We start from the raw sequence: 461,373 nt of genomic DNA on the forward strand, positions 1-461,373 counted from the left end.
CCTCGGCGTCGCGGTGGCCCCGACGGCGTCGCTCGGCGCCGCCGTCGGCCCCGCGCTCCTCGCCACCCCCGTCGCGGTGCCCGCGGCCTACGCCACCTACGCGCTCGCGGTCCTCGTCGGCGTCCGCGCGCTGTCGCACGGGCTGCACGAGGGGTACCACCCGGTGCGGTCGGGGGTGGGTGTGCGCGCGTGGGCGGTCGAGCGCCTCATGGACGCCGCCCGCACCGGCCTCTTCCCGCTGTACTCCTCGCTCGCGACGCCGGCGTGGCTGCGGCTGCTCGGCGCCCAGGTGGGTCAGGGGACGGAGATCTCCACGGTCGTCGGGCTGCCCACGATGATGCGGATCAAGGACGGCGCCTTCCTCGCGGACGACACCATGGTCGCCGCGTACGAGCTCGGCGGTGGGTGGATGCGCGTCGCGTCGGCGAAGGTCGGGCGCCGGGCGTTCCTCGGCAACTCCGGCATGACCGCCCCCGGGCGCACGGTCCCCAAGAACGGGCTGGTCGCGGTGCTGTCCGCGACCCCGAACCGGACGCGCGCCGGGTCCAGCTACATCGGCAGTCCGCCGGTCCTGCTGGCGCGGGCCGCCGCGGTGGACGACGGCGCCCGCACCTACGCCTCAACCCCGGCGCTGCGCTGGGCACGCGGGGCCGTCGAGGTGTGCCGGGTGGTGCCGGTGCTCGTCCACGGTGCGCTCCTCGTCGGGACCGCCCTGGTGCTCCAGTGGCTCGTCGTGACGGGCGGGTGGGGCCTGGCTGCCGTCGTCGGTGGTGTGGTGCTGCTCGCCACCGGTGTGGTCGCCGCCGTCGTGACCGTCGCCGCGAAGTGGGCGCTCGTGGGACGGTTCCGCGCCGGTGAGCACCCGCTGTGGAGTCCGGTGGTGTGGCGCAGCGAGCTGGCCGACACCTTCACCGAGGTGCTCGCCGCCCCGCTGTTCGCCGACGCCGTCGCCGGTAGTGTCGCGCTGGTGTGGTGGCTGCGAGGACTGGGCGCTCGCATCGGCCGCGGGGTCTGGTGCCAGACGTACTGGCTGCCCGAGGCGGACCTGGTCCGGCTCGGTGACGGCGCGACGGTCGGCCCGGGGTGCGTCGTCCAGACGCACCTGTTCCACGACCGCGTGATGAGCCTGGACAGCGTCACCCTGCGCGACGGCGCCACGCTCGGCCCGCACGGCGTCATCCTCCCCGCCGCCGTGCTGGACGACGGCGCGACGGTCGGCCCGGCGTCCCTCGTGCTGCGCGGCGAGCGCGTCCCGGCCGGCTCGCGGTGGGTCGGCAACCCCATCGCACCGTGGCGCACCGGGACTGGCCGGACCGGGGCTGGGCGGACCGAGACTGGGCGGACCGGGGCTGGGCGGACCGGCGCTGGACGGACCGGGACCGGGCGTGTCGAGGCCGGACGGATGGGGGCTGCCACGTGAGCAGCTCCGCCGAGGCGGGCGACCGCTACGCCCTCGGCCACGGCACCGCGACGCTGCACGTCGAGCACTACGACCTCGAGCTGGACTACCGGGTGCGGCGCAACCGCCTCGACGCGACCGCTCGGCTGCGGGTGCGCACGCTCGAGCCGGTCAAGGCCCTCGAGCTCGACCTCGCCGACCTCACCGTCCGGACCGTGGCCGTCACCGGGGCGACCGTCGCCCGCTACCGCCACCGCGCCGGACGGTTGACGGTCAAGCTGACCGAGACGCTCCCGACCGACTCGGTCGTCGAGGTGACGGTCGGCTACGCGGGTGCGCCGCAGCCCGTCGACAGCCCCTTCGGCGAGGTCGGCTGGGAGGAGCTCGAGGACGGCGTCATCGTCGCGAGCCAGCCGACCGGGGCGTCGTCGTGGTTCCCGTGCAACGACCGGCCCGGTGACGCGTCGACGTACCGCACGTCGATCACCGTCGAGCACCCGTACCGGGCGCACGCGCACGGAACCCTGACGCGGCAGAGCTCCCGGGGCGGCACGACGACGTCGGTCTTCGAGGAGCACCACCCCACACCGGCCTACCTCGCGACGGTGCAGATCGGGCGGTACACGGAGGTCGTGCTCGCGACGGAGCCGGTGCTGCAGCGGGCGCTCGTGCCGGAGGGGCAGTCGGCACTGGCGCGCACCCGGTTGGCCCGGCACGCCGAGATCATGCGGCTGTTCACCGAGCTGTTCGGGCCGTACCCCCTCGACGAGTACACGCTCGTCTTCACGCCCGATGCGCTGGAGATCCCCGTCGAGGCACAGGGCATGGCGGTCTTCGGGTCCAACCACCTGCGGTCCGACGCGGACGACCGCCTCATCCCCCACGAGCTCGCGCACCAGTGGTTCGGCAACAGCGTGTCGGTGGTGACGTGGCAGCACATCTGGCTCAACGAGGGGTTCGCCTGCTACGCGGAGTGGCTGTGGTCGGAGGCGTCGGGGGTCCGAGCGCCGACGCCCTGGCGCGCGAGCACCATGCGCGACTCGCCGGCCTCGGCCAGGACCTCGTCCTCGCGGACCCCGGCGTCGACGACCTCTTCGACGACCGCGTGTACAAGCGCGGCGCCCTGACCCTGCACGCGCTGCGGCTGACCGTCGGTGACGACGAGTACGCGACGCTCGTGCGGACGTGGACGGCACGTCACGGTGGCGGGACCGTCACGACGGCGGACTTCCGCGCTCTGGCCGCGGAGCACGCGACGGCCGGCGGTGACGCCCTCGTCATCCGGGTCGCCGACCTGCTCACGGCGTGGCTCGACGAGCCGGCGCTTCCCGACCTGCCGGACGGCGGCGCGGCGCCGCCCGATGGTCGCGGCTTCCCGGGTCAGGTCGGGCGGGCGGAGGTCGAGCGGGCGGAGGTCGAGCGGGCGGAGGCCGGGCGGGCGGAGGCCGGGCGGGCGCACAGCGCTGCCGCGCCGTCGTAGCGGCGGACGACGAGACGGGGATGCTGGCCGGGGTGTGAGGTCGCGTCGGGATGCACGAGGTCGGGGTCGCCGACGGCGACCGCGCCCACCAGGCCCCGGCCCAGCCGTAGGTCGGCGAGCGCGACCCGGTCAGCGACGACGGCGTCGACACCCCGGGCCCGGCGCGACGGGCGCCCGATCTCGACGGACGACGGGTCGACGGTGAGCCCCGTGCCGAGCGCCTTGAGGGCAGCCTCCTTGCGCACCCAGGCGCGCGCCGTCAGCTGCGGCGGCGGGTCGGCGGCGTGACCGGCATGGTGACGGGCAAAGCGACCGGTCAGGCGACCGGTGAGGCGACCGGTGAGACGCACGACGCGGTCGACGGTGAGGTGGCCGGCGCGGTCGCCAGCGAGGTGACCAGCGCGCTCGAGCTCGCGCGGGGACAGGACGACGTCGGCGAGCGGCGCGGCGGCGACGGCACGGCGTGACTCCGCGTCGATGCCGACCGGGCCGCCCGTGCTCAGGGCGACCGCGATGACCGGGGACGAGCGGGTGACGCTGACGTGGATCTCGCCACGGGGTGCGCGGAGATGTCCCGCGATGGAAGGCACTGCCCGGAGGGGCTCGACGAACACGCCGGCAGGTGAGGTCTCGGTCGATGAAGACTCGGTGGGGGACGGATCAGTGGCCGACCCGGCGGGCGACGACTCAGTGGGCGAGAGTCCGGCGGGTGAGAGCCCGGCGGGCAAGGGCTCGACGACCGGCGTGGGGCCGCCCACGGTCTCTGGCGGCCCGACCGTCACCCGCCCGTGCGGCCCCCGCACCGCGGGCAGTCCGCGCGGAGGACGACGTCGTGCGGGGCGCACCCGAGTCGATCGGCCAGCACTGTGCGCAGGAGGAGCCGGCCGAGGAGGAAACCGTTCGCCGTGTGGTCCGGCATCGCCGTCGCGCGGTCCAGCTCCGCGGGGTCCAGGACCTCCGGAGCCCAAGCGGGTACGGCGGTGTCGGCGGGCGCGACCCACACCTCCACGACCACCGGCTCCACCATGCGGTGATCCTCCCGCACGGATGGCGTGCGGCACCGGGGTCCGGACCGGGGAAAGGGCGACCGTGTCGCGGCCGCCGCGCGATGAGGCAGGACCCGCGACCGCGCACACCTGGCGCGAGCGTCGTCGCACGATCCGACGCCGCCCCGTGATCCGGCGCCGTCGCGTGGTCCGGCGTCGCCCCGCTCAACGCCCGACGCGGTACCGGACGTGGGTCGCGAGCGACGAGTGGATGACCTCGACCGGCTCGAGACCGGGGTCGGGCACGTCGTCGAGCAGTCGCTCGCCCGCACCGAGGAGGACCGGCACGATGTCGAGCACGAGCTCGTCCCCAGGGCACCGAGCGCGAGCGCCTGCCGCACGGTCGACGCACCCCCGGCCACGGCGACGTAGCGGCCTGCGGCGACGGCGTGAGCGCGCTCGAGCGCCGGCCTGATGCCGTCCGTGACGAAGTGGAACGTCGTCCCGCCCGCCATCGCGATCGAGTCGCGGGCGTGATGGGTGAGGACGAAGACCGGTGCGTGGTACGGCGGCTCGTCACCCCACCAGCCACGCCAGTCGTCGTCCCACGGGCCGCGGATGGGTCCGAACATGTTGCGCCCCATGACGTACGCGCCGCGCGGGGTCGAGAGGTGGCTGCGAGCCGCGGCGTCGGCCTCGTGCCCCGGCTCGTCGGCGCGCCGCAACCACTGGTGCAGGAGGCCTCCGCCGCGGCCTATCGGGTCGTCGCGGCTCTGGTCGGGGCCGGCGAGGTAGCCGTCGAGCGAGATGGACACGTGACAGGTGGTCAGGCTCATACGACGGTGGACCGGGCGGCGGGGGCGAACTCAGCGGTGCTGGACGCGCCTTCTCCCGGCCCCTCGCGCGGATCGCGCGAGGGCTCACGCCTTCTCGGTCGGCGTCCACGCCGTCCCGCTGGTCGCTGGTCGCTCATCGCCCGGACCTCATCGCTCATCACGCTTGCTCGCGCAGTGGCTGGAGAACACCAAGGGGACGTCACGCGATTGCGCATGTCCGGTGGCGTCGTTTCCATACGCACGTTGATGTCGGCTGCCGAAAGCCTCAACAGGCGTTTTCCCCAGGCCGCCCGGCGCGCGCCGCGGCCGACACCAGTCGCATGAAGCGCGAGCCCGTCCACAATTCCCGGGTGATTCGCCGGGCTTGTCAGTGGGTCGCCCTACCATGGGATGAAGGCAGTCGAACAATACAGGTCGAAGCGACGCGAAGTGTAGGCAGAGGAGGTGGATGCGGTGGATTCCGACGACGTCACGCCCGCCACCTCCCGAAACGCGCGCGGGTCCTCACCTGACCTTTCCGTGTTGCCGCCCGACGTCGCCGCGGCGGTGGGTGCGTTGCTGTCCGCGACCGACGCGGTGGCCGGGGTGGACACCACCGGCCTGGACGGGGCTCAGGCCGCGGTGATCGCTGCTGCGGCGGCGTCGGTGGTCAGCCGCCTGGGGGTCGTCGGTGCGCGGATGCTGCCGGTGGTCGAGGCCGACGGGCTGTGGGCCCTGGGTGGGGCACGGTCGTTCCCGAGGTGGGTCGCCGCCCGCCACCGGGTCTCGGTGCGCACCGCGCACGCCCAGGTGCGCCTGGGTCGGGCGCTGCGGGATCACTTGCCGGCGACTGCGGCGGCTGGCGTGGCCGGGTCGATCACCCACGAGCAGGTCCAGGTGATCGGGACCATCGCCCTCACCACCCCGCTGCGGTGCGAGGTGCTCGCCGACCCTGGGAACGAGTGCAATGAGGCGTTCCTGGTCGGGCAGGCGAAGGTGTGGCCCGTGGACTCGTTGCGGATCCTCACCCGCCGGTGGGCTGCCGCTGCCGATCCCGACGCCGATGACCGCGGGTACCGCGAGGCGGCGGACCGGGAGCACTTCACGATGTCGCGGACGTCGGACGGGTACCACCTGGCCGGGCTGCTCACCATCGACAACGGCCAGTACCTCAAGGCCGCCCTCGAGGCGGTGACTCCCGTGCCCGCGGTCGGTGACGAACGGACCCCCGCCAAGCGGCGCGCCCAAGCGCTCGGCGACCTCGCCCGCGTCGTCCTCGACCGCGGCCTGACCGGCACCCGCGGCGGAGTGCGCCCCCACGTCAGCGTCCTGATCCCCTACAGCGTCATCACCGACGCCCAAACAGCCGCACACGCAGCCTCGGCGACAGCCGCGACCGACGCAACGAGAGCCAGCGCGGACGGCGGCCAGGCGAAAGGCAGCGCCGGCCCCGGAACCGAGATGTCCACCACTGACACCACGGACGGCACGGACGGCACGGACGGCACGGACGGCGTCGTGGCGCCGGCCGGTGGTGAGGCCCCCGCCCAGCTGAGCGCACACGGCGAGCAGACCGAGCAACCCGAGCAGGCCGGCCACGTCGAGGGAGCTGAGGCCACCGAAGCGGCCGAGGAGGCCGAGGCGGCCGTCCACCAGCCCGGGTCTGACGACCTGTTCACCGCAGCCGCGATCAGCGGCGCCTCACCGATCAGCATCCCCCAGTACCACGACGGCACCCCCGTCCCCCGGGCCGCACTGAACCGGCTCATGTGCGACGGCGGATTCACCCGGTTCGTTTTCTCGGCCGACTCACAGATATTGGACGTCGGCCGCGAGAAACGACTCTTCACCCCGCACATGCGCGCCGCGATCATCGCCCGCGACAAACACTGCGCATACCCCGGCTGCACCGCGCCACCCGTGCTCTGCGAAACCCACCACGTCGATCAATGGGCCCGCGACCACGGCACCACCAGCGTCACCAACGGAATACTCCTGTGCTGGCACCACCACGACCTCATCCACCGCATGAACATCACCATCACCCGCGACACCCACACCTGGCGCTTCACCGACCGACTGGGCAACCCGATCCGCAGCACCATGGACTCGCTGAACGGAATGGACCCACGGGACGAAACCGACCCACCCGATGCAGAGGAGTCAGGCTGACATCCGGCTCCGGAGGGTGTCCGGGGTCGGTTCTCCGACCCCGGCGGGACCGACACCCACCGCCGGCCCCGATACTGGCCCCATGGCGACGACCCGGTGCCCGTGCCTCAGCGGCGAGACGTACGACGACTGCTGCGGACCGCTGCACGACGGCACCGTGCACGCACCGACGGCGGTCCAGCTCATGCGGTCCCGCTACTCCGCTTTCGCCGTCGGCGACGCCGACTACCTGCTGCGCACCTGGCATCCCACGACCCGGCCCGCCGACCTGGACCTCGACCCGGCGGTCCGGTGGACCCGGCTCGACGTGCTGGACGTCCGGGCCGGTGGCCCGTTCGACACCACGGGCACCGTCGAGTTCCGGGCCCACCACCGGGTCGACGGCGCCCGCGGATCGCAGCACGAGGTGAGTCGCTTCGTCCGCGAGGACGGGCGGTGGCTGTACGTCGGGCCGCTCGCTGCGCCGTCCTGAGCACACTCCCACACTCCCTGGACGTCGCCGCCGTCATGCAGCACCACCCGCACCACCTCAGCAGGCGACCCCTACACACTGCGGATCGGTGCCGTTCGCCCGCGCGACGTTGCCACCGAGGTCCGTCGCCCCGGGCGCGTGGATGCCCCAGCCGCGGTTCGCGACCGCGACGTTGCCCTGCAGCGTCGTCGGGACGCCCACACCCACGATGCCGTCGCCGTTCCGGACGAACCGGTTGCCCTCCAGCGCCGCCGTGAAGAACGGGTCGTCACCCTCGGCCGTGAAGCCGACGCCGTTGCCGGTGAAGACGTTGTCCACCAGCGTCGCCGTCGCCGACGACAGCCGCACCGCCGTGCCGACGTCCCGGAACACGTTGCCGCGCAGCGTGCTGCCGCCCCACGCGCCGACCGCCTCGAAGCCGACGTCGCCGCCGGTCACGACGTTCCTGGTCAGGTCGGCACCGAAGACCCACGCCCGCACGCCGAGGGCGTTGTCCCGCAGCACGTTGCCCTCCAGCAGGCAGCCGGACTCGTCGCAGCTCAGCGCCAGCCCGTTGCCGTCGAACTGAGAGCCGGTCACCGTGATGCCCGCGGTGATGACGCTCGCTGCCTCGCCGTTCTCCACGAAGCGTGATCCGCGCACGTCGAAGCCGCTGCCGAAGTTGCCGCTCAAGCCCGTGCGGTTGCGCTCGAACCTCGAGGCGACGACGTCGACCTGCGCCGGCTGCCCGAAGAACCCGGAGGCGGCGACGACGCCCGTGCCGTTCTCGACGAACCGCACGGACCGGACCTGCACGGTGAGCGGACGCTCCAGCTCGTCCACCACCCCCGGCGCGAGCCCGGTCCCCCACCCGGTCACCGTGCCGTTCCGCACCGTCGCATCGCCCTGATACCGCACCGCGTCACCCGAGCCCCTGCCGACCAGGGCGTGACCGCGCAGGTCGAGGTCCGCGCCGTCGCGCAGGGTGAGGCCGACGTCGGCCTCGCACGTCAGGTCGGCGGCCAGGTAGGCCTCGCCGTCGACGACGTCGCCGCACCCCGCCACCGCCTGTGCGGCAGGTGCGGCTGCGGTCGCAGCACCCACCGGAGCGACGACGGTGAACGCGCCGACGACGGCGCACAGCAGCACGGAGCGAGCTCGCATGGTGTCCCCCTGACAGGTCCGGCCGGCGCCGGCCGCGCACCGGTCCGGTCAGTGTGATCCCGCCGACCACCCGCCGTCTTCACCCGCCCGACCACGAGGAGGAGGAGCCGGCGAGAGCAGGAGGAGGAGCAGCGGGGTCGCCCGCGAGCGCGCGAGCAGGTGCCCGATGACTCCGAGGGGCGCCGACGGTCTATCCCTCCGACCGCAACCCGACCCTGCGAGAGGCCACCATCATGGGCATCGTCCGTCCGCACCTGTGGTTCCACGAGCGCGCCGAGGAGGCCGCGGAGTTCTACGCCTCCGTCGTGCCGAACTCGTCCGTCACGCGCGTCATCCCCGCGCCGCCCGGCATCCCGGACGTCTCCGCGGGCGCCCCGTTCATCGTCGAGTTCACGCTCGACGGGATGCCGGTCATCGCCCTCAACGCCGGCCCCGCCCTGACCCTCGACGAGGCGTTCTCCATGTACCTCAGCTGCGCGGACCAGGCGGAGGTCGACCACTACTGGGAGGCGCTTGCGGCCGACGGCGGCAAGCACGGCCCGTGCGGTTGGCTCACCGACCGGTTCGGGCTGTCGTGGCAGGTCGTCCCCCGACGACTGGACGAGATCATGTCCGGCCCCGACCACGACGGCGTCGCTCGCGCGTGCGCCGTCATGCTGGGGATGACCAAGCTCGAGATCGAGCCGCTGGAGGCGGCGTACGCCGGGCGGTGACCGGTCAGGTGCGCTGCCTGGCCGGGGCGGGGACCGTGGTGACCGGGACGCCGTACTTGCGCTGCACCCGGCTGGGCAGGTCGAGGCGCAGCCAGTGCGACACCGCACGCGGCAGCGTGGAGAGCAGCACCTCCTCGCACGGGTGCGCGGTGAGTGCGTCGCCGATCGCACGGAACGGGTCCTCGTCGCCCACCTCCCCGTCCACCGGGACCCCGAGTGGACGGAACTGATCTCGCGCCTGCTCGAGCTTCGTCTCGGCCAGCCTGTACGCGTCGGGTAAGGCCGGCCGGTCGCCGCCACCGGCCGGCGGCATCAATCCCTGCTCCGTCACCCACGAGTACGCCGCCGCATCCTCCGGCGGTGGCGCGGCCGGTACGACGATCCAGACGGCGTCCGCGCCGGCCTTCACACGCTCCCGTGCCGCGTCGACGAGCTGGTCCCCACCGAGCGTCCGATTCGCCACGATGAGGATGCGGTGCTGCGCCATGACCCCTCCCTGCCCCGGCGGGCGGCTGGGACGCACCACCGGTCGAGCCCTGCGTCGGAGGCGGCCCGGATGGCGCTCACCTTGGTCACCAGGCTCCTCGTGCGCGAGGACGTGCACAAGGCTCGGACGACCGTCCCGGTAGCCGACGAAGCACGTCGACGCGCCGCCCGGGAACGCCGCCCGCGAACCCCGCGGCGCGGCGCTCGGTCACACGCCGGCGCGCAGCCGCTCCGGCCGGGGCTGCGGCTCCGGCCGCGGCTGCGGCTGCGGCTGCGGCTGCGGCTGCGGCTGCGTGGACGGTGGTGTGCGGACCTCGGGCGCCACCCCGGGACGAGGGGCCGGCACGCCCCGGGTCACGCGAGCACGCTGCGCAACCAGGTGCGCCTCGGTCCCGGCGACGTCCACCGGCCGCCCGAAGTGGTAGCCCTGCCCGAGCCGGCAGCCGAGCGCCTGCAGCCGTCGCTGCTGCTCGTCGTCCTCGATCCCCTCGGCCACGACGCCGAGCTCGTACGCCCGACCGAGATCGAGGATCGTGCGCACGAGCTGGTCGTCCCCCACCTCCACCGCCGGCCCCGAGACGAACGAACGGTCGATCTTCAGCGTGTCGACCGGGAACCGCCGCAGGTACCCGAGCGAGGAGTAGCCGGTCCCGAAGTCGTCCAGCGCGATCGAGACGCCGAGGTCACGCAGAGCGCTCAGCCGCGCCACCGACTCGTCGTCGTCCTCCAGCAGGATGCTCTCGGTGATCTCCAGGACGAGCGCGTCGGCGGGGAGCCCCGTGCGACGCAGCGCTTCTCGGACGTCGTCGCGGAACGCGGCGTCGCGCACCTGGTGCGCGGAGACGTTCACGCTGACGATCAGCTGGGGGTGCTGGTGCCGCCACCTCGCGAGCTGCGCGCACGCCTCCCCCAGCACCCACCGCCCGATCGGCACGATCGCGCCGGTCGCCTCGGCCGCCGGGATGAACGCCGTCGGCGGGACGGGCCCGCGCCGCGGGTGGGACCACCGCAGCAGCGCTTCGAGCGCGACGGTCCGGCCCGAGGGCAGGTCGACGATGGGCTGGTAGTGCACGGCGAGCTCGCCGTGGTCGAGCGCGGCCTGGATGTCGGCCTGCAGCTCCAGTCGCGCGAGCAGCTCGACCCGCATCTGCGGGTCGTACGCCGTCACCCGTCCACCGCCCGCGTCCTTGCCGCGGTACATGGCGACGTCGGCGTGCGACACGAGCTCGTCGGCGCCCTCACCAGGGCCGAGCTGCCCGGCGTGCGCGACGCCGACCGTGGCTCCCACGTGCAGCGTCTTGCCCCGGACGACGAACGGCGCGTGCAGGGCGGCGAGGATGCGGTGCGCCACGACCACGCCCGCCTCGGTGTCGTGGTCGTCGGGCAGCAGCGCAGCGAACTCGTCGCCACCGAACCGGGCGATGGTCGTCCCGGAGGGGATCGTCGTCCCCGACCGGATCGCCCCGCCGATCCGGTCCGCGACCGCTCGCAGCAGCACGTCGCCGGCGCCGTGCCCGAGGGTGTCGTTCACGCTCTTGAACCGGTCGAGGTCGATGAACAGGACCGTGGGGCCCGCCCCGTCCCGCCGCCGACCGAGCGCCTGCCCGAGGCGGTCGAGGAGCAGCCGGCGGTTCGCGAGCCCGGTGAGCGGGTCGCGGAACGCCTCCTGCATCGCCTCCAGCGTCCGGGCGTCGGCGAGCGCGAGGCTCGCGTGCTCGGCGAAGGACTGCAGCAGCGCACGCCCGGCGAGCGGCAGCGGGGCGCCGTCGGCGGGCGCGGCCACGAGCGCACCGGCGGGCGCACCGTGGATGTGCACCGGCGCCGAGACGCTCCCCGGCGCGCCGGTGAGATCCGCACCCGCGACGATCGGCCGCATCGGGTCGAGCGCGTCGTCCAGCACGAGCGAGACCGGGCACCCCTCCAGGACGACGCTCGCGCCCTCCGTCACGGCGGCGAGGACCTCGGGCAGCGGCGCACGGTGGGAGATGGCGCGCTGGATCTCCAGCAGCACCTCCAGGACGCGGTGCTGCCCACGCTCACGCTCCAGCACCCCGACCATGTCGAGCGCCAGCCCGAGGCCGGCGGCCATGCCGAGCAGCAGGTGCCGGTCCTCGTGCGCGAAGGGGCGGTCGGTGCGCGCGACGAGCAGGCGCCCGACCGTGCCGTTGCTCCACGGCGCGGTCAGGGTGCTGCACTCCCCCAGGCCCGCCAGCACGGCCGTCCCCGCGCCGAGCCGGGCGGCGACGAGCTCGTCGGCCGGCGGACCGCCACGACCGAACCCCACCGCGCACGCGAGGTCGTCACCGATGACGACGGCGCCGACCTCGGCGTCGAACTCCTCGGCGACGAGCTCGGTCGCGGTCCGCACCGCCGCCGTGGACCCCGTGCAGCGCGTGATCGCTGCGAGAAACTCCACCAGCCGGTTCGGCGACGGGGCGTGGCCGGGCGACTCGGGCGCAGCCATGTCAGGCGAACGCGAGCAGGACGAGGGTCGCGTTGTGGACGCCGCGGGAGCCGGCGACGCGCGCGTACTCGCCGTAGGTGTAGAAGCCGCCCAGCGGCACGCCCGGCAGGTGCTCGGCCAGCACGTCCATCTCCCGCCGCAGCCCGTCCGCCCCCAGGACGGCGCGCCGTCCGGCGCAGTCGAACGCGATGACACCGACCGGTGCCGCACCCCGAGACCCGCGAGCACGTCGTCGGCGGCGGTGCGGGTCCCGTCGAGGACGGTGTCGCTCTCGCCTGCCATGACCGACAGGACCGTGCCCTGGGGGACGTCTCCGCACACGATCGAGCGCTCGTCGTAGTCGGCCCCCATGACGGCGCGGACCTCGTCGCCGCCCGGGCGCGGCAGCCCGAACGCGCGCGTGAGAGTGGTGGCGTTGAAGATGCCGGGGATCGTGTAGGAGTGCGCGGGCGCACCGGCGGCCTCGAGGAAGACGTCGAGGGCGGGCTGGTCGTCGAGGGTGAGGATCCGCTCGCCGGTCGTCGCGGTGACGACGATCGGCTCGCCGATGCGCTGCCACCCGTGCCCGACGCCGACGGCGATCGGCGCCTCGGACCCGATGGCGACACCCACGACGGCGCCGGTGAGCACCTCGCCGTCGTACAGCTGGGTGGTGCCCTGCATCGTCAGCTCGTCCCCGGCGCACCCACCGACGAGCGGCACCGACGCCCCGGCGACGCTGTACGCGCCGCGCACGATGTCCGACCGCGAGCCGGCCAGCCCGTCGCTGAGCAGCATGAGGACGGTGTGCGGGCGGTCGACGTCGTCCAGGCACCGCGCGGCGTCCTGACCGGCGGCGCGAGCGCCGTCCGCGAGCCGACCGACCGACGTGCGGACGGTCAGGCCCTCGCCACCGAGGGCGATCGCCACGACGCTGCCGGACCCGGCCCACGTGCCCGCGATCTCGCCGGACGTCGAGCAGCCGACCAGCGGGACGCCGTCGGGCAGCGCGGCCCGGGCGGCGTGGGCGACGTCGGCCATGGGGAGGTGTGGGGTCACGAAGAGCACGACCAGCGCGGGCGTGCGGCCACCGGCCGCGTCGGTGACCGCGTGCGTCGCGGCGGCCGCGGCCGTCCCGTCGTCGGATCGCCCCACACCCATCCAGCGGCCCGTGGCCGACGTCCGTCCCGTGTCCATGCCCGACCCATCGACCGCCGACGACGGCGCCTGAGCGCTGCACGTGCCGGGCGGCCCGACGTCACCCGTGCGCCCGACGGAGCGATCGCGGCATGCGTCGGGACGGCCGAGGCACTCGCCGGGGCGGCTGCCGCTAGCGTCGGCCCATGACGCCCCCGGAGTGGATCGAGCACCGTCGCACCGACGGCGAGACGGTCGGCTGGATCGTGCCCGACGGCGACGGCTTCCGCCCGGTCGACGTCCTCGGGCGCCCCGTCGCCACCGAACCGGTCGACTGGCTCACCGCCGAGGAGCTGCTCGAGGACCGTGGCATCGGGTTCCTCGCGGACCGGCACCTGCTGCGCCTGCCGGACGGCACGGACCGGCCGGTGCGGATCACCGACGTCAGCGCCCACGGTGTCATCGTCGTGAGCGACGAGTACGGGAGCGCGAGCGTCGTCGGCACGGACAGCGAGCGGTACGTGCTGCCGTTCCCCGCACCGGACGAGCTGCGCCCCGCGGGTCGCTGACAGCGTCGAGAGCGGGATCGTCGAGAGCGGGATCGGTCGACGGCGGGATCGTCCACGGCGTCGTCGCGCCCCGCCGGCAGCCTGACGGCGCGCGGATCACCCCAGCCCGAGCGCCTCCACCGCGACCTGCGTCGCGCGGGCGACCAGGGCGTCGTCGGACGCGGCGTCGCGGGCGTCACGGCTCGTGAGGACCGCCGCGACGAGCGTCGTGCCGTCGGGGGTGCGGACGACGGCGACATCGTTGCGGATCCCGAACGGTCCCCCGCCGGACTTCCCCGCGACGTCCCAGCCGTCCGGGACGCCCGCTCGGACCAGCCCGGCGCCCGTGGTCGACTCCCGCATCCACCCCGTGAGCAGGTCGCGCTGCTCCGGGGTGAGACCGCCCGCACCCGTGCGCGCGCCGTCGGCGGCCGCGGGGCCGCCGTCGACCAGCAGGGCGCGCACGTCGGCCGCGAGCGCGCGCGGAGTGCTGGTGTCGCGTTCCTCGCCGGGGCCGACGTCGTTCAGCGCCGGCTCGACCCGGTCGGACCGCGTGACGTCGTCCCCGAGGTCCCGCAGCCACCGCTGGAAGCCCGCCGGCCCGCCGAGCCGGTCGAGCACGAGGTTCGCCGCGGTGTTGTCGCTCTCGGTGACCGCCGCGGCGGCGACCTCGCGCCACGTCAGGCCGTCCCCGACGTGACGCTCGATGACGGGTGAGTGCGGCACGAGGTCGGCCGCGGTCCAGCGCACGACCCGGTCGAGCTCGCCCGGGTCCAGGGTGTCGAGCAGGGCAGCGACCGACAGGGCCTTGTGCGTCGAGGCGAACCCGAAGCGCTCGTCGGCCCGGTGCTCGACGGTCCGCCCCGTCCCCACCTCGACGACGACGACGCCGACGCGCGCACCCCGCTCCGCCTCGAGCGCGGCGTACGCCGCGGCCACGGCGGCCGGGTCGGGGATCGTCGGGCTGGGGTGTGCGGGGCTGGGGTGCGCGGGACTCGGCTGCGCGGGACTGGGGTGCGCGGGACTCGGGTGCGCAGGGCTTAGATGCGCAGGGCTGGGATGCGCCGCCGACTCCTCGGGCTTGGTCGTGCCCGCACCGTTGTCGGCCCCGCAGCCCGCGAGGAGTATCGCCCCGACCACGAGCGGAACGGCGACGAGGCGACCCCGATCCCGACCCGCCCCCGAGCCCGCCCCGGTCCACCGCTCACGCGACCACGCCCCCCGCTCACACGGCCACCAGCGGGCGCCGGACGAGCGCCGACCGGGTCGAGGAGCTGACGCCGCAGCCGCCAGGCGAGTGCGCCGCGCCAGGTGAGGGCGACCACCGCCGTCGCGTGGTCGTCCGACCTAGCCGGAGTTCCGCCCGCTGAGCGCGTCGCGCAGTCGGTCGACCAGACCGACCCCAGGACCCAGCGTCTTGTGGAACAGCTCGGAGTGCGGCGCGCTCGGGTGCGCCCGGGTCGGTGCGAGCTTCTTCGCGCTCTCGACCTTCGTGCCCATCGTCACGAGCTCGTCGTGCGGGATGTGCGCGCGCAGGCGGGGGAACTGGTCCGCCTCCTCCTCCGCCATGTGCTCGCGCAGGTCGGCCTCGAGCTCGCGGGCGATCGCGAGGAACTCGGGCCCGGCGGCGTCGGCGTCCTCGAGGCGCTTCATCACCTGCACGATCTCCTCGTGCTCGCGCTTGTCCTCCTCGACCTCCTGCTCGCCGTCGGGCAGGTGCTTCGCGATCGCCGGGTAGACGAACATCTCCTCGGCGACGGCGTGCCGCATGACCTCGGCGATCACCGTGTCCGCGAGGTCACGGCGACGCTCGGCGTCCCCCGTGCCCTCGATCTGGGCGAGCAGGTCGAGCATGTCCCGGTGGTCGCTCGTGAGGATGTCCACCACGTCGGGCTTCGCGTCGGTCTCGGTCATGACGTACCCCTCCATCACACGGTCGGTCGCTGTGCTCCGACAGTAGGCGCGGCCGTGACGCGCGGCACGTGGTGCGCTCCGGGGTCGCGGCCCGACGGCCGGTGCCGTACACCTTGGTCACCCGCCGAACGGCGGGGACGCCGGGGACGCCGCGGCCCAGTGGTCGACCGCAGCAGCCGAACGCAGCAGCCGCGACCGCGACGACGAGCACCGCTGCTCGGCGATCCGGTCCGAACCTGAGGAGGTCGACATGAGACTCGGACGCAACGTCGAGGTCCGGCCGCTGGGCGGCGGCATGGGCTGCCTGGCGATGATCCTCATCTCCCTCGTGCTCTCGGTCGCCCTGACCGTGCTGCTCAACGTGCTGCTGTAGCCGCGCGACCTCCTCAGCGCCCGCCCCCGCTGTCGCCGTCGTCCTGGACGGCACGCTCGGCGGCACGCTGGACGAGCCGGCCCCGCGCGAGCGCAGCGGCCCCGAGCACGAGCAGCCCCGACGCGGACAGCAGCGCGGCAGGACCGTCCGCAGCGCGGATCACGGCCGCGCCGAGCGCCGCCCCCGCGCCCATCGCGACGACGGCGAGCAGCCGGTCCGTCGCGGCGCCCCGGGGCTGCCGGCCACCGGCGAGCCGGCTCTCCCGGGTCAGGTTCGCCAGGGTGCTGGTGACGACGACCGTGGTGATGTCGGCGTTGCCGATCGGCTTGACCGCCGCGACCTGCGCACCCATGAGCGCCGCGAGCAGCGCGGTCACCACGAGCAGGGCGACCGGCTCGGGGTCGCCGGCCACGCGCCACGCGACCCCCAGCGCCACCGCGAGGGCCGCCCCGCACGCCAGCACCCACGCGCCCGACCGCGGCAGCCGCGGTGTGTGCCCCCGGCCGACGACCCGGCCACCCACGACGGAGCCGAGCGCGAAGCCGCCCAGGGCCACCACGTTGTTGAGCAGCGGGATCTCGGCCACGCCCACGAGCGCGAACCCGATGAACAGCACGTTGCCGGTCATGTTGCCGGTGAAGACGCGATCCAGGGCGAGGTAGCTCACCGCGTCGACGGTGCCCGTGGCCGCGGTGAGCAGCAGCAGCCCGGCGCGGTACCAGGTGGCGGTCGTGGGATGGCGCATCGCGGTCCTGTCTGCGGGCGGGCGGTGTGACGGGCTGCGGTGAGCGCCCGTCGGCGCGCGTCGGCGCACCGGGTCCCGTCGTCGACCACCCGGCCGACGACGGTGCGGTCAGTCGTCCCGACCGAGACGAGCGGTGTGGTGCCAGGGCGCCGGGACCACGCCGCTGAGCGCGGTCTCCGCCAGCGCCTCACCGAGCACCGGCGCCTGCTTGAACAGGTTGTGACCGGCCACGGCGGTGACGCCGTCGCTCGACCACACCCCGACGCCGTCGTCACCCCACGGCAGTCGGGTCACCCAGCAGTGCACGTGGTCGACCGGCTCCGGCCGCAGCCCCGGCAGCGCGCGTTCGACGTAGGCGACGGTGCGCTCGGCGAGGGACGCCAGCGCGGCGGGGTCGACGACGCCGCCGTCGGCGTGGGCGGGCGTCGCGCCGCTCAGCCCGACCGCGTAGAGGCGCGGGTCCGGGTACGGCGAGGCGTACACGCCGGTCTCGCCGAACTGGCCGCTGCCGTCCTGGAACGTGGGCGACGGCGACGCGTCCGGGTCGGCGACCCGGAAGGTCAGCCGGACGTGCGCCCCGAGCTCGACCGGCAGCTCCAGTCCGACGCCGCGCGCCAGCCCCGCCGTCCCCCGTCCGGCGCACAGCACCACGTGGTCGACGGTGCGGACGTCCGTCCCGGTGCGGATCTCGACGGAGCCGTCGTCGCGGCGACGCACCGCGAGGACGTGGTCGGTGACGAGCGACCCGGCGAGCCGGTCGCTCAGCGCACCGACCGCGGCCCGGGTCCGGATGGCGCCGCCGTGGACGTCGAGCATGGCGGGGCCGTCGTACCCGGCGAGCAGGGGCAGCCACTCACGGAGCTCGTCCGGGGTCAGGCGGCGCACCGGGGCGTCGGGGAACGCCGCGAGCGCCTCGGCCTTGGCCGGGACGCCGTCCCCGACGGCCACCGCGCCCTCCCGGGCGATGAGCTCGACCCCGAGCTCGTCCTCCCACCCGCGCCACAGCGCCCTGCTCCGGACCACCTGCTCGACGAGCCGGGTGTCCGCGTGCGCGTGGCGGAAGATCCGCCCCTGCCCGGCGGACTGGCCGCTGCCCGGCCGGCCGGACTCGACGACGGTCACCCTGGCTCCCCGCTGCTGCAGGACGAAGGCCGTGGACAGGCCGATGATCCCGGCACCGACGACTGCGACGTGAGGCATGGCCTCAGCCCATCACGGCCGGTGTCGTCCAGCGACCGATGCCGGGCACCCGCCGCACGCCGTCCGCGGAGCCCGCGCGGCGGGCGGTTGCGGAGCCCGCGCGGCGGGCGGTTGCGGTGCCCGCCGCGGCGGGCGGTTGCGGAGCCCCCACCGCCCCGCGAGCATCGCCCGATGAGCCCCGACACCCGTGACCACGACGTCGTCGTCTTCGGCGCCTCCGGCTTCGTCGGACGGCTCGTCGCCGAGCACCTCGCCCACCACGCACCGGCCGGCACGCGCATCGCTCTCGCCGGCCGGTCCCGCGACAAGGTCGAGCGGGTCCGCGACGACCTGGCCGATCCCGCCCGTGACTGGCCGGTGCTCGAGGCGGACACGTCCGACCCACGCTCGCTCGCCACGCTGGCGGGCGCCGCACGCGTCGTCGTCAGCACCGTCGGCCCGTACCTGCGCCACGGTCTGCCCGTCGTCGAGGCGTGCGCCCGGGCCGGGACGCACTACGCGGACCTGACCGGCGAGGTGCCGTTCATCCGGCAGGCCATCGACCGGTTCGACGACGTCGCACGCCAGTCCGGGGCACGGCTCGTGCACGGCTGCGGGTACGACTCCGTCCCGTCCGACCTCGCCGTCCTCACCCTGCACCGCCGCGTCACCGCCGACGACGCCGGCTCCCTCGCCCACGTCCTGGGCGTCGCCCGGGCGAAGGGCGGCGTCAGCGGCGGGACCGTCGCCTCGATGCGCGGCATCGTCGAGCTCGCCGTGAGCGACCCGTCGGTGCGACGGCTGCTGGGCGACCCGTACGCCCTGAGCCCGGACCGCACCGCGGAGCCGACCACGCGGCAGCCGGCGGACTCCCCGGTCCGGCGCGGCTCAGCGACGGGGTTGGGTCGCCCCTTCCCGATGGCGTCCGTGAACTCCCGCATCGTGCGGCGCTCCAACGCGCTGCAGGGCTGGGCGTACGGCCGCGACCTCCGCTACGGCGAGGTCAGCGGCACCGGCGACGGCGTCCGCGGCGCGGCCCGGGCGTACGGACTGACCGCAGGACTGGCCGTCGGCGCCGCCGCGTTCGCCCTGCCGCCCACCCGCGCCCTCCTCGACCGCGTCCTGCCGGCGGCCGGCACCGGCCCGGACGAGGACACCCGCCGTCACGGCTGGTTCCGCACCGAGGTCCGGGCGACGACGACCACCGGCCGCCGGTACCGGGCCGTCGCCGCCGGGCCGGGCGACCCGGGGTACGCGGCGACCGCCGTCATGCTCGGCGAGTCGGCGCTGGCGCTCGCCCTGGACGGCGACCTGCTGCCGGACCGAGCCGGCTCGCTCACCCCGGCCACCGCGATCGGCGACGTGCTGGTCGACCGGCTGCGGGCGGCGGGGCACACGTACGACGCGGCCCCGCGCTGAGCTACGGGTCGCTGACTAGCGGGAACGCGGACCGGCGGCGGGGTCGAGGACCGGCGGGGACGCGGACCGGCGGCGGACTGCGGCGGCGCGCGGCGGCGGACGGCGCTGACGGACCGCCCGGCTCAGCCTCGGGCGTCGTCGTCCACCGGGAGCATCGGCCAGTCGACCGGCGGGTCCTCGCCGACGCGCCCGTCGATCGCCTCGCGCAGCAGGTCCATGTGACCGGTGTGGCGGCCGTACTCCTCGATGAGGTCGTGGAGGTGACGCCGCACGCTCGGTCGGTCGCCGTGGAAGTCGAGGTGCCCGGGCTGGTCCAGGCCGCCGTCGGCCACGAGCTCGCGCAGCCGCGCGCGGGACCGGCCGACCGCCGCCGCCCAGAGGCCGTAGACGTCGTCGGCGGTCTCGTCGGGGTCGACGGCGAACTGCCAGCGGGCGACGTCGTCCTCGGGCACCGACATCCAGGTGACCGGCGGGCGGCCCGACATCCGCCAGCAGAAGACGTCGTCCTCGCAGACGGCCAGGTGCTTGAGCAGCCCGCCGACGGTCAGCTCGGACGACGGCACGGCGCGGGTCCGCAGCTGCTCGACGTCGAGGCCGTCGGCCTTCCAGCGGAATGTCGCCCGCAGCCGCTCGAGCGTGCCGGTCAGGTGCTCGGCGTCGGTGCCGGCGAGCGGCGGTTCCCACAGCGGGTCGGTCGTCATGGTCCATCCCTCGGCGAGGCGTGATGGGGACGATCGGACGCTACGCCCGGCGAGGGACTGGTGTCAGCAGCCCGGGACGGACGGCGGGGGCGTGGACGACCCGAAGATCGCCGCGAGCGCGGCGTCCGAGGCGGCGAGCAAGTCGCGGTCGAAGGTGCTGCCGGACGCGACGAGCTCGGCCGCCCCGGTGCGGTCGAGCAGCTCGGCGAGCCGGCTCTCCACGTGGGTCGCCGTCCCGGCGATCGCGCCCGCGGCGGTCTGGTCGAGGTACTGCTGCTGACGCGGGGTGCGGGTGGCGGCCCGGACGGCGGCCACCGACTCGAGCGGCGGGAACACCCCGGTGGTGCGGCTCTGGGCCATCGCCCAGGCCTCCGGCAGGAGCAGGTCGGCGGCGTCGGCGGTCGTGTCGGCGATCAGCACGTCGAGGCTGACGGCGACCCTCGGCCCGGGCCGCTGCGGGGACGGCCGGAAGGCGCGCCGGTACCCGGCGAGCGCCTCGAGCCCGGGCGACGGGTCACCGCTCACCCCGAGCAGAGGTCCACCGACGATCACCGGCAGCCCGAGCTCGGCAGCGACCTGCAGGCCGCTGCCGGTCGCCAGCACGTACATCGGCACCGGGCCGTCGGGCTGCGGACGCAGGGTGATCTCCGCCGTCCCGTCGAGGAAGCCGCGCAGCTCGGCGAGGTCGGCGGCGAAGTCGCGCTCGACCTGCCGCAGAGCCCTCCGCACCGGCGCCGTGAAGCCGGGCGAGCGGCCCAGCCCGAGGTCGACCCGACCGGGTGCGAAGGCCGACAGCGTCGCGAACTGCTCGGCGACCACGAGCGGCTGGTGGTGCGGCAGCATCACCCCGGCCGAACCGAGCCGGATGGTCGACGTCGCCCCGGCGACCGCGGCCAGGAGCACCGCCGGGGCGGCGCCCCCGATGCCCGGCACCCCGTGGTGCTCGGCGACCCAGAACCGCTCGTAGCCCAGCCGCTCCGCCCGGACCGCCCGCCCGACGACGCCCCGCAGCGCTGCGGCGTCCGGCTCGCCGGTGCGGGTGCGGGCACGGTCGAGCAGGGACAGGCGGACGTCGGGGTCGATCACGAGGGTGCAGCGTCGCCCGGCAGGCGGTTGTTCCGTCGGTGGCACGTGGCCACGCTGCCACGCGGCGGCCGGCGTGCGCCGTCGTCGGCCCCGCGATCGCGGCCGGCCCCCTGGCCGCGCTGCTAGCGTCCGGCGGATGTCCGACGACGAGTACCTGGACGTCAACCGCGCCAACTGGGACAGCCGAGCGCCGGTGCACGCCCGTGGCTACGGCATCGACGGGATGCTCGCCGACCCCACGCAGCTGTCCGGCGTCGTCCAGTTCGACCTCCCCCGCCTCGGGGACATCTCAGGCCTCGACGTCGTCCACCTGCAGTGCCACATCGGCACCGACACCCTGAGCCTCGCCCGGCTGGGCGCGCACGTAACCGGCGTGGACCTCTCCGGCGCATCTCTCGACGAGGCGCGCAGCCTCGCCCGACGTGCGGGGGCGGACATCGACTACGTCCAGTCCGACGTGTACGCGGCGCCGACTGCCCTCAGCGGCCGGACCTTCGACGTCGTCTACACCGGCATCGGCGCCATCTGCTGGCTGCCGGACATCCGCCGCTGGGCGCAGACCGTCGCGACCCTGCTGCGCCCGGGCGGCCGGCTCGTCATCCGTGACGGCCATCCCGTGCTGCTCTCGACGCTCGCCATGACGGTCGGCGCCGAGCACGCCGACCGTGCGCAGCAGCCGTGGATCACCGGGACCGGCGGGACGACGCCGGCTCTCGAGCTCCCGTACTTCGAGCAGACCGAGCCGCTCGTCTGGGAGGACGAGTACAGCTACGCGGGCACCGAGAAGGTCGCCCAGCCCCGGTCGATGGAGTGGAACCACGGCCTCGGCGAGATCGTCACCGCGGTGCTGGACGCGGGCCTCGAGCTGACGTCCCTCACCGAGCACGACAGCGTGCCGTGGGACGCGCTGCCGGGTCTGATGGTCCGGGACGACGTCGGTGAGTACCGGCTGCGTGAGCGCCCCGAGCGCCTGCCGGCGACCTTCACGCTCACCGCTCGGCGACGCTGACGTCACGCGAAGCGCGTCACCGGTCTCTGGCCTGGTCTGCCGGGAGAGGTGACGGGGCGAGGACGGGCAGCTCGACGTAGTCGCGGCACCGGATCGGCCAGCGCAGCAGTGCGCGCTGCGGCTGCGGGATCCGGGCCCGGCCCTCCGTGGCGTCGAGGCTTCGTGGGGCACCGAGGCTGAGGACCTCCCGGCCCATGCGCATGCGGCACCGACCCGCGTGCCGGACGTTCGCCAGCCACTGCACGTCCGGGCCATAGGTCAGCGCGATCGTCACCACGTCACCCCCGCGGAAGGCCATGAGCGGGGTGTGCCGCACCGCCCCGGTCCGCCGGCCCACGTGCTCGAGATCGACCATCGGCCCCATCCCGGCGAGCCGAAGCATGAGCGGGTTGATGAACCGCTTGTTGATGCGGGTGATCCCTCGGGGCATCGGCACGGCGTCCTCCACGGTGCGGGGCACCCAGTCTGCAGTGAAGGGGCCCTCTTCCGTGGCGCACCTGGCCGAAGCCGTCCCGGCGTCGCCGAGACGTGGCGAAGGTTTGACGACGGTGGCTGCCGAGGAGTGCACTGAACGTGCCGATCCGAGGAGCGCGAGCCGATGACCAGCGGGTGCAGACCGACGGGGCGGCGACCCACCTCGACGGGTCCGAGCAGGCTGTCATCACCGGCACCCTTGTCGCCGTCATCTTTCGGGGCGCCGCCGTGGTGACGTCTCCGACGGAGTTCGCCAACCCCGTCGTCCGCGGCGAACCCGGTCAGGACCACGGCGACCCGTTCGTCATCCGTCATCTCGACGAGTACTTCCTGTACCACAGCGGCGGCACGCCGAATCATCGCGGCATCCCGGTCTACCGATCCACCGACCTCGTCCACTGGACGTCCGAGGGCCTCTGCCTCGAGCCGGCCCACGACGAGGACGCCTGGAACTGGGCCGATCTGTGGGCGCCCGAGGTGGTGTACGCCGACGGCGTCTTCGTCATGTACGTCACGGCCACCACCAAGCGCCGGGGTCGGCCCCCGCCTGACACGAGGTGGGTCCGGCCGACGCGTACAAGCGGCACATCGGCATCGCCAGCTCCGCGAGTCCGCGCGGCCCGTTCGTGTGGGACGCCGAGCCGCTCCGCGACGACCGCTACAACATCGACGGATCGCCGTTCCGGGACGTCGACGGTTCGGAGTGGCTGTTCTTCGTGCGCCGCATCCACGCCGGCTACGACCCCCCGCAGGTCATCGGCATCGCGGCCCAGCGACTCGTCAAGGGCCGTCTCGAGGGGCCGCGGTCGAGGTCGCCTCACCGTCCGAGGCGTGGGAGCGCCGCGCCGACGGGTCGAGCATCATCGAAGGCCCCTTCGTCGTCCGGCGACACGGGCGCTACTACGCGTTCTTCAGCGGCAGCGGGTACTAGGAGCGCACCTACGGGGCCGGCTATGCGGTGGCCGACCAGTTGACCGGTCCCTGGGTGAAGTACGCCGGCAATCCGTTCTGGGCCGCGGCCCATCCGGTGCACGGTCCTGGCCACTTCGCGCTCGTCCTCGCCCCGGACGGCGCCACGCCGTACGTCGTCTATCACGGCTATGCCCTCGGGGACGACGTCGAGTCCGCGGACGTTCCCATCAACCTGTTCCCGGGCGAAGGGCGCAAGGTGCTGCTGGACCGCTTCTACTGGTCGGGGGACCGGCCGATCTTCGCGGGTCCCACCGCGGGGCCGCAGCCGACGCCGCCGGGGCCGGTGTTCCATCCCGAGGTCCGCACCTGGCGGGCCGAGGTCTGGCTCGAGGGCGATGTGCTGCGCATCGCCGGCGCGCCGGTTCCGCTCGGAGGCCCTGCACGTCGGCACCTGCAGCTCACCCAAGGGCTGACCGGCTGCGTCGTGGCGGAGCGCGGCGCGCTGCTGGCGAAGGTTCCGGGGTACCTGGCGCCCGTCTTCGACGCCGAGGTGCACGTCTCCTCGCTGACGTCGTTCCTCGACGACGAGACCGTGCACGAGCTCGTGCCGGGTCAGAGTGTCAGCCGGCCGTGGGGCAGCACCGGAGAGGTGGAGCTCAACGTCGCCGTGCGCGGCCGGGTACGCCTGTCGATGGGCGCCTACGAGGAGGAGGTCGGTGACGACTCCGGCGCCTTCACCCTCGTCGTACGACATCTCCGCGCCGCGGCCGAGCTGACCATCACCGCCCTCGGCCCCGCCACGGTGACGGACCTGCTCCTGTACGCGCGACGGAGCGGGTAGCGGGCTGGTGCCTCATCGGCCAGCCACAGTTGCCGCACCTGGGATGTGACCTGAACAAACACTGTGTGCGCCTGGGCAGATTCGAACTGCCGACACCCGCTTTAGGAGTTCGATCCAGAGGGACCGACAGAGCCGTGACCTGCGGAAACACATGCGTGTAAGGCGTCCGATGCGGGCTTTCCGCGCCGGCTGCTGACCACACGCTGACCACGCCGCGGTTCCAGTCGCCTACGGAAACCCCGAATTCTCGGGGCTGAGCGCCTCCCCGATCACACCTCCGATGGGCTCGTGACGCCCCAGGCACGCGGCCTCTCTTCGAGGGACCTTCTAATCCGTAGGCGCCCGGCCGGTCCGCACACTGTGGCGTCGGGCCTGCTCAGGGGCGTGTATCCCAGCGCGGTGACCCCCGACGGGACGCCGACCAAACAGCGGGTTGCTGTCAGCGTCGCTGTCACGGTGGACAGGGTGAGCCCACCGACCCGTAGCGGAGCACAAGAGCGCGACGGAGGTCCGGGGCAAGGGTGGCCAAAGGCCATCGCGGAGCGACGCCGCAGGCGCCCTTGCCGCGGGCCGGAGTCGCGCGGATGCTCGGCGGAGGGTCGGCGGCGGTAGGCGCGCACTGGGCCGTGATGACAGTCCGCTCAACGTAAGCCTTTGCTGAAGCCCGGGTGAGATAGGGTCGGCGCCCATGGCGCAGATGTCGTACACCGTCGAAGAGGTGTTCACACCTACCAGTCAGGCGACTGTGAACTTCGTCGACCGGGCTGAGATCGAGGTGCGCCTTACGAACGCCCTCAAGACGCCGGGCAAGCAGGTTGTGGTCTATGGCGAATCCGGGTCCGGCAAATCGACATTGTTGCAGAAGACGTTGCGGGAGATATACGGCGCCGTTGTAACGACACGATGCAATCACAGTACGACGTTCGGCGAACTGCTCCTCGACGCTTTCGACCAACTCGATGCGTTCTACACGGACTCGCGCACCACGGAACTCGCCGCGACGACGTCGGGGAGCATTGAAGCACAGTTTCTGCAGGCTAAGGCCGCAGTTGAAGCAGCCGAGACTGAAACTGTCGGAGCAACCGCGCGCCGCGTGGTGCCCGCGCAAATTAGTCCTCAACGCCTCGGCCGATTCCTCGGCGCTAAAGAGGTCTGCTGGGTCATTGAGGACTTCCATAAAGTGGAGCCTGGGGAGAAGCTTCTTCTTGCGCAAACGCTGAAGATCTTCTCCGACCTCGCGGCAACTTTCCCTCGCCTTCGCATCGTCGCGATCGGCGCCACCGATACTGCGCGCGAAGTCGTCGAGTACGACAACGAGATGCGGAATCGCGTCGCAGAAATTCACGTGCCGTTGATGACCCCGCCTGAGCTCGAGAAGATCCTTACCAAGGGCGGTGGTCTGCTGAACGTCAGGTTCGACAAAATTTCGAAGCAGATCGTTTCGTTCTCTTCCGGCTTGGCGAGCGTTACACATCACCTCGCTCTCAATGCGTCCCGCGCAGCAGATATCACCGGTACCCAGTCAATACAGAAGGTTCTCCTTGATGGCGATATGGAGAAAACGCTTGACACGTACATCGCCGAATCTTCGGATACACTCCGAGCCCGGTTTGAGCAGGCATTGCGTCGCGAACGCGAAAGGAAGTTTCACAACACTGAGCTGACCGTGCGAGCGATCGCGGCCGGCCCCTTCGAGGGCATGACGCATGCAGCCATTCTTGCGAGCATAAGACAGCAGCACTCCGACTACCCTTCGAGCAACGCGACGACATACCTCAACAAGCTGCAAGATGAGGAACGTGGCTCTCTCATTCGCAAGTCGTCATCCGGGCAATTTCGCTTCGTTGATCCAGTCCTTCACTCTTACGCGCGCGCAGTTTATAAGATTCAAACTGCTCCGGAGCCCGGGGTTTCAGAGCTCACCGTCAAGCTGGACAAACTGATCTCCGAGCGGTTCCAGCTCGTGTGGAACGGCGCAGACCAGCCGAAATTCACCATTACGCGGACGCGCAAGGGTTGAGAGATTGGCCCCTCATACCCGGCCCTCTCCCAGCTCCCGCCTTCAGCGGCGCCGCCGAGGACGGCGCATCAGCGCCGCCCGCAGGCGGAGCGCCGGCGCCTTGATCTTCGAGAGGACCACTCGGCAAGGCGCAACAGTGGCACGGGTCCCCAACGCGGTGTGCGGCCAAGGCGCGTCGCGCGCCATGCTGCCCATGGTTGCGGCCCGCCGGTTCGGCGTCCGGGTGACCACTGAGCCCTGCAAAGGTCGGGATGCTGCGACCGACGGGCTTGCTACTCGGGCAATCGATTGTCGAATAGCTCGCGCCATTTTTTAATGAACTCGGGCGCAACGCGACGAGACTCGGCGTACGACGCGCCATCCGACCGAGCTTGTTTCGCCGCGGCGCGCAGGAACATATCGTCCCAAATATCGGCGAAGTTGTCTGCGGGCACTTCGATCAGGATGCGCGGCTCATCGAAATGATCCTTCAGGCCATGCCCGGCCGTGCCGTGTTGTAGGTAAAGGCACCGCGCACGCATTACCTGATCAACGGCGCCAGCTTGACCAGGTAGCGTGAACACCAACGCAATATCTAGATCCACAGGGCGATCGAATCGCAGCCTCAGCACTATATTGCCTCTGCGCGTCGGCAGGATCCCCCAACTCGATCGACAATCGCCGCCATCCGAGAATTCATGCACCCGGATTAGTTCCGCTAGGGCATTGTTGGCCCGAGTGTCGACCATGACCACTGGCACGAAGGCTCCCGAGACGACACTCGCCGTTGCCGTGGCCGCCGTCTCTAAGACCGGGACCAGGGAGCCCGAGGCTTCTATACGCCAATTCATGAGTTCAACCCGCCCTCCGGCATATGCACCACATCAACGACATGTGGGGAATCGAAGGTGTCGGTAACAACGAGTTGATAGCCTCGCACCACTCGACCCGCTAGGAGCTTGGACGAATGTGAGAAGTGAATTCTTCCTCCGACGGTCGTGCGCCCATCGATCTTTACCGGTAGGTCCATTCGTGAAGTCTTGCCGTCCCGCAGGATCTCGACCCCCTCGCTGACCGACGGAACCGCAACCTGGGTCAAGAGTCCTTCGATCGAATAACTAATGCGCAAGTCTGCACGAGCCAGCGCGTTTGCCGCGTCCGATAAATTCTTCACAGTGATCTGGAACGTGTACAGAACGTTCTCACCGGCCGCGGACCGAGAAGCTTGCGAGTACTCCAACACCAAGTTGGCCTTGCGCTGGACCTCCTGTCTCTTCGACAACTTCAATGCCTGTCGACCGGTGCGCATGCTGAGGCTTGAAACTATCAGGCTCAGCCCGGCCAAGGCAGCAGCGACGGTGCTTACTTGTACCGCCGAATCCTGTCGCACAAACCACGCCACGGCCTCTCCCATGCGGTGATTATATGCTCGGCGCCTCGTGGGCCGCTTGCCCGACCGCTAGGGCGGGTCTCCTATGTCCGTCGCCCAGGTGATGGCCGCCAGGACGACCGCGCCACGGTACTTGACGGCGTGCCTCTCGTAGCGGGTGGCCAGGCCGCGCCAGTGCTGAGCAGGCAGAAGGCGCGTCAGACTTCGTTGCGATTCTTGTGGCGATCAGTGTTGTAGGTGACTGGTCGTTCGGCGCGGGAGCCGCGTCGCCGTCGGTGGCCTTGCAGGTCGCGGAGTTCGGGGATGACCGACACGACGGCGCGCCGCGCCGCCCGAGGCACGTGCCGGTGTAGGTCGCACCTCGATGCTCACAAGAGGACAAGCCGGCAGTGCGGCGGTGCGTCGCACATGACACATCGGATCGCAGGAAGCGCGTTGGCGGTGCGGAGCAGCATAAGGTGTCGCCGTCACGCGCCCTACGGTGGCCCATTTCCGCTCGCGCCAGATACCAGACCGCACGACGTGCAAGAAGAGTCCAGGAGCCGTCATCGGTCCACCGAGCCGGCAGAGGGCCCGAGTTATGGGGACGGTCGTCGCTCGCCGAGTCGTCGTTGTGGCGCGCGACGTCAAGGTCTTGGGAGACCTCTGCCGGTGGAGCGATGACGGTTTGGCGCCGGATGACCGGTGCAGGCAGCGGCGTCTGACTCCCGGTGACGGCCAGCGCCGCAGAGGTTGTCGGCCGATCTGCCTACCTGCTGTTGGGGAGCAGGTGGGGCGGACCAAGCGACGGCTCCCGGGTGGGAGCGGCGCCGTGATGTCGATGCACAAGCTGACGGCTGGGGACGGGTACACGTACCTGACCCGGCACGTCGCCGCCGGCGACACCGACCTGGGGCCTGGGCAGGCGCTGAGTCGGTACTACCAGCAGACCGGCAACCCCGCCGGCCGGTGGCACGGTGCCGGCCTCGCCGGACTGGGCGCCGGCGCGGTCGAACAGCTCGTGCCGGGAGCTCAGGTCAGCGAACAAGCGATGGCCGCGCTCTTCCGCGACGGCACTGACCCCGTCACCGGGGCGCCCCTCGGGCGGCCGTACAACCGCTACGACCCACCAGCGCAGGGGGCGATGACGGCCACCGCGGTGCGCAGCGCCGGCACGCCGTTGTCGGGTACGACCTGACCTTCACCGTGCCGAAGTCTGTCTCGGTGTTGTGGGGCCTTGCCGACGACCGGACCCGAGCAACGGTTTACGCCGCGCATCGAGCGGCTCTCGATGACGCCTTGGCCTTCGTCGAGCGGTCCGTCATCCGCACCCGAGTCGGCGAGGCGGGCCGGCGGCAGGTCACCACCCGCGGCATGATCGCCGCCGCTTTCGACCACTGGGACACCCGCGCGGCCGACCCGAATCTGCACACGCACGTCGTCGTCGCCAACAAGGTGCAGGGTCCGGGTGGCGTGTGGCGGTCGGTCGATGGCAAGACGGTCCACGCCGCGACCATCACCGTCTCAGAGCTGTACGACACGCTGCTCGCCGACGAGCTCGCCCGCCGGCTCCCGGTCCACTGGTCGCACCGCGATCGCGGCCCACGGCGGAATGCCGCCTTCGAGATCGACGGCATCGACGACGACGTCCTGGCGCACTTCTCGGCTCGATCTGAGCAGATCCACTGCGCCGAACAGGATTGGGCCGCCAAGTTCGTCGCGGACCACGGTCGGGAGCCGACGCGAGTCGAGACGACGAAGGCGCGCCAGTATCTCGCCCGCACCATTCGCCCGCCCAAGACGGTCCGGCCGCTGGTCGAGCTGCTGACCGAGTGGGCCAACCGCGCCCGCGCGCTCACCGGTGTCGAGCCGCAGGACCTTGCGGCCAGGGCCCTACAAGGGCGGTACGGACGCGCGCTGCATGTCCACGACATCGGACCTGAGGTGCGGGCGGCCATGGTGGACCAGCTGCTGGCCGAGGTGTCGGCCAAGCGGTCGGTGTGGACCACGTGGAACCTGGCCACCGAGGCACTCCGCGCCTCCAAGCCCCTGCGCATGGCATCGCCCGCCGAGCGACGCGCGCTCCTTGACGCGCTCGTCACCGAAGCGGCTCGGGACTGCGTGCACCTGGACGAGACACGCGAGCCGGAAACCCGTCGGGTCGGGGAGAACCTGTACTCCTCCACCGAGCTGCTCGCTGCAGAACGAGCGCTCATCGACGGGGCCGAGACGGACGCGCTTCCCCTCTCCCCGCGCTCATGCGCATAGGGCTGGTTCACCGGCTGCCGCCTCACACCGTCGGGCTCGCACCCGACCAGGTCGCCGCGGTCGAGGCGATCGTGGGCTCTGCCCGCGTGGTCGACGCACTCGTCGGACCGGCCGGCTCGGGCAAGACCACCACCCTGCGAGCGCTGACCGACTTCTGGCAGCGCACCGTCGGCCCGGTCGTGGGCCTGGCACCGTCGGCCACCGCCGCGCACACCCTCTCGGAGAGCCTTGGGATCGACTGTGAGACCACCGCCAAGTGGCTGTACGAGACGACCGGCACCGGCGCCCACGACCGCGCCCGTACGTTCCTGCAGACGCAGCGCGACCTGGAGGCAGCGACGGACTACTTCACAGCCCGCGAGGGACGCCGGGCGCAGGGGGCGGTCGCGGCCGAGCAACAACGCTGGACGTTCACTGCTGGCCAGTTGGTCATCGTCGACGAGGCGTCGCTCGCCGACACCCGCACCCTCGCTGCCCTGACCGGCCAGGCGCGCGAGGCGGGCGCCAAGATGCTGCTGGTCGGCGACCACCTGCAGCGCGAATCCGTCGACGCCGGCGGCGCGTTCGCGATGCTCGCCCGACGCGGACCCACCGCCGAGCTCACCTCACTGTGGCGCTTCGCCCACCCCTGGGAAGCCCGCGCCAGCCTCGAGCTCCGCCACGCCCAAGCGTCCGCGCTCGACGCCTACGACGCGCACGGTGCCTTCACGGCGGGGCCCCAGGACGACATGCTCGACGCCGCACTGGACGCCGTGACGGCCGCCCGCCAGGGCGGTCGGACAGCGGTTCTGCAGGCGGCGGACAACCGCACCGTGCGTGATCTCAACACCCGCGCCCACGCCGACGGCGTCCTGACGGGCACGGTCAGCCACAGCGGCGTCGTCCTGCACGACGGCCTCACCGCCGGGATCGGCGACCGCATCGTCACCCGCCACAACAACCGCCGACTGGCCACCGATCGGGGGTACATCCGCAACGGGGACCTGTGGGACATCGCCGCACTCCTCCCCGACGGCTCCATCCGCGCCCGACCGGCGGGCGCGCCCACCGGTGCCACGGTGAGGCTGCCCGCCGCCTACGTCGCGGAGCACGTCGAGCTGGGCTACGCCACCTCCACCGCTCGCAGCCAGGGCATCACCGTCGACGAGACCCACACCATCGCGGCCCCCGGAATGGCGCGTGAGGACCTCTACGTCGCCATGAGTCGAGGCCGCCTTCACAACCACACCTACGTGGTGCTGGACCAACCGGACCCCGACTGCCTGCCCTCGCCCGCTCTCCCGGCGACGGCGCGCGGCGTGCTCGAGCAGATCCTCGCGACCACGCACGCGGAGCGGTCCGCTACCGAGACCTGGGAGACCTTCCACACCGACCAGCCGGCGCCGGTCACGCCTACGACTCACGAGCCTGCGCCGCCCGTCATCGCCGTGCCGAGCCACCCATCCCCGCCCCGCGCGCCCGTCATCGGCATCTGACAACGGAGAACGGAGGTCCCGTCACCCGTCATCCACAGCCCGCACGCCTGGCGCACCCCGCGCCGCCCTTCCGGGGCCACTGTGGCTCCGGAAGACAGCCGTCACACCGAAGGAGAACCGCCATGACCACGACCACGCGGCCGGACGCCGCCACCGTCACCCCCGCTCGCCAGTACTACCGGGTCAAGGACGCGGCCGCGGTGCTCAGCGTGCCCGTCCGCACGCTGTACCACCTGGCCGACACCGGCCAGATCCCCTGCCGCCGCCTCGGCACGGTGATCCTGCTCCCGGCGTCGTGGGTGGACCAGGAGCCGGTCATGCCGCGCCGGCGCTGATGTCCGTCACCCGCCGCCAGCTGCCGACCGGCACGGTCACCTGGCGGGCGAAGGTCTTCTTCGAGCATCGTGTCATCGCGGAGAAGTCCTTCGCCCGCCGCGGCGACGCCAGACGGTGGGAGGAGGACCAGCTCGCCAAGCTGCGCAACGGCACCTGGATCGACCCGGCGCGAGGGCGCGTCACCTTCGAGGCACTCGCGGCGGAGTGGCAGGCATCGCGCCAGCACCTCGCCGTCCGCAGCCAGGAGACCACGCAGTTCCTGCTCCGCTCGTACATCCTGCCCGTCATCGGTCGCCTGCCGATCGGGGCCATCTCCGCAACCGATGTCGAGCGCGTGCTGACCGCGATGACGGCCCGCGGCCTGGCGACGGCGAGCAGGCGTCGGGTGCTGTCCGTCGTCCGGCTGGTGCTCGACTACGGGGTGCGCGACCGACGTCTCTCCGTCAACGTCGCGCGGTCGGTCGCGCTGCCTCGCGGCTCGACCAAGCGGGAGCCGCACTGGCTCCGCGCCGAGCAGCTCGGCCGGCTGGCCGACGCCATGCCGCCGACGTGCCGCCCCGTGGTGCTGTTCCTCGGTCTGTCCGGGTGCCGGTTCTCGGAGATGGCCGCGCTCAGGGTCGACGACGTCGTCCAGACGCCGCACGGGCTGGGCGTCCGGATCCACCGGGCCGCCCCGCAGTCCAAGCGGACCAGCGGCGCGGTCTTCGGATCGACCAAGACGCACCAGACGCGGACCGTGCCCGTGCCTCCGACGCTCCAGGCGTACGTCAACGAGCGGATCGCGAGTGCGACGCCAGGTTCGTACCTGTTCCCCAGCCCGACCGGCGCGATCTGGACCAACACCAACTTCCGCGTCCGCTCCCGGTGGACCGAGACCACCGCATCGGTGGGCCTTGTCGGCACGACGATCCACGACCTGCGGCACACCGCCGCCTCCCTGCTCATCGCCGCCGGGGCTGACCCCAAGGCGGTGCAGACGATCCTCGGCCACGCGACCGCGACGATGACCATGGACCTCTACGGGCACCTGTTCTCCGAGGCGCCGTGGGTGGCGATGGAGCGCATGCCGACCTTCCCGGAGCAGCCCTCCGCCGACGGAGGGTGATCGGCTTACTCCGATGGACCATCGGCCTCGATCGTGGCTGCCTACCGCCATGACCAGCGCCATTGTTGACGATCCAGAAGCCCGGGAGGATGCTGACAATCCGTACACCGAAAGGTGAGGGTGGTACGTCATGACTCCGGCGGGCGAGCGCCTAGCGGGCCCCGATGCGATGCCGCGGTACCGCGCCAAGTGTTCCTGTGGCGTCGACGAGGATGTCTATACCTCCTTGGACGAGTGCCCGAAGATGGACAATCACGTGATCGGCGAAGACTACATATTCTCCTGCGAATTCGTGAAGTAGACCGTGATTCGCCCCGGGTTCGGTGGAGGCCCGGTTATCTGGCTCCGGCAGTGAGTTCGGCCGGTGCGGTTGCAGGGTAGTGCGCCCAGTAGTGCTGCTCGAGCTCTGCTGGTGGGACCAGTCCGATCTCGCCGTGCAGGCGCCGGTGGTTGAACCAGTCGACGTACTCGGCGACGGCGATCTCGACGTCGGCGACGGACTTCCAGCCCCTGGTGGGCGCATCGCGGGGTTGCGGATGCACTCGGTCTTGAACAGCGCGTTGAACGCCTCGGCCAGGGCGTTGTCGTAGGAGTCGCCCTTGGAGCCGACCGAAGCGACGGCCTTGGCCTCGGCGAGCCGCTCGGTGTAGCGAATCGCTCGGTACTGCACTCCGCGGTCGCTGTGATGGGTCAGGCCGGTCACGTCCTGCCCGGCGCGAAGCCGTGCCCACAGGCCCATGTCGAGTGCGTCCAGGGCCAGATCGGTGCGTAGCGAGGTCGAGACCTGCCACCCCACGACCAGCCGGGAGAACACGTCGATGACGAACGCCGCGTAGGTCCACCCGGCGTGGGTGCGCACGTAGGTCAGGTCCGCGACCCACAGCTGGTTCGGTGCGTCCGCGACGAACGCGCGGTCCACCAGATCCGCCGGCCGCTCGGTCTGCGCACCGTCGCTGGTGGTCGTGCGGCGGGTCTTCTCCCGGCTGATCCCGCGCAGCCCCTCGGCCCGCATGAGCCGTTCCACCGTGCACCTCGCCACCGCGGTGCCGGTCCGGTTCAGCTCGGCCCAGACCTTCTTGGCCCCGTAGACGCACAAGTTCTCCTGGAAGGTCTTGCGGATCAACGGCACCAACTGCGCATCGCGAACCGCACGCGCCGACGGGGCCCGCGTGCTGGTCGCGTAGTACGTGCTCGGAGCGATCTGCGCCGCAGTGCCCTTGAGCACCGCGCAGATCGGCTCGACCCCGAGCTCGCGCCCCTCCACCACCTCGTGGCGGTGAGCGTCGATGTAGTCGACTACCTGACGGACGGGCGGTCGAGCTCCGCCGCGAAGAAAGCCGAAGCCGTCTTCAAGATGTGGTTCGCCCGCCGCAACTCCTTGACCTCACGCTCTAGCTCGGTGATCCGTGCCGCGTCCTGGCTCGTCGTCCCGGCCCGCTGCCCGCCGTCGATCTCCGCACGCTTGACCCACGTGCGCAACGCCTCCGGGTGCACGTCCAGATGGCCCGCGACCCGACGGACCACGACCATCCGCTGCTCACCCGCCGCGATCGCGTCCAACGCCATCCTCGTGGCCCGCTCACGCAGCTCCTCGCTGTACTTCTTCGGTGCCGGCATGACTCTCATCCTTCCTGGGTTGAGAGCCTCCACCGAACCCGGGGCGAATCACCGCGCATGAACGGGCTTCTCGAGAAAGCGGCCAGTCTGTTTGACCGCCGATTCATCCTCAACGCTTACCTTCCCGTGCTAGTCGCCAGCCTAGCGGCCACGCTCATTGTCGGGCACACCACTGGCGCTCTACCGCAATGGATAGCCGCTTGGACGGGCTTGGATGGCTTCACACGGGTGCTGGCTATCGCAGCAGTCCTCACCGTCACTTGGTTCCTGGCTGGCGTTCTCTCAAGTCAGTACCGCAATATCACACAACTCTACGAGGGTTACCCGCTGCTTCGCGTGCGCCGTTTAGCCCCCGTCGCTGCGTCCCTAGTCGAATACCACTTGAAGCGTCGCAATGAGTTGCTGCGCAGCCCAATCGGCAGCGACGCCGCGTACTACGGTTACCCCAGAGGCAACAGGGAGGAATTCCTGCCAACAGCGCTCGGGAATGCGCTTCGAGGGGCCGAGTACTACTCTAAGCATCGCTACGGGGCGCCCGCGACGTTTTTATGGCCACGCCTATACTATCTTGCTCCAGAGCGCTACAGAGTCGACCTGGCGCAGTTTCGCACTGACTACGAGTGGCTCCTAGGGGTCTCGCTTCTTCTCGCCAGTCTGTCCAGCGGCCTCGGCGTCGTCCAATTGGCTGTCGGAGCGTCGCCCCTTCTGTTCGCCGGAACATTCGGTGGCGGACTGTTGCTGTCTCTCTGCGCATACCGGGCCGCCGTGAGCTCAGCGATTGAGTACGGAGCGCAACTTCGCGCTGGTGTCGACCTGTATCGAACGGCAGTCCTGGTGCACCTGCGATGGCCCGCCCCCACAACTGAGGAGCAGGAGCGGGACAGCTGGGGCGAGGTACGCCGAGTCCACATCGGCGGTGAGCATCGCTGGAGCGGGTACGCACCCCTCGCGCCGCACACCGGAGGCGCACCAGACGCTTGACGAGACCACACGGGCTGAGCGCAGCGTGTCGCTGCTCGCCTCGGGGCCCGGTCCCTAGGGTGGGCGAGTGTCCAGCCCGACGTCGACGCCACCCATGGGTAAGCCGACGCTAGCCAACACCCCGAGACGCTCGCCGATGCGGGCCTCCACGCTGATCGGCATTGGAGTGCTTGCTTTGACCGCCATGGGTATCGTATATCTACGTGCCAACGGCACAGAATCGGTTTGGGTCGTTACTCGCGATGTACCCGCTTACCACCAAGTTCGCCAACTAGACTTGAGCATGGAAGATGTCCCAAGGACCAGTGTCCCTAACGACGCTTTAACCGATGAAGATGCGATTCTGGGCAAGTACACGGTGCAATCGATGAGTCGTGGAGATCCCATTACCCGTGGAGCGCTCGGGCCCGCGCAGATCGGGGCGGTCGTGGACGGCCTATCTCTAGTCGCACTGCCGGCCACCCTCCCGCAGGTCCTTAACGGCGAACTGCGCCGGGGAGACACCATCGAATTGCTGTTCGCTTCCCGCATTGATGGCCAGGCAGTCTCGATTCCTGGGGTGTCAGTGATAGATGTAAGGAGAGCCGAGCGAGCCTACACGTTGACTGTCGGTTTAAGTGACGACCAACTGGCGGACTTCAGGACGGCTGACTGGCAGGACTGGTCGGCCGTCCGCAGTGAGCCATACGCGTCGCCGTGACGCCCAGTCGGCGACTTGGCCGCAGGGGTTTCTCACTTCGCGAGAGACTACGGGCACGACAAGCACGACAGTGACGGCCGCGCCGTACCAACCGCCGCTGCAACCGAAAGTGGCTCATCGCGAACGAGGGTGTGGTCGGGGTCTGAACCCGCTGGTCTCGAGCAGGCATTTGGCGATGCAGTTGGAGGTTGCGGAAGCCGAGGGTGGATCCGCGTAGGTGCTCCGGTCGGCAGTTGATCGCTTCGGTCGGCCCGTTGCTGGTGCGGGGGCGGTCGAAGTAGGCCAGGACGTCGGTGGCGCGCTTGGTCAGGGTTCTCCCGAGGGTGATGAGTTCGGTCAAGGCGGCCGGGACACCGCAGCTGAGGGCCGCGATCGGCGCGGTCATTCGCTGCCGGCTGCGGGGCCGGTCTGGTTCGCGGTAGGCGGCGGTCATGCGTTGGTAGTTGCCCCAGGTCGCCTCGACCTGCACGTGCTCGAGGGCGCACAGGGCGGTCAGCCGCTGGTGCTGCCGGTCGGTGAGCAGCTCGACACCGGTGTGCAGGGTCCGGCGGACGCGGTAGAGCGGATCGCCGGTGCGGCCGCAGGGACGGTGCAGGTCCTGCTGGACGCGTCGCCGGCGTCGGTCGAGCGCGGCGCCGGCCAGGCGCACGATGTAAAAGGGTCCATGACCGCAACGGCGTCGGGCAGCTCTTCGGTCGTGGTGGTCTTGAAGCCGGTGAAGCCGTCCATCGCGACGACCTCGATCGCCTCCCGCCAGGCCTCGGGGCGGGTGGCCAGCCCACTGCATGAATGCCTGCTTGGAGCGGCCCTCGACCATGTCCAGCAGCCGTGCCGGTCCCGTACCGGCACGGACCGCGGTTAGATCGATGATCACCGCGGCGTACTTCTCGCCGCGGCGGGTGTGCCGCCACGGGTGCTCATCGACGCCGACAACCTGCACCCCGTCGCCGCCGAGTTCATCGGCTACGACACGCGGATCGAGACCTTCCGCGACATGGGTGACTTCGTCGAGGTCGTCGAGGCGCGTGTGATCGCGGTCGCGGTCGACGCCATCCACGCCGGCACGCCAACTTCGTCGTCACCATGGCTCCCACCGAGCACGACCCCGCCCAGGCGGTCAGCATCCCGTTGGTGTTCATCGGGCGCGTGACCGCTGCGATCAAGAAGGCGCCCTGACCGACCCGTCACAACTTCACCCGCACCACAGTCACAGTCACTTGTTCGAGGCACTTAGCCTCTTGCCCGTACCCGTCCCAGCATTGGAGTCACGTGAGCACCACCACCGAGCAGCAGCCGCCCGCCGACTGGAAGGCCATGAAGAAGGCCGAAAAGAAGGCGCGCCCCTGGTACAAGAAGAAGCGCTTCGTCATCCCGCTCATCGTGCTGGCGCTGATCGTCATCGGTCAGCTCGCTGGCGGTGGCGACGAGACGCCGGCAGCCGAGGCTCCGCCCGCCGCGACGCAGGAGGACGCGCCGGCCGAGCAGCCCGCAGCCGAGGAGCCCGCCGCCGAGGAGCCGGCTCCCGAGCCGGAGCCCGAGCCCGCCGAGGAGCCCGCGATCGTGGTCTCGGCCCAGGAGATGATCACGGCGCTGGAGGGCAACGCGCTGAACGCGAAGAACACCTACGAGGGCAAGCAGGTCGCCATCAGCGGGTTTGTCGGGAGCATCGACGCCTCAGGCGACTACTTCGCCGTGGACCCCGAGCCCGAAGCCATCATCTTCACGGGCATCCAGGCCATGACGGGCGAGGAGTTCCTCGACCAGCTAGCTACCCTCAGCCAGGGCCAGGCAGTGACGGTGACCGGCACGGTCACAAGCGTCGGCGAGGTCATGGGCTACTCGATCGAGACCGAGTCCATCGTCGGTCAGTAACCCTAAGCAGTACCCGAAGCACGCCAGTGCCCCGCCGCAATCTCCCAGTGACCGGCGGGGCACTGGCGTCTCTACACCCTGCACATCCTGAGAGAGGAGGAGGACATGGACCTCATCGCACCCATGCTGGCAACGCCCAGCAGTAGCGCCAGCAACCGGCGTCCCATCGCCATCGGCGACGTGTGTGGTCGGCCTGACTGGCTGGCACAAGAGAAGGTCGACGGCATCCGTGCCCGGCTCTATTCGCAGGACGGCAAGGTCCGCCTGGTCAGCCGCAGCGGCCGGAACATGGCCGCGTGGTTCCCCGAGGTCGAGGGGCTACGACGGCTGCCGAACATGGTGCTGGACGGTGGACTGATGGCCCGTGACGGGGTGTCCAGCACGGTCGCCACCCGAGAGAAGCAGATCCGGAACGGCGCACGCCGACGCCAACCCGTGCTACTTCGTGGCGTTCGACGCCTTGCAGGTGGGCGATGAGTCGCTGCTGCGACGTCGCCTGGACGCCCGGCTCCTGGTCATGGCTGACCTGGTGAGCGGGCGCAAGAACCTCCGACCGGTACGTCAGAGCGACGACGAGCACCGCCCGGCAGCGGCTCGAGCCGCTGCCCCAAAATCTTCAGGCCGAGCTCGTCCAGCTTGGCTGAACGGGGTCAGGTCGGGCGCAGCGAAGGTTGCGTCAAGCACGCAGAGGTTCTCCGGATGGCTGGCGTAGGTACCTCCATCCTCGGGAGACCTCGACCCCTACCCGGCCACCGACGCGCTGACCCCTGCTACACCGTCAACTGCGAAGTGCCCGAAAGTTCGCGCATGAGCGCGGTCGGGCACCGGTGAGCTCGCTGCCTCGGGCGCGATCACCGGCGCGCGCGCCGCCAGGCCGGTGGGACAGAGCCGCTTGAAGCAGGTGGCGGCGTGCGGCGGCCCTCCCAGGCGGCGTCGTACGGATGCACTCGCAGACTCCAACGATGCTGGGAACCGCTGACCACATGCTGACCACGAGCCGGACATTTCGGACTACAGCAGTCACCCACGTTGCACCGACCAGCGCCGTGACCTGGACAAACACACTGTGCGCCTGGGCAGATTCGAACTGCCGACACCCGCTTTAGGAGAGCGGTGCTCTATCCCCTGAGCTACAGGCGCTCGCCCGGTCGGCCACCGACCGGCCGGACTCGCGAGCTCGGCTGCCGCCGCAGCGACGCCCACCGAGCCGCACCCAGGGTACCGGCGGCCGGGGACAGCCACTCCCCCGGCGCTCCCTGGTCACGTCCGGCCTCCTGGCAACCCCGGACGTACGAACGGGCCGGCGGATGACTCCACCGGCCCGTCCGTGCCACACCCGAGCGATCAACTGAAGTTGACCGCTCCGTACAGCTTGCCGTTGAGCGACACGGCGCCGACCTGCATCGACGACTTGTCCGTTCGCAGCATCCACGCGTTGTGCGCCGGGGAGTTCGCCCACGCGCGCACCAGCGACGACGCGCTGGCCGGCAGCACGTAGCCGACGATCTTGTCCGACCCGCCGTGCCAGATGGAGCCGGCCTGCGCCATCGCGCCGGCGTGCGCGACGAGCGTGCCCGACCGGGAGATGCTCATCGCCGGCAGACCCTGCGACGCGCGGTACGCGTTGATCGCCTCACCGAGCGCACCGGCGCTGAACTCCGGGACGCTGCTCGCGGCGGCAGCAGCCGGAGCCGGGGCGGCCGCGGCCGGGGAGGCAGCGCGCGCCTTCGGGGCCGCTGCACGCGCCGGAGCCGGCGCCGCCGCCGTCGAGCCCGTGCGCGTGGAGCGGGCCGAGACCTGCGGCGCGCGGGCAGCTGCAGCGGCGGCCGCGCGGGCCTGCGCCGCCTGCGCAGCGGCCTGGGCCTCCGCGGCGATGCGGGCGTTCTCGGCCGCCTGCCAGGCCGCCTGGCTCTCGCCGACGGCGGTCTGCGGAGCGCCCAGTGCCGCGAGCGCCGTCGTCACGGCGTGCACGGACGGCAGCCGCTCGGACCGCACGACGGCGGTCGCTGCGTCGATCGCGCCCTGCAGGGCAGCGCGGGCCTCCGCGGTGGCCTGCGGCGCCGCGGCCAGCGCGGCGGTCGCGGCGGCGATCGGTGCGTCGGCGGACGCGACCGCTGCCTCACGGTCGGCCAGCCGACGCTCCGCCTCCGCCTGCGCCACCGCACGGTCCGCCTGCCACAGGAAGTCACGATCGGCCGCGGCGGCCGCCTCGACGGCGACGACGCGCTCCCGCACGGCCTCCGCGCGCTGGGCCCGCTCGCTGACGGTCACCGCGACCGACGTCGCCCCGACACCCAGGGCGAGCACGGCCGTCACGGCGGCGGCCAGCACGGCCGGACGGCGCGAGGACGCCTCACGCGGCCCAGCCGGCACGGGCGGCACCGGTGGCAGGACCGACGGGGCGCCGTCGGCGGACTCCCGCGGGGCGGTGCGCTGGGTCGGGACCGACGGCATCCGCACGTCACGGGTGGGGGCTTCGGTCACGCGGTCGTCCTGCAGGAGCGCCATGGTCGTCCTTGTCTGTCGCGGGTACGCGGCGGAGGTTCGGGTTGCCGTCTGCGGTTCTGATCGACACCCGGTCGGGCGACTTGAGCGCAATGTCGGGATGCTGCCGTTCCGTTCGAAGATAACGGATCCATAACGGGCGACAGCACCCGGACCGTGGCAGGGCTTCGTCACAGCGGCGTCAGCCCGCGCCTTCCGCGCCGACGTCGCGCCGCCGGCGGGTCCGACGGCCGCGCCGGTGGTCCGACGCCGGCGCCGGCGCCGGCGTCGGTGGTGCGTGGCAGGATCGCGGCATGAGCACCGACATCGACGGTCAGCCGGCCTCCGGCTCCCCGCGCCGGGGCCGTCCGGCGTCGTCGCCGCGGTCGCGCCGACGGAGCTGTGGGTCGAGCGCACCGGGACCCGCACCTACACCGGCCGCAGCTCCCGGGGAGCCGAGGTGAGCATCGGCCCGGCCGAGGCCGGCGCCGTGTTCACACCGGGCGAGCTGCTGAAGATCGCGCTCGCCGGGTGCACCGGCATGACGTCCGACTTCGCGCTCAGCCGACGCCTCGGTGCCGACGTCTCGGTGGTCGTGCGCGTCTCGAGCGACTCCCACCCCGAGGACGACCGGTACACCGACCTGCACGAGGAGCTCGTCGTCGACCTGTCCGGCCTGGACGACGCCGCGCGAACCCGCCTGCTCACCGTCGTCCGGCGCGCCGTCGAGGAGCACTGCACGATCGCCAACACGCTGACCCACGGCGCCGGCGTCCACCTGACCGTCGTCGAGGAGACCCCCTGATGCCCATCCTGCGCCGCATCCGCCCGGACGAGCGCCCCGCGCTGCCGGCCGAGCCCGCCGACGACGCCGCCCGTGGCCCGCACCTGAGCCGACGCTCGCCGCTGGACGCGGTGCTGGACAAGGCCGTCACCGTCCCGTCCGGCGCGATCCACAACCACGTCCAGACGCTGCGCCGGCGCAACCCGCACGCCTCGCCCGCGCAGATCATCACGCTGCTCGAGAAGGAGTACCTGCGGGTCGTCTCGGCCAGCGGCGGAGCGGTGGGCGCCGCGGCGGCCGTCCCGGCGGGTGGCACCGGGGTGGCGATCACCCTCACCGCCGGCGACGTCGCCGCCTTCTTCGCCGCCTCGTCCGCGTTCTCCCTCGCGGTCGCGAGCGTCCACGGCATCGAGGTCGAGGACGCGGCCCGCCGCCGGGCGCTGCTGCTCACCACGGTGCTCGGGGAGGACGGCGCGACCGAGCTGCAGCACGCGGTCCAGACCGGCAACGCGGCGGCGGCTCGCACCCTGCTGACCCGCATGCCGACCACCACGATCAACGCGGTCAACGGCACCCTCACCCGCCGCCTGCTGCGTCGGCACGTCGCCAAGCGCAGCGCCCTCGTGTTCGGCCGGCTCGCACCCTTCGGCATCGGCGCGTGGATCGGCGTCAAGGGCGCCCGCTCGCTGGGCCGCACGGTGATCGACGGCGCCCACGCGACCTTCGGCCCGCCGCCGCGCGAGTTCGCGCGCGTCGTCGAGGTCGTCGAGACCGGCGGCACCCGGCGGATGGTCGAGGCGGCGGATCGCACCGCCGAGGTCACGCCGGAGAGCTGACCGCGCCCACCCCACGGGCGGCAGGAACCCGCCTCGCGCCCGCCCCGCGCGCGGCACCAACCCGCCACCGGCCCGCCACGGGCCCGGACGCACCGACGGCCGCCCATCCCCTCGGGGGACGGGCGGCCGTCGTCGTCGGCGCGACTACCAGCGGTCGTGCACGTGCGGGCGGATCGCCTCGTCGTAGATCTCGCGCAGCCCCTCGGCCGTCGCGTCGTCGATCGGCGCCAGGGCGGCGGCCCCGGCGTTGGCGCGGGCCTGCTCGGCGTTGCGCGCCCCGGGGATCACGGTGCTGACGCCCGGCTGGTCCACGAGCCACCGCAGCGCGAGCTGTGCGGTCGTGGCGCCGTCGGGCGTGAACCGCGCGACCCGCTGCGCCGCCTCGACACCGACGTCGAACGGCACCCCGGCGAACGTCTCGCCGACGTCGAACGCCTCGCCGTTGCGGTTGTACGTGCGGTGGTCGGACGCCGCGAACTCGGTGTCCTTGTCGTACTTGCCCGACAGCAGCCCGCTGGCCAGCGGCACGCGCGCGATGATGCCGACGCCGGCCTCCTGCGCGGCGGGCAGCACCCGCTCGAGCGGCTTGCGGCGGAAGATGTTGACGATGATCTGGATGCTCGCGACGTGCGGCCGCGCGATCGCGGTCAGCGCCTCCTCGACCGTCTCGACCGAGACGCCGTAGGCCGCGACACGGCCCTCCTCGACGAGCGTATCCAGCGCGTCGTACACCGCGTCGCGGGAGAAGACCTCGGTCGGCGGGCAGTGCAGCTGCACGAGGTCGAGCGTGTCCACGCCCAGGTTGGTGCGCGAGCGGTCCGTCCACCCCGGAAGGCGTCGAGCGTGTAGGCGTCCGGCACGTGGGGGTTGGAGCGGCGACCCATCTTGGTGGCCACCGTCAGCTCCGCACCCGCGGACCGCTCGGCGAGGAACCGCCCGATGAGCTTCTCGCTGCGCCCGTCGCCGTACACGTCCGCGGTGTCGAGGAACGTCACCCCGGCACCGACCGCGGCGTCGAGCACCGCGAGCGCGTCGTCCTCGACGACCTCGCCCCAGTCGCCGCCCAGCTGCCAGCACCCCAGCCCGATGACGCTGACCGAGCGTCCCGTCCGTCCCAGAACCCGTGTCTCCATGGGCGGGGACGCTACCGTGACGGGCGGACCCCCGCTCGAGGCAGGCGAGAGCCAGGAGGCGCCGTGGCGCACCCGCGGATGTACGACGACGCCGACCCGGCCCTCACGCGACTGCGTCCCCTGGCGCTCGCGTTCCCGGAGGCGGTCGAGGTCGAGGCGTGGGGCCGCCCGACGTTCCGCGCCGGCCGCAAGATCTTCGCCGTGTACGGCGTCACGGACGACTTCCCGCAGGCCCTGGTGTTCAAGCCCGATCCGGACGAGCGGCCCGCGCTCGTCGGGGACGCGCGGTTCTTCGCGCCGCCCTACTTCGGTCCCGGTGGCTGGCTCGCGCTCGACCTCGCCGTGCACGACGCCGACTGGGACGAGGTCCGCGAGCTCCTCGACTCCTCCTACCGGCAGGTCGCGCTGGTGCGGATGGTGCGCGCGCTCGACGCCGCGTCCGCCGACGGCGCCGCGTCCCCCGTGCCCGACGACGCCGCGCCGCCCGCGGCGCCGTCCACTCCCACGACCACCCCCTCGACCACCGCACCGCACCCTGCCCAGGAGCCCTCATGACCTCGACCGTCGCCGTGACCCGCGTAATCCCGCTGCCGCTGACCGAGGCGTGGGAGCTCGTCGTCGACCCCCGCCACCACGCTCGGTGGATCCCGCTCACCCGGATCTCCGTCGACGGCCTGCCCGTCGGCGTCGGGTCGCAGGTCCGGGCGGTCTCCGGGCCGTTCACCGACCGCGGCGTGCCCGGGCTGCTGGACACGATGCGCGTGGACGTCTTCGACCCGCCCACCCTGGCCACCCCGGCGAGGCGCAGTTCACCAAGCTCGGCCCGGTGCTGCTCGGCTCGGCCGGCATCTACGCCGCCGGGGTCGACGACGGCCGCACCGCGGTCACCTGGACCGAGACGGTGCACCTCGCCGGCCCGCTGCCGCGGGCGCTGACGGCCGCCGTGATCGCGCCGGTCATGCACCTCATGCTGCGGTTCGCGCTGTACCGGGTCGGCCGTGACGCCGCCCGCAGGCGGCTCTGAGGGCGACGCAACGGATCGTCGCGCCCCGGCACTAAGGCGCAACGATCCGACGCCGAGGACGCAACGACGCGACGGGTCGTGCCGCCCATGCCGTCCCTACGCTGGGGGAGCCTGCGACGACGCGGCGCCGTACCTGCCCGCAGCACCTCGGAGGACCCCATGCCCGTCGCCACCCCGCGTCACTACCTCATGTGCGAGCCCGTGCACTACACGGTCAGCTACGAGATCAACCCGTGGATGGACGTCACCCGGTCGACCGACAGCGAGCTCGCCGTCCGCCAGTGGCGCGTGCTGCGGGACACCTTCGTCGCGCTCGGGCACACGGTCGACACGATCGACCCGGTCCGCGGCCTGCCGGACATGGTCTACGCCGCGAACGGGGCGACCGTCGTCGACGGCGTCGTGTACTCGGCGAAGTTTCGCTACCCCGAGCGCGCCGCGGAGGGCCCCGCGTACCAGAAGTGGTTCGCGGACCGCGGGTACGTCACGCACACCGCCGCCGAGACCAACGAGGGCGAGGGCGACCTGCTCACCGTGGGCGACGTCATCCTCGCCGGCAGCGGCTTCCGGACCGACCCGGCCTCGCACGCCGAGGCGCAGGAGCTGTTCGGCCGACCGGTGATCTCCCTCGAGCTCGTCGACCCGCACTACTACCACCTCGACACCGCCCTGACCGTCCTCTCGAGCGACCCCGCGCACCCGCTCGTCGCGTACTACCCGCCGGCGTTCTCGACCGGGTCCCGCGCGGTGCTCGAGCGGATGTACCCCGACGCCGTCATCGCGACCGAGCGGGACGCCGTCGCCCTCGGCCTCAACGCGGTGAGCGACGGACGGCACGTCGTCGTCGCCCCCGGTGCGGTGGACCTCGCGGCGGCGCTGCGCGAGCGCGGCTTCGAGCCGATCCCGGTCGACACCAGCGAGCTGCTCAAGGGTGGCGGTGGCGCGAAGTGCTGCACCCTGGAGGTCCGCGGGGGCCGCGGTGACCGTCGCACCGATCGCGAGCACCGCGCCCGGCCACCTCGCGCACAACTACCATCCGCTGCCGGTCACGCTCAGCGGCGGTGAGGGCGCGTGGGTGCACGACGCCGCCGGTCGGGAGTACCTCGACCTGCTCGCCGGGTACTCGGCGCTGAACTTCGGGCACCGTCACCCGGCGCTGGTCGCGGCGGCGCAGGCCCAGCTCGACCGGCTGACGCTCACGTCCCGCGCGTTCGACCACGACCTCCTGCACCCCTTCGCCGACCGCCTCGCCGCCCTCACCGGCACGCAGATGGTGCTGCCGATGAACACCGGCGCGGAGGCGGTGGAGACCGCGATCAAGGCGGTGCGGAAGTGGGGCTACGAGGCTTGCGGTGTGAAGGCGGGGAGCGCCTCCATCGTCGTCGCCGACGGCAACTTCCACGGCCGCACCACGACCATCGTGTCGTTCTCCACCGACCCCGACGCCCGGCGCGGCTTCGGGCCGTACACGCCCGGCTTCCGGACCGTGCCGTTCGGCGACGCGGCCGCGCTGGCCGCGGCGATCGACGACACCACGGTCGCGGTGCTGCTCGAGCCGATCCAGGGCGAGTCCGGCGTCGTCGTGCCGCCCGACGACTACCTGCCCGCCGTCCGCGCGGCGTGCGACGACACCGGGGTGCTGCTCGTCGCCGACGAGATCCAGTCCGGCCTCGGGCGCACCGGCACGACACTGGCGTGCGAGCTGTGGGGCGTCGTTCCCGACCTCGTGCTGCTCGGGAAAGCACTCGGCGGCGGGATCCTGCCGGTGTCGGCGGTCGTCGGGCGCGCGGACGTGCTCGGTGTGCTGACGCCGGGCACGCACGGCTCGACGTTCGGCGGCAACCCGCTGGCGTGCGCCGTCGGGCTCGCCGTCGTCGGGCTCTTGGAGACCGGCGAGCACCAGGCCTGCGCCCGGACGCTCGGCGCGCACCTGCAGTCCCGGCTCGCTGCGCTCGTGGACGAGGGGCTGCTGGCCGGCCACCGCGGCGTCGGCCTGTGGGCCGGGATCGACGTCGATCCCGCATGGGGCACCGGGCGCGACCTGTGCGAACGACTGCTCGAGCGGCGCGTGCTCGCGAAGGACACCCACGGGTCGACCATCCGCCTCGCGCCGCCGCTGACCATCGCACCCGACGACCTCGACTGGGGCCTCGACCAGCTCACCGCGACCCTGCGCGCCCGCTGAGCCGGATCCGGATCCGCGGCCTGCCCACCCGCTCGGGCGGCGGACCACGGTGGCACCGTGTGTGCGGGAGCATGGGCGGATGATGCTCGACGCACTCGACGAGGCGATCCTCCACGAGCTGGGCCGCGACGCGCGCTCGAGCTACGCCGACATCGGCGCCGTCGTCTCCCTGTCCGCCCCGGCGGTCAAGCGACGCGTGGACCGGCTCCGGGCGAGCGGCGTGATCCGCGGGTTCACCGTCCGGCTCGAGCCGTCGGCGCTGGGCTGGGAGACCGAGGCGTACGTCGAGCTGTTCTGCTCCGGACCCACCAGCCCGGGCACCATGCGGTCCGCGGTCGAGCGGTACCCCGAGGTCATCTCCGCGAGCACCGTGACCGGCGAGGTCGACCTCCTGCTGCATCTGCGTGCGCGCGACATGCGGCACCTCGAGCGGGTCATCGAGCGCCTGAACGCGGAGAGCTTCGTCGCCCGGACGCGGTCGACGATCGTGCTGTCACCCCTCGTACGCCGGGCCGACGTCGAGGGGCTGCCGCACGACTGACCGCGTCAGCGGTACAGGTCGCCGATGTCCCGGACGCGGCCGCGGGGTGCGAGGCGGGTGGCGCCGCCCTGCGCGCTCTGGGTGGCCTCCTCGCAGCGCCGGGTCACGACCATGACCGGGCACGCGGAGTGGTGCAGCACGGCCTGGCTGGTCGACCCCATGAGCAGCCCCGCGAAGCCGCCCCGGCCGCGCGACCCGACGACGATCAGGTCGGTCGCGGTCGAGAACTCCGTGAGCAGCTCCGCCCCCGTGCCGTCGAGCACGTGCCGCTTGACCTGCACGCCTGGGGTGTCCGCGAGCACCCGCTCGATGACGACGTCGAGCCCCTCGGCGACGTCGCGCAGCACCGCCTCGTGGTCGACGGCGGCCGGCAGCCACGCGAGGAGCCCCGAGCCCGACCCGACCGGCACCCCGGCGACGGCGGTCAGCTCGGCGCCCCACGCCTTCGCCTCGCGGATCGCGTGCCGCAGGGCGACGTCGGACGACGGCGAGCCGTCGACCCCGACGACGATGCGGCGCACCGGCTCGACCGGCACGGGCTCCCCGGGTCGGCGCCGTCGGGCCGGGCGGGGACGACGACCGTCGGGCAGTAGGAGTGCGCGGGCAGCGCGGAGGACACCGTGCCCAGCAGCCGGTCCGCGAACCCGCCGCGGCCGCGCGTGCCGACGACCGCCATCCGGGCGGACCGGGACATCTCGACCAGCACCGCCGCGGCGTCGCCGGTGACGACCGACGCCGTCGAGCTCACGCCCAGGCCCTGGGCGCGCGCCTGCGCCTCGGACAGGACCGCCTTGGCGCCGGCCTGGATCGCGGTGTCGTCGAGCGCGGCGTAGCCGCCGTCCAACGACGCCGCGGTGAACGCGGGCAGCGCGTAGGAGCACACCAGCTTGAGCGCCCAGCCGTGCGTCCGCGCCTCGGCAGCCGCCCAGTCCAGCGCGTGCAGACTGGCGGCCGATCCATCGACACCGACCAGGACCACGTCGTCGTGAGTCATCGCTACCTCCCGGTTGAGCTGAGTGGACCCTCTCAGCCCGGACGCCCCGCGACAAGCACCCGGACGGTGCAGATCCATGGAGACTCATTTTACTACTACCTGACCTTGCCTTTCCCCTGTTAGGACGCCCAGAACCGCCCCGCACACAGGTCGTTCCCGGGACCGCACGGCGTCCGGGCGCGACGGCCGGAAGCCCGGTCAGGCGGCGGCGTCGCTCGCCAGGTAGGCCGTCCACGACGGGTCCGCACGCACGCTCGCGGACAGCAGCGCCGCAGCGCCGCGGGGAGCACGCGGCGTGAAGGACAGCTCCCAGCCGAGCTCGGACAGCAGGCGGTTGGACTTGCGGTTGTTGCACCGCCCGCACGCGGCGACGACGTTCGTCCACTCGTGGCGGCCGCCGCGGGACCGCGGGTGCACGTGGTCGACCGTGTCGGCCGCGCCACCGCAGTAGGCGCACCGGTGCCCGTCCCGCAGCAGCACCGTGCGCCGCGTCGGCGGGACGGTGCGGCGCATGGGCACGTGCACGTAGCGGGTCAGGCACAGCACCAGCGGCACGGGCAGGGCGGAACGCTCGGAGTGCAGGAGCCGGTCGTCGGCCTCGAGGACCGTCGCCTTGCCGGTGAGCACCAGGAGGACCGCACGGTGCATGCTGACCACGCACAGCGGCTCGAGGCTCGCGTTGAGCAGCAGCGACCGGCGGGGCGGCGCTGCGGGCATCAGCACGATCGGCTCCAGACCAGGTCATCGGACCCGTCTGGCTGACCGGGCCCGGCTGGGACAGTGCAAGCGCTGCCAGCGTAACCGCCCGGGGCGCGCGGACGGGATCAATTCGGCGGACGGTCGCTCAGCACGTCGTGCGCGCCCGCTCCGCTCCCCGCGCTCCTGCTCCTCCTGCTCGCCGGCGCGCGACGGCGCCGGGGGTTCGGCCGGCCGTGTGCCGCGTGGGGAGAGCGCTCACCCGTGCGCGCCCCGGCGAGCGACACGTTCATCTTCGCTTTCCACGTGGTCCTACACCCGTTCATGGCAGACTCCCAGGCTGTGCCTCAAAGGGGAGAGCGCTCCCCTTCAGTGAACCGGAGAGCCGACCCGGGCGGACGAGTGCCGCACGGTCGGACCACCACCATCCGACCCGACCGAAGGACCCTGACCGTGCACCAGCTGACCCGCATGGCGGCCGCCGTCGCCGCCACCACCCTCCTGCTGACCGCCTGCAGCGACAGCACCGCGACCGAGACCGACGCCGAGCCCGCCGCCTCCGGCGACTCGTCGGGCGGCACCCTCGTCGTCTACACGAACTCCAACGCCGACGGACGAGCGGAGTGGCTCGACGAGCAGGCGAGCGCGGCCGGCTTCGACATCGAGGTGGTCGGGCAGGGCGGGGGTGACACGACGAACAAGATCCTCGCGGAGGCCAACAACCCGGTCGCGGACGTCGTCTTCGGCCTCAACCACATGTACTTCTCCCAGCTCGTCGGGGCCGACACGATCGAGCCGTACACGCCCGCGTGGTCCGACGAGGTGGACCCGGACCTCGCCGACCCCTCCGGGGAGGGCTACTTCTGGCCACTCATCCAGCAGGGCATCGTCCTGGCGTACAACGCCGACGTGTACACGCCCGAGGAGGCTCCGCAGGACTGGACGGACCTGTGGACCGACGAGCGGTTCCAGGGTCGCTACGAGACGGTCGACGGTCTGGGCGGCGCGACCACCCAGCTCATCTTCGCCGGCATCCTCGACCGCTACCAGGACCCGGACGGCGACCTCGGGGTCTCCGACGAAGGCTGGGAGCACATCCAGGGGTACTTCGAGCACGGCAACCCGTCGGTGCCGGAGACCGACCTGTACCTGCGCATGGCGGAGGGCGAGGTCGACATGGGCCAGATGTTCACCTCCGGGATCCCCTCGCGCGAGGCCGAGTACGGCGTGGACTCCGCGGTCATGGACCCCGAGGTCGGCATCCCCTTCGCCGTCGAGCAGATCGCTCTGGTCAAGGGCACAGACCAGGCCGAGGAGGCCGGTGCGTTCATCGACTGGTTCGGCAGCGCGGAGACGCAGGCGGCGTGGTCGGCGGAGTTCGACTCCATGCCGGTCAACGAGGGCGCAATCGCCGAGGCGGACCCGGAGATCGTCGAGTTCCACGAGAACCTCGAGCAGCAGGACATCGACTGGGAGTTCGTGGCCGAGAACATCGCGTCCTGGATCGAGAAGGTCGAGCTCGAGTACGTCCCCTGATCCACCTCGTGCCGGGGCGCCCCGAGCGCCCCGGCACGACCCCGCCCCGCCCCGGCACGACCGCCGAGCGCACGACCGCAAGCCGCACGAGCACCGAGACCCGAAGGGCGTCGCCATGATCCGGTACGAGGACATCGAGGTGACCTACGGGGACTTCGTCGCCATCCCGCAGCTGAACCTGCAGATCGAGGAGGGTGAGTTCTTCACCCTGCTGGGCCCGTCGGGCTGCGGGAAGACGACGGCGCTGCGCACCCTCGCCGGCTTCGTGGAGCCGAGCGCGGGTGACATCTACGTCGACGGGAAGGCCGTGACCCGGCTCCCCAGCGACAAACGCCGGGTGGGCATGGTGTTCCAGAACTACGCCCTGTTCCCGTCGATGGACGTGTGGGAGAACATCGCCTTCGGGCTGAAGGTGCGCAAGGTCGGCAAGTCGGAGCGCGAGCGCCTCGTGCGGGACGTCGCCCACCGGGTCGACCTCTCCGAGACCCAGCTGGAGAAGAACCTCGCCGAGCTGTCCGGTGGGCAGCAGCAGCGGGTCGCCATCGCCCGCGCCCTGGTGCTGCAGCCCAAGATCCTGCTGCTCGACGAGCCGTTGTCCAACCTCGACGCCAAGCTGCGGCACCAGCTGCGCGGCCAGCTCAAGGGGCTGCAGGCCGAGTTCGGCATCACCACCGTCTACGTCACGCACGACCAGGACGAGGCCCTGACCATGTCCGACCGCATCGCGGTGTTCAACACCGGACGCGTCGAGCAGGTCGGCACCCTCAGGAGATCTACGACGCCTCGACCACCGAGTTCGTCTGCACGTTCATCGGGGACGGCTCCCGGCTGACGCCGGAGCTCGTCGCCCGCCTCGACCCGTCGGGCACCCGGCTGGACCCCCGCCGGGTGTCCTTCGTGCGGCTGGAGAAGGTCGACCTCCTGCCCGCCGGCGTCGCCCCCGCGCCGGACCGCTGCGCCGTGGAGGGCGTCGTCGCGTCCGCGGCCTACCACGGGTCGCACACCACCTACACGGTCGAGTCGTCCGGTGCGGAGGTCAAGGTGCTCTACCAGGAGGCCGGGCGTCCCCGTCCGGCGGTGGGCGAGCGGGTGACCCTCACCGTCGACCCGGCGAACGTCCTGCAGTACGACGCCACCGACGCCGCCCCGGCGGGGGCGACGTCGTCGGGGTCGACGACGGCGTCGTCGGCCACCACGGCGCGGACGGCGCCGACGGCGACCCGGGCCGGCACGCGGTGACGCGCACGTCGGTGCGCAGCATGCTGCGCTCCCCTTCGTCCTCGTGGTCCTCGCAGTGCTGACGTGGGTGGTCGTGGCGTTCCTGGTGTGGCCGAACGCCAACCTGCTCCGCGAGACCTTCTTCCCCGGCGGGCAGTTCTCCGGCCGGGCGCTCGAGAAGCTCGCCTCCTCCGACCGCGCCATGAAGTCGCTGCTCAACAGCTTCCTGCTCGCGATCGCCCTGGCGGTGACCACGAACGTCGTCGGCGTCTTCATCGTCCTGGTGACCCGGTACTTCGCCGTGCGCGGACGCCGGATCCTGTGGCTGGGCTACGCGACGACGTTCATCTACGGCGGCATCGTGCTGGCCGCCGGCTACAAGTTCATCTACGGCGAGGACGGGATCGTCACCGACCTGCTGCTGCGGCTCATGCCGGGCCTGGACCCCGGGTGGTTCACCGGGTTCTTCGCGGTGCTGTTCGTGATGACCTTCGCGACGACCACCAACCACCTGCTGTTCCTGTCCCCCGCCCTGGCCCGCGTCGACCAGCAGACGATCGAGGCGGCCAGGAACATGGGCGCCGGGACGTGGACCATCCTGTGGCGCGTGGTGCTGCCGATGCTGCGGCCCATGCTGTTCGCCATCACGATCCTGTCCTTCCTCACCGGCCTGGGTGCGCTCTCCGCGCCGCAGGTGCTCGGTGGCCGGGACTTCCAGACCATCGCGCCGATGATCCTCACCTTCGCCGGGTCGCCCACCTCCCGGGACCTCGCCGCACTGCTCGCCCTCGTCCTCGGGGCGGCGACGATCCTCATGCTCGCGATCATGACCCGGGCGGAGAAGGGCGGGACGTACTTCTCCCTGTCCAAGGTGTCGACCAGCCTCGTGCAGCAGCCGATCCCGCACCGGGGGGCCAACGTCGCGGTGCACGTCGTGGCCTACGCGCTGTTCGCCGTGTACGTGCTGCCGGTCGTCCTCATCGTCCTGTACTCGTTCGTCGACTCGACCACCATCGCGACCGGCGCCTTCAGCGTCGACCGGATGTCCTTCGACAACTACGTGCGCGTGCTCGGGTCGGGGACCTCGCTGCGACCGTTCCTCGTCTCCATCGTCTACAGCGCGGCCGCCGCCGCGATCGTGGTCGGCGGCCTGCTGTTCGTCACCCGCATCCTGACCCGGTACCGCAACGTCGTCACGACGGTGGCCGAGTACCTCCTGCACATCCCGTGGATCCTGCCGGCCGCGATGATCGCGCTCGGCCTGATCATGAGCTACGACCACCCCAACCCCCTGGTCGCGAACGTCGTGCTCACCGGGACGCCGGTCATCCTGCTCATCGCCTTCGTGATCGTGAAGGTCCCGTTCACGCTGCGCCTGCTCAAGGCGGCGTTCGCCTCGGTGAACGCCTCGCTGGAGGAGGCCGCCACGCTCATGGGCGCCCGGACGCTCTACACCTTCCGGCGCATCCTCTTCCCCGCGGTGCTGCCGGCCGCCGCCGCGGTGTTCGCGCTCAACTTCAACTCCCTGCTCGACGACTACGACACCGCCGTCTTCCTCGCCCACCCCCTGTTCCAGCCCCTCGGGCTGATCATCAAGGCCAACACCGAGGGTGCCGCGAGCCTGGACGCGCGCGCCAACACGTTCGTCTACACCGTGCTGCTCATGATCATCACGGGCCTCACCATGTACCTCGTGTACGGACGGACCGCGGGCGGGCGCCGACCCCGGCGCGGCCGCACCCGGCCCACCGGACGCACCCAGCCCGTGGTCGCGTCACCGGTGACGGCCGGCGCGACGGCGGCGTCCACCACCGGCATGCTCGGCGGCGCCGCCGCCCCGCCGCCCGGGGCCGACCCCGCGCAGCCCGACGCGAGCGGACCGAGGACCGACGGACGGACGGACGGGTGACGTTCGGCCAGCCCCGGTTCGCGGCGGTCAACGCGGTGCTCAACCAGCGCGTCGATCTCGTCGGCACGCTCATCGTCGTCCACCGTGGCACCGCCGTCGGGTCGATCGTCGAGAACACCCCCGAGGCCGTTCTCGCGGCGGTCGCCTCCGGCGGGGACGTCGTCGAGATCGACGTCGTCGCCTCGACCGACGGCGAGCTGTTCGCCTTCCACGACGGCACCGAGCCACGGCTGCTCGGCATCACGGCGAACCTGCGCACGCTCACGGCCCGGCAGATCCGCGACCAGCGCTACGTCCACGTGGAGCGGCCGGGACGTCCGGCCCGGGTCGCCGGCCTGCTCGACCTGCTCGCCGCCGTGCCGGGCGGCACCCTGGTGAACGTGGACCGCTCCTGGGACGCGTGGCGGACCCTCCTGCCCGCGCTGGACACTCTCGACATGACCGGCCGGCTGCTGCTCAAGTGCCGCGCCGGCGACGAGGCGGCCGACGTGCTCCGGGCCCACCCGGTCAAGTACCCGTTCATGCCGATCTGCACCACGGTGGCCCAGGCGCACCAGCATCTCGACGACCCCGACCTCAACACGGTCGGCGTCGAGCTGATCGCCGGTGACGCCACCAGCCCGTTCCTGGACGCCGACGTCGTCGCGGGGCTGCACGCGCGCGGCGCCTTCGTCATGGTGAACGCCGAGGTCCTGGCCACCGGGCTCGACCTGTTCGCCGGCCACGACGACGAGCGCGCGGTCCTGGACTCGCCCGAGGCGGGGTGGGGGCCTCTCTTCGCGCTCGGCGTGGACATGATCCAGACCGACTGGCCCTGGTTGCTGCGCGACTACCGGGCCGCGCGGCAGCGTGTCCCCGTGGGCACATGACCGGGCCCGACGACGCCCCCGCGGCGGAGCTCCCGGACGACGCCGCCGCAACGGGCACAGCGGGCACGGCGGGCACGGCGGGCCAGCCCGGCAGCGGCCCGGGCGGCCCCACCCTCGAGGACGTCGCCGCCGCCGCCGGGGTCTCCCGGTCGTCGGTCTCCCGGGTCATGCTCGGGCAGAAGAAGGTCTCCGAGGACACCCGGACGAGGGTCTTCACCGCGGCCGACCAGCTCGGGTACGTGCCGAACATCCTCGCCTCCGAGCTCGCGTCGCGGGCGACGTCGACCATCGGGCTGCTCCTGCGCGACGCCGGCAACCCCGCCTACGGGCTGCTCTTCACCCAGCTCCAGGAGGCCGCGCACGCCGCGGGCCTCAACCTGGTGTCGATGACCATCACCGCCGACGACCGTGGCCGGCGCCAGGTCGCGTCGCTGCACCGGCTGATGGGGATGCGGGTCGCCGGGCTCATCGTGGCCACCGGCGGCGTGACCAGCGAGCAGCTCGAGCCGTTCCGCACCCGCATCCCCATCATGCGCGCCGGGCGGCCGGAGACGACACGGCACATCCACGCCGTCTCCTACGACGAGGTCCATGCCGGGCGCACCCTCGCCGGGCACGTCGCCGCGGCGGGGCACCGGTCCGTCGCCGTGCTCGTCACCGCGGAGGCCGCGTCCTACCCCGAGTACGTGCGCGCCACGACCATGGCCGCCGAGCTCGCCGCGCGCGGCGTCCGGATCACGCCGGTCCCGGTCGCCGTCGCCGGCGACGGCGTCGAGGCGGCGGTCCGGCTCGCCCGCGACGGCAGCGTCACCGCGATCCTGTGCCCGTCCGACCTCCGCCAGCTCGAGGTGCTCCGGGGCCTGGCCGCCCGCGGCATGTCCGCGCCCGACGACGTCTCGGTGTCCGGCTGCGACGGCATCCTGCCCGGCGCGGACCTGCTCGGGCTCACCACCTACCGGATGCCGGTCGAGGCGCTCGCGGCCCGGACCGTGACCCACATGAGCACGCTGATCGGTCCGGACCCACCCACCGGCGTCGTCCAGGAACGCCTCACCGGCACCCTCGTGCCGGGCCGGACCGTCGGCGCACCACCCCCGAGACCCCAGGACCCGTGATGACACCCCGCTCGGCCGAGCACCCCCGTCCTCGGCACTTCCTCGTCCACCTCTCCGACACCCACTTCGTCGCGCCGGGCGCGCTGCTGCACGGCACCTCCGACCCACGCGACCGCCTGACGGAGCTGCTCACGGGCCTGGAGGCCACCGGCGTCCCGCCCGAGGCGCTGATCTTCACCGGCGACCTGGCCGACCGCGGCGACGCCGACGCCTACCGGAGCCTGCGTGCCGTGGTGGAGCCGGTGGCCGACCGACTCGGGTCCCAGGTGGTCTGGGCGATGGGCAACCACGACGACCGGGAGGCCCTGCGCGAGGAGCTCCTGGGCGCCCCCGCCTCCGGCGCGCCGCTGGACCACGTCGTCATGCTCGGCGGCCTGCGGCTGATCGTGCTGGACAGCACGGTGCCCGGGTGGCACCACGGCGAGGTCGAGCCGGGCCAGCTCGACTGGCTGCGTGCGGTGCTCGCCGAGCCGGCGCCGGAGGGCAGCATCCTGGCGATGCACCACCCTCCGGTGCCGTGCGTGCAGGACCTCGCGACCGTCGTCGAGCTGCGGGACCAGGCGGTGCTGGCCGAGGTGCTGCGCGGCACGGACGTGCGCGCGATCCTCGCCGGCCACCTGCACTACTCGACGTCGGCGACGTTCGCCGGCATCCCGGTGTCGGTCGCCTCGGCCACCTGCTACACCCAGGACCTGCAGACCCCCGGCCGCGGGACCCGGGGGCGGGACGGTGCCCAGGCGTTCAACCTCGTGCACGTCTACGCGGACACCGTGATGCACTCCGTCGTGCCGATCGGCGACCACCCCACCGTGGGGCGCCACGTCGACGCGGAGGCGACCGACCGCCTGCTCGCCGAGGCCGGGGTGCACATCGCGTCCGCCGTCGCGCCGGACGCCACAGGTACCCCGACCCCGGACAGCGCGAGGCCCCGGGACACGGACGTGTCCCGGGGCCTCGTGTGAGCCGAGCGGAGGTCAGCCGACCCGGATGAAGGTCGGGTTGCTCTGCCAGATGGAGCGGACCTGGACCGACTTGCCCGGGCGGGGCGCGTCGATCTGCTTGCCGTCACCGAGGTAGATGCTGATGTGGCCCGGGGACCAGATGAGGTCACCGGCCTGGGCGTTGGCGCGCGACACGACCGTGCCCGCACCCTTCTGCGCACCCGACGTCCGCGGCAGGGAGATGCCCGCCTGGGCGAAGACGTAGGACGTGAACCCCGAGCAGTCGAACCCGGAGGGCGTCGTGCCGCCGGAGACGTACGGGACGCCGACGTAGCGCAGGGCGATCGACGCGATCGTGCTGCCGGCGGCCGACGCCGGTGCGCTGGCCGCAGCGGCCTCGACCGGCGCGGCCGGGGCCTCGGCAGCGGACGACGTCGCCGCACGCACCGGCTGCCGCGTGGTGGAGCGGGAGGCGGCCGCCGTGCTGCGGCGGGTCTCCCTCACCTCCACGACGGGCGCGGGCGGCGGCGGGGGCGGCGGGTCCTTGACGACGGTGACGGCGGGGACGTCCAGCGTCCACTGCGCGTCAGCGGCGACGGTGACGACGGGGGCCGTGGCGAGCGCCGCGCGAGCGGCAGCCGTCAGCGCCGAGGTGTCGACGGCCGGCAGGCTCGCCGACGCCGTCTCGGTCCCCGGCGCGGCGCCGGCCGGCGCGGCGATGGTCGAGACGACCAGACCCGCGGAGGCCGCGGCGACGGCGGTGCGACGGCCGACGACGGCGATCGAGCCGGTCGCGGCGTTCGCGAGGTCGGTCAGGGGGTAACCGGGCGGCGCGCAGCGCGATGCCGGGCGCGAGTGGTGCTCACGGACACGTGTGCCTCTCCTGTACGCCTACGAGGTCAGCTGTCGGGTTCGAGTAGGAGATGCACTCGGCCGGTCGGGCGTCTGGCGACGACCGCTCGGCTTCACCCCAAGGACGCCATCTCTGGCGCCCACGTGATCGGGTCCCCCGCCCCTGCCGGCGAGTCGTACGGAACCACGCGCGCCGGCAGGGTTAGGCGTGCCGCGCATGGGCTACCGCGGAGGAGGGTTCCGCGGAGCAGGCCGAACGTACCCGAGCCCGACCCCGAATGTCACGCTTCGGTCACGGTCAGATCACCGTGAGCGGGTGAATCGTGACCAAGCCCACGTGGGCGGGCGAGCGGGCCGCCGGTCGAGCGCCCCTCGCTCAGAGCGCGACGACGTCGTCGGCCCCCGCGGTGACGCCGGTGTCCACCGCCACCGGGGCGGCCACGAAGATGTGCCGCGCGACCTCGTCCGGCAGGTCCAGGACGACGTCGGCCCCGGGGGCCCCGACCGTCACCACGTGGGTGCTCGCCTCGACCGTGATGGTCTGGCCCGGGCGCACACCCGCGCCGGCGAGCCGGGCGAGCAGCTCGACGTCCGTCTGCAGCGGCTCCCCGAGGCGCTCGACGACGGCCGTCGTCCGCTGCCCGTCGAGCGGGGCGACGCTGCGCAGCGGCAGCACCCCCTGGAGGAAGTGCTCGTCCGGACGCTCCTCCCCGAGCTCCCCCAGCCCCGGGATCGGGTTGCCGTACGGCGAGTGGTGCGGGTGGTCGAGCAGGTCGAGCAGCCGCTTCTCGACGCGGTCGCTCATGACGTGCTCCCACCGGCACGCCTCCTCGTGCACGAACTCCCAGTCCAGCCCGATGACGTCGGTGAGCAGCCGCTCCGCGAGACGGTGCTTGCGCATGACCCGCATCGCCTTGAGGTGGCCGTCGTCGGTGAGCTCGAGGTGACGGTCGCCGCTGACCACGACCAGTCCGTCACGCTCCATGCGGGCCACAGTCTGCGACACCGTCGGGCCGGAGTGCCCCAGCCGCTCGGCGATCCGGGCGCGCAGCGGGACGATCCCCTCCTCGGCGAGCTCGTAGATCGTGCGCAGGTACATCTCGGTGGTGTCGATCAGATCGCTCACGTGCCGCCTCCAGGGTCCTTCACTCCGCTGGGTCCAGGCTACGGGAGGCGGCCCTCGGCCCGGGGCGGGCGGTTCGGCGCGCGCCCCGGCCAGCGCCTACGCTGCCCGGGTGCCCGCGGCCTCCGAGATCACCATCCCCGCCGACCTGCTCCCCGGGACGGCCGGTTCGGCTCCGGGCCCAGCAAGGTGCGCGCCGAGCAGGTCGCGGCCCTGGCCGCCGTCGGCGGGACGCTGCTGGGCACGTCGCACCGCCAGGCACCGGTCCGCCGGCTGGTGAGCCGGGTCCGCGAGGGGCTCGCCGACCTGTTCTCCCTGCCGGACGGCTACGAGGTCGTGCTCGGCAACGGCGGCTCGACGGCGTTCTGGGACGTCGCCACGGTCAGCCTCGTCCGCCAGCGCGCCCAGCACGCCGCGTTCGGGGAGTTCGGCGCCAAGTTCGCCTCCGCCACCACGCGCGCGCCGTTCCTCACCGATTCCTCCGTGCGCACAGCCGCACCGGGCTCGGTGGCCCTGCCCGAGCCCGAGGACGGCATCGACGTCTACGCCTGGCCGCACAACGAGACCTCGACCGGCGTCATGGCTCCGGTCCGGCGGGTCCCCGGCTCGCGCGAGCAGGGCGCGCTCGTCGTGGTCGACGCGACGTCGGCCGCGGGGGCCTCCCGGTCGACGTCGCCCAGACCGACGTCTACTACTTCGCCCCGCAGAAGAGCTTCGCGTCCGACGGCGGGCTGTGGCTGGCGCTGCTCTCGCCCGACGCCGTCGCGCGGGCCGAGGAGGTCGAGCGCAGCGGACGCTGGGTGCCGGAGTTCCTGTCGCTGACGACGGCGATCGCGAGCTCACGGCTGGACCAGACGCTCAACACCCCGGCCCTGGCGACCCTCGTGCTGCTCGCCGAGCAGGTCGACTGGCTGCTCGGCCACGGCGGGCTGGACTGGGCCACGCGGCGCACCGCCGAGTCGGCCGGGATCCTCTACGGCTGGGCGCAGGACCGGGACTGGGCGACGCCGTTCGTGCCCGACCCCGCCCTGCGCTCGCACGTCGTGGGCACCGTCGACCTGGCCGACGGCGTCGACGCCGCCGCGGTGTCGGCGGTCCTGCGGGCGCACGGCGTCGTCGACGTCGACCCCTACCGCAAGCTCGGCCGCAACCAGCTCCGGGTCGCCATGTTCCCTGCGGTGGACCCGGCCGACGTGCAGGCGCTGACCGCGTGCGTCGACCACGTCGTGGACCGGCTCGGCTGAACCCGTGCTGCCCCCGGCGCTGACCCCGGTGCTGCCGTGACCGCGGACCCGCTGCCGACGACGCCGGCCCACGCACCGCGGCGACGCTTCGCGGCCCTCCCCGGCGCGCCATGAGCGCGACCGGCTCACGCTCTCGCTGGACACCTACTTCATCGCCTGGGGCTGGTTCCTCTACAGCTTCTCCCCCGCGATCCCGCTCATCGCCGCCGAGCAGAGGATCTCGGGGGCGCAGGCCGGCCTGCACGGCACCGCGATGGCCGTCGGGACGGTCGCGTCCGCGTTCCTCAGTGCCCGCCTCGTCGGGAGGCTGGGACGCCGCGGCGCACTGCTCGTCGCCGGCGGCGTGCTCGTCACCGGGATCGTCGTGCTGCTGCTCGGGCAGGTGACGGCCCTGACCCTCACCGGGGCGCTCGTCACGGCGCTCGGCGGCACGCTCGCCGTCTCGGCCGCGCAGCCCGCGCTCGCCGTGCACCACGGCGAGGCCAGCGCCTCGGCGGTGTCCGAGGCCAACGGCATGGGGGCGCTGTTCGGGCTGGTCGCCCCGCTCGCGCTCGGGACGAGCGTCGCAGCCGGCTGGGGCTGGCGGCCCGCCGTCGCCATCGCGGTCGTCCTCATGGTCGTCGCGTGCGTGCTGGTGACCCGGCTGCCCGCGCGCGGGGCCCTCGGGCATCCCGAACCACCGCCGCCTCCTGCGGCCGACGCCGCGCCTCGCGCAGCGGCCGACGCCGCACCGCAGGCCGCCACCGAGCGGGTGCCGGCCACGCGGCGGTACTCCCGGGCGTACTGGCTGTTCTGGTGCGCGCTCATCGCGGCGGTCGCCATCGAGAACGCGACGACCTTCTGGGTGGCCGACCTGGTCGCGGAGCGGACCGGCGCCGGGCCGGGGATCGCGACCGGCGCCCTGGCCGGGCTGGTCGGCGGGATGGCGGTCATGCGGTTCGCGGTCGGCGCGCTGCTGCGCCGGTGGTCCGCCGAGACGCTGCTGGTCGCGGCGTTCGCGCTGTCCTCGCTGGGGTGGCTCACGACGTGGACGGCGACGTCGACGCCCGTCGCCCTCGCGGGCCTCCTCCTGGCCGGGCTCGGCTACGGCGCGCAGTACCCGCTCGCGATCGCGCTCGTGCTCCGGGCGTCGAGCGGACGACCAGACCAGGCACAGGCCGGGTCGTCCCTCGGGGTCGGGCTCGCGATCGGTGCGGCGCCGTTCGCGCTCGGCGCGCTGGCGGACGCGGTCGGCACCCGCGCCGCCTTCGTCCTCGTCCCGGCCCTCATGGCCGTCGGAGCGACGACGGTCCTGCTGGGCCGCCGGGCGGCGCGGCGCGGCTGACCGCCGAGCCGCCCGGCGCGGCCGCACGGCACGCCTGCAGGGCACATCTGGCGCGGCGCCACGACTGCGTGGTGCCTCCGAGACGACGACGGGCCGTGCGCGGTGTGCGCACGGCCCCGTCGAGTCGCCCCTCAGGGGCGCAGGATCACTCGGTGGCGCCGGCCTGGCGGTTGCGGCGGGCCAGCATGACGGCGGCGGCCCCGCCGACGATCAGCGCGCCACCGCCCAGGGCGATCGGCAGGCCGGTCGCGCCCGTCTCGGCCAGCACACCCGACTCGGCGCGGTCGGTGGAGCGGCTCGGGGTCTCGGGCGCGGGCAGCACGCCGCTCTCCTCGCACGGGTAGTCGACCGTGACCGTGGTCGCCGGCGTCGTGGCGAAGACGAGGGTCGCGTCCGCGGTGTTCCCGGCCGGCCACGTCAGCGTGCCGGAGAGCGGCTGCCCCGGGAGGGCGGTGCCGTTCCACGTGAGGTCGACCGTCGAGCCGGTGGCGCCCTCGACCGAGTAGACGATCTCGGCGCTGCCGTCCGGGCACTCGGCCTCGGCGGCGACGCGGGACTGGCAGGTCTCGCCCGGGACGTAGCCGTCGCCCGGCTCGCACAGCGGCAGCGTGGCGGCGGACGCGGAGGTACCCGCAAACCCGCCGACGGCGAACATCGTGGCGGCGACAACGGTGAGTGCGCGGCGCATCAGGACCCCCAGGACAAGCAGAAACTTCGGACAAGTAGGACGAGTGTGGCACGACGCCGGCCTCGGTGCGTACGGCACGCGGGTGAAACGCGGTGGGCCCGGCGCGCCCGGGCCGTCCCCCGTCAGGGGGCGGCGCACCCGCTCGGCGCGGCGCTCCGGCCCGGCGCCGTCGTCGTCGGCGTGCTCCACACCTCGACCTCGGCACCGCGCGCCGGGGCGGTGACGGTGAAGCGGTACGTGGCGGTCTGCCCGGCCGTCAGCGTCTCGGAGACGATCTCGACGTCGCGGCCGGCGATCGTCGTCCCCGGTGCGCCGATGAAGTCCTCCCCGCGGCGGACCTGCGTGATGGCGCCGTCGACCGGTGAGTAGACCGAGACGCGCAGCCGGAGGGAGCCGACCTCGACCCCGTGCTGCCGTCCCCGACGACGTAGTACGGCAGGTCGTCGGCGTCGGCCGGCAGCGTCGAGGTCAGCGTGAGCGCGACGTCCATGGTCAGCTCGCCGCCGTCGCAGCGGGCGTTCTCGACGCTCACGTCGCTGCGCAGGAAGGTGTCGGTCTTCCACCCCGACGTGTTGTCGAGGAAGACGCCGACGGCGCCATCGTGACCGCCGGTGAGGAGCGCGCCGTCGATCGCGCTCCCCGTGATGAGTCCCTGCTCCTCGGGGTGGGTGGACCAGACCGAGAGCCGCCGCTCGTCGGTGGCGCGCATCAGCGCGTCGATGAGGTCCGCCGGGTCACCGGCACCGGCGGCGAGCGCCTCGAACGTCGCCGACGCCGCCGCGGCGAAGAAGGCGTCGGACTCCTGCGGGTCGGACTGCTCGGCGTACGCGTCGAGCAGCAGGGTCTGCACGAGGGTGTCGGGCGTGAGGACGTCGCCGTCGGGGTGGCGGACGTCGCCCGTGGCGTCCAGCACGTAGGCCAGCGCGACCGGGTCGACGAGCACGACGCCGTCCACGCTCTGCCCGGTCGCCTGGCGCCACATCTCCGCGGCGAGCTCTCCGACGCGCGGCGTCTCGGGCAGCATCACCGTGTTCTGGATGTACCGCCCGAGCTGGTCGGTCCCGATCGCGAGCTCGGGGTCGCTCAGGGGCAGCACGGGCTCCGACCAGCGCGGCAGGTCCCTCGTCGAGGCCTGGTCGGTCAGGGTGAGCCGGCCGTCGTCGGCCGTGACGAGCGCCATCGCGCCCACGATGCCGCCCTGCGTGCGCAGCTCGCCGGAGTTGAGGAACAGGGTGAGGTACTGGCGTGGGCCGTCGGCGCCGAGCATCGGCGGCAGGGCCGACGCGAGCCGGGACGCCGTGTCCAGCACCGACGTCGCGGTGGACAGGCCGCGCTGGAGCTCCACGACCGGACCGACCAGCGGGCCGTGCAGCGCCCCGGGGTCGAGCGCCCCCACGTCGCGCCCGACGCGCTCGGCGACCGCCGACGCGGACTGCAGCGCGGGGGCGGCGGCGACCAGCGGAGCGAGGTCCACCCGACCGTCGACCGGCCGCAAGGACGACGGGTCGAGCGAGTCCGCGACCTCGGCGAGCGGGGTCAGGGCGCCGCTCGCGAGCCGGTCGACCCCCGCGGCCACGGTGCGCACCGCGGCCGCGTCGACCCCCACCAGCGGCAGCCGCTCCGCGATCCACCACGCCGGGCCGGACGTCGCCCGCTCGGCGCGGGCGGCGTCGCGCTGGATGCGGTCGGCGGCCGCGGGGAGCCCGCCCGTCCGGCCGGCGCGGACGTCGGCCTCGACCTGCCGGACGTCGTCGGCCACGGACCGCAGCGATGTCGCGGCCTCGAAGGCGCGCAGCCCGATCCACGCGGTGACCACGACCAGCGCGACCACGAGCGCGAGCAGGACGAGCACCACGAGCCGCCGTCGGGACCGTCGCGGGCGGTCGCCGACGGGCCGGCCCTCCGCGGACGCGGTCCCCGCCGTGCTGTCCGTCGCGCGCTCCACGCCGGAGAGCCTCGCACACGCGGCCGCTGCGTCAGCCGGCGTACGTCCGACGCCGGACGCACGCCGGGGCGTCGGGGCGTCGGGGCGTCGGGGCGTCGGGGCGAGCGTCAGGCGGCGCTGGAGGCGTCCCGCGCCTCCTGCGCGCCGAGCCGACGGGCGGTCTCGGCCCGGGCCTCGGTCTCCGACTGGTCCACGAGCGGGACGTCGAGGTAGGTCACCTCCAGGTGCGGGCGCTGCAGCAGGCGGTACCGGACCTGCAGGTGCCAGTGGCGGATCGCCCACACCGCCGCGCCGGACGCCACGAGCAGCGCGGAGACGGCGCCGATGCCGATCGCCCAGCGGGCCCCGAAGTGCTCGCCCACCCAGCCGACGATGGGCGAGCCGATCGGTGTCGCGCCGAGGAACACCATCATGTACAGCGCCATCACCCGGCCGCGCATGGCCGGCTCGGTGCTCATCTGGATGGTGGAGTTGGCGGCCGTCATCATCGTCAGCGACGCGAGCCCGACCGGGATGCACGCGACCGCGTACGAGGGGTACGTGGGCATGAGGGCCATGACGCCGCTCGTGATGCCGAAGGCGAACGCCGAGCCGATGACGAGCCGGACGCGAGGTCGCTCGCGGCGGGCCGCGAGCAGGGCGCCGGTGAGCGAGCCGATCGCCAGGACCGACCCGAGGATCCCGTACTCGCTCGCGCCCTTGCCGAACTCGGTGCGGGCCATGAGCGCGCTGGTGAGCTGGAAGTTGAGCCCGAACGTCGACACCACGCCGACGACGACCATGATCACGACGATGTCGCTCCGGCCGCGCACGTAGGCCAGCCCGGCCCGGATCTGGCCCTTCTCGTGCCGCTTCGCGCGTGGCATGGGCTGCAGCTCGGACGACCGCATCTGGGTGAGCGCGAAGATCGTCGCGGCGAAGGACAGCCCGTTGACGATGAACACCCAACCGGTGCCGACCGCGGCGATCGCCAGGCCGGCGACGCCGGGACCGATGAGGCGAGCGGCGTTGAACGACGCGCTGTTGAGGCCCACGGCGTTCGACAGCTTCTCGGCCGGCACCATCTCGGCGACGAAGGTCTGGCGCACCGGGCCGTCGATGGCGGTGACCACGCCGAGCAGCCCGGCGAACACGTAGACGTGCCACAGCTCGGCATGGCCGGACAGCACCAGCGCGCCGAGCCCGAGGGCGAGCACCGCCTGCGCCGCCTGGGTCAGGCACAGCAGCAGACGGCGGTTCATGCGGTCGGCGAGCACCCCGGCGGGGACGGACAGGAACAGGACCGGCGCGAACTGCAGCGCGGTGACGACCCCGACGGCGACACCGGACTCGTCCGTCAGCGTCGTGAGGACCAGCCAGTCCTGGGCGACGCGCTGCATCCAGGTGCCGATGTTGGCCACCAGGGCGCCGGCGAACCACAGGCGGTAGTTGAAGTACCGCAGCGAGGAGAAGGTGGGGCTCATGCGGTCGCGACTCTCCGGAGGATCTCGGCGGCCTCGGCGAGCGTCGCGCGCTCGGCGGGGGTGAGCTCGGCCAGACGCTGGGACAGCCACGCGTCGCGGCGGCGGCGGGTCTCGCGGACCTCCCGCTCACCGGCCGCGGTGATCGTGACGACGACCTGGCGGCCGTCGGTCGGGTGCTCGGACCGGCCGACGAGGCCCGCCTCGACGAGGCGCGCCACGGTCCGCGTCATCGACGGCGGCTGGACGTGCTCCCGGTCGGCGAGCTCGCGGGGGGTCAGCGGACCCTGCTTGGACAGCGCGGCGAGCACCGAGTACTGGCCGTCGGTGATCTCCTCGCTGCTGCGCTCGAGGCGCAGGCGCCGCACGGAGCGGATGAGCGCGACCCGCAGCTCGCCGGCGAGGGTCCCCGGACGGCACTGCGCCGCCGTGGCGCCGGCCGCGCCGGTGCCCGACGGCACCGTGGACGTGCCGTCGGCTGAGGTGGTGGAGGGCATGTGCTTAGCGTAGGTCATTACCTTGGGTAACGACCTGGCGAGTGGGTGACCCGCCGCTGTGATCCCCCGCACGGCCCCCACGGCCATCGGTCACCGGCCCGTACGCTCGTCGGGTGGACCAGGCCGACGCGCGCCCTGCGCCCGTCGCCGCTCACCCGCCGACGGGTGTCGAGCCGACCTCTCGACCGACGACTGCCGGATCGACGGTGCTCCCCGCACGGCTGGGCGGGCCGCGAAGGGCTTCTCCCGCCCCTGGCTGGCCGCGCTGGCGATCTACACGCTGCTGATCGCGTTCGTCGTCGGCTGGCCCACCCCGGTGGACGCCCGTTTCAACGACCAGATCTACGCAGAGCTCCACCGCGTGCGCGCGGCCGGCTGGCCGGGCTGGTTCACCTACGACTTCCTCGAGCGAGCGGCGAACGTCGCGATGTTCGTGCCGCTCGGGTTCCTCATCACCCGCGTGACACGCCGCTGGTGGTGGGGGTGCTCATCCCGGCGGCGCTCTCCGGCACGGCCGAGCTCTCGCAGCTCGTGCTGCGCCCGGAGCGGTTCGCGACCTGGGTCGACGTCGCCACGAACACCTCCGGGGCCGCGTTCGGCGCGGCGCTCGCGGTGGTGGTCATGGCGATCACGGGGCGAGGTGGACCGAGGAGCCGAGCGTGGCGCCGTCGTCGGGCACGCAATCGGGGCCGCGGACGCGCGGAGAGGATCGCCCGGTGAACCGGTGCCGGCGCCGAGTGGCCGGGACGTCGCCTCAGGGGCCGAGGAAGATCTGCGAGCACAGCATCGCCTCGCCGTCGAGCACGCAGCCGATGCCGATGCGGTCGACCTCCTCGCTGAGCAGGTTCGCCCGGTGCCCAGGTGAGCCCATCCACGCCTCGACGACCTCGTCGGCCGGCACGGTCGCGCGGCTGAGGTTCTCGGCGGCGCGGGTCGCGGGGGCGCACGCCTCGAGCACGGGGTCCATGGGGGCGTGCTCGAGCCCGGCGCTGCCACGGAGGTCCTCCGCGCGCGCGAGCCCGGCCTCGACCGCGCAGTCCGAGCCGGTCAACTCGGGCAGGCCCTCCTCGGCGCGCACCGCGTTCGTCCCGGCGACGAGGGCGTCGGCGTAGACCTGCGGGTCGTTGGACTCCGAGCCGTCGACCCGAGGGACGTCCACGCTCGCCGACTCGGCGGCGTCGGCGGGTGCCGAGGCCGTGGTGGTGGGGCCGGGCGTCGTCGTGCAGCCCGACAGCACGCCTGCGCCCAGGACGAGCGCCGCGGCGACCGCGACGCCCGTCCGGGCACCGGCGACCATCAGGGGCGACCGAGGGCCCGGTAGGTCCACCCGGCGGCGCGCCACGCGGCCGGGTCGAGCACGTTGCGGCCGTCGACGATGTTGCGCGTGCGCACCACGGCGCCAAGCTTCTCGGGGTCCAGCTCGCGGTACTCGGTCCACTCGGTGGCGAGCAGCACGACGTCGGCGCCGGTCGCGGCCTCCTCGGCGGTCGCCGCGAACGCGAGGTCGGGCCACTTGGCGCGCGCGTTCTCGATCGCCTCGGGGTCGGTCACCACGACGCGGGCACCCTGCAGCTGCATCTGCGCCGCGACGGACAGCGCCGGGGAGTCGCGGACGTCGTCGCTGTTCGGCTTGAACGACGCACCGAGGACCGCCACCCGGCGGCCGACGATCGAGCCGTCGCAGACCTCGCGCGCGAGGTCGACCGTCCGCACCCGGCGACGCATGTTGATCGAGTCGACCTCACGCAGGAAGGACAGCGCCTGGTCGACGCCGAGCTCCCCGGCGCGGGCCATGAACGCACGGATGTCCTTGGGCAGGCACCCGCCGCCGAACCCCAGGCCGGCGTTGAGGAACCTGCGGCCGATGCGGGCGTCGTGCCCGATGGCGTCGGCGAGGCTCGTGACGTCGGCACCGGTCGCCTCGCACAGCTCGGCCATCGCGTTGATGAACGAGATCTTGGTCGCGAGGAACGAGTTCGCGGCGACCTTGACGAGCTGGGCGGTGGCGAAGTCGGTGACGATGAGCGGGATGCCCTCCGACAGCGGCGTCGCGTAGACCTCGTCGAGCGCGGCCTTGGCACGCTCGCCGGCCTCGCCCTCCGGGACGCCGTACACGAGGCGGTCCGGGTGCAGGGTGTCCTGCACCGCGAAGCCCTCGCGCAGGAACTCCGGGTTCCACACCAGGGTCGCGGTCGAGCCGGCCTCGCGGAGGCGCTCAGCCAGCCGCTCGGCCGTGCCCACCGGGACGGTCGACTTGCCGACGACGAAGTCGTCCGCGCCGAGGTAGGGCAGCACGCCCTCGATCGCGGCGTCGACGTAGGCGAGGTCCGCCCCGAACTCCCCGCGCTTCTGCGGCGTGCCGACGCAGATGAAGTGCACCTGCGCACCGGCGATCTCGCTCATGTCGGTGGTGAACCGCAGCCGCCCGCTCTGCGCGGTGTCGGCGAGCAGCTCGGGCAGGCCCGGCTCGAAGAACGGCGCCTGGGCGTTCGACAGCGCCTCGACCTTGGTCGCGTCGACGTCCACGCCGACGACGTCGTGCCCCAGCTGGGCCATGGCGGCGGCGTGCACCGCGCCCAGGTAGCCGCAGCCGATGACGGAGATGCGCATGTGTGTGTCCCCTGTGTGGAAGGTGAAAGGCGCCCCGAGTCTAGGCCGGGGTGGCGGCGGACCGTCCGGCGGTCCCCGCCGACGTCCGGGAGCCGGTCAGACGTCCAGCAGCGTCCTGATCGGCTCGAGGGTGAAGTAGATGACGAAGAGGACGGCGGACAGCCACATGAGGGGGTGGACCTCGCGGGCCTTGCCGAGCGCCACCTTGAGCACCACGAAGGTGATGAAGCCCGCGCCGATGCCGGTCGTGATCGAGTACGTGAACGGCATGAGGATGATCGTGAGGAACGCCGGGATGGCGATCTCGTAGCTGGACCACGTGATGCCCGACACCTGCATCATCATGAGGAAGCCGACGATGACGAGCGCCGGCGTCGCCGCCTCGTACGGGACCATCGCCACCAGCGGGGACAGGAACGTCGCGAGCAGGAACGCGATGCCGGTGACGACCGATGCCAGGCCCGTCCGGGCGCCGTCGCCGACCCCGGTCGCGGACTCGATGTAGCTCGTGTTCGACGACACGCTGCCGGCGCCACCCGCCGCTGCGGCGAGCGAGTCGACCACGAGGATCTGGCGCGTGCGCGGCGGGGTGCCCGTCTCGTCGAGCAGGTCGGCCTCGGCGCCGATGGCGACCATCGTGCCCATGGTGTCGAAGAAGTCGGCGAGCATGATCGAGAAGACGAGCAGGACGACCGCGACGATGCCGATCTTCTCGATCGACCCGAACAGCGAGAACTGGCCGAGCAGCGAGAAGTCCGGGGCGGCGACGAGCTGGTCGGGCAGCGCCGGGACGTCCAGGCTCCAGCCGTTCGGGTTGTCCTCGCTGCGGCCACCGATGCCGACGATCGCCTCCAGAGCCACCGCGAGCAGGGTCGCGGTGACGATGGAGATGAGGATCGCCCCGCGCACCCGGCGCGCCATGAGCACGATCATCAGCAGCAGCCCGACGACGAACACCAGGATCGGCCACCCGACCAGCGACCCGCCCGTGCCCAGCTGCAGCGCCGTGCCCTGACCCTGGGTCACGAACCCGGCGTCGACCAGGCCGATGAGGGCGATGAACAGGCCGATCCCGACGCTGATCGCCGTCTTGAGCTGCACCGGCACGGCCCGGAACACCGCCTCGCGGAACCCGGTCAGCACGAGCACGAGGATGATCAGGCCCTCGAGGACGACCAGGCCCATCGCGTCGGCCCACGTGACGTCCGGGAGGGACGCGATCGAGAACGCGACGACGGCGTTGAGGCCCAGGCCGGCCGCGAGCGCCAGCGGGAAGTTCGCGACGACCCCCATGAGGATCGTCATGACGCCGGCGACCAGCGCCGTGGTGGCGGCGACCATGCCCAGGTTCGGGCCGTCCGTCCCGCCGCCCAGGAACTGCCCGGTCCCGTCCGGGATCGTGCCGATGATCAGCGGGTTCAGCACGATGATGTAGCTCATCGCGAAGAAGGTCACGAGCCCGCCGCGCACCTCGGCGCCGACGGTCGAACCGCGCTCGGTGATCTTGAAGAACCGGTCGATCGCGCCGGTCGGGGCCGCCGGCTTCGTGGGGGTCGAGGTCGCCATGAGCGCATGGTGGCAGACGGCGACGTGCCGCCACGTCGCCGTCCGTGACAGTTCACATGCCCGCAACACGGGCACGGGCGCGGGCGACGCGACAGAGATCACAGGCACGGGCCCTTGATGAGCCGCCGACCCCACCGATCGGGTCCAGGCCCGCCAGGGCAGCCCTGCCGCGAGGCGGGGACCCCGAGCCACGAACCGGATCTCGACTACGTGGCCTCTCGACGACAGGACTTCCCGTGCGCGACGCACCTGCAGCCGGCGCTCGAACGCTCGCCACATCCCTCCCCGCCTGGGCAGCCGCCCTCCTGGTGGGCCTCACGACCGCGCTGGCGGGCGCGGTCGGCGTCGCCGCGGGTGCTCCGGCGGGCGCAGCCGTGCCGACGATCAGCCCCACCACCTGGTATTCGCTGGTCAACTGGCGCAGCCGGGACACCCTCGGCGTCGACGCCGCCTCCCTGCTCCCGGTGCCTCCGTCACCCAGCAGGCTGCGGGGGTCGCCACCCACCAGAAGTTCCGGTTCGTCCCGGTCGCCGACGGGCGCTACGAGCTGCAGGCCCAGCACTCCGGACTGGTCGTCGGGATCGACGCGCGCACCGGCTCGCTGGCCACCCAACGCGTGCGCAGCGGCGCCCCGACCGAGCAGTTCTCGATCGCCCCCGGCTCGTCCGGTCGCATCAAGCTCATCAGCCGGGCCAGCGGGATGGCACTGGGGGTGGTCGGCGCCTCGAAGGTCGACGGCACCCGGCTCGACCAGGCACCGGACACCAACGCCACCCATCAGCAGTGGACGCTGGTCAGCCGCGACGCCGTCACGACCCCGGCCGCCGAGCCGTCGGCGGCTCCGGCGCCTGAGCCCGTGCCCGTGCCGGCCCCGGATGCCGTCCCTGCGCTGACCTTGACCTACCTCTACCCCCTCGTCGACCCCACGGCCGGCCCGGGTGCGGCGAACGCCGGACCGCGGCAGCTCATCGGCGTCGACCCGGGTCACAGCACCACGCCGGGCGTGGTGCTCCCGTCCACGGTGTGCGTGCCCAGCGGCGTCGAGATCGTCCGGACCGCCGGCCTGGCCGAGGCGGACGTGCCGACGTGGATCCTGCCCGGCTCCTCGCTGCCCGCGGGCGTGACCGTGGCCAGCGAGCACCACCCGCTCGAGCACTACGGCCTGTCCTCCGACTGCGGTGACGGCACCCTGCCGGAGGACACCACGCCGGACGAGGTCACCCCGATCGAGCCGCCCGTCAGCGCTCCCGCCCCGGCGCCCGCGACCAGCGGACCGGGCACGTGGGCGCCCTGGCCGACGGCCACGGCGTCCCGGAAGGTCTCGGCCACCATCGAGGTCACCGGGACGTTCGACGGGAACCTCACCGAGTACTACGGCCTCAGCAGCGGGGACCAGACCGAGGGCCAGCCGCCCATGTTCGAGCTTGCCGACGGCGCCCGGATCAAGAACGTCATCCTGGGCGTCGGGGCCGGTGACGGCATCCACTGCCGCGGTACGTGCACGGTCGAGAACGTGTGGTGGCTCGACGTCGGCGAGGACGCCGCCACCTTCAAGGGCACCTCCGCGACGCAGACCATGACGGTCGTGGGAGGTGGCGCCCGCAAGGCCTCCGACAAGGTCTTCCAGCACAACGGCCCGGGCACCTTCATGATCCGCGACTTCCAGGTGGAGGGCTTCGGCAAGCTGTACCGGTCCTGCGGCAACTGCTCGAAGCAGTACGCCCGGACGGTCGTCGTCGACGACGTCCGGGTGCAGGCCCCCGGCAAGTCCGTGGTCGGGATCAACTCCAACCTCGGCGACCGCGCGACGCTGACCCGCCTCACCGTCGTCGGCGACCCCTACCGGAAGATCTCGGTGTGCGACGAGTACCGGGGCGTCACGTCTGGTGAGCCGACCAAGGTCGCCAGCGGCCCGTCCACCGCGTGCGGCTACACGGCGTCGGACGTCACCTACCGCTGACGGCCGGACCTGCTCGGCCCCGAACGCACGATGCGCGGCTGCCCGACCCCGGAGGGGCGGACGGCCGCGCATCGCGCGTGCTACCGCTGGACGGTCACTTCCAGGTCAGCTCGCTGACACCGATGTCCTCGCCGAGCCGCTGTGTGTAGATCCCGGCCGGCCAGGCGCCGGAGGCGTCGAGCCCGTTGGCCAGCATCCGGGCGATGCCGATGGCACCGGTCGCCTGGAAGTGGGTGTTGTCCACGATGCCCTCCTCGTAGTTCGGAGTGCCGACCGGCATGTGCATGAACCACTGCTTGCTGGCCTCCGGGCCGAGCTCGGTGTACTTCGCCAGGGTGGCCGACGTCAGGTCGACGACGGGCACGTCCTGGCTGTTCGCCAGCTCGATGGCCGCCTCCGGGTAGCCCTTGTGGGTCACCAGGGCCGGGCCGGTCTCCACGCCGTTCACCGTGGCGAACTTGCGACGCTCCACCGAGGCCACCATCACGGGCTTGGCGCCGCGCGCCTTCGCACCGTCGATGAACAGCTGCAGGTTGTACTGGAACGTCCCCGGCGTCCGGGCGTCGCCCAGCGGCACGAACTTCGCCGGGTCGTCGTCCTCGTCGTTGTGCGCGAAGCTCACCAGCAGGTAGTCACCGGGCTGGATCTCGGCCCAGATCTTCTCCAGCCAGCCCTCGGCCATGAACGTCTTGGTGCTCCGGCCCGACTGGGCGAAGTTGCGCACCGTGACGCTCTCGTCGAGGTAGAGCGGCAGCGCCTGGCCCCAGCCGGCCCGCGGGGCGCGGTCGGCCTTGTAGTCCGCGGCGGTGGAGTCGCCGGCGACGAACACCGAGATGTCGCCGTCGGTCTCGCCGACCGGGACCGTCGCGGAGGCGGTGGCGGCCGTCGCGAGGTTGCCCACGAAGTCCACCGCGACGACCCGGTAGTGGTTCTCCAGGCCCCGACCCGCGCTCATGTCCGTGAAGGACGTCTGGCTGATCGGCTGCGGCGTCAGCTGCGACCAGATGGTCCCGTCGCCGTCGAAGCCGCGGTACACCAGGTAGCCCTTGACGTCGTCGGCCGTCGAGGCGGTCCAGCTCAGCTGCACCGTGCTCGTCGTCGCCTCGTCGAAGTCGGCCGTCACCGTCGCCGGGGCGTCGGGGGCCGTCACGTCACCGGCGTCGGGGGCGTGCTGACCGGTGGGGTTCCACCCGTCGGTGCCCTCGAGGTAGTCCCACTTGGTCATGCCGGCGGCCTCGGCCGCGGACAGGACCGGGCGGTCGGCGCTGGCTGCACCGGCCCCGGCACCCGAGTTGTTGAACTCGGCGAACCGGCCGTAGGCCTTCCAGTCCAGGCCCGCGGAGGAATCCCGCCACGGGGTGGCCCGCACGGCGGCCGGCAGGACGGTGTCACGGACGAGCACCTGGCCCTTGAACACCTCGTCCGGGGACCACGGGCGGCCCAGGTACAGGGCCGTGTCACTGGTGACCGTGCTGTCGGTCAGCAGGAAGCCGAAGCCCTGCGCCGCGTAGGTCCGCGAGGCGAACACGTACGGCGTCGAGACGCGGTTCGTGATGTGCACCTCGGTGCGGTCCAGGACGGCGGTGCCGCGGCCGTAGACCGCGTCGACGTCGCCCTCGATGTAGCTGTCCACGAAGTACGCACGGCCGAGCACCGTGGCGTCCGTGCCCGAGCGCGTGCTCACCTGGAGCGTGTTCTTGTTGCCCAGGACGCGCACGTTCTCGAAGACGAGGCGGTCGCCCTCGGTGTGCAGGGCGGACGCGGTCTGGTCGCCGGCGGCCTCGTCGTAGCTGTTGGAGATCGTCAGGTCACGCATCGTGACGTCGCCGGCCTTGACGTAGACCGTGCGGCTGCCGGAACCGCCCAGCGTCCCGGTGCCGTCCGGCTTGGGCGTGCTCGCCGCGTTGTCGTAGTCGATCACCACGTCCGCCGCGTCGCCGGTGGACCCGACGAGCTCGACGTACGCGTTCTCCAGCGTCAGCGTCTCGCGGTACGCGCCCGGGAGGATGGCGATCGTCTTCGGGTCCGCCGCGGTGCCCGCACCGGCCGCCGTGATGGCCGCCTGCACGGTGGTGTAGGCGCCGTCCGCACCCGACGGGTCGACCAGCAGGTCGTGCGCCGGGATGGTCGGCTCGACACCGGTGACGGACGCCGAGGACGACGCCGCCGACTCGTTCGCCGCGGTGTCCACCGCGGTGACGACGTAGTGGTAGGTCGTGCCCGCCACCAGGCCGCGGTCGACGTACTCGGTGCCGGTGATCTCGGCCGCGGTGAGCAGGTTCTCCGCGGTGAGCTCGACCGTCGCGCTCGTCGAGCGGTACACCCGGTAGCCACCGAGGTCGGTGGCCGCCGAGGCGTCCCAGGCGAGCGACACGGTGCCGGTCTCGTTGGCCGTGGCTGCGAGGCCCGTGACGGCGTCCGGGGCCACCAGGTCGGTCTTCGGCGGCGTGGTCCCCGTGGGGTTCCAGCCGTCGGTGCCGGCGAGGTAGTTCCAGCGCGTGTACTTCTGCGACTGCTCGATGCTCAGCTGGGGACGGCTCGCGTTGACGACCGCACCCGGGCCCGAGTTGTTGAACTCGAACAGACGAGCCTGGTCCCAGGTGACCATCCAGTTCGCCCAGGCGTCGTCGCGGATCGCGGCGGGCAGGACGGTGTCGCGGACGACGGCCTGCGACCACGCGGTCTCGGCGCTCATCCACGGACGTCCGAGGGAGAACGTCTTGTCCGGGGCGTCGCTGGTGACGACGGAGTCGGTGATGAGGAACCCGAACTCGTGGGTCTCGTCGGTCGACGGCGCCAGCATGTAGCCGTTGTTGCTGTCGCTGCCGCGGGTGGACAGGTGGATCGTGCTGTCGTCGATGACGACCGTCCCACGCCCGTAGATGAAGTCGACGTCGCCCTCGATGTAGCTGTCGATGACGTAGGTCCGGGCCGGGACGCCCTGCATGCGGGAGTTGAACAGGACGGTGTCCTGGTCACCGAGCAGGCGGACGTTGCGCAGGATCCCCTTGTCGGCCTGCGTGTGCAGGGCCAGCGCCTGCGACGAGCCGTTGGCGGCCTCGTCATAGTCGTTCTCCAGGGTGAGGTCGAGCAGCGTGGTGCCGGTGGCGTTCTTGGTCAGACGCACCACCGTCGCGTCGCTGCCGTACGCCTGGCCGTCGGCCGGGTCGATCTCGGCCGAGGCCCAGTCCTCCACGATCCGCACGTCCGCCGGGTCCCCGGTGCTGCCCTGCAGCGTGAGGTACGGCTTGTCGACGTTGAGGATCTCCCGGTAGTCACCGGCCACGACCAGGATGACGGTCGGGTCGGCCTCGGTCCCGGCCGGGGCGGCGTCCACCGCGGCCTGCACCGTCGGGTACGCACCGGCGGCGCCGGACGCGTCCACGAGCAGGTCGTGGGCCGGCAGCGGCTGACCGAACACGGTGACAGTGGCCGTCGCCGCGACGGAGGCGTTGCCGGTCGTGTCGACCGCGACGACCCGGTAGTAGACCGTGCTGCCGGCGGCGGCCGACGTGTCGGTGACCTCCGAGGCGGAGAGCAGCCCCTCGGTCACCGGCAGGAAGAGTCCGTCCTGGCTCGTGGCGCTGTCCACGCGGTACCCCGCGAGGTCGGCCGCGGCCGAGTCGTCCCAGTTCAGCGTGACCGTGGTGTCGGTGGTCGACGCGGTGGCCGTCAGGCCGGTGACCTGGTCGGGGGCGACGACGTCGACGACGGGCTCGGTGCTCCCGGTGGGGTTCCAGCCGTCGGAGCCGGCCAGGTAGTCCCACTTCGTGTACTCGGTCGCCTGCGCCGGGGTGAGCTGGGGCCGCGTCGGGTCACCGGCGACGGCGGCGCCGTCACCCGTGTTGGCGTACTCGAAGAAGCGACCGTCGGTCCACTCGTTCGGGGACATGTTGGTCCACGGCTGGGTGGTCTTGATGGCGCCGTCGAGCACCGTCTCGCGGATGGTGACCTGACCACGTGAGTTCACGTAGGTCGTGCCGCCGTCGTTGGTCTGGGTGTTGTCCGTCCACGCACGCCACGGGCGGCCCAGGTGGAACGTGTCGTCGACGGCGTCGCTCTCGACCACCGAGTCGGTGATGAGGATGCCGTACTCGGAGTTCGTACCGGTCGACGCAGCCGTGAGGTGACCGTTGTTGCTGCTGCTGTTCCGGGTGGAGGCGAAGATCACGCTCGAGTCGATGACGGCGGTGCCGCGTCCGTAGACGAAGTCGACGTCACCCTCGATGTAGCTGTCGACGAAGTAGGACCGGCCCGGCTTGAACACGTTGGGCGTGCTCACCTGGATGGTGTCCTGGTCGCCGACGAACCGCGTGTTGGCGAAGACCAGCCGGTCCCCGGTGGTGTACAGAGCGAGCGCCTGGCTGCTGAGCGCGGTCTCGTCGTAGGAGTTGATCACCGCGATGTTCTCGACGCGCACGTCGCTACCCGCGATGACCAGGGTCGCGCCGAGGTCGGTGACGCCGGCCTCCTTCTGGTAACCGTCGTGCGTGATCACCGTGTCGGCGGCGACCGTGGTGCCACCCAGCAGCGTGATGTTGCTGTTGTCGATCCTCACCCGCTCGTCGTACGTCCCCGGCATCACGAGGATGACCGTCGGGTCGCCCTCGGTGCCGGCGGGAGCGGCGTCCACCGCGGCCTGGACGGTCGCGTAGGCGTCGGCGTCGGCCGGGTCGACCAGCAGGTCGTGCGCCGGCAGCACCAGCCCGTTCGGGACCGCGGTGGCGACCGCGGAGAGCTCCGAGACGTTGCCGGACGTGTCCGTCGCCGTCACGGCGTAGCGGTACTCGACGCCGGAGACGACGGCCGGGTCGCGCAGCGCGGACTCGGTCACGAGCTCGGTGGTGATGGCCTCGAGCTCGCCGTCACCGGTGGCGCGCCACACGGTGTAGCCCGCGAGGTCGGCGTCGGTGCTGTCGGCCCAGTCGAGCTCGACCGCACGGTCCGCACCCGTGGCCACGAGAGCCGTCGGAGCGGCCGGGGCGACGAGGTCGGCCGGCGGCTCCTCCGAGCCGGTCGGGTTCCAGCCGTCGGTCCCGCGCAGGTAGTCCCACTTGGTGTAGTCGTTCGACTGCGCCGTGGTGAGCTGCGGACGGGTGTCGTTCACCGCGGCGCCCGCGCCGGTGTTGTTGAACTCGAACAAGCGCTCGGTGCTCCAGGTGTTCCCGGAGTAGTCCCGCCAGGCGTTCGTGGCCCGGAAGCCCGCACCGAGCTCGGTGTCGCGGATGGTGACCTGCGACGACGTCGTGTCCAGCGTCCCGCCGTCGTAGTAGGCGCGGCCGAGGTACGCGGTGGCCGCGGTGTGGTCGGTCGCGACCCGGGAGTCGGTGATGAGGATGCCGTACTCCAGCGACTGCGCCAGCGAGCTGTCGGCGAAGTCGACCGTCGAGGCCAGCAGACGGAAGTCGACGTCGTCGAACACGGCCGTGCCGCGCCCGAGGATGGTGTCCGCGGATCCCTCGATGTAGCTGTCCACGAAGTACGCGCGGGCGAGGGTGCCGACGCCGCCACTGGTGGGCTGCACGACCTGCTTGCCGCCGACGAGGCGGACGTCGCGGAACACGACACGGTCCTGGTTGGTGCGGACCGCGGTGTCGTTGCCGGAGAGGGTGACGTCACCGGCGTGCTGGATCGTCACGTGCTGGACGGTCCAGTTCTTTCCGGAGTTGTTGAACGTGATGACGTTCTTCGTGCCCTGGGTGATGACGACGTCGGCCGGGTCACCGGTCGCGCCGATCAGGTTGACGCCCCAGCGGGAGCCGCTGGCGACCGCCTCGGTGTAGGTGCCCGGCATCACGAGGATGCTCTTGGGCGCCGCGCTGTAGTCCTTGCTGTTCGCCAGCAGGTCGATGCCGCCCTGGACCGTGGTCGCGGTGGCCGCGTCGGCGGTGGCGTCGGCGTCGACGACCACGTCGAAGAGGTAGCGCTGGGCTGAGACCTCGCCGGAGACGACCGACTCGTTGCCGGCGGCGTCCACGGCCGTGACCGTCCAGGTGTGCAGCGCGCCGACCGGGGCGGTGGCGTCCGCGAACGCGGCCTCGGCGACGGGGGCGTCACCGGAGACGAGCTCGGCGGCGCCGCCCGGGGCGGTCCGGTAGACGCGGTAGCCGACGACGTCGGCCTCCACGGCAGCGGTCCACGTCAGGTCGACCGCGGAGCGGGAGAGCTGGTAGCTGACGTCCGTCGGCGCCGCCGGCGGCACGTCCGGGACGACGACCACGCCGTCGAGGGCGATGTCGACCGTCGACCCGGCGTCCACCACGACGGGGGTCGCGGCGTCGAAGCCGTCGCCACCGTTCCAGCGGCTGGGGTAGCCCGGCTCGTTGGGCTGCACGTACAGCTTGTAGATGCCCTCGGCGAGGCCGCTGACCCGGTAGGCGCCGTCCGCGCCGCTCGTGGCGTTCTTCACCCAGAGGCGGGTGTCGGCGGTGTAGACGTTCACCGACGCGCCGGCGAGCGGGCCCGCGGAGGTGGTGACGACCCCGGAGAGGGCGTGCGTGCCGGCCAGGGGGATGTCGACCGTGGTGGCGGAGTCGACCTCGATCACCGTCGCGGTGTCGAACGCGAGCGCGCCGAGCCAGCGGTTGCCGTACCCGGCCTCGTTCGGCTGGAGGTAGAGCTTATAGGAGCCCTCGGCGAGCCCGGCGACGCTGTACGTGCCGTCGGCGGCGGTGGTGGTGCTCTTGACCCAGGTGCGCGTGTCGGCGGTGTAGACGTTCACGGCCACGCCGGCCAGCGGCCCGGAGCCGGTGGTGACGGTGCCGGAGAGCGCGTGGGTGCCGGACAGGGCGACGTCGACCGTGGTGGGTCCGGAGACCTTCAGCGCGGTCGAGGTCTCGAAGGAGACGCCGCCGAACCAGCCGTTGGAGAAGCCGGCCTCGTCGGGCTTGAGGAACAGGCGGTAGGAGCCCTCGGCCAGGCCCGCGACGGAGAAGGCGCCGTCGGCGGCGCTGGTGGTGCTCTTGACCCAGGTGCGGGTGTCCGCGGTGTAGACGTTCACGGACGCGCCCGGCAGCGGGCCGGCGCCGGTGCGGACCACGCCGGACAGCGTGTGCACGCCGGAGAGCGCCACGTCCACGACGACCGGGGCCTCCACGGTGATCGCGGTGGCGGATTCGAACGTGCCGCCCCCGTGCCAGCGGTTCGGGTAACCGGGCTCGTTGGGCTGGATGAACAGCCGGTACGCCCCCTCGGGCAGACCGGACAGCGTGTACGAGCCGTCGGCCGCGCTGGTGGCGTTCTTGACCCAGGCGCGGGTGTCCGCGGTGTAGACGTTGACCGACGCGCCCGCGAGCGGGCCGGCGCCCGTGGTCACCACACCGGTGATCGGGTGGGAGCCGGTGAGGGCGATGTCGACCGTGGCCGTGCCGTCGACGGCGATCTCGGTGGCGTCCGCGAAGGCGGCGCCGCCGAACCAGATGTTGGGGTAGCCCGCCTCGTCCGGCTTGACGTAGAGCTTGTACGAGCCGGCCGGCAGGTTGGCGAGGGAGTAGGTGCCGTCGTCCGCGCTCACCGCGTTCCGCAGCCAGGTGCGGGTGTCGGCCGTGTAGACGTTGACCGAGGCGCCGGCGAGCGGCGCACCGCCCGCGGTGACCGCGCCCGCGATGGAGCTCGAGCCGGTCGGAGCGGCCGTGGCCGGCGCGGTGGCGACGGGCAGCACGAGCAGCGCCACCGCCATCACGGAGGTCACGACCGAGCGCAGCCGGCGGCTGCGCTCGAGGCGGGCCGCCGGGTCACCGGCGGTCACGGATCGGTCGGCGTCCGGCCTGCCACGGCGGCCGGGCAGGGCGCGGGTCAAGGTGCGCGCGAAGGCGTCTCTCATGCGGAGGGGTCCTCGGGTGTGAGCACGGCCCGGTACGGCGTCGCCGTCCGGCATTTTTCCCGAGGTGGGGTTCGCTCTGGCTCCTCGTCAGCGCCGCGACCAACTACAGCTGACGGATCTTCGCTCCCTGGGGCTGGACAAAGAGTACGTTTCCGCGCGAAACGGATATAGGGGGCAGGTCCTGTGATGTCAGCCACTTTTTGGGCAAGCGCTTACCCGCAGCGTTTCACCAGGTCAGAGGCCCGCGTGCCGAGCCCAGAAGCCCGGCGGGGCGGATATTCCGGCACGGGTTGGTCCATTCGGGCGACGCCGTGCCCCCTCCCACCTGGGCGCACGCTCCCCACGCCCCCGCGCGCCCCGCCTCGATCCTGGCACCGGTGCTCACACCGGCCCTCGATGCGCCGATGGGTAGGGGGCGCGAGCGCTGCCCTCACCGCGAGGTGCCGGTACCCGCGCGCTAGGGTGACCGGCGCCACGGCGCGGGGGCCGGTGCACGTGACACCCGGAGGTGACCGACAGTGCTCCTCCCGACGCCGCCACCCCCGACGCCGCCGTCGGCAGGTCGACGGGCACACACGGCAGGGACAGCACAGACGGACGTCGCCAGATCGGCCCGCCGGCCGTGAAGATCCTCCTGGTCTCCCACCACTACGCGCCCGAGGTCGGCGCCCCGCAACGGCGCTGGAGCGCTCTCGTCCCCCGCTTCATCGCGGCCGGGCACCGCGTGGCCGTGCTGGCCCCCTCGCCGCACTACCCCGCCGGGACGGCGACCACCCTCACTCCCGAGGAGTCGCCCGGCGCGATCGCGGTCGGCGACCACGGCGAGACCATCTACCGCCTGCGGTTCCGGGAGCACGGCGCCGGGCTGCTCTCGCGCTCGACCGATCAGGCGGTCACCGCCGCGCACGCCGCAGCACGCGGGACGCTGCACCTGTCCGGGCGCGGCCGCCGTCCGGACGTCGTCCTTGCCACGGTGCCGGGCATCCCCTCCATCGGCGCCGGCGTCGTCCTCGCCCGCTCGCTGCGCGCACCGCTGGTCGTGGAGATGCGGGACGCCTGGCCCGACCTCGTCGAGCCCAGCGGGATGCTCACCGGCTCGGGGACGCGCCGCAGCGGCTGGCGCGGCGCCGTGACGGCGCAGGTCCACCGCGCGATGACGTTCGCGCAGCGCGACGCGGCCGCGGTCGTCACCACCACCGAGTCGTTCGCGCAGGTCCTGCGGGCACGCGGCATGCGACGGGTCGACGTCGTGCGCAACGGCGCCCCCTGGACGAGATCCCTGCGCTGCCACCGCGCCCGCGCGACGACGCGACACTGCACGTCCTCTACCTGGGCACCGTCGGCCGCAGCCAGGGTCTGGCCGTCGCCGTGCGCGCCGCGGCGGATCTGCAGGCACGCGGGGTGCCGGTGCGGCTGCGCATCGTCGGGGCCGGGGCGGAGCGCCCTGGCCTGGAGCACCTCGCGGCGTCCCTGCGCGCGCCGGTCGACTTCCTCGGCCCGGTCCCCCACGCGGAGGTCGTCCACCACTACGGGTGGGCTGACACGCTGCTGGTGTCGCTGCGCGGCTGGGGACCCTTCGAGTGGACCGTGCCCTCCAAGCTCTACGAGGTGCTCGCCACCGGCCGCCACATCACCGCGGCGCTCGCCGGGGAGGGCGCGGGGCTGGTCAGCCGCACCGGGGCGGGCGACGTCGTGACGCCCGAGGACGCGAGAGCGCTCGTGGACCTGTGGACCACGCTGCAGCGGGACCGGACGCGCCTCGTCGTCGACGGGCGCGGGCGGGCGTGGGCAACCGAGCACGCGGACTTCGACGTGCTCGCCGAGCGCTACCTGGCGGTCCTGCACGACGTCGTCGGCCACGGGACGGGCGGTCGGTCCTCGCCCCGGGCGCCGAACGGTGAGCCGTAGCGCGGCCGGGCCCAGCGGCCCAATCGTGGGAATCACCCGCGACCGGCTCGTCAAAGCGGGCGCTGACAGGGCAGGCTCGCCGTCACGAGCACGTGGGCACAAGGGCACGAGGTCAGGGGAGACATGCGCGCGACAACTTCGCGGACGGTGGGCGGCCGACAGGAACAGGGCGCGGCAGGCCGCTCGCACCACCCGCTGCTGCCAGCGGTCGGCGTGCTGCTGGCCGTCGGCGTGCTGGCAGGGTGCACCGGGGCCGACGACGACGCCACCCCCGAGCCGACCGTCGAGGTCACCGAGCCGACGGACACCGCCACGCCCGCCCCGGACGAGATCGTCGCGGACTCCGCTGACGATGACGCCTGCGCCCTGCTGCCCGAGGGCGAGCTCGCGCAGGTCGTCGGCGAGGACGCCGCCCCGCAGCCCATCCCCAGCGGCGGGTGGATCGCCGGCCAGTGCTCCTGGAGCGGCGCGACGACCGGCTTCCTGCTGAGCATCGGGACCGAGGAGAGCATCGCCTCGTTCGAGGACCCCTCCGAGGGGGACGCCGAGGCGAAGCTCGCCGCGTTCAGCAGTCGCCAGGCCGACGCCGCGCAGGAGATCCCCGACCTCGGTGACGGTGCGGTCGCCGGGCCGTCCGGCGTGGCCGCACGCGTCGGCGGGACCTACCTCGAGCTCGAGATCCTGAGCCTGTCCCCGGAGCAGGCCGTCGATGTGCTGCAGCTCGCGGTGGACAATCTGGGGTCGTGAGACGCACCCGGACGGCTGCTCCCCGCACGCGGGGCGCGGCCCGAGGGGTGGAGCTGGTCACCAACGTGTCCGTGACCGCGTCGGCTGTGACTGGCCACCTCGTCGAGGACCCGCTGCTGCTGCTCCTCCAGGTCGCCCGGCGCCTGCCCGACCGGCCGTCGTCCGCGCTGACGCGAGTCTTGCGGCTCGCGGCTCGACAGCACGGCACCCGAGCGACGCTCCGAGGCGCCCTGGCTGCTTGGCTGTCCGGCACGCCGGCGTCGGCCGTGGAGACGCTCAGTGAGGTCCTCGCCCGGACCACCGGGCCGCCCCGTGGGCTGCGCGACCGGGTGGCGGGCGAGCTCGCGGTCCAGCTGGGGCACCCCGCGGTGATGGGTCCCGCGCTCGCTCGCGCAGGCGCGACCGTGCGCGCCCGTGCGGCGTGGCAGCGGGGGAGGTGAGCGAGGCCATCGCGCTGGCCGGTGGGCCGACCGGGTCGGCCCACCTGCGGGACCGTCTCGACTCCGAGGCCCGCACCCTCGAGCCCGGCTGGTGGCCACGGCTCCCGGTCACCGGGGGTTCGGTGGGCACCGGCGCACCACTCACCAGCGACGACGGCGTCGCTGCCTTCCACGTGCTGACCAACTCCCTGCCGCACACCCAGAGCGGATACACGCTGCGCAGTCACGCCGTCCTGACCGCGCAGCGCGACGCCGGCATCCGGGTCGAGGCCGCCACCCGGCTCGCCTACCCCGTGTCGATCGGCGTGCTGCACGCGCGTCACTGCGACACGGTCGACGGGATCGCCTACCGGCGGGCCATCCCGGTCCGGACGGCGCGCCATGCCGAGGACCGCGCCCAGCAGACCGCCGAGCTCCTGCTGCCCCACGTGGAGCGCTTCCGGCCGCACGTCCTGCACACGACCACGAACTTCGCCAACGCTCTGGTCACCCGGGCGCTCGCCGAGCGGCTCGGCGTGCCGTGGGTGTACGAGGTCCGCGGTCTGCTCGAGGAGACCTGGGTGGCGGGCCGACCGACCGCCGCGGAACGCGAGCGCGCCGACCGCAGCGAGCGCCACCGCCTGCTGCGGGCCCGTGAGACCGAGATGGCACGGGCGGCGGACGCCGTCGTGACCTTGAGCGCCACGCTGCGGGACGAGCTCGTCGACCGCGGCGTCCCGGCCGGGACGATCACCGTCGTGCCCAACGGTGTCGACACGGAGCTGCTCACCCGCAGGTCGAGCCCGTCCGCCGCCCGGCACGTGGTGGGCTTGCCCGGTGAGGGATTCTGGGTCGGCACCGTCAGCAGCCTGGTGGACTACGAGGGGCTGGACACGTTGATCGACGCCGTGGTCGAGCTCCGCCGGCGCGGGGTCGACGCGCGCGCCCTCGTCGTGGGTGACGGCGTGTCACGCCCCCACCTCGAGCGGCGTGCGGCGCTGGCCGGCCTCGGGGCGCATGCCGTCTTCACCGGGCGGGTCCCCCGCCACCTCGCGCCGGATCACCACGAGGCGCTCGACGTGTTCGTGGTCCCCCGGCGCGACCTGCAGGTGTGTCGCAAGGTGACCCCGTCGAAGCCCCTCGAGGCGATGGCGGTCGGCCGGCCCGTCGTCGTGAGCGACGTGCCCGCCCTGGCCGAGCTCGTCGAGCCGCACGGCAGCGGACGCGTCGTCCCCCGGGCGACATCGGCGCGCTCGCCGACCGCCTCGAGGAGCTGCACGGTGCACCCGAGCTGCGGGCGGGTCTCGCCGAGGCGGGGCGGGCCTTCGCCGCCACCCGGACATGGGCGGCCGCGGGCGCGCAGTACCGCGGGCTGTACGCGGATCTGACCCGGGTGGGCGCGGCGTGACGACCTCCGAGATCCCCGGCACGCGAGACGTGCGCCGTGAGGTCGTCGCGACGCGCGGACTGACGAGCGTCACCCGCCGTCCCCCGTTCCCGGAGTACGTCCGCCGCCTGTGGGGACGCCGCTTCTTCATCCTCGCGGACGCGCGCGGCCGCCTCGTGAGCGGGACCCGAGGGACGGTCCTCGGGCGGGGCTGGCTGATCCTCACCCCCGTGCTGGACGGGCTCATCTACTACGTGATCTTCGGACTGCTCCTGCATGTCGTCCGGGAGGGAATCGACAACTTCATCGGCTACCTGCTGATCGGGGTGTTCCTGTTCCACTACACCTCGCGCTGCCTGGTCCAGGGGTCGCAGTCGCTGCTGTCGGGACGCAACCTCGTCCGGGCGTTCTCGTTCCCCCGGGCGGCCCTACCGGTCGCGGCGGTCGTCCGCGAGGCGCTCAACCTCGTCCCCGTGCTCACCGTGATGCTCGTGCTGCTCCTGGCGTTCCCGCCGGGTGAGGTGGTCACGTGGCGGTGGTTGCTGTTCCCTCTGGTCATCGCGCTGCAGACGGTGTTCAACCTCGGCATCGCCCTCATCGCGGCCCGGGCCACCGCCCGCCTGCCTGACCTCAAGCACGTCATCGGGTTCTTCTCCCGGTTCTGGCTCTACGGCTCGGCGGTGTTCTTCAGCTTCGAGCAGTTCGTCGAGGACCCGACCCTGCTCACCGTGCTGCAGCTGAACCCGCTGTTCCGCGTGCTCGACATCTCGCGCGACCTGCTTCTTTACGGGGTGACCCCGCCGCTGGAGGCCTGGGCTGTGCTGTGCGCCTGGGCCGTCGTGGCGCTGGGGGTCGGTGCCGTCTTCTTCTGGCGCGGGGAGGAGCGCTATGGGACCGCGTGAGCACGCGGCGTCGTCGTCGGCGTCCGGCCCGGGAGCGGCGGCAGCCGCGGCAGTGGCGGCCGCGGACTCGGACGTGACCGTGGCGGTGTCCGACGTCCACGTGCACTACCGCGTCGCGTCGTCGGAGGAGGCGGCACGACGGGAGGCCTCCCGCCCCGCCCGGCTGCTCGACCGCGCGATCGGCCGCCGGCCGACGGTGGTGGTGCGCGCGCTCGCCGGGATCTCGCTCGTCGCGCGCTCCGGGGAGTCGGTCGGCCTCGTGGGCCTGAACGGGTCGGGCAAGAGCACGCTGCTGCGGATCATCGCCGGGCTGGAGAAGCCGATGCGCGGGCAGGTGATGGCGTCGAGCACGCCCGTGCTGCTCGGGGTGAACGCCGCGCTGCTGCCCGAGCTCTCCGGGGCCCAGAACGTCCGGCTCGGATGCCTGGCGATGGGCCTGACGCCCGCGCAGGCGGCCGCGGCCTACCCCGACATCGTGGCGCTGGCGGACATCGGCCCCGCCATCCACCTGCCGATGAAGACCTACTCCTCGGGCATGGGCGCGCGCCTGCGGTTCGCGATCGGTGTCGCCGCGAACCCGCACATCCTCCTCATCGACGAAGCCCTCGCCACCGGTGACGCCGCGTTCAAGGAGCGCAGCGAGGAGCGGATGAAGCGCATGCGGCAGGAGGCCGGCACCGTTTTCCTGGTCAGCCACGCGGCCACGACGATCGAGGAGGAGTGCACGCGCGCCCTGTGGCTGCACCGCGGCCGCGTCGTGCTCGACGGCCCCGCCTACGACGTCGCCCAGCAGTACCGGTGGTGGTCGTGGAACCTCGCGAAGGGCGAGACGGCGAAGGCCGCGGGCCTACTCGCCGATGCGTTCCGCTCCGGGCACGACACCCATGTCCGGTTCGAGCACACGTCGCCACGCCGTGCCGCCCGCCACGCCCGGCCATGATGGTCCGGACCACCTCACCCTGGGAGGGCTCGTGAAGCCGCTCGTCCTGACCGTCTACGGCACCCGCCCGGAGGCCATCAAGGTCGCCCCGGTCATCACCGCGCTCAGGGCGACCCTGCGCTGCGCAACCGGACGGTGGTCACCGGCCAGCACCGCGAGATGCTGGACGAGGTCAACGCGGTCTTCGGGATCCGCCCCGACCACGACCTCGATGTCATGCGCCACGGCCAGACCCTGGCCCAGATCACCAGCCGCGTGCTCGACGGGCTCGACCCCGTCCTCGAGTCCGAGCGCCCCGACGCCGTGCTGGTGCAGGGTGACACGACGACGTCGACCGCGGCCGCCCTCGCCGCCTTCTACCGCCGCATCCCGGTGGTCCACCTCGAGGCGGGGCTGCGCTCGCACGACATCCGGTCACCGTTCCCCGAGGAGGCCAACCGCCGGATCACCTCGCAGATCACGGCGCTGCACCTCGCCCCCACGCCGGTCAGCCGGACCAACCTGCTGCGCGAGGGGGTCGCGCCGTCCGACGTCACCGTGACCGGCAACACCGTCATCGACGCCCTGCTCGCCACGGTCGGGCGCGGGCTGCCCGCCAGCGACCCGGCGCTCGAGGACCTGGCGGCGTCCGACCGGCGCATCCTGCTGGTCACCCTGCACCGCCGGGAGAGCTGGGGCGAGGCGATGCACGGCGTCGGGCGCGCGCTCGCGCGCATCGCCCGTGCGGAACCCGAGCTCGTCGTCGTGCTGCCCATCCACCGCAACCCGGTCGTGCGGGAGGCGGTCCTCCCCCACCTCGAGGGCCTGCCGAACGTCCAGGTGACCGAGCCGCTCGCCTACGCCGACTTCACCCGCATGCTCGGCGCCGCGAGCGTCGTGCTCACCGATTCGGGGGCGTCCAGGAGGAGGCGCCGAGCCTCGGCAAGCCCGTCCTGGTCATGCGGGAGAACACCGAGCGCCCCGAGGCCGTCGACGCCGGGACGGTGCTGCTCATCGGCACCGACGAGCAGCGGGTCGTCGACGAGGTGACCCGCCTGCTGCACGACGACGCCCACTACGCGACGATGGCGAACGCGGTGAACCCCTACGGGGACGGCCGCGCCGCCGAGCGGACGGTCGCAGCGATCAGCGAGCTGCTGAGGGTCGGGACGAGGGTCGAGGAGTTCGGCGGATGACAGATACGAGCTCATCCGGGTACACCCGGCGGGACCGCTCTTCCCGCGCGTTCGTCTACGGGAGCTGCGTGTCCCGGGACAGCGCGGAGTTCTTCCCCGGCAACACGCTGCAGGTCCTGCAGTACGTCGCCCGCCAGTCGCTGATCAGCGCGTTCTCACCGGGTCCCGCCACGGTGGACCTCACCGCGGTCCAGTCACCGTTCCAGCGACGCATGCTCGAGGGTGACGCACAGGGCAGCCTCCCCGCTCTGCTCGAGCGCGCCCGCGACCAGATCGACCTCCTCCTGTGGGATCTCACGGACGAGCGGCTGGGCGTGCTCGTCTCGACGGACGGCCACGTCGTCACCAGGACGGTGGAGGGCCTGGCCGCCGGGATCTCAGGAGAGGTGGACGGTTGGCGCCTCGTCCCCTTCGGCAGCGACGAGCACTTCGCGATGTGGATTGCGGCACTCGAACGGTTCACCGGGCTGCTCACCGGGCTCGAGCTGCTGGAGCGCACCGTGCTGCTGCACGTGCCGTGGGCGGAGCGGTCGGACGACGGCATGCCGGTGCCAGCGAGCTTCGGCACGTCTTCGGTCCAGGCGAACAAGGCGTACGAGCGGTACTACGAGCACGCGCAACGCTCCGGATTCGCGATCGAGGCGCTGCCGTCGTCGATGTCCGTCACGTCGTCGGCGCACCGCTGGGGCGCCGCGCCCTTCCACTACACGGAGAGCACCTACCGAGAGATCGTGGAGCGGATCGTGGTGCGCGTCGACACGCTCGACGGGGACTGAGTCGCGAGCGGGCGTTCAAGAGTGCTGGATTGTGCTCAGCCGTGAGACGCCCCGCTCACGATCCTGTCCATCGCGTTCCGGAGAGCGTGCTCCTTCGCGGCGGCGGGGCCGACGGGCATCGTGCAGTACCGATCGCGCACGGACATGACGTTGTGGACCACCAGCTCTCCCTCCTCGGACGCCAGCCGTATCCCTGCCTCGAAGCAGTTCTGGTCGATCCACCACTGCGGCGCGCCCGGCCGCACCAGGGTGGCCGCCGCCCGAGCGACGTAGTCGGCCACCTTCCGACCGGAGGTTGTCGGGCGGAAGACGGCGAAGCCGCCGGTGTACTTCTCCCAGGGAGCGACCCCGTACCCGAGAATGCGCGACGCGACGTCCACGTGCCCGATCGACTCGAGCAGACCACGAAGGGACTGCTCGACCACGGCGTCCAGGTCCAGCACGACGATCGGGACGTCGTAGGTCTCCAGCAGTGGAGCCACGAGGGAGAAGCGCAGCAGGGAGGCGCTGGGACCGATGTTCGCCCCACACTCGACACCCACGGCGACGGCAGTGACCCCGCGGGACTGCCACTGCGCCATCCGCGCGTCGAGCGCATGCTGATCGGCTCCGATCACTGCGAGGACCAGCGCTCCGTCGTCCGCATTCGTGAGGCTGAAGGATCGCACCAAGTACTCGGCGTAGCGCTCGAAGTAGGCGACGTCGCACGACGCGACCGCAACGAAGGAGGCTGCGTCCAGCCCAGCCGGCACCGCGAGGTCCGCGTCGAGGAACGTGACGCGGTCACGACTTCGCTGCACCAGCTCCGCGCTCGTCCCGGTGTACACGGTGGACACCGGGATGGCGATGTAGGGGTCGAAGCCCTCGGCCCGGTCCGCGCGGAAGACGTCGATCCTCCGTGCGTACTGCTGGAAGTCTCCGAGCTCGTAGGCGACGAGCGCGAGGAAGATCTCCCCACGCTCGCGACCTGGGGATCTTCCGTGCGCCGGATGAGCTCCTCCAGCTCAGCTCGCGCCTGGTGCACCTCGCGGTTCGCGAAGATGCCGCGGCAGCAGTAGATGAAGGCTTCCAGGGACTGCCGACGAGCGAAGGCCTGCTGGGCGGCGACCAGCATGTCCTCGCTGAACGTGTTCGTCCACGACTTGAGCAGACTGCAGAGCCGCAGGTAGGGCCAGTCCGAGGACGGGTTCACCTTCGTGATGAGGTCGAGATCCTCGCGTGCTCGTGCGAACCGCGCGTGATCCTCGGCGTCGCGGACGAACCGGACCGCCCGGATGGACTGCGTGGCTCGCTCGACCAGCTCCCGGTAGGTCGGGTCGGGCCTCCGTTCGGTGACCCACCCCTGACCGAGCACGCAGTTCACGACTCGAGCCACGTCACCCGGCGTGGCCGCGCGTGCGGCCGGAGCGGCCCTGACCTCGAGTCGCGTCGTGCCGACGTGCAGACACGCGTCGCGGAGCTCGGTGGGACGTCCGATCAGGTCGACATGTCCCCGGAAGTTCAGATCGTCGGGATCGGTGAGAACCAGGAACGGTGGGATGCGCTTCGCTTCGAGCATGCGGTCCACGACGGACAGGCGCACCGGTTGCCCACCCGACGACGCCTCCGCCGGATCGCCGAGCACCCGCTCCGCCGTCGCCCCCGGCACCCCCGGGACGTCGTCACCGCTGATCTCGAGCCACGGGCTGTCGCCGACGGCGCACGCACCGTCCAGCTCGATCGCCAGCATGAGCGCCCAGCAGCCCGCCATCCCTGCGCCGTAGACGAGGACGTCGGACTGGTCTACACCCATGAGCACGCACATGTCGCGCACCAGCGCGGTCAGGTGCGCGAGCACGTCCCCAAGCTCGTGCACGGGATCACCTTCGGGCGAGGCCGGGATGCTGCCGACGAGCACGGCGACGTGTGCATCGTCGAACAGGTCCGCGTCCAGCTCGGACGTACCGGGAGCGGGCGGCTCATCGGACGGGAGCAGCAGCACGAGGCGGGATGCGCCGCGGCGCGCATGGACGTCGATGCGCCAGGTGAACCGGCCATCGACGGCTCGCTGGAGCTGGAGGCGTCCACCGTCCTCGCGTGCCCCGGTCAGCTCGCGCAGGTCGAGCCGATCCGCCGGCTGCGGGGTCCGCGCTGACCGGCTGCTCACGAGTCGTCCTCCGATCTTGGGACGAACAGGCCGAGCTCCTGATCGATCACCGTGGGCGACCCGGCCTGACGGCGGACGCGTGCAGCTGCGCCCGCGGAGAGCGAGACGAACAGCTCCGGATCTTCCCGCAGCGTCGCCACAGCTCGTGCCAGCGCCTCGGCGTCGTCTGCGGGGGTGAGGATGCCGCTCCGATCGTCGACGAAGTCCGGGACTGCAGCGACCGCACTGGAGATCGGCACGAGTCCTGAGCTCATCGCCTCGTCCCGCGACACACCCTGGGTGTCCATCCGGGTCGGGACGAGGAACACCCCGTACTCCTTGTGCAGGGACGCGATCTCGCGTTGCGGGACGAAGCGCTTCTCCAGCGTCACGTTCGGCATCTGACGCAGTGGTGCGACCGTCTCGTCGAACAACGGCCCGTCACCGATGAGCCGGAACTCCAGCTCGCCGAACCACGGCTCGTCGCTCAGCCGCTGGATGGCAGCGACCGTGAGGTCGTTCGCATAGGTGAGCGAGGCATAGGGCCGGATCGACAGCACCCGCAGCCGCTGCTCCGGCTCCTTGGGCACGTAGTCGTAGAGGTCCACGTCGATGGGGTTGTGCACGACGCTGACCTGACCGGCCGGCAGCTCGACACCGAGGTCCGCCATCGCGGTGTCCGCGAGATAGCGCGACACGAAGACGAAATGGACGTTGTCGGGCGCCTCGGAGAAGACTCGGCGCCAGAACGCCATGCGCTCGTCGGACGCGATCTCGGCCGCGGCCAGCTGTTCGGCGGTGCCGTAGTTGAACCGCCGGCGCCACCAGGGCTGGACGTCCGCCCCATGGATCCACACCACGAGCCGGAGCGATCGGTCGAGCTCCAGCAGCGCTGACCACATGTCCTCGTCCAGGAAGTGCACGAGGACCGATCGGTACCGGTTCCTCGTGAGCATCTTCTGCAACGCGGTGTCCGAGCCAGTGACGACGTCCACACCCTCGAACTCGTCGAAGGTCAGCGCCTGCCGACGGCGGAGCCGGAACACCTCCGGAGAGACCCCGCGCTCCCGGTATCGCTTGAGCCGCGAGTGGATGAAGCCGTTGCGGTACAGATCGTCGTACGACGGGTAGTGGTTCGTGACGACGAGGTCACGGCTCGTCGCGACCAGGCTCTCTGTCTCGGTGGAGACACGCCCGAGGACGATGCGGCGGATGACGGCGCGGCCGGGCCCGAGCAGACGCACACCGATCCGCGCGCTGACCGATCCCTCGGGTATCACCATCTCCGCGTTCTGCTGGGCGAGCGCGAAGAAGTTGCCGAGCCGCTGCCCATCGCTGTCGAGGAAGATGAACACGAACTGCAGACGCAGGCCCGGCGTGCTGTCGACGTACGCCTGGGCGACGTCGCCGTCCCACAGTCGCCCCACGGGCACCGGCGAACCGGCGTAGAGGTAGTCATGCTCACCATCCGCGAGCGTCGAGCCGAGGTCCCACCCGTCCTCGTCGATCGTGTGATCGATCATCGGCCGCGTCCGGCCGTCGAACCACTGCCCCAGCTGGGCGGCCGAGACGGCGGGCATCCCCTCCCCCGGCGCGACGTTCGGCTCGGCCGCCTCACCGGCCGCCTGCAGCTCGGCGAGCGGCGTCCCGGACCGGACGTCGAGGTCGTCCACCGCCGACGCCGCCTCGGGCAGCCGCGCCCCGTCCTGGCAGTAGCTGAAGCGGTCGACGGCGATCTGATCCAGGCCGGCGTCGTGCACGCCGTCGTCGGCGGACGCCACCAGCCGGCCGAGCGTGACGTCCGCGAGCGCCGCGGTGCGCGCCACAGACGCGCGCACCGGCAGTCGGCCCGCGCGGCGGTACTCCGCGCCGGCGTCGAGCACCGTGAGCGCCACCCCCTCGGCCCCGCCGGCCCGGTAGCGGCACCGCTTGCCGATGACGTCGGCGTCGCTGTAGCGGGTGGCGAGCGCCAGGTCGAGCGCGTAGTGCGGCCCGTAGTGGTCGTCGGGGTGCAGCACACCGACCAGTCCCGCGTCCCCGACGGCGTCGACGATCGTGCGGTCTCGGACGACGTCGGCCCGCAGCGTGGTGACGCCCGGCTCGACGCGGCGCTCGACGCCGTCGTCGACCAGCAGGATGCCGCGCACGCGGACGCCCTGCTGCCGGCGCAGGTGACCGAGCAGGACCTCGGCCTCCGCGTCGGTGCGGGCGTGGCCCACCAGCGCGACCAGGGGCAGCGGCTCGGGCACCGTGCCGCCGGTGGCCTTCGCGAGGACGTACGCGAGCCGGTCCGCGTAGGTGTGCTGTGACATGACCGAGCGCAGGGCGGCGAGCCGCAGCCGGTCGAGCCGGTCGTCGTCCTCGGCCAGCTCGCGGAGGCGGCGGACGGCGTCGGCTCCTGAGTCGGTGCTGATCACGAGGTCGCCGAAGAGCAGGCGTGTGCCGCGCGAGAAGTTGCTGACCGTGACGGTGTTGCTCGCGAGGAGCTCGTAGACCCGGCGGGCGAACATGGTCTGCGACTGCTTGACCGAGTTGAGGTTGATCCCGAACCGGTAGCCCTTGTAGGCACGGTCGATCTCCTCCGGCGGGAGCGTCCCGACGACGTACCGACGGTAGGCCTCGGGGAAGGAGTAGTCGGGGTGGTCGCTGCCGGCGTTCCGGTCGAAGATCTCCACCGGCCGGAACTCGGGCAGGTGCTCGAGGAAGCTGTCGAGGTCACGTGTGCGCTCGGGGTAGCGCCGGTAGTACGACCCGGCGAAGGCGAACGCGTCCTTGCGGGCGTACGCCTCGAGCGGGTTGTGGACCCGCGGCTGGCACGCGAACGGCAGCAGGTAGACGCGGTCGTGCCCGAGCGCGGCCTTGTAGCGGCCGATGCAGTCGATGTCGGTCGTGAAGACGTGGTCGAACGCGCGGGCCGTGGTGAGGAAGGTCGCGAAGTGGACCGGGTCCTCCTTGTTCCAGAAGGCCGTCGGCACCCCGCGCGCGGTGCACCAGTCCACGATCCCCTTGAGCTCTGCCGGGAACTGGCCGACCGTGTTGTGCCACAGGCCGTCCTTGCCGCGCCACGCGGACTCCACGAACAGCAGCTGCGGCTGGGTGGCCTCGAGCTCGACCTCCCAGTCCGCGGGGGTCAGCTGGTGGAGGTCGCAGTCCGGCCCCAGCGACAGGGCCGTGAACTCGTCCACGATCGCCGCGACACGCAGGCGGGTGCCCGACGACGCCGGGCCGCGCCGCGCGTCGACCGCCGTCGCCTCCGGCGCTGTGGTCGCAGTGGCCGCGGCCGCGAGCGCGGGTGCTGTGGGCGCTGCCAGTACGGCGTCGGCACGGTCCGGCACGGGCGTCGGTACCGCCGCCGGGGCGTCCGGTCCGGCGGGCTTGACCTCGACCGGGGCCGCGGGGTCGGGGACGGCCCGCGTCGTCGGCTCGGTCGCGGGCGTGATCCCGGGCCGGGCCGGCGAGGGCCCTATCGCGGGCGTGGCTGTCACCGGTCCGGCCTCGATCACGCGGTGCGCCGGCCGCGGCTCGCGGGCGATGCTCCACAGCCGCGCGGGCAGCGCCAGCGCGGCCGACGCGGACGTGCTCGCCCGGCTGATCTCCTTGCCCGCGCGGTACGTCGCACTGTCGCGCAGCTCGCGCAGCCGGGTGAGCGCCTCCGCCTCTCGCTCGAGCGCTCCCTGCTCCCCCGGCGGGCCGCTGTCTCGGCCGACCGTGCGGCCCCCTCGGCGGCCCGTGCCGCTCGCTCGGCGACGACGGCCGCCTCCTCCCGCGCGAGCGCGGCGTCCTCGGCCGCCCGGGCGGCGTGCTCACGGGCGGTCGCCTCGGCCGCCGCGGTCCGCAGCGCATCGCGCTCCGCACGGAGCGCGTCGACGGCCGCGCGGAGCTCCGCGGCAGCCGACGCCGCCTCGGCCCGGTGCCGCGCGAGGATGGCGGTGAGCTCGCCGGTCTCGGCCCAGGCAGCGTCCGCGCTCTGCGTCAGCTCCGCGGTGCGGGCCTCCTGGGAGCGCAGCCGCACGGTGACGTCGACGACCTCCGCGCGAGCAGCCGCCAGCTCGGCGCGGATCGCGCGCAGCTCACCGGAGCGCTCGGCACGATCGGCCGACTGGCGCGCGAGCTGGTCGCGGGCAGCGTCGCGGTCGCTCTCCGCGGCGCGCAGGTGCTCGGTCGTCGCGGCCAGCTGCTCGTGGGCCTTCGCGACCTCCTCGGTCCGCAATGCCATCCGGTGGGTGAGGTCGAGGACCTCGCCCTCGTACGCCCGCGCCGTCGTCCACGCGCCCGTGAGCTCGGCGGACGCATCGGTGAGCTCGGTGCGCAGCTCCTCGAGCGCCCGCTCGAGCTGCTCGGTGTGCTCCTGGAGCGACCGGAGCTCCTCGGCGACGGCGTCGCGCGCCTCCTCGACCTCACCGGCGAACGACCACGCCTCGTCGCGCTCGGCCTCGACCGCGCGCACCCGCTCGGTCACCTCCGCGGCGTGGCGCTGTGCCTCCTGCAGCTGGGCGTCCCGCTGCCGGAGGCCGGCACGCGCACCCCGAGGTCCTCCGTGCGTGCGGCGACCTCGACGCGCAGGCGGTCGGCCTCCTCGCGCAGCGCGCGCAGCTCCACCGCGAGGTCGTCGCGGTCGCGATGCGCCTCGGCGGCGCGGCCACGCGCGGCGTCCCGCTCCCCCTCGGCGAACGCCGCCGTCTGCCGCGCGTCGGCGAGCTCGATCCGCATCCGGTCGAGGTCGCTCTGCAGGGCCTCGACCGCGGCGAGCAGCTCGTGCGCGTGCCGCTCGAGCCCGGCACGCTCCGATTCGAGACGCTCACGCTCGCCCTGCGCATGCGAAAGCTCCGCCGCGGCCGACTCCTCGGCACGGGCCTGCTCGGACCGCACCTCGTCGAGCTCGTGCTTGAGGACCCGGTGGGCCTCGGTCGACGCGCGGTACTTGAGGTTCGCCTGCTCCAGCCGTCCCCGCAGCCCGTTGAACGCCTCGGTCGACCGGTACCCGTCGCGCACCGTCTTGAGCAGGAGCCGGCGGGAGACCTGGTCGGCTGTGAGGGTCTCCGTCGGTACGAACAGATGTGTGGGCGTCGCGTTGAACGTCTCCCAGTAGCTGTAGCCGCGCTCGTCGAGCCACGAGGCGACCGCCCCGAACGCGATCTCGGTCGCGCACTCGACGTACAGCAACGGACGGTCCTGCTCGATGAGCACGGCCGCGCCCTGCAGGACGGCGAGCTCCATGCCCTCGACGTCGACCTTCATGCCGCGCACCGGCCGGCGGACGTCCACCGCGTCAAGGGGGACGACCCGGATGTCACCCTCACCGAGCCGGATCTGCTGGGCCCCGATGTTCGTGACGTCCGGCCGGACCAGGGCGCCCGTCCCTGCCCCCGAGCCCAGCGCGACGGTGTGGACGCGCACCACGGCACCCAGGCCGTTCGCCTCCACCGAGGCCCCCAGGGCCGAGGTCAGCGTGGCGTCGGGCTCGAACGCCTCGACGTGGCATCCGACGACGGCGGCCAGGTAGATCGAGTGGTTGCCCACGTTGGCTCCGACGTCGAGCACGACGTCGCCCGCGTGCAGCCGGCGCGCCATGTCGGCGAGCATGGGGTGCTCGTACGGCCGGCCGTGCTCGCTCACCCAACCCTGGATGTAGTCGCTCTCCCGGTCGGGCAGCACGAGCCGGTAGGTCGTGCCGTCGGCGGCGACCTCCACGGCGTCCACGTCGGTCGTCATCGTGCTCCTCCTCGGCGCCGCCTCCCCAGGCCGCGCCACCGTCAGACCCTAGTTCAGTCCCCTGCGGCGCCGTGAGGCTTCAGCCGAACGTGATCGCCGACCGCGCGGCGACCGACGCGATGCCCGGTGAGGACGACGTGAGGACGACGTCCTTCACGCCGGCTCCCACCGGCACCGCCGGGACGTCCCAGCGTCCGTTGGACCGCACGAAGGCCTGGACCGTCCGTCCCTCGACCTGCACCGAGATCTTGCTGCTCGGGGTGGCGCGGCCGCTGAAGACCACCTCACCCGTCCGCGCGACCGAGCTCGCGGAGTGACTGGTGAGCACGGGGCCCACCAGCGTCGTGGGCGCGTCGCCGAAGTGGACGTCCACGGTGGACTCGCGGTCGGGGTGCTCCGGCACGGTCGACCGGAAGGTCACCGTGACCGGCGCGGCCGTGACGCTGATCGCTCGCATGGTCCACCGTCCGGTGGAGCCGACGACGGCCGTCCGCGTCTGGCTGCCCACCTGCAGGGTGATCTCCGCGCCCGGGGTGCCCTTGCCGGCGAAGGTCGCCGACCCGGCCGGGTAGAACTGCGTCGAGGTGTGGCTGGTGACGAGCGCGGGGACGTGCGACGCCGGTCGGGTCGCGAAGGTCGCCCACACGTCCCGGCTGACGTCCGGGCACCCCGGCACGGAGGCGGTGAACGTCGTGCTGCCGGTCCACCACCCGAACCACAGCGGGTTCATCGTCCACCGGCCGTCCTCGCGCACCGTGGCCGTGCGGGTCCGGGTGCCGTTCACCATCGTCACGAGCGAGCCGGGCGTGCCGGTCCCCTCGACCGCGAGATCGCGGTTCGGCTCGTTGTAGCCGTCGACGGCGATGTTGGTCGGCTCCGGCGCGACGACGGCGCACGGGTCCGACAGGACGGCGGCGTCCTCGACGGTGTAGCGGTACAGGCGCGCACCGCGGGCGTAGACCAGCGTGTCCGCACCCGTCCGGACGAGGCCGACGACCGGCCCGACGGACGTCTTCGGCGCGACGACCGTGCGCTCACCGGTCACCGTGTTGATCGCCGCGAGCTCCTGGCCGACCGTCGCGAACATCGTGCCGTGGACGAACTCGATGCCGAGCTCCTTGCCGGTCGGCGACGACGTGCCGGGGAACGCGCCGAGGTTGCGGGTGAGCCGGATGTCACCGGACGCGTCGACCTCGAACTGGATGACGTACCCGGTGGAGATGGCCCAGAAGCGACCGTCGGTGACGGGATCGGGGGTGATCGCCGCGACCCAGGAGTACGTGGCGGTGACCGCACGCGGGGGTGTGAAGGTCTTCACGGCGCCTGTCGCCGTGTCGTAGGTGAAGATCTGGCCGCTGGTCGCCGTCGGGACCGACCCGGTGCCGCCGGCGTTCGACGTCCCACCGACGACCAGGCCGCCGCGGGCGGCGAGCGAGATGACGCTGTGGTCGGGGACGATGTTCCGCTTGACGGTGAGCGCGTTGGTCGCGGGATCCCACAGCGTCAGCGCACCGCCGAGCGTGTTCTTGACGGGCACGGTGCCGATCGCCATCCGGCTGCCGACCTGGACCATCGCGACCGGGCGCTCCTGGCCGTGGTTGATGTGCGTGCGCAGCTGCGGCTCGCCGCTGCCCGAGTAGACGTACAGCGGGGCGGCTGCCGATGCGTTGCCCGTGTAGCCGCCCATCACGACGGCGTCGCCGAACCGGCCGAAGCCCTCGATCTGCGGCCCGGCCAGCAGGGTCGTGGCCCCCGTGCGCGGGTCGACCTTCCCGACGCCGGACGGCAGGTCGAACCCGCCGCTGAAGACCGTTCCGGCGGCGTCCGTGCCGAGGCTGAGGATCGTCGACGGCGGGTCCTGCGCGGCCAGGCTGAACGTCGTCGGGCCGGCCTGCGCCGGGCCGTTGACGAGCACCTTGCCGGTGATCGTCGTGGTCACCAGCGAGTGACCGCGCCGACCGGCGACGCCGTCGAGCCACGCGTACGAGACGGGCCCCGCCACGCTCGCGCCGGGCCAGGACACCGGGTTGTCCGCGGGGTTCCACTTGTCCACCCGGACCGTCTTCAGGCCGGCGGTGACGTCGATGCGCATGATGCCGGCGCCGGACCGCTGGAAGTAGACGTACCGGCCCTCGAACAGCGGGGAGATGCCGTAGGGCGAGATGCCGTCGATGTACGGCACGACGTTGGCCTGCGTGGACGAGCTCGTGCGGGCCACCTGGTCGTCGAACGTGTCGAAGACGCCGGTGACGGTGTTGTACGCGAACAGCAGCGGACGGTTGACCGTCCGCAGGAAGAGGTGCTTCCCGGCGAGCGACATGTCCATCGCCGCCCACTCGGCGCGGAACGCCGCGGGCGTCGGGATGACGGTGACGGCGCCGGTCGCGCGGTCCTTGCGGACGAGTGTCGCCGCGCCCCCGCGGTAGTTCGACATCCACACGCTGCGCTCGTCGACGACGAGCGACCGCACGTAGGACTCGCCCGGCATCGGCTGGCCGAGGTCGGTGATCCGGCCGCCGGAGTACACGTGCAGTCGCCCGTTGGAGGGGGCGTAGGTGCCGAGGTAGACCGCGCCGTCGGGGGCGGCCGCGACCCGCTCGATCAGCTGGCCGGTGATGCTGCCGACGGACCGCAGCGCGGTCCCGTCCCACTCGTACAGGTACCCGGACGACGCCGTGTTGGCGGCGAGGAAGACGGTGCGCGACGCCGGCGAGTAGGCGACGGTCAGCACGTCCGTGCCGGTCGGGAGGGTCACCTCGGCGACCGTGGCGCCCGTGAGGTCCATCGCGAAGAAGCGGGCGGCGATGCCGGGGCCGCCGCTGCTGGCGAAGTACGTCAGGTACCGGCCGTCGCGGAGCACCCCTGCGCCGACTGCTCGGAGCGCACGCTGCCCTCGCGGCCCGGGATGGGAGCCCCGAGATCCGCGTCGACCCCCGCGACGGTCGGCCCCGCGGCGTGGGCGGCCGTCGGCAGCCCGGCGGTGAGCATCAGGGGGCACAGCAGCAGCGCGATCAGCAGCGCAGCGGCCCTGGAGACCAGGGTTCCCAGCATTCGTCCAGCTCCTCAGTCGATCGAGCGGACCGTGGGCGCGAGGCGCCACAGGTTCCGTCGATCCACATCGGCAGCCGGACCGTCCTGGGGAGGAAAACGTCCGGGGCGGGGTCGTCAGGGCGAGCGGCGCACCGCCTTGCGCAGGCGGGACCGCAGCCGCCAGTACCCGAGCTGCGTCCGACCCAGGCGGCTCGAGGAGAGTGCGTCGTACCGGCGCCGGAGCACGTCGGCCTCCGCCGCCCGGCGGATGACGTCCGCCGCCGACGCCGCCGCCGCGCGGTCGTCGTCGGCCGTGGTGGTGGTGACGGCGGGCGTGCTCGCGGCGGGCGGGGCACCGGTGACGGGCACCCCGGGTGCGGCGTGCGTCAGCACCACGCGACCCGCCCCGTCGTGCCCGACGGCGCCCGGGCCACCGGGCTGGGCGGGGCCACCGGGCTGGGCGGGGCCACCGGGCTGGGCGGGGCCACCGGGCTGGGAAGCACCGGGCCGGGCGGGGGCATCAGCCCTCTCGAGCAGGAGGTCGACCACGAGCCGCAGCGCGGGGACCGCCTGCGCCCCGGACAGCCTCTCGGGGGTCGCCGGGGCCTCGCCCCGGTGCCCCTCCCCGCGGGGCGCCAGCGGACGACCGGCCCGAACGTCTCGACGTCGCGCACCCCTCCGCTGCCCAGGTGGGCCAGCAGGTGGGCGGCGTCGTCACCGTCGGCGAGCCAGGCGACGACCCAGCCGTCGTGGTCGACGAGGCGGCGTCCGGACGCCACCAGCGCGGCGACCGCGGGCGCGAAGGCCGCCGGGGCGCCGTCGGGCACCGCGCCGGCGGCCGCACGCAGGAGGGTCGGGAACACCTCGCGGAACACGCGGTCGTAGGTGTAGTCGCGGGCGACGTCCAGGGCGGTCTGAGCCGCGTCCCGCACGAGCGACCGGTCCCGCGCCATCACGCCGAGCAGGTCGACGTAGTCGGTCATGGTGCGCGCGTACAGGGGGTAGTCGGCGCCGAAGAGCCGCCGGTGCATCGCGGTCGGGTTGATGACGCACGGCCGCCCGAGGACGCCGTGCTCGAGCAGCTTCGTGGACAGCTCGAGGCTGCCGTCGAGCTCCGCGCTGCGCCAGCTCAGGCCGACGTCGGCGGACGCGACCATGGCGCGCGCCGTCTCGCGGGTGACCGCGCCGGCCCACGTGATGTCGGGGTGCGAGCCGAGGAGGTACCGCGTCTCCTGCGGGAAGGTCGGCCAGTCGGCGGGGCGCTTGAAGTGGTCGCCGGCCACCGCCAGACGCAGGAGCCCACCCGAGGTCGAGGCGGCCTGCTTGAACCCGGCGAGCATCTCGACGGTGTTCCACGCCGGGGCGAACTTGCCGGTGTAGGCGAGCAGCAGCGGCCCGTCCGTGCCCGGCAGGGTCGGCGACGGCTCGGGCGGGACCGCGGGGCTCATGACCGCGAGCGCCCCGGCGGAGTGCCGGCCGGCGGCGGTGTCGAGCTGCGTGTCGAGCTGCGCGGCGAGGTGCTCGCGCATCTCCGGCGTCTGGCACAGCAGCGTCGCGCCCCCGGCGACGAGCCGCCGCAGCCGCTCGCGCGTGACGGGGTCGACCGGGACGTCGTCGGCGACCACACCGGTGACGTAGACGCACAGCCGCGACCCCAGGTCGGGGCGCCGGCGGGCCAGGGCGTCGGCGACCTCGGTGCTGCGGACGAGGACGACGTCGTAGCGGCCGCGGTCGAGGTAGTGGTCGAGGACGACGGCGGCGGTCGCCTCGTCGATCCGGGTGAGGCCGGCCAGCTCGGGGCGGCGCGCGGCGAGGCCCGCGTCGGCGAACGGGTCGGTGACCGTGACGCGCGGGTTGACGAGCATCTCCTGCACGACGACCGCCCGCGTGATCGGCGTCGCCGAGACGACGTCGACCCGGATGCCGGGGGCGGACGTCAGGAGGGACGCCGCCCCGGCGACGAAGAACGCGGACCCGTCGATGACGTTGAGGTCGACGTGCGCGTAGAGCAGCACCCGGAACGGCTCCCGGGCCGGGGCCGTGGGCGGCGTCCGCATCGGGGTGTCCCGGTCGGCCGGGGTCACGGGACGACCACGCTCACGGTCGGCGAGACGCGCGTGGCCGCCGGGTCCTTCTCGGCGCCGCGGCGGATGAACCCGCGCACCCGGTAGGCGCCGCTGCGGTCCGGGCCCCACTCGAGCGTGTTCGACCGGCCGTACGGCTGCTCCCGCACCAGGACGTCGTCGCGGTAGACGTAGAACGCGTACCGCAGGTCGGCGCCGTCCGCGGCGACGATGCACTTGAGCCGGCCGGACTCGAGGCGTTCCAGGCCGACCGAGCGGATGGTCGTGCGCCCGGCGGCCGCGACCTCGGCCTCGAGCGCCTCCATGCGTCCGGCGACGGCGAGGAGCGCGGACCGCAGCTCGTCCTCGAGGTAGCGGTAGGCGGACGCCCAGTCGACGGCGGGGGCGTCGTCGTGCGCGGTCGTGTGCCGGGCGGGTCGGCCCCCGGGGTGGTCGGCGGGACGGCCGGCGGGACGGCTGAGGTCCCGGGTCATGTGTCGGCCCCGATCAGCGCGATCTCGCGCCCGACCGTCGCGTCGAACCCGCACTGCTCCCGGGTCCGGGTTGCTGCCCGCTCGGAGAGGGAGAGGTACAGCTCGGGGTTGTAGTAGAGGAGCTCGATCTGGTCCGCGAGGTCGACCGGGTCCTCCGGCCGGGCCAGCATCCCGCTGACCCGGTCCTCGACGAACTCCGGGATCGCCGTGATCCGGGTCGAGACCGGCACCAGGCCGCTGGACATCGCCTCGCACATGGACACCCCCTGGGAGTCGAACCGGGTCGGTGCGAGGAACACGCCGTGGTCCGCATGGAGGGTGGCGATGTCCTCCTGCCGCAGGAACCCGCGCTCCACCGACACGTTGGCCAGGTCGGCGAGCGGGCGCACCGTCTGGTCGAACAGCGCCCCCTCACCGCGCACCGTGAACGCGAGCCGGTCGAAGAAGGGCCGCGTCGACAGCTCGACGATGGCCGCGACGGTCTGGTCGTTGGCGTACTTGCGCGACGCGTACGGCCGGACCGAGAGGATGCGCAGGCGGTCGTCCGGCCGCTTGGGGACGTACGGGAAGAGGTCGGTGTCGACGACGTTGGGGATGACGTGCGGGCGCCGGGTGGGCACCCCGACGTCGGGCTCGACGACGTGCCGGCGGAACCACTCGGACACGTGCACGACCTGCACGTCGAGCTCGTCCGTGGTGAGCAGCCACGCCATGAAGGTCAGCTGGCCGCGGTAGTAGGTGTCGTCCTTGGCCACGGCCGCCCGGATCTCGGCGGCGGACCCGGTGAAGGTGAACCAGCGGCGGTGCCACGCCTCCGCCTCGAAGCCGTGCACCCACACGATCACGGGCGTGCCGGGCGCGTGCCGGACGATCGGCTGCACCATGTCGGGGCTCGCGAAGTGCACGAGGACGGCCCGGTAGGGCTGCTCGGCGATGCGGTGCTCGTAGGCGGCGGCGTTCCCCACGGTGACCCGGACTCCGTCGAACACGTAGGCGTACGGCTCGGTGACCGGCGGGTGCAGGTAGAACACCTCGACCGTGATCCCGGCGTCGAGGTAGGCGAGCACCCGGCGGTGGATGAAGGCGTTGCGGTAGAGCGACCCGTCGCTCGGGTAGGCGTTGGCGACCAGCAGGACCTGCGCGGGGACGGCCGGCTCGGGCCGGACCGTCGGCTCCGCTGACGCGTCGGGCTCGGCCGGGTCCGCCGGGGCCGACGACGCGGCGTCGTCGTCCCCCGCGTCCGGGCGCCCCGGCGCGTCGTCCCGGCGGCGGAGGCGACCGGCGCGGCCGATCCGGGCGACCCGGTCCACCTGGTGCGTGCGGTGGGTCCGGCCGGCGCGAGGTGCGCGACCGGTCACGAGCGCCACACGCCGCGGGTGTCGATGACGACCTTCTCGTGCAACCGCAGCCGCTGCCGGTCCGCCCGCCGGAAGAGGTCGTGGTCGACGAGGAGCACCACGATGTCCGCGCCGTCGACGGCCTCGTCGAAGCCGGTCAGCACGACGTTCGCACGCCCGGCGAGGTCCGGCGGAAGCGCCTCGATGTGCGGCTCCACCGCCGCGATGGACGCCCCCGGCAGCCGGTCGGCGAGCTCGGCGGTGATGCGACGGGCCGGGGACTCGCGCAGGTCGTCGATGTCCGGCTTGAAGGACAGCCCGAGCACCGCGATCCGCGGGTCGCGGAACCGCTCGGCCTTGCTCAGCACGCGCTCGATCACCCGCTGCGGCTTGGCGTCGTTGACCTCGCGCGCGGTGCGGATCAGGCGCGCGTGCTCCGGGACCGCCGAGACGATGAACCAGGGGTCGACGGCGATGCAGTGGCCGCCGACGCCGGGGCCGGGCTGGAGGATGTCGACCCGCGGGTGGTGGTTCGCGAGCTCGATGAGCTCCCACACGTCGATGCCGAGCTGCTCGCTGATCACCGACAGCTCGTTCGCGAACGCGATGTTGACGTCGCGGTAGGAGTTCTCGACGAGCTTGGCCATCTCGGCCGTCACCGCGTCGGTCAGCATGATCTCGCCCTGGCAGAACGACTGGTACAGCTGCTTGGCGCGCTCGGCCGCCGTCCGGGTCAGCCCGCCGATGATGCGGTCGTTGGTGACGAGCTCGATCATCACGCGACCCGGGAGCACCCGTTCGGGGCAGTGCGCGACGTGGATGACCGGACGCCCGCCCGTGCCGTCGAGGCTGAGGTCGCGCCGGCTGCGCAGGATGCGGTCGGCCATGTGCTGGGTGGCGCCCGGGGGCGACGTCGACTCCAGGATGATGAGCTCGCCGCCGACGAGCTGCTCGGCGATGCCGTCCGCCGCCGCCTCGATGTAGGTCAGGTCGGCCGCGTAGTCCTCCGCGAACGGCGTCGGGACGGCGACGATGTAGGTGTCGGCCGGCGGCGTCTTGGTGTCGGCGCGCAGGCGGCCCTGGCTGACGGCGCCGGCGACGGAGATCTCGAGCTCGGGTTCGACGAACAGCACCTCGCCGCGGTTCACCGCGTCGACCGTGGCGTGGTTGGTGTCCACCCCGACCACGTCCGCCCCGTGCGTCGCGAGGACGGCGGCGGTCGGCAGGCCGATGTAGCCCAGCCCGATCACGGCGACGGTGTTGCTCCCGGTCACGGCCATCCTCCTAGAACATCATGTGAGCAGTGCTGACACCGAACACCTGCACGTCGGCGGACGCCAGGAGCTCGGACTCGGTGACCGCCCAGGTGTGGACGGACGGCTCCGCCCGGCGCACCTGCATGAAGTTGTACCGGTCCGCGGAGTACACCGTGGCACCCGCGGCGACCACCGCGCGGAGGAACCCGGTGTCTTCACCCCGCGCCAGGGTGGGGAAGGGCACGTCGGTCGCCGTCCCCCGGCGGGTCATGATCGTCGGACCCATGACGAAGTCGGTCATGCGGTGCTCGCGCTCGCCGAACCGGAGCACCGTCGCGTCCAGCCGTTCGAGGCGCAGGTAGTGGGCCTGCTTGCCGACGACGTCGGCGCCGCTGTAGTCGAACGCGTACGCGAGGTCGCTGAGGTAGTGGGGCCCGTAGAGGTCGTCGTCGTCCATCTTGGCGACCAGGTCCCCCCGGCCGCGGCGACCGCGCGGTTGAGGCACTCGCCGAGGGGGACGTCGGCGTCGGCGGTGAGGATCGTGAGGTGCTCCAGGCCGAGCTCGCGGGCGCGGGCCTGGAGGGCCGGCACGTCGGCGGGCCAGCCGTGGGCGAGGAGGACCAGCTCGGGGGCGAGGCCGACCTGCGCGGCGACCATCCGCAGGACGTGGTCGACCTGGTGCGGGCGGTTGGTGGAGACGATCGCCGAGACGGATGGTCGGGTGGTGGGGCGGGGTGTGGTGGTGCGGGGTGTGGCGGTGCGCGGCGCCGTGGTCGCGTCCGTGATCCCGACGGCGTCGAGGACGGCGTCCACGCGGTGCCCGTACGTGTGCCCCGACCAGATGCGGCGCTGGGCGAGGTGGACGGTGCGGTCGCGCAGCTCGGGGCTGCGCACGAGCGCGCGCAGCACGTGCTCGGCCTCCATGGCTGACTCGACCTGCGGGACCTCGAACGCGTCGAAGAACGTGCCGATGGCCGCGCTGGGTGTACTGACGACCGGGGTGCCGCTCGCGGTGATCTCGAAGATGCGGCGCGCGCACATGCTGGGCGACGCCGTGACCGAGTTGACGTTGAGGAAGACCTTGTACGCCCGGTAGGCGGACAGCATCCGGTCGTAGTCCAGCGAGCCGACGACGCGTGAGGCGAACGGCTCGGGGAACTGGTAGCGCTCGTCCCCGCCGAGCTGTCGGGAGAAGATCTCCAGCCCGGACTTCATGCGTGGGCTGACCCGGGCCGCGGCGCCGAGCAGGAGGTCCATCTGCGCGCGGCGCTCGGGGTAGCGGTGCGCGAAGTACATGCCGGCGAAGGCGATGTCCCGCTCCGCGCGGCCGTGTCCGGCCCGCACCGGGTTGTGGATCGCGGGCTGCGCCGCGAAGGGAAGGACGCCGACCCGGTCATGGGCCAGCGCCGCTCGGTAGTCGTCGAGACGCTCGATGTCGGTGGTGAGGACGTGGTCGAACAGGCACGCGGTGTCGAGGAAGTCGGCGAAGTGGGCCGGGTCCTCCTTGTTCCAGAACACCGTCGGGATGCCCCGGTCGCGGCACCACCGGACGAGCTCGACGAGCGCCGGGCGCGGGGCGCTGGGGCCGGTCAGGTGGTAGCGCCATCCCCCGCCGTTGCCGGACCACGCCGACTCGACGAAGAGCAGGTCGACCGGCTGCGCCTCGAGCGTCTCGCGCCAGGACGACGGCTGCACCGCGACCTGGTCCCACTCGTAGCGCAGCGCGAGCCGGGAGAAGTCGTCGAGGATCACGGCGACCCGCAGGTCCGGGCGGCGCGGCGGGCGGTCCGGGCGTGGCCAGGGGGCGAAGGTCAGCGCGCCGTCGCGGTCGCGGGCCGCGTCGACGTCCGGCGCGGGGCGGGCACCACGGCGCCGCGCCGCCCACGTCCGCAGCTGGGGCACGCCGCCGGTGCGCAGGTGCCACAGGGCGCGGCGGAGGTCGGCGACACGACCTGGGTCACCGGTAGTCACGACGCGATGGGCGGCAGGAGGTCGACGTCGTCCGGGTGCGCGGCCAGGTAGCCCGCGACGTCGTCGGCGGCGACCGCCGCCATGAGCTCGTCGAAGGCGGGCCGGTCGAGCCGGACGATGCTCTGGGCGCCGTCGGGGCTGCGACCGGTGCCGGCGACCGGGACGGTGAAGAACCCGATGTCGTTGGAGCCGAGGCCGTCGACGCGGTCGACGAGGTCGTTGAGGACATCGCGGGTCAGGCCGTCGTCGGCCGCGATCGACCGCGTCACGGTGTCGAGGAAGGGCAGCGACTTGGTCGGGTTTTGCAGCGTCTGCTCGTTGCGCATCCGGGCGAAGATCGCGCGCATCCACGCCTGCTGCCGGTGCACGCGGTCGAAGTCACCGCGCGCCAGCCCCTGGCGCTGCCGCACGTAGGCGAGCGCCTCCTCGCCGCTCATGAGGTGCTCACCGGCCGGCAGGACGAGCCGGCCGCCGCTGAGGAGGTCCTGCTTGAGCGTGATGCGGACGCCGCCGAGCTCGTCGGTGATGTCGGTGAACGACTCGAAGTCCGTGACCGCGAAGTGGTCGATCCGGACGCTGGTGAGCCCTTCGACCGTCTGGATGAGCAGGCTCGGGCCGCCGAAGGAGAAGGCGGCGTTGATCTTCGCCTCGCCGTACCCCGGGACCGGCACCCACGAGTCCCGCGGGATCGACATGACGTAGGCGCCCTGCCGGTCAGCGGGCAGGTGGACCAGCATGATCGCGTCGGTCCGCTGGGCGCCCCGCTCCCACTGGCTGGGGTCGCCGGCGGAGATGCGGCTGTCCGACCCGACGACGAGGAGGTCGAGGGCGCCGTCCTCGGTGGCGTCGGTGGCGGGCGTGCCGGCTGGGGCGCCGTCCGTCGGGGTGCCGGTCGTGGTCCCCGGCGGCGGGCGGTCCGGCAGGTCGGCGAACGGGTCACCGAGGTGCTCGATGTTGCCCGCCAGCCGGTTCTGCAGGGCCCACACCGCGACCGTGCCGCCCAGGGCGAGGACGGCGATCAGGGACAGGGCTATGACGAGGGCGCGGCGGCTGCGGTTCGGGGGCGAGTCCGGCTCCCTGGGCGACCGTCGCCGCGGCGTCCGCGCGCGGGAGCGCGGTCGTCCGGGGCGAACTGCTCCTGGGGCACGCGGCGATCCTAGGGTGGAGGGTGGCGCGCTCGACCCACGCGCGTCACCGAACTGCGGCAGACCGCGGACCTCGCACCGTCCGTCGGGGCGAGGAGCGCCGCGGCCGGCTGGGGACTCCACGGGCCTTGGCGCTCGCGCTCACCTCCACGGTTGCGTGAGCGGCCACGCCCGTCGCGGGGCTGAAGGCGAGCGCGACCAGCAGTACCGCTGTGGAGTGGATCGTGATCACGTTGAACGAGAACGCGAGCACTCCGAACATCAGCACAGTCACACGTCCCAGCGCCCCTGCCCGCACGTAGGTCGTCACCAGGAACGCGATCAACAGGGCGAGCCCGAGCAACCCCGTCCGGGCGAACGTGTTGACGAACTCGTTGTCGGTCACGCTCAGTCCTGCACCGCTGAGGTATCCCAGCGCGAACAGCTCGCTCACGGAGTTCCAGCCGCTGCCGACGAGGACCTCGACGACCGGGCGGTCGAACAGCGCACCTCCCGACGAGAGCACTCCCACCCGCTGCCGGTAGGAGATGGAGCCCTGGATGTCCGTCGCGGCCGCGAGCCAGCCGGAGTTCGCAGCCCACCACACCACCGCCGCGCCAGCGGCCAGGATGACGGGCACGGCCGCGGAGCGGGCGCGGCGAGCGAACAACAGGCAGAGCACGACGACGAGCACGAGGAGCACGCTGCGGCTGCCGGAGAGGACGACGCCCGTCAGTCCGGCCGCCACCGCGAGCGCTCGTGCGCTCGTGCGCATCCGCACGCCGAGGAGCGCGACGAGCACCGCGGTCGCGAACAGCGTGCCGAGCGGCAGCGCATGGCCGAGGCTGCCGATCGACCGGCCCGCGAGCATCGGCGCGACGAGGTTCACCCGGGCGGCGATGTCGTTCGTCGAGGACCCGATGGGAGGCCACATCGGCGCGATCCGCAGGGTCTGCTCAGCAACGGCGAGCACCAGCTGCACGCCGGCCAGACCCAGCAAGGCTCGGAAGAAGACCTGGGAGTCGACATCAGCCATGGACCGTGCAGTCAGGGCCACGAGGACCAGCGTGGCCATGAGCAGCAACGCATAGGCGAGCTCGCCCACAGACCCCGAGTCCGCCGACGCGATCACGCGCACGAGCCCGTATGCGGACAGCAGGAGGATCGGCAGACCGACCGTCGCACTCCGTCTTGATCGAAGCGCAGCGATCACCAAGCCAGCGAGCGCACCGACGGTCGCCATGCTGATCGCGATCCACGGTGCGCTGAACGGCGGCACCAGGACGAGCAAGGAGACCGCCGCCGCTACGGCAGTGCCGCGCACCACGCGGACGGGCACCAGGGTCACGAGGACGACGGACAGCAGGCTGAGCAGCGCCGTCAGCGGCACTGCGCTCGCCGAGAGGATGCTCACGAGGCCACCTCCGCCTTTCGTTGGGTCGAGGTCGGGGTCATCTCCATGTGCGGACTGCTTCCTCGAGGACAGCTGCGTCGACTGCGGGCGCCTCGGCTCGTCGTGTCAGCCAGCGTCGCGCTGTCCACCGGGCAGCGCGGACGAAGTCGGGGACCTGCGCCCGCGGTCGGACGAGCGACCGCAGCGCCTGATCGCATGCGACGAGCACGACCCCCGGACGCCCGAGCGTACGGAAGGCGAATCGGAACTCCGCATCCAGCTGCGCGAGGCGGACGAACGAGCCTGCACCAGTGCCGCTCTCACCACCGATGTGGATCACACGGAACGAGCGGTCGAGCCGGAGGACACCACCCGCGCGTCGCAGTCGGCTGCACAGGTCACGGTCCTCGCCGTAGAGGAAGTACGCGGGGTCGAAGGGGCCGAAGCGCAGCGCCGTCTCGCGGTCCATCACCACGCATGCTCCGGGCAGCTTGAGTCCGCGCGGCAGGAGGCTGCCACTGATGTCGTCGACACCCTCGACGAACCGCCGGGCGCGCCGAAGGTTGACGTGCCGGTCCAGCGATGAGACCCATGAGGTGAACGGGCCTGTGTCCATGTGGCCGGCCTCGTCGACGAGGAGGGGCGACACGATCTCCGAGGGCTGCGGACGCAGCGCCATCAGCCGGGCAGCGGACGTCTCGTCGAAGACGCAGTCGGGATTGACGAAAGCCACCTGGCGGCCTCGGGCGCGGTCGAGCCCCGTTCGCGTCGCGGCGGCGAAGCCGGAGTTGAAGCCTGCGTCGATGAGCAGGCAGCCGTCGACCGCTGCGTACCGGTCAGCCGGGTCGTTCGCGACGACGATGACCTCCGCGGTTCCGGCCGAGCCGGCGGCAGCGCGGTCGAACGCCTCGACGATCGACCGCAGGCGAGCCACCGGGGTGCGGTAGGCCACCACGATGACGGACAGGTCGATCAGATCGGGGGTCACGACCACTTCTCCTTGCGGTTCTGGCCGATGCCGCCGGTGTGAGCGGCGAGCTCGGAAAGGATGCCTTCAAGCTGGGCGGCGGAGCGATCGAGCCCTGCCGCACGCATCCGTTCGACGCCGGCGAGGCCGCGGCGGCGGCATTCCGCGCCGTCGTCCAGGAGCTCGGAGACGAGCCGGTACAGCTCGGCCCCATCACCGACGGGCGCGAACAGCGCGACACCGTCCGCGTACTCGCGGATGCTCGGCAGGTCGGTGGACACCACCGCGCTCCCCGAGGACATGGCTTCCGCGGGCGGTAGGCCCCATCCCTCGCTGTCGCTCGCACACAGGTAGACCCGGCTGGAGCGGTAGAGGTCCCTCAAGGCGGCTCGCGAGGGGTTCTGGTGATGGACGGCCGAGTCCGGGAGCCCGGACGGCCGGGGCCCAACCCCGAATGTCGCAAGGCGAACGCCGGGGTGGCTCACCCCGAGCTGCCGGTAGACGCCCTCCACCAGGTCGGTGCGCTTCCACGCGTGCGGTGACACGAGCGCGAGGACCGAAGCAGGACGCTCGTCGGTCGGCGGCCCGGCGGGGAACTCAGCTGCGTCGATGGCATTGGGCACGTGCTCGGCCGTCAAGCCCATCTGCTCCGCCGTGCGCAGTAGCCACCCGGAGACGACCAGGCGACGAAGGGGCAGGCGCCACGTCTCCTCGACGTAGGCACGGTCCGCGAGCCAGTCCTCGAAGTGCTGGATCAGATAGGCGCCCGCCGGACCGCCCTCCCCTGTGCGCACGCGGCGACGAAGGGTGCGGTGTGGCACGAGGTGGCGACGGCGACGTCATGCCCGCGCACGGTCCGCGCCGTCGCGCGCAGCCGGACCAGGGTGCGCACGGAGGGCTGGAACCTCATCCATGGCACGAGGTCGCGGCGCATGAGCACCGATCTGATCCGTGCGGCGCCGTACCGCACCAGGGCCCGCACGCTGACGCGCGCGCGATCGGGGGTGGCGCCCGGCAGGACGCAGGCGTGCAGCAGCGTCACCCCGTGCCCGTGCTCGGCCAACCAATTGGCGTAGTCGTAGACGACCTTGTACCCACCGGACGCTTCCCGCTGGACACCGGGCAGCACGAAGACCACCTTCATCAGATCGACCGTCCTTCCGGAACTCGTGTGTGCCGACCTGCGAGCGGACGACGGCGGGGGCTGCGGAGAGCAGGCGACCGGCGTGGTGGCAGCTCAGCAGCGCGACGACGACCAGGAGCTCGCCCCCCGCGACTCCGAGCGCGACACCGCCGGCGCCCCATGATGCGCCGAGGACAGAGATCATCACGATCCCGACGGCGCCGCCCACGACGGTGACGCCCAGGACCAACCCGGCGCCGCCGCGCGGCAGCAGCCAGTGCCGGATGAGCGTGGTGCTCATCGACACGCTGACGAAGGCTGCACCGAGTGCCGTGGCGACGTCCTGCGGCACGCGCAGATCGGCTCCGAACAGCACCTGGGACGCCCAGGGGGCGAGGATGGCGAACGCCAGTCCACCGAGAAGCCCGACCATCGCGTGCGCCGAGAAGGCGACACGTCGACGGGGCCCCTCGCTCGCGTGGCCGGCTGCAGGCAGCCAGCTCTGCAGCGCGTTGCCGACGACGACGACCACGTACAGAGCCAGGCGATACAGCCGGTCACCGCTGACGTAGCCGACGACGCCGGTGGTCAGCACCTGTCCGGCGATGAGGACGGGCGCCGCGGTGTAGGCGGAGCCTGACACCTCGATCGCCGCGCCCCGAGCCTGCCCGCGCATCACCGTCGACAACGGCTGTCGGCTTTCGGGTGCGTCGGTCGCCATGCGCAGGCCCAGGCCGAGCCGGCGGTGCAGGAGCACGGAGCCGCACACGGTGGTCAGCAGGAGCAGCGCGGGATAGACGACGAGTACCCCCGTGCCCCAGATCAGCAGCGCACTGGCGGCGATGCCCAGGACGCGAGGCAAGGCCTCGTACCGCGCGATCAGGCCCGGAGTACCCGCTCCTACGCAGAACCATGCGCCGGAGAGCCCGGCCGGCGCCGTGGCGCACGCCATCGAGACCGACAGCAGGCGCCCCGAAGGCGTGGCCAGCAACGACGCGGCCAGGACGGCGAGCAGGAGCACCGGCCCGGCGAGCACCACGCGACTGCGCACCTCGTCGCGGAGCAGCTGCCGGCGGACGGGGATCGAAGCACGGGCGACCTGCGGCGGTCCGGTGACGGACCAGCCGAAGCCGAGCACGGTCGCGGCGACCACGCCGACGCTCTGCCCGGTGGCGATCGCGATCCAGGCATCCGGACCACCGGTGCGCGCGATGACCGGCAGTATCGCCAAGGGTGCGACTGCAGACAGCAACGGCAGACTGCCGAAACCGACCAGCTTGCGCGCGAGGTCGCGGCCCGACCTGATCGGCGGGCCGTTGTGCATCGCTGCCGGGCCCGCGGTGGCGCTGTCGGTGTGGACGCTCATCGCGGACCCCTCGCCCCCATGAGGTAGCGCGGCTTCCGGAGGCCTGCGTACCGCGCGGCCTGGGCCGCGCTGTAGACGGCGTCGGACATCGCCTGGGCAGCACGGGGCCGACCCAGCTTCCGCGCGAGCGCCGTCCGACGGGTGTGGATCGTTCGCATGAGCCGCAGGAAGCCGTGCGCGCGCGTGGACGTCTGAGCACCGTGGACGCGGTAGGCGACCAGCGGGAGGTCGCCGAAGTGGTGAATCGGGGACCGGAGCGCTGCTCGAAGCAGGAGCTCGTAGTCCTGCATCCGGATGCAGGAGGGGTCGTAGCCGCCGAGCTCGTCGAACAGCGCAGCGGACATCACCATGCTCGAGTGCACGACGGGATTGCGGTCGAGAAGCGTGTGACGCGCGTCGCCCTGTGGATGCGCGGGGTAGTGGCCGATCTCGCGTCCGTCGTCGTCCACGAGCGGTCCACCACCTCCGCAGACCTGTACCTGCGGGTGCTCGGCGAGGAACGCCAGCTGAGCGTCCAACCGACCGGGCAGCGACAGGTCGTCGGCGTCCATGCGCGCGATGAACTGCCCGGACGCCTCGACCCGGCCGCGGTTGGTCGCCGCCCCGGACCCGGAGCGAGCGCCGGTGGCGATCACCGTGACGTTCTCCAGCTCCGCCAGCCCAGCCGGCACGCCCGTCGGTTGCGGGCCATCGACCACGACGATCACCTCGGTGTCCGGGAAGCAGTCGTTCTCGCTCAACGAGCTCACGCAGTCCTCGAGATACTCGTCGAGCGACAGGCACGGGATGACGACGGAGAGCCGAGGCCCGGAAGCTCGTGGTGGCGCCGTCGTCGGGTCGGGCGTCGTCATGGCGTCGCCTCCCCACGGTGCCGTGCCGCCTGAGCGTCGAGGGTGCCGGTCGCCAGCGCGGTGATGGCCCGCGCGGTGGCGCGGCTGTCGAACCTCGCCTCGACCACCGCGCGGTTGTGGGTGCCCTCCTGGTCGGCGACCGAACGGTCCGCCAACCGCTCGTTCAGCGCACGGGACAACGCCGCGCTGTCGTCACCGAGGACGACGGCACCAGGCGTGGGAACTACCGCTCCGAGCCCGCCGACGTCGTAGCCCACGACGGCGCGATTCATCGCCATCGCCTCGAGCGGCGCCAGGGCTGCACCTTCCCAGCGCGACGGCGCGGTGACGACGTCGGCGGCCGCGTACCAGTCGCGGGGATCGTCACAGTCGGTCACGAAGCGCACCGGGAGGTCGCGCGCGGCTGTGCGCAGCGCGGCCTCGGCGGGACCACCGCCCACGAGCACCAGCAGCGCATCCGTCGCCGGAGCGCGTTCGACGAGCGGTGCGCGCCAGGTCTCCAGGAGCTGGTCCTGTCCCTTCTGCTCGCACAACCGGCCGACGCACACTGCGACCCGCGCCTTCAGCGGCACCCCGAGGCGGGCACGTGCAGCGGCGCGGTCACGCGGGACGAAATGGGTGGGATCGACACCGTTCCGCACCACCTCCGGGTGCCGGACGCCGAGGTCGACCCCGTGGCGGGCCTCTGCCTCGCTGCCGCACACCGTGACGTCGACCCACCGGTCGGCGAATCGCTCCCAGGCGCGTGCCGCGACGCGAACGGCGCCCTGCGCGGCCTGGTCTGCCCACGCGTGCGGCTGGAAGACGGTCGGCACCGCACCTCGCACGGTCAGCCGACCCACGAGCCCCGCCTTGGAGCTGTGCAGGTGGACGACGTCGGGGTCGACGCTGCGGACGATCTCCCGGAGGGCTGCGGTCTCGGCGACGATCCCCCGGGCCGGCTCACGCACCGACTCCCACGCCATGACGGTCGCCCCGGCGCGAGCAGCGCGGTCGGCGAGCGGACCGGTGGTCGGGCAGGCGACGGTCACGGCATGCCCGGACGCGACCTGGTGGTCGATCAGCGACAGGACCACGCGAGCGACTCCGGCGTCCGTGGGCTGGGTGACGTGCAGGATGTGGGCTCGGGCGTCCGGGGACCTGGTGGCCCCGCTCGTGACGGAGGCGGTGGTGGTGTGGCGGGCCATCTCAGTACGCCCCCTCGGAGCCGAACACCGCGCGGACGGTGCGGGCGAGGATGGCCAGGTCACCGAAGAGGGTCCAGTTCTCGACGTAGTACACGTCCATGCGGATGCTCTCCTCCGGCGTGAGCTCCGAGCGACCGGAGACCTGCCAGAGCCCCGTCAGTCCAGGCTTGACCAGGAGACGGCGGTGCGCCTTGCGGTCGTACTGTGCGACCTCGCGGTCGATCTGGGGGCGAGGCCCGACGAGGCTCATCTCGCCCCGCAGGACGTTGAACAGCTGCGGGAGCTCGTCGAGGGAGTAGCGCCGCAGGACGCGGCCCAGCGGGGTGACGCGGGGGTCGTTCTTGCTCTTGTAGAAGAGCCCGACGTCGTCGCCCATGACCTCCTGCAGCCGCAGGTGGGCGTTCGCGTCCATCGACCGGAATTTGAACATGGCAAAGGTCTCGCCGTTGCGACCGACGCGGTGCTGCCGGTAGATGACCGGACCCTGGCTGGTCGTCTTGACCAGCACCGCGATCACCGCGAGGACGGGAGACAGCGCGAGCACGATGCCCAGTGCCAGCACCCAGTCGAGGGTGGACTTCAGGGCGTACTTGGTCCCGGAGAAGCGGGGCTCGTCCACGTAGATGAGCGGGAGCCCGTTGACAGGCTGCATGAGGACGCGCGGACCGGCGACGTCCGTGAGGGACACCGCGAGAGCCAGGTCGATGCCCGAGCCCTCCAGGTCCCAGCCGAGACGGCGCACCGTGTCCGCGGTGGCAGCGTCGGACCCGGTGACCGCGACAGCGTCGGCCCCGAGCTCGCGGGCCATGGCGGCTGCGTCGTCGAAGGTCCCGACGACCGGGACGCCGAGCAGCGCGCCGGACTCTCCCTGCTCGGTCGTCGGCAGGCACACGCCGGCGACGGCGAAGCCCGCGCCACGGCGGATCGCGAGCTCCCGGATGAGCGCCTCGGCCTTGTCCCGGTGCCCCACGACCAGGACGCGTGAGGTCATCGCACCGTCACGACGGCGGCTGCGCAGCCACTGGCGCCAGCCCAACCGGCCGGCGAGGAGCAGCGCGAGCCCGAGCGGGAGCGCCAGGGCGAGGTACCCGCGGGCGATCTCCATCCGCAGGAGGAAGGCGAGGACAGCGACGGCGGCGAAGAGCCGCCACGTCACCCCGACCACGCGCTGGTACTCCGCCGGCCCGGTGCCGACCAGCCGGCGGTCCTGCGTGCGCCCGACGACGAGCGCAGCGAGCCACGCCCACATGAGCACCACGGAGACGACGAGGTAGTTCGTGGCGAGGTCTCCACTCACCCACGCGGTCCCGATGGCGTCGAACCGGATGACGTACGCGGCGAACACGGCCACCCAGATCGCCACGGCATCGGTCACGAGCACGCGTGTCAGGTAGCCGGACCACCAGCGACTCTCCCGACCACGTCCCTCGAGAAGAGGGGCGGGTTCCGGTCCGTCCTGCACGTGCGTCCCACGCGCCGCCTCGACCGTGGCGGTCTCGACCATGACGTCTCCTGCCAGAAGTGCTGCGAAGTCGGAGCACGGGACCATCCCCCGTTGGGGCTGCGACCCGGCGCGTTTGCGCCGGTCGGGGAGTCCGACCGACCCCCGCTGGTGGCGGGGCACCTCTCACATCGGCTGTTGCTCGGCCGAATGGAGGGATATCGCGCCAATCGTTCACGGGTGGCCACATCGCACCGAAGCAGGAGAAACCGGATGGAACTGCACGACTACCTCGTCACCTTGCGCAAGCGCTGGGTGTCCGTCGCGCTGATCACGGCGCTTGCGCTGTGCGCCGCCGTGGCGGCGACGTTGATCGCGACGCCCACCTACGAGGCGAAGTCCCAGGTGTTCGTCTCCGTCCGCACGGCAGGGGGTAGCACGTCCGACTTGGTGCAGGGCAGCAGCTTCACGCAGAAGCAGGTGAAGTCGTACACGGATCTGGTCACCAGCCCTCGCGTGCTCATCCCCGTCATCGAGCATCTCGACCTCGCGACGACGCCGGACGAGCTCGCCCGCTCCGTCTCGTCGAGCACGCCGATGGACACCGTCCTCATCAACATCACGGCGAGCGATGCAGACCCGCAGGTCGCGAGCGACGTCGCGAACGCCGTCGCCGACAGCCTCGCGACGCAGGTGACAGAGCTGGAGCAGCCGTCCGACGCGGAGGTCTCCCCGGTCGAGATCAACACCGTCCGCACTGCGACGCCGCCCACCGCTCCGTCGTCGCCCGACACGCTGCTCAACCTGGCGCTCGGCCTGCTCGTCGGGCTCGCCGCCGGTGTCGGCCTGGCCGTCCTGCGCGAGGTGCTCGACACCAAGGTGCGCACCGAGGTCGACGTCAACCGCGTCACGGACACCTCCGTCATCGCGACGATCGGGTACGACGTCAACGCCCCGGACGAGCCGCTCATCGTGCAGACCAGTCCGCAGAGCCACCGTGCGGAGTCCTTCCGCCGCCTGCGCACGAACCTGCAGTTCCTCGACATCGCCGACCGCCCGCAGACGATCGTCGTCACCTCGTCGCTGCCCGGCGAGGGCAAGTCCACGACGACCGTCAACCTCGCGATCAGCCTCGCGGACGCCGGCTCGCGCGTGATCCTGGTCGACGCCGACCTGCGCCGCCCGTCGGTCGCGGAGTACATGGGCCTCGAGGGCGAGGTCGGCCTGACCACGGTCCTCATCGGCCGCGCCACGGTCGAGGACGTCGTCCAGCCGTGGGGCAACGGCAACCTGCACATCCTGGCGTCCGGGCAGATCCCGCCGAACCCGAGCGAGCTGCTCGGCTCGCGCTCGATGGCGAAGCTGCTCGACGAGCTGGCCGCGGAGTACGACGTCGTCCTCATCGACACGCCGCCGCTGCTCCCGGTCACCGACGCCGCGATCCTCTCCAAGCTCACCGGTGGCGCGCTCGTCGTCGTCGGCTCGGAGAAGCTGCACCGCGCGCAGCTCGCGGAGGCGATGGGGTCCCTCGAGACGGTAGGCGCCCGCGTGCTGGGCGTCGTGCTCAACCGCCTCGCTCGCACGCAGGGTGACACCTACGCGTACTACGACTACTCCTCCACGCCGGCAGAGCCGAGCAGCCGCCGGCAGAAGCGCTCCGGCGCCGCATCCCTGCCCCAGCAGCGTCCGGGCCGCACCTCCGACCGCCGCTTCCCGTCACGCGCCCAGGGTGACGTCGCCGCCGAGATGATCGAGAGCACGAACGGCGTCCTGGCCGGCGCCTCGAGCACGCGGTGGCCCGGTGAGCCGCTCTCCCGGCGGGACGCCGACCCCCGCTGACACACCTCTTCGCTGCACGACCGAGGGGCCCGCGCCGATGGCGCGGGCCCTTCCGCGTCGGTGCGCATCCGTCTGTGCGCATGCGTCTGTGCGTATCCGTCGGTGCGGCTCGGGACGGGCGTTGACGGAGCGCTGACGACCGCTCTGAGCGAGCTCCGAGAGACGCACCGGTCGCTTCGTGTGCGCCACCGGCCGCGCGGCCCGTGGCACCGACCGGGTGATGGCGCCGGCGGGGACGGTGCCGGACGACGTGCCTCCGGGGCCGCGCTCGACGCGCGCGCATGGCGTGCCACGACGCACCCGAGGCGCGCGCACACGCACACGTGGTCGGCGTCGGCCGGCGGGGTGAGGCCGTCCGCGCTGGTGGTGGGCGGTCAGAGGACGACCGAGCCGGCGACGTGCGCGGGGCCCGTCGTCTGCGCGCCGCGGTGACCGCGGACGGTCTCCCGCGACCGACGGCACCGCCGCCCGGGTCGCCGCACGGGCTCGCCCTGCGGCGACCCGACATGGGCCCGACGGCGGGCCGGCTCGCTGACCGGAGGCCGGCCGACCGTCGGCACCGTCCCACGGTCCGCGCAGCCCGGTCCGCGCAGCCCTGTCCGCGCAGCCCAGTCCCTGCGGAGCGGACGCCAAGGACCGGGGTCCCACGCCTGCGGCGTGCAACCCCGGTCCTGGGTGGTGCTGAGCTACCGCGCAGGGCGCGGCGGACGCTCGTCGGCGATCAGGCGCCGATCTGCGCCGACTGACGGCGCTTGGCGATGAGCACCGCGCCGGCACCGGCGAGCATGAGCGCGCCCGCACCGGCGGCGAGGTCCGCACCGTCGAAGCCGGTGTCGGCGAGCTGGGCGCCGGCAGCGGACTTCGAGCCTGCAGCAGCCGAACCCGCGGCGGACGAGCCGGCAGCGGAGCCCGCGGCGACGGCCAGCGCCTGGGTGCTGATGGCCTGGCCGTCGACCGTGGCGACGGCGTCGTAGGAACCGGCCTGGCTCAGCGTGACCGAGAACTTCACGTCACCGTTGGCGTCGGCGACCTTCGTCGCAGTCGCGGTGCCGGCGATCTGGATGGCGCTGTTCGGGATGGACGCCGGGGAGGACGTGACGGTCAGGAGGACCGTCTTGCCCGCGATGTCGGTGTTGCCGGCGATCGCGAAGGCGATCGGGGCGCCGGCGACCGGCGTGGGGTCCGAGACCGTGGACGAGAAGCCGGGGGCGTCGTACGCCATGGCAGCGGTGGGGGCGAGGACGAGGGCGGCCGCGGCGGCGGCGACGAGGGCGGTGCGACGGGTCACGATGATTTCTCCCAAAGAGTGAGGCGGGCCTTTGTGGCTCGACACCCGTTTGATCGGCCGGTTGCTCGGGGCTATGAGCAATGTCCGGGGAGGACCTGGACGTCTCCCGAGGCCAGCGGCGTCGTGCGCACGACCGGGTCACCCGTCTGGCCCATCGCGGCCACGACGTCGAGGTCGATCTGCACCGACTCGCCCGGTTCCAGCTGCACGGTCCGCCCGACGACGGCCAGTCCGTGGTGCCGCTGGGAGAACACGCCGGCGTCCGCACCGTTCACCCGGACGGAGTCCACGTACCCGCCGAGCGGCGCGTAGACCAGGACGTTGGCGCGGACCTCGCCCGGGGGCAGGAGTGCGCCGGTGAGGTACGGCGGGAGGTCGGCGGCGTCGGCCGGAGCCGTCGACGTCAGCGTCACGGACGCGGTGAGGGTCCGGGTCCCGTCCGCGGCGCACTCCGTGGACTGCACGACGACGTCACGGCGCAGGTAGTAGCCCATCTTCGCGGCGCTGCCGTCGTTCAGGTACACCCCGAGCACCGGCGACGTGCCCTGCTCACCGAGGTGCTCGCCGAGCAGCTCACCGCTCAGACTCGTCCCGGCCAGCAGGCCCTGCTCCTCGGGATGTGCGGACCACACCATGAGGCGGCCCTGCGCTGCGCTGCGGGCCAGCGCCTCGACGACGGCGGCCGGCTCGCCCTGCCCCGAGACCAGCGCGTCGAACACGCCGGTGGCGGTGGCGGCGAAGAAGTCGTCCTGCTCCTCGGGGTCCTCCACCTCGCGGTAGACCGTGTTGAGCAGCAGCTCGACGGCGTTCTCGGCGGTCAACGAGCGACCGTCCGCGAGCGGCACGGGTCCGATCGCGCCGAGGACGTGCGCGAGGGCACCCGGGTCCAGTGAGAGGACGCCGTCGACGTCGGTCCCGACCTCCTGCGCCCAGATCGCCCGAGCCAGCTCGCCCGACCGCGGGAAGTCGGGTGTGAACGTGACGTCCCGCATGTCGGCAGCGAGGTCGACGCCGAACAGCGCCTCCTCCTCCGTCGTCAGCGGGACGACGGGCGCCGGCAGGCTGCCGAGCGACCCACCGGACCGCTGGTCGACGACCTCGACGGCGCCGTCGACCGCCCGCAGCAGGACGACGGACCCCGGGATGCCGCCGGTCGCCCGCGGCTCGGCGTTGTTCTGCACGAGCAGCAGGTACTCGCGCGGACCGTCGGCACCGAGCATGGGGGGCAGCAGCCGGATGGCGCGCGCCGCGGTCGCGGTCGTCGCGGCGACGTCGGCGAGCTGGGAGTCGAGGTCGGCGAGCTGGGCCGCGACGGGCCCGACGACGCCGCTCGCGTCGATCCCGCGCACCCCCACCAGCGCGTCCCGCACGGCGGCGTCGGCGGCGACCACACCCGGAGCGGCTGCGACGAGCGGGGCCAGATCGATGCGTCCGTCGACTGGCGCCATCGCGGTGGGATCGACGAGGGCGGCGGCGTCCATGAGCGGTGGCAGGGCCCGGGTGGTCAGACCGTCCACGATGTCGCTGACGGTCTGGACGGCACGGACGGACGGCCCGACCTCGGGCATCGCCGCCGCGAGGGCCCAGTGCGGGCCGTGCGTGCGGGCGCGCGCCGTCGCGGCGTGGTTCTGCAGGGCCGAGAGCGTCGCGTCGGCAGCGGCACGGTCGCCCGTGAGCACCTGGGTCTGCAGGTCGCTGACGCCGCTGGCGGCCGCGAGGAGCGCATCGCGCGCGCGGAGTGCGTCGACCGCGAGCCAGCCCACGCAGCCGAGGGCGACCAGGAGCACCACGCCGACAGCGCCCAGCACCCGACGGCCGGCCCGGCGGGGTCGGGGACGGCGGGCGGCGTTCCGCCCCCGGTCACGCCGCGCCCGCCGCAAGGGACGGACGGTCGCGCCGGCAGCGACCGCCTCAGGCGCGACCGCCTCAGGCGCGACCGCCTGGGGCGCGGCGGCGCCGTCACTGCGGTCCGGGTCGCTGCGGTCCGGGACGGCACCGTGCTGGTTCACCTGCATGGGGTCGAGGACCTCTCGTGGTGGGCCGGATGAGCGGCGGGTCGTGGTGAGTATTGGTGCGGGTGCGCACGTCGGAGCACACTGACGGCGGGGGCTGATCGCGGCGCCCCGACGTGCCCGACGATCGACCTCGAGGAGCTCCCGGCGTGAACCTCCAGAACGCGGCTGCACCGGCCCGCCCCTTCACCGTGCTCGCGGTGTGCACGGGGAACATCTGCCGCTCCCCGCGGTCGAGCGGCTGCTCGCGGCCGAGCTCGGTGCCGATCCGCTGGCCACCGCGGGTGACCGGTCGGAGGTCGTGGTCGCGAGCGCCGGCGTCGGCGCGGTGGTGGGCGCCCCGGTCCCGCCGCAGATGGCCGCGCTGGTCGAGGGGGTGGGCGTGTCCGTGGACGGGTTCGCGGCGCGTCAGCTGACCGAGGCGATCCTGCGGGAGTCCGACCTCGTCCTGGCGCTGACCAAGGCACACCGGTCGAAGATCGTCGCTCTGCACCCGGGCGTCGTCCGCCGCACCTTCACGCTGCGCGAGCTGGCGCGGCTGGCGAGCGGCGTGGACCCGGCCGACCTGCCCGCCGGCACGACGGCGGACCGCCTGCGCGCCCTCATCCCCCTCGCCGCGGCGCAGCGCGGCCTGCAGGCCGGCGCCACCGCCGACGACGACGTCGTCGACCCCTGGGGCCGCAGCGACGAGGTGTTCGCGCAGTCGTTCGACGAGCTGCGGCCCGCCGTCGCGACGATCGCGCGCGTCGTCCGCAGCTGAGGCAACGCGCTCCACGCGCGCGCCGACCGACCCCGGGCGCACGAGTGAGACGTTCTGGACCCTTCCCGTCGCGGGAAGGGTCCAGAACGTCTCACTCGGCCCGGTGGGGGCGCGGTGCGGGGCGGGGTGGAGCGCACGGGGTGCGGCTCGGGGCCTCGGCAGTCGCTCCGTCGGCTCAGACCGCCAGGATCGACAGGCGACCCGGGCCGTAGCCCTTGACGTCCACGTCGAGGTCGAGGCGGCGCACGTAGGCCAGCACCCATGCCGCGACGTCGGCGGGCAGCGCCTCACCCGGGCCGTAGCAGGCGTCGAGCTTGACGTGCGGGGCACCCTCGACGTTGAACAGGGACGCCATGACGTTGAGGATCTCGTAGGCGTTCTCGTACAGCGCTGGGGAGAGCTGCCCCTCCTCGATCGCGACCTCCGCGCCACCGGCCGGGACCAGGGCGATGGCCGCCCCGGCCCGGGCGGCGAGCGCGAGGTCGGCGATCACGAGCGCGCGCAGGCCCAGGTGCCGGTCCACGTAGATGCCGACCTGGGCGCCGTCGCCGGCCCCCGGGTCGACCATCGCGCCACCGGTGGTGACGTCGACGCCGCGGCCGAGCATGCCCTCGAGCAGGTCGCGGACGTCCTTCGCCGTGGGCAGCGGCGTGATCTCGGTCGTCGTGGTGCTCATGCGAGCACCGGCTCGATGACGTCGCGGAAGGACTCCGCGGTGAACGGCTTGGCCACCAGGAACAGCGCCCCGGCCGCGTCGGCCTGCTCGCGCATCTCCGGTGAGCCCTCCGACGTCACGAACCCGAACGGCACGTCGTCCCCCGCGGCACGCAGCGCGCGCAGCAGGTCGATGCCCGTCATGTTCGGCATGTTCCAGTCCGACAGCACCAGGTCGGGCTGCTCGGCGCGGGCGATCTGGAACGCCTCCGCGCCGTCGGCCGCCTCGGTGATGTCCCAGTCGTACCCGGCCTGGCGCAGCGTGCGCACCACGATCTGGCGCATCACCCGGCTGTCGTCCGCGATCACTACTCGCAGCACTTCACTCACCTACTCGTTCTTGCTCGTCGTTCACTGTCGCTGGCGCCCGGCGGGCGTCAGATCTGCCACACGGTGATGTCGAGCGGCCGGCCGCGCCAGAGCAGCGCGACCGCGTCGACCTGCGTCGCCCCGTCGAGGGCCGGCCGCTCGCGGTCGACCTGCGGGAGCGTGAGCGTCCCCTGCACCGGCAGGAGCGCCTTGAGGTTGCCGCCGACGACGTTCGCGACCTCGCCGAACGCGTCGACCAGGTCCTCCTCGCCGACCGGCTCGTCCGCGCCCATCGCGAGCAGCGCCCGCGCGAGGTCGTGCGCCGTGGCGACGTCGGTCGCGAGCAGCGCGCGGCCGGCGACGTCGGCGTGCATGTCGACCCACGCGTACACCGGCTCGGTGAGCGGGGCGACGTCGGGCAGCGGGACGAGGTGACCCGGCTCGCCGTCGATCATGGCGGCGAAGACGTCCTCGGCGATCGCCTCGATCTGGGCGGTCATGAAGGGGGCGAGCGTGCTCATGCCATCTCCTCCTGCGGGAGCAGGCCGAGCAGCTCGAGCTTGTCGCGGATGGCGTCCGGCGTGAACGGCTTGATGAGGTACTCATGCGCACCGGCCGCGAGCGCACGCACGATCTGGCCGTGCTCGCTCTCCGTGGTGACCATCATCATCGTCATGTCGCGCCACTCGCGGCGCGCCCGGACGGCGACGACGAACTCGAGCCCGTTCATCACCGGCATGTTCCAGTCGATGCAGGCGAGGTCGAACCTCTCCCCGGCCTCGAGCAGGTCGAGGGCCTGACGGCCGTCACCCGCCTCGGCCGTGGTGTAGCCGGTGCCGGCGAGGATCCCCGAGACGATGCGACGCATCGCCCGGGAGTCGTCGATGACAAGCGCTCTCATGCTGCCCTCCGGGCGTTGAGTCGGTAGACGGAACTGCGCCCGACGGGGATGCGCTCCCAGCCGTCGTCGATCCCGATCGTGGTCTCGGCGGCGCCGAGGAAGAGGAAGCCGCCGGGGCGGACGACGGCCTGCGCGCGGCGCAGCACCTCCCGCTTGGTGGCCAGGTCGAAGTAGATGAGGACGTTGCGCAGGAAGACGACGTCGAACGGGCCACCCAGGGGCGGCGCGTGCAGGAGGTTGTGCTTGCCGAACGTGACCATGGAGCGCAGCCGCTGGCTGATCTCCCAGTCCGTGCCCACCCGGGTGAAGTGCTTGACGAGCATCGGCGCGGGCAGGCCGCGGTTGACCTCGAGCTGGGTGTACCGGCCGGAGCGGCCGCGGGCGAGCACCTCCTCCGACAGGTCGGTGGCGGTGATCTGCACCCGCAGGTTCGGGTCGGTCTCCAGCAGGGACATCCCGATCGTGTACGCCTCCTGCCCGGTGGAGCAGGCCGCGGACCACACGCGCAGGGACGACGTGCCGGGCCGGGCGGCGAGCAGCTGCGGGACGACGTGGTCGGTGAGCGCCTTGAACGGCGTGACGTCGCGGAACCACGACGTCTCGTTCGTGGTGAGCGCCTCGACCACGCGGTCGTACTCACGCTGCTGCGGGACGCCGCGCAGGCCGCGGACGTACGCGTCCACCGTGGGCACCTTGGCGTCGCGCGCGAGCGGCAGCAGCCGGCTCTCGACGAGGTACTCCTTGCCGGCCTCGAGCTGGATGGCGCTGCTGCGCCGGACGAGGTCGGCGACGAAGGCGAAGGTGTCCGGGGCGAGGGTCACAGCGCACTCCCGAGGGTGAGCGTGCGGAACGGTGCCGGTGCGCCTGACGAGAGCGTGGCGCCCCCGGGACGGCGGCGCGCACCGGGCGGGCGGCCGCGGTGCGGGTGCCCACCTGCACGATGCCGATGACGGCGGCCGCGACCTCGTCGAGCGGCAGGACGCGGTGCGCGAGGCCCGCGGACGCGACCGCACCGGGCATGCCCCACACGACGCTGGACGCCTCGTCCTGGGCGACGACCTGACCGCCCGCGGCGAGCACGTCCTCGCACCCGGCGCGCCCGTCGGTCCCCATGCCGGTGAGGACGACGGCGAGCAGGTCGCCGCCGTAGACCCGCACGGCGGAGCGGAACAGGACGTCGACGGCGGGCCGGCAGAAGTTCACCGGGGCGGTGCGGGTCAGCACGGTGCGCGCACCGCTCGGCGACGGGAGCAGCTCGAGGTGGTGGTCGCCGGGTGCGACGTAGACGTGCCCGGGGCGCAGCTCCTCGTCGCCCGCGGACTCGACCACGGTGGACCCGCCGAGGCGGTCCAACCGGGCGGCGAGCTGGCGGGTGAACACGGGAGGCATGTGCTGGACGAGCACGACCGGGACTGGCAGCGCGGACCCGATGGCGGTGAACACCCGGGACAGCGCCTCGGGCCCACCGGTCGAGGAGCCGATGATCACGGCACGCACGGGACGCGGGGTCTCGACCGGGGTGCGAGCCGGACGACGCGGGGCGCCGTCGGGCGCGGCGTGACGAGCGCGGCGCCGCGCGCCGCGGTGGCGCCGCCGACGGCGGGCGTGGGGAGGGCGCCGGTGCGGCCGCGGTGCGGCACGAGGGCCTTGATCTTGGGCACGAGCTGCTCGGCGACGCTCGCGAGGGACTCCTGCACGCTGCCCACGTTGGCGGGCTTGGTGACGTAGTCGGTGGCGCCGGCGGCGAGCGCGTCGAGGGTGGCCGACGCGCCGCGCTCGGTGAGCGTCGAGAACATGATGATGGGCAGCCGCGACCCGGAGCGCCGCAGCGTGCGGACCGCCTCGATGCCGTCCATGACAGGCATCTCGATGTCCATCGTGATGAGGTCCGGCGCGAGCTGCTCGACCTTGGTCTGCGCGATCTGGCCGTTGGCGGCCGTCCCGACGACGTCGATGGCGGGGTCGCCGGCGAGGGCGTCGGCGACGAGGCGGCGCACGACGACGGAGTCGTCGACCACCAGAACCCGGATCCGGGACACGCGCGCTCCAACCGATGCGGCCGGGCTCGTCCCGGCGTCACCTGCTCATCGGCCGGGCCGCCCTCGGCGTTAGCGATGCGACCCGCCGCACGCCCACCCGACCGCTCCCGCGTCCGCCACGGGTCACCACGCCGCCGGACGCCGGCGAGTGCGACGTTCCGCACCCCATTCGCGGCCGATGAGGTGCAGAACGTCGCACTCGACAGGGGTCCGGGATGGGTGGGGGCGGGTGCGCGGCGTGCGCGGTGGTCGGGGTCGGGGTCGGGGTCGGGGGCCTGCGGTGGACGACGGCGACGAGCCCCTCACCCGGGGTGGGTGAAGGGCTCGTCGCGAAGGCGGTGCGCAGGATCAGTACGTGAAGCGCGACACCCGCTCGCGCAGCTCGGCCGACATGCGGGCGAGCTCGCCGACGGCGTCGCCCATCTGCGTCACGACGCCCGACGACGTCGCCGCGGCATTCGCGACACCCGTGATGTTGGCCGCGATCTCCCCGACCCGGTGGCTGCCTCGGTGACCGACCGGGACATCTCGTTTGTCGTGGCCGTCTGCTCCTCGACCGCCGAGGCGATCGTCATCTGGTAGTCGTTGATCGACGCGATGATCCCGCTGATCTCGCCGATCGCCGCGACGGCCGACGACGTCTGGTCCCGGTTGGTCGCGATGCGTCGCCCGATGTCCTCCGCGGCCCGCGCCGACTCCTGCGCGAGCTCCTTGACCTCACCGGCCACGACCGCGAAGCCCTTGCCGGCCTCCCCGGCCCGCGCCGCCTCGATCGTCGCGTTGAGCGCGAGCAGGTTGGTCTGCTCCGCGATCGAGGTGATCACCTTGACGACGTCGCCGATCTCCCGGGAGGACTCCCCCAGGCCGACGACGGCGGCCGCGGTGGTCTGCGCGTGCTCGACGGCCTGGTTCGAGGCCCGCGCCGCCTCGTTGGCGTTCTGCGCGATCTCCCGGATCGAGGCGCCCATCTCCTCGGCGCCGGCGGCCACGGTCTGCACGTTGCGCGACACCTGTTCCGCAGCCGCAGCGACGACGCCGGCCTGCGCGCTGGTCTCCTCCGACCCGGCCGCGACCTGCGCGTTCGCGGTGGCGAGCTCCTCGCTCGCGGCGGCGACGGTGTGGGACGCCTCGGCGACCTGCCCGAGCGTCGTGCGCAGCGACGCCTGCGCGGAGCCGAGGGCGGCCGCCATCTCGCCGACCTCGTCCCGGCTCGTGACGCCGGCGGTGACGGTGAGGTCGCCGTCGGCCATCGCGGTCAGCGCCGCGTGCACCCGCCGCAGGCCGGCGACGATGCGACCCGAGACCACCCAGCTGAGCACCGCGCCGGCCAGGACGACGATCGCGGTGACGATCCAGGTGACCAGCGCGGTGCTGCGCTGGGTCGCGTCCATCTCGGACCGCAGGTCGTCGACGCGCTGCTCGACGGAGCCGGTGAGCGCGTCGAGCGCCTCGGCGATGACGAAGTAGATGTCCCACTTCGGCCCGCCGGAGACGGCGTCGCCCTCGTCGAGCTGGTCGGCGGCCCACAGCGCGAAGATCTCGTCGTTGTACTCGAGCAGCTCGGACCACTGCTCCTCGATGACGTCGAGGTTCTCGGCACCCGCGGCGTCGAGCATCGTCCGGTCGAGGGCGAACAGCGACTCGAAGCCGTCGACGCCGTCGGTGTAGTTCGGCAGGTTGTCACCGGCCGGGTCGGCGGCGACCGCCCCACCGTCGACGCGGGCGCGCCAGGCGGTGATGTTCTGCCAGTTGGACGCCCACAGGAGGTCGTAGCGCGCGCGCTCCACCGTGTCCTGGACGTCGACCGCAGCGCCGAGCTGGTCCTCGAGGTCACCGATGCGCGCGGTGCCGTACGACGCGGTGCCGGCGACGACGAGCGTCCCGACCACGAGCAGCGCGGTGACGCCGACGATGCGGGCACGGATCCCGCCACGACGGGAGGGCGAGGGCTCGGACGGGATCTGGCTGGGCATCGGGATCTCTCTGGTGGTGGTGGCGCCGGTCGACCGGGTCAGGTGCTCGATCGGCGCCACCGGGGGTGACATGAGCGGTCAGCCGCACCCGAGCCGCTCAGTAGGTGAAGCGGGACACCCGCTCGCGCAGGTCGGCGGACATCCGGGCCAGCTCGTCGACGGACGTCCCCATCTGACCGAGCACGTCCGACGACGACGCGGCCGCCTGCGCGACCCCCGTGATGTTGACCGCGATCTCACCGGACCCGGTGGCTGCCTCGGTGACCGACCGGGACATCTCGTTCGTCGTCGCGGTCTGCTCCTCGACCGCGGAGGCGATCGTCAGCTGGTAGTCGTTGATCGATGCGATGATCCCGCTGATCTGGTCGATCGCGCTGACCGCCGACGACGTCTGCGCCTGGTTGGCCGCGATACGTCGCCCAATGTCCTCCGCGGCGCGCGCGGACTCCTGCGCGAGCTCCTTGACCTCACCGGCGACGACGGCGAAGCCCTTGCCGGCCTCCCCGGCACGCGCCGCCTCGATCGTCGCGTTCAGGGCGAGCAGGTTCGTCTGCTCCGCGATCGAGGTGATCACCTTGACCACGTTGCCGATCTCCTTCGACGACTCCCCCAGCCCGGCGACCGTCTCCGACGTCGACTGCGCGTGGGTCACGGCCTGGCTCGACGCCTTGGCGGCCTCGTTGGCGTTCTGCGCGATCTCCCGGATCGACGCGCCCATCTGCTCCGCTCCGGCGGCGACGGTCTGCACGTTGCGGCTGACCTGCTCGGCCGCCGCGGCGACCACGCCGGCCTGCACGCTCGAGGCCTCCGAGCCGGAGGCGACCTGGGTGTTCGCCGCGGAGAGCTCCTCCGCCGCGGCGGCCACGGTCTGCGCCGTCTCGGCCACCCCGGACAGCGTCTGCCGGAGCGAGGCCTGCGCGGCGGTGAGGGCGCGCGCCATCGCGCCGATCTCGTCGCCCCGGGTGACGCCGGCGGGGACCGTGAGGTCACCGTCGGCCATCGCCTCGAGCGACGTGCGCACCGCCGACACCGAGGTGCGGATGGCCTGGGCGATCGTGTACGCGAGCCCGAGCGCCGCGAGCAGGGCGACCGCGAGAGTGATGAGCAGAGTGCGCTGCGCGTCGGCGGCTGCGTCCGCGGCGGCGGTCGAGATGTCGTCGGCGTAGTCGGCGATCTCGGCCTCCACGGCGTCGAGGTGCCCGACGTAGGTGTCGATGAGCGGCTGGCTGACGTCGTCGAGCAGGGCGTCGTAGCTGCCGTCGTTCGCGATCGCGGCGGGGATGAGCTGGGTGTCGCGGGCCTCGACCCAGGCGGCGTAGGCCTCCTGGAACGGCGCCCAGCTCGGGGACGCGGAGCCGCCCGCGGTCTCGAACGCCTCGACGGCCGCGGCGAGCTCCGCGTCGTTCTCGTCCTGCTTGTCCAGCCACACCTCGACGAGCTCGGGGGTGCTCACCGCCCCGACCTGGGCGACGATCAGACGCGCCTTGAGCTGGTTCTGGTGGACGATGCCGCGCTGCCCGACGACGTCGCGCTGGATGGTCGCGAGCGTCGCGGTGTCCTCGGCGAGGTCCCCCAGGGCGCTGTGGGCCATCACACCCGTGCCGGCGGACACCGCGGCCAGGAGTCCGACCGCGCTGAGGATGCGGGTGCGGACGGAGCGGTCGCCGAACCAGGCGACCGGGCCGCGGCCGCTCCGGGTCGTCGGGTCGGGCTGCGGTCGGGTGCTGGTGGACATCTCGGCTCCTGGTCGGCGACGTCGCCGAGGTGGTGGGGACACGGGTTCCCCGTCCTCATCGGGAGGACCGCGCCCGGCATGAGCGATCGGCTTTGACATCACCTCGACCGCCTGTTACTGGACGCCCCGGGCAACCTTGGACGCGCTGGCCGAGGACGCCGACGTGGTGTTTCACGCGCGCGTGCTGGTGCTCCGCACGACGTCGTCGGAGGGCCCGCTCCTGGAACGCGACGATGCCCCCCACCGGAGAGGTGAGGGGCATCGGCACGACGCCACGCGTCGTGGGATCGCTGACGGGCGTCAGGCGGCGGTCGCCCGGTCGACGTCGAGCGCGAGCAGCAGCCCGCGGTCGAGCTTGTACGCACCGAGGATGACCTCGCGCAGCGCGGTGGGCAGCGTGTCCGGCGGGGTCTCGAACTGCCCCTCCTCGACGTCGATGACGTCGCCGATCTCGTCGACGAGGAGGCTGATCGGCTCCCCGTCGACCTGGACGACGATCATCATCGGCTCGGCGTCCCCGGACCGCGGGGCGAGCCCGAGCCGGCTGCGCAGGTCGATCGTCATCACGACCTGGCCACGCAGGTTGACCAGGCCGGCGATCCCCGGGGGCGCGAGCGGCACCGGCGTGCGGGCGTGAGCCCGCAGGGCCTCCTGGACCCGCAGGACGTCGACGCCGTAACGAGCACCGGCGAGCGTGAAGGTGGCGAACTGTCGGCTCATGCGCTGGCTCCCGCGAGGATGTGCAGCTGGGACATGTCGGGGCTGTCGGAGCCGACGAGCTCGTCGAAGAACGACGGGTCGGCGGCCATGACGGCCTGCTTGACGTCGAGCAGCTCGGTGACGCGGTCCTTGAGGACCGTGGAACCGACCAGCCCGTGGTCGTCGATCTGGCTGTGCTGGGTGAAGTCGTCCTCGACGATGTCGACGATCTCCTCCACGACGATGGCCACGCTGCGGGTGCCCCGCGTGTAGACCACGACGAGCAGCTCCTCGGCAGTGGAGTCCGAGTACCCGCCGAGCAGGCGCTCGAGCCGCACCAGCGGGACGATCGCGCCGCGGTACTGGACGACCTCGCGGCCGCCCACGTGCTCGATGACCTCCTGGCGGAGCCGCTCGAGGCGCGTCACCGCAGACAGCGGGATCGCGACCCGGCGTCCGCCGCCGATGCCGGCGACGAGCACCTGCTCGGCGTCGGCGGCCCGCGCGGCGAGCGCGGCGGTCTGCTCCCAGTCCGTCTCGAGCGCGTCACCGGACAGCGTGCGCCGGGCGATGGCCTGGACGTCGAGGATGAGCGAGACGCGCCCGTCGCCGAGCAGGGTGGCGCCGGCGTAGGCGCCGATCGCCTTGAGCCGCGCGGAGAGGGGCTTGACGACGATCTCCTCGGTGTTGAGCACGCGGTCGACGACGAGCCCGAAGCGCTGGGTGTCGGCCTGCAGGACGGCGATCACCGTGGGGGTGTCCGCGTCCCGCTCGCCGCCGTACTCCAGGACGTCGCGCAGGCTGACCAGCGGCAGCAGCGTGCCGCGCAGGCGGTAGACCGGCGCCGAGTTGATGTACTCGATCGCGCCGCCGGCCTTCTGGCCGTCGAGGGCGACGAGCTCGAGCAGGCTGACCTGCGGGATCGCGTACAGCTCACCGGCCGACTCGACCGTGAGCGCGGGCATGATCGCGAGCGTCAGCGGGATGCGCAGGCGCCAGGTGGTGCCGCGGCCGACCACGGACTCGACCTCGACGGCCCCGCCGATGGCCTCGATCTTGGTGCGGACGACGTCCATCCCGACGCCGCGGCCGGACACGTTCGTCACGGCCTCGGCGGTGGAGAACCCGGGCAGGAACAGCATCTGCAGCAGGTCCTGCGGGCTCATGAGCGCGACCTGCTCGGCGGTGCGCAGTCCGCGCTCGACCGCCTTGGTGCCGACCTTCTCCGGGTCGATGCCCTTGCCGTCGTCGGTCACCTCGACGACGACCTGGCCACCCGCGTGGTAGGCGCGCAGGGTGAGCAGACCGGTGGGGACCTTGCCGGCCGCGGTGCGGACGTCGGCCGACTCGATGCCGTGGTCGACCGCGTTGCGCACGAGGTGCGTCAGCGGGTCCTTCACGGCCTCGAGCAGCGTGCGGTCGAGCTCGGTGTCACCGCCGACCATGTCCAGACGGACCTGGCGCCCGCAGACGGCGGCGAGGTCGCGGACGATGCGCGGCATCTTGGACCACACGTGGTCGATGGGCTGCATGCGCGTCTTCATGACGCCCTCCTGCAGCTCGGACGCGATGAGGTTCAGGCGCTGCGCGGAGCGGACGAGGTCGAGGTCGACGTTGCCGTCCGCGAGCCGGCTGATCTGGTTGCGGGCGAGCACGAGCTCGCCGACCTGGCGCATGAGGGCGTCGAGCAGCTCGACGTCGACACGGATCGAGGTCTCGGACGCCGTGCGCAGACCCGGGGTCTCGGACCCGGACTCGGCAGCCTTGACCGCCGGCTTGGCGGCCGTCTTCGGCGGCGGCGTGGCAGAGGCACCCGGGGCGCTCTCGCTGACCGGAGCGGGCTGCGGCGCGGGGACGACGCCGCCGGGCGCCGGGTGGGCGGACGGCGCCGGGTGCGGGCCGGGGTGCTCGACGACGGCGACAGCAGCGGGCGCGGAGGCGGCGACCGGCGCGGGGGCAGGGGCAGCGACGGGGGCGGGGCCGACAGCGGCAGTCGCGGAGCGGCTGCCCACGAGCCCGGTGCGGGCCGGGGCGGCCGGCGCGGCCACCTCGACCGGTGCCGCCACGACGTCGTCGGCGGGGGCGACGGCGACGTCCTCCACCGGCGCGATGACCTCCACCGGCGCGTCGACGCTCTGCGCGCGGCCCTCGAGGACGGTGCGGATCTGCTCGATCACGCCGTCGATCGGGACGTCACCCTCGGTGCCGGACGCCTCGATGCGGCCCAGGATGACCCGGACGGTGTCGACCATGAGGAGCAGCACGTCGGTGGTCGGCTGGTCCATGGACCGCCGGCCGTCGCGCAGCTCGACCAGGAGGTTCTCCCCGGCGTGGGCGACGCGCTCCAGGAGACCGAACGCGAGGAATCCGCTGGTCCCCTTGATGGTGTGGATCGTGCGGAACACGCTGCTGAGCAGCTCGCGTGAGTCGGGCGCGCCCTCGAGCGCGACCAGGTCCTGGTCCAGCTGGTCGAGATTCTCGTAGCTCTCGACCAGGAACTCACGGACGATCTCGTCCATGTCTTCCACGACGTCTGCCTCCCTGTGCTGACCGCTGTCTTCCGGTCTCATCGACACGGAGGGCGCGCACGTGAGGAGGACGGCGGGGCAGGTGGGGCGAGATGAGGCGCAGGCGGTGCGGTGTCCGCCCGGTGCAGGTGCACGTGCAGGTGCGGGTGAGGCGGGCCGCGGGTGCAGGTACGGGTGAGGCGGGCCGCGGACGCGGAGGTCGGAGCGGGTCAGCCGGCGTGCGGCGGCATGAGGCGACGCAGGGCGTCGACCGCGGCGTCGTCGGCGGTGGAGGCCTCGACGTTCGCCTGGGTGACCGCCTCGATGACCTCGGCGCGGTTGATGACCACGGACCGGGGGGCGTCGATGCCGAGGCGGACGCCGTCGCTGCGCACCTCGAGGACGGTGAGGACGACGTCGTCCCCGATCATCAGTCGCTCACCGACGCGACGGCTCAGGACCAGCATGGGTCGACAGTACCCGCCGGACGGCGGCCCACGACCGGATGGCCTAGTCCCAGCGGGCGCCGGCGTCGAGCCGCTCGCTGAGCACCGCAGCCCAGACCACCGGCGTCGCGGGCAGCCCGTCGAGCCAGCCGACCGGTGCGCCGAGGTCGAGCACGGTCCCGGGGTCCTGCGTCGCGTGCACCCAGGTGGCAGCCAGGGCGTCGATCGGGCGGGTCCCGGCGACGTCGCGCATCCAGGCGCGCAGGTCGGTGGTCTTGCGGCGCGCGTCCACCACGGCCCAGCACTGCTCGGGGGCGAGCGCGGCGATGAGCTGGGCGGCGGCGGCGCGGTCCTCGGGCTCCGGGCCGACGCCGACGGCGACGACCCCCACCTGCTCACCGTCGGCGACCTTGTCGCGGTGGCGTGCCGCCGCGGTCGGGTTGGGCAGGCGGCGGCGGTGACCCGCGACGGGCGGCATCGCGCCGGCCAGGGCGACGTCGCCGGGCTCGAGGTGGGCGCGCTGGGCGAGCTGGACCGCGACCGGCAGCGCCGCGGTCCCCTCCCCCACGACGACGACGACGGCGCCCGGCGTGCGCTCCGGCGCGGGCGGCCGCGGGAGTCCGGCGAGCAGTCGGGACAGCGGCATCGGCTCGTCGCTCGGCCCGGGGCCCAGCACGGAGGCCGGGACGCCGAGCGCCAGCAGGGCGCGCCGGTCACCGCCGGTGGGGGCGCCGGTCGGGTCGTCGGCGACGGGGGTCGCCTCTGGGGCCGGGTCAGGGGGCGAGTCGGCGGTCGAGTCGGCGGGTCCCGCCGGTGCCGGAGCCGGATGCGCGTCGAGCGCCGTCAGGGGGCCGAACGTCGCGGCCGTGACCGTCGCGCCGCGCGGGGCGAAGCGGGCGGCGGGGTGCTGCGGGCGCGGCGGGGCGTCGTCGTCCGACGGAGGAGGGGGTGGCGCGTCGGCCCGGGCCGAGGACGCGGCGTCGGGCACGGTCGCCGACGCGGAACCCGCCTGCGCCGGCGCCGGCGGTGCCGGTCTCGCCGGCGGCGCGGGGTGGACGTCGGCCATGTCGTCGATCGAGGCGAGCAGCCGGGCGAACCCGTCGCCGTCGGTGGACACCCGTGGACCGGCGGTCCCGGTCGACCCGCCCGCGGGGGCAGCGCGACCGGCGGTGGCGCCGTCACCGCCGTCGGCCGCGTCGGCGGCGTCGAGCAGCGCGGACATGCCGACCGGCCCGGGGGACGCCGGGCGCGGGACGCGCGGACCCGGACGACGGTCCGGGACCTCGACGGTCACCTCGAAGTGCTCCTTGGCGAAGAACCCGGCGACACCACCGGTGCGCACCCGCTCGGCCTTGACCACCACCGCGTCGGGGCCCATCTCCGCACGGACGCGGTGCATGAGGGCGGGGAGGTCGTCACCGTCAAGCAGCAACCGCCTGGGCATCACGCACCGTCCCCACCGTCTCGATCCGCAGACCGGAATCGGTCACCTCGTTGTACGACAGTACGGGCAGCTCGGGCGTCGCGAGGAGCACCAGCGCGCGCAGCGGCGCACGCAGTGCGGGGCGCACGCGAGCACCACCGGGAACCCCGCACGCTCCGCGTTCTCCACACCGGCGCGCACCGAGCCGAGCAGCCCGTCGACCCGCACGGGGTCCAGCATGATCTGCATCCCGCCGTCGGCCGGCCGCAGCGACTCGACGAGCTGCTGCTCCACCATCGGGTCCACCACCAGGACGCGCAGCACGCCGTCGACCCCGTAGGGGGCGGCGAGCGCCGGGCCGAGCGCGGAGCGCGCCGCCTCGACGAGCCCGCCGACGTGGGTGGTCTCCTTGGCGCGCAGCGACAGCGCCTCGAGGATGCGGCCGAGGTCGCGGATCGGCACGCCCTCGTCGAGCAGGCCGTGCAGCACGCGCTGCACCTCGCCGAGGCTGAGCAGCCCCGGGACGAGCTCGTCGACGACCGACGGGTTGACGGCCTTCACACCCTCGGTGAGCACGCGGACGTCCTCCCGGGTCAGCAGGCGCGACGCGTGCTTGGCGATGATCGAGCCGAGGTGGGTGATGAGCACCGACACCCGGTCGACGACGGTCGCGCCGGACATCTCCGCGGCGTGCCGCAGCTCGGCCGGGACCCACTTGCCCGCAAGCCCGAACACCGGCTCGTGCACGGCCTGGCCGGGGAGCGCGTCGAGGGCGTCCCCGAGCGCGAGCACGCGCCCCGGCGGCAGCTCGCCCCGGCCGACCTCGACCCCGGAGATGCGCACGGCGTACGTGCCGCGCGGCAGGTCGACGGAGTCCCGGGTGCGCACGGGCGGGACGACGACGCCGAGGTCGAACGCGATCTTGCGGCGCAGCCCGCGGACGCGGGACAGCAGGTCGCCGTCGCCGCCACCGACGAGGTCCACGAGGTCGGGGGCGAGCAGGATCTCCAGGGCGTGCACGCGCATCTGCTCGATGAGCGCCTCCGGGGTGTCGGGAGCGGAGGCGGCCGCCCCGGGCAGGGCCTTCGCCGCCGCGTCCGCGGCCTCGGCGGCGTCGTCGCGGGCCTTGCTGCGCTGCGCCGCGATGAGGAGCACGCCGCCGACCAGCACGAACGGGATCTTGGGCAGGCCGGGGATGAGTGCCATCGCGATCGCGGAGGCACCGGCGATCTGCAGTGCCTGGCGGGACTGCGTGAGCTGCTTGCTCGCGGCGGTGCCGAGGTCGCCGTCGGCGGTCGCACGGGTGACGATGATGCCGCTGGAGACCGAGAGCAGCAGCGCGGGGATCTGGGTGACGAGGCCGTCGCCGATGGTCAGGAGGCTGAACCGCTCGACCGCCTCGCCGGGGGCCATGCCCATCTGGACCATCCCGATGATGATCCCGCCGACCAGGTTGATGACCGTGATGATGATGCCGGCGATGGCGTCGCCCTTGACGAACTTCGAGCCACCGTCCATCGCGCCGTAGAAGTCGGCCTCGCCGGCGACGTCGGCGCGGCGCTTGCGGGCGGTGTCCTCGTCGATGAGGCCGGAGTTGAGGTCGGCGTCGATGGCCATCTGCTTGCCGGGCATCGCGTCCAGGGTGAAGCGCGCCCCGACCTCGGCGACGCGGCCGGCGCCGTTGGTGATGACGACGAACTGGATCACCACGAGGATCAGGAAGATCACCAGGCCGATGATGAGCGAGCCGCCCACCACGAAGTGGCCGAAGGCGGCGATGACCTCACCGGCGTACCCGTTGCCGAGCACGAGGCGGGTCGAGGCGACGTTGAGGCCCAGCCGGAACAGCGTCGCGATGAGCAGCAGCGACGGGAAGATCGAGAAGTCCAGCGGCCGCTTGACGTACATCGACGTCAGCAGGATCACGAGCGAGCCGACGATGTTGACCACGATCAGCATGTCCAGCGCCGGCGCCGGCAGCGGCACGACCAGCAGCATCACGATGCCGACGACACCCGCCGGCACGGCGAGCCCGGCGATGTTCCGGTTCTTGGGCATGAGGTCCTCTGGGTCGGTGCGGACGCGGGCGCGACTGCCGCTCGTGCTCCTCTCATCGGGCGCAACGTCCCCTTTGTGAGCCTTGCGCGGCGGTCCCGCATCACCCGTGGTCCACCCGCGCCCACCCCGCCGACGCACCTTTCGCCCAGTGCGACGTTCCGGACCGTTCACGCGCCCCGAACGCTCCGCGACGTCACACTCGGCACCCGCTCCCGGCCCAGTGCGACGTTCCGCACCTCATCAGGCACTCATACGGTGCAGAACGTCGCACTCGGCGGGTGAGCACTGCGGATGCGGTGCGGAACGTCGCACTCGGCGGGGTGGCGGCCCCTGCGGGTCAGGCGGCGCGGCGCGACGGTTGAGGGCGTGACGTCTCGGGGACCCGGTGGGTGCCCTGGGCCGCCCCCCGCCGACGCAGGGCCATGACGAACGCGAGCACCTTGGCCACCTGGGTGAACAGCTCCGCGGGGATCTCCTGCCCCAGCTCGCACGCCGCGTGCAGGGCGCGGGCCAACGGGATGTCCTCGACCAGCGGGACGCGCTTGTCGTTCGCCTCGGCGCGGATGCGCGCGGCGACGTGACCGGCCCCCTTGGCGACGACGCGGGGTGCACCGGTCCCGGGCTCGTAGCGCAGCGCGACGGCGACATGCGTGGGGTTGACCAGGACGACGTCGGCGTCGCCGATCGCGGCCATCATGCGGTTGCGGCTCATCGCGAGCTGCTTGGACCGGATTGCGCCCTTGAGCAGCGGGTCGCCCTCGGAGTTCTTGTTCTCGTCCTTGACCTCCTTGAGCGTCATCTTCGTCTTCTTGCGGTTCTGCTTGCCGACGAAGATGACGTCGACGATCGCGAGCCCGATGCCGGCCACGACGGCCGTGCGCATCAGCGTGGCGATGCCGTTCCCGGCGACGTCGAGCACCGCATGCAGCGACAACCCGCCCGACGCCAGGAGGATCGGCGTGATGCTCTGCACCACGGTGGTCAGCACGACGCCGATGACGACGGTCTTGAGCAGCGACTTGCCGCCCTGCCACCACGTCTGCACACCCACCAGGCGCTTGAGGCCGGCGAGGATGTTCAGCGGCTTGAACGTCGGCTTCAGCTTCTTCGTCGAGATGTGCAGGCCCCCCTGGGCGGCCGCGGAGACGATCGCGGCGACCACGACGACGGCCATGAGCGGTGCCACCGTGAGCAGCACGGACCCGAGCCCGTCGCCGACGGCACGCAGTGCGAGCGCGGGGTCGGGGTTCGCGACGACGTCCCGCACCGCCTGCAGCTGGTCGACGGCGGCCTCGCTGCCGGCGGTGAGCACCACGCTCAGCATCACGCCCGCGGCGCCCATGCCGAGCCAGGCCGAGACGTCCTGCGAGCGCTGGAGCGCACCGTCCTTGCGGTTCTGCTTCTGGCGCTTCGGGGTGGCGTTCTCGGTCTTGTCCTGCCCACCGCCCCCGCTCACGGACTCACCCCGATGACGGTGCGGACGGCGTCGTCGGTCAGGGACGACACCATGCCGGGCAGCGCGAGGTAGGCCATGCCGCCGAGGCTCAGCGTGAGCAGGATCTTCAGCGGGAAGCCGAGCGCGAACGCGTTGAGGGCGGGAGCGACGCGGGTGAGCAGGCCGAGGCCGACGTCGGCCAGGAACAGCACGACGGCGAGCGGCCCGGCGACCTGGAGGGCGGCGAGGAACATCCCCGTCAGCCCCTCGGCGCTGGCGGCGGCCATCGCGGCGAGGTCGAGGGAGGTGCCGAGCGGGATGACGTCGAACGTGCGCACGAGGCCGCCGATGACCATCTGGTAGCCGTCGGAGACGAACAGCAGGACGACCGCGGTCATCTGGTAGAGACGCTGCAGCTGGGCACCGCTGGTCTGGTTGAGCGGGTCGAACGCGGCGGCCATCTGGAACCCGGCGAACAGGTCGAGCAGGGCACCGGCGGACTGCACCGCGGCGAACACGAGCGCGACGAGGAAGCCGAGTGCCGCGCCGATGAGCACCTGCATGAGGAGCTGGCCGACGAAGCCCCCGATGTCGCTGGGGTCCGCCTCGGCGTCGGCCCGGGGGGCGACCAGCAGCCCGAGGGCGACCGCGAGCATCGCCTTGATCCGGCCGGGGATGCCGCGGTGGGAGAACGGCGGGGCGATGACGAGGAACGCGGCCATCCGGACGCCGGCGAGCAGGACCCCCTCGAGGCCCGCCCAGGGCAGCGTGAACGTCATCGGTCAGGAACCACCGAGGAGGGCGGGGATCTTCGTGAACAGCTCCTGGGTGAAGGAGACCGTCTCGGCGATCATCCAGTGCCCGGCCACGAGCAGCACGACGCCGACCCCGATGGCCTTGGGGACGAAGCTGAGGGTGACCTCCTGGATCTGGGTGATCGACTGCAGCAGCGAGACGACGAAGCCGATGACGAGCGCGGTGATGAGCACCGGCGCGCACAGCTTGGCGGCCAGGACGAGGGCGTCGAGCCCGATGTCGAGGACGGCGTTGGTGTCCATGGTCTAGGCCCCGGTTCCGTACGAGCCGACCAGGGCGGTGACGATCAGGCCCCAGCCGTCGACGAGCACGAACAGCAGCAGCTTGAACGGCAGCGACACCATGACGGGCGGGAGCATCATCATGCCCATCGACATGAGGGCGGCCGAAACGACCAGGTCGATCACCAGGAACGGCACGAAGATGACGAACCCGATGATGAACGCCGAGCGCAGCTCGGAGAGCATGAACGCCGGGATGAGGGTCAGCGTGGGGACGGCGGCGGCGTCCTCGGGGTTCGGCAGGTCCGCGGCGCGGGTCATCAGCGCCAGGTCCTCCTGCCGGGTCTGGGCGAGCATGAACTCGCGCAGCGGGACGAGGCCGGTCTCGACCGCCTGGGTGAAGCTCAGGGTGCCGTCGAGGTAGGGCTGCAGGCCGAGGTCGTTCACCTGGGTGACCACCGGCGCCATGATGAACAGGCTGAGGAACAGCGCGAGGCCGGCCAGGATCTGGTTCGGGGGCACCCCGGTGAGGCCGAGGGCGTTCCGGGTCAGCGCGAGCACCACGAAGATCTTGGTGAAGCTCGTCATCATCAGCAGCAGCGCCGGTGCGACGGACAGCACCGTGAGCGCGAGCAGGACGACGATGGAGCTGCTGGGCGTGCCGTTGACCCCGTTGAGGTCGACCGTGACCGACGGGTCGGGGCCGGTCGGCGCCGCGGGGTCGGCGGGGGCCGTGGGCGCGGCCGGGTCGATCGGGGCGGCCTGGGCGCCGGCGGCACCGAGGACGGTGAGCCCGAGCGCGACGAGCAGCGCGACGGCGACCAGCACGAACGTGCGCAGGTGCGGGCGGCGCAGGGCGGGGCGCACGGGACCCAGCGGGCGCGGCCGCGCGGCCGGGCGCACCGGACCAACCGGGCGCGGGAGCGTCGTGGTCACCGGCGGGCCGTCCGGCGCTGCACGACGTCGACCGCGCGGCGCCAGGTGTCGGGCGACAGGACCGAGCCCTGCAGGGCGCCCGCCTGCGCGGAGCTCGAGGTGGCGGCCAGTCCGGCGAGCGCCGCCAGGCGCGCAGTGCCCTCGGCGTGCGGGGTCGGCACGCCGTCGGCCGCGTCGACGGGCTCGAGGGCCGCAGGGGCCGCGGGGACGGCAGCGGTCCCGGGCGCGACGTCGTCCGCGGCGATGACCGCGACGTCGTCCGTGGCGACCGGGGCGACCTCGACGACGTCGTCGGGCAGGGTGGACAGGTCGATCTCCTCCCGGACCTCCGCGGTGCGCTGGGCCGGCACGGGCTCGGCCGGGAGGTCGACCTCGGTGAGGACCCGCACGCCCTGGTCACCCACGCCGAGCAGCAGCACGCGGCCGGCCACCTCCACCAGCGCGATGCCGGCGCCCTTGCCGAGCGACTGGCGCCCGAGCACGGACAGCGGCACCGAGCGCTGCTTGCGCACGGTCGCGGTGCCCTGCAGGCGCCGTCCGGTGAACCAGATGAGACCGAGCACGCAGGCGAGGGCGAGGAGGACCCGCAGGCCCAGGAGTGCGGCGTCCATCAGCCGGCGGCCTGCTCGGGCGCGATGATCTCGGTGATGCGGATGCCGTAGTCCTCGTCGACGACGACGACCTCGCCGCGCGCGATGAGGCGGCCGTTGACCATGAGGTCGGCCGGTGCGCCGGCGGCGCGGTCGAGCTCGAGCACCGAGCCGGGCACGAGCTCGAGCACCTGGCGCACGGGCAGCCGGGTGCGGCCGATCTCCGCGGTGAGCGTCATCTCGACGTCGTAGAGCAGGCGCAGGTCGGCGGGCGCGGAGGGCACGCGCTCGCTGCCGCCGGTGCGCTGGCTGGGGATGACGCCCGGCTTCTGGGCGCGGGTGCGCACGCCGAACCAGGCCTGCGGGGCGCCGTCGGCCACGAGGGAGAACGCGGTGAGCGCCTCGCCGGTGAGGTCGCCGCCCACCGGGCGGACCTCGGCGACGTCGAGCACGCCGGGGCCGAAGGCGGTGGAGGCCGCCTCGAGCGCGGGCCGCAGGGCGTCGGCGAGCGAGACCGGCGCGCCGCCCTGCCCGGTGAGGGACTCGGCCACCGCACGCTCGGCGACCAGTACGAGCTCGACGCTGGTCGCACCGACGAAGGTGGCGACCACCGCGGTCTCGGAGGGGCCGGGGCCGGCGCCGGGGGCGAGCGGGGTGACGGCGAGGGGGACGGTCGACGGCAGCAGGCCGACGAGCAGGTCGGCGGCGGTGCGCGCCTCGACGGCCGGGGCGGTGCGGGCAGACATCAGGCGTTCTCCTCGGAGGTCACGATCCGGCACGCGAGGCGCGTGCCCTGGGTCCCGGCGGCGGCACGGGCGAGCACGACGTCGTCCACGACGACGTCGAGCGGGCGGGCGGTGGGGTGGTTGAGGTGCAGGACGGCGCCCACGGTCAGGCCGACGACGTCGGTGGGGCGCACGGTGACGGGGCTGAAGCGGACGCCGACCGGGACGGGGACGTCCTCGACCCCGCGCGCCAGGCGCGCCAGCGCGACGTCGTGCGCGGCGACCTCCTCGGGCGACCGGCTGTCCGCGGACTCCCCGGCGCGGACGCCGGCGAGCAGGACGTCGGCGGGGATCATCATCGTCGCGCTCTCCTCGATCTCCCCGACCCGCACCGCGAAGGTGGCGACGATGACGGGGACCGAGGCCGGGACGGCCTGGAGGAACTGCGGGTTGTACTGCACGCCCCGGACGGTCACCTCCATGGGCAGCACCGAGGCGAAGGCGTAGCCGATGTCGGCGAGGGAGTGCTGCAGGAGCGCGCGCACGAGCTGGTACTCGATGTCGGTGAGCTCACGGTCCACGTCGCCGGTGGGGCGCCCGGGTCCGCCGAGCATGAGGTCGATCCAGCTCATCACCATGCCGCCGGGGACCTGCACGACCGCGGTGGTGCGGCCCGGGTCGACCGTGCACATGACCAGGACGGTCGTCTGCGGCAGCGCCCGGACGTGCTCGTCGTAGGTCTGCATCGCGACCGACTCGAGGGTCACCGTCGAGACCGCACGCAGCCGCGCGCTGAGCTGGTTGCCCCACTGCCGGGCGTAGGTCTCGAAGGCCCGCTCGAGCACGCGACCGTGCTCACGGGCGAGCGTCATCGGCCGGCGGAAGTCGTAGACCTCAGGCAGACCGCTCTTCTTGCTGCGCCGCGGGGTCTCCCGCTGCATGTCCTGGACCGTCACGGTCACCACATCGTCGTGGTGGCGGGGCATGTGAGGGAAAGGGCCGCGTCTGTCCCGGCGTGCACCTTTTGCGTGGTGCCCGGTGCCCGGGCGACGCGCCCGCTCAGGCTCACCGGAGGCACCGCTGCACCTTCGTCGGGCGCCGCGTGATCACCGGCATCCGTGCCGGCGGGAGGAGGCCGGGCGCGCACGGTGGCGCGACCCGGCCGACCTCACTGGGTGACGTACTCCGTGAAGTAGACGTCCACCACCTCTCCGTGGTAGCTCTCCGCCAGCTGGGCGGAGAGCTCGGCCTTGAGGGCGTCACGCGCCGCCGGGTCGGTAACCTCGGCGATGTCGCGCCCGGAGAACAGGGCGATCGCGTGGTCCAGCGCGACGGCGGTGTTCGGCTCGCCGTACCCGCCGGCCTCCGCCGACATCTGCAGGGCCAGGCCCAGGCGCAGGTAGCGCCCGTTGGCGAGGTTGAGGCTCACCGGGTCCACGGTGAGGACCTCGCCGAGCTCGACCTCCTCCTCGACGTGCGCGGCGGCGGCGTCCTCGGCGGCCGCCGGGGCCGGCTTGAGCAGGAAGAACCACGCGGCGGCCGCGGCGACCAGCACGGCGACGACGGCGATGACGACGACGCCCTTCTTGCCCTTCTTGGGCGGCTCGGGGGCCGCCTCCGGCGCCGCGGCGCCGCGGCCGGCGGCCTCGCTCAGGGGGCGACGGCCCCCGACCATCACACGCTGCTCGGTCGTCATGTCAGTGTCCTTCGTCGTCGTCGTCGTGGCCGGCGGAGGCCGTGGCGGGCTCCGCCGGAGCGGTGTCGGTGGGGTCGGTCGGTGTCGCGGCGGCCTGCGTCGCGGCGGGCGGGACGGCGGTGCCGTCGACCACGGAGGGGAACAGCCCGCGGACGGTCTCGGGCATCCCGCTGTGGATCACCAGGTCGACCCGCCGGTTGGTCGCGAGCGCCTCGGGTGACGTCCCGGGGTCCAGCGGCCGGGTGTCCCCGTAGCCGACCGCGGAGATGCGCTCCCCGGGCAGTCCGTCCACCTCGACGAGGTGCCGCAGCACCTGGGTCGCACGGTCGGAGGACAGCTCCCAGTTCGTGGCGTAGCGCCCGGAGATCGGGATGTTGTTGGCGTGCCCCTCGACCGAGATCCGGTCCGGGATGGCCACCAGCACGGGCGCCGCGGCGTCGAGGATCGTGTCGGCCGCGGGCTGCAGCCGGGCGCTGCCGGAGTCGAAGAACACGTCGTTGGCGACCAGCCCGATCACCAGACCGCGCTCGTCGATGCGGTAGCGGACCTGCTGGCCCATGCCGACCGCCGCGAGCCGCGCCTCGATCTCGGCCTGGACGTCCTGCAGCCGGCTGACCTCCTCGGTCGCGAGCTGCAGGTCGGTCGGCGGCAGGGCCGCCGGGTCCACCGGTGCGACCGGCTCGGCCTTCGGGACGTCCGGGTTGCCCGCGGTCACGCCCGTCAGGACGCCGTCGCTGCCGCTCAGGACGTCGGGCTTGCCGCCGTTGAACCCCTCGGAGAGCGACTGCGCGAGCTGCTCGTACTTCACCTGGTCGACCTGGCTCATCGAGTACAGCACGATGAACAGCGCGCACAGGACGGTCATCATGTCCCCGTAGGACACCGCCCAGCGCTCGTGGTTCTCGTGCTCCTCCTCGTGGCCGCCCCGCTTGCGGCGCCCGCCGTGCCCTGGCCCGCTCACGCTGCCGCCTTCTCCTTCTTGGCGGGCTCCTCCGGCAGCAGGCTGCGCAGACGCTCCCCGACCAGGCGGGGGTTGGCGCCGGCCTGGACCGACATGAGGCCCTCGACGATGAGCTCCATGTGGCCGCACTCCAGCTCGGACGCCCGCTTGAGCCGGGCGGAGAGCGGCAGCCACACGAGGTTGGAGGTGAGCAGGCCCCACAGGGTCGCGACGAACGCGGCGGCGATCATGTGGCCGAGCTCGTCGGGCTTGTTGAGGTTCTCGAGCACGTGCACGAGCGAGACGACGGTGCCGATGATGCCGACCGTCGGGGCGTAGCCGCCCATGTCGGCGAAGTACTTGGCCGCACCCTTGTCACGCGTGCGCTTGGTGTTCACGCGGTCCTCGAGGATGCCGCGCAGGTCCTCCGGGTCGGTGCCGTCGATCGCGCCCTGCAGGCCGGACTTGAGGAAGTCGTCGTCGATGTCCTTGGCCGCGTCCTCGAGCGCGAGGAGACCCTCGCGGCGGGCACGGTCGGCGAGGCCGACGAGCGTCTCGACCGCATCCGTCGTCCTCGGCGGCTTGAACATCAGCGCCTTGGGTAGCGAGGAGAACGCGAAGATCGCGTCCTTGAGCGTGCTGCCGATGAGGCCGGCACCCAGGGTGCCGCCGATGACGAGCATCATGGGCGCCGGCAGGACGACCGACATGGGGCTCGCGCCCTCGAGGAAGATCGAGACCAGGACGGCGCCGAAGGCGACGACCAGGCCGATGATGGTTGCCGGATCCATGTCACTTCCTCCGGGGGCGCAGCGGGACGGGCGGCGCGAGCGGCGCGTCGTCGTCGGGCAGGTCGGGGGCCGCGTACAGACCCAGGTGCTGCTGCATGTCCTGGGCGCGGGCGACGAGGGTCGCGCGGTACGTGGTGATCAGGTCGATGACCTGGGGCATGCTCTCCTCGACGATGTACTTCGTGCCGTCGACGAGGGTGAGGATGGTGTCGGGGGCGCTGTCGATGCGCTGCAGAAGATCCGGGTTGACGGAGAACTGCCCCCCGTTCAAGCGCGTCAGGATGATCACAGCGTCCGTCCCTGGGTTGATCAGCGGGCCCTTCCATGAGCCCTGTACCCGACTCATCGGTCCCGCGCACCGGGCTGTGAGCATTCGGCGTCGCAGGTCAGAGCGCTGTCCCCCGGTCGGACGTCGTGCGCGCCACACCTCTCGAAACACGGCCGGGCGCGCCTGCGCCCAGTGCGACGAAATGGACCCTTCGAGCCTTCCGAAGGGTCCATTTCGTCGCACTGGGCGAGGCTGGCGGGGAATTACCGCTTGAGGTTCACGAGCTCCTGGAGCAGCTCGTCCGACGTCGTGATGACGCGGGAGTTCGCCTGGAACCCTCGCTGGGCGACGATGAGGTTGGTGAACTCGCTCGACAGGTCCACGTTCGACATCTCGAGCGCGCCGCCGGCGAGCGCCCCACGGCCACCGGTGCCGGCCGCGCCGACCATGGCGTCGCCGGAGTTGACCGAGGTCCGGTACAGCGAGTCGCCCGCCTTCAGCAGACCCGTGGGGTTCGCGAAGCTGGCGAGTGCGACCTGGCCGACGGCCTGCTTGAGGCCGTTGCTGAACGAGCCCATGAGCGTGCCGTCCGGGCTGAGCGAGAACGACAGCAGCGTGCCGGCCCTCTGGCCGTCCTGCGCGGCCGCCTCGACCGAGGTGATGCCGGCGTACCCGGTGAGCGCGGCCAGGTCGACGGTGACACCGCCGAGCGCGAACGACGTGGTCGCGGCGCCGTCGGGCGCGCCGCCGGGCGCCGTGATGTCGGTGAGCTGGCCGCTGCCGTCGAAGGTGACGTCGAACTGGCCCGCGGCACCCGTGCCGTCGGAGGCGCTCAGGCCCCAGCGCGAGCCCGTGGCGGACGCGACCTTGGTGAAGGTGAGCTCGACGGTGCGCGAGTTGCCGGCGTCGTCGAACACGTCGATGGTCCGGTGCAGCGTCGTGGGCGGCACCTCCGCCTTGCCGATGCCGGCGGGCTCGCCGGCCGTCGCGTCCGCCGGCAGGTTGCCCTTGAACTCGGCGCGGGTCGTGACGCTCGCGCCCATGAGAGTGGCGATGGGCAGCTGCAGCGGGCTGAGCGGGCCGTTGACGTCGACGGTGCCGTCCGGTCCGGCGGCCCAGCCCTGCACGAGTGCGCCGTCGCTGGTGACGAGCTGGCCGAGGGAGTTGAAGTTGAACGACCCGGCGCGCGTGTAGAACTGCTCGTCGCCCTTGGTGACGGTGAAGAACCCGTCGCCGTTGATCATCATGTCGGTGCTGCGGTTGGTCAGCTGGGACGAGCCCTGCTGGAAGTTGGTCGTGATGCCCGCGACCCGCACGCCGAGCCCGACCTGTGCCGGGTTGGTCCCGCCGACGCCGGCCTGCGCGCCCCCGCCGTTGGTCAGGACCTGGGACAGCGTGTCCTGGAACTGCGTCTGGGACGACTTGAAGCCTGCGGTGTTGACGTTGGCGATGTTGTTGCCGGTGACGTCGAGCATCGTCTGGTGTGCGCGCAGGCCGCTGATGCCGGAGAAGAGCGAGCGAAGCATGGGGGTCCGTTCGGTGGAGGGGTCGGGTCGCGGTGCGAGGTCGGGCGAGCGGTGCGGGGTCAGACGGCCGTGGCCGGGGCGGCCGCCGGTGCCGGCGTGGGCGCCGGTGCCTGGCTCGATGCCAGACGGGCGGTGACGGCCGAGACCGCGTCGAGCGACACCTCGGTGCCGTCCACGACGACGGTCGGCACCGGGCCGGCGAAGGACACGCCGCCGGCGGTGCCGGTGACGGCCGTGACACCGTCGGCGCCGACGTAGCTGACCTGCTGGCCCACGAGGCCGATGGCGTTCGCCCGCATCTGCAGCGCGAAGCTCTCCCGCTGCGTGGTGGACAGCTCGGTGAGGGCCTCCATCGAGGCCATCTGGGTGGTCTGGTTCATGAGCGAGTCGCTGTCCATCGGCGAGCTCGGGTCCTGGTTGCTCAGCTGCGCGATGAGCAGCTCGAGGAACGCCTGCTTGTCGAGCTTGCCCGGGTCCTTGGCGGCGCTCGCCTCGACGGCGGCGGCCGAGTAGATGCCTCCGCTGGCGGCTGTGACGGTCTCGATGCTCATGCGTGCTCCGTACTGCTCGGGCCCTGCGTGCGGGCCGGGTGGATCAGAGGTCGTGCGGTCGTGCGGTCGTGCGGTCGTTCGGTCGTGCTGTCGTTCGGCGTGCGGTGGTACCGGTCAGACCGTGATGTCGAGCCCACCGAGTCCGCTCGCCCCGGTGCGGGGCGCACCCGTCACGGTCGCGGCGGGCGCCCCGGCGCCGGTGGGCGCCGCAGCGGGTCGGCGCTCGCGGCCCTGCGGGTCACCGGTCGGCCCGTTGCCGCCCCAGCCGGTGTCGGTCCCGGTCGACTGCTGCCGACCCGTCCCGAGAGAGATATCGGCAGGCAGACCGGCCGCGATGAGATCTCTGCGCAAATCGGGCAAGGCGACCTTGAGCGCCTCGCGCGCCTGCTCGGTGGCCCCGAGCAGCTCGACCCGGACTCCCTCGGGCCCGATGTGCGCCCGGACGCGGACCGGTCCGATCGAGTCCGGCGACACCCGCACGACCATGACGTGCTCCCCGCCGCGGCGGTGCGCAGCGAGGCGATCGGGGCGGTGAGCTGGGTGGCGACCGCACGCTCGGGCAGCATGCTCGGCATAGGGGCCGACGGCGCCGCGGTCGGCGCGCCACCGGGGACGGGGGCGGGCGCGACGGACGGCTGACCGGCGCGGGCGGCGGCCGCGTCGACCGCCGCGGAACCCGGCGCGGAACCCGTCGCCGCGGTGGACGGGGCCTCGACCGCGGTCGCCGTGGCCGTGGCCGCCGACGCCACGGCCTCGAGGCCGACGGGGAGCGCGGCAGACAGGCCCAGCGCCGCCGCACCCGGGGCCGGTGCGGCCGGCGCGACGGGAGCACCGCCCGCAGCGGAGGTGCCGCCGGTCGTGGCGTCCGTGCCGGCGGCCGGGGTCCCGGCGGTCGCGGTGCCGGTGGTCGGGGTGCCGGGTGTCGCGCTGCCGGTGATCGCGGTGCCGGTGATCGCGGTGCCGTTCACCAGACCCGCGAGCACGAGGGCAGCAGCCGGGGCGGGCCTCGCATCCGTGACCGCGGGCTCCCCGCCGGGCGCGGTCGTGGCGCCGGGTGTCGGCTGCTCGACGGCGGCCGACGGCGCCCCGACGACGGCGGCCGTGCCCGGTACCGGGGTGCCGGACGTCGGGTGGCCGGCCGGTGCCGCACCAGTCTCCGCCGCGTCGGCGGACGCCTCGGCGCTACCCGTGTCGGCGGACGCCTCGCCGCCGACCGCGTGGGTCTCCGCCGGGGGCGTCTCCCCGTGGGGCGTGCCCGTCCCGCTCGTCGCGGACCCGTCGCCCGTGGGCGTGCCGGTGCCGTGGTCGTCGGCGGGTGCGTCGGGCGCCGTCCGCTCGCCGGCGGCGTCGGTGCGGGCTCCGCGGTCCGACCCGGCCGCGTCGCCGCGGACGGTCTCGGGACGGGCACCGCGGTCACCGGGGCGCGTCGGGTCCGGGCGTCGCGTCGCGGCGGGGAGGCTCGGATCCGGACGACGGGTCGGCTCCGGACGGCTCGGCCCCGGGCGTCGCGTCGGGTCGGGGCGGCGGGCGTCGTCGCGCGAGGGCGTCATCCGCGCGTCGTCACGGGCCTCGGTGCGGCGCTGCGCGGCGCGCGCGAGGGCGGCGCGGGAGTCCAGCGGCCCGCGGTCGCGGACGTCGCCGCGCGGGGTCTCGGCCCCTCGTTCCGGCCGGGCGCTGGGCTGCAGCTGGCTGCCGAGGACAGCGGCGAAGTCGTGGCCGCGCTGGCCGGGGGCGGTGCGAGGGCGGGCGCCCGCCACGGCCGGGTCGTTGCGGCCGGTGGTCGGCGCGGCGATCGGCAGGCTCATGCGGGGGCTCCTGGGTGAGCAGCGGCAGCGGCGATCGCTGCGGGCGGGCGGCATGGGTGGAGGTGGTAGACGTGGGGCGGGCGGGTGCGCCCGGGACGGCGGCCGGGACGGCGCCGAGGGCCGGACGCCGGGTCCGCGCGGCGACCTCGTCCAGGGCGATCTGCTCGGCGCGGGCGTCGTCGGCGGCGACCGCGGCGCGGTGCTGGTCCTGCAGCTTCTCCAGACCGACGGACCGCGAGCGCGCGGCCGACCACTGCGCGGTGTGCGCACCGACCTCCTCGCCGGCGTGGTGCACGTCGACCGCGGCGTCCGCGAGCAGGTGCCGCAGCGCCGACCGCCCGGCGACGGCGACGCTCCACGCGCCGGCGTCGCCGGTCGGGGGCATCGCGTGACCGGCGAGGCTGCCGAGCGTGGCCGTCCGCCGCTGCTCGGCGACGCGCAGGGCGCCGTTCGCGGCGGCCAGCCGGGCCGCCGCCTGCTCCTCCTGCATCGTGCGCAGCCGCAGCAGCCCGGCGAGCCGGAAGGCGCGTTCCATCAGACCACCCCGAGGGTGCCGACCAGCCGGCCCAGGCGCTGCCACGCGTCGGCGGCCGGCACCTGGTCGTCCATGGCCTGGCGCAGGAAGTCGTCGATCGCGTCGGCGTGGGTGACGGCGGCGTCGACCAGGGGGTTCGTGCCGGCGGCGTACGCGCCGACGTCGATGAGGTCCTGCGCCTGCTTGCGCGCGGCCATCACCGTCCGCAGCGCGGTCGCGAGCGCCCGCTGCTCCCGGGTCGTGACCCGCGAGGCGACGCGCGAGATGGACCCGAGCGCGTCGATGCTCGGGAAGTGCCCGGCGACGGCGAGGCGTCGGTCCAGCACGATGTGGCCGTCGAGGATGGAGCGGGCGGCGTCGGCGACCGGCTCGTTGTGGTCGTCGCCGTCGACGAGCACCGTGTACAGCCCGGTGACGGACCCGGTCGCGCCGGTGCCGGCGCGCTCGAGCAGCTGCGCGAGCAGCGAGAAGGTGGACGGCGGGTAGCCGCGGGTCGCCGGCGGCTCGCCGACGGACAGGCCGATCTCGCGCTGCGCCATGGCGACGCGGGTCAGCGAGTCCATCATGAGGACGACGTCGGCCCCCTCGTCGCGGAACGACTCCGCGATCCGGGTCGCGAGGAACGCCGAGCGCAGCCGGACGAGCGCGGGCTCGTCCGACGTCGCGACGACGACGACGGAGCGCGCGAGACCCTCGGGGCCGAGGTCGTCCTCGAGGAACTCCCGGACCTCACGGCCGCGCTCGCCGACGAGGGCGATGACGGTCAGCTCGGCGTCGGTGCCGCGCGCGATCATGGACAGCAGGGACGACTTGCCGACGCCGGACCCGGCGAACAGGCCCATGCGCTGGCCGCGGCCGACGGTCGTCAGGGTGTCCATGACCTTGACGCCGAGGCTCAGCGGGGTGTCCACGCGCTGGCGGGTCATCGCGTTCGGCGCCGCCTGCGCGATCGGGACGGAGCCGGCCGCGGCCAGCGGACCCTTGCCGTCGATCGGCCGGCCGAGCCCGTCGAGCACCCGACCCAGCAGGCCGCGTCCGACCGGTGCGGTCAGCGACCGGCCCAGGCTGCGGACCGGCGTCCCGGCGCGCAGCCCGTCGACGGCGCCGAGCGGCATGCACTGCACGGTGTCCCTCGTGGTCGCGACGACCTCGGCGAGCACGTCGCCGTGGCCCGGGTCGCCGATGCGGACGAGGCCGCCGACGGCGCAGTCGACGCCGGCGACCTCGACCGACAGCCCGAGGACGGTGCGGACCGAGCCGACCCGCTCCGGTGCGGCGGCGGCGAGCACCGACCGCCAGCGGGCGTCGCGCCCAGCGAGGGCGGGGCCGAGGAGCGTGCTCACGCCCCTCCCCGTGCCGGCGAGCGCGCGGGCGGCGCGGTCGACGGCGGTGCCGATGCGGGCGTCGAGGAAGCCGTCGGGGAGCTCGCTCAGTGCGTCGCCGGGGCGCAGGCCCGGATCGCCGACGAGCCGGACGTCGGCCGGGAGCTCCACGTCGAGCGTCGCGAGCGTGGCGAGGTCGGCCGGGTGCAGCCGGACGGTGTGCACACCGGCGTCGGCCGGCACGCTCAGGGCCCGGGCCAACGCGGCACGCGCCCGGTCCGGGCCGTCGGCGAGCTCGGTGCCGAGCACGGCCTGCGCGAGCAGGACGGCGCCCTCGTCGAGGCTCGCCGCGGCGGCGTCGAGCACCGGCACGACGCGCGCCGCGGCGGCGTCGGCCGCGCGGCGCAGGACGGCGAGCGCGGCGGCGACCTGCCCGTCCCGCGCCGCCTCGGCGGCACGGTGCTCGGCCGCGAGAGCCTCGCGCTGGGTCCGGGCGGCCTCGGCGGCCGCGCGGGTCCCGGCGGCCCAGCCGGCGGCCCAGCCGGCCGCACGGGCCTCGGCGACCGCGCGGCCGGCCGCACCGTCGCCGTCGAGCACGGCACCCACCGGCGACGGCCGGAAGGTCGTGACGACCGGCTCAGACATACTCGTCCTCGCCCTCGCGACGGATGACGATCTGGCCGCTCTCCTCGAGTCGGCGGATGGCCTGGACGATGCCCGCGCGGGCCTCCTCGACCTGCGACATACGCGTCGGGCCGAGCAGGTCGATCTCCTCGACGAGGTTCTCGCGGGCACGCTCGGACAGGTTGGTGAGGATCTTCTGCCGCACCTCGTCCGGGGCACCCTTGAGCGCGACGGACAGCGTCGCGGTCTCCACCCCGCGCAGGACGACCTGCACGGCGCGGTCGTCGAGCATGACGACGTCGGCGAACACGAACATCCGGCTGCGGACCTCCTCCGCGAGCTCCTTGTCCCGGATCTCCAGGCCCTCGAGGATCATCTTCTCGGTGCCGGGGTCGGCCCGGTTGATGATCTCGACGAGCGGCTGGACGCCGCCCACGGCGGAGAGCTCCTGCGGCGCGAGCACCGAGGACGCCTTGCGCTGGAGGTTGTCGGCGACGACCGCGACGACGTCGGGCGCCGCGCGCTCCATGAGGGCGATGCGGTGCGCGACCTCGGCCTGGGTGTCCCCCGGCAGGCCGGCCATGATCGCCGACGCGTGCTCCGGGCGCAGGTGCGCGAGCACCAGGGCGACCGTCTGCGGGTGCTCGCCGGTGAGCAGCGAGTGGATCTGGCGGGCGTCGGCCTGCTGCAGGAACTCGAACGGCTGGCCGGCCATCTGGGTCGCGAGGCGCTCCATGACGCTCGCGGCCCGCTCGGCGCCCAGCGACGCCTCGAGCAGCTCCTGCGCGTAGTTCAGGCCGCCACGGGCGATGAGGTTCGGCCCGGCGATGGAGACCGCGTGGAACTCCTCGAGCACGCTCTCGGCGGTGAACCCGTCGATCTTCTCGAGCCGGACGATCTCGGCGGTGATCTCGTCGATCTCCTGCTCGCCGAGCTGCGCCATGACCTTGGCGGCGCGCTCCCGGCCGAGCTGCATGATGACGACGGCGGCCTTCTGCACGCCGGTCAGCGCCATCACCGGCCGGGGGCCGGGGGTACGGGGACGACGGTGGTCTCGGTCGCCTCGACGGTCGCGACGGTCATCGCTTGCCCCCTTCCACGAGCCACCCGCGCAGCAGGTCGGCGACCTCACCGGGCTGCTCCTCCGCGAGGGCACCGATCTCGGCGCGCCGGATGGCGGCCTCGTCGACGGTCGGCTCGGGGGCCGGCAGGGCGAGCACGGCGTCGTCGTCGTCGAACGGCAGGCGCGGTGTGGTGTCCACGACCTGCAGCTCGCCGAGGTCGAGCGCCTCGCGGCGGGCCCGGCTGGACCGGCGCTTGGCCATGATCGCCATCACCAGCAGCAGGAGCACGATCCCGCCCGCGATCGCTGCGCTGCGGATGAGCTCGGCCTGCTCGGCCGCCTTCTCCTCGGCGGCGGCGATGGCCAGCGCCTCCTGGGCGGCGTCGGCGGTCTGGGTGTCGAAGACCATCCGGGAGACCTGGACGGTGTCGCCGCGGGCCGCGTCGATGCCGGCTGCCGCCGCGACGAGTCCCTCGAGCTCGACCATGTTGAGGGCGCCACCGGCGGCGGCGTCGACGACCACGGAGACCGACTGGCGCTCGACGCTGCCGGGCGCGGTGGTGGTCCGCTCGGTGACCTTGTTGACGGCCGGGTTCGTGACCTCGCTCTCCTTGAGGTACGTGCCGTCGGCGTTGCCTGCGCCGCCCGGGACCGCGATGTTGTCCGGGCCGAGCACCCCGCCGACGGGCGTGCCGCCGGTGCCGGTGTACTCCTCGCGGGTGGTCGACGACGACAGCGGCGGGACGCCCTCGGTCGCGTCGAACGTCTCCGACGTGCGGTCGGTGTTGTCGTAGTTGAGCTCGGCGTTGACGGCGACCACGGCCTTGCCGGGGCCGACGAGGCGGTCGAGCATCGCCTGGACCGAGGCGCTCACGCGCTGCTCGTACTCACCGGTCTGCTGGTCGGAGAGCCCGCTGCCGGCGGCGCCGCCGATCGCGGAGAGCACCCGGCCCTGGGCGTCGATGACGGCGACGTCGGTCGGGCTCATGCCCTGGATGCCGGACGAGACGAGGTGGACGATCGACTGGACCTGGCCCGACTCGAGGGTCACGCCCTGCTTCGTCTGGACGAAGACTGACGCCGTGGGGTCGGCCTTCTCGGCGACGAACACCGTCTCCTCGGGCATCGCGAGCTTGACCGTGGCGGCCTCGACTCCCTTGATCGCGCCGATGGTCTTGGAGAGCTCACCCTCCATCGCGCGCTGGTAGGTGACCTGCTGCTGGAACTCCGAGGCCGTCATGCCCATGTCGTCCAGGAGCGAGTAGCCGCCGCCGTCGGACGACGCCGGGAGCCCCGCAGCTGCGACGGAGAGCCGGGTCGCGTAGAGCTTGTCGGCCGGGACGAGGATGGTCGAGCCGCCATCGGCGAGCTCGTACGGGACGCCCTCGCCGTTGAGCTGGTCGACGATCGCGCTGGCGTCGGCCGCGGAGACGCCGCTGAACAGCGGGCTCATCGTCGGCTTTGTCATCCAGCTCGACAGGGCGATCAGCCCCAGCACGAGGCCGGCGACGCCGATGAGCGCCAGGGTGCGCTGGGCGAGGGTGAACTGCGCGACGACCGCCTTGAGGCGCTCGACCGCGGAGGTGAGCTGAGCGGGCATCAGGCCTGCATCCTCATGATCTCGGTGAAGGCCTCGACGGCCTTGTTGCGGACGGCGGCGGTCAGCTCGAGGGCGATCTTGGCCTGGCTCGAGGCGATCGTGTAGTCGTGGATGTCGTCGAGGTCACCGGTGACGGCCTTGATGGCCAGGTCACCCGAGGTCGACTGCAGACCCTGGAGGTTGTCGATGGAGCCGGTGAGGGCCGCACCGAAGGCGGCGTCGGCGCCGGGGGCACTCGGGGTCGCGGCCTGCTCGGCCGCGCCCAGGTAGCTCGTCGGGGCGACGCCGGTGACGGCACCGATGGCGGGGATGGACATCAGCTACGTCCGATCTGGAGGGCTGCCTGGTAGGACTCCTTGGCGCGGTCCACGATGGCGGCGTTCGCCTGGTAGCCGCGCTGGGCCATGATCAGCTGGGTCATCTGGCTGGACATGTCGATGTCGGGACGCCGGACGTACCCCTCGGCGTCGGCCAGCGGGTGGTCGGGCTCGTACGTCATCCGGCCCTCGGCGCTGCCGAGCTCGATGCCGCGGACGCGCACGCCGTCACCGAGCCCGTCGTTGCCGTAGTTGGCGGCCTCCGCGACGACGTACTTGGCCTGGAAGGCCGCCTCGTCGGTGGAGCGCACCGTGTTGATGTTGGCGAGGTTGTCCGAGACGGCGTCCAGCCACTTGCGGTGGACGGTCAGGCCGGTGCTCGCGATGCCGATCGCGCCGAAGGTGGTCATCAGGAGGTCCTCATCGCGATCCGCATGGACGAGAACTGGCCGTCCATGGCCTGCGTGGCGACCTGGTAGCGCAGCTGCGTGTCGACGTTCAGCAGCGTCTCCGCGTCGAGGTTCACGTTGTTGCCGTCGGTGCGGGTGGGCTCGAGCGAGCGAGCCACGGACGGTGTCACGGCGCCGGAGCCGCTGGACACCGCGGCAGCGAGGGAGTCCTCGAAGGCGACTCGACCGGCGAGGAAGCCGGGAGTCTGGATGTTGGCGACGTTGTCGGCGATGACGCGCTGGCGCAGCGCGAGGCCGTCCAGCGCGCTGCTGAGCGCGACGAAGGACACGGAAGAGAGCACGTGGAGGCCACCTCGGGGAGACGGTGAAGACGGCCGGTCCGTGGCCTGCGAGTCGAGCGATCCATGCTCACGCTGCTCATCGGTGCGATGCGGGTCGGTGTGAGGTGTTTGTGCCACCCGACCTGCGGCGCCCTCCCCTGCCGAGTGCGACCTTTTCCACCCGTCACGGCCCGCGAAGGGTGGGGAACGTCGCACTCGTGCCCAGTCGGAGCGTCGTCTTCGCCGAGTGCGACCCTTTTCCACCCGTCGCGGCTTGCGACGGGTGAAGAACGTCGCACTCGCGGCGGCAGGGTGCGGGTGTGGGCGTCCTCGGGCGTGCGCGGGGCACCGTCGTCCACCGGGACGCGTCGACTCGGGCCGACCGGCCCGGGCGTCGGCCCACCGTGTCGGGATGCCACGGCCACTCACCCCGATCCCCTCACAGCTCACGTCGACGCCGTTCTCGCGGCGCGACGCCCTCGCCGTCAGCGTCACCGACCGGACGTTGGAAGGCCCCTCGTACCGACCGATGCTGCAGGGCGCGCACGCCTGCGCCACCCTCCAGGTCACCCACGCCGCGCGGATCCGGGCGGCGCGGACGGTCCTGCCCGACGACGCCGTCCTGGGCGGACGGTCCGCGCTCTGGGCCTGGGGCGTCGAGGTCGCCTCCGAGGACACACCCGTCGAGGTGATCCTTCCTCCGGACCGGCGGGTCCGGAACCGCGCGCAGGTGAGGGTTCGTGGCGACGTGCTCTTGCCGGGCGAGTGGGTCGCCTCCGCGTGGGGTCCGACCACGACGCCGGCGCGCACCGCGTTCGACGTGGGTCGACGTGGTGTCCTGCGTGAGTCGGTGCCCCTGCTCGACGCCCTCGCCCGCGCGACCGGTGTCACCGCCGACGACGTCGCCCGCCTCGCCCGCGTGCACCGCGGCGCTCGGCACCTGACCCGGCTCACTCCGGCGCTGGCCGAGATGGACGGACGGTCCGAGTCGATGCGGGAGTCGCTGCTGCGCCTCCTCGTGGCCGAGGCCGGTTTCGACCGGCCGGTGCTCCAGCACACCGTCCGGGACGCCGACGGGCGATTCGTGGCGAGGGTCGATCTCGCGTGGCCCGAGCTGCGACTCGCGCTGGAGTACGACGGCAGCCACCATGACGACCCAGCGCAGATCATGCACGACCGCCGACGCCTGAACGCGCTGCACGCCTGCGGCTGGCGAGTGCTGGTGATCGACCGCCACCAGATGCGCGACGAGGCGCGGGTGGTCGGCATGATCCGGGATCTACGCCGCACGGCCGCGACGTCACGGCGAGTTGACCCCGAGTGCGACGAAACCCACCCATGACGCGCCACCAAACGTGGAGAAGGTCGCACTCGGCAGGAGTCGAGGTCACCGCCCTACGCGAGTGCGACGAAATCCACCTGTGCGGTGACGCGACAGGTGGAGAAGGTCGCACTCGGCGGTGGTCAGCCGGCGGTGTCGAGGTAGACGGGGGTGGACTCGGCGTCGGCGCGCATGCCTTCGACGGCGCGCAGCTGGCGGCGGCTGTGCGACGCCGCGTCGGCGAGCTGCTGGGCGACGCGGAGCTGACGCGCCAGCAGGGCGCGCGCCCGATCGAGGAGTGGGGCGGGCAGCATCCCGAGGCCGGACGGTGGCGTCCAGGCGGCCAACCGCATCGCGTCGCGGCGCGCTGCTGCGTGGCCCGTGACGAGCAGCGCCTCGGCCTCGTCGACGCTGAGCTCGAGCTCGGCGAGCGCGTCCGACCACGCCGCGTCCCACGCGGGCGCGACGTCGGCGCCCGCGAGCACCGCGGTCATCCGATGCCGAGCTCACCGCCCACCGCGGGCTCGCCGAAGGCGGGCGCGGTGCGCTGGGTCGGGATGACGGGGGTGGCCGACGCCGCCAGGGTCGCGGCGGCCTCGTGCCACGCGTCCCGCAGCGGGATGACGAGGTCGCGGGCCTTCGCGGTGCGGTCGGCGTCACCGGAGATCGAGCAGCCCATGAGCTCGCGCAGCAGGAACATGTAGATCTCCATGAGCGGCTTCCCGCCGTCCCAGGCGTCGACCTGGAGCGTCGAGGCGAGCGACGAGACGATCTCCTGCGCATGGTCGAGCTGGTCGGCCGCGGCGGAGCGGTCACCCGCGCGCTGCGACGCCTCGGCACGGGACAGGTCCAGCACGAGGCGGTCGTACAGCATCGTGAGGATCTGCTGGGGGCCGGCGGTGGCGACGGCGTTGTCGAGGAACCGGTTGCGGGTCAGGGCGTAGTTCATGGGGTGCTCCGGGGTCTGTCGGTCGTCAGCGGTTGTTCGCCATGAGGGCGCTGATCTGGCCGGAGAGCCAGCTGCCCTGCGCCTGGAGGCCGCTGAGGCCGACCTCCATAGCGGTGTAGGTGGCCTGCAGCCCGGCGCGTCGCACCTCGAGACGGCGGTCCCAGTCGCTGACCTGCTGGGAGAGGTTCTTGCTGAACGTCTCCTGCGACTTGACCTTGAGCGAGAGGGAGCCGTCGATGGGGTCGGCGATCTCCTTGGCGGCGTCGGCCACGCGCGCGGCGACGCCCATGACGACCGCCTGCACCCTGTTCGGGTCGGCGGCCATCGCGGCGGTGAATTTCGCGTCGTCGAACGTGATGGTGCCGTCACGGCCGAGCACCATGCCGACCTCCGACGGCGAGATGCCGTCGACCGGCTGCGACGCGGCGGCGAGCACCTTCTGGTTCACACCACGGGTCGCGCTGTCCCCGGAGAGGACACCACCGCTGATGACGGTGCGGCCGTCGGCCGACGTGGTGGTGCTGGCGGCGGTGCGCGACTTCACCTCCGAGAAGACGACGCCGAGGGCACCGACGAGATTGGACGCGAGCTTCTTGAGCGCCGCGTCGTCCCGGACGACCGTGACGGTGACCGGGTCCTTCTCCTGGGCGGTGACCGTCAGGTCCACACCGGTGAGGACGCCACTGAACGTGTTCGTCGCCGAGGTCACCTTCTCCTCGAAGCCGGTCTTGCCGGCCCAGAGGGTGATCTGCGCATCGGTCGGCTTCGTGAGGGCGTCCGCGCGGCTCATGACCGCTGTGGGCGACGTCGTCTCGGCGGTCACCGTGCCGCTGTACAGGTCGAAGGCCGCCGGGGTGCCGGTCGCCTTGGAGGTGATCTGCAGACGCGATTCGGTCGGCGACACGGTCACGACCGTCGCGGTGACACCGGCGTCGGACTTGTTCAGCGCCGCAGCGAAGCCGGCGAGGTCTTTCACGTCGGTCAACGACACGGTCGTGTACTTCTCCGCGCCGGCGGCACCGCTCTTGAGGGTGACGCTCGCTGGGACGGCGCCGTCGGGCTGCTCAGAGGTGGCGAAGAGCTTCGCCAGTGACGCGATCTTCGGGCTGAGGGACGTCTGACCGGTCGCGAGCTGGTCGACGGTGAAGCTGAGCGATGAGACGCCCGCACCGGCCTTGGCCGTCGCCGTGACGCTCTTCGCCGAGCTCGAGGCGGTGGCGGCTCCCCACGACTCGGCCTTGGCGGCGGCCTTGGCCGCATCGCCGAGCGACGCCACCTTGGTGTTCAGGCCCTGGAGCGCCGAGATGAAGCTCTGGGTCGTGCTGACCTTGGACTTGAGCAGGGTCTGCGGCATGGCCTCGACCTGCATGAGGCTGTTGATCAGTGCCGTGGTGTCGAGACCGCTGACGATCCCGTCGATGCCCATCGAAGCCATGCGTTTCGTCCCCCTGGTGGTCGTGCGACGTACGGCCGCCCGAGGGGCGGCGGAGGACGACCGGCGGTGGGCGACGATCAGGTCACCCACCGCCGGTCGGTACTGCGGTCGTTCAGGTCGTGCTGTGGTGCACCGGCTCACGCCGGCTCAGATCACCGCAGGAGGGACAGGACGCCCTGGGGGATCTGGTTGGCCTGCGAGAGCATGGCCGTACCCGCCTGCGAGAGGATCTGCGAACGGGTCATGTTCATCATCTCGGAGGCCATGTCGGTGTCGCGGATCCGGGACTCGGACGCGGAGAGGTTCTCCACGGCGACGTTGACGTTCTTGATGGTGTGCTCGAAGCGGTTCTGGAGAGCACCCAGGTTGGCACGAGCGGTCGAGACGTCCTTGATCTTCTCGTCCAGCAGGTTGATCGACTCCTGCGCAGCCGTCGCCGACGAGAAGTCGAGACCGACCTTGGTGGCCGCCACGGGGTTACCCCCGTCGACGCCTGCACCGGGGTCTGCTGCCCCCACCGTTCCGCCGTTGATCGCCTTGACCGTGATGCCGGTAGCGGCACCATCGACGTCCTTGATCACGTCGACCGTGAAGTTGGCGTTGAAGTTCTCGTCCGCCGACAGGGCGTCTGCCAGGCCCTGCACGCTGGCCGGCGCGGAAGCCAGGCTCACCACGACATCCGAAGTAACGCCGGAGCCGTTGTCCACCGCGAAGCTGTAGTCGCCGGCGGCCAGCGCCGTGCGGTCGACGTTGAACTCGGTGCCCTTCGTCGCCAAAGTGCCAGTCGAGAGCTCCTTCGCGATGGACGCGATGTTGGCCGAGGAAAGGTTGACCTCGATCTGGCTGTTCCCGTTGCCGTCGGCGCCGACCTGGAACTTCAGCTTGCCGCTGCCGCCGCCGGCGCTGCCGTCGAGGAGCTTGGTGCCGTTGAAGTTGGTCGACTGAGCGATGCGATCCAGCTCGGAGACGAGCTGCGTCGCCTCGGTGTCGATGTTCTTACGAGCCTCCGCGTTGTTGGAGTCGTTACCGGCCTGCACGCCAAGGTCACGCACGCGCTGCAGGATGGAGTGCACCTCGGTCAGGGCGCCCTCAGCGGTCTGCACGACCGAGATGCCGTCCTGGGCGTTGCGGGCCGCGACCTTCAGACCGCCGACCTGCGAGCGCAGGCCCTCGGAGATGGCCAGACCAGCAGCGTCGTCCGCCGCGCGGTTGATGCGGAACCCGCTCGAGAGCTTCTCGAGGGACTTCGCCTGGTCGTTCTGCGTGTTGGACAGGTTGCGGTACGAGTTCATCGCCGCGATGTTCTGGTTGATCGAGAGAGCCATGATGTTTTTCCTCCGTGTGTTGGCTCGGACTTGCTGTTCGCCCATCCATGGGCTGACACCTTGCTCATCGGTCTCCCCCCGGGGGCGATGAGGTTTTCGTCGGACGAGTTTTCACAGCTCCCGGAGCTCAGACCCGACACCGGGACCACCAACGACGAACGCCCACCATCCCGCGAGGGATGAGGGGCGTTGCGACGTTCCGTGAGTGGGCGGTCGAGGCACGTGATGCGTGCGCACACCGTGCGCCTCGATCGTCATCCCGGACGGGAGGACGGACCGTGGCGGTCCGGTGGTGCGTCAGCCGGCGTAGGCGACCTCCGACGCGTGCGCGGCGGCCGGCACGGCCGACGGACGCTGCTGCGGCAGCACGGCCGGGCCGGTCGACGCGATCGTCGACGCGCGGGCCAGGAACGACGCCTGCTGGGCGACGAGGTCGAAGTACGCCTTGCGGCGACGCTCGGCGACGCCGTCCGGACGCTCGGCGACCGGGACGAGGGTCGGCTCGAGGGACGCGTTCATGCCGTCCTTCATGAGCCCGAGCGCCTCGGTGCGCAGCTGGCTGATGCGGGACTGCGTCACGCCGAGCTCCTCGGCGAGCTCGACGACCGGACGGTCGTGGAAGAAGAGCTCCTCGACGACGTACCGCAGCCGCTCGGGCAGCGCCTTCACCGCGGCGTGCAGGTGCTGCATCTTCTCGTTGACGAGGACGTTCTCCTCCGGGCCGATGCTCGGCTCGGAGACGGTGTCCGCGATCGCGGAGTCGAACGCCTCGATGGAGAGGATGCGACGGTCGGCGTCGCTGCGGGCGGCGTCGACCTCGGCCACCCCGGTGCCCATCGCGGAGGCGATCTCCTCGCGGCTGGGGGTCCGGCCCAGCTTCGAGGTCAGCTCGTCCGACGTCGTGCTGACCCGGCGGGCACGCTGGCGGGCGCCACGCGAGACCCAGTCCATCGAGCGGAGCTCGTCGAGCAGCGCACCGCGGATGCGGAGGGCGGCGTAGCGGGCGAAGGGGACGCCGGTCTCGGCGTCGTAGGCCTGGGCGGCCTGGACCAGCGCGAGAGACCCGGCGGAGCTCAGGTCGTCGCGGGAGACGTAAGCCGGGACACGGCCGAGGAGCTCGGAGACGTGGTAGCCGACGAGGGGCAGGTTGGCCGTGACGAGGTCGTTGACGGCTTCGGGTGAGTTGCGCACACCACCCCTTCGGCCCACAGCGGAACCGGCTTGAGCCCGAGTGCGAAGATACTTCTCAGAGATTTCTCAGGTCGGCCGAGCCGGCCTCCTCGACAACGCTCCGACCTGGACATTTGACGCGTCCATGACATAGCGGTATGGCCCAGGTCACACCAAAAGCGTTGTCGAAGTCCTCACGTCCGAGGCCGTCTCGGCCATCCGGGCGGCTCACCGCAGCCGCTCGGCGCGCCTGCGCGCCCGCCCCTGGTCACCGTGCCTCCGCACCCATCGCACAGACCTTCGCTCCTGCCCCTCCCGGGTGCCTCGCCGATGCCCGCGCCCGCGCCCGACGACGACGCCTCGTTGGCTCTTACGCGCGCGCCCGCGAGGCGTCGTCCTGCCGGGATGTCCGGGTTGCGCACCGATGGCCGATCCGACCGCCGCCGATCCGTCACATCCCGCCGGGCACCGCCGATGACACAGGGGACGCCCCCACCGGGGCACGACCGCGCAAGGGAGATCTCGTATGGGTGTGGCGGAGCTGTCGGCCGTGCTGTGGCGGGAGCGTCAGCTGCTCGAGCTGCTGCTCTTCAAGCTCGAGGAGGAGCAGCTCGTCCTCTCGAGCGGTCGGAGCCGCTGGCTGGGTCACGCGACCCGCGAGGTCGAGCAGGTGCTCGACCAGATCCGCACCGCGGAGCTCGGGCGGGCCATGGAGGCCGACGCCGCCGCCGCCGAGCTGGGCCTCGAGCCGGGCGCCGGACTGCTGGCGATGGCGAAGGCCGCGCCCGAGCCGTGGAACGACCTGCTCGCCAGCCACCGCGAGGCCTTCGCCGCGCTCACCACCCAGATCCAGGGCGTGGCTCACGGCAACCGTGACCTGCTGGCCACGTCGCACCGTGCCGCGCAGGAGACCCTGCTCAGCCTCCAGGAGACCGTGCAGACCTACGACCCCCGCGGCACCGCGTCCGCCGGATCCGCCACCGCCCAGCTCATCGACGAATCCTTCTAGGGGGCACCCACCACATGAGCACCTTCTCCGGCCTGTCCACGGCCCTCAGCTCGCTGCACGCCCAGCGCCAGGCCCTCGAGGTCGCCGGCCAGAACGTCGCCAACGCCAACACCGTCGGCTACACCCGTCAGCGCGCCGACCTGACCGGCGTCGAGCCGGTCTCCGTGCCGTCGCTGCACTCCGGCGGCGCCTCGGTCGGCAACGGCACCCGGGTCACCGGCATCGCCCGGCTCGGTGACGTCTTCGCCGACGCCCGGCTGCGCGCCGAGACCGGCGCCGCCTCCTTCACCGCCACGCGCGCCGAGGTGTACGGCCGTCTGGAGTCGACGATCGCCGAGCCCGGCGACAAGGGCGTGTCCCACGCGCTGAACCAGTTCTGGTCCAGCTGGGGGAGCTCGGCAACACGCCCGACTCCGACGCCGCCCGCGCCGTCGTCCTCGAGGACGCGAACGCGCTCGCCGCCCGCATCACCGCCGGCCACGCCGCGGTGACCACGCAGTGGGGTCAGGCCCGCACCGAGCTCGAGGCCACCGTGGTCGACGTCAACTCGACCGCCGCTGCGGTCGCCGACCTGAACGGTCGCATCCGCGCCCTCACGTCGTCCGGGACCCCGGCCAACGAGCTCGTCGACCAGCGCAGCCGCCTGGTGACCCAGCTCGCCGGCCAGGTCGGGGCGAGCGGAGTCGAGCGCGAGGACGGCACGCTCGACGTCATGGTCGCCGGCAACGCTCTCGTGCGCGGCGACCGCGCCCACGCCCTCGAGACCACGCAGGACACCTTCACCATGGGCTCCGCCGTCACGGTGCGATGGGCCGGCACCGGCACCGACCTGCACAGCGATGGTGGCCGGGTCGCCGCGCTCGTCACCGCGCTGGCTCCGGCGGACAAGGGGGCATCCTCACCCAAGCCGCCGCCTCCTACGACGAGGTGGCGAAGTCGCTCGTCACCGCCGTCAACGCGATCCACGGCGGTGCGGTCACCCCCGGCGGCGCGCCGGGTGGCGACTTCTTCGTCCCCGTCCCGACGGACGGTACGTCGTGGAGCGCGGCGTCACTCGCGGTGGCGGTCAGGGACACGTCCGCGATCGCCGTCGCCGACCCGGCCCGGGGTCCGCGCGACGGCTCGGTCGCCGACGCGCTCGCCCAGCTCGGCACAGCCGCCAAGAGCCCCAACGCCGAGTGGTCGTCGTTCGTCGTCGACCTCGGGGTCGACTCCCGGTCCGCCACCCAGCGCGCGACCGTCGCCGAGGCCACCCGGAGCACCGCCGAGCGCATCCAGCTGGCCGGCGCGAGCGTCGACATCGACGAGGAGTCGGTCAACATGCTCGCCTACCAGCGGGCCTACGAGGGCGCGGCCCGCGTGCTCACCGCGATCGACGAGATGCTCGACACCCTGATCAACCGCACCGGCGTCGTAGGGAGATGACCATGATCGGCCGCGTCACACAGCAGACGGTGCAGCGATCCACGCTCACCAACATGCAGCACAACCTCTCGGCGATGTCGGACCTGCAGAGCAAGCTCTCGGGCCTGAAGAACATCACCAAGCCGTCCGACGACCCGTCGGGTACCGCTGCCGCGATGTCGCTGCGGAGCGCGCTGCGCGCCAACGAGCAGCACGCCCGCAACGTCTCCGACGGTGGCGGCTGGCTCACCACCGCGGACTCGGCACTGCAGAGCTCGCTCGGGGCCCTCGGCCAGGTCCGGGACCTCACCGTCCAGGGCGCGAGCACGGGCGTGCTCAACAAGGAGTCCCGCGAGGCGCTGGCCGTCGAGATCGAGGGCCTGCGCGACGTCCTGCTCGCCCAGGCGAACACCACCTATCTGGGTCGATCCGTGTTCGCCGGGACCGCGGCCGGTGCTGCCGTCACCGGTCCGGCGCCGAAGCCGACGGGCACGACGCCCCCGGCCGCCGGGCCCGCGGCGCCCGCCGTCCCCGGTGCGCCCATCCCCGCGCCGTACACGTTCGACACCTTCTCCGGGGCTGCGGTCGAGCGCCGCGTCGACGCGAGCACCACCGTGCGCGTCGACGTCGACGGCGCGAAGGCCTTCGGGTCCGGCGAGACGTCGGTGTTCGCGACGCTCGACGACATCGCCGCGAAGCTCCGGGCTGGACAGGAGGTGGGCCCGTCGCTCACCGCCCTCGATGCGCACCGGGACGACATGCTCGAGCAGCTCACGGCACTCGGCGCCCGCCAGTCGCAGCTCGAGGCCGCCGGCGCGCGGACCATGGAGACCAAGATCTCGCTCACCAGCCAGCTCGCCGACATCGAGGACGTCGACCTGCCCGGCACGATCATCGAGGTCCAGATGCAGGAGGTCGCCTACCAGGCCGCCCTCGGCGCGGCCTCTCGCGTGCTGCAGCCCACTCTGATGGACTTCCTGCGATGAGCACCGCACCGACCGCGATCCACCCGGTCTCCCCGCTGCCCGGCCTGCCGGGCCACCTCGAGTACTCCCTCGACGGCCTGGACGACGGCGGCATGCTCTACGCCCTGCGCAGCCTCGCCGACCCGGCGGTCCGCCTGTTCGTCGTGCGTCCCGAGGCGTTCTTCGAGGGCTACGCCCCGGACGTCGACACCGACACCCGGACCGCCCTCGGCCTGGACGACGACGCCGCCCCGCTCCTCCTGGTCGTCGTGCACCCCGGGGCCGAGGGCACGCCGACGACGGCCAACCTGCTCGCCCCGGTCATGGTCAACCCGGCCACCGGTGCGGCGGCCCAGGTGGTCCTCGACGGCTGGCCGCTCAAGGCGCCGCTCGGCTGAGCCGAGCCGAGCCGCTGCGCAGCCGCACGCGCAGGCACACGCGCCGTCGCACAGCGACAGGGCCGGGTGGGGGACGCCCCTCACCCGGCCCTGTCGCGTGTGGCCGTAGCCTGAGCGCCGTGCGCCGCCTGCCCCCCGTCCTCGAGGTGATCCTCCGACCCGACCGACGACGCCCCGACCCGCCCGCGGTCGAGGTGGACATGCGCCGCGTGTTCGCCGCCGGCGCCGCGATCTGGGCGATCGCCCTCGTGGTCTGCGCGGTGCTGTGGCGCACCGGCACGATCGACGCCGTGCCGGTCTGGAGCTGCGCCGCGGGCCTCGCGCTAAGCTTCGTCGGCCTGGTCTGGGACCGCCGGCACCGCCACCGCCCGTAGCCGGACGCGGGACGTCGGCACGCCGGCCGGCACAGGCCCCCGGTCAGACCGGGTCGGCCAATGCCTCCGTGACGAGCTCCGGCGCCCGGCCGGGATCGGTCAGCACGACCTCCACCGCGTGCCGCGCACCCCACGCCCCGGCCGCCTGGGCGAGCCCGCGCGCGAGCGCCGCGAGGTGGCTCGCGTGCACGACGGCGTCCGCCCCGTCCCCCTCGACCCACCAGTCCACCGGCACGCCGTCGACGTGCAGGTCCTCGTGCTCGCGCCACGTCGTCGGCGCCCCGGGCAGCAGCGCGAGCGCGGCCCCCGGCGTCGGCGCGATCCCGGCGTCGCCGTCGTCGTCCCCCTCGGTGACCTGACCGGACGCGAGGTCGGCGCACCGCGGCAGGTCCAGCAGCGTCGCGAGCGCGGCGGCGTCACCGGCGGGAACGGGCACGAGCGCCCCGAGGTCGGTGCGCTGGAGCCACATCGGCCCGTCCGGCACGACGGCGTCGTCGGCGTGCACCAGCCGCACCTCCCCGGTCGGACGAGCGCCGGGAGCCGCTCGGGGAGCGCCTCGAGCACGACGCCGTCCGCGGCGGCCCGGGCGAGCGCGCGCCACAGGGCCGCGGCGACCGCCGGGTCGACGCGGGTGCCGACGGGCCCGACGGCGTCGAGCACGTCGGTCCAGCCCGACGCATCCAGGTCACCGAGCACCCGCACCCCGCCGACGGCGCGCAGCACGGCGTCGTCGACGGCGCCGCCGTCCGGCGTGCGGGCCTCGCGCAGCCAGGCCGGCGCGGGTCGCAGCAGCGCCGCGACACCCGCCTGGGCGCCGGGCAGCGCGAACGGCTCCCCGAGGCCGAGCTCCTCCGGTGCCCGCTCGCGCAGCCACCACGCCGTGTACGACGGCGCCCCGCCCGCGCCGCGCGAGCCGGCCGCGCCCTCGGCACGCACCGGGTCGAGCAGCGCCCGCCGCAGCTCCGGGTCCCCCGCGAGGTGCCCGACGACGCGCGGCCACGCGTCGTCGCGCACCGCGTCGAGGTCCGCGACCGCGACGACGTCCCCCACGAACGCCCCGGTCCCGAGGCGGTGCGCGAGCTCGTCGAGGTACTCGTCCCACCCGTCGAGGGACCGCGCGGCGATCGCCCCGGGGTCGGTGTCGTCGCCGAGGAGGCCGGCGCCGGTCTCGAGCAGCACGTCCGGCACGGTCGTCACGGCGAGGTGGTCGCGCACCCCGACCGCCGCGAGCACGTGCGCGCCCCACCGCTCCACGAGGGCGCCGTCGACCGGTGCGAGCACACGGTCGTCGAGCAGGTCGGCGGCGATCGAACCGGGCAGGACGAGCCCGTCGGCGGGGGTCGGCTCGCCGTCGGCGGCCCGCAGGATCGTCTGACCGAGCCACGCGCGATGACCGGGCGGCACGGCACCGCTCGACGGCACGGCACCGTCGGACGCGAGGTCGCCGTCGCCGTCCGCGGCGGTGACCAGGGTGAGGACCGCCGCGGCGACGTCGTCGGCGAGGGCGTCGTCGTCGTCCTCGCCGACGTCCAGGACGGCCTCGCGGACAGCCGGCAGGGCGAGCAGCCCGCCGCCGTCGGGCGCGACCGCGCCGAGCCGCTCCAGCAGCGCGTGCGCCGCGGCCGGGTGCACGAGCCGCACGCCCCAGCGTGCGAGCACCGCGAGCGCCTTCCCCGCGGCGTCGCCGAGCCGCTCCGCGCCGAGCACGAGCCCGCGCGCACCGCGGACCGTGCGCCCGTCGGCGAGCGGGACCGGCACCGCGGCCAGCGCCTCGCGGACGACGGCGTCCTGGGCGTGCGGCGCGAGCGCCTCGTACAGGGCGCGCCACCGTGACGGGTCGCCCGACGGCGCCATCTCCTCGACGAGATCGGACAGCTCGCGCACCTCGACGCCGAGCGCGCGGGCGGGCGTCGTGTGCCCGGGGCCGAGCGTGACGAGGTTCGCCGCCCACCCCGACAGCGCGGCGACCGCCCCCGGGTCATGACCGACCGCTCCGTCGACGGCGACCGCGCGGCGGGGCTCGACGAGCGTGGCTGGGTCGTCGGCGCCGGCGGTCACGAGCAGCGGCGTGCGGGACAGCGCCTCGAGCACCCGCTCGCGCAGGTCGGCGTCGAACCTCCCCGACGGCAGCCCGACCGGGACCAGCGTCAACGGGTCACCCCCGTCGGCCGCGACGCGCGCGGCGAGGTCGCCGTACGCGTCGGCCGCGGCGTCGAGCAGGACGTCGGTGAGCGGCCCGCGGCGGACGCGGCGCCGGGACGGGTCCAGCGGCAGGGTCGCGATGAGGAGCGCGGGCAGGCCGGTCGTCTCGTCGGTGGGGGTCGGTGCGTGCACGACGCCGGTCGGCGCCGATGTGGTCCCCGGCGTCCCCGGCCCGAGCGACGCCGTTCCCGGCACGGCCCCGGTCCGTGGCAGCGCCCAGGTGATCCGCCAGTCACGGGCGGCACGCTCCTCGACCGGACGGTCCGCCACGAGGGCCAGGTCGAGGTGACCGCTGCGGCGCACGACGACCCAGCGGCGGTCGACGTCGGCGAGCCGCCGGTCACCCCCACCCCAGGTGTCGTCCACCTCGACGACCACCTCGGTCAGGGCCGGCAGCGCGAGCAGCAGCGGGTCGCCGACCGCGGCGAGCTGGCCGGCGACGTCGGCGGCGGACACGTCGTCGCGCAGGGTCGCGACCACCGCGGTGTCGTATCCCGCGGGCGGGCGGGCGTCGTCGGGCAGCGGGAGGCGCAGCGCGGGCAGCGACCCGTCGCGCCGGCGGAGCTCCTCGGCCAGCGCGGGGTGGTCGGCGGCGAGGTCGGCAAGGGTCTCGGCCGTGTGTGCGAGGGAGAACCGGACGCCCCCCGACGTCGAGGCGACCGTGACCTCGTCGGCGACCGAGCGCACGGCCGCGAACCCGACCCCGAACCGGCCGACGACGCCGCCCTCGCCGCCCCGCTTGGCGGAGGCGCGCAGCGAGGCGAGCGACGCGACGCCCGGGGCGTCGAGCGGGGCACCGGTGTTCGCGGCGACGAGCTGGGCGCCACCGTCCTGGCGGGTCAGCCGAAGCAGCAGACGGCCGGGGACTCCGGCCCGCGCGGCCGCGTCGGCGGCGTTCTGAGCGAGCTCGACGACGACGCGGTCGCGGTACCAGCCGCGGGCGTAGTCCTCCTCGGCGTTGGCGTCCTCCCGCAGCCGGGCGGGCGACGCCGCCCACGCCCCCAGCACGGCAGCGCGCAGCGCCGCCGTGCCGAAGGCGTCGGGCGTCACTGCTCCGGCTGGGTGTCGGCCTCGGGCCGGTCGGTCGGCTCGGCGTCGGTCGGCGGCGCGGTGACCGGGTCGGCGGCGGCGTCCGGGTCCGACTCCGCGTCGACCGCGAGCTCGCCGTCGGTCGCGACGGCATCGGACGCGTCGGCAGGACCGGCGTCGTCACCCGACCCGGCCGCGGCGGCGTCGTCGGGCACAGCCCGCGCGACGACCTCGACGTCCAGCTCGTCGATCGACGGCGCCGGGGCGGGCCACTCGCTCGGCTGCGGCTCGACGTCCGTCTCGGAGTGCGCGCCGCAGCCGTGGTCGACGCTGACGACCTTGCCGTCGTCGGGCGACCACTCGTTCGCGCACACGCCGAAGACCGTGCCGAGCGACCCGCTCAGCCGGACGAGGAACCCGCAGCTGCCGCACGGCGCGGCGGCCGCGAGCGCGGCGGGCGCCGTCGGGCCGTGCGTGCTCGCGTACCAGCGGTCCGCCGCGCGGTCGCGCCCCTCCGGGGACAGCACCCGGACGCGGGCGAGCGCGAGCTCCTCGATCGCGACGCGGTCCTCCTCCTCGTCGCCGGTCGGCACGTAGCCGGGCACGAGGCGGGGGTCGTCCGGCGAGAACGGCAGGACGTCGCCGGGGCCGATGTCGCCGGGGCGCAGCCGCTCGGCCCACGGCACCCACGCCTGGGGCAGGACGGCGTCGTCGCCCGGCAGCAGCACGGCCTCGCACACCGACGCCGACCGGCCCCGCGGGACCCGGGCGAGCGTGACGGTCCAGTGCCACCCGCGGTACCCCGGGGCGGTGCAGGCGAACCGGTGGGAGACCAGCCGGTCGCTCTCGGTCACGGCGCCGAGGTGCTCACCGACGTGATCGGGGTTCTCCGCGACCTCGACGGCCGCCTCACGGGCGAGCTCGACGGCCGAGCCGAGGACGGCGTCCTTCGTCGCGGTGGGCATGCCTCATGCCTCGAGGTTGTCGGCGACGGCGCGCAGCAGCGAGGCGTACTTCTCGCCGGTGCCCTTCTCGGGGTACCGGCCGCGGCGCAGGTCGTTGCCGACGCGGTCGAGCACCTTGATGAGGTCCTCGACGATCACGGCCATGTCCTCCGCGGGCTTGCGCGCGGCCTTGGCGACCGACGGGACCGGGTCGAGGACCTTGACGGACAGCGCCTGCGGGCCGCGGCGGCCGTCGGCGACACCGAAGTCGACCTTCGTCCCGGGCTTGGGCGCGGCGATGCCTGCGGGCAGCGCCGAGGCGTGAAGGAAGACCTCATCACCCTCGTCGCTGGCGATGAAGCCGAAGCCACGCTCGGTGTCGAACCACTTGACCTTGCCGGTGGGCACTGGAACCTCGAAGACTCGTCGGACAACGCTGACGTCGCCAAGTTTACCGGCGCCGGGCAGCGCCCGCCGACGCCCGCGTACCGTGGGCCGGTGATGGCCACCTTCAGCGAGCACCTGCGTGCCCGCAGCGACCCCGAGCTCGTCGACCTCCTCGCTCGACGCCCGGACCTGGCCGACCCCTCGCCGTCCACCATCGCCTCCCTCGCGGCGCGGGCCACGAGCCGCGTCAGCCTCGAGCGCGCCCTCGCCGGCGTGGACGCCTCGGTGCTGCAGGTGCTCGAGTCGGTGGTCGCCCTGCTCGGGTCCGACGACGCCGCCCGATCCGGCGGGGCGGTCCCCGCGGCCGACGTCGCCCGCGCCGTGGGCGCGACCGCGCAGGGCACCGCCCGCACCGGGGTGGACGACGCCGTCGCGGAGGCCGTCGCGCTCGGCCTGCTCTGGGGGGACGACGCCGCCCTGCGCCCCTCCCCGGTCTGGCCGAGGTGCTGGGCCCGTACCCCGCCGGGCTCGGCGCCGCGGTCGACGGCGTCCCGGCCGACATCGCGGCCGTCCTCGCCGACGCCCCACCGGGAGCCCGCGGCGTGCTGGACGCGCTCACCTGGGGACCACCGGTCGGACGCCGCCCCGCGGGGGTGCGGGTGACACGCGCACCGCGGTCGACTGGCTGCTGCGCCACGGACTGCTCGCGCGGGCCGACGCCGCGCACGTCGTGCTGCCGCGCGCCGTCGGTCTCGCGCTGCGCAACGGTCGCACGCACGCCGAGCCCGCGACCCACTGCCCGCACCCGCCCGGGACCGTGCACCCCGAGACCACGGTCGAGGCCGAGTCGGCGAGCGCCGCGCAGGAGGTCGTCCGGCTCGTCACCGCGCTGGTCCACCTGTGGGAGCGCACCCCGCCGAACGTCCTGCGCTCGGGCGGGCTCGGCGTCCGGGAGCTGCGCCGGGCCGCGGCGACCCTCGAGGTCGACGAGGGTGTCGCCGCGTTCGTCATCGAGCTCGCCGGTGCCGCGGGATTCGTGGTCGACGACGGCGAGGACTCCCCGCCTTCGTGCCCACCGTCGACGTCGACGCCTGGTGGGACACCGACCTCGCCGAGCGCTGGGCCGTCCTCGCCCGCGCCTGGCTCACCACGCACCGCACCCCCTGGGTGGTCGGTGGCCGCGACGAGCGCGGCGAGCTGCGGGCCGCCCTCGACCCCGAGCTCGCCCGCCCGTGGGCGCCGCGCCTGCGCCGCGCCGTCCTCGAGGTCGTCGCGGCCCGCGAGCCCGGCACCGCGCTGTCCGCCGACGACGTCCTGGCGGTCCTGCGCTGGCGCTCGCCGCGGTCCGTCCCGCCGCCCGCCGCCGTCGAGGCGATGCTGCGCGAGGCCGGTCACCTCGGCGTGCTCGGCGCCGGCGCGCTGTCCCGGGCGGGCCGCGCGCTGCTCGCCCCCGAGGCGGGCGACGTCGCCGGCGCGCTCGCCGCGGCGCTGCCCGCGCCGGTCGACGATGTCCTGCTGCAGGGTGACCTGACCGGCATCGTCCCCGGACGACCGACCCCGGCGCTCGCCGCGCTGCTCGACCGCGCGACCCGGGTCGAGTCGCGTGGCGCGGCGCTGACCGTCCGGTTCACCGCCGAGTCGGTCGAGGAGGCGCTCGACTCCGGGCAGACCGCCGACGAGCTGCTCGCCGAGCTCGGGTCGCACGCCCGCGGCCGGGTGCCGCAGCCGCTGGAGTACCTCGTGCGGGACACCGCGCGACGCCACGGCCGCCTGCGGGTCGGCAGCGCGGGCGGGTACGTGCGCTCGGAGGACCCCACGCTGCTCGCCGGGCTCGCGGACGACCCGTCGCTCGCCGAGCTCGGGCTCGTCCAGCTCGCGCCCACCGTGCTCGCCGCGCAGGTCGGGCCCGCCGCACTGCTCGCCGCGCTGCGCGCCCGCGGGCTCGCACCCGCCGCGGAGCGCCCCGACGGGCAGGTCGTGCTCGCCCGCCCGCTCGTGCGCCGGGTGGTCGGCCGAGCCCGACGCCGGCGCGGCGCGGGCGGCGTCGTCGGGCCCGCCGCGCCGGTCGTCACGTCCACCGCCTCGACCCAGCGGCTGCGCTCCCTGGTGCCGGCGCTGCGGCGGGCGGAGGCCGTCCAGCGGTCCGGGGACGGTTCGGGGACCGCGGCGGGCGGCACGGGAACAGGGGACCCCGTCGCGGCGTTGGCCACCCTGCGGGAGGCGGTCGCGGACGGACGTGAGGTCTGGCTCGAGGTGGTCGGCCCGCAGGGCACGCCGCAGCGGCGCCGGGTCCGCCCGGTGCGGGTGGACGGCGGCCGGGTGCGTGCCGTCGACAGCGCACGCGACGCCGAGCTGACCGTGGCCGTGCACCGCATCGTCTCCGTGACCCCGATCGACCCCGAGGACTCCTCTTCATGACCGACGGACCCCTGATCGTCCAGAGCGACAAGACGCTGCTGCTGGAGGTCGACCACGACCAGGCGGAGGCCTGCCGCCGGGCGATCGCGCCGTTCGCCGAGCTGGAGCGCGCACCCGAGCACGTGCACACCTACCGACTGACGCCGCTGGGCCTGTGGAACGCGCGGGCGGCGGGGCACGACGCCGAGCAGGTCGTCTCCGCGCTGCTGGAGTACTCGCGCTACCCGGTGCCGCACGCCCTGCTGGTCGACGTCGCCGAGACGATGTCCCGCTTCGGGCGCCTGCAGCTCGTCAACGACCCGGCGCACGGCCTCGTGCTGCACGCCGTGGACCGCGCGGTGCTCGAGGAGGTCCTCAAGTCCCGCCGGACCGCCGGCCTGGTCGGCGAGCGCCTGGGCGACCTCGACGTCGTCGTGCACGCCTCCGAGCGCGGCCACCTCAAGCAGGTGCTGCTCAAGCTCGGCTGGCCGGCGGAGGACCTCGCCGGGTACGTCGACGGCGAGGCGCACCCCATCGACCTCGACACCTCCGGCTGGTCGCTGCGGCCCTACCAGCAGCAGGCGATCGACGGCTTCTGGCACGGTGGCTCGGGCGTCGTCGTCCTGCCCTGCGGCGCGGGCAAGACGCTCGTCGGCGCGGGCGCCATGGCGCGCTCGGGCACGACGACGCTCATCCTCGTCACCAACACCGTCTCGGCCCGCCAGTGGCGCGACGAGCTGGTCAAGCGGACGTCGCTCACCGAGGACGAGATCGGCGAGTACTCCGGCGCCCGCAAGGAGATCCGCCCGGTCACCATCGCGACCTACCAGGTGCTCACGACCAAGCGGAAGGGCGTGTACACGCACCTCGAGCTGCTCGACGCCCGCGACTGGGGCCTCGTGGTCTACGACGAGGTCCACCTGCTGCCGGCGCCCATCTTCCGCATGACGGCCGACCTGCAGGCCCGACGCCGCCTCGGCCTGACCGCGACGCTCGTGCGCGAGGACGGCCGCGAGGACGAGGTGTTCTCGCTCATCGGACCCAAGCGGTTCGACGCGCCCTGGAAGGACATCGAGGCGCAGGGCTACATCGCGCCCGCCGACTGCGTCGAGGTGCGCCTGACCCTCCCGGACCGTGAGCGCATGCTCTACGCGACCGCCGAGCCGGAGGAGAAGTACCGGCTCGCCGCGACGGCGTCGGGCAAGAACCGCGTCGTCGAGCAGCTCGTCGCCAAGCACGAGGGCGACCCGACGCTCATCATCGGCCAGTACCTCGACCAGCTCGAGGAGCTCGGTGAGCACCTCGACGCGCCGGTCCTGACGGGCGCGACGACGGTCACCGAGCGGCAGCGGCTGTACGACGCGTTCCGCGCCGGCGAGATCACCAAGCTGGTGGTCAGCAAGGTCGCCAACTTCTCGATCGACCTGCCCGAGGCGTCCGTCGCGATCCAGGTGTCCGGGTCGTTCGGGTCTCGGCAGGAGGAGGCCCAGCGCCTGGGCCGGCTGCTGCGACCGAAGGGCGACGGCCGGACGGCGCACTTCTACACCGTGGTCGCGCGGGACACCGTCGACCAGGAGTTCGCCGCCCACCGGCAGCGGTTCCTCGCCGAGCAGGGGTACGCCTACACGATCGTCGACGCCGAGGACCTCGGCCTCACCACCGAGCCCGAGCCGACCGCCTGACCCCCTGCTCCGGCTGACCGCTGCCACCGGCTGACCGGGCCCGCCCCGCGGTCCGCCGCCCCCGACCCCAGGAGACCGCGTGCCCGACCTCGGCCATCCCCTCGAGCTCGGCTCGTTCCTCACGCCCACCGCAGCCGACCCCCAGCGCGTCGCCGAGCTCGCGATGCTGTCCGAGGCGGTCGGGCTCGACCTCGTGACGATGCAGGACCACCCGTACCAGCCGGGGTTCCTCGACACCTGGACCCTGCTGAGCGTCGTGGCCGCGCGGACGACGTCGGTGCGGCTCGCCCCCAACGTCGCGAGCCTGCCGCTGCGGCCGCCCGCCGTGCTCGCCCGCAGCGTCGCCAGCCTGGATCTGCTCAGCGGCGGCCGGGTCGAGCTGGGGCTGGGTGCCGGGGCGTTCTGGGACGCGATCGAGGCGATGGGCGCTCCGCGCCTGAGCCCCGGGCAGGCGGTGGACGCGCTCGCCGAGGCCGTCGAGGTGATCCGCGCGCTGTGGGACACGTCGGCGCGGGGCGGCGTACGGGTCGACGGGGAGCACCACCACGTCCGGGGCGCCAAGCGCGGCCCGGCGCCGGCGCACCCGGTGGAGATCTGGCTCGGGGCGTACAAGCCGCGGATGCTCGCCCTCACCGGCCGGGTCGCGGACGGCTGGCTGCCCTCGCTCGGGTACCTGCAGCCCGGCGACCTCGCCCGTGGCAACGCGATCGTCGACGACGCCGCGCTCGAGGCCGGGCGCACCCCCGCCGACGTCCGCCGGCTGCTCAACATCAGCGGTCGCTTCGGGCCGTCCGGGCGTGAGCCGCTGCACGGCCCGCCGCAGCAGTGGGCCGAGGAGCTCGCCGCGTTCGCGCTCGACGACGGCGTAAGCGTCTTCATCCTCGGCAGCGACGACCCCGACGACCTGCGACGGTTCGCCGCGGAGGTCGCGCCCGCGGTCCGTGAGCTCGTGGCGGCGGAGCGGGCGGAGGCGGAGGCCGGTCGGGCCGAGGCTGGGGTGGAGGCTGATCGGGCTGAGCCTGGTCGGGCCGACGGTGGTCGGGCCGACGGTGGTCGCACGGCGCCGGAGCGCGTCGAGGCGGCGTCGGCGGCCGGGCGCGACGGGGCGGCGTCGGGGGCATCGGGGAGCGGCGCCGCGCGAAGCACGGCGGGAACCGCGCCTCGCGGGCCGGGCGGCGCCGTGCGCGGCGGCTCACCCTTCGCCGTGGCGCCCACGCCCGACGACGGGGTCCGCCTCGTCGCCGAGCAGCCGTGGGACGAGGCCTCGCGGCCGCAGGGCCCGGCGCCCGACGCCGACCGCACGTACACCGCGGAGGAGCTCGCGACGGGGCAGCACCTCGTCGACGTCCACGATCACCTGCGCGCCGAGCTGGCGCGCGTCCGGGACCTCGTGGACCAGGTCGAGGCCGGGTCGATGGATGTCGGCGTCGCCCGCTCGCACATCAACACGATGACCATGCGGCAGAACAGCTGGGTGCTCGGCACCTACTGCGAGAGCTACTGCCGGGTCGTCACGACGCACCACACGCTCGAGGACCGCAGCATGTTCCCGCACCTGCGCCGCTCGGACGAGCGTCTGGCGCCGGTCATCGACCGGCTCGAGCAGGAGCACCACGTGATCCACGACGTCCTCGAGGGCGTCGACCGGGCGCTCGTCCGGCTCGTGTCCGGTCCGGACGGCATGCCGGGGCTGCGCGCGGCGGTCGACCTGCTGACCGACACGCTGCTGTCCCACCTCGCCTACGAGGAGCGCGAGCTCGTCGAGCCGCTGGCGCGCCTCGGGATGCACTGACCGGGACGACGTACCGCCCGCGGTGGACGGCGTCGTCACGGGCGGCCGACGTCAGCGGGCGCGGCCCTGTGACGCCGCGCGGCGCTCGACCAGCGCCGTGAACGCCCGGGCCACCACCCGGCCGGCAACGGCGGCCTCGTCCGCGTGCCGGTCGTACTCCGCGACGGCGGCGTCGACGTCGACGTCGACGTCCCGCTCCGCCTCGGCCCAGCGCCGGAACGTCGGTGCGGACGTCTCGGGGTGGAACTGCACCCCCACGCGCCGCCGACCCGGAACGCCTGGTGCGGGTAGAGCGACGACGACCCGAGCGGCACCGCGCCGTCCGGCAGCCGCGTCACCGCGTCGGAGTGCATCGTCGGGAACCGCGTGGTGCCCCGCGGGTGCCGGGCGAGGGCACCGACGAGCGGGTCCCCGCCCGCCGCGTCGCCCCAGCTGACCTCGACGGCACCGACCTCGCGGCCGGGGGCTGCGCCGACGTCCACGTGCCCGCCGCAGGCGACCGCGAGGAGCTGCGCGCCGAGGCAGATCCCGAGCGCCGGTACGTCGTCGGCGGCGGCGACCGCGGCCAGCAGCGCGCGGGTGGCCGGGAGCCACGGCGCGACGTCGTCCGCGTAGGCGTCCATGGTGCCGCCGAGGACGATGAGCCCGTCGCCGACGTCCGCCGGGCCGGTGGGGATCGGGTCGCCGCGGTGGGCACGGAGGACGCGGATCTCGAGCGGGGCCAACCACTGCTCGAAGAGGTCGAGGGGGACGCCGTCCTCGTGCTGGACGACGGTCACGACGCGCGGGCCGGCGGCCTGGTCGGGGCGGCGGGGATCGGTCACCGGGTGACCGTAGCCGGGGGCGGGGCCTTCCGGCGGCCGGCTGTACGGCGGGCGGTGGTGCGGCGGGCGGTGGTGCGGCGGGCGGTGGTGCGGCGGGCACGGCAGGGACGACGGCAGGGATGTACGGCAGTCGCACTGTTTGGCAGTCAGCTGGATGGCAGTCGGGCTGTTCAGGAGTCCGCTGCGCGTCGGTCAGCTATGCCCGGTCGACTGTGCGCCGGTCACCTGTACCCCGGCCGACTGTGCGCTGGTCGACTGTGCAGCACTCGATGGCCGAAAGCCGTGCGCCACCCGGCGGCCCCGTGCCGCTTTCCAGATCGCCATCCACAGTGTCTGCCTCCCTCCACTGCGTGTCAGACCCCAGCGGTAGACTTCGAACAGGCGTTCGAAGCGAGGAGGTGGCGGCGATGACGGCAGACACCACACCTGCGCGTCGCCTGCCCCAGGCAGCCACTCCGACCGTCGTCACGATCCATAGCCCCATGGCCATGGGTGATGCCGCACCGTTGACCGACGCCGGTGTCTCTCCCGGTGCCGATGCCTCCTCCGGTACCGAGCCGTCGGTGGACGCCGCTGTCTCGACCGATGCCGTCTCGCTCGCGGGCGCCGGTGTTGCAACAGATGCCGTCTCGCTCGCGGGCGCCGGTGTTGCAACAGATGCCGTCTCGCTCGCGGGCGCCGGTGTTGCAACCGACGCTGCCCTGCCTACGGGCGCCACTGCATTCCCCGGTGCTGCCGCGCCTGGCACAGCCGACCCCCGGCCTCGGCCGGTGCGCCGGCCCGGTCCGTGGCGGCGCTCGCCTCGGGGCGGACCCTGGTGTCGGTGATGACGGCGTTGACCGGGCAGGTCGCCGGCGCGGCGGGGTGGACGGGCGAGGACCGGTCGGTGTTGTTGGCGGATCTGGACCGGGTGATCGACGGTCTGAGCGTCGTGCGGGCCGGGGTGCTGGTGGCCGACCGGGATGCCGGGGCGTGGCGGGGTGCGGGTGACCGGTCGTACGAGGCGGCGCGGGGGCGGGTCTCGGGGACGGGTGTGCGGGCGGCGGGTGGGCAGGTGCGGCAGGCCGAGCAGCTGGACGCCGCCCCGGCGGCCGCGGCGGCGGTGACCGCGGGGCTGATCACGATCGGGCACGCCGCGGTGCTGGGGAAGGTCGCCGCGACCGGCACCCCGGTGCAGCGCCAGGCACTGGCCGCCCCGGCGGTGCAGGAGGCGCTGGTCGAGGTGGCGCAGCGGCAGGACGCCGCGACGTTCCAGATCACCGTGGACCGGTGGGCCGCGACCGTCGACCCCGACGGGTTGGAACGCGACCACCAGGCGCGGCGGGCTGAGCGGTACCTGCACCTGACCCACGCCACGACCGGCACGTACCTCAAAGGGCGCCTGGACACGATCGCCGGGCACCGGCTCGCGCTGGCGTTGGAGGCGCTGACCCCACGCCCAGCAGAGGACGACGACCGCGACCCGGGCGAGCGCCGCGCCGACGCCCTGACCGAGATGGTCACCCGGGTGCTCGCGTCGGTGGACACCAAGCCTGGTGGGCACGTCCCGGCGCAGATCACGATGATCATGACCCCCGAGACATGGGCGGCAGCACGCCGTGAGCGCGACCGGCGACGGCGCGCGAAGGACACCGGCGGGGACACCGGCAGCGGGGACACCGGCGGCGAGGCCACGGGCACGCGCACGACTACGCCCAAGCCCACGGGCACGGGCACGGCCACAGGCACGGCCACGGGCACCGCTACGGGCGACGGAACGAGAGCGGGCACGGTGGATCCCGGCGGCCCCACTCCGGGCGCGGCAGGCTCCGGCAGCGACTCGCGTGCGGCTTCGGCGACAACCGTGCCTGTGAGCTACCCACCGGCGACGTTGGAGGACGGCACCCCTGTTCCGATCACCGAGCTGGCTGCGGCGATGTGCGACTGCGACATCACCCGGGTCGTCATCGACGCCCACGGCGAGCTGCTCGACCTGGGACGCACCCAACGGTTGTTCACCGGGGCGCTGCGCAAGGCGATCATCGCCCGCGACAGGCAGTGCGGGTGGCCCTCGTGCCACGCACCCGCACGGTGGTGCGAGATCCACCACATCGCCTGGTGGGACCGCGACGACGGACCGACCTCCGCCGACAACGGCGTTCCCCTGTGCTCGTTCCACCACCACGAGACCCACCGACGCGACCTCACCATCACCCGCGTACCCGCGGTGACGACCAGCACCGCAGAGCCGCTTGGTCATCGGAGCCGCGCCGGTGTCGGACCACCGCGACCACTCGCACGGGTCGCCTACAGGTTCCGCGACCGCAGCGGACGACTGATCGGCGCAGACGTCGCGGCGCCACCTCCTCCACCGACCATGCCCGTCGTCGAGGGCGCGCGGCACAACCAACCGGCCCCCTGCCCAAGGGATCGCCGCCCGATGCCCCGTGCTCGTCGACCGCGGATCCGCCATTCGCCGGGGCTGGCACCGGGGCCGAGCAAGCTGAGCGCAGCGCCGTGGTGCCCAGCGCGCGCGCTGAGCTGGGCCGCGAGGCGACCGATGACCTCGGGCTGTCGTGGGCGACCGACCCGGTGACAGGGATGCGGGCACCGGCGTCGTTCCTGGCGGCTTGGGAACGGTGACGAGCCATGCATGAGAACGGTGATGAGCCGTGAGAGAGGAGGGCCGGCATGACCTGCGGACCATGCTCACCGCGCCGCCGCCCGTCCGGCGGCCGCTGGTCCTCGCCCCGGTGCCAGCCCTACGACCGCCGCAGGTCGTCGCGGCGACGCCAGGCGTACGAATGGGCGACGCCAGGCGTACGAATGAATGCCGCAGGTCGTCGTGGCGCCGTCGACCGTGCGAGCGGTGCCGGGACGGCGGTTCGCGCGTGACCCGCCGCGGGGAGTCGACGTTGCGCCCCACCGGCGGGCGGGCAAGGATCGAGCCCGTGACCTCACCAGCCCCCGCGCACCGCACCCGACGCACCGCCGGTGGGTTCGGCCCTCGGGAAGGTCGCCGTCCCGCTCACCGCCGCCTCATCCCCGCCGTGCTCGCCGCCGCGCTGACTGCCGTGGTGGTCGCGCCGCCTGCGGGTGCCGTGCCGCCCCTCGACGTGGACAGCCAGCTCGTCGACGAGGTGGGCGTGCTCGACGAGGCCGTCGTCACCGCCGCGCAGGAGGAGCTCGAGCAGGCCGCCGGGGTACAGCTGTACGTCGTCTACGTCGACGACTTCAGCGGCGCCGAGGGAGACGAATGGAGCATCGCGAGCGCCGAGCGGTCCGGGATCGGGTCGGACGACGTGCTGCTCGCCGTCGCGGTCGAGGACCGCAAGTACGGACTCGCGGTGCCCAACGCTCTCGGGCTGAGCGCGACGGCGCAGAGCCAGATCCGCCGCACCGCGCTCGAGCCCGAGCTGTCCGCCGACGACTGGTCCGGTGCCGTCGTCGCGACCGCCGACGCGCTGGGCGCCGCGCTCACCGGCGCAGCACCGGCCCCCGGTCCGGCTCCCGGCACGGACGGCACCGGCACGACGACGCCGGCGGCGACCTCGTCCGGCGGCGGCGGCCTGACGTGGTTGCTGCTCGGCGCGGTCGCGGTGGGTGCCTTCCTCCTGTTCCGATCGTTCCGGTCCCGGTCCCGCACGTCCGACCAGAGGCCCACCGGCCCCGGCGCACCGCCGCCGCCGGTCGACCTGGACACGCTGAACACCCGTGCGTCGCACGCGCTCGTCCGGCTCGACGACACTCTGCGCGGGTCCGAGCAGGAGCTCGGCTTCGCCCAGGCGCAGTTCGGTGTCGAGGCGACCCGCCGGTTCACCGAGGTGCTTGCGGCCGCGAAGAAGGACGCCCTGGCCGCCTTCACGCTGCGGCAGCGCCTGGACGACCACATCCCCGAGACCGACGACGAGCGCCGGACGATGCTCACGCAGATCCTGCAGCTGTGCGAGCGTGCGGGCACCGCGATCGAGGAGCAGACCGAGGCGTTCGACGAGCTGCGGGACGTCCAGGCTCGCGCCCCCGAGGTGCTCGACGAGACCGAGCAGCGCGCTCGGGAGGTGGCCGCCCGCATCCCGGCGGCGGCCCAGGCGCTCGAGGCGCTGCGTCGGACCTACCCGGCCTCGGCGCTGGCGTCGGTGGCCGGCAACCCCGAGCAGGCCGAGCAGCTGCTCGACGCCGCCCGCGAGTCGGTCGAGCAGGGCCGCCAGTCCGTGACCGACGGCGACCGTGCGGCCGCCGTCGTCGCCGCGCGCACCGCGGAGAACGCCGTCGAGCAGGCCGTGCACCTGCTCGAGGCCGTGGATCGCGCGGGGACCGAGCTCGCCGGCGCGTCCGCCGCGATCGCGTCCGGGATCGCCTCGCTCGGCTCCGACCTCGACGACGCCGCGCGTCTCGCCCCGCGCGACCCGGCGGTCCAGGCGGCGGCGACCCACGCGCGGGGGTGCGTGACGCCGCGCGTTCCGCGGGATCCGGGAGCGACCCGCTCGCCGTCCTGCACGACCTGCGCGAGGCGGAGGCCGAGCTCGACCGAGCGCTGGAGCCCGCTCGCGGTCAGGCGGAGCAGGCCGAGCGCGCCCGCACCCAGCTGCGCGACGCCCTGGGACCGGTGAGCTCACGGGTGCGTGCGGTGTCCGACTACATCGACACCCGACGCGGCGCCGTCGGGCCCGAGGCTCGGACCCGCATCACCGAGGCGCAGCGCCTGCTGCGCGAGGCCGAGCAGGCCCAGCGCACCGACCCGGTCCGCGGGCTCGACCACGTCCGCCGCGCCGACTCGCTCGCCGGCACGGCGCAGGCCATCGCGCAGCAGGACGTCGAGGAGTTCGAGCAGGACCGCTACGGGGGCCCGGGTGGCTTCGGCGGCCGTGGTGGCCGCGGCGGCGGGTTCGGCGGGGGGAACGCCGGCAGCCTGATCCTGGGCGGCATCCTCCTCGACAGCGTGCTGCGAGGTGGCGGCGGGGGCTTCGGCGGCGGTGGCGGTTTCGGCGGCGGAGGAGGCGGAGGCTTCGGGGGCGGCTGGGGCGGCGGCGGTGGCAGCTTCGGCGGCGGTGGCGGAGGCTTCGGAGGCGGTGGTGGCGACTTCTGACGTACCCGGTCCTCGGCGCCCACCACCGCGCACCCGCCGCAGGGACCACCACGACGTAGGACAGCGGTGCCGCCCGGCGCCGCGACCGGCTCGACGGACGAGAGGCAACGCCCATGACCGAGAAGCAGACCATCCTCGGACGCATCACCCAGCTCACCCGCGCGAACATCAACGCACTGGTGGACAAGGCCGAGGACCCGCAGAAGATGCTGGACCAGCTCATCCGCGACTACACGAACTCCATCGCGGAGGCCGAGAGCGCGATCGCGCAGACGATCGGCAACCTGCGCCTCGCCGAGCAGGACCACAAGGCGGACATCGCCGCCGCACAGGAGTGGGGCGGCAAGGCCGCAGCCGCGTCCTCGCGCGCGGACACCCTGCGCAGCCAGGGGAACACCACGGACGCGGACAAGTTCGACAACCTCGCCAAGATCGCGCTCTCCAAGCAGATCTCGTTCGAGCAGGAGGCGAAGGACGCCGAGCCGATGATCGCCTCGCAGACCGAGGTGGTCGAGAAGCTCAAGTCCGGCCTGGCCGGCATGAAGGACAAGCTCAGCGACCTGCGCCGCCGCCGCGACACCCTGGTCGCGCGCGCCAAGAGCGCCGAGGCGCAGGCCAAGGTGCAGGGCGCGGTGGCGTCGATCAACGTGCTCGACCCCACCAGCGAGGTCTCGCGGTTCGAGGACAAGGTCCGCCGTGAGGAGGCGCGCGTCGCGGGCCAGGCCGAGCTGCAGGCGTCGTCCCTCGACGCCCAGTTCGAGGAGCTCGAGGACCACTCGGTCGACGCGGAGGTCGCTGCGCGCCTCGCCGCACTCAAGGGCGGCGGCTCCGCGGGCGTCTGACGCCCGGCTGCGACACACCCGACGCACCGGACGCCCCCGGGTCACGGCTCATGCCGTCGACCGGGGGCGTCCGGCGCACTCAGCGCACTCAGCGAACTCCCAGACTGCGCGGCCACACTGGACCCATGCCCGCGTCGACCACCACTCCCGAGGCGCGGCTCGTCGTCGTCGACGACGAGCCCCACATCCGCGACCTGCTCGCGACGTCGCTGCGGTTCGCCGGCTTCGAGGTGCACGCCGCAGGCGACGGCAACGCCGCCATGCGCCTGGCCCGCGACGTCCACCCGGACCTGCTCGTGCTCGACGTGATGCTCCCCGACATGGACGGCTTCACCGTCACTCGACGGCTGCGGGACGCCGGGGTGCACGTGCCCGTCCTGTTCCTCACCGCACGGGACGAGACGGCCGACAAGGTCGCCGGCCTCACCGTGGGCGGTGACGACTACGTGACCAAGCCGTTCAGCCTCGAGGAGGTCGTCGCGCGGATCCGTGCGGTGCTGCGGCGGACGCAGGCGCGGCAGGAGGAGTCTGACACCGCGGTCCTGCGGTACGCGGACCTCGAGCTCGACGAGGACAGCCACGACGTACGGCGCGCCGGCCGCGGCATCGACCTGTCCCCCACCGAGTTCAAGCTGCTGCGCTACCTCATGGTCAACGCCGGCCGGGTGCTGTCCAAGGCGCAGATCCTCGACCACGTGTGGGACTACGACTGGGGCGGCGACGCCAACATCGTCGAGTCCTACATCTCCTACCTGCGGCGCAAGATCGACGCCCCCGCCGGGCCCGGCGACGACGCCCCCACACCGCTTCTGCACACGAAGCGCGGCGTCGGCTACGTGCTGCGGCTGCCACCCGGCGCCGCGTGACCCCCACGTCGGCCGCAGCGAGCGCGCGGGAGCGGGTCGCCGACCGGTTGCGCGCGGTGCCGCTCGGCGCGCGCATGGTCGCCATCCTGTGCACCGTCCTGCTGCTCGGCCTCACCGCGACCGGGGTCACCGCCATGACGCTGCTGGGGCGCAACCTCCTGGCCCAGGTCGACGCCCAGCTCGAGACGTACGCCCAGCCCCTGCTCGACGTCGCGAGCCGCCCCGGCGGGCAGGACATGTGGGGGCAGCGCCGGGACGCCACGACGCTGCCGAGCGACTACTACATCGAGGTGCTCGCCGCCGACGGCACGAGCCTCGGGGTGCTCGCCACCGCCGACACCACCGGCGCCGGGACCCCGGACCTGCAGCCCCGCACGGCCGCGCAGGTCGCCGCCGGCGCGCAGGTGCCGTTCACCGTCCCCTCGGCGCAGGGCCGCACGGGGTGGCGCGCGGTGCTCCTGCCCGCGGTCGCGCAGGGCGAGTACGTGACGGTCGCCGTCGCGCTCCCGCTCACCGGCGTCGAGCGGACTCTGGACCAGATGCGCACCGTGCTCCTCGTCACCGGTCTCGCGGTCATCGTCCTCGGGTCGTTCGCGGGCTGGGTCGCGATGCGCCGCTCGCTGCGCCCGCTGGCGCAGATGGAGGCGACCGCCGCCGCGATCGCCGCGGGCGACCTGAGCCGGCGCGTGGCCAGTGAGCCACCGTCCACCGAGGTCGGCCGGCTGGGTGACGCGCTCAACACGATGCTGGGGCACATCGAGCGGGCGTTCGCCGAGCGTGCTGAGTCCGAGGAGCGCATGCGCCGGTTCGTGTCGGACGCGTCCCACGAGCTGCGCACGCCGCTCGCGACCATCCGCGGCTACAGCGAGCTGTACCGGATGGGCGCCATCACCTCGACGGACCAGATGGACGACACCGTGCGGCGCATCGAGGACTCCGCGACCCGGATGGGTGGGCTCGTCGAGGACCTCCTGCACCTGGCCCGGCTCGACGAGGGCCGGCCCCTGCGGGCCGACCCGGTCGACCTCACCGTCCTCGCCGCCGACGCGGTGAGCGACCTGCACGCGCTCGACCCCGGGCGTCCGGTCCGGCTGGTCCCGCTGCCCGGCGCCGCCGACCAGGGGCTCGCCCCGTGCGTCGTCGTCGGCGACGAGGACCGCCTGCGTCAGGTGCTCGCCAACCTCACAGGGAACGTCGTCCGGCACACCGCGCCCGGGACGCCGGTCGAGGTGCGCGTCGGCCGGGTCGGCGACGGCGCCGCCGTGCTCGAGGTGAGCGACCAGGGCCCGGGGATCCCCCCGAGCAGGCCGCCCGCGTGTTCGAGCGGTTCTACCGCGTCGACACCTCCCGTACCCGGGAGTCCGGCGGCGGTGCCGGGCTGGGGATGGCGATCGTCGCCGCGATCGTGGGCGCCCACCACGGCACGGTGCGGATCGACCCCACCCCCGGCGGCGGGACCACGGTCCACGTCGAGCTCCCCGTGACCCGTCCGGGCGACGCGGCGACCGGCACCGGCGGGGCTACGATGGCGCGTCCGTAACCCTGGTCCGTGAGGTTCCGATGGGCGTCTACGACGCGCCGCAGTGGTTGTTGTCCGCCTGGTCCCGCAGCTGTGAGGAGGCCGGTGCGACGGCCTCCGCGGAGGAGATCCGCACCGTGGGAGGCCGGCTCCTCGACCGGTGGTCCGAGCCCGGCCGGCACTTCCACAACCTCAAGCACCTCGTGCACGTGCTGTCCCGGGTCGACGAGCTCGCCGAGGAGACGCACGAGCCGGACCTCGTCCGGCTCGCGGCCTGGTACCACGGCGCGATCTTCGACGCCGCCGAGAAGGCCGCGTACGCGAACCGCGGTGGTGAGGACGAGGTCGCGAGCGCGGACCTCGCCCGGGCGGAGCTCACCCAGCTCGGGGTCCCGGAGCGGAACGCCGGGCGTGTCGCCCAGCTCGTCACCGCGCTCGCGCGGCACCTGGCCGTCCCGGGGGACTTCGACTGCGCGGTGCTGTGCGACGCCGACCTCGCAGTGCTCGCCGCGGAGCCGCAGCGCTACAAGGCCTACCTCAAGGAGGTGCGGGCCGAGTACGCGCACGTGCCGGTGGAGGACTACCTGCGTGCGCGCAGCGCGATCCTGACCAAGCTGCAGCAGCGGCCGGCGCTGTTCACCAGCCCGCTCGGCACGGCCTGGGAGGGCTCCGCCCGGCAGAACGTCGCTGCCGAGCTGCACCGCATCCACAAGGAGCTCGCCGCGATCGACGCCGCGACGCCACCGGAGCCGGCGCCGGAGCCGGAGCCGGGATCGACGCCGGGATCGACGCCGACCGACGAGGCCACCGCCACCGGGCAGGCGTCCGCGTCCGACGACGCCGCCGCCGGTGCGGGTGCGGGCGTCCCGGGTCCGACGGCGGCCGAGCCCCGGGCGACCCCCGGCGCGTCGGCGGGTGGCGACGCGACCCCCACGGCCGACGACCGACGGCCCCGGCGCGGACTGCCGACCTTCGGGCGTCGCTGACCGCTGCCCGTCCCCCGTCCGCGGGTGGCGCGGCGCCCGGCGCCGTCGGGGATACCTAGCGTCCGACGTCCGGACCGAGGGAGGACGCGATGAGCAGGTACGAGGTCGACAGCGCGCAGGTGGCGGCGGCGAGCGCAGCGGTGCGCGCGTCCACCGGGGCGATCCGCACGGAGGTCGGCGCGATGATGCGCCACCTCGCGGACCTGCAGACGGTGTGGCGGGGTGGTGCCGCGACCGCCTTCGGCGCCGTCATGGCGGACTGGGCGGTGACGCAGGCGCGGGTCGAGGAGTCCCTCGACGCGATCACGGTGGCGCTCGGCACAGCGGCGACGTCCTACGCGGACGCCGAGCAGCAGGTGTCCCGATTGTTCGGTCGGTAATCTGCCCGGCATGGCTGTGCTCGTCGACCCCCCGTTGTGGCCACGGCACGGACGGCTGTGGTCGCACCTGGTGAGCGACACGTCGTTGGACGAGCTGCACGCCTTCGCGGCCGCTGCGGGCATCCCGCGCCGCGGGTTCGACCGTGACCACTACGACGTGCCGGACGAGCAGCACACCCGCCTGGTGGAGCTCGGCGCGGAGCCGGTGGGCACCCGTGAGCTCGTCCGACGCCTGCGGGCGTCGGGTCTGCGGGTGCGCGCCCGGGACCGCTGACTGGCGCCTCGAACGGACGACGGCGGGCCGGCCACCCCAGGGTGACCGGCCCGCCGTCGTTCGTCAGCAGAGCTGAGCGTGGATCAGAAGTCCATGCCGCCCATGCCGCCGTCGCCGCCGCCGCCCATGGGCGCCGGGTTCTTCTCCGGCTTGTCGGCCACGACGGCCTCGGTGGTGAGGAACAGCGCCGCGATGGACGCCGCGTTCTGCAGCGCCGAGCGGGTGACCTTGACCGGGTCGTTGATGCCGGCGGCGAGCAGGTCCTCGTACTCGCCGGTCGCGGCGTTCAGGCCGTGCCCGACGGGGAGGTTGCGGACGCGCTCGGCGACGACGCCGCCCTCGAGACCGGCGTTGATCGCGATCTGCTTGAGCGGGGCGTCGATGGCGAGCTGCACGATGCGTGCACCGGTCGACTCGTCGCCCTCGAGGACGAGGCCCTCGAACGCGAGCTTGCCGGCCTGGATGAGCGCGACGCCACCACCGGCGACGATGCCCTCCTCGACGGCCGCCTTCGCGTTGCGGACGGCGTCCTCGATGCGGTGCTTGCGCTCCTTGAGCTCGACCTCGGTCGCCGCGCCGGCCTTGATGACGGCGACGCCGCCGGCCAGCTTGGCGAGGCGCTCCTGGAGCTTCTCGCGGTCGTAGTCCGAGTCGGAGTTCTCGATCTCGGCGCGGATCTGCGTGACGCGACCGGCGATCTGGTCGGCGTCGCCGCCACCCTCGACCAGCGTGGTCTCGTCCTTGGTCACGACGACCTTGCGCGCCGTGCCGAGGACCTCGAGGCCGACCGTGTCGAGCTTGAGGCCGACGGTCTCGGAGACGACCTGGCCACCGGTGAGGATGGCCATGTCCTGCAGCATCGCCTTGCGGCGGTCACCGAAGCCGGGCGCCTTGACGGCGACCGAGCGGAAGGTGCCACGGATCTTGTTGACGACGAGCGTGGCCAGGGCCTCGCCCTCGACGTCCTCCGCGATGATGAGCAGCGGCTTGCCGGCCTGGATGACCTTCTCCAGCAGCGGCAGCAGGTCCTTGACCGTGGAGATCTTGGACTCGACGAGCAGCACGTAGGCGTCCTCGAGGACGGCCTCCTGGCGCTCGGGGTCGGTGACGAAGTAGCCGGCGAGGTAGCCCTTGTCGAAGCGCATGCCCTCGGTCAGCTCGAGCTCCAGGCCGAGAGCGTTGCTCTCCTCGACCGTGATGACGCCTTCCTTGCCGACCTTGTCCATCGCCTCGGCGATGAGGTTCCCGATCGCCGGGTCGCCGGCCGAGATCCCCGCGGTCGCGGCGATCTCCTCCTTGGTCTCGATGTCCTTGGAGGCCTTGAGCAGCTGCTCGGTGACGGCCTCGACGGCCTTCTCGATGCCGCGCTTGAGCGCGATCGGGTTCGCGCCGGCGGCCACGTTGCGCAGGCCCTCACGGACGAGCGCCTGGGCGAGCACGGTGGCGGTGGTGGTGCCGTCACCCGCGACGTCGTCGGTCTTCTTGGCGACCTCCTTGACGAGCTCGGCGCCGATCTTCTCGAGCGGCTCCTCGAGCTCGATCTCCTTGGCGATGCTCACACCATCGTTCGTGATGGTGGGCGCGCCCCACTTCTTCTCGAGCACGACATTGCGGCCCTTCGGGCCGAGCGTGACCTTGACGGCGTCGGCCAGGGCGTTCATGCCCCGCTCCATGCCGCGACGGGCGTCCTCGTCGAACGCGATGATCTTGGCCATCGGTGTGTGTCCTCAATCTGTGCTGCGGATGGGCCGGGCCGGCGCCCGCGACGGACGGTCCAGGCGTCACCGGTCATGTCCCGGCTCTGCCCGACCTCACCGGTCGGCCCTGCGGTTCTGTCACTCTCGTACCGAGAGTGCTAACCCCATTGTTGGCACTCTCACCCGGAGAGTGCAAGGCCGAGCATCCCGCGCCGGCGACGCGACCGCCGTCCTGGACGAGCGCGTTCGCGCGCGGCGTACCCGTCGGCCACCTCACCCGGGCGGCAGCATCCGCCCCTGCCGCGCGTCGGCGGTCGGTACCCTCGACGACTGTGACGGCACCCACCGGCGAGCGCACCCGCGGCGAGTCCCCCGCCGTCGCGTCCGGGGTCGCCCCGACGTCCGGGGTCGCCCCGGCGTCTGCCGACGCCGCGCCGTCCGCCGCAGCCGCATCGCCCGCACCTCACGCACCGGCGGCCGCCGCACCTCTCGCACCGCCCGCCACCGCACCTGACGCACCGGCGGCCACCGCACCTCTCGCGTCGGCCATCGCCGCACCGGGCCGTTCGCGGCGGTGGGCCCGCCGCTGCGGCACCGCCGCGGTCACGCTCGTCATGGCGGCCTCGCCGTTCCTGCTCACCGACCCGCGCTCGCCCTGGGCGAACGCCGACGACCCCGCGTTCATCCGCCTCTACTCGGACGGGCTCGCGGCTGCCGCACCGTCGACGCCGCCCACCCTCCTGCGCGCCGGTGAGCCCGCCGTGTACCTGGCCGGCTCCCGCGTGGTCGACCCCGGGCCGGACGCGTCCCGCGCCGAGACCACACGCGCCGACGCGCTCGCCGACGAGGCCCGGGCGTGGCTCGCCGCCGGCACCGTCCCCGGGGCGGGCGGGCCCTACGAGGACCTGGCGCAGGACGCCCTGCTCGACGTGCGCGCCCTCCTGCTCGACGACGGCGCCGCCGTCGCCGGCTGGTCACCGCGCTGGCGGTACGTGTGGCCGCGCGACTCCTCCTTCATCGCGCTCGCCCTCGCCCGGACCGGCCACGTGACCGAGGCGGTCGAGATCCTCGAGTTCCTCGATCGCGTGCAGCACCGCGACGGGTCCTTCGAGGCGCGCTACCTGCCGGACGGCTCCGGCCCGCCGGACGACCGCGGCCTCCAGACCGACGGGACCGGCTGGGCGCTGTGGGCGACCGCCGGCGTGCTCGCCGAGATCCCGGACGACGCCGAGCGGCGTGCCACCGCCCGCGCGCTGCGCCCGCTCGTCGACCGCTCGACGGACCACGCGCTCGACCTCACCGACCGACGCGGGGTCCTGCCGCCGCCGTCGAGCGACTACTGGGAGGTCGGGGAGTCGCGACTCACGCTCGGCACCGTCGCACCGCTGCTCGCGGGCCTGCACGGCGCGGCTGCCGTGTACACCACGCTCGGCGACGTCGCCGCGGCCGCGATCGCGACGGAGCGCGCCGCGGCGCTCACCGACGCCGTCGTGCGCGAGTTCGGCCCGAACTTCGCCCGGTACTCCGACGGGCGAGAGGCGGACGCCGCGAGCGCGTTCCTCCTGCCGCCGTTCCAGCCCGTGGCGCTCCCCGGTGCGGAGGCAGCGTGGCGGGCGTCCGCCGTCGCGATGGCCCGCCCGGCGGGCGGGCTGGCGCCGGGGGCCGGGTGGAAGGACGACGGCATCTCCTGGACCCCGCAGACGACGCTCTACGGGTGGGTGGCCGCCGTCGCCGGCGACGCGGCCCAGGCCGACCGGTGGCTGAGCTGGGTGGATGACCACCGGACAGCGTCGGGGGCGATCCCGGAGAAGGTGCTCGCGGACGGCTCCCCCGCCGCGGTGGCCCCGCTCGCGTGGAGCGCCGCGTGCGTGCTGCTGGCCCTCGACACGCTGGACGACGCCGCCCGGTGACCCGGCCGACCGGCAGGACGCGTCGTCCGACCCGTCCGTGGGACGTCAGCCGGTGACGTCCTGCTCGAGCACGACGACGACGCCGTCGGCCGCGCCACCCCGGGCGAGCACGGTGGTCTCGATCCCGAGGACGTCCGCGACCGCGCGTGCGGACACCTCGAGGTCCGGCGCGGCGTAGGTCACCCGGGACGACGGCACGGGGGTGCCCGCGTAGTTGTCCGTCGACACCTGGGTCCACCCCGCGTCCTCGAGCTGCTCGGCCGCCCTCGCGGCCAGTCCGACCACCGAGGTGGCGTTGAGGACCTGGACCGGCACCTCGAGGTCCGGCTCCGGCGAGGGCACCGGGGCGGCGGTCGGCTCCGGCTCCGCCACGGGCGGGCTGCTCGGGTCGTCCGCGCCGGTGTCGTCGGCGGGCGCCTCGTCAGCACCGACGACGACGCCCGTCCCCTGCGCGGACGGCGTGGGGGTGCGCTCGCCCCAGACGAGGTTCACGACGACGAGGGCGAGGGCGGCGGCCACGGCCAGCGCGGCGAGGAACGGCCAGACCGCGGCCCAGCGCGACCGCGGCCTGCGATGTACCCCTGGGGCCCGGCCGACGGGTCGACGGCGTCGAACTCGTCGGGAGGGTACGGGTACTCGCCCTTGGTCACGGCCGACAGGGTAGCCGCTCGTCCGTCAGCCCTCGGCGTCGCCCCCGAGCCGCCGGGCGCTGCGTGCGCGCTGGCGGGAGGCGCGCATCCGGCGCAGCCGCTTGACGAGCATGGGGTCGTGCGCGAGGGCCGCCGGGGAGTCGATGAGGGCGTTGAGCACCTGGTAGTACCGGGTCGCGGACATGTCGAACAGCTCGCGGACGGCCTGCTCCTTGGCGCCGGCGTACTTCCACCACTGCCGCTCGAAGGCGAGCACCTGCTGGTCCCGCTCGGACAGCTCGTCGCCCCCCGGCGCGTCCTGCGTGCGGGGCGCCGCTGCGGTCGCTTCCATGGGTCCTCCCGGTGCTGCTGACGGTCCGTCGCCAGGGTACGGGGCGAATGACAGGGGTGTCATTCGCCCCGGCGTGGCGCCGCCGTGGCGGATAGCCTCGGCGCCGTGACACCGACCCCCTGCGCGACCTCGTGGCCCCGGACTGGGCCGATGCGCTCGCCCCCGTCGAGCCGCAGATCCACGCCATGGGCGACTTCCTGCGCGCCGAGGTCGCCGCCGGCCGCGGGTACCTGCCGGCCGGTCCGGCCGTGCTGCGCGCGTTCACGCGTCCGATGGCGCAGGTCCGCGTGCTCGTCGTCGGGCAGGACCCCTACCCCACTCCGGGGCATGCGATGGGGCTGTCCTTCTCCGTCCAGCCAGACGTGCGCCCGGTGCCGCGGTCGCTCGCCAACATCTTCACCGAGCTCACCGACGACGTCGGCTGCCCGCGCCCCAGCACGGGTGACCTCTCCCCGTGGGCGGACCGCGGGGTCATGCTGCTCAACCGGGTGCTCACCGTGCGACCCGGCGCCGCGGCGTCGCACCGCGGCAAGGGGTGGGAGGCGGTGACTGACCGCGCGATCGCGGCACTCGTGGAGCGCGGCGGTCCGCTGGTCGCGGTGCTGTGGGGCCGGGACGCGCAGTCCCTCGCGCCGGCCCTGGGCTCGGTCCCCACCGTGACGAGCGCCCACCCGAGCCCGCTCTCGGCGCGCAACGGCTTCTTCGGGTCGCGCCCCTTCTCGCGCGTCGACGAGCTGCTCGTCGCGCAGGGCGCCGACCCGGTGGACTGGGCGCTGCCCTGATCCGGCTCGCCGCGCGCGACGGCGGGGCGATGATGGACGCGTGAGCGATCTCGACACCCTCCACGCGCCCCCACCGACGACGCCGCCCGCCGCCCGGTGGTCCCGCTACGTGGCCCTCGGCGACTCCTTCACCGAGGGGCTGTGGGACCCCGACCCGTCCGACCCGTCGACGCAGCGGGGGTGGGCCGACATGCTCGCCGCCCACCTGTCCGAGCGCCGGGTCGCCGACGGCGCCGCGCCGCTGGAGTACGCGAACCTCGCGATCCGTGGTCGGCTGCTGCGGCCGATCCTCACCGAGCAGGTGCCGGTCGCCCTCGAGCTCGGCGCGGACCTCGTCTCCCTCATCGGCGGCGGCAACGACATGCTGCGGCCGGCGGCCGACCCCGACCGGATGGCCGACGCGCTCGAGGACGCCGTCGCGCGGCTGCGTGCCACCGGTGCCGACGTGCTGCTCGGCACCGGGGTGGATGCCAAGGACAGCCCGATCGTGCGGCGGACGCGCGGCCGCGTCGCCGTGTACAACAGCCACATCTGGTCGATCGCCCGGCGCCACGACGCCTTCGTGCTCGATCTGTGGGGCATGCGGTCGGTGCGGGACTGGCGGATGTGGGCCGAGGACCGGATCCACCTGACGACCGACGGGCACGCCCGGGTCGCCCAGGCAGCGCTCGTCGCGCTGGGACAGCCGGCCAGCGACGCGTCGTGGGACGACCCGCTCGCCCCGCGGCCGCGGGTGCCGCGGCTGGACCAGGCCCGGGCCGACGCCGCCTGGCTGCGCACCCACGCCTACCCGTGGGCGACCCGCCGGCTGCGCGGCCGGTCCTCCGGCGACCAGCGGGTGCCCAAGCGCCCCGAGCCGCGACCGGTCCGCTGAGCCGGACGGTCCACGCCGCCCGGGCGACGACGGAGGTCAGCGCACCGACCCCGCACACGCCTGGACAGGCGGGCCGTCGAGGTCGCGCGGGTAGCGGGCCAGGAAGATGCCACGCCGTGCCGCATCGGCGCAGTCCAGGCTGCCCCGGTACTCCACGACCCACAGGGCCTTCCCGTTGCGCGGGAACACCATGTACGGGTCGACCTCGCTGAACTCGTACGCCTGCTCGGCGATGGCCGCGTCGAAGTACGGCTCGAGCTGCCCCGCGAGCTCGGGGAGGTTCTTGTACACGGCTGCCATGCCACGGGCGTGGGTGATGTCCGCCAGCATCCGGACGTAGGCCACCTGGTGCGCCGCGGTGATCTGCCCCTCGTACCCCGAGTCCTCCTGCAGGTAGACGTCGATGTTGTCCCACTCGATCGCCTGCGCACCCTTGGCCTTCGCGAGGTCCGCGCGTGCCTCCATGATCGGCCGGAGGACCGACACCTGCCGGACGTCGAGCCACGTCTCGCCCTCCCAGCCGGCCAACCCCCGGAGTGCACGGTGGACGGGAACGCGCCCGCGTCGGGTCGCCAGTCCTCGAAGGACCCCGCGGAGAAGTACGCCACGGTGTACTTGCCGGCAGCCTTCAGCCTCGCGAACGCCGCGGCCGAGGTGTCGAACCCGTCGACGTCGTGGACCGCCTCGGGCCGGTCCGTCGGGACGGCGCCCTGGAGCTGCCAGTAGAACGTCGAGCGAGCCGGCGGGGCGGAGTACGAGGGCTGCGTCACAGGTGCACGGTACGGACCGGTGTTCCAGACCGGAACACCCGCGGCGGTGTAGACAACGAGGTTGCCGTCGTCCTGCATGACCAGCCGGTCCCCACCGCGCCCGTGGGTACCGGCGTGCCACAACGCACGTCCGGCCGGCGAGTACACGACGGCGTTGCCGTCGGCCTGGAACACGAGGCGGGCACCGGGGTTCCCCTGCGTCCGCGCCGCCCACTGCACGCGTCCGGTGGACGCGTACGCCACGAGGTTCCCGTCGCCCTGCATCACCAGGCGGTACGCACCGCCGAGGGACGACACCTGCTGGCCGGCCTGCAGCACCTGGCCGACCCGGACCTGCCCACCGGACGGCGCGCTCGGCGCGGGGGCGGGGGCGGGAGCCGGCGCGGGAGCGGGCGCAGGAGCGGGGGCGGGGGCGGGGGCGGAGGCGGGAACGGTGCGCTGCGTCCACCAGAGCGCCCGGCCCGTGCGGTCGTACTGGACGAGATTCCCGTCGTGCTGCATGACGAGCGTCGTCCGGTCGCCGCGCTGGTCGTTGAACCACAGGGGTCGGCCCGCGGACGAGTACACGACGAGGTTCCCGTCGTCCTGCAGGACCAGGAAGGCACCCGGGTTGCCGTGGGTGCCGGACCACCACAGCGCCCTGTCGCTCGCGTCGTAGACGACGGCATTGCCGTCACCCTGCATCACGAACCGGTGGCTGCCCGTGCCGGAGACGATCCGCTGCCCGCCGACGAGCGTGGTGACGGCCGTGATCTTGTCGGTCGCAGTCGCGGTCCTGCGGGCCTCCGTGCCGGCCGGACCGGCGAGGACGCCCTGCAGGCTGGCCGCCGTCCCGGTCGAACCAGTCGCGCTGGTCGCGGCCCCGATCGGCGCCGTGGAGATCACCACCACGGCCGCGGCTGTCGCGAGCGCGCGGGTGAGGGGCCGCGGGTCGGTTCGGGGCCGGGTTCGGGGTCGGGGCACGGTGTCCGCCTTCGCTGGGTCGTCGGGTGACCGGCCGGACGTCCGGCCGGTGACGGGCGAGCCTCGGACGGGTTCCGCGTCATCGCGTCATCGCGTCGTGCACGACCGCCCCGAGGATCCCGCGGCGGCGTGCCGGCCGCCAGTGCTGAGCCCCCTGTCGGATTCGAACCGACGACCCCCTGTTTACAAGACAGGTGCTCTGGCCGACTGAGCTAAGGAGGCGGGTCGTCGCCCGTCCGTGGACGGGCGACCCGCGCGCCAGCCTACCGAAGCGGTCGGGCCGTCACCGCAGGTCGGGCGGTCCGGGCAGCGGACCCCACGTCGTCGGCTGACCCGTGAGGAGCAGCACGACGAGCACACCGGCCACCGCGAGCGCCGCGGCCACCAGGACCGTCGCCCCCGACCACCCCGGCGCGACGGCCGTGAGGGCTCGCCGGGCCCCTGCCCGGGTCAAGCGGCCCAGCGGCCCGAACCACACGAGGAGCACGGCGAGCAGCGTGGCCAGGCCCAGCACCGCGGCGTAGGCCCGCGGGCCGTTGCCCTCGGAGCCGCCGAGCGACACCACGAGCCGGTCGGTCTGGAGCGCCCACCACAGGACGCCACCGACCACGACGACCGCGCTGGCGGCCACCACGACCGACGGGAGCAGGCCCACCGCGGCGCGCAGCCCGTGCCACGGCGTCGCCCCGACCACGCGGGCGACGTCGCCGCGAGCGGGCCCTCCGCGGCGCTCGCGCCGGCGGTCGAGCGCCTCACCGGCGACCCCGACGGTGCGCAGGACGAGGAGCGTGACGACGAGCACGACGAGCGTGACCCCGGGGTAGAGGGTCCCGGCCGCCACCGTGGCGATCCCCAGCGCGAGCACCGACCCGGTCCGGCGCCGCGGCGGCGACGCCACCCACGGCTCGGGCTCGGCGTCCAGGGCCGCACCCGTCGGCGGGCCCCACGCGTGGGCCCCGGACGAACCGGGCGCGACGTCGTCCCCGACGTACGCCCCCGCGGATCGGCCCCACGGCGCACCCTCACCGCCCCGCCCGCCGCGCTCCGCGTCGCGGTGGTGGGCGCGGTGCTCGTCGGCATGGTGCTCGTCGGCGTGGCGCTCGTCGGCATGGCGCTCGTCGGCATGGTGCTCGTGGGCGTCACCAGCCCAGGCGCTCGCGGGCACGACGCTCGGCGGCCGTCCACCGCGCGGCACCACCTGCGTGGGACCGCCCTCGACGACCGGCATCGCCGCCGTGCTCGCGGCACCGGCCGCCGGCATCGCCGCCGTGCTCGCGGCACCGGCCGCGGGCATCGCCGCCGTGCTGGCAGCGCCGGCCGCGGGCATCGTCGTCGTGCGGGCGTCGTCCGGCCCCGGCGCGACCCGTGTCGATCCGTCCCGGGGCAGGGCCCGGGTGGACCCCGGCGCGCCCTCGTCCCGGTCCTGCCCCCGCTGTGCCCGGCCGGCAGCGCCTGGGTCGGCAGCCCCGGGGTCGGCAGCCCCGAAGTCGGCGGCGCCGGGGTCGGCGTCGGAGCGCCGATGACCTGGGTCGGCGGCGCGGCGGGCACCGCCACCGCTGCCGCCTCGAGGCCGGCCGTGACGTCGTCGGGCGCCCACCGTCGCCCCGGCTCCGGCGCGAGGGCGGCGCGCAGCGGCTCGGCGACGCCGTCCGCGAGGCCGGCGAGGTCGACGTCGCCGGCCCTCGTGCGCGCGATCACCGCGTCCCAGGGGCGGGTGCCGAACGGCGCGCGCCCGGTCGCGGCGAACGCGAGCACGGCGGCCCACCCCCACCAGTCCGTCGCCGGGGACGGGTTCTCGTCGGCGAGGAGCTCGGGGGCGAGGTAGCCCGGCGTGCCCACCACGAAGCCGGCCGAGGTGACGCGGGTGTCCTCCGCGGACTGCGCGATGCCGAAGTCGATGAGCACCGGGCCGTCGCGGGTGAGCATCACGTTGGACGGCTTGAGGTCGCGGTGCACGACGCCGGCCTGGTGCACGGCCTCGAGCGCGTCCTGCAGGCCGGCCGCGAGCTCGGCGACCTCCACCGGGGCCAGCGGCCCGCCCCGGTGGACGTGCTGCTCGAGCGTGAGCCCGTCCACCAATTCGGTCACCACGAAGGCCTCGGTCGAGTCGGCCTCGGCGTCCAGCACGGCGGCGACGCCGGGGTGCCGCAACCGCTGCAGGGCGGCCACCTCGCGGCGCAGCCGGTCCCGGGCGGCCGGGTCGGCACCGACGTGCGGGTGCAGCACCTTGAGCGCGACGGGGTGCCCACCGCCGTCGACCGCCCGGTAGACCGTTCCCATTCCGCCGGAGCCGAGCGGCGCGACGATCCGGTACCCGCCGACCTCCGAGCCCGGTGCGGGGCCGCCGTGATCCATGGCTGCACGGTAGCCGGGGCGCGGCCGGTGACGTCCGCTTCGCCGCGCAGAGCCGTCGCCCGGCCCGATAGCCTCGAACCCATGTCGAAGGTGAACCGGTGAGCGCAGGCGAGTACGACCTGGTGGCGGTGGCCAACAGGCTGCCCGTGGACTTCACGGTGGACAAGTCCGGCGAGCTGAGCTGGACGCGGTCCCCCGGTGGGCTGGTGACGGCGCTGGAGCCGATGATGCAGGCCGCCGACGGCGCCTGGGTCGGCTGGTCGGGCGCGCCGGACCTGGCGCACGACCCGTTCGACGCCGACGGCATGCGCCTGGTCCCGGTGACGCTGTCCGCCGAGGAGATCACGCTCTACTACGAGGGCTTCGCCAACGACACGCTCTGGCCGCTCTACCACGACGTCATCACCGCGCCGGCCTACCACCGGCAGTGGTGGGACGCGTACCGCCGGGTCAACCGCCGCTTCGCCGAGGCCGCGGCCGCACAGGTCGCGCCCGGCGGGACCGTGTGGGTGCACGACTACCAGCTGCAGCTCGTCCCGGCCATGCTGCGCGAGCTGCGCCCGGACATCCGGATCGGCTTCTTCAACCACATCCCCTTCCCCGGCCTGGAGATCTTCGCCCAGCTGCCGTGGCGCCGGCAGATCGTCGAGGGACTGCTCGGCGCCGACGTCATCGGCTTCCAGCGCACGTCCGACGCCGCCAACTTCGTGCGGGCGGTGCGGCGCCTCACGGACCTCACCACGCGCGGCCAGGTCATCACGGTCACCGGAGCCGACGGGCGGGTCGAGCGGCACGTGCGCGCCGCGGCGTTCCCGATCTCCATCGACTCCCACCACTTCGACCAGCTCGCGCGCAGCCCCGAGGTGCAGCAGCGTGCCCGGGAGATCCGCGAGGAGCTCGGCAACCCGGGGATCCTGCTGCTGGGCGTCGACCGCCTCGACTACACCAAGGGCATCCGCCACCGCGTCAAGGCGTTCGGCGAGCTCGTCGAGGACGGCCGTCTCACCGTCCCGGAGGCGACGCTGGTCCAGGTGGCGAGCCCCAGCCGGGAGAACGTCGGCGCCTACCAGCAGCTGCGCGAGGACGTCGAGCTGCTCGTCGGGCGGATCAACGGCGACTTCGGGCACCTCGGTCACCCCGCCGTGCACTACCTGCACCACTCCTACCCGCCCGAGGAGATGGCGGCGCTCTACCTCGCGGCCGACGTCATGCTCGTGACGGCGCTCCGCGACGGCATGAACCTCGTCGCGAAGGAGTACGTCGCCGCCCGGTCCGACGACCGCGGCGTGCTCGTGCTGTCCGAGTTCACCGGTGCCGCGGACGAGCTCACCGGTGCGGTCATGGTCAACCCGCACGACATCGACGGCATGAAGGACAAGATCGTCCAGGCGGTCGAGATGGACCCCCGGGAGCAGCGCAAGCGGATGCGGCGCCTGCGCCGGCGCGTGCTCGAGGACGACGTCGCCAAGTGGTCGCGGTCGTTCCTGTCGGTGCTCGGGGCGGTCCCGCTGGCCGATGCCGCCGGCGACCCCGGCTCCGACGCCGACCCGCGCGGCGGCGAGGCCCGGCACGAGGAGTTCGCGGACGACGTCGCACCGGGTGAGCTGGCACGGTGAGGTGGCGCGGGTCACGCCGAGCCGCCGGTGTGGCAGGATGTCCCCGGGCCGCAGGTACCGGCAATGGAAGCCGGCACCTGTGTTCGCCTGTGTCAGCGAAGACACTCTGACACTCTCACGACGGATCGTCCGGCACGTACCTGCCGGTGAGGGGAAGTATCGACATGGCTACGGTCACGTACGACAACGCGAGCCGGGTCTACCCGGGCACCGAGCGTCCCGCGGTGGACGCGCTCAACCTGCACGTGGAGGACGGCGAGTTCCTCGTCCTCGTCGGCCCGTCCGGCTGCGGGAAGTCCACGTCCCTGCGCATGCTCGCCGGGCTCGAGGACGTCAACGCGGGTCGCATCCTCATCGGGGACCGCGACGTCACGGACGTCCAGCCCAAGGACCGGGACATCGCGATGGTGTTCCAGAACTACGCGCTGTACCCGCACATGACGGTCGCCGACAACATGGGCTTCGCGCTCAAGATCGCCGGCACCCCGAAGGCGGAGATCCGCAGCCGCGTCGAGGAGGCCGCCAAGATCCTCGACCTCTCCGAGTACCTGGACCGCAAGCCGAAGGCCCTCTCGGGTGGTCAGCGTCAGCGTGTCGCCATGGGTCGCGCCATCGTGCGTCAGCCCCAGGTGTTCCTCATGGACGAGCCGCTGTCGAACCTCGACGCCAAGCTCCGTGTCCAGACCCGTACGCAGATCGCGTCGCTGCAGCGTCGCCTCGGCGTCACGACGGTCTACGTCACGCACGACCAGACCGAGGCGCTCACCATGGGTGACCGCATCGCGGTCCTCAAGGACGGCCTCCTGCAGCAGGTCGGCACGCCGCGCGAGATGTACGACACCCCGGCGAACGTGTTCGTGGCCGGCTTCATCGGCTCCCCCGCGATGAACATCGGCACGTTCCAGCTCGCGAACGGCTACGCGACCCTCGGTGCGGCGAAGATCGCCGTCCCGCGTGCCGCGATCGACTCGCTCGCCGCCGGCGACCAGGGGCACATCACGATCGGCTTCCGTCCCGAGGCACTCGACCCGGTCCCGGCCGGCACGCCGAACGCCATCCCGGTCGTCGTCAACCTGGTCGAGGAGCTCGGCTCCGACGCCTACGTGTACGGTGCGCTCAGCAACGACATGGGCCAGCCGGTCGAGGCGATCCACTCCGGCGCCGGCGACGGTCAGGTCATCGTGCGCATCGACCCCCGGTCGGTCCCCCGCAAGGGTGAGACGATCTGGGTGCAGATCCGTGCGGACGAGGAGCACCTGTTCCACTCCGGCTCGGGCGAGCGCATCACCGCCTGACCACAGCACGACCCGCGAGGGGCGGTCCGGCTCGCTGCCGGCCCGCCCCTCGCCGTTTCCCGCCACGCACGCCCCCGGAGGCCCCCGTGCCACAGAACCTGCAGATCACCGCGGCCGCGCCCGACCCCGCGCTGCTCGACCTGCCCTGGCACGTCCCGCTCGAGCAGTGGCCCGAGAGCACCCTTGCCGCCCTGCCCCGCGGCATCTCGCGGCACATCGTGCGGTTCGTGCGGATGTCCGGCGGGGTCATCGCGGTGAAGGAGATCGGCGAGTCCGTCGCGTACCGCGAGTACGACCTGCTGCGCCAGCTCAGCCGCATCGACGTCCCGAGCGTCGAGCCGGTCGGCGTCATCACCGGGCGCCGCGCCCCCGACGGCGAGCCGCTCGAGGCCGTGCTCATCACGCACCACCTGCAGTTCTCCCTGCCGTACCGGGCGCTGTTCAGCCAGACGCTGCAGCCGGACACCGCCACCCGCCTCATCGACGCCCTCGCGGTGCTCCTGGTGCGCCTGCACCTGGCCGGCTTCTACTGGGGGGACGTGTCGCTGTCGAACACCCTCTTCCGCCGTGACGCCGAGGCGTTCGCCGCCTACCTGGTCGACGCCGAGACCGGCGACCTGCACGACAAGCTCAGCGACGGCCAGCGGGCCTACGACCTCGAGGTGGCCCGGGTCAACATCATCGGCGAGCTCATGGACCTGCAGGCCGGGGAGCTGCTCGAGGAGGACGTCGACGTCGTGGCGATCGGCGCGATGCTCGTGGAGCGGTACGAGGGCCTGTGGACGGCGCTGACCGACATCGAGTCGTTCACGGCCGGTGACCGGTGGCGGGTCGCGGCCCGGATCGACCGGCTCAACGAGCTCGGCTTCGACGTCGGCGAGCTCGACATCACGACCGACATCGACGGCACGACCCTGCACATCCAGCCCAAGGTGGTCGACGCCGGCCACCACTCCCGCCGTCTCATGCGGCTCACCGGCCTGGACGTCCAGGAGAACCAGGCCCGTCGCCTGCTCAACGACCTGGACGCCTACGCGGCCGCCATCGACCGGCAGAACGACGAGGAGTCGTTCGTCGCGCACGACTGGCTGACCCACGTGTTCGAGCCCGCGGTGCGGTCGGTGCCGCGCGAGCTGCGGGGCAAGCTCGAGCCGGCGCAGGTGTTCCACGAGCTGCTGGACCACCGGTGGTTCATCTCCCGCGAGCAGGGACGCGACGTCCCGCTCGAAGAGGCGGTGGACAGCTACGTGCAGGACGTCCTGCGCCACCGCCCCGACGAGCTCGCGATCCTCGGGGCGAGCGGCCTGGCGGACCCCGACGAGGACGCCTAGCGGCGGTCAGGCCTCGACGCCGCGCTGCTTGGACACCTCGTAGAGCGCGATCCCGGCGGCGACCCCGGCGTTGAGCGACTCGACCGCCGAGGCGATCGGGATGGAGACGATCGCGTCGCACGTGTCGCGCACGAGCCGCGAGATGCCCTTGCCCTCCGAGCCGACGACGAGCACGAGCCCGTCGGTCGCGAACGGCAGCGCGCTGACGTCGGTGTCCCCGCCGCCGTCGAGCCCCACGACGAAGCAGCCCGCGGCGCGGTACGCCTGCAGCGCGCGCACGAGGTTCGTCGCCCGGGCCACCGGCACCCGAGCCGCCGCGCCCGCGGACACCTTCCACGCGGATGCCGTCACGCCGGCCGACCGCCGCTCGGGCACCAGGACGCCGTGGGCGGCGAACGCCCCGGCGGACCGGAGCACCGCCCCGAGGTTGCGCGGGTCGGTGACGCCGTCGAGCGCGACGATGAGCGGCGCGGTCCCCGCGCGTGCCGCGGCGTCGAGGAGGTCGTCCGGCTCCGCGTAGGCGTACGGCGGGACCTGGATCGCGACGCCCTGGTGCACCGAGCCGTCGGTGAGACGGTCGAGCTCGGGCTTGGAGACCTCGAGCAGCGGCAGGCCGCGGCCGGTGACCGTGGCGAGGATCTCGCGGGTGCGGTCGTCGACCTCGATCCGGGTCGCGTAGTAGACGGTGCTCACCGGGATCCCGGCGCGCAGCGCCTCGACCACCGAGTTCCGGCCGGCGACGATCTCGTGGGTCGCCGAGACACCCTTGGTCCCGCGCGAGCCGCCCGCCGACCGCGACGTCCGGCCGGGAGCCGCTCCCCGGTGCGCCGGTCACCGGCCACGGGTGGGCGACGCTCGGCGGCCGCGGCGCGCTTCGCCGCCGGGTGGTAGGGCCGCTCGGTGGCCTTGGGTGTGGGCCCGCGGCCCTCGAGGGCCTGGCGCCCCTGCCCGCCGGAGCCGGCGCGGGCGCCCTTCTTGGAGCCGGGCTTGCGGGTCGCGCCGCGGCGCGAGGAGTTGCCTGCCATCAGTCCTGTTCCTCCCGGGTGGTGGCCAGCGACCATCGCGCCCCGGCCGGTGAGTCCTCGACGACGACACCGGCCGCCAGCAGGCGGTCGCGGATCGCGTCGGCGGTGGTGAAGTCCCGTGCGGCACGTGCCTCGGCGCGCGCCGCGAGCTGTGCGCGGACGACGGCGTCGAGCGCGTCGGCGTACCGGGCGTCGCCGCCCCCGGACGCCCACTGCGGGGCACCGGGGTCGAGCCCGAGCACGTCGAGCATCGCGCGCAGCGCCACCAGCGCCGTGCGGGCGCCGGTGAGGTCGCCGGCGGCGAGGGCCGTGTTCCCGGCGCGCAGCCGCTCGTGCACGACGGCGAGCGCCGCAGGGACGTTGAGGTCGTCGTCCATCGCGGCGGTGAAGTCCCCCGGCAGCGTGGTCTCGCGCACCTCGGCGTCGTCCACCGGGCCGACCCGCTCGACCGCGCGCTCGACGAAGCCGGCCAGCCGGTCCCAGGCCGCCTCGGCCTCGGCGAGCGTGTCGTCCGTCCACTCGAGCATCGACCGGTACTGCACCGCGGTCATCGCGTACCGCAGGGCGGCCGGCCGGGTGCGCGCCAGCACCTCGGTGACCAGCAGCCCGTTCCCGAGCGACTTGCTCATCTTCGCGCCGGACTGCGTGACCCAGCCGTTGTGCAGCCAGAACCGGGCGAACCCCAGCCCGGCGGCGCGGGACTGCGCCTGCTCGTTCTCGTGGTGCGGGAAGCGCAGGTCGAGCCCGCCGCCGTGGATGTCGAAGGCGTCGCCGAGGTAGCGCTGAGCCATCGCCGAGCACTCCAGGTGCCAGCCGGGGCGGCCCCGGCCGAACGGGGTGGGCCACGCCGCGGTGGCCGGCTCCCCGGCTTCGGGGCCTTCCACAGCGCGAAGTCGCGCGGGTCGCGCTTGCGCGCGTCCCCGCCGCCGTCGGCCCCGTCGGGTGCGGGCACCATGTCCTCGAGCCGCTGGTTCGTCAGCGAGCCGTAGTCCGGGTGCGAGCGCACGTCGAAGTAGACGTCACCGTCGCCCGCGACGTAGGCGTGCCCGGTGCGCACGAGGTGCTCCATGAGCTCGACCATCTGCGGCACGTGCCCGGTCGCGCGCGGCTCGTAGGTCGGTGGCAGCACCCCGACCGCGTCGTACGCGGCGGTGAAGGCGCGCTCGTTCGTCATCGCCCAGGCCCACCACGGCTCACCGGCGTCGGCGGCACGGGCGAGGATCTTGTCGTCGATGTCGGTGACGTTGCGCACGAGCGTGACCCGCAGCCCCGAGCGGGTGAGCCAGCGGGCCAGGACGTCGAAGGCCACGGCCGAGCGCAGGTGACCGATGTGCGGCGGCGCCTGCACCGTGGCACCGCACAGGTAGATGCCGACCTCGCCCGGGACCAGGGACTCGAAGGCACGCACCCGGTGGGTGGCGGTGTCGTACAGGCGCAGGCTCACCGGTCCAGGCTACCGGCGCGGGCACGTCGACCCCGACGGTCAGCACCAGGGTCAGCGCGGGGGGCAGCGCGGCGGTCAGCCCAGCGGCACGACCAGGGCGGTCGCGATCGCCGCGATGCCCTCGCCGCGTCCGGTGAGACCGAGGCCGTCGGTCGTCGTCGCCGAGACGGAGACCGGGGCACCGCACGCGCCGGACAGCGCGGCCTGCGCCTCGTCCCGCCGCGGCCCGAGCCGGGGGCGGTTGCCGATGACCTGCACCGCGACGTTGCCGATCTCGAACCCGGCGGCACGGACCCGCCGGGCCGCCTCGGCGAGCAGGGCGGTGCCGGACGCGCCGGCCCACTGCGGCTCCGCGGTCCCGAAGTGGGACCCGAGGTCACCGATGCCGGCGGCGGAGAACAGGGCGTCCGCGGCGGCGTGCGCGGCGACGTCCGCGTCCGAGTGCCCGGCCAGCCCCGGCTCGCCCGGCCAGTGCAGGCCGCCGAGGTGGAGGGGACGCCCCTGCGCCGGGTCGGCGAACGCGTGCACGTCGGTGCCGACCCCGACCCGCGGCAGGCGCACGGTCACCGGGCGGCCTCGACCCGGGCTGCCTCAACCCGGGTTGCCTCGACCCGGGCGGCGAGCAGCAGGCCGGCGACCACGAGGTCGCGCTCCGTGGTGATCTTCATCGCGGCGTCGTCCCCGGCCACCGCGACGACCGGCTCGCCGAGCAGCGCGACGAGCGAGGAGTCGTCGGTCGCCGCCGTGCGCTCGTCACCGGCGCGGTCGACCGCCCCGGCGTGCGCGCGGTCGAGCAGCGCACGGTCGAAGCCCTGGGGGGTCTGCACGGCACGCAGCGTCGCACGGTCCGGGGTGGCGAGCACCGGGACGGCGTCGGGCACGTCGCCGTCGGGCACGGGGGACCGACGCGGACGACGGTGTCCGTCACCGGCAGTGCGGGCACGACGGCGCCGTGCCCGCCGCGGACCGCCTCGACCACGCGGCGCACGAGGGTCGCGGGGGCGAGGGCGCGGGCGGCGTCGTGCACGAGGACGACGTCGACGTCCGGCGGCAGGAGCGCGAGAGCGGCGGCGACGGAGGCCTGGCGGCTCACGCCACCGTCGGTCAGCCGGAGCGGGAGGTCCCCGGGAGGGCGGACGCGAGGGCCCGCCGGACGTCGTCGTGGTGCCCCGGGGGGACCGTGACGACGACGAGGTCGACCGCACCGGACTCGACGATCCGGGTAGCGGCGTGGGCGACGAGGGGGATCCCGTCGAGCGGGACGAGCGCCTTGGGCAGGCGGTGGCCGAGGCGCGTGCCGCTGCCGGCGGCCGTGAGGATCGCTGCGGTGCGCACGGCGCGGGGCGCGGTCCGGACCGTGCCGGCCCCCCACGCGGGGGCCGGTCACCGGTCAGGACGCGAGGACCTCGTCGAGGATGGCCTCGGCGTTGGCCTCCTCGGTGTGCTCGGCGAGGGCGAGCTCCGAGACGAGGATCTGGCGGGCCTTGGCGAGCATGCGCTTCTCGCCCGCGGACAGCCCGCGGTCGGCGTCGCGGCGGGAGAGGTCGCGGACGACCTCGGCCACCTTGATGACGTCGCCCGAGGCGAGCTTCTCGAGGTTGGCCTTGTAGCGGCGCGACCAGTTGGTGGGCTCCTCGGTGTACGGCGCGCGGAGCACGTCGAACACCTTCTCGAGACCTTCCTGGCCGACGACGTCGCGGACGCCGACGAGGTCGACGTTCTCCGCCGGGACCTCGATGGTCAGGTCACCCTGGGCGACCTTGAGCTTGAGGTAGATCTTGTCCTCGCCGCGGATCGTGCGGGTCTTGACCTCGGTGATGAGCGCTGCGCCGTGGTGGGGGTAGACAACCGTCTCCCCGACAGTGAAAGTCATGTTGGGATGTCCCCTTTCAAGGGAGACGATCTTACCACGGCACCGGTGTGACATCGGGCGCCTGCCGGAGCATCGCCGCAGGTCAGGCCCCTCCGCCTTCGCGCAGCGGTCGCGACCACTACGCTGACCTGCGGGAGCACGCGCCCCGCCGGGACCACGGTCCCGGGCGGTCGCGCCGCCCCGGACCGCCCAGAGAGACCTGCCTGAGGAGTCACCGTGGCCAGCGCCCGCCCGTCCCGCCGTACCCGGTCGTGGACCACCACCACCGTCGCCGTCGCGGCCCTGGCGCTCGCCGGCTGCTCCGCCACGAACCCGATCACCACGGCCGAGGCCTACAACGTGGTCGACGGTGTGCAGGTCGAGGTCGGCTCCTCGATCGCCGCCCGCAGCCTGCTGGTCTTCACGAGCGGCGAGGGCGAGATCGGCACGCTGGCCGGCGCCCTGACGAACGGGGGCCGTGAGGACGTCGAGGTCACCGTCGAGCCCGACGGCGCGGACGCGGTCACCATCGACGTCCCCGCCCGCGGCACGGTCCTGCTGGGCGGCGACGGTGGCAACGTGATCGACATCGACCGGGTCGCGGCCCCCCGGGGCCCTGCTCACCGTCACCGTGTCCACGCCGGAGGGCGGTGCCACCGCCGTGCAGGTCCCGGTGTTCGACGACACGCTGCCGGAGTACAGCGACGCGGTGCCCGAGGGCGACTGACCCAGCCGGCGACAGCCGGCACCGCGCAGGCGGCCGGCACCCCGCAAGCAGCAAGCACCGCGGACCCGCGCTCGTCGTCCGAGCGCGGGTGGTGGCGGTCGATCAGCCGAAGCGGCCGGAGATGTAGTCCTCGGTCGCGCGCTCGGATGGCGCGGAGAACATCGTCCCGGTCGGGCCGATCTCCACGAGCCGACCGGGCTTGCCCGTGCCCTCGATGTTGAAGAAGGCGGTCCGGTCGCTCACGCGGGCCGCCTGCTGCATGTTGTGGGTCACGATGACGATCGTGTACGAGTTCTTCAGCTCGGCGATGAGGTCCTCGATCGCGAGCGTCGAGATGGGGTCGAGCGCCGAGCACGGCTCGTCCATGAGGAGCACCTGCGGCTTGACCGCGATGGCGCGGGCGATGCAGAGCCGCTGCTGCTGACCGCCGGACAGCGACGAGCCCGGGCGGTCGAGACGGTCCTTGACCTCGTTCCAGAGGTTCGCGCCCTTGAGCGAGGACTCGACCAGGTCGTTCGCGTCGCCCTTGCTGATCCGGCGGTTGTTGAGCCGGACGCCGGCGAGGACGTTCTCCGCGATCGACATGGTGGGGAACGGGTTGGGTCGCTGGAACACCATGCCGACGTTCCGCCGGACGGCCACCGGGTCGACGCCGTCCCCGTACAGGTCGACGCCGTCCATCGCGACGGTCCCCTCGACGCGGGCGCCGGGGATGACCTCGTGCATGCGGTTGAGCGTGCGCAGGAAGGTGGACTTGCCGCAGCCGGAGGGCCCGATGAAGGCCGTCACCGACCGCGGCTCGACGGACATGGCGACGTCGGCCACGGCCATGAAGGAGCCGTAGAAGATGTTGAGGTCCTTGACGTCGATGCGCTTGGCCACGGGGAGGGTGTCCTTCTCGGTGTGTCTGAGGGAGCCGGCGACGAGCCGGTCAGCGGAGCGTCGGGGGTGCGAAGAAGCGGGAGATCAAGCGGCCGAGGAGGTTCAGCAGCATGACGATGAGGATCAGCGTGAGCGCCGCGGCCCAGGCGCGGTCGTAGTTGATCGTGGTGATGCAGTCTGCCGCGTCCGCGGCGCAGGGCGCCAGGCCCTGCGAGTACTGCCGGTACACGTAGACCGGCAGGCTCATCATGCGGCCCTCGAACACGTTGAAGTTGATCGAGTCGATCACACCGACCGTGATGAGCAGCGGTGCGGTCTCGCCGATGACGCGCGCGACGGCGAGCATGATCCCGGTGCCGATCCCGGCGACCGCGGTGCGCAGCACGACCTTGATGATCACCAGCCACTTCGGCACCCCGAGCGCGTAGGCCGCCTCGCGGAGCTCGTTGGGGACAAGCCGGAGCATCTCCTCGCACGAGCGGACCACGACCGGGATCATGAGGACGGACAGGGCCACGGACCCCACCACGCCGAACCTCACGCCCGGCCCGAAGAACACCGCGAACAGCGCGTACGCGAACAAGCCCGCGACGATCGAGGGGATGCCCGTCATGACGTCGACGAAGAACGTGACCCAGCGGGCCAGGGCACCGCGGCCGTACTCCACGAGGTAGATCGCGGTGAGCAGCCCGACGGGCACCGAGATGAGCGCGGCGACCGCGGTGATCAGCAGGGTCCCGACGATCGCGTGGTAGATCCCGCCGGCGTCCATCCCGCCGAACACCCCGCGCATGGAGACCGACAGGAAGTACGGCGAGAACCGCTCGATCCCGTTGGACACCACGGTCCAGGAGACCGAGATCAGCGGGACGAGCGCGACGAGGAACGCGGCGACGACCAGGCTCGTCATGATCCGGTCGGTGACGCGGCGGTGACGGTCGGTGCCGGCCAGCATCGTCCGGGTGTCGGACGACGGGTCGGGCGCGCCGGTGGTCGGGTCGGTCAGCACAGCGGCCATGTCAGTTCGCCCCCGAGAAGTCCTTGCGGCGCGCGACGATCGCGCGGGCGGCCATGTTCACCGCGAGGGTGATGACGAAGAGCGCGAGGCCGGTCGCGATCAGGGTGCTGACCCCGAGCGGGTTGGCCTCGGGGAACTGCAGCGCGATGTTGGCCGCGATGGTCTGGTGCTGACCGGCCTGGAGCAGGTTGAACGAGTACAGCGCACCGGGGCTGAGGATCATCAGGACGGCCATCGTCTCGCCCAGCGCCCGGCCGAGGCCGAGCATCGCGGCGGAGACGATCCCGGACCGCCCGAACGGCAGGACCGCCATCCGGATCATCTCCCACCGCGTCGCACCGAGGGCCAGGGCGGCCTCCTCGTGCAGCCGGGGCGCCTGGAGGAAGACCTCCCGGCACACCGCGGTGATGATGGGCAGGATCATCGCGCCCAGCACGACCGCGACGGTGAGGATCACGCGGGGCGGGTCGGACGCGGGCCCGGCGAACAGCGGGATGAACCCCAGCGTGTCCGACAGCCACTGCCAGACCGGCGCCAGCCGGGGTGCGAGCCAGATGGCGCCCCAGAGCCCGTAGATGACGCTGGGGATCGCCGCCAGGAGGTCCACCAGGTACCCGAGCCCGTTGGCGAGCCGCCGGGGTGCGTAGTGCGAGATGAACAGCGCGATGCCGATGGAGATCGGGGTGGCGATCACGAGGGCGAGCAGGGCGGCGAGGAGCGTGCCGAAGACGAGCGGGCCGATGAAGCCGAGCAGGCTCGAGTCCTGCGGGAACCAGCTGATGCTCTCGCCGAGCACCTCGCCGCGCGCCGTGATGGCCGGCCACGCCCGCACGACCAGGAACAGCGCGACCGCGGCGAGCACCAGGAGGATGAGCGCGCCGGCGCCGGTGGAGAGCCAGCGGAACCCGCGGCTCGCGCGGCCCTCGGGCCAGCGGCGTCGCCGGGGGCGCGGCTCACCGGGAGGTGAGGCGACCGGTTCGGTCCGGCTCGTCGTGGTGGTCACAGGCTCTCCGAGTGCTGCATGGGGACGGGGGATGCTCCCAGGATGCCCTGTCAGGGACCCTGGACGGACCGAGGTGGCCGGCCCCGTTCACCAGGAACGGGGCCGGCCACCGGCCGGGTGTGCGTCGGTCAGGCGCCCGCGGTGATCGCCTCGATCGCCGCCTCGGCGTCCGCGCGCAGGTCGGCGGAGATGGGGGCGGAGCCCGCGGCGCCCGCGGCGGCCTCCTGGCCCTCCTCGCTCGCCACGTAGCTCAGGAAGGCCTGGACGAGCTCGCCCTCCGCGGCGTCCTCGTAGCCGGCGCACGCGAGCGTGTACGACACCAGGACGAGCGGGTAGGCGCCGTCGGCCGTCGTCGTGCGGTCCAGCTCCACGACGATGTCGTGCTCGCTGCGGCCCTCGGCGCGCGGGGACGCGTCGACGACCGAGGCGGCCGCCTCCGGGGAGTACGGCACCCACTGCTCGCCGACCTGGATGCTCGCGGTGCCGAGCGTGCCGGCCTGCGAGGCGTCGGCGTAGCCGATCGTCCCCTCGCCGCCGTTCACGGTCTGCACGACGCCGGACGTGCCCTGCGCGGACTGCCCACCCGAGACGGGCCAGTCACCGCTCGCCTCGTACGGCCACGCCTCCCCCGCCGTGGCGGCGAGGTACTCGGTGAAGTTCTCCGTCGTGCCGGACTCGTCGGACCGGTTGACCGGCGTGATCGGCAGGTCGGGGAGCGTCACGTCGGGGTTGTCCGCGGCGATCTCCGGGGCGCTCCAGGTGGTGATCTGGCGGTCGAAGATGCCCGCGATGACCTCGGGCGACAGGTTGAGGCTGTCGACGCCCGGGACGTTGAAGATGATGGCGATGGGGCTGATGTACAGCGGGATCTCGATGACCTCGCCGCTCGTGCAGCGCTCCGCGGCCTGCGCGAGCTGCTCCTCGTCCAGGGCCGCGTCGCTCCCGGCGAACGCGACACCACCCTCGAGGAACTGGGTGCGGCCGCCACCCGAGCCGACCGGGTCGTAGGCGACGTTGACGTCGGGGTTCGCGGTCTGGAACCCGGCGCGCCAGGCGCCCATCGCCGCCTCCTGCGAGGAGGCGCCGGCACCCTCGAGGTTCCCGCTGAGCCCGGAGCCGGTGTCCGTCGTCGCGTCGTCGCCGGGCGTCGCCTGGATCGGGTTGTCCGACCCGCACGCGGTGAGCGAGAGCGAGGGCGCCGGTCAGCGCGAAGGCCCCGACACGGCGGTGGAGAGAGGTTCACTGTGCTCCTGCCTGAATTCCGTCTGTCGCCGCGCGCAGTGGTGCGCTGCGGCCTCCCCAGACGGTAGGGAGCGCAGGTGACCAGTCGGCCCGCCGAAGGTGAACCCCGGGTGAACGGTGGTCGACGGCTCGACGCCGGGTCACCCGCTCAGGCGACGTCGTCGAGCTTGTAGCCGAGCCCGCGCACGGTGAGCAGGAGGCGGGGGTTCGCCGGGTCGGGCTCGATCTTGGCGCGCACACGCTTGACGTGCACGTCGAGGGTCTTGGTGTCCCCCACGTAGTCCGACCCCCAGATGCGGTCGATGAGCTGGGCACGCGTGAGCACGCGGCCGGCGTTGCGCAGCAGCATCTCCAACAGCTCGAACTCCTTGAGCGGGAACGGCACGGTCACGCCGTCCACCTCGACGGTGTGCCGCTCGACGTCCATCCGGACCGGCCCGACGGCGAGTGCGCCCTCCTCGGCCTCGGGCTCGGGCGAGTCGGTGCGGCGGCGCAGGACCGCGCGCACCCGCGCGAGCAGCTCGCGGTAGGAGTACGGCTTGGTCACGTAGTCGTCGGCGCCCAGCTCGAGCCCGACGACCTTGTCGATCTCGGTGTCCTTGGCGGTCAGCATGATGACCGGCACGGTCCCGCGCACCCGCAGCTCCCGGCAGACCTCCGTGCCGGACAGCCCGGGCAGCATGAGGTCGAGCAGCACGAGGTCCGCACCGCCCCGGTCGTACGCCTCGAGCGCCTGGGGGCCGGTGGCCGCGGTGACGACGTCGTAGCCGTCCTTGCTGAGCTGGTAGGACAACGGGTCGCGGTAGGACTCCTCGTCCTCCACGAGCAGGATGCGCGTCACGCACCCACCTCCTCGGGTCGGGATGGCTGGGTACCCGGTGCGACGTGCGCCGCCGGGATCCGCAGGGTGAACGTGGAGCCCTTGCCGGGGCGGGACCACACGGCGACCTCGCCGCCGTGGTCGGCCGCGACGTGCTTGACGATGCTCAGACCCAGGCCCGTGCCGCCGGTGTCGCGCGAGCGCGCCGGGTCCACGCGGTAGAACCGCTCGAAGACGCGGTCCTGGTCCTCCGGCGCGATGCCGATGCCCTGGTCGACGACGGCGATCTCCACCATCTCGCCGACCCGGCGCACCCCGGCGCCGACCTGCGTGCCGACCGGTGAGTACGCCACGGCGTTGTCGAGCAGGTTGCGCACCGCGGTGACCAGCAGGGAGTGGTCGCCGTACACCGTCAGGCCGGCCTCGCCCCCGGGGTGGAGGCTGATGGACTTGCCGGTGGCCTTGGTGCGGGCACGGTCGACCGCCTCCGCCAGGACGGCGTCGACCTCGACGAGCGCGGGCTGGTTGAGCGCGCCGGCGACCTGGAGCCGGGACAGCTCGATGATCTCGTGCACCAGCGCGGACAGCCGCGCGGACTCCTGCTGCATGCGGGCCGAGAACCGGCGGACCGCCTCGGGGTCGTCCGCGGCCGCCTGCACGGTCTCGGCGAGCAGGGACAGCGCCCCCACGGGCGTCTTGAGCTCGTGGGACACGTTGACGACGAAGTCGCGGCGGATCGCCTCGAGCCGACGTGCCTCGGTGCGGTCCTCGGCGAGCACGAGCACGTGCTGCGGCCCCACGTGGGCGACGCGGACCTGCAGCATGACGCGCGCCGGCCCGACGGGGCCGCGGGGCAGCTCGAGCTCCTCGTCGCGGATCACGCCGTCGCGCCGCACGTCGCGCACCATGTCGCGGATCGCGGCGTGCGGGATGCTCCCCTCCCGGACGACGCCCAGCGCGTAGGCGGGTGGGCTCGCCCGCACCACCGCGTCCTCGTCGTCGAGCACGACGGCGGCCGACCGGAGCGCCGCGAGGGTCCGCACCAGGCCGTCGTCGAGCGCGGGCTCGGGCGTCGGTGGCATCGCGCGCTGGACCCGCTCGCTGTACCGGAAGCCCACGCCGGCGGCGAGGCCGACGAGGACGCCGAGCAGACCGGCGACCACGAGCTGGTATTCCTCCACGCGGGTCAATGTACGCATGGCAGCGTGGCGCCCTCGTCAGGGCTGCCTGCGGGTCCGACACTGTTCACCTGGGGGCAGGTCCGTGTTCACCTGGCGGTGTCACGCTGGCCTGCGAACACGGAAGAGGGAGCACATGCGGGAGATCTTCGAGGCCGAGCTCAAGCAGCTGGGTGCCGACCTGGTGACGATGAGCGAGCAGGTCGAGACCGCCATCCGCAACGCCGGCACGGCGCTGCTGACCGGTGACGTCCCGCTGGCGGAGTCGGTGATCGTCGCCGACGCGGCCATCGACGCCATCGAGCGTGACCTGGACGAGCGCTGCGTGCTCATGATCGCCCAGCAGGCACCGGTCGCGACCGACCTGCGGGTGGTCGTGTCCGCGCTGCGGATGAGCGCCACGCTCGAGCGGATGGGCGACCTCGCGCGGCACGTCGCGGAGGTCGCGCGCGGGCGGTACCCGCGGTCGGCCGTACCGCAGGCGCTGTCCGGGACGTTCTCCGAGATGCACGAGTCGGCGACGCGCGTGGCGGGCCGCACCACCGAGCTGCTGGCCACGCACAGCCTCGACATGGCGCAGAGCATCGAGCGCGACGACGACCAGCTCGACCGGCTGCACGAGGACACCTTCACCGCGCTCCTCGGCGGCAACTGGAACGGCACCCCGCAGGAGACGGTCGACGTCACTCTCCTCGGCCGGTACTACGAGCGCTTCGGGGACCACGCGGTCTCCATCGCCCGGCGCGTGACGTTCCTGGTCACCGGGGACTTCAAGGACGAGGTGATCCGGGTCCGCTGACCCGCCGCGCACACGCAGACGCCGACGGCGCCGGGGTCCTCCCCGGCGCCGTCGGCGTCTGCGCCCTGCGTGCGGTCCGAGGGCGTCAGCGACCCTGGTTGGCGACCGCGGCGATGGCCGCCGCGGCGGCGTCGGGGTCGAGGTACGTGCCACCGGGGGTCACCGGCTGCAGGTCGTCGTCGAGCTCGTAGTGCAGCGGGATGCCGGTGGGGACGTTGAGGCCGGCGATCGCCTCGTCGCTCACCCCGTCGAGGTGCTTGATGATGGCGCGCAGCGAGTTGCCGTGCGCGGCCACGAGGACGGTCTTGCCCTCCCGCAGGTCGGGGACGACGGCGTCCTCCCAGTAGGGCAGGGCGCGCGCGAGCACGTCCTTGAGGCACTCGGTGGCGGGGGTCGGCTCGCCCGCGTAGCGCGGGTCGGCGTCCTGGGAGTACTCGGAGCCGGGCTGGATCTCGGGCGGCGGGACGTCGTAGGAGCGGCGCCAGAGCATGAACTGCTCCTCGCCGAACTCCGCGAGCGTCTGCTTCTTGTCCTTGCCCTGCAGCGCGCCGTAGTGGCGCTCGTTGAGGCGCCAGGACCGCTTGACCGGGATCCAGTGCCGGTCGGCGGCGTCGAGCGCGAGGTTCGCGGTCGTGATCGCGCGGCGCAGGAGCGAGGTGTGCACGACGTCGGGCAGGACGCCGGCGTCGGTCAGCAGGGTGCCGCCGCGCTTCGCCTCCTCGACGCCCTTCTCGCTGAGCGCGACGTCGACCCAGCCGGTGAACAGGTTCTTGGCGTTCCACTCGCTCTCGCCGTGGCGGAGCAGCACGAGGGTGTAGGTCATGCCCCCATCCTGCCGCACGCGGTCCGGCCGCACGCGGTCCTGCCGCACGGGTCAGGTGGTGGCGGGCTCGTTCGCACCCCACGCGGCGGGGTCGTCGACGAGGTCGCGCAGGACCGCGAGCGCACCACCCGTCATCGCCGGGTACTGCCCGGCCCGCGCGACGCTCAGCCCGACGTCCTTCCACGGCGCGGACAGCACCCGGCGGCGCAGCTCGCGCCGGACCGGCTCGTCGAGGTGCGCGGCCAGCACGGCGTAGGCGCCCCCGAGCACCACGTCGCCCACGTCCATGATGTTGACGACGTTGGCCAGCGCGGTGCCCAGCGCGGCGCCGCCCTCGCGCAGCGCGTGCACGGCGGCCGGGTCGCCCGCGTCCGCCGCCCGGGCGAGCGCCGAGGTCGGCTGGGAGCGGTCGAGCCCCGCGGCCGCCATGAGCGCGTCCTGCCCGGCGCGGGCCTCGAGGGTGCCACCGGTTCCCGCGTCGTCGCTGACGTCGATGACGGTGTGCCCGATCTCGCCGCTCCACCCGTGCTGGCCGGCGAAGATCTCGCCGTCGAGCACGAGCGCCCCGCCGATGCCGACCTCCCCGGAGACGTACACGAAGCTCGAGGGGCGGTCGTGCCGTCGCGCGTACGCCTCGGCGCGCGCGGCGAGGTTGGCCTCGTTGGCGATGAGGGAGGGATCCCGGCGAGCACCGGGTGCGAGGTGAGCAGACCGACGACGTCGACGTCGCGCCAGCCGAGGTTGGGCGCGAGCCGCAGCGGCCCGGTGACGCTGTCCACCAGGCCGGGCACGGCGATCGCGGTGCCGGCGAGCACGACGCCGTCCGCGCTCAGCCCGGCGACCACGGACCCGGCGAGCCCCGCCAGCCGCTCGAGCACGACCACCGGGTCGCTGCCGCGAAAGTCGCCGGTCTCGACCCGCTCGGTGACCATCCCGCCCGCGAGGTCGACCGCGCGCACGCCGAGGTAGTCGACGTTCACCTCCATGCCGACCGCCGCGATCGTGCCGCGCGCCGGGACGAGCGGCACCGCTGGCCGCCCCGCGCGCGGGGCGGCCACGGGCTCGAGCTCGGTGACCATGCCGGCCGCGACGAGGCGGTCGACCAGCGCCGACACCGTCGCCCGGGTCAGTCCTGTGGCGGTCGCGATGGCCGCGCGTGACACTGGTTCCGGCGCGTCGATCACGTGCCGCAGGGCGAGGCTCAGGTTGTGCTCACGCAGGGTGCGCTGGCGCGCCGCCACACCGGCCCGGCCGGTCGTGCGCAGTCCGGGGCGCGGCGGGCGCGGGCGCACGTGGTCCCGTGACGCCTCGCGCACGGGAGCGTCCGCGACGTCTCCGGAGCCCTCGGCGTCGCGCGTCATGGCTTGACCCTAGCGCGCGTCGGCGGTTATGTTCATCCACACAACTAATAGTGTTCCACCCCGTGATCTCGCAGAGGAGACCTCTTCATGACGCGCAAGCCCACCCCTGAGGACAAGTTCGCCTTCGGTCTCTGGACCGTCGGCTGGGAGGCTCGGGACCAGTTCGGCTCCGCCTCCCGCCCCGCGCTCGACGTCGTCGAGTCCGTGAACCGGCTGGCCGAGCTCGGCGCCTCGTTCGTGACCTTCCACGACAACGACGTCGTGCCGTTCGGCGCCGACGCCGCGACGCGCGACGAGATCCTCGCCCGCTTCCGCAAGGCCCTGGACGAGACCGGCGTCAAGGTCTCGATGGTCACCACCGACACCTTCGCGCACCCGATCTTCAAGGACGGCGCGTTCACCTCCAACGACCGCCAGGTCCGTCGCTACGGCCTGCGCAAGGTCCTGCAGAACGTCGACCTCGCCGCCGAGATGGGCGCGCAGACGTTCGTCATGTGGGGTGGTCGCGAGGGCGCCGAGTACGACGCCTCGAAGGACCTCTACGCCGCGCACGCGCGCTACGCCGAGGGCATCGACACGGTCGCCGGCTACATCAAGTCCAAGGGCTACGACCTGCGCATCGCACTGGAGCCCAAGCCGAACGAGCCCCGCGGCGACATCCTCCTGCCCACGGTCGGGCACGCGCTGGCGTTCATCGAGAAGCTCGAGAACGGCGACATCGTCGGCGTGAACCCCGAGACCGGCCACGAGCAGATGGCCGGGCTGAACTACACCGTCGGCCTCGCGCAGGCGCTGTGGGCCGAGAAGCTCTTCCACATCGACCTCAACGGTCAGCGCTCCATCAAGTACGACCAGGACCTCGTGTTCGGCCACGGTGACCTGCTGTCGGCGTTCTTCACGGTCGACCTGGTCGAGAACGGCTTCCCCAGCGGCGGCCCGAAGTACGACGGCCCGGTCCACTTCGACTACAAGCCGTCGCGCACCGAGGACATCGAGGGTGTGTGGGCGTCCGCCGCGGCGAACATGTCCACCTACATCCTGCTCAAGGAGCGCGCGCAGGCGTTCCGTGCCGACCCCGAGGTCCAGGCCGCCATGGAGGCGAGCAAGGTCTTCGAGCTCGCGCAGCCCACGATCGGTGAGGGCGAGACCCTCGAGGACCTGCTGGCCGACCGCTCGGCCTACGAGGACCTGGACGTGAACGAGGTCGCCGCCCGCGGCTTCCACTTCGTGCACCTCAACCAGCTCGCCGTCGAGCACGCCCTCGGCGCCCGCTGACCCGCACCACCGCACCACACCGGGCCGCCGGGAGCCACGCGCTCCCGGCGGCCCGCCGCGCGTGACCCCCGCCACGCGTCCCCTCGAACCCGAAGGAGCTCAGCGATGCCGCTGGTCGCCGGGGTGGACTCCTCCACCCAGTCCTGCAAGGTCGTCATCCGCGACGCCGAGACCGGGGCGCTCGTGCGCTCGGGACGCGCGTCGCACCCGGACGGCACCTCCATCGAGCCCGCCCACTGGTGGGACGCCCTGCAGACCGCGATCGCGGAGGCCGGCGGTCTCGCCGACGTCGCCGCGGTCGCCGTCGGCGGGCAGCAGCACGGCATGGTCGCGCTCGACGCGGACGGCGCGGTCATCCGCGACGCCCTGCTGTGGAACGACACCCGCTCGGCCGGTGCCGCGGTGGACCTCATCCGCGAGCTCGGTGACGGGTCCCTCGAGGCCGGCGCCGCGGCCTGGGCGCAGGCCACCGGGTCCGTCCCGGTCGCGTCCCTGACCGTGACCAAGCTGCGCTGGCTGCGCGACGCGGAGCCGGAGAACGCCGCCCGGGTCGCCGCCGTCGCCCTCCCCCACGACTGGCTCACCTGGAAGCTGTCGGGCTCGACCGACCTGGCCGACCTGACCACGGACCGGTCGGACGCGTCCGGCACGGGCTACTGGTCGCCCGTCACCGACGACTACCGACGCGACCTGCTCGCCCTTGCGCTCGGCCGCGACGCCGACGACGTCGTGCTGCCGCGCGTCGTGGCCGCCGGTGCGCGCGCCGGGACGACCGCCGACGGCGTCGTGCTCGGTGCCGGTGCCGGGGACAACGCCGGTGCGGCGCTCGGCCTGGGCATGGTCGAGGGGGACGTCGCGGTCTCCATCGGGACCTCGGGCGTCGTCTCCGCCATCTCGGCGAAGCCGACCACCGACGCGTCGGGCATGGTCTCGGGCTTCGCCGACGCGACCGGCGCCTTCCTGCCGCTGGCCTGCACGCTCAACGCCTCGCGCGTGCTCGACGCCGCCGCGCGCATGCTCGGGGTCGACCACGCCGGGCTCAGCGCCCTCGCCCTGCAGGCCCCGGCGGGGTCGGACGGGCTCGTGCTGGTGCCCTACCTCGAGGGCGAGCGCACCCCGAACAAGCCGGACGCGACCGGTGCGCTGCACGGCATGCGGCTGGGCAACACCACGCCGGCGCACCTGGCGCGGGCCGCGGTCGAGGGCATGCTGTGCGCCCTCGCCGACGGGATGGACGCGCTGCGCGAGCAGCGCGTGCCCGTCCGCACCGTCTCGCTCATCGGGGGCGGAGCGCAGTCCGAGGCCGTGCGCCGCATCGCGCCGTCGGTCTTCGGCCTGGACGTGGCCGTCCCGCCGCCGGGCGAGTACGTGGCCGACGGCGCCGCGCGCCAGGCCGCCTGGGCGCTGACCGGGGGCGCCACCGCCCCGCGGTGGACGGCGGCCGGCGACGCCGAGGTCTTCTCGGCCCCCGCGGAGCCGGCGGTCCGGGAGCAGTACGCCGCGGTGCGCGACCTCACCGCGACCCGCAGCGCCTGACCCGCTCGGGTCACCACGCAGGACGACAGACGGCCGCCCAGGGCTGAGGCCCCGGGCGGCCGTCCGTGCGTCAGGCGGTCGCCTGCGTCAGTGCGCGGCCTCGTAGGCGGCGCGGACGTCGGCCGAGATGCGGCCACGCTCGGACACCTCGTGGCCGTTCTCCCGGGCCCACTCGCGGATCGCGGTGGCGTCGCTGGACGAGCCGCTCGACCGGCGGCCGGATCCGCCGCCGCGGTTCTGGCGCGCGGAGCCGCGCGAGCCGGAGCCGACCTTGCGGGCGTGCCCGACCCAGCGGGAGAAGGACTCGCGCAGCTCGGCTGCGTGGTCCGCGGTGAGGTCGATCTCGTACGAGACGCCGTCCAGGGAGAACGTCACCGTCTCCTCGGCGGTACCGCCGTCGATGTCGTCGACCAGCAGAACCTGGACCTTCTGCGCCATGTGCAATCTCCTCGCGTTTGCGCGGGCGATGTTTTCGCCCGGTTCACCGTGAGCATGGCACTGCCCGCAAAGGCGCGTCAAAGATCTCCACAATGGGCGGGTCGAATGGCGTACGACCGCCGGGCAAATCAGCCGCGGATATGTGCCCCGGTCAACGTGTGCGTGCGCGGTGTCACAGCGGTCATCAATTCAGTCGACCGTGCGCTGCGATCCGCTGCCGGCGGCGGCCTGGGCACGAGCCGCTTCCTCGGCCTCGAGCCGCGCCATGGCGGCGCGCTCGGTCCGGTCGGCATTCATCAGCGCCCGGATCGCGATCGTGAACAGGATCCCGACGCCGATCGGCGGGGTGAGTGCGGCAGCAGCGGCCCAGAAGGTGTCCACCCGACGAGTCTACGCCGCGGCACCGCACGGGTCGGTCAGCCGAGCGGCTTCACCAACGGGAAGAGGATGGTCTCCCGGATACCCAGACCGGTGAGCGCCATGAGCAGTCGGTCGATGCCCATCCCCATCCCGCCCGACGGCGGCATGGCGTACTCCATGGCGGTCAGGAAGTCCTCGTCGACGGCCATCGCCTCGTCGTCACCCGCGGCGGCGAGAAGCGCCTGCGCCTCGAAGCGCTCGCGCTGCACGACCGGGTCGACGAGCTCGGAGTAGGCCGTGCCCAGCTCCATCCCGCGGACGTACAGGTCCCACTTCTCGACCCGGCCGGGCAGCGACCGGTGCGCTCGCGTGAGCGGGGACGTCTCCACCGGGAAGTCCCGCACGAACGTCGGGGCGTGCAGGTGGTCGCCGACGAGGTGCTCCCAGACCTCCTCGACGAGCTTGCCGTGGCTCGCTCGCGCGGGGTCGACCGAGATGTCGAGGCGGTCGGCGTGGCGCTGGAGCCACGCGACGGGGGTCTCGGGCGTGACCTCCTCCCCCAGCGCGTCGGACAGCGAGCTGTACAGGCTCAGCACCTCCCACCGACCGCCGACGTCGTACGGGGTGCCGTCGGCCAGCGTGACCGTCGTCGTGCCGAAGACGTCGAGCGCGGCCTGCTGCACGAGGTCCTGCGTCAGCTCCGCCATCGTGTCGTAGTCGCCGTAGGCCTCGTACGCCTCGAGGGTCGCGAACTCCGGGGAGTGCGTGGAGTCGGCGCCCTCGTTGCGGAAGTTCCGGTTGATCTCGAAGACCCGCTCGACGCCACCGACCACCGCGCGCTTGAGGAACAGCTCGGGCGCGATGCGCAGGAACAGGTCGAGGTCGAAGGCGTTCATGTGGGTCGTGAAGGGCCGCGCGGTCGCGCCGCCGTGCACGGTCTGGAGCATCGGGGTCTCGACCTCGAGGTACCCGCGGCGGTGGAAGTTCTCCCGCAGCGACCGCACGACGCCCGCGCGCAGGCGCACGGTGTCCCGGGCGGCCGGACGCGCGATGAGGTCGACGTAGCGCTGGCGGACCCGCGCCTCCTCGGACAGGTCCTTGTGCAGCACCGGCAGCGGGCGCAGCGCCTTGGCCGCGATCTGCCAGTCGTCGGCGAAGACGGAGAGCTCACCGCGCCGCGAGCTGATGACCCGGCCGTGGGCGAACAGGTGGTCACCGAGGTCGACGTCCGCCTTGAACGCGGTCAGCGACTCCTCGCCGACGACCGCCTGGCTGAGCATGACCTGGAGCCGGTTGCCCTCGCCGTCCTGCAGGGTGACGAAGCACAGCTTGCCGGTGTTGCGCAGGAAGACCACGCGCCCGGCGACACCGACGACGTCGTCGGTCTCCTCGCCGGCCGGGAGGTCGGGGTGCGCGGCCCGGACGGCGGCGACGGTGTGGGTGCGCGGCACGGAGACCGGGTAGGCCTCACGCCCGCTGGCCAGGAGGCGTTCGCGCTTCTCCCGCCGGACCCTCATCTGCTCCGGCAGCTCGTCGGCCCCCTCGGCGGGGACGTCGGCGGGGTCGGGCACGGCGGGGAGCTGGCTCACCCACCGATCCTACCGACCGGCACGGCTTGGTCCGGGCGGGCCCCGAGGGGGTCAGGCGGGTCAGCCGCGGACGGCGGCGAAGGCCAGACCGCTGGGCTGCAGGCCGCCGTGCAGGTCGCGGCCCTCCTCGGGGACCTGCCCCGGGTCCCCGGAGCGGTCGAGGATGCGGTTCGCCTCGTCGACGAACACCACGTGCGGGGAGTAGGTCCGCGCCTCGGCGTCGTCGAGCATGCCGTACGCGATGAGGATGACGACGTCGCCCGGCGCCACGAGGTGGGCGGCGGCGCCGTTGATGCAGATCTGGCCCGACCCGCGCTCGCCGGGGATCGTGTAGGTGGTGAGCCGTGCGCCGTTGGTGACGTCGACGATGTCGACCTGCTGCCCGGGCAGGAGGTCCGCGGCGTCGAGCAGGTCGGCGTCGACGGTGACCGAGCCCACGTAGTGCAGGTCGGCCTGGGTGACGGTGGCCCGGTGGATCTTGCCGATCATCATCGGGCGCTGCAGGGACGTCATGCGTGCTCCAGGGAGTGCCGGCCCAGCCGCAGCGGGGCGTTGTCGATCAGGCGTGTGCTGCCGACCCGGGCTGCCAGGACGAGCACCGTCGCGCCGGTGTGGTCCTCGCGGACCCTCTGTGCGGTCAACGGGTCGACCAGGACGGCGTATTCCACCACGAGGTCGGCGGCGTCCAGGACCGTGTGCACCGCGGCCCGCACGGCCTCGGCCGTCCCCCGGCCGCGGCGACGTCCTCGGCGGCCCGGACGGCCGCCGACAGCGCGAGCGCCCGGGTGCGCTCGTCGGCGGACAGGTAGGCGTTGCGGGACGACAGCGCGAGGCCGTCGTCGTCGCGCACCGTCGGCACGCCCACCACCTCGACGTCGACGTCGAGGTCGCGCACCATGCGGCGCACGGCCATGAGCTGCTGGGCGTCCTTCTGGCCGAACAGCGCGACCTGCGGGCGCACGAGGTGCAGCAGCTTGAGCACGACGGTCAGCACGCCGTCGAGGTGCCCCGGCCGGGACGCACCCTCGAGCACGTCGCCGATCGCGCCGGCGCTCACCCGCACGACCGGATCGCCGTCGGGGTAGACGACGTCGGGCGTGGGGGCGAAGACGACGTCGGCCCCGGCGCCGGCGAGCAGGCCGAGGTCGCCCTCGAGGTCGCGCGGGTAGCGCTCGAGGTCCTCCCCGGGGCCGAACTGCAGCGGGTTGACGAAGATGGTCACGACGACGTGGTCGGCGGCGGCGCGGGCGGAGCGCACGAGGGCGAGGTGCCCCTCGTGGAGGGCGCCCATCGTCATGACCACGGCGCGGCGCCCCGACGTGCTGCCGAGGACGGCGTCGAGCTCGTCGCGGGTGCGCACCAGCCGGGGCGCCGCACCGCCGCGGGTCGCGCGGTCGTCGTCGGTCATGCGGGGTCCTCCGGGTGGTCGGACGGGCGGGGCGCGGGATCGCTCGGGCGGGGGCGGGACCGGACGGCGGGTCGGCGGGGCCCGCCGGGTCGCCGGGGTCGATCGGGCCCACGGGGTCGCCGGGACCCGCCGCGCCGCCGGGGCCCGACGAGCCGCCGGGGTCGGCCAGGGCGTCGAGCAGCGCCTGGGCCGGGTCCTCGCGGAGCCGCCCGGCCGCGAGCGAGCGCTGCGTGGCCGCGCGCGCGAGCGTGCGGTAGCCGTCCGGGATGTCGAGCGCGGCGTCGCGTGCGGCGAGCGCGGTGAGCTCGGCGAGGTGGTCGGTCACGGTGCCGACATCCCCGCGGGCGACCGGGCCGGTCATCGTCGCGATGGCCCCGGGCCCGTCGGCGACCGACGCGGCGCGCAGGGCGCCGTCGAGCGCGGCGCCGAGCAGGGGCGCCAGGACGTGACCGGGGTCGTCGACCCCCGCGGCGCGCAGCGCCTGCGCGGCCTGCGCCACCAGGACGACGAGGTGGTTCGCCCCGTGCGCGAGTGCCGCGTGGTACAGCGGCCGAGCGGCCTCGTCGACCACGACGGGCTCGCCGCCGATCTCGACGACGAGCGCCTGCGCGATCGGCAGGACGGGCCCCGGTGCGGTCACCGCGAAGCAGCACCCGACCAGCCGGGACAGGTCCAGGGACGTCCCGGTGAAGGTCATCGCCGGATGCACGGCGAGCGGGATCGCCCCGGCCGCGCGGGCCGGGGCGAGCACCCCGGTGCCGAACCGGCCGGACGTGTGCAGCACGAGCTGCCCGGGCTGCCACGCGCCGACCTCGGCGAGCCCGGCGACGAGCGGGGCCAGGGCGTCGTCGGGCACGGTGAGCAGGACGAGCTCGGCGCGCTCGACGACGTCGGGCACCTCGAGCACGGGAACGCCCGGCAGCAGCGCGTCGATGCGGTCGCGCGAGCCGGTCGAGATGCCGCTCGCGGCGACCACGGGGTGGCCGACCGACCGCAGCGCGCTGCCGAGCACGGCGCCCACCCGGCCGGCCCCGACGACGCCGACGCCCAGCCGCCCGGGTCGCGACGCGGCGGCCCCGGGGACCGTCACGACGCCGGGTCCGACTGGGTCACGGCACGCGGCTCGGCGGCGGCGCGCATCCACTGCTCCGGGCCGGCGCTCGCGCGCGCGGTGCGGGCCCGCGCGGTCTGCTCGTCGAGCAGCCGGGCGGCGACGTCCAGCGCGAGGTGCGGGACGCGCGGGCTGACCGGTCCGGGCGTGGAGTGCACCGCGAGCGACGCGACACCGAGGCGCCGCTGGAGCGGTCCCTGCTCGACGCCGAGGGACTGGGTGCGCTCGTGCGGGACGACGACGAGGCGGCGCACGAGGCGTCCGCTGCGGATGAGCAGCGCACGGTCGGTCACGCGGTAGCCGGTGCGGCGCCAGGCCCACGGGTCGAGCCACCGCGCGCGGCGCGGGATCGTGACGAACCCGCCGTCGTCGCAGGTGCCCTCGAGCGCCGCGGTGAGCACGGCGCGCGGGTCCTCGGCGCCGAGGTCGGGCAGCACCAGCCAGACGGCCGTGAGGGCCTCGTCGCGGTCACCCACGGGCAGCAGCACGTTCTCCGCGCCGGCGTCGCCCTCGCCGCCGTACCCGGCGACGTTGACCTCGACCCGCCACCAGCCGCTGCGGCGCCACAGCAGCCCCTGCTTGATCCCGATCGCCTGCACCCGGCCGGGCGGGAGTGTCTGCGAGCGCGACTCGAGCAGGCCGTGGCGCAGCCGGATGCCGTCCGGGGAGATCGCGGCGTGGAAGTTGAAGTCGCGGGAGAACTGCGACCAGTACACCCCGGCGACCCCGAGGAAGCCTGGGAGCAGCGCGAGGGCCGCCCCGGGCTCGCCGGTGACCGCGATGATCACCACGACGGCGATGACGCCGCCGACCAGCGTCACGGTCGCACCGGAGCGGATCATCGCACCGATCACCCGCGACGCCGGGACCTCGAGCACGGGGCGCTCGGGGGCGGACTCGGCCGGCTCGCCCTCGGCGCGGCGCAGCCCGGCCGCGCGCGCGAGCAGCTCGGCGCGCAGCGCGTCGGCCTGGTCCTCCTTGAGGAACGCGAGCGACACCGCGGACCCGGGGCCGCCGGCGACCTCGAGCTTGAGCTCGGCGAGACCCATGAGCCGGGCGAGGATCGGCTGGACGACGTCGACCGCCTGCAGCCGGTCCAGGCGCGCCTTGCGCTGCTGACGGAACAGGACCCCGCTGTGCAGGTACACGGCGTCGTCGTCGAGCGCGTAGCGCGTCATGCGCCAGGCGAGCGCGGCGTACCCGAAGGCGATCAGCGCCACGCCGACCAGCACGCCGAGGGCGATGAGCCAGCCGCGGCCGGCGAGCAGGTCGCGGGCGTCGGCGAGGTCGTCGCTGAGCTGCTGGGCGGCGATGAAGACCAGGACGACGACGACCTTCCAGCCCTTCACGGCCGGGGTCACCGGGTGCATGCGGTTCCACACGAGGTCGGCCGGCGCCGCGGCGGCCTCCCCGGTCACGATGGCGTCCGGCCGGTCGGCACCGGGTGCGCCGTCGGCACCGGCGCGACCGGGGGCGGCGACGGCGCCCGTGGGCTCGTCCGGCGGGGTCGTCACAGGCCCGCCAGCCGGGCCTCGCCGCGGGACGCGAGCCCGTCACGCAGCCGCGAGGCCTCCTCGGGCGGCAGCCCGTCGATCGCGGCGTCGGTGCCCGGCGACGCGGTGTGCAGCTGCACCTGGGCGATCCCGAACGCGCGGGCCAGCGGACCGGCCTGCACGTCGACGTACTGCATGCGCCCGTAGGGCACGACGACCATCGACCGGAACACGATGCCCTTGCGGATCAGCAGGTCGTCGGCGCGCTCGGCGTAGCCGATCGCGCGGACCTGGCGCGGCACGAGGACGGCGGTCCACACCCCGATCAGCGCGAGGGCGGCCGGGAACGCCCACACCCACGTGGCCCCGGTGAGGACGGCGGTGACCGCCGTGCCGAGCAAGGGCACCCCCAGGACGATGGCCGCGGTCGCGAGGCGCGCGGTCGCCAGGCGGGGCGAGACGGGGTGCCAGACGACGCCGTCGGGCTCGAACGGTCCGGCGTCGCTGTGCAGGTCGGTCATGTGCCCATCCTTCCACTGGCGAGGGCCCGGACCACCACGCCCGTGGCCGGTGCCGGGTCAGACGGCGGCGGGGTCGGTGCCGTTCGGCTCGCCGTCCGACGCGACGTCGTCCGAGGGCGGCGGGACCCGGCACAGGTGCTCCACGACGAGCCCGACGACGGCGAGCACCACGGCCCCGAGGGACGCGGCCGCGGCGGCGACCGCGCGGTCCCGCTGCGACTCGATGCCCAGGTCGCCGATCACCAGCAGCACCTGGGCGAGGTACCACCCGAGCAGCGTGGCCCCGGTGTAGCAGGACGCCTTGGCGAGCACCGCCGTCCGGGCCGCCCGCAGCGGGTCGAGGTCGGGCCGCCGGCCCTGCAGGAACTGCCGGACCGCCCAGCCCATGCGCAGCACGACGCCGGCGATCACGAGCATGACGAGCACGACGAGCCACGCGACCGGCGGCAGGACCACGCCCTGCCCGCGCAGGAGCCCCAGGACCGCCCACGCCAGGACGGTCACCACCACGGCGACCGCGACCAGCGACTGCCAGCGCGTGCGCGCCATCAGCGCTCCCTGTCGCCCGCGGGGGCGGCGGCGCGGTCCGGGGACGGCACGGAATCCGGTGCGGGGTCCGGTGCGGGCTCGACGTCCGTCTCGTGCCGGACCGGCGCGTTCATCCAGTCCAGGGCGAGCCACCGGATGCCGCCGCGGTCGGGCGCCGTCGCGGCGAGCGCGGCGACCGGGCCGCCGCCCAGCCCGGGCAGCACGGCGTCGGGCGCGATCTGCGCCCACGGCTGCAGCACGAAGGCGCGCTGGTGGGCGCGGGGGTGCGGGAGCTCGAGGTCGTCGGTCACGGCGAGCGTCGTGTCGTAGGTGATGAGGTCGATGTCGAGGGTGCGCGGGCCCCAGTGCTCACGGCGCTCGCGTCCGTGCCGCGCCTCGACGCCCTGCACCGCCCGGAGCAGCGCGCGGGCCGCGAGGCTCGTGCGCACGAGCAGGACGGCGTTGAGGAAGTCCGGCTGCTCGGGTCCACCGACCGGCGCGGTGCGTGCCAGGGGCGACACCGCGAGGACCTCGACCCCGTCGATCGCCCCGAGGTCGTCGACCGCGGTCCGCAGCGTGCTCTGCGGCGCCCCGATGTTCGACCCGAGCGCGAGCACCGCCTCGACGGGCACCGGCGGGGCCTCGTCGAGCCGGTCGGGCTCGGGGGCGGCGGAGCCGTCGGCGACGCGCTGGGGCCCGGACGACCCCTGCCCCGCGCCGGGGCCCGTGGTCGCGGCGGGCGGCGCCTCCCACGGCGCTGCGGCGGGCAGCTTCTGCCGGTCCCGGCGCACCCGCACGACGACGTCCTCGAACGGCACCGTCACCGGCGCACCGGGCTTGTGCACGGCGACGTCGACGGCGACGACGACCTGATCGGCGAGCGCGGTCGCCGCGATGCGCTCGGCGACCGTCTCGATGAGGTCGGCCGGGTCGCCCGCGAGCACCGCGGCGACCTTCTCCGCGAGCACGCCGTAGTCGACCGTGCGGCCCAGGTCGTCCCCGGCGGCGGCCCGACGGGTGTCGAGGTGGACCACGACGTCGGCGCTGAAGACCTGCCCCTCGCGACGCTCGTGCTCGAAGACCCCGTGGTACCCGGTGGCGCTGATCCCGGCCAGGACGATCTGGTCCAGGGGGTGCCCCGCGTCGTCCAGGGCCGGCCCCATCGGGTGGGTGCTCACGTCGTCACGTCCTCGTCGGTCGGTCGGTCGGGTGGTCGGTCGGTCGGGTGGTCGGTCGGTGGGTGAGTGGTCGGCGGGTGGGTCGGGGCGCCGGCCGGGGTCCCGGCGGCGGTCCACGCGGCGGCGACCCGGACGGCGTCCGCCGAGCCTGCCACCTCGTGCACCCGCACGCACCAAGCCCCCGCGAGCGCCGCGAGCGCGCTCACGGCGGCCGTCGCGGCGTCGCGGCCGGCCGGGGGCACCGGGGCGCCGTCGGCCCCGGCGAGCAGGTGACCCAGGAACCGCTTGCGCGACGCGCCGACCAGCACGGGCCGGCCGAGCGACCCGAGCCGGTCGAGGTGCGCCAGCAGCGGCCAGTTGTCGGCGCCGCGCTTGGCGAAGCCGAGGCCGGGGTCGAGCACCACGCGCGCCGGGTCGACGCCGGCCGAGGCCAGCTCGTCGAGGCGCTGCGCGAGCTCGCGGCGCACGTCCTCGACGACGTCGTCGTAGTCGACGCGGGTGTCCATGACGTCGGCGTGCCCGCGCCAGTGCATCGCGACGTAGGCGACCCCCAGCCGCGCCACGGTCCGGTGCATGGCCGGGTCCGCCAAACCCCCGGAGACGTCGTTGACGAGCACCGCCCCCGCGTCCACGGCCCGCTCGGCCACCTCGGCCCGCGTCGTGTCGACGCTCACGGCGGCGCCGCCCGCGGTGAGCGCCCGGACGACCGGCAGCACGCGCGCGAGCTCGTCCTCGACCGTGACCCGCGCCGAGCCGGGCCGCGTCGACTCCCCGCCGACGTCGAGCAGGTCGGCCCCGGCGGCGAGCAGCGACCGCCCGTGCGCGACGGCGGCGTCCGGCTCGAACCAGCGTCCCCCGTCGGAGAAGGAGTCGGGGGTCACGTTGACCACGCCCATGACCAGCGTCCGCTGCAGGGCGGTGATCCCCGGCGGCAGCGGCTCGGGGTGGCGCGGCGGGCGGGCGGCGGGGACGGGCACGGCGTTCACCCTAGGGCGACCGGAGGTGTGGGTCAGCGCGCGGTCGGCGATGCGTCAGCGACCGAGGATGAGGCTCATGGCCTCGGCGCGGGTGGCGCCGTCGCGCATCTGCCCGCGGACCGCGGACGTCACGGTGCGCGCACCCGGCTTGCGCACCCCCGCATCGACATGCACAGGTGCTCGCACTCGATCACGACGATGGCGCCGCGCGGCCGCAGGTGGGCCATGAGGGCGTCGGCCACCTGGGTCGTGAGCCGCTCCTGCACCTGCGGGCGGCGGGCGTACAGGTCGACCACCCGGGCGAGCTTGCTCAGCCCGGTGATCCGGCCGTCCTCGTTCGGGATGTACCCGACGTGCGCGACGCCGTGGAACGGCACGAGGTGGTGCTCGCAGGTCGAGTACACCTCGATGTCCTTGACCAGCACCATCTCCTCGTGACCGAGGTCGAACGTGGTGGTGAGCACCTCGGCCGGGTCTCGGTGCAGCCCCGCGAACGTCTCGGCGAGGGCGCGCGCGACGCGCGCCGGGGTGTCCTGCAGGCCCTCGCGGTCGGGGTCCTCCCCCACCGCGTGCAGCAGCTCGCGGACGGCGGCCTCGACCCTCGGCGCGTCGTAGGGACGCGCCGAGGGCAGGCCGGCGGCGATCGGGTCGGTCACGTCGGTCAGCTCCGCGGCCCGAGGTCGGGGGTGCCGCTCGGCGGCAGCGGGACGGGACCGGAGACCGGATGCTCGCCAGCGGCGGCGGCCTCGTCCTGCGGGATGACCGGGTGGCCGTTCTGCTCCGCCCTCTCCGCCGGGGTCATGACCGGGGGCCGGGTCGCGACCGGGCGCTCGTCGGACGACAGCCACACGTCGCGCGCGGAGCGCTTGACGATCGGGGCGAAGACCTCGGCGAGCTCGGCCTGGTTGAGGGTCTCGCGCTCGAGCAGCTCGAGCACGAGGTGGTCGAGGACGTCGCGGTACTGGACCAGGACCTCCCACGCCTCGTCGTGCGCGGCCTCGATGAGTCGCCGCACCTCGACGTCGACGAGCGCGGCGACGGACTCGGAGTACTCCCGGCCGTGGCCCATGTCGCGGCCCATGAACACCTCGCCGGAGTCCTGGCCCAGCTTGATGGCGCCGACCTTCTCGCTCATCCCGTACTGCGTGACCATCTTGCGGGCGATCGCGGTCGCCTTCTCGATGTCGTTGGACGCCCCGGTCGTCGGGTCGTGGAACACGAGCTCCTCGGCGACCCGGCCGCCCATCGCGTACGCGAGCTGGTCGAGGAGCTCGTTGCGGGTCGTGGAGTACTTGTCCTCGGCCGGCATGACCATCGTGTACCCGAGCGCACGCCCGCGCGGCAGGATCGTCACCTTGGTGACGGGGTCGGTGTAGCGCAGCGCCGCCGCCACGATCGCGTGACCACCCTCGTGGTACGCGGTGATCTTCTGCTCCTTGACCTTCATGATCCGGGTGCGCTTCTGCGGCCCGGCCACGACGCGGTCGATCGCCTCGTCGAGCTCGTGGTCGCCGATCGTCTGGCCGCCGGTGCGCGCGGTGAGCAGCGCAGCCTCGTTGAGCACGTTGGCGAGGTCGGCACCGGTGAAGCCCGGGGTGCGCCGCGCGACGGCCTCGAGGTCGATGTCGGGCGCCATCGGCTTGCCCTGCGCGTGCACCGACAGGATCTGCGCGCGGCCCTTGAGGTCGGGCGGGTCGACCGAGATTTGGCGGTCGAAGCGGCCCGGACGCAGCAGCGCGGGGTCGAGGATGTCGGGCCGGTTCGTCGCCGCGATGAGGATGACGTTCGCGTTGACGTCGAACCCGTCCATCTCGACCAGCATCTGGTTGAGCGTCTGCTCGCGCTCGTCGTGCCCGCCACCCATCCCGGCACCGCGGTGACGGCCGACGGCGTCGATCTCGTCGATGAAGATGATGGCCGGCGCGTTCTCCTTGGCCTGCGTGAACAGGTCGCGCACGCGCGACGCACCGACGCCGACGAACATCTCGACGAAGTCCGACCCGGAGATGGAGTAGAAGGGGACGCCCGCCTCACCCGCGACGGCGCGGGCGAGCAGCGTCTTGCCGGTCCCGGGCTGGCCGTACAGCAGGACGCCCTTGGGGATCTTCGCGCCCACGGCCTGGAACCGGGCCGGGTCGGACAGGAACTCCTTGATCTCGTGGAGCTCCTCGACCGCCTCGTCCACGCCCGCGACGTCGCTGAACCGGACCTGGGGCGCCTCCTTGCTCACGAGCTTGGCCTTGGACTTGCCGAAGCCCATGACCCGCGAGTTGCCCCCTGCATCCGGGACATGAGGAACCAGAAGATTGCCAGGATGATGATGAAGGGCAGCAGCAGGCCCAGCAGGCTCGCCAGCCACGACTGCACCGGCACCTCGGAGTTGAAGCCGCCCTCGGGGTCGGCCTCGGCGATCGCCTGCACGACCGTCTCGCCCTGCGGCTCCACGTAGAAGAACTCGACCGTCCGGCCGAGGTCCTCGCCGTCGACCGTGAGGTCCTCCGCCAGGGACAGGGTGACGCGCTGCTCGCCGTCGACGATCTCGGCCTGCTCGACCTCACCGCGCTCGAGCAGCTCCAGGCCGGTCGAGGTGTCGATGCGGCTGACCTGCGGCGAGAAGAGGGTCGAGGCGCCGATCCAGAGGATCGCCACGGCCAGGACGATCCACAGCACGGGGCCGCGAGTGAGGCGCTTGAAGTTCATGGGTGAGGGGCGTGCCCCTGTTCCCTCCAGATCGGTGTGCGGGTTGCCCTGGCAAGTTACACGTCCGACCTGACGATCCGGTCCCCTGTTCGCCCAGGGCCGCACGACGGCGCCGCCCCTGCGCCGGCGCCCGCCGGACCCGGCGCGGCGTTCCGTCAACTCCGCCGCGCCGGTGCCGATGGGCGCGTGGGGGCGCCACCCGCGTGCCCGACCCTCCGGTCAGAAGGAACACCATGCCCGTGCTGCGCCGCCCCCGTCCCGACGCCCGCACCACGCCGCCCCCGCAGGACGTCGAGGCGCTCGAGCACGTCCTGCGGGCGCTCGACGGAGGGGTCAAGAACGCGGACGACGCGGTCGTGACGATCACCGACGCGCTCGCCGCGCGGCTGCGGCTGGCGTACGGCGCGGCCTGGGTGCGTGACCCGCACGGGCAGTTCGCGCTCGTCCACGAGACCGGCGACCTCCTGTCGGCGATGCGGGGCGCCATGGGCGGCGCCCGGTCGCTGCCGGCGGACGCCGGCCTGCTCGGCGGCGCCGTCGCCACCCGTCGCCCGGTGCTCGTGCGTGAGCTCGGCGACGGTCCGCGCTGCCTGCGCTGGGAGGCGGCGCTCCGTGCCGGCGCGAGCGAGGGCGCCGTCGTCCCGCTGCTGGACGCGAGCGGACGCGTCACCGCGGTGCTGGAGGCCTACGGCCGCACGCCGCTGCCCCAGCTCGACGGCGACAAGTGGGCCGCCATCGCGCGGATCGCCTCCCTCGCCCGGGTGCAGGCCGTGGTGACGTCGGAGCTGCGGGAGACCCTGGACGACCGCCTCGCGGTGACCACGGTCGTGGCGAAGGTGGGCGAGGCGGGCGACGCCCGCGCGGCGCTGCGCGTCGCCCTGGACACGGTGCGCACGGCGTTCGGCTGGGCGTACGGCTCGTACTGGCAGATGGACGACGCCGCGGGCGTCCTGCGGTTCGACGTGGAGTCGGGGTCGGCCGGCGAGGAGTTCCGCCAGGTGACCCTGGCCGCGTCGTTCGCCGAGGGCGTGGGGCTCTCCGGGCGGGCGTGGAAGGCCCGTGACCTCGTGTTCGTCGAGGACCTCGCGCAGCTCACGGACTGCGTGCGCGCGCCGGCCGCGCAGCGGGCCGGCGTCCGGTCGGGCGTCTGCTTCCCCGTGCTCGACGGCGACGTGGTGCTGGGCACGATGGACTTCTTCACGACCGAGACGATCGAGCTGTCGCCGTCGCGCGCCGAGGCGCTGCGCAACGTCCAGCACCTCGTGTCCCAGCGGCTGTCGATGCTGCGCCGGCGCGAGGAGGACGCCCGCAGCGCCCGGCTCCTGCTGGACACCGTGTCACGCCTGCGGGCGGCGTCGGCGGACGCCGGGGCGGTCGCCGATCGCGCCGTGTCGAGCTCGGCCACCATGAGCGCCGAGGTCGCCGCGCTGTCCGAGGCGTCCACCTCGATCGCCGACGTCATCAAGATCATCTCGACCATCGCCGAGCAGACCAACCTGCTCGCGCTGAACGCGACCATCGAGGCGGCGCGGGCCGGGGAGGTGGGGCGCGGGTTCGCTGTGGTCGCCGGCGAGGTCAAGGAGCTCGCCCGCGAGACGGCGCAGGCGACCCAGCGGGTCGCCGACCAGGTCGCCGGCATCCAGAGCACCAGCCGGACCGTCACCGAGGGAATCCGGTCGACGTCCGGGATCATCGGCGAGCTGGACGCCGTCCAGGCGCGGATGGCCGACGTGCTCGAGGAGCAGGCCGGCATGGCGGCCGCGTTCGGCGGCTGACGCCGCCGCTGCGGCGGCCCGGACGGGGTGCCCCGGCCGGGCGACGCGTCAGTGGCGGGAGCGGCGCGTCAGTGGCTGTAGACGTGCGGCGCGAGCGTGCCGACGAACGGCAGGTTGCGGTAGCGCTCGGCGTAGTCGAGGCCGTACCCGACGACGAACTCGTTGGCGATCTCGAAGCCGACGTACCGGACGTCGACCTCGACCTTGGCGGCCTCGGGCTTGCGGAGCATCGTCGCGATCTCCACGCTGGCCGGCCCCCGGCTGCGCAGGTTGGCGAGGAGCCAGGACAGCGTCAGCCCGGAGTCGATGATGTCCTCGACGATGAGCACGTGCCGGTCGGTGAGGTCGGCGTCCAGGTCCTTGAGGATGCGCACCACGCCGGACGACTTCGTCCCCGAGCCGTACGACGACACCGCCATCCAGTCCATCTGCACCGACCCGTGCAGGCGTCGGGCGAGGTCGGCCATGACCATGACGGCCCCCTTGAGCACACCCACCAGCAGCACGTCCTTGCCGGCGTAGTCGGCGTCGATCTGCGCGGCCAGCTCGTCCAGCCGGGAGCCCAGCTGCTCCTCGGTCAGCAGGACCCGCTCGAGGTCGTCGCCCATGTCCGCAGCGTCCACCGCTGGTGCTCCTCAGGTGTGGGGGTGTGAAGCCTCAGCCTCCCACAGACCCGGCTGCCGAGGAGGCCCCCGGGCAGGTGCAGCGGGCCCTGCCCGTGCCAGTCCACGAGCAGCGAGTCGAGCCCGAGCACGTGCTCGCGACGCAGCGCTCCGGCCGGTGACCCGGCCGCGACCGCGGCCGCCCGCAGCGCCCGCCGCCGGACCGCGGCCGCCGCCCCGCCGAGGACGACGACGTCGAGGTGCCCCTCGGGCGTCCGGGCGCGGGCGAGCAGGTCCGCCGCGAGCGCGTCGAGCGCGTCGGCGTCCTCGCGCAGACCGTCCGCGGTGCGCGCGAGCGCCTCGGCGACTCCCGGGCCGAGCACCTCCTCGAGCACGGGGAGCACCCGGTGGCGGACCCGGCTGCGCAGCGGCGCGGTGCCGTCCGTCGGGTCGTCGGTCGGGGTGGGGGTCGGGGTGTTGGTCGGGTCGTCCCACGGTCGCACCCCCGCGGCCGCGCACACCGCGACGGTGTCGGCCCGCCGCAGGCCGAGCAGCGGACGCCGCAGGGCTCCACGCCGGGCGGGCATCCCGGCGAGCGAGCGGGCGCCGGACCCGCGCGCGAGGCCCAGCAGGACGGTCTCGGCCTGGTCGTCGAGCGTGTGGCCGAGCAGCACCGCAGCGGCACCGTGGCGCCTCGACGCCGCGTCGAGCGCGGCGTACCGGGCGTCCCGCGCGGCCGCCTCGGGGCCGCCGGCCGCGCCGACCGTCACCCGGACGACCTCGACCGGGGTGAGACCGAGGGCACGGCAGGCCGCCGCGGCGTCGTCGGCGACGTGGGCGCTGCCGGCCTGCAGCCCGTGGTCGACGACGACGGCGCCCGCGCGGAGCCCGGCGCGCGGGGCGACGAACGCGGTCGCCACGGCGAGCGCGAGCGAGTCCGGGCCGCCCGAGCACGCGACGAGCACGAGGTCGCCGGCGTCGAGGTCGGTGAGCGCGTCGCGCACCGCGCGGCGGGCCGCCGCGACGGCGGGTGCCGGACCGCTCATGCCTGCCGGACCCGGTCAGCCGTGCACGCGGCGCACCCAGGTGCGCGGCTGGGCGATCTCGGCCGCGCTGGGCAGGTGGTCCGGTGCGGCCCACACCGCGTTGAGGCCGTCAGGGCCGACGGCGCGCCGGACGCGGCGGACGAACGCCGCCCCGTCCCGGTACTGGGCGAGCTTGACGTCCAGCCCGAGCAACCGGCGCAGCACGACGGTGCCGAGGCGGCGCGACCCCGCACGGCGGCGATCGAAGCGCGCCCGGATCTGCCGCACCGACGGGACGACGGAGCGGCCGACCGCGTCCATGGCGACGTCGGCGTGCCCTTCGAGCAGCGCCATGACCGCACCCACCTCGTCGAGCGCGCGGCGGGTGTCCGGCGGCAGCAGGGCCGGCAGGCCCCCGTCGTCACCGTCCCCGCCGCGGAGCGCCGAGCGCGCGGCGCCGAGGGACAGCGGGCCGTCGTCGTCCGCGAGGCCGGCGAGCAGCGCCGCCATCCGTCCGCGCAGGTGGTCGGCGAGCCAGGGGGCGGTGGCGAACTGCAGCGCATGGGTCTGCTCGTGCAGGGCGACCCACAGGCGGAAGTCGGCGGGGTCGACGCGCAGGGCGCGCTCGACCGTGAGCACGTTCGGCGCGACCAGGAGGAGCCGGCCACGCGACGGGCCGCCGCCGGAGCCGTCGACGGGGCCGTCGACGGGGGCCGGGCTGAACGGGTCGAACTGACCCAGCACCGTCCCGGAGAGCGCCGCGAGGACCGCACCGACCTGCACCGCACCGGTGAGGCGTCCGGCGGCGGACGGCGGCCGCTCCCCGCCGGGAGCGGGACGGCCGCGGTAAGCGCGTCGAGCATCCCGGTGTTGGCCCGGGCCCACGTCCGCCGGTCCACGACGTGCACGCGGGACAGCCGTGGGTCGCCGTCCGCAGGTCGCATCCCGGTGGCCTCGGTGACGTGCTCGGCCGCGACCCCGGCGACCCGGTGCAGCTCGGCGACGAGGTCCGCCGCCTCCGTGCGCGCGACCGCAGGACCGGGACGGGCCAGCCGGCCGGCGACCCGCGCCGCGACGCCCCAGTCGACGGGGGCCCCGGCGGGCGGGGCAGCGACGGTGACCATCAGGCCACGGTAGCCGCCGGCCCCGCCGGGTCCGCCGGGTCCGCCGGGTCAGGCCGGGTCACCGGCAGCCGCAGGCCGCGAGCCGGGTGACGAAGGCGTCGATCGCGGCGCGCGGTCCCGGCTGCCCGCCGGGTGGGGTCGCGTCCGCCAGGACGGCGAACAGCAGCACGCGCCTGTCGGCGTCGGACACCGTGCCCGCGAGCGACGTGACGCCGGAGAGGCTGCCGGTCTTCGCCCGGACCAGCCCCGCCGCCGGGGACCGGGTGTAGCGGTCGGCGAGCGTCCCGCTGTACCCGGCGAGCGGCATCCCGGTGGCGACGCCGCGCAGCTCGGGGTGCGCGGGGTCGGTCACGATGCGCAGGAGGTCCAGGACCGTGGTGGCCGGGAGCGCCGACCCGTCGCCGAGCCCGCTGCAGTCGGACAACCGGGCACCGGTGGTGTCGACGCCGAGCGCGCGGGCCTGCGCGAGCACGGCCTGGGTGGCGCCGTCGAAGCTCGCGGGCAGCCCGGCGTCGAGCGCGACGAGCCGGCCGACGAGCTCGGTGATCGCGTTGTCCGAGGAGTGCAGGAAGTAGTCGACGACCTCCACGAGCGGCGCCGAGTGGACCCCCGCGAGCTCGACCGCGTCGGCCGGCTCGGCGACCCGCGCCGGGGCGCCGTCGACCGTGATGCCGTGCTGGCCGAGGGCGTCGGCGAACGCGCGGGCGGCGACCAGGACGGGGTCGGCCTGGCGCGGGGAGTACTCGACGTCGGACCGGACCTTGGCGATGTCGATCGCGAGCGGGACCACCGGCGCGGTGAAGCCGTTGACGAGGTGGCTGGGGTCCCAGGTCGGGCTGAGCGCCGGTCCGGTGAACAGGGTGTCGTCGACGCCGAGGCGCACCGTGGTCGTCCCGGCGAGCGTGAGCTCGCGCGCGGTCGCCTCCGCGAGGTCGCCCAGGCCCGCCCGCCCGTTGACGGCCGTGGGGTCCCCGGGCCGGCGGCCAGCATCATGTCGCCCCCGCCGACGAGGACGACCTCGCCGTCACCGCCGCGCACGACGCGCGTCCGCACCGTCGCGTCCGGCCCGATGGCGCTGAGCGCCGCGACCGCGGTCGCGAGCTTGGTGACCGACGCCGGGATGCGCGGCACCGCCGCCTCGTGCTCGGCGAGCACCTCGCCGGTGAGCAGGTCCGCGACGACGACGCCGACCGACGGCCCGACCCGCGGGTCCGCGACGAGCTCACCGACGCTCGCGGCCAGGGCGTCCGGCGCGGGCAGCGGGGCGGCGTCGTCGAGCCCGGGGAGCACGACGGGGAGATCGGGGGCCACGACCGCCGCGGGCGCCGTCGGGAACGGCGCCGGGGGTGGGGGCACCGGATCGAGGGTGAGCACCCCGGGGACGACGTCGTACGCGTCGGCCGTCGCGTAGCCGCCGGCGGCGAGCGCCAGCACGAGAGCACCGACGCCTGTCGCGCGTGCCGCCCGGCCCATGCCCGTCCCCCTGCGTCCCCCGGCCGGCCGCACCCTGCGGCGCCGGTACTGTCACACTAGTTTCCCAGGTACGTGCGACAGGCCGTCCGTCGGCCCGCCGCGACCTACTTACCCATCGCCCCGCCACGGCGGTCACGCCGGACCGGTGGCGCTGCTGCCATGCGGAGGAATGCTGTGGAGTTCGACGTCACGATCGAGATCCCCAAGGGTCAGCGCAACAAGTACGAGCTCGACCACGCGACCGGGCGGATCCGCCTGGACCGCATGCTGTTCACGTCGACGCGCTACCCGGACGACTACGGGTTCATCGAGGGGACACTCGGCGAGGACGGCGACCCGCTGGACGCGCTCGTGCTGCTCGAGGAGCCGACGTTCCCCGGCTGCCTCATCCGCTGCCGCGCCCTGGGGATGTTCCGCATGCGCGACGAGGCCGGCGGCGACGACAAGGTGCTGTGCGTCCCGGCCGGTGACCAGCGCGCGTCGTGGCGCCAGGACATCGACGACGTCTCGGACTTCCACCGGCTGGAGATCCAGCACTTCTTCGAGGTCTACAAGGACCTCGAGCCCGGCAAGTCGGTCGAGGGTGCGCACTGGACGGACAAGGCCGAGGCCGAGGCCGAGATCGAGCGGTCCCGCCAGCGCGCGATCGACACCGGGTACTACACCAAGGGCCACTGAGCCCGGCGGGGTGCACCGGCGCACCTCGACGCCCACCCACGAGGGGCCGACCCGAGCGCCGGGTCGGCCCCTCGAGCGTGCCCGGGGCGCGACGGAGGCTCGCGGCGTGCGGTGAGGTCAGGGACGCCCGGCGAACGGCATGGTGTTGGCCCACCGACCGGTCATCGACGACACCCGGCTGGGGACGCCGGGGCGGGCGGCCTCGACGATCTGGCCGTTCCCGGCCCACATCGCGACGTGGTAGACGCTCCCGGGGTCCTGCGGGTCCCGCCCCCAGAAGATGAGGTCGCCCGGCCGCAGGCCGTCGTAGCCGACCTTGAGGGTCTGGGTGTACTGCCCGCGGGAGGTGCGGGGCAGGGTGAGCCCGGCGCTGCGCCAGGCCGTCCCGGTGAAGCTCGAGCAGTCGTACTCCGCCGGCCCGTTGGCGCCCAGCCGGTACGGGTGGCCGAGGTTCCCCATGGCCCACGTGACGGCCGCCGCGCCCTGACCGGCCGAACCGCGCGACGTCCCGCTGCCGGGCGCTGGGCCGGTGACAGGCTTCGGGGCGGGAGCCGGGGCCGGCGCTGCGACCGGGGGCGGGGCAGGCGCGGGGGCAGGAGCGCGAACCGGGGCGGAAGCGGGGACCGGGGCGGGCGCAGGGGCCGGGGCAGGCGCGGGCGCTGGCGCTTGCGCCGGGACGGGCGCAGGCGCCGGGACGGGCGCAGGTGCCGGTGCGGGAGCAGTGGTCGGAGCCGGTGCCGGAGCAGCTGCCGTGGCGGCCGGCGCCGCGGGGGCCGCCCGGGCGCCCGCCCGCGTCGCCCGGGCGGCGGCGTCGGCGCGGGCCGCACGCTCGGCGTCCACGGCGTCCTGCCGCGCGCGCTCGACGTCGGCGCTCGTGCTGCGTGCCGCGGCGAGCTGGACGACGAGCTGCTCGCGTTCCACCTCGGCGGCGGCGACGGCGGCGCCGGCCGCGGCCTCGGACTCCTCCGCCGCGGCGAGCGCGGCCCGGGCGTCGTCGGTGGCGGCGCCGAGGTCCGCGACGGCGTCGTCGGCCCGCGCCCGGAGCGTCTCCGCGACGACCCGGCGCGCGCGGAACTGCTGGACGGCAGCGTCCGCCTTCGCACCCATCCGGCTCAGCGCGGCGCTCCGCTCGACCATGTCGTCGAAGTCGTCGGCGGACAGGAACGCCTGCACGCCCTCGACCGAGGCGCTGGCGGTGCCCGAGCGGGCGGCCGCCAGCGCGATCCCGACGAGCGTGCGGCGGGCCTCCTCCATCGAGGCGGCTGCGGCGTCGAGCCGCTCGCTCGCGCGCGCCGCGGACGCGGCCGCCTCGCCACGCGCGGCGTCTGCCTGCAGGTACGCCTCCGCGGCGGTGCGGGCGGCGACGTCGGCCGCGTCGCGCTCGGCGGACATCCGTGCGAGCCGGACCTCGATGCGCGCCACCGCGTCCTGGCCGCGGGCGACGGCGCGGCGCGCGTCGCGCACGTCGTCGTCGGTGGGGGCGGCGACGGACGGCGCGCCGAGCGTGGCGAGCACCCCCGCGCACAGGACGACGACGGGGACTCGCAGGCGCGCTCGGGCGGACATGACGGGTTCTCCCGGGGTGCTCGGGGGTGGTGCGGGCGGTGCCACTGGCATGGCCGCCCGAGGCACCGTATCCACTCGCGCCCCACAAGAGAACACCGGTCACTGCATTCCCACGAGTCACACCGGTGTCATTCAAAACGGACCCGACCGCGTTTGGTCTCGCCCCGCCGTCGCCGGGGGCGAGACGTCACGTATCAGATGCCGAGACGCGCGTATCACCGCAGCGCGGTCGCTGCGTACTGTCGCCGACATGACCTGCCGAATGTGTCGCTGACCGCGCGCACTCGGCTGTGCCCCATGCGGTCGTCCGGTCCGTCCGCGGACCCGGAGACGACGGCTGCTCGGTGGGCCACCGGCGCGCACCCCGCCATCCACCCCACGCGGGGGGACGGGTCAGCGCGCTGACCTCCCTCCGCGGCCCCGCCCCGAGGAGCCCCGCATGAGCACCACCCCGAGCTGGTCGTTCGAGACCCGCCAGATCCACGCCGGCCAGACCCCCGACGCCGCCACCGGCGCGCGCGCCCTGCCGATCTACCAGACGACGTCGTTCGTGTTCCCGGACGCCGGCGTCGCCGCCGACCGGTTCGCGCTCAAGGACCTCGGCCCGATCTACACCCGCATCGGCAACCCCACGACCGAGGCCGTGGAGAACCGCCTGGCCTCCCTCGAGGGCGGCGTCGGCGCGCTGCTGCTCGCGTCCGGGCAGGCCGCGACGACGTTCGCGATCCTCAACGTCGCGGAGGCCGGCGACCACGTCGTCGCGAGCCCGAGCCTGTACGGGGGCACCTACAACCTCCTGCACCACACGCTGCCCAGGATGGGCATCACCACGACGTTCGTCAGCGACCCGCACGACCCGCAGGCGTGGCTCGACGCGGTGCAGCCCAACACGAAGCTGTTCTTCGCCGAGACGATCCCCAACCCGCAGGCCGACGTGCTGGACATCGCGGCCGTCGCGGACGCCGCGCACTCCTCGGGTGTACCGCTGGTCGTGGACAACACGGTCGCGACGCCGTACCTGATCCGCCCCATCGAGTGGGGCGCCGACGTCGTCGTGCACTCGGCCACGAAGTACCTCGGCGGGCACGGCTCCGCGATCGGCGGCGTGATCGTCGACGCCGGCACGTTCGACTACGCCCAGCACCCCGACCGCTTTACCTCCTTCAACACCCCCGACGCGAGCTACCACGGCCTGGTCTACGCGCGGGACCTCGGGGTCGGGAGCGCGTTCGGGGCGAACCTGTCCTACATCCTCAAGGCCCGCGTGCAGCTGCTGCGCGACCTCGGGTCCTCGATCTCCCCTTCAACGCGTTCCTCATCGCCCAGGGCATCGAGACGCTGTCGCTGCGGATGGAGCGCCACGTCGCGAACGCCCAGGCGGTCGCCGAGTGGCTCGACGCGCGGGACGACGTCCTGGGCGTGCGCTACTCCGGCCTGGCGTCGAGCCCGTGGTTCGAGCGGGCGCAGAAGTACGCCCCGCGCGGCGCCGGCGCGGTGCTCGCGTTCGAGATCGAGGGGCCGCGAGGCCGGGCAGGCGTTCGTGTCGGCCCTCGAGCTGCACTCCAACGTCGCGAACATCGGCGACGTCCGGTCGCTGGTCATCCACCCGGCGTCCACGACGCACAGCCAGCTCACGGCGGAGGAGCAGGCGCTGTCCGGCGTGACCCCCGGGCTCGTGCGCCTCGCGGTCGGCATCGAGCACATCGACGACATCCTGGCCGACCTCGAGGCCGGCTTCCGCGCCGCCAAGGGAGCCTGAGCACCGGTGCCCGCGCGTCCCGTCGTCCGCCCGTCCGGTCCACCAGCACCCGCCGTCCCACCGGCGGGTGCGGGTGGGACGGGCGCCGCGCCGCGCACCGACGGGCGCCGCGACCTAGATTGGCGTGCTGTGCCCCCTGAGCGTCAGACGCCCGTCGGCCCCGCCGCCGCCACGGGCCCCGGGGCGACGTCGGCGACCGCCCGGACCGCCGCACCCGCCCGCCGCCGCGAGGTCACGCCGGTCCCGGCCAGCGCCGCGTGGCGCGAGGGCGACGACCCCGGACGCCGGCGCTTCGCCGGGCTCGGCCCGCTCGACCTCGAGGCCGGCGGCCGCCTCCCGGACGTCACGCTCGCCTACGAGACCTGGGGCACGCTCGCGCCCGACGGCAGCAACGCCGTGCTCGTCGAGCACGCCCTGACCGGTGACTCGCACGTCACCGGCCCGGCCGGCCCCGGTCACCGGACCGCCGGCTGGTGGCAGGACCTCGTCGGCCCCGGCCGGCCGATCGACACCGACCGCTGGTTCGTCGTCGCGCCGAACGTGCTCGGGGGCTGCCAGGGCTCGACCGGCCCGGCGTCGACCGCCCCGGACGGACGCCCGTGGGGCGGCCGGTTCCCGTACGTCACCGTGCGGGACCAGGTCGCGGCGGAGGTCCGGCTCGCCGACCGCCTCGGCATCCGGTCGTGGGCGCTCGTGATCGGCGCGTCGATGGGCGGCATGCGCGTGCTCGAGTGGGGCGCGATGGCGCCCGACCGCGTGCGGGGGCTCGCCGCGATCGCGACGACCGCGCAGACGTCCGGCGAGCAGATCGCGTGGGCGCACACGCAGATCGCCACCATCCGCGCCGACGCCCGGTTCGCCGGCGGCGACTACTACGACGCCGCGGACGGCGAGGGGCCGCACGTGGGGCTCGGGATCGCCCGGCAGATCGCGCACACCACGTACCGGAGCACGCGCGAGCTCGACGAGCGGTTCGGACGCATCCCGCAGCACGGCGAGCAGACGCTCGGCGGCGGCCGGTTCGCGGTGCAGTCCTACCTCGACCACCACGGGGACAAGCTCGCGCGGCGCTTCGACGCGAACTCCTACGTCGCGCTCACCGAGTCGATCCTGTCGCACGACCTCGGCCGCGACCGGGGCGGCGTCGAGGCCGCGCTCGCCGAGATCACCGCGCGGTCCCTCGTGGTCGCCGTCGACTCCGACCGCCTCTACCTGCCCTCGCAGTCCGAGCGCATGGCGGCCGGGATCCCCGGGGCGGTCGGGCGCACGATCCACTCCGACTTCGGGCACGACGGCTTCCTCATCGAGGCCGACCAGCTCGGCCCGATCGTCGCGGAGTTCCTGGCCGGCGCCTGACCCGCTCCGGCACGATGTCGGTCATGCCGGCCGACCCCGCAGGGCTGCTGCGAGCCACCACCGCGCTGCACGACCAGTGGGCGGCGCTGCGCCCGTGGGTGCGTGACCTGCTCGACGACGTCCCGGACACCGCCGCGCGGCCGAGCGTCCTGGCCGGGTGGTCGGTCGCCGACCTCGTCGCCCACCTGGGTCGCGCCATGGACGCCCTCACCGCGGTCACCCCCGCCCCGCCGACGACGACGCCGTTGCCCCTGCGCGCCTACCTCGCCGGGTACGCCGCGGGCGCCGCGACGATCGCGGAGGTGACCCGGTCCCTCGCCGCCGACATCGCGGACGACCCGCTCACGCACGTGGACCGGATGGTCGAGGCCGCCCTGGAGCACCTCGCGGCCCTCGGCCCGCACGACCGCGTCGTGGTCGCGCGGCGCGGGCCGATCACGCTGACCGACATGGTCGTGTCCCGCGTGCTCGAACTCGTCGTGCACGCCGACGACCTCGCGCGGTCCCTGCCGGAGCGCGGGCCGGCGGCGCTCGACCCCGGCGCGGTCCACGTCGCCGCCCGGTCGCTCGTCGAGGTGCTGCAGCGGGCCGGCGGGCCGCCCGTCCGGCGCCTCCACGACCCGATGGGGTGGGTCCGCCTCGCGGCCGGCCGTGGGCCGCTCGCGGGCGAGGGGCTCGACGACGCCGTCGCCGCGGCGGTCGAGACGTCGTCGGGCACGGCGGCCGACGTCGCCCGGCACCTGCCGCTGCTGTGACGCCGCGCCCTTGGCCGCCCTCTGCCGCTCGCGGCTGGCCTCTGCCGCTCGCGGCCCGCCTCTGCCGCTCGCGGCCGGCGCCGGGGGCCGGGCCGGGCCGGGCCGGGGCCGTGGTGCGCCGCGGCGTAGGTTGGCGCCATGCTCGCCGCCTACGCCGCCCGTCTCGACCCGGACCACCCGCTCGACGGCCTGAGGGTCGGTGACCGACCCGAGCCCGAGGCGCGGGAGCACTGGACGACGGTCGACGTGCGGGCCGCCTCGCTCAACCACCACGACCTGTGGTCGCTGCGGGGCGTGGGCCTGCGGGCCGACCAGCTGCCGATGACGCTCGGGACCGACGCGGCCGGGGTCACGCCGGACGGTCGTGAGGTGGTCGTCCACGGGGTGATCGGCGCGACCGGGCACGGCGTCGGTCCGGACGAGTCGCGGACCCTGCTGTCCGAGCGCCACCCCGGCACCTTCGCCGAGCGCGTCGCGGTGCCGACCTGGAACCTGCTGCCCAAGCCGTCGAGCCTGTCGTTCGTCGAGGCCGCGTGCCTGCCGACCGCATGGCTGACGGCGTACCGGATGCTCTTCACCAGCGCCGGGGCGCAACCGGGCGACCGGGTCCTGGTGCAGGGCGCGGGCGGGGGCGTGTCCACCGCGGCGGTGCTGCTCGGCGCGGCCGCGGGGCTCGAGGTGCACGTCACGAGCCGGGACGCCGGCAAGCGCGCGCGGGCGCTCGAGCTGGGTGCGGCCGGTGCGGTGGAGCCCGGCGGGCGGATGCCGGCGAAGGTCGACGTCGTCCTTGAGACCGTGGGCGCCGCGACGTGGGGCCACTCGATGCGGTCGGTCCGCCCCGGCGGGACGATCGTGGTGGCCGGGGCGACGTCGGGCGACGCCGCCCCGGCCGAGCTGCGGCGCCTGTTCTTCCTGGAGATCCGGGTGCTCGGCGTGACCATGGGGTCGCGCGACGACCTGGCCGCGCTGCTGCGGCTGCTCGACCGGACCGGGGTGCGCCCGCCGGTCGACCTCGAGGTGCCGCTCCCCGCGCCCGGGTGGCGTTCGAGCGGCTGGATGCCGGGACGCAGTTCGGGAAGGTCGTGCTCACGGTCGGCTGACCGGCCGCACCCGGCCGGTCGGACCGGACCGGGCGCCGGGGCGGGGTGATCAGTCCTCGGCGAGCCGGGCCTCGACCCGGTCGACCTTGCCGGTCAGCTCACCGGTGTGCCCGGGGCGGATGTCCGCCTTGAGGACGAGCGAGACCCGGGTGCCGTGCCGCCCCACCGCCTCGGTCGCCCGCCGGACGACGTCCATGCACTCGTCCCACTCCCCTCGAGGGTCGTGAACATGGCGTCGGTACGGTTCGGCAGCCCGGACTCGCGCACGACGCGGACGGCGTCGGCCACGGCCTCGGTCACCGAGTCACCCGAGCCGAGGGGCGCGACGGAGAAGGCGATGAGCATGGTCACCACTCTGGCACCGTGCGGTGACCGGTACGACCCCGGCACGCCCCGAGGGACGCCGCGGACACGCGGCGAGGGCCGCGCCGCCCGCGTGAGCGGGACGGCACGGCCCTCGTGGCGATCTCGACCGTGGCCGGTCAGCCCTTCACGCGCACCTTGATCGCCTTGCAGTCGGTGGTGCCGTGCTGGTTGGTGAGCGCGCAACCGAGCTCGTGCCAGCCCGGCGCCAGCCCGGTCACGTCGATGCTCGCGACCTGCTCGGCCGGGGTGCGGTCCACGAGCTCCGCGGAGCCGATCACCTCACCGTCGACCGTCCAGGCCACGCTCTGCGCGTTCTGCCCGCTCGGGATGCGCACCGTGAGGGTGAACGTCCCGTCCGAGTTCCCTCGCGGGTCGTCGATCGACAGGTTGCCCGCACGCGGGGACGCCGTCGCCGGACCGTCCACGCGCTCCCCGGCCCGGTGGCCTCGCCGGTGTACGCGATACTCGGCGCCGGCGGCGGCGTCATCCCGTGCCCGAGGAAGTACGAGGTGTGGGGCGGCTGGTTGTACGACGTGTTCTGCCACGCGACCCCGAGCCGGTAGACCGGGTCGGACGTGAGCGTGCGCAGGCGGTGCTCGGTCACGTCGACCGTCGTCGAGATCCGCAGCGCGGAGGAGTCGTCGAGCCGGGTGACGATCTCCTCGCGCCAGTCCCCGAGCAGGTCGGCCTGGAGCGCCGGCGTGCCCTTGGTGTCGTTGTTGGTCGAGGTGCCGGTCGCCCGGTACACCTCGACCTCCTCGGCCGCCTCCCAGTCCCACTTCGACACGATCGGCACACCCGTGCGCGTCGCCTCGTCCCAGTCGTGGTCGGTGACCTCCCGCAGCAGGTCGCCGTCCCACCAGGTGAGGAAGTTCGCCGCCGGGATCTGCTCGGCGATCAACTCCCCGGTCACCGACCGCAGCTGGCCCACCGGCGAGTTCCACGCCGCGTCGCCGCCGACGGCCCAGCCCTCGGCACCGGCGTACCGCGGGTCGACGTCGCCCATCGCGGCCCGGCCGGTGTCCCGCTCGGCGGGGATGGACCACAGGACCTCGCCCGTCGCCGCGTCGCGGAAGGTGGCGCCCAGGTTGCCGGACGCGCCCATGTCCTCGTGGGCGGCGAACACCTCGAGCCCGTCGCGCGACGGGTCGAAGTCGGACACGTGCAGCGCGTCGCCGTGGCCGAGGCCGGTGTTGTGCAGCGGGGACCCGTCGTCGTCGACCGTCAGCGAGCCGAAGACGATCTCGTCCTTCTGGTCCCCGTCGACGTCGGCCACCGAGAACTGGTGGTTGCCCTGACCGGCGTAGGCGCTGCCCAGGTCGTCCGAGTCGAACGTCCACCGCAGCGACAGGTCGGTGCCGTCGAAGTCGTACGCCGCCACGACCGAGCGCGTGTAGTAGCCGCGGCTGAAGACGACGCTGGGGTGCTCGCCGTCGAGGTACGCGACACCCGCAAGGAAGCGGTCCACGCGGTTGCCGTAGCCGTCGCCCCAGTCACCGACGATCCCGCGCTCGGGCGTGTAGTCGACGGTGTCGAGCGCGGCACCGGTGCGGCCGTCGAACACGGTGAGGAACTCCGGCCCGGTGAGCACGTAGCCGCCCGAGTTACGGTGGTCGGCCCGGGCGTCACCGATGACGACACCCGCACCGTCGACCGTGCCGTCGGCGGTCTTCAGGGTGACCTCGGCGCGACCGTCGCCGTCGAGGTCGAAGACCTGGAACTGGGTGTAGTGCGCGCCGGCTCGGATGTTGCGGCCCAGGTCCAGGCGCCACAGGCGGGTGCCGTCGAGCTCGTACGCGTCGACGTAGACGGTCCCGGTGTACCCGGCCTGCGAGTTGTCCTTCGCGTTGGACGGGTCCCACTTGACGACGACCTCGTACTGCCCGTCACCGTCGAGGTCCCCGATGGAGGCGTCGCCGGCCGCGTAGGAGTACGGCTGGCCGTCCTTCGTGACGCCGTCGGCCGGCTTGTCCAGCGGGACGTCGAGCGTCTGGGAGTCCCAGACGGCGAAGCTCTCGGTCGCCCAGCGCTCGATGTCGTCGACCACGGTCGAGACCCGGTAGGTGGAGCCGGCGTCGCCGTCCGCGTCGAGCAGGTTGGTGCTCCCGGTCAGCGGCTCCGCCGTGATCCGCTCGCCGTCGCGGTGGACGTGGAACGCGATCGTGTCGGGGTCCAGGCCGAGCACGCGCCAGCCGAGGTAGACGCCGCCGTCGGTGGCGACGGCGACGGGGGCGCGGTCGAGCCGCTCCGCCTGCCGCACCAGCGTCGTGACCGCCGGCGAGGTGACCTCCGCGGACCGCTCGGACACGCCACCGGCGTTGACCGAGGCGACCGCGTAGACGTACTCCACCGTGGTGAGCACGTCGGTGTCGGTGTAGGTCGGGCCGTCGGCACGGCCGACCAGCTGCAGCGGGCTGTTCGAGCCGTCCGCCCGCGGGTCGGCACGGAAGACCTGGTAGAACAGCGCGCCGTCGACGGCGTCCCAGGTGAGGGTGACGGCGTCCTTGTTCACCGCACCGAGCTCGAGCCCGGTCGGCACCGGCGCCTTCTCGACGTCGGGGTCGACGGTCGTCAGGCTCACCGCGTTCGACGGGACCGACGCCGTGCCGGCCGGGTCGAGCGCGACGACGGTGTAGGTGTACTCGAGGCCGACGTCCGCGGTGGTGTCCACGAACGAGGTGTCCTGGACGTCCCCGAGGGGCTCGGGCTGCGTCGCCGTCGCGGACTGGCGCAGCACCCGGTACCCGGCGGAGTCGTCCGTACCGGTCCAGGTGAGCGACACCTCGACGGCGGTGCCGTCGATCGTGATGTCGTCCGCGACGAGCGCGGTCGGCGCGTACTGCAGCGGCGTGATCTCCATCGCGTTGATCCAGCCGGCCAGCGTCGCGTTGATCTGCCCGTCGGTGACCAGCACCGGTTGGAGGATCCGCTCGGCGATGGTGCCGCGGCCCGCGTTCGCGTTGCCGTAGTCCTTGCCCTCGAGGGCGACGGCCAGCCGGCCGGAGCCCAGGGGGTCGCCGTAGTACACCTTCACGGCGTACGAGCCGTTCGGGACGTCAACGAGCAGCTCGTGCTGGGCTGCGGGGAGCAGGAAGTCCCGCTGCAGGTCGGTCGGCACCGGGTCGAACCCGGTGCCCCGGTCACGACCGCCGAGGCCCTCGACGGTCCGGAAGCCGTAGCCGGTCTCCGGGCTGTAGACGGACGTCTGGTCGAGGGCGGTGTAGCCCGCCTGCACCGGGTTGCCCGCGAGCTGGAGGTCGAACGCGTGCAGCGGCGCCTTCGTGGTGATGCGCACCGTCGCGGACGGGGCGGAGTCGCCGCGGCCGTTGACGGCGACGACCCGCAGGTCGTAGCTCGTGCCCTGCGTGAGGCCGACGACGGCGGCCTGCGGCAGCGTCGACGTCGTCACCAGGGCCCAGGCGTCGTCGCCCGCATCGGCGGCCTTGCCGAACACCTGGTAGATGTCCGCGCCGTCGACCGCGCTCCAGGTGAGCTGGGCGCCCGCGTTGGAGACGCTGCCCGCGACGACGTCGGCGGGCTGGTCCGGCACCTGCGCCGGGGGCTCGACCTCGACGACCTCGTCGGCGAGCGGGAGGTCCAGCTCGGCGACGTCGGCCGCGACGAGGCGGGCCATCTGGATGGCCCCGTACTCCTGGAAGTGGGTGTCGTCCGTCGTGCCGTTCGGCCGGCCCGGGTACACCCCGGCGGGCACGTGCAGGAAGACGGACCTCGCGGCCTCGGGGCCGATCGCGGTGAGGTACGCGCGGCTCGAGGCCGACAGGTCCACCAGGGCCGTGCCGGTCTCGGCGGCGATCGCCGTCGCGGCCTCGACGTAGCCGGGGAAGGAGACGTTCGCCTGCCCCGTCGCGGGGTCGTACGAGCGGCGGGAGACCGGGGTGACGACCACGGGGTCGCCCCGCGCTGGACGGCACCGTCGATGAAGGTCCGCAGGTACTCGGCGTAGTCACCGGGTGCGGCGTACCGGTCGTCGACGCCGTAGCTGTTGTCGTTGTGGCCGAACTGGACGAGCAGGTAGTCCCCGGGACGGATGCTCAGGAGCACCTCGTCGAGCCGTCCCTGGCTGATGAAGTTCTTCGAGCTCCGCCCGCCGATGGCCTTGTTCTCGACCGTGACGTCGTCGGAGAGGAAGCGGCCGATCATCTGGCCCCAGCCCGCCTGCGGGGCGTAGCCGTCGGTGTAGCTCTGCACGGTGGAGTCACCCGTGACCCAGACCGTGGGCTCCGCCCCCGCCTCGCGGGGGCTCCGCTGGCTGATCACGAGCGAGGCGAGGTTGGGCGCGGTCCCGGCGAGCTCGAGGTTGAGCTGCCCGTCGACGACGGCGATGTCGAAGGACATCTCGAGGAACTCGCCGGCCGCCTTCGCGGTGGGCTGGACCTTGGTCATCTCCTCGGCGACCAGCGCGATGTCCGTCGGGCCCTCGGGGTCACCGGCGATGAGGCTGACGGCGTAGTCGCCGTTCGGCAGGTCGACGACGAGCTCGGTGTCCCCGACGGTCACGAAGTCCGAGCGGGTGGCGTCGGCGGTGCCGCGGTCGGTCGCGGTGACCGCGCGCACGTCGACGAAGCCGGCGCGGGTCTGCGGCGTCCACGCGGTCGTGGCGTCGAGGCGGGTCGCACCGGGTGCGAGTGCGCCGCTGCCGAGGTCGAAGGTGAGCACGCCGTCGACCGGCAGGGTGGGGGCGGTGCCGGTGAGGCTGGAGACGGCGGCGGCCGACGGCGCGGACAGGCCCGGCGTGTGACGTGCCTGGACGCGGTAGTAGTGCGCGGTCGAGGTGTCGACGGCGTCGGTCGTGAAGACGACCCGCGCCGGCGTCTCGGCCACGACCGTGTACGGGCCGCCGACGGCGTCGGCGCGCGAGACGACGTAGCCGGTCGCGTCCGCGACCTCGTCCCAGCGCAGGGTGACGGCGTCCGGCGTGACATGGGCCATCCGGACGGACTCGGGGGCCGGCAGGGTGGGGACCGGCTCCTCGGGGTCGGGGCCGGGGTCCGGCTCGTCGGTCACCGGGGTGACGGTGATCGCGTTGACGTAGCCACCGGCTCCCGCACCCGCGACGCCGATCGTCAGCTGACCGTCGGCGACGGTCGCGCGGTAGGTGGCCTCGGACACCGACTGGCGGGCCTGCACGGTCCCGGCGACGGCGCCCTCCAGCGTGATCTCGGTCTTGGTGGTGCTGGTGCCGGCGAGCTGGTCGCCGGAGAGCACCTGCACCTCGTACGCACCGTCCGGGACGTCGACGACGAACTGCCACGCCGTCCCGAGCACGAAGTCGCCGGCGACGGGGTCCGCGGCGGTCGCCCGGTCGCGCGAGATCGGGACGGCGTCGCCCACGGTCACGATGCCGAACCCGGCGTCGGCGGAGTACCGGCTGGCGTCGGGGACGCCGGTCCAGCCGTCGCCGACGGGGCTGGTGGCCGTCCCGAAGTCGAACCGGCGGACGACGGGCTCGTCGTCGGCGGCTGCGGGCAGGCCGGCCGTCACGAGGGCGGTCGCGGTCAGTGTGGTGAGGAGGACAGCACGTCTCCGGGGCACGGCAGGGGGCATGGGTGACACCTTCATCTCGACTCTGAGAACGACGGTCCGATCGGGTCACACGGCGCAATGAATCGTTTCACAGCGACGATGACAGGGTCGTGTCTACCGGCTCCTCGCGATCGGGGCAAGGGCTTTCCCAATCTTGGGAAAACGTTTCCCGATGAACAAATAGGAGCCGCGGCACGTCGCTTCGCGTGACCGACATACGCCCACACGTGCGCCGACGCCCGAGCGCCCGAGCGCCCGGTCGGTCCGCCGGTCGTCAGCGTCCGGCGACCGCGCCCGCGTCAGCGGTGGCCGGCAACCGGTCGGCCAGGAGCTCGGCCAGCGCCTTGCCCTGCACCCCCGCGAGCCCCTCGGCCTGCGTCCGGCAGGAGAAGCCGTCGGCGAGGAACACGTCGCCGTCGCCGGCTGCGCGCAGCGCCGGCAGGAGCGCGTTCTCGGCGACCGCGACCGACACGTCGTAGTGGCCCGTCTCCATCCCGAAGTTCCCGGCCAGCCCGCAGCACCCGGCGAGCGTCGTGATCTGCGCACCGGCACGCTCGAGCAGCCCGCGGTCGGCGTCGAAGCCCATCACGGAGTACTGGTGGCAGTGCGGCTGCACGACGGCCGTGACGTCGGACAGGTCCGGCACCGTCCACCCGGACGCCGGGTCCGGACCGATCGGCGCCGGGCTGGTGAGCAGCTCCGCGAGCGTCCGGGTCTCGCGGGCGACCGCGGCCGCCCGGGGGTCGTCCGGCAGCAGGTCCAGCAGGTCCGAGCGCAGGACCGCGGTGCAGCTCGGCTCGAGCCCGACGATCGGCACGCCGTTGACCGCGTACGGCCCGAGCACGCCGAGCAGGTCGGTCAGGCGCCGGCGGGCGCCGTCGAGCTGCCCGGTGCTGATCCAGGTCAGCCCGCAGCACGCGCCCTGGTCCGGGACGATGACCTCGTACCCGGCGGCGCGCAGCACGCGGGCGGCCGCCGCGGGGACGCCGGGCGAGAGCGTGTCGCTGAAGGAGTCGACCCACAGCACGACCGGTCGACGTCCGGCGCCACCGCCGTCCGAGGCGCCGTCCGGCCCCCGGCCGTGGCGGACGACGTCGCCGCCGTCGTCGTCCCGCCCGCGCTGCGCCGCCACCCCGCCCGGAACGACCGGCCGAACCGCGGGATCGTCCGCCGCGTGTCCATCCCGCCGGCGGCGAGGACGAGCTTCGCGACCGGACGGATCCCGAGCAGCCCGTTGACCACGCCGGGGGCCAGGGCGGCCAGCCGCGCCCAGCGCGGCAGCCACCCCAGGGCGTAGTGGTTCATCGGCCGCAGCCGGCGCCGGTAGGTGCGGTGCAGCACCTCGGCCTTGTACTGCGCCATGTCGACGCCCGCGGGGCAGTCGCTCGAGCACGCCTTGCAGCTCAGGCACAGGTCCAGCACCTCGTGGACCTCGGTCGACCGGAACCCGCGCGAGACCAGGGTGCCGTTGGCCATCTCCTGCAGCACGCGCGCCCGGCCGCGGGTGGAGTCCTTCTCGTCGCGCGTGGCCAGGTACGAGGGGCACATGAAGCCGCCGGTGGCGGTGCTGTCCGCGCGGCACTTGCCCACCCCGGTGCACCGGTGCACGGCGGTGGTGAAGTCGCCGCCGTCGTGCCGGTACGCGAAGCCGCCGTCGGCCGCGATCGGCAGCGCCGCGGGACGGCGCAGGTCGGCGTCGAGCGGCCGCGGGCGCACGACGACGCCGGGGTTGAGCACGTCGGCCGGGTCGAGCAGGTGCTTGAACCCCTCGAACATCCGAAGAGCGTCGGGTGAGTACATGAGCGGCAGCAGCTCGCCGCGGGCGCGGCCGTCCCCGTGCTCCCCGGACATGGACCCGCCGTGCGCGGCGACGAGGCGGCCGGCGTCCATCATGAACGCGCGCAGCGGGTCACCGGACCGCTCCATCGGGATGTCCAGGCGCAGGTGCACGCAGCCGTCGCCGAAGTGCCCGTAGGCCAGGCCGTCGACGCCGTGGGACGCCATGAGCGCCTCGAAGCTCACGCAGGTACGCGCCGAGCCGCTCGGGCGGGACCGCGGAGTCCTCGAACCCGGGCCACGCCTGCTCGCCCGACGGCGTCCGGCCGCCGAGGCCGGCGCCGTCCTCGCGGATGCGCCACATGGCGCGTGCCTCGGGGCCGGGCGGGAACACCCCGACGGCGCGGGTGCCGGCGTCGGCCGCGAGCGCGCGGGCGCGGGTCATCGCCTCGTCGAGGTCCGCACCGCCGACCTCGACCATGAGCCAGCCCGCGCCCTCCGGCAGCGTGGGGACGGCAGCGGCCCCGCGCAGCCGGCGCACGACGTCGACCAGGCGCGCGTCCATCCCCTCGATCGCGAGCGGGTCGTGCGCGAGGAGCGCGGGGACGGCGTCGGCGGCGGTGGGCATGTCGGGGTAGCCGAGCACGACCAGCACCGGCGCGGACGGCACCGGGACGAGGCGGACCGTCGCGCCGAGGACGGTCACGACGGTCCCCTCGGTCCCGACCAGCGCCTTCGCCAGGTCCGTGCCGTTCTCCGGCAGCAGGTGCTCCAGGGAGTAGCCGGACACCTGCCGGCCGAACCGGCCGAGCTCCGTACGGATCGTCGCGAGGTTCGCGCGCACGAGCCCGTCCAGCCCGGGGACGACGTCCAGGCCCTTGCCGGCGGTGAAGCGTCGCCCCGTGCCGTCGACGACGTCGAGCTCGAGCACGTTGTCCGCGGTGCGCCCGTAGGCCACGGCCCGCGGTCCGCACGCGTTGTTGCCGATCATCCCGCCGAGCGTGGCTCGTGCCTGCGTCGACGGGTCCGGCCCGAACCGCAGCCCGTGCGGCGCGGCAGCCCGCTGCAGGCTCGACATGACCACGCCCGGCTCGATGCGGGCGGTGCCCGCCTCGGGGTCGAGGTCGAGGATGCGGTGGACGTTGCGGGACAGGTCGAGCACGAGACCGGGGCCGACGGCGTTGCCGGCCACCGAGGTGCCGCCGCCGCGGGTCGTGATCGGCACCCCGGCGTCACGCGCGACGGCGAGCGCCGCCAGGACGTCGTCCGGGTCCTGCGGGAAGGCGACCACCTGCGGCACGACGCGGTAGTTGGAGGCGTCGGTGGAGTACTCCGCGCGGCGCCGGGACGAGTCGTCGACGGCACCCCGCATCGCACCGCGCAGGGCGGCGACGAGGTCACGACGGTCGGCGGGGGTGTGGTCCGCCGGGGGACGCAGAGGGCTCACGAGCGACACCGCGCCAGTCTCCCACCGCGGCGGCGCCCGCTGCGCCGAACCGTCCGTGTCCGGGACGCGCCGCGCCCGTCGAGTGCGACGTTCTCCACCGTTGCGGGCTCGCGATTGGTGGAGAACGTCGCACTCGGCCGGGGTGGGGCCCCGCGGCGGCCGCCGGCGGCGTGCTGCGCCGTCAGTCGAGGGCGGCGTCGAGGGTGATCGTCGTGCCGGCGAGGGCCTTGCTGACCGGGCAGGTGTCCTTGGCCGTCTGGGCCGCCTGGGCGAAGCCGTCGGCGTCGAGGCCCTCGACCTCGCCACGCACGACGACCTTGACCTCCGTGATGCGGAAGCCGCCGGCCGGGTCGGGGGCGAGCGTGACCTCGTCGGTCACCTGCAGCGCCACGGGGGTGCCGCCGGCCTCCGCGATCACGGCGGACAGCTGCATCGCGAAGCACGAGGTGTGCGCGGCCGCGATGAGCTCCTCGGGGCTCGTGGTGCCACCGGCCTCGTCGGCGGTGCGCTGGGGGAACGACACGTCGAACGTGCCGGCCCCCGAGCTGCTCAGCTCGACCTGGCCGCTGCCCTCGTTCAGCGTGCCGTTCCAGGCGGTGCGTGCGGTACGGGTGGGCATGGGTGCTCCCTCGGGTCGTGGGACGGGCGCCGGTCCGGCACCCGTCCCCAACCTAGGACCGCTCCGTCCCGCTCGCAGGGGCGACCCGTCAGCCCACGTACTCCCAGTGCCAGGCCTCGGGCTTGGAGCCGCTCGCCTGGGCCCAGTCGGGCAGCTCCCAGCCGTACTGGCCCGCGTTCGCGGCCATCCAGCGGTGCTGGGCCGTGCCGAAGGTCTGGACTCCCCCGGCGAGGTCGACGGCGACGCCGCGGCCGTGGTTGGAGGTGCCGGGCGTCGCGCACAGGTAGCCCTTGACCCGCCGGCAGGCGACCTGCGCCGCATAGGAGCGGTAGGAGTCGCTGATCGACAGCGACGTGCCGAACTCGGCCTGGTAGGCGACGTCGAGGGCGATGAGCGCCTCGGCGGCGTCGCACCGCAGCTGGTGACCGGTCCCGCCGGGCAGGTCGCACAGCGCCTCGGCCGGGACCTTGCCGTTGGCGTAGGCGTCCAGCGACGCGCGCTGCGCCGCCTTCTCGGCGGCCTCGGCCGCGGCCTGCGCGGCGGCCTGCGCCGCCGCCTCGGCGGCAGCGGCCTCGGCGGCCGCCTGGGCTGCGAGGTTCGCGTCCGCGGTCGCCTGGACCTGTGCGGCCACCTCGGTCACGCGCGCCACGGCGGCGAGGATGTCGGCGGACAGCTCGTCGTCCGGCTGGGCGTCGTCGGCCGGCACGGGGGCGGCGGTGGCGTCGCTGATCCCGCCGTCCGCGGCCTCGTCGGCCGTCTCGCTCGCGGGGGCGTCGACGCCGTCCTCGACCTGCTCGGCGGCCTCGGGGTCGGCGGCAGCCTCCTCGGCGGGGGCGACCGGAGCGTCGAGCGCCTTGCGGGCCCCGGAGGTGCGCGAGGCACGCGCCCGGCGGTCGGCGAGGGGCTCGCTCGCACCGTCGGCCGCATCGGGGATGTCGGTCGGCGCGGCACCCGTGGCGCCGTCGGTGTCACCGGCGTCGGAGTCGGAGTCGGTGTCGGTGTCGGAGTCGGAGTCGGTGGCACCCGGGGCGCCGGGCTCCTCGCCCGGCACGACCGGCAGCGGGGCCTCGGGGACGGCCACGAGCAGCTCGTTGAGCTCGTCGACGGCCGCCACGAGCGGCGCCATCTCGGTCTCGGCGACCGCCGGGGCGGCCACGGTCTGGACGGCGGTCGCGTCCGCGAGGGCGTCCTGCGCGGTCGCGACGGCCCGCTCGCGCTCGGCCTCGACGGCGGCGCGGAGCGCGCGGGCCTCGGCACGGGCCTGGGCGCGGGCCTCGGCACGCTCCTGGGCCTCGACGGCGGCGACCGCCGCCTGCTGGGCCGCGGACTCGGCGACGGTGTACCCGCCGAGGCTGACGGCCAGCGTCAGCACGAGACCACCCTTGACGGCCAGACCCGGGATCGCGGAGGGGCGACGACGTGCCGGCGTGGCTGCGGCGCGGTGCCGACCTCCGGACGTTCGCCGTGAAGTCGGCATCCTGTCACTCACCCGCAACACGTTACGGGAGGCCGTTACGCTTCCGTAACACTCCGACCCTGTGCCCTGCATCACGGCGCGCGCCCGTGTCACGCAAGCGTGACACTGGCCTACGCTCGCGGCGTGGACCTCGACCCTGCGCCGACGGTGCTGCCCGCGGTGCCGCAGCCGACGCGCGGCCTGGACGACCTGTACGACATCGGCCGCCTCGCCGACCGCCTCGGGGTGGAGCACGCGACCATCCGCGTCTGGCTGTCCCGCAAGGTGCCGTGGCTGCCGCCCCCGGACGGCCGGCTGAACGGTGGGGCGGTGTGGCGGGCGACGACGCTCGAGGGCATCGAGCAGCGCCGCACGCCGGGACGACCGGGCCCGAAGCGGCACATCACCGAGCCGACGGCCTGATCGACCGCGCGACCGACGCCCTCGGGCCTGACCGCCACCGCCACCCGGATCTACCCTGGTGGAGGGCGCACGGCACAGGTCGACGGCCGGAGGTGCGATGAACGCGACGCGACACGACGACGACGTCGTCGCGGGGGCGATGGCCGCGCTGGACCGGCGCACGTTCCTGCCCCCGACCAGCACCCGCACGCCGACGAGGACCGCCCGCTGCCGATCGGGCTCGGGCAGACGTGCTCGCAGCCGTCGACCGTGGCCGCCATGCTGCGCCTGCTCGACGTCCCACCCGGCGCCCGGGTCCTCGACGTCGGCGCGGGCTCCGGGTGGACGACGGCGATCCTCGGCAGGCTGGTCGGGCCGGAGGGCCGTGTGGTGGGTGTGGAGCTGGAGCCCGAGCTCGCCGCTCGCGCCGCCTATTACGTCGCTGCCTGCGGGGTGCCGTGGGCCGAGGTCCTCGCCGCCCGGCCCGGCGTCTTGGGGTGGCCAAACCCGCTCGGCTACGACCGCATCCTGTGCTCGGCGTCGCCCGCGCACCTGCCGGACGAGCTCGTGGGTCAGCTCGCCGACGGCGGCCGGCTCGTGATGCCCGTCGGTGAGCAGATGTGGCTCGTCGAGCGCCACGGAGACACGGTGCACCGGTCCACGCACGGTCTGTACCGGTTCGTCCCCCTTCGCGACCGCCCGGTCGGCGGGGGCTGACGCCCGGCCGTTCCTTTCACCCTGACGCGCCGCGGGACGGTGTCCGTGCGGCGACTACGGTGCAGGCAGAGGCCGCCGCCGCTCTCCCCGACCGCCCGGCGTCGCCACAGCACCCACCCGGCACGAGATGAGGCAGACACCATGCGCCGACCGCTGCTCGCCGCCCTGACCGGCCTGGCCGTCGCGGCCACGACCGCGCTCGGGCCGGCGGCGGCGTCGACCTCCACGACGGTGCCGGCCGCCGACGTCGACCCGGTCCGGAGCGGGCTGACCCTGGCGGCCATGCCGGGGTCCTCCTCGTCGACGCCGGACAAGGTCGCCCCCGGGCTCGACGGCGTGCAGGGGATCGTGACGGCGTTCGTCGAGCTGTCCGCGCCGTCGGCGCTGGACGTCGCGGAGGAGGGCGGCAGCACGGCCGCCCTCGAGGCCGCGACCGAGCACATCGAGTCGCTCGCCGAGGACGTCGTCCCCGATGCGCCGACCGCCGGGCTGACCGCCACCGCCCCGCAGCGGCTCTCGGTGACGACCAACCTCGTCGCCGGCACCGTGGTGCGCGGGGACGCCGAGGAGGTGCGCGCGCTCGCCGACCGGCCCGAGGTGGTCGCGGTGCACCGGGTGACCGCCAAGAGCGTCAACGACGCCCCGACCAACGCCCTCACGCGCGTCCGGCAGGCGTGGAGGTCCACCGGGCTGACCGGCGCGGGCATGCGGGTCGGCGTCATCGACACCGGCATCGACTACACGCACGCGACGTTCGGCGGTCCCGGCACGCCGGAGGCCTATGCCGCCGCCTTCGGCGCGGACGGCACCGGCCCGGTCCCGGACGATGTCCTCGACCGCACGGTCGTCGTCGGCGGGTACGACTTCGCCGGTCCGCGGTACGACGCGAGCGGCACGGTCCCCGGCTCGAGCCCGGTGCCGGTCCCGGACGACAACCCGATCGACGCCCCGGCCACAGCGGCCGGCGGGCACGGCACGCACATCGCGGCCACCGCCTTCGGGCTCGGCGTGACGCCCGAGGGCACGTTCCGCGGCGACCACGCCGACGCACCGGACGACGCCCCCTGGCAGGTCGCGCCGGGCTCCGCTCCGGGCGCCGAGATCTACGCGCTCAAGGTGTACGGCGACGGCGGCGGCACGACCCACCTGACCATCGACGCCCTGGAGTGGGCGGCCGACCCCGACGGCGACCACGTCCTGGACGACCACCTCGACGTCGTCCTCGTCGCGTCCGGGACGGACGCCGCGCCGGCGGACGACCCCGAGAACCTGTTCGTGGACCGGCTCGCCGACCTGGGCGTCCTCTCGGTGTTCTCCGGCGGCAACGCCGGGGACGTCACCGACGCCGGCGGCGTCCCCGGCAGCGCGCGCAGCGGCCTGACCGTGGCCTGGTCGGTCGGCGACAGCGAGACGGTCGACGCGGTCGAGGTCGTCACCGCACCCGTCGACGACGTCGTCGGCACCCACGCCGCGCAGAGCGCGGTCGCGTACACCGGCGCCGACGTGACCGCGCCGGTCACCGTCCTCGGCGACGACGTCACGGGCTGCTCGCCGTTGACGGACGCGGCCGACCGTGTCGCCGGCACGATCGTCTACCTGTCGTGGGACGACGACCCGACGGCGCGCGAGTGCGGCAGCGTTCCGCGGTGGCGCAACGCGCAGGCCGCGGGCGCCGTCGGCGTCCTGCTCGGCACCGGGCTGCCCCACTTCCCGGAGGGCATCGCAGGCACCGACGCGATCCCGGGCGCTCAGCTCACCGCCGCTGCGACCGACGCGCTGCTGCCCCACCTGCGTGACGGCGGCGTCGTGCTGCGGATGGGCCCGTCATTCGCGGGGTCCACGACGCGGACCAACTCGTCCATCGCCGACACCCTCAGCGCGGGGTCGTCCCGCGGCGTGCACGGCTCGCTCGGCATCGTCAAGCCCGACGTCGCCGCGCCGGGCGACGCGGTGTGGTCGGCCGCGTCCGGCAGCGGGGCCGGCGCCGGCCTGCGGTCCGGCACGTCGATGGCCGCGGCGCACGTCGCCGGCATCGCCACGCTCGTGCGGGCCGCCCACCCGGACCGGACGCCCGCCCAGGTCAAGGCGGCCGTGATGAACACCGCGACCCACGACGTCCACCTCGGCACCGACCGCACCGGTCCGGTGTACGGCCCGGCGCGGGTCGGGTCGGGCCGGGTCGACGCGCTCGACGCCGTCCGCGGCACGACGCTCGCGTACGCCACCGAGGACCCCGACCTCGTGTCGGTGGCCTTCGGCGTCGTCGACGTCGGCGAGGCCACCGTGGTCGAGCGCCGGGTCGTCACCGTGGAGAACCGCGGGACCACGACGACGCGCTACCGGACGTCGTTCGCCGCGGCCACGACGACCGGCGGGGCGACCATCACGGCGTCCCCGTCGACCGTCACGGTCCCCCGGGTGGGCGCGGACTGGTCACCCTGACCCTGACCGCCGCCCCGGCGACGCTCGAGCGTGAGCTCGACCCCACGTCGGAGCCCGCCTACGACCTGGGCGGGCGCGTCCCGCGCGAGCACGTCGCGGCGCTCAGCGGGCGGCTCGTGCTCACCACGGACGACACCGAGCTGCGCGTCCCCGTGCACGCGGCGCCCCGCCTGGTCAGCGCGCTCACCGCGCAGCCGGTGACCTTCCCGTCGCCGGGCGCGACCCAGGCCCCGCTGACGCTCACCGGCCGCGGCGTCGACGACGGCGGCTGGCGCTCCCTGGTCGCCCCGATGCAGCTCGTCGCCACCAGCCCCCGCCTCGAGGAGCCCAGGGTCGCGACGTCGTCGTCGGCGGTCGACGCGGGCGACCTGCGCTCGGTGGGCTTCGCCTCGACCGCACCGCAGGTCGCGGCGGACGGGCGCGACCCCACGGACCCCGGCAGCGGGGCCGCCGTCGGCGTCGGGGTGGTCACGCAGGGCGAGTGGGCGACGCTGGGTCGGTCCGTGCTCCTCGTGGTCGACGCCGACGTCGACGGGGACCGCGCGCCGGACGCCCGGACGGTCGTCCAGAAGACGTCCCCCGACCTGGACGTCACCACCGCCCAGACCTTCGACATGGCCGGTGCCCTGCGCGGGGAGATCCCGGTCAACGGGGCGTTCGGCGACGTCGACACCACCGTGTTCGACAACAACGTCGTGGTCGTCCCGATCGCCCTGGCCGCGCTCGGTGCGGTCCCGGGGCAGCCGGTGACGTTCTCGGTGTGGACCTACTCCCCGACTACGCCGCCGACCCCAGCGGTGTGCTCGACCGGGCCGAGCCGTTCACGGTCGACCCGTACGCCCCGGAGTACTGGTTCGACGGCGGCACGCCGGGGTCGGTCCTGTACGCCGCCGACGCCGGCTCCCCGGTGACCGTGCACCGCACCGCGGACGCCGGCACGCCCGCTTCGCCCCTGCTCGTCCTGCACACCCACAACGCGACCCCGGCGACGCGCGCCCAGGTCGTCGACGTCGTCGCGCCGGTGTCCACCCCGACGAGCACGGTCCTGCAGGTGACCGGGGACCGGGTCGCCGGTGTCGAGGTGTCCCTGCTCGCGACGGTGGAGCCGGCCGGTGCGGCCGGGTCGGTGACGTTCACCGACGGCACCCGCGAGCTCGGCGCGGTCGACGTGGTCGACGGGACCGCCCGCCTGGCGACCCCGCTCGGCGCCGGCGCCCGCGCCCTGACCGCCTCGTTCACGCCCGCCTCGCCGCAGTGGGAGGCGTCGACGTCCGGGACCGTCCCGGTCGACGTCGAGCAGGCGACCTCCACGGTCGGGTTGACGCTGACCGACCGGGCCATCGACTTCGGCGACGTCACGACGGCGGTCGTCACGGTCGACGCGCCGCTGCCCGCGTCCGGCGTGGTGGAGATCCGCTCCGGGGACCGCGTCGTCGCGTCGGGTGAGCTCGGCACCGGCGGCGTGGCGGGGACCGCGCGGATCGCGCTCCCGCGCGACACGGGCGTCGGTGCGCACCGGCTCGTCGCGGTCTACCGCGGTGACGCGGACGTCGCCGGCTCGTCCAGCGAGACGGTCCGGCTGCGCGTCACCGCGGCGCAGCCGGTCGTCACGCTGGGGGCGGACTCCTGGACGGCCGAGCGCGGGGACCGGCCCACCGTCACCGTGACCGTCGCCGGGGCCGACGGCGGCCCCGTCCCCACCGGCACGGTCAGCGTCCTGGTCAACCTGCGCCGGGTGGCCACCGCGGACCTCGGCCCCGACGGGACCGTCGAGGTCCAGCTGCCGCGCACGACCCGCACCGGGCTGGTCACCGCCGTCTACGGCGGCAACGCGGGGTACCGGCCGGTCGTGGAGCTGCGGACCCTGCGGGTGCGCTGAGCCCGCGGGACCCGCTGAGCTTGCTGAGCCCGCTGGGCCCGCGGCCCCCGGTGCTCACGACGGCCCCGCCGCCGGGGCCGGCCGGGTCCGCTCAGAACAGGACGTCGTCGGTCCCGGGCACCGGGACACGGGTGCGTCGCGTGGTCGCCCGGGCGCCGGCCGTGCGGGACTCCCCGGTCGCGCGAGGTGCGCCGGTCGCGCCAGGCGCGCCGGTCGCGCGAGGCGCCCCGGTCGCGCGAGGGCCCCCGTCGCACCCCGCGCCGGCGACGTCGGCGGCCCCATCGGCTCGGCGACCACGCGCTCGACGCTCGCCGTCGGCCGGCCGGCCTGCGCCTCGCGGGCGGCCGCACCCGCGAGCACGTCGGCCTGCTCGTTGAAGTGGTTGCCCACGTGGCCACGGACCCAGCCGAACGTCACGGGTCCATCGCGGTCGGCGATCGCCCGGTCGATGGCCTGGACCAGCGCCAGGTTCTGCACCGGGCCCCGCTCGCGGTCCGCCACCCCTTGCGGCGCCACCCGGCGACCCACACCGACGCGCACTTGATCGCGTACTGCGAGTCGGACTCGATGTGCAGCGGCTCGCCGCCGGGGTGCGCCTCGATCGCCTCGAGCAGCGCCATGAGCTCGGCGATCTGGTTCGTGCCGGAGGTCAGACCGCCGGACGCCGACCCGCCCGCGTGGTCGACCCACGCCCAGCCGATCGCCCCACCCGGGTTGCGCAGGCAGGACCCGTCCGTGCTGACCGTGATCACGCCGTGCCCTCCACCGGTGACCGCGTCGCCGGCCGGCGGCGCGTCGGCCGACTGCGGGCCGGGGCACGATTGTGCCGGTCGGTGACCGGTGGGACGGACGTGCGCGCCGGACCGGCGCTGTGTTGACTGGGGCACATGCCTCTGACCGGTGAGTACGAGCCCAGCACGAACCAGCAGACCCGCGAGCAGGTCGAGCTCTACGAGAGCTCCGGCGGCACCGAGGGCCTGACCCTGCGCGGGGTGCCCTGCGTCATCCTCACGAGCGTCGGCGCGAGGTCCGGCAAGCTGCGCAAGGTCGCGCTGATGCGCGTCGAGCACGACGGCGCGTACGCCGTCGTCGCGTCGCTGGGCGGGGCGCCGCAGCACCCCGTCTGGTACCACAACGTCGTCGCGAACCCGCAGGTCGAGCTGCAGGACGGCCCGCAGAGGTGGGACATGGTCGCGCGCGAGGTGACCGGCGAGGAGAAGGCGCTGTGGTGGGAGCGCGCGGTCGCGGTGTGGCCGGACTACGCCGACTACCAGCAGCGCACCGACCGCGAGATCCCCGTCTTCGTCCTCGAGCGCGCCGCTGGGTGACGTGCGGCCACGCCGGCTGACGGGGGATCACCCCGCGCCCCGTCGGCCGGCGACGTCAGCCGCTCATCGCGCGGACGACCCGGGCCACGCTCGACCCCAGCCCCCACCGCTCGGCGAGGGCGACGAGCCGGTCCGGGTCGGCCGGGGTGACCGGGATGCGGTCGTCGATTTCGGCGACCGGGGCGTCCGGCGCGACCCGCACCACGGTCGGCGCGACCTCGAGGTAGGCGGCGGCGTCGGTCAGCCGGGTGCGCTGGGCGAGGGTCAGCCCGGGGTCCTTCGTGTCGCGTGCGGCCAGCACGCCGGCGAGGTCGCCGTAGCGGTTCAGCAGCGTGACGGCGGTCTTCTCGCCGATGCCCTTGACCCCGGGCAGGCCGTCGCTCGGGTCCCCGCGCAGGACCGCCATGTCGGCGTAGGCCTGCCCGGACGTCACGCCGTACCGCTCGCGCAGGCGGGCCTGGTCGATGAGCTCGAGGTCCTTGATGCCGCGCATCGTGTACAGGACGCTCACCCGGGCGGCGTCGTCGACGAGCTGGAACAGGTCGCGGTCCCCGGTGACCACCTCGACCGCGCCGGCCGCGCCGGGGACCCGGTCGGTGCGGGCGACCTCACGGGCCACGAGGGTGCCGATGACGTCGTCGGCCTCGAAGCCCGCCGCGCCGAGCCGGGCGAGACCGAGCGCCTCGAGCACCTCCGCGATCACCGGGATCTGCGGGCCGAGCCCGGACGGGACCTCCTCGGCGTCCGTGCCGGGCACGAGCCGGTGCTCCTTGTAGGACGGGATGGCGTCGACCCGGAACGCGGGCCGCCAGTCGTCGTCCCAGCACGCGACGAGCCGCGCCGGCCGCCGGTCGGTGACGATGCGGGTCACCATGTCGAGCAGCCCGCGGATCGCGTTGACCGGCGTGCCGTCCGGCGCCTTGACCGTCTCCGGGACGCCGTAGAACGCGCGGAAGTACAGCGAGGCGGTGTCCAGCAGGACGAGGTGGCCGGTCGAGGTCGTCACGGTGCGAGTCTGGCCGCCCGCGGCCGCCGCGTCACCCCGGTCAACGCCGCGTCACCCCGGTCACCCCGGTCACGCCCCGAGCTCGGCGAGCACCACCGGGAGCTCGTCGAGCAGCTCGCGGGCGAGGAAGCCGGTCGGCCCGATGCGGGCCGCGAGCCGGTCGCCGGCCGCGGCGTGCAGGTGGGTCCCCCAGCAGGCGGCCTGCTGCCGGTCCGCCCCGCGGGCGAGCAGACCGCACAGGGCGCCGGCCATGACGTCGCCGCTGCCGGACGTCGCGAGGCCGCCGAACCCGGTCGACATCTGCCAGCGCCGCCCGGACGGGTCGGCGACCGTGCCGTAGCAGCTCACCACCGCGTCGTAGCGGCGGGCGATGCGCGCGACGGCGTCGGGCAGGTCGTCGTCGTCGATGTCCTCGCCGAGCAGCCGCTCGGCCTCGCCGCTGTTCGGGGTCAGCACGAGGCGTCCGGCGAGCGCCGTGACGACGTCGTCCAGGCCGGGGAGCACCCCGAGCGCGTACGCGTCGAGCACGACCCAGGTGTCCGTGCCGACGTGCGGGGCGAGGCCCCGGAGCAGCGCGGCGGTCTCGTCGGCGTCATCGAAGCCCGGCCCGATGAGCACCGCGTCGCTCGACGCGACGGTCCCGGCGAGCCGGTCGGCGGCGTCGCCGCGCACCGAGCCACCGGCAGTCTCGGGCAGCCCGACGACCCCGGACTCCGGGACGGCGACGGCGAGCGCGACAGCGACGGAGTCGGCGACCGCGAGGGTGAGCCGGCCCGCGCCGGCGCGCAGCGAGGCGACCGCGGCGAGCATCGCCGCACCCGGGGTGCCGCGGGACCCGCCGACCACGAGCACCTGACCGCGGCCGTACTTCGACGACGCGGTCGCGGGCAGCGGCCAGTCGCGCAGCAGGGCGGGGGTGACGATCTCCGGCCGCGTGCCCTCAGTCGCCGACATCGGTCCTCCCCGGCTGCGCGGTGGGGGTGGCGCCGCGTGCCTCGAGGTGCCCGACGGCGTTGACCACGTCCGCCGTCCACAGCCGCTCGCCGGGCGCCCGGACGAGCCGGGTGACCGACGCGTTCGCGACCGGCGCCGCGCGCGAGGCGGCCATGACCTGCTCCTCGGTCAGTCCCTCGCACACGTAGCGGATGACCATGATGACCGCGTCGTGGCAGACCAGGAGCACCCGGCGCCCGTCCTCGTACCGGTCCAGGTCGGCGAGGAGCGACCGGATCCGCAGGGCGAGGTCGGCCCACGACTCGCCACCCGGCGGCCGGTAGTAGAACTTGCCGACCCAGCGCCGCCGCTCGGCCTCGTCGGGCTGCTGCGCGTCGACGCCGGCCGCGGTCAGCCGGTCCAGCACGCCGAGCTCGCGGTCCCGCAGCCGCTCGTCCAGGACGACCGCCGTCGGCAGCCCGCCGACCTCGAGCGCGAGGCGCGCGGTCTCGGCGGCGCGGACGTACGGGGACGCCCACACGCTCTCAGGCCGGTCCCCGGGCGGGAGGTCGCCGAGCCACCCGCCCAGCGCGCGGGCCTGCTCCTCGCCCGTCGGCGACAGGACGACGTCCGGGTCGCGGGCCGGGACGTCGATGACCTCCTCGCCGGCCGCCTGCGCCGCACGCGCCGCCGTGTTGCCGACGCTCTCCCCGTGCCGGACCAGCAGCAGCTCGCTCACACCCGTCGCACCCATGGTCGCTGACCGTAACCGAGGACGCCGACAGCTGCCGGGCGGGCTACCTCCCGAGCGGAGACAGGTCGAGCGCCGACTCGGCGACGGCGACCACGGACCACGCCGAGCCGTCGTCCGCGGTGAGCTCGTAGGCCGGGAGGAGCGCCGTGGCGCCGTCGGGCTGGACGTGCTGGGTCAGTCCGAGGCGCGCCCCGGTCAGGGTCACCGTGGTGACCGGCCAGGCGAACGGCGACCCCGGCTGCACGGCGGCGGGTGGCGAGCCGGCCGGTGCGGCGGGACCCTCGGCGAGCGCCGCGGCGTCGTCCGCGACCGGCTCGTCCGGTTCCACGGCCGGCCCGGTCGCGGTCCTGGCCTCGGCCGCCATGACCGGTCCGCCGACGCCGCCGCCGAACCGGGGGTCGGTGAGGCGCGCGACGGCCGCGGACGGGCTGACGACGTCGTAGGAGCCCAGCGGCACCAGGGGCGCCAGCGCTCCGTACAGCGACTGCACGGCGTCCCCCACCAGCGTCATGCTCCACACGTTGCCGGTGCGCTGCCCGCCGATGATCCCGTACGCGGTCACGTAGGCCGCCGACGGGACGCCGGCGTCCGCCACCTCGTACTCGAACGCGGCGGGGTTCGCTCCGGTCGCGGCGACCACCTCCCGCGCCCGCGCCACCGCGGCATCCCCCTGCAGGGCCGCGGTGGCGGCGGGCGGGCAACCGGGCCCCGCGGGCGCCGAGCCCGACGACCCCGCGCCGTCGCCCGCGTCGGGCGTGGCACCACCCTCCGGCGCGACGTCGGGCGCCGGCTCGGGCACCGGCTCCATGCAGCGGAACGGGTCCGTCGCCGGGTCGTAGAACATCACGCTCGCGACGCCGTCGGGCTGCAGCTGCAGGCTCGCCGCGCTGCCGTCGAGCGGTCCGACGGTCCAGGTCACGCCCTCCAGCCGCGGCTCCTCCTCGAGCCCGAGGGACGACGCCACGACCGACGCCGTCTCGGCCCCGAACACCTGCGCCGGGTCGTACGCCCACGCCTCCGCGACCCCCGCCTCGTCGGACAGCCCCGCGCCGCGGAACACGATCCGGCCGCCCGACCAGGGCAGCGAGGTCGCCGAGGCCGACCCCTCGGGGCCGGCGATGCGGGTGTCCGCGGCGACGGGTGGGCCGCCCTGCCCGGTCGTGCCCTCGCCGGTCGCACCGGCCGGTCCGGGCAGCATCACGGTCGCCGTCGGCACCGAGCCGCCGTCACCCGCGCGCTCGCCGAGCGCGAACCCGGCCGAACCCACCACGAGCGTCCCGGCGGCGACCGCGGCGACGGCCGCCCACCGGCTCGGCCGCCGGGCCGCGCGGGCCGCTGCGAGCTGGTCCCGGCCGCCGGACACGACGAGCGGCCCGTCGGCACCCAGCCGCGCGCGCACCGCGGCGTCGAGCACGTCCGTGTCCGGGGTGAGCCGGGCGGCGGGGTCGGCCGCCAGCAGCCGGTCGAAGGCAGAGTCCGGCGCCGACTCGGGTGTCGGGTCGGGGCGGTGCTCGGACACGGTGCTCTCCTCCATCGGCCGTCGGTGCGGCTCTCCGCCCCGTCTGTGTCACCGGTCCCTGGCATCTTGCACGACGCCGTCACCGGTCCCGCTGCGGCGTCAGCGGGCGAGCCGCTGCGCCCAGACGTCCCGCAACCGCGCGCGTGCGCGGGACAGCGCGGCGTCCGCGCCCCGCGCGAGATACCCAGGACGTCGGCCAGGGCCTCTCCCGTCAGCCCCTCCCACGCGTTGAGCAGCAGGATCCGTCGGTCGCGCGCGGTCAGCGCGGTCAGCACCTCGCGCACGTCCTCGTCCACGAGCGCCAGGGACGCCGGGTCGGCGTCGTCGGCCTCCTCCGGCACGTCCCCGACCGGCACCGGTCGGCCCTTGCGGCGGTGGTTGGCGAGCACGTATCCCGCGGTGCGGTACAGCCAGGGCAGGACGGCGTCGTCCGGCACGTCGTCGCGGCGGCGCCACGCGATCGCGAAGACCTCGGCGGTGAGGTCGTCGACGTCGTCGTGCGGGGCGCGGCGGGCGAAGTAGCGGTAGAGCGCGGTCGAGTGCGTGCGGAACACCGACTCGAACCAGTCGTCGTCACGCAAGGCCACGCCGCACTCCTGAGCTCGGGGCGGATCACCGACGTGCACCGCCCGGATCCCTCACCGCACTGTCTCCTACCCGCGCTGCCCGTGCACGCACCACGGCCGCCGGGGCGCGTGCGTGTCGCCCGGACGGACCACCGACGTCCGGCGAGCGACGGGGCAGGCCGGCCGCGTCGTCCCTCATGCGGCACCGGGAGCAGCCGATGAGAGCGGCATGACGATGGTGGACGACGCGGCCGCCCGGCCGGTGCAGGCAGAGGTGCTGCGGCTGCTCGCGTCCGACTGCGCGCCACCGCTGTGGGGCATCCCGTGCGCGGCGCGTCCGGCCGCCGGGCTCGTGCACCTCGACGGTCCGTGCGGGTGCTTCCGCGGCGGTCCGCCCCCGTCTTCGCGTCCGTGCCGCCCTCGCACTGAGCCCGGTCGCCGCGATGCGCGGCAGGATGACGGGATGACGACCTACCTCGCGACCGTGACCGTGACCGTCGTCGGCGACCTGTCCGCCGAGGAGGCCGCCGGCATGAGCGACGCGCTCGGCGCGTCCGACCACTCGGTCATGCCCGGGCGGGTCGTGCTGCACGTCCCGGGCGAGGCGCCGGACCTCCTCACGGCGACGGCCGCCGCGCACCGTCATGCCGCGGAGGTGCTCGACGAGTACCCGTTCGAGATCGACGTCGAGGAGCACCCCGCCTTCTGACCGCCCTCTGACCGCCGGACGTCAGTGGGCCGGCGGCCGACCAGCGGTTGGCCGCCGGACCGACCCGGACGCACGAGTGCCCCGGCCGATCCCGGCCGGGGCACTCGTTCACGCTGCGTTCAGGGGCAGGAGCCTCAGAGCGGGCTGATGTTCTCCGCCTGCGGGCCCTTCGGGCCCTGCGTGACGTCGAACTGAACCTTCTGGTTCTCCTCGAGCGTCCGGTAGCCGCTCGTCGTGATCGCGGAGTAGTGCGCGAACACGTCGGCGCCGCCGTCGTCGGGTGCGATGAAGCCGAAGCCCTTTTCGGCGTTGAACCACTTCACGGTGCCAGTAGCCATAGCTGTTCTCCTTCGGAGCGTTGGGCGATCCCGACTCTCGGGACCGCTCGTCGCAGTGTTCGTCGTCCGCTCCGGTAAGAGACAGCGCACGCGGCCCGGAGGCCGCACGCATCAAGACGTGCAAGCACAGCAACTTCGAGTTGAGCGTAACCCATGACCGCCCGATGCGGGAGGCCGACTGCGCCACAGGTTTCGCGCGGCCGTCCCGGCGCCCTCGGCGGGCCGCCCGCCCCCTCACGCGGCGGCGGCGTCGCCCTCAGGCGGCGTCGTCCCTCAGGCGGCGTCGCCCCTCAGGCGGCGTCGCCCCTCAGGCCGCGGCGGCGTCCCCGGCGACCCCGAGCTCGTCCAGGAGGTACAGCAACGCCCGGGCGTAGGGGTTGGGCTGGATCTCGGCGCGCAGCCGCGGCCAGTCGATCTGCTCACGCAGGGCCCGCGCGACCGGCAGCAGCCGGCCCAGGTCGCAGTAGTGCTCACCGAGGACCCGCATCTTTGCCGAGAGCACGTCGGTGGCCGCGAGCACGGGCATGCGGACCGCGAGCACCTCGAGCTCGTCGCTGCGTGCCAGCAGCGCGTCGTCGACCGTCTCCCCGCACATCCGGAACAGGACGTCGACCAGCGCACCCTCGTGGTACGCCTTGAACAGCCAGTCCTCGACGGGCACGACGACCTCGAGCCCGGCGTCCGCGAGCGCGGCCTTGGCGCGCTCGACGTCGCCCTCGCGGATGACGAAGTCGGCGTCATGGCTGGGTTCGGGCGCACCGCGCGCCCATGCGGCGTAGCCACCGCACAGGGCGTACGGGACGTCGGCCCGGTCGAGGGCCACGGCGGTCATCCGCAGCCCGTCGTGGAGGGCTGCGCGCTCGTCGTCGGGCATGCACGGAGGTCTACACGACCGGATGCGGGAGCGCAGGTCGGCAGGCACGATCGGGCGATGCGGCTGGCGACGTTCAACATCCTCCACGGACGCTCACCGGTGGACGACCGGGTCGACCTGGACCGGTTCGCGTCCGGCGTCGCCGCGCTCGACGCCGACGTCCTCGGCCTCCAGGAGGTGGACCGTGACCAGCCCCGGTCGCACGGCGCCGACCTCACGGCGGTCGCCGCCGAGGCGATGGGGGCGCCGCACCACCGGTTCGCGGCGACCCTCGCGGGCACCCCCGACCTGTGGTCCGCGGCGACCGGGGACATGCAGCCCCGGACCGCCCTCTACGGGATCGCGCTGCTCAGCCGGCTGCCCGTCCTGAGCTGGCACGCGCTCGCCCTGCCCGCGCTGCGCGGGGCCGTCCCCGTGGTGTTCCCCGGTCGGCGCCGTCCGACGCTCGTCCGCGACGAGCCGCGCGCGGCGGTGGCGGCGGTCATCGACGCACCCCCGGGGCCGGTCACCGTGGTCGCGACGCACCTGACGTTCATCCCCGGGTGGAACGCGGTGCAGCTGCGCCGCCTCGTGCGCCTCGTGCGGGACCTGCCGCGGCCGGTCGTCCTCATGGGCGACCTCAACCTCGTCGGCGCGTCACCGGCCCGGATCAGCGGGATGCGACCGCTGGCCACCGCACCCACGTTCCCGGTGGCGAAGCCGGTCCGGCAGCTCGACCACATCCTGGGTGACGGTCCGCTGACGCCCGTGCGCGGCGACGCCGTCGACGTCGGGCTCTCCGACCACCGCGCGCTCGTCGCCGAGGTGCGGGTCGGCCCGGCGGACGCGGACGGTCAGGACGTCACAGGTCGTCCTCGAGCTCGAGGCTGAACCACACCGTCTTCCCGTTCGGGCCGGCCTCGACGCCCCAGTCGCTCGCGAGGGCCTGCACGAGCGCCACCCCGCGTCCGTTGAGGTCGGACGGCTCGGGGTGCCGGACGACCGGGGTGGTGACGCTGTCGTCGCGGACGCTGACGTAGACGTGGGTCGCGTCCGACCACGCCCGGACCCGGATCGTGCCGTCGGCGGGACCGTGGACGGCGGCGTTGGCGACGACCTCCGCGGTGAGGAGCTCGACGATCTGGTTCTGCGCGCCGGTCACGCCTGCTGCGGCCGTGACGTGGATGACCCAGTGCCGCGCGAGCCGCGCCGACGAGCGCTGGGCCGGGAGCTGCAGCTCCTCGCTCGCGTCGGACGCCGGAACGGGGTTGCGCGGCGCGTCCTCGGGGAGCCCGCCGACGATGAGCCGGAACGGTCGCGTGCGACGCTCACCGTCCTCCGAGCGGCGCGTCATGACGGCGCCACCGCCGCGCGCAGGGCCGGACGTCCGGGGCGCCCTGTCGGGTGGACGGCGCAGCGGCGCAGAGGAGGGCGAGACATGGCTCCACTGTGCCCGACGGGACGGCAGCCGTCGCCCTGAACGACCCGGGTCGGTCTGCCCACGGTCAGCGCAGGGTCATCGGGAGGTCAGCGGGTGCCGCTCGGACGGCATGAGAGCCCACAGCACCGGGTACACGATGATCTGGCTGCCGGGCAGGACCATGAGCGCGAGCACGAACAGCAACCGCGCGGGCCACGGGTCGAGCCCGAACCGGCGACCGAGCCCCGAGCAGACCCCGCCGATCACACGGTCGCCGAGGGGGCGGGACAGGCCTTGACGGGCGAAGGACTCGTGGACGTTCACGGGGGACTCTCCGGGGTGGGTCGGTGCGTGCGCTCGGACGTCCCGAGTCTGCCCGGACACCGGTCGCCCCCACATCCGGGAGCACCCCGGTCCGGACCCTGACCCACCCCGGGATGTCACCCGAACGGCTCATCGTCACCCCCGGCAGCCGCCGCTACTCTGGCGCTCCCAACCCGGTCGGCAGCCCTGCGCCGACGTCGCGCGGTGGCACCACCTGTCACTTCTCGACCGGGAGACCCGATGTCCCTGACCCTCCGTGCGCCTGCCGTCGCGGTGCCGCCGCCCGCACCCGCGCCCACCGGTGCGACGGTCGCCCTCACCGCGCCGGCCGCCCCCCGGACCGGCACCGCGGACGCGCACGACCCCCTCCCTGCCGCGGACGCCCTGGGGCGCCCGGGAGGCGTTGGACGCACTCGCGGAGGCACGCCTCGCGCTCCCGCTCGTGCTCGACCACCCGCGGGTGGTGAGCGCCCTCACCACGGTGGTGCTGCGGGCCGGCCACCACGCGGTGAAGGTGTACCCGCCCGGCACCGATCCGGCGCACCTCGCCCGCACCGCAGCCGCCTTGACCGGCACGAGCACCGCCCTGCTGCCCCTCGCGGACCCGGTCGTGACGTCGTCCGGCGTGGTCAGCGTGTCCCCGTGGCTGACGGACGCGCGACCGGTGGGGTGGGCGCGGACCGGCGCCCTGCTGCGCGCCTTCCACACCGCGCACGCGGCGGCGGACGTACCCGACTGGCTCCCCCTGCGCCGCCTCGTCGCCCTCGCCCCCGACCTGCCCGACGACGCCGCGGCCGTGCTGCTGGGCGCGCGGGACGCGCTGCTCGACGCCCTGGCCCGCCTGCACTCGCCGCTGGGCGTGGGCGTCGTCCACGGTGACGTGTCGCCGGCCAACGTCATGCGCGGGCCGGGCGGCCCGGTGCTCATCGACCTCGACTTCGTGGCGCGGGCACCGCGCGAGTACGACCTCACCAGTGCGGCGCGGCGGTTCACCGCGGGCGAGATCGACGCCGCCACGTACCGGGGCTTCTGCGACGCGTACGGCACCGACGTGCTGGGCTGGGACGGTCGCGTGGTGCTCGACCGCATCGCGCTGCTCGGCGGCGTGGCCTTCCGCCTGTGGGACGACCGGCGCCACGGCGTGGGCCACGGGTGGCTGGACGACGCCGTCCGGGAGTGGCGGACCCCGCTGTAGGCGCGACCTCCTCGGGGGCGGGGTGGTGCCTCCCGCACCCGGGTGCGGTGCGGGGTCTGCGGGCTCAGCGCGGGGCGGGCAGTGTCCGCAGCCAGGCCGCGAAGGACGCGTTGTTGACCGTGCGGTCCCGCCGCTCCTGCACGTACCGCAGGGCGTCCTCACCGCTGAGCCCGAGGACCTCGCGCACGATCAGCGACGCCATGAGGCCGGACCGGTTGCGGCCGAAGGTGCAGTGCACGAGCACCCGGTACCCGTCGTCGACGAGCCCGGCGACGAGCGTGGCCAGCCGCAGGGTCACGGCCTGGTCCGGGACGTCCTCGCCGTCGACGAGCGGGGCCTTGAGGTAGACGAGGCCCTCCGTCGCGCCGGCCGGCGGGTGCGCGTCGGGGTCGGCGAAGTCGATCACCGCGGTGATGCCGGCCCGCCGCACCCAGTCGAAGTCCACCGGGCAGCCGCCCTGCCACAGCGACCCGGGGACGAGCTCGGTGGGCGGGTCCGCCGGCGGGACGCCCGGCAGGTCGACCGGGTCGGTGGTCAGGGTCAGCTGTTCGGTCACGCCCCGGAGGCTAACCGCGCCCCGGGTCCCCGGCGCGGCGAGGCGGGTGACGCCGATGTGGGTGGCGGCACCTACCCTCGGGCCGTGAGCAAAGTCGACGCCCAGCGCGCCATGAAGGTCGCCCGCAATGCCCGGAGCGCCGCGGAGGGGACGGCCGCGCCCCGTCCCGCGGCCGCAGCCGCGACGCGCGCGCCGGCGGCAGCGTCGCCGGCACCGACGTCATCGGCACCGACGCCGGACGGCGCAGCCCTCCCACCCCGGCCACCGGGCCGGGGCTGTGCGGCCACCGCAACATGGCCGGCAAGGAGTGCCGCCGACCGGCCGGCCACGCGGAGAAGAGCCACCGCTACAGCTGACGCGGCTCCGCGAGCCGGACGCGCACGCCGTCGGGCACCGGGTGGAAGGTGACGGCGGACAGGTCGGGGACGACGACGTCGCCGTCGATCTCGTCGGCCCGCATGGTCGTCGTCAGCGCGATCGTGGTCGCCCCCGCGGCGCGCGCCGACGCGATCCCCGCCGCGGCGTCCTCGGCGACCACGCAGTCGGTCACCTCGACACCCAGGCGCGCCGCGCCGGTGCGGAACGGCTCCGGGTCCGGCTTGCCGCGGGCGACGTCCTCCGCCGCGACCAGGACGTCCGGCGCGCGCAGACCGGCGGCGCGCAGCCGCGCGAGGGCGAGGTCGCGCGTGCAGGACGTGACGATGGCGCAGCGCCCCGTCGTCACCAGTACGTCCAGCGCCTGCGCCGCGCCCGGGAGGACCTGGATGTCGTCGGTGTCCTCGAGCTCGATCTCGATGACCCGCCGCAGCGCACGGTCGCGGTCCTCCCGGGGGCGGTCGCCGAGGAGGGAGTCCACGAGGTCGCGCGCCGGGATGCCGTGCAGGTGGTCGAAGTCGACGGCGGGGATGCCGTACTCCTGACCGACGCGCGTCCACGCCCGCACCACCGACGCCACCGAGGAGATCAGCGTGCCGTCCATGTCGAACAGGACGGCGGCGAACGTGCGGTCGAGGGGGTCGTCATGCCGCCAGCGTGCCACGCGACCGCCGGGACGGGCCGGGCGCGCGGAACCGTGTGAGCACACCCACGTCCGTCTCGCCTTGCCGGTCCACCGAGGTGAGTGTGTACTCACTCAGTGCCCTCCCCCGTGTCCCACCTCCCCGCCTCGCCGCCGACCGCGCCGCCGAGCGCGCCGCTGACCGCGCCCGACCAGGCCCGGTCCACCGCCGACGCCCGGCGCGCGACCGTCGTCGCGTGCGCGGTCCGCGTCTTCGCCCGTCGCGGCTTCCACAGCACGCCGGTCACCGCGGTGGCGGAGGCCGCCGGGATCTCCCAGGCGTACGTCTTCCGGCTGTTCCCGAGCAAGGTCGAGCTCTTCGTCGCCGCGCTCGAGCACTGCTACGCGCTGGTCCGTGCCGAGCTCACCGCCGGCGCCTCGCGCGTGCCGGACGGCTCTCCCAGGAGGTCCTGCGCGCGATGACCGAGGCGTACGCCGGCCTGGTGACCGAGCGGGACCTGCTCATGCTGCAGGTGCACGCCCAGAGCGCGGGGGACGTCCCGGAGATCCGGGCGGCGATCCGCCGGGGCTACGGCTCGGTCGTCGAGCACGCCCGCGCGCTGTCCGCCGGGGACGACGCCGGCGTGCAGCGGTTCCTCGCCCTGGGGCAGCTGTGCCACGTCGTCGTCGCCGCCGGGCTCGAGGACGTCGACGCGGAGTGGGCGCGCCTGGTCACGGGCGACGTGCCCGACGTCGCCGCCGCGCGCCTCGACGGGAGCCCGTCATGAGCCCCGCCACCGCGGTCGCCGGTGCGGCCGGTCCCGCCCGCCCCGCCGGTCCTGCCCGCCCCGCCGGCACCGCCGGCCCCGCGGCCGACCACACCGACGCTGCCGGCCCCGCGGCCGACCACACCGGCGCACGCGATCGCGCGCCCATCGTCTTCGTGCACGGCGTCCGCACGTCGTCCGCGATCTGGGCGCACCAGATGGCCGCGATGGCGCGCTCGGGCCACCGGTCCGTCGCCGTCGACCTGCCCGGGCACGGCACCCGGGCGCACGAGCGCTTCACCCTGGCGGGTGCGCTGGAGGCGATCGGCCAGGCGGTCGACGCGTTCGACGTCCCGCCGCTCGTCGTCGGGCTCTCCCTCGGCGGCTACTCGACGCTCGCCTACGCCGCCCGGCACCAGGACCGGATCGCCGGAGTGGTCGTGGCCGGCTGCTCGACCGAGATCCGCGGCAAGCCCGTCCGCGCCTACCGCAGCGTCGCCCACCACGTGGCGCGCACGCTGCGCCCCAGCGGCGGCACCTGGCACATCGTCTCGGACATGCTCGAGGCGATGGGCGGGCACTCCTCGCTGGCGGACCTGCGACGCCTCCTGGTGCCGGTGTGGATCGTCAACGGCCGCCGCGACGTGCTGCGCCTCGAGGAGCGGCGCTACCTCGCCGCCCGCCCCGGCACCCGGCTCACGGTGGTCCCGCGGGCCGGGCACGACGTCAACAGCCACGCGCCGATCGTCTTCAACCGCATCCTGCTCGACGTGCTCGCCGAGCTGCGCACCGCCGCGGCGGCCATCGCCCGCGCGGTGCCCGTCGCGCCGGGACCCACGCAGGGCGCCGCCTCGCTAGCGTGAGTCCATGGCCAGCCCGAAGACCCCAGCGGTCGAGCTCGACGTGCGCGGACGGACGGTCCGGATCACGAGCCCGGACCGGGTGGTCTTCCCCGGACCGGGACTGACCAAGCTCGACGTCGCGGAGTACTTCGTGGCCGTCGGCGACGGCATCCTCGGGGCCCTGGAGGACCGCCCGACGACGCTCGAGCGCTGGCCCAAGGGCGTGTTCGAGGGGCGCGCATGTCGACCCGCTCGGACTCGACGGGCGACGCGTTCTACCAGAAGCGCGTCCCGCAGGGTGCGCCGGACTACGTCGAGACCGCGCGGATCGCGTTCCCCAGCGGGCGCACCGCCGACGAGATCGCCCCCACCGAGCTCGCGGTGGTCCTGTGGGCGGTCAACCTCGGCACCCTCACGTTCCACCCATGGCCGGTGCGCCGCGCCGACGTGGAGTCCCCCGACCAGCTGCGCATCGACCTCGACCCCCAGCCGGGCACCGACTTCGCCGACGCCGCCCGCGTCGCGCCGCACGTGCGCGAGCTGCTGACCGAGCTCGGCCTGGAGGGCACACCCAAGACGTCCGGTGGCCGCGGCATCCACGTCTTCGTCCCGATCGAGCCGCGGTGGACCTTCACCCAGGCCAGGCGGGCCACCATCGCGCTCGGCCGCGAGCTCGAGCGGCGGCTGCCGGACCAGGTCACCGTGAAGTGGTGGAAGGAGGAGCGCGGCCAGAAGATCTTCATCGACTACAACCAGATGGCGCGCGACCGCACCATCGCCTCCGCCTACTCCATCCGCGCCAACCCACGCGCGACCGTCTCTGCGCCGCTGCGGTGGGACGAGGTCGGTGAGGTGCACCCGGACGACTTCACCGTCCGGACGATGCCGGCGCGGTTCGCCGAGGTCGGTGACCTCTACACCGCGCTGACTCCCGGGGCCACGACGGCGTACTCGATCCAGCCGCTGCTCGACCTCGCGGACAAGGACGAGCGCGACCACGGCCACCAGGACCTGCCGTACCCGCCCGAGTACCCCAAGATGCCGGGCGAGCCCAAGCGCGTGCAGCCGAGCAAGGACCGCGACCGGCCCCGCGACGCCTGACGCCCGCCCACCGGGCCACTGAGCCGCGCGTGCCACGCGTGCTGCGGGGCTCCGCGCACCGATGTGGCCAAGACGGCGCCGCGCCGCGGTACCGATCCGCGCCCGGGAGGCGCACACTGGTGGGTGATGTCCTCACAGCCCACCGGTCGACGCCGGCACCTGCCCAACAGCCCCTTCAACGCGGGGCGTGAGGCCGCTGCGCGACCGCCCGAGCTCATCCCCGTCGGCACGCGCGTCGCCCACGAGCGGTACGGACTGGGTCGCGTCGTGGCGGCCGAGGACGACCGCACGGTCATCATCGACTTCGGTGGTGGCGAGGTGCGCCGAGTGAACCTCGACAGCTCCAAGCTCGAGACCCTCTGACCCCGGCGGCCTCACCCCTCGGTGCCGTACTCCCAGTGCCAGGGCTCCTGAGGCCCTGAGCCGCCCGGCTCCATCGCCTGCAGATGGTGCCAGCCGAACCGTGCCGCGTTCTCCTGCATCCACAGGTACGCGGGCGCGGTGAAGTCCCCGACCCCACCGAATCCGCCGAGGTCGACGGCGAGCCCGCGGCCGTGGTTGGAGCGTCCGGGCGTCGCCGCGAGCGCCCCGCGGGAGGCCTTGACCGACACCTGCGCGGCGAACGACCGGTAGGTGCTCACCACCCGCAGGTCGTGCCCGACGTCGGCGCGGTACGCCGCCGCGAGCGCGTCGAACGCCGCTGCGGCGTCACAGCGCAGGAGGGCCTCGGGGGCGGTCTCGACCCCGCAGAGCACCTCGACCGGGATCTCGCCGTTGGGCGCCTCGGCGGCGACCGCGACGCGGCGGGCGGTCTCCGCGGCCTGCGCCTGCGCGGCCTCCTCCGCCAGGCGGGCCTCCTCGGCGGCCACGCGCGCGGCCTCGGCCGCGGCGACGGCGGCGTCCGCGGCGGCCCGGACCTCGACGGCCAGGTCGGTCACGTGCTGAGCCGCGGCGAGCACCTCCGCGGTCACCGCGAGGTCGAGCACCGGCGGCGGCGCGTCGGACGTCGCCCGGGGCGCGGTGCCCGACGACGGCGCGGTGCCTGACGACGGCGTGGTGCCCGACGACGGCGCGGTGCCCGACGACGGCGCGGTGCCCGACGACGGCTCGGTGGTCGCGTCCACGCGCGGGGCGACGTCGGCGCGGGCGTTCCCGTGCGACTCGGAGATGACGGGGGCTGCGGGTACTGCGGGACCCGGTGCTGCCGGTACTGCCGCCACGGTGGGGGCGGGCGCGGCTGTGGGACCAGAGACGTCCGGAGCGGTGGGCCCCGGGGCGGCGGGTCCTGTGGTGGCGGGACCTGTGGCGGCGGGGCCGGCCTCGACCGGGACGTCGTCGGGCACGGGGACCGCGGCGGCGACGGGCGCGGGGACCGCGGTAGCGACGGGCGCGTCGGGCGACGCGCCCACCGCGGCGTCGACCTGCTCGGCGTCGAGCGGGCGCGCGTCCACGGGGCTCAGCGGCACGGGTGAGGCGTCGATGAGGGCCACGAGCGCTGCGGTCGCGGCGTCGAGCGGCTCCAGGGTGTCGGCGGGGACGTCGGCGGCGGCGCTCACCGCGACGGCATCCGCGGCCTCGACCGCCGCCCGGGCCGCCTGGAGCGCCTCGGTGCGGCGCGCGGCGGTGTAGCGCGCGAACCCGACCCTGAGCCGGTCGACCTCCGCCCGTGCGGACCGGTCGCGACGCGCCTCCTCGGCGCGGACGGCGTCGTCGGCGGCGACCGCCGCGGCCTGCGCGCGGGCGAGTGTGCCCGCGTCGTACGCCTGTGCCGCGCACCCGCCGAGCAGGAGGCCTGCCAGCACCGCGGTGGCGGCCCGCATGCGGGTCGGGCGTGGGACGCGTGCGCCGGGCCGGTACGGCCGGGCCACCGTGGCGGTGTGCGGGGTGACCGAGGGGTGAGCGTGCTCCATGGTGCGCGTGTGCCCTGGGGGTCCGGCGCCGTCCGCACCCGGGGGCGCGGCGGGGCTGGTGGCGCTCGGCAGGGGCCCCGCCCCTGTCCAGTCGGCGGGCGGGGGCGGGGCGTGAGCACTCGGTCGGACGACCCGGTCACACCCCGCGGCGTCCTGCTCGTCACCACAGGCCCGCCACGCCGCCCTGCGTGGCCTCCAGCGGCGCTCCGGGTGATGGACATAGCCTGCGCGGGAGATTGCCATGGAGGCATCGGGCGACGAGGCCCGGCAGTGCAGGCGTGAAGAGGCGTCGGCGGTGTCAGCGGTCCCGCCGCCACCCTGCGTATCCGCTCAGGAGGCACGTCATGTCCAGGCCCGCGCACCGCACCGGACTCCCCCACCGACGACTCGTCACGGCCGTCGGCGTGCTCGCCGCCGGCTCCCTCGTCCTGACCGCCTGCGGTCAGGGAGGACCCCGGGTCCGAGGCGCCCGCGGACGACGCCGCCGCGTCCGGCGACGACGTGACCCTCCGGTTCACCTGGTGGGGCGCCGACGCGCGCGCACAGATCACCGAGGAGGTCGTCGACCTCTTCGAGGCGGAGAACCCCGGCATCACGGTCGAGACCGAGTGGAGCGTCTGGGACGGCTACTGGGACAAGCTCGCGACCGGTGCGGCCGCGTCCGACATGCCGGACGTCTTCCAGATGGACGAGCAGCAGATCGCCTCCTACGGCCAGCGCGGGTCGCTGCTCGACCTCGAGTCGCAGCCGGACGCCCTCGACGTCAGCACGATCGCGCCGCAGGTGCTGCTCACCGGTGACGTGGACGGCACGATCGTCGGAGCACCGGTCGGCGTGGGGATCTACTCGGTGGTGGCGAACCCCGACCTGCTCGAGCGCGCGGGGGTCGCGATGCCGGACGACACCACGTGGACGTGGGACGACCTCATGGAGGCGGCGCGCACCGTCACCGAGGAGCTCGGTGACGAGGGCGTCACCGGGCTCGACTACTTCGGGATGCGGTCGGCCGAGGTGGCCGCGTACGCCCGGCAGCACGGGGAGGCCGTGTTCCCGCGCGAGGACGACGAGCCGGTCTCGGCCGAGACCCTCGAGAGCTTCTTCCAGATGGTCCTGGAGATGACCGAGACGGGAGTGACACCGCAGCCGTCCGTGCAGACCGAGACGATGACCGCCTCGATCGAGCAGTCACCGTTCGGCACCAACGCCGCGGCGTTCCACCTGCTGTTCCACACCCAGGTCCAGGCCTTCGTCGACGCCAGCGGCACCGAGATGCAGCTGCTCCGCATCCCCGCGTTGGAGCCCGGTGACCCGCAGATGGTGAACAAGGCGTCGATGTACTGGTCGATCGCCGCGGAGACGGATCACCCGAAGGAGGCCGCCATGCTGGTCGACTTCCTCATCAACGACCACGAGGCCGCGCGCGTGCTCGGGGTCGAGCGCGGGGTCCCCGCCAACCCGGAGATCCAGGAGGTGATCCGACCGGACCTCAGCCCGACCGGGGTCATGGCCTTGGAGTTTGCGGCCGACCTCCAGGCCGAGGTCGCCGACCCGCCGCAGAACACACCGGGCACCGCGTCCGACTTCGACCTGCAGATCGGGCGCATCGGCAGCGAGGTGCTGTTCGGATCCATGACCCCCGAGCAGGCCGCGCAGGCGGTGCTGGACGCGCTCGAGTCCTACGACCTGTAGGCACGACCGGGGGCGTGGCCGACGTCGTGGTGACCACCATCCCGTGCGTCGGCCACGTCTCCCCCGCGCAGGCGCCGCTCACGCCCCCGGACAGCACTCGAGCCCCGCACCGACGCTTGCGCTGGTGCGGGGCTCGTGCTGGCTGGAGCCGCCTAACAGAATCGAACTGTTGACCTTCTCATTACGAGTGAGACGCTCTACCGACTGAGCTAAGGCGGCGTGCCCATCAGCACCGGAGTGCGTGAGCGGGACACACTCTAACCGCCGCTGGGCGTGACTCCAAAGTGAGGCTCACCACGCTGGTGGTCCGGACGTAGACGTCGCTTGCACCGCTCACGGGCGCGAGCCAGGCTGGGCGCCACCTCGACCGGCGAGCGACCTGGCGGACGGAGCCACCATGACCACCCACCCGGAGCCGTGGCCTCCCGGCACGCCCGCCTGGCCGGACCTCATGGTGACCGACCTCGCGGCGGCCCAGCAGTTCTACGCCGCGCTGTTCGGCTGGGAGTTCGAGGCTGCGCCCGCCCCGGACGGCACCACCTACCTGCTCGCCTCGGTCGACGGGCGCAACGCCGCCGGCCTGGGCGACGTCGTCCCCGGCCCGGACGACCCCTCGCCGGAGTGGACGCTGTACCTGGCCACCGACGACCTCGACGTCACCGTCGACACCGCGGTGCACGCGGGCGCGACCGTGCTGGTGCCGCCGATCGACGCCGGGGACGCCGGCGCCCTGGCGGTGCTCGTCGACCCGGCCGGGGCGGTGTTCGGGCTGTGGCTGTCCGCCGCGCTGACCGGCGTCGACGTGGTCGACGAGCCGGGCGCCATGACGTGGGCCGAGACCATGAGCGAGGACGACGACGTCGCCCGCGACTTCTACGCCACGACGTTCGGCTACACCTACACCGACCTCAGCGGCCCGGACTTCTCCTACCGCACCTTCGCGGTGGGCGGCCGCACCGCGGGCGGCATCGGCCGGCTCCCGGACGAGGTCGGCGACGACGTCGACCCGCACTGGCTCATCTACTTCGCGGTGACCGACGTCGACGACGCGGTGGACGTTGCGCGCCGGCACGGCGGCGGGGTCCTGCGCGAGCCGTGGGACAGCGCGTTCGGCCGGATCGCGGTGCTCACCGGACCGGCCGGGGAGACGTTCGCGGTGCACACGTCCCTCGCGGCCGACGCGGCTGGCGGTCAGGCGCCGGCAGCCGGCGCCTGACCCGGGGCCGACCCACCGGGCCGGTCGACGCCGGTCAGCACCGGGTGCCCTCCGCGGGCACCGTGCCCTGCAGGAGGTACGCGTCGACGGCGGCGGCGACGCACTCGTTGGAGCGGCCGTACGCGGTGTGCCCCTCCCCTGGTAGGTCAGCAGCACCCCCGACGACAGCTGCTCGGCGAGGCCCTGCGACCACACGTACGGCGTCGCGGGGTCGTTGGTCGTGCCGATCACCAGGATGGGCGGCGCCCCCTCGGCGGTGATCGGCCCGGCCTCCCCGTCGGCGGGTGCGGCCACTCCGCGCAGGCCAGCCCCCGTAGGCGAACCAGGCGCCGACCGTCGGGGCGGCCTCGACGAGCTCGGCGGCCTCGGCGCGCATGACCTCGGGGTCGGGGGACGACGCGCCGTCGAGGCAGTTGATCGCGGTGAAGGCCTCGGTCGAGTTCGACGCGAAGGTGCCGTCCTCGTTGCGGTCGTTGTAGAGGTCGGCGAGCGCCAGCAGGATGCTGCCGTCGTCCGCGCGCAGGGCGGCGGTCAGCGCCTGGGTGAGGACCGGCCAGCTCGCCTCGTCGTAGAGCGTCAACGCGATCCCGTAGAACGCCAGGCTGCCGGTCAGCACACGGTCGGAGTCCGTCGCGAGCGGCGCCCGCCTGGCGCGCTCGAGCAGGTCGCGCACCTGCACGAGCCCCTCGTCGACCGTGCCCGTCAGCGGGCAGTCGGTGCCACCCTGGCAGTCCTCGACGTACGCGCGCAGCGCGTTCTCGAAGCCGACGGCCTGCCCGAGCCCCACCTCGGCGGCCGGCAGGCTGGGGTCCAGGGCGCCGTCCAGCACGAGCCGGCCGACGCGCTCGGGGAACAGGCCGGCATAGGTCGCGCCGAGCGCCGTGCCGTACGAGTACCCCAGGTAGGTGAGGCGCTCGTCGCCCAGGACGGCGCGCAGCACGTCCATGTCCCGTGCGGCGCTCTCGGTGTCGACGTGACCGAGCAGCGGCCCGGTGTTCGCTGCGCACGCCTCCCCCAGCGCCCGGTACGCCTCCCGGGCTTCCTGCAGCCCGGCGTCGGTCGTGCTGTCGACGTCGCGCGACAGCAGCGCGTCCTTGGCTGCGGGGTCCAGGCACGTGACGGGGGCGGACAGCCCCACCCCGCGGGGGTCGAACCCCACGACGTCGTACTCCTCGAGCACCGGCGCGGAGATCCGCTGGACTGCACCCTCGACGAAGTCGACCCCCGACGCCCCCGGACCGCCCGGATTGATCAGCAGCGACCCCGCCGCCTCGCCGTCGGTCGCCGGTGCCCGCCGGAGGGCGAGCTCGATCGTGCCGGCCGCGGGGTCCGCGTAGTCGATCGGGACGGTCGCGGTGCCGCACTGGAAGTCGCCGCACACCGTCCACTCGACGGCCTGCCCGTAGAACGTCTCGAGTCCCGGGGCCGCCCCCTGCGGCACGGCGGGGGTCGACGCCGCCGGTACGGGCTGCTGGTTCTTGGCCGGCGTCGTGGAGCAGCCGGTGACGACCAGGGCGAGCGCCGCTGCCCCCGCCGCGACCCGCCCGAGCGTGGTGCGGCCGGACCGGGACGCGCGGAGGGGACGGGACGGGGAGGGCGGACGCAGCACCCGACCACGGTAACCGGCAGTCACGGGTGGGACGGTCCGCAGTCACGCGCCGGACGCACCGCGCAGCGCGCGGGCACCCGGACCAGTGACGCGTCCCTCAGCCCTGCGGTCGCAGCGCGATCGTCATCGCCTCGACCGCGAGCAGTGGGGCGACGTTCCCGGACAGGCGTGTGCGGGCCTCGCCGATCGCGTCCATCCGCCGCAGGGTCTGCTCGGGGGTGCTCGCCGCGGCGAGCGCCTCGACGTCGTCGGCATGCCCGGTGTTGATGAGCTCCACCCCGGCCCCGAGCTGGACGACGAGCACGTCGCGGTACAGCGACAGCAGGTCGACCATCGTGCGGTCCAGGACGTCGCGCTGCGCGCGGGTGGCCCGGCCCTTCTGGTCCTTCTCGAGCTGGGTCACCTGTGCGCGCAGGCTGGGCGGCAGGGTCGCGGCCCCCTCGGCGCCCATCGCGTGCAGTAGCGCCGCCTTCTCCTGCGCGTCCCGGTGCTCGGTCGCGGCGCGCGCCTCGTCCTGCGCGACCTCGACGAGGTCGCCCGCGGCCAGGACGGCGTCGCCCACCCCGCGGATGGCGCGCGGCAGGGCGAGCACCCGGGCGCGCCGGGCGCGCGCCTCGGGGTCGCGGGCGAGCCGGCGCGCGATGCCGATGTGGCTCTGCGACGCACGTGCGACGACGGCGGCGAGCTCCGGTGCGACGCCGTCGCGGGCCACCAGCAGCTCGGCGACCGCCTCGACCGGTGGCACCCGCAGCGCGACCACGCGCGAGCGCGACCGCAGCGTCAGCACGACGTCCTGCGGGCTGGGCGCGCACAGCACCCACACGGTGCGCGGGGGCGGCTCTTCGATCGCCTTAAGCAGGACGTTCGACGTGCGGTCGGCCATCCGGTCGGCGTCCTCGACGATGATGACGCGCCACCGGCCCTCGGACGGGCTGCGCTGGGCGAGCGACACCAGCGAGCGGGTCTCGTCGATCTTGATCCCGACGAGCTCGGTCGCGACCACGGTGACGTCGGCGTGGGTCCCCGCGAGCGACGTCGTGCACGCCTGGCAGACGCCGCAGCCGCCACGCTCGCACTGCAGTGCGGCCGCGAACGCCCGCGCGGCGTTCGACCGGCCCGACCCGGGCGGCCCGGTGAGCAGCCACGCGTGGGTCATCGCGGACGGGTCGGTGGCCGCCTCGCGCAGCACCGCCGTCGCGGCCTCCTGCCCGACGACGTCGTCCCACACGCTCACGCCGGGCTCACCGCCCCCAGGGCCGCGGCGACGCGCGTGCGGACGTCCGCCTGGACGACGTCGACCGGGCGGGCGGCGTCGAGCACGAGCCAGCGTCCGGTGGTGTCCGCCGCGGCACGGCGCAGGAACGCCTCGCGGGTGCGCCGGTGGAAGGCGTCGCCGGCGCGCTCGAGGCGGTCGGGGGCGCCGTCGAGCCGTGCGAGGCCGGCCGCCGGGTCCAGGTCGAGGAGCACCGTGACGTGCGGCAGCAGCCCGTCGGTCGCCCACAGGGACAGCCGCTCGACCTCGTCGGCCCCGAGGGCGCGCCCGTCACCCTGGTAGGCGACGGACGAGTCGAGGTAGCGGTCCGTCAGCACGACCGCACCCCGCGCGAGCGCCGGCCGGACGACGGTGTGGACGTGGTGCGCACGATCGGTGGCGTACAGCAGCGCCTCGGTGCGGGGGTCGACGTCCTCCCCGTGCAGGACGGCGGCGCGCAGCGTGCGGCCCAGCTCGGTGCCGCCCGGCTCCCGGGTGAGCACGACCTCGCGCCCCATCGCGTCGTGCAGCCAGCCGCCGAGCAGCCGCAGCTGGGTGGACTTGCCGGCGCCGTCGCCGCCCTCGAACGAGACGAAGAGGCCGGTCGGCGCGGGCGTGGTCACGTGCGCCAGGGTAACCGGGGCCGCCCACGCGGCCGCCGCGTCACTCCCCGGGGTAGACCAGGCCGACCTGGCGGCGGACCTCGTCCATCGTCCGCAGGACGTCCAGGGTGCCGTCCCAGGTCATGCGCTCGCTCTCGGTCCGTCCCGCGGCCACGCACCGGGCGAGCTCGGCGGCCTCGTACTGCAGGCCGCGCGCGACGGGCTGCTCGAACGTCCAGCGCCCCCCGTCGTTGCGGGTCACGGTGAACGACGACGGGGCGTAGAACGGGCCGTCGACCTGGATCGACCCCTCGGTGCCGGAGATGTGCGCGCGGGTCGGCGTGCGCGCCCACAGCGTCGTCGACAGCGTGGCCTGCGCGCGCTCGCCGTAGCTGAGCACGACGCTCACCTGACCGTCGACGCCGGTGGTCGTCAGCTGCCCGACGGCGTGCACGGCGTCCGGCACGCCGAGCAGGTCGTGCGCGAAGGAGATCGGGTAGACCCCGAGGTCGAGCAGCGCCCCGCCGGCCAGCGCTGGGTCCCACAGGCGGCCGGTCGGGTCGAAGCCGAAGCTGTGGCCGTTGTCGGCCGAGACGTTGACGATCTCGCCGATCTCGCCGCCGGCGATGACACGGCGCAGGGCGGCGACGTGCGGCAGGAACCGCGTCCACATGGCCTCCATGACGAAGACCCCGGCGGCGCGCGCGGCGGCGAAGATCTCCTCGGCCTCCGCGGTGTTGCGGGTGAACGCCTTCTCGACGAGCACGTGCTTGCCCGCGCCGATCGCGAGCAGGGCCTGCTCGCGGTGCTCGGAGTGCGGGGTCGCGACGTACACGGCGTCGACCTGCGGGTCCTCGACGAGGTCGCGGTAGCCGACGTGGGTCGTCGGGATGCCGTGCGCGGTGGCGAAGCGCTCGGCGCGGTCCCGGTTGCGCGACCCGACGGCGACGAGCTGGGCGCGGGTGAACCCGTTCACCGCCGCGGCGAACGAGCCGGCGATGCTGCCGGCGCCGAGGATCCCCCAGCGGATCGGCGGGGCGCTGCGGGGTCCTCGACGTGGCTCATGCGACCAACCTAGTGGCCGCCGCGGGCGTGGCTCCCGCGTCTACTTCTTGGCGGTCGCCTTCTTCGCCGTGCTCTTCGCCGGCGCGCGCTTGGCCGGGGCCTTCTTGGCGGCGGTCTTGCGGCCCTTGGCCGGACCGCGCGCCCGCTTCTCCTCGAGCAGCTCCGCCGCGCGCTCGAGGGTCACCGACTCGACGGCGTCCTCCTTGCGCAGGGTCGCGTTCGTCTCGCCGTCGGTCACGTACGGGCCGAAGCGGCCCTCCTTGACCACGACCGGCTTCTTCGACACGGGGTCCTCGCCGAGCTCGCGCAGCGGTGCGGCCGCGGTCGCACCCCGGCCGCGCTTGGGCTGGGCGTAGATCGCGAGCGCCTCCTCGAGGGTGATGTCGAACATCGCCTCCTCGGTGGGCAGCGTCCGGGAGTCCGTGCCGCGCTTGAGGTAGGGCCCGTAGCGCCCGTTCTGCGCGGTGATCTCGTCGCCGGACTCGGGGTCGACGCCGACCACGCGGGGCAGCGACAGCAGCCGCAGGGCGTCGTCGAGGGTGATCGTGGCGAGCTGCATCGTCTTGAGCAGCGACGCCGTGCGCGGCTTGGGCGCGGCCGCGAGCGCCTTCTTCTTCGCGGCCGCGGACAGCCCCGGGTCGAGCTCGGGCTCGGGCAGCAGCTCGGTGACGTAGGGCCCGTACCGGCCGCTGCGCGCGACGATCGTGGTGCCGGTGGACGGGTCCTCGCCGAGCACGACGTCGCCGTCGGCCTGCGTCTCCATGAGCTCGCGGGCCTTCTCGACGGTGAGCTCGTCCGGGGCGAGGTCGTCCGGGACCGACGCGCGCTTGGGGTCCCCGTCCGCGTCCAGCGTCGAGACGTCCTCGATGTACGGCCCGTAGCGGCCGACGCGCAGCGTGAGCCCGTCCCCGATCGGGATGGAGTTGACCTCGCGGGCGTCGATCTCGCCGAGGCCCTCGACGAGCTGGCGCAGACCACCGGTGAGCTCGGAGTCCCCCGTGTGCTCCGCGCCGAAGTAGAACCGGCCGAGCCACTCGCGGCGGTCCTCCTCGCCCGCGGCGATCCGGTCGAGGTCCGCCTCCATGGCGGCGGTGAAGTCGTAGTCGACGAGCCGCTCGAAGTTCTCCTCCAGCAGGCGGGTGACGGCGAACGCGAGCCAGCTCGGCACGAGCGCCTGCCCGCGGGAGATGACGTACCCGCGGTCCTGGATGACCGAGATGGTCGCCGCGTACGTCGAGGGGCGGCCGATGCCGCGCTCCTCGAGCGCCTTGATGAGGGAGGCCTCGGTGTAGCGCGGCGGCGGCGACGTGCGGTGGCCGTCGGCCTCGAGGTCGCTCGCCGTCAGCGCGTCCCCCTCGGCCATCTGCGGCAGCCGGGTCTCGGCGGGCGCGCCCTTCTTCGACCCGGAGCCCTCGCCGGACGCCGCACCGGCCCCTCGGCCGCCGGGGCGGCGTCGTCGGCGTAGCGGTCGGTGTCCCGGCCCTCCTCGTACGCGGCCATGAAGCCGCGGAACGTGATGACCGTGCCGGACGCCGCGAAGACGGCGTCGCGCCCGTCGGCGGCGCGGGCACCGAGCCGCACCGAGGCGGTGGAGCCGCGGGCGTCGGCCATCTGCGAGGCGACGGTGCGCTTCCAGATGAGCTCGTACAGCCGGAACTGGTCGCCGGAGAGCTCGCGGGCGACCTGGGCGGGCGTGCGGAACGAGTCGCCGGCGGGGCGGATCGCCTCGTGCGCCTCCTGCGCGCCCTTGTTCTTCGACGCGTAGACGCGCGGCGACCCGGGCACGTACTCGGCGCCGTACAGCTCGGCGGCCTGGCGGCGCGCGGCGTCGACGGCCTGCGTGCTCAGCGTGGGCGAGTCGGTCCGCATGTAGGTGATGTAGCCGTTCTCGTACAGCCCCTGCGCGGTGCGCATGGTCTGGCGCGAGCCCATCCGCAGCTTGCGCGATGCCTCCTGCTGGAGGGTCGAGGTGGTGAAGGGCGCGGCCGGCTTGCGCGAGTACGGCTTGGTCTCGAGGCTGCGGACGGCGAACTGCGCGTCGGCGAGCCCGTCGACCAGGCCGCGGGCGCCCGCCTCGTCGAGGTGGACGGCGTCGCGGGTCTTGAGCGCCCCGCGGTCGTCGAAGTCACGGCCGGTGGCGACGCGGGCGCCGTCGACGGTGGCGAGGCGTGCGGAGAAGGGCGCGGCGTCGGCTGCGTCCTGCGACTGGGGGTCGGTGACCGCGAAGTCGCCGCGCACGTCCCAGTAGTCCGCGGCGCGGAACGCCATCCGCTCGCGCTCGCGCTCGACGACGAGGCGGGTGGCGACGGACTGGACCCGGCCGGCCGACAAGCCCTGGCGGACCTTGCGCCACAGCACCGGGGAGACCTCGTAGCCGTAGAGCCGGTCGAGGATGCGCCGGGTCTCCTGGGCGTCGACGAGCGCCCCGTCGAGCTCGCGGGTGTTCTCCAGCGCGCGGGCGATCGCCTCGCGGGTGATCTCGTGGAAGACCATCCGCTTGACCGGGACCTTGGGCTTGAGCTCCTGCAGCAGGTGCCAGGCGATGGCCTCGCCCTCGCGGTCCTCATCGGTGGCGAGGTAGAGCTCGTCGGAGTCCTTGAGCAGGCGCTTGAGCTCGGCGACCTTCTTCTTCTTGTCCGCGTCGACGACGTAGTACGGCTCGAAGCCGTTGTCGACGTCGACGGCGAACCGGCCGAAGGGTCCCTTCTTCATCTCGGCGGGCAGCTCGGAGGGCTGCGGCAGGTCGCGGATGTGGCCGACGCTGGCCTCCACCTCGTACCCGTCGCCGAGGTATCCGGCGATCGTGCGCGCCTTGGCCGGCGACTCCACGATGACGAGCTTGCGGGGGGCGGACATACGGACCTCTCTTCAGCAGACCAGCGGGACGGCTCGGGGAGCGCGTCGCCGGGCACTCTACGTCCCCGGGTCAAACACCTCGGCCCGCGGTCGGACCGGCGGCCCGTCCGGCGAGCTCGCGGACGGCCAGGAGGATCGCGAACGCCAGGCAGGACGCGGCGACCACGCCGAGCGCCCCGCCGATGTACCCGGTGAGCAGCTCGGTGCCCGTCGCGGGCGCGTCCGGCGCGAACCACACCTGGCGCAGGGCGATGGCGGCCGGGACCGCCGTCCCGACGGCCGCCAGCACCAGCATCCCCCCGATGACGCGGGCGGTGTTGCGCGCCGGTGCGCCGCGCAGCGCGATCGCCGCGGTCGCCGACATGTCCGGGTCGGCGCCAGTGGGGTCGCCGTCGCCGGGTGGCGTCCGGGACGGGCCGAGGATCCCGCGGGACACCGTGGTCAGGGCGCACGCCAGCCCGCTCCACGCGAGCACCACGAGGATCGCGGCGACCACGTCGCTGGGCCGGTGCCAGCGACCGACCAGCGTGGAGACGCCCGTCGCGGACGTGTACCCGGCACCCAGCACCGCCGCCCACGGACGCAGACGGGGCGGCACCACGAACACCAGCGCCGCCGACACCGAGGCGGCCGCGGTGGTGTGGCCGCTCGGCAGCGCGTTGGCCGAGCCCGGCGAGATGCCCAGCTCCGGGCGGTCGAACACCCAGTACTTGAGCACCTGGGTGGTGAGGTTGGCGCCACCCATGAGGACGGCGACCTGCACCGCGAGCTCCCACCGTCGCCGCAGGGTCGCGATGAGCACCGCCGCCAGCAGCACGAGGGCGATGTAGGGCACCGACACGACGTCGAGCACCGGCTCCGCGATCCGCCACAGCCGTCCGCGCCCGTAGGACGAGCCCTCGAACACCACCTGGTCGACGCGCTGGCCGGTGTAGGTGGTGACGAACACGCGCCACACGAACCAGACGCCGACCGCGGAGGCGGCCGCGACGAGCAGTCCGACCACCACCGAGCCCACGCGCGTCCGCGTGCGGACCGGTCGTGGGGCGGACCGGGGTGCGGGGAGGGGCGCGGCGGAGGACACCCCACCACGGTAGGCGAGGGCACCCACGTCGGGCGCCGGTGCGTCGTCGTCGTCCGGGCCGGTCGGCGCTCAGGTCACCGGCACGAGCATCCCGTCGCCCACGAGCCCACGCACCGACGGCAGGACGTCCGCGGCGACGTCCGCGGCCGGGACCTCGAACAGCGCCGCGATGCCGCCGACGAGCTGGCCGACGGTCAGCTCGCCGTCGCACGCGCCGACCAGACCGGCCAGTGCGGTCCCGGCCCGCACGGCCCGGCCGAAGCCACCGCCCTGGCGCAGCAGGACGACGTCGGGGTCGGCGTTGCCCGGGGTGAGGTAGCGCTCCTCGGTGACGTCCGGGGCGACCGTGAGCCGCGACCCGGCGAGCGCCGCGTCGTCGGTGCGGGACAACCAGTCGTGCGCGGCGAGCGCCGCGGCGAGGTGGGCGCCGAGCGGCTGCCGGACGGCGCCGGTGTGCTCCTCGAGCCGGCGCAGCGTCGGCGCCCCGGCGACGGGACGCCGCAGCGTCACGATGCCGAACCCGATCGCCGTCACGTCCCGGGCGGCGAAGTCGTCCAGCCAGGCGTCGTACTGCGCGCGCCAGGCCGCGCGGTCGCGGTCCGGGGTCGCGCCGCCGTCGCGGATCCAGGTCTCGGCGTACTCCGCGGGATCCTGGAGCTCGCGCTGGACGACCCACCCGTCCAGCCCGGAGGCGTCCAGCCACTGCCCGACGCGCTCGTCCCAGTCCGCACCGCCGCGCACCTCCCAGTTGCCGAGCAGCTGGGCGACGCCGCCCGGCTCCAGGACGTCGCCGACCCCCGTGATCAGGTCCCGGACGACGTCGTCGCCGGAGCGGCCGCCGTCGCGGTACTCGTACGCCGGCACCCCCGCGGCGCGCGGGGTGATGACGAACGGCGGGTTGGACACGACCAGGTCGAACCGCTCGCCGGCGACCGGCTCGAGCATCGAGCCCGCGCGCAGCCCGAGGCGGTCCGGCCCCAGGCCCGCGAGCGCGGCGTTGAACTGCGCGAAGGCGAGCGCGCGGGTGGAGATGTCCGTGCCGACGACGGCGCCGGAGTGCCGGGAGGCGTGCAGCGCCTGGATCCCGCACCCGGTCCCCAGGTCGAGCACCCGCCCGACCGGCTCGCGGATCGTGACCTGCGCGAGCGTCGTCGACGCACCACCGACGCCGAGCACGTGGTCGGTCCGCAGCGTCCGCCCGGTTGCGAGCTCGCCGAGGTCGGACGCGAGCCACCAGTCCACGGACCCGGCGGCGTCGTCGACGCGCAGGGGGCGCAGGTCGACGAGCGCCCGGACCGGGTCGTCCGCGCCGTGGCCCGCGGCCCGGACCAGCCCGAGGTGGCGGGCGCCGTCCACGCCCAGCGTCGCGAGGGCGCGGTCCGCCTCGTCGCGCGCGACGTCGGCGCCCAGGACGAACAGCCGGACGAGGGTGGCGCGCTCCGGCGCCGTCGACCCGGGGCCGGTCACCCGCAGGGCGGGCACCGGCTCCTCGCGGTGCAGCGCGGCGGAGGCCAGCGGCCCGAGGAGGTCGTCGACGCCGTCGACGGTGAACAGCGCGGCCGCGAGGTCGGCGCGCAGCCGGTCCAGGCCGCGGGGGTCGGTGCGCGGCAGGTCGTGGGGCGTCATGTCGTCGGAGGGCACGTCGTCGAGGGGCACCGCGCCATCATCGCGCCCGACGCGGTCCTCACCCCGCCACGTCGACGTCGATGTCGACGTCAAGGTCCACGACGATGGGCAGGTGGTCGCTCGCCCGGCGGGTGACGTCGTCGCGGCGGATGGACGAGCCGGTCACCCGCAGCTCGGGGCTGACCATGACGGCGTCGATCCGGCGTCGCGGTCGCCGGGCGGTGAAGGTCGGGGCGGGCGACGCGACGGCGTCGACCAGGCCCGCGGCCAGCCGCGCCCACACCGGACCACCCGGCTCCTCGTTGAGGTCGCCGAGCACGACGTACGGGCCCGGCCCCGCCAGGACGTCGTGCAGCACCCGGTCGAGGTGGGCGAGCCGCTCCCGGGACCCGAGCGGCAGGTGCAGGTCGACCACCGTGACCCCACCGACGCGGACCACGGCGTACCCGCGCGGCACCTGCCCGATCCGCCACGGCAGCGCCTGCCCGCGAGCCTCGTCGACCGGGACGCCGACGCCCACGAGCACCGTGGTCGTGCGGGACGGCCCCGGACCGACGACGACGCGCATCCCGGTGCGCCGGGCGAGGTCGTCCAGGCGCCGGCGTCCCTGCCGTCCACGCGGCGGCTCCTGCAGGGCCAGCACGTCGGGTGCGGCGTCACCGATGACCTCGACCAGTGCGTCGACGCCGATGTCCAGGCCCTTGACGTTGTAGGTCATCACTCGCATGGGCCCATCCCACCCCAGCCGCGCGGACGCGGCGATTCGGGGCCGGGCGGGCCGGGCGGGGTACGCCGTCAGTCGCGGACGAGCTGCGCCTCGTGCTCCAGGCGCCCCTCGGCGTCGACCCGGGCGGCCCGCAGGCGGGAGGCGATGACCGCACCGAACGCGATCGCCGTCGCGGCCAGGGCGATCCCGAGCCGGGCGACGTGGTTGGCGTCGTCGCCCACGCTGATGGCGACGACCGCCGGCGCGATGAGGAGCGCGACGAGGTTCATCACCTTGATGAGCGGGTTGATGGCGGGCCCGGCGGTGTCCTTGAACGGGTCGCCGACGGTGTCGCCGATGACGACGGCGGCGTGCGCGTCGGAGTTCTTCCCGCCGTAGTGGCCGTCCTCGACGATCTTCTTGGCGTTGTCCCACGCACCGCCCGCGTTGGCGAGGAACACCGCCATGAGGACGCCGGTCGCGATCGCCCCGGCGAGGAACCCGGCGAGCGGGCCGACCCCGAGACCGAAGCCGACGGCGATGGGGGCGAACGCGGCGAGCAGACCGGGGTCGCGAGCTCACGCAGCGAGTCGCGGGTGCAGATGTCGACGACCTTGCCGTACTCGGGCCGCACCTCGCCGGTCATGATCCCGGGGTTGTCCCGGAACTGGCGGCGCACCTCGAACACGATCGCGCCGGCGGCGCGGGTGACCGCGTCGATCGCGAGGCCCGAGAAGAGGAACACTGTCGCGCCGCCGAGGATGACCCCGACGAGCGTGATCGGGCTGATGATCTCGTAGGTCATCATCGCGCCGGTCAGGCCCGTGCCCGCGCTGGCGACCGACTCACCGAGCTCCGCGAGCGCGTCCGCCACCGACGCCGCGTAGGAGCCGAACAGCGCGGTCGCGGCGAGCACGGCGGTCGCGATCGCGATGCCCTTGGTGATGGCCTTCGTGGTGTTCCCGACGGCGTCCAGGTCGGTCAGCGTCTGCGCGCCCTCCGCGGAGACGTCCCCGGACATCTCCGCGATGCCCTGCGCGTTGTCGCTGACCGGGCCGAAGGTGTCCATCGCGACGATGACGCCGACCGTCGTCAGCAGCCCGCAGCCGGCGAGCGCGATGAGGAACAGGGCGAGGACGACCGAGCCGCCGGAGAGCAGGAACGCCGCGCAGATGGCGGCGGCGATGATGCCGGCGGTGTAGACGGCGGACTCGAAGCCGACCCCGATCCCGGAGAGCACCACGGTGGCGGCGCCGGTCTGGGAGGTGCGCGCGACGTGGATCGTGGGCTTGGAGGTCGTGCCGGTGAAGTATCCGGTGAGCCACAGGATGACCCCGGCCAGCACGATGCCGATGAGGACGGCGCCGGTCGCGACGAGCCGCGGGTCGCCGGTGTTCCCGACGAGCGTCTCCCCGCGCCGGTCAGCCCGGCGAACGTGGACGGAAGGTAGACGTACGCGGCCGCCCCGGAGAGCACCGCGGCGACCGCGGCGGAGGTGTAGAACCCGCGGTTGATCGCCGTCAGCCCGCTCTCGGCGCCGCGGACCCGGGTGATCATGACGCCGAGGATCGCGGTGAGCGCCCCGATCGCCGGCACGATGAGCGGGAAGACCAGGCCCTCCTCGCCGAACGCCGCCTTGCCGAGGATCAGCGCGGCGACGAGCGTGACGGCGTAGGACTCGAACAGGTCGGCGGCCATGCCGGCGCAGTCGCCGACGTTGTCGCCGACGTTGTCCGCGATCGTGGCGGCGTTGCGGGGGTCGTCCTCCGGGATGCCCTGCTCGACCTTGCCGACCAGGTCGGCACCGACGTCGGCCGCCTTGGTGAAGATGCCGCCACCCACGCGCATGAACATGGCCAGGAGCGCGGCGCCGAAGCCGAAGCCCTCGAGGACCGCGGGCGCGTCGCCGCGCCAGATGAGGACGACGACGGCGGCGCCGGCCAGGCCGAGCCCGACGACGCACATGCCCACGACCCCGCCGGTGCGGAAGGCGATCCGGGCGCCCTCGGCGCGCCCGCCGGGCAGCGAGGCCGCGGCGGCGACGCGCAGGTTCGCGCGGGTCGCGAGCCACATGCCCAGGTAGCCGATCGCCGCCGAGCAGCCCGCGCCGAGCAGGAAGAACACGGACCGGCCGACCTTGATGCCGGTGTCCCCCGGCAGCAGGAACAGCAGCGCGCACACGACGACCGCGAACAGCGCGAGGGTGCGGAACTGCCGGTTGAGGTAGGCGGAGGCGCCCTCCTGGATCGCTTGCGCGATGTCCTGCATGCCGCGCGTGCCCTCGCCCGCGGCGAGCACCTGTCGTCGCAGCACGACCGCGTAGAACAGGCAGACGACGGCGATCGCGGCGACCACACCGACGATGGTGAGGCTCGTGGTTCCGAGCGTGAGCATGCGTCCTCCTCGACACCGCGCAGGCCCGAGAGCCTCGCCCCCTGTGCCCGGCGGCCCCGTTGCCGGCCGGACTGCGCGCAGTCTAGCCAGACGCACCCGCCATCTCGCGCGGGCCGACGGCACACCCGTCGGCTCTCACCGCGTCACCCGTCCGGGCGACGCGGCCCGCCACCTCAGCTCGCGAGCGCGGCGTCCAGGGTCTCGTGGATCGTGAAGACCTGGGTGAGCGCGGTGATGCGGAAGACCTTGATGACCTTCTCCTGGTCGATGACCAGCTGGAGCCGACCGCCGTAGCCGCGGACCTTCTTCAGCGCACCGACGAGGACGCCCAGACCGGTCGAGTCCATGAAGGTGACCCCGGTGAGATCGACGATCACGTCCGTGTGGTCGGCGTCGATGAGCTCGGCCAGCTTCTCGCGCAGTGACGCCGCGGTGTAGACGTCGATCTCACCGGCGACCTGAACGACGACCTGGTCGCCGTGCACCTCTGTGTGGACGGAGACGTCCATGACTCACCTCCTCGGGGACAACCACCGTATCTAACCAAACGGCCCCCGCCGGACCGACGGCCGTCCGTCGTCCGGGCGACCGGGCCGTCGGGTGATCGGGTGATCGGGTGATCGGGCGGAGCACAGGCCGGGCGACCGGGCGGAGCGGCGGCCGGCGCGGCGGGTGTCACCGTCGGGTGGGAGACTCGGCCCGTGGTCGACGGCGGGCAGGGCGGACGGTGAGCGAGGCGTCCCACCGCTCCGCGGAGCTGCTCGACGTGCTCGTCGCGCACGGCCGGCGCACCGACCGGCTGACCCACGTGCACCACCTCCCCGAACGCACCGGCGTGCAGGCCGACTGGCCCGGGTGGGCCGACCCCGACCTCGTGGCCGGCTACCGGGCCCTGGGGGTCCGGCGGCCGTGGGAGCACCAGGTGGAGGCCGCCGAGGCCGCGTGGTCCGGGCGTCACACGGTCGTGGCGACGTCGACCGGCTCGGGCAAGTCGCTGGCGTTCTGGCTCCCGTCGCTCACGTCGGTGCGGGCCGACGTCGCCGCGACGACGCTCGAGCCCGGGCGCATCGAGTCGGCGCGCCGGCGCGGGTCGGTGCTGTACCTGTCGCCCACCAAGGCGCTGGCGGCGGACCAGCTCGCCGGGCTCGAGCGGCTGCTCGCGGCCGGCCGGGCCCGTGACGTGCGGGTCGCCACCTGCGACGGCGACACCCCGGTCGAGGAGCGTCGCTGGGTGCAGGACCACGCCGACGTCGTCCTGACGAACCCCGACTTCCTGCACTTCGCCCTCCTGCCGCACCACCGGCGGTGGGTGCGGCTGCTCACGTCGCTGCGCTACGTGGTCGTCGACGAGTGCCACGCGTTCCGTGGCGTCTTCGGTGCCCACGTGGCGGCCGTGCTCCGCCGCCTGCGGCGGCTCGCGGCCCACCTCGGGGACCCGGCGGGGCCGACGTTCCTCATGGCGTCGGCCACGACGGCCGACCCCGCCCTGAGCGCGGCGCGGCTGCTGGGGGTCGACGCCGACGACGTGGTGGCGGTGACCCGCGACTCCTCGCCGGCCGGACGCAAGACCTTCGCGCTGTGGCAGCCGCCCGAGGTGCCCGGCCACGCCGTCGTGGAGGCCAAGGGCACGTCCGTCCGCGCGTCCGCGGCGCCCGTGGAGGACCCGTGGGCCACGGCCGTCCCCACCGGGGCACCGGCGTCCGCGGCTCCCACCGCCACGGTGGCCCCGGCCCTCGAGGCAGCTCCGGCCGTCGACGTCGCGGCGCCGGGGGCGGGGACCGTGGCGTCAGCGGCCGACGATACGGACGATCGTGCGGTCCCGCGGGACGCCCGGGGGTCCGGGCTCGACGACGGCCGGCTGGAGGGCAGCGGCTCCGGGGTGGTCGAGGACGACCCCGCGCGGCCCCGCCGGTCGGCGACCGCCGAGATCGCCGACCTCCTCGCCGACCTCACGGTGGCCGGGGCGCGCACGCTCGCGTTCACCCGCTCGCGCCGTGCCGCGGAGTCCGTCGCCGCGGTGACCCAGCAGCACCTGCTCGCCGTCGACCCGGCGCTGGTCACCCAGGTCGCCGCCTACCGCGGGGGGTACCTGCCGGAGGAGCGCCGCGCGCTGGAGTCCTCGATCCGCGACGGCCGCCTGCGCGCGCTCGCCACCACGAACGCCCTCGAGCTCGGGGTGGACATCTCCGGCCTCGACGTCGTGCTCATCGCGGGCTGGCCGGGCACCCGCGTGTCCCTGTGGCAGCAGGCCGGCCGCGCGGGGCGCGCCGGGAGCGAGGGGCTGGTCGCCCTGGTCGCCCGTGAGGACCCGCTCGACACGTACCTGGTGCACCATCCCGAGGCCATCTTCGAGGCCGGGGTCGAGGCCACCGTCTTCGACCCGACCAACCCGTACGTCCTGGCGCCCCACCTGTGCGCGGCGGCGGCCGAGCTGCCGCTGCGCAGCGAGGACTGCGACCTGTTCGGGCCCGGCACGCGCGAGCTCCTCGACGTCCTCGTCGAGCGCGGGGCGCTGCGCCGGCGTGCGTCCGGCTGGTACTGGACGCACGCCGACAGCGCCGCGCGCCTCACCGACCTGCGCGGTACCGGGGGCGACCCCGTCCGCGTCGTCGAGGAGTCGACGGGACGGATGCTCGGCACGGTCGACGCGTCGTCCGCCGATGCGACGCTCCACCCCGGCGCGGTGTACGTGCACCAGGGCGCGACCTTCGTCGTGTCGGAGCTGCACCTGGCGGACGGCGTCGCGCTCGTCGGCCGGCGCTCGGTGGACTTCGGCACGTGGGCGCGGTGGCAGACCTCCATCGACATCCGCGCGGTCCGGGAGCACCGGCAGTGGGGCCCGGTGACGTGGGGCTTCGGCCCGGTCGACGTCACCACGCAGGTCGTCAGCTTCCAGCGCAAGCGCATCCCGGACATGCAGGTCCTCGGCTCCGAGCCGCTCGACCTGCCGGCGCAGACGCTGTCGACCACGGGCGTGTGGTGGACGGCGCCCGCGTCGGTCCTCGAGGGGCGGGGCTCGATGCCGACCTCGCGCCCGGGGCGCTGCACGCCGCCGAGCACGCCTCCATCGGCCTGCTGCCTCTGCTCGCGACGTGCGACCGCTGGGACCTCGGTGGAGTGTCGACCGCGATGCACGTCGACACCGAGCAGGCGACCGTGTTCGTGTACGACGCCTACCCGGGCGGCGCAGGCTTCGCCGAGCGCGGCTTCCACCTGGGGTCCCAGTGGCTGCGCGCGACGCGGGAGGCGATCGCGACCTGCCGCTGCTCGGACGGGTGCCCGGCGTGCGTCCAGTCCCCCAAGTGCGGGAACGGCAACAACCCGCTGGAGAAGCACGGCGCGCTCCGTCTGCTCGACGCGGTGCTCGCGCACGCGCCGGCCTGACAGCCCGGGGAGGCACGGTCACCCTCCGACCGGTCACCCTCCGGCGGACACCGGTGGAGGGCGCGCGTCCGCCGGTCCGGCCCGGGCGCTCGCGGACGCCGTCCCCACCACCCCGGCGCTCCGGGTGGTCGTCACGTCCACCACGCCGTCGGGCCGCGTCCGGCAGCCGGTGAGGCGGACCCCGTTCCGGGTCGCGACCTCACGCGCCACCGCGCAGGCGCTGCCCGCCCCGCCGCCCGGGTGGGCGAGACGTGCCGCGGCGGCCAGCGCAGCCAGGTCCGCCGCGGACTGCGCGGTCGCGCGCCCACGCTCGGCTCCCACGAGCAGCGCGACGCCGCTCAGCAGGACGAGCGCGACCGCGACCACCGCGACGACCAGGACCGTGCCGGCGCCGCGGTCGCGGGCACTCATGGCGCACCCGGGCCCGCCACCCGTCCTCACGGCTCGACCCGGGCGGTGGCACTGGCCTGCGCGGTGAGGTCGCCCACCCCGAGCGGTCCGCTCGCGAGCGATCGCCGGACGGTCACCGTGACCCAGACCCCGTCGTGGTCCACCCGCACGCTCGCCCCCGGCCCGGCGAGCCGGTCGGCGATCGCGGTGACGACGCCGGTGGGCTCCCCCAGGGCGGCCGCACGGGCACCGGCACGTGCCGCGTCGGCGCAGCGCAGCTGGGACGTCGCGGCCGTCGCGAGCAGGAGGACGACCACGAGCACCCCGACCACGGCGGGCAGCGCGAGCGCGAGCTCCGCCGTCACCGTGCCCCGGTCGGAGCGGTCGGTGCGGCCGGTGCGGCTGGTGCGGCTGGTGCGGTCGACCCCGTCGGCACGGTCGACACCTGCGCGGGCCGGGGCACCGATGCCCGGGCCCCGGGTGGGCCCCGGGCTCGGAGCGGCCCTCGGGCTCGGAGCGAGTCCCGGGCTCGGGCTCGCCGTGGGCCCCGACCTCGGGCTCCGTGTGGGCCCCTGGCTCGGGATGACCGCCGCTCCGCCGCCGGTCATACCGCGAGCGCCGAGCGGATGATGCCCAGCAGCAGCTCACGGACCTCGCCGCTGCGCAGGATGACGATGAGCAGCCCCGCGAAGCCGGCGGCGGCGACCGTCGCGATCGCGTACTCCGCGGTCGCCATCCCCGCCTCCGGGTCGAGTGCCGTGGGCTCGGGTCCGGCCGCGCCGGAGGGGCGCTCCACCGCCGCACCGTCGGCCATCGGCGGCTGCGCGACGCCGTCGGCGTCCCGGTGCCGCACCGCGTCGCCGTCGATCACCGGGGTGCACGTCCCCGTCGGCGGGCTGCGCGGGCGTGGCGAGGGCCGCGACGGCGGGGAGACCGGCCGGCGACGCCGCGCCGCCGGCGATGACCGACCAGCGGAGTACGACGCCGGCCGGCGAGGCCGGACGGGCGGTCGTCCGTGCGGTGAGCGCCCGGCGGGTCAGGGTGAGGGACATGTCGTGCTCCTTGTCGTGAAGGGATCGGAGCACCCACGCTGCCGACCACCGCGAGCCCCCGACGCCTCGCGTCCCGGCGCCGGTGGACGACGCTGCGCACGCTCCGGCCTGAGGACGGGTCACCGCGCGAGCTGCGCCCCGACCGACACCATGACCGGCACCAGACCGAGGAGGACGAACGCCGGCAGGAAGCACAGCCCCAGCGGCAGGACGAGCCGGACGCCGAGGCGCCCGGCCGCCTCGCGGACCTGCGCACGGCGCTCACGCACGAGCTGCTCGGCGCCCGCCCGCAGGGCCGGCCCGGGGGCCGCCCCCGTCGCCCAGGTCGAGGCGAGGGCCTGGGCGACAGGGGCCAGCCGCGCCGGCGCGCCGGCCCACGCGGCCGGCCATCCCGACCCCATGACGAGCGCGGCGGACGCCCGGACGAGCGCTGCACCGTCGGGCCCACCCATCGCTCGGCCGACGGCCGCCAGGGCCCGGGGCAGACCGGCGCCCGAGGCGATCGCCGCGTCCAGCAGACCCAGGACGACGACGACGTCGACCGGGCCGACGTCGTCCGCCGCGCGTCCCGCTCCCACGACCGGCTCGCGGGACACCGCAGGCAGCCGCCGGGCAGGCCGGGTGCACCACCACGGCGCCCCGGCCCCGACGGCGAGCACCGACGCCAGCACCAGCAGGACGCTCACGAGGCGCGGCCCGCGGACGCGGCACTGCGGGCGAGGCGAGCCGTCCACACCCGGCCCGCGAGCAGCAGTCCCCCGCCGCACGCCAGCGCCACGGACCCCAGCGCGCCGTCGAGCAGCACCGCGAGCGGGTCGGCACCGATCGCCGTGCCGAGCAGGACCCCGAGGACGGGCAGCCCGGTCAGCACGCGCGCGGTGGCCTGCGGACCGGCGAGCGCCGCACGCCGGTCCCCGTCGGCCTCCGCCTGCGCCGCGAGCGTGGCCGCGACGCCGTCGAGCAGGGGCGCGAGGGGCGCGCCGAGCTCGGCGGCGAGGCGGCCGGCGACGACCACGACGGCCGCCCCGTCGCGCTCGCCGGGCAGCCGCGCGAGGTCGGTGACCGTGGGCCCACCGGGCGGGACCGGGCGGCCCAGGGCCTGCTCCCACGCCGTGAGCGGGTCGGCCCCCGACCGCAGCCGCGCGGCGACGTCCGTGACGAGCAGGGCGAGGTCGGGGCCCGTCAGCGAGCCCTGCGCCGCGAGATGCCTGCGGCGGAGCACCCGGAGCAGCGGACCCCACGGACCGGCCGGCACCCCGCGGGGCACCGAGCCGGTGCCTGCGCCGGCGTCCGCGTCGGGGCCCGGCCGGACGGCGATCCGCGCCGGTGACCGACCGCCCGGACCGCGTGCCGTGAGCACCGCTGCCGCGACGAGCACACCGACCAGCCAGCTCATCCCCCGCCACCCCCGCCCGTGAGGCGGCGCTCCAGGGCCGGCCACCCAGGCCCGGGCACCACGCCCTCGGCACCCCCGCCCTCGGCATCCTCACCCTCGGCATCCCTGTCGCCGTCGCCCGGTGACCGGCGCAACGCGGTGACGACCTCCACCTGCCCGCTCGGGGCGCGCTGCACGACCCCGATCTCGGCGAGGACGCGCCGGGTGTCGGACCGACGCAGGTGGACGACCGCGTCGACCGCGCTCGTGGCCTGCGCCGCGACCGCGTCGCGGTCCATGCCGGCCAGCGCCGCCAGCGCCTCCAACCGGGCCGGGACGTCTGCCGCGGTGTTGGCGTGCAGCGTGGCCCAGCCCCTTCGTGGCCCGTGTTCAGGGCCGTGAGGACCTCGCGGACCTCTGCGCCACGGCACTCACCGAGCACGATCCGGTCCGGGCGCATGCGCAGCGCCTGCCGGACGAGGTCGGCGAGCCCGACCGCGCCGGACCCCTCGACGTTGGGCCGCCGGGTGAGCAGCCGCACGACGTGCGGGTGGTCGGGGACGAGCTCGCCGGCCTCCTCGATGCACACGATGCGCTCATCCCGCGGCACCAGGGAGAGCAGCGCGGACAGCAGCGTCGTCTTCCCCGTGCCCGTGGCCCCGGAGACCAGCACGTTCGCGCGCGCCGCGACGAGCCCCCGCAGCACCGGCGCGAACCCGGGCGCGATGCCGCCGGTGGTGACCAGCTCGTCGACCGTGAACGCACGCGGGCGCAGCACCCGCAGCGACAGCAGCGTGCACGCCCCGCCGACCGGGGGCAGGACCGCGTGCAGGCGGGTCCCGTCCGGCAACCGGGCGTCCACGAGCGGTGAGGCGTCGTCGAGCCGCTGCCCTCCGGACGCCGCCAGCCGGACGGCGAGCGCCCGCACCGCCTCCGGCGACCCGAGGTCGACGGGGGCCCGCTCGAGGCGACCGGCCCGCTCCACCCACACCTCGTCCGGGGCGTTGACCAGCACGTCGGTCACCGCGGGCGCGTCCAGCAGCGCCTGCAGCGGGCCGGCACCGAGCATCTCGGCCCGCACCGCGACCACCAGCGTCGCCAGCGCCCGGCTGCCGAGCACCGCACCGCACTCGCGCACCACGGCGCGCACGTGGTCGGCGGAGGGCACTGCGCCGTCGCGCACGAGCCGGGCCCGGACCTCGTGCAGCAGGTCCGGACTCACCGGCGGGTCCGCCCCGGGACCGGGGGCCACCCGGGGCGTTCGGGCTCGACCGCATCCGGGACGGGCAGCCCGGGCGCGACCCGTGCGCCGGTCACGACAGGCCCTCCGCGAGCCCCGCGACCGCGCGCGCGAACCGGCCCCGCCGGGGCGTCGGGCCCAGCCCGCGCTCGACGAGCGCTGCGAGGTGCCGGTCGTCCCCGACGGTGGCCGCCACCGGGACGTCGACGACGTGCGCCATCTCGAGCGCGGTCAGGCCGCCCGGTCCCGGTCCGCGCACCACGAGGCGGACGTCGGGGACGGTCGGGAGCAGGGCCTGCCGCAGCGCGACCACCCCGGCGACCGACCGGACGTCCCGCGGCGCCACGACGAGCACCACGGTGCAGCCCGCGACGGCCGGCCCCCGGTCGAGCACCTCCCGGCGGCCGAGGTCGATCACGACCGTGCGGTGGCACGACACCAGGGCGGCCAGCACGTCGGCGACCACCTCCGGCGGCGCCGGCCCCGGCCGCCACCGGTCCCCGCTGAGCACCGGAACGCCGCCCCACACCGGCAGCAGGGCGGCGAGCTCCTCCCCGGGGACGTCACCGCGCGCGTCGGACAGGTCGGCCCACCGGACGCCGTCGACCGCCTCGATGCCCAGGTGGACGTCCAGCCCGGCACCCGACGCGTCCAGGTCGACCAGCACGACCGGCGCGCGCTCGTCGTCCGGGGTGGCGACCGGCCGGCGTCGGCCACCACCCCCGCGCCCGGCACGCCGCCCGCGCTCGCGGGGGTCGGCCGCGGTGCGCCACGCCTGCGCAAGCCCCGCGGCGAGGGTCGTCGCCCCGGCCCCGCCGCGCGCTCCCACCACACCGACGACGGTCCCCGCCTGCTCCACGTCCGCGCCCCCTCGTCGTCGTCGCCCGGTGGTCGGCCGCTCACCCACGGAGCGGTGGCCCGACCCGACGGTGCCCGCCCGGATTCCGGACCGGGCGCCGCGTCGGCGCGCACGGTGCACGACGACGCGTCCCCAGCGGCCGGGGTCGGGGCGCGCGGCTCGCCTCCGGCCGCCACCGGGCCCCGAGGGGCAAGATGGCCCCATGGGTTCAGCGCCGAGCGTGTCGTCCTCGATCACCGTGCGCCTCGAGGTCGAGGCCCGCCCGACCGCCGTCAGCGAGCTGACCACGGCGATCGAGAGGAGGGCGGCATCGTGACCGCCCTGGACGTCACCGCGTCCGGGCACGAGCGCATCACCGTGGACGTGACCTGCGCGACCACCGGCGACACGCACGCCAGCGCCATCGTCGAGCGGCTGCGCGCGCTGCCCGGGGTGCAGGTGGAGCGGGTCAGCGACCGCACCTTCCTGCTGCACCTGGGCGGCAAGCTGTCGATCGAGTCCAAGGTCCCGCTGCGCAACCGGGACGACCTGTCGATGGTCTACACGCCCGGGGTCGCCCGGGTCTGCCAGGCGATCGCGGCGCGCCCGGCCGACGCACGCAACCTCACCATCAAGCGCAACACCGTCGCGGTGGTCACCGACGGCACCGCGGTGCTCGGCCTGGGGGACCTCGGACCGCTCGCCGCGCTCCCGGTCATGGAGGGCAAGGCGGCGCTGTTCAAGCGCTTCGCCGGCATCGACGCGTTCCCGATCGCGCTCGACACGACCGACGTCGACCGGATCGTCGACACGGTCTGCGCGATCGCCCCGGTGTTCGCCGGCATCAATCTCGAGGACATCTCGGCCCCGCGCTGCTTCGAGATCGAGCGGCGACTGCGCGAGCGCCTGGACATCCCGGTGTTCCACGACGACCAGCACGGCACCGCGATCGTGACCCTGGCCGCGCTGACCAACGCGCTACGCGTGGTCGGCAAGGAGCTGCCCGACGTCCGCGTCGTGCTCTCCGGCGCCGGCGCGGCCGGGACGGCCGTGCTCAAGCTCCTCCTCGCGGCCGGGGCGGTCGACGTCGTCGTCGCCGACATCGACGGCGTCCTGCACCCCGACCGCCCAGGGCTGTCCCCCGAGCTCGCGTGGACGGCGCAGCACACCAACCCCCGGCGGGTGAGCGGCACGATCGCCGAGGCGCTCGTCGGCGCGGACGTCTTCATCGGCGTCTCCGCACCCGACGTCATCACCGCCGACGACGTCGCCCGCATGGCCGATCGCTCCATCGTGTTCGCCCTGGCGAACCCCCGCCCCGAGGTCGACCCGGTCGAGGCGGCGCAGCACGCCGCCGTCGTCGGCACCGGCCGCTCCGACTTCGCCAACCAGATCAACAACGTCCTCGCGTTCCCCGGCGTGTTCCGCGGGCTGCTGGACGCGCAGTCGCACCACATCGACGACGCGATGCTGCTGGCCGCGGCGACCGCGCTCGCCTCGGTGGTGGCGCCGGAGGAGCTCAACCCGACCTACATCGTCCCCAGCGTCTTCAACCCGGAGGTCACCACGGTCGTCGCGGCCGCGGTCGAGAAGGCCGCCCGGGCCGGCGGCTGAGCGCGGACGCGGACGCCGACGCCCGCCGGTCCGGGACCCGCCGGGCGGCGCACCCCCGTCGCCCTAGCGTGGGCGGAGTACCGGGCCGGCCCCTGCCGCCGGCCACCGCCGGCCGCACAGGAGCACCGATGAGCAGCACCGATCCCCGCCGTCCGGACGGCACGACCCCCGGTGTCCCGCCGGGCGCGTCCGGCGGCACGTCCCGTCCCGCCGGCAGCACGTCCGCCGGCACGTCCCGTCCCGCCGGCAGCACGTCCGCCGGACCCGCCGGGACCGGGCCGGCGGACACCCCGCGGGCCACGACCCCCGCCGCCCCCGAGCCGGCGGGGCCACGCACCACCGGGCCCGGCGGCCACGTCGTCGGCGTGCTCATCGGCATCGTGCTGACCGCGGTCGCCCTGGTGCTGCTCGCGCTGGGGATGTCGCGCATCCTCTCGGCCGGGGCGGGCGAGGACGCCGTGAGCCCCGACGCCCTCGGCATGGTGCTCGTGACCCTCGGCGCGCTGGTCGCCGGCGGCGTCGCGCTGCTCGCCGTGCGCACGAGCACGATCCCGTTCGCCGGCGGGCTGCTGGCGCTCGTCGTCGGCGCCGCCTACCTGTTCGCCCCGGTGGACACCCACCGCGAGACGGTGCGGCTGCTCGCGACGCAGCAGAACCGCGAGGGCGTCCTCACCATCATCACGATCGCCACCACCGGCATGATCTTCACCCTCGGCGTGGTGCTGCTGGCCGCGGGGTTCGCGGCGTCGCTGGTCCGGCGGCGGGGCATCGCGGTGGGGGCGTTCCGCGAGCGCACCCGGACCTCCACCGGGCGCCGATGACCGCACCGTCCCCGGCTCCGCCAGGGCTGACTCACGGCACCGGCACGGCACCGGCACGGCACCGGCAGGGCACCGCCACGGCACCGACCGGAGCACCGGCGCGCGGGGCGCGACAACGCGCCACCGCCCGTCGGCGTCGGACTAGAGTGCGGCGGCAGCAGGACCGACAGAGCAGTCACCCATGCGCGCAGCCGAGCTGCGGACCGGAGGAGTTGTGACCCAGGAGTCCCCCACGTCGCCCGGCCTGGAGAACCTGTCGAGCGAGGACCGACGCTTCCCGCCGGACGCGCGGTTCGCCGAGCAGGCCAACGCGCACCCCGAGCTGTACGCCTGGGCCGCCGCGGACCGCACGGGGTTCTGGGCCGACCAGGCCCGCGAGCTGATCGCGTGGCAGCAGCCGTTCACCGAGGTGCTCGACTGGTCCGGCGCCCCCGTCGCGCGATGGTTCGCGGACGGCACGCTCAACGCCTGCTACAACGCCGTCGACCGGCACGTCGAGGCGGGTCACGGCGACCGGGTCGCGATCCACTTCGAGGGCGAGCCCGGCGACACGCGCACGATCACCTACGCGGACCTGCAGCGTGAGGTCTCCCGGGCAGCGAACGTGCTGGCCGACCTCGGGGTCGTCACCGGCGACCGGGTCGCGATCTACCTGCCGATGATCCCCGAGGCCGTCGTCGCGATGCTCGCGTGCGCGCGCATCGGCGCCGCGCACTCCGTCGTCTTCGGCGGCTTCTCCGCGGAGGCGCTCCGCTCCCGCATCGAGGACGCCGAGGCCAAGGTCGTCATCACCGCCGACGGCGGCTACCGGCGCGGCTCTGCGAGCGCGCTCAAGCCCGCCGTCGACGAGGCGCTCGCGGGGGCGGACCGGTCGAGAAGGTGCTCGTCGTGCGTCGCACCGGCCAGGAGGTCGCCTGGACCGACGGACGCGACGTCTGGTGGCACGAGGCGGTCGAGGCCGCGGAGCCGACCCACACGCCGGTGTGGGTCGAGGCCGAGCAGCCGCTGTTCATCCTCTACACGTCCGGCACGACGGGGAAGCCCAAGGGCATCTTCCACACCACGGGCGGGTACCTCACGCAGGCGGCGTTCACGCACCGCAACGTCTTCGACCTCAAGCCGGAGACGGACGTCTACTGGTGCACCGCCGACGTCGGCTGGGTCACCGGCCACACGTACGTCGTCTACGGCCCGCTGGTCAACGGTGCGACGCAGGTGATCTACGAGGGGACGCCGGACACCCCCGACCGCGGTCGCTGGTGGGAGATCGTCGCGAAGTACCGCGTCTCGATCCTGTACACGGCGCCGACCGCGATCCGGACCTGCATGAAGTGGGGCGAGGAGATCCCGGGCGAGCACGACCTGTCCTCGCTGCGCGTGCTCGGCAGCGTCGGGGAGTCCATCAACCCCGAGGCGTGGATGTGGTACCGCCGGGTCATCGGCGGCAACCGCACCCCGATCGTCGACACGTGGTGGCAGACCGAGACCGGGGCGATCATGATCTCCCCGCTGCCCGGCGCCACGACCCTCAAGCCCGGCTCCGCCCAGGTCCCGCTGCCCGGGATCAGCGCCGACGTGGTCGACGACGAGGCGCACCCGGTGGCCGACGGGGCCGGCGGCTACCTCGTGCTCACCGAGCCCTGGCCCGCGATGCTGCGCGGCATCTGGGGTGACCCGCAGCGCTTCGCCGACACCTACTGGTCGCGCTTCCCGGGCCTGTACTTCGCCGGGGACGGCGCCAAGAAGGACGACGACGGCGACATCTGGCTCCTCGGCCGGGTCGACGACGTCATGAACGTCTCCGGCCACCGGCTGTCGACCACCGAGATCGAGTCGGCGCTCGTGTCGCACCCGTCCGTGGCCGAGGCGGCCGTCGTCGGCGCGACCGACGACACGACCGGTCAGGCCGTCGTCGCGTTCGTCATCCTGCGCGGCGGCAACGTCGAGACCGCCGGCACGGTCGAGGAGCTGCGGGCGCACGTCGCCCGCCAGATCGGCCCGATCGCGAAGCCGCGCAGCATCCTCGTGGTCGCCGAGCTGCCCAAGACGCGGTCCGGCAAGATCATGCGCCGCCTGCTGCGCGACGTCGCCGAGCACCGCGCGGTCGGTGACGCGACGACGCTCGCCGACGCCTCGGTCATGGACCTCATCAGCCGCGGGATGGACAAGCAGTCCACCGCGTCCGCGGAGGACTGACCGCACCGCTCCACCCGCCGGCGGCTGCCCGGGCCGACGTCACGGCCCGAGCAGCCGCCGCAGGTCGGCCACCCGCACGTGCCGGCGGCGTCCTCGGTGGTCGCCGCCCGGCCCGCGGGACCCGCCCGTGATCGCGCACCCGCGCGACGTGGTGGGATGTCTCCCATGCCCGCACGTCTTCCCGCCGTCCACCGCGGCCCGCTCGACGCGCACACCGCCGCGGAGGTCCGCGAGCTCGCCGAGCAGGCGGCGGCCGTCGACGGCATCGCCCCGCTCTCCGAACAGCCGCTGCTCGCCCTGACGACCGGGGCGCACACGGTCCACCTGCTCGCCCGCGACCCGGACGGTCTGCTCGCCGGGTACGCCCAGCTCGACCTCGGCGCCCCGGACGTCGGCAGCGCCGAGCTCGTCGTCGCCCCCGCGGCGCGACGGGCCGGGATGGGCCGACGGCTGCTCGAGGCCCTGCGCCAGGTGGTCGCGGCACCCGCCGCCGGGGAGCCGGACCGGTCGCTCGTCGTCTGGGCGCACGGCGACCTCCCAGCCGCACGGGCCCTCGCGGGGGCGGCCGGCCTGGACGTCGTGCGCGAGCTGTGGCAGATGACCGTCGACCTCGAGCAGCACCCGGCCGACGAGGCCCCGGCGCTGCCGAACGGGGTCACCGTCCGGGCCTTCCGACGTGGGCAGGACGAGGAGCGGTGGCGCTGGGTCAACGCGCGCGCCTTCGCCCACCACCCCGAGCAGGGGCGCCTGACGCGGGAGGACCTCGAGGCGCGGTTCGCCGAACCATGGTTCGACCCGGAGGGTTCCTCCTCGCCGAGCGGGACGGCGTCCTGCTCGGCTCGGTGTGGACCAAGGTGCACCCGGCGGACGGGGTCGCCGAGCCGGTCGGGGAGATCTACGTCGTCGGCGTCGACCCCGGCGCGCAGGGCCTCGGGCTGGGCGGCGCGCTGACCCGGATCGGCCTGGCGCACCTGGCCGGACGCGGGCTGCGGCGCGTCATGCTCTACACCGACGCGGACAACACGGTCGCCGTCCGCACATACACGGGCGCCGGCTTCGTCCGGACCGGCGTCGACGTCCAGTTCGGCTGACCGCCGCACCCCACACCGCCCGGTGACCGGTGGCACGATGGCCCGATGACGGACCAGCCCCTGCCCCGCAGCGTGCGACGGCCCTCCCGGCCGCCGCACATCGCCGCCGTCCCCGGACCGGTCCCCGGGTCACCCGCCGAGGCGGGCGACGACGCCCCCGACACCCCGGACCTCGAGCACGTCACGCTCGACGACGCACCCGAGGACCGCTTCGCCGACCGCGAGCTCAGCTGGCTGGCCTTCAACGAGCGCGTCCTCGAGCTCGCCGAGGACCCGAGCCAGCCCCTGCTCGAGCGGGTGCGGTACCTGGCGATCTTCGCCTCCAACCTCGACGAGTTCTTCATGGTCCGCGTCGCCGGCCTCAAGCGGCGCATCGCGACCGGGCTCGCGGTGACCGCGGCGTCCGGGATGAGCCCGCGGCAGGTGCTGGAGAGCATCGCCGAGCGGGCGCACGAGCTCTCCGCACGCCACGCGCGCGTGTTCACCGAGCAGGTGCAGCCGGCGCTCGCCAAGGAGGGCATCACGCTCGTCCCGCTCGACGAGCTCGGCACCGACGAGCAGGAGCGGCTGCACAAGTTCTTCCGCAAGCAGATCTTCCCGGTCCTCACCCCGCTCGCGGTCGACCCGGCGCACCCGTTCCCGTACATCTCCGGCCTGTCGCTCAACCTGGGCGTCGTCGTGGTCAACCCGTCGACCGGCAAGGAGCACTTCGCCCGGGTGAAGGTGCCCGCGCTGCTGCCGCGCTTCATCGCCGTCGACGCCCGTGGCCGGCCGAGCGCGCCGAGCGCGCAGGCCGCCGCACCCGAGCGGGGGCCGATCTCGTTCGTCCCCTCGAGGACCTGATCGGCCATCACCTCGACCAGCTGTTCCCCGGCATGGAGGTGACCGCGCATCACACCTTCCGCGTCACCCGCAACGAGGACGTGGAGGTCGAGGAGGACGACGCCGAGAACCTGCTGCAGGCGATGGAGAAGGAGCTCCTGCGCCGCCGCTTCGGCCCGCCGGTGCGGCTCGAGCTCGCGGAGGGCATCCACCCGCGCATCCGCGAGCTCATGATCCGCGAGCTCGGGGTCTCCGAGCAGGAGGTCTACGAGCTGCCGGCACCGCTTGACCACACCGGCCTCAACCTCATCGCCGACCTGGACCGCAGCGACCTGCACTACCCGCGCTTCGTCCCGACCACGCACCGGCACCTCGCCGAGGTGGAGAGCGCGAAGGCGAGCGACGTGTTCGCGGCCATCCGCGAGCGCGACGTCCTGCTGCACCACCCGTACGACTCGTTCTCCACGTCGGTCCAGACCTTCCTGCAGCAGGCCGCCGCCGACCCGAACGTGCTGGCCATCAAGCAGACCCTGTACCGCACCTCGGGCGACTCCCCCATCGTCGACGCCCTCATCGACGCCGCCGAGGCCGGCAAGCAGGTGCTGGCCCTGGTGGAGATCAAGGCCCGGTTCGACGAGCAGGCCAACATCTCCTGGGCGCGCAAGCTCGAGCAGGCCGGTGTCCACGTCGTGTACGGCATCGTGGGCCTGAAGACGCACTGCAAGCTGAGCCTCGTGGTGCGCCAGGAGCCGGACGGGCTGCGCCGCTACTGCCACGTCGGCACGGGCAACTACAACCCGAAGACCGCGCGTCAGTACACCGACCTCGGTGTCCTGACGTGCGACCCGGAGGTCGGCCAGGACCTCACCCGGCTGTTCAACCAGCTCAGCGGCTACGCGCCCAAGTCCCGGTTCCACCGGCTCCTGGTGGCCCCGCGCTCCGTCCGGGCCGGGCTGGTCGAGCGGATCGACCGCGAGGCGGCCAACCACCTCGCCGGTCACCCCGCGTGGGTCAAGATCAAGGTGAACTCGGTCGTCGACGAGGCGACCATCGACGCGCTGTACCGCGCGTCACGGGTCGGGGTGCCGATCGACCTCGTGGTCCGCGGCATCTGCGCCGTCCGCCCCGGGGTGCCCGGCCTGAGCGAGACGATCCGGGTCCGGTCCATCCTCGGCCGGTTCCTCGAGCACTCGCGCGTGTTCGCCTTCGCCGACGCCACCGGCGCCGGCCCCGAGGTCTTCATCGGCTCCGCGGACCTCATGCACCGCAACCTCGACCGCCGGGTCGAGACCCTGGTGCGGATCGTCGACCCCGGGCACGTCGCCGACCTGGTCGAGATGATCGACGCCTCCATGGACGACGGCACCGCGTCGTGGCACCTGGGGCCGGACGACACCTGGGTCCGCCACCACCTCGACGCCGACGGCGCCCCGCTGCTGGACCTGCAGGAGCGGTACATCGCCGGTCGTCGCCGGTCCTCGCGGGGACGGTGACGCCCGCAGCGGGCACATCCGGGGACATCCGGGCACGACTGGGCATGTCCCAGCGCGGCTGACCGCACGCCGACCGGCACCCCGGCCGGCGCCGCGGGTTTGCGAGCGGTCCGGGTGATGGTCATCATCGAGCCGTGACCGGACCCAGCCCCCGTCAGCGTCCGGTCGAGGCGGCCGGTGCGCTCGTGTGGCGCGAGCGCCGCGGGGGCTCGAGGTCGTCCTCGTGCACCGACCCCGGTACGACGACTGGGCGTGGCCCAAGGGGAAGGTCGACCCCGGTGAGGCGGTCGCCGCGGCGGCCGTGCGCGAGGTCGAGGAGGAGACCGGCCACGCCGTCGTCCTCGGCGCGCCCCTGCCGACCCTGAGGTACCGGACGAGCGACGGACTGCCCAAGCGCGTGCACTACTGGGCCGCCCGCGTCGCCCGCCGCGGGGACGGCCCCGCGCTGGCGGCTCGCGCGGCGGTGACGCCGGCGACGCGCGACGAGATCGACCGCGTGCGCTGGGTGGGCGTGGACGACGCACGGACGCTGCTGACCCGCCGCACCGACCGGGCACCGCTCGACGCGCTCCTCGCGCTGCACGCCAAGGGCCGGCTCACCACCGACGTCCTCGTCGTCGCCCGCCACGGTCGTGCCCGCCGCCGGTCGGCCTGGGCGGGCGACGAGACCGACCGTCCGCTGACGAGCACCGGACGCGCGCAGGCGGTCGCGCTCGTCCCGGTGCTCGCCGCGTTCGGGGTCCTCGACGTCGTGACCAGCCGGTGGGAGCGGTGCGCCGCCACCATCCAGCCGTACGCGGACGCCGCGGGCCTGGTGCCCGGGAGCGCCTACCTGACCGAGGCCGAGCACGAGCGCTCCCCCAGCCGCGTGGCCGGGGGCGTGCACCGGCTCCTCGAGCGGCGGCGTGACGTCGTGGTGTGCACCCACCGACCGGTCCTGCCCACGGTGCTCGACGTCCTGGGCCAGCACTCGCCCCGCCCGGTCGCCGATGCCCTGCCCGCGAAGGACCCGTACCTGCGGACCGGGGAGGTGCTGGTGGCGCACGTCGCGCAGACGGCCAAGGGACCCCGGGTGGTCGCCGTCGAGCAGCACCGTCCGCCCGTGGCGTGACCCACAGGAGCCGGCTGCAGGCTGCCGCGACGCGCGTCGACGCGTACAGTGGGCGGCACGACGTCGGGCCGCGTTAGCCCCGGGCTCCACACAAAGCCGCCTCGAGCGGCCTTCGCGCCGACAGGCGCTTCTGCGGTCCGGCGTCGCCCCACCGTTCACCGGGCGTTCACCCTCGGATGGTGTGACGGTCACCTCAGCACGCTCGGCGTGGTTGCGTGTTCACTCCGCGGCTGCCCTAGCCTGTGTGCCGACACGCCCCCTCTCCTCGGAGCCCTCCTGTGCGCCTGCGCCTGACACCGCGCGACACGTCCTTCTTCGACCTGTTCGCCGCTTCCGCACAGCACCTCGTCACCGGAGCCACGCTCCTGGGTGAGCTGCTGGGCGCCGACCGGGCGGGCCGCAAGGTCATCGCCAAGCAGATCAGCGACGCCGAGCACCTCGCCGACGAGGCCACGCACTCGATCATGCGGCGGCTCAACCAGACGTTCGTCACGCCGTTCGACCGCGACGACATCTACGCGCTGGCGTCGAACCTCGACGACTGCATGGACCACATGGAGGAGGCCGCCGACCTCATCGTGCTGTACCGGCTCGACGAGCTGCCGGCCAGGGTCGCCGACCAGGTGCACGTCCTGCAGCGCGCCGCCGAGCTGACCGCGGACGCGATGCCGCGGCTGCGCTCGATGTCCGACCTGAGCGACTACTGGGTCGAGGTCAACCGGCTCGAGAACCAGGCGGACAAGGCGCACCGCAAGCTGCTCGCGCAGATGTTCGACGAGATCACCGACCCGATCCACCTCATGAAGCTCAAGGAGGTCGTGGAGAAGCTCGAGGACGCGGCGGACGCCTTCGAGAAGGTGGCGAACACGGTCGAGACCATCGCGCTCAAGGAGTCCTGAGCCGGTGGAGCTCGCCCTCGTCGTCGTCGTCGTCGCGTTCGCCCTCGGGTTCGACTACACCAACGGCTTCCACGACGCCGCCAACGCGATCGCGACCTCGGTCTCCACACGAGCGCTGACCCCCGGGTCGCGCTGCTCATGGCCGCGGTGTTCAACCTCATCGGGGCGCTGCTCGGGACCGGGGTCGCCCAGACCATCGGCTCGGGGATCATCGAGATCGCGCCGGACGCCGGCACGCACGGGCTGGCGATCGTGCTCTCCGGCCTCATCGGCGCCATCACGTGGAACCTCATCACGTGGTGGTTCGGCCTGCCGTCGTCGTCGACGCACGCGCTCATCGGCGGCCTCACCGGGGCCGGTCTCGCCTCGGCGACCACGGTGCACTGGGACGTCATCCTCGACAAGGTCGTCCTGCCGATGATCCTGTCCCCGCTCATCGGGTTCGGGCTGGCCTACCTGCTCATGGTGGCAGTGCTGTGGGTCTTCAAGAACGCCGCCCCCGCGAAGGCCCAGCGCCGGTTCCGGATCGCGCAGACCGCGTCGGCCGCCGCGATGTCGCTCGGCCACGGTCTGCAGGACGCGCAGAAGACGATGGGCGTCATCGTGCTCGCGCTCATCGCCGGCGGTCTCCAGACGACCAGCGAGATCCCGCTGTGGGTCAAGCTCTCCGCGGCCGGCGCGATCTCGCTGGGCACCTACGCGGGCGGCTGGCGGATCATGCGCACGCTGGGGCGCAAGATCATCGAGCTCGACCCCGCACGTGGCTTCGTCGCCGAGACGGTCGCGGCGTCGGTGCTCTACACGACCGCCTTCGCCTTCCAGGCGCCGGTGTCCACCACCCACACCATCACGTCCGCGATCATGGGCGTCGGCGCGACGAAGCGGTTGTCCGCGGTGCGCTGGGGCGTGGCGAAGAACATCGGCCTCGCCTGGGTGCTCACCATCCCGATGGCTGCCGGCGTCGCCGCCCTCATGTACCTGGTGCTCGGCCCGCTGCTCGGCTGAGCACCTACTCCAGCCGGTCGGCCCGCCAGAGCGTGGCGGCCTGCTCGAGCTCCTCCGCCGTCCGGACGAGCGAGCCGGCCCCCTTGGTCAGGCGCAGCGCCGCCTCGGCGTCGCGGTCCTCCACGTAGTCGGCGTCGAACGCGGCCCCGGTCGCGAGCACGCGGCAGAACGCGGCGCCGCGCTCGAGCGCGACGGCGAGGTCGCCGGCGTAGACGCCGGACAGGACGGCGTCGACCACGCGGCGCAGCTCGTCCGGCCCGAGCGAGTCGGCGACCCCGGCGACCGCGACGTGCACGGGTGCCGCGGCGACACCCATGCGGTAGCGCTCCGCGAGGGTCTGCGGGTCGCGACGCACCCACTCCCGGATCACGTACAGGCGCCACAGCGCACCGGGCAGGGTGTCCGGCGGGCTGTCGGACCACATGGCGGCGACGACGTCGAGGCCCTCCGCCTCCACGAGGCGGACGAGGCGCTCGACCACCTCGGGGTCGTCGGTGGCCCGCGCCTGGTGGACGAGGGCGCCCGCGGTGGTGTGCGCGAGCTCGGAGCGGACGGCCGGGTCGATGTCGCCCTGGAGCTCGTCGGCCGCGCGCGGGTCCAGCATCGCGGGGCGGCGCGGTCGTCTCGGTGCGCTCTCGTCATGACTCACCCCCAGTGTGGCCGGTGCGCGCCAGGGCCGCTGAGCGCTTCGGCAGCGATGTCGCGGACGCGGGGACGACGGGGCGACGGCGACGGCGACCGCGCTCGCGGTGACCGCGTTCACAGGCCTGACCGTTGCCCGATGCAACGACCCGACGTACCGTTGCTCCAAGCAACTATTGGGAGGTGTCGTGACCACGTCGGACCACCTGTCCCTGATCCGCGCGATCGAGGACATGGCGCGCGCCCAGCGCGACACCGGCGCGTGGCTCTCCCGTGAGCTCGGGTGCGGCCGTGGCGGGATCACCGTCGTGCGCCTGCTCGGGTCCGGGCCCCGTCAGGTCGGCGAGCTCGCGCACCTGCTGCGGGTCGACGTGTCGGTCGCGAGCCGCCAGGTCGCCGCGCTGGTCGACGCGGGACTGGTCGAGCGGGACGTCCCCGCGGACGACCGCCGGCTGCGGACCGTCGCGCTCACCGACGCCGGACGACGGTTCGCCGCGCGCGCGACCGAGGCGACCCTCGGGCTGGCCGCGGCCGTGTTCGCCGACTGGTCCCCCGCGGAGCTCGACGAAGCCACCGGGCAGATCCGCAAAGTCGCGAGCGCGATCGCCGACCACCACGGCGCCACGGCCGGCACTGCCGGCACGACAGCCGACGCTGCGTCCCGCCCCGGCCCCTCACCGGCCCGCCCGTCGCCCACGCGCACCGCACCCACCCACCCGCACCGCACCGCCACGTCCCCGGAACGAGAGATCGCATGACCACCGCTGCTCCGCCCACCCCCACCGCCATGACGCACCGGCAGGTCCTCGAGTCGCTCTCCGGGATCCTGCTCGGGATGTTCGTGTCCATCCTGGCCACGAGCGTGGTCTCGTCCTCGCTGCCGCGGATCATCGCCGACCTCGACGGCACGCAGTCCGCGTTCACCTGGGTCGTCACCGCGACGCTGCTGACCACCACGATCTCCACCCCGGTCTGGGGCAAGCTCGCCGACCTCGTCGACCGCAAGCTGCTCATCCAGCTCGCGCTGGTGATCTCGGTGGTGTCCTCCGCGGTCGCCGGCTTCTCGGAGTCCACCGGGATGCTCATCACCATGCGGGCCTTCCAGGGCCTCGGGGCCGGTGGGCTCACGGCCCTGGGCACGGTCCTGATCGCGGACATCATCTCCCCGCGAGAGCGCGGCCGGTACATGGGCCTCATGGGTGCCGTCATGGGCATCGGCATGGTCGGCGGCCCGCTGCTGGGCGGCGTCATCACCGACGGCCCGGGCTGGCGGTGGAACTTCTTCGTCGGCCTGCCGTTCGCGGTCGCCGCGATCATCGTGCTGCAGCGCACCCTGCGGCTCCCGCCGCTGACGCCGCGCCGGGTGCGGATCGACTACGCGGGTGCGCTGCTGATCTCGGCCGGGATCTCCACGCTGCTGCTGTGGGTCACCTTCGCCGGCGGCAGCTTCCCCTGGGTCTCGGGGCGGTCCGCCGCGATGGTCGCCGGGTCCGTGGTGCTGCTCGCCCTGGCCGTCTGGGTCGAGTCCCGCGCCGCCGAGCCGATCCTGCCGCTGCACCTGTTCCGCAACCGCACGCTCGTGCTCGCCGTGGTCGCCAGCGTCGCCGTCGGCGTCGCGCTGTTCGGCACCTCGGTGTTCCTCAGCCAGTACATGCAGGTCGCCCGCGGCAAGACGCCCACCGAGTCCGGGCTGCTCACCATCCCGATGATCGCCGGGCTGCTCGTCTCCTCCACCCTCAGCGGCCGGGTCATCTCCCGCACCGGGCACTACAAGCGGTACATGATCGCCGGCGCGAGCCTGCTGACGGTCGGCCTGGGCCTCATGGGCACCATCCGGTACGACACCGGCTTAGTGCTCGTCAGCCTGTACATGCTGGTGCTCGGCGGGGGTGTGGGGATGCTCATGCAGAACCTCGTCCTGGCCACCCAGAACTCCCTCGACGTGCGCGAGATGGGCAGCGGCACCGCGACGGTCGCGTTCTTCCGCACCCTCGGTGGCGCGGTCGGCGTCTCCGCGCTGGGCGCCGTCCTCGGCTCCCGCATCACCACGCTGCTCACCCGCGGGCTGACCGACGCCGGCATCGACCCCAGCGCGCTCGGCGGCGACACGACGGCCGTCCCGGACGTCTCGACCCTGCCGCCCGCCGTCGCCACGGTGGTCGAGCGGGCCTTCGGCGAGGGCATCGCCGACCTGTTCCTCATCGCGGTACCGCTCGGCGTGGTGGCGCTGGTGGCCGTGCTGTTCCTCCACGAGGTCCCGCTGGGCACGCGCTCCGGCCTGGAGCAGCGGATGGCGAACGACGCCCTGGCCCGCGAGGGAAGCACCGCGGAGGCGACGCTGGACACCATGCCGCGCGCCTGAGGGCACGAGCAGGGCACGAGCGGGGCGCGACGACGCCGACGGTGCACCCACCCGGGTCTGCCGTCGGCGTCGTCGTCGCTGACAGGATGGCCACCGTGACGGACACCAACGCCCGTGTCGAGCGCGAGCTCGGACTCCTCCTGCGCCGCGCGCACTCGTCCGCGACCGCGGTCGCCGCCCGCGTGCACCCGGACCTCGACGCCGCCGCCTACCCGCTGCTCGTGCGGATCGCCCGGACCCCGGTGTGCGGTCCAGCGAGCTCGCCGACCACGTCGGCGTCGGCCGCGCGACCATCTCCCGGCAGGTCAAACGGCTCGAGGGCTACGGGCTGCTGTCCCGGCGCCCGGACCCGCAGGACTCGCGCGGTCAGCTGCTCGAGCTCACCGCCGAGGGGATGCGCCGGCTCACCGAGGCCCAGGACGCCCGGCGCGCGTGGCTGCGCGCGGCGCTGTCGTCCTGGTCGGACGACGAGGTCGACGACCTCGCGACGTCGCTGGAGCGGCTCAACGCGACGCTGGACCAGGTGACGCGCCGGACCTGACCGGGGCCGGGGTGTCGAGCGGCAGCGTGGCGGTGAACGTCGTCCCCTCCCCCACCGTGCTGCGGACGGTGAGGGTCCCGCCGTGCGCCGTCACGATCGCCTGGGTGATCGTCAGTCCCAGCCCGACGCCGGGGACGGCGTTGCGGGTCGCGGTCGACGCGCGGAAGAAGCGGCCGAACAGGTGCTCGAGCTCGGGGGCCGGTATCCCGATGCCGGTGTCGCTCACGGCGACCGTCGCGGTCGCTGCGGTGCCGTCGCCCGGGTGCCGCACCTCGACGTCGACGACGACGCGCCCGCCGCTCGGCGTGAACTTCACGGCGTTGGAGACGAGGTTGTCCAGCGCCTGACCGAGCCGGACGGCGTCCCCGTGCAGGACGACCGGTGCCTCCGTCCCGGTCGTGCCGAGTACCACCCCGGCCGTCTCGGCCGCGGGGCGCGCGGTGTCGACCGCCGCGCGCACGAGCGCGGACAGGTCGACCCGCTGGCGCACGAGGGTGAACCGCCCCGCCTCGACCTGCGCCGTGAACAGCAGGTCGCCGACGAGGCGCAGCAGGCGGGTGGCGTTGCGCTCGATCACGGCGAGGTGCTGGCGCTGCTCCGCGGTGAGGTCGCCGTCGTCGACGACGAGCTCGAGGTAGCCCAGGATCGAGCTCAGCGGTGTGCGCAGCTCGTGGCTGATCAGGCTGACGAACTCGTCCTTGAGCCGGGCGGCCTCGCGCTCGGCGCTCATGTCGGTCGCGACGAACATGTAGCCGCTCGTGGCACCACCCGGGTCGACCCGCCGGGTCACCGCGACCCGGACGATCACCAGGCTGCCGTCGTCGTGCACGTAGGTCCAGTCGCGCACGTCCGAGCCGCCCGTGAAGGCGGCCCCCACGAGGGCGCCGAACACGCCGACGTCGGCGCCGTCCGGCCCGGCCGCCACCAGCTCGCGGCGACGCGCCGCGAGCTCCTCGGGCAGGTGCAGGTCCGTGATCCGCCGCCGCCCGACGACGTCGTCGCGCGACCACCCCACGAGCCGTTCCGCACCGGGGTTGAACACGTCGATCACGCCGTGGGTGTCGGTGCCGATGATCGCCTGCTCGGTCGCGGCGTCGATGACGCTCGCGAACAGGTCCCGCGCCCGCTGCACCTCCTCGGTCCGGACGGCGAGGTCGCGCGCGGTGCGCTCGCTGCGCGCGAGCAGCTGCGCCTCGGTCCGGCTCAGCTCCTCGAGCGCGACGGTGCGGGCGCGGCGCCGCTCGCTGATCGTGTTGACGGTGACGCCGACGACCAGCACGACGAGCGTGGCGTACAGACCGCGCAGCAGCTCGACGCGCGCGCCGGGGCCGGTCACGGTGAGGGCGGGCCCGAGGACCACCGCGGCGGAGGCGACCACCGACAGCGCGACGCCGCGACGCCCGCGCTCGGACGCCGCGAGCACGACGGGCAGGAAGAGCAGTCCGGTGAACGGCGACGCGGGCCCACCGGTGCCCGCCCGGAGCAGCCCCACGGCCAGCAGCTGGAGGGCGGGCAGGACGAGCCGGGCGTCCGTGGGCAACCGTCCCCACGGCACCGCCAGGGCGAGCACGGCCACGACCATGACGACGCCCGCGGCCACCGGCACGAGGTCGGTGAACGTCGGCGGGATGTGCAGGACGAGCAGCCCCAGCAGCGACGCGAGGAACAGGGCGATGAACGGCACCTGCCGCGCCAGGACCGATCCGTCGTCCTCCCACATGCGGGTGAGCCGGTCCAGCCAGTCACCACGGGCCGGCTCGCCGGCCACCGTCAGGCCGACGGCTCGAACGTCAGCGAGAGCGAGTTCATGCAGAACCGGTCACCGGTCGGGGTCTGCGGGGCGTCGTCGAACACGTGGCCCAGGTGCGAGCCGCACCGGCGGCAGCGCACCTCCGTGCGGACCATGCCCATGCTCCGGTCCTCGAGCAGCTCGACGGCGTCGCCGGCGAGCGGGGAGAAGAAGCTCGGCCAGCCGCAGTGCGAGTCGAACTTCGTGTCCGAGCGGAACAGCTCGTTGCTGCACGCGCGGCAGCGGTAGACGCCCTCGCGGTCCTCACCGAGCAGCTCGCCGGTGTACGGCCGCTCCGTCCCGGCGCGGCGCAGCACCGCGAACTCCTGCGGGTCCAGGGTGAGCTGCCACTCCTCGTCGGTCTTGGTCACCTCGTACGGCATGGGTCCCTCTCCTGTGGCGATCACACCCGTCCGGGTGACGGGTGGGCACGACGACGCCGCCCCGGCGGGGACGGCAGAGGCCGGCGTCGGAGCAAACGCTCCGCCACCGGCCCCTGTTCCGCACGGGCTGGACCCGTCACGGGTGTCAGCGCGAGCGACGACGCCCCGACGCGGCACCGCGCGACATCTCGACGGCGCCACTGCGGCCACCGGTCGAGGAGGAGTACACGGCGGTCGAGCCGCCCTGCGGCGCCCGGGCGGGACGACCGGATGATGCACCGCCACCGCCACCGCCGGAGCGGGCAGCGCCGGAGCGCGCGCCCCCACCCGAGGCGGGGGCACCGGCGGCACCGGCGCCGGAGTGGCGACGTCGGCCGCCACCGCGCGGGCCGCGTCCCCCGCCACCGGCGGAACCGGCGGGACGCTGCTGCGGCACCGACACGGGCTCCGGCGCCGGCATGACGACGGGGGCGACCTCGCCGACGAGCGCGGCGATCACCGGGGAGCCGGGGCCCACGCGCTGCGGGGTGACGGTGATCTTCGCCAGGCGGGTGAGCGTCCGGACGTCACCGGCCTGCTCGGGCAGCATCACCGTGACGACGTCCCCGGCGGAGCCGGCGCGGGCGGTGCGGCCGGAGCGGTGCAGGTACGCCTTGTGCTCGGCCGGCGGGTCGACGTGGACGACGAGCTCGATGTCGTCGACGTGGATGCCGCGCGCGGCGATGTCGGTCGCGCAGAGCACGCGCACGTCACCGGACGAGAACGCGGCGAGGTTCCGCTCGCGGGCCGGCTGGCTCAGGTTGCCGTGCAGGTCCACCGCCGGGATGCCGGCCGCGGTCAGCTGCTTCGCGAGCTTCTTGGCCTGGTGCTTGGTGCGCGTGAAGAGCACGCGGCGCCCGGTGCCCGAGGCGAGCTGGTTGACGACGAGCTGCTTGGAGGCGGCGTCGTGCACGGCGAGCACGTGGTGGGTCATCTTCGCGACGGGCGACTCCGCGGAGTCCACCGAGTGCGTGAGCGGGTTGCTGAGGTACCGCTTGACCAGCAGGTCCACGCCGTTGTCCAGGGTCGCGGAGAAGAGCATCCGCTGGCCCCGCTTCGGCGTCTTGTCCATGATCCGCTTCACGCCGGGCAGGAAGCCGAGGTCGGCCATGTGGTCGGCCTCGTCCAGGACGGTGATCTCGACGCCGTCGAGCGTCAGCAGGCGCTGGTTGAGCAGGTCCTCGAGGCGCCCGGGGCACGCGACGAGGATGTCGACGCCGCCGTTGAGCGCGGAGACCTGCTTGCCCTGCGACACGCCACCGAAGATCGTCGTGATGCTCAGGCGCTCGGCCCGGGCCAGCGGCTCGAGGGTCGCGGTGATCTGGGTCGCGAGCTCACGGGTCGGCGCGAGCACGAGGCCACGCGGCCGGGCCGCCTTGCGCGGTGCCTGAGAGGCGGCGAGACGCGCGACCATCGGCAGGGAGAACGCGAGGGTCTTGCCGGAGCCGGTGCGGCCGCGGCCGAGCACGTCGCGGCCCTGCAGGGTGTCCGGCAGGGTCGCGGTCTGGATGGGGAACGGCTCGAGGATGCCGCCCGTCGCGAGCGAGCGGACGAGGGTCTCGGGCACGCCGAGGTCAGAGAAAGAAGGCATGGAGGGGTTCGCCTTTCCGGCGGTGGAGGGGTCGGGGCTCGCCGCGTGAACTCGCAGGTGCTCCACGACGCTGGGAGGGCGCAAACGGGCACCGCTCCGTCGTCGAGTATGCACCATGGGGTCCCCGACCCGGGTGTGAGTCGGGTCTCCCCCGCGCCGTACCGTGTCCGGCGTGCCCGTGGACCTGCTCGTCGACATCTGGGGCCGGGCGACCTCGACCCACCCCGCGCCGTCGTCCGCGACCGTGTGGGCGACCGCGGCCGTCGCGGCCGTCGCGGTCGGGTGGCGGCCGGTGTGGCGGGTCGTCCGGCACGCCGTGACGCTCGTGCACGAGGCCGGGCACGCGGGCGTCGCGGTGCTCACGGGTCGCCGCCTGGCCGGCATCCGCCTGCACTCGGACACCTCGGGGCTGACGACGTCGGTCGGGCGGCCCCGCGGTCCCGGGATGGTGGCGACCGCGGCGGCCGGCTACCTCGCGCCCGCGGGGCTCGGCCTCCTCGCGGCGTGGGCGACGGCGCACGGCCGCGGGGTCGGGCTGCTGTGGGGGCTGCTCGGCGTCGTCGTCGTGCTGGCGGTCGGCGTCCGGAACCTGTTCGGGCTGTGGTCGGTGCTGGTGACCGCGGCTGCGCTCGTCGTCGTGACGTGGTGGGTCCCGCCGGTGGGGCAGACCGCCGTCGCGTGCGCGGTGAGCTGGCTGCTCCTGCTCGGCGCGCCGCGCACCGTGGTCGAGCTCGCGCGCACCCGGCGACGCGGCGCCCGGACGTCGGACGCCGACGCCCTCGCGCGCCTCACCCACGTGCCCGCCGCGCTGTGGGTCGCCGCCTTCGGGATCGTCACGGTGGGCGCCGCGGCGCTCGGCGGCTCCGTGCTGGCGCCGGGCCTGCTGGGCGGGGTGGTCGGCTAGCCCCCGGAGCGCCGGTTCCGGTGCCGGTGCACAACGAGCCGGCCGGCGAGCCCCACGGCCAGGACCGCGGCCGCGGTGAGCGCCCCGGTGGGCGGCAGGGTCACCGCGAGGACCGCGCACCCCACGAGCCCGACGACGTGCAGCCCCGGGGCCAGCGCCGCTCGGGGCCGCGCTGGGTCAGCGCGGCCGCGTTGGCGACGCCGTAGTACAGCAGGACGCCGAACGACGAGAACCCGATCAGCGTGCGCAGGTCGGCGACCAGCACGAGCACGACGACGGCCGCGCCGACGGCACGCTCGGCCGCGTACGGCACCCGGGAGCGTGCGTGCACGGCGGCCAGCCGCCGGGGCAGGTCGCCCTCGCGCGCCATCGCGAACGTCGTCCGGCCGACACCGGCGACCAGGCCGAGCAGCGCCCCGAGGCACGCGGCCGCCGCGCCGACCCGGACGACCCACGCCCACTCCGGGCGACCGGACGCCGCGACGACGTCGACCAGCGGGGCGGTCGAGCCCGCGAGCGCGCCCGGACCGACGACGGCGAGCGCGACCGCCGCGACCGCGAGGTACACCGCGAGGACGGCCGCGAGCGCGATCCCGATCGCCCGCGGGATGGTGCGGCGCGGGTCACGCACCTCCTCGCCGAGCGTCGCGATCCGGGCGTAGCCGGCCATCGCGAAGAACAGCAGCCCCGCGGACTGCAAGACGCCCAGCACGGTGACGGGCCCGGTCGTGAGCACGGGCGCGGGCAGGGATCCCGGACCGCCCGCCGCGGCCAGCCCGACCACCACGACGAGGGTGAGCACCACGGTGGTCACCGCCACGAGCACGCGGGTCAGCCCGGCGGTGCGCGTGATCCCGCGCTCGTTGACCGCGACGAGCGCGACCACCGCGGCGACCGCGACCGGCCGCTGCCACGCGGGCGCCACGTACGCGGCGAACGTCATCGCCATCGCGGCGCACGACGCCGTCTTGCCCAACACGAAGCACCACCCGGCGGCGTACCCCCACCACGGCCCGAGGCGCTCGCGTCCGTACCGGTACGCCCCGCCGGACGTCGGCATCGCGGCGGCGAGCTGCGCGGTGGACATCGCGTTGGCGTAGGCGACGACGGCGGCCAGCCCGAGCCCCAGCAGCAGCGCCGGACCCGCGGCGGCCGCGGCCGGCGCGAGCACCGCGAACACCCCGGCGCCGAGCATCGAGCCGATGCCGAGCACGACGGCGTCGGCCAGGCCGAGACGGCGGTCGAGCTCGGGAACGGCGGGACCACCGGGCCGGGACACGGCGCGAGCCTAGGAGGCCGCGGGGGCCTAGCGTGCGGGGATGCCCTCCCCGCAGCCCCGGTCCGGTGCGCAGCCGCACGTCGCCGCGCCCCCGACCGGTTCCTCGCCCGCCGCTGCGCTCGGTCTCGCCGCGCTGCTGACCGCCGCCGGAGTCACGCACCTGACCCACCCGCGCCTGTACGACCGGCTCGTCCCGCGGTGGCTCGGTCGGCCGCGGGCATGGGTGCTGGGCAGCGGTGTCGTCGAGCTCGCGTGCGCGGCGGCCGTCGCGGTCCCGCGGACGCGCCACGCCGGCGCGCTCGCGACCGCCGGGCTGTTCGTCGCGGTCTTCCCCGGGAACGTGCAGATGGCGCTGGACTCCCGTCCGGGCGCACGGTCGTGGGCGCGACGTCCGGTGGTCGCGTGGGGTCGGCTGCCGCTGCAGGTGCCGCTCGTGCTGTGGGCGTGGCGGGTGGCCCGCACTAGCCTGCGCCCGTGACCCCCGACACCCTGCCGCCGGCTGCGGCCCCGCCCCCGCGCCGCCCCGCAGGCAGGTCGCCGCCTGGGCGCTGTGGGACTGGGGCTCGGCAGCGTTCAACGCGGTCATCACCACGTTCGTGTTCACCCGGTGGCTGACCAGCGACGCGTTCGTCGACCCCGCGACCGTCGCCGACGCCGCGGCGGAGGGCCTGGACGGCGGCCCCGCCACGACCGTGCTCGACGCGGTCCTCGCGCAGCACTCGGCGTGGCTGGGGTGGGGCCTGACGGCCGCGGGGCTCGTGGTCGCGCTGCTCGCACCGGTCATCGGGGCCCGCTCGGACGACGCCGGACGGCGGCGTCGGTGGCTCGCCGTGCACACCGCGGTCACCGTGGCCGTGTGCGCCGCGATGTTCTTCGTCCGGCCGGACCCCGGGTCGCTCACCGCAAACCTGCTGCTCGGGATCGCGCTCCTGGCGACCGCCGACGTCTTCTTCGAGCTGGCGAGCGTCAACTACAACGCGATGCTGGCGCAGGTCTCGACGCCCGCGACGCGTGGCCGGGTGAGCGGGATCGGCTGGGGCGCGGGGTACCTGGGCGGCATCGTGCTGCTGCTCGTGCTGTTCGTGGGGTTCATCGACCCCGAGGTCGGCTGGTTCGGCGTGACCGGTGCCGACGGGCTCGACATCCGCCTGTCCGTGCTGCTCGCCGCGGTGTGGTTCGGGCTCTTCGCGGTGCCCGTCCTGCTCGCGGTGCCCGAGGCCCCGCCGAACGAGCGGCGGCCGCGGACCGGTGTCGTCGCCTCCTACCGCCGGCTCCTCGCCGACGTCGCCGCGCTGTGGCACCACCAGCGGCCCACCCTGCGGTTCCTCGTCGCGAGCGCGGTGTACCGCGACGGGCTGGCCGGGGTGTTCACGTTCGGCGCGGTGATCGCCTCGGGGACGTTCGGGTTCAGCGCGAGCGAGGTCGTGCTGTTCGCCATCGCCGCGAACGTCGTCGCCGGGGTGTCCACGGTCGTCGCCGGCTTCCTCGACGACCGCGTGGGCCCCAAGGCGATCATCGTCACCGCGCTGGCCGGGCTGCTCGTCGCCGCCGCCGCCGTGTTCGTCCTGCACGACGCCGGGCAGACGGCCTTCTGGGTCTTCGGCCTCGCGCTCTGCCTGTTCGTGGGGCCGGCGCAGTCCTGCAGCCGGTCGCTGCTGTCCCGGGTCATCCCGCCGGGGCGCGAGGCCGAGGTGTTCGGCCTGTACGCGACGACCGGCCGGGCCGCGAGCTTCCTCGCGCCGCTCGCGTTCTCCACGGCCGTCGTCGTCTCCGGCTCCCAGCACTGGGGCATCGTCGGGCTCATGGTCGTCGTGGGGCTGGGTCTGGCGCTGCTGCTGCCGCTGCCCGTCGGTGGGCGCCGGCCCCGGTCGCCGCAGCCGGTACCGCGATGACCGACGGCGGTTGGACCGACGTCGAGAGGCCCGACGTCGACCGCACCCCGTGGGTCGCGGACCCGCTGGGTCCGGGCTGGGAGCAGACCACGTTCGACCTGGGCGCCGACGACGAGGGGCCCGTGGTCGCGACGCTCGTCCGGCGCGTCCTGGCCGGCGCCGACCCGGCCGCCCCGGACGGCGGCGACCCCGCCGAGCCGGACGCGCCCGGCCGGGGCCGACCCGCGGTGCTGTACCTGCACGGCTTCAACGACTACTTCTTCCAGACGCACCTCGCCGACCGCTGCGAGGAGCACGGGTACACGCTGTACGCGCTCGACCTGCGCAAGTGCGGGCGCTCGCTGCGGCCGTGGCAGACGCCGCACTACTGCGCCGACCTGCGCGAGTACGTCCCCGAGCTCGACGCCGCGGCGCGGACGATCCGCACCGAGCTCGGGCACGCCCGCCTCGTGGTCATGGGGCACTCGACAGGTGGGCTGCTCGCGAGCCTGTGGGCGCACCGCGTCCGGCGTGCGGGGCTGGTGGACGCGCTCGTGCTCAACAGCCCCTGGTTCGACCTCAACGCGCCGTGGTTCCGGCGCGTGGTGCAGACCCGGGTCGTCGACGCGCTCGGGCCGCTCGACCCGCTGCGCGTGGTGTCCCGGGGCGGGTCGCCGTACTCGCGACGCCTGCACGTGAGCAACGGCGGACGCTGGGAGTACGACCTCGAGCTCAAGGCCGCCGCCGGCATCCCGGCGCGCGCCGGGTGGCTGCGGGCGATCCGCCGCGGTCACGCCCGCCTCGCCCGCGGGCTCGACGTGACCGTCCCGGTGCTCGTGTGCACGGCGGCGGCCAGCGGGCCGAACGACGAGGGCAAGCCCGACCTGGCGCGGCAGGACACCGTGCTCGACGTCGACCACATCGCGGCCCGCGCCCCGCTCCTCGGCCCCGAGGTGACCTTGGTGCGGATCGACGACGGGATCCACGACCTGAGCCTGTCGGACGAGCCGGCGCAGTCGGCCTTCTTCGCGACGGTGTTCGGCTGGCTCGCCGACCACCTCCCCGCCGGAGCAGGTCCGGGCCGGTCACCGTCCCGGGGCGCGCCCAGGATCGGGGAGGATGGCACCCGACCCGCGGCCGACGGCGCGGGCTGACGGAGGAGTTCGCGTGCACGGAGACCCGGTGTCCAGGGCGGTGTCCGACGACGCGAGCCACGTGCTCGGCGAGCTCGCCATCGCCGCCGCCGGGATCGGCACGTTCGACTGGGACCTCGACGCCGGGGTCCTGACCTGGGACGACCAGCTCATCACGATGTTCGGCTTCGACCGCGACACGTTCGACCGCACCATCGACGGCTTCAACGCCGCGGTCCACCCCCACGACCTGCCACGCGTGACCCACGCGCTGCGGACGTCGATCGCGACCTGCGGCGACTACGAGGCCGAGTACCGCATCGTCCTGCCGAACGGCGCGACCCGCTGGATCGCTGCCCGCGGGCGGGCCCTGCCCGGTGACGACGGACGCGCCCACCGTGTGCTCGGTGCCGCGTACGACACGACCGCCGGCCGGGAGAGCGGGACCCGGGTCGGCCGGGTTCTGGAGGCGATGCCCACCGCCTTCTACTCCACGGACCGGGAGTGGCGCTTCACGTACGTCAACGCGGAGGCCGAGCGACTGCTCGGTCGCACGCGCGACGAGCTGCTCGGCCGCATCCAGTGGGAGCTGTTCCCGGCCGCCGTCGACTCGGACTTCGAGACGCACTACCGGGCCGCGATGGCCACCGGGCGTCCGGTGACCTTCGAGGCCTACTACCCCGAGCCGCTCGACCAGTGGTACGAGCTGCGCGCCTGGCCGGGTCCTGACGGCCTGTCGGTGTACTTCGTGGAGATCACCGAGCGCCGCCGGGCGCAGGAGGACGCCGAACGCAGCGCGGAACGCGCCGCGCTCATGGCACGGGTGACGACCGAGCTCACCGAGACCCTGCAGGGCGGCGAGGCCGTCACCCGCCTCGCCCAGCTGCTCGTACCCACGCTCGCCGACTGGTGCATCGTCACGCTCGTCGACGACGACGAGCAGGCCGGCACGCGGCGTGGACTGCGGGACGTCGCCTGGTGGCACGCCGACCCGGCGCGGCGCGACCTGCTCGAGCGGTACGCGACCCACCGGCTGGAGTCGCTGCACGAGCGCTCGCTGCTCTCGCGCGCCCTCGAGACCGGTCAGACCGTGGCCGCGGAGTCCGACGCGACGCCCCAGGCCGCGGCCATGCTCGACCCGGGCCCCGCGCGGGACGCGCTGCTCGAGCTCGCACCGGAGACGCTGCACGTGCTCCGCTGCGCGGCCGTGGTGGTCCGGTCGGCGTGGTCACCCTGGGCCGGGACGCCGGGCGCGGGCACCTGGAGGGCGAGGACCTCAGCACCGCCCAGGAGGTCGCCGGACGAGCAGGCCTCGCGCTGGACAACTCACGCCTCTACCGCCAGCAGCGGCGGCTGGCCGAGGGCCTCCAACGGTCCATGCTCACCGCCCCGCCCGAGCCGGACCACGTGCAGATCACGGTGCGCTACGAGCCGGCCGCGCAGGCGGCCCAGGTGGGCGGGGACTGGTACGACGCGTTCCTGCAGCGGGACGGCGCGACGGTGCTGGTGATCGGCGACGTCGTCGGGCACGACATCGCGGCCGCGGCCGCCATGGGCCAGGTGCGCTCGCTGCTGCGCGGGATCGCGGTCGCGACCGGGCTGGGCCCTGCCGGGCTACTGAGCGAGGTCGACCAGGCGCTGCGGACCCTGCAGACCGACACGATAGCGACCGCCGTGGTGGCGCGGGTGGAGCAGAGCGAGGACGAGCGCGAGCGCGGGGTGACGCACATCCGCTGGGCCAACGCGGGGCACCCGCCGCCCATGGTGCTGAACCCCGACGGCACCGTCGCGGTGCTCTCCGGGATCCGGCCGGACCCGCTGCTGGGCGTCCTGCCGGACGTCCGGCGGGTGGAGTCCGAGGTGTCCCTGGACCGCGGCGCGACCGTGCTCCTGTACACCGACGGCCTCATCGAGCGCCGCGACCGCTCGCTCGTGGAGGGCATGGAGGCGCTGCGGGACGCGCTGGTGGAGCTGGGCGCCCTCGAGCTGGACGAGCTGTGCGACGCGATCCTCGCGCGCATGCTCCCGGACCACCCCGAGGACGACGTCGCCCTCGTGGCGGTCCGGCTGCACCGGCAGGACCGCCCGCGGCCCGCGGAGGCCGGGCCGAACGACGTCCCGCCGGACGTGCCGGCGGCACCGGGGATCGTGGGCCAGCCGGGCTGACGTGGTGCTGCCGGCCCTCGGGCCCACCGTTGGCGGTGGCCGCGGGCGGCCCGGCGCACGTCGGCGCCGGGCCGCCGTGCCTCAGCCGCGCAGCGCGTCGGTGAGCTTCATCCGCCCACCGGTGTGCAGCACGCCGCGCTGGTAGACGCGCGCGGCCAGCCAGATCAGCACCGGGATGGTGACCGCGCTGATCGCGATGGCGAGCGGCATCTCCCAGCCGGCGAGCGCCCCGAACGCGTCGCGCACCGGCATCATGAACGGCGCGAAGAACGGCACCTGGGACAGCACCCGGACCAGCGTGCTGTCCGGGTCGTTGGGGACGAGGAACATCGTCACGTAGAACGGCACGAACAGCAGGAACATCAGCGGGGTGGTGACCGAGCCGATGTCCTCCTGGCGCGAGACCAGTGCGGCGAACCCGCCGAACAGCAGCGCGTAGAGCAGGAACCCGAGCAGGAACCACACGACGAGCCAGATCATCGCCGCGCCGACGTCGACGCTCAGGCCCTCGACGCCGAGGATGCGGGTCGCCACGACGAGCGCCCCGCCCAGCACGACCACCTGGAACAACCCGTAGATGCCGATCCCGAGGATCTTGCCCGCGAGCAGCTGGGTCGGCTTGATGGTGGACAGCAGGATCTCCACCACGCGCGACGTCTTCTCCTCGACGACCCCCATCGCGATCATCGAGCCGGACCCGATGAGCGCGAACAGCAGCAGCGAGATCATCACGGTCGCGATCCCGAAGGCCGCGCCGTCGAACCCGGCCTCGTCGTCCGGCGGGTCGAGCGCCTCGACCTGCGGCACCGCCGCGGCCATCGCCTGCTCGAACTCGGTCGGGTCGCCGCCGAGCTCACCGATCCGGTCCGACACGACGTAGGCGCGGACCGCCGCGGTGACCATGTCCATGACGGCGGGGTCGGCCTCCTGGTGGACCACCACACGCGGTGACGCGGGGTCACCGGTGACGAAGGCGTCCAGCGGCGCGTCCGCCTCGTCGTCCCCGATCGCGGCGCGCGCCTCCTCCGCCGTCATCGTCGTGATCTCGACGTCCGTGCCGGTCGCCTGCGCGGCCGCACTGATCTGCGGCTCCAGCGCGGCGGTGCTCTGCTCGACGGCGACCCGGGTCGCCTCCGGCGTGCTCTCGCGCTCCAGGAAGTACCGACCGACGCCCGCGCCGACGAGGATCACCACGAGCATGACGACCATCGAGATGATGTTCGCCTTGGTCAGCATGCGGGTGACGATCTCCCGGCGCGCGACCATCCAGACCACGTTGCCCCTCATGCCGCCACCTCTCGTCGGCCGCGGCGTCGTCGGCCCCCGTCGGGTGACTCCGCGGGCTCTGCGGGCTCGACCTCGGGGACGTCCGTCGCGGACACGACGCCGCGGAACAGGTCGGCCAGGGTCGGCCGGACGGGCGAGAACTCGTGCACCGTGCCCAGGCGCAGGGCGGACGTCAGCAGCGTCTGCGCGACCTCGGGCGAGGCGTCGTCGAGCTCGACGACGACGGCGCCCGGGCGCGGCGTGGCGGGCAGCACGGTGACGCCGGGGACCGCGGTGACCGTCGCGGCGACCGCGGCGTCCTCGGCGCGGACGTCGAGGAGGTAGCGCGGCCGGTCGGTGCGGCGCAGCTCGTCGATGGTGCCCAGGGCCTCCATCTGCCCGGAGCGGACGATGCCGACGCGGTCGCACAACCGCTCGACCAGGTCGAGCTGGTGGCTGGAGAAGATGACCGGCACGCCGGCGTCGGCGCGCTCGCGCAGCACGGTGCTCATGACGTCGACGGCGACCGGGTCGAGCCCCGAGAAGGGCTCGTCCAGCACGAGGATGTCGGGGTCGTGGACGAGGGCCGCGGCGAGCTGGACGCGCTGCTGGTTGCCGAGCGAGAGCTTCTCGACGTTGTCCCCACGCCGGGCGCCGACGCCGAGACGGTCCGTCCAGCGGTCGACGGCGCTGCGGGCGTCGGCGGGGCTCATGCCGTGCAGCCCGGCGAGGAACATGAGCTGGTCGCCCACCTTCATCTTCGGGTAGAGCCCGCGCTCCTCGGGCATGTAGCCGACACGGCGACGCGCCTCGAGATCCAGGGCGGACCCGTTCCAGCGCACCTCGCCCGAGTCCGCGGCGAGGACGCCGAGCATGATGCGCATCGCCGTCGTCTTGCCGGCGCCGTTGGAGCCGACGAAGCCGAAGATCTCACCGGCTCGGACGTCGAAGGTCAGGTCCTGGAGGGCCCGCAGGCTCCCGTAGGACTTGTTCAGGTGGTCGATCTCGAGCACGCTCACGCGGCCGTTCCCTCCCGGGGGTGGTGGCCCGCTCCCGGCTCGGCACGACAGCCCCGGTCGGGGCACCGCACCGCGCCGCGATCGCGGGTTCGTGGTGGTCCGGCCAACGTAGCAAGTCGCGGGTCGGAGCGGTGCGTGGTAAAGCGCGTGGTGGTGCGGGCGCGGTCCGGGCGCGCCCGCCCGACGTGATGAGGGCGATCGCCTCGGCGAAGAATTGACGGAAAGCCCACGCGCACCGTCGGTGCTGATTCGCGGGCATCGGCGCCGACGCCACCCGTCGATATGAACAGGCAGCCCACACGTCACGCTCTCCACAGCACCGGGAATGGGCCGGGAGAATGTCTGTGGGTCGCCGGAGAATTGTGGGGCCGGCACGGGCCGGGCGCAGCGACCGGAGGGAGGCGGCATTCATGGACGAACCCGCTCTGCCGTCGCCGGAGAGCGAGGACGGCGACACCGCGTCGCTCGCCCCTCAGGTCGCTGCGGCCTTGGCGTCGATGGACGCCGCGGTGTCCGTGCTCGCAGACCTGGACCTGTCGGTGCTCGATGGCCGCCAGGCAGCCGTGGTCACCCGCCGACTCGCGGAGGTGACCAGCCGCGCGGCCGTGGCGAAGGTCCGGTTGCTGCCGGTGATCGACGACGACGGCGTCTGGACGCTCAGCGGTGCGCGGTCGTTCCCGGTGTGGCTGGCCCACGACCACCGGCTGTCGGTCGCGACTGCCCGGGCGCAGGTGCGGCTGGGGCGGACGCTGCGTGACCACCACCGGTCACTGCGGCTGCTGCCGTGGCGGGTGAGGTGACGGTGGAGCAGGCGCAGGTCATCGCGACCCTCGCTCCCACGAGCGAGCAGCGTCGCGAGCTGCTGGCGGACCCTGAGCACGAGTGCAACAAGACCCTCGTGGTGGAGCAGGCGCGGCAGCTGTCGGTCGACGAGACCCGGGTGCTCGTCCGCCACTGGGCCGCCTATGCCGACCCGGACGCCGACGACCGCGGGTACGTCGACTCGTGCGACCGCGAACGCCTGGACATCGCCCGCCTCGGGGACGGGTACCGGGTCGAGGGGCAGCTCACCGCGGAGCACGGGCAGGCGCTCAAGGCCGCCCTCGCCGCAGTGACGCCGGTGCCGGCGGCGGATGACGACCGCACCTCGTCCCAACGGCGCGCTCACGCCCTCGGCGACGTGGCCCAGGTCGTGCTCGACAACGGGCTCGCCGGCACCGGGCGCGCGGTACGCCCGGTGGTGACCGTGCTGGTCGACTACCCGACCCTGGCCGCCCTGGTCACCGCCGCAGACACCCGGCCCCGGCAGGGCAGCCTCCTCGACGACGCGGGCAGCGGGGACGGGGCGAGCGACGAGGGCCCGTCCCGCACCCCACCGGTGCTGACAAAGGCGATGCTGACCGGCCAGACCGTCGCCGGGGGCCCGTCGGCCGTACCGAACGAACGTTTACCCGAGCCAGGCGCGCAGCGATCATCGCCCGCGACAAACACTGCCGATATCCCACGTGCACCGCACCACCCATCATCTGCCAGGCGCACCATGTCGAACAATGGGCACGCGACGGCGGAAAGACGAGCGTGGACAACGGCATCCTGCTGTGCGCATTCCACCACCGGACGATCCACGACCGCGACATCGCCATTCGCCGTCACCACGGCCGATGGGAGTTCACCGACCGCCACGGGACGACGATCGATCCCGACCGGGACAGACCGCTCGCCGCGCGCTGGCGGAGATCCGGACCAGCGACGGGATGACGGGGCGGCTGCAGGGTCGGTGCATCCAGCAGCGATCCTCCGCCCGTAGTGGGAGCAGGACGTCACCCCGACGCCCCGCGCGCACCGCCGCGCGACCCTCACCCCGAGGAGCTGGTCCCCATGAGCCACCGCCGTCTCGTGACCTCCCTGGCCGCCGCGGCCGTCGCCGTCGGCACGGTCGCCGCACCTGCGGCCGCCGCACCGACAGCCGCATCCGCCGCCGCCGGACCGGGCACGACGAGCCTCGCCTCGGTCCTGCTGGCCGACGGCGACACCTTCGATCACCGCTGGTCCGACTACGACGTCGTCACCCAGGTCGTGCTGGCGGTCCTGGCTGCCAAGCCGGACAGCCCGGTGGGCCTGCTGACCGACGGCACGGTCCCGCTGACGGCTTTCCTGCCCGACGACCGCGCCTTCCGCATCCTCGCCCGTGACGTGACCGGCAGCTGGGAGCGCACCGAGTCCGCCGTCTTCGACGACGTCGCGTCGCTCGGCATCGACACCGTCGAGGCGGTCCTGCTCTACCACGTGGTCCCCGGCGCCACGATCGACTCCCGCACCGCGCTCGCCTCCGACGGCGCCGCGCTGACGACCGCGAGCGGCGGCACGGTCACCGTCGACGTCCTGAGCCGCCGTGGCGGCGTGGCCCGGCTCGTCGACGCCGACCGCAACGACTTCAACCCGTTCCTGGACCGCCGCGCGCTCGACGTCAACGCGGGCAACGCGCAGATCGCCCACGGCATCACCGCGGTGCTGCGGCCGGCCGACCTCTGACCCACGACAGGGGCGACGGGGTGGCCGGTCGATCCCGACCGACCACCCCGTCGCCACCGCACGGCCGACGTTCCGCCGTGCCTACCGTGAGCCCATGACGACTCCCCCGCCGCCGCCGCGCCGCCGACTCGTCCCGGTCGTCGTCGGGGTGGCCGTGGCCGCCGGCCTCGGGCTCGGCGCGGCGGCTCTCGTCGGCCGACCGGACAGCGCGCCGCAGTCGCGGGCGACCTCCGCCCCGAGCGCGGGGACCACAGCCGGCGCACCCGCCGCGCCGACCCCCACCGCGTCCTCCACGCCCGCCCCGGCGCCCGCCCCGGTCGACCCCACCGCCGCACCAGCACCCGACGTCGACCTCGACGCCCCGAGCCTGGCGTTCCTCGGCGACTCGCTCACGGTCGGGGTCGGCGCACCGCCCGAGCGCGGCTTCGCGTGGCAGACGGCGCGGACGCTCGGGTGGCCGATCGCCGTCGTCGACGGTGTCTCCGGCAGCGGGTTCGTCGCCCCGGGCCTCGGCCGACCGATGCCCGCCCGCGTGGCGGACGTCGTCGCGGCACGCCCGGACGTCGTCGTCGTCGCCGGCGGGTCGAACGACGTCTTCGGCGGGTACGACGCCGACGACGTCGGTGCCGCCGCCACCGCACTCCTCGGCGACCTGAGCGCCGGGCTGCCGGACGCGACCGTCGTCGTGATGGGGCCGTTCCCCACCTCGCTCGCCGGCGCCGGTGCCGCGAGCCCGGTCCGGGACGCCGTCCGCAGCGCGGCCGAGGCGGCCGGCGCGCACTGGGTGGACGCCGCGACGATCGTCACCGCGACGGTGTCCGCGGAGAGCGACTGGGAGCGGTACATCAGCGCGGACGGGCTCCACCCGAACGAGCTGGGGTACGCCCGGCTGGCGCAGGCGCTGGCCGCCGAGCTGGACGCCGTCGTCGGCTGAGCACCCGACGCGTGGTCGCGACGACCGCCCTACGGTGTGGCCCATGCCGTCCGACGTCGCCGCAGCCGTGCGCGGCCCCCTGCTGCCCGCCGCCCTCGTCTCGCTCGCCGGCTTCCTCGCCTTCGGCCTGGACCAGCGCGAGGCCGGGTACGGCGTCCTCGCGGTCGGGGTCGCGCTGGGCCTGGTGATGGACCGCGCGCTCGGCAAGGACCTCGCCCTCATCGCCTTCGGGCTCGTGGTCATGAGCGCGGTACCGATCACGACCGACATCAGCACGTCCCACATGATCACGATGGGGACGGCGATGACGCTCGCGGTCGCCGGGCCGTACCTCGTGTCGCGCTACGTGTACCGCGACCACGCGGTGCGGTTCCCGATCCGGACCGGCGAGCGGTGGACCCGGCTCGAGAAGATCTACCTCGCCGCCGTGCCCGTGCTGGGGTACCTCCTGCTGCCGGTGTACATGATCCCCACCGGGGTCTACGAGAACTGGCCGGCGGTGCGCGACGCGGAGGGCATCGGCCGGCTGTTCCTCGGGACCAACGTGCTCGGGATCTGGGACGAGCTGTTCTTCATCTGCACGGTGTTCACGCTGCTGCGCCGGCACCTGTCGTTCTGGCAGGCCAACCTGCTCCAGGCGGTGCTGTTCACGTCGTTCCTGTACGAGCTCGGGTTCCACGCGTGGGGCCCGGTGCTCATCTACGCCTTCGCCCTGATCCAGGGGTACATCTTCGGGCTGACCCGCTCGCTGACGTACGTGGTGTGCGTGCACCTGCTGTTCGACCTCGTCCTCTTCCTCGTCCTCGTGCACGCGCACAACCGCAGCTGGCTGGACGTCTTCCTGTACTGACCTCGCCGGACCGGTCGGGTGACGTCCCCGCGGATCGGGCCTCTGGGACCTTCGATCGGGTCGCGTCCCGTGCCAGGTCCCTTATCGTGGCTGCGATCCCACGCCCAGCGGCGCCGTCGAGCGGCGCACCGACACGACGAGGAGCCCCGTGACCGCCCTCGCGCCGCCGCGCTCCCACCCGGGACCGGGCCTCCGCCACGAGGCGGTGCTCGTCTCGGGTACCGACGACCTGCTCGCGCGTGCGGTGCCCTTCGTCCGGGACGGTCTGGCCGACGACGAGCCGGTGATGGTCGCACTCGTCGACGCGCAGTGGCAGCCCCTGCGCGCCGCCCTCGGCGACGCGGCCGACCTCGTCCACCACGTCGACATGGCCGAGCTGGGCCGCAACCCCGCCCGCCTCCTGCCCGCCTGGCACGACTTCATCGACCGGCACGGCGCCGGGACGCGCCCCCTGCGCGGTCTCGGCGCCCCCGTCTGGGCCGGCCGCACCGCCGCCGAGGTCGCCGAGTGCCACCTGCACGAGGCCCTGCTCAACGTCGCCCTGCGGCCGGGGACGCCGCTGTGGCTGCTGTGCCCGTACGACGTCGCCGCCCTCCCCGCACGTGGCGGACGAGGTGCGCCGCAGCCACCCGACCGTCACCGACGCCGCCGGAGCGCCCCTCGATGCCGCCTGCGACGTCGACCGTGCCCGCGCCCTGTGGCGCCGCGACCTCCCGCCGGCCGCGGGCCCCGTGGAGGCCGTGGCCTTCGGGCGCGGCGACCTCGGCGCGGTGCGCCGGCTCGTCCGGCAGCGGGCGACCCCGGCGCTTGGTCCCGCCCGCGCCGCGGACCTGACCCTCGCGGTGAACGAGCTGACCGCGAACAGCCTCGACCACGGCGGCGGGCGGGGCGTCCTGCGCACCTGGTCCGAGCCGGGTGCGCTCCTGTTCGAGGTCGCCGACTCCGGCCGCCTCGACGACGTCCTGGTCGGGCGCACCCCACCGGTGCCCGGGCAGCCCAGGGGCCGCGGGGTGTGGATGGTCAACCAGCTGTGCGACCTCGTCCAGATCCGGTCCACCGCGGCCGGGACGGTCGTGCGCGTCCACAGCTGGGTGTGACCCCCACCGGCCGGACAATGTCCGCGACGGGTGAGGACGACGGCGCGATGGAAGACGGCGCGATGGACGACAGCGCGATGGATGACGGCGCGGTGGATGACGGCGGCACCGGCAGCACCGCCGATGACCGGGACGCGTCCGACGTCGTGGCGATCGCCCACAGCCTGTACGCGCTGCCGCCCGCCGAGTTCGTCCCCGCGCGCAACGCCCGCGCCAAGGCGGTCCGCGCGTCGGGCGACCGTGACGGGGCCCGCGTCGTGGCGGCACTGCGTCGTCCGTCCGTGGGCGCGTGGGTCGTCGACGTCCTCGTCCGCGAGCGCCCCGACGACGTCGCCGACCTCCTCGCCACCGGGACGCAGCTGCTCGCCGCACAGGCGGCCGGTGACGGGGTGGCCCTGCGGGACCTGACCCGTCGTCGGCACGAGCAGACCGCGGCCCTGCGCCGAAGGGCCGCCGCTCTCGCCGACGCGGCAGGCCAGCGGCTGAGCGGCACCGTCGCCACCGCGGTCGAGGGCACCCTGCACGCGGCGATGGCCGACGCCGGTGCGGCGGCCGCGGTGCGCACCGGCCTCCTGGTGCGCGACCTCACGAGCACGGGCTTCGACCCGGTCGACCTGGTGGGCGCCGTCGCCGTCCCGGACGCGCCGCCCCTGCTCGCGCCGTCCGACGACGTCCGCGCGGCCGCACCCGGCGAGGCGGGCAGCCGCGCCGCCGGCGGGACCGAAGACGGCGACCGTGGCGACGGGGACGCGGGCGCGGGCGCGGGCGCGGACGAGCCGACGCGGATCCTGCCCGGTCGGCGCACGGCACCGCGGACGTCCGGGCGCGCGGTGGGCCGGCGTGGTGCCGCGCGGGAGCCCGGGGAGCGCGGGGACGCGGGCGCGCCCGCGGTCGACGAGCGGGCCACCGACGAACGCGCGGCCGAACACCGAGCGGTCGAGCAACGAGCGACCGAGCAGCTCGCGGCCGAACGACGAGCAGCCGAGCGACGAGCGGCCGAGCTCGCTGCGGCCCGGCGCGAGCTCGCGGAGGCGGAGCGACGGGCCACCGAGGCGCGGACCGCACGGCGGGCCGCCGACGCCGCCGTCGACCGGGCCGGGCGGCGACGGGCCGACGTGGCAGCGGAGGTCGACCGGTTGTCCGCCCGGTTGGCGGAGCTCCGCGGCGAGGCACGCACGGCCGACCGCGACCACCGCCGCGCGGTCGACGAGCGCGAGGCTGCCGACGCGGTGGAGGTGGAGGCTGCCGACGCGGTCCGTGCGGCACGCGACCGGCTCGACGGGCTGCGCTGACCTGCTCCGACGTCGGGAGGATCCCGACTGCCGTCGTGCCATCCCCAGCGGCGATGCTCCCGGCCGTGCCCGCCGCCCCGCTCCGTCGCGCAGCCGGGAACCGGTCGGCCCTATCGTGAGTTGTCATGAACATGACCGGCTCACCACCTGAGCCGCTCGGCGCTCCCCGTCCCCCGCCCCTGGCGGTGTCGGCGCGGTGACCACCGAGTGGCTGCTCCTCCTCCTCGTCGTCGTCCTCATCGGGTTCAACGCGCTGTTCGTCGCCGCAGAGTTCGCTCTGGTGACCGTCGACCGACCCACCGTCGCGCGGCTCGCCGAGTCCGGCGACAAGCGCGGCACCAGCATCCAGGCGGCCCTGCGCAGCCTGTCGACCCAGCTCTCCGGTGCTCAGCTCGGCATCACCGTGACAAGCCTGGTGGTCGGCTTCATCGCCGAGCCGTCGATCGCGTCCCTGCTGCGCGGCCCCCTCGAGGGCACCGGTCTCACCGAGCCCGTGAGCGCGGGCATCGCCCTGACCGCCGCGTTCCTCATCGCGACCGCGACGCAGATGGTGTTCGGCGAGCTCGTGCCCAAGAACTGGGCCATCTCCGAGCCGTTGCGGGTCGGGCGCGTCGTCGCCGGGCCGCAGCGCGCGTTCTCCTGGATCGCCGGGCCGCTCCTGCGGTTCCTCAACGGCTCCGCGAACCGGCTCGTGCGCGCGATGGGCATCGAGCCGCAGGAGGAGCTCGCGTCGGCCCGCTCCGCGCAGGAGCTTGGATCCCTCGTCGCCCGCTCCGCCGAGCGCGGCCTGCTCGACGCGGAGACGGCGCGCCGCGTCGAGCACTCCGTGGCGCTGGGTGAGCGCACCGCCGCCGATGCCATGACACCCCGGCCGCGGGTGCGCTTCCTCGAGGCCGCCGACCCCGTCCACGACGTCCTCGTCCTCGCCGCACGCACGGGCCACGCCCGGTTCCCCGTGCAGGGACGTGACGTCGACGACGTCGTCGGGGTCGTCCACTTCAAGCACGCCCTCGCCGTCCCTGCCGACGAGCGGCACCGACGCACCGTCGCGGAGATCATCCGACCCGTGCGCGCGGTGCCGTCGGCGATGCCGCTCGACGCCGTCCTGGCCGAGCTCCGCCACGGGCTGCAGATGGCCGTCGTCGTCGACGAGTACGACGGCACGGACGGGATCATCACCCTGGAGGACCTCGTCGAGGAGATCGTCGGGGAGATCGAGGACGAGCAGGACCGCCCCGCGGGACGCCACCGGCAGCTCCCCGACGGCTCCTGGACGCTGTCCGGCCTGCTGCGCCCGGACGAGGTCGACGACATCACCGGCATCGAGATCCCCGACGGCGAGGAGTCCGACACCCTGGGTGGCCTGGTGACCGAGCGCCTCGAGCGGTTCCCCGCGGTCGGCGACGAGGTGCGCCTGCCGGCCCGGGACACGACGCGCCCGGACGCCGACGGCCTCCCGACGCCGGTCGAGGCGCACCTGCGGGTCACGCGGCTCGACGGGCGACGCGTGGACCGGCTGCACCTCGCCGTCGTCGACGTCGGGACGGGCGACCCGTCACCGGACGACCGGTCCGACGACGGGTCGGCGCCCAGACCGCGCGACCGCCGTGACCGCCACGACCGGACGGAGGCCGACCATGGCTGACGCGACCGCCCTGCTGGTCGCCGTGCTGCTGCTCGCCGGCAACGCCTTCTTCGTCGGCGCCGAGTTCGCGCTCATCTCGGCCCGGCGCACCCAGATCGAGCCCCGCGCCGCCGAGGGCTCCGGCGCCGCACGCCTCACCCTGCGGGCCATGGAGCGGGTGTCGCTCATGATGGCCGGGGCGCAGCTCGGCATCACGATGTGCTCGCTCGGGCTGGGCGCCATCGCGGAGCCGGCCGTCGCCCACCTCCTCGAGATCCCGCTGGCGGCCATCGGCATCTCCGGCCCGCTGCTGCACACCGTCGCGTTCACGATCGCGCTGGCGATCGTCGTGTTCCTGCACATGGTCCTGGGCGAGATGGTGCCCAAGAACATCGCCATCGCCGGGCCGGAGCGCAGCGCGATCCTGCTCGGGCCGGTCCTCTACGGGATCGTGCTCGTCCTCAAGCCGCTGATCGTCGCGCTCAACTGGGTCGCCAACGTGGTGCTGCGGCTGCTGCGCGTCGACCCGAAGGACGAGGTCGCGTCGGCGTTCACGGCCGACGAGGTCGCCGCGTTCGTGGCGGAGTCCCGGCAGGAGGGGTTGCTCGACGACGACGCGCACACCCTGCTGACGAGTGCGCTGAGCATCAGCACGGAGCCGGTGAGCGCGGTCGTGGTGCCGCTCGCGGACCTCGTCGTGCTGCCGGCGGACGTCACCTCGGCGCAGGCCGAGGCCACGTGCATCCGCACGGGGTTCTCCCGGTTCCCGGTGACCGGCGCGGACGGCACCCTGCAGGGGTACCTGCACGTCAAGGACCTGCTGATGGCGCCCGCCGGGACGCAGGATCAGCCGGTCCCCCGCAGCACGTCCGGCCGCTCGCCCGGATCAGCGCGGACACGACGCTGGACGTCGCCCTCGCGCAGATGCAGGCACGCGGGGCGCACGTGGCCCTCGTGCACGACGAGGACACCGTCGTGGGCGCCGCCATGCTGGAGGACGTCGTCGAGCGGCTCGTCGGCGAGGTGGTCGACGCCGGTCAGCTCGCGGCACCCGGCACCGGCCCGGTCACCCGACGGTCACCGCGACCGCGCCCGTGACGCCCACGGCGCGTCGCGGGCGTCCGTCCGCGTACCGTGGTCCCCGGCGGACGCCGCGACCGGAGACCCGGTCGCGGCGTCCCCGGGCCTCTAGCTCAATCGGTAGAGCTGCGGACTTTTAATCCGTCGGTTGTGGGTTCGAGCCCCACGGGGCCCACCGACCGGCCAGGGCACCGCACTGCGCCGTCACGGTCCGTCGCCGTGACCAGCGCCGGGACCACCGCCGTCACCGGCTCCCTCACCACCCCCGTCGCCGTCCTCGCGGGGGACGCGCCGGTCCGGCAGCGGCAGCGCCTGGGTGCGCCCGACGTCGTCGCGCACGGGGTCCGGGGGCAGCGGCACCTCGCGCTCCCCGGTGCGGTCCCGGTCGGAGAAGACGTCGGCACCGGGACCGGAGAACGCCTGGGCGCGCTGGATGGCCCCCAGGCTCCCGGTGAACAGGCGCCCCTCGTCGCGCCGGCCGACGCGGGGGTGACCCGGTCGCCGTCGGTCCCCTCGGCACCGGCGACCCAGCGCGCCGAGCGGCGGACCGGGACCGTGGCACCGGCCCATGCGGGCACGTCGTCGTCGGCGGACGAGTCGTCGTCGGACGAGTCGTGGTCGGACGAGTCGTGGTCGGACGAGTCGTGGTCGGACGAGTCGTGGTCCGGTGGGTCGTCCTCGGCGGGGCGGGCGGCTTGCGGGTCGACCAGGACCGGGAGGTGCGCCGCGGTGTCGTCGAGGTCGTCCTCGGCGGGCCGCGCGGCCGACGGCGCGAGGACGACCGGGACGTGGGCGGCGTCGTCGGCGGCGTCGACCGCGGGTGGCCGGGCACCGGTGGCGTCGTCGAGCTGCCCCTCGGGGCGGGGCAGCGCCGGCTGATCCGCCCAGGACGTCGCCCGGACCGTGTGCGCGACGTCCTCGATGCGCGTCCGGGGCAGCGCCCCCGGCCGGCTGCGCTGCAGCCAGTCGACGAGCCCTTCGCGGACGTAGCACCGCAGGTCGAACAGCGTGGGGGCGTCCTTGGCGCTGGCCAGGGCACGGACCCGGACGTAGCCGCTGGTCGCCTCGGTGACCTGGAGGATGCCGACCCGGCCGTCCCACAGGTCCGTGTCGTCGAGGAGGTCGGTGAGCTCGCGCCGCATCGCGTCGACCGGCACCGACCAGTCGAGGTCGAGCTCGACGGTTCCCAGCAGGTCCGCGGACCGACGGGTCCAGTTCTGGAACGGCGTGGTCGTGAAGTAGGTCGACGGCAGGAGCAGGCGTCGGTCGTCCCACAGGTGCACGACGACGTAGGTGAGCGTGATCTCCTCGATCCGCCCCCACTCCCCCTCGACGACGACGACGTCGTCCACCCGGATGGCGTCGGTGAAGGCGAGCTGCAGGCCGGCGAAGACGTTCGCCAGCGTGCTCTGCGCCGCGAGCCCCGCGACGACCGACAGCAGACCGGCCGACGCGAAGATGCTCGCGCCGGCGGCCCGGGCGCCCGGGAACGTCATGAGGACGCCCGCGAGGGCGCACAGCGCGAGGACCGAGACGGTCACCCGCCGCAGGACGGTGATCTGGGTGCGCACCCGCCGGGCGTGCCGGTTGTCCGCGACGTCGACGCGGTACCGGGCCAGGGCGGCGTCCTCGGCCACGAAGGCGAGGGCGCCGGCCAGCCACGCGACCGCCACGATGAGGGCGATGAGCAGGACGTGCTCGGCGGTCACCCGCCAGTCGGCCTGGTCCGTGGTGACCCGCAGCGCGAGCCAGACCGCCACGATGACGAACGTCACCTGCATGGGCCGACGCGCCCGCTTGAGCACGTCCATCGCCAGCGACGACCGCTTGGCCACCGTGCGCACCACGGCCGAGACCACCGCCGCGACCACGAGGGCTGCGACCACGGCGACGGCCACCGCACCCACCGGCACCACGACGTCGACGGTCTCGGTCACGGCTTCCGATCGCATCGCTCCAGGCTACGGCCCGGCGTGTCTGCTCGGACACGCCGATGTGGTCCGGACCACCTCACGGCGCCGTCTCGACATGCGGCCCTTGTCGGGGGGTCTACGTTCCGTCACGAAGGTCAACCGGCCCGCAACTGCAACGAGAGGGAACCTCATGATCGGCAGCATCATCGGCGCCATCGTCATCGGTGCCATCATCGGCGCCCTGGGCCGTCTGTTCGCCCCCGGCCGCCAGAACATCTCGCTCGTCGTCACGATCATCGTCGGCATCATCGCTGCGTTCCTCGGGACGGCGCTGTGGGAAGGCGTGCTCGCTGGCGAGGGCAACCAGGACACCGGCGGCATCGACTGGATCGAGCACATCATCCAGGTCGTGCTCGCCGTCATCGGCGTGATCATCGCCGCGCGTCTGCTGGGCAACCGCAGCCGCACGCGCTGACGTCACCCGACGTCGAACGACCGGTGCCCGGCAGCCCTCGGCTGCCGGGCACCGGTGCGTCGGAGGTCGGTCCGGGCGCGTCCGGACGCGGGTGACCCGCACATCTCACCCGCCCGAGGGGCACGACACCCCCAGATTGGGGTGTCGTCGCCTCCGCGTCCGCCAGCACAGTGGCCCGATGAGCGTGCTGACTGCCCACGATGAAGGTGTCCAGGTGGAGGCAACTGCTGCCGGGCGCCCCGGCACGGTGACCGTGACGTTGCTCGGGTCGTTCGCCGTCCACGGTGCGGGCACGGTCATCGGCCCGCGCGGCCTGGGCGGCGGCAAGCCGCGGCAGATCTTCGAGATCCTCGCGCTGAACCCCGGCCGTGTCGTCCCCAAGAACCACCTCGTCGAGATGCTGTGGCCGGACCGACCCCCGGCGAACGCCCCGGCCGCCCTGGAAAGCTACGTCAGCGTGCTGCGTCAGCACCTGCTGGCGGTCTGCGACAGCAGGTCGGCCATCGTGCGCACGAGCGTGGGTGGGTACGTCATCCCCCGCGGTGTGCTCGACGTCGACGTCGAGCGCTTCGCGGACCTCGCCGCCCGGGCCCGCGAGCTGGGTCCACGCGACGCCTATCCCCTGCTGCAGAGGGCGCTCGACCTCGCGGACGCCCCGTTCCTCCCCGAGGAGGCCGCCGCACCGTGGGCCGACGACGCCCGTCGTGTCCACACCGAGCAGGTGACGGCGGTGCTGGTCGCCGCCGCGGACGCGGCGTCGTCGCTCGGTCACACCGACCCCGCGCTGCAGCTCGCGGGCCGCGCCCTCGCGGCCGACCCGCACGACGAGTCGGCGTGGGCGGCCCGCCTGACGACGCTCGAGCGCGCCGGCCGGCATGTCGACGCGCTGCGGGTCTACGGCGAGTGCCGGGCGGTCTTCGCCGCCGAGCTGGGCTGCGCGCCCGGGCCCGGGCTGCAGGCGGTGCTCCGACGGGTCCTCGGCGGGATGGCCGACTCGGACGAGGAGCTCGCCGACCTGCTGGTCGCGATCGTCCGCCTGCGCGACTACGCCGAGGGCGACCCGCCGGCGACCGTGGCCGCGCGGAATCCCGGACGCCGGGACGCCCGCATCTCGACACCCGTGCGGGAGGCCTACGGGCTGTTGGAGGACCTGCTCGAGCGCACCCGGCGGTTCCCGGTCACGGAGGTGCGCCTCGCCTCCAACGGGTGAAAGTGGCTGAGCCACCCCGAACGGTGGTGGACGCGCCGCCCCGGACCCTCCATGGTGTCGTCCACGACACCGACGCGAGGGAGGCGCATGGCCGCGCACACCGCCGCACCGACGCGTGTGCTCGTGGTGGACGACCACGTCACCTTCGCCGAGCTCCTCGCCGATGCGCTGGACCGGGAGCCCGACCTCGTCAGCGTCGGTCACGCCGTGTCCGTCGCGGAGTCCGTGGAGATGTCCCGGCGCCTCACCCCGGACCTCGTGGTGATGGACGTCCAGCTGCCCGACGGCGACGGCTTCGTCGCCACCCGGCGCATCACCGACCGGTCCCCAGCGACCCGTGTCGTCATGCTGACCGCGCAGGCCGACGTGTCCCACCTGACGCGGGCCCGGCTCGCGGGCGCCTGCGGGCTGCTGCTCAAAGACGGGTCGCTCGCCCACCTGCTGCTGACGCTGCGCACGGCCACGCACGAGGGGTTCCGGCACGACCCGTCGTGGGACTCCGTGGGTGCCACGACGCCGGGGCCGGACGGCGTCGGGCCGGGCCGACCCGCGTTGACGCGGCGCGAGCGGGAGGTCCTGACGCTGCTGGCCGAGGGCCGGGAGGTGCGGGACATCGCGGCCACCCTCGGCGTCACGCCGGCGACCTGCCGCGGCTACGTGAAGTCGCTGCTGGTCAAGCTCGACGCCCACTCCCAGCTGCAGGCCGTGGTCGCCGCCTGGCGCCTCGGGCTGCTGACGCCGCGGACCCATGACTGACCTGGCCGCGCCGAGCCTGTGGTCGAGCGACGACGCCGATCGCCGCCACGCGGACGAGGAGGAGCGCGAGTCGGAGCGCTCCGAGGTCCGGCGGGCGGTCGCGCGCTTCCTGCTCACCGGTCTGGCGACGCTCGCCGTCGTCGCCGCCCCGGCCACCCTGGCGCTGCAGCACCTCGTGCAGACCCACACCCTCGAGGGGCTCGAGGAGACGACGTCCCGCATGGCCGAGAACATGGTCGCCCCGCTGGTCGACGAGCGGCTGCTCGCCGGCGACCCGGACGCGGTCGCCCTGCTCGACCGCGTCCTGCACAGCCGCATCGCGGGCGGCTCGGTCATCCGGATCACGGTGTGGACCCGGTCGGGTCAGGTGCTGTTCTCCGACGCGAGCTGGCTGGTCGGTCAGCGCTTCCCGGACCACGAGTGGGTCGACATCCTGCCGCCCGACGGCGGCGCCGTCGCCCGCTTCGAAGACCCCGACTCGCCCGTCGACGAGCACAGCGAGGATCTCGGTCATGCCGTGGAGGTCGACGCACCGTTCGTCGCCGACTCCGGCGACCGGCTCGTCCTCGAGGCGCACTTCCCGGCCGCCGTCGTGCACGCGCAAGAGCGCGACCTCCTGCTGAGCCTCCTGCCGGTGGGCGTCGTGACGCTGGTGGCGCTCCAGCTCGCCCAGCTCCCCCGGCGATCCGTCTCGCCCGACGCATCCAGGGACTCCAGTCCACCCGACGTCGGCTGCTCCGCCAGGCCGCCGCGGCATCGGACCTGGAGCGCCGTCGGATCGTCCGCGACCTGCACGACGAGGTCATCCAGGACCTCGCCGGGGCGAGCTATGCCCTCGAGTCGCTCGAGGCACGGCTGGACCCCGCAGCCCGCCCCGAGATCTCCCGACTGCGAGCGATCGTCCGCGCGAGCGTCGGCACCCTGCGCAGCATGCTCACCGAGGTCTACCCGACCGAGCCGGACAGCCACGGCCTGCCGGCCGCCGTCGACCGCCTCGCCGACCGGCTCCGCACCCGCGGGGTCGACGTCCGCATCGCCGTCCCGGACGACCTCGACCTGTCCAGGACGACCTCGACCTTGCTCTACCGCGTCGCGCGCGAGGCCCTGAGCAACGCGACCGCCCACGCGCAGCCGTCGGTCGTCACGATCACCGCCCGCCGCACCGACGTCGGGTTCGTGCTCGAGGTGGCCGACGACGGCGTCGGCTTCGACCCCGCCGCCCCGCGGCGTGACGGGCACCTGGGCCTGCAGATCGTCCGGGACACGGTCCGGGAGGCAGGCGGCCAGGTCACGGTCCGGTCCGCGCCCGGTGCGGGCACCACCGTCGCCGCGTCCGTCCCGCTCACCTGACCCGACCGGTCGTCTCGGCCTGCGGGCAGCGGTGTGCCCGGTCGGGTGCGGGCAGTGGAGCGCCCGGCCACCCCCGCGTAGTGCGGGGGTGACCGGGCGCCGGGTGTCACCGCTCAGCCGAGACCGATGTCAGTCTGAGTGGCACCGTCGACGGCGATCACGGTGGCGGTGTCGAAGCCACTGCCCCCGAACCACCGGTTGGCGTGGCCGGGCTCGTTCGGCTGCACGTACAGCCGGTACGACCCGGCCGGCAGCCCGGTCAGGCTGTACGACCCGTTCGCACCGCTGACCACCGACTTCAGCCACGTCCGCGTGTCCGCCGTGTAGACGCTCACCGACGCGCCCTCCAGCGGCGACCCGCCGGCTGTCACCGTGCCCGACAGCGTGTGCGTGCCGGACAGGACGACGTCCATCGGGGTCGCCCCGTCGACCGTGACAACCGTCGCGGTCTCGAAGCTCGCCCCACCGAGCCACCGGTTCGGGTACCCCGGCTCGTTCGGCTGGACGTACAGGCGGTACGAGCCGGCCGGCAGCCCGGCCACGGAGTACGCACCGTCTGCCCCGCTCGTCCCGGACCGCACCCACGTCCGGGTGTCGGCCGTGTACACCTGCACGGCCGCGCCGCTCAGGGCCTGCCCACCGGCCGTGACCGCGCCGGACAGGCTGCCCGCAGTCGAGAGCACGACGTCCATCGGGGTCGCCCCGTCGACCGCCACCTCGGTCGCGGTCTCGAAGCTCACCCCACCGAACCACCGGTTCGGGTACCCCGGCTCGTTCGGCTGGACGTACAGGCGGTACGAGCCTGCCGTGAGCCCGGGCACGCTGTACGACCCGTCGGCCCCGCTCGTGCCGGACCGCACCCACGTCCGGGTGTCGGCCGTGTACACCTGCACCGCCGCGCCGCTCAGCGGCTGTCCGCCGGCCATGACCGAGCCGGACAGGCTGCCCGCTCCGGAGAGGACGACGTCCATCGCGGTGGCTCCGTCGACCGTGACGACCGTCGCGGTCTCGAAGCTCGCCCCACCGAACCACCGGTTCGGGAGCCCCGGCTCGTTCGGCTGGACGTACAGGCGGTACGAGCCGACCGGCAACCCGGCCACGGAGTAGGCACCGTCGGCGGCACTCGTCGCCGACCTCAGCCAGGTGCGCGTGCTGGCCGTGTAGACCTGCACGGTCGCGCCGGCCAGCACGCCCGTACCGGTACGGACCACCCCGGAGAGGGTGTGCGTGCCGACCAGGGCGATGTCCGCGGTCGTGGCCCCGCTGACGGTGATGGTCGCCGCCGACTCGAAGCTCGTCCCCGCGTGCCACTGGTTGGCGTAGCCCGGCTCGTTCGGCTGCACGTACAGCCGGTACGAACCCGCGGGCAGCCCGGTCAGGCTGTACGACCCGTCCGCGCCGGTGAGCACCGACTTCAGCCACGTCCGGGTGTCCGCCGTGTAGACGTTGACCGACGCACCACCCAGCGCCACCCCACCGGCAGTCACCGTGCCTGACAGGCCCGGCTCCGCCGGCTCCTCGGCGTCCTCGGACGGGAGGACCTCGGCGGACACCGCCGACCACGGTCCAGGACCGTCGTCGTTGAGCGCTCGCACGGTGAAGGTGTGCGGGACACCGTTGCTCAGCCCGGTGATCACGTGCGACGTCGCCGTCGCCGGGATCTCCCGGATCGTGAGGATCCCACCGGCGTTGATGACCTGGATCTCGTAGCCGGTGACCGCGGAACCGCCGGTCTCGGCCGGAGCGGCCCAGGTCACGGTGGCCGACGCGTCGCCCGCCACAGCGGAGCTGATCGTCGCGGCACCCGGCGTGAGGGAGACCGGCGTGACCGCGGCCGAGCTGGCCGAGAACGCACCGCCACCCACCAGGTTGGCCGCCTGCACCCGGAACCGGTAGGTGGTCCCGTTGGTCAGGCCCCTGACCTTGAGGCTGGTCGTGTCGGCCCCCACGTTGCGGAGCGGACCCACCGGGGTCGTCCCGTCCTCGGCGAGCACCTGGACGGCGTAGCCGAGGAGATCCACGCCACCCGTCTGCTCACCCGTCACGGCGGTCCAGGTGACCGTCGCGCTCTCGTGGCCGACGGTGACCGTCCCGAGGGCCGGAGCCGTGGGCACGGTCGCCACGGAGGACACCGGACCCGTGGTCAGGTCGACCACCTCGGGGGTGCCGAGGAAGTCGTTGAACCGCAGGATCATGCGCAGCCGGCGGTCCTTCTGGGCCTCGGTGGGCGTGAACGTGCTGCTCTTCGCGTTGGCGATGTTCCGCCAGCTCGTGCCGTTGCTCTCCTGCCACTGGTAGTTGAGCGTCACGATCAGGTCGCCGTCGTCGTTGTACAGGGTGTCGGCGTCGTTGAGCTGCGACTGGTCGAAGGTGACCGGCTCACCGATCACCGGCGACTGGGGAACCAGCTGCGGGTAGACCGGTGCGTCGTTGATGTTCTGCACCGGGGAGGTGAGACCCGACGCGACCGTCCGCAGGGTGCCCCCGGCGTCCGTGAACGTGGCGACCACGCGCAGGGCGTAGCCGGCCTCGGCGTCACCCGGGGTGAACGTCGACGTGAGCGCACCCTCGCTCTCCGACGGGGTGAACTCACCCTCGTCGTCGGCCCACTGCCAGACCCACTCGATGTCGTCCGCGGGCACCGGCTCCCCGGAGACCCCGTCGACGAGGGCCGACGTCGCCGTCAGCGGCTCGTGCTCGACCGGCGCCATGGTGCTGAACTCGATCGTCCCGGACGGGGAGCTCGGGTCGACTGCGCCGGTCAGCAGGTCCTGCGTCACGTCGGCGAACTGGACGAGCTCGATGTTGCGAAGGATGTCCACGCCCGAGGCCAGGCCACCGGCGTCCTCCTCGATGTGGGCGACCCGGTAGAGGCCGTCCTCGAGCTTGGTGATGGAGTACATCTCCCGGAGGTCCTCGAAGGCCGCCGTGTCCGGAGCAGCCTCACCCTGGTGCGGGATGATCGCCCGGACGATGTGGATGTCCGCCGGGCTGATGGTCCCGTTGAAGACCCGCGTCTGGAACGGCTGCATGGTCTCCTGACGCTCGACGGCACCGTTCGCCGGGTTCGTCCACTCGAGGTAGAAGTCCAGCGCCGCGTCACCGTCGATGTAGTCGTCGCCGGCACCGCTCTCGAGGATGTCGCTGCCGCCGCCGCCCAGCATGATGTTGTGCGGCTTCTCGGCGTTCTTGGTCATGAACTGCGCGCCGTACTTCGGCACGTCCCCGCCGCCGAGCAGCTCGCGCAGGCCGCTGATCCGGTCGATGCCGGCCTGGGTGAGCTCGTGGCCTCCGTCGTCGGCGAACGCCGGGTCTCCCGGTGCCCGCCCGCCGCGCAGGATGTCGTTCCTGCTCCACCCGGACACGCCCTCGACCTGGGCGAACCGCGAGCGGCTCAGGGTCACGTCGGGCGCCTGGAAGATGGTCAGGCCCAGGTCGGCGTTGGCCGCGCGCGGGTCGTGCTTGTGCGTGACCCAGTCGAAGCCGAGCATCCCGTGGTGCCGGTCGATCCCGTCGTTGTCCATGATGTCGTCGCCACCCTCGGCGTCATGGTCGTCGAGTCCACCCTGGCCCATGAGGACGTCGGCGCCTCCCTTGGGGTCGTTCTGGAAGGTCAGCGCGTTGTCGCCCTGCAGGAGGTCGAAGGCCCCGCCACCCTCCAGCCAGTCGTCGCCGGAGTTGCCCGTGACGACGTCCAGGCCGTTGCCGCCCCGGATGAAGTCGTCGTCGTCACCGGCGAAGGACTCCGTCGGGTCCTGACCGTGCAGGATGAAGTCCTTCCCGAACCCGCCGAACAGCAGGTCGAGGCCGGATCCCGCGTTGATGGCGTCGTCGCCGTCCCCACCGTGGATGACGTCGTCGCCGAACGAGTCGGTGAGGACGTCGTTGCCGCCGTGGCCGACGAGGATGTCGTTGCCCTGCCATCCCTCGAGCCGGTCGTTGCCGGAGTGACCCCAGATGGAGTCGTCACCGATGCCGCCGTGCAGCGAGTCGACCGCGTCGGTGCCGTGGATGACCACGTGCTCCTCGCCGTCGAACCGGTGCCAGCCGTTGATCACGGCGAGGTCCGGGGTGGTGGCGTCGCCGTCGCTCCAGGTGGCCTGGTCGGCCACCTCGAACGTGCGGGTCGGGTTGGCGAAGATGTTGTGGTGCAGGCCGGTCGCGTCCGTGGTGCGCATCGCGAGCTCGGAGAACGAGTTGGCCTCGAGCTTGTTGATGAGGTCCATGCCGGCGGTACGGAACAGGTAGTAGAACCGGTCCCCGTTCTGCAGGTCCTCCATGTGCTCCTCGAACACCTTGTTGAACGTGGAGCCGAGCATCCCGCCGAAGTCCATGTTCCGCTCCGCCAGGCCACCGACCCAGAGGTCGATGTCATTCAGGCCGGCGTTGCTCGACATGAAGGCCGGGTCGGCCATGAGCGCCTGCGCGGCGGTGCGCCGCGCGTCCACCGAGCCGCCCGCCGCCTTGATGCTCGGCGCGTAGGCCGCGATGAAGTTGACGATCGAGGCCCGGTTCTTCAGCGTGAGCTCGAACTCGGTCCAGTTCTCGTAGGGCTTGAGCGCCGAGTCGGCCGTCTCCTCGTAGAAGACGGTCCGCAGCTCGTTGAGGGTCGGCATGCCGGTGTCCCGGGCCCGGGCGATGTTGATCGCCGAGAGGTCGAGAGCCACACCGAGCAGCTGGTTGCGGAGCGTGCTGTCGACGAACTCGTCGATCCCGTTGCCGGTCTGCTTGGACATGCCCATGAGGAGCGACGCAGCACCCTGGTCAGGCGTCAGGCGGCCGTTGTCGGTGAACTCGGACGGGTTGAGGAACGCGTCGAAGAGCGACAGGCTCTCCGTCCCGAAGCCGGCCCGGTCGACGTCGCTGGTCAGCATCGAGTGGCCGAACCGGTACACCGCGTGGGCGAACTCAGCGGTGACGGACGGGTCGATGTTGCTGTCGTAGCGCGTCTCGTTCAGCGGTCCGGCGTCGATCGCGGGCTGGATGCTCCGCACGAACTCCTCGAACACCAGGTGCTGGTACTCCATCTCGGTGACGAAGCGTCCGGCCTGGAACACGCGCTCGCCGAGGTCCCAGATGCCGTCCTGCGACTGGTACGCCCGGAGCAGGGCTTCGTTCCCCGGCGCCTCCAGCACGTCCATGACCTGGTCGGCGACACGGTTGTGCTCGGCGTGGAAGATGTGGTGCACCGCGGTGAGGCCGATGTTCTCGTTCCCGCGGCCGTCACCGGTGATGTAGTGCGCGTCGAGCTTGGCCGAGTCGTAGAGGTCGAGCGCGGGCTCACCCAGGGTGTCGAGCTTCGGCTCCGCGCCGTTCGCGATGTCGTCGAGGAAGGACACGCCGGCGTCCATGGCCTGCGTGGCGTCCACGGGGGTGTCGATGCTGCCCTCGCGCACGTCCGTCTCGCTGACGACGATCTGCGGGAAGCCCGTGGGGCCGGCGACGAACCGCCCGTAGGGGTCGGTCACGAGCAGCGGCACCGTGAGCGCGTCCATGTCGTCGAGCTGGATGCCGAGGATCGTCTTCGCCTGGTACTTGACCTCCGCCCACGTGGGCGGGCCGCCCTTGGCACCGTCCAGCAGGTGCCCGGTCGGCACCGGACGGCCGTGCACGAGCTCGTACTCGCGCAGGAAGACCTGGTGCGACGGGTGGGAGGTGTAGGTCTGGTTCTGGTCGATGAACGGCGTCGTCCGGTTGGTGTGCTCCCGGGTGTCGTCCGACGTGCCCAGCTGCCCGTCGGGCCCCGGCGCCATCGTCACCGTCGCGCGGGTCAGCGGGATGAAGTTCGTCCGCGGGGAGGCGGGGTTGTACAGCTCGTCACCCGGCAGCACGGGGACGAAGACGGTGCCGTTGCCGCCCTTGGACACCAGGTCGAGGCCGTGGTCGAAGAACTGGCCAAACAGCGTGAACCAGCCGGTGAAGGGGGCCGAGAGGCCGACGTCGGGGGACACGTTCGGGATGAAGACGCGGTCCGGCGTGAAGGGCCGGTTGGTCACCGGGTTGATCGGCAGCGGGTCGGCCGGGTCGTACTCCGGCGAGGTGCGGTGCACCTCCCAGTTGAAGCCGTCACCGTCGTGGTCGAAGGCGTACGACCCCTCGACGACGCCCATCATCGCGACGGCCGCCGGGTTCATCACGGTCTGGTCGACGACGAGGTTGCTGATGATCCGCGGCTCTTCGTCGACGACGACGTTGTTCTCGCCGACCTGGTCGTAGGACGTCATCCCGCCGGCCTGTGCGGGGCCGTTCGGGCCGTCGGGGTCGAAGAACAGCCGGCCGGCGTCCCGGAAGTTGGCCGGCGCGATGCGCGGGAACGTGCGGCCCGCGGCGCCGTAGTCCTTCGTGTCGTCCTCTTCGAGGTTGTTGAACGACCCGTCGACCGTGCGGAGCCCGTAGGGCAGCATCGGGCTGGGCACGCAGGTCCAGCTCCGGTCGTTGGGGTCGTCGCACAGGAGGCTGTACTCGGTGTCGCCCGTGGTGATCGCCTCGGCGTGCGCCTCGCCGATGTTGATCTGCTTGAGGATGAACTCGAGGTCCGCCTTGGTGAGGCGGAAGTCGGGGTCGGTGTCGGTGGCGGCCATCGCCGTCGGGCCGGTGATGATCCCGGCGAACGCGACGCAGGCGCTCAGGCCGGCGCCGACGGCGGCACGCAACCGCGTGCCGGACCTGCGGCCGGTGCGGGGGCGGCCGGAGCCGCCGCCGTCCCGGCGTGGGACTGAGGGTGTGGACATCGTGCTGAACCTCCGGGGTGCGACCCGCAACGCACGGGCCGACCACGTCGTCGGCCCGCTGATCCCCCGGATCGTGTTCGTCGGACCCTTGGGAAACCCTTGGAAAACGGTCCAAAGCGGGCGAACCGGACAAACTTCACCCTCGAGGGGCGCCCCGGTTGCTCAGCTCAGCCGGGCGACCGCGAGGAGCAGCATGGTCACGAGAGCGCCCGTGACCAGGTTGAGCCACAGGAACACCCGCCAGCCCGCGTGGGCCCGCTCGCAGTCGGCGTCCCGGACCGACCAGAACCGGGCCGCGTTCACCGCGTACGGCAGGGGGAGCAGTGCCGCGAGCCACCCCGGCCACGGCACCGCGAGGAGGACGACGGCCGCCACGAGGTAGGCGACGGTCGACGCCACGACGGTGCGGTGCGCGCCGAGGACGGTCGCGACGGACGCGAGCCCGCCCTCCCGGTCGGCGCGGACGTCCTGCACCGCGCCGAACGCGTGGGAGCCCATCCCCCACGCGACGAACGCGACGAGAACCGGCCAGGCGGTGCGCGCGGTGAGGTCGGCGCCGGTGAGGACGAGGGCGTAGAGCAGCGGTCCGACGAAGTGCATCGCGGACGTCACCGAGTCCACGACGGGCCGCTCCTTGAACCGCAGGCCCGGGGCGGAGTACGCCACGACGCCGAGGACGACGAGCGCGAGCACGAGGTTCGACGCCACGTCGCCGAGCGCCAGCAGCCACGCCAGCGCGGGCACGTTGGTCAGCGCACAGGCCCACAGGATCCGCCGGTGCACCGTCCGGGCGGTCGCCGGGTCCGCGAGCGCTCCCTCGATCCCACCCTTGCGCGGGTTGCGCAGGTCCGACTCGTAGTCGAAGACGTCGTTGATCCCGTACATCAGCAGGTTGTACGGGCCGAGGAAGTACAGGGCGCCGACCACGAGCGCGACGTCGATGCGCCCACCCGTCGCCAGGAGGTACCCGGCCGCGAACGGGAAGGCGGTGTTGACCCAGGAGAACGGCCGGGACGCCGCGAGGACGTCCTTCACGCGTCCCCACCCGGGACGCCCGTTCCCGACGACGTGCCCGACGACGTGCCCGACGACGCCGCCCGCTCGCCCCGGCGGCCCAGCCACGTCCACAGCGCCGGCATGAGGAGCACCGCCGCGAGGGAGTACGCGAAGTCCTCGACCGGGGCACCCCAGACGTAGACACCGAGGATGCGGTCGGGGTCGAACACGTAGAGGTCGGCGGCGATCATCAGGGTGTCGAACACGACCGTCAGGGCGACCAGCGTCAACGCGGCCCACACCAGCGGCCCGGGCCGCAGCCGCCGCAGCACCGGCGCGACCACGAGCCCGAGCACGAGGAGCACGCCGACGTTCAGCACCGCGTTCGTCATCGCTGCCCCCGCCCGGTGACGCGCTGCCGGCCGCGGCCGACCGCGCGGCGCTGCGCGGCGAGATCGAGCGCGCGCCACGCCAGCAGCGCGTTGTAGGACAGCAGCGCGAGGAAGAACGCCTCCTCGAGCGGCAGGTCGGGCGCGAGCAGGACACCGGTCATGTGCGGGCTCTCGCCGCGGGCGAAGATCCCGAGGGCGAGCCCCGCGACGTCCCACGCGAGGAAGAACACCACACCGACGGCGACGCAGATCGCGGCGCGTCGCGCGTCGACCCAGAAGGCCAGCCGGTAGCGCCGGTCGAGCGCGGCCAGACCCGCCAGGGCGACCAGCAGGGCGCCGAGGTAGACGAACCCGGTCACGGTGCCGTCCACCGCCGGGGCGGCGGGCGGCGCCGAGGAACCCCGCCGCAGCGGGGCGGGCAGCCGCCCCGCGGACGTGTCACCGAGCAGCCGCTTCGCGACGAGCTCGGCGCTGATGAGGCACATCGGCAGCCCCACCCCCGGGATCGTGCTCCCGCCCACGTGCAGCAGGTTCGGCACCCGCGGGGACGCGTTGCCCGGACGGAACATCGCGCTCTGCGCGAGGGTGTGCTCCATCCCCAGCGCCGTGCCGCGCCACGCGGACAGGTCGCGGGCGAAGTCCGCCGGCCCGACGACGCGCCGGGTCACCACGCGCTCACGCAGGTCCGGGGTGCCCATCCACGCCCCGGCCTGGTCGAGGTAGCGGTCGGCGTGCGCGTCGAGGGTCGCGCGGTCGTCCGCACCGCCCAGCGCGGGGTCGGCCGGGAACGGCACGAGGACGAAGATGTTCTCGTGCCCGGGCGGCGCGGCGTCGGGGTCGGTCGCGGTCGTCCGGGAGACGTACATCGAGGCGACGTCCGGCACGCGCAGGCCGTCGACGCCGCTGGCGGTGTCGTCCCCGAGGATGTCGCGGAAGTTCCCCGGCCAGTCCCGGGTGAAGAACAGCGAGTGGTGGGCGAGCTCCGGCAGCTCACCGCGGACGCCGGCGAGCACGAGCAGCGCCGAGATGCCGGGGCCGCGCCGCTCCCAGTCCGCGGCGGTGCGGGTCGCGTGCTGCGGCTCGAGCAGCCGGGTCTCGGTGTGGTGCAGGTCGGCTGCGGACACCACGACGTCCGCGGGGACGACCTCGCCGTCGGCCAGGCGGACGCCGCGCGCCCGGCCGGTGCGGCGCGGGTGGCGCAGCGAGCGCCCCTCGGGCTCGACGTCGATCGCGGCCACCTCGGTGCCGGTGCGGATCTCGACGCCGTGCGCGCGGGCGAGGCCCTCGATCGCCTCGATGATCGTGTACATGCCGCCGCGCGGGAAGCGGACGCCGTCGACGAGGTCGAGGTGGCTCATGAGCGAGTACAGCGCGGGCACGCGGTACGGCGACGACCCGAGGAAGACCGCGTGGTACCCGAGCACCTGGCGCAGCCGCGGGTCGGTCACCGTGCGCGCGATGCGGTCCGCGAGCGTCGTGCCGAGCAGCCCGGCGAGCGTGCCGAGCCGGCGCAGCACCTCGCCCGACACCGCGCGGTCGGGCCTCGCGAACGTCGTGTAGAGGAAATGGTCGAGCGCCATCCGGTACGCGTCGCTGGACTGCGCGGCGTACCCGCGCATGCGCTCGCCGGCTCCCGGCTCGAGCGCGTCGAAGGCCGCCCAGTTCGCCTCCGGATCGGCCGTGACGTCCAGGACGTCCGGCTCCGCGCCGGCCGGCGGCTCGAAGAAGACGCGGTACGCCGGGTCGAGCCGTTCGAGGTCGAGATGGTCCTCGACGCGCTCACCCATGAGCTCGAAGAAGTGCGCGAACACCTCGGGCATGAAGTACCAGGACGGTCCGGTGTCGAAGCGGAAGCCGTCCACCTCGAGCATCCCGGCCCGCCCGCCGACGCGCTCGTGCCGTTCGAGCAGCGTCACCCGGGCACCCCCGCGGGCGAGGAGCGCCGCGGTCGCGAGCCCGGCGATGCCCCCGCCGACGACGACGACGCGTGCGCCGACCAGTCCGTCGCCGCTCACGCGCGCACCCCGGTCCCGGGCATCGTCCGGGGCAGCGCCTCGGCCAGCACCGACCGCGTGAGCACGGCGACCTTCCCCGGCGCGGAGACCCGGACCCGGCGCGCCAGCAGCTCCTGGGGCGGGGTCGCCGCGAGCTCGGCCGCGAGGCGGTCGTACAGGCCGAGGGTCGCCGCGACCGCGAGCCGCGCGCGGCGGGGCAGCGACGGCAGCGCGGCCCGCGCGGTGGCGGCGTCGCGCTCGATCTCCGCAAGCAGCGCCGCGAGCGTCGGGGCGTCCAGCGACCCCGGGGTCACCCCCGGGAAGTAGCTGCGGCCCAGACCCGCGCTGTCCTCGGCGAGGTCGCGCAGGAAGTTGACCTTCTGGAACGCGGCGCCGAGCGCACGCGCGCCGGCGGTGACGTCCGGCGCGGCCACCACCAGCGGGTCACCGGGGCGGCGACCCGAGTTGAGGAAGACCGCCAGGCACATGAGCCCGACCACCTCGGCGGACCCGTAGACGTACCGCTCGTAGGACTCCTGGTCGTGCACGCGCACCGTGAGGTCCATCCGCATGGACGCGAAGAACGGGTCGATGACGTCCGGACCGATGCCCACCCGCCGCGCGGTGCGCGCGAACGCGTGCACGACGAGGTTGGTGGACCAGCCGGAGGACAGCGCGCGCTCGACCTGCTGGTCGAGCTCGTCCAGCATCTGGCCCGCGTCGTCGCCGCCGCGGGTGTCCACGATCTCGTCGGCGATCCGCACGAGCGCGTACACCGCCTCGATGTCGGTGCGTGCCTGCGGTCCGAGCAGGCGGGTGCCGAGCCCGAACGACGTCGAGTAGCCCTGCAGGACCGCCCGGCTCGCCCGCGCCGCCGTCCGGTCGTACAGCCGGACCCCGGTCGTCGCTGCCATCAGTGCCCTCTCCCGGCCATCTCGTCCACCAACGCGCACAGGTAGTCCGCGAGCTCCGCGGGCAGGTGCCCCCGCGCGACGTCGTGCGCCGTGCCGGCGGCGCGGGCGGCCACCGCCCGCAGCTCGTCCCGGGCGCCGCACCCCGCCATGACCTCCCGGACGCGCGCGGCGGCGTCGTCGTCGAGGTCGGGGCGCCCGACGTGGGCGTCCAGCAGCGCGCGCCCGGCGTCGTCGGCCCGCAGGTAGGACAACCGCAGCAGCTCGGTGCGCTTGCCCGCCCGCAGGTCGGACAACACCGACTTGCCGGTACGGCCGGGGTCGCCGAAGACGCCGAGCTCGTCGTCCACGAGCTGGAAGGCGGTGCCCAGGGCGGTCCCGAACCGGGCGAGCGCGACCTGCGTGCGCTCGTCGGCGCGGGCCAGCACGGCGCCGGCGTTCAGCGGGACGGCGCACGTGTACGCCGCGGTCTTGAGCTCGGCGACCAGCAGCGTGTCGACGTGCGCGGGCGGCCGCAGCCCGGACGCCATGTCGAGCAGCTCACCGGCGACCGTGGTGCTGACCCCGTCCACCAGCAGGTCGATCACGGCGACCTTGAGGTCCGCGTCGACCGGTGCGCGGGTGACCATGCCGAACGCGGCGACCAGCGCGAGGTCGCCGCCCAGCAGCCCGGCGGCCAGCACGTGGTCCTCCGCGCCGGGCCCGACGACGCCGTCGGCGGCGAGGGACGCGCGGTAGGAGCCGGCGAGGTTGGGGCGGCCCCGGCGCACCTCGTCGTGGTCGAGGAGGTCGTCGTGGACGACCATCGCGGTGTGCAGGAGCTCCTGCGCGGCGGCGACGTGCGCGGCACCGACGACGTCGTCGCCGCCCAGCCCGAGGTAGGCGGCCAGCGTGAGCCGCGGTCGCAGCAGCTTGCCGCCGACCTGGTCGGCGAGGTGCGCCCAGAGCGTCCCGTAGCCGGGGTCCAGGCGGGCCCCGCCGGACTGCCGCTCGGCCAGGTACCCGTCGAGCACGTCGACGGTCGCGGCGAGCCCGTCCGTCACGGCGTCGCTCAGGGTCACGGCGTCGCGCGGGCCGGGCGCCCCCGGGCGTGCCAGGAGCGCGCCCGGCTCCGGGATGGACCGGGCGGTCGTGTCGGGGTCGGCGGCGGCGCGCGCGTGCACCTCGGGGCAACGTGCGTGTCCTCTCCTGGGTGAATGCTCAGCCTACTGAGTATCGGCGCGGGGCACCGCTGGAACGGTCTGCCGCGGGTCGTCCGCCGGTCGGCCGGTGGAGCAGCGTCTCGGTAGTGTCCCCACCATGACCTGGATGGTGACCGGCGGCGCGGGGTACATCGGCTCGCACGTGGTGAAGGCGTTCGGCGAGGTGGGCCTGCGCACCGTCGTGCTGGACGACCTGTCCAGCGGGCACGAGGCCTTCGTCCCGGCGGGCGTGCCGCTCGTGCGCGGCTCGATCCTCGACACGCCGCTGGTGCGCCAGGTGCTCACGGAGCACGCCGTGACCGGCGTCGTGCACCTCGCCGGCTTCAAGTACGCCGGGGTGAGCGTGCAGCGCCCGCTGCACACCTACGAGCAGAACGTCACCGGCACGGCGAGCCTGCTGACGGCGATGGCCGACACGGGGGTCGACGCCATGGTGTTCTCCTCCAGCGCCGCGACCTACGGCACCCCACGCACCGACCTCGTCACCGAGAGCACGCCGACCGCCCCGGAGTCGCCCTACGGGGAGAGCAAGCTCATCGGCGAATGGCTGCTGCGGGACCAGGGCGTCGCCACCGGGCTGCGCCACACGTCCCTGCGCTACTTCAACGTCGTCGGCTCCGGCTCCCCGGACCTGTACGACACCAGCCCGCACAACCTGTTCCCGCTCGTGCTCGAGGCGCTCGTCGAGGGCCGCACCCCCGCATCAACGGCGTCGACTACGACACGCCCGACGGCACCTGCGTCCGGGACTACGTGCACGTCGCCGACCTCGCGCACTCCCATGTCGCCGCGGCGCGCGCTTCGCCGACGGCCGCCCGCTCGAGCGGGTCTACAACCTCGGCAGCGGTCAGGGGGCGTCGGTCCGCCAGATCATGGAGACGATGGCCGAGGTCACCGGGGTCGGCTTCGACCCCGAGATCGGCCCGCGCCGGCCCGGTGACCCGGACCGGATCGTGGCGTCCGGCGAGCTGGCCGCGCGCGACCTGGAGTGGGTGATGCGGCACTCCCTGGCCGACATGGTCGCGACGGCGTGGAACGCCCGCCGGCGCGCTCAGCGCTCCGCCTGACCGGCCCGCTCCGTCTGACCGGCCCGCGTCAGCGGCCGACGGTGCGCAGTGCCGGCAGCTCCGCGGCGACCCGCTCGAGCAGCGCCTCGGAGCCCGCGTAGATCCCCTCCGCCCGGGGCCAGTGCACGACGACGTCGGTGAAGCCGAGCGCGACGGCCCGCTCGACCCCCTCCTGGAGCACGTCCCACGACGAGAGCGAGAACACCGGCGCCCCGTCGAGGCTCAGGTGCCGCTCGATCGCGTCGGGGTCGCGGCCGGCTGCGGCGGCCTCCACCCGGAACCGCTCGACCATCACCGCGAGCCCGTCCCACCACCGGTCCTGGGCGACCGCCGGCGCGACGCCGTCGACGGCGTCGTCGGGCAGGCTCGGGCCGAAGGTGACCCACGCCTGCCCGTGGCGGGCGGCGAGCCGCATGGCGCGTGGACCGTTGGCGGCCATGACGAACGGCACCCGGGGTCGCTGCACGCAGCCGGGGATCATCCGGGCGCCGTGCGCGGCGTAGAACTCCCCGGTGTGCTCGGTGACCGGCTGGGTGAGCAGCGCGTCCAGCAGCTCGGTGAACTCGGCGAACCGGCGCGTGCGCTCGGCGAGGCTCGGCGGCGGGCCGAGGACGCTCGCGTCCCAGCCGGTCCCCCGGCACCCAGGCCGAGCAGCAGCCGGCCGCCGGAGATGTCGTCCAGGCCCATGACGTCCTTCGCGAACGGCACGGGGTGGCGGTAGTTGGGGCTGGCGACCCAGGTGCCGAGGCGGATCCGCTGGGTCGCGGTGGCCGCTGCGGCCAGCAGCGGGACGGTCGCGAACCACGGCTCGTCGACGAGGGTCCGCCAGGCCAGGTGGTCGTACGTCCAGGCGTGGTCGAAGCCCATCGCCTCGGCGCGCTGCCAGCGCTCGCGCGCGTGGACCCAGCGGTCCTGCGGCAGCAGCACGATCCCGAAGCGGAGCCCGTCGGTCGTCATGGGTGCACCGTAGGCGTCATGGGCCGCCGCGCGGAGCCGGCCCGAGCCGGCACAGGCCGCCACGGACCGGACGGGACCGTCACCGGGGACCCGAGCTCGTCACGCCCACCCGAGCTCGTGCAGACGGTCGTCGTCGATGCCGAAGTGGTGGGCGATCTCGTGCACGACGGTCACCGCGACCTCCTCGACCACCTCGTCGCGCGACTCGCACAGCGCGAGGGTCGGCAGCCGGAAGATGGTGATCCGGTCCGGCAGCGCACCGGTCGCCCAGAAGTCGCCCCGCTCGGTCAGCGGCACCCCCTCGTAAAGCCCCAGCAGCTCGGGGTCGTCCGGGGGCGGGTCGTCCTCGACCAGCACGACGACGTTGTCCATCTGCTGCGCGAGCTCCTCCGGGATCTCGTCGAGGGCGTCGCGGACGGCGTCCTCGAACTCCTCGCGCGACATGTCGACCACGCGCCCATCCTCCCCGCGCGGCGCGGTGGGCCGTCCACCGAGCCCTGGTCCGCCGAGCGTGCGGCGACGGCGTCACCCGGGCGGCTGCAAGCGCCCGGAGCCCCGACTTTGGCGATCCGGCACCTGTGCCATATGCTTCTGGAGGTCTTGCGGCGCCTGTGGACGGCAAGGGCGTCATGCCCCCATCGTCTAGCGGCCTAGGACCCCGCCCTTTCACGGCGGTAGCACGGGTTCGAATCCCGTTGGGGGTACGGTCGTGTGTGATCGCAGTATCGGTCTTGTCTCACCACAAGGCCCCGTAGCGCAGTTGGTTAGCGCGCCGCCCTGTCACGGCGGAGGTCGCGGGTTCGAGTCCCGTCGGGGTCGCTGACATCCGCCCGGCCCAACGGCCGGGCGTTGTCGGTTCGGCCATGTAGCTCAGTTGGTAGAGCGTCCGACTGAAAATCGGAAGGTCAGCGGTTCGACCCCGCTCGTGGCCACAGTCTCAGCCCCGTCCGTGCCCCGGGCGGGGCTGTTGTCGTCCCGGACCCGTCCGGAGGTACGGCCGCCTCGCGCGCCGCACGCGTTCCCGACACACTGGGGCCGGTTCCCGACAGACTGGGGGCCTCCGACAGGCAACGTGAGGAAGTGATGGGCATGGCGCACGCATCCGAGTGGACGACTCCCGGGTCGGGCGGACGTCCGTCGATGGGCGAGCTGTTCAGCCGCCTGTCCGAGCAGTCGTCACGCCTCGTCCGGTCCGAGATCGAGCTGGCGAAGGCCGAGCTCTCCCGCAAGGCCAAGGCTGGCGCGATCGGGGCCGGCCTCCTCGCCGGCGCTGCGCTGTTCGGGTTCTTCGGGTTCGCGGTGGTCCTCACCACCATCATCCTGGCGCTGTCGCTCGTCCTCGAGCCGTGGCTCGCCGCCCTCATCGTCGCCGTCGTGCTGCTCGCCATCGCGGCCGTGCTGGCGCTGCTGGGCAAGAAGTCGCTCGACAAGGGTGTCCCGCCCAAGCCCGAGCGCACCGCCGAGAACGTCAAGCAGGACGTCCAGGCCGTCAAGGAAGGACTGCGTTCATGACCGCCGAGCCGCACGACATCGAGGCCCAGATCGCCCGCAACCGGGCGGAGCTGGCCGCGACGATCGACGAGCTGACCGACCGTCTCGACCCCAAGGCGAAGGCGGACGAGCTCGTCGAGCGCGCCAAGCAGATCGTGCACGACGCGGGCAACGACCCGGACACGCGCCCCGAGGACCGCAACCGTGCGCGCATCGTCGTCGGGGTGGGCGCCGCCGCGGCCGCCGGCCTGCTGACCGCCCTGCTCCGCAAGATCTTCTGACCCGGACCGGAACCAGCACCGGCACCGCCACCGCCACCGGCACTCGACCGGCCTGAGCCGACGCGACCCAGCCCGACGCCCTGCTCCCGGGGCGTCGGGCCGGCGCGCGTCCGTCAGGGGCGTCCTGCCCCACCGGGGCGACATCCACCGCCGCGCCGTCCCCCGCGGCCGGTGCCAGGCTCCCGGCCGCTTCCGCGCCCTCGTGGGTCAGCAGCGCGCGCTTGGCGTCGAGCCCGAAGTAGTACCCGCCGAGCTGGCGACCACCGCTGCGCAGCACCCGGTGGCACGGCACGAACGGGGCCAGCAGGTTGCGGGCGCACGCGGTGCCGGCGGCGCGGACCGCCATCGGGCTCCCCGCCGTGGCCGCGATCTCGGTGTAGGTCGCGGTCGACCCGGCGGGGATCGCGCGCATCGCGGCCCACGCACGCTGGAAGAACGGGCCACCGGGCTGGGCGACCGGCACCTCGTCGAGGGCGGCGAGGTCACCCGCGGCGTAGCGCTCGACCGCGCGGGCCACCGCCGCGAGGCGGGGGTGCGCCGCCACCTCGTCGGCCGGGACGGTCCGCACGCCGCGGCCGGCGAGAGCGTCGTCGAGCCGGGACGCGACGTCGTCGACGGGGCCGAAGCCCGCGACCCGGACGACGCCGTCCTCGGGCGTCAGGACGAAGGAGAGGTCACCGGCGGGGGCCGGGACGGTCGTGGCGAGCAGCGGGTCGACGCTCATGTGGTCCTCCTGAGGTCACGTGGGTCACGTGGGGTCACGTGGGGTCATGGTCGGCACCGACGCGGACCGGCGGTCACGACGCGGGAACGATCGTCTCGTGCGCACCGGGGCGCCGCGGCGCGGCGTCCCAGGCCGGCCGTGGACCGAGCGCCGCCTGAGCCGCCCGGGGTCGGGCACGGTCGGCCCACGCGGTCCAGAGGTGCTGCGCGGCGTAGCCCCGCCAGGGGCGCCACTGCTGCGCGTGCGCCGCGGCGGCCGCGACGTCCACGGGCCCCCCGACGCCGCCCGGCAGCTCGGCCAGGGCGCGCCGCAGGACGAGGTCGCCGGCCGGGAAGACGTCTGGGTCACCGAGGGCCCGCAGCGCGACGTAGTCGGCCGTCCACGGGCCGATCCCCGGCACGGCGAGCAGGGCCGCCCGCGCGCCCGCACGGTCCGCTCCAGGGCCGAGGGCCAGCCCACCGACGACGGCGCCCGCGAGCCCCACGAGGGTCCTCGCCCTGGCCCCGGTCAGCCCGAGCGCACGGAGGCGGCCCTCTCCCGCGTCGACGATCGCCTCCGGGGTGGGGAACAGCGACAGCCCGTCAGGCCCGGGGGCGCCGAGCTCCGCCACCAGCCGACCGGTCAGCGTGCGCGCGCCGGCGGTCGACACCTGCTGGCCGAGGACGGCCCGCACGGCGAGCTCGACGGGATCCACGGTGCCCGGGATGCGCAGACCCGGCCGCGCCGCGACCAGCGGCCCGAGCACCGGGTCGGCGCCCAGGGCCGCGTCGACCGCGGCGGGGTCGGCGTCCAGGTCCAGCCAGCGGCGCAGCCTGGCCACCACGCCGCCGAGGTCGGCGAGCCGTGGGAGCTGCAGCCGCGCGAGCACGGCGTCCCCGGACGCGCCGGGGACCACGGTGACGACCGCGGGGCCGGCCGGTGTCGTCAGCAGGCGGGTGATCGAGGCGGCGTCGGCGCGTTCGAGCCCGGCGACGGCACGGTGGGTGACGTGCGCGAGCCACGCGCCCGGATCGAACGGTCCGGCGTACCGCAGCCGCAGGGTGAGCGCGGCGGCGTCGACCGGCGCCCGCTCCTCCCCAGGGTCCGCCTCGTCCCGACGCGGCGTTGCTCCCGCCGGACGCGGTGGGGCACCCGCCGGACGGCGCAGGGCCGACGGCGGCGCACCGAACTCGGCGCGCATGACGTCGTTGAACTGCCGCACGCTCGCGAACCCGGCGGCGAAGGCGACGTCGGTCATCCGCAGGGGCGTCTCGTCGATCAGGAGCCGTGCGAGCTGCGCGCGGCGGGTCCGGGCGAGCTGGAGCGGTGAAGCGCCGATCTCGGTCACCAGCACGCGGTGCAGGTGCCGCTCGCTGACGTGCAGGCGGGCGGCGAGCCCGGCCACGCCGCCGTCGTCGACGGCGCCGTCGGCGATCGCCCGCAGGGCGCGGGCGGCGAGGTCACCGCGCACGTCCCAGTGGCGCGACCCCGGCAGGGCGTCCGGCCGGCACCGGCGGCAGGCCCGGAAGCCCGCCGCGACCGCGGCCGCCGCGGCGGCGTAGAAGCGGCAGCTGTCCGGACGGGGGTGCGGGCCGGGCAGGACGGTCGGCAGTAGATGCCCGTGGTGAGCACGCCGACGTACAGGCGGCCGTCGAAGCGACGGTCACGCCCGCTGATGGCGCGGAGGGCCGCGGCGTCGTCGCCCCACGGTGGCGCGGGGTGGGCCACGGTCGGAGAGGGGCTCACGCGCCCATCCTGCGCGGCCCACGGACGCTGCGGCTAGCGGGTTCCGGACACGGCAGCACCGAGCCGCTGACGACGACGTCGGCGGTCCGCCGCGGGGGCGGAAGGGGTCAGTCGGTGGGGCGCTGCTTCGGGACGCCCTCGAGCAGGCTCCGCACCTCGGCCTCGTGGTAGCGCCGGTGGCCACCCAGCGTCCGCACCGCGGAGAGCTTGCCGGCCTTCGCCCAGCGCGTCACCGTCTTCGGGTCGACGCGGAACATGCTCGCCACCTCGGACGGGGTGAGCAGGATGTCGGAATCGGCTCGCTGAGCGGACATGGTGCGCCTCCTTCACGGCCCCCGGCCAGTCACCCGGCTGCCCGGGCGGCCCCCGACCGGAGGGTGTGCTCTGTTTACCGCACGTACCTGTGATCGACATGTCCGTGATCACCGATCTCACTCGGAAGAGGACCGGTGGATAACCCCATGGACCGGTCGAAACCGGTCGCTACCGGGCACAACGTGCCCAAGCGTGGCGTTTCGGACGGTTCCGGACCCGGTTTGCGTTCGCTCACAGCGTAATGTCGCTCCGGGCAAGCATACCGCCGGCATGCGCATCCGTCGGTCCGCGGGACCGTCCGGGCGACCGTCGCCAGGGGCTGCGCGGAGCCGCCGCTGCGACCTCGGTCACGACGCCGGCGGCAAGTGGTCGGAATGCCGGAACACCATGTAGCGTTGGCGCACGAACAGACGATTTTTCGCGCACCGGGGCCGCACGTGTCAGCACGTTGCCGCCCCGGAACCACGTAAGAGGGGGTCGATGCCATGGGGCGCGGCCGTCAGAAGGCTAAGCAGACGAAGGTCGCCCGGGAGCTGAAGTACTTCAGCCCCGAGACGAACTACCGGGCTCTCGAGCAGGAGCTCACGTCGCACGGCCACCGAGACGTCGTGACCGAGAGTCGTCGGTCCGCCGTCGACTCCACCGACGACGCAGACGGGGACGACTTCCCCGCTGGGTCGAGGAGCGCTGACCCCCGGCACCGGCTCGCTCTCGCGGTCCGGTGCCGCTGGTCCCGTCATCCTCCCCGAGGCCTCGCCTCACCGGACGACCTCCGGCGACCGACGGACTACGCCGTCCGGTACGTCCCCGTCATCCGGACCGCTCCCCCGTGCACGCCCTTCGACCCACGGACGACCCCCGGGCCGGACGTGCCGTCGTCGGGCGTGACCGTGCCGAGCGGCCAGGCCGCGAGGCCGCGCCGGGCGAGGTGCGCGACGGCGTCGTCGGCGGAGCCCGGTGCGGTCACCGCGACCATGCCGACGCCGAGGTTCAGCGTGTTCTCCAGGTCGTCCCACGGCACCTGACCGAGGCGACGCACGAGGTCGAACACCGGCGGGACGGTCCAGCTGCCGCGGTCCACGGTCGCCGCGAGCCCCGCGGGCAGCACGCGCGCGACGTTCGCGGCGAGCCCTCCCCGGTGATGTGACTGAGGGCGTGAAGGCCGGTGGCGCGCTCGCGCGCGAGCGCGAGCAGGTCCGCGGCGTACACGCGGGTCGGCTCCAGGAGCTCCTCGCCCAGCGTCCGGCCGAGCTCGTCGACGTGCCGCTCGAGCCCCCACCCGGCGACCTCGAGCACGCGGCGCACGAGCGAGTAGCCGTTGGAGTGCAGGCCGGACGACGCGATGGCCAGGACGACGTCGCCCTCGCGCACCCGGTCCGGGCCGAGCAGGTCCGCTGCCTCGACGACGCCGACGGCGGCGCCGGCGACGTCGTACTCGTCCGGGCCCAGCAGACCGGGGTGCTCGGCGGTCTCCCCGCCGACCAGCGCGACCCCGGCGACCTCGCACGCCGCGGCGATGCCCCGGACGATGCCGGCGATGCGCTCGGGGACGACGCGGCCGCACGCGATGTAGTCGGTCATGACCAGCGGCGCGGCGCCGCACACGACGATGTCGTCGACGACCATGCCGACCAGGTCGAAGCCGATGGTGTCGTGGATGTCCAGGGCCTGGGCGATCGCGACCTTGGTGCCCACACCGTCGGTGGACGACGCGAGCAGCGGCCGGTCGTACGCCTTGAGCGCGCTCGCGTCGAACATCCCGGCGAAGCCGCCGACGCCGCCGAGCACCTCGGGTCCGTGCGTGCGCGCGACCGCTTCCTTCATGAGCTCGACGGCGCGGTCACCTGCCGCGGTGTCGACGCCGGCCGAGGCGTAGGTCACCGCGCCGGACGGCGCGGACGGCGCCGTCTCCACGGAGCCGCCGGGCGGGCCCCCTGCGCCGGGGCGCTCACGGCTGCTCGAGCGCGGTCGCGCCACCGGTGGTGCCCACGAGCGTGCGCAGGCCGTCCTCGGGCGCACCGAGCGGCAGCTCGTTCTGCTCCAGGAGGTTCTTGCCGAGCCGGTCGGCGGACGGCAGCTCGATCGGGTACTTGCCGGTGAAGCAGGCGGCGCACAGCTGTGACGCGGGCTGCTCGGTCGCGGCGATCATGCCCTCGAGCGAGATGTAGCCGAGCGAGTCTGCGCCCAGCGAGGCACCGATCTCGTGCGGGTTCAAACCGTTGGCGATCAGTTCGGCGCGCGAGGCGAAGTCGATCCCGTAGAAGCACGGCCACCTCACCGGGGGCGAGGAGATCCGCACGTGCACCTCGGCGGCGCCGGCCTCGCGCAGCATCCGGACCAGCGCGCGCTGGGTGTTGCCCCGCACGATCGAGTCGTCGACGACGACGAGCCGCTGGCCCCGGATGACCTCCTTGAGGGGGTTGAGCTTGAGCCGGATGCCGAGCTGGCGGAGCGTCTGCGACGGCTGGATGAAGGTGCGCCCGACGTAGGCGTTCTTCGTCAGGCCCTGCGAGAAGCGGATGCCGGACTCGGCGGCGTAGCCGACCGCGGCGGGCGTGCCGGACTCGGGGACGGGGATGACGAGGTCGGCGTCGACCGGGAACTCCCGGGCGAGCTGGCGCCCCATCTCGACCCGGGCGGAGTGCACGGAGCGTCCGGCGATCGAGGTGTCCGGGCGGGCGAGGTAGACGTACTCGAACACGCAGCCCGCGCGGTCGGGCTTGGCGAACCGCTGGGTGCGCAGGCCGTCACGGTCGATCGCGATCAGCTCACCCGGCTCGACCTCGCGGACGTAGGACGCCCCGACGATGTCCAGCGCGGCGGACTCGCTCGCCACGACCCACCCACGCTCGAGCCGTCCGAGCACGAGCGGCCGGACGCCCTGCGGGTCGCGTGCGGCGTAGAGGGTGTTCTCGTCCATGAACACCAGGCAGAACGCCCCGCGCAGCCGCGGCAGCACCTCCAGGGCGGTGGCCTCGAGCGTGTGGTCCGGGTCGCCGGTGAGCAGCGCGGTGACCAGCGCGGTGTCGGTCGTGTTGCCGCGGGCCAGCTCGCCGCGACGCTGCGCGCCGTACCGCTCCGCGACGAGCTCGATGAGCTCGGCGGTGTTGGTGAGGTTGCCGTTGTGGGCCAGCGCGATGGTCCCGCCGGCCGTCGCCCCGAGGGTCGGCTGGGCGTTCTCCCACGTGCTGCCACCGGTCGTGGAGTACCGGGTGTGGCCGATGGCCAGGTGCCCGGTCAGCGCGTTGAGCGCCGTCTCGTCGAAGACCTGCGAGACGAGCCCCATGTCCTTGTAGACGAGGAGCTGCTCACCATTGGAGGTCGCGATGCCCGCGGCCTCCTGGCCGCGGTGCTGCAGCGCGTACAGACCGAAGTACGCGAGCTTCGAGACCTCTTCACCGGGCGCCCAGACGCCGAAGACGCCGCAGGCGTCCTGCGGGCCTTTCTCGCCGGGTAGGAGGTCGTGGGTCAGTCGTCCGTCTCCGCGAAGGGCCACGTCTCCATGGTGGCACACCCCGGGCGTCGCGCCCGTGGGGCGTCCAGCGCGAGCGGCGCGCACCCGGTCGGCGCGGCAGACTGCGGGCCATGGTCCTCCCCGGCACGCTCCTGAGGCGGGTCCACGCGTCGCCGGACGACCCCGGCCTGGGGCTGGACGCCGCGGACCTCAACCTGCCGCCCGTCGAGCCGCGCCAGCTCGCGCTCGGGGCGGCGGTCATCGTCGTCGGGGTGCTGCTCGCCCGGGCGCTGCGCGCGCTCACCCGGTGGTGGTGGGCCCGGCGGCGGACGCCGTCCTACGCCCGGGTGTTCTCCACGCTCGTGGCGTGGGGCGTCGGCGTGCTCACGGCGGGCGTCGGGCTGACCATCGCCTTCCCCAGCGTGCGGCCGGTGGACGTGCTCGGCGGCCTCGGGATCGCCTCGGTGGCCATCGGCATCGCCTTCCAGAACGTGCTGTCGAACCTGTTCGCCGGCGTGCTGATCCTGCTGCGCGAGCCGTTCCGGGCCGGTGACCAGATCGCCGTCGCGGACGTCAGCGGGACCGTGGAGGAGGTCAACCTGCGCGAGACGGTCGTGCGCACCTTCGACGGCCGACGTGTGCTGGTTCCGAACAGCACCGTGCACGGTGAGGTGCTGACGGTGCAGACCGGCTACACGCACATCCGCACGACCATCGTCGTCGGCGTCGACTACGCGACCGACCTCGCCCGCGCGCGGATGCTCATCCTGGACGCCGTGCGCACCGTGCCGGGTGTGGTGGCCGAGCCGGCTCCGCAGTGCCTGCTCACCGAGCTCGCGCCGTCCACCGTGAACTTCGACGTCCGGTTCTGGTCGGGTGCACGTCAGCTGGAGGCGCTGGAGACCCGGGACCGCGTCATCGAGGCCGTCGTGACGGTGCTGACCGAGGCGGGCGTGGCCATGCCGCCGGACATCCGGCTCGTGCAGCCGTCGGCCGAGCTGACGGACCTGCTGGGCGACGTCGCGCAGCACCCGTCGGCCTCGCGGTCGGACGCCGACGCCGATCGCGGCTGAGCACTCCTACCGCCGACGTCGCCCGCGGTCGAGCCGGGCGGCGACCGCGGCGCCGAGCAGCGCGCCGAAGCCCGCGACGCCCACGGTGCTCAGCAGGATGACCGCGGTGCGGCCCTCCCCGTCGGTGCCGGTCCCGAGGAGCGCGGCCACGAGCCCGATGACGGCGCCCAGCAGGACTCCGGCCCGGATAAACGCGCCGATGCGGGGGCCCGGCGCACGGTGGCGGGGGTGGCGATCGAGGCCAGCGTGTCCGCGTCCGGGGTCTCGGTCGCGGACCTGTCGGGCACGGGGCGAGCCCGGTCGGGCGCCGAGCGGGCCGGGTCGGAGGCCGAGCGAGCCGGGCCGGACGCGGGGCGTGCCGGGTCGGGCGTGGGCGGGACCGGCTGGGCCGGCTCGGCGGGGCGCTGGTCGTCGCTCGTCACGGTGACCGACCCTACGCGCCGACGAGGCCGCAACCCCCGCGTGGTGCGGAGGTTGCGGCCTCGGGTGGTCTCACCGGGCGTCGTGGGAGACCGTACGGTCACCGCCTGCCGGTGACGGGGGTCGGCGTGCTCAGCCCTCCGTCCGACGGCGCGACGTCAGCCACAGCGCACCGCCGCCGGCGAGGAGCAGCGCCGCGAGCCCGCCCAGGCCGAGCGCCTCGGCGCCGGTCGTGGCGAGGTTGCCGCGCGGCCGCGGGCTCGGGCGCCAGCCGCCGCCGTTGCCGCCGCCGGCACCCGCCCCGGGGGCCGGGGTGGTCGGCGTCGGGGTCGGCGTCGGGGTCGGGCCGCTCGGTGCGTCGACCGGCACAGCGAGCGCCACGACGGTGCCCGTGCCCTCGACCTCGGCCAGCACGGCCAGGACGCCGTCGACGGCGGTGGACGGGACGGTGACCGTGATGGTCGCGCGGCCGACGTCGTCGGCCGTGTCGACCGGTGTCGCGTCGATCGGCACCGTCTGCTCGGTGCCGCCGGCCACCGCGTAGGTGAGCGTCGAGCCCTGCTGCTCGCCGCCGCTGAACAGCAGCGACGACAGCTCGATCGTCACCTCGTCACCCGGGGCCCAGGTGCCGTCGGCGGGCTCGTCGACCACGTGGACGCCGACCGCACGCTGGGCGAGGTCCGGCGAGACGGGCGAGAACTCCCTCATGTAGTCCACGAACGCCTGGAGGTCGACCTGACCGGAGTCCTGCACGTTCGCGCCCTCGGCCAGGGTGGCGAAGTTGTCGCCCCCGGAGGCGAGGAACGAGTTCGCCACCACGCGGTAGGTCGCGTCGAGGTCGAGCGGCTCCTCGTCGAGGAAGACCGCGCTGATGTGCTGACCGGCCGGTGCCGTCGGGTCGTAGGTGTACGTCAGACCCTCGGAGACACCGAGCTTGAGGAACGGACGCGACGCCCCCGCGGGCTGCCACTGCTCCTCGAGGACCTGCACCACCTGGGCACCGGTGAGGTCGAGCGTCACCAGCGTGTTGGCGAACGGCTGGACGTTGGCGGCCTCGCGGTAGGTCACGTTGCCGTCCGGGTCACCCTCGCCGGAGGTCTCATCGGTGAGGTTCGACCGCAGGCCGCCCGGGTTCATGAAGGCGATCTGCGCACCGAGGCGTTCCGTCGCCCACAGCTGGACGTCGGCGACGAGGTTGCCGAGCGTGGATTCGCCACCACGGTTCTCGCTGCCGTCGCTCTGACGGGCACGGTTGAAGTCGGCGGTGATCTCGCCGAGAGACCGGGCACCGAGCTCCTCGGCGGCGTCGGCCGCCGCGACGACCAAGGCCTCGACCTCGGACTCACCCGGGTCCGAGTCCGGGAACGCCTCGGGGGTCAGGTCCACAATCGCGGACTCGATCGCGACGACCTCACCCGTGTCCGGGTCGACCTCGAAGGTGAGGTGGTCCATCGCCTCGCCGTACTGACCGGCCTGCACGACCGGACGGGTCAGGCCCGCGGGCCAGCCCTCGACCGGGAGCCGGTGGTTGTAGGTCTGGTGCGTGTGCGCCGAGACGATGGCGTCGACCTCGGGGCTCGTGCCGGTGGCGATGTCACCGAACGCGGACCCGGGCGACAATGCGGCGATGTCGTCGGACTCGGCCCCCTCGTGGACGAGCAGGACGAGCACGTCGGCCTCGTCGTTCGCCGCGTCTCCGTCGCTCAGGGCGGCGGCGACCCGGTTGACCTCGGTGACGACGTCCCGGACCTCGATGCCGGCGATGCCGGCCGGGGTGACCAGCGAGGGCAGGTCCTCGGTGACCGCACCGATGAACCCGACGGTCACGCCACCGGTCGCGACGAGCTCGTACCCTGGCAGGGCCGGCTGCCCGCTCGCGCGGTCGTACACGTTGGCGCCCAGGTACGGGAAGTCCGCACGGTCGGTGACCCGACCGGTCAGGTCCGCGAAGCCCCGGTCGAACTCGTGGTTGCCGACCGACGACGCGTCGAGCCCGATGGCGTCGAGGATGTCGAGGGTCGGGTTGTCGTCCTGCACGAACGACGTGAACGTCGAGGCACCGATGTTGTCGCCGGCCGAGACGAACACCGTGTTCGGGTTGTCGGCGCGGAACGACTGCACGGCCTCGTCGAGCACCTCGGCGGGCGAGGGCACGACCGGCTCGCCCTCGTCGACACCGGGCCGCTCGATCCGTCCGTGGAAGTCGTTGATCGCCAGGACGTCGATCTCGACCGTCGCGGCGGCCGCAGCGGCCGCGAACCCGAACACGACCGGGTCGTGGTCGCTGGACCGGAAGACGCTCGTCGCGTCCGTGAACGGCCCGTAGTACTCGAGCGCGTTCCACTCCGGGGAGTTGATGTTCCACACGTCCGCGCCGGTGACGCGGTCGGCGAAGGAGGGAGTGAGCAGCGCGTGGTCGAGCGAGCCGAGCTCGCCGTCGAACGTGTACGTGTACTCCCCCGGGGCCTCGACGGCGATCACGTCGACGTACCCGGCGTCGGTGAACACCTCGACCGGGTCCTCCTGGCTGTAGGCGTTGAGGTCGCCGAGGACGGCGACGTCGTCGGACCCGGAGGCGGTCTGCAGCTCGGTGGCGAACTCCACGACCGCCTCGGCCTGCGCGACGCGGTCGGCGTTGAACAGGCCCTGGCCGTCGGCCGGCTCCTCGCCGTCGCCGCCCTTGGACTTGAAGTGGTTGGCGACGACCGTGAACGGCTCACCGCCACCGGCCGGCGCGAACGTCTGCGCGATCGGCTCCCGCGCGTTGTCCCAGACCTCCTCGTCGACGTCGGTCGTGCTCGCGCCGACGGTCTCGACCGCGGCGGTGCGGTAGATGATCGCGTTCATGATGACGTCGGTCGTCTCGGTGGCGCCCTCGCCGGTGAGCACGGCGGGCGTGGGCACGTAGGCCCACGTGCCGTCGCCGGCGGCGTCGTTGAGGCCGGCGACGAGGTCCGCGAGCGCGACGTCGGGCGTGCCGTCGCCGAAGTGGATCGAGTTCTCGATCTCCATGAGGGCGACGACATCCGCGTCGAGGCCGTTGATCGCCGCGACGATCTTCGACCGCTGGACGGCGAGCTGCTCGGGGCTGCGCGCGCCGCGGGCGTCGGGGTTCTCGGTGGTCAGCGTCGTGAAGTAGTTGAGGACGTTGAAGGCGCCGACCGAGAGGTCACCGCCGACGGCGTCGGGCGCGGCCGGACGCGGGTTGAGCGGCTCGAACACGGGCACCTCGGCCGCGGCGGCGGTCTCGTCGAGCGGCTCGACGGGCTGCAGACGCCACTCGTCGAAGCCGTAGCCGAGCACGTGCCCGAGGTCGCCGAACTCCACGCCGTCACCGGTGCGGACGAGCCCCTGGTACGGCTGCTCGGTCGCGCTGCCCCGGACGTCGCGGCCGTCGTCGAGCAGGATGCGGTGCTCGGCGTTCGACGCGGCGATGGCGTCGGCCTCGGCGCTGCCGGGCTCGGCGATCTCGGTGTTCTTCACGAGCGGCTCGTCGCCGGCGGACAGCCAGACCGTGCCGAACGACGAGAGCTCGTGCAGCGACGCGACCCGGTACTCCCCGGTCGGGGCGACGAGCATGCCCTCGAGCACCTCGCGCTCGTCCCCGACCACGTCGTCGGGCAGGTCGGTGGGGATGGGCAGCGGGAGCGGGCCGGCCAGCGGGGCGACGGAGGCGCCGTCGCCGGACGCGTCGACCTGCGTGAGGCCGAAGTACTCGCCCACCACGCCCGTCACCGAGACGGCGTCGTCGATCGCGACCTCGACGTCGGAGTCACCGCCGACGAACACGAAGATGCCGTCGGAGGCGTCCGGGGTGGCGTCGGCCGGGCCACCGGACCCGGCAGCCTGCAGGTAGAAGCCGTCGTACCCGTCCGGACCGGTGTGGTCGGCGGTGACCACACCCTCGACGGTCACGGTGTCACCGACGAGGGCGACGCGTCGCCGGTCCCCTGGACGTCGGCGATGGCCACGGTCTCGTCGACCACCACTGCGAACGCCGTGCCGGGGACGAGGGTCACGGTCAGCGCGAGTGCACTGGTCACCGCGACCGGGGTGAGCGGACGCCGGCTGCGGCGTCGGGGGGTTTGCATCGGAAAGGGTCCTCTTTCGCACGACACGCACGACGCCACAGCGCCTGGACCCTGCGCACGGTAACGGTGACCTCCGACACAGACCAGGGTTCGCGCTCTTCTCCTCCCCCTCGCCATGGGGACGCCATCTCGGCGACACCGAGGCGACACCCCGGCGCCGGGTGGATGAACGCCGTCAGCCGCGGTCGCGCGCGGCCTGGAGCGGCAGGTACGCGGCGAGGTCCGCGCGGTCGCCGGAGGCCGCCACCCGGCCGGCGCCCCGTGCGTCGTCCCACGTGAGGCGGCCGGTCGCGAGCGCGAGCCAGGTCGCAGGGTCGGTCTCGACGACGTTCGGCGGCGTGCCGCGCGTGTGCCGCGGGCCCGGCACGGCCTGGACGGCGCCGTCCGGGGGCACACGCACCTCGACCGCGCGGCCGGGGGCGACGTCGGCGAGCTCCTCGAGCGTGAACCGGACCGCGGTGCGCACGACGCCGCGGGGGGCGGCGTCGGGGTCGGCCCGCCACGCCGCGAGCGCGGCACGGCCTTCGGCGGGGTCGGTACGACGGCGCGGCGGCATGGCCAGCAGGGTAGGCGTCGGCCGGCTCAGCAGCCGCACGATGTAGCCCCGGCTCAGCAGCCGCCCGGCGCCAGGACGAACGGGCTGTCCGCCGTCGGGCGCCCGTAGAGGTAGCCCTGCGCGAGGTCGCAGCCGAGGCCGACGAGGTAGTCGTGCTGCTCCGGTCGCTCGACGCCCTCGGCGACGACCTGCTTGCCCAGGGCGTGGGCGAGCGCGGTGACGCTGCCGAGAATGTCCGGCGCGTACCCCTCGGGTGACAGCAGGTCGGCGATGAAGCTGCGGTCGAGCTTGACGGTGTCGACCGGCAGACGCTGCAGCCAGGTCAGCGACGAGTAGCCGGTGCCGAAGTCGTCCAGCGCGACGCCGAACCCCCGGTCCCGGACCGCCCGCAGGATGCGCGCGGCGGCGTCGAGGTCCGTGACGAGCACCGTCTCGGTGATCTCGAGCTCCACACGGGACGGGTCGAGACCGCTGGCCTCGAGGGCCTCGTCCAGGTGGTCGAGCAGCGCGGGGTGCGTGAGGTGCCGCCCCGAGAGGTTGATGTTCACCAGGGGCAGCGGCCGGTCCAGCGGTCCGCCCTGCGCGGGCGGCGGGACCGGCACCCAGCGGGCGGCGTGGCACATGGCGGTGCGCAGCACCCACCGCTCGACGTCGACGATCAGCGCGCTCTCCTCCGCGAGCGGCAGGAAGTCGCTGGGCAGCAGCAGCCCGTCGGTCGGGTGCTGCCACCGCACGAGCGCCTCCGCGGCGACCGCCATGCCGGTGCGCAGGTCGATCTTGGGCTGGTAGTGCAGCACGAGCTCACCGGCCCCGACCCCGCGGCGCAGGGCCTGCTGCCGGATCGCGCGGTCCCGGCCGCGCCGGTGGACGCGCTCGTCGAACACCTGCGCGCCGTCCCGCCCGGCCCGCTTCGCCTCGTACAGCGCGGAGTCGGCCTCGCTGAGCAGCTCGGTGGCCGTGGTGGACGACGACGCCGCGCTCGCCCCGACCGTCACCGTGACCGGCAGGTCGTGGCCGTCGAGGCAGTACACGCTCCGCAGGCCGTCGTGCAGCCGCGCCGTCAGGGCGGTGAGCTCGCCCGCGTCGTGCAGGTCCTCGCAGACGACGATGAACTCGTCGCCGCCGAGGCGGCCCACCGTGTCGGACGGCCGCACGAGCCGGCGCAGCCGCTGCGCGACCTGCACGAGCAGCTCGTCACCGGCGGGGTGGCCGAGCGCGTCGTTGACGCTCTTGAAGTAGTCGACGTCGCACAGGATGAGGCCGACCTCACCGGGCGTCCGGGCCGTCCGGGCGAGGGCTCGCGCGAGCTCGGCGTCCACGTAACGGCGGTTGGGCAGGCCGGTGAGCGGGTCGTGCAGGGCCTGCTCCCGCAGCTGCTCGGCGAGCTCGCGCCGTTCGGTGATGTCCCAGAAGTTGATGACCACCCCGCCGACGTCCGGGTCGTCGGCGAAGTTGCTCCCACGGGCGTGCACCCACAGCCAGCGCCCGTCGGCGTGCCGCAGCCGGAGCTCCAGCTCGCCGACCGCACCCGCTCCGTCGGCGACCACGCGGCCCAGCGTCTTCTCGGCCGTCGCGCGGTCGTCGGGGTGGACGTTGTCGAGTGCGGCCTCGGCACCGTCCCGCCCGAGCACGCGCCAGGCGGACGGGCTCTGGTACAGCAGCGTCCGGCCGTCGGGCGTGTAGACGGAGATGACCTCGCCCGCGTTGACGAGCAGGGCCCGCAGCCGGGCCTCGCTGCGCTCCGCAGCGAGCGCGTTGGTCTGCTCGTCGGTCGCGTCGCGCGAGTGGGACAGCACCAGGTCCCCGGCGGCGCGCACGTCGATCCGCGTCCAGCCCGCCTCCCACGGCCCGCCCACGTCGCGGATGACGTTGGGCACGACGAGCACCTCGCGCACGCCGGTCTCGTGCACCCGGCGGTACAGCGGGACGACCGAATCGTGGATCTCGGGGACGAGGTCGAGCAGTCGGCGGCCGACGACGTCACCCAGGCCGATCATGTCCCGCGCCGCCGCGTTGACGTAGACGTACTCGAAGTCGACGACGTCCCCGCTGCCGTCGCGCACCGGGCGGAACACGGCCCACGCGTCGTCGTCCGCGAGCATGGCCGCGCCGATCGCGAGGCTGACGTCCAGGTCGACGTCGTCGCCGTGGGGCACGCGCGCCTCCGCCAGCTCGTCGAGTTCCGGGTGGTGGTCGCCGCAGGGGGCGTCGACCTGGCGGAACAGTAGCGCGGGCCGACTCGGTGAATCGGGCGAAAACGGGCGGTCGGCGGCCACTCGCGTGACGCCCGCCGGGTGTCAGGCCGCGGCGACCCGGGCGCGGAGGAGGTCGACGACGTCGGCGAGGCCGACCTCGACCCGGCTGTAGACCTCCGGGTCCAGCACGAGCGCGCCGTCGAAGGACCCGGCGGCGGCGTAGAAGCCCACCGGCACGGTGAGCGCCTGGAAGAAGCCGAACAGCGGCCGCAGCTGGTGCTCGAGCACCAGCGCGTGCCGCTCGGTGCCGCCGGTGGCGACCAGCAGCACGGGCTTGTTGGCCAGCGCGTACTGGTCGACGAGGTCGAAGAGGTGCTTGAACATCCCCGGGTAGGACCCCCGGTACACCGGGACGGCGGGGATGAGCAGGTCGGCCGTCTCCACCGCGCGGATCTGCTCCTCGACCACGGCGTCGACGTCCTCGCGCCCGACCGCGCCGGTGAACGACGGCCCGAGACCGTAGACGTCGACCCGCCGGACCTCGATGGGCAGCAGGTCGGCCAGCGTGTCGGTGACCAGGCCGGCCAGGCCCATCGTCTTGGAGCCCTCGGTGCGCGGGCTGCCGTTGACGACGACGACCTGCAGCGGGCGGCTCACCGCGCACCTGCGGCGGCGGGCAGCGCCGTGGCGCCCTCCGGTGCGGGGGTCGACGACGGCGCGGCGGACGACGGCGCGGGGGCCGACGACGCCGGGGCCACCTCCGGCACCGCGAGCTCGCGGCGCAGCACGGGGGCGACCTCGGTGCCGAACAGCTCGATCGCGGCGAGGTGCTCACGCTGCGGCACCCCGCCGAACCCGAGCTGCACGGTGAACCGGCGGACGCCGTACAACTCGTGGAAGGTCGAGATCTTGTCGATGACCTCCTGCGGGCTGCCCACCACGAGGCCACCGCCGGGGGTCGCCTGGGCGTCGAACGCGCGCCGCGGCAGCGCGAAGCCGACGCCTCGCTGGTGGTTGTTCTCGCGCAGCCCCACCGCGAAGTGCGGGTACATGAGGTCCCGCGCGCCCTGGCTGGTGCGGCCGACGAAGCCGTGGGTGCTGATGCTGATCGGCATCGACGCGGGGTCGTGCCCGGCGTCCTGCGCGGCCTGGCGGTACAGGTCGACGGTCCGCGCGTGCGAGGTCACCGGGCCCAGCAGGAGGGCGAGCGCCATGGGCAGGCCGAGGCGACCGGCCCGGACGGCCGAGGCCGGGGTGCCGCCCACGCCCACCCAGACCGGCAGGCGCTCCTGCAGCGGGCGCGGGGCGACGTCGGCGGCCACCAGCGGGGCGCGGTACCGCCCGCTCCAGGTGATCGGGTTCCGCTCGCGCAGCGCGACCAGCAGCTCCAGCTTCTCGGCGTAGAGCTCGTTGTACTCCTCAAGGGAGTGGCCGAACAGCGGGAACGACTCGGTGTACGAGCCGCGGCCGGCGATGACCTCGGCGCGACCGCCGGAGATCAGGTCGAGGGTCGCGAAGTCCTGGAAGACCCGGACCGGGTCGGCCGTGCTGAGCACCGTGACCGCGCTGGTCAGCCGGATGGTGCGGGTGCGGGCCGCGGCGGCCGCGAGGATCGGCGCGGGCGCGGAGGCGATGAAGTCGGACCGGTGGTGCTCCCCGACACCGAAGACGTCGAGCCCCACCGCCTCGGCCAGCTCGGCCTGCTCGATCGTCTCGCGCATGCGCTCGGCGGGCGACGGGCCGCCGTCGGCGTCCGGGGTGACCTCGCCGAACGTGATGATGCCTGCTTCGAAAGCCATGCCGACCACGGTACGCCGGATTGCTGACACGTCAACAAATACGCCGGTAGGGTGACGGCATGACCGAGACCCGCTGGCTGGACCCGCGCGAAGAGCGCCTGTGGCGCGCCTTCCTGGGCGCCGGGCGCGCGGTCGACGCCGCGGTGGAGCGGCAGCTCGCGGGCGCCGGGCTCTCCGGCCCGGACTACGCCGTGCTCGCCTCGCTCACCGAGGCACCCGACGGCACGCTGCGCGTGCGGGACCTGTGCCGCGAGGTGAGCTGGGACCGCAGCCGGATGTCGCACCACCTGCGGCGGATGGAGAAGCGCGGCCTGGTGACGCGCGCGGACTGCCCCGGCGACGCCCGCGGGACGCTGGTCAGCGTGACGGACGCGGGGCGCACGGCCCTGACCGACGCCGCCCCGGGCCACGTCGCGTGCGTGCGCGCCGCGTTCCTGGACCGGGTCCCCGCCGACGACGTCGAGCGCCTCGCCGCCGCGCTGGAGCGCGTGCGCGACGGGGTGGCGCCGGGCTGACGGCAGCCCGACGCCCTCGAAGACCTCAGCCGAAGTGCCGGGGCAAGGTCCCGGAGTGCGCGGCGCGCGCCTCGTCCAGCGGGAGCGTGAACAGCCCGTCGACCGTGACCGCGGCCGGCTCGCCGGGGCCCGCGGCGTCGGTCGTCGTGCCGATCCGCAGCACCGGCACACCGCGAGCGCCGCAGGCGTCGGTGAACCGGGTCTCCTCCGAGCGGGGCACCGCCACGATCGCGCGGGCGGTCGACTCGGAGAACAGCGCCTCGAACGGCGTCAGGCCGTCCCGCTCGCACAGCGCGTCGAGGGACACCTGCACCCCGACGCCGTACCGCAGCGAGGACTCCACCAGCGCCTGCGCGAGGCCGCCCTCGGAGAGGTCGTGGGCGGCGTCGACCAGGCTGTCGCGGCCCGCGATGGCGAGGACCTCGGCGAGCGTGCGCTCGGCCTCGAGGTCGACGGCGGGCGGCAGCCCGCCCAGGTGCCCGTGCTCGACGTCGGCCCACGCGGAGCCGTCGAGCTCGGCGCGCGTGGTGCCGAGCAGGTAGACGGACTGCCCCGGTGCGGTCCAGCCGGTGCCGACGGCACGCGAGACGTCGTCGAGCACGCCGAGGACGCCCACCACGGGGGTGGGGTGGATGGAGGAGTCGATCTGGCCGGGCTCGCCGGTGCCGTTGTAGAGCGACACGTTGCCGCCGGTGACGGGCACGCCGAGGGTCCGGCAGGCGTCGGCCAGGCCGCGGATGGCCTCGACGAGCTGCCACATCGAGTCCGGGTCCTCCGGCGAGCCGAAGTTCAGGCAGTCGGTGACGGCGAGCGGCTTCGCGCCGGTGACGGCGACGTTGCGGTACGCCTCGGCGAGCGCGAGCTGCGCACCGGTGTAGGGGTCGAGCTTGGTGTACCGGCCGTTGGCGTCGGTGGCGAGCACGACGCCCAGCCCGGTGGTCTCGTCGACGCGGATGACGCCGCCGTCGTCGGGCATGGCCATCTTGGTGTTGCCCTGCACGAAGCGGTCGTACTGGTCGGTGACCCACGCCTTGGAGGCGAGGTTCGGTGACGCGAGCAGGCGCAGCAGGGTGGCACGGAGGGCGTCCGGGGTGCCGGGGCGCGGGTAGGCACGTGCTCCCTGTTCCGTGCTGACCGAGTCGGCCTGCAGGCCGTCCTGCCAGGCCGGGCGGGCGTAGGGGCGGTCGTAGACGGGGCCCTCGTGCGCGACGGTGCGCGGGTCGACGTCGACGATGCGCTGGCCGTGGTGGTCGATGACGAGGCGGCCGGTGCCGGTGACCTCGCCGATGACGGCGGTCTCGACGTCCCACCGGCCGGTGATCGCGAGGAACTCCTCGAGCTTGTCGGGCCGGACGACGGCCATCATCCGCTCCTGCGACTCCGACATGAGGATCTCGCCGGGCGTCAGGGACGGGTCGCGCAGCAGGACCTTCTCGAGCTCGACGTACATGCCGCCGTCGCCGTTGGAGGCGAGCTCGGACGTCGCGCAGGAGATGCCGGCGGCGCCCAGGTCCTGGATGCCCTCGACCACGCGCGCGGCGTAGAGCTCGAGGCAGCACTCGATGAGCACCTTCTCCATGAACGGGTCGCCGACCTGGACCGACGGGCGCTTGCTCGGCTTGGTCTCGTCGAAGGTCTCCGAGGCGAGGATCGAGGCGCCGCCGATGCCGTCGCCGCCGGTGCGCGCGCCGAACAGCACGACCTTGTTGCCGACGCCGGACGCGTTGGCCAGGTGGATGTCCTCGTGCCGGAGCACGCCCAGGCACAGCGCGTTGACCAGCGGGTTGCCCTGGTAGGAGGGGTCGAACACGACCTCGCCGCCGATGTTCGGCAGGCCGAGGGAGTTGCCGTAGCCGCCGACGCCGGCGACGACGCCGTGCACCACGCGGGCGGTGTCAGGATGGTCGATCGCGCCGAACCGGAGCTGGTCCATGACGGCCACGGGCCGCGCGCCCATCGAGATGATGTCGCGGACGATGCCGCCGACGCCGGTCGCGGCGCCCTGGTACGGCTCGACGAAGCTCGGGTGGTTGTGCGACTCGACCTTGAAGGTGACCGCCCAGCCGTCGCCGATGTCGACGACGCCGGCGTTCTCGCCGATGCCGACGAGCAGGTGCTCCTTCATGGCGTCGGTCGTCTTGTCGCCGAACTGGCGCAGGTGGTTCTTCGACGACTTGTACGAGCAGTGCTCGGACCACATGACGGAGTACATCGCGAGCTCGCTCGCGGTCGGGCGGCGCCCGAGGATGTCGACGATCCGCCCGTACTCGTCGGGCTTGAGGCCGAGCTCGGCGTAGGGCAGCGCGACGTCGGGCGTGGCCGCCGCCTTGTCCACGGTGTCCACGGTGTCGAGGGGGCGAGGTCAGGCGCGGAGGTCACAGCGGTTCCCAACTCGAGGTCCACGGGGCGTGCCCGAGGTTACCCGGGGGCGGTGACAGCCCGTGCGGGCGTCCATGCCGACCGGTCGGTCAGGCGCCGGTCCGGTACCCGACGACGTCCAGCTGCACGTGGACGCTGCTGTCCGCCACCGCCTCCGCGAGGTAGCTCAGGCGACCGTCCGCGGAGAGCGGCACGACCACGGTCGTCCCGACCTCGGCGTACGGGTCCGTGCCGATCGGGATCCGGATGTCGGCCGCGTTCGAGCCGTCGGGCCGGGGGTACAGGTTGAGAGCCCCTCCGGCATGGACCCGGTGGCACGCACGTGGAGCAGCACCGCGGTGGCATCGGTGGGGACACCGGCGACCCCCGCGACCTGGAGCGTCACCGCGACGCCGGGTATGACGTCGGCGCGGTCCTCGACACGGTTCGCAGCCGGGGCGGCGGGTGCGGCCACCACCGACGACGTGCCCCCGAGCCCGAAGTCCTCCACCCGCACCGCGGCGTTCGCGCCGTCGAACAGGTAGCAGATCGCCAGCGGCAGCCCGTCGTCGTCCTGGGCTGGTGGCTCCGCGATCGGCGGGTCGGGCACCGGGTCGGGAGTGGGCGTGGGGTCGGGAATGGGAGCCGGAGGAGCCGGGTCGGGCTCCAGCTCGGGCACCGGGGTGGGTGCCGGCGTCGGGGTCGGCGTCGGCGTCGGCGTCGGGATCGGCGTCGGCGTCGGCGTCGGCGTCGGCGTGGGCGTCGGCGTCGGTGTGGGCGTCGGCGGGGTCGGGGTCGGAGCGGGACCGGTGCTGGGCGGTTCCGGGGAGGGCACAACCGGCGTCGGCACCGGCTCGACGTGGGGCGGCGGAGCGTCGGCCACGTAGCCGGGCGAGACGTAGGACGGGCCGGCCGTGCCGACCGGCACGTACTCGCCGCCGGCGGGCGTGCCCACCTGGACGTCCGGCCATACCGACGGCCCGTCCTTCGCCTTGGGCCATAAGAAGCCGTCGCGCCAGTTCGGGTCGCGCGGGGCGACCCACACGTCGTCGGTGGTCACCGGCCATGACCTGCCGTCTCTCCACAGCATGTAACCGCTGGTGGAGGTTCCGTATAGATCGACTCGCCGCAGGTCGAACAGCTCGGGGTCGTCGCCGCCGGTCCATTGCTGAGTTGGGAGCAGGAACATTCCTTGGTACTGAGTGTGTCCCGTCAACCCGTCGATGAGCAATTGTCGAGGGCCAGCCCATGTCTGGAGCACGTCGGCGTGGTGGGTGGCCTGCGATCCCTGCACCGTGTCGACCCGGACGTTCTGCAACTGCACGACGGCGCCGTTCCGCTGGTCGAGGTTGATGCCCTCCTGGAGGCCCTCGCCCGAGATGCGCAATCCTTCGACGTGGGTCGTGCCGTGCTGGCCCTTGAGGAACAGGCCCCGGGCTGAGTGGCTCCCCATCCCAACAGCGCTGGACGGGATATCGATCTGACCACCGATAAGGACGACGTTGCGGCCACCGGAGATGGCCAGGCCGTAGGGGACCGTCAACGGCGTGTCGGGCATCTTGACGATGTAGTCCCTTTTACGTCGAGCTTCAAGTTTCGGTTGGACGCCGAGACCTTGACGATCGTCGGGTTCGTCAGCTCCGGCGGGGAGAAGCTGAGCGGCGTCGCTGCGGCGCCGGCCGCGGTGACGGCAGTGGTGATGGCGGCGGTGCCGGCGGTGGCCGCGGTCGCCGTGACGACCTCCCCGGACGCGGCGGGATGCCCGACCGCCGCGACGCCGCTGGTGGCGACGGTCGCCGGCACCGGGACGAGCGCGAGAGCGACGGCGGCGCAGGCCGTGACGACCATCCTGCTCCTGGTGCGGAGCGCGGAGGGACCGACGTCGGCATGTCGCCCAGCGCGTCGAGCACGAGTGAACGGCCGGACCGTCATGGCGTCTCTCCTCGTCTCGATGCGCACCAGGAGTGACCTGGGCTCACCGAACGGATCGACGTGGCGCCTGGGTGATGTAGCGCAGTCCGGGGATCGGCAGGCCCGGTCCCCTGGATGGCGCAGCGGCACCGTCCGCAATGCCCCGCGGCGTCCTGCGGGGTCCGGTTGTGCCCGGGCAGCCGCGCCGGGCCCTTGCCGTTGCGCGTCGTCGCGTGGACCACGCCGGACCCGCCGGACGCTCACCGGCGCAGCGGCCCCACGCCGGGAACGGTGGTCCGCGTGCCCGCGGATCACTCCCCGCCGGACGCCGGCTGGGTCAGCGCGAGGACGACCAGCACGGCGGAGTAGCCGGTGAGCCCGCCCATGAACGGCCACACCCGCGACCGTCCGGCACGCGGCAGCTCCTCCTGGAAGACGGTCAGCAGCACCGAGCCGGCGACGAGCGCGGTGGTGACGTGGACGACGACGGCGTCGACCGGTGCGGCCACGGCCCCGACGGCCCAGCCGGCCAGCAGCGCACCGGCGAGCAGGTAGCGGCCCCGGTGCCGGTACCGACGCGGGTAGTGCTCGGCCAGCCCGCGGTCGACGACGAGGACGTGCACCGCGATGGCGACGGTGAACACCGCGGCGCCGAGCCGGTCCGCCGCGACGCGCTCGGGGAGCGTGAGCGCGATGGCGGCGTTGTAGACCATGAACGCGATGACGTGGACGGCGTAGGCGCTGACCGCGCCCTCGCTCGGTGCCCCCGTGCCGTCCGGGTCGCGGACCTCGGCGCCGCCCCAGGCGTCCCGGGTGCGCCGCGGTGGCGGCTGAAGCGCTCGGCGAGGTAGAAGACCGTGAACCCCAGCAGGGCGACGACGAACGCGGCGATCTCGCGCAGCGGCACGTGCGGGACGACGCCGCCCAGCGACTCCCCCACCACCCCGGCACCCGCCGCGACCTCGGGCAGCAGGTGGAGGAAGACGTAGGCGACGGAGATCCCGCCGGCCGCCGAGACCACCGCCTCCTCGTGCCGGCCGACGACGGCGCGCACCCGCATCGCGAGCAGGTGCACCGCGGACAGGACGAGGACGGGTAGCAGCGCCCCGAGAGGGCTCGCCTCAGCGGACACGTTCGGGGTTCGCGAAGGCCTCGGTCGTCATGGTGAAGCCCCAGCACTGCCGGGCGTTGAATACGACGGCGTCCTTGCAGTAGGAGGGGCTGGAGGTGGCGGTCGCATCGGTCAGGAGCACCGGGTTGTAGTCCCGGAAGTACGCGTCCTCCATGGTGGTGGTGACGCACTGGTCCACGTTGACCCCGGTGAAGTACAGGGTCTGGATGCCCTGCGTGCGCATGACCTGGTCCAGGTGGGTGCCGTAGAACCCGCTCATCCGCACCTTCTCGATGTGGATGTCGTCCTCCTCCATCAGGGGCTTGAGCTCGTCGACCATCTCCGCGCCCCACTCGCCGCGGGTGAGCACCTTGCCGTGGTCGAGGTCCTGGCCGATGCCCTGCTGGCCCGGGTCCTTCTTGAAGGAGTACAGCGTCGGCGCCCCGAGGTTCCGCAGGTCGGGGCGGTTGTGCCAGTAGACCCAGATGACGTACATGTCGTGCCGGCGCGCGGCCTCGATGGCTCGCTGGACGCCGGGGATCGCCTCCCGGCAGGCCTCGTGGTCCAGCCCGGACCGCTCGGTCCAGCCGCCCGGCGCGCAGAAGTCGTTCTGCATGTCGATGACGACGAGCGCCCCCCGGTCCGGGGAGTCGACGATCGGCTTGAGCTGGGCGTCCCACCGCAGCAGGGTCCCCTCGGCGTGGTGCGGTGCGAGGTGGACGTGGTCCTCGGCGAGGTGCCAGCGGTCCGCGCTCGAGGCGAGCGTCACCGCGCCGTCGGCGGTGGTGTCGTAGATCGTGCGGAACTTCTTCGCCATGGTCGTGCCCTTCGTCAGTACCCGAGGGCGAGGCCGTCACCACGCGGGTCGGCGCCACCCTCGAGGTAGCCGCTGGTGCGGTCGATGCGGATCGCCTGGGCGTGGCCCATGTTGTCGTCCCAGTCCGCGAGGACCTTGACCGGCTGCCCGCGCCGCTCGAGCTCGCGGATGACGCCGTCGGGGACGCGGCCCTCGAGGGAGAGGTCCAGCGACTTGGTGCCCCACGTGCGGCCCATCAGCCAGCGCGGCGCCTCGATGGCCTGCTGCACGTCGTAGCCGAAGTCGACCAGGCGGGTGACCAGGGCCGCATGGGTCTGCGGCTGGCCCTCGCCGCCCATGGTCCCGTAGACGAGGTCCGGCTCCCCGTCCTCGAGCAGCATCCCCGGGATGAGGGTGTGGAAGCTGCGCTTGCCGGGCTCGAGGCGGTTGGGGTGGGCGTCGTCGAGGGAGAAGAACGAGCCGCGGTTCTGCAGCAGGATGCCGGTGTCGCCGGCCACGAAGGCGCTGCCGAAGTCGTGGTAGACGGACTGGATGAGCGAGACGGCCAGCCCGTCGGAGTCCACCGCGCACAGGTAGCAGGTGTCCCCGCCGACGTCGCCGCCGGAGGAGCCCGGTGCGGCGATCCCCGGGGGACCTCCCCCATCGTCAGGGACGTCTCGGGCGCGATGAGCCCGCGGCGCTCGGCGAGGTAGGCCGGGTCGAGGAGCCGGTCCAGCGGGATGTCGAGGCTGCCGGGGTCGGTCAGCCACGCGTCGCGATCGGCGAACGCGATCTTCACCGCCTCCGCGGCGTGGTGGAGGTAGTCCGCGGTGCCGTCGCCGAAGCCGGCGACGTCGAGGCCGTCGAGGATCCCGAGCACCTGCAGGGCGGCGAAGCCCTGGGTGTTGGGCGGCATCTCGTAGGCGTCGTAGCCGCGGTAGCGGGTGGTGATCGGGTCCACCCACTCGGCCCGGAAGGCGGCGAGGTCGTCCGCGCGCAACGGGGAGCCGGCGTCGGCCAGGGGGCGCACAGGCGCTCGGCGAGGTCGCCCTCGTAGAAGCCGGCGCGCGCACCGTGGCGCGCGATGGACTCGAAGCTCGTCGCCAGGGCCTCGTTGCGCAGCCGCTCCCCTCGCGCGGGGCGCGGCCACCGGGCAGGAAGGTGCGGGCGGCGAGGTCCTGCTGGCGCAGGTCCGGCACGTCGTCGGCGGACCACTCCGCGAGCGACCGCGAGACGGGCACCCCGGACCGCGCGAGGTGCACGGCGTCGTCGAACAGGCTCGACCACTCCAGCCGGCCGTGGCGCTCGTGCAGCTCGCGCCAGCCGTCGACGGCGCCGGGGACGGTCAGCGCGGAGCGCGCGCCCCTGCTGGGGATCGCCTCGGTGTGACCCCACTCCCGGTAGCGGTCGCGCGTGGCGAGGGCGGCCGCCGGCCCGGATGCGTTCAGCCCCTGCACGGGGCCGCCGGGGCGGTGCACGAGCGCGAAGGCGTCGCCGCCGAGCCCGGCCATGTGCGGGTAGGCGACGCACAGCACCGCGTTGGCGGCGATGAGGGCGTCGGCCGCGCTCCCGCCGCGGCGCAGCGTGTGCAGGCCGGTCGCGGAGGCCAGGTAGTGCGAGGTGGCGACCATGCCGCGCTCGGCGCGGACGGGCGGACGCCCGGTCACGGGTCCGTTCGGGTTCCTCATGAGTCCTCCTCGTCGTCGTCGCTGCCGCCCGCGAACCGCCGGACGGGCGGGACGAGGGCGGCGACCCCGAACACCACGAGCGCGGCCACGGCGAGCCACCGGGTGTCGGTGGAGGTCCCGATGCTGGCCAGCGGCAGGGCCACGAGCATGAGCACCAGGACGATGCCCTGGATGGTGAGCTGTTTCATGTCGTCTCCTTCGGGGGCTGGTGGCGGGCGAGCCGGGACCTGCGTCAGGCGAGCAGGATCGTCACGGCCCCGACGGCCACCGAGACGGCGGCGGCCCACGGCAGGGTCTTGCGCAGGACGGCGCCCTCCTGGCCGACGATCCCGGCCGTGGTCGTGCCGAGGACGACGTTCGCCGGGGCGATGGAGTTACCCACCGCACCACCGGTGCTCTGGGCGGCGATGATCGCCGACTCGGACAGTCCCTCGGTCTCCGCGACCGTCTCCTGGAGCTGGGAGAACAGCACGTTCGACGCGGTGTTGCTCGAGGTCATGAACGCGCCGATGACGCCGACGAAGTTGGCGAGGAACGCGTACACCACCGCGGGGGCGACCGCGGCGATCCCGAGCGCGAGCACCTCCACCTGGCCGGAGTAGTCGAGGATCTTCGCCAGCACGAGGAAGGACACGATCGCGATCGAGGACGGGATCGCGTCGGACGCGGTGCTGGCCAGGATCTTCTGCTCACCCGAGCGCTCGGCCCAGGTGCGGTAGAAGCCCTTGGCCCGGTACGCGATCCAGGCGACCAGCGTGGCGAACAGCAGGAAGACCCCCGGGTGGGTCAGCGGGGTGAACGGGGAGTACGGGTCACCGGGCTCGTTCTCGACGCCGTACCCGGTGGACGTGTCACCGAACGGCAGGCCCACCTCGACGGTCTCCAGCGCGGCGCTCACCGGCGGGATCGCCAGCACGGCCACGGCGGAGATGGTCAGCGCGATGTAGGGCACGAGGGACCAGGCGAAGGACATCGCGGGCTCCGGCTCGTCGTCCTCGTCCCGGTCGGAACGGTCCGCCATGGCGGGACGGTCCTCGATCTGCTCGGCGCGCTCGGAGTACCGGGACCACCGGGACAGCGGGTAGAGCGCGACGAGGGCCAGGGTCGCGGGGATGAACGTGGACAGGATCGGGGAGAAGAACATGACCCCCACCTGCCCACCACCCTGGATGAGGCTGATGATCAGGACGAACGGGATCGAGTGCTTCACCGCGGACCACCGGCCGAACAGCCACGCGATCGTGAACCCGGCGGCGATGTTCGGGATCCACAGCAGGATCGCGGCCTGGACCGCGGTGGCCTGCTCGTTCTCCAGGTCGACGACCTGCAGCGTGGCCAGCCAGCCGACGGCGAGCGTGCCGAACATGTTCGCCCACGCGTGCCCGATCAGCGGGATCACGACGGCGAGCACCGGCTTGACGCCGAGGGCGAGCAGCAGCGGGGCGACGACCGCGATCGGCGTCCCGAAGCCGGCGATCCCCTGCAGGAACGACGCGAACACCCAGCCGAACCCCAGGACGAGGAACAGCTCGTTGCGGCTGAACCGCTGGATGCCGCGCCGCAGCGCCGCGAACGCGCCGGCGGAGTCGCTCGCCCGGTACAGCAGCAGCGCGGGCCACACGACGAAGAGGATGAAGACGGCGTCCCAGACGCCGGCGCCGACAGCGGCGGCGAGCGCGTCGATCGGCGTGCGGAAGAAGATCACCGCCGTCAGCGCCCCGAGGAACACCCCGACCGGGCCTGCTTGCGGCGCCTTCCACTTGAGGACGGTGAGCAGGACCAGCAGCAGCACGATCGGGGAGAGCGCGACGAGCCAGTGCAGCACGTCTACCGGCAGATCGTTCACAGGCACTCCAAGGGTCGGTCGAGACTTGGTCATGCGCCGCTGACTAACGTAACGAGAGGTTTTGCGGTGCGCATCCGGGCCGCGGATGGTCCATCTGGGCGGGCCGCGGGCCGCCTCACCGCGGCGAGCTGGCGATGGGCGGCCGATGGGTGATGCCGCCACGGTTCGGCGAGGAGAGGATGGGACGACGGCGCCGGCGTTGCCGGTGCTGCTCCGATCCCCGACTCCCATCCCGACCGGAGGCACAGTGCGGCGCGACCCCCGCGACGGCGTCGGCCGCCGTCGTCCCCGCGGGCGCGCTGTGGGGCTGGTGCTGGCCGCCGTGCTGTGCGGCGGGTGCGGCCCCGCCGACGACGACGGCCCGGACGGCGCCTCGGCCGCGGTGCCGGACGCTGCGCCGTCCCCCGACGTGGAGCCGACGCCCGCGCCCGCCGTCGCGGACGCAGCAGCCGTCCGGACGACGGGCGTGCCCGTCGTCGCGGGTGGCACCACCGTGCTGCACGTGCTCGGGAGCGACCCCGCAACCGCCATCACCGCGGAGCCCGACGGGGACGTCACCACGCTGACGATCGACCCCGGCGCCGTCAGCGCACCGGTCGACGTCCTCCTGGCCGCGCCGGAGGGGGCGACCATCGACCCGCAGGACGACCGCTCACTCGTCGTGCGCGGGGTCGACGGCACCTTCGTGGGCGGCGCGGGACGGCCCGCGGTCGGCGCGGACGCCGCGTCGCCGCGGGTCGCGGCGGACGGCGATGATCTGTTGCGCCTTCAGGTGACGGGCCCGCTGACGTTCCGCATCGGGGCCGTGGCGGTGGTCAGCACCGACTGGGGCGAGCGCGAGGGCGGCCGTTCCATCGCGGTCGAGCCGTCCGAGTGGGCCCGCGACGCCGGCCAAGCGGGCGAGGTCGCGGTGTGGGCCGAGCTCGTGGAGCTCGATCCCGAGGTCGACACCCCGGTGATGCACGACCAGCTCGTCTGCCACGCGGTCGGTGCACCAGACAAGGCGACGTGGAACCTCGAGCCGTGGCGCCCGGACGTCGGCCTGCTGCGGATCATGCTGGCGGGGTGCAACCCGACCTGAGGCGGGGTGGCGGCGGCCGGGGCGTGCGCCGTCAGTGGAGCTGAGCCGGCCGAGGCGCGCACTCCTGGCGCAGCGCCATGGCGCGGGTCGATGGGTCGAGGTCGACCAGACGGAGCAGGACGCACACCGCGATTACGCACCCCGACATCTCAAGGAGTTCCTCGACGGCGGTCGACAGCGCGTACAGCGAGTCGTGGCCGGCGGTGAGCAGGGCACCGTTGAGCGTCTCGATCACGAGCGCACCGAGCAGGTACGCGCCCCCGGCGACCACCAGACCGAGGCGGACGTCGCGGGGCACTGCGCGGAACCACCGGACGGCCAGCAGCACGCCGACCGCGGCCAGCACCAGGCCAGGCAGGACCCACGTGTAGATCGGCAGGTCCAGGCCGACGCTCTCCACGGCCGCACTGGCAGGGCCGCCGAGCAACTCGTGGATCGAGAGAGCCTCGTCCATCGCGAGGTACGCCGTCGCGACCGCCGCCAGCCGCCATACGCCGCGGGACGGGGTCCGTCCGGCCGGCGTCAGCTCCCCGATGAGCAGCGCGACAGCACCGATGGAAAGCAGCAGCACCGTGTTCCAGAACGCCGGCACGTTCTGCTCGCCGTCCAGACCGAAGGTCTCCACGAGCCCGGCGTCCGGGCCTGTCACCCGCATGTACAACTGTGCCGCGGCGAAGGCGCCGAATACGAGCAGGGTCGGGGCACCGAGCGCGATGGCACCGTGCCGTTCGAGGGGAACCCGGTCCTGCATGCCGCCACCTTCCGTCGTGGCGTCACAATCGAGCGCCTCTCGTCGCGCAACGCTAAGGCCCGGATCGAGACGTTTTGTCCCTCACGTGTGCATTTCACCCGCCCGTCACCCGATGGGGCGTTTCACCACGGAGCCATGTCGTCAGTGATCACCCTCGGCAACCCCTGAACCGGCGCACGAGAGTGGCGGACGCCACATATCTGCTCCACGTCGCCGCGGCGCCCGCAGGGCGTCCGCCGCGTGTGGCGAAGGGCTCGCTACGCTAGGTTCTGCAGTCAACGGCGCACCTCCGGCAAGGCAGACGGTCCCGGCCCTGAGTCCCCGTACGTTTCTGAGCCAGGTTGTGACTAGCGGGTGCCCGACCGCACCGGCTCCCGAGCCCAGCCACGCGCCCACTCGTAGGTCGATCAGCATCTTCTAGGTCGATCAGCATCTTCGGAAGGACCATGCCGATGCCGTCCCCTCTACTGCGTCGACTCCTCGACCGGATCGGCTTCTGGCGCTTTCGGGAACGGGCGCTCGCGACCGTGACGTGGATCGCTATGCGGGCTCATCACGATCCAGGGTGTAGTCGGGACCTGAAGCCGCCGGTCTCGAGCAGGCTCCTGGCGATGTAGTTGGTGAGGTTGCGGAAGCCGAGGGCGGAGCCGCGGTGTTCGAGCCGGCCGTTGATCGCCTCCGTCGGTCCGTTGCTGGTACCGGGCCGGTCGAAGTACGCCAGGACGTCGCCGGCCCGCTTGGTCAGGGTCCTGCCGAGGGTGACGAGCTCGGTCAGAGCGGCCGGGACGCCGCGGCTGAGGGACGCGATCAGCGCTGTCATGAGCTGGCGTCCACGAGCCCGGTCCGGATCGCGGTAGGCGGCGATCATCCGCTGGTAGACGCTCCAGGTCACCTCAACCTGCACGTGCTCGTCGACGCCGAACAGCGCGGTCAACCGCTGCCGCTGCCGGTCGGTGAGCAGGTCAGCGCCGGTGTGCAGGGTCCGCCGCGCGCGGTAGAGCGGGTCGGTCTTGCGGCCGCGGTGGCCGTGCAGATCCTGCTGGACGCGTCGACGGCAGCGGTCGAGCGCGTCGCCCGCAAGGCGTACGACGTGGAAGGGGTCCATGACCGCCACGGCGTCGGGCAGCTCCTCGGTGGCGGCGGTCTTGAAGCCGGTGAAGCCGTCCATCGCGACGACCTCGATCCCGTCCCGCCAGCCCGTGGGGCGAGCGGTCAGCCACTGCTTGAACGCCTGCTTGGATCGGCCTTCGACCATGTCGAGCAGCCGGGCCGGGCCGGTACCGGCGCGGATCGCGGTCAGGTCGATGATGACGGTCACGCACTTGTCGCCGCGGCGGGTATGTCGCCACACGTGCTCATCGACGCCAACGACCTGCACCCCGTCGAAGCGGCGGGGATCGTCGATCAAGACCCGCTGTCCCTCGGCGAGGACCGCGTCGTTGGCGGTGTTCCACGACACCGCCAGAGCCTCGGCGATCCGTGCGACGGTCAGGTGTCCGACCACCAGTCCTTCCAGGGCCCAGCGCAGCGCCCGCCGGGACAGCTTCGCCCGAGCCGCGGCCGCGCGGCTGGTGTCCTGCCGCCACACGTGCCCGCACCCGGTACACCGGTACCGGCGCACCGTGACCAGCAGCATCGTGGGTCGCCAACCCAGCGGCTCGTGCGCCAACCGCCGGACCACCGTGTCCCGGGCGGTGCCCTCGCAGCCGCAGCGCCGACACCACTGGTCCGGGTCGACGACCCGGCACGACAGCACCGCACGATCCGGTTCGAGGCGTTGCCCGGTGACTTCCAGGCCAAGCTCGTCCAGCCGGCAGAACGTGGTCAGGTCCGGGGCAGCGAAGGTAGCGTCGGGCACGTCGAGGTCTTCCGGATGAGCGGCGTAGGAACCTTCATCCTCGGGAGACCTCGACCCCTACCCGGACACCGACGCGCTGGCCCCGCTACACCGTCATCTGCGAAGAGCCGCTATGCGAACTCTCCCGGCACGGAAGATCGCACTGGTGCACGGATTTTCGGATTCCGAGGGAAACGCTATCGAGGTCGTTCACGGGTTGCTCCGTCACTACCCCGGGACCATCGTCTGGCTGCACAACGGCCACGAACCGACGTCCTGGTTGGCGCCGCCACCGGGTGTCCCGGCCGGAAAGGTGACGTACGCCCGCGCGAAGACCCTGGCCGCCTTCCGTGCCGCCTGGCGCGCCGAGGTCACCTTCTTTACGCACGGGATGATGACCGCCGTCACTCCGCCCCGGTCGCGGCTCGTAGTGAACCTGTGGCACGGCGAGGGCCCTAAGCCCTCGCCCGTCCTCCCGCAGTCGAAGGCGACGGTCGTGGTCGCCGCCACCGACCTGTGGGGGCGGGAGAAGGCACGCATGTTCGGGCTCCGGATGCGTGACGTCGCGGTGGTCGGCAACCCTCGGTTGGACTCCGCTGGGCGCCGACACCCGGACGAGACGCGCCGCCTGTTGGGCGTCGCCGCCGACGCGCGCGTGGTCCTGTGGCTGCCGACGTACCGCAGCGGCTCGGACGGCATGCACGCGACGTGGGCCGACGGCGCCCCCTCAGCACGGCTCTCGCTGATCGCATCAACGTACCGGACGGCGTGACGCTGCTGGTCAAGCCCCATCCCATGGACGACGACGACTACTCGGGCCTCGGCGCGACCGTCGTGCGGAATCAGGACCTGGCAGCGGCACGCGTGAGCCTCGAGCAGCTCCTGGCGGCGTCCGACGTGATGATGAGCGACGCATCGAGCGCATGGGTCGACTACCTGACGTTCGACCGCCCGGTCGGCTTTTTCCTCCCGGACCTGGAGGTCTACGGCGAGCGCCGCGGCTTCAACGTCCCCAACCTGTTCGCGGTGCTCCCGGGCCCGGTGCTGCGTGACGTGTCGGCCGTGAACGACTTCCTCGTCGACGCCCGCGACGGCGTCCTGCGGTCGCCGAGCACGTACCCGGACGTGCTGGCCGGCATCGGCTACGCTGCTCGGCTCCCCGTGACCGATCACTTGTTCGAGTGGCTCAACGACTACCAGGTCGAGCGGAGCAGGCCTCCGCTCTTCACCGCTGGAGGCGTCACCCGGTCCCCACGCTGACGCGCGTCGCTGGTCGACGGAGCCGGACGAGCCGTCGGCCGGCGGTGCGGCTCACCGCTGCTAGGCCAAGTTCTCTGCGATTTGACGGGCGACGAACAGGCCCATCGGGGTCGTGATCTTGATGTTGTTCTCGTGTCCCCGGACGATCTTGACCGCGTGCCTCGGGTACTACGCGACCAGGTCGGCGTCGTCGCTCACCCGGGCGTAATTATCGGCGAGAGCCCCTTCATACGCCTTCTCGAGGAGCTTACGATGGAAGACCTGCGGCGTCTGGCCGAGCCAGGTCCGCGCACGGTCGAGAGAGCCTTCGATATACTCGTCGTCCGTCACCAGCTTGACCTGCACGACGCTCGGGAGGCCGAGCATCGCGGCCTTGAACTGCATGCTAGCCAGCAGGGCGTCGTCAATCATGTTCGGCGTGACGAACGGACGCACGCCGTCGTGCACGAGGATCAGATCCCCCGTCGTGGCCTCGAGCCCCCGCTGCGCAGAGAGGAATCGCTCCTCGGCGCCCAGCACGAGAGTAACCGGGAGGCGCGCGTCGTCGATGAGGATGCGCCGGTAGGCCTCCTCGTTCTCCGCGCTCACCGTCACGATCACCTCGTCGATGGGGCGCACCAGGAAGCAGCGGACCGTCCGCTCCAGGACGGTCGTGTCGCCGATGGTGGCGAGCAGCTTGTTGCTTCCGAAACGCACCCCGCGCCCCGCGCAGGTGATGATGGCCGACACCCGGGTGTTCTGCAGCATATTCTCGTCCGTCCGCCTCGTCTCTAGGCCGATCGCGTGACGGAGTCGACGAATCGCCGCACCGCCGCGAGCTCTTGTTCCTCGGTGAGGAGGTACGGGCCGTCCGCCCCGAAGAGGGCGGCGTGGGTGGTCCGCATGTCCCGGCTGTACATGCGGACGAACGGCGACTCCGGCTCTGGGGGACCTGTCCCCGGATGTCGATCCCGAACACCTCCCGGGCGAGACGCTCGTGCGTGATCGGGGGATTGCCATGTTGAGGGACGCGATGCCCGCGTCGAGAGCCACGGTGATGTCCGCCCACAGCCGCGAGAGGTCGTAATACTGGAAGACGCCGTCCGGCCGGATGTGCTCGACGCGATGGCGGTTCGCCAGGTCGAACACGAGCCCCTTCTTCATGCCTGCCCCGTACAGCTGAGGCAGCCGCACGATAAGCGTGTCGAAGCGCTCACTCACGAGCTGCTCGAGCCGGAGGCGGTTGCGGCCGTACGGCGTCAGCTCGTCGGGAGGAAGCTCTGCGTCCTCGTCTGGGGACGTCCCGCCCGCGTAAACGCACACGGTGGAGATCAGGACCACCCTGCGGGCACGCACGGTCCCCAGCGTCCGGGCGATGTGCTCCAGCTCCGCCATGTCGGCGTCCGGTTGCTTATTGATCCGGTATGAGTCGGCGCGGCCGGCCGCGCTCACGACGACGTCGTACTCCCGGCCGGTGATGTCACCAAGGTTGGTCGAGTTGTACAGACCGTCGAACTCGTGACGCAGCCGGAGGTTCGTCCCGACGAAGCCGGTGTGACCGATCAGCGCGCTCGTCATGCCGCTCACCTCCCCTTTCGTCGGAGGTCCGAGGGTAGCGTCACCCGTCGGACGTCCCGTCCCGTGCTCGCTGACAACCGGATGTCGGCTGCGCTCGCGCAGCGGACGATCGCCGTCCGGCGGCCCTGTTTCTCCACCGCGGTGCGGGCAACTACCCTCGATGGGCGCGCCCGGCGTGCGCACCCCGGTGTCGCCGCAGGTCGCAGCCGCCGGAGCCTGACCAAGGTGAGGAGACCCGGTGACGCCCGAGGCGGACGACGACAGCCCGGCACAGCCAAGTTCACTCCGGCAGCAGGCGGTAAGCGGCGTCGTCTGGACCACGCTCGAGAAGTGGTCGGTGCGCCTGAGCACGCTCGTGGGCTTCATCATCCTCGGCAACCTGCTCACGCCACTGCAGTTCGGCGTCGTGGCGCTCGCTACGACTTTCATCAGCTTCCTCACCACGGTCGCAGACGGCGGCTTTGCGTCGTACCTGCTGCAGAAGCAGCGGCTGACCCCCGCGGTCACGAACACGGCGTTCTACCTGACGTCGGCGCTCGCGCTCATGCTCGCGCTCGTCGTCGCGGCCCTCGCCGGCCCCGCCAGCGGCTGGCTCGATACTCCTCAGCTCCGCGAGGTGCTGCCAGCGCTCGCCGTGGCCCTTTTGATCGCTGGCGTCTCCACCGTGCCTGCAGTCCTTCTAGCTCGCGATCTACGATTCAAAGAGTTGGCTCTGCGGCAGATCCTCGCAGCCCTCCTGTCCGTTGCCGCCGCCATCGGGCTGGCGCTGGCAGGTGCGGGGGTGTGGGCGCTGGTCGGCCAGACACTCGTCCGTGGGGTGGTGTCGTTCGCGGCTCTGTGGTGGGCCAGCGACTTCAGGCCACGTTTGACGTTCGACCGGAGTGAGATCCGTCCGATGGTCGCGTACGGCAGCAAGTCGCTGCTCGTGCTGCTTGCGCCCCAAGCTCGCACGCAGGGCGAGGTGTTCATCATCGGAGCGCTCGTCAACGCGGTCGCCGTCGGCTACTGGACGGTCGCCGGCCGGCTGGTGAACGTCGTCGTCGATGTGATCTCGTCCGTCGTTGGCTCCGTGGCGCACCCAGTGTTTGCGCGGCTGCAGGAGGCGCCCGAGCGGCTCGGCCGAGCACTCGCGACCGCGCGCGCCCTCAGCGCGCTCGTGCTCGTGCCGTCGCTCGTGGCACTCGCCCTGGTGAGCGAGGACGTGGTGCCGGCGGTGTTCGGTGACCAGTGGGCGCCGACCACGACCGTCGCCTCCGTGCTCGCCCTGTCTGCTCTCCTGCAGGCGGTCACGGACTTCGACCGGTCCGTCCTCCTCGCGACCGGGCACCCGGGTGCCGAGCTGAAGGTCGTCCTCATCTTCGTCGTGGTACACCTCGGTGTCGTGTTCGTCTTCCATAGTGACCTGGAGGTCCTGGCCGCAGCCATCGGCGCCACTGTGGCGCTGAGCGTCCCGGTGCGCATGCTCGTCGTGCGTCACCTACTGGGCGTCCCCTCCGCGCAGCCACTGGGACGGCCTGCGTGTTCCTCGCCGGCGGTGTGGCCGCCGGAGCCGTCGTCGGCGCCCAGGCGCTGCTCGAGCTCGACGGCGTGGCGTACGTCGCACTCGCGCTCGGGCTCGGTGGTGTCGTCTACACGCTCACGGCCCTGGTCGTGGCACGCTCCGTAGTGCTCGAGGCCGTCCGCATGGGGCGCGACATCCTGGCGCGGCGTACCCGCGTGGTCGCCTCGTGAGCACTGCAGACGGCGTGCGCCCCGTACGAGCCGAGGACGCGACGCAGAGCGTCAGGGTCCTGGCCGTCGACCGCCGCCTCTACGAGGACGGGGCGACCCGGGTCTTTGTCCGGCTGGTCGCCCGGTGGCAGCAGACGTCGGCACGCGTGGTGCTTTACCTCCTCCAGCGGCCGGCCGGTGCAGGTGTGACCCCGCCCGTCGGCGTGCGGCCGGTCTACCCGACGGCGACGCGTGAGCTGCGCCTGCGGTGGGCGCTGGTCTTGGGCTTCGTCCGCATGCTGGGGCACGCGCGACGGGCCGACGTGGTCATCGCGGGACGGGAAATCGGCTTCGGCCTGCTGCTCGCGCGGATCGCCACCCGGATAGTGCGGCGACCGTTCGTCGTGCTCGTCCAGTCCGACCCCGGTGCCGCCATGGAGCAGTACGAGAGCCGACGGCTGCACGGGTTGCTGCGGTGGTCAATTACGTCCGCCGACCAGGTCGTCTGCGTCTCGCCGGGCCTTGTCCCGTCGGTCGAGTACCTCGGGGTCCGCGCGGACCGGGTCTCGGTGGCGCTGAACGGGATCGACGTTGACGCCGTGACCACGGCCGCCCGCGCCGGCGTCCCGGCACTCGCTGCGGGCGAGGGTCCCCTGGTCGTCGCCGTGGGTCGCCTCACGCAGCAGAAGGGCTTCGACGTCCTCGTCGAGGCCCATGCCCGGGTGCTCGCCGCCGGCCTTCCGCACCGCCTCGTTATCCTGGGTGAAGGAGAGGAGCGTGCTGCACTAGAAGCCCTCGCGGCCGACCTCGGCGTGGCCGGCAGCGTGCACCTGCCCGGGTTCGTCGACAACCCGGTCGCCGTGATGGCGGCAGCCGACCTGTATTGCCTCCCGAGCCGGTGGGAGGGGTCACCCTCACGCTGGCCGAGGCCATGGTGGTCGGGGCGCCCACCATCGCGGCCGACTGCGTGTCCGGTCCGCGGCACCTTCTGGACGGGGGCGGTACGGGGACCTCGTGCCGGTGGACGACGTTGACGCGCTGGCGGACGCTGTCGCGGCGCACCTGCGGGCCCCAGGACGGCTGCGGGCCGCGATGCTCGAGGGTCAGGTGTGGGCTCGCGCCCATCTCGACGACAGCCGCACCGCGCAGGAGACGATGGGCGTCCTGACACAGGTGGCGCACGACCGTGGAGGGCGCGCGGCGCGGCTACGGTCCGGTCGACGCGGCTGAGCCGCCGCCCTATCCCCACCCGGGACAGGGTGGCTGCTGCACGCCCTGACGATCACACTGGGCGCCATGGACCTGCCAGTGATGCCCCCCGTCGCGCCGATGCTCGCCAAGTCGGTCGGGGCCATCCCGCCCGGCCAGGTCTACGAGCCCAAGTGGGACGGGTTCCGCGCCATCGTCTTCCGGGACGGCGACGAGGTGGAGATCGGCAGCCGCAACACCAAGCCGATCACGCGCTACTTCCCCGAGGTCGTCGACGCCGCGCTGGCGCAGCTGCCGGAGCGGTGCGTCGTCGACGGCGAGGTGGTCGTGGCCAACACCGCGGCGACCGGCCTGGACTTCGAGGCGCTGCTGCAGCGGATACACCCGGCGAAGTCCCGGGTGCAGCTCCTCGCCCTGGAGACGCCGGCCGTCCTCGTCGTGTTCGACCTGCTCGCGCTGGGCGACGAGGACCTCACGGCCCGCCCGTACACCGAGCGGCGCGCGCTCCTCGAGCAGCACGTCCCCGGCGGGGGACCCGGTGTCTACCTCACGCCCGCCACCGACGACCTCGAGGTCGCCCAGCGGTGGTTCGAGGTGTTCGAGGGTGCGGGCCTGGACGGCGTGGTCGCCAAGCGGGGGGACCTCACCTACCAGCCCGACAAGCGCGTGATGACGAAGATCAAGCACGAGCGCACGGTGGACTGCGTGGTCGCCGGCTACCGGACCCACAAGTCCGCCGACGACGCCGTCGGCTCGCTGCTCCTCGGCCTGTACGACGACGACGGCACGCTCGCCTCGGTCGGCGTCACCAGCGCCTTCACCATGGCTCGCCGCGCCGAGCTGTTCGCCGAGCTGCAGCCCTGGGTGACCGACGCGGCCGACCACCCGTGGACCGCGGCCGCGCAGGCGAGCGGCACCCGCACCCCGCGCGAGGCCGAGACCAGCCGGTGGAACAGCGGCAAGGACCTGAGCTTCACGCCGCTGCGTCCCGAACGCGTGGTCGAGGTCAAGTACGACCACATGGAGGGCGCTCGCTTCCGCCACACCGCCCAGTTCGTGCGGTGGCGCCCGGACCGCGACCCGGAGAGCTGCACCTACGCCCAGCTCGACGTGCCGGTGCGGTTCGACCTCGCGGACGTGCTCTCCGGCGGCTGACGGCCCACGATGGCGTCGTGGACACCTTCCGCCGCTCCGGTCTGACCTTCGACGTCCGCGACTCGGGCCCCGCCGACGGGCCCGTCGTCGTCTGCCTGCACGGCTTCCCCCAGGACGCCGGCGCCTACGACGCGCTGACGCCCCTGCTCACCGCCGAGGGCCTGCGGGTGCTCGCCCCGGACCAGCGGGGCTACTCTCCCGGCGCCCGGCCCGCGGGGCGCTCGCCGTACACGCTGCGCGAGACGGTCGACGACGTCGTCGCGCTGCTGGACGCCGCCGGGGTCGAGCGGGCGCACGTCGTCGGGCACGACTGGGGAGGCGCGGTCGCGTGGGCCTTCGCCGGCCGCCGCGCGGACCGGACGGCGTCGCTCACGGCGCTGTCGACCCCGCACCCGGCCGCCGCGGTCCACAGCCTGACGCGCAGCACCCAGGCGCTCCGCTCCTGGTACATGGCCGGCTTCCAGCTCCCGCGGCTGCCGGAGCGCCTCCTGCTCGCCGACGACGGTGCCCGGCTACGGCGTGCGCTCGTGACGTCCGGGCTCGAGGAGTCGCGAGCCGACCACTACACGCGTCGCATGCTCGAGCCGGGCGCCCTCACCGCCGCCCTGGCCTGGTACCGGGCCATCCCGCTGGGCCGCGGGTTCTCCGCGGGCGTCATCCGGGTCCCCACGACGCTCGTGCACGGACGGCGGGACCCGTTCTTCTCCCCCACCGCCGTCCGGGCGACCGGTCGCTACGTGCGGGGCCCGTTCCGCTCCGTCGGCGTCGACATCGGCCACTGGGTGCCCGAGCAGGTGCCCGAGCGGGTGGCCGAGGTGGTGCTGAGCGCCGTCCGGCGCGGGTAGCGGCCGGCCGACGAATAGGGCAGTCCGGTCGTCCGCGCAAGCAGCCCGGCCGACGGATCACCCGTTCGCCACTCAAGTTCACCCGATGCAGGCCGATGGGCTCTGTGTCCACGAAGGGGCAGACCCGTCGCGAGGCGGGGACGCAAAGCCATGGGACCCGCGGGGTCAGCCGGGCCACCGAACGACACTGGAGAACACTGTGCACCGAACTCACCATGCCCCCAGGGCGTCGAACCTCCGCACGCCGCTCGCGCGTCGCGTTGCTGCTGCCGTCGCCACGCTCGCCGTCACCGGCTCATTCATTGGAGGAGCAACGGCCGCGCAGGCCGCGCCGGCGGGGTCGCCGGTCGGCAATCTCGACCGGGTCACTCCGGTCACCGGTGGGCTCGAGGTCTTCGGCTGGGCCGCTGACCGCAACACGACCAAGCCGGTGACCGTCAAGGTCGCCGTCGCCGGCAGCACCCGCACCCTGACCACCGACGTCGCCCGCGCGGATGTCCCCCGCGCCTACCCCGATCTCGGCCCGCGCACCGGCTACAAGACGGTGGTGCCGCTACCCAAGGGCAGCCACGAGGTTTGCGTCACCGTGGTCAACGTCGGCCCTGGGGCGGACCGCACCTTCGCCTGCCGCACCGCCACCGTCACGTCCGGCACCGCGACCCCGGCACCCAAGCCGGCCCCGGCCCCCACCCCCACACCGGCCGTGTCGAGCTCGTCACGCACGCTGACGTGGGCCCCGCCGAAGCTCACCAACCCGACAACGATCACCGTCTCGAACACCAACCGCGACCTGATCCTCAAGGCCGGCCAGGACTACATCGTCAAGATGCCCAGCACCCCGCTCGAAGCCAAGGGCGGTCTGATCATCGGCGGCGGCCGCAACGTCGTCCTGATCGGCGGCGAGATCAAGATCAGCAAGAACAGCACCCACGGCAACGACGTCCGCGGCCTGTACCTCAAGGGGCAGTCCGGCACGATCCACGTCGAAGGCCTCAAGATCACCGGTGCCGCGCTGGCCGAAGGCATCAACCTCGACCAGCGCAACGGCGCCACCGTCCAGCTCCAGAACATCCGCGTCGACACCGTCCACGGCTCCGGCAGCGGCTTCCACGCCGACGTACTCCAGACCTGGGCCGGCCCCAAGGTCCTGCGCGTCGACGGCCTGACCGGCTACACCACATACCAGGGCTTCTTCCTCACCCCCCAGCAGTACGGGCCGCTGCCCGACCTGATGGACTTGCGGAACGTCAACCTTGTCGGCCAGGCCGGAAGCAAGTACCTCGCCTGGCGTGACGGCGGTGCCTGGCCGTTGAAGCTGCAGAACGTCTGGGCATCGACTTCCCAGATCAGCGTTCCGCGTACGCAATTCCTGCGCGGCGATTGGGCCAACGCTCAGTCGGGAGTGCCGACGAGTGGCGACATCGTGCCGTCCAGCATGGCTGGCACGCGCTACGCATCGCCGGGGTACACCGGCTGATCTTCGGCCAGGTGTCGCATAGGGCCCGCCGGCTGGGTGCGGTCACGAGGGAGGAGGCGGCGGTGCACTACTGCCCCTTCTCCCTCCGGCTCATCGTTCTCCCGTACCGTCGACCTCGAGCACAAATCACCCGCGGCTTACCCATTCAGCCCTTGCGCGAGTTCACTAGGTGAGGTATGTCACTTCGCTTGCTGGGCCGCAGGCTGTGCCCCTACGGTGTCACGAGTCCACAGGACACGCGGACCTGCACGACAGGGACGTGACGCCACGGGCCGTGCGTTCGCAGCAGGCCACCGAACGACACGGAGAACCACGTGCACCCCAGACGCTCGAGTCATGCCCGTAGCGGCCGACCGACTGCGCTGCCCGGGCTAGCCCGCCGCCTAGCCGTCGCCGCTGTGGCCGGTGCACTTCTCGTTACCGCGACTGCACCCGCGCAGGCCGCGCCGGCGGGGTCGCCGGTCGGCAATCTCGACCGGGTCACTCCGGTCACCGGTGGGCTCGAGGTCTTCGGCTGGGCCGCTGACCGCAACACGACCAAGCCGGTGACCGTCAAGGTCGCCGTCGCCGGCAGCACCCGCACCCTGACCACCGACGTCGCCCGCGCGGATGTCCCCCGCGCCTACCCCGATCTCGGCCCGCGCACCGGCTACAAGACGGTGGTGCCGCTACCCAAGGGCAGCCACGAGGTTTGCGTCACCGTGGTCAACGTCGGCCCTGGGGCGGACCGCACCTTCGCCTGCCGCACCGCCACCGTCACGTCCGGCACCGCGACCCCGGCACCCAAGCCGGCCCCGGCCCCCACCCCCACACCGGCCGTGTCGAGCTCGTCACGCACGCTGACGTGGGCCCCGCCGAAGCTCACCAACCCGACAACGATCACCGTCTCGAACACCAACCGCGACCTGATCCTCAAGGCCGGCCAGGACTACATCGTCAAGATGCCCAGCACCCCGCTCGAAGCCAAGGGCGGTCTGATCATCGGCGGCGGCCGCAACGTCGTCCTGATCGGCGGCGAGATCAAGATCAGCAAGAACAGCACCCACGGCAACGACGTCCGCGGCCTGTACCTCAAGGGGCAGTCCGGCACGATCCACGTCGAAGGCCTCAAGATCACCGGTGCCGCGCTGGCCGAAGGCATCAACCTCGACCAGCGCAACGGCGCCACCGTCCAGCTCCAGAACATCCGCGTCGACACCGTCCACGGCTCCGGCAGCGGCTTCCACGCCGACGTACTCCAGACCTGGGCCGGCCCCAAGGTCCTGCGCGTCGACGGCCTGACCGGCTACACCACATACCAGGGCTTCTTCCTCACCCCCCAGCAGTACGGGCCGCTGCCCGACCTGATGGACTTGCGGAACGTCAACCTTGTCGGCCAGGCCGGAAGCAAGTACCTCGCCTGGCGGAGCGGTACGTGGCCACTGACGACACAGAACGTCTGGGCATCGACGTCCCAGGGCAACGTCGCGCGCAGCCAGTTCTTGCGCGGCACATGGGACGGTGTCCAGTCCGGCAAGCCCGCTTCTGGAGACGTTGTGCCGTCTGACGTGGCGGGAACGAAGTACACGTCTCCGGGCTACAAGTGAGCGGCCCTCTGATCTCGGTCGTCATCCCCTCGTACCGTCGGCACGAGCGCCTGCCATCGCTCATCGAGGCCTACGTGGCGCAGTCCGCCGACCAGGTCGTCGTCGTGCTGGACGGCCCCCACCCCGGCGCCCGCGCCCAGCTGGAGGCGTTGGGTGTCTCAGAGCTGACGGTGCTCGAGCTCGCGACGAACTCGGGACTCGCGCTAGCCCGGATCGAAGGCCTCAAGGCCGTGACCGGCGACGTCGTCCTCATGGCCGACGACGATGTCATGCCAGGACCGGGCGTCGTCGACGCTCACCGGCGCTTTCACGCCGGGACACAGCGGGGGTGCTGCTTGGGTATATGCCCGTCGCGCAGCCTCCCGCGTGGGGCCGGGACGACGCACCCAGCCGCTTGTACGCCCGGGAGTACGACGGGGCGACCCGCCGATGGGAATCTGATCCGAGCACACTGCCTGCGGGCTTGTGGGGCGGGGCGGCGAGCATCAACGCCGCCCTGTACCGGGAAGCTGAGACGCTACGTCCCTCGATCCGCCTCGACTACAGCGAAGACCTCGACCTCGGCCTCCGGCTCGCCCAGCTGGGTGCAACTGCTCGCTTCGATCGCACAGTGGTGAGCAGCCATCTTCACCGCCGGGGATGGCACGCATTCGTCCGTGAGTCGCTCGCACGTGGGCGGTCGACGGCAGCTCTGGAACATCGCTGGTCCGACCAACCCGAGCTGATCCCGCGCCACGTACTCGCCTTGGTCGCCGGTCCCGCGCCGCTCGTTCGGCTGGCAGCTGTGGCCGCCCGCTTCCCGCAAGCTCTCACCACGGCGCCTCTCGGGGTCGCGTATCGCGCCGCGGGACTGCTCAATGCGAACCGCGTCCAGGAAATCGCCTGCCGACTCGTGCGACAGATGCTCGCTGTGCGCGCCTACCGCACCGCCCGCTGAGGCTTACGACCGCCGAGGCGGTCTAACCGTGACACGCCCTGGCACAGCGCCGGCTTCGCCCGCCGCTCACGCGTCACGGCCCCGCCGGGCGACTCGACGTCGGCCCATGGCGAACATCTGCACCCGTGCCGCCTTGCCCGCCAGCTCGCCGATCGACTTCGCCCCACGATCCATGGCTCGGACGGGTCGTGAGGCGCGTGCACGGACGCCAGCGGGCCATGTACCGCGCCGTCGCAGCCGTGGACTCCGGGCTCGCAAGCTCGCCAACACTTCCCGACCAGAGAGGCCCTCTGCGATCGCGTAGTGCAGCTCGTCGTCCTCCTCGAAGGGGAAGTCGCCCCATGCCCGCACCTCGGCGGCCGTTGGAAGAAGCCAGAACGTCCGAAGCGCAGACCAGGTCGCCGCTCGCACATCCACGTACGGGTCGAGCAGCCCCAAAGTGGGCGCAAGCTCGTCGCAGAACACGTCGATACCGTGCCGCACAGCCTCCAGCCCCCATTCGAGAGCATGAGCCGGTCCGGCGTCGCCGCGGATCGGCCGAACGACGTTGCCATCACGCTCGTAGCCGCCCACACGGCCGTGCGTAGGTGCCGCAAACATCTCCAACGCCACCCAGTCGTCAACGAACCGCGTGCCGGCGCCGGTGCCACGCCACTCGTCGTACATGTAGCCACGCGGGTCACGCCCCTCGGCATCGTGCTGGGGCTTCGTCAGACCGAAGTAGCACTCGACCGCTGGAGGCTGACCACCGCATCGCTCGAGCACGGCAGTGAGTAGACGGCCCACCGTGCCCTGCCACCCGATGTCGACGACGGCGAATGGCGTCTCTTCGAGCAAACCCTCCTGACGGAGGTAGTCCTGCGTTGCCGCCGTCCGAGCGCGGGAACGCTCCGCAACTCGCTCGCTCAATGCGCCGGTCATCAGATCGACCATGCGCGAGACGCCGGGAGGGTCCAGCCGCGCGTCCCACACCGACGCAGGTAAACCCGCTTCGGAGAGCACCTGCCCGACGTCCTCGGGAAGCAGATCGACCCACTCGAGGCACTTGCGGACTGTGACCTTCTCCTCGCGCCCGAGGACGGCCGCAAGACGCCCGGCATCGACGTCACCCATCGATGGCAACAGCCAGGCCCGTCGCGATCCCTCGAGGTACCGCAGGTCCATCTCAAGGCCCAGGCCCCGGATCAACCGCCGCGCAATCTGCAGCATGACCTCGCCGTCGCGGGCTACGAAGTAGACCCGGGAGCAACCGGCACGCTGCGCTCGACGCAGGCACCACAGGACGTAGCCGACGAGGGTAGGAGCCGCGACCCCAGCGATCACGGTCGCCCGGTCGCCGTCGATGTCCGGACGCTCGACCTCTAGAACCAGGCGGGTTCGACGCGACGCACCTGCGAGGAGTGATGAGAATCCTCCTGTGGACTGCGCGGCACCCTCCAGCAGCTTCTCGTACCGGTTCAGCCGACCCCGGCTCACCCATTGCCCCGCGACGCCCGAAAGACGAGCCATCCGTACGTCACCCCGCGGGTTGTCCCCGTAGTGCTCCCACTTCCGCGGCCTTTCGGGCAGCGACTTTGCGACCTCGAAGAACGCGGTACCGCGATCCTTGCCCGCGCCGAGCTCGTTGGAGACCCACAGCAGATCGCCATCGCGCATAGCGCCGCTCGTCGTGAGCAGTTCTCCGACGAAAGCTCGGGGCAACGGCGTGTCCGAAAGAAAGCCGATCTGCGCACCCGTCGCCCTGGCCGCTTCGACCTGCGCCACGCCGGCAGGAACCGCGCGAGTGATCGACCGCTCCACGTCGAGCTCGGCGCGCTCCAGGTCAGGTGCCACCTCGGCGTCCAGCCCCAGCAGGTCAACGAGCTGACGCATGACATCCGACAACGTGTATCGGTCGCCAAGTCGCCGGTAGGTCAGGTCCTCCGCGGCGACGCGCGCCGACGCGAATACCTCGGCCCCGCCGAACTCATGGCCAAGCTCGGCCAACCGCCTAGCGACGAGGTAGCTCACCGACCGGGGCTCACCGACTGCCCGGGTCACGACCGTGTCGAAGCAGTCGAAAGTCACCAACTTGTCCACTTGAATCCTCATCATCCGCGTTGCCGCCTGCGTCCTCGCCCGCCCCAAGGAGGGGCCCGACGCATCTGTCCGACTAATCGTCGGCACCGTCACCGGCGTAGCCGGGCGATGCGTAATCCACACCAACTACCTCAGCAGGCACGAAGTCTCCGCGTGGCGGTGTGCCGACCTTGACGTCGTCCCAGGTGTCGTCGCTGTTGTCACCACGGGCCCAGAGGAACTGGTCGCGGTCGTCGGGATCCTTGTCGGTCTCGACCCACACGTTCTGCACCTCGATCGGCCAGGCATCCGAATCCCGCCACAACAGGTAGCCAGCGTCTTCGCCGATCAGGTTGACGTTGCGCAGGTCGAAGCCCTCGGGGTCGTCGTCGATGAACTGCTTCGCGAGCAGGAAGAACCCTTGATAGGTCGTGTAACCGGTGAGCCGGTCCACCCGCAGCACCGACGGCCCCGCCCAGGTCTGGATCACGTCGGCATGGTGGCCGTCGCGCTCACCGACGACCTGTTCCACCCGGATGTTCTGCAGCTGGATCGTCGCTCCCTTGCGTTGATCGAGGTTGACGCCTTCGGCGAGCGCGGCGCCTGTGATGTGCAAACCTTCGATGTGGACGGTCCCGGTCTGGTCCTTCAGGAATAGCGCCCGCTGCGCGTGGCTGCCTTCACCCTCCTCAGATATTCGGATCTCGCCACCAATCAGAACGACATTCCGCCCGCCATGGATCGTCAAGCCACCCACGACGTCCAAAGGCTCATCCGGCATCTCAATGACGTAGTCCGAGTCGTCCTCTAGCTTCAGGCCATGCTCGTCCTCGGTCACCTCGATGGTCTCCGGGTCATCAAGTTCGGGCGGTGCCCAGGTGAGCTCGGCGGGGACCTCGAGCCTGGTCCCGCCGGACTCACGGCTCTCTGCCGAGTCCGGGTCTGTACCGCTCGCGCCGGGCTCCATGTCCACTGTCGACCGCCCGATCTGAACGCCGATCAGGAGCGCAAGCACTAGCGCGAGAGCAGCTGCAACGGTGGCGAGCAGACGCCGCCGAGCCGTGGAGCCCCGGCTCGGTGGCGCTTCGTCGGCACGGGAAGTAGTCATCCTTCCATCCTGTGGCATGGCTGTGACGTAGAGACCCTCGCTCCCGGGTGACATCGCGCCACGCCCATGCGAGATGCGTCACATTGGGCTTGCAGCCTGCACTCTCTCTGGTCGCCGATCGTCAACGCCGCACCGTCGCGACGCCCGGCGCCCAGTGCCCGCCCGGTGGCGTGCCCGCCATCGCCAGCACAGCGCCTGCCACCCCGAACAACGATTGCGGGAGGCCAGCATTCGTGACGTACGGCCACGCGATACAGGCCACGGGCAGGAACACCAAGATCCCGAAGATCGCCGCGGCGGGCAGGCTGGTGTGCTCTGGCTCTACGCGTGCGGCATGAGCGGCGCGGCGGGCCAGCACGACCAGCGAGGCCGCGGTGGCCAGTAGCAAGACGACTCCACCACGCAAGATGAGGCTGATGTACTGGTTCTCTGTCGAGGTGAACACCACATCGCCCGGGCCGATGTTCAGCCCCGCGGGGGCTGCCTCGGCGAGCAGCGGAAGGTAGTCGCGCTGCCAGACGAGGATACGGAACTGGAAGGTCTGAGGCACCGCGCCTTCCGCTGTACCGGAGGCGGGCGTCGTCTGCGCCTGCCAGCGATCGGCCAGAGCTGGCCAGAACACCAGGCCGGCCAGCAATGCGACGCTGACGAGTGCGGCCAGCGCCCGGCGAAGATACTGAACCATGGTCGCCGCAATCAGGAAGGCCGCGACTGCCCATAGAAGCGTAGTAATCGTGACGGAGAGCACGAGTGCAGCGGCGTCGACTGCGACCACAGTCGCCAGGGCGCGTCGCCCGAGGACCGATGAGCGGCTGCCAAGGAGCAGCACCGCACCGATGATCAACGGCACGAGAAGATAGCCGCCGAACGAGTGCGCAATCGTGAATGGCCCAGTGACACGGCTGAAAGTGCCGCCCGGCTCCGGAAGAAGGCCACTGTCGACCACCGAGGAAAGCGCCGCTCGGACGCCGAGCACGTCGAGGTATTGCAGGATGCCCAAGGTCGCGGGCACTACGCTCACCAGCAGCACCCACCGCAGCACAGTGTCCACGTCGCGCCGATCGGACACCCCGCGAGACGCGACCCACCAAGTGGCGAAAGTGAAGGCAGGGAAGAGCCCGCTCCGCAACAACATGTCGAGGGCCAGGTTGTCGGCGTTGAGCCCGTTGGCCACCTCGAGCGCGAGCCCCGTGACCGCCACGGTCAACAGCGCTATGTCGATGCTGTTGATGCGGCGCCAGCGCGCGGTACGCCGAAAGACCAGGGGCGCCAGGCACAGCACCAACAGGATCTCGGAGATCTTGAGTTCTGGGACCACCAGCCCGCGGTCCAGTCCCGCAGTCGCTGGCACAACGGATGCGACGAGTACCGCAGCGACAAGCGGGCGCCGCCAGATCGCCACGAGGACGATCACCACGGCTGCTAGAGCGACTGGTGCGGCGGGATGCACGAGAGCCGACGCACCGATCAGTGTCGCGACTAGAGCCATGACCACACCGAGGCGTGCGAACCGCCACCGGGTCGCCCGCTCCTCTGTTGTTGGCGCCCAGCTCGCTACGTCATCCGGCACGGCGGTGCGTGCGCCGTGCGAGACGTTCACGGCTTAGCAGGGAGGTCTCGAGAGGCGGTGGATCCGTCAGCGGTCGACGGCGCGTCTCCTTCAGCGGACCGATTCGCTCGCGTCTCGACCGACGCCGGCCGGTACCGACTCCGCGGCACGACGGTGAGCACGGCGGATGTCACGCCAAGCAGGTCGAGCTGGACAAGTGCGTCTTCGACGGCTCTCATGCGGGCCCCAACAGCCACGACGAGCACGGTCGCGTCGGCGCGCTGCACCGTGAGCTCCGCGGGGCTTCCGCCAGCGAGTACGCCGGACGGCTGCCACCGGGCGCTGGGCGGCGCGTCCGCGGCATGTCCAGCAATCTGCTGCCCAGCGCGCGCGAGTCGATCCGCGAGAGGCGTCGTCATACCTGCGGACGGCGCGTCGACCCCAACGACGGCGACCTCGGCCACGTCGTCGGCGAGCCTCAGCGCGCGCAGTGCGACGACGCCATCGACAGCCTCACCATGATGACCCGTGAGGTCGAGCACCGGGTGCGTCGTCAAACGCCGCAGCTCTGCGGCGCCCCGAACGCGCGAGTCGAGGCGCTCCAGCAGCAGTGCGGCGCCGATTCCGAGCAGGAGCCCGGCAAGGACACCCAGCACGGGATACGGCGCCAAGGACCCAGCACTGTCGGTGGTCTGCGGGCTTCGCAGCAGAACGAGGTTTCCGGGTGGGATGTTGGGCGTAGTTCCCTGCGACAGCACGTTCGTCAGCGTGGGGAAGAACCCGAGCGTCCGCGCCTCGTCTGTCGAGGTGAAAGTAACGGTGACCACGGGCGTCGAATTGACGACCGATGCGGTCATGCCTTCCTCGAGTTCCTCGAGTGTGACGCCGGACTGCGTAGACAGCGCAGAGATGAGCGCCATGTCGGTCTCGAGGACAGTTGCGTATGTCCGCGCGAGGCCCCCAGCGTCGAACGCGTTACCGGGCAGCGTCGACGGGACTACCTCCAGACCCGTCTGCACAGGCACGATGTACTGCGCTTCAGCTGTGTACTCGACATCAGGGGCGAACTGACTTGCCCACACGGCCACCGCCGTAGTGATGCCCGTGAGCAGCAGCACCACCCACCAGAACCGTCGCATCGCGTTACGCACGTTGGAGACGGGGGCGAAGAGGCGGTCACACGATCTCCTGGTGAGCTCGACGTCATAGTTGGGAGCGGGCACCCGGTCCGCGTGTACCGGTCCTGCTGACTAGCGGGCGGCCGTAGGCCGCCGGGGTTGCGGCCGTACTGCCGCCGCGCGCCAGGGCACTCAGGCTACGACACGGAGAACAGCACGCCGGCAGCCCGTCCGCGCTGCCACGCAATATCACCCTGTCTGTTGGAACCTGTGACTGCTGGCCGGTGTCAGCCTGCGCGCTCGACGTCCGCGAGGACCGCGCGCATCGCCCGGACGAACTCGTCGCGGCCGAAGTGCGAGCGCGCGTACTCCTGGATCTCGTCGTGGTCCCAGGTCGACGCCTCGAACCGGTCCAGCGCGGCGCCGATCTCCCGCGGGGTGGACTCGGGGAACAGCACGCCGGTGCGCCCCTCGACGACCGTCTCGAGCGCCCCACCTCGGCCGAGGGCGAGCACGGGCGTGCCGCAGGCCATCGCCTCGACCGGGACGAGCCCGAAGTCGTCTTCGCTGGGGAAGATCACCGCGCGCGCCGCCTGGTACCCGGCGGCCAGCGCGTCGGTGTCCGCGGCCCCGACGAAGGACACGTTGGGCGGCGCGGAGGCCCGCAGCCGGGGTCCGTCGCGGCCGTCCCCGGCCACCACGAGGCGCCGGTGCGGCGAGGCGCGGAACGCCTCGAGCAGCGGCTCCAGGCGCTTGTACGGCTCCACGATCCGCCCCACCCAGAGGTAGTGATCGCCCCGCGGGATGGGTGCGGGCCGGAACTTGTCGTCGAAGGGCGGGTACACGACCGCGGCCGGCTCGATGCCGTAGAACCGGCGGATCCGCTGGGCAACCGCCTTGCTGTTGGCGACATAGGTGTCGGCCCGGTTGGCCGCGGCGTGGTCGGAGCGGCGCAGCGGGCTCGTCGCCGCGCGCAGCGCGAGGCGCGCGGGAGCGGGCATGGTGCCGCTGTACATCGACGAGCCGCTCCACACCTGGCGCAGCGGGCTGTGGCAGTACACCACCGTCTGCCCGGTGCCCCGCAGGTGGTGGGAGAACGCGTACGACGACGCGACGACGTTGCCGGGGACCGGCCGGGCCATCGACGCGAGCAGGGGGAACAGCAGGCTGGCCTGCCGGTAGTACCGCTCGGCGAACAGGCGCGGGTGGCGCACCTCGACCTCGTCGACACCGAGCTCGGCGAAGATCTCCGGCCGCCCGCCCAGGGTCACCAGAGGCCGCTCGGTCGCGACCTCGAGGGCCAGCAGCGCGGAGACGCGTTCCGCCCCGCCGATGGTGAAGGCGAAGTCGTGCGCCACGCGCCAGCCGTTGGGGCCGGGTAGGGGCGAGGCCGGGGCGGCGCCCGGGGCTGCGCGGTCACGCGTCACCACCCGGTGCCGGGCGGGTGGCGTCGTCGCCGCCGACGGTGCGGGTCACGCGCAGGCCGGTCGCGCGCAGCAGGTCCTCGGCGGTCAGCTCACCGACCTCACGCATGAGCGCGAGCCCGCGGCGGCTGCCGACCGCGGCGATCTGCTCCTGGTGGTCGTCGACGTGCTCACCACGGGCGGCGCGGCGCGGCACGAGGATCGCGACCTTGCCAGCGTCGAGGCACCGCATGAACGTCCCGACACCCGCGTGCGAGACGACGACGTCGGCCGCCTCGATCTCGGCGCGGAACTCCTCGTCCGGCATCATCTCGCGGGCGTCGACGGGCAGGCCGGAGGTGTCGGTCACGCCGGTCTGCCACACGATGTGCGCACCGGGGGCGCGATCTCAAGCACCCGCTCGACGAGGCTGCGGAAGTGCCACGGCCGGGTCGTGCCGAGCGTGACGAAGATGCGCTGCGGCGTCCGGGGCTCACCGGCCGGGCTCACGGCGAAGGAGTCGAGCAGGCTGTGCTCGTACTTCCAGCGCCACGACCGGTTCTGCGGGTACTGGGTGTAGACGGGCACCCACGGCACCGCCTGCAGCACCCGCCCGGCCAGCGACGGACCGGTCGAGCGCGCGAGCGACTCGACGTACCGGGGCCTGGCCCCGACGAGCCGGGCGCCGGGCAGGGCCACGAGCGCCATCGCGGCACCGGTGCTGTAGACGGCGTCGACGTCGTTGCCCTTGAGGATGCGCAGCACCTCGGGCGTGCGGCGCAGCACCGTGCGCCAGTCGCGGGCGTGCACCTCGTCCACGAAGAACGCGCGCTGACCGGCGAGCATGCTCTCGCTCTGCGGCGTCCGGTGCGTGATCCAGATCGCGTCGCGGTACCGCTCGGGCTCGAGGACGGGCGCCATGAGGTTCATCTGGACGAGATGACCGCCGGTCGTCGCGACGAACGCGGGGACGGAGGAGGAACGGTTCGGTCGAGGCACGGTCACAGGGTGGCACACGCTGACGCGCTGACCTGTGCGTCGCACGCGGCCGGGGAGACCGAGATCACCTCCCGGAGAGATACCCGAAAGCCTCGACCATGACGTGTGGGCGGCGCCCGAGCTTGCCTTGTCGCTGTGGATGCTCACGGACCCGTCGTCATTAAGTCCGGCGACAACCATGTTGGCGACGTCGTTGCCGTTGCCGACGAGGTAGTTGACGTCGACGTGGTCGGGCGCCGGGTGCCCTTCCGCCGGTGCGAGTAGACCTGCAGATTCTCGCCCCTCGCGGATTCCCGCGAGCACGTTGAGCGCCGACCGCTGTCGCGCCGGACGGACCCACGGGACACGTAGGCCTGCGCCCCCAGGTACCGCGCCGATCGACCGGGTGCCAGCCACCCCTACCGGCGCCGCCGGCTCGTAGGCCGCGCCGCGCACGTGGAGCCCACGACGCCCGGCACGTCGGGAGAGGTTGGTCGCGGCCGTGTCGGTGACGTAGGTCAGCCGTCCGGTCGCCGAGGTGCGCCGAACCTTGAGCGCTTCGACCTCCGCCGCGTTGACCTACATGGCATCCCGACCATTGGCTACATGCTGTGGCTGGACGGCCGGAACTGGCCGGTGGCCACGTGGGGCGCCTGGGTCGCCCCCGAGGGTCTGCCTGGCGAGACGGATTCCTGTCACCGAAGGTGATTCGCCCCGGGTTCGGTGGAGGCTCTCAACCCAGGAAGGATGAGAGTCATGCCGGCACCGAAGAAGTACAGCGAGGAGCTGCGTGAGCGGGCCACGAGGATGGCGTTGGACGCGATCGCGGCGGGTGAGCAGCGGATGGTCGTGGTCCGTCGGGTCGCGGGCCATCTGGACGTGCACCCGGAGGCGTTGCGCACGTGGGTCAAGCGTGCGGAGATCGACGGCGGGCAGCGGGCCGGGACGACGAGCCAGGACGCGGCACGGATCACCGAGCTAGAGCGTGAGGTCAAGGAGTTGCGGCGGGCGAACCACATCTTGAAGACGGCTTCGGCTTTCTTCGCGGCGGAGCTCGACCGCCCGTCCGTCAGGTAGTCGACTACATCGACGCTCACCGCCACGAGGTGGTGGAGGGGCGCGAGCTCGGGGTCGAGCCGATCTGCGCGGTGCTCAAGGGCACTGCGGCACAGATCGCTCCGAGCACGTACTACGCGACCAGCACGCGGGCCCCGTCGGCGCGTGCGGTTCGCGATGCGCAGTTGGTGCCGTTGATCCGCAAGACCTTCCAGGAGAACTTGTGCGTCTACGGGGCCAAGAAGGTCTGGGCCGAGCTGAACCGGACCGGCACCGCGGTGGCGAGGTGCACGGTGGAACGGCTCATGCGGGCCGAGGGGCTGCGCGGGATCAGCCGGGAGAAGACCCGCCGCACGACCACCAGCGACGGTGCGCAGACCGAGCGGCCGGCGGATCTGGTGGACCGCGCGTTCGTCGCGGACGCACCGAACCAGCTGTGGGTCGCGGACCTGACCTACGTGCGCACCCACGCCGGGTGGACCTACGCGGCGTTCGTCATCGACGTGTTCTCCCGGCTGGTCGTGGGGTGGCAGGTCTCGACCTCGCTACGCACCGATCTGGCCCTGGACGCACTCGACATGGGCCTGTGGGCACGGCTTCGCGCCGGGCAGGACGTGACCGGCCTGACCCATCACAGCGACCGCGGAGTGCAGTACCGAGCGATTCGCTACACCGAGCGGCTCGCCGAGGCCAAGGCCGTCGCTTCGGTCGGCTCCAAGGGCGACTCCTACGACAACGCCCTGGCCGAGGCGTTCAACGCGCTGTTCAAGACCGAGTGCATCCGCAACCCCGCGATGCGCCCACCAGGGGGCTGGAAGTCCGTCGCCGACGTCGAGATCGCCGTCGCCGAGTACGTCGACTGGTTCAACCACCGGCGCCTGCACGGCGAGATCGGACTGGTCCCACCAGCAGAGCTCGAGCAGCACTACTGGGCGCACTACCCTGCAACCGCACCGGCCGAACTCACTGCCGGAGCCAGATAACCGGGCCTCCACCGAACCCGGGGCGAATCGAGGTCAAAGCCAACGAGAGAGTGTCAACCTGGCCGGACGTTCGCGGGAAATCCGCCTAGGACCGGCGAATGTGCGCCAGCCGGAACGCGGCGACCCCGGTACAGGCGACGGCGAGGGCACCGCAACAAGGGTAGGCAATGGCGGGGCAGGGGCGAACTCAGGGATGAGCTCTGCGGCCGCCGGCGGAGTCGACCGCTGTATCCCGGAGAGACGAACCCGTCGTCCGCGGTGCACGGTTCGGCCTGATCGTCGGCGTCGCCGCCGACACCGCGCGTCGTCGGGCATCGAGTTGCGGACTCGACCCGAATCGAGGACCCAGCAGCATCGTCCGGTGCGTCACGAATCGCGTGCCGCCCGGAGCCGCGGGGACACAGCGGCCCCCGCGGCCCGACGCTCAGTCGACGGTGATGAAGCCGTCGCTAGTCACCGTCGGACGCCCGCTGGTGCCCTCGACGACGACGGTGATCGTGTGGACACCCGGCTCTTCCCAGGCGTGGGTGAAGACAATCTCTCGATGGCGTTTCGTGCTCGACTGCAGGTCGATGGTCGCCTGGCGTACCCCGTCTACGTAGACGTGGGCCCGACCGTGGTTCGCCTCTTTGGACGCGACCCATGCAACACTACGTCCCGCGAACGTGTAGGCCATCGAGGCGCCAGCACGATTCGTCCTCCGCGCGGTGCCGTCGGTGTGGACTGGGCTGTGGGTTCCCCACCAGTAGTTGACGCGTGTTGCCTGCGAATCCGGGACCAGCGTGACGGTCCGAGCACTCGACGCTGCCCCGGTGTTGCCCGAGTGGTCGTCAGCTGCAGCCGACCAGGTCGACGTTCCTACGGGCACCTCGATGTTCACCGCCAGCGTGGCAGATGAGTACGCGGCCTGTATCGGTGAGGTAAGCCGCACCTCTCGCACTGCGACGTCGTCGGCGACGGACCAGCGAGCGGTCACCGGAACGAGGCCCGTCGAAGAAATGACGCCCTCACGCAACTCGAGCGCCGGGTCGCCCGCGAAGGTCGGTGCCGTGACGTCGTCGACGGTGACGGTGCGGCAGTCGAACGACCGGTCCGCACCGGAACCCACGTTGACGAAGGTGACGCAGACCGTGCGCCTGCCGGGGGCGACCGGGATCACGGTGTCGAAGCCGGTCTGGGCGCCCAGGTCGGGAAACACCCGCGGGACGTCGGCTCGAGGAACGCCGGTGGTCACCCGGCGGGTCGCGCCGTCGATGGTGATGTCAACGGACAGCGGCGCGGTGGTGTCCCGGTCCGCCGCCCAACCCCGGACGCGCACACCCCCGGCGACCGGCACCACGCCGTCGACATTGCCCACCGGAGAAATCGGCGCCGGAACGGGCGCGGGGGTCGGGACGGGCATCGGCTCGAGCCCCACCGGTCGCCCGCCGTCACCGGTGTCGTCGTCGGGCACGGCGGGCAGCACCGGCAGGACGATGTCGTCCGCGTAGCCGGGCGACGTGTAGCCCACACCGGCCGTCCCCGCCGGGACGAAGTCCCCGGTCGGCGGGGTCCCGACCTGCACCGACGGCCACGCCGCGGTGCCGGCGCCGTCACCCTTGGGCCACAAGAAGCCGTCACGCCAGGAGGGGTCCGCGGCGAGACCCACACGTTGCTCACATCAAGGGGCCACGCGCGGCTGTCGCGCCACATGAGGTAGCCGCTTGTAGCCGTGCCGGAAAGGTCCACCCGACGCAGGTCGAAGCGCTCCGGCTCAGTGTCGTAGTGCTGAGTAGGAAGTAGGAACATGCCTTGGTACTCCGTATCGCCGGTTAGCCCGTCGATGAGCAACTGGCGCGGACCGGCCCATGTCTGGAGGACGTCGGCGTGGTGGCCTGCCGCCGACCCGCGGGTCGTCTCGACCCGGACGTTCTGCAGCTGCACGACGGCACCCTCGCGCTGGTCGAGGTTGATGCCCTCACCCAGGCCGTCGCCGGAGATGAGCAGGCCCTCGACGTGCACGGTGCCCGTCTGGCCCTTGAGGTACAGCCCGCGCACGGCGTTGCCACCCGCCGCCGACGCGCTCGCCGGGACGTCGACGTGCCCGCCGATGAGGACGACGTTGCGGCCACCGCTGATCTGGAGCCCGCCGTGCACGAACAGCGGCTCGTCCGGCATCTCGATGACGTAGTCGCGCGTGGGGTCCAGCCGCACGTCGCGGCGGGTCGCGGACACCGCGATCGTCGTCGGGTCGGTCAGCTCGGGCGGCGACCAGGTCAGGCGGGGGCGGGTGTCCGGGTGCACCACGGACGCGGAAACTCCGATCACAGCCGAGCCGGTGGGCGTGGCGCCCGCGGACGGCGCTGTGAGCACGGCCGCGGATAGCGCGATCGCCGTCACGACGCGCGAGCGGGCGGTCAAGCGGCTGCGGGCTACGCCATGGGATCGGCGGATCAAGGGCGCGGGAAGAGTCTCGTTTCGCATGTCGTCTCAGGTCTCGTCGAAGTCGGAGACCGGCGGAACTGTGTGCCGGTCCCCGACCCGTTCGACGCCTGCCCGGGGGCGACAAGTGGCAATGGGTAGCGCGGCGCCCAGATTCGCCCGATGGGCGCAACTCGGGTGTGAGGGTCCTCCTGCCGTGCCCGGCGGCGTCCTGAACCGCCCGCGCGCGAGGGTCGTCCCGGGATGGGGAGCACAGTCCTAAGCGTCCCGTTCGGCCGCGGACGAGCCGATTCGGCCGGTTTGCCGAGCGACCGCGCGGGCGGCGCACGAGGCGGCGCGCCGAGGCGCGCCCCGAACTACCGGCCGGGCTGAACCGCGGCCTCGCGCAGCCGGCCAGGACCACTCACCTCGAGCACGCGGTCAGCGAGCGCCGCCATCGGCGCGTCGAGGACGAGGTCGTCCGTGACGAAGCAGGCGACGCGGTCCAGCCCGGCGGCGCGCAGCCGCACGACCTTCTCCCGCGACTCGTTGTTGACGAGAGTGCGCCCCCGCACGGTGCTGCCGTGGACCTCGTCGACCCCGAGCAGCCGCCCCAGGTGCGCGGCGTACACCTCGGGTGCCGCCGTGGTGAGCACGGTCGGGCCGGCCCAGTCCCGCACGAGCGCGACGACGTCGGGCTGCCCGTGCTCGGCCAGCACCCCCGCGCCCAGGTGGCCACCCGGGCCGCCGGCAGGGTCGCGCCCAGCACGCACACGCGACGCTTGAGGTCCTCGTGCCGGGCGAGGTGGGCGCGGCGCAGGACCCCGGTGGCGACGAGCGACGCGAGGGCGACGGCCCGCCGCTCCCGCGCGAGCTCGCGCGTGAGAAAGCGGACGAACGAGGGGAAGGTGTTGATGCCGACGACCGTCCCGTCGAGGTCGGCCGCGAGGACCGCCCCGGGCGCGCGGTCAGGCATCGAAGCTCGAGGGCAGGCGGAGCAGCAGGCGCGGCTGGAGCACGTAGTCGGGGTCATCGGCGGTCGCCGCCAGGTGGTCGCGATCACGGCGGTGCGGACCTCGGCCGTGGGGTTGGCCGCCCGGACGGCCTCCACGACACCACGGATGGTCTGGCCGGAGTCGAGCGTGTCGTCGACCACGAGCACGCGGCTCGCCAGGAGGACCGCGTCGGCGAGCGCCTCGGGCTCGCGGATGCGGCCGGTCGGCACCGGCTCGGGCCCCCGTGCGCGCTCGTCGAGGTAGTAGCGGGCCTCGCGGTACTCGACCTCGACCCACCGTGCGAGGTTGGCCAGCCGCTCGGGGAGCCACGACAGGACACGGGAGGCGTGGCGGCCCTGCTTGAGCAGGGTCCCGGGGCGCTGGCTGCGGACCACGACGAGCCGGCAGCCGCCCAGCTCGTCGGCGATCTCCTCGGCGATCTCCGACCCACCGGTCGCGATGCCGACCACAACATCAGGGGCGAACGCTCGTACCTGGTGGGTCAACTCGGCGCACATCGCGCTGAGGTCACTGCGTCCGACACGCCTCACAATGGGCTTGAGCAACACCACAACTTCCTCCTGATCCGCAGGGCGGGTTGCCCGACTGCTCCCGGCAGCGCGGACCGCCAGGGAGACGCCCGCTGAATCGCAGGTGATCACGCACGGGCAGTTGCGGCGCCAGCCAAGCCTAACCACGGACGGAGCAATGGCCCGTCCCCAAATGGGGTGAACCCGCGCAATCTTCCCCACAGCGTGCCTGCTGCTAGCGTCCGACGCCGTCGCTCGCAGTCGAGCGCTCTCCATCCGAGAGAAGGACCCCTGCGCATGACACGCCTCCACCTTGTCGCGTCCCTCGGGGGGCACCTCGAGCTTCTCCAGGTCGTGGCCCCCGCGCTCGACGGCGTGCAGCGCATCTGGCTGACCAGCGAAGGCGTCGCGGCGACCCGATTGCGGGACCGCGGCGAGCGGGTCGTGACCCTGCCGCGCCTGGACCGCGGCAGCGCCGGGCTGCGGTCTGTCCTCGCCGGTGTGCTGCTCGCGCTGCGCGAGCGCCCCCGGGTGATCGTCACGAGCGGCGCTGGCCTCGCGGTGCCGTTCTGCCTGACCGCCCGGGTGCTGGGCGCACGCATCGTGCACGTCGAGACCATGGCCCGGGTCATGACCGGGAGCAGCACCGGCCGGCTGCTCGCGAAAGTCGCCGACGCGGTCCTGGTCCAATGGGACGAGCTGCGTGCGGTCTACCCGCACGCCGAGGTGTGTCGACCGGCCCTGCTGGAGGGCGCCGGGGCCGTACGCGCGGGCGGCACCGGGACTTTCGTGACCGTCGGGTCGCATGACCAGCCGTTCGACCGGCTGCTCGCCGCGGTCCGTACCGCCGCCGACCACGGCGTCCTGCCGCAGCCGGTCCTGATCCAGCGCGGTGTCGCGCCGGCACCCGGCGGCGCGGTGAAAAGCGTCGACTTCATGCCGCGCGAACAGTTCGAGTCGGCGATGGCGTCCGCGCAAGTGGTCGTCGCGCACGTCGGGGCGGGTGCCGTCGCGTCGTCGATCCGGTCCGGCAAGCGCCCCATCGTCCTCGCCCGGCGCGAGGCGCGGGGCGAGCACGTCGACGACCACCAGGTGCAACTCGCTCGCAAGCTCGACGAGCTGGGCCTCGCGGTGCTCGTGGAGGACCGCATCACCGCCGCCGACGTCGAGGCGGCACGGCAGTTAGGTGCGGCGCCGTCGTGGGATGCACTCCCCGCGTCGCCGACCGGCTGCGCGAGATCGTCGTCGATCTGGTCTCGCAATCGCGATCCTTCCGGATCAGGCGACCGATACGCCACTGACTCGGGCTCGACACATCCAAGCGGGGCGCGCCGAGTCAGTGCTGCAGGACACCTTGCACCACTGACCTGACCCTCGTAGCGAACGCCTCAGCGCTGAACCGGGCAGCATTGGTGACCACAGCCTGTGCGTCGAAAACCGGGAAATCCCGCAGGGCAGCCTCTACCGCGTCCGACGTCGCTTCGTCGATGAATACGCCCGAACGCCCTTCGTCCGTGCTATCCAGGAAGCCCCCGCCCCTCAGAACCGCTACCGGCGTTCCAAATGCGTTGGCTTCGATCGGTGTTAGCCCAAAGTCCTCACGCGCGACACTGACGAGAGCACGAGCATTGGCATACAACCATCGGAGTCGCGCCTCACTGACGATACCCAGCCACCGCACGTTGGGAATGCTCGCGGCGCCAGGAGGGGCAGAACCTACGACAACGAGTTCCTCGCCCGGAATTCGAGCGACGGCGTCGATGACTTGTTGAACGTTCTTGTAGCCGCGGCCTCGAGCGATGCTCAGCCAGAATCCTGGCGCCAGTCCCGGCACAGGCTGTTGTGGCCCACGGGTGTCGACCGAGACGGGCGGATGCACGACCGTGGCCTCGAGCCCGTAGGCGTCTCGGATTCGCTTGGCGACCACAGTGGAGTTGGCCAGGTACGTGTGAGCCCGTTGAGCAGCGGCCTGGTCCCATTGAAGGAGTCGGGAGCGGAGCGGGGCGGTGACCGCTCGTCGCACCGCAGAAGCGTCGTACTCTGCCGACTGGTATAGCCAGCGGGCAGGATTGTGACAGTAAACGACAACCGGCACACCCGGGGTTGCGCGCAGGCCATGGGCCCACCCCGTGCTGCTGGCCAGCACGACGTCGGCATCGTCGACCACGGTACGCTCCCACGCCTTGGCGAGAAACGGCAAGGCAAGGCGGGCGTCGCGGCGGAACGGGGCGACCCGCTGCAAAGGAGAAGTGCGAATCGTGACGCCGCGAAACCCAGTGAAGGTACGTGACGGCTCAAACAGGCTTGTGTGGAGCGGGGAGCCCGGGAACGCCTCGGTGAGGGTAAGGGCAACACGTTCCGCCCCACCACGCTGAGTCAGGTAGTCATGAGCAAGGGCTACTTGCGCCACGCGATCACCCCACCTTGCGCGCCACGAGCGCCCTCGCGCACTACGGCGCCATCTCGGGCCAGCTGACTCATCCCAAACATGAGACGGTCGCACACGGCATCTCGAACGATTGAGGACGGCGTCCTAAGTTTCTCGCGCTTCACCACGGAGTGATGGTAGTACCCAGGCTCGCTGGCACGAGGCTGACACCCGACCGGCCCAACTGTCGAGCCCGGCGATCGTCCAAGCCGCGAGTCATCGATTGCTGTGCACCGCCACGTCAGGGTCACGGTCGTGCCCCACCGCTCGACTGCGCGTCCACACGGACGTGCCCCGCCCCCTCGACGACAGCATCGCAAGGTCGGCGCTGTTCGCCACCACGTTGGCGAGCGGGCAAGATGACGCCTGGGTTGGACCGACCGCGTCGACCCGAGAGTCGAGGAGCTGAGGCGTGAACATCGCAGGTGACGTGGTACCGACCGGCCGGATCGCCCTGCTGGTGGTCAACTACCGCACGCACGACGACGTCTCGGGTCTACTCGCCTCGGTCGAAGTTGTACTCGGCGACGCCGCGGTGCAGGTCGTAATCGTGGACAACAGCGAGGACGACGCGGAGTGGCAAGCCGTGTCGGGGCTTGCCACGTCCACCCAAGGTTCGCAGCTCGAGGTCCGTGTGATCCGTGCAGACGTCAATCGAGGCTACGCAGGGGAAACAATCTTGCGTTCAGCCACATCGATCCGGACGTCGACGTCGTGGCCGTCGTGAATCCCGACTGTCGCTTCGAGCGAGGAAGCCTCGCGGAATTGCGAACCGAAGTGCTGCGACACGGCAGCGCAATCCACGGTGCCCGATTCACATCGATCGATAATCCCGAATCAGGCGTTGTTGCAGTTGACAAGATGACAGGAAAGATCGTATGGGCCGATCGGCATGTGGATCTCGTTGAGACCTGGCGCAAGATCCCATACGTCGCAGGTCATTTCTTCGCAACCACTCGCGCGACGTGGGAGGACATCGGCGGACTGTCCGAGGATTTCTTCCTATTTGCGGAGGAAGCTGATCTAGCAATCCGTAACGGCGTGACGAACTCTAGAGTGGCGGACGCGGTCGAAGTTTCACACTCCCGTGGAGCATCGATGTCAAAGGAGTCGGGTGCGCTCAGGTCCGATGCCGCCCTGTTTCACTCCGCCCGGAGTTCGATGATCCTTTTCCGCAAGCACAAGACACTGCGCCGCCGTCTTCCGATCGTCGCCGTGGCTCGCGTAGCGTGGGCCGGTGCTGTTGCAGCCAAGAGCAGGCCACGGGACGGCCTCACCGTGTTGGCGGGGCAACTGGCTGGGTTGCGCCACCGGGTGGGCACATCCGCGTACGAGCAGTACCGCGGCGACGCGCAAAACGCCCTCGGGCGCGATGCAACCACACGGAAACGTACGTCGGTGCGCCCGCCCGTGGTCCATGTGACGTGGCAACGCCACGCAGGACGAGCGGTGGAGATCGCGCATGCTTTGGGAGGCGAGGCGCTGCACGTGCACCCTTCGGGGTTGTCGCGACGCCCGCTGGTACCCATTCGCTACGCGCTCAGCCTTGCCGCTACCGTCGGGGGTCTTCTCCGACTGCGGCCGCTATCGGTGATAGTCACAAATCCGCCGGTTTTCCCCGGGCTTGCAGTCGCTGCGTACTCCACCCTGGCACGCGCGCCGTTCGTACTCGACAGCCACCCAGGGTCCTTCGGAGTGAAGGGCAACGTCGTCGGTCGCCGGCTGCTCGGCGTGACACGATGGTTGGCGCGTCGCGCGGCGGCTGTGATGGTCACTGTCGATGCGTACGTAGAACTGGTCGAATCCTGGGGGGCACGGGGCCTTGTTGTGCACGAAGCCCCTCCCTGTGGCAGGTCGTCCCGTCGACCGTGACGGCTCCGCGGCGACGCGTGCTGTACGTCGGCGTGTTCGCTGACGATGAGCCCGTTGACGAGGTCGTCGATGCCGCCGCACTACTCCCAGAGGTTGACTTTGCGATTACGGGCGACCTCGCTCGCTGCCCCGCCGCCCTCAGGAACCGCGCACCGGCGAACGTGGAGTTCGTGGGCTTCCTCGGCCCCGACGCGTACGCCGCTGAGTTCGGCCGCGCACACGCGATCATGAGCTTGACCACCGAGCCGACGTCGATCATGCGCTCCGCGTACGAAGCCGTGTATGCCCGCCGTCCGTTGGTGACTTCGGAGTGGCCCTCGCTGCAGCAGGTTTTCCCCTTAGCCCACCACGCGGCGAACGTTGCTCCAGCGCTCGCTGACGCTGTGCGGACGGCCCTACAGGATGACGCCGCTCGACTCGACAAAGCGCTCGCCCTGCAATCCGCGCGGTGGTTCGACCAGCTCACCCGTCTTCAGGCCGCTTTGTCGCGCTGATCAGCCAACGACGGTTGGCTCGAACGGGCCCATTCTCGGCTGCGCAGCAGCGTACGGACTACAGGGCTCGCCCGAGCCCGTGTAGCGGCTGGTCGGGTCGGCGCGACAGGTCCGACGACGCCGGCAGCCCCGTCCCCACGAGGGGACAGGGCTGCTGCTTCGATCTTGCGTGACCGGCGCCTGCAACCGCCTCAGCCGGCCGCCGGCCGGACCGCCTTCTCCGGGACGGCCTCGTTGCCGGACGCCCGCAACCGGCGCCCGTACTCACGCGCCTCGGCCTGACGCTCGCCCTCCACGCCCGACGCGATCGCCGCGCGCACGTGCCCGGGCGCGTACCCGAACGCGTCGACGAGGTCCTGGGCGTGCGGGCGCAGCCGGGTGAGCAGTCGGTCGATGTACGACGTCACCGTGCGCGCCCGGCCCGCGGACAGCCGGCCGTTGATGAGGTACCACGCGAGGTTGCGCTCCACGACGACGAGGCCGAACAGGTCCCGCAGCCACGTCATGACTTGCTTGGTGCCCGGGTCCTCGACCTTCTCCAGGCCCGCGGTGAACGCCTCCCACTGGAGCAGGTCGGCGTGCGCGCGGGCGCACTCGAGCAGCGCGTGCTGGTGGGTGTTGAACAGGCGGGTCGCCTCGGCGCGGGACGCCTTGGCCGCCGGCCGCAGCGCGGTCGCGACCTCGGCGACCATCGTCTCCATCCGGTCGGTGAGCAGCTCGCGCTGGGTCTCGGTGTCCTGCAGCTTGCCCGCCGAGCGGCGCCGGTCGCCGCCGTCGGCCAAGGTCTGGATCACCCGCACGAGCGGGGTCCGGTAGAGGGCGGCGTCGGCGGCGCGCTCGGCGACCATGCGCGCGACCCCGCCGGCGTCGATGTCCTTGAACCCTCGCGAGAAGTCGCCGAGCAGGCGCTTGGCGACGAGCTGGAGCAGCACGGTGTTGTCGCCCTCGAACGTCGCGTAGACGTCGAGGTCGGCGCGCAGGCCGACGAGCCGGTTCTCGGCGAGGAAGCCGGCGCCGCCGCATGCCTCGCGCGCGGTCTGCAGCGTGGTCAGCGCGTGCCACGTGGACGTCGGCTTGAGCGCGGCGGCGATCGTCTCGAGGTCCTGACGGTCCTCGTCGGTGTCCGACTCGCCGGAGAAGACGGCGTCGAACTTCTCCAGCAGCCGCTCGTGCGCGAACGCCTGCGCGTAGGTCTGCGCCAGCAGCGGCAGCAGGCGGCGCTGGTGCTCGGCGTAGTCGAGGAGCACGACCTCCTCGGTCGCGTGCTCGCCGGCGAACTGGCGGCGCTGGTTGCCATAGGTGATCGCGATGATGAGCGCGAGCTTGCTCGTGTTGACCGCGGCGCCGTCGAGCGAGACGCGCCCCTGCACGAGGGTGCCGAGCATCGTGAAGAAGCGGCGCCCGGGGCTGGCGATCGGCGAGGTGTAGGTGCCGTCCGGGGCGACCGCGCCGTACCGGTTGAGCAGGTCGGTGCGCGGCACCCGGACGTGCGTGAAGTGCAGGCGCCCGTTGTCGATGCCGTTGAGCCCGCCCTTGAGGCCGTCGTCCTCGCCGCCGATGCCGGGCAGGAACTCCCCGTCGCCGGGTCGCGCAGCGGCACGTAGAAGGCGTGCACCCCGTGGTTCACGCCGCGGGTGACGAGCTGGGCGAACACGACGGCGGCGGTCCCGTGCACCGCCGCGTTGCCGAGGTAGTCCTTCCAGGCGCCGCGGAACGGCGTGTGCAGGTCGAAGGTCTCGGTCGCGGGGTCGTAGGTCGCGGTGGTGCCGATGCTCGCGACGTCCGAGCCGTGGCCGGTCTCGGTCATCGCGAACGCACCGGGGACGTCGACGGACATCGCCCCGGGCAGGAACCGCTCGTGGTGGTCGGCGGTGCCCAGGTGCAGGATCGCCGAGGCGAACAGCCCCCACTGCACGCCCGCCTTGATCTGCAGCGACGGGTCGGCGACGACGGTCTCCTCGAACCGGGCGAGGCTGCCGCCGTGGTCGTCGGCGCCGCCGAGCGCCGTCGGGAATGCGCGCAGCACGTCTCCCTCGCGGCCCAGGATGCGCAGCTGCTCGAGCACGGTCTCGCGGTGCTCGGCCATGGTCTGGCCCTCGACGCGGTGCAGCCGCGGGTCGAGCAGGAAGCCGCGGGCGTGGCGGCGGATGTCGGCCCACCGGCCGAGCAGGACGTCCTCGAGCGCGGCGACGTCGACCGCCGGCTCGACGGTGGTGGGCTTGCGGTCGGTCGTCGTGCTCATCGTGACTCCTGTGTCGGCGAACAGCGGTACGGGGACAGGGGGACGTGGTCCGGGCTACGTGCCGCGGCCGCGGGCGAGGACGCCGACCGGGCCGGCCCACAACCAGGCGGCGACCTGGGCGGTGAGGACCTCGCGGGGCACGGCGGCCGGCGTGCCCTGGCTGCGCAGCCAGCGCTCCCCCGCACCGCGCACGAACCCGACGGCGCCCGCGGCCCACGTCTCGGCGAGCTCGCGGTCCTCCGGGGTCGGCTCGGACCCGGCGTCGGTCAGGGCGCGGGCGAACGGGGCGGCGACCAGCTCGGTGACGGCGTCGAGGAAGTGGCCGAGCGGTGACGACGGCTCGAGGGACCCTTCGCGGGTGACGAAGAAGTACACCCGGGGCGAGGACTCGATCATCTCCAGGTACACCCCGACCATGGCGCGCAGACCGTCCCGCGGGGTCGCGGCGGCGGCCAGCGCCTCCGCGAGCGCGTCCCGGATCTGGGTGACGACGGCCTCGGCGACCGCACGCTGCAGCCCGGTCTTGTCGGTGAAGTACCGGTAGACGATCGACTTCGAGGTGCCGGCCGCGGCGGCGATCTCCTCCATGGACACGTCCGCCCCGCGCTGGTGCACGCACTTGCGCGCGACCCGGACGAGCTCGGCCCGCCGCGCCTCGCGGTGGTCGGCCCAGCGCGCCGACCGGCCGTCGGTGACGTCGCCGGGCAACGGGATCGGCGGGGCCGTCGTCGACGACCCCGGGGTGACATGGCTCACGAGACCGACGGTATCAGGTACTGTCAGTCGCGGACACCGGCTCCGCCGTGCCCGTACGCCCGCACGAGCCACACACCTGCCACACCCGCCCGCAGCCGACGACGCCCCCAGGGCACCGGTCCGCGTGCGCCGGCGATCGACGACCTGACCCACCTGCGAGAGGACCTGCCATGACGGCGACCCCCACCCCGCACGACCCGACCGCCGCCGGGCCCGGCGCACCGCGCCGCGCCGTCGTCGTGGGCGGGAACCGGATCCCATTCGCCCGTTCGGGTGGCCCGTACGTCCGCTCGTCGAACGCGGACATGCTCACCGCCGCGCTCGACGGGCTGGTCGCGCGGTTCGCGCTGGCCGGCGAGCAGGTCGGCGAGGTCGCCGCCGGCGCCGTCCTCAAGCACTCGCGGGACTTCAACCTCACCCGCGAGGCGGTGCTGGGGTCGGCGCTCGCCCCGACCACACCCGCGTACGACGTGCAGATGGCGTGCGCGACCGGGATGGAGACCGTCGTCGGGCTCGCGAACAAGATCCGCCTCGGGCAGATCGAGTCCGGCATCGCCGGAGGCGTCGACTCGACGTCGGACGCGCCGATCGCCGTGAGCGACCCGCTGCGCCGCGCGCTGCTCGACCTGTCCCGCGCGCGGACGACGCCCCAGAAGCTCGCGGCACTGGCGACGATCCGCCCCGCGCACCTGGCGCCGTCGGCCCCGACGACCGGCGAGCCGCGCACGGGCCTGTCCATGGGCGAGCACCAGGCGCTGACCACCGCCGCGTGGCGGATCACCCGCGAGGCGCAGGACGAGCTGGCCGCCGCGAGCCACCACCACCTCGCCGCCGCCTACGAGCGCGGGTTCTTCGACGACCTCATGACGCCGTACCGCGGCCTCACCCGGGACGCGAACCTGCGCCCGGACACGTCGGTCGAGAAGCTGGCCAAGCTCAAGCCGGTGTTCGGGAAGTCGCTGGACACCCCGGCCACGATGACCGCGGGCAACTCCACGCCGCTGTCCGACGGCGCCTCGACCGTCCTGCTCGCGAGCGACGCGTGGGCCGCGGAGCGCGGGCTGCCGGTGCTCGCGAGCGTCGTCGACGCCGAGGCGGCCGCCGTGGACTTCGTGCACGGGCAGGAGGGCCTGCTCATGGCCGGCGCCTACGCCGTGCCGCGCCTGCTCGCCCGCAACGGGCTGACCCTGCAGGACTTCGACCTCGTCGAGATCCACGAGGCGTTCGCCGCGACCGTGCTGTCCAACCTCGCGGCCTGGGAGGACGAGCGGTTCTGCGCTGACCGGCTCGGGCTGGACGCGCCGCTCGGGTCGATCGACCGGGCCCGGCTCAACGTCGTCGGATCGTCCGTCGCCGCCGGGCACCCGTTCGCCGCGACCGGCGGCCGCATCGTCGCGACCCTTGCGAAGCTGCTCGCCGAGAAGGGCCCTGGCAGCCGCGGTCTCATCTCCGTCTGCGCTGCCGGTGGGCAGGGCGTCGCCATGATCCTGGAGGCAGCGTGACCGACACGTACCTGACCCTCGTCAACACCGGGGTCACGAAGGCGCTCGCCAAGAAGCTCGGCCTGCCGCGGCCCGCGCCGCTGCGCCGGTACCGCGCCGGGGACCCGGTCGCGCCCGGGCCGGTGCTCGTCCTGCACGACGCCGCCTCGACCGCCGACGCCGACGTCGTCGCCGAGACCCTCGTCGGGTGGGACCTGGACGTGCGCCGGCACGCCGCGTCGGCCGACCGGTACGGCGCCGTCGTGCTCGTGCTCACCGGCGCGACGCACCCCGACGACCTCTCCGCGCCGGTGCTCGAGGCGGCCGGGACGCTGCGCGGGCTCGCGCCCGCGGGGCGGGTCGTGACGCTGTCGCGTCCGGCGTCGGACGGGGATGCTCCCGCGGTCGCCGCCGCCCGGCAGGGGGTCGACGGGCTGCTGCGCTCGCTCGCCAAGGAGCTGCGCGGCGGTGCGACCGGCAACGGGATCGTCGTCGCCGACGGCGTGGGCGTGGACGCGCCCTCGGCGATCGGGGCGCTGCGGTTCTTCCTGTCCAGCCGGTCCGCGTTCGTCGACGGGCAGCTGCTCGGGGTCGACTCGGCCGCCGGGGCGCTGCCGGGTGACTGGGACGCGCCGCTGGCCGGCCGGGTCGCCGTCGTGACCGGGGCGGCGCGCGGGATCGGCGCGTCGATCGTGGCGACTCTCGCCCGCGACGGCGCGACCGTGGTCGCCGTCGACGTCCCGGCCGCGGGCGAGGGGCTCGCGCGGGTCGCGAACTCCGTGCGCGGGTCGGCGCTCCAGCTCGACATCACCGCGCCGGACGCCGCGGAGCGCATCCTCGAGCACACGCTCGCGCGGCACGGGCGGCTGGACGTCGTCGTGCACAACGCGGGCATCACGCGCGACAAGCTGCTCGCCAACATGAAGCCGGACCGCTGGGACTCCGTGCTCGCGGTCAACATCGCGGCGCAGCTGCGGATGAACGAGGCCCTGCTCGCCGCCCGGGAGGTCCGGCCGGGCGTACTCGACGACGCCCCGCGCATCGTCTCGCTCGCCTCGACCAGCGGCATCGCCGGCAACCGCGGCCAGACGAACTACGCGGCGTCCAAGGGCGGCGTCATCGGCATGGTGCGCGCGACCGCTCCCCTGCTGGCCGACGGCGGCGGCACGGCCAACGCCGTCGCCCCCGGCTTCATCGAGACCGAGATGACCGCCCGGATCCCCGCCGTGACGCGCCAGGTGGCCCGGCGGCTCAACTCGCTGCAGCAGGGTGGCCTGCCGGTGGACGTCGCTGAGGCCGTCGCGTTCCTCGCGGCCCCGCAGGCGGGCGGCGTCGTCGGGCGCACGCTGCGGGTGTGCGGGCAGAACATGGTCGGCGCGTGACCACGCCCGCGTCGCGTGAGCGCGTCGAGCTGCCGGCGACGCCGGGGCTTGGCGGCCTGTACGTGCGCGGGGTCGGCGCGTCGGTGCGGCTCGCGGCGCGGTCCCGGCTCGGCCGGCCGGGGCGGCCCGCCCTGCCGGACGTCGAGTACGCCGTCCGGGACGTCGTCGCGGACGCCGAGCACCTCAGCGCGTACCAGCACGGGCTCGGCGAGACGGCGTCGGACGCGCTGCCCGCGGGGTTCGTGCACGTGCTGGCGTTCCCGGTCGCGACCGCGCTGATGGTCCGGCCGGACTTCCCGCTGCCGCTGGCCGGGATGGTGCACCTGGCCAACCGGGTCACCCAGGAGCGTGCGCTGCGCCTCGGGGAGCGGCTGGACGTCCGGGCGCACGCCCGCGACCTGCGGGCGCACCGGTCCGGGACGCAGGTGGACCTGGTCACCGAGGTGACCGCAGCCGGGTCCGACGACGTCGTGTGGCGCGGGGTGTCGACGTACCTCGCCAAGGGCGTCCGGCTGCCGGCCGACGACGGCGGCTCCTCCCCCGCCGCTGCCTCCACTTCTGCCGGCGCCTCGGCCGCGGACGGCGCCTCCGCCGCGGACGTCGCCGGTGGGCGGCGTCCCGCCGGGGCGGACTTCGTCCCGCCGACGCCGACCGGCCGGTGGGTGCTGCCGGCCGACACCGGGCGCCGCTACGCCGCCGTCTCGGGCGACCGCAACCCGATCCACCTCTCGGCGCTGACCGCGCGCCCCTCGGGTTCCCGCGGGCGATCGCGCACGGGATGTACACCGCGTCCCGGGCGCTCGCGGCGGTCGGTCCGGCGCGCGGCGGGGCGTTCACCTGGACCGTCGAGTTCGCCAAGCCGGTGCTGCTGCCCGGCACGGTGACGGTCCGGGTGGCGCCCCGCGACGACGGACCCGGCTTCGCGTACACGGGCTGGGACGCGCGGTCGTCCACCCTCCACCTGACGGGGGCGGTCGTCCCCCGCTGACCCTGGACTGCGCGGAGCGGCACAGCGGGGCGTGGCAGGATGCCCGCCCGATGGCGGCCCGCGGCGGCGGCGATCCGTGTCGGTGTGCACCCCTGGCACGCCGGCACGGTTCACCGTCTCCGCGGGCGTCGTCGTGGGTGGGGGCTGGCAGGCTGGTCGCATGAAGCGACCGATCGGGGACGTCCGGCTGCCCGAGCTCGAGCCGTGGTCCGGTGAGCTGGCCGACGACGTCGTCCTGGACGGCGTCGAGCTGCGCGGCCTGGACCTGTCCGGGCAGGGCGCGACCGACGTCCGGCTGCTGGAGTCGGCCCTCACCGACTGCGTGCTCGACGACGTCACGCTCGACCACGCGCGGGTCGGCGACTGCGTGCTCACCGACGTCCGGTCGCACACCCTCACCGCGCGCGACTCGGTGTGGCGGGACGTCGCGCTCACCGGGTGCCGCCTCGGCGCCGTCGCGCTGTCCGGCGCAGAGCTCCAGCGGGTGCGGGTGACCGGCGGCAAGATCGACTACCTCAACCTGCGCGAGGCGCGTCTGACCGACGTCGTGCTCGAGGGGTGCGTGGTCGGCGAGCTCGACCTCATCGCCGCGACCGCGACGCGGGTGACGCTCACCGACTGCCGCGTCGAGCGGCTCGACGTCACCCGGGCGACCCTCACGGGGGTGGACCTGCGCGGGGCCGACCTGTCCGCGCTCGACGGGCTCGCGCACCTGCGCGGCGCGGTCATCAGCGGGGAGCAGCTGCTCAGGCTGGGGCCCGCGCTCGCGGCGCACCTGGGGATCGACGTCGTCGGGTGAGGTCGTCGGGCAAGGCCGGCGTGGTGGCCGGGCAGATCGCCCGGACCGGTCAGGAGCGGGCGGCGAGGTCCTTGGCGTAGCAGCGGGAGAGCTCGACGTCGGCGTAGCCGCCGTAGCGGGCGATCGGCACGTACCCGGAGCGCTCGTACAGCGCGATCGCCGCGGTCTGCAGGGCGCCCGTCTCGAGCACCACCCGGTGCAGGCCGAGGTCACGCGCGTGCCGCTCCACCTCGGCGAGGACGAGCCGGGACAGCCCGCGGCCGCGGAACCGGGGGTCGACGTACATGCGCTTGACCTCGCCGACACGCGCGCCGGGGGCGCCGTCGCCCCACGATCCCGGCACGAGGCGACGCAGCGCGGCGCATGCGGCCGGCTCGCCGTCGACCCGCAGCAGGACCATCGCGGCGATCGTCGAGACGTCCCGCAGCGGGACGGGCTCGTCGTCGTCCTCGTACAGGGCGCGCATCTCGGCCTGCATCGCGTCACGCAGGCGGGCGGCGTCGGGATCGTCCCAGGCGACCGAGGCGACCGAGATCGTGCTGGTCGTGCTGGCGTCCACCCCGGGGTCAGCCGACGAGGGTCTGCAGCACGGAGGTGAACAGACCGAGGCCGTCGGTGCCGCGGCGCGGGCCGTCGGCGCTGTCCGGGCCGTAGCCGGCCTCGACCGCGTGCTCGGGGTGCGGCATGAGCCCGACGACGTTGCCCGCCTCGTTGGCGATGCCGGCGATGCCGCGGCGCGAGCCGTTCGGATCGTGGCCCTCGTAGCGGAAGACCACGCGACCCTCCCCTCGAGCTCGTCGAGGGTGCGCTCGTCGGCGACGAACTGGCCGTCCTGGTTCTTCAGCGGGACGGTGATGCGCTGCCCGGCGCGGAACGCCCGGGTCCACGCGGTGTCGGCGTTCTCGACCGTGAGCTCCTGCTCGCGGCAGACGAACGTCAGCGCCTCGTTCTTGACCATCGACCCGGGCAGCAGGTGCGCCTCGGTGAGGATCTGGAAGCCGTTGCAGATGCCGAGCACCGGCAGTCCGCCCTTCGCGGCGTCCACGATCGGCTCCATGACGGGCGCGAACCGCGCGATCGCGCCGGCGCGCAGGTAGTCGCCGTAGGAGAACCCACCCGGCAGGACGACGGCGTCGACGTCGTGCAGGTCCGCGTCGGCGTGCCACAGCGCGACCGGCTCGCCGCCCGCGAGGCGCACCGCGCGGGCGGCGTCGCGGTCGTCGAGCGTGCCGGGGAAGGTGACGACCCCGACGCGCATCAGGCGGTGGTCCCGGTCGAGGCGACCGTCGCGGCGGCGTCGGCCTCGATGTCGGCGACCCGGACGACGTCCTCGATGACCGGGTTCGACAGCACGGTCGCGGCGGCCTGCGCGGCTGCCTCGAGGACGTCGGGCGTCACCTCGCCGTCGACCTCGAGCTCGAACCGCTTGCCCTGCCGGACGCTGGTGAACTGGCCGAACCCGAGCCGCGGGAGCGCACCGGCGACGGCCTTGCCCTGCGGGTCGAGGATCTCGGGCTTCGGCATGACTTCGACGACGACACGTCCCATGGGGAGTCACTCCTGGTGCTGAGGGAGGACTCCGAGGATACCGGCGGGCCGACGGCGGTCGGTGCGGGCGTCCGGGGGCGGGCAGGCGCCCCCGGCGTCAGCCCGGCGGTGGTGGTGGCGGGAGGGGCAGGTCCAGGCGGGCCGGGTACGGGACGACGACGCCGGGTGGGACGGGGCCGTGGACCGGTCGGGGCGCGAGGACGGGCGCGTCCACGGCCGGCGGTCGCCCGTGGGAGGCCATCCGCCAGAGGTCGACCGCGGCGGGCTCCGGGTCACCTGGCGGGACGCGGGCGCGTCGGGCATGGGCGAGCAGCGCGGTCGTGAGGGGCAGGAGGAGGACGGACGGCGGTCCGAGGACCGCGCTGAGCCACAGCTTCGTCGCACCGGTGATCTCGTGGCCCGCGACGACCCCGGCCACGCCCACCCCGCAAGTGAGCGCGGTGCGGGCGCCCACCGAGAGCGGCATCGTCGTCCGGTGCGGTTGTGCCTGGGCGTGGGGCGCGGTGCGGCGGACACGCCGGGTGCCGATCGCGGCGAGCAGCAGACCGACGGCCGCCGACAGCGCGAGCGCGCCCAGGACCGCCGTCCGGCCCGACGCGAGCGGGACGCCGATCGGGTCCACGTTCAGCCCGCCCTCGATCGGCTCGACGCGGACGCTCCACCCGCGCGGGGCGAGCAGGATCGACGTCGTCGTCGTCACCGCGAGCACGGCGAGGGCGGCGGTCGTCCAGGCGAGTGCGGACCGCGCAGCCAGTCGGCGTCGGGGGCCGAGCGAGCTGACCACCGCGCCGGGGACGACCAGCTCGCCGGAGTCGAGGGCGAGGTGGCGCTCGACGGCGCGGGCACGCTCAGGCCCGGCCGACACGACGGTTCCCACCACCGCGATCGCGACGATCAGCCACCACCACCCGGGGCCCCAGATGCCGGGCCCCGGCGACAGGAGGTCGACACCAGCCATGACGAGGACGAACGCGTAGCTCACCAGGGCACGGCGTGCCGGGAACAGGCGTCCCTCGATGTCGTCCCGGGCCCACGCGCGGTACGCGGGCCGGATGCGCGCGCCGACGAACCGGTACGCGAGCCAGTGCCCGAGCGGCGGACGCATCCGCAGGCGTGTGGCCCAGCCGGAGCGGACGAGGTCGGCCGCGGTCCGGGCGTCCAGGCTGCGGGCGTCGAGACCGGCGAGGTCGGTGAGCAGGGCGACGAGCTCGTCACCGCGCTCCGCCCGCCAGCGACGGGGGTAGGCGCGCAGCCAGAACCGGGCGGAGCGGGCGAGGTCGTCGTCGCGGGTGGTCGGTCCGTGCCCGGTCGCGGTCGGGGTCGACGTCGGGGTGGACTCCGGAATCGGGCTCGGGCTCGGGCTCGGGCTCGGGCGACGGCTCGGGCTCGGGCTCGGGCTCGAGCTCGGGCTCGGGCTCGGGCGACCCGAACCCCGCGGGACCCCGGTCACGACGCACCACCCAGCGCGGGCCGCGGCGCGACCGGGGGCCGCTGGGTCGAGGACGCGGCGAACCGGTCAGCAGCCGCTGCGCGTTCGCCGCCATCGCCTCGAGCCGCGCCGCCTCGGTCGCGACGGCGTCCCGTCCCTCGGGGGTGAGGCGGTAGTAGCGACGCAGGCGTCCGTCGACCACCACCTCGCCGGACGCCTCGGCCAAGCCGGCGGCGACGGCGCGGTCGAGCACGCCGTAGAGCGTCCCGGCGCCCAGCCGCACGGCGCCGTCGGACAGCTCCTCGACCGCGCGGACGACGCCGTACCCGTGCCGGGGCTCGTCGGCGAGCGCGAGGAGCACGAGGAACGCCTGCTCGGTCATCCGGAAGGCCATGGACGATATATATCGTGCGGCGAGGCATGCGCGGAAGGGGTCGCTCCCCGCTGCCGCGTCCCGCGGGGCTCCGGGGGCGACGTCGTCGGGCACGGCGCCTACGGTGCGGGCATGACCACGGTGCTGGTGACGGGGATGTCCGGCGTCGGGAAGTCCACGGTGCTGGCCGAGCTCGCGCGGCGGGGGCATCGCGTCGTCGACACGGACGACGGCGACTGGATCCACCTCGTCGCCCGTGGCGACGGGACCCCGCCGGAGCCCCTGTGGCGCGAGGACCGCATCGCGGCGCTCCTGGACGGCCACACCGACGGCGCGCTGTTCGTCGCCGGGACGGTGATGAACCAGGGACGCTTCCGGTCGCGGTTCGACGCTGTCGTCCTGCTGAGCGCGCCGCTCGAGGTGATGCTCCGGCGGATCGCCGACCGGGACGGGAACGACTTCGGCAAGACGGCGGTGGAGCGGGAGCGGATCGTCGCGGACACCGCCGAGGTGGAGCCACTGCTGCGCGCGGGTGCGACCGTCGAGATCGACACCCGCGCACCGCTGGGCGAGGTCGCCGACCGCCTGGAGACCGTCGCCCGGGGGCGATGATCGACGCGGGCGGCCGGCGACGACGTCAGGGGCGTCCGCCGCGCTGGTCGAGGCCGAAGAAGTCGACCGCGAGCTGCTCGAGCCAGGGCTCGGAGAGCGCGACGGCGTGCGGGGCGTCGCGCAGCGTGTACGCGTCGACCAGGGTGCGGCCGCTGCGGCTCGTGTAAGCCTCGTGGGTCCACCCGGCGCGCGGGTGGTCGACGAGGGACGGCTCCGGCCGGGTCCCGAGGACCTCGGTCCACTGCTCGACGCCTTCGCCGAGGTTGGCGACGTCGAGCGTGTCGTCCGCGGTGCCGTGCCACAGCTGCACCCGGGGGCGCTGGCCGCGGTAGCCCGGGTAGGCGTCGTCGACCAGGGCGGCCCACTCCTGCGGGGTGAGGTCGACGAGGCCGTCGGCGCAGGCGTTGTTCCACTCCGAGCCGTCGCTCGTCGCGAAGCACCCGTGCGGAACGCCGGACATGACGGACCCGGCAGCGAACACGTCGGGGTAGGTCGCGAGCATGACGCTCGTCATCATCGCGCCGGACGAGATGCCGGTGACGTACACGCGCGTGCGGTCGCCGCGCAGCTCACGCTGCACGTACTCGACCATGGAGACGATCCCTTGGGGGTCGCTACCGCCGCCACGCGTGAGGGTGGACGGCGACGAGACGTCGAAGCACTGCCCGGCGCGGGTCGCCGACGGGTAGATGACGACGAACCCGTAGACGTCGGCGAGCGAGGCGTAGTCGGTGCCGCCGAACATCGCGGGGCCCGACCCCGTGCAGTAGTGCAGCGCGACGAGGACCTCGGGTCGGCGCTGGACGTCATGCGGCACGTAGAGGTGCATGTCGAGGTCGGTCGGGTTGGGGCCGAAGTCGGTGATCTCGATGAGCTCCCCGGTCGGCGCGGGCAGCGGCTCGACCAGGGGCGGGACCGGCGTCGGGTCGACCCGGGGGTCGACGCGCGAGGCGGCTGCGGCTGCGGGCACCGCGAGGCTCAGGCACGCGGCGAGCGCGGTGGCGGCGAAGAGCAAGCGCCGGGTGGGGCGGTGGGTGGGGCGGTGGGTGGGGCGTGTGGCGCTGCTGGTCGTGGGGCGGGCGTTAGTGGCGGGGGTGGCCGGGCGGGTGGGGGGCACGTCGTCGTGCATGCGGCACCTCTCGGGCCCGCGTCGCTGCGGACCGGGTCGAGCCCGTCGCGGGACGCGGCGGACGGTCGGGCGGAACGTACGAGAGGGCGGGGGTGCGGGCAACCGGGGGTGGTGGGCGTGGCCTTGCGGGCGTGCGCGCACTGGCTGTCGACGGTGCGCCCGATCGCGGCAGGGTCGACCGCCGAGGAGTGGTGAACGGAAGCGCGGCTGAGTCGGCCGGTGGCGGACGTGTGCGCGAGGGCGGCTGGGCCGGACGGCGGCGATGTGCGCCCGAGCACGGCTGGGCCGGCCGCTGGCGGTTGTGCGCCCGAGCACGGCTGGCCGGCCGTCATCGGATGTCGCGTGCTGTCCACAGATCTTGTGCGAATCCGCTGCGTGTGGGTGTGCCGCACTAAACTTCGAACAAGCGTTCGAAGCGAGGAGGTGGCGACGATGACGGAGTCGGTTTTCCGCACGCGACCGTCCGCCGCCGGATCGGACGCCGGTCCGCGACCCGTGACGGCCGCCGCCGCGGCGCCCACCGCATGCGCCGCAGCCACGCCCGCGACCGACGCCGCCACCCCGGCCGCACACTCGGATGGCGCGACGGCCGCCGCCGAATCCGGACGCATCCTGCGGTCCACGTTGACGTCCCTGACCGGCCAGGTCATGGGTGCGGCGGGATGGTCGCCCGCGGACCGGTCGGCGCTGCTGGCCGACCTGGACCGGGTGATCGACGGCCTGAGCGTCGTGCGCGCGTCCGTGCTGGTCGCTGACCGGGAGGCGGGGGCGTGGCGGGGTGCCGGTGACCGGTCCTACGAGGCGACCCGGGGGCGCGCCTCGGGTGCGGGTGCGCGGGCTGCCGGGGCGCAGGTGCGGCAAGCCGACCAATTCGACGCCGCCCCGCTCGCCGCCGCAGCGGTGATCGACGGTCGCATCACGGCTGGTCACGCCGCGGTGCTCGGGAAGGTCGCGGCGAGCGGCACCCCGACCCAGCGGGCGGTGCTGGCGGATCCGGCCGTGCAGGAGGCGTTGGTCGAGGTCGCCCAACGTGAGGACGCCGGCGCCTTCCAGATCACCGTGGATCGGTGGGCGGCGGAGGTGGACCCGGGCGGGTTCGACCGCGCCCACGAGGCGGGGCGGTGCGAGCGGTACCTGCACCTGTCCCAGTCCTCGACCGGGACGTTCCTCAAGGGGCGCCTGGACCCGATCGCCGGGCACAAGGTGGCCCTGGCACTGGAGGCGCTGTCGCCGCGGCCGGCGGAGGACGACGACCGTGACCCCGGACAACGCCGCGCGGACGCGCTGACAGACATGGCCGAGCACGTGCTGGCCGACCCGGGGACCAAGCCGGGTGGGCACGTGCCGCCGCAGATCACGATGATCCTCACCCCCGAGACCTGGGCCGCCGCGCGCGCCGAACGCGACCGGCAACGCCGCGGCGCAGTCGCAGGCAACGGCGCGCCGGACGAGACGGCTGCTGTGGTGAGTTACCCGCCAGCGACGTTGGAGGACGGCACCCCGCTCCCGGTCAGCGATCTCGCGGCGGCGATGTGCGACTGCGAACTCACCCGTGCCGTCATCGACGCCGACGGCACGCCCCTGGACCTGGGCCGGTCGCAGCGGCTGTTCACCGGGCAGCTCCGCAAGGTGATCATCGCCCGCGACCGCGAGTGCGGATGGCCGTCGTGCCACGCACCGGCACGGTGGTGCCAGATCCACCACATCGACTGGTGGGACCGCGACAACGGGCCCACCTCCGCCGACAGCGGCGTGCTCCTGTGCGGGTTCCACCACCACGAGACCCACCGACGCGACCTCGCCATCACCAGGATCCCTGGCACGGTGACGGTGAAGTCACCGCCGGGTCGACCACCCGGCACCGCACCACCCGGACCACTCCCCCGAGTCACCTACCGGTTCCGCGACCGCAGCGGACGGGACGTCGGCGCGCACCCCGTCGCCGCCCCGTCGCGAGAGCAACCCACACCCGATGCCCCATGCCCGCACCTGCCGGGTCAGCCCCCTGGCGGTGACCCGCTACCCGGCCCAGGCGCGCGACCCAGCGCAGGTCAGCCGCTCAGCGCGACCGGCCGACGTAGCGGCACTGCGCCCACAGGGGACGACCAGGCGACCGACGAACTCGACCTCACGTGGACGAACGACCCGCTCACCGGAGCGCGGGTGCCGGCGTTCTTCCTGGCGGCATGGGACGGCGGTGATCCGACGTGAGAGACGTGCTGAGCGCGGGACCGTCCGTGAGCGGTGACCCCTACGGGACCACGACCGTCATGCCTGCTGCTCCGGCGGCGCGGCTCATCGCCGCGAGCGCGTCGGGGGCGTCGGGCAGGGCGATGGTGAGGCCGACGAGCCGCTCGGGGCGCAGCTCCCCGGAGGCGATCCGCGCGAGCATCGCGGGGTACTCGTGAGCGGCCATGCCGTGGCTACCGATGACCTCGAGCTCCCATGCGACCACGCGGGCCATGGGCAGTGGCGGGCGCGCCGCGTCGGCGAGCAGGAGGCCGACCTGGACGTGGCGACCCCGGCGGCGCAGACCGAGGATCGACGCGATGGCGGTCGCCGGGCTGCCGAGGGCGTCGAGCGAGACCCGGGCACCGCCGCCGGTCGCCGCGACGACGCGGGCGGCGACCTCCGCCGGATCGATCGACGCACCGGCACCTCGCCCGTCGGACGGGTCGAGGACGAGCTCCGCCCCGGCTTCCCGGGCGGCGTCGCGCGCACCCGGCGACGTGTCGAGGGCCACGACGCGGGCCCCCTCGGCGACGGCGACCATGACGGCGGACAGCCCGACGCCGCCGCAGCCGTGCACCGCGACCCAGTCGCCGGCTCGGGGTCGGCCGTGCACGGTCACCGCGCGGTAGGCCGTCGCGAACCGGCAGCCGAGTGCCGCCGCGGTGACCGGGGACATGTCGTCGGGGAGCCGCACGAGGTTGACGTCGGCGTGGTCGAGCGCGACGTAGTCGGCGAAGGAGCCGTCGTGGGTGAAACCCGGCTGGGTCTGGCGCTCGCACACCTGGTGCTCCCCGCGAGGCACGCGCTGCAGGTCCCGCACGCGCACACGAACGGGACGGTCACGCGGTCCCCGACGGTCCAGCCACCGACGGCCGAGCCGACCGCGGCGACCGTGCCGGCGAGCTCGTGCCCCGGGACGTGCGGGAGCGTGATGCCGTCGTCATGGCCCTGCCACCCGTGCCAGTCGCTCCGGCAGACACCGGTGGCCTCCACGCGCACGACGACGCCGTCGGTCGGGCACCCGGGGACCGGCACCTCGCGCAGCGTCGGCGGCTCGCCGAAGGCATCGACGACGACGGCGCGCATGGTCGACGGGAGGGCGGTCGTCGATGGATTGGGATCGCTCGAGGGCCCGGAGGTGGTCATCGGTCCAGCGTGCACCACGTCCACCGCCCGTCGAGAAGAGTGCCGCTGACCGGCATCGCGCGCAGCGTCGCGGCGTCGGCGGCAGTCGGGTCGACGTCGACCACGACGAGGTCGGCGCGGTCACCCGCAGCCGGCGACGCACGGCCACCGGTCGAGGCGTCGAGGGCGGCCCGCACGTCGATCCGTTGCTCGGGGTGCCATGGCTCGCGTCCGTCGCGTGCCCGGTGCACCGCGGCGGCGACGGTGGCCCACGGGTCGAGCGGCGCGACCGGGGCGTCGGAGCCGAGCGTGAGCGTGGCACCGGCCCGCAGCAGGGTCCCGAACGCGAAGGCGCGATCGGTGCGCCCGGGCCAGTACCGCTCGGCGACGTCGCGGTCGTCCATGGCGTGCTCGGGCTGCACGCTCGCGACGACACCGAGCGCGGCGAACCGCTCCGCGTCGCCGTCCCGCAGGAGCTGCGCGTGCTCGACCGATCCGCGGGCGCCGGTCGCGACGAAGGCGTCGAGCACGAGCCCGGCGGCCTGGTCGCCGATCGCGTGGATCGCCGAGGCGATCCCGTGGCGGTGGGCCCTGGCCATGAGCCGGACGAGGTCCGTGCCGCTGACCACGAGCCGGCCGAAGGCGTCGGCCTCGCCCTCCCGCCCGGGGTACGGGTCGTGGCAGAAGGCGGTACGGGTGTTCAAGGAGCCGTCGACGATGACCTTGAGCGGTCCGAGGGTGAGCAGACCCCCGGTTCCGGGCACGACGTCGCCGGTCGCGAGACCAGCCGCGATCGCACCGTCGAGGTGGTCGGCCCAGACACCCGCCGCCACCCTGAGCACGTCGGTCCCGCCGGCGACGCGGCGGCGCCACGCGCCCAGGTTGTCGTCGATCTCGAGGTCCACGACCGCGGTGACGCCGCGCGAGGCGGCGGCACGGGCGGCGTCGTCGACGAAGGCGTCCAGCCGCTCGGGCGGGACGCGCTGGAGGTCGTTCATGAGCGGCATCCACTCGTCCTCGCGCAGCAACCCGGTCGGGTGGCCGGCGCGGCCGAGCCGCTGGAGGGCCGGGGTGCTGAGCCAGGCGCTGTGCAGGTCACCGGAGAGGAGGAAGACGGGCGCGTCGGTGTGCCCGGCGGTGCGCAGGCCGGCGTCGAGGAGGGCGGCGGTGGGCGGCACGGGCCACAAGCCGTCCCGGAACCCCATGCCGACCAGGACGGGGCTACGGCCCGGGCCGTCGCCGAGCGGCTCGGCGGCGAGGCGCTGCACCACGAGGGCGACCGCGTCCTCGACCGAGCGGGTCGCCGACAGGTCAAGCCGTCGCCGGGTCAGCGCCCACTGCGCCATGTGGACGTGCGCGTCGTGCAGACCGCGCAGGACGGTCCGCCCGTCGAGCGCGACCCGCTCGGCTCGAGCGGCGGCGTGGTCGTGCGACGCGAGGTCCGGGCCGATCGCCGCGATCCGGCCGCCACGGAGCAGGATGTCGACCGCTCCGGCACGGGCACCACCGAGCGGACGGTCGTCGGTGAGCGGACGGTCGTCGGTGAGGGGACGGTCGTCGGGGAGCAACCGGGCGTCGGTGAGCAAGAGGTCGCGCGCGACGAACCGGTCGCGGTCGGCTGGTGGGAGCGAGCGAGGGGACGGGGCCGGACCGCCGGACGGGGTCATGCTCACGGGCGGTCGCGCTCGTGGGCGGCGCTCACAGCGTCGTCCGCCTCACGACCGTGCGCGACGCTCACCACCTCGTCCGACTCACAACCGTGCGCGACGCGCATCCGGGCGGCGAGCGCGGGGTTGGCGTAGGTGGGATCGGTCTCGAGCGCCGCCACCACGCGGGCGACGACCTCGGGCGGCTTGTCCTGGCTGAGCTTGGCCTTGGCCTGGACGCGGGTGACCCGCAGCCGGAAGCCCACGGCGCCGCGGGCGACGCGGCGGGCGTGGTCGGCGATCGGCGGGAGGCGGACCGGCTCGGGCATGACGCGCTCGTACCGGTCGACGGTGTCGGACAGCACGCGGAGGGTCTCGTCGGCATCGAGGACCTCGGGGACTCCGTAGAGGTGCGCGACCACGTAGTTCCAGGTCGGGAGCGCGGGGGTGTACCCGTACCAGCCCGGTGAGACGTACCCGTGCTCACCGGCGACGACGACCAGCACCTCGCCCGAGCCGAGCGCGTGCAGGACGTCATCCGGACGCCCGAGGTGACCGACGACGGTCAGCTCCGTCGCGTCCTCGAGCAGGACCGGGACATGCGAGGCGACCAGGCCGGACGGCGGGTGGCTGACGAGCGTGGCCCAGCCGTGGGCGCGGATGAGGTCACGCAGGGTGGCGTCGTCGTCGAGGCGGTACGCAGGGGTGTCGATCACGGTGAGATGGTGCGACCGGTCAGCCGTTCGTACGCCTCGGCGTAGCGGGCGCCGGTGCGGGCGACGACGTCGTCGGGCAGCGGGGCGGTGGTGAGGTGCGGTCCCAGCCGGCCGCCGGCGAAGTGAGCCAGTCCCGGACGTACTGCTTGTCGAAGCTCGGCTGCGCCCGACCGGGCTGCCAGGTGTCGGCGGCCCAGAAGCGGGACGAGTCCGGGGTGAGCACCTCGTCGCCCAGCACGACGGTGTCGCCCAGCAGGCCGAACTCGAGCTTCGTGTCGGCGAGGATGACGCCGCGGTCCCGCGCGATCGCCTCGGCGCGCGCGTAGATCGCAAGGGTGAGGTCACGCAGCCGGGTCGCGGACGCCGTCCCGATGCGGTCGGCGACGACGTCGAACGACACGTTCTCGTCGTGCTCACCGACGGCGGCCTTGGTCGCGGGCGTGAAGATCGGCTCGGGCAGTCGTGAGCCGTCGACGAGCCCGGACGGGAGCGGCACCCCGCAGACCTGACCGGACGTGCGGTACTCGGCCAGCCCGGAGCCGGTCAGGTAGCCGCGGGCGACGCACTCGACCGGGAACATCTCGAGCCGTCGGCACACCATCGCGCGCCCGAGGACGGACTCCGGGACGCCGTGCGGACCGGCCGCGGCGGTCACCACGTGGTGCGGGACGAGGTCGGCGAGCTGCTCGAACCACCACAGGCTGAGCTGCGTGAGCACGACGCCCTTGCCGGGGACCGGCGTGGGCAGCACGTGGTCGTAGGCGCTGATCCGGTCACTCGCGACCACCAGGACGACGTCGCCGTCCGGATGCTCTCCGACCGGCAGGTACAGGTCGCGGACCTTGCCCGCGTACACGTGGCGCCAGCCGGGCAGCTCACCGGTCACGGTGCGACCTCCCCGGCGGCGGGCCAGGACGACGCGGTGACGTCACCGCGGGACGCCGCGAGCGCGATGTCGCCCCGGTGGTGCGAGCCCGGCAGCGCGATCCGCTCGACCCCGGCATACGCCGAGGCACGGGCGGCGGCGAGGTCCGCACCGGTTCCGACCACGGACAGCACGCGCCCGCCCGCGGCCACCAGCGCGCCGTCGTCGGTCACGCGCGTGCCGGCGTGCAGCACGTGGACGCCGGTGGCCTCCGCCTCCGCGATCCCGGTGATCGGGTCCCCCGACCGGACGTCGCCGGGGTAGCCGTGCGCCGCCACGACGACCGTCACCGCCGCCTCGTCGCGCCAGCGCAGCGGCGGCACGTCGGCCAGCCGCATGGTCGCGGCCGCGTGCAGGACCGTGGCGAGCGGCGTCGCGAGCCGGGCCAGCACGACCTGGGTCTCGGGGTCACCGAACCGGGCGTTGAACTCGACGACGCGGGTGCCGCGGGAGGTGAGGGCGAGGCCGACGTACAGGACGCCGGCGAACGGGGTGCCGCGCCGGGCCATCTCGTCGACGGTCGGCTGCGCGATCCGGGTGACGACCTCGTCGACGAGGCCGGGCGGTGCCCACGGCAGGGGCGAGTAGGCGCCCATCCCACCGGTGTTGGGGCCTTCGTCGCCGTCGTAGGCCCGCTTCGAGTCCTGCGCCGGGACGAGCGGCACGACGGTCGCGCCGTCGGTAACGCAGAACAGCGACACCTCCGGCCCGTCGAGGTACTCCTCGATGACGACCGTGTTGGTCAGGCAGGCGCGGGCGTGGGCGAGCGCCTCCGCGCGGTCGGACGTGACGACGACGCCCTTGCCGGCGGCCAGCCCGTCGTCCTTCACGACGTACGGGGCACCGAACGCGTCGAGCGCGGACTCGACCTCGTCGACCGTGGTGCACACGTGCGCCATCGCGGTGGGGACCGCGGCGGCGGCCATCACGTCCTTGGCGAAGGCCTTCGAGCCCTCGAGCGCAGCGGCCTCGCGACCGGGGCCGAACGCCGCGATGCCGGCCTCGCGGACAGCGTCCGCCACCCCGGCCACCAGCGGCGCCTCCGGCCCGACGACGACGAGGTCGGCGGCGAGGTCGCGGGCGAGCGCGGCGACGGCGGCGCCGTCGGTCGCCTCGACGGGGTGCAGCATCGCGAGGGCGGCGATGCCCGGGTTCCCCGGTGCGGCGTGCAGCTCGTGCGGGCCGTCCGATCCGGTGGCCAGCGCGCGGACGAGGGCGTGCTCACGGGCACCGGTTCCGATGACGAGGATCCTCACGGGTCGTGAGCGTAGTGCGCGCCGTCCGGGGCGCGGGATCGGCGCGGCGATCGGCCCGGCGATCGGTCGTCGCACGGCGGGTCCGAGCACCGGGCTCGGCGCGAGGGCCACCACGGGCAGAGCGACGGCCATCGTCGATCGTGGCCGTCCGGCGGTCACCGCCGATACTGGGCGCGTGGAGCTCCCCGTCGCCTGGTCCGTCGTCCTCGTCCTCACCGCCCTGTGGAACCTGCTCATCTGGCCCCGGTTCTGGCAGCGCATCGCGCGGGACCCGCGCTCTCGCGACGCGTCCGGGCGGCCGACCCGCTTCCGCACCGTCCACGCGGTGCTCATCGCGGTGTCCCTCGCGCTCGCCGTCGCGGTCGGCGTGCTCGGGGTGCTCACCCTCGTCTGAGCCGCTCCTCGAGGCCGGCGCGGACGCCCGGCCACTCGTCGGCGAGGATCGCGAACACGACGGTGTCCCGCCAGGTGCCGTCGGCGCGCGGCTGGTGCCCGCGGAGCACGCCCTCACGGGTCGCCCCGAGCCGGGCGATCGCCGCCTGCGACCGCTCGTTGCGGACGTCGGTCTGGATCTTGACCCGGTGGTAGCCGCAGTCGTCGAACGCGTGCGTGAGCAGCGCGAGCTTGACGGCCGGGTTGACCCCGGTGCCCCACACGGCGGGCGCGTAGGCGGTCCAGCCCAGGTGCACCCGCCCCTGGGCCGGGCGTGCGTCGCCCAGGCTGCTCGTGCCGACGACCTCGCCGTCGAGCTCCACCGCGAACGCCGCGTGGTCGCGGTGGCCGAGCAGCCGGTCGACGAACGCCGCCATGTCCGCCGGGGTGAGCGGCCGTCCGCCCGGGCCGCCGCCGTACCCGCCGGCCCACACCCGGGGGTCGTCGAGCGCCGCGAACAGCGCCGCGGCGTCGTCGGGCACGAGGGGGCGCAGGCGGACGTCGCCCGCGGTGAGCACCCGGCCGCCGGGGAGCCGTGCGGGCACTAGGCCAGCAGGTCGTGCCGGACGATCGTGGCCTCGCGGTCCGGGCCGACGCCGACCGCGGAGATCCGGGTGCCGGACATCTCCTCGAGCGCGAGCACGTAGCGCTGCGCGTTCTTGGGCAGGTCGTCGAACGAGCGGCAGGCCGAGATGTCCTCCGACCACCCGTCGAGCTCCTCGAGCACCGGGGTCGCGTGGTGGAAGTCGCTCTGGTCCTGCGGCATCTCGTCGTGCCGGACGCCGCCCACGTCATAGGCGACGCACACCGGGACCTTCTCCAGGCCGGTGAGCACGTCGAGCTTGGTGAGCACGAGGTCGGTGAGGCCGTTGATGCGACCGGAGTACCGCGCGATGACCGCGTCGTACCACCCGCAGCGCCGGGGGCGCCCGGTCGTGACGCCGTACTCGCCGCCGGTCGCGCGCAGGTGCTCGCCCATGTCGTCGAGCAGCTCGGTCGGGAACGGGCCCTCGCCGACGCGCGTGGTGTACGCCTTGATGACGCCGACCACGCGGTCGATCCGGGTCGGCCCGATGCCCGAGCCCGTGCACACGCCGCCCGCGGTCGCGTTCGACGACGTCACGAAGGGGTAGGTGCCGTGGTCGACGTCGAGCATCGTGGCCTGGCCGCCCTCGAACAGGACCGTCCTGCCGGCGTCGAGCGCGTCGTTGAGCACGAGGGAGGTGTCCGCGACCATCGGCCGGACCCGCTCGGCGAACTCCAGCAGCTCGTCGACCGTCTCGTCGACGGTGATGGCACGCCGGTTGTAGACCTTCACCAGCAGGTGGTTCTTCTGGTCGAGGGCGCCCTCGATCTTCTGGCGCAGGATGTGCTCGTCGAAGAGGTCCTGCACGCGCACGCCGACGCGGTTGATCTTGTCCGCGTACGTCGGGCCGATGCCACGCCCCGTCGTGCCGATCTTGCGCTTGCCCAGGAATCGCTCGGAGACCTTGTCCAGCGTCCGGTTGTACGGCGCGATGACGTGGGCGTTGCCCGAGACCAGGAGCCGGCTGACGTCCACGCCGCGCGCGATCAGCGCGTCGAGCTCGGTGAACAGCACCGCGAGGTCGACGACGACGCCGTTGCCGATCACCGGGACGACGCCGGGCGAGAGGATCCCCGACGGCAGCAGGTGCAGGGCGTACTTCTCGCCGCCGACGACGACGGTGTGCCCGGCGTTGTTGCCGCCGTTGTACTTCACGACGTAGTCGACCCGCGACCCGAGCTGGTCGGTCGCCTTGCCCTTGCCCTCGTCGCCCCACTGGGCGCCGACCACCACGACGGCTGGCATGTCATCACTCCTCGAGCTGCCTGGACGGCGGGCGGCCTAGGCCGACGGCGCCCCCGCGGCCCCGGGCGGCAGCTGCCCGGTACCGCCGAAAGGCTACCTGAGGTGCGCCGCTGGGGCGGCGATGGGCTGCGCTTGACCTAACGCAGCGCGCGCACCGCGTCGGCGCTCGCGCCGGAGTCCGCGAGGAAGGTCCGGCAGCGCTCGGCCTCGTCGGTCTCCCCGATGGCCTCGGCGGCGTCCGCGAGCGCGAGGAGAGCGCGCAGGAAGCCCTGGTTCGGCTCGTGCGTGACCGGGATGGGGCCCTGCCCCCGCCAGCCCGCGCGGCGCAGGGCGTCCAGGCCCCGGTGGTAGCCGGTCCGGGCGAACGCGTACGCCGCGACCGGGTCGGCCGGGTGCTTGCCGTGACCGGTGAGCGCGCGCTCGGCGAGCAGCGCCCACACGTACGACGACGCCGGGGCGAGCCGGGCGGCGTCGCGCAGGTCGCCGTCGTCGGACAGCGCGGTGCGTGCGCGCGCGTCGGCGCCGTCGGCGGGCAGGAGGGTCGGGGGACGCCCAGCAGGTTCGGGTGGTCGTGGCTCATGCCGCCATTGTGACTCGCCGGGCGGCCCCGCCGGGCCGTGGCTACAGTCGGGGCCGCTCCCGGCCGCCGCCCCCGCGGTGACGGAGCGCGTCCGGTGCGCACCAGCACCGGTGACCCGGATGCTCGGAGCCACGCCGTGATCGAGATCGCCACGTCCCCGTCGACGACGACCCTCGTCATCGCCGGTGACCTCGACCTCGTGGAGCGGGACCAGTTCCCGGAGGTGACCGCCCGCGTGACCGGCCTGCGCCGTCAACTGCTCGTCATCGACATGTGCCGGGTGACGTTCATGGACTCCACCGGTGCGGCGTTCCTCATCTCGCTCGCCGACTCCCTGCGCCGCCGCGGCGGCGCGACGGTCCTGCGCAACCCGGACGCGCGGGACCTGTTCGTGCTCGAGGTGTGCGGCGCGCTGGACCTGTTCCGGATCGACGACACGCACCGGTGCCAGGCGAGCTGAGCGCACGGTCGAGGAGGTCCGCGCGCGACGCCGGCGGCAGGTCGCGGGTCGCAGAATTGACCACGATCGCCTCGGATCGTCTAGCGTTCCAGGACGAGCCTCCAGCGCGAGCTGCCGAGGGACACGTGGTCGGCCCCCAGAGGAGCATTGTGCGAGACGGTAACAGCCCGACGGACGACGGTCCCGCGGGCACGGAGACGGCGGCCTCCCTCGGTGGAGTGCACGCCGCGGCAGCTGCGGAGCCCGGCTCCGTCCACGTCATCGTGGGCGCTGAGCGGACGCGGATCGTGCTGTCCGGAGAGGTCGACGCCGACCTCGGATCGGACCTGCAGGAGGCCACGACCGAGGCCGAGGAGGCGGGTCTGCCGATCGAGGTCGACGCGCACCACGTGACCTTCATGGACTCCTCGGGCGTCGCGTTCCTCGCGCGCCTGTCGACCCGCAGCCCGCACCGCGTGCGGCTGATCCGGGTCCCCCGACGGTGCGGTTCCTGCTCGAGGTCACGCGCATCGGCGAGCTGCTCGACGTCGTCGACGAGGACCCGGGCTTCGACACGGCGCCGGACGGCGCACAGACCACCTGAGCCGACGCGACCGGCACCCGACGCGACCGGCACGAGCACGACGAAGGCCCCGCAGCACGCGCTGCGGGGCCTTCGTGGTGGATCAGCCCATCCGGTTGCCGGCGGACCGCAGCTGGCGGCACGCCTCGGCGATGCGCTGGGCCATGCCGGCCTCGGCGAGCTTGCCCCAGGCGCGGGGGTCGTAGGCCTTCTTGTTGCCGACCTCGCCGTCGATCTTGAGGACGCCGTCGTAGTTGGTGAACATGTGGCCCACGACCGGGCGCGTGAACGCGTACTGGGTGTCCGTGTCGATGTTCATCTTGATGACGCCGTTGTCGACCGCCTCGGAGATCTCGGCCTCGGTCGAGCCGGAGCCGCCGTGGAACACGAGGTCGAACGGGTTCTCCTTGCCGATCGAGTCACCGACCGCCTTCTGGATCTCGGCGAGGATCGCGGGGCGCAGCTTCACGGCCCCCGGCTTGTAGACGCCGTGCACGTTGCCGAACGTCAGGGCCGTGAGGTAGCGCCCCTTCTCGCCGGAACCGAGCGCACGGACCGTCGCCAGGCCGTCCTCGGCCGTCGTGTACAGCTTGTCGTTGATCGCGGCCTCGTGGCCGTCCTCCTCGCCGCCGACGACGCCCACCTCGATCTCGAGGATGGTCCGCGCCGCCTGCGAGAGCTCGAGGAGCTCCTCGGCGATGACGAGGTTCTCGTCCAGCGGGATGTCCGAGCCGTCGAACATGTGCGACTGGAACAGCGGGTTCTGACCGTTCTTGACCTGGTCGGCCTCGTGCGCCAGCAGCGGGCGGACCCAGCTGTCGAGGTTCTTCTTGGTGCAGTGGTCGGTGTGCAGGGCGACGGTGATGCCGTAGCCCTTGGCGACCTCGGTGGCGTAGGCGGCGAGCGCGAGCGAGCCGGAGACGCGGTCCTTGACCGTCGAGCCGGACGCGTACTCGGCGCCGCCGACGGACACCTGGAGGATGCCGTCGGACTCGGCCTCGGCGAAGCCCTGCAGCGCGGCGGTGATGGTCTGGGACGACGTGATGTTGACGGCGGGGTAGGCGAACTTGCCGGCCCTGGCCCGGTCGATCATCTCGTTGTAGACCTCGGGTGTGGCGATGGCCATCGACTGATCTCCTGCACGTGAGTGGGTTAGGTCTTCGTCGGAAGTCTGGCACGGATGCCCCCGGTCACGTCCGGGACGTCCGTCCCGGACGTGACCGGACCGGGCGGGTCAGCCCGTGCCGGGGTCGACGGCGTGCCGGACGACCCACGCGTGCATCGCGATCGCGGCCGCCGCCCCCGCGTTGATCGACCGGGTCGACCCGAACTGCGCGATGTGCAGGACGTCGCTCACCGCGTCCCGGGCGGCGTCGGACAGCCCGACGCTCTCCTGACCGAACAGCAGCACGCAGGCCCGCGGCAGCGGGTAACCCTCGAGCGGCACGGAGCCGGGCAGGTTGTCGACGCCGAGCACCGGCAGCCCCTCGCCCCTGGCCCAGGCGAGCAACGCCGAGACGTCCCCGTGGTGGCGCAGGTGCTGGTAGCGGTCGGTGACCATCGCCCCGCGCCGGTTCCACCGCCGCCGGCCCACGATGTGCACCTCGGCCGCGGCGAACGCGTTGGCGGTCCGGACCACGGACCCGATGTTGAGGTCGTGCGACCAGTTCTCCACCGCCACGTGGAACGGGTGCCGCCTCGTGTCGAGGTCGGCGACGACCGCCTCGACCGTCCAGTACCGGTAGCGGTCGACGACGTTGCGCCGGTCCCCCGCGGCGAGCAGCTCGGGGTCCAGCCGCGGGTCGTCCGGCCACGCCGCCGGCCCACCGGGCCAGGGGCCGACGCCGACCTCGACCTCGACCTCGGCCTCGGCCTCGACCGGCGGCTCACCGGCGTCGGGCGACGGTCGTTCGTGGTGCACCGTTCGTCCTCCTGGAGCCGTCGGGTCCCGCGACCCTAGACCCGCGACAGGCCCGCGACAGACCCGGGAAGCCACCGCCCGCGGCCGGGATGCGAGGATGGTCGCGTGGACACCGGAGAGGAACTGACAGGCGTCGCCGGCTGGGCCGTCGACCTCATGGAGACCCTCGGTGGCCCCGGAGCCGGTCTCGCGATCGCACTGGAGAACCTCTTCCCCCGTTGCCCAGCGAGGTGATCCTGCCGTTGGCCGGCTTCACCGCCAGCCAAGGTGGGTTCACGCTCGCCGGTGCGCTGTTCTGGACGACGCTCGGCTCGGTGGTCGGGGCGCTCGCGCTCTACGGCCTCGGCCACGCGCTCGGGCGTGACCGCCTGCGCACCGTGTGGGGCGCCTGCCGCTCACCAATCTCGACGACCTGGACCGCACCGAGGCCTGGTTCGACCGGCACGGGCGCAAGGCCGTCTTCTTCGGCCGGATGATCCCGATCTTCCGCAGCCTGATCTCGATCCCCGCGGGGTCGAGCGCATGCCGCCGGTCACGTTCACCGCCCTCACCCTGGCGGGGAGCCTCATCTGGAACACGATCTTCGTGCTGGCGGGCTACTACCTCGGCGAGCAGTGGCACCGGGTCGAGGACTACGCCGGGGTCTTCCAGCTCGTGGTGATCGGTGTGGTCGGCGTCGCGGCCGCGTGGTGGGTCATCACCCGCCTGCGCCGGTACTTCCGCACCCGGAACGCCGCCCCGGCTTCCGGGGCGCGTCCTCGCACCGACACCGAGCAGGAGGACACGCTGTGATCGACGGCCCGGGCACCCAGCGACCGATCCAGTGCTGGCTGTCCGACATGGACGGCGTCCTGGTCCACGAGGGGTCGGCGATCCCGGGGGCCGCGGACTTCATCACCGCGCTGCGCGACCACGCGCGGCCGTTCCTCATCCTCACCAACAACTCGATCTTCACCCCGCGCGACCTGCGGGCGCGCCTGGCGGCGAGCGGTCTGGAGGTGCCTGAGGAGGCCATCTGGACCTCCGCCCTGGCCACCGCGCAGTTCCTCTCCGACCAGGTGCCGGGCGGCAGCGCGTACGTCATCGGCGAGGCCGGCCTGACGACGGCGCTGTACGAGACCGGCTACACCCTGACCGACTCCGACCCCGACTACGTCGTGCTGGGCGAGACCCGCACGTACTCGTTCGAGGCGATCACCAAGGCGATCCGGCTCATCCAGGGCGGCGCGCGGTTCATCGCGACCAACCCGGACGCGACCGGCCCCAGCAAGGAGGGCGACCTCCCCGCGACCGGCGCGGTCGCCGCGCTCATCACCCGGGCGACGGGGCGCGAGCCGTACTTCGTCGGCAAGCCGAACCCGATGATGTTCCGGTCCGCGCTCAACCGGATCGACGCGCACTCCGAGCACACCGCGATGGTCGGCGACCGGATGGACACCGACATCGTCGCGGGCATCGAGGCCGGCCTGGAGACCTACCTCGTGCTCACCGGGTCCACCCGGGCGTCACAGGTCGAGCACTTCCCGTTCCGTCCGGCCCACGTCGTCGACTCGATCGCCGACCTCGTCGACCGCGTGCGCGACGGCGGCTAGCTGAGCTCCTCGGCGTGGGCCTCGACCCAGGCGGCGTCGCGCCGGTAGAGGGCGGCGTGCGCCCGCAGGTGCTCGTGCCCGGGCAGGTCGGCCCGCTGCGCGGTGAGGTCCGCAAGCTCGGTGAGCCGCTCCACCACCGTGCGGACGACCGCCGCGGGGACCAGCGGGTGCCCGTACGCGTCGAGCAGCAGCACGAGGCGGCGCCGTCGCTCGGCGGGGCTGCCCGGCAGCGCGTCGTCGTGGGCGGGGTCGGCGAGGGCACCCACCGGTAGGCGAGGTACGCGACGTCCCACACACGCGGACCCGGTGAGGCGGTGTCCCAGTCCAGGACGCCGACCACCGCACCGGCGCGGAAGACCACGTTGTACGGCGCGAGGTCGTTGTGGCAGATCACCTCGACGGGCTCGTGCGTCGGCAGCCGCCAGCGGGCGTCGCCCGGCGTGAGCGCGAACGACGCGGTCGACGCGTGCAGCCGGGCCAGGCACCGCGCGACGTCGACCAGGACGGCGTCGTCCCACACCCACGGCGGCATCGGGTACTGCGGGACGTCACCCGGCAGGTAGGTCAGCACCTCGCGACCGTCCTCGTCGAGGCCGAGCGGCCGCGGGACGACGTCGACCCCGTCGGCGAGCAGGTGCTCCAGGAGCCGGTGCACCGTGGGGTCCACGGCCCGGCCGTGCGCCGGACGGTGTCCCCGCGCCGGACGGGGTCGCTCATGCTGCCGCCGGCGAGCACCTCGGTTAGAGACCCAGGTCCGCCAGGCCGAAGAGCGCGTGGTACGGCACACCGAGTGCCTCGATGCGCTCCTGGGCGCCGGTCGCCCGGTCGACGATCACCGCGACGGCCACCACCTCGGCGCCGGCCTCCCGAGCGGCCTCGACCGCGGCGATCGGCGAGGAGCCGGTGGTGCTGGTGTCCTCGAGGACGACGACGCGGCGTCCGGCGATGTCCGGGCCCTCGACCCGGCGCTGCATGCCGTGCGCCTTGGCCTCCTTGCGGACGACGAACGCGTCCAGGTCCTGCCCGCGGGACGCCGCCGCGTGCAGCAGCGCGGTCGCGACCGGGTCGGCGCCGAGCGTCAGCCCACCGACGGCGTCGACGTCGGCGGTCCCGAAGCCGAGCTCCTCGAGCCGGTCCAGCAGGACGTGGCCGACCAGCGGCGCGGCCCGGTGGTGCAGGGTCACGCGGCGCAGGTCGACGTAGTAGTCGGCCTCGGCGCCGGAGGACAGCGTCACGCGACCGCGCACGACGGCGAGCTCGGTGATGAGGTCGCGCAGCTGCTCGCGGGGCGTCGGGGACATGACGGGGGTGTCGGCGGGAGTCACCGGGCGAGGCTAGCGGGCACGAGCCGCCGCACGGTGCGAGCCGAGCGCGCGCACGACCGAGCGCGGCAGCGTACGGAGGACGCCGGACGCGACGCGGTAGCGCACGCTCGGGGTGGAGATGACGGCGCCGCGGCGCACGTCGGCCAGGGCGGCCGCGACGACGTCGTCGGCGTGCAGCCAGGCGATCTCGGGCAGCGCGGTCATGTCCAGCGCGGCGCGCTCGTGGAACTCGGTGTGCACGAAGCCGGGGCACAGCACGGTCGCGGTGACCCCGGTGCCGTCCAGCTCGACCGCGAGGCCCTCGGTGAAGGACCGCACCCACGCCTTGTGGGCGGAGTACGTGCCGGACGCCATGAGCGCGGCCACCGACGCGACGTTGAGGATCGCGCCACGCCCGCGCGTGGTCATCTGCGCGGCGGCGGCGTGGGACAGCACCATCACGGCGCGCACCATGACGTCGAACGCGGCCTCCTCGCGCGCGAGGTCGCCCCCGACGAACCGCTGCCGGACGGCGAACCCGGCGTTGTTCACCAGCAGACCGACCGGGCGCTCGGTCGCCGCCAACCGCGCGGCGACGCGCTTGACGTCGTCGCGGTCGGACAGGTCGGCGCCGAGGACCTCGACCTGCACCCCGGCGGCGGCGTGCAGCTGGCCGGCCAGCCGCTCCAGGCGCTCGGTGTCCCGGGCGACCAGCACGAGGTCGTGACGCGCGGTGGCGAGCTGCCAGGCGAACTCGAGCCCGAGGCCCGCGGTCGCCCCGGTGATCAGTGCGGTACCCATGCGGCTCACCCTACGGGCGGCGGCTAACCTGGCGCCCGTGCGCCTGGCCACCTGGAACATCAACTCCGTCCGGTCCCGGGTGGACCGTGCCGTCGCCTTCCTCGAGCGGACGGGGACGGACGTGCTCGCGCTGCAGGAGACCAAGTGCAAGGACGAGCAGTTCCCGCGCGAGCCGTTCGAGGCCGCGGGCTACGAGGTGGCGACCTGGGGGTGAACCAGTGGAACGGCGTCGCGATCGTGTCGCGGGTCGGGCTGGACGACGTCGAGCGCGGCTTCCCCGGTCAGCCCCGGTGGGGTGAGGAGCCCGCACTCGAGGCGCGTGCGATGGGCGCGACGTGCGGCGGGGTGCGGGTGTGGAGCCTGTACGTGCCGCACGGGCGCACCGTCGGGAACCCGCACTACGAGTACAAGCTCGCGTGGCTCGACGGGTTGCGTGAGCAGGCCCGGGGCTGGCTCGACCCGGTCACCGGCGACCCGGCCGCTCCGGTCGCCCTGGTCGGGGACTGGAACGTCGCGCCGCGGGACACCGACGTGTGGGACCTCGCGGTGTTCGCCGACCAGACCCACATCACCCCGCCGGAGCGGGCGGCGTTCGCGGCGTTCGAGGGGGCCGGGTACACCGAGATCACCCGCGTGCACGTGCCCGAGGACCGCCTCTACACCTACTGGGACTACCAGCGGCTGCGGTTCCCGCGGAACGAGGGCATGCGCATCGACTTCGCCTACGTCTCCCCCGCCGTCGCCGCGCGCACCACGGCGGTGACGATCGAGCGCGACGAGCGCAAGGGCAAGGCGCCGTCCGACCACGTGCCGGTCGTGCTGGACCTCGCATGAGCTGGGCACCGCCGGAACCCTTCTACGCACCCGGCTGGGACGAGCCGCGTCGACGGTTGGACGGATTCGCCGTCGCCGCGTTCGTGACCGCGGTGGTCGGGCTCGGCGTGGTCGGGATCGGGCTCGGGATCGCGGCGATCGTCCGGGCCCGCCGCGGCCGCACGACCGGGCGCGGGCTGGCCGTCGCCGGGGTGGTGATCGGCGCGGTGTGGACCGTCGCGCAGGTCGTCGTGGTGACCTCCCTCGTGGTGAGTCACCTCGCGACCCGCCCGCTCCCGGAGGTCGACGGGCCGCAGTCCGCCCACGTCGCCCAGGTCGCGACCGGGCACTGCCTGAGCGAGCTGCCCGCCGACGGCGACGTCGGGCCCGTCGAGGTCGTGCCGTGCGACCAGCCGCACGCCGCGCAGGTCATCTCCGAGTACCGCTTCGCCGACGACGCCGTCTGGCCCGGGCAGGACGGCGCGCACCGGCTGGTCGCCGGTGGGTGCCGACTCAGCCGCCCCGAGGTCGACGCCGGGGCCGAGGTGTCCACCTGGGCGCCGACGCAGTCGTCCTGGGAGGACGGCGACCGCACCGGCCTGTGCCTCGCGCACGTCCCGGGCGGCTTCACCGGCTCGATGCTCGACGGCTCGGCCGACCTCGGCTGAGCCGTCCGAGCTCACGTCACCGAGCGGCGGGCACCGGCGCCTCCCGGGCGGTGAGGACCAGGCCGCGGGAGTCGTCGTCGGGCCGGTCGACGACGACGGTCTGGCCGTCGTGCACCTCACCGGCGAGCAGCATCCGCGCGAGCCCGTCGCCGATCTCGCGCTGCACCACCCGACGCAGCGGTCGCGCGCCGTACGCCGGGTCGTAGCCCTCGAGCGCGAGCCAGTCGGCCGCGGCGGGCGTGACCTCGACCCGCAGGCGACGGTCCGCGAGCCGGTCGTTCAGGCGGCCGACCTGCAGCTCGACGATCTGCCCGATCTCCGCGAGGGACAGCGCGTCGAAGAGCACGACGTCGTCGAGCCGGTTGAGGAACTCCGGCTTGAACGCACCGCGGACGGCGCTCATGACCGCCTCGCGCTTGGCCTCGGCGTCGAGCAGGGGGTCGACGAGGAACTGCGACCCGAGGTTCGACGTCAGCACGAGGATGACGTTGCGGAAGTCGACCGTCCGGCCCTGGCCGTCGGTGAGGCGGCCGTCGTCGAGCACCTGGAGCAGGATGTCGAAGACCTCCGGGTGCGCCTTCTCCACCTCGTCGAGCAGGACCACCGAGTACGGCCGGCGCCGGACGGCCTCGGTGAGCTGGCCACCCTCCTCGTACCCCACGTACCCCGGGGGCGCCCCGACGAGCCGAGCGACCGCGTGCTTCTCGGAGTACTCCGACATGTCGATGCGGACCATGGCGCGCTCGTCGTCGAACAGGAAGTCCGCGAGCGCCTTGGCGAGCTCGGTCTTGCCGACGCCCGTGGGCCCGAGGAACAGGAACGACCCGGTCGGCCGGTCGGGGTCGGACACGCCCGCGCGGGACCGCCGGACCGCGTCGGAGACCGCGCGCACCGCCGGGGTCTGGCCGATGAGGCGGGACCCGAGCACGTCCTCCATGCGCAGCAGCTTCGCGCTCTCCCCTCGAGCAGGCGTCCGGCGGGGATGCCGGTCCAGGAGGAGACGACCTCGGCGATCTCGTCCGGGCCGACCTTCTCGGCGATCATCGGCTCGGGCGTGGGCCCGACGGCGTCCGCCATGGACCCGCGCTGCTCCTCCGCCTCGGCGGCGTCGAGCTCGCGCTGGACCTCGGGGATCTCGCCGTACTGCAGTCGGCCGGCGTCGTCGTAGCGGCCGTCGCGGATCGCCCGCTCCGCCGCCATCTGCAGCTCCTCGAGCCGCGCCCGCAGGTCGCCGACACGGTTGTGCCCGGCCTTCTCGGCCTCCCAGCGGGCGGTGAGCGCCCCGAGCTCCTCCCGGCGGTCGGCCAGGTCGGCGCGGAGCCGCTCGAGCCGCTCACGGGAGGCCTCGTCGTCGGCCTCGGCGAGGTAGGCCTCCTCCATCTGCAGCCGGGTGACCGCGCGCTGCAGCTCGTCGATCTCGACCGGGGAGGAGTCGAGCTCCATCCGCAGCCGCGACGCGGCCTCGTCGACGAGGTCGATCGCCTTGTCGGGGAGCTGACGACCCGGGATGAACCGGTCGGACAGGCTCGCTGCCGCGACCAGCGCGGCGTCGGAGATGGTGACCTTGTGGTGCGCCTCGTAGCGCGGGGCGATGCCGCGCAGGATCGCCACGGTGTCCTCGACGCTCGGCTCGCCGACGTAGACCTGCTGGAAGCGACGCTCGAGCGCGGCGTCCTTCTCGATGCGCTCGCGGTACTCGTCGAGCGTCGTGGCGCCGACGAGGCGCAGCTCGCCGCGGGCGAGCATGGGCTTGAGCATGTTGCCGGCGTCCATCGATCCTTCGGACGCGCCCGCCCCCACGACGGTGTGCAGCTCGTCGATGAAGGTGACGACCTCGCCGTCGGAGGACTTGATCTCCTCCAGCACGGCCTTGAGCCGCTCCTCGAACTCACCGCGGTACTTCGCTCCGGCGACCATCGCGCTCAGGTCGAGGGAGATGAGCCGCTTGTCTCGCAGGGACTCCGGCACGTCCCCGGCGACCATCCGCTGGGCGAGGCCCTCGACGACGGCGGTCTTGCCGACGCCCGGCTCACCGATGAGCACCGGGTTGTTCTTCGTGCGACGGGAGAGCACCTGCACCACGCGGCGGATCTCCGAGTCGCGACCGATCACCGGGTCGAGCCGGCCGTCCCGGGCCGCCTGGGTGAGGTCGACGCCGTACTGCTCCAGAGCCTTGTAGGTGCCCTCCGGGTTGGGGCTCGTGACCCGGGCGCTGCCGCGGACCGACGGCAGGGCGGCGTGCAGCGCGTCGCGGGTCGCGCCCGCGGTGCGCAGCGCGTCGGCGGCGGGGCCGGTGCCGGCGGCGAGGCCGAGCAGCAGGTGCTCGGTCGAGACGTACTCGTCACCGAGCGCCTGGGCCTCGGTGCGGGCGGCGTCGAGCGCGGCCGACGTCGCCCGGGACGGCACGGGCTGCGCGACGGCGGAGCCGCTCGCCGAGGGCAGCGCGACGAGCGCGGTGCGCACGGCACGGCCGATCGCGGTCCGGTCGGCCCCGACGGCGTCGAGCAGCGACGTCGCCACCCCCTCGGCCCCGAGCAGCGCGTTCAGCAGGTGCACCGGCTCCAGCTGCGGGTTGCCCGCAGCGGTCGCGCTCTGGATGGCGTCGCCCAGGGCCTCCTGGGTCTTGGTGGTGAGCTTGGTGTCCATGGGTCCTCCTGATCCTGCACGTGAGCCGCTGTCCGCGGCGTCCTGACGAGCACAACCACCGCAGACTTGAGTCTGTTCCACTCAATGTTATCGCCACCGTGGTCGGTCCGTCCCGGCGCCGGCGGTGAGCCGATGGGGGAGCACGGAGCGGATCCACCCTCCCGCCGGCCGCCACGCGGTACGTTTCCGGCCGCCGGTCCGACCAGCCCGTCGATCGGCGCGCGCCGATGTGCACTGCTGCACCGGTGGCGCACGCCGACGAGCGGCCGGGCGAAGAGCGAGGACGCCGTGAACGAGGTCGAAGCCGCCGACGTGGAGGTGCTGCGGCGCGCATGGGCCGCCGGGGCGGACACGCAGGACGAGCTGGCGGCGGTCGGGGCGCTGCTGCAGTCCCTCGCCGACGACGACCTGGACGTCCACCGAGCACGGAACCTCCTCCTGCGCGGCCGACCCGCCGACGCACTCGCGGTCCTGCCGCAGGTCTCGCGGGACGACGTCCTCGCGGGCCGGGTCCGCGACTGGACCGACCTCGTCGCCGCGGCGTGCTGGGCGGCGCAGGGCGACGAGCGCGCGCTGGGCATCCTCCTGCGGCACGGCGCGCAGATGAACGGGAGCGCCGCTCAGCGGCACGCCTACCTCGTGGGGGCGGCCGCCGAGCAGGCGGGACGCACGGAGGTCGCCGACCAGGCATGGCGCCTGCTGTTCGACACCGCGCCCGTGACCGACCACGTCTTCGTCCGGGCACTCACGGCTCAGATCGCCCGGCGCGACGCGCAGGACGCCTCGCGCGCAGCAGAGGCCGTCGTCGGCGCAGCGCAAGCCCTTCTCGAGTGGCACGGCGCGGACCCGGACGGGATCGCGCTGGTCCGTGACGTGGTCGACCAGCTCGTGGCGCGCGGTGATCGCGCCGGCGCGGCTCTGCTGACCCGCGCGCTCGTCCGGATGCGTCCGGGCAACGAGCGCCTGGCTGCGGCCCATCGCGACCATCCCGTGCGCAGGTCACCGCTGCTCGAGCACGGTGCTCAGGTGGCGGGTGTGCTGGCCGGTGGCGGCCTCGTCGCGATCGCGGTCGCCACCGACGTTCCCGCGATCGTGGGACTCACCGGCGTGCTGGTCACGATGGCGGCACCGGTACACCGCCTGCGGACCGCCCGGAGCATGAGCCCGGCCGACGACAGGGTGCTGCGCGAGATCGACGGCGTCCCCATCGACGCACCCGCCAGCCTTCCCGCTCTCGCCCGCGCACCGTGGTGGCTCGTGCTCGCCATGATGCTTCCCCTCTCCGCCCTCGTCGGGTTCCTCGTCGCGTTCGTCGTCGCGATCCCCTTCGTGCCCGCCGAGGTCGAGCTCGGTGACGACCCGGTCGTCGACGGCGCCGTCTGGGGAGGGACCGTGGTCCTGACGATCGCCGTGCTCGCCCTCCTGCTGCGCCTGCGTCGCCGCAACGGGGTGCGTCTGGCGGAGCGCCGACGTCAGGAGGAGCACCGGACGTGGACCGCCTCGGTGGGTGAGTGCCTGTGCTGGACGCACGAGGCGTTCCGGGCGCCGTTGGCCGGGGAGTACCTCACGAAGCACCTGCGCCCGGTGTCGGAGGGCTCCGGTGCTGCCGTCGCGCGTTCGGTGGAGGGCGGGACCGCGGCGGAGTGCCCCGTGACCGGCGCCCGATGGCTGGTCCTCGGCGGGACCGACGGTGCGGTCCGGTACCTGCTGCGCGCTCCGGCCGTCATGGCGCCGGAGCCTGCCGCGGCGCGCGAGGTCGGCGGGTACCTGTAGTCCGGCGCCCTGCCGGACCGTGTGGACACCTGCACCTGGCACGATCGAGCCATGACGGCAGTCGACGAGGCCAGCGCGCCCGACGTGCTGGGACCAGGGTGGACGGCCCGGACCCTGACGCTCACCCCGGACCGCGAGGGCGACGTCGTCGCCACGCTCGTCCACCGGGAGGCGGACGAGCCGACCGGCACACCCCGGCGGGGCGCCGTCCTGTACGTGCACGGGTACGTCGACTACTTCTTCCAGCGGCACCTCGGCGACGTGTGGGCCGCGCACGGGTACGCGTTCTACGCCCTGGACCTGCGCAAGTACGGCCGGTCGCTGCGCCCGTGGCAGACGCCCAACGACGTCACCGACCTGCGCGACTACGTCGAGGACCTCGACGCCGCGGCCCGGGTGATCCGCGAGCGCGACGGTCACGACACGCTCGTCGTCCTCGGCCACTCCACCGGGGGCTGCTCGCGTCGCTGTGGGCCCACGCGCGGCGCGGCCGCGGGGTCGTCGACGCCGTCGTGCTCAACAGCCCGTGGTTCGACCTGAACCGCGACTGGTGGCAGCGCGTCGTGCTGACCCGCGTGCTCGACGTCGTCGGCGGCGTCGCCCCGCACCTCGTGGTGGGACGCATCGGGGTGCACTACGGGCAGAGCCTGCACGTGGACTCCGGTGGTCCGTGGGACTACGACCTGACGTGGAAGCCGCACGAGGGCTTCGGCGTCCGCGCCGGCTGGATCCGGACGATCCGCCGCGGGCACGCCCGCGTCGCGCGCGGGCTCGACATCGACTGCCCGGTGCTCCTGTGCTGCTCGACGCGCAGCGGGCCGCACGACCGCTGGCACCCCGACCTGGCGACGACGGACTCGGTGCTCGACGTCCGGCACATGGTCGCCCGCGCGACCGGCCTCGGCGACGACGTCACCGTGGTGCCGATCCCGGACGGCGTGCACGACCTCGCGCTCTCCGGGCCGGTGGCCCGGCAGCGCTTCTTCGACGAGATGCTGGCGTGGACGGACGAGCACCTGCCTCGACCGTGAGGGGGTCAGCCGAGGGGCGGGCGGGGTGCGGGAGCCTGCCAGTTGCGCCACAGCGCGAGCAGACGCAGGGTCACGACGAGCGCCACGCTCCCCCACGTGATCGCGGGGTGGGCGACGCCCGCCCACCACGCCACCGCCACGACGCTGGCGCCGAGGACGGCCGGGATCGCGTAGAGCTCCCGGTGCGCGAGCACCCGCGGCGGCTCCCCGGCGAGCAGGTCGCGGATGGCCCCACCACCCACCCCGGTGAGCACGCCGACGACCACCGCGGTGTGCGGGGTGGTGCCCAGCTCGAGCGCCTTGAGGGTGCCGGCGACCGCGAAGAGCCCGAGCCCGACGGCGTCGAGCACGAGGACGAGCTGCTGGATCCGTGACACCCGCGGGTGGAAGAAGAACGTCAAGAGGCCGGCGGCGGTCGCGGCGGCCAGCAGCCGCCAGTCGGAGATGTTCACCGGGGGGACCGCGCCGATGAGGACGTCCCGCAGGATCCCGCCGCCCAGGCCCGCTGCGGCCGCCAGGACCAGCACCCCGACGACGTCGAACCGCTTGCGCACCGCGGCCAGCCCGCCGGAGAGCGCGAAGGCGAAGACGCCGACGAGGTCGAGCGCCAGCAGGGCCAGGACCCGGTGTCCAGCGCGGTGGTGGCGTCGAGGGGCGGCACGGGTGAAGGCTAGGCCGCCGCCCCGGGTGCTCGCGCTCCTCGACCGGCGGGTGGTCGGGTCAGGGGACCGGCGCGGCGTGGTCGAGCTGCGAGGCCGGCATGGGCCGCGCGTAGAGGTAGCCCTGCGCCTGGGTGCACCGCAGGTCGCGCAGGATCGCCGCCTGCTGCTCGGTCTCCACGCCCTCGGCGACGACGTCCAGGTGCAGGCTGCGGGCGAGCTCGATGATCGAGGAGACCAGGGTCGTCGCGGCCCCGCCCGAGCCGAGGTCGCTGACGAAGGACCGGTCGATCTTCACGCTGTCCACCGGCAGGCGCCGCAGGTAGGACAGGCTCGAGTAGCCGGTGCCGAAGTCGTCGATGGCGATGCGCACGCCGAGCGCGCGGAGCCGGGTCAGGCGGGCGGTGACGGCCTCGACGTCCCGCACCAGGACGCCCTCGGTGATCTCCAGGGTCAGCCGGCGCGCCGGGAGCCCGCTGACGGCGAGCGCGTCCGCGACCAGCCCGAGCACGGCGTCGTCGGCGAGCTGGCGGGGGGACAGGTTGACCGCGACGTCGACGGGGGCACCACCGGTACGCGCCCACGCGGCCGCCTGCGCCGTCGCGGTCCGCAGCACCCACGCGCCGATCGCCAGGATGTGCCCGGAGTCCTCCGCAAGCGGGATGAAGACGTCCGGCGGCACGGCGCCCCGCTGCGGGTGGTGCCAGCGCAGCAGCGCCTCGTACCCGAACGACCGGCCGTCGTGGAGCATGACGGTCGGCTGGTAGTAGACCTCGAGCTGGTCGCCGTCCAGCGCACGGGCGAGGTCACCGGTCAGCTCGGCCTTGTCCCGCGCGGCCCGGTCCATGCCGTCGGCGTAGGCGACCACCTGGTTCTTGCCGGTGGCCTTGGCGAGGTACATCGCGAGGTCCGCGTTGCGCAGCAGCGACTCGACCGATCCCTCGGGGTCGGTGGACGGGTCCGCGATCCCGACGCTCGCGGTGACCGCCACGGTGCGCCCGTCGACGTGCACGGGGTCGGCCAGCGCCCGCACGACGCGACCGGCGACCTCTCGCGCCGCCGCCGGCTGTCCCAGCACGAGCAGCGCGAACTCGTCCCCGCCCAGCCGGGCCACGAGGTCCCCGCCGCGCACGCAGCCACGCAGGCGCCCGGCGACGCTCTCGAGCAGGTGGTCGCCCGTGCTGTGGCCCATGGAGTCGTTGACGTCCTTGAAGTCGTCGAGGTCGATGAACAGGACGCTGACCGCGGCGCCGCGGCGCAGGACGCCGGCGAGGGTCTCGCGCAGCAGCGTGCGGTTGGCGAGGCCGGTCAGCGCGTCCCGCAGCCCCTGCTGCTCGTTGAGCCGCCACGCGGCCAGGTGCGCGAGGCTCGCGGCGAGGATGAAGCACCCGTGGATGAGCGCCCACGTCAGGGGGTGGTGGAGGGCCGCGCCGTGGCCGTAGACGGCGTGCGGGTGCATCGACCCCACGATCCCGTGGTGCAGCAGGACGATCGCGAGGCCGACACCGAACGGCACCCAGTCCTGGTAGAGGGCGACGACGCCGACCATGACGAAGAAGTGGAAGTGCATCTCGGTCAGCCCACCGGTCAGGTGGACGGCCGCGACCGAGGCGGCGAACAGGCTGACGCTCGAGGCGAACGAGCGCGCCGCACGGGGCAGCCGCTGCGGCACGGCGACGACGAGGGGACCGGCGATGGCTCCGAGCCAGGCCAGCACGACCGCCGGCCCGTGCCCGCTCACGGCGGCGAAGATCGCGATGCCGATCGCCTGCGCCGCGGCGATCCGGATGATGGCGTGGTGCCGGCGACCCCACACGTCGTCGGCCAGCATCCGGCCGGTGGGCAGCGCCTGCCCCACGCGCTGCACCCGCGCGGCGATCGTCGACGTGTCGAGGCCCATGCCCGGCCCATCGGCAGACGGTGGGCAGAACTGACCGCTCGCCCGTGCCGGCGGGAAGACCGGTCGAGGGGACCGTCAGCCGTCGGCGGTCACCGCGGCCCGCACCACGCCGGCGTCCCCGTCGACGTGGACCACCTGCCCCGGCTGCAGCACGGCGGTGGCGGTCGCGGTTCCCATCACCGCCGGGATGCCGTACTCGCGCGCCACGATCGCCGCGTGCGAGGCGAGCCCACCGTGGTCGACGACGACGGCCGCCACCCGCTGGAACAGCGGCGTCCAGGACGGGTTGGTCGCGGCGCACACGAGCACGTCACCGGATCGCACGGTGGCGAACTCGTCCGGCCCGCGCACCAGGCGCACCGGCCCCGTGGCGCTCCCGCCACCGCCGCCGACGCCGCTGACGAGCGCGTCCGCGTCCCGGCGGCCGCGGCGGCGGCGGCCGTAGAGCGTGGTCGTGCCGATCA

At 73.7% G+C, this 461,373-nt stretch carries 377 protein-coding genes, 7 tRNA genes, 68 pseudogenes and 2 riboswitches (2 of these 454 only partly in view); of the genes and pseudogenes, 185 read left to right on the top strand and 267 right to left on the bottom strand.

What is annotated here, in order from left to right; all coding sequences use genetic code 11:
* The 3 genes and pseudogenes from REH70_RS20820 to REH70_RS15970 form a co-directional block, all read left to right on the top strand.
* Positions 1 to 1,420 (top strand): annotated as a pseudogene (locus tag REH70_RS20820) (Pls/PosA family non-ribosomal peptide synthetase); it begins 2,776 nt to the left of the window's first position.
* The gene (locus tag REH70_RS15965; RefSeq protein ID WP_310748774.1) at positions 1,417 to 2,526 is read left to right on the top strand and encodes a M1 family metallopeptidase; all 1,110 of its coding nucleotides are present in this window, start codon (positions 1,417 to 1,419) and stop codon (positions 2,524 to 2,526) included. Before REH70_RS20820 ends, REH70_RS15965 begins: the two are co-directional and overlap by 4 nt.
* On the top strand, positions 2,505 to 2,879 hold the full coding sequence (locus tag REH70_RS15970; RefSeq protein ID WP_310748776.1) for a hypothetical protein: 375 nt from the start codon (positions 2,505 to 2,507) through the stop codon (positions 2,877 to 2,879). The genes REH70_RS15965 and REH70_RS15970 overlap by 22 nt, the downstream gene beginning before the upstream one ends.
* Here REH70_RS15970 and REH70_RS15975 read toward each other — a convergent pair.
* From REH70_RS15975 to REH70_RS15985, 3 genes are all read right to left on the bottom strand, one after another.
* The gene (locus REH70_RS15975; RefSeq protein ID WP_310748778.1) at positions 2,780 to 3,469 is read right to left on the bottom strand and encodes a 4'-phosphopantetheinyl transferase superfamily protein; all 690 of its coding nucleotides are present in this window, start codon (positions 3,467 to 3,469) and stop codon (positions 2,780 to 2,782) included. The genes REH70_RS15970 and REH70_RS15975 overlap by 100 nt on opposite strands.
* A gap of 188 nt (positions 3,470 to 3,657) precedes the next feature.
* Positions 3,658 to 3,906, bottom strand: coding sequence for a hypothetical protein (locus REH70_RS15980; RefSeq protein ID WP_310754474.1), 249 nt, complete (start codon positions 3,904 to 3,906; stop codon positions 3,658 to 3,660).
* Positions 3,907 to 4,090: 184 nt separating this feature from the next.
* Complete coding sequence (locus REH70_RS15985; RefSeq protein ID WP_310754476.1) at positions 4,091 to 4,225, bottom strand: hypothetical protein; 135 nt, start codon at positions 4,223 to 4,225, stop codon at positions 4,091 to 4,093.
* Between the two features lie 998 nt (positions 4,226 to 5,223).
* On the opposite strand from REH70_RS15985, the gene REH70_RS15995 reads away from it, so the two are divergent.
* Positions 5,224 to 6,852, top strand: coding sequence for a DUF222 domain-containing protein (locus tag REH70_RS15995; RefSeq protein ID WP_310748780.1), 1,629 nt, complete (start codon positions 5,224 to 5,226; stop codon positions 6,850 to 6,852).
* 82 nt (positions 6,853 to 6,934) lie between these two features.
* A complete protein-coding gene (locus REH70_RS16000) occupies positions 6,935 to 7,324 on the top strand; it encodes a YchJ family metal-binding protein (RefSeq protein WP_310748781.1) in 390 nt (129 codons plus the stop codon).
* 57 nt (positions 7,325 to 7,381) lie between these two features.
* On the opposite strand, the gene REH70_RS16005 is transcribed toward REH70_RS16000, so the two are convergent.
* A complete protein-coding gene (locus REH70_RS16005; protein WP_310748783.1) occupies positions 7,382 to 8,467 on the bottom strand; it encodes a NosD domain-containing protein in 1,086 nt (361 codons plus the stop codon).
* A 233-nt stretch (positions 8,468 to 8,700) separates the two neighbouring features.
* On the opposite strand from REH70_RS16005, the gene REH70_RS16010 reads away from it, so the two are divergent.
* Positions 8,701 to 9,180, top strand: coding sequence for a VOC family protein (locus REH70_RS16010; RefSeq protein ID WP_310748785.1), 480 nt, complete (start codon positions 8,701 to 8,703; stop codon positions 9,178 to 9,180).
* 4 nt (positions 9,181 to 9,184) lie between these two features.
* Here the strand turns inward: REH70_RS16010 and REH70_RS16015 are convergent, their stop codons facing one another.
* The 4 genes and pseudogenes from REH70_RS16015 to REH70_RS20830 all read right to left on the bottom strand — a co-directional run.
* On the bottom strand, positions 9,185 to 9,667 hold the full coding sequence (locus tag REH70_RS16015; RefSeq protein WP_310748788.1) for a hypothetical protein: 483 nt from the start codon (positions 9,665 to 9,667) through the stop codon (positions 9,185 to 9,187).
* Between the two features lie 207 nt (positions 9,668 to 9,874).
* Complete coding sequence (locus tag REH70_RS16020; RefSeq protein ID WP_396134764.1) at positions 9,875 to 12,130, bottom strand: putative bifunctional diguanylate cyclase/phosphodiesterase; 2,256 nt, start codon at positions 12,128 to 12,130, stop codon at positions 9,875 to 9,877.
* 1 nt (position 12,131) lies between these two features.
* Positions 12,132 to 12,689 (bottom strand): FIST C-terminal domain-containing protein, encoded by a 558-nt coding sequence (locus tag REH70_RS20825; protein ID WP_396134765.1) that lies wholly within the window; start codon positions 12,687 to 12,689, stop codon positions 12,132 to 12,134.
* A pseudogene (locus REH70_RS20830) lies at positions 12,629 to 13,306 on the bottom strand (FIST signal transduction protein); the annotation flags it as partial. The gene REH70_RS20825 and the pseudogene REH70_RS20830, both read right to left, overlap by 61 nt.
* Positions 13,307 to 13,452: 146 nt before the next feature.
* Between REH70_RS20830 and REH70_RS16025 the strand changes: the two are divergent.
* Positions 13,453 to 13,815, top strand: a complete 363-nt coding sequence (locus REH70_RS16025) for a hypothetical protein (RefSeq protein WP_310748792.1) — start codon at positions 13,453 to 13,455, stop codon at positions 13,813 to 13,815.
* Positions 13,816 to 13,911: 96 nt separating this feature from the next.
* Here the strand turns inward: REH70_RS16025 and bla are convergent, their stop codons facing one another.
* From bla to REH70_RS16040, 3 genes are all read right to left on the bottom strand, one after another.
* On the bottom strand, positions 13,912 to 14,733 hold the full coding sequence (bla, locus tag REH70_RS16030; RefSeq protein ID WP_310748794.1) for a class A beta-lactamase: 822 nt from the start codon (positions 14,731 to 14,733) through the stop codon (positions 13,912 to 13,914).
* Positions 14,734 to 15,141: 408 nt separating this feature from the next.
* A complete protein-coding gene (locus REH70_RS16035; RefSeq protein ID WP_310748796.1) occupies positions 15,142 to 15,708 on the bottom strand; it encodes a hemerythrin domain-containing protein in 567 nt (188 codons plus the stop codon).
* Between the two features lie 117 nt (positions 15,709 to 15,825).
* On the bottom strand, positions 15,826 to 15,960 hold the full coding sequence (locus tag REH70_RS16040) for a hypothetical protein (RefSeq protein ID WP_310748798.1): 135 nt from the start codon (positions 15,958 to 15,960) through the stop codon (positions 15,826 to 15,828).
* Between REH70_RS16040 and REH70_RS16045 the strand changes: the two genes are divergently transcribed.
* Positions 15,959 to 16,081, top strand: coding sequence for a hypothetical protein (locus tag REH70_RS16045; protein WP_310748800.1), 123 nt, complete (start codon positions 15,959 to 15,961; stop codon positions 16,079 to 16,081). The genes REH70_RS16040 and REH70_RS16045 overlap by 2 nt on opposite strands.
* 13 nt (positions 16,082 to 16,094) lie before the next feature.
* Here the strand turns inward: REH70_RS16045 and REH70_RS16050 are convergent, their stop codons facing one another.
* Positions 16,095 to 16,826 carry a YoaK family protein gene (locus REH70_RS16050; RefSeq protein ID WP_310748802.1) on the bottom strand — a complete coding sequence of 244 codons (732 nt, stop codon included), beginning with the start codon at positions 16,824 to 16,826 and terminating at the stop codon, positions 16,095 to 16,097.
* A 108-nt stretch (positions 16,827 to 16,934) separates the two neighbouring features.
* The gene (locus REH70_RS16055; protein WP_310748804.1) at positions 16,935 to 18,026 is read right to left on the bottom strand and encodes an FAD-dependent oxidoreductase; all 1,092 of its coding nucleotides are present in this window, start codon (positions 18,024 to 18,026) and stop codon (positions 16,935 to 16,937) included.
* Positions 18,027 to 18,197: 171 nt separating this feature from the next.
* Between REH70_RS16055 and REH70_RS16060 the strand changes: the two genes are divergently transcribed.
* Positions 18,198 to 19,424 carry a saccharopine dehydrogenase NADP-binding domain-containing protein gene (locus REH70_RS16060; RefSeq protein ID WP_310748806.1) on the top strand — a complete coding sequence of 409 codons (1,227 nt, stop codon included), beginning with the start codon at positions 18,198 to 18,200 and terminating at the stop codon, positions 19,422 to 19,424.
* Positions 19,425 to 19,546: 122 nt separating this feature from the next.
* On the opposite strand, the gene REH70_RS16065 is transcribed toward REH70_RS16060, so the two are convergent.
* Both REH70_RS16065 and REH70_RS16070 read right to left on the bottom strand, forming a co-directional pair.
* Complete coding sequence (locus REH70_RS16065; protein WP_310748808.1) at positions 19,547 to 20,125, bottom strand: DUF664 domain-containing protein; 579 nt, start codon at positions 20,123 to 20,125, stop codon at positions 19,547 to 19,549.
* Positions 20,126 to 20,188: 63 nt separating this feature from the next.
* Positions 20,189 to 21,211, bottom strand: coding sequence for an MsnO8 family LLM class oxidoreductase (locus REH70_RS16070; protein WP_310748810.1), 1,023 nt, complete (start codon positions 21,209 to 21,211; stop codon positions 20,189 to 20,191).
* A 136-nt stretch (positions 21,212 to 21,347) separates the two neighbouring features.
* Here REH70_RS16070 and REH70_RS16075 point away from each other — a divergent pair, with 136 nt between their 5' ends.
* On the top strand, positions 21,348 to 22,220 hold the full coding sequence (locus REH70_RS16075) for a class I SAM-dependent methyltransferase (protein WP_310748812.1): 873 nt from the start codon (positions 21,348 to 21,350) through the stop codon (positions 22,218 to 22,220).
* A 16-nt stretch (positions 22,221 to 22,236) separates the two neighbouring features.
* Here the strand turns inward: REH70_RS16075 and REH70_RS16080 are convergent, their stop codons facing one another.
* Positions 22,237 to 22,650 (bottom strand): nitroreductase family deazaflavin-dependent oxidoreductase, encoded by a 414-nt coding sequence (locus REH70_RS16080; protein WP_310754355.1) that lies wholly within the window; start codon positions 22,648 to 22,650, stop codon positions 22,237 to 22,239.
* Positions 22,651 to 22,925: 275 nt separating this feature from the next.
* Between REH70_RS16080 and REH70_RS20835 the strand changes: the two are divergent.
* The 3 genes and pseudogenes from REH70_RS20835 to REH70_RS16090 all read left to right on the top strand — a co-directional run.
* A pseudogene (locus REH70_RS20835) lies at positions 22,926 to 23,210 on the top strand (family 43 glycosylhydrolase); the annotation flags it as partial.
* Positions 23,211 to 23,643: 433 nt separating this feature from the next.
* Positions 23,644 to 24,447 (top strand): annotated as a pseudogene (locus tag REH70_RS16085) (hypothetical protein); the annotation flags it as partial.
* A 688-nt stretch (positions 24,448 to 25,135) separates the two neighbouring features.
* Positions 25,136 to 26,467, top strand: a complete 1,332-nt coding sequence (locus REH70_RS16090; protein WP_310748814.1) for an ATP-binding protein — start codon at positions 25,136 to 25,138, stop codon at positions 26,465 to 26,467.
* A 272-nt stretch (positions 26,468 to 26,739) separates the two neighbouring features.
* On the opposite strand, the gene REH70_RS16095 is transcribed toward REH70_RS16090, so the two are convergent.
* Together REH70_RS16095 and REH70_RS16100 are read right to left on the bottom strand one after the other, a co-directional pair.
* Positions 26,740 to 27,030 (bottom strand): hypothetical protein, encoded by a 291-nt coding sequence (locus REH70_RS16095; RefSeq protein ID WP_310748816.1) that lies wholly within the window; start codon positions 27,028 to 27,030, stop codon positions 26,740 to 26,742.
* Positions 27,031 to 27,293: 263 nt separating this feature from the next.
* Entirely contained in the window at positions 27,294 to 27,860 is a 567-nt protein-coding gene (locus tag REH70_RS16100) for a hypothetical protein (RefSeq protein ID WP_310748818.1), read from the bottom strand.
* 796 nt (positions 27,861 to 28,656) lie between these two features.
* Here REH70_RS16100 and REH70_RS16105 point away from each other — a divergent pair.
* From REH70_RS16105 to REH70_RS16125, 5 genes are all read left to right on the top strand, one after another.
* Positions 28,657 to 29,013: a relaxase domain-containing protein gene (locus REH70_RS16105; RefSeq protein ID WP_310748820.1), complete on the top strand. Its 357-nt coding sequence runs from the start codon at positions 28,657 to 28,659 to the stop codon at positions 29,011 to 29,013.
* Positions 29,014 to 29,021: 8 nt separating this feature from the next.
* A complete protein-coding gene (mobF, locus tag REH70_RS16110; RefSeq protein WP_310748822.1) occupies positions 29,022 to 30,083 on the top strand; it encodes a MobF family relaxase in 1,062 nt (353 codons plus the stop codon).
* An 86-nt stretch (positions 30,084 to 30,169) separates the two neighbouring features.
* Positions 30,170 to 31,558, top strand: coding sequence for an AAA family ATPase (locus tag REH70_RS16115; RefSeq protein WP_310748824.1), 1,389 nt, complete (start codon positions 30,170 to 30,172; stop codon positions 31,556 to 31,558).
* Between the two features lie 122 nt (positions 31,559 to 31,680).
* Positions 31,681 to 31,893: a helix-turn-helix domain-containing protein gene (locus tag REH70_RS16120; RefSeq protein ID WP_310748826.1), complete on the top strand. Its 213-nt coding sequence runs from the start codon at positions 31,681 to 31,683 to the stop codon at positions 31,891 to 31,893.
* Positions 31,893 to 32,999 carry a site-specific integrase gene (locus REH70_RS16125; RefSeq protein WP_310748828.1) on the top strand — a complete coding sequence of 369 codons (1,107 nt, stop codon included), beginning with the start codon at positions 31,893 to 31,895 and terminating at the stop codon, positions 32,997 to 32,999. Before REH70_RS16120 ends, REH70_RS16125 begins: the two co-directional genes overlap by 1 nt.
* Before the next feature lie 335 nt (positions 33,000 to 33,334).
* Here the strand turns inward: REH70_RS16125 and REH70_RS16130 are convergent.
* A pseudogene (locus REH70_RS16130) lies at positions 33,335 to 34,616 on the bottom strand (IS3 family transposase).
* Positions 34,617 to 35,691: 1,075 nt separating this feature from the next.
* On the opposite strand from REH70_RS16130, the gene REH70_RS16135 reads away from it, so the two are divergent.
* Positions 35,692 to 36,297, top strand: coding sequence for an SAF domain-containing protein (locus REH70_RS16135; protein ID WP_310748830.1), 606 nt, complete (start codon positions 35,692 to 35,694; stop codon positions 36,295 to 36,297).
* Between the two features lie 114 nt (positions 36,298 to 36,411).
* On the opposite strand, the pseudogene REH70_RS16140 reads toward REH70_RS16135, so the two are convergent.
* Positions 36,412 to 37,267, bottom strand: a pseudogene (locus REH70_RS16140) (ISL3 family transposase); the annotation flags it as partial.
* Here REH70_RS16140 and REH70_RS16145 point away from each other — a divergent pair.
* The 3 genes from REH70_RS16145 to REH70_RS16155 all read left to right on the top strand — a co-directional run bounded on the left by REH70_RS16145 (position 37,211) and on the right by REH70_RS16155 (position 38,646).
* Positions 37,211 to 37,447: a hypothetical protein gene (locus REH70_RS16145; RefSeq protein ID WP_310754478.1), complete on the top strand. Its 237-nt coding sequence runs from the start codon at positions 37,211 to 37,213 to the stop codon at positions 37,445 to 37,447. The pseudogene REH70_RS16140 and the gene REH70_RS16145 sit on opposite strands and share 57 nt — an antisense overlap.
* A 119-nt stretch (positions 37,448 to 37,566) precedes the next feature.
* Positions 37,567 to 38,169, top strand: a complete 603-nt coding sequence (locus REH70_RS16150; RefSeq protein WP_310748832.1) for an OB-fold protein — start codon at positions 37,567 to 37,569, stop codon at positions 38,167 to 38,169.
* Positions 38,170 to 38,274: 105 nt separating this feature from the next.
* Complete coding sequence (locus REH70_RS16155) at positions 38,275 to 38,646, top strand: hypothetical protein (RefSeq protein ID WP_310748834.1); 372 nt, start codon at positions 38,275 to 38,277, stop codon at positions 38,644 to 38,646.
* A 590-nt stretch (positions 38,647 to 39,236) separates the two neighbouring features.
* Here REH70_RS16155 and REH70_RS16160 read toward each other — a convergent pair.
* Positions 39,237 to 39,309, bottom strand: a tRNA-Arg gene (locus tag REH70_RS16160).
* A 204-nt stretch (positions 39,310 to 39,513) separates the two neighbouring features.
* Positions 39,514 to 40,677: a CAP domain-containing protein gene (locus REH70_RS16165; RefSeq protein WP_310748836.1), complete on the bottom strand. Its 1,164-nt coding sequence runs from the start codon at positions 40,675 to 40,677 to the stop codon at positions 39,514 to 39,516.
* 436 nt (positions 40,678 to 41,113) lie between these two features.
* On the opposite strand from REH70_RS16165, the gene REH70_RS16170 reads away from it, so the two are divergent.
* Both REH70_RS16170 and REH70_RS16175 read left to right on the top strand, forming a co-directional pair.
* A complete protein-coding gene (locus REH70_RS16170) occupies positions 41,114 to 41,458 on the top strand; it encodes an OsmC family protein (RefSeq protein ID WP_310748838.1) in 345 nt (114 codons plus the stop codon).
* Entirely contained in the window at positions 41,458 to 42,273 is an 816-nt protein-coding gene (locus tag REH70_RS16175; RefSeq protein ID WP_310748840.1) for a hypothetical protein, read from the top strand. The genes REH70_RS16170 and REH70_RS16175 overlap by 1 nt, the downstream gene beginning before the upstream one ends.
* Positions 42,274 to 42,417: 144 nt before the next feature.
* On the opposite strand, the pseudogene REH70_RS16180 reads toward REH70_RS16175, so the two are convergent.
* Positions 42,418 to 43,406: pseudogene (locus REH70_RS16180) on the bottom strand (aldo/keto reductase).
* 63 nt (positions 43,407 to 43,469) lie between these two features.
* Here REH70_RS16180 and REH70_RS16185 point away from each other — a divergent pair.
* From REH70_RS16185 to REH70_RS16205, 5 genes are all read left to right on the top strand, one after another.
* Positions 43,470 to 43,961, top strand: coding sequence for an MmcQ/YjbR family DNA-binding protein (locus REH70_RS16185; protein ID WP_310748842.1), 492 nt, complete (start codon positions 43,470 to 43,472; stop codon positions 43,959 to 43,961).
* 271 nt (positions 43,962 to 44,232) lie between these two features.
* Positions 44,233 to 44,430 carry a hypothetical protein gene (locus tag REH70_RS16190; protein ID WP_310748845.1) on the top strand — a complete coding sequence of 66 codons (198 nt, stop codon included), beginning with the start codon at positions 44,233 to 44,235 and terminating at the stop codon, positions 44,428 to 44,430.
* A 159-nt stretch (positions 44,431 to 44,589) separates the two neighbouring features.
* A complete protein-coding gene (gene ddaH, locus REH70_RS16195; RefSeq protein ID WP_310748848.1) occupies positions 44,590 to 45,495 on the top strand; it encodes a dimethylargininase in 906 nt (301 codons plus the stop codon).
* Positions 45,410 to 46,615, top strand: coding sequence for an ornithine--oxo-acid transaminase (gene rocD, locus REH70_RS16200; protein ID WP_310748850.1), 1,206 nt, complete (start codon positions 45,410 to 45,412; stop codon positions 46,613 to 46,615). The genes ddaH and rocD overlap by 86 nt, the downstream gene beginning before the upstream one ends.
* Before the next feature lie 79 nt (positions 46,616 to 46,694).
* The gene (locus REH70_RS16205) at positions 46,695 to 47,156 is read left to right on the top strand and encodes an Lrp/AsnC family transcriptional regulator (protein WP_396134559.1); all 462 of its coding nucleotides are present in this window, start codon (positions 46,695 to 46,697) and stop codon (positions 47,154 to 47,156) included.
* A 5-nt stretch (positions 47,157 to 47,161) separates the two neighbouring features.
* Here REH70_RS16205 and REH70_RS20840 read toward each other — a convergent pair whose 3' ends face one another.
* The 3 genes from REH70_RS20840 to REH70_RS16215 all read right to left on the bottom strand — a co-directional run bounded on the left by REH70_RS20840 (position 47,162) and on the right by REH70_RS16215 (position 48,867).
* Positions 47,162 to 47,677: a universal stress protein gene (locus REH70_RS20840; protein WP_396134560.1), complete on the bottom strand. Its 516-nt coding sequence runs from the start codon at positions 47,675 to 47,677 to the stop codon at positions 47,162 to 47,164.
* A complete protein-coding gene (locus tag REH70_RS20845; RefSeq protein WP_396134561.1) occupies positions 47,581 to 48,150 on the bottom strand; it encodes a universal stress protein in 570 nt (189 codons plus the stop codon). Before REH70_RS20845 ends, REH70_RS20840 begins: the two co-directional genes overlap by 97 nt.
* Positions 48,151 to 48,348: 198 nt before the next feature.
* Positions 48,349 to 48,867 carry an HNH endonuclease gene (locus REH70_RS16215; RefSeq protein WP_310754358.1) on the bottom strand — a complete coding sequence of 173 codons (519 nt, stop codon included), beginning with the start codon at positions 48,865 to 48,867 and terminating at the stop codon, positions 48,349 to 48,351.
* Between the two features lie 432 nt (positions 48,868 to 49,299).
* Here REH70_RS16215 and REH70_RS16220 point away from each other — a divergent pair, with 432 nt between their 5' ends.
* The 7 genes from REH70_RS16220 (at position 49,300) to REH70_RS16245 (ending at position 56,455) form a co-directional block, all read left to right on the top strand.
* The gene (locus tag REH70_RS16220; protein ID WP_310748852.1) at positions 49,300 to 50,382 is read left to right on the top strand and encodes an extracellular solute-binding protein; all 1,083 of its coding nucleotides are present in this window, start codon (positions 49,300 to 49,302) and stop codon (positions 50,380 to 50,382) included.
* A 115-nt stretch (positions 50,383 to 50,497) separates the two neighbouring features.
* Positions 50,498 to 51,214 (top strand): ABC transporter ATP-binding protein, encoded by a 717-nt coding sequence (locus tag REH70_RS20850; protein WP_396134562.1) that lies wholly within the window; start codon positions 50,498 to 50,500, stop codon positions 51,212 to 51,214.
* A 56-nt stretch (positions 51,215 to 51,270) separates the two neighbouring features.
* Positions 51,271 to 51,621: a TOBE domain-containing protein gene (locus REH70_RS20855; protein ID WP_396134563.1), complete on the top strand. Its 351-nt coding sequence runs from the start codon at positions 51,271 to 51,273 to the stop codon at positions 51,619 to 51,621.
* Between the two features lie 43 nt (positions 51,622 to 51,664).
* A complete protein-coding gene (locus tag REH70_RS16230; RefSeq protein WP_310748854.1) occupies positions 51,665 to 53,509 on the top strand; it encodes an ABC transporter permease subunit in 1,845 nt (614 codons plus the stop codon).
* Positions 53,506 to 54,378: a glycerophosphodiester phosphodiesterase family protein gene (locus tag REH70_RS16235; RefSeq protein WP_310748856.1), complete on the top strand. Its 873-nt coding sequence runs from the start codon at positions 53,506 to 53,508 to the stop codon at positions 54,376 to 54,378. Before REH70_RS16230 ends, REH70_RS16235 begins: the two co-directional genes overlap by 4 nt.
* Complete coding sequence (locus REH70_RS16240; protein ID WP_310748858.1) at positions 54,375 to 55,493, top strand: LacI family DNA-binding transcriptional regulator; 1,119 nt, start codon at positions 54,375 to 54,377, stop codon at positions 55,491 to 55,493. The genes REH70_RS16235 and REH70_RS16240 overlap by 4 nt, the downstream gene beginning before the upstream one ends.
* On the top strand, positions 55,493 to 56,455 hold the full coding sequence (locus REH70_RS16245; RefSeq protein ID WP_310748860.1) for a phosphodiesterase: 963 nt from the start codon (positions 55,493 to 55,495) through the stop codon (positions 56,453 to 56,455). The genes REH70_RS16240 and REH70_RS16245 overlap by 1 nt, the downstream gene beginning before the upstream one ends.
* Before the next feature lie 12 nt (positions 56,456 to 56,467).
* Here the strand turns inward: REH70_RS16245 and REH70_RS16250 are convergent, their stop codons facing one another.
* The gene (locus REH70_RS16250) at positions 56,468 to 56,938 is read right to left on the bottom strand and encodes a C40 family peptidase (protein WP_310748862.1); all 471 of its coding nucleotides are present in this window, start codon (positions 56,936 to 56,938) and stop codon (positions 56,468 to 56,470) included.
* A 109-nt stretch (positions 56,939 to 57,047) separates the two neighbouring features.
* Between REH70_RS16250 and REH70_RS16255 the strand changes: the two genes are divergently transcribed.
* Positions 57,048 to 57,257: a hypothetical protein gene (locus REH70_RS16255; protein ID WP_310748864.1), complete on the top strand. Its 210-nt coding sequence runs from the start codon at positions 57,048 to 57,050 to the stop codon at positions 57,255 to 57,257.
* A 50-nt stretch (positions 57,258 to 57,307) separates the two neighbouring features.
* A riboswitch (cyclic di-AMP (ydaO/yuaA leader) is annotated at positions 57,308 to 57,505 on the bottom strand.
* A 157-nt stretch (positions 57,506 to 57,662) separates the two neighbouring features.
* On the opposite strand, the gene REH70_RS16260 is transcribed toward REH70_RS16255, so the two are convergent.
* Positions 57,663 to 58,412 carry an iron dependent repressor, metal binding and dimerization domain protein gene (locus REH70_RS16260; protein ID WP_310748866.1) on the bottom strand — a complete coding sequence of 250 codons (750 nt, stop codon included), beginning with the start codon at positions 58,410 to 58,412 and terminating at the stop codon, positions 57,663 to 57,665.
* 127 nt (positions 58,413 to 58,539) lie between these two features.
* Here REH70_RS16260 and serC point away from each other — a divergent pair.
* Together serC and REH70_RS16270 are read left to right on the top strand one after the other, a co-directional pair.
* Positions 58,540 to 59,653 (top strand): annotated as a pseudogene (gene serC, locus REH70_RS16265) (phosphoserine transaminase).
* 151 nt (positions 59,654 to 59,804) lie between these two features.
* Positions 59,805 to 60,977 (top strand): MFS transporter, encoded by a 1,173-nt coding sequence (locus REH70_RS16270; RefSeq protein ID WP_310754360.1) that lies wholly within the window; start codon positions 59,805 to 59,807, stop codon positions 60,975 to 60,977.
* A 145-nt stretch (positions 60,978 to 61,122) separates the two neighbouring features.
* Here the strand turns inward: REH70_RS16270 and REH70_RS16275 are convergent, their stop codons facing one another.
* The 4 genes from REH70_RS16275 to REH70_RS16290 all read right to left on the bottom strand — a co-directional run bounded on the left by REH70_RS16275 (position 61,123) and on the right by REH70_RS16290 (position 65,567).
* Positions 61,123 to 61,665, bottom strand: a complete 543-nt coding sequence (locus REH70_RS16275) for an LPXTG cell wall anchor domain-containing protein (RefSeq protein ID WP_310748868.1) — start codon at positions 61,663 to 61,665, stop codon at positions 61,123 to 61,125.
* A gap of 256 nt (positions 61,666 to 61,921) precedes the next feature.
* Complete coding sequence (locus REH70_RS16280; RefSeq protein ID WP_310748870.1) at positions 61,922 to 63,610, bottom strand: DUF4012 domain-containing protein; 1,689 nt, start codon at positions 63,608 to 63,610, stop codon at positions 61,922 to 61,924.
* A 107-nt stretch (positions 63,611 to 63,717) separates the two neighbouring features.
* Positions 63,718 to 65,073, bottom strand: coding sequence for an MFS transporter (locus REH70_RS16285; protein ID WP_310748872.1), 1,356 nt, complete (start codon positions 65,071 to 65,073; stop codon positions 63,718 to 63,720).
* Entirely contained in the window at positions 65,070 to 65,567 is a 498-nt protein-coding gene (locus REH70_RS16290) for a MarR family transcriptional regulator (RefSeq protein ID WP_310748874.1), read from the bottom strand. The genes REH70_RS16285 and REH70_RS16290 overlap by 4 nt, the downstream gene beginning before the upstream one ends.
* Before the next feature lie 474 nt (positions 65,568 to 66,041).
* Here REH70_RS16290 and REH70_RS16295 point away from each other — a divergent pair, with 474 nt between their 5' ends.
* Positions 66,042 to 66,287, top strand: a complete 246-nt coding sequence (locus REH70_RS16295; RefSeq protein ID WP_310748876.1) for a hypothetical protein — start codon at positions 66,042 to 66,044, stop codon at positions 66,285 to 66,287.
* A gap of 34 nt (positions 66,288 to 66,321) precedes the next feature.
* Here the strand turns inward: REH70_RS16295 and REH70_RS16300 are convergent, their stop codons facing one another.
* The 3 genes from REH70_RS16300 to REH70_RS16310 all read right to left on the bottom strand — a co-directional run bounded on the left by REH70_RS16300 (position 66,322) and on the right by REH70_RS16310 (position 69,743).
* Positions 66,322 to 66,864 carry a CAP domain-containing protein gene (locus tag REH70_RS16300; RefSeq protein ID WP_310748878.1) on the bottom strand — a complete coding sequence of 181 codons (543 nt, stop codon included), beginning with the start codon at positions 66,862 to 66,864 and terminating at the stop codon, positions 66,322 to 66,324.
* The gene (locus tag REH70_RS16305; RefSeq protein WP_310748880.1) at positions 66,864 to 68,177 is read right to left on the bottom strand and encodes a UDP-glucose/GDP-mannose dehydrogenase family protein; all 1,314 of its coding nucleotides are present in this window, start codon (positions 68,175 to 68,177) and stop codon (positions 66,864 to 66,866) included. The genes REH70_RS16300 and REH70_RS16305 overlap by 1 nt, the downstream gene beginning before the upstream one ends.
* Before the next feature lie 96 nt (positions 68,178 to 68,273).
* Positions 68,274 to 69,743: an NCS2 family permease gene (locus REH70_RS16310; protein WP_310748882.1), complete on the bottom strand. Its 1,470-nt coding sequence runs from the start codon at positions 69,741 to 69,743 to the stop codon at positions 68,274 to 68,276.
* Between the two features lie 616 nt (positions 69,744 to 70,359).
* Here REH70_RS16310 and REH70_RS16315 point away from each other — a divergent pair.
* Positions 70,360 to 71,703 (top strand): pectate lyase, encoded by a 1,344-nt coding sequence (locus tag REH70_RS16315; RefSeq protein WP_310748884.1) that lies wholly within the window; start codon positions 70,360 to 70,362, stop codon positions 71,701 to 71,703.
* A gap of 94 nt (positions 71,704 to 71,797) precedes the next feature.
* Here the strand turns inward: REH70_RS16315 and REH70_RS16320 are convergent, their stop codons facing one another.
* Positions 71,798 to 79,525, bottom strand: a complete 7,728-nt coding sequence (locus REH70_RS16320; protein ID WP_310748886.1) for a pectinesterase family protein — start codon at positions 79,523 to 79,525, stop codon at positions 71,798 to 71,800.
* Positions 79,526 to 80,249: 724 nt separating this feature from the next.
* On the opposite strand from REH70_RS16320, the pseudogene REH70_RS20860 reads away from it, so the two are divergent.
* From REH70_RS20860 to REH70_RS16365, 9 genes and pseudogenes are all read left to right on the top strand, one after another.
* Positions 80,250 to 80,726: pseudogene (locus tag REH70_RS20860) on the top strand (glycosyltransferase); the annotation flags it as partial.
* Between the two features lie 167 nt (positions 80,727 to 80,893).
* Positions 80,894 to 81,433, top strand: coding sequence for a glycosyltransferase (locus tag REH70_RS16330; RefSeq protein WP_310748889.1), 540 nt, complete (start codon positions 80,894 to 80,896; stop codon positions 81,431 to 81,433).
* 213 nt (positions 81,434 to 81,646) lie between these two features.
* On the top strand, positions 81,647 to 82,180 hold the full coding sequence (locus tag REH70_RS16335; protein WP_310748891.1) for a hypothetical protein: 534 nt from the start codon (positions 81,647 to 81,649) through the stop codon (positions 82,178 to 82,180).
* A gap of 86 nt (positions 82,181 to 82,266) precedes the next feature.
* Entirely contained in the window at positions 82,267 to 82,620 is a 354-nt protein-coding gene (locus REH70_RS16340) for a hypothetical protein (RefSeq protein ID WP_310748893.1), read from the top strand.
* The gene (locus REH70_RS16345; protein WP_310748896.1) at positions 82,617 to 83,987 is read left to right on the top strand and encodes a glycosyltransferase; all 1,371 of its coding nucleotides are present in this window, start codon (positions 82,617 to 82,619) and stop codon (positions 83,985 to 83,987) included. The genes REH70_RS16340 and REH70_RS16345 overlap by 4 nt, the downstream gene beginning before the upstream one ends.
* A gap of 16 nt (positions 83,988 to 84,003) precedes the next feature.
* The gene (locus REH70_RS16350; RefSeq protein ID WP_310748898.1) at positions 84,004 to 84,888 is read left to right on the top strand and encodes an ABC transporter permease; all 885 of its coding nucleotides are present in this window, start codon (positions 84,004 to 84,006) and stop codon (positions 84,886 to 84,888) included.
* Positions 84,875 to 85,828, top strand: a complete 954-nt coding sequence (locus REH70_RS16355) for an ABC transporter ATP-binding protein (RefSeq protein WP_310748900.1) — start codon at positions 84,875 to 84,877, stop codon at positions 85,826 to 85,828. Before REH70_RS16350 ends, REH70_RS16355 begins: the two co-directional genes overlap by 14 nt.
* A gap of 31 nt (positions 85,829 to 85,859) precedes the next feature.
* A pseudogene (gene wecB, locus REH70_RS16360) lies at positions 85,860 to 87,003 on the top strand (non-hydrolyzing UDP-N-acetylglucosamine 2-epimerase).
* The gene (locus REH70_RS16365; RefSeq protein WP_310748902.1) at positions 87,000 to 87,779 is read left to right on the top strand and encodes a DUF6270 domain-containing protein; all 780 of its coding nucleotides are present in this window, start codon (positions 87,000 to 87,002) and stop codon (positions 87,777 to 87,779) included. Before wecB ends, REH70_RS16365 begins: the two are co-directional and overlap by 4 nt.
* A 35-nt stretch (positions 87,780 to 87,814) precedes the next feature.
* On the opposite strand, the gene REH70_RS16370 is transcribed toward REH70_RS16365, so the two are convergent.
* From REH70_RS16370 to REH70_RS16475, 22 genes are all read right to left on the bottom strand, one after another.
* Positions 87,815 to 88,360, bottom strand: a complete 546-nt coding sequence (locus REH70_RS16370; RefSeq protein WP_310748904.1) for a hypothetical protein — start codon at positions 88,358 to 88,360, stop codon at positions 87,815 to 87,817.
* Between the two features lie 32 nt (positions 88,361 to 88,392).
* The gene (locus REH70_RS16375; RefSeq protein ID WP_310748906.1) at positions 88,393 to 89,925 is read right to left on the bottom strand and encodes a hypothetical protein; all 1,533 of its coding nucleotides are present in this window, start codon (positions 89,923 to 89,925) and stop codon (positions 88,393 to 88,395) included.
* Entirely contained in the window at positions 89,922 to 93,389 is a 3,468-nt protein-coding gene (locus tag REH70_RS16380; RefSeq protein ID WP_310748909.1) for a glycosyltransferase, read from the bottom strand. Before REH70_RS16380 ends, REH70_RS16375 begins: the two co-directional genes overlap by 4 nt.
* A 14-nt stretch (positions 93,390 to 93,403) precedes the next feature.
* The gene (locus tag REH70_RS16385) at positions 93,404 to 94,363 is read right to left on the bottom strand and encodes a hypothetical protein (protein ID WP_310748910.1); all 960 of its coding nucleotides are present in this window, start codon (positions 94,361 to 94,363) and stop codon (positions 93,404 to 93,406) included.
* The gene (locus REH70_RS16390) at positions 94,360 to 95,616 is read right to left on the bottom strand and encodes an FkbM family methyltransferase (RefSeq protein WP_310748912.1); all 1,257 of its coding nucleotides are present in this window, start codon (positions 95,614 to 95,616) and stop codon (positions 94,360 to 94,362) included. Before REH70_RS16390 ends, REH70_RS16385 begins: the two co-directional genes overlap by 4 nt.
* 79 nt (positions 95,617 to 95,695) lie before the next feature.
* On the bottom strand, positions 95,696 to 98,476 hold the full coding sequence (locus tag REH70_RS16395) for a hypothetical protein (RefSeq protein WP_310748914.1): 2,781 nt from the start codon (positions 98,474 to 98,476) through the stop codon (positions 95,696 to 95,698).
* Positions 98,452 to 98,667, bottom strand: a complete 216-nt coding sequence (locus REH70_RS16400) for a hypothetical protein (RefSeq protein WP_310748916.1) — start codon at positions 98,665 to 98,667, stop codon at positions 98,452 to 98,454. Before REH70_RS16400 ends, REH70_RS16395 begins: the two co-directional genes overlap by 25 nt.
* A gap of 114 nt (positions 98,668 to 98,781) precedes the next feature.
* Entirely contained in the window at positions 98,782 to 99,042 is a 261-nt protein-coding gene (locus REH70_RS16405; RefSeq protein ID WP_310748918.1) for a hypothetical protein, read from the bottom strand.
* A complete protein-coding gene (locus REH70_RS16410; protein WP_310748920.1) occupies positions 99,033 to 100,730 on the bottom strand; it encodes a hypothetical protein in 1,698 nt (565 codons plus the stop codon). The genes REH70_RS16405 and REH70_RS16410 overlap by 10 nt, the downstream gene beginning before the upstream one ends.
* Entirely contained in the window at positions 100,727 to 101,203 is a 477-nt protein-coding gene (locus REH70_RS16415) for a hypothetical protein (RefSeq protein WP_310748922.1), read from the bottom strand. Before REH70_RS16415 ends, REH70_RS16410 begins: the two co-directional genes overlap by 4 nt.
* Positions 101,200 to 102,513 (bottom strand): glycosyltransferase family 4 protein, encoded by a 1,314-nt coding sequence (locus tag REH70_RS16420; protein WP_310748924.1) that lies wholly within the window; start codon positions 102,511 to 102,513, stop codon positions 101,200 to 101,202. The genes REH70_RS16415 and REH70_RS16420 overlap by 4 nt, the downstream gene beginning before the upstream one ends.
* Positions 102,514 to 102,557: 44 nt before the next feature.
* Positions 102,558 to 103,814: a UDP-N-acetyl-D-mannosamine dehydrogenase gene (wecC, locus tag REH70_RS16425; protein ID WP_396134565.1), complete on the bottom strand. Its 1,257-nt coding sequence runs from the start codon at positions 103,812 to 103,814 to the stop codon at positions 102,558 to 102,560.
* Between the two features lie 10 nt (positions 103,815 to 103,824).
* Positions 103,825 to 104,097 (bottom strand): hypothetical protein, encoded by a 273-nt coding sequence (locus REH70_RS16430; protein WP_310748928.1) that lies wholly within the window; start codon positions 104,095 to 104,097, stop codon positions 103,825 to 103,827.
* A complete protein-coding gene (locus REH70_RS16435; RefSeq protein ID WP_310748930.1) occupies positions 104,094 to 105,767 on the bottom strand; it encodes a glycosyltransferase in 1,674 nt (557 codons plus the stop codon). The genes REH70_RS16430 and REH70_RS16435 overlap by 4 nt, the downstream gene beginning before the upstream one ends.
* Positions 105,764 to 106,753: an LCP family protein gene (locus REH70_RS16440; RefSeq protein ID WP_310748932.1), complete on the bottom strand. Its 990-nt coding sequence runs from the start codon at positions 106,751 to 106,753 to the stop codon at positions 105,764 to 105,766. The genes REH70_RS16435 and REH70_RS16440 overlap by 4 nt, the downstream gene beginning before the upstream one ends.
* A gap of 205 nt (positions 106,754 to 106,958) precedes the next feature.
* Entirely contained in the window at positions 106,959 to 108,305 is a 1,347-nt protein-coding gene (locus REH70_RS16445) for a hypothetical protein (protein WP_310748933.1), read from the bottom strand.
* A gap of 37 nt (positions 108,306 to 108,342) precedes the next feature.
* Positions 108,343 to 109,272: a glycosyltransferase gene (locus tag REH70_RS16450; RefSeq protein ID WP_310748935.1), complete on the bottom strand. Its 930-nt coding sequence runs from the start codon at positions 109,270 to 109,272 to the stop codon at positions 108,343 to 108,345.
* Entirely contained in the window at positions 109,269 to 110,045 is a 777-nt protein-coding gene (locus REH70_RS16455; protein ID WP_310748937.1) for a glycosyltransferase family 4 protein, read from the bottom strand. The genes REH70_RS16450 and REH70_RS16455 overlap by 4 nt, the downstream gene beginning before the upstream one ends.
* A 45-nt stretch (positions 110,046 to 110,090) precedes the next feature.
* A complete protein-coding gene (locus REH70_RS16460) occupies positions 110,091 to 111,740 on the bottom strand; it encodes a hypothetical protein (RefSeq protein ID WP_310748939.1) in 1,650 nt (549 codons plus the stop codon).
* A complete protein-coding gene (locus tag REH70_RS16465; protein WP_310748941.1) occupies positions 111,737 to 112,591 on the bottom strand; it encodes a glycosyltransferase in 855 nt (284 codons plus the stop codon). Before REH70_RS16465 ends, REH70_RS16460 begins: the two co-directional genes overlap by 4 nt.
* Complete coding sequence (locus REH70_RS16470; protein ID WP_310748943.1) at positions 112,588 to 113,778, bottom strand: glycosyltransferase family 4 protein; 1,191 nt, start codon at positions 113,776 to 113,778, stop codon at positions 112,588 to 112,590. The genes REH70_RS16465 and REH70_RS16470 overlap by 4 nt, the downstream gene beginning before the upstream one ends.
* A 1-nt stretch (position 113,779) precedes the next feature.
* Entirely contained in the window at positions 113,780 to 115,282 is a 1,503-nt protein-coding gene (locus REH70_RS16475) for a sugar transferase (RefSeq protein ID WP_310748945.1), read from the bottom strand.
* A 210-nt stretch (positions 115,283 to 115,492) separates the two neighbouring features.
* Here REH70_RS16475 and REH70_RS16480 point away from each other — a divergent pair, with 210 nt between their 5' ends.
* The gene (locus REH70_RS16480) at positions 115,493 to 117,058 is read left to right on the top strand and encodes a polysaccharide biosynthesis tyrosine autokinase (RefSeq protein ID WP_310748947.1); all 1,566 of its coding nucleotides are present in this window, start codon (positions 115,493 to 115,495) and stop codon (positions 117,056 to 117,058) included.
* Between the two features lie 721 nt (positions 117,059 to 117,779).
* Here REH70_RS16480 and REH70_RS16485 read toward each other — a convergent pair.
* Positions 117,780 to 118,346 (bottom strand): peptidase, encoded by a 567-nt coding sequence (locus REH70_RS16485; RefSeq protein WP_310748949.1) that lies wholly within the window; start codon positions 118,344 to 118,346, stop codon positions 117,780 to 117,782.
* A gap of 71 nt (positions 118,347 to 118,417) precedes the next feature.
* Complete coding sequence (locus REH70_RS16490) at positions 118,418 to 120,136, bottom strand: DUF4012 domain-containing protein (RefSeq protein ID WP_310748951.1); 1,719 nt, start codon at positions 120,134 to 120,136, stop codon at positions 118,418 to 118,420.
* 424 nt (positions 120,137 to 120,560) lie between these two features.
* Between REH70_RS16490 and REH70_RS16495 the strand changes: the two genes are divergently transcribed.
* On the top strand, positions 120,561 to 121,118 hold the full coding sequence (locus REH70_RS16495; protein ID WP_310748953.1) for a low molecular weight phosphatase family protein: 558 nt from the start codon (positions 120,561 to 120,563) through the stop codon (positions 121,116 to 121,118).
* Between the two features lie 175 nt (positions 121,119 to 121,293).
* Here the strand turns inward: REH70_RS16495 and REH70_RS16500 are convergent, their stop codons facing one another.
* The 28 genes and pseudogenes from REH70_RS16500 to REH70_RS16635 all read right to left on the bottom strand — a co-directional run bounded on the left by REH70_RS16500 (position 121,294) and on the right by REH70_RS16635 (position 146,903).
* Positions 121,294 to 121,794, bottom strand: coding sequence for a hypothetical protein (locus tag REH70_RS16500; RefSeq protein ID WP_310748955.1), 501 nt, complete (start codon positions 121,792 to 121,794; stop codon positions 121,294 to 121,296).
* Positions 121,791 to 122,150 (bottom strand): response regulator, encoded by a 360-nt coding sequence (locus tag REH70_RS16505; RefSeq protein WP_310754361.1) that lies wholly within the window; start codon positions 122,148 to 122,150, stop codon positions 121,791 to 121,793. The genes REH70_RS16500 and REH70_RS16505 overlap by 4 nt, the downstream gene beginning before the upstream one ends.
* Positions 122,151 to 122,209: 59 nt before the next feature.
* A complete protein-coding gene (locus tag REH70_RS16510) occupies positions 122,210 to 122,662 on the bottom strand; it encodes a chemotaxis protein CheX (RefSeq protein WP_310748957.1) in 453 nt (150 codons plus the stop codon).
* Positions 122,659 to 123,042: a response regulator gene (locus REH70_RS16515; protein ID WP_310748959.1), complete on the bottom strand. Its 384-nt coding sequence runs from the start codon at positions 123,040 to 123,042 to the stop codon at positions 122,659 to 122,661. The genes REH70_RS16510 and REH70_RS16515 overlap by 4 nt, the downstream gene beginning before the upstream one ends.
* Positions 123,039 to 123,863, bottom strand: a complete 825-nt coding sequence (locus tag REH70_RS16520) for a protein-glutamate O-methyltransferase CheR (RefSeq protein WP_310748961.1) — start codon at positions 123,861 to 123,863, stop codon at positions 123,039 to 123,041. The genes REH70_RS16515 and REH70_RS16520 overlap by 4 nt, the downstream gene beginning before the upstream one ends.
* Before the next feature lie 190 nt (positions 123,864 to 124,053).
* Positions 124,054 to 124,539 (bottom strand): annotated as a pseudogene (locus REH70_RS16525) (CheB methylesterase domain-containing protein); the annotation flags it as partial.
* Positions 124,527 to 125,081 (bottom strand): response regulator, encoded by a 555-nt coding sequence (locus REH70_RS16530; protein WP_310748963.1) that lies wholly within the window; start codon positions 125,079 to 125,081, stop codon positions 124,527 to 124,529. The pseudogene REH70_RS16525 and the gene REH70_RS16530, both read right to left, overlap by 13 nt.
* Positions 125,082 to 125,509: 428 nt before the next feature.
* Positions 125,510 to 127,114, bottom strand: coding sequence for a methyl-accepting chemotaxis protein (locus REH70_RS16535; RefSeq protein ID WP_310748965.1), 1,605 nt, complete (start codon positions 127,112 to 127,114; stop codon positions 125,510 to 125,512).
* A 37-nt stretch (positions 127,115 to 127,151) separates the two neighbouring features.
* Positions 127,152 to 128,789: a methyl-accepting chemotaxis protein gene (locus tag REH70_RS16540; protein ID WP_310748967.1), complete on the bottom strand. Its 1,638-nt coding sequence runs from the start codon at positions 128,787 to 128,789 to the stop codon at positions 127,152 to 127,154.
* Positions 128,790 to 129,089: 300 nt separating this feature from the next.
* The gene (locus REH70_RS16545; RefSeq protein WP_310748969.1) at positions 129,090 to 129,509 is read right to left on the bottom strand and encodes a chemotaxis protein CheW; all 420 of its coding nucleotides are present in this window, start codon (positions 129,507 to 129,509) and stop codon (positions 129,090 to 129,092) included.
* Positions 129,506 to 132,007, bottom strand: coding sequence for a chemotaxis protein CheA (locus tag REH70_RS16550; RefSeq protein ID WP_310754362.1), 2,502 nt, complete (start codon positions 132,005 to 132,007; stop codon positions 129,506 to 129,508). The genes REH70_RS16545 and REH70_RS16550 overlap by 4 nt, the downstream gene beginning before the upstream one ends.
* A 218-nt stretch (positions 132,008 to 132,225) precedes the next feature.
* The gene (gene csrA, locus REH70_RS16555) at positions 132,226 to 132,462 is read right to left on the bottom strand and encodes a carbon storage regulator CsrA (RefSeq protein ID WP_310748971.1); all 237 of its coding nucleotides are present in this window, start codon (positions 132,460 to 132,462) and stop codon (positions 132,226 to 132,228) included.
* 43 nt (positions 132,463 to 132,505) lie between these two features.
* Positions 132,506 to 133,873, bottom strand: coding sequence for a hypothetical protein (locus REH70_RS16560; RefSeq protein WP_310748973.1), 1,368 nt, complete (start codon positions 133,871 to 133,873; stop codon positions 132,506 to 132,508).
* Positions 133,863 to 135,922 (bottom strand): annotated as a pseudogene (locus REH70_RS16565) (flagellar biosynthesis protein FlhA). Before REH70_RS16565 ends, REH70_RS16560 begins: the two are co-directional and overlap by 11 nt.
* A 337-nt stretch (positions 135,923 to 136,259) precedes the next feature.
* Positions 136,260 to 137,378 carry an EscU/YscU/HrcU family type III secretion system export apparatus switch protein gene (locus REH70_RS16570; RefSeq protein WP_310748975.1) on the bottom strand — a complete coding sequence of 373 codons (1,119 nt, stop codon included), beginning with the start codon at positions 137,376 to 137,378 and terminating at the stop codon, positions 136,260 to 136,262.
* Entirely contained in the window at positions 137,375 to 138,136 is a 762-nt protein-coding gene (locus tag REH70_RS16575; protein WP_310748977.1) for a flagellar biosynthetic protein FliR, read from the bottom strand. The genes REH70_RS16570 and REH70_RS16575 overlap by 4 nt, the downstream gene beginning before the upstream one ends.
* Positions 138,137 to 138,139: 3 nt before the next feature.
* Positions 138,140 to 138,415, bottom strand: coding sequence for a flagellar biosynthesis protein FliQ (gene fliQ / locus REH70_RS16580; protein WP_310748979.1), 276 nt, complete (start codon positions 138,413 to 138,415; stop codon positions 138,140 to 138,142).
* A gap of 3 nt (positions 138,416 to 138,418) precedes the next feature.
* On the bottom strand, positions 138,419 to 139,270 hold the full coding sequence (gene fliP, locus REH70_RS16585) for a flagellar type III secretion system pore protein FliP (protein WP_396134766.1): 852 nt from the start codon (positions 139,268 to 139,270) through the stop codon (positions 138,419 to 138,421).
* A gap of 56 nt (positions 139,271 to 139,326) precedes the next feature.
* Entirely contained in the window at positions 139,327 to 139,941 is a 615-nt protein-coding gene (locus tag REH70_RS16590; RefSeq protein ID WP_310748981.1) for a flagellar biosynthetic protein FliO, read from the bottom strand.
* Entirely contained in the window at positions 139,941 to 140,666 is a 726-nt protein-coding gene (gene fliN, locus REH70_RS16595; protein WP_310748983.1) for a flagellar motor switch protein FliN, read from the bottom strand. The genes REH70_RS16590 and fliN overlap by 1 nt, the downstream gene beginning before the upstream one ends.
* Positions 140,666 to 141,607: a FliM/FliN family flagellar motor switch protein gene (locus tag REH70_RS16600; protein ID WP_310748986.1), complete on the bottom strand. Its 942-nt coding sequence runs from the start codon at positions 141,605 to 141,607 to the stop codon at positions 140,666 to 140,668. Before REH70_RS16600 ends, fliN begins: the two co-directional genes overlap by 1 nt.
* 206 nt (positions 141,608 to 141,813) lie before the next feature.
* Positions 141,814 to 142,341 (bottom strand): flagellar basal body-associated FliL family protein, encoded by a 528-nt coding sequence (locus REH70_RS16605; RefSeq protein ID WP_310748988.1) that lies wholly within the window; start codon positions 142,339 to 142,341, stop codon positions 141,814 to 141,816.
* A 1-nt stretch (position 142,342) separates the two neighbouring features.
* Complete coding sequence (locus REH70_RS16610) at positions 142,343 to 143,302, bottom strand: flagellar motor protein MotB (protein ID WP_310748990.1); 960 nt, start codon at positions 143,300 to 143,302, stop codon at positions 142,343 to 142,345.
* Entirely contained in the window at positions 143,299 to 144,072 is a 774-nt protein-coding gene (locus REH70_RS16615) for a motility protein A (RefSeq protein ID WP_310748992.1), read from the bottom strand. The genes REH70_RS16610 and REH70_RS16615 overlap by 4 nt, the downstream gene beginning before the upstream one ends.
* 1 nt (position 144,073) lies before the next feature.
* A complete protein-coding gene (locus REH70_RS16620; protein WP_310748994.1) occupies positions 144,074 to 144,343 on the bottom strand; it encodes a flagellar FlbD family protein in 270 nt (89 codons plus the stop codon).
* A 260-nt stretch (positions 144,344 to 144,603) separates the two neighbouring features.
* Positions 144,604 to 145,866 carry a flagellar hook protein FlgE gene (locus REH70_RS16625; RefSeq protein ID WP_310748996.1) on the bottom strand — a complete coding sequence of 421 codons (1,263 nt, stop codon included), beginning with the start codon at positions 145,864 to 145,866 and terminating at the stop codon, positions 144,604 to 144,606.
* A gap of 59 nt (positions 145,867 to 145,925) precedes the next feature.
* Entirely contained in the window at positions 145,926 to 146,417 is a 492-nt protein-coding gene (locus REH70_RS16630; protein WP_310748998.1) for a flagellar hook capping FlgD N-terminal domain-containing protein, read from the bottom strand.
* 114 nt (positions 146,418 to 146,531) lie between these two features.
* Entirely contained in the window at positions 146,532 to 146,903 is a 372-nt protein-coding gene (locus REH70_RS16635; protein ID WP_310749000.1) for a flagellar hook-length control protein FliK, read from the bottom strand.
* Positions 146,904 to 146,906: 3 nt separating this feature from the next.
* Here REH70_RS16635 and REH70_RS16640 point away from each other — a divergent pair, with 3 nt between their 5' ends.
* Positions 146,907 to 147,056 carry a hypothetical protein gene (locus REH70_RS16640; RefSeq protein ID WP_310749002.1) on the top strand — a complete coding sequence of 50 codons (150 nt, stop codon included), beginning with the start codon at positions 146,907 to 146,909 and terminating at the stop codon, positions 147,054 to 147,056.
* A 921-nt stretch (positions 147,057 to 147,977) separates the two neighbouring features.
* Here the strand turns inward: REH70_RS16640 and REH70_RS16645 are convergent.
* From REH70_RS16645 to REH70_RS16680, 8 genes and pseudogenes are all read right to left on the bottom strand, one after another.
* Entirely contained in the window at positions 147,978 to 148,757 is a 780-nt protein-coding gene (locus tag REH70_RS16645; RefSeq protein ID WP_310749004.1) for a flagellar FliJ family protein, read from the bottom strand.
* Entirely contained in the window at positions 148,757 to 150,100 is a 1,344-nt protein-coding gene (locus tag REH70_RS16650; protein ID WP_310754365.1) for a FliI/YscN family ATPase, read from the bottom strand. The genes REH70_RS16645 and REH70_RS16650 overlap by 1 nt, the downstream gene beginning before the upstream one ends.
* Positions 150,101 to 150,157: 57 nt before the next feature.
* Positions 150,158 to 150,724: pseudogene (locus tag REH70_RS16655) on the bottom strand (FliH/SctL family protein); the annotation flags it as partial.
* Complete coding sequence (gene fliG, locus REH70_RS16660) at positions 150,717 to 151,718, bottom strand: flagellar motor switch protein FliG (protein WP_310754367.1); 1,002 nt, start codon at positions 151,716 to 151,718, stop codon at positions 150,717 to 150,719. The pseudogene REH70_RS16655 and the gene fliG, both read right to left, overlap by 8 nt.
* 64 nt (positions 151,719 to 151,782) lie before the next feature.
* Positions 151,783 to 153,366, bottom strand: a complete 1,584-nt coding sequence (gene fliF, locus REH70_RS16665) for a flagellar basal-body MS-ring/collar protein FliF (protein WP_310749006.1) — start codon at positions 153,364 to 153,366, stop codon at positions 151,783 to 151,785.
* Positions 153,366 to 153,683 carry a flagellar hook-basal body complex protein FliE gene (gene fliE, locus REH70_RS16670; protein WP_310749009.1) on the bottom strand — a complete coding sequence of 106 codons (318 nt, stop codon included), beginning with the start codon at positions 153,681 to 153,683 and terminating at the stop codon, positions 153,366 to 153,368. The genes fliF and fliE overlap by 1 nt, the downstream gene beginning before the upstream one ends.
* Complete coding sequence (flgC, locus tag REH70_RS16675; protein ID WP_310749011.1) at positions 153,683 to 154,093, bottom strand: flagellar basal body rod protein FlgC; 411 nt, start codon at positions 154,091 to 154,093, stop codon at positions 153,683 to 153,685. The genes fliE and flgC overlap by 1 nt, the downstream gene beginning before the upstream one ends.
* Complete coding sequence (locus REH70_RS16680; protein ID WP_310749013.1) at positions 154,093 to 154,434, bottom strand: flagellar basal body protein; 342 nt, start codon at positions 154,432 to 154,434, stop codon at positions 154,093 to 154,095. Before REH70_RS16680 ends, flgC begins: the two co-directional genes overlap by 1 nt.
* A 391-nt stretch (positions 154,435 to 154,825) precedes the next feature.
* Between REH70_RS16680 and REH70_RS16685 the strand changes: the two genes are divergently transcribed.
* On the top strand, positions 154,826 to 155,755 hold the full coding sequence (locus REH70_RS16685) for a DUF559 domain-containing protein (protein WP_310749015.1): 930 nt from the start codon (positions 154,826 to 154,828) through the stop codon (positions 155,753 to 155,755).
* Between the two features lie 122 nt (positions 155,756 to 155,877).
* Here REH70_RS16685 and REH70_RS16690 read toward each other — a convergent pair whose 3' ends face one another.
* The 5 genes from REH70_RS16690 to REH70_RS16710 form a co-directional block, all read right to left on the bottom strand.
* The gene (locus REH70_RS16690) at positions 155,878 to 156,228 is read right to left on the bottom strand and encodes a hypothetical protein (protein ID WP_310749017.1); all 351 of its coding nucleotides are present in this window, start codon (positions 156,226 to 156,228) and stop codon (positions 155,878 to 155,880) included.
* A complete protein-coding gene (locus REH70_RS16695; protein WP_310749019.1) occupies positions 156,225 to 156,683 on the bottom strand; it encodes a flagellar export chaperone FliS in 459 nt (152 codons plus the stop codon). The genes REH70_RS16690 and REH70_RS16695 overlap by 4 nt, the downstream gene beginning before the upstream one ends.
* 25 nt (positions 156,684 to 156,708) lie before the next feature.
* Positions 156,709 to 158,118: a flagellar filament capping protein FliD gene (gene fliD / locus REH70_RS16700; RefSeq protein WP_310749021.1), complete on the bottom strand. Its 1,410-nt coding sequence runs from the start codon at positions 158,116 to 158,118 to the stop codon at positions 156,709 to 156,711.
* 152 nt (positions 158,119 to 158,270) lie between these two features.
* Positions 158,271 to 159,443 carry a flagellin gene (locus REH70_RS16705; RefSeq protein WP_310749023.1) on the bottom strand — a complete coding sequence of 391 codons (1,173 nt, stop codon included), beginning with the start codon at positions 159,441 to 159,443 and terminating at the stop codon, positions 158,271 to 158,273.
* A 297-nt stretch (positions 159,444 to 159,740) separates the two neighbouring features.
* On the bottom strand, positions 159,741 to 160,634 hold the full coding sequence (locus tag REH70_RS16710; RefSeq protein ID WP_310749025.1) for a sigma-70 family RNA polymerase sigma factor: 894 nt from the start codon (positions 160,632 to 160,634) through the stop codon (positions 159,741 to 159,743).
* A gap of 505 nt (positions 160,635 to 161,139) precedes the next feature.
* On the opposite strand from REH70_RS16710, the gene flgN reads away from it, so the two are divergent.
* The 7 genes and pseudogenes from flgN (at position 161,140) to REH70_RS16740 (ending at position 164,763) form a co-directional block, all read left to right on the top strand.
* Positions 161,140 to 161,622 (top strand): flagellar export chaperone FlgN, encoded by a 483-nt coding sequence (gene flgN, locus REH70_RS16715; protein WP_310749027.1) that lies wholly within the window; start codon positions 161,140 to 161,142, stop codon positions 161,620 to 161,622.
* 14 nt (positions 161,623 to 161,636) lie between these two features.
* Positions 161,637 to 162,113 (top strand): flagellar basal body protein, encoded by a 477-nt coding sequence (locus REH70_RS16720; protein ID WP_310749029.1) that lies wholly within the window; start codon positions 161,637 to 161,639, stop codon positions 162,111 to 162,113.
* Positions 162,008 to 162,430, top strand: a pseudogene (locus tag REH70_RS20865) (flagellar hook-associated protein FlgK); the annotation flags it as partial. The gene REH70_RS16720 and the pseudogene REH70_RS20865, both read left to right, overlap by 106 nt.
* A gap of 119 nt (positions 162,431 to 162,549) precedes the next feature.
* Complete coding sequence (locus tag REH70_RS16725; RefSeq protein WP_310749031.1) at positions 162,550 to 163,047, top strand: flagellar basal body rod C-terminal domain-containing protein; 498 nt, start codon at positions 162,550 to 162,552, stop codon at positions 163,045 to 163,047.
* A 2-nt stretch (positions 163,048 to 163,049) separates the two neighbouring features.
* Entirely contained in the window at positions 163,050 to 164,012 is a 963-nt protein-coding gene (locus REH70_RS16730) for a flagellar hook-associated protein 3 (RefSeq protein ID WP_310749033.1), read from the top strand.
* Complete coding sequence (locus REH70_RS16735) at positions 164,009 to 164,389, top strand: flagellar assembly protein FliW (protein WP_310749035.1); 381 nt, start codon at positions 164,009 to 164,011, stop codon at positions 164,387 to 164,389. Before REH70_RS16730 ends, REH70_RS16735 begins: the two co-directional genes overlap by 4 nt.
* Before the next feature lie 119 nt (positions 164,390 to 164,508).
* Positions 164,509 to 164,763, top strand: coding sequence for a DUF2530 domain-containing protein (locus REH70_RS16740; protein ID WP_310749037.1), 255 nt, complete (start codon positions 164,509 to 164,511; stop codon positions 164,761 to 164,763).
* 99 nt (positions 164,764 to 164,862) lie between these two features.
* On the opposite strand, the gene REH70_RS16745 is transcribed toward REH70_RS16740, so the two are convergent.
* The 3 genes from REH70_RS16745 to REH70_RS16755 are packed head-to-tail and all read right to left on the bottom strand — an operon-like array spanning position 164,863 to position 169,346.
* The gene (locus tag REH70_RS16745; RefSeq protein ID WP_310749039.1) at positions 164,863 to 168,015 is read right to left on the bottom strand and encodes a sacsin N-terminal ATP-binding-like domain-containing protein; all 3,153 of its coding nucleotides are present in this window, start codon (positions 168,013 to 168,015) and stop codon (positions 164,863 to 164,865) included.
* Positions 168,012 to 168,959, bottom strand: coding sequence for a DUF3027 domain-containing protein (locus tag REH70_RS16750; RefSeq protein WP_310749041.1), 948 nt, complete (start codon positions 168,957 to 168,959; stop codon positions 168,012 to 168,014). Before REH70_RS16750 ends, REH70_RS16745 begins: the two co-directional genes overlap by 4 nt.
* 3 nt (positions 168,960 to 168,962) lie before the next feature.
* Entirely contained in the window at positions 168,963 to 169,346 is a 384-nt protein-coding gene (locus REH70_RS16755; RefSeq protein WP_310749043.1) for a cold shock domain-containing protein, read from the bottom strand.
* 90 nt (positions 169,347 to 169,436) lie between these two features.
* Here REH70_RS16755 and REH70_RS16760 point away from each other — a divergent pair, with 90 nt between their 5' ends.
* The 4 genes from REH70_RS16760 (at position 169,437) to REH70_RS16775 (ending at position 175,196) form a co-directional block, all read left to right on the top strand.
* Positions 169,437 to 169,988, top strand: coding sequence for a hypothetical protein (locus REH70_RS16760; protein ID WP_310749045.1), 552 nt, complete (start codon positions 169,437 to 169,439; stop codon positions 169,986 to 169,988).
* Positions 169,989 to 170,393: 405 nt separating this feature from the next.
* Entirely contained in the window at positions 170,394 to 171,743 is a 1,350-nt protein-coding gene (locus REH70_RS16765) for a helicase-associated domain-containing protein (RefSeq protein WP_310749047.1), read from the top strand.
* Positions 171,740 to 173,404 carry a DNA repair helicase XPB gene (locus REH70_RS16770; protein ID WP_310749049.1) on the top strand — a complete coding sequence of 555 codons (1,665 nt, stop codon included), beginning with the start codon at positions 171,740 to 171,742 and terminating at the stop codon, positions 173,402 to 173,404. The genes REH70_RS16765 and REH70_RS16770 overlap by 4 nt, the downstream gene beginning before the upstream one ends.
* Positions 173,405 to 173,483: 79 nt before the next feature.
* Complete coding sequence (locus REH70_RS16775; RefSeq protein WP_310749051.1) at positions 173,484 to 175,196, top strand: LLM class flavin-dependent oxidoreductase; 1,713 nt, start codon at positions 173,484 to 173,486, stop codon at positions 175,194 to 175,196.
* A 35-nt stretch (positions 175,197 to 175,231) separates the two neighbouring features.
* Here the strand turns inward: REH70_RS16775 and REH70_RS16780 are convergent, their stop codons facing one another.
* A complete protein-coding gene (locus REH70_RS16780; protein ID WP_310749053.1) occupies positions 175,232 to 176,020 on the bottom strand; it encodes a type 1 glutamine amidotransferase in 789 nt (262 codons plus the stop codon).
* An 826-nt stretch (positions 176,021 to 176,846) separates the two neighbouring features.
* On the opposite strand from REH70_RS16780, the gene REH70_RS16785 reads away from it, so the two are divergent.
* The 9 genes and pseudogenes from REH70_RS16785 to REH70_RS16825 all read left to right on the top strand — a co-directional run bounded on the left by REH70_RS16785 (position 176,847) and on the right by REH70_RS16825 (position 185,952).
* Entirely contained in the window at positions 176,847 to 178,595 is a 1,749-nt protein-coding gene (locus tag REH70_RS16785) for a DUF222 domain-containing protein (protein WP_310749055.1), read from the top strand.
* 355 nt (positions 178,596 to 178,950) lie between these two features.
* Positions 178,951 to 180,609, top strand: a complete 1,659-nt coding sequence (locus REH70_RS16790) for a TPM domain-containing protein (protein WP_310749057.1) — start codon at positions 178,951 to 178,953, stop codon at positions 180,607 to 180,609.
* Positions 180,610 to 180,626: 17 nt separating this feature from the next.
* Positions 180,627 to 181,085 (top strand): hypothetical protein, encoded by a 459-nt coding sequence (locus tag REH70_RS16795; protein ID WP_310749059.1) that lies wholly within the window; start codon positions 180,627 to 180,629, stop codon positions 181,083 to 181,085.
* Positions 181,086 to 181,198: 113 nt separating this feature from the next.
* Positions 181,199 to 181,927: a PspA/IM30 family protein gene (locus REH70_RS16800; RefSeq protein WP_310749062.1), complete on the top strand. Its 729-nt coding sequence runs from the start codon at positions 181,199 to 181,201 to the stop codon at positions 181,925 to 181,927.
* Between the two features lie 125 nt (positions 181,928 to 182,052).
* Positions 182,053 to 182,793: a response regulator transcription factor gene (locus REH70_RS16805; protein WP_310749064.1), complete on the top strand. Its 741-nt coding sequence runs from the start codon at positions 182,053 to 182,055 to the stop codon at positions 182,791 to 182,793.
* 638 nt (positions 182,794 to 183,431) lie between these two features.
* A pseudogene (locus REH70_RS20870) lies at positions 183,432 to 184,333 on the top strand (sensor histidine kinase).
* Positions 184,334 to 184,353: 20 nt separating this feature from the next.
* Complete coding sequence (locus REH70_RS16815) at positions 184,354 to 185,298, top strand: hypothetical protein (protein ID WP_310749068.1); 945 nt, start codon at positions 184,354 to 184,356, stop codon at positions 185,296 to 185,298.
* A gap of 89 nt (positions 185,299 to 185,387) precedes the next feature.
* Positions 185,388 to 185,678: a WXG100 family type VII secretion target gene (locus REH70_RS16820; protein WP_310749070.1), complete on the top strand. Its 291-nt coding sequence runs from the start codon at positions 185,388 to 185,390 to the stop codon at positions 185,676 to 185,678.
* A gap of 10 nt (positions 185,679 to 185,688) precedes the next feature.
* The gene (locus REH70_RS16825; RefSeq protein ID WP_310749072.1) at positions 185,689 to 185,952 is read left to right on the top strand and encodes a DUF4031 domain-containing protein; all 264 of its coding nucleotides are present in this window, start codon (positions 185,689 to 185,691) and stop codon (positions 185,950 to 185,952) included.
* Positions 185,953 to 186,035: 83 nt separating this feature from the next.
* Here REH70_RS16825 and groL read toward each other — a convergent pair whose 3' ends face one another.
* A complete protein-coding gene (gene groL / locus REH70_RS16830; protein ID WP_310749074.1) occupies positions 186,036 to 187,667 on the bottom strand; it encodes a chaperonin GroEL in 1,632 nt (543 codons plus the stop codon).
* Positions 187,668 to 187,981: 314 nt separating this feature from the next.
* Here groL and REH70_RS16835 point away from each other — a divergent pair, with 314 nt between their 5' ends.
* The gene (locus REH70_RS16835) at positions 187,982 to 189,559 is read left to right on the top strand and encodes a glycoside hydrolase family 15 (RefSeq protein WP_310749076.1); all 1,578 of its coding nucleotides are present in this window, start codon (positions 187,982 to 187,984) and stop codon (positions 189,557 to 189,559) included.
* Between the two features lie 45 nt (positions 189,560 to 189,604).
* Here the strand turns inward: REH70_RS16835 and REH70_RS16840 are convergent, their stop codons facing one another.
* Both REH70_RS16840 and REH70_RS16845 read right to left on the bottom strand, forming a co-directional pair.
* On the bottom strand, positions 189,605 to 190,078 hold the full coding sequence (locus REH70_RS16840) for a LytR C-terminal domain-containing protein (RefSeq protein ID WP_310749078.1): 474 nt from the start codon (positions 190,076 to 190,078) through the stop codon (positions 189,605 to 189,607).
* A gap of 156 nt (positions 190,079 to 190,234) precedes the next feature.
* Positions 190,235 to 190,540 carry a DUF3263 domain-containing protein gene (locus REH70_RS16845; protein ID WP_310749080.1) on the bottom strand — a complete coding sequence of 102 codons (306 nt, stop codon included), beginning with the start codon at positions 190,538 to 190,540 and terminating at the stop codon, positions 190,235 to 190,237.
* A gap of 131 nt (positions 190,541 to 190,671) precedes the next feature.
* Here REH70_RS16845 and REH70_RS16850 point away from each other — a divergent pair, with 131 nt between their 5' ends.
* Positions 190,672 to 191,322 carry a uracil-DNA glycosylase gene (locus tag REH70_RS16850; protein ID WP_310749082.1) on the top strand — a complete coding sequence of 217 codons (651 nt, stop codon included), beginning with the start codon at positions 190,672 to 190,674 and terminating at the stop codon, positions 191,320 to 191,322.
* 40 nt (positions 191,323 to 191,362) lie between these two features.
* Positions 191,363 to 192,196 carry an SGNH/GDSL hydrolase family protein gene (locus REH70_RS16855; RefSeq protein ID WP_310749084.1) on the top strand — a complete coding sequence of 278 codons (834 nt, stop codon included), beginning with the start codon at positions 191,363 to 191,365 and terminating at the stop codon, positions 192,194 to 192,196.
* A 36-nt stretch (positions 192,197 to 192,232) separates the two neighbouring features.
* On the opposite strand, the gene REH70_RS16860 is transcribed toward REH70_RS16855, so the two are convergent.
* The 4 genes and pseudogenes from REH70_RS16860 to REH70_RS16875 form a co-directional block, all read right to left on the bottom strand.
* The gene (locus tag REH70_RS16860) at positions 192,233 to 192,724 is read right to left on the bottom strand and encodes an endo alpha-1,4 polygalactosaminidase (RefSeq protein ID WP_310749086.1); all 492 of its coding nucleotides are present in this window, start codon (positions 192,722 to 192,724) and stop codon (positions 192,233 to 192,235) included.
* 50 nt (positions 192,725 to 192,774) lie between these two features.
* Positions 192,775 to 193,650 (bottom strand): annotated as a pseudogene (locus REH70_RS20875) (endo alpha-1,4 polygalactosaminidase); the annotation flags it as partial.
* A gap of 427 nt (positions 193,651 to 194,077) precedes the next feature.
* Positions 194,078 to 194,151 (bottom strand) — tRNA-Thr (locus REH70_RS16870).
* A gap of 61 nt (positions 194,152 to 194,212) precedes the next feature.
* Positions 194,213 to 195,256: a hypothetical protein gene (locus REH70_RS16875; RefSeq protein ID WP_310754479.1), complete on the bottom strand. Its 1,044-nt coding sequence runs from the start codon at positions 195,254 to 195,256 to the stop codon at positions 194,213 to 194,215.
* 192 nt (positions 195,257 to 195,448) lie between these two features.
* Between REH70_RS16875 and REH70_RS16880 the strand changes: the two genes are divergently transcribed.
* Entirely contained in the window at positions 195,449 to 195,754 is a 306-nt protein-coding gene (locus REH70_RS16880) for a hypothetical protein (protein WP_310754481.1), read from the top strand.
* Here REH70_RS16880 and REH70_RS16885 read toward each other — a convergent pair.
* Positions 195,676 to 196,284, bottom strand: a pseudogene (locus REH70_RS16885) (serine/threonine-protein kinase); the annotation flags it as partial. The gene REH70_RS16880 and the pseudogene REH70_RS16885 overlap by 79 nt on opposite strands.
* Positions 196,285 to 196,382: 98 nt before the next feature.
* On the opposite strand from REH70_RS16885, the gene REH70_RS16890 reads away from it, so the two are divergent.
* The 3 genes from REH70_RS16890 (at position 196,383) to REH70_RS16900 (ending at position 200,526) form a co-directional block, all read left to right on the top strand.
* On the top strand, positions 196,383 to 197,900 hold the full coding sequence (locus REH70_RS16890; RefSeq protein ID WP_310749090.1) for a trehalose-6-phosphate synthase: 1,518 nt from the start codon (positions 196,383 to 196,385) through the stop codon (positions 197,898 to 197,900).
* Between the two features lie 164 nt (positions 197,901 to 198,064).
* Positions 198,065 to 199,195, top strand: a complete 1,131-nt coding sequence (locus REH70_RS16895) for a sn-glycerol-3-phosphate ABC transporter ATP-binding protein UgpC (protein ID WP_310749092.1) — start codon at positions 198,065 to 198,067, stop codon at positions 199,193 to 199,195.
* 86 nt (positions 199,196 to 199,281) lie between these two features.
* Positions 199,282 to 200,526 (top strand): DUF4032 domain-containing protein, encoded by a 1,245-nt coding sequence (locus REH70_RS16900; RefSeq protein ID WP_310749094.1) that lies wholly within the window; start codon positions 199,282 to 199,284, stop codon positions 200,524 to 200,526.
* A 6-nt stretch (positions 200,527 to 200,532) separates the two neighbouring features.
* On the opposite strand, the pseudogene rlmB reads toward REH70_RS16900, so the two are convergent.
* The 13 genes and pseudogenes from rlmB to REH70_RS16965 form a co-directional block, all read right to left on the bottom strand.
* Positions 200,533 to 201,551: pseudogene (gene rlmB / locus REH70_RS16905) on the bottom strand (23S rRNA (guanosine(2251)-2'-O)-methyltransferase RlmB).
* A pseudogene (gene cysS, locus REH70_RS16910) lies at positions 201,551 to 202,995 on the bottom strand (cysteine--tRNA ligase). Before cysS ends, rlmB begins: the two co-directional pseudogenes overlap by 1 nt.
* Positions 202,996 to 203,070: 75 nt before the next feature.
* Positions 203,071 to 203,562, bottom strand: a complete 492-nt coding sequence (gene ispF, locus REH70_RS16915) for a 2-C-methyl-D-erythritol 2,4-cyclodiphosphate synthase (protein ID WP_310749098.1) — start codon at positions 203,560 to 203,562, stop codon at positions 203,071 to 203,073.
* Complete coding sequence (locus REH70_RS16920) at positions 203,559 to 203,891, bottom strand: 2-C-methyl-D-erythritol 4-phosphate cytidylyltransferase (protein ID WP_310749100.1); 333 nt, start codon at positions 203,889 to 203,891, stop codon at positions 203,559 to 203,561. The genes ispF and REH70_RS16920 overlap by 4 nt, the downstream gene beginning before the upstream one ends.
* Positions 203,892 to 203,956: 65 nt before the next feature.
* Positions 203,957 to 204,088: pseudogene (locus REH70_RS16925) on the bottom strand (2-C-methyl-D-erythritol 4-phosphate cytidylyltransferase); the annotation flags it as partial.
* 11 nt (positions 204,089 to 204,099) lie between these two features.
* Entirely contained in the window at positions 204,100 to 204,330 is a 231-nt protein-coding gene (locus REH70_RS16930; RefSeq protein WP_310749102.1) for an NTP transferase domain-containing protein, read from the bottom strand.
* 55 nt (positions 204,331 to 204,385) lie between these two features.
* Positions 204,386 to 204,868, bottom strand: a complete 483-nt coding sequence (locus REH70_RS16935) for a CarD family transcriptional regulator (RefSeq protein ID WP_310749105.1) — start codon at positions 204,866 to 204,868, stop codon at positions 204,386 to 204,388.
* A gap of 808 nt (positions 204,869 to 205,676) precedes the next feature.
* Positions 205,677 to 206,456, bottom strand: a complete 780-nt coding sequence (gene pstB, locus REH70_RS16940; RefSeq protein ID WP_310749107.1) for a phosphate ABC transporter ATP-binding protein PstB — start codon at positions 206,454 to 206,456, stop codon at positions 205,677 to 205,679.
* Positions 206,457 to 206,505: 49 nt separating this feature from the next.
* Positions 206,506 to 207,474, bottom strand: coding sequence for a phosphate ABC transporter permease PstA (gene pstA / locus REH70_RS16945; protein WP_396134569.1), 969 nt, complete (start codon positions 207,472 to 207,474; stop codon positions 206,506 to 206,508).
* A 1-nt stretch (position 207,475) separates the two neighbouring features.
* Positions 207,476 to 208,477, bottom strand: coding sequence for a phosphate ABC transporter permease subunit PstC (pstC, locus tag REH70_RS16950; protein ID WP_310749110.1), 1,002 nt, complete (start codon positions 208,475 to 208,477; stop codon positions 207,476 to 207,478).
* A gap of 128 nt (positions 208,478 to 208,605) precedes the next feature.
* Positions 208,606 to 209,634, bottom strand: coding sequence for a phosphate ABC transporter substrate-binding protein PstS (locus tag REH70_RS16955; protein ID WP_310754370.1), 1,029 nt, complete (start codon positions 209,632 to 209,634; stop codon positions 208,606 to 208,608).
* A 233-nt stretch (positions 209,635 to 209,867) separates the two neighbouring features.
* Positions 209,868 to 210,560: a response regulator transcription factor gene (locus REH70_RS16960; protein ID WP_310749112.1), complete on the bottom strand. Its 693-nt coding sequence runs from the start codon at positions 210,558 to 210,560 to the stop codon at positions 209,868 to 209,870.
* On the bottom strand, positions 210,557 to 211,738 hold the full coding sequence (locus REH70_RS16965) for an ATP-binding protein (protein ID WP_310749114.1): 1,182 nt from the start codon (positions 211,736 to 211,738) through the stop codon (positions 210,557 to 210,559). Before REH70_RS16965 ends, REH70_RS16960 begins: the two co-directional genes overlap by 4 nt.
* Positions 211,739 to 211,853: 115 nt before the next feature.
* On the opposite strand from REH70_RS16965, the gene phoU reads away from it, so the two are divergent.
* Positions 211,854 to 212,516, top strand: coding sequence for a phosphate signaling complex protein PhoU (phoU, locus tag REH70_RS16970; protein WP_310749116.1), 663 nt, complete (start codon positions 211,854 to 211,856; stop codon positions 212,514 to 212,516).
* Between the two features lie 85 nt (positions 212,517 to 212,601).
* On the opposite strand, the gene REH70_RS16975 is transcribed toward phoU, so the two are convergent.
* From REH70_RS16975 to REH70_RS16985, 3 genes and pseudogenes are all read right to left on the bottom strand, one after another.
* Positions 212,602 to 213,339, bottom strand: a complete 738-nt coding sequence (locus REH70_RS16975) for a phosphoglyceromutase (protein WP_310749118.1) — start codon at positions 213,337 to 213,339, stop codon at positions 212,602 to 212,604.
* A gap of 51 nt (positions 213,340 to 213,390) precedes the next feature.
* On the bottom strand, positions 213,391 to 214,074 hold the full coding sequence (locus tag REH70_RS16980) for an ROK family protein (RefSeq protein WP_310754372.1): 684 nt from the start codon (positions 214,072 to 214,074) through the stop codon (positions 213,391 to 213,393).
* Between the two features lie 392 nt (positions 214,075 to 214,466).
* A pseudogene (locus tag REH70_RS16985) lies at positions 214,467 to 214,700 on the bottom strand (hypothetical protein); the annotation flags it as partial.
* An 87-nt stretch (positions 214,701 to 214,787) separates the two neighbouring features.
* Here REH70_RS16985 and xylA point away from each other — a divergent pair.
* Together xylA and xylB are read left to right on the top strand one after the other, a co-directional pair.
* Positions 214,788 to 215,975: a xylose isomerase gene (xylA, locus tag REH70_RS16990; RefSeq protein ID WP_310749120.1), complete on the top strand. Its 1,188-nt coding sequence runs from the start codon at positions 214,788 to 214,790 to the stop codon at positions 215,973 to 215,975.
* A 105-nt stretch (positions 215,976 to 216,080) separates the two neighbouring features.
* Positions 216,081 to 217,511, top strand: a complete 1,431-nt coding sequence (gene xylB / locus REH70_RS16995) for a xylulokinase (RefSeq protein ID WP_310749122.1) — start codon at positions 216,081 to 216,083, stop codon at positions 217,509 to 217,511.
* Between the two features lie 87 nt (positions 217,512 to 217,598).
* Here xylB and REH70_RS17000 read toward each other — a convergent pair whose 3' ends face one another.
* From REH70_RS17000 to ftsH, 13 genes and pseudogenes are all read right to left on the bottom strand, one after another.
* Positions 217,599 to 217,949, bottom strand: coding sequence for an Lsr2 family protein (locus tag REH70_RS17000; protein ID WP_310749124.1), 351 nt, complete (start codon positions 217,947 to 217,949; stop codon positions 217,599 to 217,601).
* A 189-nt stretch (positions 217,950 to 218,138) separates the two neighbouring features.
* A complete protein-coding gene (locus tag REH70_RS17005) occupies positions 218,139 to 218,330 on the bottom strand; it encodes a hypothetical protein (protein WP_310749126.1) in 192 nt (63 codons plus the stop codon).
* Positions 218,331 to 218,365: 35 nt separating this feature from the next.
* On the bottom strand, positions 218,366 to 219,826 hold the full coding sequence (gene lysS / locus REH70_RS17010; protein ID WP_310754374.1) for a lysine--tRNA ligase: 1,461 nt from the start codon (positions 219,824 to 219,826) through the stop codon (positions 218,366 to 218,368).
* 132 nt (positions 219,827 to 219,958) lie between these two features.
* The gene (gene panD, locus REH70_RS17015) at positions 219,959 to 220,411 is read right to left on the bottom strand and encodes an aspartate 1-decarboxylase (RefSeq protein WP_310754375.1); all 453 of its coding nucleotides are present in this window, start codon (positions 220,409 to 220,411) and stop codon (positions 219,959 to 219,961) included.
* Positions 220,408 to 221,306, bottom strand: a pseudogene (panC, locus tag REH70_RS17020) (pantoate--beta-alanine ligase). The gene panD and the pseudogene panC overlap by 4 nt, the downstream one beginning before the upstream one ends.
* Positions 221,307 to 221,463: 157 nt before the next feature.
* Positions 221,464 to 222,396: pseudogene (locus REH70_RS17025) on the bottom strand (Rossmann-like and DUF2520 domain-containing protein); the annotation flags it as partial.
* Complete coding sequence (locus REH70_RS17030; RefSeq protein WP_310749128.1) at positions 222,393 to 223,931, bottom strand: PH domain-containing protein; 1,539 nt, start codon at positions 223,929 to 223,931, stop codon at positions 222,393 to 222,395. The pseudogene REH70_RS17025 and the gene REH70_RS17030, both read right to left, overlap by 4 nt.
* Positions 223,928 to 224,431, bottom strand: a complete 504-nt coding sequence (locus REH70_RS17035; RefSeq protein WP_310749130.1) for a PH domain-containing protein — start codon at positions 224,429 to 224,431, stop codon at positions 223,928 to 223,930. Before REH70_RS17035 ends, REH70_RS17030 begins: the two co-directional genes overlap by 4 nt.
* A gap of 57 nt (positions 224,432 to 224,488) precedes the next feature.
* Positions 224,489 to 224,980: a DUF3180 domain-containing protein gene (locus tag REH70_RS17040; protein WP_310749132.1), complete on the bottom strand. Its 492-nt coding sequence runs from the start codon at positions 224,978 to 224,980 to the stop codon at positions 224,489 to 224,491.
* Positions 224,980 to 226,137 (bottom strand): 2-amino-4-hydroxy-6-hydroxymethyldihydropteridine diphosphokinase, encoded by a 1,158-nt coding sequence (gene folK, locus REH70_RS17045; RefSeq protein ID WP_310749134.1) that lies wholly within the window; start codon positions 226,135 to 226,137, stop codon positions 224,980 to 224,982. The genes REH70_RS17040 and folK overlap by 1 nt, the downstream gene beginning before the upstream one ends.
* The gene (gene folP / locus REH70_RS17050; protein ID WP_310754377.1) at positions 226,134 to 227,033 is read right to left on the bottom strand and encodes a dihydropteroate synthase; all 900 of its coding nucleotides are present in this window, start codon (positions 227,031 to 227,033) and stop codon (positions 226,134 to 226,136) included. Before folP ends, folK begins: the two co-directional genes overlap by 4 nt.
* 135 nt (positions 227,034 to 227,168) lie before the next feature.
* Positions 227,169 to 227,770, bottom strand: a pseudogene (gene folE, locus REH70_RS17055) (GTP cyclohydrolase I FolE).
* Positions 227,771 to 227,775: 5 nt separating this feature from the next.
* Positions 227,776 to 229,814: pseudogene (ftsH, locus tag REH70_RS17060) on the bottom strand (ATP-dependent zinc metalloprotease FtsH).
* 233 nt (positions 229,815 to 230,047) lie between these two features.
* Here ftsH and REH70_RS17065 point away from each other — a divergent pair.
* A complete protein-coding gene (locus tag REH70_RS17065; RefSeq protein ID WP_310749136.1) occupies positions 230,048 to 231,589 on the top strand; it encodes a methyl-accepting chemotaxis protein in 1,542 nt (513 codons plus the stop codon).
* A 68-nt stretch (positions 231,590 to 231,657) separates the two neighbouring features.
* Here REH70_RS17065 and hpt read toward each other — a convergent pair whose 3' ends face one another.
* The 6 genes and pseudogenes from hpt to REH70_RS17095 all read right to left on the bottom strand — a co-directional run.
* Positions 231,658 to 232,212 (bottom strand): hypoxanthine phosphoribosyltransferase, encoded by a 555-nt coding sequence (gene hpt, locus REH70_RS17070; protein ID WP_310749138.1) that lies wholly within the window; start codon positions 232,210 to 232,212, stop codon positions 231,658 to 231,660.
* Positions 232,167 to 233,237 (bottom strand): tRNA lysidine(34) synthetase TilS, encoded by a 1,071-nt coding sequence (gene tilS, locus REH70_RS17075; protein ID WP_310749140.1) that lies wholly within the window; start codon positions 233,235 to 233,237, stop codon positions 232,167 to 232,169. Before tilS ends, hpt begins: the two co-directional genes overlap by 46 nt.
* 15 nt (positions 233,238 to 233,252) lie before the next feature.
* Positions 233,253 to 233,999 (bottom strand): zinc-dependent metalloprotease, encoded by a 747-nt coding sequence (locus REH70_RS17080; RefSeq protein WP_310749142.1) that lies wholly within the window; start codon positions 233,997 to 233,999, stop codon positions 233,253 to 233,255.
* Positions 234,000 to 234,112: 113 nt separating this feature from the next.
* Positions 234,113 to 234,340, bottom strand: a pseudogene (locus REH70_RS17085) (zinc-dependent metalloprotease); the annotation flags it as partial.
* A 58-nt stretch (positions 234,341 to 234,398) separates the two neighbouring features.
* On the bottom strand, positions 234,399 to 235,223 hold the full coding sequence (gene dacB / locus REH70_RS17090) for a D-alanyl-D-alanine carboxypeptidase/D-alanyl-D-alanine-endopeptidase (RefSeq protein WP_310749144.1): 825 nt from the start codon (positions 235,221 to 235,223) through the stop codon (positions 234,399 to 234,401).
* Positions 235,224 to 235,378: 155 nt separating this feature from the next.
* Positions 235,379 to 235,813, bottom strand: a pseudogene (locus REH70_RS17095) (D-alanyl-D-alanine carboxypeptidase); the annotation flags it as partial.
* 174 nt (positions 235,814 to 235,987) lie between these two features.
* Between REH70_RS17095 and REH70_RS17100 the strand changes: the two are divergent.
* Positions 235,988 to 236,491, top strand: coding sequence for an inorganic diphosphatase (locus REH70_RS17100; RefSeq protein WP_310749146.1), 504 nt, complete (start codon positions 235,988 to 235,990; stop codon positions 236,489 to 236,491).
* Positions 236,492 to 236,608: 117 nt separating this feature from the next.
* On the opposite strand, the gene REH70_RS17105 is transcribed toward REH70_RS17100, so the two are convergent.
* Complete coding sequence (locus REH70_RS17105; RefSeq protein WP_310749148.1) at positions 236,609 to 238,057, bottom strand: NlpC/P60 family protein; 1,449 nt, start codon at positions 238,055 to 238,057, stop codon at positions 236,609 to 236,611.
* 439 nt (positions 238,058 to 238,496) lie between these two features.
* On the opposite strand from REH70_RS17105, the pseudogene REH70_RS17110 reads away from it, so the two are divergent.
* From REH70_RS17110 to REH70_RS17125, 4 genes and pseudogenes are all read left to right on the top strand, one after another.
* A pseudogene (locus tag REH70_RS17110) lies at positions 238,497 to 239,816 on the top strand (bifunctional o-acetylhomoserine/o-acetylserine sulfhydrylase).
* A 129-nt stretch (positions 239,817 to 239,945) separates the two neighbouring features.
* Positions 239,946 to 241,172, top strand: a complete 1,227-nt coding sequence (locus REH70_RS17115; protein WP_310749150.1) for a homoserine O-acetyltransferase — start codon at positions 239,946 to 239,948, stop codon at positions 241,170 to 241,172.
* Between the two features lie 23 nt (positions 241,173 to 241,195).
* Positions 241,196 to 241,927, top strand: a complete 732-nt coding sequence (locus tag REH70_RS17120; RefSeq protein WP_310749152.1) for a maleylpyruvate isomerase N-terminal domain-containing protein — start codon at positions 241,196 to 241,198, stop codon at positions 241,925 to 241,927.
* 138 nt (positions 241,928 to 242,065) lie between these two features.
* Positions 242,066 to 243,027 (top strand): annotated as a pseudogene (locus REH70_RS17125) (zinc-binding dehydrogenase).
* Between the two features lie 49 nt (positions 243,028 to 243,076).
* Here the strand turns inward: REH70_RS17125 and REH70_RS17130 are convergent.
* From REH70_RS17130 to REH70_RS17170, 7 genes and pseudogenes are all read right to left on the bottom strand, one after another.
* A pseudogene (locus REH70_RS17130) lies at positions 243,077 to 243,372 on the bottom strand (MTH1187 family thiamine-binding protein).
* Positions 243,373 to 243,509: 137 nt separating this feature from the next.
* Entirely contained in the window at positions 243,510 to 243,671 is a 162-nt protein-coding gene (locus tag REH70_RS17135; RefSeq protein ID WP_310749156.1) for a hypothetical protein, read from the bottom strand.
* On the bottom strand, positions 243,668 to 247,300 hold the full coding sequence (locus REH70_RS17140) for a fibronectin type III domain-containing protein (protein ID WP_310749158.1): 3,633 nt from the start codon (positions 247,298 to 247,300) through the stop codon (positions 243,668 to 243,670). The genes REH70_RS17135 and REH70_RS17140 overlap by 4 nt, the downstream gene beginning before the upstream one ends.
* Positions 247,301 to 247,323: 23 nt before the next feature.
* Positions 247,324 to 248,973: pseudogene (locus REH70_RS17145) on the bottom strand (GDSL-type esterase/lipase family protein); the annotation flags it as partial.
* A gap of 238 nt (positions 248,974 to 249,211) precedes the next feature.
* A pseudogene (locus tag REH70_RS20880) lies at positions 249,212 to 252,185 on the bottom strand (FAD-binding and (Fe-S)-binding domain-containing protein).
* A 156-nt stretch (positions 252,186 to 252,341) separates the two neighbouring features.
* A complete protein-coding gene (locus tag REH70_RS17165; RefSeq protein ID WP_310749166.1) occupies positions 252,342 to 252,779 on the bottom strand; it encodes an OsmC family peroxiredoxin in 438 nt (145 codons plus the stop codon).
* Positions 252,780 to 252,867: 88 nt separating this feature from the next.
* A complete protein-coding gene (locus REH70_RS17170; RefSeq protein WP_310749168.1) occupies positions 252,868 to 254,151 on the bottom strand; it encodes a M15 family metallopeptidase in 1,284 nt (427 codons plus the stop codon).
* Between the two features lie 228 nt (positions 254,152 to 254,379).
* Here REH70_RS17170 and REH70_RS17175 point away from each other — a divergent pair, with 228 nt between their 5' ends.
* The 5 genes from REH70_RS17175 to REH70_RS17195 all read left to right on the top strand — a co-directional run bounded on the left by REH70_RS17175 (position 254,380) and on the right by REH70_RS17195 (position 259,675).
* Entirely contained in the window at positions 254,380 to 254,658 is a 279-nt protein-coding gene (locus REH70_RS17175; RefSeq protein ID WP_310749170.1) for a MerR family transcriptional regulator, read from the top strand.
* A gap of 213 nt (positions 254,659 to 254,871) precedes the next feature.
* On the top strand, positions 254,872 to 255,354 hold the full coding sequence (locus REH70_RS17180) for a methyltransferase domain-containing protein (RefSeq protein ID WP_310754378.1): 483 nt from the start codon (positions 254,872 to 254,874) through the stop codon (positions 255,352 to 255,354).
* A 141-nt stretch (positions 255,355 to 255,495) separates the two neighbouring features.
* Positions 255,496 to 257,796, top strand: a complete 2,301-nt coding sequence (locus REH70_RS17185) for a S8 family serine peptidase (RefSeq protein ID WP_310749172.1) — start codon at positions 255,496 to 255,498, stop codon at positions 257,794 to 257,796.
* 116 nt (positions 257,797 to 257,912) lie between these two features.
* The gene (locus REH70_RS17190; RefSeq protein WP_310749175.1) at positions 257,913 to 258,707 is read left to right on the top strand and encodes a hypothetical protein; all 795 of its coding nucleotides are present in this window, start codon (positions 257,913 to 257,915) and stop codon (positions 258,705 to 258,707) included.
* 215 nt (positions 258,708 to 258,922) lie between these two features.
* Positions 258,923 to 259,675: an Ig-like domain-containing protein gene (locus REH70_RS17195; protein ID WP_396134767.1), complete on the top strand. Its 753-nt coding sequence runs from the start codon at positions 258,923 to 258,925 to the stop codon at positions 259,673 to 259,675.
* Positions 259,676 to 260,088: 413 nt separating this feature from the next.
* Here the strand turns inward: REH70_RS17195 and REH70_RS17200 are convergent, their stop codons facing one another.
* Positions 260,089 to 260,427, bottom strand: a complete 339-nt coding sequence (locus REH70_RS17200; protein WP_310749177.1) for an RNase H family protein — start codon at positions 260,425 to 260,427, stop codon at positions 260,089 to 260,091.
* 135 nt (positions 260,428 to 260,562) lie between these two features.
* Here REH70_RS17200 and REH70_RS17205 point away from each other — a divergent pair, with 135 nt between their 5' ends.
* Positions 260,563 to 261,003, top strand: a complete 441-nt coding sequence (locus tag REH70_RS17205; RefSeq protein ID WP_310749179.1) for a nitroreductase family deazaflavin-dependent oxidoreductase — start codon at positions 260,563 to 260,565, stop codon at positions 261,001 to 261,003.
* Positions 261,004 to 261,058: 55 nt separating this feature from the next.
* Here REH70_RS17205 and REH70_RS17210 read toward each other — a convergent pair whose 3' ends face one another.
* The 5 genes and pseudogenes from REH70_RS17210 to REH70_RS17230 form a co-directional block, all read right to left on the bottom strand.
* Positions 261,059 to 262,009, bottom strand: coding sequence for a 5'-3' exonuclease (locus tag REH70_RS17210; RefSeq protein WP_310749181.1), 951 nt, complete (start codon positions 262,007 to 262,009; stop codon positions 261,059 to 261,061).
* 69 nt (positions 262,010 to 262,078) lie between these two features.
* Positions 262,079 to 262,963, bottom strand: a complete 885-nt coding sequence (locus REH70_RS17215; protein WP_310749183.1) for an NAD(P)H-hydrate dehydratase — start codon at positions 262,961 to 262,963, stop codon at positions 262,079 to 262,081.
* On the bottom strand, positions 262,950 to 263,696 hold the full coding sequence (locus REH70_RS17220) for a histidine phosphatase family protein (RefSeq protein WP_310749185.1): 747 nt from the start codon (positions 263,694 to 263,696) through the stop codon (positions 262,950 to 262,952). Before REH70_RS17220 ends, REH70_RS17215 begins: the two co-directional genes overlap by 14 nt.
* A gap of 43 nt (positions 263,697 to 263,739) precedes the next feature.
* Positions 263,740 to 265,215 carry a hypothetical protein gene (locus REH70_RS17225; protein ID WP_310754482.1) on the bottom strand — a complete coding sequence of 492 codons (1,476 nt, stop codon included), beginning with the start codon at positions 265,213 to 265,215 and terminating at the stop codon, positions 263,740 to 263,742.
* A gap of 224 nt (positions 265,216 to 265,439) precedes the next feature.
* Positions 265,440 to 265,841, bottom strand: a pseudogene (locus REH70_RS17230) (RNA polymerase sigma factor); the annotation flags it as partial.
* A gap of 403 nt (positions 265,842 to 266,244) precedes the next feature.
* Here REH70_RS17230 and REH70_RS17235 point away from each other — a divergent pair.
* On the top strand, positions 266,245 to 266,490 hold the full coding sequence (locus tag REH70_RS17235) for a hypothetical protein (protein ID WP_310749187.1): 246 nt from the start codon (positions 266,245 to 266,247) through the stop codon (positions 266,488 to 266,490).
* Positions 266,491 to 266,624: 134 nt separating this feature from the next.
* On the opposite strand, the gene REH70_RS17240 is transcribed toward REH70_RS17235, so the two are convergent.
* Positions 266,625 to 266,828: a cold-shock protein gene (locus tag REH70_RS17240; RefSeq protein ID WP_310749189.1), complete on the bottom strand. Its 204-nt coding sequence runs from the start codon at positions 266,826 to 266,828 to the stop codon at positions 266,625 to 266,627.
* 307 nt (positions 266,829 to 267,135) lie between these two features.
* The gene (locus tag REH70_RS17245; protein WP_310749191.1) at positions 267,136 to 267,702 is read right to left on the bottom strand and encodes a nucleotidyltransferase family protein; all 567 of its coding nucleotides are present in this window, start codon (positions 267,700 to 267,702) and stop codon (positions 267,136 to 267,138) included.
* A gap of 57 nt (positions 267,703 to 267,759) precedes the next feature.
* Here REH70_RS17245 and REH70_RS17250 point away from each other — a divergent pair, with 57 nt between their 5' ends.
* On the top strand, positions 267,760 to 268,572 hold the full coding sequence (locus REH70_RS17250) for an endonuclease/exonuclease/phosphatase family protein (protein ID WP_310749193.1): 813 nt from the start codon (positions 267,760 to 267,762) through the stop codon (positions 268,570 to 268,572).
* Here the strand turns inward: REH70_RS17250 and REH70_RS17255 are convergent.
* Positions 268,544 to 269,035, bottom strand: coding sequence for an ATP-binding protein (locus REH70_RS17255; protein ID WP_310749195.1), 492 nt, complete (start codon positions 269,033 to 269,035; stop codon positions 268,544 to 268,546). The genes REH70_RS17250 and REH70_RS17255 overlap by 29 nt on opposite strands.
* A 162-nt stretch (positions 269,036 to 269,197) precedes the next feature.
* Positions 269,198 to 269,425 (bottom strand): PspC domain-containing protein, encoded by a 228-nt coding sequence (locus REH70_RS17260; RefSeq protein ID WP_310749197.1) that lies wholly within the window; start codon positions 269,423 to 269,425, stop codon positions 269,198 to 269,200.
* Positions 269,426 to 269,828: 403 nt separating this feature from the next.
* Between REH70_RS17260 and REH70_RS17265 the strand changes: the two genes are divergently transcribed.
* Positions 269,829 to 270,620, top strand: coding sequence for a phosphotransferase (locus REH70_RS17265; RefSeq protein WP_310749199.1), 792 nt, complete (start codon positions 269,829 to 269,831; stop codon positions 270,618 to 270,620).
* Between the two features lie 64 nt (positions 270,621 to 270,684).
* On the opposite strand, the gene REH70_RS17270 is transcribed toward REH70_RS17265, so the two are convergent.
* Both REH70_RS17270 and REH70_RS17275 read right to left on the bottom strand, forming a co-directional pair.
* Positions 270,685 to 271,176: a dual specificity protein phosphatase gene (locus tag REH70_RS17270; RefSeq protein WP_310749201.1), complete on the bottom strand. Its 492-nt coding sequence runs from the start codon at positions 271,174 to 271,176 to the stop codon at positions 270,685 to 270,687.
* A 346-nt stretch (positions 271,177 to 271,522) separates the two neighbouring features.
* Entirely contained in the window at positions 271,523 to 272,215 is a 693-nt protein-coding gene (locus REH70_RS17275) for an HAD-IA family hydrolase (RefSeq protein ID WP_310749203.1), read from the bottom strand.
* A gap of 108 nt (positions 272,216 to 272,323) precedes the next feature.
* On the opposite strand from REH70_RS17275, the gene REH70_RS17280 reads away from it, so the two are divergent.
* From REH70_RS17280 to REH70_RS17300, 5 genes and pseudogenes are all read left to right on the top strand, one after another.
* Positions 272,324 to 272,656 (top strand): helix-turn-helix domain-containing protein, encoded by a 333-nt coding sequence (locus tag REH70_RS17280; protein WP_310749205.1) that lies wholly within the window; start codon positions 272,324 to 272,326, stop codon positions 272,654 to 272,656.
* Positions 272,653 to 272,961 carry a hypothetical protein gene (locus REH70_RS17285; RefSeq protein ID WP_310749207.1) on the top strand — a complete coding sequence of 103 codons (309 nt, stop codon included), beginning with the start codon at positions 272,653 to 272,655 and terminating at the stop codon, positions 272,959 to 272,961. Before REH70_RS17280 ends, REH70_RS17285 begins: the two co-directional genes overlap by 4 nt.
* Positions 272,958 to 273,803 carry an alpha/beta fold hydrolase gene (locus REH70_RS17290; protein WP_310749209.1) on the top strand — a complete coding sequence of 282 codons (846 nt, stop codon included), beginning with the start codon at positions 272,958 to 272,960 and terminating at the stop codon, positions 273,801 to 273,803. The genes REH70_RS17285 and REH70_RS17290 overlap by 4 nt, the downstream gene beginning before the upstream one ends.
* A gap of 4 nt (positions 273,804 to 273,807) precedes the next feature.
* Positions 273,808 to 274,883: pseudogene (gene ligD, locus REH70_RS17295) on the top strand (non-homologous end-joining DNA ligase).
* Positions 274,884 to 275,009: 126 nt separating this feature from the next.
* Positions 275,010 to 275,246, top strand: coding sequence for a hypothetical protein (locus REH70_RS17300; RefSeq protein ID WP_310749211.1), 237 nt, complete (start codon positions 275,010 to 275,012; stop codon positions 275,244 to 275,246).
* Between the two features lie 11 nt (positions 275,247 to 275,257).
* Here REH70_RS17300 and REH70_RS17305 read toward each other — a convergent pair whose 3' ends face one another.
* Positions 275,258 to 276,703 (bottom strand): M15 family metallopeptidase, encoded by a 1,446-nt coding sequence (locus tag REH70_RS17305; protein WP_310749213.1) that lies wholly within the window; start codon positions 276,701 to 276,703, stop codon positions 275,258 to 275,260.
* Positions 276,704 to 277,294: 591 nt separating this feature from the next.
* Between REH70_RS17305 and REH70_RS17310 the strand changes: the two genes are divergently transcribed.
* Complete coding sequence (locus REH70_RS17310) at positions 277,295 to 278,482, top strand: extracellular solute-binding protein (RefSeq protein WP_310749215.1); 1,188 nt, start codon at positions 277,295 to 277,297, stop codon at positions 278,480 to 278,482.
* A gap of 143 nt (positions 278,483 to 278,625) precedes the next feature.
* On the opposite strand, the gene REH70_RS17315 is transcribed toward REH70_RS17310, so the two are convergent.
* A tRNA-Thr gene (locus REH70_RS17315) sits at positions 278,626 to 278,701 on the bottom strand.
* Between the two features lie 178 nt (positions 278,702 to 278,879).
* Here REH70_RS17315 and REH70_RS17320 point away from each other — a divergent pair.
* Positions 278,880 to 279,698: a VOC family protein gene (locus tag REH70_RS17320; RefSeq protein ID WP_310749217.1), complete on the top strand. Its 819-nt coding sequence runs from the start codon at positions 278,880 to 278,882 to the stop codon at positions 279,696 to 279,698.
* 34 nt (positions 279,699 to 279,732) lie between these two features.
* Here REH70_RS17320 and REH70_RS20885 read toward each other — a convergent pair.
* From REH70_RS20885 to REH70_RS17380, 11 genes and pseudogenes are all read right to left on the bottom strand, one after another.
* Positions 279,733 to 279,992 (bottom strand): annotated as a pseudogene (locus REH70_RS20885) (alpha/beta hydrolase).
* Positions 279,993 to 280,404: 412 nt separating this feature from the next.
* Positions 280,405 to 281,331, bottom strand: a pseudogene (locus REH70_RS17335) (alpha/beta fold hydrolase); the annotation flags it as partial.
* A gap of 73 nt (positions 281,332 to 281,404) precedes the next feature.
* Positions 281,405 to 282,541, bottom strand: a complete 1,137-nt coding sequence (locus REH70_RS17340) for a DNA polymerase III subunit delta' (RefSeq protein WP_310749219.1) — start codon at positions 282,539 to 282,541, stop codon at positions 281,405 to 281,407.
* The gene (gene tmk, locus REH70_RS17345; RefSeq protein ID WP_310749221.1) at positions 282,538 to 283,182 is read right to left on the bottom strand and encodes a dTMP kinase; all 645 of its coding nucleotides are present in this window, start codon (positions 283,180 to 283,182) and stop codon (positions 282,538 to 282,540) included. The genes REH70_RS17340 and tmk overlap by 4 nt, the downstream gene beginning before the upstream one ends.
* 40 nt (positions 283,183 to 283,222) lie before the next feature.
* Positions 283,223 to 284,191: a Gfo/Idh/MocA family oxidoreductase gene (locus tag REH70_RS17350; RefSeq protein ID WP_310754384.1), complete on the bottom strand. Its 969-nt coding sequence runs from the start codon at positions 284,189 to 284,191 to the stop codon at positions 283,223 to 283,225.
* 75 nt (positions 284,192 to 284,266) lie between these two features.
* Positions 284,267 to 287,082, bottom strand: a pseudogene (topA, locus tag REH70_RS17355) (type I DNA topoisomerase).
* A gap of 70 nt (positions 287,083 to 287,152) precedes the next feature.
* A complete protein-coding gene (locus REH70_RS17360) occupies positions 287,153 to 288,100 on the bottom strand; it encodes a phosphatase PAP2 family protein (RefSeq protein ID WP_310749223.1) in 948 nt (315 codons plus the stop codon).
* Between the two features lie 135 nt (positions 288,101 to 288,235).
* Positions 288,236 to 289,792, bottom strand: coding sequence for a methyltransferase (locus REH70_RS17365; RefSeq protein ID WP_310754386.1), 1,557 nt, complete (start codon positions 289,790 to 289,792; stop codon positions 288,236 to 288,238).
* 58 nt (positions 289,793 to 289,850) lie between these two features.
* Positions 289,851 to 290,519, bottom strand: coding sequence for an endonuclease/exonuclease/phosphatase family protein (locus REH70_RS17370; protein ID WP_310749225.1), 669 nt, complete (start codon positions 290,517 to 290,519; stop codon positions 289,851 to 289,853).
* Positions 290,520 to 290,587: 68 nt separating this feature from the next.
* Positions 290,588 to 292,892 (bottom strand): annotated as a pseudogene (locus tag REH70_RS17375) (sodium-translocating pyrophosphatase).
* Positions 292,893 to 293,065: 173 nt separating this feature from the next.
* On the bottom strand, positions 293,066 to 293,401 hold the full coding sequence (locus tag REH70_RS17380) for an STAS domain-containing protein (RefSeq protein WP_310749227.1): 336 nt from the start codon (positions 293,399 to 293,401) through the stop codon (positions 293,066 to 293,068).
* Between the two features lie 218 nt (positions 293,402 to 293,619).
* Between REH70_RS17380 and REH70_RS17385 the strand changes: the two are divergent.
* Positions 293,620 to 296,276, top strand: a pseudogene (locus REH70_RS17385) (DEAD/DEAH box helicase).
* A 33-nt stretch (positions 296,277 to 296,309) separates the two neighbouring features.
* On the opposite strand, the gene REH70_RS17390 reads toward REH70_RS17385, so the two are convergent.
* From REH70_RS17390 to REH70_RS17425, 7 genes and pseudogenes are all read right to left on the bottom strand, one after another.
* A complete protein-coding gene (locus REH70_RS17390) occupies positions 296,310 to 296,687 on the bottom strand; it encodes an Rv3654c family TadE-like protein (protein WP_310749229.1) in 378 nt (125 codons plus the stop codon).
* A gap of 26 nt (positions 296,688 to 296,713) precedes the next feature.
* Positions 296,714 to 297,031, bottom strand: a complete 318-nt coding sequence (locus REH70_RS17395) for a TadE family type IV pilus minor pilin (protein ID WP_310749231.1) — start codon at positions 297,029 to 297,031, stop codon at positions 296,714 to 296,716.
* A gap of 239 nt (positions 297,032 to 297,270) precedes the next feature.
* Positions 297,271 to 297,537 carry a DUF4244 domain-containing protein gene (locus tag REH70_RS17400; protein ID WP_310749233.1) on the bottom strand — a complete coding sequence of 89 codons (267 nt, stop codon included), beginning with the start codon at positions 297,535 to 297,537 and terminating at the stop codon, positions 297,271 to 297,273.
* 300 nt (positions 297,538 to 297,837) lie between these two features.
* Positions 297,838 to 298,404 (bottom strand): type II secretion system F family protein, encoded by a 567-nt coding sequence (locus REH70_RS17405; RefSeq protein WP_310754388.1) that lies wholly within the window; start codon positions 298,402 to 298,404, stop codon positions 297,838 to 297,840.
* On the bottom strand, positions 298,401 to 299,114 hold the full coding sequence (locus REH70_RS17410) for a hypothetical protein (protein ID WP_310749235.1): 714 nt from the start codon (positions 299,112 to 299,114) through the stop codon (positions 298,401 to 298,403). The genes REH70_RS17405 and REH70_RS17410 overlap by 4 nt, the downstream gene beginning before the upstream one ends.
* Positions 299,111 to 300,303: pseudogene (locus tag REH70_RS17420) on the bottom strand (TadA family conjugal transfer-associated ATPase). The gene REH70_RS17410 and the pseudogene REH70_RS17420 overlap by 4 nt, the downstream one beginning before the upstream one ends.
* A gap of 103 nt (positions 300,304 to 300,406) precedes the next feature.
* On the bottom strand, positions 300,407 to 301,192 hold the full coding sequence (locus REH70_RS17425; protein ID WP_310749239.1) for a pilus assembly protein FlpE: 786 nt from the start codon (positions 301,190 to 301,192) through the stop codon (positions 300,407 to 300,409).
* Between the two features lie 202 nt (positions 301,193 to 301,394).
* Here REH70_RS17425 and REH70_RS17430 point away from each other — a divergent pair.
* The 9 genes and pseudogenes from REH70_RS17430 (at position 301,395) to REH70_RS17470 (ending at position 312,223) form a co-directional block, all read left to right on the top strand.
* Positions 301,395 to 302,785: pseudogene (locus tag REH70_RS17430) on the top strand (NAD-dependent malic enzyme).
* Between the two features lie 128 nt (positions 302,786 to 302,913).
* On the top strand, positions 302,914 to 303,606 hold the full coding sequence (locus REH70_RS17435) for a hypothetical protein (RefSeq protein WP_310749241.1): 693 nt from the start codon (positions 302,914 to 302,916) through the stop codon (positions 303,604 to 303,606).
* A gap of 181 nt (positions 303,607 to 303,787) precedes the next feature.
* A pseudogene (acs, locus tag REH70_RS17440) lies at positions 303,788 to 305,802 on the top strand (acetate--CoA ligase).
* A 165-nt stretch (positions 305,803 to 305,967) separates the two neighbouring features.
* Complete coding sequence (gene mshD, locus REH70_RS17445) at positions 305,968 to 306,753, top strand: mycothiol synthase (RefSeq protein WP_310749244.1); 786 nt, start codon at positions 305,968 to 305,970, stop codon at positions 306,751 to 306,753.
* Positions 306,645 to 306,893, top strand: coding sequence for a GNAT family N-acetyltransferase (locus tag REH70_RS17450; protein WP_310749246.1), 249 nt, complete (start codon positions 306,645 to 306,647; stop codon positions 306,891 to 306,893). The genes mshD and REH70_RS17450 overlap by 109 nt, the downstream gene beginning before the upstream one ends.
* Positions 306,894 to 306,938: 45 nt before the next feature.
* Positions 306,939 to 309,208: pseudogene (locus tag REH70_RS17455) on the top strand (RNA degradosome polyphosphate kinase).
* Between the two features lie 223 nt (positions 309,209 to 309,431).
* Entirely contained in the window at positions 309,432 to 310,319 is an 888-nt protein-coding gene (locus REH70_RS17460; RefSeq protein ID WP_310749248.1) for an NUDIX domain-containing protein, read from the top strand.
* 278 nt (positions 310,320 to 310,597) lie between these two features.
* Positions 310,598 to 311,218, top strand: coding sequence for a DUF47 family protein (locus tag REH70_RS17465; protein WP_310749250.1), 621 nt, complete (start codon positions 310,598 to 310,600; stop codon positions 311,216 to 311,218).
* A 4-nt stretch (positions 311,219 to 311,222) separates the two neighbouring features.
* Positions 311,223 to 312,223 (top strand): annotated as a pseudogene (locus tag REH70_RS17470) (anion permease).
* A gap of 4 nt (positions 312,224 to 312,227) precedes the next feature.
* Here the strand turns inward: REH70_RS17470 and REH70_RS17475 are convergent.
* Entirely contained in the window at positions 312,228 to 312,827 is a 600-nt protein-coding gene (locus REH70_RS17475) for a hypothetical protein (RefSeq protein WP_310754390.1), read from the bottom strand.
* Positions 312,828 to 313,053: 226 nt separating this feature from the next.
* Between REH70_RS17475 and REH70_RS17480 the strand changes: the two genes are divergently transcribed.
* From REH70_RS17480 to REH70_RS17490, 3 genes are all read left to right on the top strand, one after another.
* Positions 313,054 to 313,623 carry a MarR family transcriptional regulator gene (locus REH70_RS17480; protein WP_310749252.1) on the top strand — a complete coding sequence of 190 codons (570 nt, stop codon included), beginning with the start codon at positions 313,054 to 313,056 and terminating at the stop codon, positions 313,621 to 313,623.
* Positions 313,620 to 315,227 (top strand): MFS transporter, encoded by a 1,608-nt coding sequence (locus tag REH70_RS17485; RefSeq protein ID WP_310749255.1) that lies wholly within the window; start codon positions 313,620 to 313,622, stop codon positions 315,225 to 315,227. The genes REH70_RS17480 and REH70_RS17485 overlap by 4 nt, the downstream gene beginning before the upstream one ends.
* 244 nt (positions 315,228 to 315,471) lie before the next feature.
* Complete coding sequence (locus REH70_RS17490) at positions 315,472 to 315,768, top strand: MarR family transcriptional regulator (protein WP_310749257.1); 297 nt, start codon at positions 315,472 to 315,474, stop codon at positions 315,766 to 315,768.
* On the opposite strand, the gene REH70_RS17495 is transcribed toward REH70_RS17490, so the two are convergent.
* The 3 genes from REH70_RS17495 to REH70_RS17505 form a co-directional block, all read right to left on the bottom strand.
* On the bottom strand, positions 315,731 to 317,536 hold the full coding sequence (locus REH70_RS17495) for an ATP-binding protein (protein ID WP_310749259.1): 1,806 nt from the start codon (positions 317,534 to 317,536) through the stop codon (positions 315,731 to 315,733). The two genes, REH70_RS17490 and REH70_RS17495, sit on opposite strands and share 38 nt — an antisense overlap.
* A 2-nt stretch (positions 317,537 to 317,538) precedes the next feature.
* A complete protein-coding gene (gene msrB / locus REH70_RS17500; RefSeq protein WP_310749261.1) occupies positions 317,539 to 317,940 on the bottom strand; it encodes a peptide-methionine (R)-S-oxide reductase MsrB in 402 nt (133 codons plus the stop codon).
* Between the two features lie 145 nt (positions 317,941 to 318,085).
* The gene (locus REH70_RS17505) at positions 318,086 to 319,570 is read right to left on the bottom strand and encodes a DEAD/DEAH box helicase (protein WP_310749263.1); all 1,485 of its coding nucleotides are present in this window, start codon (positions 319,568 to 319,570) and stop codon (positions 318,086 to 318,088) included.
* Between the two features lie 172 nt (positions 319,571 to 319,742).
* On the opposite strand from REH70_RS17505, the gene REH70_RS17510 reads away from it, so the two are divergent.
* The gene (locus tag REH70_RS17510) at positions 319,743 to 320,474 is read left to right on the top strand and encodes a M50 family metallopeptidase (RefSeq protein ID WP_310749267.1); all 732 of its coding nucleotides are present in this window, start codon (positions 319,743 to 319,745) and stop codon (positions 320,472 to 320,474) included.
* Here REH70_RS17510 and REH70_RS17515 read toward each other — a convergent pair.
* Positions 320,471 to 321,669: pseudogene (locus tag REH70_RS17515) on the bottom strand (APC family permease). The gene REH70_RS17510 and the pseudogene REH70_RS17515 overlap by 4 nt on opposite strands.
* A 124-nt stretch (positions 321,670 to 321,793) precedes the next feature.
* On the opposite strand from REH70_RS17515, the gene REH70_RS17520 reads away from it, so the two are divergent.
* From REH70_RS17520 to REH70_RS17540, 5 genes and pseudogenes are all read left to right on the top strand, one after another.
* Positions 321,794 to 322,231, top strand: coding sequence for a MauE/DoxX family redox-associated membrane protein (locus REH70_RS17520; RefSeq protein WP_310749269.1), 438 nt, complete (start codon positions 321,794 to 321,796; stop codon positions 322,229 to 322,231).
* 58 nt (positions 322,232 to 322,289) lie between these two features.
* A pseudogene (locus tag REH70_RS17525) lies at positions 322,290 to 323,645 on the top strand (MFS transporter); the annotation flags it as partial.
* On the top strand, positions 323,642 to 324,778 hold the full coding sequence (locus REH70_RS17530; protein ID WP_310749271.1) for an alpha/beta hydrolase: 1,137 nt from the start codon (positions 323,642 to 323,644) through the stop codon (positions 324,776 to 324,778). The pseudogene REH70_RS17525 and the gene REH70_RS17530, both read left to right, overlap by 4 nt.
* Positions 324,779 to 324,791: 13 nt before the next feature.
* Positions 324,792 to 326,267 carry a PAS domain-containing protein gene (locus REH70_RS17535; RefSeq protein WP_310749273.1) on the top strand — a complete coding sequence of 492 codons (1,476 nt, stop codon included), beginning with the start codon at positions 324,792 to 324,794 and terminating at the stop codon, positions 326,265 to 326,267.
* Positions 326,264 to 326,923, top strand: coding sequence for a PP2C family protein-serine/threonine phosphatase (locus REH70_RS17540; RefSeq protein WP_310754392.1), 660 nt, complete (start codon positions 326,264 to 326,266; stop codon positions 326,921 to 326,923). The genes REH70_RS17535 and REH70_RS17540 overlap by 4 nt, the downstream gene beginning before the upstream one ends.
* 81 nt (positions 326,924 to 327,004) lie before the next feature.
* Here the strand turns inward: REH70_RS17540 and REH70_RS17545 are convergent, their stop codons facing one another.
* Positions 327,005 to 328,210, bottom strand: a complete 1,206-nt coding sequence (locus REH70_RS17545) for an ABC transporter permease (RefSeq protein ID WP_310749275.1) — start codon at positions 328,208 to 328,210, stop codon at positions 327,005 to 327,007.
* Positions 328,207 to 329,208 carry an ATP-binding cassette domain-containing protein gene (locus REH70_RS17550; RefSeq protein WP_310749281.1) on the bottom strand — a complete coding sequence of 334 codons (1,002 nt, stop codon included), beginning with the start codon at positions 329,206 to 329,208 and terminating at the stop codon, positions 328,207 to 328,209. Before REH70_RS17550 ends, REH70_RS17545 begins: the two co-directional genes overlap by 4 nt.
* A 410-nt stretch (positions 329,209 to 329,618) precedes the next feature.
* Here REH70_RS17550 and REH70_RS17555 point away from each other — a divergent pair, with 410 nt between their 5' ends.
* The 13 genes and pseudogenes from REH70_RS17555 to REH70_RS17605 all read left to right on the top strand — a co-directional run bounded on the left by REH70_RS17555 (position 329,619) and on the right by REH70_RS17605 (position 339,496).
* Positions 329,619 to 330,008, top strand: a complete 390-nt coding sequence (locus REH70_RS17555) for a hypothetical protein (protein ID WP_310749284.1) — start codon at positions 329,619 to 329,621, stop codon at positions 330,006 to 330,008.
* Positions 330,009 to 330,010: 2 nt separating this feature from the next.
* Positions 330,011 to 330,424 (top strand): annotated as a pseudogene (locus REH70_RS20890) (DUF222 domain-containing protein); the annotation flags it as partial.
* A 308-nt stretch (positions 330,425 to 330,732) separates the two neighbouring features.
* Positions 330,733 to 330,966, top strand: coding sequence for an HNH endonuclease (locus tag REH70_RS20895; RefSeq protein WP_396134768.1), 234 nt, complete (start codon positions 330,733 to 330,735; stop codon positions 330,964 to 330,966).
* Between the two features lie 120 nt (positions 330,967 to 331,086).
* Positions 331,087 to 331,740, top strand: a complete 654-nt coding sequence (locus REH70_RS17565; protein WP_310749289.1) for a fasciclin domain-containing protein — start codon at positions 331,087 to 331,089, stop codon at positions 331,738 to 331,740.
* A gap of 94 nt (positions 331,741 to 331,834) precedes the next feature.
* Complete coding sequence (locus tag REH70_RS17570; RefSeq protein ID WP_310749292.1) at positions 331,835 to 332,674, top strand: SGNH/GDSL hydrolase family protein; 840 nt, start codon at positions 331,835 to 331,837, stop codon at positions 332,672 to 332,674.
* 43 nt (positions 332,675 to 332,717) lie between these two features.
* Complete coding sequence (locus REH70_RS17575) at positions 332,718 to 333,524, top strand: type II CAAX prenyl endopeptidase Rce1 family protein (RefSeq protein ID WP_310749296.1); 807 nt, start codon at positions 332,718 to 332,720, stop codon at positions 333,522 to 333,524.
* 244 nt (positions 333,525 to 333,768) lie between these two features.
* Positions 333,769 to 334,068 (top strand): annotated as a pseudogene (locus REH70_RS20900) (MEDS domain-containing protein); the annotation flags it as partial.
* A gap of 58 nt (positions 334,069 to 334,126) precedes the next feature.
* A complete protein-coding gene (locus tag REH70_RS17580; protein ID WP_310749299.1) occupies positions 334,127 to 334,621 on the top strand; it encodes an ATP-binding protein in 495 nt (164 codons plus the stop codon).
* A 47-nt stretch (positions 334,622 to 334,668) separates the two neighbouring features.
* A complete protein-coding gene (locus REH70_RS17585) occupies positions 334,669 to 335,913 on the top strand; it encodes a hypothetical protein (RefSeq protein ID WP_310749301.1) in 1,245 nt (414 codons plus the stop codon).
* A 196-nt stretch (positions 335,914 to 336,109) separates the two neighbouring features.
* Positions 336,110 to 337,558: a hemolysin family protein gene (locus REH70_RS17590; protein ID WP_310749304.1), complete on the top strand. Its 1,449-nt coding sequence runs from the start codon at positions 336,110 to 336,112 to the stop codon at positions 337,556 to 337,558.
* The gene (locus REH70_RS17595) at positions 337,551 to 338,729 is read left to right on the top strand and encodes a hemolysin family protein (RefSeq protein ID WP_310749307.1); all 1,179 of its coding nucleotides are present in this window, start codon (positions 337,551 to 337,553) and stop codon (positions 338,727 to 338,729) included. Before REH70_RS17590 ends, REH70_RS17595 begins: the two co-directional genes overlap by 8 nt.
* A tRNA-Lys gene (locus REH70_RS17600) sits at positions 338,720 to 338,792 on the top strand. Before REH70_RS17595 ends, REH70_RS17600 begins: the two co-directional genes overlap by 10 nt.
* 44 nt (positions 338,793 to 338,836) lie before the next feature.
* Positions 338,837 to 339,496 carry a hypothetical protein gene (locus REH70_RS17605; RefSeq protein ID WP_310749310.1) on the top strand — a complete coding sequence of 220 codons (660 nt, stop codon included), beginning with the start codon at positions 338,837 to 338,839 and terminating at the stop codon, positions 339,494 to 339,496.
* A 386-nt stretch (positions 339,497 to 339,882) separates the two neighbouring features.
* Here the strand turns inward: REH70_RS17605 and REH70_RS17610 are convergent.
* Positions 339,883 to 340,569 (bottom strand): annotated as a pseudogene (locus REH70_RS17610) (mechanosensitive ion channel family protein); the annotation flags it as partial.
* Positions 340,570 to 341,183: 614 nt separating this feature from the next.
* Between REH70_RS17610 and REH70_RS17615 the strand changes: the two are divergent.
* The 4 genes and pseudogenes from REH70_RS17615 (at position 341,184) to REH70_RS17630 (ending at position 344,321) form a co-directional block, all read left to right on the top strand.
* Positions 341,184 to 342,215, top strand: coding sequence for a BTAD domain-containing putative transcriptional regulator (locus REH70_RS17615; protein ID WP_310749312.1), 1,032 nt, complete (start codon positions 341,184 to 341,186; stop codon positions 342,213 to 342,215).
* Between the two features lie 87 nt (positions 342,216 to 342,302).
* On the top strand, positions 342,303 to 342,971 hold the full coding sequence (locus REH70_RS17620) for a response regulator transcription factor (protein ID WP_310749315.1): 669 nt from the start codon (positions 342,303 to 342,305) through the stop codon (positions 342,969 to 342,971).
* Positions 342,972 to 343,391: 420 nt separating this feature from the next.
* A pseudogene (locus REH70_RS20905) lies at positions 343,392 to 343,865 on the top strand (histidine kinase); the annotation flags it as partial.
* A gap of 183 nt (positions 343,866 to 344,048) precedes the next feature.
* Entirely contained in the window at positions 344,049 to 344,321 is a 273-nt protein-coding gene (locus REH70_RS17630; RefSeq protein ID WP_310749320.1) for an ATP-binding protein, read from the top strand.
* Between the two features lie 113 nt (positions 344,322 to 344,434).
* Here the strand turns inward: REH70_RS17630 and REH70_RS17635 are convergent, their stop codons facing one another.
* The 6 genes from REH70_RS17635 to REH70_RS17660 all read right to left on the bottom strand — a co-directional run bounded on the left by REH70_RS17635 (position 344,435) and on the right by REH70_RS17660 (position 356,508).
* On the bottom strand, positions 344,435 to 351,052 hold the full coding sequence (locus REH70_RS17635; protein WP_310749322.1) for a peroxidase family protein: 6,618 nt from the start codon (positions 351,050 to 351,052) through the stop codon (positions 344,435 to 344,437).
* Positions 351,053 to 351,214: 162 nt separating this feature from the next.
* Positions 351,215 to 352,087: a prenyltransferase gene (locus REH70_RS17640; protein ID WP_310749324.1), complete on the bottom strand. Its 873-nt coding sequence runs from the start codon at positions 352,085 to 352,087 to the stop codon at positions 351,215 to 351,217.
* Positions 352,084 to 352,440 carry a lycopene cyclase domain-containing protein gene (locus REH70_RS17645; protein WP_310749326.1) on the bottom strand — a complete coding sequence of 119 codons (357 nt, stop codon included), beginning with the start codon at positions 352,438 to 352,440 and terminating at the stop codon, positions 352,084 to 352,086. Before REH70_RS17645 ends, REH70_RS17640 begins: the two co-directional genes overlap by 4 nt.
* Positions 352,437 to 354,455: a phytoene desaturase family protein gene (gene crtI / locus REH70_RS17650; RefSeq protein ID WP_310749328.1), complete on the bottom strand. Its 2,019-nt coding sequence runs from the start codon at positions 354,453 to 354,455 to the stop codon at positions 352,437 to 352,439. Before crtI ends, REH70_RS17645 begins: the two co-directional genes overlap by 4 nt.
* Positions 354,452 to 355,348, bottom strand: a complete 897-nt coding sequence (locus REH70_RS17655) for a phytoene/squalene synthase family protein (RefSeq protein ID WP_310749330.1) — start codon at positions 355,346 to 355,348, stop codon at positions 354,452 to 354,454. The genes crtI and REH70_RS17655 overlap by 4 nt, the downstream gene beginning before the upstream one ends.
* On the bottom strand, positions 355,348 to 356,508 hold the full coding sequence (locus REH70_RS17660) for a polyprenyl synthetase family protein (RefSeq protein WP_310749332.1): 1,161 nt from the start codon (positions 356,506 to 356,508) through the stop codon (positions 355,348 to 355,350). The genes REH70_RS17655 and REH70_RS17660 overlap by 1 nt, the downstream gene beginning before the upstream one ends.
* Before the next feature lie 136 nt (positions 356,509 to 356,644).
* On the opposite strand from REH70_RS17660, the pseudogene galE reads away from it, so the two are divergent.
* Positions 356,645 to 357,614, top strand: a pseudogene (gene galE / locus REH70_RS17665) (UDP-glucose 4-epimerase GalE).
* A gap of 28 nt (positions 357,615 to 357,642) precedes the next feature.
* On the opposite strand, the gene REH70_RS17670 reads toward galE, so the two are convergent.
* From REH70_RS17670 to REH70_RS17680, 3 genes are all read right to left on the bottom strand, one after another.
* A complete protein-coding gene (locus tag REH70_RS17670; RefSeq protein ID WP_396134769.1) occupies positions 357,643 to 358,167 on the bottom strand; it encodes an LLM class flavin-dependent oxidoreductase in 525 nt (174 codons plus the stop codon).
* Positions 358,092 to 358,571, bottom strand: a complete 480-nt coding sequence (locus REH70_RS17675) for an LLM class flavin-dependent oxidoreductase (RefSeq protein WP_396134573.1) — start codon at positions 358,569 to 358,571, stop codon at positions 358,092 to 358,094. Before REH70_RS17675 ends, REH70_RS17670 begins: the two co-directional genes overlap by 76 nt.
* Positions 358,572 to 358,670: 99 nt before the next feature.
* Positions 358,671 to 359,015 (bottom strand): metallopeptidase family protein, encoded by a 345-nt coding sequence (locus REH70_RS17680; RefSeq protein WP_310754395.1) that lies wholly within the window; start codon positions 359,013 to 359,015, stop codon positions 358,671 to 358,673.
* A 187-nt stretch (positions 359,016 to 359,202) separates the two neighbouring features.
* Here REH70_RS17680 and REH70_RS17685 point away from each other — a divergent pair.
* The 5 genes from REH70_RS17685 to REH70_RS17705 all read left to right on the top strand — a co-directional run bounded on the left by REH70_RS17685 (position 359,203) and on the right by REH70_RS17705 (position 360,343).
* Positions 359,203 to 359,275, top strand: a tRNA-Glu gene (locus REH70_RS17685).
* A gap of 41 nt (positions 359,276 to 359,316) precedes the next feature.
* Positions 359,317 to 359,390 (top strand) — tRNA-Asp (locus tag REH70_RS17690).
* A gap of 40 nt (positions 359,391 to 359,430) precedes the next feature.
* Positions 359,431 to 359,503 (top strand) — tRNA-Phe (locus REH70_RS17695).
* 157 nt (positions 359,504 to 359,660) lie between these two features.
* Positions 359,661 to 360,083: a phage holin family protein gene (locus tag REH70_RS17700; RefSeq protein WP_310749334.1), complete on the top strand. Its 423-nt coding sequence runs from the start codon at positions 359,661 to 359,663 to the stop codon at positions 360,081 to 360,083.
* Positions 360,080 to 360,343: a DUF3618 domain-containing protein gene (locus tag REH70_RS17705; protein ID WP_310749337.1), complete on the top strand. Its 264-nt coding sequence runs from the start codon at positions 360,080 to 360,082 to the stop codon at positions 360,341 to 360,343. Before REH70_RS17700 ends, REH70_RS17705 begins: the two co-directional genes overlap by 4 nt.
* Before the next feature lie 205 nt (positions 360,344 to 360,548).
* On the opposite strand, the pseudogene REH70_RS17710 reads toward REH70_RS17705, so the two are convergent.
* The 4 genes and pseudogenes from REH70_RS17710 to REH70_RS17725 form a co-directional block, all read right to left on the bottom strand.
* Positions 360,549 to 361,067: pseudogene (locus tag REH70_RS17710) on the bottom strand (methylated-DNA--[protein]-cysteine S-methyltransferase); the annotation flags it as partial.
* Between the two features lie 73 nt (positions 361,068 to 361,140).
* Complete coding sequence (locus tag REH70_RS17715) at positions 361,141 to 362,517, bottom strand: AlkA N-terminal domain-containing protein (protein ID WP_310749339.1); 1,377 nt, start codon at positions 362,515 to 362,517, stop codon at positions 361,141 to 361,143.
* 39 nt (positions 362,518 to 362,556) lie between these two features.
* A pseudogene (locus REH70_RS20910) lies at positions 362,557 to 362,792 on the bottom strand (Ada metal-binding domain-containing protein); the annotation flags it as partial.
* 107 nt (positions 362,793 to 362,899) lie between these two features.
* Entirely contained in the window at positions 362,900 to 363,106 is a 207-nt protein-coding gene (locus tag REH70_RS17725; RefSeq protein WP_310749341.1) for a BldC family transcriptional regulator, read from the bottom strand.
* A gap of 486 nt (positions 363,107 to 363,592) precedes the next feature.
* On the opposite strand from REH70_RS17725, the pseudogene REH70_RS17730 reads away from it, so the two are divergent.
* Positions 363,593 to 363,772 (top strand): annotated as a pseudogene (locus REH70_RS17730) (DUF3073 domain-containing protein); the annotation flags it as partial.
* A 122-nt stretch (positions 363,773 to 363,894) separates the two neighbouring features.
* On the opposite strand, the pseudogene purM reads toward REH70_RS17730, so the two are convergent.
* Positions 363,895 to 365,021: pseudogene (purM, locus tag REH70_RS17735) on the bottom strand (phosphoribosylformylglycinamidine cyclo-ligase).
* A 34-nt stretch (positions 365,022 to 365,055) separates the two neighbouring features.
* A complete protein-coding gene (purF, locus tag REH70_RS17740; protein WP_310749342.1) occupies positions 365,056 to 366,603 on the bottom strand; it encodes an amidophosphoribosyltransferase in 1,548 nt (515 codons plus the stop codon).
* 89 nt (positions 366,604 to 366,692) lie between these two features.
* Here purF and REH70_RS17745 point away from each other — a divergent pair, with 89 nt between their 5' ends.
* Positions 366,693 to 367,634 carry a mechanosensitive ion channel family protein gene (locus tag REH70_RS17745; protein ID WP_310749345.1) on the top strand — a complete coding sequence of 314 codons (942 nt, stop codon included), beginning with the start codon at positions 366,693 to 366,695 and terminating at the stop codon, positions 367,632 to 367,634.
* A gap of 6 nt (positions 367,635 to 367,640) precedes the next feature.
* Here the strand turns inward: REH70_RS17745 and REH70_RS17750 are convergent, their stop codons facing one another.
* The 7 genes from REH70_RS17750 to REH70_RS17780 form a co-directional block, all read right to left on the bottom strand.
* Positions 367,641 to 367,784 (bottom strand): hypothetical protein, encoded by a 144-nt coding sequence (locus REH70_RS17750; RefSeq protein ID WP_310749347.1) that lies wholly within the window; start codon positions 367,782 to 367,784, stop codon positions 367,641 to 367,643.
* 402 nt (positions 367,785 to 368,186) lie between these two features.
* Entirely contained in the window at positions 368,187 to 371,969 is a 3,783-nt protein-coding gene (locus tag REH70_RS17755) for an ExeM/NucH family extracellular endonuclease (RefSeq protein ID WP_310749349.1), read from the bottom strand.
* The gene (locus REH70_RS17760) at positions 371,966 to 372,097 is read right to left on the bottom strand and encodes a hypothetical protein (RefSeq protein WP_310749351.1); all 132 of its coding nucleotides are present in this window, start codon (positions 372,095 to 372,097) and stop codon (positions 371,966 to 371,968) included. Before REH70_RS17760 ends, REH70_RS17755 begins: the two co-directional genes overlap by 4 nt.
* A 223-nt stretch (positions 372,098 to 372,320) precedes the next feature.
* On the bottom strand, positions 372,321 to 372,701 hold the full coding sequence (locus REH70_RS17765) for a sterol carrier family protein (protein WP_310749353.1): 381 nt from the start codon (positions 372,699 to 372,701) through the stop codon (positions 372,321 to 372,323).
* A gap of 53 nt (positions 372,702 to 372,754) precedes the next feature.
* Positions 372,755 to 374,857 carry an EAL domain-containing protein gene (locus REH70_RS17770; protein ID WP_310749355.1) on the bottom strand — a complete coding sequence of 701 codons (2,103 nt, stop codon included), beginning with the start codon at positions 374,855 to 374,857 and terminating at the stop codon, positions 372,755 to 372,757.
* 141 nt (positions 374,858 to 374,998) lie between these two features.
* Positions 374,999 to 375,553, bottom strand: a complete 555-nt coding sequence (locus REH70_RS17775; protein ID WP_310749357.1) for an NAD(P)H-dependent oxidoreductase — start codon at positions 375,551 to 375,553, stop codon at positions 374,999 to 375,001.
* Positions 375,550 to 376,695, bottom strand: a complete 1,146-nt coding sequence (locus REH70_RS17780) for an LLM class flavin-dependent oxidoreductase (protein WP_310749359.1) — start codon at positions 376,693 to 376,695, stop codon at positions 375,550 to 375,552. Before REH70_RS17780 ends, REH70_RS17775 begins: the two co-directional genes overlap by 4 nt.
* A gap of 59 nt (positions 376,696 to 376,754) precedes the next feature.
* On the opposite strand from REH70_RS17780, the gene REH70_RS17785 reads away from it, so the two are divergent.
* Positions 376,755 to 377,210: a MarR family winged helix-turn-helix transcriptional regulator gene (locus tag REH70_RS17785; RefSeq protein ID WP_310749361.1), complete on the top strand. Its 456-nt coding sequence runs from the start codon at positions 376,755 to 376,757 to the stop codon at positions 377,208 to 377,210.
* Positions 377,211 to 377,235: 25 nt separating this feature from the next.
* Here the strand turns inward: REH70_RS17785 and purL are convergent, their stop codons facing one another.
* The 4 genes from purL to REH70_RS17805 form a co-directional block, all read right to left on the bottom strand.
* Positions 377,236 to 379,554 (bottom strand): phosphoribosylformylglycinamidine synthase subunit PurL, encoded by a 2,319-nt coding sequence (purL, locus tag REH70_RS17790; RefSeq protein WP_310749363.1) that lies wholly within the window; start codon positions 379,552 to 379,554, stop codon positions 377,236 to 377,238.
* A gap of 201 nt (positions 379,555 to 379,755) precedes the next feature.
* Complete coding sequence (locus tag REH70_RS17795; protein ID WP_310749365.1) at positions 379,756 to 381,126, bottom strand: hypothetical protein; 1,371 nt, start codon at positions 381,124 to 381,126, stop codon at positions 379,756 to 379,758.
* Positions 381,108 to 381,416, bottom strand: coding sequence for a hypothetical protein (locus tag REH70_RS17800; protein WP_310749368.1), 309 nt, complete (start codon positions 381,414 to 381,416; stop codon positions 381,108 to 381,110). The genes REH70_RS17795 and REH70_RS17800 overlap by 19 nt, the downstream gene beginning before the upstream one ends.
* 374 nt (positions 381,417 to 381,790) lie before the next feature.
* Positions 381,791 to 382,192, bottom strand: coding sequence for a hypothetical protein (locus REH70_RS17805; RefSeq protein WP_310749370.1), 402 nt, complete (start codon positions 382,190 to 382,192; stop codon positions 381,791 to 381,793).
* A gap of 110 nt (positions 382,193 to 382,302) precedes the next feature.
* Between REH70_RS17805 and REH70_RS17810 the strand changes: the two genes are divergently transcribed.
* Positions 382,303 to 382,578: a hypothetical protein gene (locus REH70_RS17810; RefSeq protein ID WP_310749372.1), complete on the top strand. Its 276-nt coding sequence runs from the start codon at positions 382,303 to 382,305 to the stop codon at positions 382,576 to 382,578.
* A 22-nt stretch (positions 382,579 to 382,600) separates the two neighbouring features.
* Here REH70_RS17810 and REH70_RS17815 read toward each other — a convergent pair whose 3' ends face one another.
* The 6 genes and pseudogenes from REH70_RS17815 to REH70_RS17830 all read right to left on the bottom strand — a co-directional run bounded on the left by REH70_RS17815 (position 382,601) and on the right by REH70_RS17830 (position 386,920).
* Positions 382,601 to 383,407: an isochorismatase family cysteine hydrolase gene (locus tag REH70_RS17815; RefSeq protein ID WP_310749374.1), complete on the bottom strand. Its 807-nt coding sequence runs from the start codon at positions 383,405 to 383,407 to the stop codon at positions 382,601 to 382,603.
* A 14-nt stretch (positions 383,408 to 383,421) separates the two neighbouring features.
* The gene (locus tag REH70_RS20915) at positions 383,422 to 384,030 is read right to left on the bottom strand and encodes a gamma-glutamyltransferase (RefSeq protein WP_396134772.1); all 609 of its coding nucleotides are present in this window, start codon (positions 384,028 to 384,030) and stop codon (positions 383,422 to 383,424) included.
* Positions 384,031 to 384,035: 5 nt separating this feature from the next.
* Positions 384,036 to 384,536 (bottom strand): annotated as a pseudogene (locus REH70_RS20920) (gamma-glutamyltransferase); the annotation flags it as partial.
* A pseudogene (locus tag REH70_RS20925) lies at positions 384,517 to 385,074 on the bottom strand (gamma-glutamyltransferase); the annotation flags it as partial. The pseudogenes REH70_RS20925 and REH70_RS20920, both read right to left, overlap by 20 nt.
* Positions 385,071 to 385,262, bottom strand: a complete 192-nt coding sequence (locus REH70_RS17825; protein WP_310749379.1) for a hypothetical protein — start codon at positions 385,260 to 385,262, stop codon at positions 385,071 to 385,073. The gene REH70_RS17825 and the pseudogene REH70_RS20925, both read right to left, overlap by 4 nt.
* A gap of 44 nt (positions 385,263 to 385,306) precedes the next feature.
* On the bottom strand, positions 385,307 to 386,920 hold the full coding sequence (locus tag REH70_RS17830; protein ID WP_310749381.1) for an L-lactate permease: 1,614 nt from the start codon (positions 386,918 to 386,920) through the stop codon (positions 385,307 to 385,309).
* A gap of 247 nt (positions 386,921 to 387,167) precedes the next feature.
* Between REH70_RS17830 and REH70_RS17835 the strand changes: the two genes are divergently transcribed.
* Positions 387,168 to 388,001 (top strand): DUF2599 domain-containing protein, encoded by an 834-nt coding sequence (locus REH70_RS17835; protein ID WP_310749384.1) that lies wholly within the window; start codon positions 387,168 to 387,170, stop codon positions 387,999 to 388,001.
* Between the two features lie 31 nt (positions 388,002 to 388,032).
* Here REH70_RS17835 and REH70_RS17840 read toward each other — a convergent pair whose 3' ends face one another.
* Together REH70_RS17840 and REH70_RS17845 are read right to left on the bottom strand one after the other, a co-directional pair.
* The gene (locus tag REH70_RS17840; RefSeq protein WP_310749386.1) at positions 388,033 to 388,752 is read right to left on the bottom strand and encodes a hypothetical protein; all 720 of its coding nucleotides are present in this window, start codon (positions 388,750 to 388,752) and stop codon (positions 388,033 to 388,035) included.
* Positions 388,753 to 389,305: 553 nt separating this feature from the next.
* A complete protein-coding gene (locus REH70_RS17845; protein WP_310749388.1) occupies positions 389,306 to 390,610 on the bottom strand; it encodes an ISL3 family transposase in 1,305 nt (434 codons plus the stop codon).
* A 196-nt stretch (positions 390,611 to 390,806) separates the two neighbouring features.
* Between REH70_RS17845 and REH70_RS17850 the strand changes: the two genes are divergently transcribed.
* Both REH70_RS17850 and REH70_RS17855 read left to right on the top strand, forming a co-directional pair.
* Positions 390,807 to 391,361: a CDP-glycerol glycerophosphotransferase family protein gene (locus REH70_RS17850; RefSeq protein WP_310749390.1), complete on the top strand. Its 555-nt coding sequence runs from the start codon at positions 390,807 to 390,809 to the stop codon at positions 391,359 to 391,361.
* Entirely contained in the window at positions 391,358 to 391,849 is a 492-nt protein-coding gene (locus REH70_RS17855; RefSeq protein WP_310749392.1) for a CDP-glycerol glycerophosphotransferase family protein, read from the top strand. The genes REH70_RS17850 and REH70_RS17855 overlap by 4 nt, the downstream gene beginning before the upstream one ends.
* Before the next feature lie 168 nt (positions 391,850 to 392,017).
* On the opposite strand, the gene REH70_RS17860 is transcribed toward REH70_RS17855, so the two are convergent.
* The gene (locus REH70_RS17860) at positions 392,018 to 393,406 is read right to left on the bottom strand and encodes a 2-C-methyl-D-erythritol 4-phosphate cytidylyltransferase (protein WP_310749394.1); all 1,389 of its coding nucleotides are present in this window, start codon (positions 393,404 to 393,406) and stop codon (positions 392,018 to 392,020) included.
* A 238-nt stretch (positions 393,407 to 393,644) separates the two neighbouring features.
* Between REH70_RS17860 and REH70_RS17865 the strand changes: the two genes are divergently transcribed.
* From REH70_RS17865 to REH70_RS17900, 9 genes and pseudogenes are all read left to right on the top strand, one after another.
* Complete coding sequence (locus REH70_RS17865) at positions 393,645 to 395,072, top strand: lipopolysaccharide biosynthesis protein (protein WP_310749396.1); 1,428 nt, start codon at positions 393,645 to 393,647, stop codon at positions 395,070 to 395,072.
* 61 nt (positions 395,073 to 395,133) lie between these two features.
* Positions 395,134 to 396,150 carry a glycosyltransferase gene (locus REH70_RS17870; RefSeq protein ID WP_310749398.1) on the top strand — a complete coding sequence of 339 codons (1,017 nt, stop codon included), beginning with the start codon at positions 395,134 to 395,136 and terminating at the stop codon, positions 396,148 to 396,150.
* Positions 396,137 to 396,346 carry a hypothetical protein gene (locus tag REH70_RS17875; RefSeq protein WP_310749400.1) on the top strand — a complete coding sequence of 70 codons (210 nt, stop codon included), beginning with the start codon at positions 396,137 to 396,139 and terminating at the stop codon, positions 396,344 to 396,346. Before REH70_RS17870 ends, REH70_RS17875 begins: the two co-directional genes overlap by 14 nt.
* Positions 396,347 to 396,412: 66 nt before the next feature.
* The gene (locus tag REH70_RS17880) at positions 396,413 to 397,480 is read left to right on the top strand and encodes an ATP-dependent DNA ligase (protein ID WP_310749402.1); all 1,068 of its coding nucleotides are present in this window, start codon (positions 396,413 to 396,415) and stop codon (positions 397,478 to 397,480) included.
* Between the two features lie 17 nt (positions 397,481 to 397,497).
* Entirely contained in the window at positions 397,498 to 398,325 is an 828-nt protein-coding gene (locus tag REH70_RS17885; protein ID WP_310749405.1) for an alpha/beta fold hydrolase, read from the top strand.
* Between the two features lie 107 nt (positions 398,326 to 398,432).
* Positions 398,433 to 398,507: riboswitch (cyclic di-GMP riboswitch) on the top strand.
* 248 nt (positions 398,508 to 398,755) lie between these two features.
* Entirely contained in the window at positions 398,756 to 399,802 is a 1,047-nt protein-coding gene (locus tag REH70_RS17890) for a hypothetical protein (RefSeq protein ID WP_310749407.1), read from the top strand.
* A 398-nt stretch (positions 399,803 to 400,200) separates the two neighbouring features.
* Positions 400,201 to 401,388: a hypothetical protein gene (locus tag REH70_RS17895; protein ID WP_310749409.1), complete on the top strand. Its 1,188-nt coding sequence runs from the start codon at positions 400,201 to 400,203 to the stop codon at positions 401,386 to 401,388.
* Positions 401,385 to 401,687: pseudogene (locus REH70_RS20930) on the top strand (glycosyltransferase family 2 protein); the annotation flags it as partial. The gene REH70_RS17895 and the pseudogene REH70_RS20930, both read left to right, overlap by 4 nt.
* Before the next feature lie 95 nt (positions 401,688 to 401,782).
* On the top strand, positions 401,783 to 402,325 hold the full coding sequence (locus REH70_RS17900) for a hypothetical protein (RefSeq protein ID WP_310749412.1): 543 nt from the start codon (positions 401,783 to 401,785) through the stop codon (positions 402,323 to 402,325).
* Between the two features lie 66 nt (positions 402,326 to 402,391).
* On the opposite strand, the gene REH70_RS17905 is transcribed toward REH70_RS17900, so the two are convergent.
* The 7 genes from REH70_RS17905 to REH70_RS17935 all read right to left on the bottom strand — a co-directional run bounded on the left by REH70_RS17905 (position 402,392) and on the right by REH70_RS17935 (position 410,560).
* Entirely contained in the window at positions 402,392 to 404,404 is a 2,013-nt protein-coding gene (locus REH70_RS17905; protein ID WP_310749415.1) for a hypothetical protein, read from the bottom strand.
* Between the two features lie 73 nt (positions 404,405 to 404,477).
* The gene (locus REH70_RS17910; protein WP_310749417.1) at positions 404,478 to 405,491 is read right to left on the bottom strand and encodes a hypothetical protein; all 1,014 of its coding nucleotides are present in this window, start codon (positions 405,489 to 405,491) and stop codon (positions 404,478 to 404,480) included.
* Between the two features lie 121 nt (positions 405,492 to 405,612).
* Positions 405,613 to 406,908 (bottom strand): hypothetical protein, encoded by a 1,296-nt coding sequence (locus REH70_RS17915; protein WP_310749419.1) that lies wholly within the window; start codon positions 406,906 to 406,908, stop codon positions 405,613 to 405,615.
* 179 nt (positions 406,909 to 407,087) lie between these two features.
* Positions 407,088 to 408,161, bottom strand: coding sequence for a hypothetical protein (locus REH70_RS17920; RefSeq protein WP_310749421.1), 1,074 nt, complete (start codon positions 408,159 to 408,161; stop codon positions 407,088 to 407,090).
* Between the two features lie 284 nt (positions 408,162 to 408,445).
* On the bottom strand, positions 408,446 to 409,516 hold the full coding sequence (locus REH70_RS17925) for a glycosyltransferase (protein ID WP_310749423.1): 1,071 nt from the start codon (positions 409,514 to 409,516) through the stop codon (positions 408,446 to 408,448).
* A gap of 58 nt (positions 409,517 to 409,574) precedes the next feature.
* A complete protein-coding gene (locus tag REH70_RS17930) occupies positions 409,575 to 409,931 on the bottom strand; it encodes a glycosyltransferase (RefSeq protein ID WP_310749425.1) in 357 nt (118 codons plus the stop codon).
* Positions 409,928 to 410,560 carry a hypothetical protein gene (locus REH70_RS17935; protein ID WP_310749427.1) on the bottom strand — a complete coding sequence of 211 codons (633 nt, stop codon included), beginning with the start codon at positions 410,558 to 410,560 and terminating at the stop codon, positions 409,928 to 409,930. The genes REH70_RS17930 and REH70_RS17935 overlap by 4 nt, the downstream gene beginning before the upstream one ends.
* Before the next feature lie 735 nt (positions 410,561 to 411,295).
* Between REH70_RS17935 and REH70_RS17940 the strand changes: the two genes are divergently transcribed.
* A protein-coding gene (locus REH70_RS17940) for an IS3 family transposase (protein ID WP_310749431.1) occupies positions 411,296 to 412,578 on the top strand; the annotation gives its coding sequence in 2 pieces (ribosomal slippage) (positions 411,296 to 411,575 and positions 411,575 to 412,578; 1,284 coding nt in all).
* Between the two features lie 424 nt (positions 412,579 to 413,002).
* Here REH70_RS17940 and REH70_RS17945 read toward each other — a convergent pair.
* Both REH70_RS17945 and REH70_RS17950 read right to left on the bottom strand, forming a co-directional pair.
* Positions 413,003 to 414,226, bottom strand: a complete 1,224-nt coding sequence (locus REH70_RS17945; protein WP_310749433.1) for a hypothetical protein — start codon at positions 414,224 to 414,226, stop codon at positions 413,003 to 413,005.
* 1,176 nt (positions 414,227 to 415,402) lie between these two features.
* Entirely contained in the window at positions 415,403 to 416,491 is a 1,089-nt protein-coding gene (locus tag REH70_RS17950; RefSeq protein ID WP_310749436.1) for a phosphoribosyltransferase family protein, read from the bottom strand.
* 309 nt (positions 416,492 to 416,800) lie between these two features.
* On the opposite strand from REH70_RS17950, the gene REH70_RS17955 reads away from it, so the two are divergent.
* Positions 416,801 to 417,874 carry a glycosyltransferase gene (locus REH70_RS17955; protein ID WP_310749438.1) on the top strand — a complete coding sequence of 358 codons (1,074 nt, stop codon included), beginning with the start codon at positions 416,801 to 416,803 and terminating at the stop codon, positions 417,872 to 417,874.
* On the opposite strand, the gene REH70_RS17960 is transcribed toward REH70_RS17955, so the two are convergent.
* Complete coding sequence (locus REH70_RS17960; RefSeq protein WP_310749440.1) at positions 417,840 to 418,913, bottom strand: glycosyltransferase; 1,074 nt, start codon at positions 418,911 to 418,913, stop codon at positions 417,840 to 417,842. The two genes, REH70_RS17955 and REH70_RS17960, sit on opposite strands and share 35 nt — an antisense overlap.
* Before the next feature lie 430 nt (positions 418,914 to 419,343).
* Between REH70_RS17960 and REH70_RS17965 the strand changes: the two genes are divergently transcribed.
* From REH70_RS17965 to REH70_RS17975, 3 genes are read left to right on the top strand one after another with little or no spacing between them, the layout of a single operon-like run.
* A complete protein-coding gene (locus REH70_RS17965; protein ID WP_310749443.1) occupies positions 419,344 to 419,658 on the top strand; it encodes a hypothetical protein in 315 nt (104 codons plus the stop codon).
* Positions 419,646 to 420,803, top strand: coding sequence for a hypothetical protein (locus REH70_RS17970; protein ID WP_310749445.1), 1,158 nt, complete (start codon positions 419,646 to 419,648; stop codon positions 420,801 to 420,803). The genes REH70_RS17965 and REH70_RS17970 overlap by 13 nt, the downstream gene beginning before the upstream one ends.
* A 17-nt stretch (positions 420,804 to 420,820) precedes the next feature.
* Entirely contained in the window at positions 420,821 to 421,297 is a 477-nt protein-coding gene (locus REH70_RS17975; RefSeq protein WP_310749447.1) for a glycosyltransferase, read from the top strand.
* A gap of 191 nt (positions 421,298 to 421,488) precedes the next feature.
* Here the strand turns inward: REH70_RS17975 and REH70_RS17980 are convergent.
* Positions 421,489 to 423,539 (bottom strand): annotated as a pseudogene (locus REH70_RS17980) (acyl-CoA dehydrogenase).
* A gap of 54 nt (positions 423,540 to 423,593) precedes the next feature.
* Positions 423,594 to 424,295, bottom strand: a complete 702-nt coding sequence (locus REH70_RS17985) for a TetR/AcrR family transcriptional regulator (protein WP_310749449.1) — start codon at positions 424,293 to 424,295, stop codon at positions 423,594 to 423,596.
* A 170-nt stretch (positions 424,296 to 424,465) separates the two neighbouring features.
* Here REH70_RS17985 and REH70_RS17990 point away from each other — a divergent pair, with 170 nt between their 5' ends.
* From REH70_RS17990 to REH70_RS18005, 4 genes are all read left to right on the top strand, one after another.
* Complete coding sequence (locus REH70_RS17990) at positions 424,466 to 425,797, top strand: acetyl-CoA C-acetyltransferase (RefSeq protein ID WP_310749451.1); 1,332 nt, start codon at positions 424,466 to 424,468, stop codon at positions 425,795 to 425,797.
* Positions 425,794 to 427,158 carry a 3-oxoacyl-ACP reductase gene (locus REH70_RS17995; protein WP_310749453.1) on the top strand — a complete coding sequence of 455 codons (1,365 nt, stop codon included), beginning with the start codon at positions 425,794 to 425,796 and terminating at the stop codon, positions 427,156 to 427,158. The genes REH70_RS17990 and REH70_RS17995 overlap by 4 nt, the downstream gene beginning before the upstream one ends.
* Positions 427,155 to 428,042, top strand: coding sequence for a hypothetical protein (locus REH70_RS18000; protein WP_310749455.1), 888 nt, complete (start codon positions 427,155 to 427,157; stop codon positions 428,040 to 428,042). Before REH70_RS17995 ends, REH70_RS18000 begins: the two co-directional genes overlap by 4 nt.
* Positions 428,043 to 428,306: 264 nt before the next feature.
* Complete coding sequence (locus REH70_RS18005; RefSeq protein ID WP_310749457.1) at positions 428,307 to 428,945, top strand: pentapeptide repeat-containing protein; 639 nt, start codon at positions 428,307 to 428,309, stop codon at positions 428,943 to 428,945.
* A 49-nt stretch (positions 428,946 to 428,994) separates the two neighbouring features.
* Here REH70_RS18005 and REH70_RS18010 read toward each other — a convergent pair whose 3' ends face one another.
* The 5 genes and pseudogenes from REH70_RS18010 to REH70_RS18030 form a co-directional block, all read right to left on the bottom strand.
* Positions 428,995 to 429,423: a GNAT family N-acetyltransferase gene (locus REH70_RS18010; protein WP_310754397.1), complete on the bottom strand. Its 429-nt coding sequence runs from the start codon at positions 429,421 to 429,423 to the stop codon at positions 428,995 to 428,997.
* A gap of 88 nt (positions 429,424 to 429,511) precedes the next feature.
* A pseudogene (gene purQ / locus REH70_RS18015) lies at positions 429,512 to 430,203 on the bottom strand (phosphoribosylformylglycinamidine synthase subunit PurQ).
* Entirely contained in the window at positions 430,203 to 430,493 is a 291-nt protein-coding gene (gene purS, locus REH70_RS18020; protein ID WP_310749459.1) for a phosphoribosylformylglycinamidine synthase subunit PurS, read from the bottom strand. The pseudogene purQ and the gene purS overlap by 1 nt, the downstream one beginning before the upstream one ends.
* 97 nt (positions 430,494 to 430,590) lie before the next feature.
* On the bottom strand, positions 430,591 to 431,598 hold the full coding sequence (locus REH70_RS18025) for a hypothetical protein (RefSeq protein ID WP_310749461.1): 1,008 nt from the start codon (positions 431,596 to 431,598) through the stop codon (positions 430,591 to 430,593).
* 106 nt (positions 431,599 to 431,704) lie between these two features.
* Positions 431,705 to 432,316: a PadR family transcriptional regulator gene (locus REH70_RS18030; protein WP_310749463.1), complete on the bottom strand. Its 612-nt coding sequence runs from the start codon at positions 432,314 to 432,316 to the stop codon at positions 431,705 to 431,707.
* A gap of 111 nt (positions 432,317 to 432,427) precedes the next feature.
* On the opposite strand from REH70_RS18030, the gene REH70_RS18035 reads away from it, so the two are divergent.
* Positions 432,428 to 432,907, top strand: coding sequence for an AAA family ATPase (locus REH70_RS18035; RefSeq protein ID WP_310749467.1), 480 nt, complete (start codon positions 432,428 to 432,430; stop codon positions 432,905 to 432,907).
* 25 nt (positions 432,908 to 432,932) lie between these two features.
* Here the strand turns inward: REH70_RS18035 and REH70_RS18040 are convergent, their stop codons facing one another.
* Positions 432,933 to 433,922, bottom strand: coding sequence for a PHB depolymerase family esterase (locus REH70_RS18040; protein ID WP_310749469.1), 990 nt, complete (start codon positions 433,920 to 433,922; stop codon positions 432,933 to 432,935).
* Positions 433,923 to 434,468: 546 nt separating this feature from the next.
* On the opposite strand from REH70_RS18040, the gene REH70_RS18045 reads away from it, so the two are divergent.
* Positions 434,469 to 436,247, top strand: coding sequence for a DUF222 domain-containing protein (locus REH70_RS18045; protein ID WP_310749471.1), 1,779 nt, complete (start codon positions 434,469 to 434,471; stop codon positions 436,245 to 436,247).
* Between the two features lie 40 nt (positions 436,248 to 436,287).
* Here REH70_RS18045 and REH70_RS18050 read toward each other — a convergent pair.
* The 5 genes and pseudogenes from REH70_RS18050 to purD all read right to left on the bottom strand — a co-directional run bounded on the left by REH70_RS18050 (position 436,288) and on the right by purD (position 441,936).
* Positions 436,288 to 437,354, bottom strand: a pseudogene (locus REH70_RS18050) (zinc-dependent alcohol dehydrogenase family protein).
* Positions 437,355 to 437,410: 56 nt separating this feature from the next.
* Positions 437,411 to 439,060, bottom strand: a complete 1,650-nt coding sequence (locus REH70_RS18055) for an amidohydrolase family protein (RefSeq protein WP_310754399.1) — start codon at positions 439,058 to 439,060, stop codon at positions 437,411 to 437,413.
* 2 nt (positions 439,061 to 439,062) lie between these two features.
* Positions 439,063 to 439,755: an FMN-binding negative transcriptional regulator gene (locus tag REH70_RS18060; protein ID WP_310749474.1), complete on the bottom strand. Its 693-nt coding sequence runs from the start codon at positions 439,753 to 439,755 to the stop codon at positions 439,063 to 439,065.
* A pseudogene (locus REH70_RS18065) lies at positions 439,752 to 440,668 on the bottom strand (phosphoribosylaminoimidazolesuccinocarboxamide synthase). Before REH70_RS18065 ends, REH70_RS18060 begins: the two are co-directional and overlap by 4 nt.
* Entirely contained in the window at positions 440,638 to 441,936 is a 1,299-nt protein-coding gene (gene purD / locus REH70_RS18070) for a phosphoribosylamine--glycine ligase (RefSeq protein ID WP_310749476.1), read from the bottom strand. The pseudogene REH70_RS18065 and the gene purD overlap by 31 nt, the downstream one beginning before the upstream one ends.
* 175 nt (positions 441,937 to 442,111) lie before the next feature.
* Here purD and REH70_RS18075 point away from each other — a divergent pair, with 175 nt between their 5' ends.
* Positions 442,112 to 442,330 carry an SCO4848 family membrane protein gene (locus tag REH70_RS18075; RefSeq protein WP_310749478.1) on the top strand — a complete coding sequence of 73 codons (219 nt, stop codon included), beginning with the start codon at positions 442,112 to 442,114 and terminating at the stop codon, positions 442,328 to 442,330.
* Here REH70_RS18075 and REH70_RS18080 read toward each other — a convergent pair.
* The 3 genes and pseudogenes from REH70_RS18080 to REH70_RS18090 form a co-directional block, all read right to left on the bottom strand.
* Positions 442,317 to 442,913, bottom strand: coding sequence for a GNAT family protein (locus REH70_RS18080; RefSeq protein ID WP_310749480.1), 597 nt, complete (start codon positions 442,911 to 442,913; stop codon positions 442,317 to 442,319). The two genes, REH70_RS18075 and REH70_RS18080, sit on opposite strands and share 14 nt — an antisense overlap.
* Positions 442,913 to 444,199: an adenylosuccinate synthase gene (locus REH70_RS18085; RefSeq protein ID WP_310749483.1), complete on the bottom strand. Its 1,287-nt coding sequence runs from the start codon at positions 444,197 to 444,199 to the stop codon at positions 442,913 to 442,915. Before REH70_RS18085 ends, REH70_RS18080 begins: the two co-directional genes overlap by 1 nt.
* A gap of 137 nt (positions 444,200 to 444,336) precedes the next feature.
* Positions 444,337 to 444,753 (bottom strand): annotated as a pseudogene (locus REH70_RS18090) (DUF3151 domain-containing protein); the annotation flags it as partial.
* Between the two features lie 162 nt (positions 444,754 to 444,915).
* Between REH70_RS18090 and REH70_RS18095 the strand changes: the two are divergent.
* Positions 444,916 to 445,239 (top strand): STAS domain-containing protein, encoded by a 324-nt coding sequence (locus tag REH70_RS18095; RefSeq protein WP_310749485.1) that lies wholly within the window; start codon positions 444,916 to 444,918, stop codon positions 445,237 to 445,239.
* A gap of 287 nt (positions 445,240 to 445,526) precedes the next feature.
* Positions 445,527 to 445,658: pseudogene (locus tag REH70_RS18100) on the top strand (STAS domain-containing protein); the annotation flags it as partial.
* Positions 445,659 to 445,904: 246 nt separating this feature from the next.
* Here REH70_RS18100 and fbaA read toward each other — a convergent pair.
* Together fbaA and REH70_RS18110 are read right to left on the bottom strand one after the other, a co-directional pair.
* Entirely contained in the window at positions 445,905 to 446,927 is a 1,023-nt protein-coding gene (gene fbaA, locus REH70_RS18105; RefSeq protein WP_310749487.1) for a class II fructose-bisphosphate aldolase, read from the bottom strand.
* 108 nt (positions 446,928 to 447,035) lie between these two features.
* A complete protein-coding gene (locus tag REH70_RS18110; protein WP_310749488.1) occupies positions 447,036 to 447,722 on the bottom strand; it encodes a TrmH family RNA methyltransferase in 687 nt (228 codons plus the stop codon).
* Between the two features lie 156 nt (positions 447,723 to 447,878).
* Here REH70_RS18110 and REH70_RS18115 point away from each other — a divergent pair.
* Together REH70_RS18115 and REH70_RS18120 are read left to right on the top strand one after the other, a co-directional pair.
* Positions 447,879 to 448,514: pseudogene (locus REH70_RS18115) on the top strand (DedA family protein).
* 47 nt (positions 448,515 to 448,561) lie between these two features.
* The gene (locus tag REH70_RS18120; RefSeq protein WP_310754400.1) at positions 448,562 to 449,314 is read left to right on the top strand and encodes an HAD-IIA family hydrolase; all 753 of its coding nucleotides are present in this window, start codon (positions 448,562 to 448,564) and stop codon (positions 449,312 to 449,314) included.
* On the opposite strand, the gene REH70_RS18125 is transcribed toward REH70_RS18120, so the two are convergent.
* The 4 genes and pseudogenes from REH70_RS18125 to REH70_RS18140 form a co-directional block, all read right to left on the bottom strand.
* Positions 449,311 to 449,580 (bottom strand): hypothetical protein, encoded by a 270-nt coding sequence (locus REH70_RS18125; RefSeq protein WP_310754483.1) that lies wholly within the window; start codon positions 449,578 to 449,580, stop codon positions 449,311 to 449,313. The two genes, REH70_RS18120 and REH70_RS18125, sit on opposite strands and share 4 nt — an antisense overlap.
* Positions 449,581 to 449,627: 47 nt before the next feature.
* Positions 449,628 to 449,846: pseudogene (locus REH70_RS18130) on the bottom strand (phosphotransferase); the annotation flags it as partial.
* Positions 449,847 to 450,054: 208 nt separating this feature from the next.
* Positions 450,055 to 450,615, bottom strand: a complete 561-nt coding sequence (pyrE, locus tag REH70_RS18135) for an orotate phosphoribosyltransferase (protein ID WP_310754402.1) — start codon at positions 450,613 to 450,615, stop codon at positions 450,055 to 450,057.
* A 33-nt stretch (positions 450,616 to 450,648) separates the two neighbouring features.
* Positions 450,649 to 451,419, bottom strand: coding sequence for an SDR family NAD(P)-dependent oxidoreductase (locus tag REH70_RS18140; protein WP_310749490.1), 771 nt, complete (start codon positions 451,417 to 451,419; stop codon positions 450,649 to 450,651).
* Between the two features lie 37 nt (positions 451,420 to 451,456).
* Here REH70_RS18140 and REH70_RS18145 point away from each other — a divergent pair.
* Both REH70_RS18145 and REH70_RS18150 read left to right on the top strand, forming a co-directional pair.
* A pseudogene (locus REH70_RS18145) lies at positions 451,457 to 452,253 on the top strand (exodeoxyribonuclease III).
* A complete protein-coding gene (locus REH70_RS18150) occupies positions 452,250 to 452,900 on the top strand; it encodes a DUF4190 domain-containing protein (RefSeq protein ID WP_310749492.1) in 651 nt (216 codons plus the stop codon). The pseudogene REH70_RS18145 and the gene REH70_RS18150 overlap by 4 nt, the downstream one beginning before the upstream one ends.
* Before the next feature lie 16 nt (positions 452,901 to 452,916).
* Here REH70_RS18150 and clpB read toward each other — a convergent pair.
* A pseudogene (gene clpB / locus REH70_RS18155) lies at positions 452,917 to 455,546 on the bottom strand (ATP-dependent chaperone ClpB).
* A 288-nt stretch (positions 455,547 to 455,834) separates the two neighbouring features.
* Here clpB and REH70_RS18160 point away from each other — a divergent pair.
* The 3 genes from REH70_RS18160 to REH70_RS18170 are packed head-to-tail and all read left to right on the top strand — an operon-like array spanning position 455,835 to position 458,350.
* Positions 455,835 to 457,319, top strand: coding sequence for a hypothetical protein (locus tag REH70_RS18160; RefSeq protein WP_310749494.1), 1,485 nt, complete (start codon positions 455,835 to 455,837; stop codon positions 457,317 to 457,319).
* 51 nt (positions 457,320 to 457,370) lie between these two features.
* Positions 457,371 to 457,859 (top strand): alpha/beta hydrolase, encoded by a 489-nt coding sequence (locus REH70_RS18165; RefSeq protein ID WP_310749496.1) that lies wholly within the window; start codon positions 457,371 to 457,373, stop codon positions 457,857 to 457,859.
* Positions 457,832 to 458,350 (top strand): hypothetical protein, encoded by a 519-nt coding sequence (locus tag REH70_RS18170; protein ID WP_310749498.1) that lies wholly within the window; start codon positions 457,832 to 457,834, stop codon positions 458,348 to 458,350. The genes REH70_RS18165 and REH70_RS18170 overlap by 28 nt, the downstream gene beginning before the upstream one ends.
* Before the next feature lie 5 nt (positions 458,351 to 458,355).
* Here REH70_RS18170 and REH70_RS18175 read toward each other — a convergent pair whose 3' ends face one another.
* From REH70_RS18175 to REH70_RS18185, 3 genes are all read right to left on the bottom strand, one after another.
* Positions 458,356 to 458,970: a TRIC cation channel family protein gene (locus tag REH70_RS18175; RefSeq protein ID WP_310754403.1), complete on the bottom strand. Its 615-nt coding sequence runs from the start codon at positions 458,968 to 458,970 to the stop codon at positions 458,356 to 458,358.
* A gap of 100 nt (positions 458,971 to 459,070) precedes the next feature.
* Positions 459,071 to 460,909, bottom strand: a complete 1,839-nt coding sequence (locus tag REH70_RS18180) for an EAL domain-containing protein (RefSeq protein ID WP_310749500.1) — start codon at positions 460,907 to 460,909, stop codon at positions 459,071 to 459,073.
* A 75-nt stretch (positions 460,910 to 460,984) separates the two neighbouring features.
* Positions 460,985 to 461,373, bottom strand: the 3' end of a protein-coding gene (locus tag REH70_RS18185; RefSeq protein ID WP_310749502.1) for a PEP/pyruvate-binding domain-containing protein. It continues 2,086 nt past the right edge of the window; the window shows 389 of its 2,475 coding nt (coding positions 2,087–2,475); the start codon falls outside the window, past its right edge; the stop codon is at positions 460,985 to 460,987.

This window comes from Cellulomonas sp. ATA003, assembly GCF_031582905.1.
Taxonomy (GTDB): domain Bacteria; phylum Actinomycetota; class Actinomycetes; order Actinomycetales; family Cellulomonadaceae; genus Pengzhenrongella.

What these genes read in the sequence shown, in the direction of transcription:
- REH70_RS15980 (WP_310754474.1), bottom strand. Translation starts at nt 3,906, where the DNA reads ATGGTGGAGCCGGTGGTCGTGGAGGTGTGGGTCGCGCCCGCCGACACC.
- REH70_RS16000 (WP_310748781.1), top strand. Translation starts at nt 6,935, where the DNA reads ATGGCGACGACCCGGTGCCCGTGCCTCAGCGGCGAGACGTACGACGAC.
- REH70_RS16005 (WP_310748783.1), bottom strand. Translation starts at nt 8,467, where the DNA reads ATGCGAGCTCGCTCCGTGCTGCTGTGCGCCGTCGTCGGCGCGTTCACC.
- REH70_RS16010 (WP_310748785.1), top strand. Translation starts at nt 8,701, where the DNA reads ATGGGCATCGTCCGTCCGCACCTGTGGTTCCACGAGCGCGCCGAGGAG.
- REH70_RS16015 (WP_310748788.1), bottom strand. Translation starts at nt 9,667, where the DNA reads ATGGCGCAGCACCGCATCCTCATCGTGGCGAATCGGACGCTCGGTGGG.
- REH70_RS16020 (WP_396134764.1), bottom strand. Translation starts at nt 12,130, where the DNA reads ATGGCTGCGCCCGAGTCGCCCGGCCACGCCCCGTCGCCGAACCGGCTG.
- REH70_RS16025 (WP_310748792.1), top strand. Translation starts at nt 13,453, where the DNA reads ATGACGCCCCCGGAGTGGATCGAGCACCGTCGCACCGACGGCGAGACG.
- REH70_RS16035 (WP_310748796.1), bottom strand. Translation starts at nt 15,708, where the DNA reads ATGACCGAGACCGACGCGAAGCCCGACGTGGTGGACATCCTCACGAGC.
- REH70_RS16045 (WP_310748800.1), top strand. Translation starts at nt 15,959, where the DNA reads ATGAGACTCGGACGCAACGTCGAGGTCCGGCCGCTGGGCGGCGGCATG.
- REH70_RS16040 (WP_310748798.1), bottom strand. Translation starts at nt 15,960, where the DNA reads ATGTCGACCTCCTCAGGTTCGGACCGGATCGCCGAGCAGCGGTGCTCG.
- REH70_RS16050 (WP_310748802.1), bottom strand. Translation starts at nt 16,826, where the DNA reads ATGCGCCATCCCACGACCGCCACCTGGTACCGCGCCGGGCTGCTGCTG.
- REH70_RS16055 (WP_310748804.1), bottom strand. Translation starts at nt 18,026, where the DNA reads ATGCCTCACGTCGCAGTCGTCGGTGCCGGGATCATCGGCCTGTCCACG.
- REH70_RS16060 (WP_310748806.1), top strand. Translation starts at nt 18,198, where the DNA reads ATGAGCCCCGACACCCGTGACCACGACGTCGTCGTCTTCGGCGCCTCC.
- REH70_RS16065 (WP_310748808.1), bottom strand. Translation starts at nt 20,125, where the DNA reads ATGACGACCGACCCGCTGTGGGAACCGCCGCTCGCCGGCACCGACGCC.
- REH70_RS16075 (WP_310748812.1), top strand. Translation starts at nt 21,348, where the DNA reads ATGTCCGACGACGAGTACCTGGACGTCAACCGCGCCAACTGGGACAGC.
- REH70_RS16080 (WP_310754355.1), bottom strand. Translation starts at nt 22,650, where the DNA reads ATGCCCCGAGGGATCACCCGCATCAACAAGCGGTTCATCAACCCGCTC.
- REH70_RS16090 (WP_310748814.1), top strand. Translation starts at nt 25,136, where the DNA reads ATGGCGCAGATGTCGTACACCGTCGAAGAGGTGTTCACACCTACCAGT.
- REH70_RS16100 (WP_310748818.1), bottom strand. Translation starts at nt 27,860, where the DNA reads ATGGGAGAGGCCGTGGCGTGGTTTGTGCGACAGGATTCGGCGGTACAA.
- REH70_RS16105 (WP_310748820.1), top strand. Translation starts at nt 28,657, where the DNA reads ATGCACAAGCTGACGGCTGGGGACGGGTACACGTACCTGACCCGGCAC.
- REH70_RS16120 (WP_310748826.1), top strand. Translation starts at nt 31,681, where the DNA reads ATGACCACGACCACGCGGCCGGACGCCGCCACCGTCACCCCCGCTCGC.
- REH70_RS16125 (WP_310748828.1), top strand. Translation starts at nt 31,893, where the DNA reads ATGTCCGTCACCCGCCGCCAGCTGCCGACCGGCACGGTCACCTGGCGG.
- REH70_RS16135 (WP_310748830.1), top strand. Translation starts at nt 35,692, where the DNA reads ATGGGTAAGCCGACGCTAGCCAACACCCCGAGACGCTCGCCGATGCGG.
- REH70_RS16155 (WP_310748834.1), top strand. Translation starts at nt 38,275, where the DNA reads ATGGACCTCATCGCACCCATGCTGGCAACGCCCAGCAGTAGCGCCAGC.
- REH70_RS16165 (WP_310748836.1), bottom strand. Translation starts at nt 40,677, where the DNA reads ATGGCGCTCCTGCAGGACGACCGCGTGACCGAAGCCCCCACCCGTGAC.
- REH70_RS16175 (WP_310748840.1), top strand. Translation starts at nt 41,458, where the DNA reads ATGCCCATCCTGCGCCGCATCCGCCCGGACGAGCGCCCCGCGCTGCCG.
- ddaH (WP_310748848.1), top strand. Translation starts at nt 44,590, where the DNA reads ATGCCCGTCGCCACCCCGCGTCACTACCTCATGTGCGAGCCCGTGCAC.
- REH70_RS16205 (WP_396134559.1), top strand. Translation starts at nt 46,695, where the DNA reads ATGATGCTCGACGCACTCGACGAGGCGATCCTCCACGAGCTGGGCCGC.
- REH70_RS20845 (WP_396134561.1), bottom strand. Translation starts at nt 48,150, where the DNA reads ATGACTCACGACGACGTGGTCCTGGTCGGTGTCGATGGATCGGCCGCC.
- REH70_RS16215 (WP_310754358.1), bottom strand. Translation starts at nt 48,867, where the DNA reads ATGCCCGCAGCGCCGCCCCGCCGGTCGCTGCTGCTCAACGCGAGCCTC.
- REH70_RS20850 (WP_396134562.1), top strand. Translation starts at nt 50,498, where the DNA reads ATGATCCGGTACGAGGACATCGAGGTGACCTACGGGGACTTCGTCGCC.
- REH70_RS16240 (WP_310748858.1), top strand. Translation starts at nt 54,375, where the DNA reads ATGACCGGGCCCGACGACGCCCCCGCGGCGGAGCTCCCGGACGACGCC.
- REH70_RS16245 (WP_310748860.1), top strand. Translation starts at nt 55,493, where the DNA reads ATGACACCCCGCTCGGCCGAGCACCCCCGTCCTCGGCACTTCCTCGTC.
- REH70_RS16275 (WP_310748868.1), bottom strand. Translation starts at nt 61,665, where the DNA reads ATGCGCCGCGCACTCACCGTTGTCGCCGCCACGATGTTCGCCGTCGGC.
- REH70_RS16285 (WP_310748872.1), bottom strand. Translation starts at nt 65,073, where the DNA reads ATGAGCCCCACCTTCTCCTCGCTGCGGTACTTCAACTACCGCCTGTGG.
- REH70_RS16290 (WP_310748874.1), bottom strand. Translation starts at nt 65,567, where the DNA reads ATGCCCTCCACCACCTCAGCCGACGGCACGTCCACGGTGCCGTCGGGC.
- REH70_RS16300 (WP_310748878.1), bottom strand. Translation starts at nt 66,864, where the DNA reads ATGGTCGCCGGTGCCCGGACGGGCGTCGCGGTCGCCGCGGCGCTCGTC.
- REH70_RS16305 (WP_310748880.1), bottom strand. Translation starts at nt 68,177, where the DNA reads ATGCGCATCTCCGTCATCGGCTGCGGCTACCTGGGCGCGGTGCACGCC.
- REH70_RS16310 (WP_310748882.1), bottom strand. Translation starts at nt 69,743, where the DNA reads ATGGCGACCTCGACCCCCACGAAGCCGGCGGCCCCGACCGGCGCGATC.
- REH70_RS16320 (WP_310748886.1), bottom strand. Translation starts at nt 79,525, where the DNA reads ATGAGAGACGCCTTCGCGCGCACCTTGACCCGCGCCCTGCCCGGCCGC.
- REH70_RS16355 (WP_310748900.1), top strand. Translation starts at nt 84,875, where the DNA reads ATGGGACCGCGTGAGCACGCGGCGTCGTCGTCGGCGTCCGGCCCGGGA.
- REH70_RS16365 (WP_310748902.1), top strand. Translation starts at nt 87,000, where the DNA reads ATGACAGATACGAGCTCATCCGGGTACACCCGGCGGGACCGCTCTTCC.
- REH70_RS16370 (WP_310748904.1), bottom strand. Translation starts at nt 88,360, where the DNA reads ATGGCGCAGTGGCAGTCCCGCGGGGTCACTGCCGTCGCCGTGGGTGTC.
- REH70_RS16390 (WP_310748912.1), bottom strand. Translation starts at nt 95,616, where the DNA reads ATGACGACCGACGTGGACGCCGTGGAGGTCGCCGCCGACGGCACGACC.
- REH70_RS16400 (WP_310748916.1), bottom strand. Translation starts at nt 98,667, where the DNA reads ATGCTGGGAACCCTGGTCTCCAGGGCCGCTGCGCTGCTGATCGCGCTG.
- REH70_RS16415 (WP_310748922.1), bottom strand. Translation starts at nt 101,203, where the DNA reads ATGACCCGGGACCTCAGCCGTCCCGCCGGCCGTCCCGCCGACCACCCC.
- REH70_RS16430 (WP_310748928.1), bottom strand. Translation starts at nt 104,097, where the DNA reads ATGACCGACTTCGTCATGGGTCCGACGATCATGACCCGCCGGGGGACG.
- REH70_RS16460 (WP_310748939.1), bottom strand. Translation starts at nt 111,740, where the DNA reads ATGAGCGTCCACACCGACAGCGCCACCGCGGGCCCGGCAGCGATGCAC.
- REH70_RS16465 (WP_310748941.1), bottom strand. Translation starts at nt 112,591, where the DNA reads ATGACGACGCCCGACCCGACGACGGCGCCACCACGAGCTTCCGGGCCT.
- REH70_RS16470 (WP_310748943.1), bottom strand. Translation starts at nt 113,778, where the DNA reads ATGGCCCGCCACACCACCACCGCCTCCGTCACGAGCGGGGCCACCAGG.
- REH70_RS16475 (WP_310748945.1), bottom strand. Translation starts at nt 115,282, where the DNA reads ATGGTCGAGACCGCCACGGTCGAGGCGGCGCGTGGGACGCACGTGCAG.
- REH70_RS16480 (WP_310748947.1), top strand. Translation starts at nt 115,493, where the DNA reads ATGGAACTGCACGACTACCTCGTCACCTTGCGCAAGCGCTGGGTGTCC.
- REH70_RS16500 (WP_310748955.1), bottom strand. Translation starts at nt 121,794, where the DNA reads ATGAGCACCACGACGACCGAGATCACGCCGCTGCCCACGGCGAAGGAC.
- REH70_RS16510 (WP_310748957.1), bottom strand. Translation starts at nt 122,662, where the DNA reads ATGAGCACGCTCGCCCCCTTCATGACCGCCCAGATCGAGGCGATCGCC.
- REH70_RS16515 (WP_310748959.1), bottom strand. Translation starts at nt 123,042, where the DNA reads ATGAGAGCGCTTGTCATCGACGACTCCCGGGCGATGCGTCGCATCGTC.
- REH70_RS16540 (WP_310748967.1), bottom strand. Translation starts at nt 128,789, where the DNA reads ATGTCCACCAGCACCCGACCGCAGCCCGACCCGACGACCCGGAGCGGC.
- REH70_RS16545 (WP_310748969.1), bottom strand. Translation starts at nt 129,509, where the DNA reads ATGAGCCGACAGTTCGCCACCTTCACGCTCGCCGGTGCTCGTTACGGC.
- REH70_RS16550 (WP_310754362.1), bottom strand. Translation starts at nt 132,007, where the DNA reads ATGGACGAGATCGTCCGTGAGTTCCTGGTCGAGAGCTACGAGAATCTC.
- csrA (WP_310748971.1), bottom strand. Translation starts at nt 132,462, where the DNA reads ATGCTGGTCCTGAGCCGTCGCGTCGGTGAGCGACTGATGATCGGGGAC.
- REH70_RS16575 (WP_310748977.1), bottom strand. Translation starts at nt 138,136, where the DNA reads ATGACGTTCACGCTGCCCTGGGCGGGCCTCGAGGGGGTCCTGCTCGCC.
- fliQ (WP_310748979.1), bottom strand. Translation starts at nt 138,415, where the DNA reads ATGGACACCAACGCCGTCCTCGACATCGGGCTCGACGCCCTCGTCCTG.
- REH70_RS16590 (WP_310748981.1), bottom strand. Translation starts at nt 139,941, where the DNA reads ATGGACGCCGCACTCCTGGGCCTGCGGGTCCTCCTCGCCCTCGCCTGC.
- fliN (WP_310748983.1), bottom strand. Translation starts at nt 140,666, where the DNA reads ATGTCTGCCCGCACCGCCCCGGCCGTCGAGGCGCGCACCGCCGCCGAC.
- REH70_RS16605 (WP_310748988.1), bottom strand. Translation starts at nt 142,341, where the DNA reads ATGACGACCGAGCAGCGTGTGATGGTCGGGGGCCGTCGCCCCCTGAGC.
- REH70_RS16615 (WP_310748992.1), bottom strand. Translation starts at nt 144,072, where the DNA reads ATGGATCCGGCAACCATCATCGGCCTGGTCGTCGCCTTCGGCGCCGTC.
- REH70_RS16625 (WP_310748996.1), bottom strand. Translation starts at nt 145,866, where the DNA reads ATGCTTCGCTCGCTCTTCTCCGGCATCAGCGGCCTGCGCGCACACCAG.
- REH70_RS16630 (WP_310748998.1), bottom strand. Translation starts at nt 146,417, where the DNA reads ATGAGCATCGAGACCGTCACAGCCGCCAGCGGAGGCATCTACTCGGCC.
- REH70_RS16635 (WP_310749000.1), bottom strand. Translation starts at nt 146,903, where the DNA reads ATGGTCGTGCGGGTGTCGCCGGACTCGATCGGACCGGTCCGCGTCCGG.
- REH70_RS16645 (WP_310749004.1), bottom strand. Translation starts at nt 148,757, where the DNA reads ATGGAACGCGCCTTCCGGCTCGCCGGGCTGCTGCGGCTGCGCACGATG.
- fliG (WP_310754367.1), bottom strand. Translation starts at nt 151,718, where the DNA reads ATGGCGCTGACCGGCGTGCAGAAGGCCGCCGTCGTCATCATGCAGCTC.
- fliF (WP_310749006.1), bottom strand. Translation starts at nt 153,366, where the DNA reads ATGCCCGCTCAGCTCACCTCCGCGGTCGAGCGCCTCAAGGCGGTCGTC.
- fliE (WP_310749009.1), bottom strand. Translation starts at nt 153,683, where the DNA reads ATGTCCATCCCCGCCATCGGTGCCGTCACCGGCGTCGCCCCGACGAGC.
- flgC (WP_310749011.1), bottom strand. Translation starts at nt 154,093, where the DNA reads ATGACCACCTTCGGCGCGATCGGCATCGCGAGCACCGGCCTGACCGTC.
- REH70_RS16685 (WP_310749015.1), top strand. Translation starts at nt 154,826, where the DNA reads ATGCCACGGCCACTCACCCCGATCCCCTCACAGCTCACGTCGACGCCG.
- REH70_RS16690 (WP_310749017.1), bottom strand. Translation starts at nt 156,228, where the DNA reads ATGACCGCGGTGCTCGCGGGCGCCGACGTCGCGCCCGCGTGGGACGCG.
- REH70_RS16695 (WP_310749019.1), bottom strand. Translation starts at nt 156,683, where the DNA reads ATGAACTACGCCCTGACCCGCAACCGGTTCCTCGACAACGCCGTCGCC.
- fliD (WP_310749021.1), bottom strand. Translation starts at nt 158,118, where the DNA reads ATGGCTTCGATGGGCATCGACGGGATCGTCAGCGGTCTCGACACCACG.
- REH70_RS16705 (WP_310749023.1), bottom strand. Translation starts at nt 159,443, where the DNA reads ATGGCTCTCTCGATCAACCAGAACATCGCGGCGATGAACTCGTACCGC.
- flgN (WP_310749027.1), top strand. Translation starts at nt 161,140, where the DNA reads ATGGGTGTGGCGGAGCTGTCGGCCGTGCTGTGGCGGGAGCGTCAGCTG.
- REH70_RS16720 (WP_310749029.1), top strand. Translation starts at nt 161,637, where the DNA reads ATGAGCACCTTCTCCGGCCTGTCCACGGCCCTCAGCTCGCTGCACGCC.
- REH70_RS16730 (WP_310749033.1), top strand. Translation starts at nt 163,050, where the DNA reads ATGATCGGCCGCGTCACACAGCAGACGGTGCAGCGATCCACGCTCACC.
- REH70_RS16735 (WP_310749035.1), top strand. Translation starts at nt 164,009, where the DNA reads ATGAGCACCGCACCGACCGCGATCCACCCGGTCTCCCCGCTGCCCGGC.
- REH70_RS16750 (WP_310749041.1), bottom strand. Translation starts at nt 168,959, where the DNA reads ATGCCCACCGCGACGAAGGACGCCGTCCTCGGCTCGGCCGTCGAGCTC.
- REH70_RS16770 (WP_310749049.1), top strand. Translation starts at nt 171,740, where the DNA reads ATGACCGACGGACCCCTGATCGTCCAGAGCGACAAGACGCTGCTGCTG.
- REH70_RS16785 (WP_310749055.1), top strand. Translation starts at nt 176,847, where the DNA reads ATGACGGCGTTGACCGGGCAGGTCGCCGGCGCGGCGGGGTGGACGGGC.
- REH70_RS16800 (WP_310749062.1), top strand. Translation starts at nt 181,199, where the DNA reads ATGACCGAGAAGCAGACCATCCTCGGACGCATCACCCAGCTCACCCGC.
- REH70_RS16805 (WP_310749064.1), top strand. Translation starts at nt 182,053, where the DNA reads ATGCCCGCGTCGACCACCACTCCCGAGGCGCGGCTCGTCGTCGTCGAC.
- REH70_RS16815 (WP_310749068.1), top strand. Translation starts at nt 184,354, where the DNA reads ATGGGCGTCTACGACGCGCCGCAGTGGTTGTTGTCCGCCTGGTCCCGC.
- REH70_RS16820 (WP_310749070.1), top strand. Translation starts at nt 185,388, where the DNA reads ATGAGCAGGTACGAGGTCGACAGCGCGCAGGTGGCGGCGGCGAGCGCA.
- REH70_RS16825 (WP_310749072.1), top strand. Translation starts at nt 185,689, where the DNA reads ATGGCTGTGCTCGTCGACCCCCCGTTGTGGCCACGGCACGGACGGCTG.
- groL (WP_310749074.1), bottom strand. Translation starts at nt 187,667, where the DNA reads ATGGCCAAGATCATCGCGTTCGACGAGGACGCCCGTCGCGGCATGGAG.
- REH70_RS16845 (WP_310749080.1), bottom strand. Translation starts at nt 190,540, where the DNA reads ATGGAAGCGACCGCAGCGGCGCCCCGCACGCAGGACGCGCCGGGGGGC.
- REH70_RS16875 (WP_310754479.1), bottom strand. Translation starts at nt 195,256, where the DNA reads ATGCCCGCGGCCGGCGCTGCCAGCACGGCGGCGATGCCCGCGGCCGGT.
- REH70_RS16880 (WP_310754481.1), top strand. Translation starts at nt 195,449, where the DNA reads ATGACCTGGGTCGGCGGCGCGGCGGGCACCGCCACCGCTGCCGCCTCG.
- REH70_RS16895 (WP_310749092.1), top strand. Translation starts at nt 198,065, where the DNA reads ATGGCTACGGTCACGTACGACAACGCGAGCCGGGTCTACCCGGGCACC.
- REH70_RS16935 (WP_310749105.1), bottom strand. Translation starts at nt 204,868, where the DNA reads ATGACTTTCACTGTCGGGGAGACGGTTGTCTACCCCCACCACGGCGCA.
- pstA (WP_396134569.1), bottom strand. Translation starts at nt 207,474, where the DNA reads ATGGCCGCTGTGCTGACCGACCCGACCACCGGCGCGCCCGACCCGTCG.
- REH70_RS16965 (WP_310749114.1), bottom strand. Translation starts at nt 211,738, where the DNA reads ATGCGTACATTGACCCGCGTGGAGGAATACCAGCTCGTGGTCGCCGGT.
- phoU (WP_310749116.1), top strand. Translation starts at nt 211,854, where the DNA reads ATGCGGGAGATCTTCGAGGCCGAGCTCAAGCAGCTGGGTGCCGACCTG.
- REH70_RS16975 (WP_310749118.1), bottom strand. Translation starts at nt 213,339, where the DNA reads ATGACCTACACCCTCGTGCTGCTCCGCCACGGCGAGAGCGAGTGGAAC.
- xylA (WP_310749120.1), top strand. Translation starts at nt 214,788, where the DNA reads ATGACGCGCAAGCCCACCCCTGAGGACAAGTTCGCCTTCGGTCTCTGG.
- xylB (WP_310749122.1), top strand. Translation starts at nt 216,081, where the DNA reads ATGCCGCTGGTCGCCGGGGTGGACTCCTCCACCCAGTCCTGCAAGGTC.
- REH70_RS17000 (WP_310749124.1), bottom strand. Translation starts at nt 217,949, where the DNA reads ATGGCGCAGAAGGTCCAGGTTCTGCTGGTCGACGACATCGACGGCGGT.
- lysS (WP_310754374.1), bottom strand. Translation starts at nt 219,826, where the DNA reads ATGAGGGTCCGGCGGGAGAAGCGCGAACGCCTCCTGGCCAGCGGGCGT.
- panD (WP_310754375.1), bottom strand. Translation starts at nt 220,411, where the DNA reads ATGACGTCCCTGCAGCGCCCGATGATGATCGGCAAGATCCACCGGGCC.
- REH70_RS17035 (WP_310749130.1), bottom strand. Translation starts at nt 224,431, where the DNA reads ATGACCGACCTGCACAGCGACGCCGGACCGTTCGAGCCCGACGGCGTC.
- REH70_RS17040 (WP_310749132.1), bottom strand. Translation starts at nt 224,980, where the DNA reads ATGGCGCGCACGCGCTGGCAGTCGCTGGTCGCGGTCGCCGTGGTGGTG.
- folP (WP_310754377.1), bottom strand. Translation starts at nt 227,033, where the DNA reads ATGGGCGTGGTCAACGTGACCCCCGACTCCTTCTCCGACGGGGGACGC.
- REH70_RS17065 (WP_310749136.1), top strand. Translation starts at nt 230,048, where the DNA reads ATGCCCGTGCTGCGCCGCCCCCGTCCCGACGCCCGCACCACGCCGCCC.
- tilS (WP_310749140.1), bottom strand. Translation starts at nt 233,237, where the DNA reads ATGAGCGGTCCGGCACCCGCCGTCGCGGCGGCCCGCCGCGCGGTGCGC.
- REH70_RS17105 (WP_310749148.1), bottom strand. Translation starts at nt 238,057, where the DNA reads ATGTCCGCCCGAGCGCGCCTGCGAGTCCCCGTCGTCGTCCTGTGCGCG.
- REH70_RS17120 (WP_310749152.1), top strand. Translation starts at nt 241,196, where the DNA reads ATGCCGGCCGACCCCGCAGGGCTGCTGCGAGCCACCACCGCGCTGCAC.
- REH70_RS17165 (WP_310749166.1), bottom strand. Translation starts at nt 252,779, where the DNA reads ATGCCCACCCGTACCGCACGCACCGCCTGGAACGGCACGCTGAACGAG.
- REH70_RS17185 (WP_310749172.1), top strand. Translation starts at nt 255,496, where the DNA reads ATGCGCCGACCGCTGCTCGCCGCCCTGACCGGCCTGGCCGTCGCGGCC.
- REH70_RS17205 (WP_310749179.1), top strand. Translation starts at nt 260,563, where the DNA reads ATGCCTCTGACCGGTGAGTACGAGCCCAGCACGAACCAGCAGACCCGC.
- REH70_RS17215 (WP_310749183.1), bottom strand. Translation starts at nt 262,963, where the DNA reads ATGTCGGCGACTGAGGGCACGCGGCCGGAGATCGTCACCCCCGCCCTG.
- REH70_RS17220 (WP_310749185.1), bottom strand. Translation starts at nt 263,696, where the DNA reads ATGGGTGCGACGGGTGTGAGCGAGCTGCTGCTGGTCCGGCACGGGGAG.
- REH70_RS17235 (WP_310749187.1), top strand. Translation starts at nt 266,245, where the DNA reads ATGACGACCTACCTCGCGACCGTGACCGTGACCGTCGTCGGCGACCTG.
- REH70_RS17240 (WP_310749189.1), bottom strand. Translation starts at nt 266,828, where the DNA reads ATGGCTACTGGCACCGTGAAGTGGTTCAACGCCGAAAAGGGCTTCGGC.
- REH70_RS17245 (WP_310749191.1), bottom strand. Translation starts at nt 267,702, where the DNA reads ATGCCCGACGACGAGCGCGCAGCCCTCCACGACGGGCTGCGGATGACC.
- REH70_RS17250 (WP_310749193.1), top strand. Translation starts at nt 267,760, where the DNA reads ATGCGGCTGGCGACGTTCAACATCCTCCACGGACGCTCACCGGTGGAC.
- REH70_RS17255 (WP_310749195.1), bottom strand. Translation starts at nt 269,035, where the DNA reads ATGACGCGCCGCTCGGAGGACGGTGAGCGTCGCACGCGACCGTTCCGG.
- REH70_RS17285 (WP_310749207.1), top strand. Translation starts at nt 272,653, where the DNA reads ATGACCGAGGCGTACGCCGGCCTGGTGACCGAGCGGGACCTGCTCATG.
- REH70_RS17290 (WP_310749209.1), top strand. Translation starts at nt 272,958, where the DNA reads ATGAGCCCCGCCACCGCGGTCGCCGGTGCGGCCGGTCCCGCCCGCCCC.
- REH70_RS17300 (WP_310749211.1), top strand. Translation starts at nt 275,010, where the DNA reads ATGTCCTCACAGCCCACCGGTCGACGCCGGCACCTGCCCAACAGCCCC.
- REH70_RS17305 (WP_310749213.1), bottom strand. Translation starts at nt 276,703, where the DNA reads ATGCGGGCCGCCACCGCGGTGCTGGCAGGCCTCCTGCTCGGCGGGTGC.
- REH70_RS17320 (WP_310749217.1), top strand. Translation starts at nt 278,880, where the DNA reads ATGACCACCCACCCGGAGCCGTGGCCTCCCGGCACGCCCGCCTGGCCG.
- REH70_RS17365 (WP_310754386.1), bottom strand. Translation starts at nt 289,792, where the DNA reads ATGACGCCCCACGACCTGCCGCGCACCGACCCCCGCGGCCTGGACCGG.
- REH70_RS17370 (WP_310749225.1), bottom strand. Translation starts at nt 290,519, where the DNA reads ATGCGAGTGATGACCTACAACGTCAAGGGCCTGGACATCGGCGTCGAC.
- REH70_RS17380 (WP_310749227.1), bottom strand. Translation starts at nt 293,401, where the DNA reads ATGGACGTCTCCGTCCACACAGAGGTGCACGGCGACCAGGTCGTCGTT.
- REH70_RS17390 (WP_310749229.1), bottom strand. Translation starts at nt 296,687, where the DNA reads ATGAGTGCCCGCGACCGCGGCGCCGGCACGGTCCTGGTCGTCGCGGTG.
- REH70_RS17410 (WP_310749235.1), bottom strand. Translation starts at nt 299,114, where the DNA reads ATGAGCTGGCTGGTCGGTGTGCTCGTCGCGGCAGCGGTGCTCACGGCA.
- REH70_RS17435 (WP_310749241.1), top strand. Translation starts at nt 302,914, where the DNA reads ATGAGCAGCACCGATCCCCGCCGTCCGGACGGCACGACCCCCGGTGTC.
- mshD (WP_310749244.1), top strand. Translation starts at nt 305,968, where the DNA reads ATGCCCGCACGTCTTCCCGCCGTCCACCGCGGCCCGCTCGACGCGCAC.
- REH70_RS17475 (WP_310754390.1), bottom strand. Translation starts at nt 312,827, where the DNA reads ATGCTGGACCCGCGCGCGGCCGACGAGCTCCAGGGCGACATCGACCCG.
- REH70_RS17485 (WP_310749255.1), top strand. Translation starts at nt 313,620, where the DNA reads ATGACCACCGCTGCTCCGCCCACCCCCACCGCCATGACGCACCGGCAG.
- msrB (WP_310749261.1), bottom strand. Translation starts at nt 317,940, where the DNA reads ATGCCGTACGAGGTGACCAAGACCGACGAGGAGTGGCAGCTCACCCTG.
- REH70_RS17505 (WP_310749263.1), bottom strand. Translation starts at nt 319,570, where the DNA reads ATGCCTTCTTTCTCTGACCTCGGCGTGCCCGAGACCCTCGTCCGCTCG.
- REH70_RS17520 (WP_310749269.1), top strand. Translation starts at nt 321,794, where the DNA reads ATGCCCTCCCCGCAGCCCCGGTCCGGTGCGCAGCCGCACGTCGCCGCG.
- REH70_RS17530 (WP_310749271.1), top strand. Translation starts at nt 323,642, where the DNA reads ATGACCGACGGCGGTTGGACCGACGTCGAGAGGCCCGACGTCGACCGC.
- REH70_RS17545 (WP_310749275.1), bottom strand. Translation starts at nt 328,210, where the DNA reads ATGAGGGGCAACGTGGTCTGGATGGTCGCGCGCCGGGAGATCGTCACC.
- REH70_RS17555 (WP_310749284.1), top strand. Translation starts at nt 329,619, where the DNA reads ATGGACGAACCCGCTCTGCCGTCGCCGGAGAGCGAGGACGGCGACACC.
- REH70_RS17565 (WP_310749289.1), top strand. Translation starts at nt 331,087, where the DNA reads ATGAGCCACCGCCGTCTCGTGACCTCCCTGGCCGCCGCGGCCGTCGCC.
- REH70_RS17570 (WP_310749292.1), top strand. Translation starts at nt 331,835, where the DNA reads ATGACGACTCCCCCGCCGCCGCCGCGCCGCCGACTCGTCCCGGTCGTC.
- REH70_RS17575 (WP_310749296.1), top strand. Translation starts at nt 332,718, where the DNA reads ATGCCGTCCGACGTCGCCGCAGCCGTGCGCGGCCCCCTGCTGCCCGCC.
- REH70_RS17585 (WP_310749301.1), top strand. Translation starts at nt 334,669, where the DNA reads ATGGAAGACGGCGCGATGGACGACAGCGCGATGGATGACGGCGCGGTG.
- REH70_RS17595 (WP_310749307.1), top strand. Translation starts at nt 337,551, where the DNA reads ATGGCTGACGCGACCGCCCTGCTGGTCGCCGTGCTGCTGCTCGCCGGC.
- REH70_RS17615 (WP_310749312.1), top strand. Translation starts at nt 341,184, where the DNA reads ATGAGCGTGCTGACTGCCCACGATGAAGGTGTCCAGGTGGAGGCAACT.
- REH70_RS17620 (WP_310749315.1), top strand. Translation starts at nt 342,303, where the DNA reads ATGGCCGCGCACACCGCCGCACCGACGCGTGTGCTCGTGGTGGACGAC.
- REH70_RS17635 (WP_310749322.1), bottom strand. Translation starts at nt 351,052, where the DNA reads ATGTCCACACCCTCAGTCCCACGCCGGGACGGCGGCGGCTCCGGCCGC.
- REH70_RS17645 (WP_310749326.1), bottom strand. Translation starts at nt 352,440, where the DNA reads ATGACGAACGCGGTGCTGAACGTCGGCGTGCTCCTCGTGCTCGGGCTC.
- REH70_RS17655 (WP_310749330.1), bottom strand. Translation starts at nt 355,348, where the DNA reads ATGGCAGCGACGACCGGGGTCCGGCTGTACGACCGGACGGCGGCGCGG.
- REH70_RS17675 (WP_396134573.1), bottom strand. Translation starts at nt 358,571, where the DNA reads ATGACGACCGACGGGCTCCGCTTCGGGATCGTGCTGCTGCCGCAGGAC.
- REH70_RS17680 (WP_310754395.1), bottom strand. Translation starts at nt 359,015, where the DNA reads ATGTCGCGCGAGGAGTTCGAGGACGCCGTCCGCGACGCCCTCGACGAG.
- REH70_RS17700 (WP_310749334.1), top strand. Translation starts at nt 359,661, where the DNA reads ATGGCGCACGCATCCGAGTGGACGACTCCCGGGTCGGGCGGACGTCCG.
- REH70_RS17705 (WP_310749337.1), top strand. Translation starts at nt 360,080, where the DNA reads ATGACCGCCGAGCCGCACGACATCGAGGCCCAGATCGCCCGCAACCGG.
- REH70_RS17725 (WP_310749341.1), bottom strand. Translation starts at nt 363,106, where the DNA reads ATGTCCGCTCAGCGAGCCGATTCCGACATCCTGCTCACCCCGTCCGAG.
- REH70_RS17745 (WP_310749345.1), top strand. Translation starts at nt 366,693, where the DNA reads ATGGTCCTCCCCGGCACGCTCCTGAGGCGGGTCCACGCGTCGCCGGAC.
- REH70_RS17765 (WP_310749353.1), bottom strand. Translation starts at nt 372,701, where the DNA reads ATGCCGCCGCGCCGTCGTACCGACCCCGCCGAAGGCCGTGCCGCGCTC.
- REH70_RS17780 (WP_310749359.1), bottom strand. Translation starts at nt 376,695, where the DNA reads ATGGCTTTCGAAGCAGGCATCATCACGTTCGGCGAGGTCACCCCGGAC.
- REH70_RS17785 (WP_310749361.1), top strand. Translation starts at nt 376,755, where the DNA reads ATGACCGAGACCCGCTGGCTGGACCCGCGCGAAGAGCGCCTGTGGCGC.
- REH70_RS17795 (WP_310749365.1), bottom strand. Translation starts at nt 381,126, where the DNA reads ATGCCCGACACGCCGTTGACGGTCCCCTACGGCCTGGCCATCTCCGGT.
- REH70_RS17800 (WP_310749368.1), bottom strand. Translation starts at nt 381,416, where the DNA reads ATGGTCGTCACGGCCTGCGCCGCCGTCGCTCTCGCGCTCGTCCCGGTG.
- REH70_RS17805 (WP_310749370.1), bottom strand. Translation starts at nt 382,192, where the DNA reads ATGGTCTACAACGCCGCCATCGCGCTCACGCTCCCCGAGCGCGTCGCG.
- REH70_RS17815 (WP_310749374.1), bottom strand. Translation starts at nt 383,407, where the DNA reads ATGGCGAAGAAGTTCCGCACGATCTACGACACCACCGCCGACGGCGCG.
- REH70_RS17825 (WP_310749379.1), bottom strand. Translation starts at nt 385,262, where the DNA reads ATGAAACAGCTCACCATCCAGGGCATCGTCCTGGTGCTCATGCTCGTG.
- REH70_RS17840 (WP_310749386.1), bottom strand. Translation starts at nt 388,752, where the DNA reads ATGCAGGACCGGGTTCCCCTCGAACGGCACGGTGCCATCGCGCTCGGT.
- REH70_RS17860 (WP_310749394.1), bottom strand. Translation starts at nt 393,406, where the DNA reads ATGACGAGCGCGCTGATCGGTCACACCGGCTTCGTCGGGACGAACCTC.
- REH70_RS17880 (WP_310749402.1), top strand. Translation starts at nt 396,413, where the DNA reads ATGGACCTGCCAGTGATGCCCCCCGTCGCGCCGATGCTCGCCAAGTCG.
- REH70_RS17910 (WP_310749417.1), bottom strand. Translation starts at nt 405,491, where the DNA reads ATGACTACTTCCCGTGCCGACGAAGCGCCACCGAGCCGGGGCTCCACG.
- REH70_RS17950 (WP_310749436.1), bottom strand. Translation starts at nt 416,491, where the DNA reads ATGTGCGCCGAGTTGACCCACCAGGTACGAGCGTTCGCCCCTGATGTT.
- REH70_RS17955 (WP_310749438.1), top strand. Translation starts at nt 416,801, where the DNA reads ATGACACGCCTCCACCTTGTCGCGTCCCTCGGGGGGCACCTCGAGCTT.
- REH70_RS17990 (WP_310749451.1), top strand. Translation starts at nt 424,466, where the DNA reads ATGACGGCGACCCCCACCCCGCACGACCCGACCGCCGCCGGGCCCGGC.
- REH70_RS18005 (WP_310749457.1), top strand. Translation starts at nt 428,307, where the DNA reads ATGAAGCGACCGATCGGGGACGTCCGGCTGCCCGAGCTCGAGCCGTGG.
- REH70_RS18010 (WP_310754397.1), bottom strand. Translation starts at nt 429,423, where the DNA reads ATGCAGGCCGAGATGCGCGCCCTGTACGAGGACGACGACGAGCCCGTC.
- purS (WP_310749459.1), bottom strand. Translation starts at nt 430,493, where the DNA reads ATGGGACGTGTCGTCGTCGAAGTCATGCCGAAGCCCGAGATCCTCGAC.
- REH70_RS18025 (WP_310749461.1), bottom strand. Translation starts at nt 431,598, where the DNA reads ATGCGTCCGCCGCTCGGGCACTGGCTCGCGTACCGGTTCGTCGGCGCG.
- REH70_RS18030 (WP_310749463.1), bottom strand. Translation starts at nt 432,316, where the DNA reads ATGGCCTTCCGGATGACCGAGCAGGCGTTCCTCGTGCTCCTCGCGCTC.
- REH70_RS18035 (WP_310749467.1), top strand. Translation starts at nt 432,428, where the DNA reads ATGACCACGGTGCTGGTGACGGGGATGTCCGGCGTCGGGAAGTCCACG.
- REH70_RS18045 (WP_310749471.1), top strand. Translation starts at nt 434,469, where the DNA reads ATGACGGAGTCGGTTTTCCGCACGCGACCGTCCGCCGCCGGATCGGAC.
- REH70_RS18055 (WP_310754399.1), bottom strand. Translation starts at nt 439,060, where the DNA reads ATGACCCCGTCCGGCGGTCCGGCCCCGTCCCCTCGCTCGCTCCCACCA.
- REH70_RS18085 (WP_310749483.1), bottom strand. Translation starts at nt 444,199, where the DNA reads ATGCCAGCCGTCGTGGTGGTCGGCGCCCAGTGGGGCGACGAGGGCAAG.
- fbaA (WP_310749487.1), bottom strand. Translation starts at nt 446,927, where the DNA reads ATGGCCATCGCCACACCCGAGGTCTACAACGAGATGATCGACCGGGCC.
- REH70_RS18120 (WP_310754400.1), top strand. Translation starts at nt 448,562, where the DNA reads ATGGACGGCGTCCTGGTCCACGAGGGGTCGGCGATCCCGGGGGCCGCG.
- pyrE (WP_310754402.1), bottom strand. Translation starts at nt 450,615, where the DNA reads ATGTCCCCGACGCCCCGCGAGCAGCTGCGCGACCTCATCACCGAGCTC.
- REH70_RS18140 (WP_310749490.1), bottom strand. Translation starts at nt 451,419, where the DNA reads ATGGGTACCGCACTGATCACCGGGGCGACCGCGGGCCTCGGGCTCGAG.
- REH70_RS18150 (WP_310749492.1), top strand. Translation starts at nt 452,250, where the DNA reads ATGAGCTGGGCACCGCCGGAACCCTTCTACGCACCCGGCTGGGACGAG.
- REH70_RS18165 (WP_310749496.1), top strand. Translation starts at nt 457,371, where the DNA reads ATGACGGCAGTCGACGAGGCCAGCGCGCCCGACGTGCTGGGACCAGGG.
- REH70_RS18180 (WP_310749500.1), bottom strand. Translation starts at nt 460,909, where the DNA reads ATGGGCCTCGACACGTCGACGATCGCCGCGCGGGTGCAGCGCGTGGGG.